General features: G+C 62.1%; 379 protein-coding genes, 5 tRNA genes, 3 pseudogenes and 3 riboswitches (2 of these 390 cut by a window edge). Of the genes and pseudogenes, 173 read left to right on the forward strand and 214 right to left on the reverse strand.

Annotated features, from left to right (window positions below):
- Together ACN9MU_RS16365 and wrbA are read right to left on the reverse strand one after the other, a co-directional pair.
- Nucleotides 1-106, reverse strand: partial view of a DUF2069 domain-containing protein gene (locus ACN9MU_RS16365; RefSeq protein WP_426317902.1) — the 5' end (the start) only. It extends 296 nt beyond the left edge of the window; 106 of the gene's 402 nt are visible here — the first part of the coding sequence; it begins with the start codon at nt 104-106; the stop codon falls past the left edge of the window.
- The gene (gene wrbA / locus ACN9MU_RS16370) at nt 99-713 is read right to left on the reverse strand and encodes an NAD(P)H:quinone oxidoreductase (protein ID WP_426161411.1); all 615 of its coding nucleotides are present in this window, start codon (nt 711-713) and stop codon (nt 99-101) included. The genes ACN9MU_RS16365 and wrbA overlap by 8 nt, the downstream gene beginning before the upstream one ends.
- 53 nt (nt 714-766) lie before the next feature.
- Here wrbA and ACN9MU_RS16375 point away from each other — a divergent pair, with 53 nt between their 5' ends.
- Nucleotides 767-2,119 (forward strand): YihY family inner membrane protein, encoded by a 1,353-nt coding sequence (locus ACN9MU_RS16375; protein ID WP_426317903.1) that lies wholly within the window; start codon nt 767-769, stop codon nt 2,117-2,119.
- 9 nt (nt 2,120-2,128) lie between these two features.
- Here the strand turns inward: ACN9MU_RS16375 and ACN9MU_RS16380 are convergent, their stop codons facing one another.
- Both ACN9MU_RS16380 and ACN9MU_RS16385 read right to left on the reverse strand, forming a co-directional pair.
- A complete protein-coding gene (locus tag ACN9MU_RS16380; RefSeq protein WP_426317904.1) occupies nt 2,129-2,917 on the reverse strand; it encodes an alpha/beta fold hydrolase in 789 nt (262 codons plus the stop codon).
- A gap of 2 nt (nt 2,918-2,919) precedes the next feature.
- Nucleotides 2,920-4,230, reverse strand: a complete 1,311-nt coding sequence (locus ACN9MU_RS16385; protein WP_426343069.1) for an O-acetylhomoserine aminocarboxypropyltransferase — start codon at nt 4,228-4,230, stop codon at nt 2,920-2,922.
- Nucleotides 4,231-4,375: 145 nt separating this feature from the next.
- Between ACN9MU_RS16385 and ACN9MU_RS16390 the strand changes: the two genes are divergently transcribed.
- From ACN9MU_RS16390 to ACN9MU_RS16430, 9 genes are all read left to right on the forward strand, one after another.
- On the forward strand, nt 4,376-4,834 hold the full coding sequence (locus ACN9MU_RS16390; RefSeq protein ID WP_426161414.1) for a CBS domain-containing protein: 459 nt from the start codon (nt 4,376-4,378) through the stop codon (nt 4,832-4,834).
- A gap of 91 nt (nt 4,835-4,925) precedes the next feature.
- Nucleotides 4,926-5,444, forward strand: a complete 519-nt coding sequence (locus ACN9MU_RS16395; RefSeq protein WP_426161415.1) for a GNAT family N-acetyltransferase — start codon at nt 4,926-4,928, stop codon at nt 5,442-5,444.
- 142 nt (nt 5,445-5,586) lie between these two features.
- Nucleotides 5,587-6,228 carry a DUF6000 family protein gene (locus ACN9MU_RS16400; protein WP_426317906.1) on the forward strand — a complete coding sequence of 214 codons (642 nt, stop codon included), beginning with the start codon at nt 5,587-5,589 and terminating at the stop codon, nt 6,226-6,228.
- Between the two features lie 145 nt (nt 6,229-6,373).
- On the forward strand, nt 6,374-7,375 hold the full coding sequence (locus ACN9MU_RS16405) for a hypothetical protein (RefSeq protein ID WP_426317907.1): 1,002 nt from the start codon (nt 6,374-6,376) through the stop codon (nt 7,373-7,375).
- Nucleotides 7,376-7,540: 165 nt separating this feature from the next.
- On the forward strand, nt 7,541-7,843 hold the full coding sequence (locus tag ACN9MU_RS16410) for a cyclic-phosphate processing receiver domain-containing protein (protein WP_426161418.1): 303 nt from the start codon (nt 7,541-7,543) through the stop codon (nt 7,841-7,843).
- Nucleotides 7,844-7,902: 59 nt separating this feature from the next.
- Nucleotides 7,903-8,466, forward strand: coding sequence for a DUF4303 domain-containing protein (locus ACN9MU_RS16415; RefSeq protein ID WP_426161419.1), 564 nt, complete (start codon nt 7,903-7,905; stop codon nt 8,464-8,466).
- Between the two features lie 103 nt (nt 8,467-8,569).
- Nucleotides 8,570-8,878, forward strand: coding sequence for a hypothetical protein (locus ACN9MU_RS16420; RefSeq protein ID WP_426317909.1), 309 nt, complete (start codon nt 8,570-8,572; stop codon nt 8,876-8,878).
- A 753-nt stretch (nt 8,879-9,631) separates the two neighbouring features.
- Nucleotides 9,632-10,881, forward strand: a protein-coding gene (locus ACN9MU_RS16425; RefSeq protein ID WP_426343070.1) for an IS3 family transposase whose coding sequence is annotated in 2 segments (ribosomal slippage) — nt 9,632-9,917 and nt 9,917-10,881 — 1,251 coding nt in all. Because the reading frame shifts where the segments join, the coding sequence is not laid out codon by codon here.
- 101 nt (nt 10,882-10,982) lie between these two features.
- Nucleotides 10,983-11,543: a hypothetical protein gene (locus ACN9MU_RS16430; RefSeq protein ID WP_426343071.1), complete on the forward strand. Its 561-nt coding sequence runs from the start codon at nt 10,983-10,985 to the stop codon at nt 11,541-11,543.
- Between the two features lie 318 nt (nt 11,544-11,861).
- Here the strand turns inward: ACN9MU_RS16430 and ACN9MU_RS16435 are convergent, their stop codons facing one another.
- The gene (locus ACN9MU_RS16435) at nt 11,862-14,123 is read right to left on the reverse strand and encodes a GGDEF/EAL domain-containing response regulator (protein WP_426161423.1); all 2,262 of its coding nucleotides are present in this window, start codon (nt 14,121-14,123) and stop codon (nt 11,862-11,864) included.
- 213 nt (nt 14,124-14,336) lie between these two features.
- Here ACN9MU_RS16435 and aroC point away from each other — a divergent pair, with 213 nt between their 5' ends.
- The gene (aroC, locus tag ACN9MU_RS16440; protein ID WP_426317913.1) at nt 14,337-15,437 is read left to right on the forward strand and encodes a chorismate synthase; all 1,101 of its coding nucleotides are present in this window, start codon (nt 14,337-14,339) and stop codon (nt 15,435-15,437) included.
- Nucleotides 15,434-16,576, forward strand: coding sequence for an MFS transporter (locus ACN9MU_RS16445; RefSeq protein WP_426335745.1), 1,143 nt, complete (start codon nt 15,434-15,436; stop codon nt 16,574-16,576). The genes aroC and ACN9MU_RS16445 overlap by 4 nt, the downstream gene beginning before the upstream one ends.
- A gap of 3 nt (nt 16,577-16,579) precedes the next feature.
- On the opposite strand, the gene ACN9MU_RS16450 is transcribed toward ACN9MU_RS16445, so the two are convergent.
- Both ACN9MU_RS16450 and ACN9MU_RS16455 read right to left on the reverse strand, forming a co-directional pair.
- Complete coding sequence (locus ACN9MU_RS16450; protein ID WP_426161426.1) at nt 16,580-18,058, reverse strand: HDOD domain-containing protein; 1,479 nt, start codon at nt 18,056-18,058, stop codon at nt 16,580-16,582.
- Nucleotides 18,055-19,788 carry a putative bifunctional diguanylate cyclase/phosphodiesterase gene (locus tag ACN9MU_RS16455; protein WP_426343072.1) on the reverse strand — a complete coding sequence of 578 codons (1,734 nt, stop codon included), beginning with the start codon at nt 19,786-19,788 and terminating at the stop codon, nt 18,055-18,057. Before ACN9MU_RS16455 ends, ACN9MU_RS16450 begins: the two co-directional genes overlap by 4 nt.
- 247 nt (nt 19,789-20,035) lie before the next feature.
- Here ACN9MU_RS16455 and ACN9MU_RS16460 point away from each other — a divergent pair, with 247 nt between their 5' ends.
- From ACN9MU_RS16460 to ACN9MU_RS16475, 4 genes are all read left to right on the forward strand, one after another.
- On the forward strand, nt 20,036-21,718 hold the full coding sequence (locus tag ACN9MU_RS16460) for an isovaleryl-CoA dehydrogenase (protein WP_426343073.1): 1,683 nt from the start codon (nt 20,036-20,038) through the stop codon (nt 21,716-21,718).
- 45 nt (nt 21,719-21,763) lie between these two features.
- A complete protein-coding gene (gene upp, locus ACN9MU_RS16465; RefSeq protein ID WP_426161429.1) occupies nt 21,764-22,414 on the forward strand; it encodes a uracil phosphoribosyltransferase in 651 nt (216 codons plus the stop codon).
- Nucleotides 22,415-22,417: 3 nt separating this feature from the next.
- Complete coding sequence (locus ACN9MU_RS16470) at nt 22,418-22,771, forward strand: Hpt domain-containing protein (protein ID WP_426343074.1); 354 nt, start codon at nt 22,418-22,420, stop codon at nt 22,769-22,771.
- A gap of 200 nt (nt 22,772-22,971) precedes the next feature.
- Complete coding sequence (locus ACN9MU_RS16475) at nt 22,972-23,175, forward strand: cold-shock protein (protein ID WP_130314543.1); 204 nt, start codon at nt 22,972-22,974, stop codon at nt 23,173-23,175.
- A gap of 111 nt (nt 23,176-23,286) precedes the next feature.
- Here ACN9MU_RS16475 and ACN9MU_RS16480 read toward each other — a convergent pair whose 3' ends face one another.
- Nucleotides 23,287-24,192 (reverse strand): LysR family transcriptional regulator, encoded by a 906-nt coding sequence (locus tag ACN9MU_RS16480; protein ID WP_426317918.1) that lies wholly within the window; start codon nt 24,190-24,192, stop codon nt 23,287-23,289.
- A 124-nt stretch (nt 24,193-24,316) separates the two neighbouring features.
- On the opposite strand from ACN9MU_RS16480, the gene aceB reads away from it, so the two are divergent.
- A complete protein-coding gene (gene aceB / locus ACN9MU_RS16485; RefSeq protein WP_426343075.1) occupies nt 24,317-25,906 on the forward strand; it encodes a malate synthase A in 1,590 nt (529 codons plus the stop codon).
- Nucleotides 25,907-26,065: 159 nt separating this feature from the next.
- Here aceB and ACN9MU_RS16490 read toward each other — a convergent pair whose 3' ends face one another.
- Nucleotides 26,066-26,716, reverse strand: coding sequence for a 2-hydroxychromene-2-carboxylate isomerase (locus ACN9MU_RS16490; RefSeq protein ID WP_426161433.1), 651 nt, complete (start codon nt 26,714-26,716; stop codon nt 26,066-26,068).
- A gap of 13 nt (nt 26,717-26,729) precedes the next feature.
- A complete protein-coding gene (gene gloB, locus ACN9MU_RS16495) occupies nt 26,730-27,515 on the reverse strand; it encodes a hydroxyacylglutathione hydrolase (RefSeq protein ID WP_426335748.1) in 786 nt (261 codons plus the stop codon).
- Nucleotides 27,516-27,535: 20 nt separating this feature from the next.
- Between gloB and ACN9MU_RS16500 the strand changes: the two genes are divergently transcribed.
- The 4 genes from ACN9MU_RS16500 to ACN9MU_RS16515 all read left to right on the forward strand — a co-directional run bounded on the left by ACN9MU_RS16500 (nt 27,536) and on the right by ACN9MU_RS16515 (nt 29,582).
- A complete protein-coding gene (locus ACN9MU_RS16500) occupies nt 27,536-28,315 on the forward strand; it encodes a class I SAM-dependent methyltransferase (RefSeq protein ID WP_426343076.1) in 780 nt (259 codons plus the stop codon).
- Nucleotides 28,308-28,748, forward strand: coding sequence for a ribonuclease HI (gene rnhA / locus ACN9MU_RS16505; protein WP_426161436.1), 441 nt, complete (start codon nt 28,308-28,310; stop codon nt 28,746-28,748). The genes ACN9MU_RS16500 and rnhA overlap by 8 nt, the downstream gene beginning before the upstream one ends.
- Nucleotides 28,749-28,793: 45 nt before the next feature.
- The gene (gene dnaQ, locus ACN9MU_RS16510) at nt 28,794-29,495 is read left to right on the forward strand and encodes a DNA polymerase III subunit epsilon (protein WP_426343077.1); all 702 of its coding nucleotides are present in this window, start codon (nt 28,794-28,796) and stop codon (nt 29,493-29,495) included.
- 12 nt (nt 29,496-29,507) lie between these two features.
- Nucleotides 29,508-29,582: transfer RNA gene (locus ACN9MU_RS16515), tRNA-Val, on the forward strand.
- 144 nt (nt 29,583-29,726) lie between these two features.
- On the opposite strand, the gene ACN9MU_RS16520 is transcribed toward ACN9MU_RS16515, so the two are convergent.
- The 7 genes from ACN9MU_RS16520 to ACN9MU_RS16550 form a co-directional block, all read right to left on the reverse strand.
- On the reverse strand, nt 29,727-30,389 hold the full coding sequence (locus tag ACN9MU_RS16520; protein WP_426343078.1) for a hypothetical protein: 663 nt from the start codon (nt 30,387-30,389) through the stop codon (nt 29,727-29,729).
- Nucleotides 30,390-30,520: 131 nt separating this feature from the next.
- A complete protein-coding gene (locus ACN9MU_RS16525; protein WP_426343079.1) occupies nt 30,521-30,823 on the reverse strand; it encodes a hypothetical protein in 303 nt (100 codons plus the stop codon).
- A gap of 141 nt (nt 30,824-30,964) precedes the next feature.
- Nucleotides 30,965-31,390, reverse strand: coding sequence for a hypothetical protein (locus tag ACN9MU_RS16530; protein ID WP_426343080.1), 426 nt, complete (start codon nt 31,388-31,390; stop codon nt 30,965-30,967).
- A 21-nt stretch (nt 31,391-31,411) separates the two neighbouring features.
- On the reverse strand, nt 31,412-31,633 hold the full coding sequence (locus ACN9MU_RS16535) for a hypothetical protein (protein ID WP_426343081.1): 222 nt from the start codon (nt 31,631-31,633) through the stop codon (nt 31,412-31,414).
- On the reverse strand, nt 31,630-31,857 hold the full coding sequence (locus ACN9MU_RS16540) for a hypothetical protein (RefSeq protein WP_426343082.1): 228 nt from the start codon (nt 31,855-31,857) through the stop codon (nt 31,630-31,632). The genes ACN9MU_RS16535 and ACN9MU_RS16540 overlap by 4 nt, the downstream gene beginning before the upstream one ends.
- Nucleotides 31,854-32,099 carry a hypothetical protein gene (locus ACN9MU_RS16545; RefSeq protein WP_426343083.1) on the reverse strand — a complete coding sequence of 82 codons (246 nt, stop codon included), beginning with the start codon at nt 32,097-32,099 and terminating at the stop codon, nt 31,854-31,856. The genes ACN9MU_RS16540 and ACN9MU_RS16545 overlap by 4 nt, the downstream gene beginning before the upstream one ends.
- A 723-nt stretch (nt 32,100-32,822) precedes the next feature.
- Nucleotides 32,823-33,050 carry a hypothetical protein gene (locus ACN9MU_RS16550; RefSeq protein ID WP_426343084.1) on the reverse strand — a complete coding sequence of 76 codons (228 nt, stop codon included), beginning with the start codon at nt 33,048-33,050 and terminating at the stop codon, nt 32,823-32,825.
- Between the two features lie 815 nt (nt 33,051-33,865).
- Between ACN9MU_RS16550 and ACN9MU_RS16555 the strand changes: the two genes are divergently transcribed.
- Nucleotides 33,866-34,030 carry a hypothetical protein gene (locus ACN9MU_RS16555; protein ID WP_426343085.1) on the forward strand — a complete coding sequence of 55 codons (165 nt, stop codon included), beginning with the start codon at nt 33,866-33,868 and terminating at the stop codon, nt 34,028-34,030.
- Between the two features lie 449 nt (nt 34,031-34,479).
- Nucleotides 34,480-35,154, forward strand: a complete 675-nt coding sequence (locus ACN9MU_RS16560; RefSeq protein WP_426343086.1) for a hypothetical protein — start codon at nt 34,480-34,482, stop codon at nt 35,152-35,154.
- 335 nt (nt 35,155-35,489) lie between these two features.
- Here the strand turns inward: ACN9MU_RS16560 and ACN9MU_RS16565 are convergent, their stop codons facing one another.
- The 11 genes from ACN9MU_RS16565 to ACN9MU_RS16615 all read right to left on the reverse strand — a co-directional run bounded on the left by ACN9MU_RS16565 (nt 35,490) and on the right by ACN9MU_RS16615 (nt 45,222).
- The gene (locus tag ACN9MU_RS16565) at nt 35,490-35,978 is read right to left on the reverse strand and encodes a hypothetical protein (protein WP_426343087.1); all 489 of its coding nucleotides are present in this window, start codon (nt 35,976-35,978) and stop codon (nt 35,490-35,492) included.
- Between the two features lie 116 nt (nt 35,979-36,094).
- Complete coding sequence (locus tag ACN9MU_RS16570; protein ID WP_426343088.1) at nt 36,095-39,154, reverse strand: phage tail tape measure protein; 3,060 nt, start codon at nt 39,152-39,154, stop codon at nt 36,095-36,097.
- 9 nt (nt 39,155-39,163) lie between these two features.
- On the reverse strand, nt 39,164-39,430 hold the full coding sequence (locus ACN9MU_RS16575; RefSeq protein WP_426343089.1) for a hypothetical protein: 267 nt from the start codon (nt 39,428-39,430) through the stop codon (nt 39,164-39,166).
- Nucleotides 39,431-39,518: 88 nt separating this feature from the next.
- Nucleotides 39,519-39,716: a hypothetical protein gene (locus ACN9MU_RS16580; RefSeq protein ID WP_426343090.1), complete on the reverse strand. Its 198-nt coding sequence runs from the start codon at nt 39,714-39,716 to the stop codon at nt 39,519-39,521.
- A gap of 12 nt (nt 39,717-39,728) precedes the next feature.
- Nucleotides 39,729-40,787, reverse strand: coding sequence for a phage major capsid protein (locus ACN9MU_RS16585; RefSeq protein ID WP_426343091.1), 1,059 nt, complete (start codon nt 40,785-40,787; stop codon nt 39,729-39,731).
- A complete protein-coding gene (locus ACN9MU_RS16590) occupies nt 40,784-41,143 on the reverse strand; it encodes a hypothetical protein (RefSeq protein WP_426343092.1) in 360 nt (119 codons plus the stop codon). Before ACN9MU_RS16590 ends, ACN9MU_RS16585 begins: the two co-directional genes overlap by 4 nt.
- 448 nt (nt 41,144-41,591) lie before the next feature.
- Nucleotides 41,592-42,281 (reverse strand): hypothetical protein, encoded by a 690-nt coding sequence (locus ACN9MU_RS16595; protein ID WP_426343093.1) that lies wholly within the window; start codon nt 42,279-42,281, stop codon nt 41,592-41,594.
- A gap of 197 nt (nt 42,282-42,478) precedes the next feature.
- Nucleotides 42,479-42,946: a hypothetical protein gene (locus ACN9MU_RS16600; protein WP_426343094.1), complete on the reverse strand. Its 468-nt coding sequence runs from the start codon at nt 42,944-42,946 to the stop codon at nt 42,479-42,481.
- A gap of 251 nt (nt 42,947-43,197) precedes the next feature.
- A complete protein-coding gene (locus tag ACN9MU_RS16605) occupies nt 43,198-43,410 on the reverse strand; it encodes a hypothetical protein (RefSeq protein WP_426343095.1) in 213 nt (70 codons plus the stop codon).
- The gene (locus ACN9MU_RS16610; protein ID WP_426343096.1) at nt 43,407-43,619 is read right to left on the reverse strand and encodes a hypothetical protein; all 213 of its coding nucleotides are present in this window, start codon (nt 43,617-43,619) and stop codon (nt 43,407-43,409) included. Before ACN9MU_RS16610 ends, ACN9MU_RS16605 begins: the two co-directional genes overlap by 4 nt.
- 442 nt (nt 43,620-44,061) lie before the next feature.
- Nucleotides 44,062-45,222, reverse strand: a complete 1,161-nt coding sequence (locus ACN9MU_RS16615; RefSeq protein WP_426343097.1) for a tyrosine-type recombinase/integrase — start codon at nt 45,220-45,222, stop codon at nt 44,062-44,064.
- A 1,238-nt stretch (nt 45,223-46,460) separates the two neighbouring features.
- On the opposite strand from ACN9MU_RS16615, the gene ACN9MU_RS16620 reads away from it, so the two are divergent.
- From ACN9MU_RS16620 to ACN9MU_RS16630, 3 genes are read left to right on the forward strand one after another with little or no spacing between them, the layout of a single operon-like run.
- Entirely contained in the window at nt 46,461-47,495 is a 1,035-nt protein-coding gene (locus ACN9MU_RS16620; protein ID WP_426343098.1) for a sensor histidine kinase, read from the forward strand.
- Entirely contained in the window at nt 47,492-48,244 is a 753-nt protein-coding gene (locus tag ACN9MU_RS16625) for a LytR/AlgR family response regulator transcription factor (protein WP_426343099.1), read from the forward strand. Before ACN9MU_RS16620 ends, ACN9MU_RS16625 begins: the two co-directional genes overlap by 4 nt.
- A gap of 18 nt (nt 48,245-48,262) precedes the next feature.
- Nucleotides 48,263-49,357, forward strand: coding sequence for a S41 family peptidase (locus tag ACN9MU_RS16630; protein ID WP_426343100.1), 1,095 nt, complete (start codon nt 48,263-48,265; stop codon nt 49,355-49,357).
- Nucleotides 49,358-49,508: 151 nt separating this feature from the next.
- Here ACN9MU_RS16630 and ACN9MU_RS16635 read toward each other — a convergent pair whose 3' ends face one another.
- Nucleotides 49,509-50,237 (reverse strand): hypothetical protein, encoded by a 729-nt coding sequence (locus ACN9MU_RS16635; RefSeq protein ID WP_426317924.1) that lies wholly within the window; start codon nt 50,235-50,237, stop codon nt 49,509-49,511.
- Nucleotides 50,238-50,585: 348 nt separating this feature from the next.
- On the opposite strand from ACN9MU_RS16635, the gene ACN9MU_RS16640 reads away from it, so the two are divergent.
- The 19 genes from ACN9MU_RS16640 (at nt 50,586) to ACN9MU_RS16730 (ending at nt 71,187) form a co-directional block, all read left to right on the forward strand.
- Nucleotides 50,586-51,737, forward strand: coding sequence for an FHA domain-containing protein (locus ACN9MU_RS16640; protein ID WP_426343101.1), 1,152 nt, complete (start codon nt 50,586-50,588; stop codon nt 51,735-51,737).
- A complete protein-coding gene (locus tag ACN9MU_RS16645; protein WP_426335751.1) occupies nt 51,734-51,988 on the forward strand; it encodes a hypothetical protein in 255 nt (84 codons plus the stop codon). Before ACN9MU_RS16640 ends, ACN9MU_RS16645 begins: the two co-directional genes overlap by 4 nt.
- 122 nt (nt 51,989-52,110) lie before the next feature.
- Nucleotides 52,111-52,341 carry a hypothetical protein gene (locus ACN9MU_RS16650; protein ID WP_426161444.1) on the forward strand — a complete coding sequence of 77 codons (231 nt, stop codon included), beginning with the start codon at nt 52,111-52,113 and terminating at the stop codon, nt 52,339-52,341.
- Between the two features lie 14 nt (nt 52,342-52,355).
- On the forward strand, nt 52,356-52,850 hold the full coding sequence (locus ACN9MU_RS16655; RefSeq protein WP_426343102.1) for a tetratricopeptide repeat protein: 495 nt from the start codon (nt 52,356-52,358) through the stop codon (nt 52,848-52,850).
- Between the two features lie 16 nt (nt 52,851-52,866).
- Nucleotides 52,867-53,247: a hypothetical protein gene (locus ACN9MU_RS16660; RefSeq protein ID WP_426343103.1), complete on the forward strand. Its 381-nt coding sequence runs from the start codon at nt 52,867-52,869 to the stop codon at nt 53,245-53,247.
- A gap of 14 nt (nt 53,248-53,261) precedes the next feature.
- Nucleotides 53,262-54,104, forward strand: a complete 843-nt coding sequence (sctJ, locus tag ACN9MU_RS16665) for a type III secretion system inner membrane ring lipoprotein SctJ (RefSeq protein WP_426317928.1) — start codon at nt 53,262-53,264, stop codon at nt 54,102-54,104.
- Complete coding sequence (locus ACN9MU_RS16670; RefSeq protein WP_426343104.1) at nt 54,101-54,871, forward strand: SctK family type III secretion system sorting platform protein; 771 nt, start codon at nt 54,101-54,103, stop codon at nt 54,869-54,871. The genes sctJ and ACN9MU_RS16670 overlap by 4 nt, the downstream gene beginning before the upstream one ends.
- The gene (gene sctL / locus ACN9MU_RS16675; protein ID WP_426343105.1) at nt 54,868-55,503 is read left to right on the forward strand and encodes a type III secretion system stator protein SctL; all 636 of its coding nucleotides are present in this window, start codon (nt 54,868-54,870) and stop codon (nt 55,501-55,503) included. Before ACN9MU_RS16670 ends, sctL begins: the two co-directional genes overlap by 4 nt.
- A gap of 13 nt (nt 55,504-55,516) precedes the next feature.
- Nucleotides 55,517-56,839 carry a FliI/YscN family ATPase gene (locus ACN9MU_RS16680; protein WP_426343106.1) on the forward strand — a complete coding sequence of 441 codons (1,323 nt, stop codon included), beginning with the start codon at nt 55,517-55,519 and terminating at the stop codon, nt 56,837-56,839.
- A gap of 14 nt (nt 56,840-56,853) precedes the next feature.
- Nucleotides 56,854-57,357 carry a hypothetical protein gene (locus tag ACN9MU_RS16685; RefSeq protein WP_426343107.1) on the forward strand — a complete coding sequence of 168 codons (504 nt, stop codon included), beginning with the start codon at nt 56,854-56,856 and terminating at the stop codon, nt 57,355-57,357.
- On the forward strand, nt 57,350-58,078 hold the full coding sequence (locus tag ACN9MU_RS16690) for a hypothetical protein (RefSeq protein ID WP_426343108.1): 729 nt from the start codon (nt 57,350-57,352) through the stop codon (nt 58,076-58,078). The genes ACN9MU_RS16685 and ACN9MU_RS16690 overlap by 8 nt, the downstream gene beginning before the upstream one ends.
- On the forward strand, nt 58,075-59,130 hold the full coding sequence (locus ACN9MU_RS16695) for a FliM/FliN family flagellar motor switch protein (RefSeq protein WP_426343109.1): 1,056 nt from the start codon (nt 58,075-58,077) through the stop codon (nt 59,128-59,130). Before ACN9MU_RS16690 ends, ACN9MU_RS16695 begins: the two co-directional genes overlap by 4 nt.
- Before the next feature lie 32 nt (nt 59,131-59,162).
- Nucleotides 59,163-59,810 (forward strand): type III secretion system export apparatus subunit SctR, encoded by a 648-nt coding sequence (sctR, locus tag ACN9MU_RS16700; RefSeq protein ID WP_426161454.1) that lies wholly within the window; start codon nt 59,163-59,165, stop codon nt 59,808-59,810.
- A 9-nt stretch (nt 59,811-59,819) separates the two neighbouring features.
- Nucleotides 59,820-60,086 carry a type III secretion system export apparatus subunit SctS gene (gene sctS, locus ACN9MU_RS16705; protein ID WP_426161455.1) on the forward strand — a complete coding sequence of 89 codons (267 nt, stop codon included), beginning with the start codon at nt 59,820-59,822 and terminating at the stop codon, nt 60,084-60,086.
- A 2-nt stretch (nt 60,087-60,088) separates the two neighbouring features.
- A complete protein-coding gene (gene sctT, locus ACN9MU_RS16710) occupies nt 60,089-60,886 on the forward strand; it encodes a type III secretion system export apparatus subunit SctT (RefSeq protein WP_426161456.1) in 798 nt (265 codons plus the stop codon).
- Nucleotides 60,879-61,961 (forward strand): EscU/YscU/HrcU family type III secretion system export apparatus switch protein, encoded by a 1,083-nt coding sequence (locus ACN9MU_RS16715; RefSeq protein WP_426317936.1) that lies wholly within the window; start codon nt 60,879-60,881, stop codon nt 61,959-61,961. Before sctT ends, ACN9MU_RS16715 begins: the two co-directional genes overlap by 8 nt.
- Complete coding sequence (sctV, locus tag ACN9MU_RS16720; protein ID WP_426343110.1) at nt 61,958-64,057, forward strand: type III secretion system export apparatus subunit SctV; 2,100 nt, start codon at nt 61,958-61,960, stop codon at nt 64,055-64,057. Before ACN9MU_RS16715 ends, sctV begins: the two co-directional genes overlap by 4 nt.
- Before the next feature lie 50 nt (nt 64,058-64,107).
- Nucleotides 64,108-68,151, forward strand: a complete 4,044-nt coding sequence (locus ACN9MU_RS16725; protein WP_426343111.1) for a hypothetical protein — start codon at nt 64,108-64,110, stop codon at nt 68,149-68,151.
- 348 nt (nt 68,152-68,499) lie between these two features.
- Complete coding sequence (locus ACN9MU_RS16730) at nt 68,500-71,187, forward strand: LuxR C-terminal-related transcriptional regulator (RefSeq protein WP_426343112.1); 2,688 nt, start codon at nt 68,500-68,502, stop codon at nt 71,185-71,187.
- A gap of 67 nt (nt 71,188-71,254) precedes the next feature.
- Here ACN9MU_RS16730 and ACN9MU_RS16735 read toward each other — a convergent pair whose 3' ends face one another.
- On the reverse strand, nt 71,255-72,016 hold the full coding sequence (locus tag ACN9MU_RS16735; protein ID WP_426343113.1) for a hypothetical protein: 762 nt from the start codon (nt 72,014-72,016) through the stop codon (nt 71,255-71,257).
- 6 nt (nt 72,017-72,022) lie between these two features.
- On the opposite strand from ACN9MU_RS16735, the gene ACN9MU_RS16740 reads away from it, so the two are divergent.
- On the forward strand, nt 72,023-72,442 hold the full coding sequence (locus ACN9MU_RS16740; RefSeq protein WP_426317941.1) for a hypothetical protein: 420 nt from the start codon (nt 72,023-72,025) through the stop codon (nt 72,440-72,442).
- A 39-nt stretch (nt 72,443-72,481) separates the two neighbouring features.
- Here the strand turns inward: ACN9MU_RS16740 and ACN9MU_RS16745 are convergent, their stop codons facing one another.
- The gene (locus tag ACN9MU_RS16745) at nt 72,482-73,723 is read right to left on the reverse strand and encodes a glycosyltransferase family 4 protein (protein ID WP_426161463.1); all 1,242 of its coding nucleotides are present in this window, start codon (nt 73,721-73,723) and stop codon (nt 72,482-72,484) included.
- Between the two features lie 131 nt (nt 73,724-73,854).
- Here ACN9MU_RS16745 and ACN9MU_RS16750 point away from each other — a divergent pair, with 131 nt between their 5' ends.
- Entirely contained in the window at nt 73,855-94,107 is a 20,253-nt protein-coding gene (locus ACN9MU_RS16750; protein WP_426343114.1) for a calcium-binding protein, read from the forward strand.
- 67 nt (nt 94,108-94,174) lie between these two features.
- Entirely contained in the window at nt 94,175-94,597 is a 423-nt protein-coding gene (locus tag ACN9MU_RS16755) for a hypothetical protein (RefSeq protein ID WP_426343115.1), read from the forward strand.
- Nucleotides 94,598-94,609: 12 nt separating this feature from the next.
- Here the strand turns inward: ACN9MU_RS16755 and ACN9MU_RS16760 are convergent.
- A protein-coding gene (locus ACN9MU_RS16760) for an IS3 family transposase (RefSeq protein WP_426336026.1) occupies nt 94,610-96,177 on the reverse strand; the annotation gives its coding sequence in 2 pieces (ribosomal slippage) (nt 94,610-95,739 and nt 95,739-96,177; 1,569 coding nt in all).
- 119 nt (nt 96,178-96,296) lie between these two features.
- Between ACN9MU_RS16760 and ACN9MU_RS16765 the strand changes: the two genes are divergently transcribed.
- Nucleotides 96,297-96,518: a hypothetical protein gene (locus ACN9MU_RS16765; RefSeq protein ID WP_426343116.1), complete on the forward strand. Its 222-nt coding sequence runs from the start codon at nt 96,297-96,299 to the stop codon at nt 96,516-96,518.
- Nucleotides 96,519-96,573: 55 nt separating this feature from the next.
- Here ACN9MU_RS16765 and tnpC read toward each other — a convergent pair whose 3' ends face one another.
- The 3 genes and pseudogenes from tnpC to tnpA form a co-directional block, all read right to left on the reverse strand.
- A complete protein-coding gene (gene tnpC / locus ACN9MU_RS16770) occupies nt 96,574-98,121 on the reverse strand; it encodes an IS66 family transposase (RefSeq protein ID WP_426317945.1) in 1,548 nt (515 codons plus the stop codon).
- Nucleotides 98,122-98,151: 30 nt separating this feature from the next.
- Nucleotides 98,152-98,499: an IS66 family insertion sequence element accessory protein TnpB gene (gene tnpB, locus ACN9MU_RS16775; protein ID WP_426317946.1), complete on the reverse strand. Its 348-nt coding sequence runs from the start codon at nt 98,497-98,499 to the stop codon at nt 98,152-98,154.
- Nucleotides 98,496-98,795 (reverse strand): annotated as a pseudogene (gene tnpA / locus ACN9MU_RS16780) (IS66-like element accessory protein TnpA); the annotation flags it as partial. The pseudogene tnpA and the gene tnpB, both read right to left, overlap by 4 nt.
- A gap of 915 nt (nt 98,796-99,710) precedes the next feature.
- Here tnpA and ACN9MU_RS16785 point away from each other — a divergent pair.
- The 4 genes from ACN9MU_RS16785 to ACN9MU_RS16800 all read left to right on the forward strand — a co-directional run bounded on the left by ACN9MU_RS16785 (nt 99,711) and on the right by ACN9MU_RS16800 (nt 106,714).
- Nucleotides 99,711-103,778 carry a hypothetical protein gene (locus tag ACN9MU_RS16785; protein ID WP_426343117.1) on the forward strand — a complete coding sequence of 1,356 codons (4,068 nt, stop codon included), beginning with the start codon at nt 99,711-99,713 and terminating at the stop codon, nt 103,776-103,778.
- Nucleotides 103,779-104,167: 389 nt separating this feature from the next.
- Nucleotides 104,168-104,839: a hypothetical protein gene (locus tag ACN9MU_RS16790; protein WP_426335765.1), complete on the forward strand. Its 672-nt coding sequence runs from the start codon at nt 104,168-104,170 to the stop codon at nt 104,837-104,839.
- A 39-nt stretch (nt 104,840-104,878) separates the two neighbouring features.
- On the forward strand, nt 104,879-105,214 hold the full coding sequence (locus ACN9MU_RS16795; protein ID WP_426335766.1) for a hypothetical protein: 336 nt from the start codon (nt 104,879-104,881) through the stop codon (nt 105,212-105,214).
- A gap of 381 nt (nt 105,215-105,595) precedes the next feature.
- On the forward strand, nt 105,596-106,714 hold the full coding sequence (locus ACN9MU_RS16800; RefSeq protein WP_426161483.1) for a hypothetical protein: 1,119 nt from the start codon (nt 105,596-105,598) through the stop codon (nt 106,712-106,714).
- Nucleotides 106,715-106,741: 27 nt separating this feature from the next.
- Here the strand turns inward: ACN9MU_RS16800 and ACN9MU_RS16805 are convergent, their stop codons facing one another.
- Nucleotides 106,742-108,007: an ABC transporter substrate-binding protein gene (locus ACN9MU_RS16805; RefSeq protein WP_426161484.1), complete on the reverse strand. Its 1,266-nt coding sequence runs from the start codon at nt 108,005-108,007 to the stop codon at nt 106,742-106,744.
- Between the two features lie 116 nt (nt 108,008-108,123).
- Here ACN9MU_RS16805 and ACN9MU_RS16810 point away from each other — a divergent pair, with 116 nt between their 5' ends.
- Entirely contained in the window at nt 108,124-109,911 is a 1,788-nt protein-coding gene (locus ACN9MU_RS16810; RefSeq protein WP_426343118.1) for an ABC transporter ATP-binding protein/permease, read from the forward strand.
- Here the strand turns inward: ACN9MU_RS16810 and ACN9MU_RS16815 are convergent.
- A complete protein-coding gene (locus ACN9MU_RS16815) occupies nt 109,878-110,201 on the reverse strand; it encodes a hypothetical protein (protein ID WP_426343119.1) in 324 nt (107 codons plus the stop codon). The genes ACN9MU_RS16810 and ACN9MU_RS16815 overlap by 34 nt on opposite strands.
- A gap of 141 nt (nt 110,202-110,342) precedes the next feature.
- On the opposite strand from ACN9MU_RS16815, the gene ACN9MU_RS16820 reads away from it, so the two are divergent.
- Nucleotides 110,343-110,738 (forward strand): PEP-CTERM sorting domain-containing protein, encoded by a 396-nt coding sequence (locus ACN9MU_RS16820; RefSeq protein ID WP_426335770.1) that lies wholly within the window; start codon nt 110,343-110,345, stop codon nt 110,736-110,738.
- On the forward strand, nt 110,731-111,771 hold the full coding sequence (locus ACN9MU_RS16825) for a CAP domain-containing protein (RefSeq protein WP_426343120.1): 1,041 nt from the start codon (nt 110,731-110,733) through the stop codon (nt 111,769-111,771). The genes ACN9MU_RS16820 and ACN9MU_RS16825 overlap by 8 nt, the downstream gene beginning before the upstream one ends.
- Nucleotides 111,772-111,821: 50 nt before the next feature.
- On the opposite strand, the gene ACN9MU_RS16830 is transcribed toward ACN9MU_RS16825, so the two are convergent.
- Complete coding sequence (locus ACN9MU_RS16830) at nt 111,822-112,892, reverse strand: flavodoxin family protein (protein ID WP_426161489.1); 1,071 nt, start codon at nt 112,890-112,892, stop codon at nt 111,822-111,824.
- Between the two features lie 129 nt (nt 112,893-113,021).
- Here ACN9MU_RS16830 and ACN9MU_RS16835 point away from each other — a divergent pair, with 129 nt between their 5' ends.
- Nucleotides 113,022-113,228: a DUF3079 domain-containing protein gene (locus ACN9MU_RS16835; protein WP_426343121.1), complete on the forward strand. Its 207-nt coding sequence runs from the start codon at nt 113,022-113,024 to the stop codon at nt 113,226-113,228.
- A 7-nt stretch (nt 113,229-113,235) separates the two neighbouring features.
- Here the strand turns inward: ACN9MU_RS16835 and ACN9MU_RS16840 are convergent, their stop codons facing one another.
- Nucleotides 113,236-114,591 carry a TonB C-terminal domain-containing protein gene (locus tag ACN9MU_RS16840; protein WP_426343122.1) on the reverse strand — a complete coding sequence of 452 codons (1,356 nt, stop codon included), beginning with the start codon at nt 114,589-114,591 and terminating at the stop codon, nt 113,236-113,238.
- 1 nt (nt 114,592) lies between these two features.
- On the reverse strand, nt 114,593-116,305 hold the full coding sequence (locus tag ACN9MU_RS16845) for a molecular chaperone HscC (RefSeq protein WP_426344892.1): 1,713 nt from the start codon (nt 116,303-116,305) through the stop codon (nt 114,593-114,595).
- Nucleotides 116,306-116,500: 195 nt separating this feature from the next.
- Between ACN9MU_RS16845 and ACN9MU_RS16850 the strand changes: the two genes are divergently transcribed.
- Nucleotides 116,501-116,947 (forward strand): Hsp20/alpha crystallin family protein, encoded by a 447-nt coding sequence (locus ACN9MU_RS16850; protein ID WP_426343123.1) that lies wholly within the window; start codon nt 116,501-116,503, stop codon nt 116,945-116,947.
- Here ACN9MU_RS16850 and ACN9MU_RS16855 read toward each other — a convergent pair.
- Nucleotides 116,944-118,881, reverse strand: a complete 1,938-nt coding sequence (locus ACN9MU_RS16855; RefSeq protein ID WP_426343124.1) for an ATP-binding protein — start codon at nt 118,879-118,881, stop codon at nt 116,944-116,946. The two genes, ACN9MU_RS16850 and ACN9MU_RS16855, sit on opposite strands and share 4 nt — an antisense overlap.
- Before the next feature lie 99 nt (nt 118,882-118,980).
- Between ACN9MU_RS16855 and ACN9MU_RS16860 the strand changes: the two genes are divergently transcribed.
- Nucleotides 118,981-119,649, forward strand: a complete 669-nt coding sequence (locus ACN9MU_RS16860; RefSeq protein WP_426343125.1) for a hypothetical protein — start codon at nt 118,981-118,983, stop codon at nt 119,647-119,649.
- Here ACN9MU_RS16860 and ACN9MU_RS16865 read toward each other — a convergent pair.
- The gene (locus ACN9MU_RS16865; protein ID WP_426161495.1) at nt 119,646-119,906 is read right to left on the reverse strand and encodes a TraR/DksA family transcriptional regulator; all 261 of its coding nucleotides are present in this window, start codon (nt 119,904-119,906) and stop codon (nt 119,646-119,648) included. The genes ACN9MU_RS16860 and ACN9MU_RS16865 overlap by 4 nt on opposite strands.
- A 174-nt stretch (nt 119,907-120,080) precedes the next feature.
- Here ACN9MU_RS16865 and ACN9MU_RS16870 point away from each other — a divergent pair, with 174 nt between their 5' ends.
- The 5 genes from ACN9MU_RS16870 (at nt 120,081) to fnr (ending at nt 124,584) form a co-directional block, all read left to right on the forward strand.
- Nucleotides 120,081-121,571 (forward strand): sensor histidine kinase, encoded by a 1,491-nt coding sequence (locus tag ACN9MU_RS16870; protein WP_426343126.1) that lies wholly within the window; start codon nt 120,081-120,083, stop codon nt 121,569-121,571.
- Nucleotides 121,568-121,981, forward strand: coding sequence for a response regulator (locus ACN9MU_RS16875; protein WP_426161497.1), 414 nt, complete (start codon nt 121,568-121,570; stop codon nt 121,979-121,981). Before ACN9MU_RS16870 ends, ACN9MU_RS16875 begins: the two co-directional genes overlap by 4 nt.
- Entirely contained in the window at nt 121,978-123,081 is a 1,104-nt protein-coding gene (locus ACN9MU_RS16880; protein WP_426335778.1) for a response regulator, read from the forward strand. The genes ACN9MU_RS16875 and ACN9MU_RS16880 overlap by 4 nt, the downstream gene beginning before the upstream one ends.
- The gene (locus ACN9MU_RS16885; protein ID WP_426335779.1) at nt 123,074-123,709 is read left to right on the forward strand and encodes a response regulator; all 636 of its coding nucleotides are present in this window, start codon (nt 123,074-123,076) and stop codon (nt 123,707-123,709) included. Before ACN9MU_RS16880 ends, ACN9MU_RS16885 begins: the two co-directional genes overlap by 8 nt.
- Nucleotides 123,710-123,810: 101 nt before the next feature.
- Complete coding sequence (fnr, locus tag ACN9MU_RS16890) at nt 123,811-124,584, forward strand: fumarate/nitrate reduction transcriptional regulator Fnr (RefSeq protein ID WP_426161500.1); 774 nt, start codon at nt 123,811-123,813, stop codon at nt 124,582-124,584.
- Between the two features lie 60 nt (nt 124,585-124,644).
- Here the strand turns inward: fnr and ACN9MU_RS16895 are convergent, their stop codons facing one another.
- The 4 genes from ACN9MU_RS16895 to ACN9MU_RS16910 all read right to left on the reverse strand — a co-directional run bounded on the left by ACN9MU_RS16895 (nt 124,645) and on the right by ACN9MU_RS16910 (nt 126,816).
- Nucleotides 124,645-125,016: a carboxymuconolactone decarboxylase family protein gene (locus ACN9MU_RS16895; RefSeq protein WP_426161501.1), complete on the reverse strand. Its 372-nt coding sequence runs from the start codon at nt 125,014-125,016 to the stop codon at nt 124,645-124,647.
- Nucleotides 124,970-125,419, reverse strand: coding sequence for a MerR family transcriptional regulator (locus tag ACN9MU_RS16900; RefSeq protein WP_426335780.1), 450 nt, complete (start codon nt 125,417-125,419; stop codon nt 124,970-124,972). Before ACN9MU_RS16900 ends, ACN9MU_RS16895 begins: the two co-directional genes overlap by 47 nt.
- A gap of 45 nt (nt 125,420-125,464) precedes the next feature.
- The gene (locus ACN9MU_RS16905) at nt 125,465-125,851 is read right to left on the reverse strand and encodes a bacteriohemerythrin (protein WP_426343127.1); all 387 of its coding nucleotides are present in this window, start codon (nt 125,849-125,851) and stop codon (nt 125,465-125,467) included.
- A 65-nt stretch (nt 125,852-125,916) separates the two neighbouring features.
- Nucleotides 125,917-126,816, reverse strand: coding sequence for a LysR substrate-binding domain-containing protein (locus ACN9MU_RS16910; protein ID WP_426343128.1), 900 nt, complete (start codon nt 126,814-126,816; stop codon nt 125,917-125,919).
- A gap of 96 nt (nt 126,817-126,912) precedes the next feature.
- Between ACN9MU_RS16910 and ACN9MU_RS16915 the strand changes: the two genes are divergently transcribed.
- On the forward strand, nt 126,913-127,773 hold the full coding sequence (locus ACN9MU_RS16915) for an aldo/keto reductase family oxidoreductase (RefSeq protein ID WP_426335783.1): 861 nt from the start codon (nt 126,913-126,915) through the stop codon (nt 127,771-127,773).
- An 8-nt stretch (nt 127,774-127,781) separates the two neighbouring features.
- Here the strand turns inward: ACN9MU_RS16915 and ACN9MU_RS16920 are convergent, their stop codons facing one another.
- Together ACN9MU_RS16920 and ACN9MU_RS16925 are read right to left on the reverse strand one after the other, a co-directional pair.
- Nucleotides 127,782-128,246 (reverse strand): DUF1854 domain-containing protein, encoded by a 465-nt coding sequence (locus ACN9MU_RS16920; protein ID WP_426161505.1) that lies wholly within the window; start codon nt 128,244-128,246, stop codon nt 127,782-127,784.
- Nucleotides 128,239-130,518: an ABC transporter ATP-binding protein gene (locus ACN9MU_RS16925; protein ID WP_426161506.1), complete on the reverse strand. Its 2,280-nt coding sequence runs from the start codon at nt 130,516-130,518 to the stop codon at nt 128,239-128,241. Before ACN9MU_RS16925 ends, ACN9MU_RS16920 begins: the two co-directional genes overlap by 8 nt.
- 105 nt (nt 130,519-130,623) lie before the next feature.
- On the opposite strand from ACN9MU_RS16925, the gene cphA (ACN9MU_RS16930) reads away from it, so the two are divergent.
- Together cphA (ACN9MU_RS16930) and cphA (ACN9MU_RS16935) are read left to right on the forward strand one after the other, a co-directional pair.
- Entirely contained in the window at nt 130,624-132,801 is a 2,178-nt protein-coding gene (gene cphA / locus ACN9MU_RS16930; protein WP_426317972.1) for a cyanophycin synthetase, read from the forward strand.
- A gap of 12 nt (nt 132,802-132,813) precedes the next feature.
- Complete coding sequence (gene cphA, locus ACN9MU_RS16935; RefSeq protein ID WP_426343129.1) at nt 132,814-135,384, forward strand: cyanophycin synthetase; 2,571 nt, start codon at nt 132,814-132,816, stop codon at nt 135,382-135,384.
- Between the two features lie 172 nt (nt 135,385-135,556).
- Here cphA (ACN9MU_RS16935) and ACN9MU_RS16940 read toward each other — a convergent pair whose 3' ends face one another.
- The gene (locus tag ACN9MU_RS16940; protein ID WP_426161509.1) at nt 135,557-136,648 is read right to left on the reverse strand and encodes a LacI family DNA-binding transcriptional regulator; all 1,092 of its coding nucleotides are present in this window, start codon (nt 136,646-136,648) and stop codon (nt 135,557-135,559) included.
- 169 nt (nt 136,649-136,817) lie between these two features.
- On the opposite strand from ACN9MU_RS16940, the gene ACN9MU_RS16945 reads away from it, so the two are divergent.
- From ACN9MU_RS16945 to ACN9MU_RS16960, 4 genes are all read left to right on the forward strand, one after another.
- Complete coding sequence (locus ACN9MU_RS16945; protein ID WP_426344893.1) at nt 136,818-138,068, forward strand: Hsp70 family protein; 1,251 nt, start codon at nt 136,818-136,820, stop codon at nt 138,066-138,068.
- A gap of 19 nt (nt 138,069-138,087) precedes the next feature.
- On the forward strand, nt 138,088-138,444 hold the full coding sequence (locus tag ACN9MU_RS16950) for a hypothetical protein (protein WP_426335784.1): 357 nt from the start codon (nt 138,088-138,090) through the stop codon (nt 138,442-138,444).
- 81 nt (nt 138,445-138,525) lie between these two features.
- A complete protein-coding gene (locus ACN9MU_RS16955) occupies nt 138,526-140,505 on the forward strand; it encodes a TonB-dependent receptor (RefSeq protein WP_426343130.1) in 1,980 nt (659 codons plus the stop codon).
- Nucleotides 140,506-140,580: 75 nt separating this feature from the next.
- Nucleotides 140,581-141,552: a tetratricopeptide repeat protein gene (locus ACN9MU_RS16960; RefSeq protein WP_426343131.1), complete on the forward strand. Its 972-nt coding sequence runs from the start codon at nt 140,581-140,583 to the stop codon at nt 141,550-141,552.
- A gap of 6 nt (nt 141,553-141,558) precedes the next feature.
- Here the strand turns inward: ACN9MU_RS16960 and ACN9MU_RS16965 are convergent, their stop codons facing one another.
- Nucleotides 141,559-142,125, reverse strand: a complete 567-nt coding sequence (locus ACN9MU_RS16965) for a hypothetical protein (protein ID WP_426343132.1) — start codon at nt 142,123-142,125, stop codon at nt 141,559-141,561.
- Nucleotides 142,126-142,139: 14 nt separating this feature from the next.
- The gene (locus ACN9MU_RS16970; RefSeq protein WP_426172222.1) at nt 142,140-143,906 is read right to left on the reverse strand and encodes a GGDEF domain-containing protein; all 1,767 of its coding nucleotides are present in this window, start codon (nt 143,904-143,906) and stop codon (nt 142,140-142,142) included.
- 180 nt (nt 143,907-144,086) lie between these two features.
- Here ACN9MU_RS16970 and ACN9MU_RS16975 point away from each other — a divergent pair, with 180 nt between their 5' ends.
- From ACN9MU_RS16975 to ACN9MU_RS16990, 4 genes are all read left to right on the forward strand, one after another.
- Nucleotides 144,087-144,719, forward strand: a complete 633-nt coding sequence (locus ACN9MU_RS16975; RefSeq protein ID WP_426343133.1) for a methylamine utilization protein — start codon at nt 144,087-144,089, stop codon at nt 144,717-144,719.
- Between the two features lie 2 nt (nt 144,720-144,721).
- Complete coding sequence (locus ACN9MU_RS16980; protein ID WP_426343134.1) at nt 144,722-147,094, forward strand: putative bifunctional diguanylate cyclase/phosphodiesterase; 2,373 nt, start codon at nt 144,722-144,724, stop codon at nt 147,092-147,094.
- A gap of 90 nt (nt 147,095-147,184) precedes the next feature.
- Nucleotides 147,185-149,356: a prolyl oligopeptidase family serine peptidase gene (locus ACN9MU_RS16985; RefSeq protein ID WP_426343135.1), complete on the forward strand. Its 2,172-nt coding sequence runs from the start codon at nt 147,185-147,187 to the stop codon at nt 149,354-149,356.
- A 2-nt stretch (nt 149,357-149,358) separates the two neighbouring features.
- Nucleotides 149,359-151,764, forward strand: coding sequence for a zinc-dependent metalloprotease (locus ACN9MU_RS16990; RefSeq protein ID WP_426343136.1), 2,406 nt, complete (start codon nt 149,359-149,361; stop codon nt 151,762-151,764).
- Nucleotides 151,765-151,780: 16 nt separating this feature from the next.
- Here the strand turns inward: ACN9MU_RS16990 and ACN9MU_RS16995 are convergent, their stop codons facing one another.
- A complete protein-coding gene (locus ACN9MU_RS16995; protein ID WP_426343137.1) occupies nt 151,781-153,160 on the reverse strand; it encodes a hypothetical protein in 1,380 nt (459 codons plus the stop codon).
- Between the two features lie 82 nt (nt 153,161-153,242).
- A complete protein-coding gene (locus tag ACN9MU_RS17000; RefSeq protein WP_426161519.1) occupies nt 153,243-154,640 on the reverse strand; it encodes a hypothetical protein in 1,398 nt (465 codons plus the stop codon).
- Between the two features lie 237 nt (nt 154,641-154,877).
- Between ACN9MU_RS17000 and ACN9MU_RS17005 the strand changes: the two genes are divergently transcribed.
- The gene (locus ACN9MU_RS17005) at nt 154,878-155,345 is read left to right on the forward strand and encodes a GNAT family N-acetyltransferase (protein ID WP_426161520.1); all 468 of its coding nucleotides are present in this window, start codon (nt 154,878-154,880) and stop codon (nt 155,343-155,345) included.
- Nucleotides 155,342-155,737 (forward strand): GFA family protein, encoded by a 396-nt coding sequence (locus tag ACN9MU_RS17010; RefSeq protein WP_426343138.1) that lies wholly within the window; start codon nt 155,342-155,344, stop codon nt 155,735-155,737. Before ACN9MU_RS17005 ends, ACN9MU_RS17010 begins: the two co-directional genes overlap by 4 nt.
- A 22-nt stretch (nt 155,738-155,759) precedes the next feature.
- Here ACN9MU_RS17010 and ACN9MU_RS17015 read toward each other — a convergent pair whose 3' ends face one another.
- The gene (locus tag ACN9MU_RS17015; protein WP_426161522.1) at nt 155,760-156,335 is read right to left on the reverse strand and encodes a helix-turn-helix domain-containing protein; all 576 of its coding nucleotides are present in this window, start codon (nt 156,333-156,335) and stop codon (nt 155,760-155,762) included.
- A gap of 114 nt (nt 156,336-156,449) precedes the next feature.
- Here ACN9MU_RS17015 and kbl point away from each other — a divergent pair, with 114 nt between their 5' ends.
- The 9 genes from kbl (at nt 156,450) to ACN9MU_RS17060 (ending at nt 166,844) form a co-directional block, all read left to right on the forward strand.
- A complete protein-coding gene (kbl, locus tag ACN9MU_RS17020; protein WP_426343139.1) occupies nt 156,450-157,652 on the forward strand; it encodes a glycine C-acetyltransferase in 1,203 nt (400 codons plus the stop codon).
- A 21-nt stretch (nt 157,653-157,673) separates the two neighbouring features.
- Nucleotides 157,674-158,636 (forward strand): NAD-dependent epimerase/dehydratase family protein, encoded by a 963-nt coding sequence (locus tag ACN9MU_RS17025; protein ID WP_426343140.1) that lies wholly within the window; start codon nt 157,674-157,676, stop codon nt 158,634-158,636.
- A gap of 20 nt (nt 158,637-158,656) precedes the next feature.
- Nucleotides 158,657-160,036, forward strand: a complete 1,380-nt coding sequence (locus tag ACN9MU_RS17030; protein ID WP_426161525.1) for an L-serine ammonia-lyase — start codon at nt 158,657-158,659, stop codon at nt 160,034-160,036.
- A gap of 177 nt (nt 160,037-160,213) precedes the next feature.
- Nucleotides 160,214-161,689 (forward strand): threonine synthase, encoded by a 1,476-nt coding sequence (gene thrC, locus ACN9MU_RS17035; protein ID WP_426343141.1) that lies wholly within the window; start codon nt 160,214-160,216, stop codon nt 161,687-161,689.
- A 9-nt stretch (nt 161,690-161,698) separates the two neighbouring features.
- Nucleotides 161,699-162,895, forward strand: coding sequence for a gephyrin-like molybdotransferase Glp (glp, locus tag ACN9MU_RS17040; RefSeq protein WP_426344894.1), 1,197 nt, complete (start codon nt 161,699-161,701; stop codon nt 162,893-162,895).
- 1 nt (nt 162,896) lies between these two features.
- Entirely contained in the window at nt 162,897-163,151 is a 255-nt protein-coding gene (gene moaD / locus ACN9MU_RS17045) for a molybdopterin converting factor subunit 1 (protein ID WP_426343142.1), read from the forward strand.
- Nucleotides 163,152-163,320: 169 nt separating this feature from the next.
- Nucleotides 163,321-164,139: a substrate-binding domain-containing protein gene (locus ACN9MU_RS17050; RefSeq protein ID WP_426343143.1), complete on the forward strand. Its 819-nt coding sequence runs from the start codon at nt 163,321-163,323 to the stop codon at nt 164,137-164,139.
- A 4-nt stretch (nt 164,140-164,143) separates the two neighbouring features.
- The gene (locus tag ACN9MU_RS17055) at nt 164,144-165,487 is read left to right on the forward strand and encodes a diguanylate cyclase domain-containing protein (protein ID WP_426343144.1); all 1,344 of its coding nucleotides are present in this window, start codon (nt 164,144-164,146) and stop codon (nt 165,485-165,487) included.
- A 136-nt stretch (nt 165,488-165,623) separates the two neighbouring features.
- Complete coding sequence (locus tag ACN9MU_RS17060) at nt 165,624-166,844, forward strand: NAD(P)/FAD-dependent oxidoreductase (RefSeq protein WP_426317985.1); 1,221 nt, start codon at nt 165,624-165,626, stop codon at nt 166,842-166,844.
- On the opposite strand, the gene ACN9MU_RS17065 is transcribed toward ACN9MU_RS17060, so the two are convergent.
- From ACN9MU_RS17065 to hpnC, 5 genes are all read right to left on the reverse strand, one after another.
- Nucleotides 166,818-167,633: a head GIN domain-containing protein gene (locus ACN9MU_RS17065; RefSeq protein WP_426161531.1), complete on the reverse strand. Its 816-nt coding sequence runs from the start codon at nt 167,631-167,633 to the stop codon at nt 166,818-166,820. The genes ACN9MU_RS17060 and ACN9MU_RS17065 overlap by 27 nt on opposite strands.
- An 11-nt stretch (nt 167,634-167,644) precedes the next feature.
- Complete coding sequence (locus ACN9MU_RS17070; protein ID WP_426343145.1) at nt 167,645-168,427, reverse strand: DUF1700 domain-containing protein; 783 nt, start codon at nt 168,425-168,427, stop codon at nt 167,645-167,647.
- A gap of 126 nt (nt 168,428-168,553) precedes the next feature.
- Entirely contained in the window at nt 168,554-169,933 is a 1,380-nt protein-coding gene (gene hpnE / locus ACN9MU_RS17075) for a hydroxysqualene dehydroxylase HpnE (protein ID WP_426343146.1), read from the reverse strand.
- The gene (gene hpnD / locus ACN9MU_RS17080; RefSeq protein WP_426343147.1) at nt 169,926-170,759 is read right to left on the reverse strand and encodes a presqualene diphosphate synthase HpnD; all 834 of its coding nucleotides are present in this window, start codon (nt 170,757-170,759) and stop codon (nt 169,926-169,928) included. Before hpnD ends, hpnE begins: the two co-directional genes overlap by 8 nt.
- Nucleotides 170,760-170,797: 38 nt before the next feature.
- The gene (gene hpnC, locus ACN9MU_RS17085) at nt 170,798-171,622 is read right to left on the reverse strand and encodes a squalene synthase HpnC (protein ID WP_426343148.1); all 825 of its coding nucleotides are present in this window, start codon (nt 171,620-171,622) and stop codon (nt 170,798-170,800) included.
- A 167-nt stretch (nt 171,623-171,789) separates the two neighbouring features.
- Between hpnC and ACN9MU_RS17090 the strand changes: the two genes are divergently transcribed.
- The 13 genes from ACN9MU_RS17090 to ACN9MU_RS17150 all read left to right on the forward strand — a co-directional run bounded on the left by ACN9MU_RS17090 (nt 171,790) and on the right by ACN9MU_RS17150 (nt 186,218).
- On the forward strand, nt 171,790-172,863 hold the full coding sequence (locus ACN9MU_RS17090) for an efflux RND transporter periplasmic adaptor subunit (RefSeq protein ID WP_426343149.1): 1,074 nt from the start codon (nt 171,790-171,792) through the stop codon (nt 172,861-172,863).
- Nucleotides 172,860-175,946, forward strand: coding sequence for an efflux RND transporter permease subunit (locus ACN9MU_RS17095; RefSeq protein ID WP_426317990.1), 3,087 nt, complete (start codon nt 172,860-172,862; stop codon nt 175,944-175,946). The genes ACN9MU_RS17090 and ACN9MU_RS17095 overlap by 4 nt, the downstream gene beginning before the upstream one ends.
- A gap of 231 nt (nt 175,947-176,177) precedes the next feature.
- A tRNA-Leu gene (locus ACN9MU_RS17100) sits at nt 176,178-176,264 on the forward strand.
- Nucleotides 176,265-176,300: 36 nt separating this feature from the next.
- Nucleotides 176,301-177,638 carry a trigger factor gene (tig, locus tag ACN9MU_RS17105; RefSeq protein WP_426161538.1) on the forward strand — a complete coding sequence of 446 codons (1,338 nt, stop codon included), beginning with the start codon at nt 176,301-176,303 and terminating at the stop codon, nt 177,636-177,638.
- 141 nt (nt 177,639-177,779) lie between these two features.
- Nucleotides 177,780-178,397 (forward strand): ATP-dependent Clp endopeptidase proteolytic subunit ClpP, encoded by a 618-nt coding sequence (clpP, locus tag ACN9MU_RS17110; RefSeq protein WP_055927915.1) that lies wholly within the window; start codon nt 177,780-177,782, stop codon nt 178,395-178,397.
- Between the two features lie 134 nt (nt 178,398-178,531).
- Entirely contained in the window at nt 178,532-179,800 is a 1,269-nt protein-coding gene (clpX, locus tag ACN9MU_RS17115; protein ID WP_426161539.1) for an ATP-dependent Clp protease ATP-binding subunit ClpX, read from the forward strand.
- A gap of 247 nt (nt 179,801-180,047) precedes the next feature.
- Nucleotides 180,048-182,456: an endopeptidase La gene (lon, locus tag ACN9MU_RS17120; protein ID WP_426161540.1), complete on the forward strand. Its 2,409-nt coding sequence runs from the start codon at nt 180,048-180,050 to the stop codon at nt 182,454-182,456.
- Between the two features lie 211 nt (nt 182,457-182,667).
- Entirely contained in the window at nt 182,668-182,940 is a 273-nt protein-coding gene (locus ACN9MU_RS17125; RefSeq protein WP_055927923.1) for an HU family DNA-binding protein, read from the forward strand.
- Nucleotides 182,941-182,981: 41 nt separating this feature from the next.
- A tRNA-Val gene (locus ACN9MU_RS17130) sits at nt 182,982-183,057 on the forward strand.
- A gap of 35 nt (nt 183,058-183,092) precedes the next feature.
- Nucleotides 183,093-183,169, forward strand: a tRNA-Asp gene (locus tag ACN9MU_RS17135).
- A gap of 21 nt (nt 183,170-183,190) precedes the next feature.
- Nucleotides 183,191-183,267: transfer RNA gene (locus ACN9MU_RS17140), tRNA-Asp, on the forward strand.
- A 126-nt stretch (nt 183,268-183,393) separates the two neighbouring features.
- Nucleotides 183,394-185,298, forward strand: a complete 1,905-nt coding sequence (locus tag ACN9MU_RS17145) for a SurA N-terminal domain-containing protein (RefSeq protein ID WP_426343150.1) — start codon at nt 183,394-183,396, stop codon at nt 185,296-185,298.
- 119 nt (nt 185,299-185,417) lie between these two features.
- Entirely contained in the window at nt 185,418-186,218 is an 801-nt protein-coding gene (locus ACN9MU_RS17150; RefSeq protein WP_426161542.1) for a hypothetical protein, read from the forward strand.
- Here the strand turns inward: ACN9MU_RS17150 and mnmH are convergent.
- Complete coding sequence (gene mnmH / locus ACN9MU_RS17155) at nt 186,184-187,239, reverse strand: tRNA 2-selenouridine(34) synthase MnmH (protein WP_426335798.1); 1,056 nt, start codon at nt 187,237-187,239, stop codon at nt 186,184-186,186. The two genes, ACN9MU_RS17150 and mnmH, sit on opposite strands and share 35 nt — an antisense overlap.
- A complete protein-coding gene (locus tag ACN9MU_RS17160) occupies nt 187,236-187,871 on the reverse strand; it encodes an arylesterase (RefSeq protein WP_426161544.1) in 636 nt (211 codons plus the stop codon). Before ACN9MU_RS17160 ends, mnmH begins: the two co-directional genes overlap by 4 nt.
- Here ACN9MU_RS17160 and ACN9MU_RS17165 point away from each other — a divergent pair.
- Entirely contained in the window at nt 187,870-188,568 is a 699-nt protein-coding gene (locus ACN9MU_RS17165) for an ABC transporter ATP-binding protein (RefSeq protein ID WP_426161545.1), read from the forward strand. The genes ACN9MU_RS17160 and ACN9MU_RS17165 overlap by 2 nt on opposite strands.
- Nucleotides 188,569-188,572: 4 nt before the next feature.
- Here the strand turns inward: ACN9MU_RS17165 and ACN9MU_RS17170 are convergent, their stop codons facing one another.
- Nucleotides 188,573-190,099 carry an NAD(P)H-hydrate dehydratase gene (locus tag ACN9MU_RS17170; RefSeq protein ID WP_426343151.1) on the reverse strand — a complete coding sequence of 509 codons (1,527 nt, stop codon included), beginning with the start codon at nt 190,097-190,099 and terminating at the stop codon, nt 188,573-188,575.
- Between the two features lie 54 nt (nt 190,100-190,153).
- Between ACN9MU_RS17170 and ACN9MU_RS17175 the strand changes: the two genes are divergently transcribed.
- Entirely contained in the window at nt 190,154-193,771 is a 3,618-nt protein-coding gene (locus ACN9MU_RS17175) for a hydantoinase B/oxoprolinase family protein (protein WP_426343152.1), read from the forward strand.
- On the opposite strand, the gene ACN9MU_RS17180 is transcribed toward ACN9MU_RS17175, so the two are convergent.
- Both ACN9MU_RS17180 and ACN9MU_RS17185 read right to left on the reverse strand, forming a co-directional pair.
- Nucleotides 193,768-195,405, reverse strand: a complete 1,638-nt coding sequence (locus tag ACN9MU_RS17180; protein WP_426317998.1) for a tetratricopeptide repeat protein — start codon at nt 195,403-195,405, stop codon at nt 193,768-193,770. The genes ACN9MU_RS17175 and ACN9MU_RS17180 overlap by 4 nt on opposite strands.
- A 12-nt stretch (nt 195,406-195,417) precedes the next feature.
- The gene (locus ACN9MU_RS17185) at nt 195,418-197,028 is read right to left on the reverse strand and encodes a tetratricopeptide repeat protein (protein ID WP_426335802.1); all 1,611 of its coding nucleotides are present in this window, start codon (nt 197,026-197,028) and stop codon (nt 195,418-195,420) included.
- A 219-nt stretch (nt 197,029-197,247) separates the two neighbouring features.
- On the opposite strand from ACN9MU_RS17185, the gene purL reads away from it, so the two are divergent.
- Nucleotides 197,248-201,291 carry a phosphoribosylformylglycinamidine synthase gene (gene purL, locus ACN9MU_RS17190; protein ID WP_426343153.1) on the forward strand — a complete coding sequence of 1,348 codons (4,044 nt, stop codon included), beginning with the start codon at nt 197,248-197,250 and terminating at the stop codon, nt 201,289-201,291.
- Nucleotides 201,292-201,294: 3 nt separating this feature from the next.
- On the opposite strand, the gene ACN9MU_RS17195 is transcribed toward purL, so the two are convergent.
- The 8 genes from ACN9MU_RS17195 to ACN9MU_RS17230 all read right to left on the reverse strand — a co-directional run bounded on the left by ACN9MU_RS17195 (nt 201,295) and on the right by ACN9MU_RS17230 (nt 207,359).
- Nucleotides 201,295-201,975 carry a hypothetical protein gene (locus ACN9MU_RS17195; protein WP_426343154.1) on the reverse strand — a complete coding sequence of 227 codons (681 nt, stop codon included), beginning with the start codon at nt 201,973-201,975 and terminating at the stop codon, nt 201,295-201,297.
- 143 nt (nt 201,976-202,118) lie between these two features.
- A complete protein-coding gene (locus tag ACN9MU_RS17200) occupies nt 202,119-202,784 on the reverse strand; it encodes a DNA alkylation repair protein (RefSeq protein WP_426343155.1) in 666 nt (221 codons plus the stop codon).
- A gap of 58 nt (nt 202,785-202,842) precedes the next feature.
- On the reverse strand, nt 202,843-203,619 hold the full coding sequence (locus tag ACN9MU_RS17205) for a peptidylprolyl isomerase (protein ID WP_426343156.1): 777 nt from the start codon (nt 203,617-203,619) through the stop codon (nt 202,843-202,845).
- Nucleotides 203,620-203,683: 64 nt separating this feature from the next.
- Nucleotides 203,684-204,463, reverse strand: a complete 780-nt coding sequence (locus ACN9MU_RS17210; RefSeq protein WP_426161554.1) for a peptidylprolyl isomerase — start codon at nt 204,461-204,463, stop codon at nt 203,684-203,686.
- A 120-nt stretch (nt 204,464-204,583) separates the two neighbouring features.
- Nucleotides 204,584-204,856, reverse strand: coding sequence for a BolA family protein (locus ACN9MU_RS17215; RefSeq protein ID WP_426161555.1), 273 nt, complete (start codon nt 204,854-204,856; stop codon nt 204,584-204,586).
- Entirely contained in the window at nt 204,853-205,503 is a 651-nt protein-coding gene (locus ACN9MU_RS17220; RefSeq protein ID WP_426335804.1) for a septation protein A, read from the reverse strand. Before ACN9MU_RS17220 ends, ACN9MU_RS17215 begins: the two co-directional genes overlap by 4 nt.
- A complete protein-coding gene (msrB, locus tag ACN9MU_RS17225) occupies nt 205,487-205,885 on the reverse strand; it encodes a peptide-methionine (R)-S-oxide reductase MsrB (protein WP_426161557.1) in 399 nt (132 codons plus the stop codon). Before msrB ends, ACN9MU_RS17220 begins: the two co-directional genes overlap by 17 nt.
- A 10-nt stretch (nt 205,886-205,895) precedes the next feature.
- Entirely contained in the window at nt 205,896-207,359 is a 1,464-nt protein-coding gene (locus ACN9MU_RS17230) for a protein adenylyltransferase SelO (protein WP_426318003.1), read from the reverse strand.
- 226 nt (nt 207,360-207,585) lie between these two features.
- Between ACN9MU_RS17230 and ACN9MU_RS17235 the strand changes: the two genes are divergently transcribed.
- A complete protein-coding gene (locus ACN9MU_RS17235; protein ID WP_426318004.1) occupies nt 207,586-208,338 on the forward strand; it encodes a PEP-CTERM sorting domain-containing protein in 753 nt (250 codons plus the stop codon).
- A gap of 57 nt (nt 208,339-208,395) precedes the next feature.
- On the opposite strand, the gene ACN9MU_RS17240 is transcribed toward ACN9MU_RS17235, so the two are convergent.
- The 4 genes from ACN9MU_RS17240 to ACN9MU_RS17255 form a co-directional block, all read right to left on the reverse strand.
- The gene (locus ACN9MU_RS17240) at nt 208,396-210,150 is read right to left on the reverse strand and encodes a S8 family serine peptidase (RefSeq protein ID WP_426318005.1); all 1,755 of its coding nucleotides are present in this window, start codon (nt 210,148-210,150) and stop codon (nt 208,396-208,398) included.
- 100 nt (nt 210,151-210,250) lie between these two features.
- Nucleotides 210,251-210,339, reverse strand: a riboswitch (cyclic di-GMP riboswitch).
- A gap of 270 nt (nt 210,340-210,609) precedes the next feature.
- On the reverse strand, nt 210,610-212,364 hold the full coding sequence (locus tag ACN9MU_RS17245; RefSeq protein WP_426318006.1) for a S8 family serine peptidase: 1,755 nt from the start codon (nt 212,362-212,364) through the stop codon (nt 210,610-210,612).
- Nucleotides 212,365-212,479: 115 nt separating this feature from the next.
- A riboswitch (cyclic di-GMP riboswitch) is annotated at nt 212,480-212,566 on the reverse strand.
- A gap of 218 nt (nt 212,567-212,784) precedes the next feature.
- Nucleotides 212,785-214,539: a S8 family serine peptidase gene (locus ACN9MU_RS17250; protein WP_426318007.1), complete on the reverse strand. Its 1,755-nt coding sequence runs from the start codon at nt 214,537-214,539 to the stop codon at nt 212,785-212,787.
- Nucleotides 214,540-214,654: 115 nt separating this feature from the next.
- Nucleotides 214,655-214,741: riboswitch (cyclic di-GMP riboswitch) on the reverse strand.
- A gap of 224 nt (nt 214,742-214,965) precedes the next feature.
- Entirely contained in the window at nt 214,966-216,441 is a 1,476-nt protein-coding gene (locus ACN9MU_RS17255; protein ID WP_426343157.1) for a S8 family serine peptidase, read from the reverse strand.
- Between the two features lie 297 nt (nt 216,442-216,738).
- Here ACN9MU_RS17255 and ACN9MU_RS17260 point away from each other — a divergent pair, with 297 nt between their 5' ends.
- Entirely contained in the window at nt 216,739-218,829 is a 2,091-nt protein-coding gene (locus ACN9MU_RS17260; RefSeq protein ID WP_426318009.1) for a 3-hydroxyacyl-CoA dehydrogenase NAD-binding domain-containing protein, read from the forward strand.
- Here ACN9MU_RS17260 and ACN9MU_RS17265 read toward each other — a convergent pair.
- Nucleotides 218,826-219,368 (reverse strand): GNAT family N-acetyltransferase, encoded by a 543-nt coding sequence (locus ACN9MU_RS17265; protein ID WP_426161565.1) that lies wholly within the window; start codon nt 219,366-219,368, stop codon nt 218,826-218,828. The two genes, ACN9MU_RS17260 and ACN9MU_RS17265, sit on opposite strands and share 4 nt — an antisense overlap.
- A gap of 39 nt (nt 219,369-219,407) precedes the next feature.
- Here ACN9MU_RS17265 and ACN9MU_RS17270 point away from each other — a divergent pair, with 39 nt between their 5' ends.
- Nucleotides 219,408-220,151 (forward strand): substrate-binding periplasmic protein, encoded by a 744-nt coding sequence (locus ACN9MU_RS17270; RefSeq protein ID WP_426318011.1) that lies wholly within the window; start codon nt 219,408-219,410, stop codon nt 220,149-220,151.
- Here ACN9MU_RS17270 and nadB read toward each other — a convergent pair.
- On the reverse strand, nt 220,148-221,755 hold the full coding sequence (gene nadB / locus ACN9MU_RS17275; RefSeq protein WP_426318012.1) for an L-aspartate oxidase: 1,608 nt from the start codon (nt 221,753-221,755) through the stop codon (nt 220,148-220,150). The two genes, ACN9MU_RS17270 and nadB, sit on opposite strands and share 4 nt — an antisense overlap.
- A gap of 101 nt (nt 221,756-221,856) precedes the next feature.
- Here nadB and prsR point away from each other — a divergent pair, with 101 nt between their 5' ends.
- The gene (gene prsR / locus ACN9MU_RS17280; RefSeq protein ID WP_426343158.1) at nt 221,857-223,203 is read left to right on the forward strand and encodes a PEP-CTERM-box response regulator transcription factor; all 1,347 of its coding nucleotides are present in this window, start codon (nt 221,857-221,859) and stop codon (nt 223,201-223,203) included.
- On the opposite strand, the gene ACN9MU_RS17285 is transcribed toward prsR, so the two are convergent.
- Both ACN9MU_RS17285 and ACN9MU_RS17290 read right to left on the reverse strand, forming a co-directional pair.
- Entirely contained in the window at nt 223,177-223,797 is a 621-nt protein-coding gene (locus tag ACN9MU_RS17285; protein ID WP_426318014.1) for an ABC transporter permease, read from the reverse strand. The genes prsR and ACN9MU_RS17285 overlap by 27 nt on opposite strands.
- Complete coding sequence (locus ACN9MU_RS17290; RefSeq protein ID WP_426343159.1) at nt 223,782-224,486, reverse strand: hypothetical protein; 705 nt, start codon at nt 224,484-224,486, stop codon at nt 223,782-223,784. The genes ACN9MU_RS17285 and ACN9MU_RS17290 overlap by 16 nt, the downstream gene beginning before the upstream one ends.
- Nucleotides 224,487-224,584: 98 nt before the next feature.
- On the opposite strand from ACN9MU_RS17290, the gene ACN9MU_RS17295 reads away from it, so the two are divergent.
- Genes ACN9MU_RS17295 through ACN9MU_RS17305 form a run of 3 tightly spaced genes read left to right on the forward strand, consistent with a single transcriptional unit; the run spans nt 224,585 to nt 229,154 of the window.
- Nucleotides 224,585-226,666 (forward strand): glycosyltransferase, encoded by a 2,082-nt coding sequence (locus ACN9MU_RS17295; RefSeq protein ID WP_426343160.1) that lies wholly within the window; start codon nt 224,585-224,587, stop codon nt 226,664-226,666.
- A 1-nt stretch (nt 226,667) separates the two neighbouring features.
- Nucleotides 226,668-228,095: an oligosaccharide flippase family protein gene (locus tag ACN9MU_RS17300; protein WP_426343161.1), complete on the forward strand. Its 1,428-nt coding sequence runs from the start codon at nt 226,668-226,670 to the stop codon at nt 228,093-228,095.
- A 12-nt stretch (nt 228,096-228,107) separates the two neighbouring features.
- A complete protein-coding gene (locus ACN9MU_RS17305) occupies nt 228,108-229,154 on the forward strand; it encodes a glycosyltransferase family 4 protein (protein ID WP_426343162.1) in 1,047 nt (348 codons plus the stop codon).
- 3 nt (nt 229,155-229,157) lie between these two features.
- Here ACN9MU_RS17305 and ACN9MU_RS17310 read toward each other — a convergent pair whose 3' ends face one another.
- The 4 genes from ACN9MU_RS17310 to ACN9MU_RS17325 all read right to left on the reverse strand — a co-directional run bounded on the left by ACN9MU_RS17310 (nt 229,158) and on the right by ACN9MU_RS17325 (nt 233,241).
- Nucleotides 229,158-229,904 carry a class I SAM-dependent methyltransferase gene (locus ACN9MU_RS17310; RefSeq protein ID WP_426161574.1) on the reverse strand — a complete coding sequence of 249 codons (747 nt, stop codon included), beginning with the start codon at nt 229,902-229,904 and terminating at the stop codon, nt 229,158-229,160.
- Nucleotides 229,901-230,665, reverse strand: coding sequence for an XrtA-associated tyrosine autokinase (locus tag ACN9MU_RS17315; protein WP_426161575.1), 765 nt, complete (start codon nt 230,663-230,665; stop codon nt 229,901-229,903). The genes ACN9MU_RS17310 and ACN9MU_RS17315 overlap by 4 nt, the downstream gene beginning before the upstream one ends.
- Nucleotides 230,666-230,676: 11 nt before the next feature.
- Nucleotides 230,677-232,200: an XrtA system polysaccharide chain length determinant gene (locus ACN9MU_RS17320; protein WP_426343163.1), complete on the reverse strand. Its 1,524-nt coding sequence runs from the start codon at nt 232,198-232,200 to the stop codon at nt 230,677-230,679.
- Nucleotides 232,201-232,302: 102 nt separating this feature from the next.
- Nucleotides 232,303-233,241: an EDSAP-1 family PEP-CTERM protein gene (locus ACN9MU_RS17325; RefSeq protein ID WP_426161577.1), complete on the reverse strand. Its 939-nt coding sequence runs from the start codon at nt 233,239-233,241 to the stop codon at nt 232,303-232,305.
- Nucleotides 233,242-233,413: 172 nt separating this feature from the next.
- Here ACN9MU_RS17325 and ACN9MU_RS17330 point away from each other — a divergent pair, with 172 nt between their 5' ends.
- Entirely contained in the window at nt 233,414-234,127 is a 714-nt protein-coding gene (locus tag ACN9MU_RS17330) for an N-acyl amino acid synthase FeeM domain-containing protein (protein ID WP_426318019.1), read from the forward strand.
- 1 nt (nt 234,128) lies between these two features.
- Nucleotides 234,129-235,739 (forward strand): FAD-binding oxidoreductase, encoded by a 1,611-nt coding sequence (locus tag ACN9MU_RS17335; protein WP_426318020.1) that lies wholly within the window; start codon nt 234,129-234,131, stop codon nt 235,737-235,739.
- Here the strand turns inward: ACN9MU_RS17335 and ACN9MU_RS17340 are convergent.
- The 6 genes from ACN9MU_RS17340 to ACN9MU_RS17365 all read right to left on the reverse strand — a co-directional run bounded on the left by ACN9MU_RS17340 (nt 235,724) and on the right by ACN9MU_RS17365 (nt 242,284).
- Nucleotides 235,724-236,611 (reverse strand): hypothetical protein, encoded by an 888-nt coding sequence (locus ACN9MU_RS17340; protein WP_426161580.1) that lies wholly within the window; start codon nt 236,609-236,611, stop codon nt 235,724-235,726. The genes ACN9MU_RS17335 and ACN9MU_RS17340 overlap by 16 nt on opposite strands.
- Nucleotides 236,612-236,708: 97 nt before the next feature.
- Nucleotides 236,709-239,453, reverse strand: coding sequence for an XrtA/PEP-CTERM system TPR-repeat protein PrsT (gene prsT / locus ACN9MU_RS17345; protein WP_426161581.1), 2,745 nt, complete (start codon nt 239,451-239,453; stop codon nt 236,709-236,711).
- A gap of 93 nt (nt 239,454-239,546) precedes the next feature.
- Entirely contained in the window at nt 239,547-239,927 is a 381-nt protein-coding gene (locus ACN9MU_RS17350) for a hypothetical protein (protein WP_426161582.1), read from the reverse strand.
- Nucleotides 239,928-240,159: 232 nt separating this feature from the next.
- The gene (locus tag ACN9MU_RS17355) at nt 240,160-240,555 is read right to left on the reverse strand and encodes an Hpt domain-containing protein (RefSeq protein WP_426161583.1); all 396 of its coding nucleotides are present in this window, start codon (nt 240,553-240,555) and stop codon (nt 240,160-240,162) included.
- A gap of 14 nt (nt 240,556-240,569) precedes the next feature.
- The gene (locus ACN9MU_RS17360; RefSeq protein WP_426161584.1) at nt 240,570-241,850 is read right to left on the reverse strand and encodes an alpha/beta hydrolase; all 1,281 of its coding nucleotides are present in this window, start codon (nt 241,848-241,850) and stop codon (nt 240,570-240,572) included.
- 68 nt (nt 241,851-241,918) lie between these two features.
- Complete coding sequence (locus tag ACN9MU_RS17365; RefSeq protein ID WP_426318023.1) at nt 241,919-242,284, reverse strand: hypothetical protein; 366 nt, start codon at nt 242,282-242,284, stop codon at nt 241,919-241,921.
- Between the two features lie 191 nt (nt 242,285-242,475).
- Between ACN9MU_RS17365 and ACN9MU_RS17370 the strand changes: the two genes are divergently transcribed.
- From ACN9MU_RS17370 to ACN9MU_RS17380, 3 genes are all read left to right on the forward strand, one after another.
- Nucleotides 242,476-244,611: a hypothetical protein gene (locus ACN9MU_RS17370; protein ID WP_426161586.1), complete on the forward strand. Its 2,136-nt coding sequence runs from the start codon at nt 242,476-242,478 to the stop codon at nt 244,609-244,611.
- Nucleotides 244,612-244,720: 109 nt separating this feature from the next.
- Nucleotides 244,721-246,973 carry a PAS domain S-box protein gene (locus ACN9MU_RS17375; protein ID WP_426335818.1) on the forward strand — a complete coding sequence of 751 codons (2,253 nt, stop codon included), beginning with the start codon at nt 244,721-244,723 and terminating at the stop codon, nt 246,971-246,973.
- Nucleotides 246,974-247,003: 30 nt separating this feature from the next.
- Nucleotides 247,004-247,456: a hypothetical protein gene (locus ACN9MU_RS17380; protein ID WP_426161588.1), complete on the forward strand. Its 453-nt coding sequence runs from the start codon at nt 247,004-247,006 to the stop codon at nt 247,454-247,456.
- Nucleotides 247,457-247,474: 18 nt separating this feature from the next.
- Here the strand turns inward: ACN9MU_RS17380 and ACN9MU_RS17385 are convergent, their stop codons facing one another.
- From ACN9MU_RS17385 to ACN9MU_RS17400, 4 genes are all read right to left on the reverse strand, one after another.
- A complete protein-coding gene (locus ACN9MU_RS17385) occupies nt 247,475-248,539 on the reverse strand; it encodes a M35 family metallo-endopeptidase (RefSeq protein ID WP_426343164.1) in 1,065 nt (354 codons plus the stop codon).
- A 160-nt stretch (nt 248,540-248,699) separates the two neighbouring features.
- A complete protein-coding gene (gene rodA / locus ACN9MU_RS17390) occupies nt 248,700-249,794 on the reverse strand; it encodes a rod shape-determining protein RodA (protein ID WP_426335820.1) in 1,095 nt (364 codons plus the stop codon).
- Between the two features lie 132 nt (nt 249,795-249,926).
- Nucleotides 249,927-251,537, reverse strand: coding sequence for a PHA/PHB synthase family protein (locus ACN9MU_RS17395; RefSeq protein ID WP_426343165.1), 1,611 nt, complete (start codon nt 251,535-251,537; stop codon nt 249,927-249,929).
- Nucleotides 251,538-251,564: 27 nt separating this feature from the next.
- Nucleotides 251,565-252,404, reverse strand: a complete 840-nt coding sequence (locus tag ACN9MU_RS17400) for a universal stress protein (RefSeq protein WP_426335822.1) — start codon at nt 252,402-252,404, stop codon at nt 251,565-251,567.
- Between the two features lie 197 nt (nt 252,405-252,601).
- Here ACN9MU_RS17400 and ACN9MU_RS17405 point away from each other — a divergent pair, with 197 nt between their 5' ends.
- On the forward strand, nt 252,602-254,734 hold the full coding sequence (locus ACN9MU_RS17405; RefSeq protein ID WP_426343166.1) for a TonB-dependent siderophore receptor: 2,133 nt from the start codon (nt 252,602-252,604) through the stop codon (nt 254,732-254,734).
- Between the two features lie 12 nt (nt 254,735-254,746).
- Nucleotides 254,747-255,961 carry a PepSY-associated TM helix domain-containing protein gene (locus tag ACN9MU_RS17410; RefSeq protein ID WP_426343167.1) on the forward strand — a complete coding sequence of 405 codons (1,215 nt, stop codon included), beginning with the start codon at nt 254,747-254,749 and terminating at the stop codon, nt 255,959-255,961.
- 3 nt (nt 255,962-255,964) lie between these two features.
- Here ACN9MU_RS17410 and ACN9MU_RS17415 read toward each other — a convergent pair whose 3' ends face one another.
- From ACN9MU_RS17415 to ACN9MU_RS17435, 5 genes are all read right to left on the reverse strand, one after another.
- Entirely contained in the window at nt 255,965-257,035 is a 1,071-nt protein-coding gene (locus ACN9MU_RS17415; RefSeq protein WP_426343168.1) for a trypsin-like serine protease, read from the reverse strand.
- Between the two features lie 185 nt (nt 257,036-257,220).
- Nucleotides 257,221-257,637 carry a response regulator gene (locus tag ACN9MU_RS17420; protein WP_426343169.1) on the reverse strand — a complete coding sequence of 139 codons (417 nt, stop codon included), beginning with the start codon at nt 257,635-257,637 and terminating at the stop codon, nt 257,221-257,223.
- A 76-nt stretch (nt 257,638-257,713) separates the two neighbouring features.
- A complete protein-coding gene (locus tag ACN9MU_RS17425) occupies nt 257,714-259,195 on the reverse strand; it encodes a ShlB/FhaC/HecB family hemolysin secretion/activation protein (protein WP_426343170.1) in 1,482 nt (493 codons plus the stop codon).
- A gap of 204 nt (nt 259,196-259,399) precedes the next feature.
- Nucleotides 259,400-264,523: a YDG domain-containing protein gene (locus ACN9MU_RS17430; protein ID WP_426343171.1), complete on the reverse strand. Its 5,124-nt coding sequence runs from the start codon at nt 264,521-264,523 to the stop codon at nt 259,400-259,402.
- A 267-nt stretch (nt 264,524-264,790) separates the two neighbouring features.
- Complete coding sequence (locus ACN9MU_RS17435; protein ID WP_426343172.1) at nt 264,791-265,840, reverse strand: hypothetical protein; 1,050 nt, start codon at nt 265,838-265,840, stop codon at nt 264,791-264,793.
- Between the two features lie 215 nt (nt 265,841-266,055).
- On the opposite strand from ACN9MU_RS17435, the gene ACN9MU_RS17440 reads away from it, so the two are divergent.
- On the forward strand, nt 266,056-268,200 hold the full coding sequence (locus ACN9MU_RS17440) for a hypothetical protein (protein WP_426335830.1): 2,145 nt from the start codon (nt 266,056-266,058) through the stop codon (nt 268,198-268,200).
- 44 nt (nt 268,201-268,244) lie between these two features.
- Here the strand turns inward: ACN9MU_RS17440 and ACN9MU_RS17445 are convergent, their stop codons facing one another.
- Nucleotides 268,245-269,582: a 3-oxoacyl-ACP reductase gene (locus ACN9MU_RS17445; protein ID WP_426343173.1), complete on the reverse strand. Its 1,338-nt coding sequence runs from the start codon at nt 269,580-269,582 to the stop codon at nt 268,245-268,247.
- 225 nt (nt 269,583-269,807) lie between these two features.
- Between ACN9MU_RS17445 and ACN9MU_RS17450 the strand changes: the two genes are divergently transcribed.
- Nucleotides 269,808-270,890 carry a CAP domain-containing protein gene (locus ACN9MU_RS17450; protein WP_426343174.1) on the forward strand — a complete coding sequence of 361 codons (1,083 nt, stop codon included), beginning with the start codon at nt 269,808-269,810 and terminating at the stop codon, nt 270,888-270,890.
- 180 nt (nt 270,891-271,070) lie between these two features.
- Here the strand turns inward: ACN9MU_RS17450 and ACN9MU_RS17455 are convergent, their stop codons facing one another.
- Nucleotides 271,071-272,747 carry an Ig-like domain-containing protein gene (locus ACN9MU_RS17455; protein WP_426343175.1) on the reverse strand — a complete coding sequence of 559 codons (1,677 nt, stop codon included), beginning with the start codon at nt 272,745-272,747 and terminating at the stop codon, nt 271,071-271,073.
- A 617-nt stretch (nt 272,748-273,364) separates the two neighbouring features.
- Here ACN9MU_RS17455 and ACN9MU_RS17460 point away from each other — a divergent pair.
- The 5 genes from ACN9MU_RS17460 to ACN9MU_RS17480 all read left to right on the forward strand — a co-directional run bounded on the left by ACN9MU_RS17460 (nt 273,365) and on the right by ACN9MU_RS17480 (nt 281,945).
- A complete protein-coding gene (locus ACN9MU_RS17460; RefSeq protein ID WP_426323405.1) occupies nt 273,365-274,621 on the forward strand; it encodes an IS256 family transposase in 1,257 nt (418 codons plus the stop codon).
- A gap of 232 nt (nt 274,622-274,853) precedes the next feature.
- Complete coding sequence (locus tag ACN9MU_RS17465) at nt 274,854-278,390, forward strand: hypothetical protein (RefSeq protein ID WP_426343176.1); 3,537 nt, start codon at nt 274,854-274,856, stop codon at nt 278,388-278,390.
- A complete protein-coding gene (locus ACN9MU_RS17470; protein WP_426343177.1) occupies nt 278,371-278,826 on the forward strand; it encodes a hypothetical protein in 456 nt (151 codons plus the stop codon). The genes ACN9MU_RS17465 and ACN9MU_RS17470 overlap by 20 nt, the downstream gene beginning before the upstream one ends.
- Nucleotides 278,827-278,838: 12 nt before the next feature.
- Nucleotides 278,839-280,059 (forward strand): hypothetical protein, encoded by a 1,221-nt coding sequence (locus tag ACN9MU_RS17475; RefSeq protein ID WP_426343178.1) that lies wholly within the window; start codon nt 278,839-278,841, stop codon nt 280,057-280,059.
- A gap of 461 nt (nt 280,060-280,520) precedes the next feature.
- A complete protein-coding gene (locus ACN9MU_RS17480; protein ID WP_426343179.1) occupies nt 280,521-281,945 on the forward strand; it encodes an ISNCY family transposase in 1,425 nt (474 codons plus the stop codon).
- A gap of 65 nt (nt 281,946-282,010) precedes the next feature.
- Here ACN9MU_RS17480 and ACN9MU_RS17485 read toward each other — a convergent pair whose 3' ends face one another.
- On the reverse strand, nt 282,011-282,895 hold the full coding sequence (locus ACN9MU_RS17485) for a LysR family transcriptional regulator (protein WP_426343180.1): 885 nt from the start codon (nt 282,893-282,895) through the stop codon (nt 282,011-282,013).
- Nucleotides 282,896-282,990: 95 nt separating this feature from the next.
- On the opposite strand from ACN9MU_RS17485, the gene ACN9MU_RS17490 reads away from it, so the two are divergent.
- Nucleotides 282,991-283,968 carry an NAD(P)H-binding protein gene (locus ACN9MU_RS17490; protein ID WP_426343181.1) on the forward strand — a complete coding sequence of 326 codons (978 nt, stop codon included), beginning with the start codon at nt 282,991-282,993 and terminating at the stop codon, nt 283,966-283,968.
- Here ACN9MU_RS17490 and ACN9MU_RS17495 read toward each other — a convergent pair.
- Together ACN9MU_RS17495 and ACN9MU_RS17500 are read right to left on the reverse strand one after the other, a co-directional pair.
- Nucleotides 283,965-286,169 carry an OsmC domain/YcaO domain-containing protein gene (locus ACN9MU_RS17495; RefSeq protein ID WP_426343182.1) on the reverse strand — a complete coding sequence of 735 codons (2,205 nt, stop codon included), beginning with the start codon at nt 286,167-286,169 and terminating at the stop codon, nt 283,965-283,967. The genes ACN9MU_RS17490 and ACN9MU_RS17495 overlap by 4 nt on opposite strands.
- Before the next feature lie 75 nt (nt 286,170-286,244).
- The gene (locus ACN9MU_RS17500; RefSeq protein WP_426343183.1) at nt 286,245-288,017 is read right to left on the reverse strand and encodes an AI-2E family transporter; all 1,773 of its coding nucleotides are present in this window, start codon (nt 288,015-288,017) and stop codon (nt 286,245-286,247) included.
- Between the two features lie 169 nt (nt 288,018-288,186).
- Here ACN9MU_RS17500 and ACN9MU_RS17505 point away from each other — a divergent pair, with 169 nt between their 5' ends.
- Nucleotides 288,187-291,360 (forward strand): di-heme oxidoredictase family protein, encoded by a 3,174-nt coding sequence (locus ACN9MU_RS17505; RefSeq protein WP_426343184.1) that lies wholly within the window; start codon nt 288,187-288,189, stop codon nt 291,358-291,360.
- A 165-nt stretch (nt 291,361-291,525) separates the two neighbouring features.
- On the opposite strand, the pseudogene ACN9MU_RS17510 reads toward ACN9MU_RS17505, so the two are convergent.
- Nucleotides 291,526-291,726: pseudogene (locus ACN9MU_RS17510) on the reverse strand (aldo/keto reductase); the annotation flags it as partial.
- Nucleotides 291,727-291,800: 74 nt separating this feature from the next.
- Between ACN9MU_RS17510 and ACN9MU_RS17515 the strand changes: the two are divergent.
- Nucleotides 291,801-292,709 carry a LysR substrate-binding domain-containing protein gene (locus ACN9MU_RS17515; RefSeq protein ID WP_426343185.1) on the forward strand — a complete coding sequence of 303 codons (909 nt, stop codon included), beginning with the start codon at nt 291,801-291,803 and terminating at the stop codon, nt 292,707-292,709.
- Nucleotides 292,710-292,742: 33 nt separating this feature from the next.
- The gene (locus ACN9MU_RS17520) at nt 292,743-294,710 is read left to right on the forward strand and encodes a peptidase U32 family protein (protein WP_426318041.1); all 1,968 of its coding nucleotides are present in this window, start codon (nt 292,743-292,745) and stop codon (nt 294,708-294,710) included.
- On the opposite strand, the gene ACN9MU_RS17525 is transcribed toward ACN9MU_RS17520, so the two are convergent.
- The gene (locus ACN9MU_RS17525; protein WP_426161658.1) at nt 294,707-295,207 is read right to left on the reverse strand and encodes a hypothetical protein; all 501 of its coding nucleotides are present in this window, start codon (nt 295,205-295,207) and stop codon (nt 294,707-294,709) included. The two genes, ACN9MU_RS17520 and ACN9MU_RS17525, sit on opposite strands and share 4 nt — an antisense overlap.
- Before the next feature lie 94 nt (nt 295,208-295,301).
- Between ACN9MU_RS17525 and ACN9MU_RS17530 the strand changes: the two genes are divergently transcribed.
- From ACN9MU_RS17530 to ACN9MU_RS17540, 3 genes are all read left to right on the forward strand, one after another.
- Complete coding sequence (locus tag ACN9MU_RS17530; protein ID WP_426343186.1) at nt 295,302-299,072, forward strand: CHASE domain-containing protein; 3,771 nt, start codon at nt 295,302-295,304, stop codon at nt 299,070-299,072.
- 61 nt (nt 299,073-299,133) lie between these two features.
- Nucleotides 299,134-299,613 carry a hypothetical protein gene (locus ACN9MU_RS17535; RefSeq protein ID WP_426161660.1) on the forward strand — a complete coding sequence of 160 codons (480 nt, stop codon included), beginning with the start codon at nt 299,134-299,136 and terminating at the stop codon, nt 299,611-299,613.
- A gap of 5 nt (nt 299,614-299,618) precedes the next feature.
- Nucleotides 299,619-301,865, forward strand: coding sequence for a putative bifunctional diguanylate cyclase/phosphodiesterase (locus ACN9MU_RS17540; protein WP_426343187.1), 2,247 nt, complete (start codon nt 299,619-299,621; stop codon nt 301,863-301,865).
- Here the strand turns inward: ACN9MU_RS17540 and fusA are convergent.
- From fusA to ACN9MU_RS17605, 13 genes are all read right to left on the reverse strand, one after another.
- Nucleotides 301,862-303,976, reverse strand: coding sequence for an elongation factor G (fusA, locus tag ACN9MU_RS17545; protein WP_426343188.1), 2,115 nt, complete (start codon nt 303,974-303,976; stop codon nt 301,862-301,864). The two genes, ACN9MU_RS17540 and fusA, sit on opposite strands and share 4 nt — an antisense overlap.
- An 84-nt stretch (nt 303,977-304,060) precedes the next feature.
- A complete protein-coding gene (locus tag ACN9MU_RS17550) occupies nt 304,061-304,651 on the reverse strand; it encodes a flavin reductase family protein (protein ID WP_426161663.1) in 591 nt (196 codons plus the stop codon).
- Nucleotides 304,635-305,513: an SMP-30/gluconolactonase/LRE family protein gene (locus tag ACN9MU_RS17555; RefSeq protein WP_426318044.1), complete on the reverse strand. Its 879-nt coding sequence runs from the start codon at nt 305,511-305,513 to the stop codon at nt 304,635-304,637. The genes ACN9MU_RS17550 and ACN9MU_RS17555 overlap by 17 nt, the downstream gene beginning before the upstream one ends.
- Before the next feature lie 2 nt (nt 305,514-305,515).
- Complete coding sequence (locus ACN9MU_RS17560) at nt 305,516-306,565, reverse strand: aldose epimerase family protein (RefSeq protein ID WP_426161665.1); 1,050 nt, start codon at nt 306,563-306,565, stop codon at nt 305,516-305,518.
- Nucleotides 306,562-307,179, reverse strand: a complete 618-nt coding sequence (locus ACN9MU_RS17565) for a 2-dehydro-3-deoxy-6-phosphogalactonate aldolase (RefSeq protein ID WP_426161666.1) — start codon at nt 307,177-307,179, stop codon at nt 306,562-306,564. The genes ACN9MU_RS17560 and ACN9MU_RS17565 overlap by 4 nt, the downstream gene beginning before the upstream one ends.
- The gene (locus ACN9MU_RS17570) at nt 307,179-308,081 is read right to left on the reverse strand and encodes a 2-dehydro-3-deoxygalactonokinase (RefSeq protein WP_426161667.1); all 903 of its coding nucleotides are present in this window, start codon (nt 308,079-308,081) and stop codon (nt 307,179-307,181) included. The genes ACN9MU_RS17565 and ACN9MU_RS17570 overlap by 1 nt, the downstream gene beginning before the upstream one ends.
- Nucleotides 308,075-309,223 (reverse strand): galactonate dehydratase, encoded by a 1,149-nt coding sequence (dgoD, locus tag ACN9MU_RS17575; RefSeq protein ID WP_426161668.1) that lies wholly within the window; start codon nt 309,221-309,223, stop codon nt 308,075-308,077. The genes ACN9MU_RS17570 and dgoD overlap by 7 nt, the downstream gene beginning before the upstream one ends.
- A 2-nt stretch (nt 309,224-309,225) precedes the next feature.
- Nucleotides 309,226-313,002, reverse strand: coding sequence for an NAD(P)-binding protein (locus ACN9MU_RS17580; protein WP_426318046.1), 3,777 nt, complete (start codon nt 313,000-313,002; stop codon nt 309,226-309,228).
- A gap of 7 nt (nt 313,003-313,009) precedes the next feature.
- The gene (locus ACN9MU_RS17585) at nt 313,010-314,764 is read right to left on the reverse strand and encodes a glycoside hydrolase family 2 protein (RefSeq protein WP_426161670.1); all 1,755 of its coding nucleotides are present in this window, start codon (nt 314,762-314,764) and stop codon (nt 313,010-313,012) included.
- Nucleotides 314,765-314,912: 148 nt separating this feature from the next.
- Entirely contained in the window at nt 314,913-315,110 is a 198-nt protein-coding gene (locus ACN9MU_RS17590) for a hypothetical protein (RefSeq protein ID WP_426318047.1), read from the reverse strand.
- Nucleotides 315,111-315,218: 108 nt separating this feature from the next.
- Nucleotides 315,219-316,130 (reverse strand): methyltransferase domain-containing protein, encoded by a 912-nt coding sequence (locus tag ACN9MU_RS17595; protein WP_426344895.1) that lies wholly within the window; start codon nt 316,128-316,130, stop codon nt 315,219-315,221.
- A gap of 94 nt (nt 316,131-316,224) precedes the next feature.
- Nucleotides 316,225-316,911, reverse strand: coding sequence for an ankyrin repeat domain-containing protein (locus tag ACN9MU_RS17600; RefSeq protein ID WP_426343189.1), 687 nt, complete (start codon nt 316,909-316,911; stop codon nt 316,225-316,227).
- Nucleotides 316,911-317,690, reverse strand: a complete 780-nt coding sequence (locus ACN9MU_RS17605; protein WP_426161673.1) for a TatD family hydrolase — start codon at nt 317,688-317,690, stop codon at nt 316,911-316,913. The genes ACN9MU_RS17600 and ACN9MU_RS17605 overlap by 1 nt, the downstream gene beginning before the upstream one ends.
- Nucleotides 317,691-317,793: 103 nt before the next feature.
- Here ACN9MU_RS17605 and ACN9MU_RS17610 point away from each other — a divergent pair, with 103 nt between their 5' ends.
- The gene (locus ACN9MU_RS17610) at nt 317,794-318,132 is read left to right on the forward strand and encodes a hypothetical protein (RefSeq protein ID WP_426318050.1); all 339 of its coding nucleotides are present in this window, start codon (nt 317,794-317,796) and stop codon (nt 318,130-318,132) included.
- Here ACN9MU_RS17610 and ACN9MU_RS17615 read toward each other — a convergent pair.
- From ACN9MU_RS17615 to mltG, 5 genes are read right to left on the reverse strand one after another with little or no spacing between them, the layout of a single operon-like run.
- A complete protein-coding gene (locus ACN9MU_RS17615) occupies nt 318,129-318,650 on the reverse strand; it encodes a GNAT family N-acetyltransferase (protein WP_426318052.1) in 522 nt (173 codons plus the stop codon). The two genes, ACN9MU_RS17610 and ACN9MU_RS17615, sit on opposite strands and share 4 nt — an antisense overlap.
- Before the next feature lie 3 nt (nt 318,651-318,653).
- Nucleotides 318,654-319,031, reverse strand: a complete 378-nt coding sequence (locus ACN9MU_RS17620; RefSeq protein ID WP_426161675.1) for a PilZ domain-containing protein — start codon at nt 319,029-319,031, stop codon at nt 318,654-318,656.
- A gap of 12 nt (nt 319,032-319,043) precedes the next feature.
- Nucleotides 319,044-320,063: a DNA polymerase III subunit delta' gene (locus tag ACN9MU_RS17625; protein WP_426161676.1), complete on the reverse strand. Its 1,020-nt coding sequence runs from the start codon at nt 320,061-320,063 to the stop codon at nt 319,044-319,046.
- Nucleotides 320,060-320,674 carry a dTMP kinase gene (gene tmk, locus ACN9MU_RS17630; protein WP_426161677.1) on the reverse strand — a complete coding sequence of 205 codons (615 nt, stop codon included), beginning with the start codon at nt 320,672-320,674 and terminating at the stop codon, nt 320,060-320,062. The genes ACN9MU_RS17625 and tmk overlap by 4 nt, the downstream gene beginning before the upstream one ends.
- The gene (gene mltG / locus ACN9MU_RS17635) at nt 320,675-321,664 is read right to left on the reverse strand and encodes an endolytic transglycosylase MltG (protein ID WP_426161678.1); all 990 of its coding nucleotides are present in this window, start codon (nt 321,662-321,664) and stop codon (nt 320,675-320,677) included.
- 144 nt (nt 321,665-321,808) lie between these two features.
- Between mltG and ACN9MU_RS17640 the strand changes: the two genes are divergently transcribed.
- From ACN9MU_RS17640 to ACN9MU_RS17650, 3 genes are read left to right on the forward strand one after another with little or no spacing between them, the layout of a single operon-like run.
- A complete protein-coding gene (locus ACN9MU_RS17640) occupies nt 321,809-322,816 on the forward strand; it encodes a YgfZ/GcvT domain-containing protein (RefSeq protein ID WP_426343190.1) in 1,008 nt (335 codons plus the stop codon).
- 2 nt (nt 322,817-322,818) lie between these two features.
- Complete coding sequence (locus tag ACN9MU_RS17645; RefSeq protein ID WP_426161680.1) at nt 322,819-323,106, forward strand: DUF4936 family protein; 288 nt, start codon at nt 322,819-322,821, stop codon at nt 323,104-323,106.
- Nucleotides 323,097-323,855 carry an NRDE family protein gene (locus ACN9MU_RS17650; RefSeq protein ID WP_426318054.1) on the forward strand — a complete coding sequence of 253 codons (759 nt, stop codon included), beginning with the start codon at nt 323,097-323,099 and terminating at the stop codon, nt 323,853-323,855. The genes ACN9MU_RS17645 and ACN9MU_RS17650 overlap by 10 nt, the downstream gene beginning before the upstream one ends.
- Here ACN9MU_RS17650 and ACN9MU_RS17655 read toward each other — a convergent pair.
- The 8 genes from ACN9MU_RS17655 to ACN9MU_RS17690 are packed head-to-tail and all read right to left on the reverse strand — an operon-like array spanning nt 323,852 to nt 330,566.
- Nucleotides 323,852-324,109 carry a hypothetical protein gene (locus ACN9MU_RS17655; protein ID WP_426161682.1) on the reverse strand — a complete coding sequence of 86 codons (258 nt, stop codon included), beginning with the start codon at nt 324,107-324,109 and terminating at the stop codon, nt 323,852-323,854. The two genes, ACN9MU_RS17650 and ACN9MU_RS17655, sit on opposite strands and share 4 nt — an antisense overlap.
- A 9-nt stretch (nt 324,110-324,118) precedes the next feature.
- A complete protein-coding gene (locus ACN9MU_RS17660) occupies nt 324,119-324,541 on the reverse strand; it encodes a GNAT family N-acetyltransferase (protein ID WP_426161683.1) in 423 nt (140 codons plus the stop codon).
- Between the two features lie 13 nt (nt 324,542-324,554).
- On the reverse strand, nt 324,555-325,451 hold the full coding sequence (locus tag ACN9MU_RS17665) for an SDR family oxidoreductase (protein ID WP_426161684.1): 897 nt from the start codon (nt 325,449-325,451) through the stop codon (nt 324,555-324,557).
- Nucleotides 325,448-326,446, reverse strand: coding sequence for an NADP-dependent oxidoreductase (locus tag ACN9MU_RS17670; protein ID WP_426161685.1), 999 nt, complete (start codon nt 326,444-326,446; stop codon nt 325,448-325,450). The genes ACN9MU_RS17665 and ACN9MU_RS17670 overlap by 4 nt, the downstream gene beginning before the upstream one ends.
- Nucleotides 326,447-326,455: 9 nt before the next feature.
- Nucleotides 326,456-327,241, reverse strand: coding sequence for an SDR family oxidoreductase (locus tag ACN9MU_RS17675; protein ID WP_426343191.1), 786 nt, complete (start codon nt 327,239-327,241; stop codon nt 326,456-326,458).
- A gap of 10 nt (nt 327,242-327,251) precedes the next feature.
- A complete protein-coding gene (locus tag ACN9MU_RS17680) occupies nt 327,252-327,554 on the reverse strand; it encodes a Dabb family protein (protein WP_426161687.1) in 303 nt (100 codons plus the stop codon).
- Nucleotides 327,555-327,564: 10 nt separating this feature from the next.
- Nucleotides 327,565-329,388 carry an acyl-CoA dehydrogenase gene (locus ACN9MU_RS17685; RefSeq protein ID WP_426343192.1) on the reverse strand — a complete coding sequence of 608 codons (1,824 nt, stop codon included), beginning with the start codon at nt 329,386-329,388 and terminating at the stop codon, nt 327,565-327,567.
- Entirely contained in the window at nt 329,388-330,566 is a 1,179-nt protein-coding gene (locus ACN9MU_RS17690; protein ID WP_426343193.1) for an acetyl-CoA C-acyltransferase, read from the reverse strand. The genes ACN9MU_RS17685 and ACN9MU_RS17690 overlap by 1 nt, the downstream gene beginning before the upstream one ends.
- Nucleotides 330,567-330,752: 186 nt before the next feature.
- Between ACN9MU_RS17690 and ACN9MU_RS17695 the strand changes: the two genes are divergently transcribed.
- From ACN9MU_RS17695 to ACN9MU_RS17710, 4 genes are all read left to right on the forward strand, one after another.
- Complete coding sequence (locus ACN9MU_RS17695) at nt 330,753-332,456, forward strand: MFS transporter (RefSeq protein WP_426161690.1); 1,704 nt, start codon at nt 330,753-330,755, stop codon at nt 332,454-332,456.
- A gap of 213 nt (nt 332,457-332,669) precedes the next feature.
- Nucleotides 332,670-333,776 carry a C1 family peptidase gene (locus ACN9MU_RS17700; RefSeq protein ID WP_426318059.1) on the forward strand — a complete coding sequence of 369 codons (1,107 nt, stop codon included), beginning with the start codon at nt 332,670-332,672 and terminating at the stop codon, nt 333,774-333,776.
- Between the two features lie 24 nt (nt 333,777-333,800).
- Nucleotides 333,801-334,253 carry a hypothetical protein gene (locus tag ACN9MU_RS17705; protein ID WP_426161692.1) on the forward strand — a complete coding sequence of 151 codons (453 nt, stop codon included), beginning with the start codon at nt 333,801-333,803 and terminating at the stop codon, nt 334,251-334,253.
- A 13-nt stretch (nt 334,254-334,266) separates the two neighbouring features.
- Nucleotides 334,267-334,587 (forward strand): protease inhibitor I42 family protein, encoded by a 321-nt coding sequence (locus ACN9MU_RS17710; protein ID WP_426161693.1) that lies wholly within the window; start codon nt 334,267-334,269, stop codon nt 334,585-334,587.
- On the opposite strand, the gene nadC is transcribed toward ACN9MU_RS17710, so the two are convergent.
- The 10 genes from nadC to queE form a co-directional block, all read right to left on the reverse strand.
- Entirely contained in the window at nt 334,563-335,429 is an 867-nt protein-coding gene (gene nadC, locus ACN9MU_RS17715) for a carboxylating nicotinate-nucleotide diphosphorylase (RefSeq protein WP_426318060.1), read from the reverse strand. The two genes, ACN9MU_RS17710 and nadC, sit on opposite strands and share 25 nt — an antisense overlap.
- Nucleotides 335,426-336,559, reverse strand: coding sequence for a quinolinate synthase NadA (gene nadA, locus ACN9MU_RS17720; protein ID WP_426318062.1), 1,134 nt, complete (start codon nt 336,557-336,559; stop codon nt 335,426-335,428). The genes nadC and nadA overlap by 4 nt, the downstream gene beginning before the upstream one ends.
- Nucleotides 336,559-338,160, reverse strand: coding sequence for an ABC-F family ATPase (locus ACN9MU_RS17725; protein WP_426161696.1), 1,602 nt, complete (start codon nt 338,158-338,160; stop codon nt 336,559-336,561). The genes nadA and ACN9MU_RS17725 overlap by 1 nt, the downstream gene beginning before the upstream one ends.
- Before the next feature lie 197 nt (nt 338,161-338,357).
- Complete coding sequence (locus ACN9MU_RS17730) at nt 338,358-338,825, reverse strand: hypothetical protein (protein WP_426343194.1); 468 nt, start codon at nt 338,823-338,825, stop codon at nt 338,358-338,360.
- 128 nt (nt 338,826-338,953) lie between these two features.
- Nucleotides 338,954-340,225 carry an NAD(P)/FAD-dependent oxidoreductase gene (locus ACN9MU_RS17735; protein WP_426335852.1) on the reverse strand — a complete coding sequence of 424 codons (1,272 nt, stop codon included), beginning with the start codon at nt 340,223-340,225 and terminating at the stop codon, nt 338,954-338,956.
- Nucleotides 340,222-341,127: a muramoyltetrapeptide carboxypeptidase gene (gene ldcA, locus ACN9MU_RS17740; protein WP_426161699.1), complete on the reverse strand. Its 906-nt coding sequence runs from the start codon at nt 341,125-341,127 to the stop codon at nt 340,222-340,224. The genes ACN9MU_RS17735 and ldcA overlap by 4 nt, the downstream gene beginning before the upstream one ends.
- Nucleotides 341,124-342,020 carry an alpha/beta fold hydrolase gene (locus tag ACN9MU_RS17745; RefSeq protein WP_426343195.1) on the reverse strand — a complete coding sequence of 299 codons (897 nt, stop codon included), beginning with the start codon at nt 342,018-342,020 and terminating at the stop codon, nt 341,124-341,126. Before ACN9MU_RS17745 ends, ldcA begins: the two co-directional genes overlap by 4 nt.
- Nucleotides 342,021-342,060: 40 nt before the next feature.
- Nucleotides 342,061-342,558, reverse strand: a complete 498-nt coding sequence (gene tadA, locus ACN9MU_RS17750; RefSeq protein ID WP_426335855.1) for a tRNA adenosine(34) deaminase TadA — start codon at nt 342,556-342,558, stop codon at nt 342,061-342,063.
- Nucleotides 342,521-342,964, reverse strand: a complete 444-nt coding sequence (gene queD / locus ACN9MU_RS17755) for a 6-carboxytetrahydropterin synthase QueD (RefSeq protein ID WP_130312395.1) — start codon at nt 342,962-342,964, stop codon at nt 342,521-342,523. The genes tadA and queD overlap by 38 nt, the downstream gene beginning before the upstream one ends.
- 3 nt (nt 342,965-342,967) lie before the next feature.
- Entirely contained in the window at nt 342,968-343,600 is a 633-nt protein-coding gene (gene queE, locus ACN9MU_RS17760) for a 7-carboxy-7-deazaguanine synthase (RefSeq protein ID WP_426318068.1), read from the reverse strand.
- 143 nt (nt 343,601-343,743) lie between these two features.
- On the opposite strand from queE, the gene ACN9MU_RS17765 reads away from it, so the two are divergent.
- On the forward strand, nt 343,744-344,733 hold the full coding sequence (locus ACN9MU_RS17765) for a diguanylate cyclase (protein ID WP_426318069.1): 990 nt from the start codon (nt 343,744-343,746) through the stop codon (nt 344,731-344,733).
- Here ACN9MU_RS17765 and ACN9MU_RS17770 read toward each other — a convergent pair.
- The 3 genes from ACN9MU_RS17770 to ACN9MU_RS17780 all read right to left on the reverse strand — a co-directional run bounded on the left by ACN9MU_RS17770 (nt 344,714) and on the right by ACN9MU_RS17780 (nt 350,001).
- A complete protein-coding gene (locus ACN9MU_RS17770) occupies nt 344,714-345,637 on the reverse strand; it encodes a diguanylate cyclase domain-containing protein (protein ID WP_426161704.1) in 924 nt (307 codons plus the stop codon). The genes ACN9MU_RS17765 and ACN9MU_RS17770 overlap by 20 nt on opposite strands.
- Nucleotides 345,619-349,734 carry an ATP-binding protein gene (locus ACN9MU_RS17775; RefSeq protein WP_426343196.1) on the reverse strand — a complete coding sequence of 1,372 codons (4,116 nt, stop codon included), beginning with the start codon at nt 349,732-349,734 and terminating at the stop codon, nt 345,619-345,621. The genes ACN9MU_RS17770 and ACN9MU_RS17775 overlap by 19 nt, the downstream gene beginning before the upstream one ends.
- 84 nt (nt 349,735-349,818) lie before the next feature.
- Entirely contained in the window at nt 349,819-350,001 is a 183-nt protein-coding gene (locus ACN9MU_RS17780; RefSeq protein WP_426161706.1) for a hypothetical protein, read from the reverse strand.
- A gap of 124 nt (nt 350,002-350,125) precedes the next feature.
- Between ACN9MU_RS17780 and ACN9MU_RS17785 the strand changes: the two genes are divergently transcribed.
- Genes ACN9MU_RS17785 through ACN9MU_RS17795 form a run of 3 tightly spaced genes read left to right on the forward strand, consistent with a single transcriptional unit; the run spans nt 350,126 to nt 351,467 of the window.
- The gene (locus ACN9MU_RS17785) at nt 350,126-350,521 is read left to right on the forward strand and encodes a hypothetical protein (protein ID WP_426335857.1); all 396 of its coding nucleotides are present in this window, start codon (nt 350,126-350,128) and stop codon (nt 350,519-350,521) included.
- On the forward strand, nt 350,464-350,982 hold the full coding sequence (locus tag ACN9MU_RS17790) for a hypothetical protein (protein WP_426343197.1): 519 nt from the start codon (nt 350,464-350,466) through the stop codon (nt 350,980-350,982). The genes ACN9MU_RS17785 and ACN9MU_RS17790 overlap by 58 nt, the downstream gene beginning before the upstream one ends.
- Nucleotides 350,868-351,467 carry a methyl-accepting chemotaxis protein gene (locus ACN9MU_RS17795; protein WP_426343198.1) on the forward strand — a complete coding sequence of 200 codons (600 nt, stop codon included), beginning with the start codon at nt 350,868-350,870 and terminating at the stop codon, nt 351,465-351,467. Before ACN9MU_RS17790 ends, ACN9MU_RS17795 begins: the two co-directional genes overlap by 115 nt.
- Here ACN9MU_RS17795 and ACN9MU_RS17800 read toward each other — a convergent pair whose 3' ends face one another.
- Genes ACN9MU_RS17800 through ACN9MU_RS17815 form a run of 4 tightly spaced genes read right to left on the reverse strand, consistent with a single transcriptional unit; the run spans nt 351,468 to nt 356,327 of the window.
- On the reverse strand, nt 351,468-352,460 hold the full coding sequence (locus ACN9MU_RS17800) for a response regulator (RefSeq protein ID WP_426161708.1): 993 nt from the start codon (nt 352,458-352,460) through the stop codon (nt 351,468-351,470). It lies immediately after the preceding gene.
- Nucleotides 352,457-353,584 carry a hybrid sensor histidine kinase/response regulator gene (locus ACN9MU_RS17805; RefSeq protein WP_426318072.1) on the reverse strand — a complete coding sequence of 376 codons (1,128 nt, stop codon included), beginning with the start codon at nt 353,582-353,584 and terminating at the stop codon, nt 352,457-352,459. Before ACN9MU_RS17805 ends, ACN9MU_RS17800 begins: the two co-directional genes overlap by 4 nt.
- A complete protein-coding gene (locus ACN9MU_RS17810; RefSeq protein ID WP_426161710.1) occupies nt 353,581-354,942 on the reverse strand; it encodes a sensor histidine kinase in 1,362 nt (453 codons plus the stop codon). The genes ACN9MU_RS17805 and ACN9MU_RS17810 overlap by 4 nt, the downstream gene beginning before the upstream one ends.
- Nucleotides 354,939-356,327: a class I SAM-dependent methyltransferase gene (locus ACN9MU_RS17815; RefSeq protein WP_426318073.1), complete on the reverse strand. Its 1,389-nt coding sequence runs from the start codon at nt 356,325-356,327 to the stop codon at nt 354,939-354,941. Before ACN9MU_RS17815 ends, ACN9MU_RS17810 begins: the two co-directional genes overlap by 4 nt.
- Before the next feature lie 191 nt (nt 356,328-356,518).
- Here ACN9MU_RS17815 and ACN9MU_RS17820 point away from each other — a divergent pair, with 191 nt between their 5' ends.
- Nucleotides 356,519-356,707, forward strand: a complete 189-nt coding sequence (locus ACN9MU_RS17820; RefSeq protein ID WP_426161713.1) for a hypothetical protein — start codon at nt 356,519-356,521, stop codon at nt 356,705-356,707.
- Here ACN9MU_RS17820 and ACN9MU_RS17825 read toward each other — a convergent pair.
- Nucleotides 356,704-357,897 carry a hypothetical protein gene (locus ACN9MU_RS17825; RefSeq protein WP_426161714.1) on the reverse strand — a complete coding sequence of 398 codons (1,194 nt, stop codon included), beginning with the start codon at nt 357,895-357,897 and terminating at the stop codon, nt 356,704-356,706. The genes ACN9MU_RS17820 and ACN9MU_RS17825 overlap by 4 nt on opposite strands.
- A gap of 107 nt (nt 357,898-358,004) precedes the next feature.
- On the opposite strand from ACN9MU_RS17825, the gene ACN9MU_RS17830 reads away from it, so the two are divergent.
- Nucleotides 358,005-360,380 carry a diguanylate cyclase domain-containing protein gene (locus ACN9MU_RS17830; RefSeq protein ID WP_426318074.1) on the forward strand — a complete coding sequence of 792 codons (2,376 nt, stop codon included), beginning with the start codon at nt 358,005-358,007 and terminating at the stop codon, nt 360,378-360,380.
- Here the strand turns inward: ACN9MU_RS17830 and ACN9MU_RS17835 are convergent.
- Entirely contained in the window at nt 360,377-361,267 is an 891-nt protein-coding gene (locus ACN9MU_RS17835) for a LysR family transcriptional regulator (protein ID WP_426318076.1), read from the reverse strand. The genes ACN9MU_RS17830 and ACN9MU_RS17835 overlap by 4 nt on opposite strands.
- A 120-nt stretch (nt 361,268-361,387) precedes the next feature.
- Between ACN9MU_RS17835 and ACN9MU_RS17840 the strand changes: the two genes are divergently transcribed.
- Nucleotides 361,388-362,521, forward strand: a complete 1,134-nt coding sequence (locus ACN9MU_RS17840) for a hypothetical protein (RefSeq protein WP_426335863.1) — start codon at nt 361,388-361,390, stop codon at nt 362,519-362,521.
- On the opposite strand, the gene ACN9MU_RS17845 is transcribed toward ACN9MU_RS17840, so the two are convergent.
- Both ACN9MU_RS17845 and ACN9MU_RS17850 read right to left on the reverse strand, forming a co-directional pair.
- Entirely contained in the window at nt 362,518-363,531 is a 1,014-nt protein-coding gene (locus ACN9MU_RS17845) for an AraC family transcriptional regulator ligand-binding domain-containing protein (RefSeq protein ID WP_426318079.1), read from the reverse strand. The two genes, ACN9MU_RS17840 and ACN9MU_RS17845, sit on opposite strands and share 4 nt — an antisense overlap.
- Nucleotides 363,531-364,427 (reverse strand): GGDEF domain-containing protein, encoded by an 897-nt coding sequence (locus ACN9MU_RS17850; RefSeq protein WP_426161720.1) that lies wholly within the window; start codon nt 364,425-364,427, stop codon nt 363,531-363,533. Before ACN9MU_RS17850 ends, ACN9MU_RS17845 begins: the two co-directional genes overlap by 1 nt.
- Nucleotides 364,428-364,560: 133 nt before the next feature.
- On the opposite strand from ACN9MU_RS17850, the gene ACN9MU_RS17855 reads away from it, so the two are divergent.
- The 3 genes from ACN9MU_RS17855 to ACN9MU_RS17865 are packed head-to-tail and all read left to right on the forward strand — an operon-like array spanning nt 364,561 to nt 370,055.
- Nucleotides 364,561-367,053, forward strand: coding sequence for a TonB-dependent receptor (locus tag ACN9MU_RS17855; RefSeq protein WP_426343199.1), 2,493 nt, complete (start codon nt 364,561-364,563; stop codon nt 367,051-367,053).
- Entirely contained in the window at nt 367,053-368,717 is a 1,665-nt protein-coding gene (locus ACN9MU_RS17860) for a phytase (protein ID WP_426318083.1), read from the forward strand. Before ACN9MU_RS17855 ends, ACN9MU_RS17860 begins: the two co-directional genes overlap by 1 nt.
- Before the next feature lie 39 nt (nt 368,718-368,756).
- The gene (locus ACN9MU_RS17865; RefSeq protein WP_426318084.1) at nt 368,757-370,055 is read left to right on the forward strand and encodes an NCS2 family permease; all 1,299 of its coding nucleotides are present in this window, start codon (nt 368,757-368,759) and stop codon (nt 370,053-370,055) included.
- Here the strand turns inward: ACN9MU_RS17865 and ACN9MU_RS17870 are convergent.
- Nucleotides 370,040-370,303, reverse strand: a complete 264-nt coding sequence (locus ACN9MU_RS17870) for a hypothetical protein (RefSeq protein ID WP_426343200.1) — start codon at nt 370,301-370,303, stop codon at nt 370,040-370,042. The two genes, ACN9MU_RS17865 and ACN9MU_RS17870, sit on opposite strands and share 16 nt — an antisense overlap.
- A gap of 96 nt (nt 370,304-370,399) precedes the next feature.
- Here ACN9MU_RS17870 and ACN9MU_RS17875 point away from each other — a divergent pair, with 96 nt between their 5' ends.
- Complete coding sequence (locus ACN9MU_RS17875; RefSeq protein ID WP_426161724.1) at nt 370,400-370,861, forward strand: Lrp/AsnC family transcriptional regulator; 462 nt, start codon at nt 370,400-370,402, stop codon at nt 370,859-370,861.
- A gap of 12 nt (nt 370,862-370,873) precedes the next feature.
- On the forward strand, nt 370,874-371,623 hold the full coding sequence (locus ACN9MU_RS17880; protein ID WP_426318086.1) for a DUF481 domain-containing protein: 750 nt from the start codon (nt 370,874-370,876) through the stop codon (nt 371,621-371,623).
- On the opposite strand, the gene ACN9MU_RS17885 is transcribed toward ACN9MU_RS17880, so the two are convergent.
- From ACN9MU_RS17885 to ACN9MU_RS17895, 3 genes are read right to left on the reverse strand one after another with little or no spacing between them, the layout of a single operon-like run.
- Nucleotides 371,620-374,091: a cbb3-type cytochrome c oxidase subunit I gene (locus ACN9MU_RS17885; protein ID WP_426343201.1), complete on the reverse strand. Its 2,472-nt coding sequence runs from the start codon at nt 374,089-374,091 to the stop codon at nt 371,620-371,622. The two genes, ACN9MU_RS17880 and ACN9MU_RS17885, sit on opposite strands and share 4 nt — an antisense overlap.
- On the reverse strand, nt 374,088-375,041 hold the full coding sequence (locus tag ACN9MU_RS17890; protein ID WP_426343202.1) for a cytochrome c oxidase subunit II: 954 nt from the start codon (nt 375,039-375,041) through the stop codon (nt 374,088-374,090). The genes ACN9MU_RS17885 and ACN9MU_RS17890 overlap by 4 nt, the downstream gene beginning before the upstream one ends.
- Entirely contained in the window at nt 375,038-375,391 is a 354-nt protein-coding gene (locus ACN9MU_RS17895; protein WP_426161728.1) for a c-type cytochrome, read from the reverse strand. Before ACN9MU_RS17895 ends, ACN9MU_RS17890 begins: the two co-directional genes overlap by 4 nt.
- A gap of 150 nt (nt 375,392-375,541) precedes the next feature.
- Here ACN9MU_RS17895 and ACN9MU_RS17900 point away from each other — a divergent pair, with 150 nt between their 5' ends.
- Nucleotides 375,542-376,357: a c-type cytochrome gene (locus ACN9MU_RS17900; RefSeq protein ID WP_426343203.1), complete on the forward strand. Its 816-nt coding sequence runs from the start codon at nt 375,542-375,544 to the stop codon at nt 376,355-376,357.
- On the opposite strand, the gene msbA is transcribed toward ACN9MU_RS17900, so the two are convergent.
- Nucleotides 376,358-378,178: a lipid A export permease/ATP-binding protein MsbA gene (gene msbA, locus ACN9MU_RS17905; protein WP_426318093.1), complete on the reverse strand. Its 1,821-nt coding sequence runs from the start codon at nt 378,176-378,178 to the stop codon at nt 376,358-376,360.
- A 99-nt stretch (nt 378,179-378,277) separates the two neighbouring features.
- On the opposite strand from msbA, the gene ACN9MU_RS17910 reads away from it, so the two are divergent.
- Nucleotides 378,278-379,075 carry an isocitrate lyase/PEP mutase family protein gene (locus ACN9MU_RS17910; protein ID WP_426318095.1) on the forward strand — a complete coding sequence of 266 codons (798 nt, stop codon included), beginning with the start codon at nt 378,278-378,280 and terminating at the stop codon, nt 379,073-379,075.
- Here the strand turns inward: ACN9MU_RS17910 and ACN9MU_RS17915 are convergent.
- On the reverse strand, nt 379,062-379,469 hold the full coding sequence (locus tag ACN9MU_RS17915; RefSeq protein WP_426343204.1) for a carboxypeptidase regulatory-like domain-containing protein: 408 nt from the start codon (nt 379,467-379,469) through the stop codon (nt 379,062-379,064). The two genes, ACN9MU_RS17910 and ACN9MU_RS17915, sit on opposite strands and share 14 nt — an antisense overlap.
- Nucleotides 379,470-379,680: 211 nt before the next feature.
- Between ACN9MU_RS17915 and ACN9MU_RS17920 the strand changes: the two genes are divergently transcribed.
- The 6 genes from ACN9MU_RS17920 to ACN9MU_RS17945 are packed head-to-tail and all read left to right on the forward strand — an operon-like array spanning nt 379,681 to nt 388,720.
- Complete coding sequence (locus ACN9MU_RS17920; protein ID WP_426343205.1) at nt 379,681-381,918, forward strand: TonB-dependent receptor; 2,238 nt, start codon at nt 379,681-379,683, stop codon at nt 381,916-381,918.
- 11 nt (nt 381,919-381,929) lie between these two features.
- Entirely contained in the window at nt 381,930-382,730 is an 801-nt protein-coding gene (locus tag ACN9MU_RS17925) for a carotenoid biosynthesis protein (RefSeq protein WP_426318099.1), read from the forward strand.
- Complete coding sequence (locus ACN9MU_RS17930) at nt 382,727-384,091, forward strand: oxygenase MpaB family protein (protein WP_426343206.1); 1,365 nt, start codon at nt 382,727-382,729, stop codon at nt 384,089-384,091. The genes ACN9MU_RS17925 and ACN9MU_RS17930 overlap by 4 nt, the downstream gene beginning before the upstream one ends.
- Nucleotides 384,085-387,549: a response regulator gene (locus ACN9MU_RS17935; RefSeq protein WP_426343207.1), complete on the forward strand. Its 3,465-nt coding sequence runs from the start codon at nt 384,085-384,087 to the stop codon at nt 387,547-387,549. Before ACN9MU_RS17930 ends, ACN9MU_RS17935 begins: the two co-directional genes overlap by 7 nt.
- Nucleotides 387,546-388,442, forward strand: a complete 897-nt coding sequence (locus tag ACN9MU_RS17940) for a diguanylate cyclase (protein WP_426318104.1) — start codon at nt 387,546-387,548, stop codon at nt 388,440-388,442. The genes ACN9MU_RS17935 and ACN9MU_RS17940 overlap by 4 nt, the downstream gene beginning before the upstream one ends.
- Nucleotides 388,442-388,720: an acylphosphatase gene (locus ACN9MU_RS17945; protein WP_426161738.1), complete on the forward strand. Its 279-nt coding sequence runs from the start codon at nt 388,442-388,444 to the stop codon at nt 388,718-388,720. Before ACN9MU_RS17940 ends, ACN9MU_RS17945 begins: the two co-directional genes overlap by 1 nt.
- A gap of 6 nt (nt 388,721-388,726) precedes the next feature.
- On the opposite strand, the gene lnt is transcribed toward ACN9MU_RS17945, so the two are convergent.
- From lnt to ACN9MU_RS17960, 3 genes are read right to left on the reverse strand one after another with little or no spacing between them, the layout of a single operon-like run.
- A complete protein-coding gene (lnt, locus tag ACN9MU_RS17950) occupies nt 388,727-391,138 on the reverse strand; it encodes an apolipoprotein N-acyltransferase (protein WP_426343208.1) in 2,412 nt (803 codons plus the stop codon).
- Complete coding sequence (locus tag ACN9MU_RS17955) at nt 391,135-391,764, reverse strand: hypothetical protein (protein ID WP_426343209.1); 630 nt, start codon at nt 391,762-391,764, stop codon at nt 391,135-391,137. Before ACN9MU_RS17955 ends, lnt begins: the two co-directional genes overlap by 4 nt.
- A complete protein-coding gene (locus ACN9MU_RS17960; RefSeq protein ID WP_426343210.1) occupies nt 391,761-392,840 on the reverse strand; it encodes an SGNH/GDSL hydrolase family protein in 1,080 nt (359 codons plus the stop codon). The genes ACN9MU_RS17955 and ACN9MU_RS17960 overlap by 4 nt, the downstream gene beginning before the upstream one ends.
- Before the next feature lie 174 nt (nt 392,841-393,014).
- On the opposite strand from ACN9MU_RS17960, the gene ACN9MU_RS17965 reads away from it, so the two are divergent.
- The 3 genes from ACN9MU_RS17965 to ACN9MU_RS17975 are packed head-to-tail and all read left to right on the forward strand — an operon-like array spanning nt 393,015 to nt 395,010.
- Nucleotides 393,015-393,986 carry a ribonuclease Z gene (locus ACN9MU_RS17965; protein WP_426343211.1) on the forward strand — a complete coding sequence of 324 codons (972 nt, stop codon included), beginning with the start codon at nt 393,015-393,017 and terminating at the stop codon, nt 393,984-393,986.
- 4 nt (nt 393,987-393,990) lie between these two features.
- The gene (locus ACN9MU_RS17970) at nt 393,991-394,365 is read left to right on the forward strand and encodes a cupin domain-containing protein (protein ID WP_426343212.1); all 375 of its coding nucleotides are present in this window, start codon (nt 393,991-393,993) and stop codon (nt 394,363-394,365) included.
- 45 nt (nt 394,366-394,410) lie between these two features.
- Complete coding sequence (locus tag ACN9MU_RS17975) at nt 394,411-395,010, forward strand: DUF3617 family protein (RefSeq protein WP_426161744.1); 600 nt, start codon at nt 394,411-394,413, stop codon at nt 395,008-395,010.
- Here the strand turns inward: ACN9MU_RS17975 and ACN9MU_RS17980 are convergent.
- Nucleotides 395,007-395,729: a class I SAM-dependent methyltransferase gene (locus ACN9MU_RS17980; RefSeq protein WP_426161745.1), complete on the reverse strand. Its 723-nt coding sequence runs from the start codon at nt 395,727-395,729 to the stop codon at nt 395,007-395,009. The genes ACN9MU_RS17975 and ACN9MU_RS17980 overlap by 4 nt on opposite strands.
- Nucleotides 395,730-395,825: 96 nt before the next feature.
- Here ACN9MU_RS17980 and ACN9MU_RS17985 point away from each other — a divergent pair, with 96 nt between their 5' ends.
- Nucleotides 395,826-396,680: a polysaccharide deacetylase family protein gene (locus ACN9MU_RS17985; protein WP_426343213.1), complete on the forward strand. Its 855-nt coding sequence runs from the start codon at nt 395,826-395,828 to the stop codon at nt 396,678-396,680.
- Here the strand turns inward: ACN9MU_RS17985 and ACN9MU_RS17990 are convergent, their stop codons facing one another.
- Genes ACN9MU_RS17990 through ACN9MU_RS18080 form a run of 19 tightly spaced genes read right to left on the reverse strand, consistent with a single transcriptional unit; the run spans nt 396,681 to nt 412,852 of the window.
- Complete coding sequence (locus ACN9MU_RS17990) at nt 396,681-397,301, reverse strand: 4'-phosphopantetheinyl transferase family protein (protein WP_426318119.1); 621 nt, start codon at nt 397,299-397,301, stop codon at nt 396,681-396,683.
- A 13-nt stretch (nt 397,302-397,314) separates the two neighbouring features.
- Nucleotides 397,315-397,758 (reverse strand): excinuclease ATPase subunit, encoded by a 444-nt coding sequence (locus ACN9MU_RS17995; RefSeq protein ID WP_426161748.1) that lies wholly within the window; start codon nt 397,756-397,758, stop codon nt 397,315-397,317.
- 12 nt (nt 397,759-397,770) lie between these two features.
- Nucleotides 397,771-399,003, reverse strand: coding sequence for a beta-ketoacyl-ACP synthase (locus ACN9MU_RS18000; RefSeq protein WP_426161749.1), 1,233 nt, complete (start codon nt 399,001-399,003; stop codon nt 397,771-397,773).
- The gene (gene fabG, locus ACN9MU_RS18005) at nt 399,000-399,737 is read right to left on the reverse strand and encodes a 3-oxoacyl-ACP reductase FabG (protein ID WP_426161751.1); all 738 of its coding nucleotides are present in this window, start codon (nt 399,735-399,737) and stop codon (nt 399,000-399,002) included. Before fabG ends, ACN9MU_RS18000 begins: the two co-directional genes overlap by 4 nt.
- The gene (locus tag ACN9MU_RS18010; protein WP_426343214.1) at nt 399,734-400,195 is read right to left on the reverse strand and encodes a 3-hydroxylacyl-ACP dehydratase; all 462 of its coding nucleotides are present in this window, start codon (nt 400,193-400,195) and stop codon (nt 399,734-399,736) included. The genes fabG and ACN9MU_RS18010 overlap by 4 nt, the downstream gene beginning before the upstream one ends.
- Complete coding sequence (locus ACN9MU_RS18015) at nt 400,192-401,385, reverse strand: beta-ketoacyl-ACP synthase (RefSeq protein WP_426343215.1); 1,194 nt, start codon at nt 401,383-401,385, stop codon at nt 400,192-400,194. Before ACN9MU_RS18015 ends, ACN9MU_RS18010 begins: the two co-directional genes overlap by 4 nt.
- A gap of 15 nt (nt 401,386-401,400) precedes the next feature.
- Complete coding sequence (locus tag ACN9MU_RS18020) at nt 401,401-401,961, reverse strand: DUF3261 domain-containing protein (RefSeq protein WP_426343216.1); 561 nt, start codon at nt 401,959-401,961, stop codon at nt 401,401-401,403.
- Complete coding sequence (locus tag ACN9MU_RS18025; protein ID WP_426343217.1) at nt 401,954-404,305, reverse strand: MMPL family transporter; 2,352 nt, start codon at nt 404,303-404,305, stop codon at nt 401,954-401,956. Before ACN9MU_RS18025 ends, ACN9MU_RS18020 begins: the two co-directional genes overlap by 8 nt.
- Nucleotides 404,302-404,904: an outer membrane lipoprotein carrier protein LolA gene (locus tag ACN9MU_RS18030; RefSeq protein WP_426161757.1), complete on the reverse strand. Its 603-nt coding sequence runs from the start codon at nt 404,902-404,904 to the stop codon at nt 404,302-404,304. Before ACN9MU_RS18030 ends, ACN9MU_RS18025 begins: the two co-directional genes overlap by 4 nt.
- Nucleotides 404,901-405,332: an acyl-CoA thioesterase gene (locus ACN9MU_RS18035; protein WP_426318128.1), complete on the reverse strand. Its 432-nt coding sequence runs from the start codon at nt 405,330-405,332 to the stop codon at nt 404,901-404,903. Before ACN9MU_RS18035 ends, ACN9MU_RS18030 begins: the two co-directional genes overlap by 4 nt.
- Entirely contained in the window at nt 405,325-406,890 is a 1,566-nt protein-coding gene (locus tag ACN9MU_RS18040; protein ID WP_426343218.1) for an HAL/PAL/TAL family ammonia-lyase, read from the reverse strand. Before ACN9MU_RS18040 ends, ACN9MU_RS18035 begins: the two co-directional genes overlap by 8 nt.
- Nucleotides 406,877-407,830 carry an acyltransferase gene (locus ACN9MU_RS18045; RefSeq protein ID WP_426343219.1) on the reverse strand — a complete coding sequence of 318 codons (954 nt, stop codon included), beginning with the start codon at nt 407,828-407,830 and terminating at the stop codon, nt 406,877-406,879. Before ACN9MU_RS18045 ends, ACN9MU_RS18040 begins: the two co-directional genes overlap by 14 nt.
- Entirely contained in the window at nt 407,815-408,564 is a 750-nt protein-coding gene (locus ACN9MU_RS18050; RefSeq protein WP_426318130.1) for a glycosyltransferase family 2 protein, read from the reverse strand. Before ACN9MU_RS18050 ends, ACN9MU_RS18045 begins: the two co-directional genes overlap by 16 nt.
- On the reverse strand, nt 408,557-410,287 hold the full coding sequence (locus tag ACN9MU_RS18055) for an AMP-binding protein (RefSeq protein ID WP_426343220.1): 1,731 nt from the start codon (nt 410,285-410,287) through the stop codon (nt 408,557-408,559). Before ACN9MU_RS18055 ends, ACN9MU_RS18050 begins: the two co-directional genes overlap by 8 nt.
- Entirely contained in the window at nt 410,280-410,825 is a 546-nt protein-coding gene (locus ACN9MU_RS18060; protein WP_426161763.1) for a hypothetical protein, read from the reverse strand. Before ACN9MU_RS18060 ends, ACN9MU_RS18055 begins: the two co-directional genes overlap by 8 nt.
- Before the next feature lie 5 nt (nt 410,826-410,830).
- Entirely contained in the window at nt 410,831-411,082 is a 252-nt protein-coding gene (locus ACN9MU_RS18065) for an acyl carrier protein (protein WP_426161764.1), read from the reverse strand.
- A gap of 37 nt (nt 411,083-411,119) precedes the next feature.
- Nucleotides 411,120-411,374 carry a phosphopantetheine-binding protein gene (locus ACN9MU_RS18070; protein ID WP_057263891.1) on the reverse strand — a complete coding sequence of 85 codons (255 nt, stop codon included), beginning with the start codon at nt 411,372-411,374 and terminating at the stop codon, nt 411,120-411,122.
- The gene (locus tag ACN9MU_RS18075) at nt 411,367-412,128 is read right to left on the reverse strand and encodes a lysophospholipid acyltransferase family protein (protein WP_426343221.1); all 762 of its coding nucleotides are present in this window, start codon (nt 412,126-412,128) and stop codon (nt 411,367-411,369) included. Before ACN9MU_RS18075 ends, ACN9MU_RS18070 begins: the two co-directional genes overlap by 8 nt.
- The gene (locus ACN9MU_RS18080; RefSeq protein ID WP_426343222.1) at nt 412,121-412,852 is read right to left on the reverse strand and encodes a beta-ketoacyl synthase chain length factor; all 732 of its coding nucleotides are present in this window, start codon (nt 412,850-412,852) and stop codon (nt 412,121-412,123) included. The genes ACN9MU_RS18075 and ACN9MU_RS18080 overlap by 8 nt, the downstream gene beginning before the upstream one ends.
- A 1,226-nt stretch (nt 412,853-414,078) precedes the next feature.
- Here ACN9MU_RS18080 and ACN9MU_RS18085 point away from each other — a divergent pair.
- Both ACN9MU_RS18085 and ACN9MU_RS18090 read left to right on the forward strand, forming a co-directional pair.
- Nucleotides 414,079-415,551 (forward strand): annotated as a pseudogene (locus ACN9MU_RS18085) (DNA translocase FtsK); the annotation flags it as partial.
- 82 nt (nt 415,552-415,633) lie between these two features.
- Nucleotides 415,634-415,939 (forward strand): hypothetical protein, encoded by a 306-nt coding sequence (locus ACN9MU_RS18090; RefSeq protein WP_426161767.1) that lies wholly within the window; start codon nt 415,634-415,636, stop codon nt 415,937-415,939.
- 15 nt (nt 415,940-415,954) lie between these two features.
- On the opposite strand, the gene tssA is transcribed toward ACN9MU_RS18090, so the two are convergent.
- The 21 genes from tssA to tssB form a co-directional block, all read right to left on the reverse strand.
- Nucleotides 415,955-417,052: a type VI secretion system protein TssA gene (gene tssA / locus ACN9MU_RS18095; protein WP_426161768.1), complete on the reverse strand. Its 1,098-nt coding sequence runs from the start codon at nt 417,050-417,052 to the stop codon at nt 415,955-415,957.
- Nucleotides 417,053-417,054: 2 nt separating this feature from the next.
- Entirely contained in the window at nt 417,055-417,705 is a 651-nt protein-coding gene (locus ACN9MU_RS18100; RefSeq protein WP_426161769.1) for a formyltransferase family protein, read from the reverse strand.
- 7 nt (nt 417,706-417,712) lie between these two features.
- Nucleotides 417,713-421,825 carry a type VI secretion protein IcmF/TssM N-terminal domain-containing protein gene (locus ACN9MU_RS18105; RefSeq protein ID WP_426343223.1) on the reverse strand — a complete coding sequence of 1,371 codons (4,113 nt, stop codon included), beginning with the start codon at nt 421,823-421,825 and terminating at the stop codon, nt 417,713-417,715.
- Nucleotides 421,747-422,523 (reverse strand): DotU family type IV/VI secretion system protein, encoded by a 777-nt coding sequence (locus tag ACN9MU_RS18110; protein ID WP_426343224.1) that lies wholly within the window; start codon nt 422,521-422,523, stop codon nt 421,747-421,749. The genes ACN9MU_RS18105 and ACN9MU_RS18110 overlap by 79 nt, the downstream gene beginning before the upstream one ends.
- Nucleotides 422,524-422,525: 2 nt before the next feature.
- A complete protein-coding gene (gene tssK / locus ACN9MU_RS18115) occupies nt 422,526-423,851 on the reverse strand; it encodes a type VI secretion system baseplate subunit TssK (RefSeq protein ID WP_426318136.1) in 1,326 nt (441 codons plus the stop codon).
- Between the two features lie 14 nt (nt 423,852-423,865).
- The gene (locus ACN9MU_RS18120; protein WP_426161773.1) at nt 423,866-424,369 is read right to left on the reverse strand and encodes a hypothetical protein; all 504 of its coding nucleotides are present in this window, start codon (nt 424,367-424,369) and stop codon (nt 423,866-423,868) included.
- An 8-nt stretch (nt 424,370-424,377) separates the two neighbouring features.
- Nucleotides 424,378-425,784 carry a cation:dicarboxylate symporter family transporter gene (locus ACN9MU_RS18125; protein WP_426343225.1) on the reverse strand — a complete coding sequence of 469 codons (1,407 nt, stop codon included), beginning with the start codon at nt 425,782-425,784 and terminating at the stop codon, nt 424,378-424,380.
- 10 nt (nt 425,785-425,794) lie between these two features.
- The gene (locus ACN9MU_RS18130) at nt 425,795-427,108 is read right to left on the reverse strand and encodes a dicarboxylate/amino acid:cation symporter (protein WP_426161775.1); all 1,314 of its coding nucleotides are present in this window, start codon (nt 427,106-427,108) and stop codon (nt 425,795-425,797) included.
- Nucleotides 427,105-427,974, reverse strand: a complete 870-nt coding sequence (locus tag ACN9MU_RS18135; RefSeq protein WP_426343226.1) for a substrate-binding periplasmic protein — start codon at nt 427,972-427,974, stop codon at nt 427,105-427,107. The genes ACN9MU_RS18130 and ACN9MU_RS18135 overlap by 4 nt, the downstream gene beginning before the upstream one ends.
- Complete coding sequence (locus ACN9MU_RS18140; RefSeq protein WP_426161777.1) at nt 427,971-428,174, reverse strand: hypothetical protein; 204 nt, start codon at nt 428,172-428,174, stop codon at nt 427,971-427,973. Before ACN9MU_RS18140 ends, ACN9MU_RS18135 begins: the two co-directional genes overlap by 4 nt.
- Nucleotides 428,175-428,214: 40 nt before the next feature.
- Complete coding sequence (locus ACN9MU_RS18145; RefSeq protein WP_426161778.1) at nt 428,215-428,601, reverse strand: DUF4280 domain-containing protein; 387 nt, start codon at nt 428,599-428,601, stop codon at nt 428,215-428,217.
- Complete coding sequence (locus ACN9MU_RS18150) at nt 428,601-429,314, reverse strand: toxin-antitoxin system YwqK family antitoxin (RefSeq protein ID WP_426161779.1); 714 nt, start codon at nt 429,312-429,314, stop codon at nt 428,601-428,603. The genes ACN9MU_RS18145 and ACN9MU_RS18150 overlap by 1 nt, the downstream gene beginning before the upstream one ends.
- The gene (locus ACN9MU_RS18155) at nt 429,315-431,300 is read right to left on the reverse strand and encodes a type VI secretion system Vgr family protein (RefSeq protein WP_426343227.1); all 1,986 of its coding nucleotides are present in this window, start codon (nt 431,298-431,300) and stop codon (nt 429,315-429,317) included.
- Nucleotides 431,297-433,930 (reverse strand): type VI secretion system ATPase TssH, encoded by a 2,634-nt coding sequence (gene tssH / locus ACN9MU_RS18160; protein ID WP_426343228.1) that lies wholly within the window; start codon nt 433,928-433,930, stop codon nt 431,297-431,299. Before tssH ends, ACN9MU_RS18155 begins: the two co-directional genes overlap by 4 nt.
- Before the next feature lie 3 nt (nt 433,931-433,933).
- The gene (gene tssG, locus ACN9MU_RS18165) at nt 433,934-434,959 is read right to left on the reverse strand and encodes a type VI secretion system baseplate subunit TssG (RefSeq protein ID WP_426343229.1); all 1,026 of its coding nucleotides are present in this window, start codon (nt 434,957-434,959) and stop codon (nt 433,934-433,936) included.
- Nucleotides 434,947-436,725: a type VI secretion system baseplate subunit TssF gene (tssF, locus tag ACN9MU_RS18170; protein ID WP_426343230.1), complete on the reverse strand. Its 1,779-nt coding sequence runs from the start codon at nt 436,723-436,725 to the stop codon at nt 434,947-434,949. Before tssF ends, tssG begins: the two co-directional genes overlap by 13 nt.
- Nucleotides 436,722-437,180, reverse strand: coding sequence for a type VI secretion system baseplate subunit TssE (gene tssE, locus ACN9MU_RS18175; protein WP_426343231.1), 459 nt, complete (start codon nt 437,178-437,180; stop codon nt 436,722-436,724). The genes tssF and tssE overlap by 4 nt, the downstream gene beginning before the upstream one ends.
- A 169-nt stretch (nt 437,181-437,349) precedes the next feature.
- Nucleotides 437,350-438,252 (reverse strand): hypothetical protein, encoded by a 903-nt coding sequence (locus ACN9MU_RS18180; protein ID WP_426343232.1) that lies wholly within the window; start codon nt 438,250-438,252, stop codon nt 437,350-437,352.
- Nucleotides 438,249-438,734: an Hcp family type VI secretion system effector gene (locus tag ACN9MU_RS18185; protein WP_426343233.1), complete on the reverse strand. Its 486-nt coding sequence runs from the start codon at nt 438,732-438,734 to the stop codon at nt 438,249-438,251. Before ACN9MU_RS18185 ends, ACN9MU_RS18180 begins: the two co-directional genes overlap by 4 nt.
- A gap of 67 nt (nt 438,735-438,801) precedes the next feature.
- On the reverse strand, nt 438,802-440,292 hold the full coding sequence (tssC, locus tag ACN9MU_RS18190) for a type VI secretion system contractile sheath large subunit (protein ID WP_426343234.1): 1,491 nt from the start codon (nt 440,290-440,292) through the stop codon (nt 438,802-438,804).
- A 45-nt stretch (nt 440,293-440,337) separates the two neighbouring features.
- Nucleotides 440,338-440,877, reverse strand: a complete 540-nt coding sequence (tssB, locus tag ACN9MU_RS18195; protein ID WP_426318146.1) for a type VI secretion system contractile sheath small subunit — start codon at nt 440,875-440,877, stop codon at nt 440,338-440,340.
- Nucleotides 440,878-441,089: 212 nt separating this feature from the next.
- On the opposite strand from tssB, the gene ACN9MU_RS18200 reads away from it, so the two are divergent.
- Together ACN9MU_RS18200 and ACN9MU_RS18205 are read left to right on the forward strand one after the other, a co-directional pair.
- Nucleotides 441,090-444,365, forward strand: coding sequence for a winged helix-turn-helix domain-containing protein (locus ACN9MU_RS18200; RefSeq protein ID WP_426343235.1), 3,276 nt, complete (start codon nt 441,090-441,092; stop codon nt 444,363-444,365).
- An 11-nt stretch (nt 444,366-444,376) separates the two neighbouring features.
- Nucleotides 444,377-444,784, forward strand: a complete 408-nt coding sequence (locus ACN9MU_RS18205) for a hypothetical protein (protein WP_426161790.1) — start codon at nt 444,377-444,379, stop codon at nt 444,782-444,784.
- Here the strand turns inward: ACN9MU_RS18205 and ACN9MU_RS18210 are convergent.
- Nucleotides 444,754-445,521 carry a hypothetical protein gene (locus ACN9MU_RS18210; RefSeq protein WP_426343236.1) on the reverse strand — a complete coding sequence of 256 codons (768 nt, stop codon included), beginning with the start codon at nt 445,519-445,521 and terminating at the stop codon, nt 444,754-444,756. The two genes, ACN9MU_RS18205 and ACN9MU_RS18210, sit on opposite strands and share 31 nt — an antisense overlap.
- A 272-nt stretch (nt 445,522-445,793) precedes the next feature.
- On the opposite strand from ACN9MU_RS18210, the gene ACN9MU_RS18215 reads away from it, so the two are divergent.
- Nucleotides 445,794-446,891 (forward strand): hypothetical protein, encoded by a 1,098-nt coding sequence (locus ACN9MU_RS18215; RefSeq protein ID WP_426343237.1) that lies wholly within the window; start codon nt 445,794-445,796, stop codon nt 446,889-446,891.
- A gap of 1 nt (nt 446,892) precedes the next feature.
- On the opposite strand, the gene ACN9MU_RS18220 is transcribed toward ACN9MU_RS18215, so the two are convergent.
- Nucleotides 446,893-449,232, reverse strand: coding sequence for a family 43 glycosylhydrolase (locus tag ACN9MU_RS18220; RefSeq protein ID WP_426343238.1), 2,340 nt, complete (start codon nt 449,230-449,232; stop codon nt 446,893-446,895).
- Nucleotides 449,233-449,337: 105 nt separating this feature from the next.
- On the reverse strand, nt 449,338-450,222 hold the full coding sequence (locus tag ACN9MU_RS18225) for an alpha/beta hydrolase (protein WP_426161795.1): 885 nt from the start codon (nt 450,220-450,222) through the stop codon (nt 449,338-449,340).
- Between the two features lie 143 nt (nt 450,223-450,365).
- Here ACN9MU_RS18225 and ACN9MU_RS18230 point away from each other — a divergent pair, with 143 nt between their 5' ends.
- Together ACN9MU_RS18230 and ACN9MU_RS18235 are read left to right on the forward strand one after the other, a co-directional pair.
- Complete coding sequence (locus tag ACN9MU_RS18230) at nt 450,366-450,845, forward strand: arsenate reductase ArsC (RefSeq protein WP_426161797.1); 480 nt, start codon at nt 450,366-450,368, stop codon at nt 450,843-450,845.
- Nucleotides 450,846-450,956: 111 nt separating this feature from the next.
- Entirely contained in the window at nt 450,957-451,169 is a 213-nt protein-coding gene (locus ACN9MU_RS18235; RefSeq protein ID WP_426161798.1) for a hypothetical protein, read from the forward strand.
- A 3-nt stretch (nt 451,170-451,172) separates the two neighbouring features.
- On the opposite strand, the gene ACN9MU_RS18240 is transcribed toward ACN9MU_RS18235, so the two are convergent.
- The 4 genes from ACN9MU_RS18240 to ACN9MU_RS18255 form a co-directional block, all read right to left on the reverse strand.
- Nucleotides 451,173-452,483 carry a family 1 glycosylhydrolase gene (locus ACN9MU_RS18240; RefSeq protein WP_426343239.1) on the reverse strand — a complete coding sequence of 437 codons (1,311 nt, stop codon included), beginning with the start codon at nt 452,481-452,483 and terminating at the stop codon, nt 451,173-451,175.
- Between the two features lie 65 nt (nt 452,484-452,548).
- A complete protein-coding gene (locus ACN9MU_RS18245; protein ID WP_426343240.1) occupies nt 452,549-453,121 on the reverse strand; it encodes a hypothetical protein in 573 nt (190 codons plus the stop codon).
- Nucleotides 453,122-453,212: 91 nt separating this feature from the next.
- Nucleotides 453,213-453,380 carry a hypothetical protein gene (locus ACN9MU_RS18250; RefSeq protein WP_426343241.1) on the reverse strand — a complete coding sequence of 56 codons (168 nt, stop codon included), beginning with the start codon at nt 453,378-453,380 and terminating at the stop codon, nt 453,213-453,215.
- A gap of 90 nt (nt 453,381-453,470) precedes the next feature.
- Nucleotides 453,471-454,109, reverse strand: coding sequence for an NAD(P)-dependent oxidoreductase (locus ACN9MU_RS18255; protein ID WP_426161803.1), 639 nt, complete (start codon nt 454,107-454,109; stop codon nt 453,471-453,473).
- 118 nt (nt 454,110-454,227) lie between these two features.
- Here ACN9MU_RS18255 and ACN9MU_RS18260 point away from each other — a divergent pair, with 118 nt between their 5' ends.
- Nucleotides 454,228-455,103: a LysR family transcriptional regulator gene (locus tag ACN9MU_RS18260; RefSeq protein WP_426318155.1), complete on the forward strand. Its 876-nt coding sequence runs from the start codon at nt 454,228-454,230 to the stop codon at nt 455,101-455,103.
- A gap of 35 nt (nt 455,104-455,138) precedes the next feature.
- Nucleotides 455,139-455,489, forward strand: a complete 351-nt coding sequence (locus ACN9MU_RS18265) for a hypothetical protein (RefSeq protein WP_426343242.1) — start codon at nt 455,139-455,141, stop codon at nt 455,487-455,489.
- 9 nt (nt 455,490-455,498) lie between these two features.
- On the opposite strand, the gene ACN9MU_RS18270 is transcribed toward ACN9MU_RS18265, so the two are convergent.
- Nucleotides 455,499-456,329 (reverse strand): MipA/OmpV family protein, encoded by an 831-nt coding sequence (locus ACN9MU_RS18270; RefSeq protein WP_426161806.1) that lies wholly within the window; start codon nt 456,327-456,329, stop codon nt 455,499-455,501.
- 89 nt (nt 456,330-456,418) lie between these two features.
- On the opposite strand from ACN9MU_RS18270, the gene ACN9MU_RS18275 reads away from it, so the two are divergent.
- On the forward strand, nt 456,419-457,111 hold the full coding sequence (locus ACN9MU_RS18275) for a hypothetical protein (protein WP_426161808.1): 693 nt from the start codon (nt 456,419-456,421) through the stop codon (nt 457,109-457,111).
- Between the two features lie 146 nt (nt 457,112-457,257).
- On the forward strand, nt 457,258-457,794 hold the full coding sequence (locus ACN9MU_RS18280; protein WP_426161809.1) for a glycine zipper 2TM domain-containing protein: 537 nt from the start codon (nt 457,258-457,260) through the stop codon (nt 457,792-457,794).
- A 51-nt stretch (nt 457,795-457,845) separates the two neighbouring features.
- Here ACN9MU_RS18280 and lpdA read toward each other — a convergent pair whose 3' ends face one another.
- The 3 genes in view from lpdA to ACN9MU_RS18295 are tightly spaced (at most 3 nt apart) and all read right to left on the reverse strand, a layout consistent with a single transcriptional unit that may run on beyond the window.
- On the reverse strand, nt 457,846-459,243 hold the full coding sequence (gene lpdA / locus ACN9MU_RS18285) for a dihydrolipoyl dehydrogenase (protein WP_426318156.1): 1,398 nt from the start codon (nt 459,241-459,243) through the stop codon (nt 457,846-457,848).
- A 3-nt stretch (nt 459,244-459,246) separates the two neighbouring features.
- Complete coding sequence (locus tag ACN9MU_RS18290) at nt 459,247-460,563, reverse strand: dihydrolipoamide acetyltransferase family protein (protein ID WP_426318157.1); 1,317 nt, start codon at nt 460,561-460,563, stop codon at nt 459,247-459,249.
- A 2-nt stretch (nt 460,564-460,565) separates the two neighbouring features.
- Nucleotides 460,566-461,373, reverse strand: partial view of an alpha-ketoacid dehydrogenase subunit beta gene (locus ACN9MU_RS18295; RefSeq protein WP_426172230.1) — the 3' portion only. Its footprint extends 197 nt past the window's final position; the window shows 808 of its 1,005 coding nt (coding positions 198-1,005); its start codon lies beyond the right edge, outside the window; it ends in the stop codon at nt 460,566-460,568.

Raw genomic sequence — 461,373 nt, forward strand, 5'->3', positions numbered from 1 at the left:
GTTTCAACGGAGACAACCACATCTCCCAGGCCACGCTCCACATGATGAGCAAAGCCAGGCTGGCGATGGCGCCCCAATGGAAAAGTTTATGCTTCGTGCTATTCATTTCGTCCCCGCAGCTTGATGGCCGCTTCGGCCAGCCGGCGACCCATCGCGATCGCCAGGCGTTTCTCATCTTCCGTGAACGGCTTCTTGCCGTCCAGTCCCGACCAGTGGCTGGCGCCGTATGGCGAGCCGCCGCTAGTCGTCGTCATCAGTTCGGGATGGGTGTAGGGCAGGCCCATGACCATCATCCCATGGTGCAGCAACGGCACCATCATCGTCAGCAAGGTCGACTCCTGGCCGCCGTGCTGGCTGCCGGTCGAGGTGAAGACGCAGGCCGGCTTGCCGGACAGGGTGCCGGACAGCCACTGCGCCGACGTCCCGTCCCAAAAATACTTCATGGCCGCTGCCATGTTGCCGAAGCGGGTGGGGGAGCCCAGCGCCAAGCCGTCGCACTGCTCCAAGTCCTGCAATTCCACATACGGCGCGCCATCCAGCGGCACTTCCGGCTCGGTCGCTTCCGTCACGGTGGAAACGGCCGGCACGGTACGCAGGCGGGCATCGCAGCCCGGTACGGATTCAACGCCCTGGGCAATCATTTCCGCCAGTTTGCGCACGGATCCGTGCCTTGAATAATACAAAATGAGAATTGTGAGGTTAGTTCTGTTCATCGTTGCTATTATATGGCCCTTTACACAAGTTGCATGACTAATAAGCTTCACTGATGGTTTTTAAGTCTCTCTATACCAACGTAGCACGCGCCTGCACAAAAGGCGTGGCTGAACTGCGTGCGCTCTCGTGGAACGAACTGCATGACCTGATCCAGTTCGGGCGCCGCCGCCTGCGCGAGGAAAGCCTGCCGCAGGTGGCTGGCGGCCTGACATTTACCACCGTTTTTGCGCTGGTGCCGGTCCTGACGATCGCGTTGGCCATCTTCACCACATTCCCGATGTTCAATACCTTCCGCACTGCGCTGGAAGCGTATTTCATCAAGAGCGTGATGCCCAAAGCGATTTCCAGCACCATCCTGGGCTACCTGACGACGTTTGCAGCCAAGGCGACGCGGCTGTCGGCGGTGGGCGCGGTAACCCTGGTGCTGACATCCGTCGCGATGATGAGCATGATCGAGCGCGCCTTCAACCGCATCTGGCGCGTCAAGACCGAACGCCGCCTGGTGCGGCGCGTGCTGGTGTACTGGGCGCTGATCACCCTTGGCCCCTTGCTGATCGGCGTGTCGATCAGCCTCTCGACCCACCTGTTCGATGCCACCAGCGGCCTGGTTGGCACGGTGACCGGGCCGGTTTTCTATACGCTGCTGTCGGTCCTGCTGACCACCCTGGCCTTTACCTTCCTCTACATCACGGTGCCGAACCGGATGGTGGACTGGCGCGACGCGATTTGCGGCGGCGCGCTGGCGGCGGTGTCCTTTGAGTTGGCCAAGCGCGGCTTTGCGATCTTCATTACGCAGGCGCCAACCTATTCGAAGATCTATGGCGCCCTGGCGGCGCTGCCCTTGTTCCTGCTGTGGATCTACGTTTCCTGGCTGATCACGCTGCTGGGCGCCTTGCTGACCGCGGCGCTGCCGGTGGTGAAGTACGAGCGCTGGTGGCACGAGGCGGTGCCGGGCGGTGAATTCGTGGATGCCATGGCGGTGCTGAAAGTGCTGCACGAGGCGCGCGAGCGGGGTGATAACGCCGCCGTCAGCTCGGCCGAGATGCGCGGACGCACCCGTCTTGGCTTCGACGAAATGGACTCTTTGCTGCAAAAGATGCTGGTGCCAGGCTGGGTGGCGAAGGTGAAGATGGCGCCGCCGCCGCGCGTGCAGTTCGGCAAGCGTGTCAGTGAAGGCGCGGACAATTGGGTGCTGCTGGCCAACGTCCACAAGATCACGGTGGCGGACGTCTACCGCCTGTTCGTATTTGGCGGCATGTCGCTCAACGCCGGCGTGCTGGCCGATTCGGACGATGAAGCGGACCGCCAGGCCAGCCGCGATGCCGCCGCCCTGGCGCGCCAGGTCGAATCCGCGGTGGAGTCGGGCCTCGGCAGCACGCTGGCGGCGCACTTCGGCGCCGCCTGAGGACGGGGTTTAGCGCAGGAAGGCCAGCAGCGCGTCGAGCACGGCATCCGGCTGCTCGGCCATCATCTGGTGGCCCGCATCGACCGTCACGGTTTTCGCACCCGGCAGTGCCGCCAGCAAGGCCTTGGTGCTGCGTGGGGGCGTCATCATGTCCTTGCTGCCAAAGATGAACTGCACCGGGCAGCTGACACTGGCTGCCGCCGAGTCGCCGTTCGCATAGTTGTTGCAAGCGGTGAAATCAGTGTGGAACAGCAGGTCTTCGCCTTGGGCAGAAATGCGCTCCATCAGCCGCTTCGACATTCCACTGACATAAAAGCCCGGTCCAGGGCAGGACGGTTTCTGCGCGTACGAACTGTGCGACCAGATGTTGACCATGTCGATGGCGTCGCCTTCGGCTTCGCGCGCGGCCCCCAGCAGCGCATCGGAAACCTTCATGGGATAGGTGGCCCCCAGCAGCGCCAGTCGCGTAAAGCGCTGTGGCGCGCGATAGGCGGCCTCCAGCGCGATCAGGGAACCCATGCTGTGCCCGACCAGCGCGGCCTTTTCGACGCCGGCAGCGTCCAGCAGGGAAAGCAGCCAGGCGGCCATTTCCTCAACGCTGCGCAGCGCGGCGCCACGGCTGCGGCCATGGCCTGGCAAGTCGACCGCCAACACGCCAAAGCCGTGATGCGCCAGGTAGCGCGATTGCAGCGCCCAGACCGAATGATCGTTCTGCGCACCATGGATCATGACCACCGTCGGCAGTCCCGGATCAAAGGCCTTGCCGCCCGTATAGCAATACGAATCGCCGAACATCATGCTCAAGCCCCTTTCTGCGAGGCTTTGAGCCCGCGCGCCAGGTCCTCGAGCAGGTCGTCGGCGTCTTCCAGTCCAACCGACAACCGCATGGTGCCTTCAGCAATCCCCGATGCCGCCAGCTGGTCGGCCGGCACGCGGAAATGCGTGGTCGAAGCAGGGTGGATCACCAGCGAACGCGCATCGCCGACGTTGGCCAGGTGCGAAAACACCTTCAGGCTGTCGACAAAGCGCTTGCCGGCCGCGCGGTCACCCTTCAAGGTGAAGGAAAGGACGGCGCCGGCGCCCTTGGGCAGCAGCCGGACCGCCAGCGCGCGGTCGGGATGGCTGTCCAGTTCCGGGTAGATTACCGACTCGATAGCCTGGTTGGAAAGCAGGAATTCCGCCACGCGCCGCGTGTTGGCCACGTGCCGGTCCATGCGCACCGCCAGCGTTTCCACGCCCTGAAGGATGGCAAAGGCATTGTGCGGGCTCATGGCTGCTCCAAAGTCGCGCAAGCCTTCGCGCCGCGCCCGCAGGGCAAACGCAGCCACGGTCGATTCTTCGGCAAACACCATGCCGTGGAAACCGTCATACGGTTCGCACAGCTCGGCGAAACGCCCGGTTGCCTCGTAGGCCGCCTGCCAGTCGAAGGTGCCGCCATCGACCAGAACGCCGCCGATCGCTGTGCCATGCCCGCACAGGAATTTGGTGGCGGAATGGAAAACCAGGTCGGCGCCGTGCTCGAAGGTCCGCAGGAGGTAGGGCGTGGTGAAGGTGGAGTCGACCATCAGCGGCAGGTGCGCTTCGTGGGCGATTGCCGCCACGTTGGGAATATCCAGTACATCCAGGCCCGGATTGCCCAGGGTTTCGCCGAACAGCACCTTGGTGTTGGGCCGGATCGCAGAGCGCCATGCGTCAAGGTCGCGCGGATCGACAAAAGTGGTCTCGATCCCGAAGCGTTTCAACGTATAACCGAGCAGGTTGTGCGATCCGCCGTACAGCGCCCGCGACGAAACAATGTGCGACCCCGCGCCGGCAATCGTGGCCAGGCCAAGGTGCATGGCCGCCTGGCCGCTGGCGGTGGCAATGCCTGCCACGCCCCCCTCCAGCGCCGCCATGCGCTCCTCCAGCACCGCATTGGTAGGGTTGGAGATGCGCGAATATACGTGGCCGGCCCGTTCCATATTGAACAGGGCAGCCGCATGGTCAGAGTCGCGGAAAGCGAAGGATGACGTGAAATGGATGGGAGTCGCGCGGCTGCCGGTGGCCGGATCTGGCGTGGCGCCCGCATGCAGGGCAAGGGTATCGAACCCGGGATAATTTGGCGTTGTCATGGTTGCCATGCTATCGTGTTATTTAGCTCGTGAATACTGTTGCGTTTTGATTAATCCAACTCTGGATTTTTCACTTGGCATACGCTAAATTCGATGGTAAGGCTTACAATAAAACCATAATCACCACCGGACAGGACGGCCCAAAATGAAAGTATCTGAAATCCTCCAAGTCAAAGGGAACATCCTCTATACAATCACTCCGGACCAGCCGCTGGTCGAAGCGGCGAACACCATGGCCGAAAAAGACATCGGTTCGCTGGTGGTGATGGAATATGGTGACCTGGTCGGCATGCTCACGTTCCGCGAAGTGCTGAAGGCGCTGCACGCGAACCAGGGCTCGGTCGGCGGCGGCACCGTGCGCAAGCACATGGACGACCACCCGATCACCGTGACCCCGGACACCGAAGTCAATGAAGTGCGCCGCATCATGCTGGAAAAGCATGCGCGCTACCTGCCGGTGATGAACGCCAAGACCCTGCTGGGCGTGATTTCGTTCTACGACGTGGCCCGTGCCGTGCTGGAAGCGCAAAGCTTCGAGAACCGCATGCTGAAGGCGTATATCCGCGACTGGCCGGCCGAAGAAGAAGAAAAGTCGGAAAGCTGACACTGGCATCAGCAAGCGAAGCCGCCTGCGGGCGGCTTTTGTTTTATGAGTTTGCCGCCATGATCATGTGACCCATTAAAGGATGCCCCAGATGAATCACGCGTTCACCACTTCCGTACCGCACCTTCAGACAGAAAGGCTTACTCTTCGCGAATATCGGCGCGCCGATTTCGACTTATTTGCAGACCATTTGATGAATCCGGAGAGCTCCGTTCACTTGGGCTCGGCTGACCGTCAGACGGCTTGGAGAATCTTCACTTCACATGCTGGATTATGGCTCGTCCACGGAGCTGGATGGTGGGCTATAGAGGATAAGCAAACTGGCCAGCTTGTAGGCAGTGTTGGAGCTTTCTTTCGCGAACAATCAACTGTGATGGAAATGGGATGGAATACCTATCGAGCATTCTGGGGGAAAGGAATTGCGAACGAGGCGGCTGCGGCGGTCTTGAAATATGTTTTCGAGGTGCGGCGCGAACCGAAAGTGCGGGCTCTTATCAGTTCTGGCAATGAATCGTCGCGTCGCGTTGCCGAGCGCTTAGGAATGACCTTCGAAATGGAAACTGAGCTGAACGGAAAGGTAATCGGTAGTTACATGCGCGAGTGCATGTGACTCGGCCCCAGTCGGCCAGGAGCGGCCAGGCCGCTTCTAGCATAAAATTATGACCGGCCTCAAAGGCAGCCTGGGTGCGAGGTTCCTAACGTCGGTCTCGACCAGGAGCCGACTCACAATTTTTGAAGGAATAACTGCTCCTATGAATCCGGTGCAACTTCACACCGCTGGTGCTACGGTCGTGCATTCAAGTCCATTCAGCACACTTGAGGTACCAGTGGATAGCGAGATTCTGGCAGCTGAGCTCAGGGAAATTTGGGTACGGCCACTATATTTTGGTATTCAAAAGGTAGATGCTCAGGACTTTTTGGTCAAGAATTTTCCCCTCGTTTCAGTCGAACTGATATCGAAATTGCTAGCTAATTTCGACTGGCGCCCGCGATCGGTTGCAGCGTACCTCGTTGCGGTTTCAGGGAAAGCGGAATTTACGGCCTTGATAGGCCGCCTCTTGCTAAGAAGCGACGTGTGTTATGCCGGCGTAGCGTATTGCGTTGCACTTGCAGCCCTCAATTCTGACGAATCGGTTGGGTATCTTGAGGAATACTTGTCCTACTACCTGACTCAACCTAACCTTTGGTTCGATCAGGCGCAGGCGATGGCTGCGCTTTCCTACCTTGATAGACTCAATGAAACGGAACGCGCTTCTCGCTTTCAAGCGGAATGGGAAAAATTTATTGCAAACAAGATAGACTGGAATCTCGATGAGAGCATAGTTCGCTTTTCGCAGACCATGAAGAACGTCGAAAATCTTAAAGGGCGCATAGCCTTAGTTGCCGCCACATAGTTGGTTCCCGGCCAGAAGCCGAGCTTTCCTCCACCACGGATTGTTAATGAAGCGAGACGAACCAGCTTGCCAGCAGCTTGAAGCCGACCTTCTGGACCGTGGTGGCTAGGTCCGAAGCGTTGAGCAATCGCACTAGGAATTTTAAATGCAATTGAAGTTGATTCGAGTATGCCTGGCGACGCTGTTGTTGCCGTTGGCAGTTCAAGCTGAAGCACCAAAGCGCGCAAAGTCGCTCGACCAGGTTTCTGCACTAATTCAGAACAAAGGCGGTTCCGAGCAATACGCTGAGCAGATGAACGGTACGCCGAAGCCCGATGGTTTTGGAACGACTCTTCCTTCGGGGTTCTCTGCAAAAGACATTGCCGGCCTGTTGGCGCCGCGAGAAAAGGCGTCGCTCGCGACCTTGATCGGCGTAAAGGCCTGGCCGCATCGCGCCAACACTTACATCGCGTTGGCGTGCTTCGCGCAGACCCAGAAAGAGTACGACAGTGACAAACGCTACGAAAAGGGACCGAGCTGCACGAAGTATTACAACCCGGCTCCTGGAAATAGCCGTGTGTACATCGACAAGCCTGTGTATCTGGGCGTCCTGGAATACAAGCCTGGTGATCCAAAGCCAATCCTGATCGCTAGCTATGGCAAACCATTGGACGTAAAAACCAGCTGGAAGGAAAGTCAGCTGGTCGGCCCCCAAGGAAAATTCGATACACCTGGCAGCGACGAAAGCGACCTGATGCCGGAAGAATATTTGAAGTTCGACTTTGCGCCCTACAAGATCACTGAAGGGGAGACCGCATTCGGCCTTCGGGTTGGCTGGAACGATAGCTACGCCGGTGGCGGGGGTTTTTTCGAAGCGCTTTCGCTTTTCAAAATCGAAGGGAGCAAGCTCGTTAATGTCCTATCAGAGCCAATCTATTTCTATCAGAATATCGCAGGGGACTGGAACAAGGACGGCACCCGAAATCATGAATTGGAAGAGGGCCAGAACGTGCTTTCCGTTTTGCCGGGCAAATCCCAGGGCTATTTTGATTTACAAATGCGAACGCTTAAGAGCAAGTGGAAGAAGGTCTTCAAGTGGGATGCCTCAAAATCGAGGTATATAGCGGTGCCAGCGAAGCCCAAAACCATGTCGGCGGGCAGGTCATAAGGAAATTCCAGCTTCTGATTTTCGCAGTTGCCCTGATCGCGATATCCGAATGTTCCGAGTTCCCCATTTCTGGCGAGCCATTCTCTTCGTTTTGACGACATGAAAAGTTGACTAAATTTTGCCGAATTTGGCCAATAGCAGACGGACTCACTCGATTAACTGACCATGCGAGTATTTTTAGATGACGAGCGCGCCACTCCTGACGGATGGGTGCGTGTTTATTGGCCAAATGAAGCCATAACGCTCTTGGAAACGGGAGCGGTAGATGAATTGAGCTTGGACCACGATCTTGGTGATGATGGGCGTGGTACCGGATATGACGTTGTACTATGGATTGAAGAAGCAGTTGCATTGCGTGGGTTCCGGCCGCCCAAGATAACTGTTCATTCAGCAAACTCATCGGCGCGAGAAAAGATGGTCGCAGGAATTCGAGCCATCGAACGAATTGTCGCCGAGCGTCAGGGGTAATCTGACGCTACCTGCCAAAAGCCGAAGCCAATCTACGAACGAGGAATTAGGAGCTATATTTGAAGATCAGCATGGTGAACTCGTTATTGGCGGAAATCCAGCCTGCATTGATTGCAGCAGTAGTTGAAGACGTAAAAACTCATCTGACAAGATTGGCTGCAACTGGAAGGGAAATTTACGGGTATGCGCTTCTTCCCGGAGAGTTTTATGACATCCATAGCGTTGTAGTTGCGACCAACAGCGAAGGTGAAATCGAGATACCTTGTTCAGATGATCTTTACCGCTATTACAGATACTCTGTCGATGAGTGGAGGAATTACGACCAGAAGGAATTTGCAAAAACCAATGCTATTTTGCTTGTAGCGAACGAACGCTTCAAGGCCTTGTACACACGTGAGGATGGAAGCTACCAGATGGACGAATGCGAAGTTGCGTTCGCGAATGGGGTCTTAGACGCACTTGTCGATGGCTTGGATGCTGCAAAGAAGGCCGGCGAGTTTGGCAGCAGGGAAAAATTTCTTGTCGTTTGGATTGCTGATTCTGATGTGCCGATCATGTCCGAGTCATCGCGACGCTTGAACTCTGCCGCAGTCGCCGCCGATTTCTCCGCCGAATTTGGCTGACACGGTGATAATGGCCGGCCAATGAAAGTCGTTTGTCGGCCAGAAGCCGTCACTCAATATTTCTGATTCGACACTTATAAGATGCCCTATTGCCCCGTTAAAAATGATGCTGCCAACTGATCTACCTCACGACTTTGTTCCGATCTTCGATTTTGTAAATAGGCAGTCGAAGCCGATCACTCTTGCACTTGAACTAGCTCCGCAAGAAATTGAATTGGTACCAGGTGATGAGGTAAACGTATTCGTTTACAAGGACGACATTACTCTGCCGATTCATATGGAACTTGGGGACGACTATCTTCAAATTCATCCAAATCAGAGCTGGGGGAATTGGTACGTGTACAAGAACGGTGAGGATGTCTCGGGAGAACCGTATCGAACACCCTACACCAAACCATTTATTGGTGGCTGAAGTATTCACCGTAGGAACGTTATGAGCTTCGCCCTTATCGCTGATTTGAGCGCCAATAAGCTGCTGCGAAGACGCTGTGAGAGGGTACAATCGGCCAGAAGCGGACCTCGGTCGAATATTTGAAAGAAGCTTAGTGGCCTATCATGTGTTGATTTTCACAGCGTCGACGACAGTTGAACCTACGGTCGACCTCTACTTAGGGTCTGCACAAACCGTCGATCTCTATTGGGAGTCGGCTGGCCGCGAAATCGGTCTGCCAACCATAAGTACAATCACGGAACGCGCTGATTATGAGCCGGGTTTTTGTTTATCTGGCAAACCGCTCAGGGACTTCAGGGATGAGCTGGGATTGCTTTTGAAATACTGGGAACAATCGCATTGGGGCTACGCATTGTCATCTCATCATCTTAAAGCCATGACCACAATAATTGCCACGCTTGACCACGAGTCTGCCGTAAACGCCACACTCATTATTTGCTAGCGCGCGGCAACAATGCCGCTTCGGGGCGGCAGTTTGCCAAGGCGCCAAACCGCAACCGTCGAGTACAATCGACAGAGATCGGCCACAAACGGACACTCGGGACAAACAAGTTTAGGATGAAAATGGAAGAACTCTGGGGGCTACTGCATGATGCTGGAATTGATTCGATCACAGGAAGTGTCCCTGGTACTGTTTCATTAGAGGTCTCAATATAGTGGTCCCCGAGTTTGAGACGGTGGTTTAAGCTGTCGTCCGTGAAAGGATGATAGCAAATGAGTGAAGGTAAAAAACGAAGGGTGCACACCGCAGAATTCAAGGCTAAGGTTGGCCTGGAAGCTGTGCGCGGCGTGAAGACGGTGACGGAGATCGCGCAGGAGTATGGCGTACACCCTGTGCTGGTAGGTCAGTGGAAAAAGGAAATTCTGGAAAACGCTGGCGCCTTGTTTGACGTTAAACGCGGCCCCAAGCCGGTCGACGAGAGCAGCCCGGAAGATAAGCTCTACAGCGAGATCGGCAAGTTGAAGATGCAGGTGGATTGGCTTAAAAAAAAGCTAGGGGAATGAGCCCGTCGGAGCGGTCGCAGTGGATCGAGCAAGGCGATGACATGCCGTTGGCAATGCAATGCGAACTGGCAAGCGTGCCACGCTCCTCGGTCTACCGGCGACTGGAAGCAGCGGCCCGACAACAGTGCTTGGACGAAGAAGAGCTGGAACTACGAGCCTTGATCGACCGGGAATATACCAACCGGCCGTTTTATGGCAGCCGACGCATGGTGGTGTTTTTACGAGCCCAAGGTCACTGCGTGAACCGCAAGCGCGTGCAACGACTGATGCGCGACATGGGACTGGCGGGAATGGCGCCGGGCCCGGCGACGAGCAAACCGAATCCAGGGCAGAAAGTCTATCCGTATCTGCTGCGGGGCGTTCCGGTGATACGGCCAAATCAAGTGTGGTCGACAGACATCACGTACATTCGGCTGGCGCGAGGCTTTGCATATCTGGTGGCGATCATCGACTGGTATAGCCGCAAGGTGCTGTCCTGGCGCATCAGCAACAGCATGGACGCCTCGTTCTGCGTGGACTGCCTGGAGGACGCATTGCGGCACCACGGAAGGCCTGAAGTGTTTAACAGCGACCAGGGCTCGCAGTTCACCAGCAGCGCCTTCACAGACGTGCTCAAACGCGAAGGTGTGGCGATCAGCATGGATGGGCGCGGACGGGCATTGGACAACATCTTCGTGGAACGCTTGTGGCGCAACGTGAAATATGAGGATGTGTACTTGAAGGGCTACGCCAATATGGCCGAGCTTACGGTGGGACTGGCGCAATACTTCGCTTTCTACAACACCGAGCGACCGCATCAGGCATTGGAATACGAGACGCCAAACCGCGTCTACAGCGCGGGAAATGGCGGCGGTGCGCTAATCCTCGACAAGTTCGGCGACACGGATCTAGAGCAGGAAAAAGTGCGTAGGACGGGGCAGCGCCGACCAGCTGCAGAAGTTGAAATGGGCACAGCTTAAATTAACCGGCTGAGTGTCTTGACTGACGGGGCCACTGTAGTGCAACAGTATCCGCAGCGACGCTGAACGCCTTAGCACTTGAGTCCGCTGGGTCGCCGCAATTGATGCAGCTTATTTGCTTAAACGTCGCTGAATTTCTGCAGCTGGATCTAAAGTTAAAGTCGCCGGAATCATTCCAGTTGGACATCAGCCAAATTCGTCATGTCCTTGTAACGGCTCACGCCGCAATTGACAGGGATAAGATCTTTCGGATCTTAGATACAGGTCCAGACGAGCGTGGAAGCCCGCGAAATCGATATCCAATGGTGGCATTGGACGAAGGGGATAACTATGAAATTACGCTCGCGGCGATTTCACTATCGCCTCCTACGGCACATTTGACCTGGGGCTCAGGTATGGACAACCTGTACGATCGAATCGATCGAGTGTGTAAGGATCCAAATAAAAAACCAGCGAAAGGGCAAATAACGAGGGCGTTGGAGCAAATGCAGAGCCTTGCCGAAAAGCATATGCCTCGACAGCCGATCATCGAATGGTCCGACTCTACAGGTCTGCACATACTTGACCCATATTTCTTGTTCTATCTGAGGTGGAGTGAAAAATACGAATCAGTTAGGGCACAATTGCCATCACCGGCAGACCTTTTTTCCGCCCGCAAGTGAGGCATCTAGCAGTCGCAATTCATGCGACGTGGCTAGAATTATTTGGTGGCGGAGGCAGATTAGATATTGGCCGAGCTCCCGCCCATTCCTGTATCTCACCTAGCAAACACGCAACTCGGGCCGTCTCGATGTCTTCAACTTCGGAGTGACCTATGGCAGTGATGACCAGCCGATCTGCCCGCCATCGCGTCTTTAATAGCCGTCCGTGAATCGGCATTCCTATCGGATTAATCGCCCTGGCGAGAATAAGGAATGCCCGGTTTGGGGTGGTAGCTGCCGTTCAGCTCAAGCTCAAGCTCAAGCTCGGACTACTGAGTATCAAGCAACACCGGCGAGGGCGTCGTCACTTAGCCAGCCGACCAGCGCTTCGCCAGTCATTGGCCGGGCGAACAGGAAGCCTTGGCCAAGCGGGCACCCCAGGGCGTGCAGGATTTGGGCCTGGCGTTCGTCTTCCACGCCTTCCGCAATCACTGCCAGGCCAAGGTTGCGGCCCAGTTGCACCACCATTTCGGCAATGCTGCTGCCGCGCGCTGAGTTGGTGATCTCAGTGACGAAGGCGCGGTCGATCTTCAGGCGGTCGACCTGCAGGCGCTGCAGGTAGGACAACGAAGAAAAGCCTGTGCCGAAATCGTCGATCGCAATCGTCACGCCGGTCTGCTTGATCTGCGCCAGCATCTTGATCAGCATGTCCGGTTCTTCCATCGCCATCGATTCTGTGATCTCAAGCTCCACATACTCCGGCGGTGCGCCGGTATCGTGCAGGGCATTGCGCAGCGTTTCCATGAAGTGCGGGTGGCGGAACTGCACCTGCGACACATTGATCGACATGGTGAATTCGGTATGGCCGGCGGCGCGCAGGGCAACCAGTTCCTGCATCGAGGTGCGCATCACCCATTCGCCCAGGTCGATGATCAGGCCCGAATACTCTGCGATCGGGATGAAGCGGTCCGGCGAGACGAATTTGCCATCCGGCGTTTGCCAGCGCAGCAAGGCTTCCGCGCCCATCGGGCGGCGCGTTTCCAGGTCGACTTGCGGTTGATAGACAACAAAGAGTTGGTTCTGGCTGAAACCGGTGCGCAAGGCGTGCATCATGCGCACGCGCTCGCGGATTTCTACGCCCATGCTGCGCGAGAAGTAGAAGTGGCCGGCGCGCTGTTGGGTCTTGGCGCGCTTCAGGGCGATATCGGCGTCCTTCAGCGCATCCGCGCCGCTGCCGTCATGTTCCAGCAAGCGCACCAGGCCGAGGGTGGCGGATAGCTGCACGTCCTGGCCGTCGATGCTGAATGGCGTCGTGAACAAGGCGATGATATTGGCCGGGTTGACCTGGCCGGCATCGCCCAGCACGCAGAAAATATCGCCGCCGATACGGGCGACGGTCAATTGCTTGCCGAGGCTATTTTGCAGGCGGGCCGCAACCGCGGACAGCAGCAAGTCGCCGAATTCATGGCCCAGCGCATCGTTGGTCTCGGCAAAGTGATCGAGGTCGACCAGGCAAAGCGTGGCGTCCTGCTTGGCAGGGCCGGCCAGCGTGGCATCGAGGATCTCGACCAGGCGGGTGCGGTTCGGCAGCTTGGACAGGTTGTCGTAGAAGGCAGCCGTGTGCAGGTGCGAGACCAGCTCCACGTTGTCGAGCCCCACGGCCACATTGCTGCAAAAGACTTCGAGCAGGCTTTCTTCCAGCGGGCTCGGTGCGCGCGAGACATCCATGAATGCCACAAAGGTGCGGCTCGCCTTGCCGGCAAAGTAAAGCGCGATGCTGTCGCCACAATAGATGTTGCGGCGCGCAGCCAGGCATTCCTCCATCGCCTTGTGTACGCGCGGGTCTTCGCTTGCCGTCAGCTGGGAATTGGACAGGTTATGGTGGCTGCCGGTGGCCGCCATGACAACCAGCTCGTGGCAGCCGGCATCCGGGCATTCCTGCACGCACAGCACGCCATGCGCTTCCTGGCCGAGCAGTTCTGCGATCTGCGACAAGACGCCGGAGGCGAAATTCTGCACGCCGTGCAGCGCCATCAGCTCCGTGCTGGAATGGACGATGCGCGCCAGGCCGCGCCGGCTTTCGTTGATATTGCGGATCTGTTCATAGGAGCGGATCGCGGCCGTCACGGTGGTGAACAGCTTGATGCGCGTCAGCTCGGACTTGGTCTTGTAATCGTTGATGTCGAAATCGCGGATCGCATCGATCTCGGGCGCGTAACCGGGCTGGCCGGTGCGCAGGATGATGCGCACGTCGGCAAGCTTCAGTGTTTCGCGAATATAGCGCACCAGGTGCAAACCGGCGTCATCCTGCTCCATGACTACGTCAAGCAGGATCACGGCGATTTCCTGTTCGTGCTTGAGCATCTCGCGCGCCTGCGCGGCGGAATAAGCGTGCACGAATTCCAGGGGGCGGTGCTGCATGTCCAGGTTGCCGAGGGCGAACGTGGTCGTCGAATGGACGTCCTCGTCGTCATCGATAATCATCACGCGCCAGACATTGCGCTGTGTGGGGAGAGCTGGCTGAGCCGTATGCTCTTCTAAGAAAACCAGATCGTCCTGATCGTCGTGGCCGCCATCCGGCGCCGTGATCGAAGGGGGCATTTGTCGCTTCTCCAAGGGGTCTCGGTGTTCTTACAACCTAGTATATAGCGAATTATTCCTGAGAACGACCATTAAAACACTTTCATGGATACTAACGAAATAGCGACGTGCTAGTTTCGCAAAAGTTGTAGCTTAAAAAGCTACTTCCTGCGAGTTTTGCCATATCGGGTTAGAATGGGGAGTTTCTCCCAGCTACTACTCATCGTCCTCATCATGTCCGGCAATTCCTTTGGCAAGCTGTTCACCGTCACCACTTTTGGCGAATCCCATGGTCCTGCAATTGGCTGCGTCATCGACGGCTGCCCGCCGGGAATGGCGTTGAGCGAGGCAGACATCCAACCGGAACTGGATCGCCGCAAACCTGGCACTTCGCGCCACGTGACGCAGCGCCAGGAGCCAGACACGGTCCAGATCCTGTCCGGCGTGTACCAGGGCGTCACGACCGGTACCCCGATCGCGCTGCTGATCAAGAACGAAGACCAGCGCAGCAAGGACTACGGCAATATCGCGGAGAGCTTCCGTCCGGGCCACGCCGATTACACCTACTGGCACAAGTACGGCGTGCGCGACCCGCGCGGCGGCGGCCGTTCTTCGGCGCGCCTGACCGCGCCGGTGGTGGGCGCGGCCGCCATTGCCAAGAAGTGGCTGAAGGAGAAGTACGGTACCGAATTCGCCGGCTGCATGAGCCAGTTGGGCGAGATCGAAGTGCCGTTCGAGAGCTTTGAGCACGTGCCTTCCAACCCGTTCTTCGCTGCCACTTCCGACGCGGCCCTGATTGAACGCATGGAAGACTATATGGACGGCCTGCGCAAGGACGGCGATTCCATCGGCGCACGCATCGACGTGGTGGCGCGCAACGTGCCGGTTGGCCTGGGCCAGCCAATCTACGACAAGCTGGATGCCGATATCGCCTACGCGATGATGGGCATCAATGCAGTGAAAGGCGTAGAAATCGGCGCGGGCTTCGACAGCGTGGCGCAGCGCGGCTCCGAGCATGGCGATGAACTGACCCTGGAAGGCTTTGTCGGCAATAACTCCGGCGGCGTGTTGGGCGGCATTTCGACTGGCCAGGACATTACGGTTTCGATCGCCATCAAGCCGACTTCTTCGATCCGCACGCCGCGCCGTTCGATCGACAAGGAAGGCAACCCTGTGATGGTGGAAACCTTTGGGCGCCACGATCCGTGCGTTGGCATCCGGGCGACGCCGATTGCTGAAGCAATGCTGGCCCTGGTGCTGATGGATCACGCGCTGATGCACCGCGCCCAGTGCGGCGACGTCAAAGTCTCCACGCCCGATATCAGCAAAGCGTGATCCCCGCGCAAGCCTTCGGATTCGCGCTTTTCCTTTTCTGTTATTACGCATACGCCGGGACATTTTCGACTTACGCCAGCCTGTATTTCCAGGGCAGGGGGATGTCGGTAGCGCAGATCGGCGTCCTGATGTCGCTGATCCAGGTGTTGCGGATCTTCGGCCCCAATCTGTGGGGCTATGTCGCCGACCATTCCGAACGGCGCGTCTTCGTGCTGCGCCTGACCGGCGTTGCGGCGCTGGTGACGTTCTCCGGTTTCATCTTCGGTTCCACCTTCGCGCATTTCTTCGCCGCGATGGTCCTGCTCAATCTTTTCACCAGCGCGCAAGGGCCGATGTGCGAAGCGCTCATGCTGTCAGAGATGCGCGGCGACCTGACCTACTACGGGCGCATCCGCCTGTGGGGCTCGATCGGCTTCATTGTCACCGTGATGCTGGCCTCGTTCCTGATGGATTGGCAAGGGACGGGCGCCCTGGTCTGGTTCTGCGGGGTACTGCTGGTATGCGTGCTGGGGGCAGCCTTCCGCCTTAAGGACGTGCCGCGCCTGACTCATGCAGGCAAGCCGCCGGCCTTGCTGGCAGTGCTGCGCAAGAAGGAAGTGCTGGCATTCTTCGCCTCCACCGCGCTGATGGTTTCGGCCCACGCTTCGCTGTACACCTTCTACTCGCTGTATCTTGAGAAGCAGGGGTACAGCAAGACCGTCACCGGCTTGATGTGGTCGCTGGGCGTGGTGGCCGAGGTGCTGTGCTTCTATTTCCAGGCGCCGCTGTTCAAGCGTTTTGGCGCCAGGCGCCTGATGTATGCCTGCTTCGCTTTCGGTGTGCTGCGCTTCGCCATGATCGGGGTCGGCGCGCAGTCTCTGGCCTTGCTGGTTGCGGCGCAGCTGATGCACGCGGCGACCTTCGCGCTGCACCATTCGGCCTCGGTGCAGACCATGCAACGCTGGTTCGGCGGCGCCTTGCAGGCGCGCGGGCAGGCGCTGTACATCAGCATTTCCTATGGCGTCGGGGCCAGCGCCGGCAGCCTGGCGCTGACCCAGGTCTGGCAGGGCGCGGGGCCGCAAACCATCTACTACGTTGCGTCGGGGCTGGTGGCGACGGGCGCCATCGCTGCTGCGCTGAGCTACCGCTGGCAGCGGTAGGACTCAGGCGGCGCGATTGACGGTGCCGACCTGGTGGCGGCGCTCGGCCGCCTTCACAATCATCGAACGGATGTCGTTCAGCAGTGAGAACTCGGTCGGGCTGAGGTGGATGGCCGGGAAGGAGTCGTCCCAATCGCCGTACAGGAAGCCGGTCGGCTGGCCGTTGGAGCATAGCGGCAGGATCACGAAGCTGCGCGCATCGTTCAGCGTATCGCGCCACCAGGCCGGCAGCTTCGCGGCGAACTTCGGATCGGCCGCATTTTCAATGAAGATCACACGGTCGCTGCTCAAAGCGGCGTGGAACACGTTCGGCTCGTAGGCATCGGCAAAGTGCATGGCGTCCAGGTGCTCGCGCACGCCTTCGCCGAGGCACATGCGCGCCGCGTACTTGCTTTCGCGGCGGTTGCGCACGAATGCCACCGCTCGACTGAACTGCAAGCCCTTGAATACGGTTTCCAGCGCGATCGAGACCATCTGGCCCGGGCTCGCGGTGTCGAGCGAATCGCGCATATCGGACAAGCCGCTAAGCAGGATATTGTTGCCGGCGACGCGCTGGCGGGTTTGCGCCAGGGCTTTCGCGCGGCGTTCGGCCGGCTTGGACAAAGGCGCGATCGACAGGTCGCTTGCCGCAACGACCTTGGCCTGCTCGATGGCCCGCGCCAGCTTGTCGGGGCTGACGCCGATCATGGTTGAATAGCGGGCGGTGATGCGCTTCACTTCCGCGGCGCCTTCTTCGCTGTCATGCCACAGTGCACCGGCACAGATGCAAGACATGGTGGAAACGCCTGCCACCCAGTCTTCAGGGCCGAGCGGTTCGGCCGGCATATCGTCGGCAGGCGGCACCAGGGTGCGCATGCCGGACAGCAGGTTTTCAGGCAAGCCCCAATGCACGGCGGCGGCGCGGCCGATATCCTGCAGGCTCAGGCCCAGCATCCCGACTGCCGCACTGTCTTCCTTGCCTTCGCCCGTGGCGCCCTGCAGGGCCGACCAGCGCTCCGGCATGTAGAAAGTGACCAGCATGCGGCCCAGGGTCTGCAGCATGGAGCAGACCACAGCTTCCTCGCCGTGGCGGTTTTCCGCGGTGGCCGATACTTCGCGTGCGACGATGCCGGCCAGTACGGCCTTTTCCATTTCAATGTGGGCCATGCCGGAATCGGGAGACACCACGGACAATTCTTCGATCAGCTTCAGCCCCAGGGCCAGGTGCCCGATCGCTTCGGTGCCCAGCACCAGCATGGCTTTGCTGACGGTATTGATTTGCTGGCCGAAGGCGGAATACATGCCGCTGTTCGCCAGGCGCAGGACCTTCTGGGTCAGCACAGGATCCGACAGCACGGTGCGCGCCATGTCGAACTCCTTGTCGTCCTCGCCGCGCATTGCGCCAAGGATGGCGGTGATGGCTTTAGCAAAGCCAGGCATGTCGCCTTGCTGGCGCGTGCGCTCCCAGAGCGTTCCCAGGGTCTGTTCGGCCAGGGCGTTCATTGGGCCACCTGCCGCGGTTCTTCAGTCATCAGCGACGCGTAGGTGCGCTCCCTGAGCGCAGCCACGGCCGTGTGCGCGGCCATCGGACGGCCGGTGAGGAAGCCCTGGACGTACTGGCAGCCGCGCTGCTCGACGTAGTGCATTTGTTCTTCGGTCTCGACCCCTTCGGCCACCACGGACAAGTCCAGGTGCTTGGCCAGGTCCAGCACCGCATTACAGATGGCGCCATCCTTTTCCGAGCCGGGCAGGTCGCGGATGAAGGTGCGATCGATCTTCAGTACGGAAATCGGGAAGCGCTTCAGGTAGGAGAGCGAAGAATAGCCGGTGCCAAAGTCGTCGATTGCGATGCGGGCGTTGCGCTCGGCCATCCTGGCAAGGATTGTCTCGGCGTGGGCCGGATCGATCATCAGCGTGCCTTCGGTAATCTCCAGCACCAATTGTTCACCAGGCAGGCCAGAGAAGGCCAGGGCATCGTCGAGCACATCGAGAAATTTGTCGTTGCGGAATTGACGGGGGCTGATATTGACGGATATGTATAGCGGCCGTTTGGCCACTTCCTGGAACTGCTTCAGCTGCACGCAGGCCGATTTCAGCGCCCATGCGCCGAGCAGGTTGATCAGGCCATTGGTTTCCGCGATTGGGATGAAGCGGGCCGGCGGCACCATGCCCAGGGTAGGGTGCTTCCAGCGCATCAGGGTCTCGAAACCTTCGATTTCGCGCGTGATGGAATTGACGATAGGCTGGTAGTACAACAGGAATTCGCCCTCGCGCACGGCCTGGAACATGGCCGCTTCCAGCGAAATATCGTGTTCAGGCGAGCCACTCTGGCGCTGGCTGTAGATCACGCAGCGGGCCTTGCCGGTTTCCTTGGCGCGCGACATGGCGGCATCGGCCAGGGCGACCAGGCGCACTTCGTCTTCCGCGTGCTCGGGATAGACCGACACGCCGAGCGAGGCGCTGACGTAAATCGTGTGCCGGTCCACTTCGAACGGCGACTGCAGCGTGGCAAGCAGGCGGCCGGTGACCAGCCTGATTTGCGCCTCGTTGTAGGTGCCGGGCAGCACCGCGACGAATTCATCTCCGCCGACGCGGGCCAGGGTATCGCTATCGCGCAGGGTTTTGCGCAAGCGCGCCGCGGCCATTTGCAGGACGGCGTCGCCAACCGGGTGGCCAAGGCCGTCATTCACTTTCTTGAAGCTGTCCAGTCCAATGGTGGCTACGGCAAATCCCTGTCCTGAGCGGCGCGCCTGGGCGATGGTCATGCGCAGGCGATCCGACAGCAGCAGGCGGTTAGGCAGCTCGGTCAGGCCATCGTGGGTCGCCATGTGGCGCAAGCGTTCTTCTGTCGCGCGCTGGGCCGTCATGTCGCGGCCGACCACCAGTAATTCGTAGGCCTTGTTTCCCGTCGCGTAGCTGCTGACGCGTAGCTCAAACCAGATTTCCTGCTCGGGAGTCTTGAGGCGAATCTCGGCGCGGTGTGCACCGCGGGCCTGGACCGATTCGGAAAGCGCGGACTTCAGCGCAGCATGGTCCAGGTCACAGATAAAGGCGAGCAAAGGCTGGCCTTCAAGTTCCTGCCCGTTGCGTAACAGGTTGGTGGCACGCTGGCTCGCAAACAGAATTTGACCCATCAGATTCAGCCTGAACACCACATCGCCCGCTTCCTCTAGCAGGAGGTCTGCCTCATGGTGTGATGTCGTTAGGGGCACTGTTGGGGAGCTGGAAAGCATTGTTGCGCTCGATTCTTTCTCTTCGGGTCGAAACCAGTGAGAAATGTATCACTTAAACCTCATGTTTCACATGAAAAAGAGCAACATTAGGCTATGTTTTTAGGAAATTTGTTGCCCAAGATCAGTTTTGGATGAAATCAGAAGAAGTTTGATGCTTTACTAAGCAATTTTTCATTTTTACGCTAACCTTGCTACTGCTGAAAGTTTGCGCTAGCCTCGCGTTACACAGGAGGCCGAGGAGGGCGAAATGAACCGTTTCGACACGCACGAGGTTTTCAACCAGGTAAGCCCGTTTGTGAACGTCAACCTGTTCACATGCGACACCGCCTTGCGCGAAGCGCTGGAGCGCGAAGGCGGCGCTTTCGCCACTGCTTCGCTGATGGAACTGGGCGCCGAACTGGGCTCCGGGGAAATGCAGGAGCTGGCGCGGCAGGCCAACGAACATCCCCCCGTATTGAAAAACTTCGACCGTGCCGGGCACAGGGTTGATGAAGTCGAATTCCATCCCGCCTGGCATAAGTTGATGGAGCTGATGATCGCAGCCGGCGCCCACGCTTCGCCATGGGAAGGCAAGCATCCGCACCACGGCGCGCAAGTGGCGCGTGCGGCGCGCTACATCCTGTTTGGGCAAGTCGAAAACGGCGCGCAATGCCCGATCACGATGACCTACGCCAGCGTGCCGGCTTTGCGCCAGAGCCCGGGCCTTGCCGCGCGCTGGCTGCCGAAGATCCTGTCGCGCGTATACGATCCCAGCCCGTTGCCGATTGACGAAAAACGCGGCGCGCTGATTGGCATGGGCATGACGGAAAAGCAGGGCGGTTCCGACCTGCGCGCCAACACGACGCAAGCCGAAGGCGTGGCTGCCGAAGAAGTGCGTGCGCTGTTCGGCGACGACAGTGAAGCGGTCTATCGACTGACCGGCCACAAATGGTTCTTCTCCGCGCCGCAATGCGACGCCCACCTGGTGCTGGCCCAGGCCGGCGATGCGGGCCTGAGCTGCTTCCTCGTTCCGCGTTTCCTGCCAAATGGAGTTCGCAACCAGGTGCGCGTGCAGCGCTTGAAGGACAAGCTTGGCAACAAATCCAATGCCTCGTCCGAAGTCGAATTTACCGGCGCCTACGGCTGGCTGCTTGGCCCGCTGGGCCGCGGCGTGCCGACCATCCTGGAAATGGGCAATCACACGCGGCTTGACTGCGTGCTCGGCACGGCCGGCATCATGCGCGCGGCGTTGACCCAGGTGCTGCACCATGCGCGGCGCCGCAGTGCATTCGGCAAGCCGCTGGCGGAACAGCCACTGATGCAGAACGTGCTGGCCGACCTGGCGCTGGAATCGGAAGCCGCCACTGTTTTCGCGATGCGTCTGGCGCGCTGTTTCGACCGCATGGACAATCCTGCGGAAGCGCTGCTTGCGCGGCTGCTGACGCCAGCCGGCAAATACTGGATCTGCAAGCGCGGGCCCGGTTTTGGTGCCGAAGCGATGGAAGTACTTGGGGGCAGCGGCTATGTGGAGGAGAGCTCGCTCGCCCGCCTGTACCGCGAACTGCCGGTGAATTCGATCTGGGAAGGCTCCGGCAACGTGATGTGCCTGGACCTGCTGCGGGCACTGTCCAGGTCCGGCCAGGCCCTGGAGGTGCTGGCCGCCGAACTGGGCGAGGGCAGCCACGCCGATCCCGAGTACGTGCGCTACACCAGCCAGTTGCTGGCCGACCTGCCCAAAGCCCGAGAGGACGAGTTCGGCGCGCGCCAGCTGGCCGAGCGCATCGTTCTCGCCGTGCAGGCCGGGCTGCTGCTGCGCCACGCACCGGCCTTTGTCAGTTCCGCCTTCGTTGCCAGCCGCTTGGCACGCGAGCCGGGCGGCGCTTACGGCCGGTTGCCGGTGGGAACTAACTGTGAAGCCATTCTACAGCGGGCGCTGGTGGAAAACGCCTGAGGCTGGGATAATGCGCGCAATTGAACGAATTTATTCCTATTTGACATGAAACAAGATCCGCGCTTTCCCAACCTGTTCATTACCGACCATCCGCTGATCCAGCACAAGCTGAGCCATATGCGCGACAAGGCAACGTCGACGCGCACCTTCCGCGAGCTGCTGAAAGAAATCACGCTGCTGATGGGCTACGAGATCACCCGTGACCTGCCGCTGACCACGCGCGAAATCGAAACCCCGCTGCAAACCATCCAAGCGCCTGTGATCGCCGGACGAAAGCTGGCCGTGGTGCCGATCCTGCGCGCCGGCGTGGGCATGAGCGACGGCCTGCTGAATCTGGTGCCATCGGCACGCGTCGGCCATATCGGCGTGTTCCGCGACCCTGAAACCCACCAGCCGGTGGAATACCTGGTGCGCCTGCCGGACCTGGTCGACCGCACCTTCATCCTGTGCGACCCGATGGTGGCGACCGGCAATTCGGCCGTGCACGCGGTGGACGTGCTGAAAAAGCGCGGCGTTCCCGACGACCAGATCATCTTCCTCGCCCTGGTGGCGGCACCGGAAGGCATCGAGGTGTTCCAGAAGTCGCACCCGAACGTGAAGATCTTCTGCGCTTCGCTCGATTCCCACCTCAACGACCACGCCTACATCATTCCAGGCCTGGGCGACGCGGGCGACCGCATTTTCGGCACCAAATAAGCCATGGCTGAGCCGGTCGATCCCGCCTTCCAGGACCGGCTGCAAGCCTTGCGCGACAAATACGCCGCCAGCGTTCCCGAACGCATGGCGGCAATCCGCGACGCCCTGGTGCTATGCCAGGGCGACCTGATCCCCTCCCACATCGAGCAATTGCATCACGCGCTGCACAGCGTGGCCGGATCGGCCGGATCGTTTGGCCTGGCCGCGCTCGGCAACGAAGCGCGCCGCATCGAACAGATGGTCCGAGGCGTCATGGAAGCCGGCGCACCGTGGCACGGCATCGATGCTGCCGTTCACGCATTGTTGCAACGGGCCGACAACGATTTTGGCGCGGGGAAAATTGCCGCGCACGATTGATATTTATCAAACAAGATTGATAAATCTTGTCTATAGTTAGCCATACATGTTCGGGACCTGTTGGCACGACGTGAATTAATTTTCATCGCGGCGTGTTTTTAACAGGTATTTCGGTATAATGGCGGATCGTTTAGATTCAGGTGACTGGGTTCAAACGGTATCACGGGCGTAAAGCTCATTTAACTGTAATAGGAATTGTAATGGCAACTGGTATCGTAAAATGGTTCAACGACGCAAAGGGTTTTGGCTTCATTACCCCTGATGAAGGCGGCGAAGATCTGTTTGCTCACTTCTCGGCTATCCAAAGTACCGGCTTCAAGTCGCTGCAGGAAAACCAACGCGTGTCCTTCGACGTGACCTCCGGCCCAAAAGGCAAGCAGGCGTCGAACATCCAGCCTCTGTAATCGAGACGGATCAAAACGATAAAAAATCCTCCAAATCGGAGGATTTTTTTTCGCCCCTACACATCAGCCCGTGTCACACCATGGGGTCAGACCCCATGGTGTGACACGAGTTCAGCCTTTGCGCCAGTAGCCGGGCTGGGCGTAGGCGTGGCGCAGGAAATCGACGAAGGCGCGGATGCGAAATGGCAGGTGGCGCCGTTGTGCAAATACGGCGTAAATATCATTCCCTGGCGCCGAAAATTCGTTGAGCACAGGCTTTAAACGTCCTGCTTCAATATCTGCGCCCACTTCCCACATTGAGCGCCAGGCCAGGCCTTTGCCGGCCAACACCCAATCGTGCAAGACCGCGCCGTCGTTGCAGCTCATATTCCCCGCAATTTTCAGCGTCACGTTTTTATCGCCTTCGCGGAAAGTCCAGCCGCGCTGGCTGCCTTCGCTGCTGATCGTCATGCAGTTGTGCCTGGCGAGGTCGTCCAGTGTTTTCGGCACGCCGTGGCGCTTGAGGTAGGCGGGCGTGCCAACCACCACGCGATGATTATCGGCCAGCTTCACGCTCACCAGGTTGGAGTCGGACATCGAGGCAATGCGGATCGCCACGTCCACCCCTTCGCCAATCAAATCCACGACGCGGTCGTTCAGGTTCAATGTCACCGCCACGTCACGGTGCTCCGCTAAAAAGGAGGGGACCAGGGGGGCCACATGCAGCCGTCCAAAGCCGGCTGGCGCGGAGATAAGGAGGTGTCCCGTGGCGCGCGCGCTACGTTCTGCCACCGCGGCTTCCGCGCTTTCCAGATCCACCAGGATGCGTTGGCAATCCTCAAGGAAGGCTGCACCTTCGTCCGTCAGCGCCAGCTTGCGCGTGGTACGCTGGAGCAGTTTGACGCCGAGCCGTTGCTCCAGCGCGTCGAGGCGGCGTCCGATAACGGCGGGCGCAATGCCTTCCGCGCGGGCCGCCGCCGACAGGCTGCCGCGGTTGACCACTTCTACAAAGGTGGAGATTTGCCTGAACTGACCCATAAGACCTCATTTATGACTAAAACGCACAGATGAAGTGCTTTTTAGTCTTGTTTCTCTATGTTTTTAGTCAATATACTGGAAAACATCGAATCACAACACTAATCATCATTAACGGAGAAAGACCATGAGCATCACTCTGCCAGCAGGTATGCAAATCACAGGAGAAATCAAGCCAGGTTTCGAGCGCGTGCTGACCCCGGAAGCGCTGGCCCTGGTGGCCAAGCTGAGCCGCGAATTTGAGCCGCGCCGCCAGGAACTGCTGGCCAAGCGCGTCGAGCGCGCCAAGCGCCTGGATGCAGGCGAGCGCCCGGACTTCCTGGCCGAAACCGCCCATATCCGCAACGGCGACTGGAAGATCGCACCGATTCCTAAAGCCCTGGAATGCCGCCGCGTGGAGATCACCGGCCCGGTCGACCGCAAAATGGTCATCAACGCGCTGAATTCCGGTGCGGACTCCTACATGACCGATTTCGAAGATTCCAATACCCCGAACTGGGACAACCAGATCTCCGGCCAGATCAATATGCAGGATGCGGTCCGCAAGACCATCTCGCTGGAACAGAACGGCAAGTCCTACAAGCTGAATGAAAAGACTGCCACCCTGGTGGTGCGTCCACGCGGCTGGCACCTGGACGAAAAGCACGTGACCGTCGATGGCAAGCGTGTCTCGGGCGGCATCTTCGACTTCGCACTGTTCATGATCCACAACGCGAAAGAGCAACTGGCACGCGGCGCCGGCCCATACTTCTACCTGCCGAAGATGGAGTCGCACCTGGAAGCCCGCCTGTGGAATGACATCTTCGTCATGACCCAGAATGAACTGGGCCTGCCACAAGGCACCATCAAGGCCACCGTGCTGATCGAAACCATCCTGGCCGCGTTCGAGATGGACGAAATCCTGTACGAACTGCGCGAGCACAGCTCGGGCCTGAACGCCGGCCGTTGGGACTACATCTTCAGCTGCATTAAGAAGTTCAAGCTGGATAAGGACTTCTGCCTGGCCGACCGCGCCAAGGTCACCATGACTTCGCCGTTCATGCGCGCCTATGCGCTGCTGCTGCTGAAGACCTGCCACAAGCGCAATGCACCTGCAATTGGCGGCATGGCAGCGCTGATCCCGATCAAGAACGATCCGGAGAAAAATGAAGTGGCCATGGGCGGCGTGCGTAACGACAAGGCGCGAGATGCGACCGACGGTTACGACGGCGGCTGGGTCGCTCACCCTGGCCTGGTGGAGCTGGCCATGGGCGAGTTCAAGAAGGTGCTGGGCGATGCGCCGAACCAGATTTCCAAACAGCGTCCGGACGTGGAAGTGACGGCAGCGGAGCTGCTCGACTTCAAGCCTGAAGCGCCTATTACTGAAGCTGGCCTGCGCTATAACATCAACGTCGGCATCCACTACCTGGGTAGCTGGCTGAATGGCAACGGCTGCGTGCCGATCCATAATCTGATGGAGGATGCGGCGACCGCTGAAATCTCGCGTTCGCAGGTGTGGCAGTGGATTCGTTCGTCGAAGGGCGTGCTGGAAGACGGCCGCAAAGTGACTGCCGATATGGTTCGTGCGATGATTCCGGAAGAACTGCCGAAGGTGAAAGCCGCCGCTCCGGACGGTTCCACTCCAGCCTACGATCGCGCTGCCCAGATTTTCGAGAAGATGTCGACTTCGGAAGCGTTTGAGGAATTCCTGACGCTGCCGCTGTACGAGGAAATCTAAACCGGTAAACCAGGGTCAGACCCAAGGGTCTGACCCTCTCAGCGCAGCCTCGACGGGTTTGGTTCCAGGCCTTTGACCTTCTCCAAACATCAAGATCCTTGAACCAATTCGTTGGCCGGGAAGTCATTCAGGGTCTGACCCTGTGGGTCAGACCCAGGTTTACCGGTTTTGCCGCGAAGCCAACGACGGCCTGTCGAGAAACTCCTGCAAGCGCCCCTCATCGATACGATGGCCCGCGATCCTGCGCAACAGGCTGTCGATCCGATCCGCCCCCCAGAACAACTCTCCCTCATAGACAAAACTCGGCACGCCAAAGATGCCATCGTTAATGGCCTGCTCGGTCGCCCGCGCCAGTTCCGCCTTCACCTCTGGCGTCCCCGCCGCGGCAACCAGCGCCTCGCCATCGAGCCCGCAATCGCGCGCCACCCGTGCGAGGACGCCGAAATCCTGCGCATCCTGCCCCTGTTCCCAGGTTGCCGCCATCACTGCGGTGACGAATGCGATCCGCTCCGCACGTCCCTCGATAGCGGTCGCCATTCGCAGCATCGGCAAGGGATTGAACGGATGGCCTGGCGGCCCCACGAACTCCAGGCCCTGCGCCGACGCCTGCCGCATCACATCGCGGAACGTCAGTACACGTTTCGCCGGGACCTCGGCCGGGCCCACCAAGCCATGCTTGTTCAGCATCGCGGCGAACAAGACAGGCACGATTTCAACCTGCACCCCCGCCGCCTCAATGCGGGCAATCTGCTTGGTGGCCAGCCAGACGAAAGGGCTGATGGGATCAACGTACATGCGGACGGTTTGCATAAATCTCCTCAGGTCAGAAGTTGTTCTTCCACTCCCGCAGCGCCGCAAAGACGGCAACCGGTGGCTCGCCGCCACGCAATTTGCCGGCCTCGTGCAACTGGGCAGCGATTTCGGGCTCACGATAACGCAGGAAAGGGTTGGTGGCACGTTCCAGTGCGATAGTGCTCGGCACGGTCGGCAGCCCACGCTCGCGCGTCGCGGAATCGGCCGCTACCCGGGCGCGTAGCGCCGTATTCCCCGGCTCCACCGCGCTGGCGAAACGCAGGTTGGAGAGCGTGTATTCATGGGCGCAGAACACCTTGGTGGCCTCCGGCAGTGCCGCCAGCTTGCCAAGCGATTCGGCCATCTGGTCCGGCGTGCCTTCAAACAAGCGCCCGCAACCGCCGGCGAACAAGGTATCGCCACAGAACACCCATGGCTCGGCACCATCGCGGACATAGGCGATATGGCCGAGGGTATGGCCTGGCACATCCAGTACCCGCAACGACAGGTCCAGCCCCGGAACCTGCACCCGGTCGCCTTCGCCCAACGGCACGGTCACGGCTGCGATACCATCATGGCGGGGACCGAAAACCGGCACCTGGAAGCGGGCCAGAAGCCCCGGAACGCCCCCAATATGGTCAGCATGGTGATGGGTGAGTAGAATGGCGGTAAGTGTCAGCCCGTGCTCTTGCAGGGAGGCCAGGATGGGCGCGGCGTCGCCGGGATCGACTGCTGCAGCGTTGCGGCCATCGTGGACCAGCCACAGGTAGTTATCCCTGAAAGCAGGGACGGTCAGGACAGAAACAGGTTTGCTCATGGGCTCAGTAAAGGGAATGCATGGATAGCGCAACATCCGACGAATCCATTATAGCGTTCGACAAATGGCTGGAAACACCGCCGGGTGCATACGTGCGCGCCTGGGAGCAGGCATGCCTGGACAAGATGGTGGCGGATATCTTCGGTTTCAACGCGGTGCAGATCGGCATGCCGCAACTTGACGCCTTGGCGGCCAACCGCATGCCGCACCAGTGGCTGGCCGACATCCGGCTGCATCCGCGCCAATCCGGCAGCGGCCGCGCGGTAGCGGTGACCCTGGACAGTGTTGAACTGCCATTCGCCACCAACAGCATGGACCTGGTGGTGCTGCCGCACGTGCTGGAATTCTCCGCCGAGCCGCACCAGGTGCTGCGCGAAGTCGAGCGTGTGCTGATCCCGGAAGGCCAGGTCATCGTCTGCGGCTTCAACCCGGCCAGCCTGTGGGGGCTGCGCCAGCTAAGCGGCCGCCTGACTGGATCGCACTATCTGCCCAAGGCCGGTGAGTTCATCTCCATGCCGCGCATCAAAGACTGGCTAAAATTGCTGAATATGGGCGTCAGCCACACGCACCTGGGCTGCTATGCGCCAGCCTGCCGCACCGAACGCTGGCTGCAACGCTACAACTTCATGGACCGCGCCGGTCCCAATTACTGGCCGTATTTTGGCGCGGTCTATATGGTGCAGGCGATCAAGCGCGTGAAAGGCATGCGCCTGATCGGCCCGGCCTGGAAACAGAAAACGGCCAAGGCGGGTGTACCTGTCCCGGCCACCAACAAACACAAAGAAAGACTCGATGGATAAAGTAGAGATTTATACCGACGGTGCATGCAAGGGCAATCCCGGCACCGGTGGCTGGGGCGCGCTGATGATCGCAGGCGACGCCAAAAAGGAACTGTTCGGCGGCGAGCTGAATACCACCAACAATCGCATGGAACTGACCGCGGTCATCGAATCGCTGAAGGCCCTGAAGCGCCCGTGCGAAGTGGTCCTGCACACCGACAGCCAGTACGTCCAGAAAGGCATTAGCGAATGGATCCACGGCTGGAAGGCGCGCGGCTGGAAAACGTCGACCAAGGAGCCGGTCAAGAACGCCGACCTGTGGCAGGCGCTCGACGCCGCGCAAGCCGTGCACACGGTCGATTGGCGCTGGGTGCGCGGCCACAACGGCCACCCGGGCAACGAACGCGCCGACCAGTTGGCCAACCTGGGCGTGGAATCGGTCCGCCGCAAATAAGGCCTGTTATACTTCGCCGCTTGCTACGAACACATTCGTGAATTTATGCGTCAAATCGTCCTCGATACCGAAACCACCGGCATTAACCCGAAACAGGGTAACCGAATCATTGAAATTGGCTGCGTTGAGCTGTTCGAGCGCAAACTGACCGGGAATAACTTCCACCGCTACATCAATCCAGAGCGTGATTCGGAAGAGGGCGCATTGGCGGTGCACGGCCTGACCACCGAATTCCTGCGCGATAAACCACGTTTCCATGAAGTGGTGGAGGAACTGCGAGAGTATATCCAGGGCGCGGAAGTGATCATCCATAACGCGCCGTTCGACCTTGGCTTCCTGAACCACGAGTTCAACCTGCTCAAGCTGCCAACTTTTGACTCCCACATCAGCGGAGTGATCGACACCCTGGTGCAGGCAAAGGAAATGCGTCCAGGTAAACGCAACTCGCTGGATGCGCTGTGCGAACACTTCGGCATATCCAACGCCCACCGCAAACTGCACGGCGCGCTGCTGGACGCGGAATTGCTGGCCGATGTCTATCTGGCGATGACCCGTGGCCAGAACAGCCTGGGCATGGATATCGTAATCGAGGAAACCGGCAGCGGCATCGCCATGGCTGAAATCGCACTGGCCGATGTGATCGTGTTGCGCGCAAGTGAAACGGAAGAAGCCGAGCACATTGCGTTGCTGGATGGCTTGGACAAAGCGGTCAAGGGAACTTGTGTTTGGCGCAACCCTAGTCTATAATAGCGGCACTTCGGGAGGTTAGCTCAGGGGTAGAGCACTGCATTCACACTGCAGGGGTCACAAGTTCGAAACTTGTACTTCCCACCAGAATTTAATAGTAAAAACAAGGGCTTACGAACTTCGTAGGCCCTTAGTTTTTTCTAGTCCGGAAAAAGTCCGGAAAGTAGGTTTAATGCTACATTTGCAGCCCTTTCCGAGTGTGTTCCAGGACGGTCTAGATTTTCTTCATTGCTAAACAGCATCCTCCTTCACGACTGTCTGCTTGCGAAGTTCATTAGCAGCATTCTGGCAAAGGATCTTTAGGTCGGCATAAGGGCGAAGAACATATTCGTTCCAGTCCCCGAGTTCTTTGATCTTCGGCAATTCAAGGGTTGTCGGGGCGAAATCTGTGAATATTCTTTCGAATCGTCGCTTCGCTAAATTAAGGCGTCCTTGAGCATCAGCAAGTTTCACCGCAAAACCATCTTGAAGCGGTACCAAAACGGCAAGATCCTTCGTATCGATTTGCCTTATTGCCAAAAATCGTTTCAAGACTTCTGTGCCTCGGAAGACAAGTTCATCTCCGTTCGAGAGCCGAGCAAAATGATCTTCGTTCGAGAAGAGGAGATCAATTGCGTGATTCATATCAGCATCAAGTCCAGCGGCAAACACTTGAGCGACAGTGCGAGCTTCATGGCGCCGTTGCCGTTCTTGGGAATTTGCAAGAATGATCGCGTAAATGAAAGTCCCGATAGTCCCAACAGCACTGAGCCAGCCAGCCGCATCCGCACCTCCGGTCCAGAGTGGTGACGCGGCAAGTGCCTGGACCGCTGCAAGGGTGCCGAGCAGGATCACCAACATAACAATTACTCCGCCAAATATTCTGGCGAACTCTCCTGCCTTCAGCGGCTTCATTACTTCCCCAATAGTGAAATCGCAGGGAGCATAGCACGTGCCGATATACCGCCGACTGCAGGCGGCTTCGGCTCGCTAAGAAATATGTTTCTGAGAAGGCTATTAGGAGTTGTTAGGCTGGCGGGACGGACTCATGTGTCTTCGGCGCGACCCGGGATATCGGGCAGCTTCGCCGGATTCGTCAAGAGAATCTTTGCAAGCATCTTCTGGGTGTCGGACCACTCAGTTAGACCATTAACGGTTTGCACCAACGCGGCATAAGGATCATCTGGGTTCTGCGTCATGCTTTTCGCCAGGTCGAAGCAAAGATTCTGCACTAAGCTGCACATCAGCATATTCACCGCCGCTTCATGCTTCGACTCCGGCAACCGCTCCAATAGATCAACAAGACCACCAAGCGTCGCGGCCACGTCGATTAGCTTTTCGGGTGTCATATCATCCTCCAGGTAAGTTTCACAGACGTTCGAAACGGCAGATTTCAAGCATGCAGTCTTTCGCTCCACCTGGGCCACCGAAAAGCCCCAATGACAGTGGCCTTTTTCATTTCTGTACTCACGTTCCTACCCACACGGCAATCAGTTCTTGTCTCGGAAGCGCTCGGTCCATTCCATGACCTCCTTAGCCTTGTAAAGCGGCTGGGCGCGGCCGTTCTTGGTTGGCAGCCTGATCGCCTTCGGGAAGGACGGCGTGCAAGCCATCCGCTCGCGCACAACCTGCGGATCGCGCTTCAGGAAGGCTGCAATGGTAGCGATGTCCCAAAGATCCACAGAAAGCGGGATCGGCTGCGGCTTCAAGTGCGTGCTGATCGCCAGCGCCAGCTTGTCAATGAGATCGGCCTCGATCACCTCAGTCGGCGAGATCACGACGGGTTTAGCTCGCAGATTGGCCTTGGCCTGGTCCATTTGCGCCTGAAGTTCGACGGCGCGTAGCGTTGCAGCCTTTCGATCCGCGTCAAGTGATCTAAAGGCTGCAAGGAGCCGAGTTTCCTCGATATCGCTCATTTGGTGCCTCGCTGCTGTTCTTCACACTGTAATTTCGCGACCCTTGTTGCGCACCTCTCGGCAGTTGTTGTGACTGCCGCCCTGGATCAGGCGTAGCTTTGGCGGTTTAGCGGGTTGGTATGGGTATTCCCGCAGCAGTAAGAGTGTATACCTCAACAGCTCAGCCCTTGCCCATTCGGTCATTCCGCGTGAAGCGGCAAGAATACGGGCTTCGCGTGGCGTCAATTCCGTATGCTCTTTCATGGTGCCCTCCGTTCCTGGCTTGTGCGCCAGATAGCATGACCTTCGGCGATGCCGGCGTAGTAGGCATCATCTTCGGCTGTACCAGGCTGGTAAGGGTGCGGTAAGCCTGTGCCGTCAATACGGAAGGCCAATGCGGCATGAACGCCGGCCTTGTAAGGTGTACTGCGTGGGTCGCGTGGCGTATCGAACGCGGCGCGGAAAAGGGTTTCGACTTGGGTGCTCATGATGGCACCCGTTCGAGGAGTTCATTCGCGATGATTTTGACATCTTCCAGGCTCTGTTGAAGCAGCCGAAGTGTGGAATACACGTCTATTTGCGCCTCAGGAAGCATTCGGCAAGCAATCCCAAGGGTGCTACTGATTTGACAGACCTTGAGCGTAAGATCGTTAAAAATATCAACGCTGTCACGTGCGGTGGTCGAGTCTTTGGTTTCACCCTCAGATGTGAGTAGATCTCTGGAACTCATGGCAACCTCCCTTAGTTTTGGCAGGCCGCTCCAGTAAAGGCGGGGGAGCGGCGAATGGTGAGGTGTGAGAAACCGGAGACAAAGATATCCGGCAGGCCGAAGCCTCCCCACCACCGCGCGCTCATTGGAGGTGGTGTATGGACGAAAAAAAGGGCCAATAGGGCCCGCGTCCCCTCTGTCTATTCGGGTTCTCACGCCCGGTCACGTCTTTGTCCGTGACAAGTTCAGCATAGGCCGCGATTGCGGGTTTACAAGGAGATTTTTCGTCTAAGGCAATGGTAACAGGAGTGCCGGTACGATTCCGTAAACAGGAATCGAACCCGGCACTCGAACTCACCCACCGTAATAACTATAGCTTGGTCTTATGTGTGATCCGTATCATCCTGCCGTTGCGGTCGAACAGGACTGCAAGGTGCGCGCCGCTCCCGCCGGCTAGCGTCCCTCGCGAGTACTGCCACTGCAGCAGCTTTGATTCATTCCCCAGCGAACTCTCCGCAGTCTCTGGCCCCAATAGCCGCCTGGCATCGTCTATCGTCGATACTCCAGGCTCCAGGCGGCCCGCCTGCTCGATGTCGAACTTCGTCCCGATTGTCATGCATCCGACCAACAATAAAGTGGCGATGCTTATCCGCGATAATTTGAACACAGGCGCCTCCAAAGTCCGGAGCCACCAAAATGGTCCCGGGCCGGAGCTAATCGGCACCGGGATGGCCACTGCGGTTTTTAGGCCCCCATTTCGCGGCAGTATTCGATGATGTCAGTTGCTGTCAACTCAAAGCAATAACCTTCGAAAATGCTGCCGGAATACCGATCGACAAGCATGTACTCGCCGTGGTCCCAAATGGAGGTATTGATGGTTCGTGATTTGATTGCGCGAAGGCCGATGCGAGCCGCCGCCCGTCGCGCTGCTGCATCGAGGCGCTTCGCCTCTTTCATAGTGGGCTGTGACATTTCAATCTCCTGATCTAGTTGATTAGGAGCGGCGGTCAATACATTCCGGGCACTTGACAGCCTACTCACGACCCTTGCCTCGCCGCGATCAAAACCCACTACTGCGGGTTCAGCCGGAATGCGAGTCGATTATAGGCCGAGTTGAAAAAGTGTGCAGTAATCCGAGGGTTCGGCCCGCCGATGGTATTTGAAGGAACCTTGATTCTTCTCAAAGGGCTGTGCGCTTGCTGGCATACCCTAACCGCATGATCTACTTCAATGCAGCGGTCTATTCGCCCAAGGCGTATGCTCGATTTCGATCCAGCCTGGCAATGGAGCGCTTTGTGTCGGCACCACACAATGCTGGTCGCGCTGCTTCGTTGCGGTGGGCGCGCGCATGGATGCTGGCCGCGAAACGTGAAGAGTCAGCGGGCACCCCATATGTCGCGCCGGCTCCTAAGCTGGTGGCATTTCGCTCTTCGAATGAGCGGATTGTCGCTGCTGTTGACGCCGATCAGTCTTAGATCTGATTCCTTGTGCGTCCTTCCGTGTCACTCCTGTCGCCCGCGAGAAGATCGCCATCACGAGGAAGCGCGGTAGCCCGAAAAACATTGCGGTACGCATGCCGACGTCCAGGCCGAAAGCGTCTCGTGAAAGGAGCGCAAGGGCTACTTTATCCGCTGTGATCTGGTCGATGCGCCTGGTCATGCAAACAGGCTACTCCGACCGGCGAAATTTGCTCACACTTTTGGTTACAGAATTTGTGCGCACTGGTCCGCGTCGGCGCATACTCGGTGCAGGAGATGATCGTGGACTGCGAGCGACCGAATCACAATATGACGGACCTGGCCTGCGCCGCAATTGCCATCGCCGCGAACCAGTCACGTTTGGCCGCTGTTGAATTCCTGTTTGATCGTGGCTGCGCGCCTGAAATGATTGCTCATGTATTGGCAGCGTTCACGCCAGCCCAATGCTCGGAAGGTGCGCAGACGCCTCGTTGAATAATCGATCGAGGCGTGGCGACATATCTTCGGAAGGTAGGAAAACGAGACCGGATTTATGATCTCGCACTCGGATGCTGCCGGCCCGGAATCGAACCTTAGACACCACTAACCCCAATGACACTTAGTCTCTTTGGCTGTTGACTCTTTGGCTAAACCTGACGTATACACTTGTCATTGTGCATGCGAAATTGTGTGAACCTTTGGGAAAATGGTCTGCCCAGAGTGAGCTATGCAGTGCAGAGTTGTGGAAATTCGTGTGTTTTTTGGCCCGCGTAAGATGATATGCTCGTCAGGCACATCTTGGTGATAAGTCGGCTTCCCAGACTTAAGGGATCAGTCAATCGGCTTAACTCACAAACATTAAGTGGGCCATGCTAGTTTGTTTGTGCCATCATTTCATCATGGCGTTCGCTCTTGTTTATTTCTAATAAACTAAGGAGGGTCGCATGTCTCTAGCGTTTGCAGGTCCTGCCGCTTCGTTCGCAAATACAGTCTTTAGTTATTTCAGTCCATCAAAGTCACCGTTCTATGGAGTGATTGCTTTTGGCACTGCTGGATTAATGTTGTCATGCGAAGAGATTGACAAGGCGCTTTGGTGGCCAATCTCAATTCCGATACTGGGAGTACTAGCAGTAGCATATCTATTGTCGCTTCGCGATAGGCCAATTTTTGAGGAGAGTCAGCACGAAGACCAACTGCGTTTTGCGAGAAGCTTTAGCATCTCAAGTGCCTTGCTAGCCATGGTGCTTACTGCGAGATCGGTTGATAAGGAATTAACCGCATTTTGGGGAAATTATGTTGCTTGTTTCACTCAAATCTTAGTGTTTTTGTTATATGCCTGGGCCAGAAGTGCCACTGAAGAGTCGCGGACATTCATTAATTTTGTGCAGTTTGCATTGATTACTACGACTTTTCTCGTTGGTGCCTCATTTGGTTTAACAGAATATGTTGTCCATCTCCCAAAGCCTGATCAAGAGAACAAAAGTAGCGTTGTAGCGTTCCAGTATCTTTATTCAGCAATTGGCCTTTACTGCCTTTGGGGCGCTTGCATTGTCCGATGGTTGAAACATCTTGTGTCCTTGATACATGTTGAAATCCCTCAGCCAACAAAAATAAATTGACGAAATTCATTCGCGCCAGAAATATGTGTGTAACCTTGACGCTTGAGCGATTGCCGCAATGATCAAGTTTAGCTGGTAGCCATCGGGTTCGCTTGAGGGTACGCGGAGCCGTTCTACAAGTTGCTGGCCCTGCCGGCACCGTGACCTGATGGCCTCATGCAGACTTAAATACGGCGAGAACATGCGGCCACTATTCCTGATCTGGGGGCGATTTCACCTTATGGCAGTACGGGAGAAGCAGGAAGGCGATTCAAGCCGATCCTCCATCTTTACAGCCGGATCATTCATAACCTGAAGCAGGTATTCAATCGGGTTGAGTAGTTCGTGCTTGGACATCATTTCTCCTTCTTCGAATAGACTAGTTTGGGTGGTGGGCGTGACGATGCGAATCTGCCTTTCGCTGCGGCCTTCGCCGCTTCTTCAGCGGCCTGTTTCTTACTTTCAGGGTTCTTCTTGGCGTGTGTATACTGGACTGCCGCGATAGCTGCTCGCACCTGCATGTGGGTTGCTTCCGTCCGCCCAAGTGCGATGTCTTTAAGTAGCGTCAGCATGTCGCATTCCCGGATCGGACTCGGCTCAGACTTCGACCGTTTTGGTGCACTGCCGTTTGACTGAGGCTCAGGGTAGGTCTTTACCGCCACCCCTTTTGAAATCTGAGTTTCCGTCGCTTTGGGCTTCCTACCGGCCCCGACACGCACACCACCACGCTTGCTTGGTGTAGCCAGCGTTTGAATCTTGTCGCGTTTGATTTCGTCGGGCCTGGCGTTTGGCTTTCGACCAGCTCCAGGACGGGCGCCCCCGCGCCCATTGGGTTTGTTGGCCATTTTGATTTCCGTGTAGTTTGAATTCCAAGTTGGAAAATAGGGTTTTTTCTCTGAATGGGAGGGAGCGCGGTGTCCACTATGTTTCGATCCGCATTTTTCGACCACCCCCCCTGGGGTCAGTTGTTCCGCCTGTTACTGCGGGCCACGGCAACTGCGGTGCGGGCGGCAATCTGGTCTGCACTCTCACGGTTCGTACCTGCTGGCACGTTGACGGTGATGTTCGTGTGGTTGTGAGTCTCAGCGACCGTCGCGGCATCGGCCTGGAACGTCGGTACAGTGAAGCGCCCAGCGTTTCCCAGAGCGCCGAATGCGTTGCTTCTCATTGTGGGCATCAGCGAGCCCGAGGCGAACGCGCCACCGCTGGCGAACTTCTGCATCACACCCTCAGGCGCGCGCACAGATAGCTTGCCGGCCATATCGCGGGTGATTGGCAGCATGAGCGCCTCGCCACAGTTGCCGATCATCTTGACGGCCAGTTCCCCAGCCTTGTCGCGGTGAAGTGGCATGATGGCCTCGGGACCGGCTTCACCCATAAGGCCGGTCCTACCACCGCGCATCGGGAATACGGTCGGGCTGTTGACGATACCGGGGATGCCGCCATTTGCGAATGGAACGAGATGACCGAGATCAAAGACATTCCCCTTGGCTGATGCGAGCCAATCGAATTCCGCGTAGTCTGCACTTGACCCAACCTTACTGCCGCCAAACAGGCCAAACAATCCGGATGCGTTAGACCCTGTGCCACTTGCGGCGATGCGGGCTAGTGCCGCTGCCGCTCCGTCTGCTGCAACACTCAGTGCAGGAAGTGTGGTTGCCGTCAGCGTACCGATTACCGCGCTGGCCGCCGAGGCAGACGTTGCCATCGCTGAAATCTGCGTTGCGGCAGCCGCTGCTGCGGTCGATGTACCGAACGAATCAGCACCGACACCAGCGGCCTTTGCAACCGCATCAGCCACGCCTTGGCTTTGCGTTGGCGTCCCGCTCTTGCCTCCGAACAGTTGGGCGGTCAAATCGACCACGCCGCTGAGCGGGCCTTTTTCTCCAAATAGCTGCTGCGCGATATTGTGTGAAGCGATCTTCGCAATGTCGGCGGAGATACTGGAGACCATCGCCTTAAAGGCATCCTGGACGCTGGCCGTTCCGCTGGTCAGCTTGTCGAAGAAGGTTTCGAAACCGGACTCGAATACTCCTTCAAACTTTTCGCGCACAAGGTCAGCGGAAGAGGCTAGTTTCTCCACCTCGACTTGCAATTCTTTAGCGCGCTGCACAATTGCGGGATTGCCGGTCTGGGCCGCGACTTGGGCGTAGGCGTCAGCAACAACCTGGAGATCAACCACCGTTTGGGCGCGAGCATCACTTACCGCGCGAAGGCTTTCAAGTTCGGTAATAGATCCATTCTTAGCCGCGATTTGCGCACGGTCTGTGGCGATGGCCAAGTCTGACTGGATACGCGCGCCATCATCCTGCAGCTCATTAAGCTTGCCTTGGGCGATAGCGATCTCGCGCAGCGCGTTAAGGTTGTTCAGTGCGCGCGATCCACGAACTGTCGTAACACCATCAGGATCTGGCTTCCTGTTTGCCTCCGCCAGTTCAGCCTCAAGCTTCTGTCGAAGAGATCGATTCTGCTCATCGAAGCGGCGGGCTGCTGCTTCGCCGGATTTACCTTGCTGCTCAAGAAGCGCGGTGCTGACATCTTCTATGGAACGCTTCAGCTGCTCGTAGGCATAGGCCTGATCTTGGATGTCCTTGATGGCCTGGATGCCGGCCTTCTCTTGCAGGTTTACCTTCTTCTCGATCAACTCCTTGATCTTGGCCTCGTTCTGCGCTTGTTCATTCGCGTCCTTGGCCTTGCGCCCGCGCAGCAGTTCGATTTCCTTGGTGATGTTGGCCTGTTCTGCTGCGAGTGCTTCATCGGCTGCGCCTTTGCGGGCGGCGTAGTAATGCGCGATGGAGATCAGGTCTTTCTGGTAGGCGTCTTGCAGGAATTCGTTTCGCTCGTTCAGGAGTTCGCGTTCGCGGTCGTTCATGCGTTCGAACTCGCGCAGTTGTGCGGCCAGCTTGGCTACTTCGGGATCTTGGCCGGAACCTGCCAGGCGAGGTGCTGCAGTCTTCTGCCTGGCGAGTGAATCCGTAATCTCGGATGGGATGAAACCATCACGCTGCTGCCCTTTGTTAGGGTCAAGGATATCGGCGGTAAGTTTATCGACTTCTGCCCGCGCAGCCTCTGCATCGGCGCGCATGGATTCTCCTATGTTGAAGACTGCCTTGAAGTCGAGTTGGCCAAGCGCGGCTAGCTGCGCGGCGATGCCGCCGATCTCATTGCCTACCTGTTTGAATACATAGCTCGTGTTGACGCCCAGCACACTGATGGCCTCGACAACGGTGTTGATTGCCTTCCCGACGCCACTGAATCCGGCACTACTCTCCTTCACCTCCAGAATTTTTTCGGCCAACAGTTGGAGCGTTGGCAGGAGTTCGGCGGATATCTGATTTCCAGCAGCACCGGAGAGGAGTTTGATCTTTTCCAGGGTGTCGTTAAACTCGTCAGCCTTTTGCGCGAGGTCTTGAGTCACGCCGGAATACTTCTGGAAGTATTCGATGTTTTTGCGCAGCGCGTCACCGCCATCATTCAGCAGTGGGATCATGTCAGCGCCAGCTTTGCCGAACAGGCGTAGCGCAATCGCGGCCTTCTCGGGACCATCTGCGTAGTCCTGGAACTTGTCGGCTACTTCGGCAATAACCTTGTCAGCGGTTTTCAGCCTTCCGCCAACGTCCTGTACGGAAATGCCTAGCGCCTTGAATGCGTCAGCACTTTCCTTGTTGCCGGATGCCGCCTCGGCAATGGACTTATTTAGCTTGCCAGCCGCCGCCGAAGCAGTTTCAAGATCACCACCGGCCTGTGCAGCAGCGAAGCCAATACCGCCCAGAACATCGACAGCAACGCCAGTTTTCTTGGACAGGTCATTCAGGTGGTCGGCGGCATCAATCGAATTTTTTACAATCGCCACTAGGCCGGCAGCAGAAATACCAACGCCGAGGGACGCAAGTGTCCCACTCACGCCCTTGAATGCGGCACCAATCCCGCCCGCCGACTTCTGTGCAGACGCCTGAATCTTATTCATGGCGTCCACAAACTTGGCGTAGTGTGCCTCGATGTCAATGCTCAGTAATGGCATGGCTATTCCTTAATGCTTCGTATGCGTTGCATACTCGCTGAGGGCTTGCGTGTATGGGGTGCAGTCTTCCGCAAAGTAGGTCTGCAGCCTTACGCTTTGTGGGCACATCTCTTGAATGAATTCCACGACGCGTTCAAGCGTTTGATACCAGACCAAAACAGGCTTCGCGTCTTCCAGATAAAGGATCGCCATCGCCACCGCGTTGGCAGGTGGGGAATAGCCCTCGATCCTCGCTAGACGGCTGCTCTTGACTACCATGTCTTCAAGTTCAAGCATCGCTTCTCCTGTTGAATAATTACCCGTCGCTGTGACGCCCCACCCACGGGTACTACCGATCTCTCGGCAGGTGCTACCTCGCAGTGTGCTAGAGGTCTCGGGTCAGGTACATGCCCGGTCGATACTTGCCGATGTGCGATTTATGCCCATCTAACGCACGAAGGCGCTCTTCCAATTCGACTACCCGTTGTTCGAGTGCGTCAGTGCGGCTGATCGCATTGCGCTGGATGTACGCCTTGATGTTTGTGATGACCTGTTCGGTCAACGTGTCGAGATTTTTGTTCATGATGTTCTCCGATTAATAGCTCACGTTGGTCATGACGACGACAAATGGTCTGCGCATCTGCCAGTTCGTCCAAAGCGTTCCACGGAACGCTGCGCAGTTCACTTGGAATAGCGAGATCATGTTGGTCGCAGTGCCGGCTGCAGAATTGTTGGTCGGGTTGTCCAGCATCTCAAGCGAGCCCTGGTCGAAGACTTCCACCTTTGCTGCACCTTCATCGATGAAGGTGACTTGGCTTGCATCCAACAGCACGATGTGTGCGAGCGCCGGGCTCCCTGGCTCTGGCAGGTTGCCAGTAACGAGAACCGGAACGCCTTTCAGTGTCCCTCCAAGGACCGAGATTTGCGGGTAAGCCAGGGCGCCAGAGGTATCACGCAACGAGCTGAGCGAGATCGCGGTTTCCGGCCTCACGATCCATGTCGCGTTCAACGCATCGCTACCGGCGCTCACCAGCATTTGCAACATGTTCGTGAGATCGGCATCGACTTGGGCGAACGCTGCGCCAGTGGATGCTAACGATGGGGCACCGTAGGTTACGGCTGCCGGCCTTTCCTCGGCGATGCCTGCATTGCTCGGGTCCAGGAATGCGCGGTCCATCGCTTGGACGCATGCTGCGGCCAGGTCTTCCGCCATCACGGCATCTGCTTGGGGCGAGCTGGAGCGAAGGATTTCTTTGTCGAATACGCCCATGCCGCAAACCTTCAGTTCGTTCATGACTCCGCCATCGAGGTCCAGCTTGCTAAGGCGGATTGGCTTACCCTGCCCAACAAATTCAGCAGCCGATTCGCCACGGTTGGTCAGAATTCGGCAGAGTGGAGGAACTCGGCGAGCCGCAGTCAGGCGACCAAGTATAGTTCGCGGCCTTACTGCTGCGGAGAAGTCCACTGCGACCGCTGTTGAAGCGTAGTCAGTCGTCGTCAGGGCGGTAGCAATGGCCTTGCAGTCGGTTGCAACGGCTTCGGCATCAGCCCAGTTCTGAGCCATCGCATAGCACGCTGCTGTTTCTGGTGCGCCTTTGCCTACATACGCCGCCCGGACGTAATGCGCGACAACATGTCGTTGAACCTTGCTCATTTCTGTTCGCCCTCCTGATTGATTGGTAGTTCCATTGTGGGCGAAGGTTCAGAATCTTGCTGTCCTCGCGAGGAGAGAGTGTTTAAGCGCTGCCAAACTTTTTGTTCGCATTGCGTACTCCCTGCGACCGCCGATATCTTCAGATGGTCGCGGCATAGGCTGGTCTTTTCCTTGGACGACAGCCAAGTCAAGATAGAAAATGCCAGAAACTTCTCGAACGCATAATCGCGTGGGAGATCGTGAATCACGGCGTGCGCCCAGGAGCCCAGCGCCAGCACTCGATCCTCACGAAGCAGCAGGTCAAACGCCTTTTTTGCTGGTGCGGTACAGAGGCCGAAAATGTCATGCAAATTCATCGTCGCTTCTCCATTGCTTCACAGTTGCTTCCCTCGTTCGAATGAGTTCGGTTGCGTTCGCGTTTCATCGGCGTTACGTCCACGGTCACGCCAGCTATCGCCACGTCACACCAGCGCCAGCCATCGGAATTCCGGCGGAACTGTTGCGGGTTTCCGGCGGAATTCCGTCTTCGTTCCGTTCTGGTTCCGAGTTGTTCGGTAACGCTCTGGAAACGCTTGGTGCGTTAGCTTTCCCTTGGTTGTCATGCTGGTGTCCATAGGGACAGGTGAGGGACATGCCGGCTGCTTCGTCGCGTGGCTCACGCGTGGTGACGCGTCAGGGACGCGTGACTGCTCCGTTAGTACTCCGGTAGCGTTCATGGAGTGATCCGGTAGTGCCGCAAACTGTTCGGGGCTCGGTTCGAAAGGGCCAGCAAAGCCCCTTCGATGGGCCTTCGATGCCCCCGGTTCAAGCTGGCGCTTCTTCATTTCGCATCGCCCGCATCGCGATGGCCGCTTGAAGCTTCAACAGAAATTCGTCCTCCTGCTGTGACAATACGTCTTGCTGTTGCAACGCTGCGATCATCATCTTGGCGCAACTGCAGATCACCGACTTGTCTCGTTCCATGGCAACCTGAAGTTGTGCGCGGATCGAGTCGGCCTTCGGGCCTTTCATTGGCCTGCTGCGTGGCTTGATGCTATTCGCGGCGCGCAGCATGAATGCAGTGGTGACCTGACCGGCAGTGTCCTTGGCGGTAGCGACGGCAGTCTCGAAGTGTTCGTCGGGCATGGCTGCGAGTTGCTGCCAGCGGGAGGATTGGTCGCGGGTTATGCCGATGTCGGAAAGTGTTGGTGTGGGTGTCGTATCATGCGACACCCTAGTGTGCTGATTTACATTTCCGACATTTGTGGCGCGCTCGCCGCGATCAGCGGCGTCGCGCAGCATCTCACCAGCCTTACGCTCGGCGCGCACTTTGATTTCCGTGGCCCACTGGATCATTTCGGTGTCTTTGGCTTGGCGGGCGTATGCAGCCATGGCTTCTGCTTTGTCGCGAATGTCCTTCACCTCGTCAATGCGCCGGCATTCGGCTAGCGCATTGCGGGCGGTTTCGTAGCGTGTAAGGTGATTCATGTCGATCCAGACCACGTTGCTGTTCATGATCGTGTCCCGGTTTGGAACTGGTCCTAATTCGGGACAGGTGTCCTGATCCAGGATTGGCACAGGCTGTTGACCTGCTGGATGCTTACCCACCCTTGGAGATGGCGTATCTAGAACAGACTACGTTTGCCGTAGTGCTATCCCTCCTGATTAGCGCCGGATAGCTACGTCTCACGTAGTTAGGGCCATTCCATACACTACGCCTCACGTAGCAATGCCGGTTTTTGAACTACGGCTGACGTATTAAGGTCGTCAATTTGGCCGACCCCTGATTTCATGAACGCGCTCCGCTTGAATCCACTTGCCGCCCCCCAGTCATAGCCGTGATGCTCGTTAAGTGTTCGCCACGTCACCGCGTACCAGGCCGCCTTATTTGGCCTGCCGCCTCGTCTAGTCAGATAGATGAACCCCAGCGCCAGCAACTGCTTTTTCGCGCGGTTGATTACGTCCGGGGACTTCCAGCCACGACGCTCCATGTGCTTCGCGCACAACACCAGACGTCCGTTGTTATTCTTTACGAACTGGCGGGCCAATTCGTAAAGCAAGGATCGCGACGTGTGCGAGAGTTGAAGGTATGCAGGGCAGTCCATCACTATCCATGGGATCGCAACAAACCCGCCGGGATCACGATCTTTATCGACGCGCCCCGCTGCCTTATCGGCCATGTGCGAGCCTCACTCTTTCAACCAGGCGCGAACTTTCTTCCGGTCCGCGTCCGTGAGGCTGAACTTGCCAGCCCGGCATGTGCCGCCATCGCGGTTTAGCAGCGTGGTCATTTCGCATGGAATCGATAAGCCCTTGCTGCGCATCGCGTAGATCAACGCAGTGACGTTTGACACGCCGGCCCCGATTGATATCGCCATTGAGGTAACAGGACCCTGCAGGAGCATCCTATAGGCACGGCGCCAACGCGGGCTCATAGCACACCTCGCTCGATGCGCTTTTGTAGAACGCGGCAGAATCCTCGAACACTGGCGTGCGTCTCGTCTGTACAGGCTTCGGGTAACAGCGGCAGTAGGGCCTGATAGACGCAATCCTGGCCTGCGATCTTGGCGAGCACCTGCACCATTGCTGCGTCGGCGCGGTGTTCTCCTTCAATGGTGGCTTGGGCGATGAGTGAGTAGCTCATTTGGCGCCTCGCTTGTTGGTTTGCTTCTCTTCCAGGCCCTTGCGCCAATCGGCAGCGGCCTCTGTGCTAATCAAGGTGCGGCGACCAATCTTCATAATTCGCGGACCGGTTCCGTTTCGCCACATCTTATGCAGCAGAGCGCGTGATATCCCATGTGCTTCGCAAAAGTCAGGGATGTCCAATACTGGTTTTTCGTTCAAATCCTTCATGCCTTTCGTTCTCCGAAAAATGCGCGAGCGCGCAGCGTCACGCACGCCGGGGTGGGTGCGATGACTGAAGTGCCATGCCGATTAGATGGCTGCGTGCGGAGCGAGAGACATGGATCTTTTAACCGTGATCCAAGATTTGATTTATTAGAGAAGCGCCCCGTTTGCGATTTATTATTCTTGGCTACCCGTGTGTTTACCGGGAGTGATTAAATTATATGTACGATTTTGGAAACGTGCAGTGATCGTGCCGACTCTCCAGCACAGTTTGGGCGGTTGTGGACGTTCCTTAAGCTGCCTGTGATGCGTGGCACACTTTGCGCGTCACTGTGGGGCGAGAACTTTTTATTGCGGAAGTTGTTGATCTTTTTCGTGGCTCAGAAGTGCTAAGCCAATGTGCGAATCGGTATGTCGTAGATCTTGAGGTTGGCGAATTCTTCGGCCTTTAGATCACGAGTTTAGCCAGCGCTGATGCCGCTACGTCGCTGCGGAGGTGGCCGTAGTGCTTCTCGATCATGGCAACGCTGGTTCCGCTGATCTGTGCGACTGTGAGCAGGTCAAGCCCGCTTGTCACCAAGTCGGTGATCACGGAGTGCCGCAGTGTGTATGCGGTCGTCGCATCCGGTAATCCCGCCGACTTGGCCGCGTCTTTGATTGGGTCTTTCCACGCGTCTTTGTTCCATGCCTTGCCATCAGAGCGCGAGAGCAGGGGCGCGGCAGGCAGTTTGTCCTTCGCGGCTTCAACCAGGACATCAGCCACCTGTCTGGGGAGGACAATCCGCCGCTGACCGCCATGCTTGTCCTGGCCGACCTTGAGTTCCCCAATGCGCGTATCGAAGTCACCGACAACGAGCGCGGCTAACGCGCCAGGGCGCAAGGGCAGGGCGCATAAACACCGCAGGAACGCTGCCAGATCGCGAGGGGCGGCCTTAACGAAGGCCCGGCGCTGCTCCATATCCAGGTAAAGCGAGCGGCGCTGTGCGACGTTTTTGAATGATTTAAGCGCCTCGCGCCAAGCAAAATCAGTGATCACGGCTCCGTCTTTGTAGGCCAGGTTTAAGGCGGCGCGGACGGCAGCCATGTCTCGGTTTACCGAATTTTTTGACCTGGCTACCTGAGTGCCATCGCGTGATTTCTTCGGCGCTTTCACGAGCCGCTGCCGGTATGCCTTGACGTCTGCCCGATCAAGTTTCGCCAGCTCGATTTCGCCGATCGGGTCTTTCTCAACCCAGCGCCGATACCGTCCGGCTAGGTCTTCGGCTGCGGCATCGCCGCTTTCTTGGCGCGCATGTTCGACATAGGCATCACACGCATCCAGTACGGTGCGCCGGGTCGTCGTTCCGCCCTTGCCAAGGTGTTGAAACCATTCATCAGCCAGAGCGACAGCGCGGGAGTAGCGTTCGTGTGCTGGGTACTCATCAAGAGCGCCAAGGCCGCGCGTCAGTTGATCGCCTGATTTCAAACGATACCGGGCATGCCAGTTGCCCGACGAATCCGGGGTGCGGCGATACCCGACGAATTGTCCGTCGGAACGCTTTGACCAGTAAGGTTCCTTGCGCGGGCTAAGTGCTTCGCGAGATGAAACTGTATCGATCTTCGTAGCCATGCTGGACTCCAGTCCGGAAAAAGTCCGGAAAAGTGGCGTAAATCCCGATGCACTTCCATCAACTTTCGTGCGCACTTCCCCTATGAGACTTAGTTTACCTGAGTATCCGGAAGTGTTGGAATCTGGCATTCACACTGCAGGGGTCACAAGTTCGAAACTTGTACTTCCCACCAGAAATACTCAAACAGATCAAGGGCCTGCGAAATCACTTCGCAGGCCTTTTTTGTTTGGTGTGGAAAAAGTGTGGAAAAATGATTCCCGCCGCTTTTTGCGGCTCGTAAAAAGGGTGTCGGCGGACACCCTCCCGCTGTCTCAAGAAGTAGAGACATTCGAGCCCCGAATGTTGCCGCCAGTGCGAATACCAGTCGGAGTGTCGCGACTTACCTCGGCACACGGCAGGCCAAGCGAATTGAGTGCCCAATTCGGCCGCCCGCTTTTGCATCAGTGGCCCAAACATCACAAGCGACGGCGCGCCCGCAGCGCGAAACATGAAGTACTGCTTCCACGATTTCAGGTGGCGCACCCGGCCTCGGAACCGACGTCAGCTAACAGGAATGCATGCCGGTGAAGATTGGGCGCGCTCCGGACCCTCTATATCAACCAGGAACTCGAAGATTTCGTGACAGTCATAACCTTGATGAACAAGGAACGTCCAAGCTCGAAGGGAGCCCGCGAAACGGTTGACGATAGCAGCTTGGGCCGCGGCGTCAGCGGCAATACTGGAGACCTGCATGGTGATTTCTTTCGTGGGCCGGCGGGGCAAGGCCGACGATCAGAGAAGCGCTGCAGACAATTAGGCAGCGTCGACAAATTCTCACACATTTTCACAGGCGCGGCGATACGCGCCTTGATTGATGATGCAAATTTACAACTACAGTGGCATCTTTGGTAACAACCGAAATCATCGGACGAGATTTAATTTCGATAGCCCGCAGACTTAGAAGAGTGGCAATCTAAGAGACTTTTTCAGATGAGCTACAACACAGATCATGCCGCAAACGGCCAGCGGCAGACGCAAGTGGTCTCAAAGCCTGCATTGGCTCTAGTGTCCACTCGCTCCATCTCCGACCGACTCACCGCAATATAGGCACGGGTCGCCGCAATTGACTCGACCGCCGCCAAGGCATCACTTAAGGTCAAGGCTTCCCTACTTCTGGACCTTCCATGGGTGTATTGCTTTCTATTCGTTGGGTGAATGAAACGCTACAATTCCAGAATTGCATTTATAGAAACTCCGCGTGAAAATCGAAACCCCTTTGCTCGTTCCCGTGCTGGCCGCACTGCCGGTATCGGCCTGCATGGTCATTCTGGGACTGCCCGCCGTCAATGATCACTATATCGTAGCTTTTCGTACGCTGTTCCTGGTCGCCTGCCTGCTATGGCTTATTCCGCTGACGCTGCTTCAGCGGGCCATGTGGCGTCGCGATTGGTCCTGGCTGCGCATGGGATCGATACTGCTGGCGGCCACCTATGCCATGGCGATTACGAACGCCTTTCTAGGACAAAGCTTTGGTATCGCGATAGGACGAGAGACGGGCTACCAATGGGAATATCTGGCACGGGGCCTGGATAGCTGCTGGCTGGCACTGGTCGCGTTCTGTGCGGTCCATGCGGTGGCGGCCTATTACCTGTCGCTGCAACAGGTTCGCCTGCATCTGGCCGAGGCGCAAAGCGCCGCCCGCGATGCCGAACTGCGCGCGCTGCGCCTACAGGTCAATCCGCACTTCCTGTTCAACTCCCTTAACGCGATCTCAGCGCTGGTGTCGGCCCAGTCCAATCGAGAAGCCAACCGCATGCTTGCGTGCGTGGCCGACTTCCTGCGTGCCACCCTGGCCCATGATGGCCGTCATGAGCATGCGCTGGCCGATGAGCTGGCCCTGCTCGACGCCTACCTGGCCATTGAAAAAGCACGCCTCGGCGAGCGCCTACGCCTGACGATGAAAACTGGCCCAGACCTGCTGGGCAGCGTCGTGCCTTACCTCATGCTGCAGCCGCTGGTTGAGAATGCGATCCGCCACGGCATCGCGCCGCTCGCCACGCCCGGCCAACTCGATATTTTGGTCGAGCGCATCGGCACGCGCTTGCTGATCGGCGTGCTGAACGACGGCCAGCCCGCGGCGCACAAGGGGAGCGGCATCGGCCTGGCCAACGTCCGGGAACGCCTGCGCCACCTATACGGCGCCGAGCAAGAGGTCGATGCAGGTTGGCGTGCGGACGGACGCTTCCACGTGCACATTTCGATTCCGCTGCGCGCGAACGAGGTGGCGGCATGAACATCAGAGTGGTGATCGTCGACGACGAGCCGCTGGCCAGGCTGGCGGTCAAGGTCAGGCTGGCGCAGCGCGGGGCGTTCGAGCTGGTGGGTGAATTCGGTGACGGCGACAGCGCTTACCAAGGGATTGTGACACTGAATCCCGACTTGGCGTTCGTCGACGTCGAGATGCCGGGCAAGAGCGGACTCGACGTGCTTGCCGCACTGCCGCCGGCGCAGCGGCCGATGTCGATCCTGCTCACCGCCTATGAAGGCTTCGCGCTGCAAGCGTTTGAACTGGCCGCCATCGATTACCTGCTCAAGCCGGTCGATGACGAGCGCTTCGACGAAGCCCTGGAGCGCGCGCAGCAGGCGTTTCCCTATCGCTGCCAAAGTCGTGCCGCAGCACCGGTGGCCATGGCGATGCGCAGCTTCAGCGTGCGTGTGGGATCGCGCACGGTGCTGGTGCCGGTGGCTGATGTTGAGCGCATCGAGGCCGACGGCGACTACGCCTCCTTGCATGCGAAGGGCAAGAGCTGGCTAGTGCGGGAGCGCCTGCAGAATCTGGCCATGCAGCTCGATCCGCGTCAGTTCCACCGCGTGCACCGCTCGTCCATCGTACGGCTGGACACGATCGCCGAACTGCGTTCGCTAACCAACCGGGACGCCATGCTGCGCCTGCGCGACGGCACGGTGCTGCGAGCCAGCCGCTCCTATATGCCGGCGCTGACGGAAGCGTTGCAACAGCTCAAAACAAACACCGATTCGTAGTCCAAACTGGAGGAATGCATGTTAAGTAGCAAGAAGCTTGGTTCAATGGCCCTGTTGGGCGCGTTATGCTCGTCGCCCGCCTTGGCGGCGAAGGACACCCCGTTGAGCGCGTCCGATCGCGCCGCTATCGTGCAGACGCTGGCGGCGAAAATCAACGCGAATTACATTGATCCAACGCGGTCCGCACAGGTTGGCAGTGCGATCATCAGGAAAAATGCCGAAGGCGGATATGCTGCCGCCACCAGCGCAACGGCGCTCAGTGCGGCGCTAAAGCAGGACTTGCGCGAACTCAGCGGCGACATGCATTTCAGCGCCGGGCGTTACGAGGGCTTCACGGAATCCAGCGGTCCCGAGGAGCCGCCGAGCCACGCCCAGATTGACGAATGGCGTAACGCGGCCGCGCGGCGCGGCTATGACATCGAGAAGATTGAACGCCTCCCCGGCAACGTCGGCTACCTCGAGCTGCGCCGCTTTGCCGGTGTGGAATTCGTCGGCCCGGCCCACACGGCGGCGATGTCGCTCTTGGCGGGCACGGATGCGCTGATCCTCGACCTGCGCCGCAACGGGGGCGGCTCACCGGCCGGCGTGGCTTACCTGATGAGTCATTTCCTACCGGCGGGCGACGTGCACCACCTGACCGATATCTATGATCGCCAGACCGACACGACGCGGCAGATCTGGACCATGCCGTCGATCGTACAGCGTTACGACAAGCCCGTATATGTGCTGATCTCCGCTCGGACAGGTTCCGCAGCGGAGGACTGCGCCTATAACTTCCAAGCGCTGAAGCGTGGCACCCTGGTCGGCGAAACCACCATCGGCGCTTCCAATCCCGTTAGCTGGTTCAGTTTGGGACACGACATCGCGGTCTCGATCCCGACGGCGCGCGTGATCAATTTCGTCACTAAAACCAACTGGGAGCATGTCGGCGTGAAACCGGACGTAGCCGTGCCCGCAGCGCAGGCGCTGCAGGCGGCGCATGTCGCCATCCTGCGCAACTTGGTGTCATCCGCCAAGGAGGGCGACGAGCGCACGGAACTGCAACGCCTTCTCACCATGGTGGAGAAGGGAGAAACTGAGAAGCCAGTCTACACCCTCAAGGGGGAGCGTTAATCTTCGCATTATTGGTTCACACTGCAGGGGTCGCAAGTTCGAAACTTGTACTTCCCACTAGAATTCTGCGATCAAAACAAGGGCTTACGAAGTTCGTAGGCCCTTAGTCTTTCCCAGTCCGGAAAAAGTCCTCAACGGCCCATCGGCGCGATCATCGTGGCAACCGCTGGTACTGCTCGACCAGGTCCACAAACCGTTTGTGGCCATGTACGCCGATCCAAGCCCACATTGCCTCCACCTCCGAGCGATTATCCTCGTAGTAGCGCCTGTTGAATGCGAGCCAGAAATGGTGAACGCGGAGCGGCGTCCCTAAACGCACCAACTGTTTGCCAAATGTCGCTCCGATGAAGGCATCCATCTGCGTAGGAGAGACCATCGTGGCTGCATAGCCGTCAATTCTTCCGCGTACCAGCTTTTCCAGATTGCGCGCGCCGTCCTGTGCGCCATCATCGACCTTCGCTCCCTGTTTTCTCAACTGCTCCGCGAGCGTTGCGCCATTATTCATGCCCAGCCGGTGGTTAATAAAGTATGAGTTCGGATCAGTGTCCGAAGGAATCCCGTCGCCGGCACGTACAAAGACGACGGTGTACATCGGGATAGCGCGCTTGGCGTCGAGCTCGCCTTCGTGGGATTGGGGCAGCGCGTAGCGAATGAGATCGCTGTCGCTGGCATCCATCAGCATGGCGTCGATAACAGCGTTGCTCAACGCTTGACGCAGGCGTAACGGAGGCAACCGGACCGAAACCACCGTGCAACCGGCCGATGCAGCGATGTCGCGAACCAGCTGCACCGTTGCCCCAGGGTTGGGTGCTTCGACACTGCCGGCACCCAGGAAATAGGGCGGGCGGTGCAGGTTCACATAGCCCAGCTTTATAGGCATGCAGGCGCACCTGGCATGACCGAATGCCAGCAATATTGCCAGGAAGGTCAAAACGCGGGCTGTGCGCATATCCGAGCTCAGCTGATTCTGGAATCCATTGTATTCCAATATGAAATCAACTCTATGCTTTTGGAGATGTCTTATGACAACTTAGTCAATTATGTTGTCCAAAAAATCACCAAAAAATCACCAAAGAATCACATGCTTTGGTGATGTGCGGCCCCAATCGTCCCCGGTATATTTTGCTTCGCGCTTGCCAACATTGACAAATCTGAACAGTCGGTTGGCCTGCCGTTCCCTCGTTGCGTTTTGTTCGTGGCAGCACATTCCGATTAGGTGGTGCACATCATGGCGGAAACACTCAAAAGCAGAACAGTCCGCGTAGTGCAGGGCTTGCAGGAAGGGGCGGAGTTCTCCCTCGACCCGGGTTTTCCCTGCGTGATCGGTTCGGACCCATCTTGCACGGCCGTCTTGCTGGATGAGAATGTAGCTCCAAGGCATTGCCTGCTGTCGATCGATGACCGCATCGTGCGCTGCACCGCGCTGGAAGATTCCGTGCGTATCGGTACCAGCACGCTGGAGGCGGGCGCGACAGCCAGGGTTTTTGATTACCAGACCATTGAAATCGGCAACGCATCGTTCGCGGTGCGGCCGGCAGATGAAGAGTGGGAAAAGGGCCTGGCCAAAGCGGGCTCGCTGTGGGCGAGTTTTGCGCCGGGTGGAAGCATGCGCAGTCCAGGTCGTTTGCTGAGCAGCGCGATCCTGGTCGTCATCGGATTCGCCGCCAGCCTGAGCCTGGCCTACGCCATGATGTCACCGGACCGGACGGAAATGACGGAGGCCCGTACGCGCGAGGCGCAGCAATGGCTCAAGTCGGTAGCGCCGGTGGGCAGTCAATTGCAGCTGGAAGTCGACAGTGATCACCAGCTGTCGGTGTCGGGCTACGTCAATACCATTTACCAGCGCGACCTGCTTGCCATGTCGCTGCACGATTCCGAATACCAGGCGCGCAGCGACATCCACGCCACCGAAGAGATCGTGGCCGCGGTAGCGCGCCTGGCCCGGCTGGAAGGCATCAGCTGCCTCGCCAAGGATGCCGGCGCCGGCATCGTCAGCTGTGCCAACGAAGTGGATACCTCCGAGGCTGCGTCCAAACTGACATCGCTGGCGCAGCAGGTGCCGGGCTTGAAGGCCTTGAACGTGCAGGTGAAAAAAGGTGAGCCTATTGCGCCGCCCGACCGGGAGGTCGCGGAAGCTGCCCCGCCTGCCGCGTCGGCCGTGGTGGCGATGGAGGCGACGGTTGCTCCGCTGCGGATGTCGAAACGCTTTTCATCGATTCTGATTTTGAAAAAGAACAAGTGGCTGATTGGCGCATATGGGGAGAAATTCGCGGAAGGCGATGAGTTCAACGGTATCCGGATCGTCAAGATTGAATTGGACCAGGTCGAGTTTCAAAAAGGCGACCGGCACTACATTTTCCCGCTGGCGGCACTGCAATGAATACTCTTCCCCAAGACGATGTGCTGCCACCAAGCGAGTTTGCCACGCGCCTGCTGGCCGATAGAAGCGGCGTCGTGTGCGCCGAATACCGGCGCGTGATGGAGCAGGCCGCCGCAACCGGGGCCGAGCGTTTGCGGCACCCCCTTGAGCAGCGCGAATATGCGGCAACCAGGGCACTGGTCGAGAGTGCCGCTGTTTCGGTCGAGGTCTTGCAGAACATCTGGGACAGCATGCATTTGAATGCCCGATAGCGAAACGGGAACCATGCAGGATTGCACCGCCTCAGCCCAGCTGGAGGCGGAGGTAGCAGGAAGCGGGGTGATGCTGGGAGAGCAGCTGATGCGATGTTTCTTAACCTTTCACGGAGATAAAAATGTCAAACGGATTTGATGGTGCAATTTCAGGTGCAGGCGGTCTGTTGCAAGCTGCGTTCGACGGTCTGGCGAATCTGCCGGATGCGAAGAAGGATCCTGCCGGATTCGCAACTGGCATGCAAAAGGTCGCGCTCTCGATGCAGGTCGCCAGCACGGCGCAGAGCGCAGTCTCCGAAACGATCAAGGCGTTCGGCGAAGGCACCAAAGGCGCTGCTCACAATATTTCGTAAGCGCTGGCGCGCTGATGCGATATGAGTACATGGAGATTGGAATGTCTGATTTGGAAAAATTGAATATCTTTTCTCCATGTGTTCTACAGCGCATTGCCGAGATCGGGTTCCTGGCAAGCGAGTATGGGTTTCACGAGAAGGCCGAGCAGATTTTCCTGGGCATGGCCCTGGCAAAACCCGATAGTTCGGCGCCTGCGGTCTCCCTGGCGGTGGTGCATGCGCGGAGCGGCCGCCTGCAGGACGCCATCAACGGATTGAAGCATGCTGCCGGGGTTTTTCCCGCCAGTGAAATGGTGAAAGCGATGCTTGGCGCATTCCTCGTGGAAGCCAGGCAGGATGGCGCACTGGAACTGTTCGAAGCCGTGCTTGCCAGCAGACAGGAGCCGGGCGCCGTGAATATTGTCGAATGCTGGCTGGACCAGGCGCGCAAGCTGAAAGAAGAGGGCGCGGCGCGCAGGACCGATACGGGGTCCCTGGCATTTTTCCGTCATCACAACATACGGCCCTAGTGACCAAGGAGAAAACATGGATCTTACCTCCCTCTCATCGCTGCAGGCCTTGCAGTCGTCGACGCAGGCCGGTGCCAACGGAGCGCCAGCGCCGGACCAGGCCTCCGTCAGCCGCTTTCAGCAACTGCTCAGAGAGCCGCAGTCGTCCACCCTGGCGGCCGACGGGCCGGGGGATGCTTCGCAACTGATCCGCAGCCAGAGCGAAAACATGTCGTCGATGTGGAGCACCGCGCAAGATGCGGTGGAAAACCTGTTGAAGAAAGATGGCGATCTTTCGATGAAGGACGTATTGCAGCTCCAATATGACATGGTCAAGACGTCGGCGGCCTTTGAAGTAGTGTCTAAGGCGGCGGGGATGACGGAGAAAGGTGCGGAGTCCCTGTTCCAGCGCAATTGACCTTGAAACCGTCCATGGAAAACAACCATATGTCGACCCGATATGATCGGCGCCTTGCTTATGCACTGCTCCTGGCGGGCCTGCTGTTCCTCTCCGGCTGCGAGCAGGCCGTGTACAGCAACCTGTCCGAGCAGCAGGCCAACGATGTTCTGCTGACCTTGCTGAAAGGCGGTATCAGCGCCGAGAAGCGTGCTGGCGAAAAGGGTTACAGCATCTGGGTCGACAGCGCCAAGATGGCGCCAGCCATCAGCCTGCTGAATTCGAACGGACAACCGCCGCAGCATTACGCGGACATGGGTGAAATCTTCGCGCGTAACAATCTGATTTCGTCCCCCACGGAAGAACGCATCCGTTTTACCTATGGGACTGAGCAGGCGATCGCCAAGACCCTGTCGCAGATCGACGGCGTGCTGAGCGCCCGTGTGCACATCGTGCTGCCGTCCAACGATCCGCTGGCGTCGCCGGTCAAGCCGTCTTCTGCCTCCGTGTTCCTGAAATATCGGTCCGATATCAATATGAAGGCCGTGATCCCTGAGGTGAAGGAACTGGTGATCCGCAGCGTGGAAGGGCTGACGGTGGACAAGGTGTCGGTCAGCCTGTTCCCGGCGCGTGCCACCGGCACCACTTCCGACCAGGTGCCGACGGCACGGTTCTTCGGCGCGATCGTCGCCAACTCCAGCGTGGCAACACTCTGGACCATGATGCTCTTGCCCTGGATCGTGGTGGCGATCCTGCTGATACTCCTGCTGAATGCGGCGCACTTGCGCAGCTGGCTCAAGGAAAAATTGGCAGCACGGGGGGCGCCGGCACGCGGCGACGGTCGGGAACGTCCAGCGCGCCAGAGGGAACGGGCATGAGCGCCGTCACGCTGGAGGCATCACCACCTGGCTTCACAGACGCTGCCAAGGCCGATAGCCCCGCTGGCGATACGCCTGGCCTCACCTGGCAGCCGCTGGTGCGGGACCGCGCTTTCGATCTTCGGCTTCGTTTCAATCTGTTTCCAGCAACCTATGCGCATGCCAGCTGGATCGCCCGCCTGGGCCGGCATCTTCCGCTTGCCGATGGACTCGATGCTTCTCCGTTCTGGCTGCGCCGCCTGTCCCTGGCGTTGCTGCAGGCGTGCCAGCTGGACCAGGACTTTGATTTCGACTTTTCCGAGCCCATGAAAAGCATCGCCTTGCTGGATGCAGCGGTGCTCGAACGCTGCGCAAGATTGATGGCCGGCTTGCTGGTGCGGGACCAGATCAGGCATGCGGTGCTCGGCGCCGACATGATGGCGATCGAACGCACGCTGGGTCGGGAGGCGCATCGGTTCGCGCTGGGATGGACTGCGCCGCTTCCGGGGCTTGGATACGTCTTCCATCCGCGCGGCGCCGCATTTCCGGACAACGAAGCCTGGACCCGGCGCGCGGTGGGCTTGGCCGGCGCCCTGCTGGGTGATGCGTCAAGGGCAACGCTGGCTCGCATGCAGTTCAGGTTTCCTTGCGACTGGACTAGCCTCCAGCGGCCGGTCTTGGAGGAGCATGACCGCACCAGGTTGGCCGCGCTCTTTGTCGCCGTTCTGAACAAGGCGGCGCCGGAACATGCGTGGCTGTTCGCGGCGCCTGGGAGGACTGCGCAATGATGATATTGATGGATCGCGGCAAGCTCGCCAGCGCCGATGGAAAAGTCATCAAGGCGAACGATTTCGCGCAGCTGGCCACCGCGCAGGAGACGCTGGCCGAGGCCAGCCGGCGGGCCGCCGAGATCGTTGCGCTGGCGGAAACGCAACGCGAGGCCGCGATTCGGCAGGGACGCGAGCTTGGCATCGAACAGGGGCGCGCGGAGTATGCGGCATCGATGGTCGAAGCCACCGCAAGAATGGATTCGTCGTTCATCTGCCTGGAGGCGCGGCTGGTCAAAACGGTGATGGACGCGTTGCAGGCCATCCTGCACGAGATTGGCGACCGCACCGTGATGGAACGTCTGGTGCGCCGCACGATAGCCAATTCAAGCCGGAAGAATTCCTTTCGCCTGATCGTGGCGTCGCAACAGTTCGACACCGTCAATGCGCTGCTGTCGTCCGTGCTGGCCGAGTTCCCCGAGATTGAATTTGTCGACGTGGTGCAGGATCCCGCCGGCGTGCCGGGGATGTGCGTGCTGGAGAGCGAATTCGGCATCGTTGACGCCAGCCTCGATACGCAGCTCGCGGCGATACGCGCGGGCCTGACCCGGGCATTCGTCGGCAAGCGGCGCGCCGGCCCGGTCGGTCAATGAGGGGCGGAGCGACATGGTAAACACGGACTATCTTTCCGATGCACTGGCAGATGCGCTCAGTGGCTTTTCCGCGATCGAGACGCGCGGCCGAGTGCTGGAGGCGGTGGGAACGTTGATCAAGGCCAGCGGCGTCAGCGCCCGGGTCGGCGATATCTGCGAGCTGCGCAATCCGGGTACGCCGTGGCGGATGCAGGCCGAGGTAGTCGGCATTGTCCGCGACCTGGTGCTGCTGATGCCTTTCGGCGAGCTGGCCGGTTTGTCGACCCAGACAGAGGTGGTGCACCTGGGCCGCACTCAGGGGGTGAAGGTGGGGCCGGGTGTGCTGGGCCGGGTGCTGGATGGATTCGGCGAGCCGATCGACGGCCTGGGGCCGATTGACGCGGTGCAGGAATACCCGGTTTACGCGCCGGCGCCCGATCCGCTGCGGCGCAAGCCGATCCTGAGCGCCCTGCACACGGGCGTGCGTGCGATCGATGCATTCCTTACCTGCGGCGAAGGGCAGCGCATGGGGATCTTTGCGCCGGCCGGCACCGGCAAGAGCAGCCTGCTGTCGATGATCTCGCACGGCGCTGCAGCCGATGTCACCGTTGTAGCGCTGGTGGGCGAACGCGGGCGCGAGGTGGGGGAGTTCTTCCGTACCGCAGTGCCAGCTGCCCGCCGGGACCGCACCGTCTTCGTGGTGGCGACCTCGGACCGGGCGGCCGGGGAGCGGGCCAAGGCGCCCTGCGTGGCGACGGCGATTGCCGAGTATTTCCGGGACCAGGGCCGTTCGGTTTTGCTGCTGGTCGATTCGGTCACGCGCTATGCGCGCGCATTGCGCGAGATTGGCCTGGCGGCCGGTGAGCCGCCAACACGGCGCGGTTTTCCTCCCTCGGTGTTTACGGTGCTGCCAAAGCTGTTTGAACGGGCCGGACAAAACGAGAAGGGCGCGATTTCCGCCTTCTACACGGTGCTGGTCGACGATGACGAGGCAGGCGATCCGATCGGCGAAGAAGTGCGGTCGACACTCGATGGCCACATCATCCTGTCTGCCAAGCTGGCCGCCGCCAACCACTATCCGGCGATTGATACGGCGCAGAGCCGCAGCCGGGTGATGAACATCGTGGCATCGGCTGAGCACCAGGCGTTGGCGGGAACACTGCGCGAGCTCGGCGCCAAGTACCTGTCGATCGAGATGTTGTTGCAGATCGGCGAATACGAGGCGGGGTCGGATGCCGTCGCGGATCGGGCGATTCGTAGCCGTGAAGCGTGTTCGGCGCTGCTTCGGCAGGCGCCGGGAGAATCGTCCGGCCTGCGGGAAACGCTGGCAGCCATGCGCAATATAGCGGCGAGCTAGAGGACATGGAAACCATGGAACAGCACGAAAAACTGGTCGAGGTTCGGGACGCGCAACTCCAGAGCGCACACGCCGAACTCGCGCGCAGGGCGACGGTGCGCAACCGTATCCGGCAGGAGGTCGAACGCGTGGAGGCAGCGCTGCAAGCCCTGGCCGCCCAGAGGGCTGCCTGGGACCAGCAGTGGCAGGCGTGGATACAGCAGGGCGGGGCGCTGCAGCGAGGCAAGGACTATGCCGATCAGCACTTGAAAATCGCCGCGCTCGAGAACGACCTGGAAGAAGAGCGGGCCAGCATCGTTGAATGCCTGCTGGAAGCGCAGCAGGAAGTCGATGCGGCCCGGGCCAGGACCAGGAAGCAGTATGAGGCCCTGACTCAAATCATGGATGTGGTCGGCCAGATGAAGCAAAAGCGGCGCCAGGAGCAGGAAGCGCGTAACGTGCAGCGGTCGGAAGACGCGGTGGCCGCGAGCTGGTACCTGGCCAGGAAGGCGACCGCGCCGGAGGCAAGGCATGAATGAACTTTCCACGATCGATGGCGGCGAGCGGAACTTCCCGGAATTTGCGCAAGCCGGTGTGTCGCCATACCAGCCCACGTCCGATGCGGCTGTCGCAGCCTTTCGCGATCTGATGCTCAAGCGGGGGCCGGACGCGGCGTCGGCTCCGCCGGCCAAGCCGAATACGCAGGCAAGCGACGCGTCCGCGCATGCACTCCGCGCGGACTGGTCCGACCCGGTATCCGAAGGGGCGGAGGTCATTTCCCGGCTTGCGCCCGCACACCCGCGGGCGACGGCTGGAGGGGAGGGCGGCGAGTCTTCCCTGCCTTTCGCGATACCCGCCGAGTTGATGGCGGCCGGCGTGCAGCGGCTAGGCCAGCACGCTCCCGCCGCGCTTCAGCAGGAGGTTGCGTCGGCCGCTGCGGCTCATGCCGAGGTTGTCCAGAACGAGGAAGTGGCGGCGCTGCTGCAGCATTTCAGCGCCAACTTGTACGTTGCCGACCGCCCCAAGGCGGGGACGGGGCACATCATGGTCGACCTCGGCGCATCGCTGCCTGGCTCATCGGTGGAGATGTCGCGCGAGGGTGTCTTCCTCAACGTGCGGCTGCACGCGGCGGACGAAGCGATGCTGCGCCAGATGCGCGGTGGTAGCGCGCGCTTGCTGGACGCGCTGAACAAATCGACGGGCCTGGTGGTTCGGCTCGACCTGGTCCAGCGTAATGACACGGCCGGAGACGAGGCATGATGCCTGATTCCACCTGCCTGGTGCTCGATCAGCTCGAGCCTGATGCGAGCCGCCTGATGAATGCCTGGCTCGCCGTGCGGCAGTATACCGAATGGCCGGTGGCCGGCCGGCGCCTGCGCATCCAGTGGGGCTATGTGCCGCCGCATTCCTCGTTTGCTGTCGCCGTCGAATGCACGTTGGCGGGCCAAGCCGTGCTGGTCAAGCTGGACGGGCTGGCCGGAATCGACCCGCGCCTGGTCGGCGAGCCATTTTCCCGTCTGCCAGCGCCGATGCGCAATCTGGCCATCGAACGGGTCGCCGCGGATTTCTTCGCGGCGCTGCCGCCGGCCTTCATGCATGACGCGGACATCCGCGCGGTGCATTGGTCAATGCCGGACAGCGAGGCCTGGCCCTGCGCGATCGGCTTTGTCGCGACGCGCGAGGAAGGTACTCAGTCGCGCGGCACGCTGGCGGCGAGTGCGCTGCAGACGCTGGAATGGCTGCACCAGGCCATGCCGCAAGGCGCCCCGCCGCCGAGGTTGGCCAGGGACGACTTGCCGGTCGCGGTCCGGCTGCGCGTGGGCCGCACCGTGCTGGCCATGTCCACGGTGCGCGGCCTGGGCGTCGGCGACGTGGCGTGGATCGATGAAGGCGGGGCGATTTCGCGTCATGGCGTGACGCTGGTCCTCATTCCCGGCAACAGCAGCCAGCGTGCGTGGTCGGCTCGTCTCAAGCACCGTACCGTGGCGCTACAGGCGCCATATTCTGGAATCCTGGCGCCCGAGCAAGGGCTGGTCGTCAACCGAGGAGAGCATAGCACCATGCACAAGGACCATACCGATATCGAAGTCCCGGTCGTGTTTGAAATGGGCCAGATGGTATTGCCGCTGGCGGAGATCGAACGCCTGCATGCCGACCAGATGTTCGAGCTGGAGCAGGATGCCGGCCTGGCGACAGTGACGCTGAGCGTGTTTGGCTCGGTGATCGCCGAAGGCAAGTTGATCACCATCGGCCGCAAGCTGGGCGTGCGCATCGTGCGCGTTGCCGGCGGCGGCAACGAACAATCCGCTTAGCTGTTGCAGGGGGAAACGTGCTACCACAGGGAATGCCGGATCCGATCATCGTCATCACCACACTGGGCTTGCTGGGGCTGGCGCCCTTCCTTGCCGTGATGGTGACGTCCTATTCCAAGATCGTGGTGGTGACCAGCCTGGTGAGGAATGCGCTGGGCTTGCAGCAAGTGCCGCCCAACCTTGTCCTGAACGGGCTGGCGATCATCCTGTCGCTCTACATCATGGCGCCGGTCACCAGCAAGATCAGCGACACCGTGCAGGCGCAGGTGAAGCCGGGCCAGCAGATGAACGCGGGCAGCTTCTTCGACATCCTGGGCCTGGCGCGCGAACCGCTGCGGGCGTTCCTGTCTAAGCACACCAATCCGCGCGAGCGCGAATTTTTCGTCCGCTCGGCCGGCAAGATATGGCCGGTGGAGCGGGCCGAGGCGCTGACGGGCGATGACTTGCTGGTGCTGGTGCCGGCATTCACGGTGACCGAGCTGACGGCCGCGTTCAAGATCGGATTCCTGATCTACCTTGCCTTCGTCATCATCGACCTGGTGGTGGCCAACATACTGGTCTCGATGGGCATGATGATGTTCTCGCCCACGGTGGTGTCGGTGCCGCTCAAGCTGCTGCTGTTCGTCGTGCTGGACGGCTGGTCAAAGCTGGTGCACGGCTTGATCCTTACTTATCAATAGGCCGGCGCCATGGAATTTTCCGTCCTCATCACCTATGTCAACCAGGCGCTGCTCCTGATCCTGATCCTGTCGCTGCCGGTGATCGCGGTGGCCAGCATTACCGGCCTGGCGCTGGCGTTCCTGCAGGCGGTCACCCAGGTGCAAGACCAGACGATATCGTTCGGCGTCAAGCTGATCGCAATCATTGTCACGATCGCCATGACTTCATCGTGGCTGGGCAGCGAGTTGTACATGTTTGGCGACCAGATGTTTGGCGCCATTGCGGGAGTACGCTAGCAATGGGCGCCATGATGCACCAGGGAGAAGCCATCCTGATCGTGACCAGCCTGCTGATGACGCGCATGCTGGTGGCTTTTTCAGTCTGGCCGATCTTCATGGGGCAGACTGTCCCCGTCATGGTGCGCATGGCGCTTGCCGTGGCCTTGAGCAGCCTGATGCTGCCGGCCGCATTGCAAGATCCGGCCATGCTGTCGATTTCCACTCCCCAGATTGTCTTCGTACTCCTGAAGGAGGCGGGCATCGGGCTGGTGCTGGGCTTTCTGTCGGGCATAGGATTCTGGGCCCTGTACACCGCCGGCACGATTATTGAATTCCAGGCGGGCATGAGCATGGCGACCGTGGTCGACCCGACCACGGGACAGGACGATTCGATGGTGGGCGGCCTGATGATGCAGATGTTCACCATGCTGTTCCTTGTGACCGGCGGCCTGCTGTCGATGATCGGCACGCTGTATGAGAGCTACCAGGTGTGGCCGATCCCGAGCATGGCGCTGTCGATGGGCAACGCGAGCCTGGTGGAAGTCGGGCTGCGCGCGCTGGGCGAGATGCTGGGCCTGGCACTGAAGGTTGCGGCGCCGTTCCTGCTGTTGATGCTGATGCTGGAGATCGGGCTGGGCCTGTTGTCGCGGTTTGCGCCGCAGCTGAACGCCTTTTTCCTGGCGATGCCGCTCAAGGCGCTGATCCTGTCACTGCTCATGTTGCTGTACGGGGCCGGCATGTCGGAGAGCTTGCGCGCTCTGCCCATCGCCGATTTTCCCGGGATGCTGAACGCACTGCGCGGGGTCTGGCATGAGTAGCGAATCGTCCAGCCAGAGCAAGACCGAGCAGCCGACCAACAAGAAGCTGCGCGACGCCAGAAAGAAGGGTGATGTCTGGCACAGCAAGGACCTGGCCGCGACGGCCGCGATCGTGCTGGCCCTGGTCCTGTTCACGCTTGGCGGCGTGAGCCTGGTCGAGCGAATGGGCGCCATGCTCACGCGCACAGCCGGCGCCAGCTTCAGCACCTTGGACGATCCGGCGGTGTTGCTGGCATGGACCCGCGACCTGCTGACGGAAGCGGCGTGGATTTGCGGCGCCGTCGTGCTGCTGATGGCCGCGCCGGCGGCGCTGCTGGGTTCGATCCAGGTCGGCGCGGTGTTTTCTCTGGATCCGGTGATGCCACGCCTGTCGCGCCTCAATCCGATCGAAGGGACCAAGCGCCTGTTCTCGCTGCGCAACCTGGTCGAGCTGGTCAAGCTGATCGTCATCTTGATCGCGCTGGCCGCCGTGCTGTGGTGGGTGGCGCGCGCAACCCTGCCTGCGCTGGTGCGCGCGCAGTGGCTCCCGGTTGGCGGCCTGCTGCCGCTGGCCGGCAACGTTATCGGCCAGATGGCATGGATGGTCACGGTGGCGTTCGTAGCCATGAGCGTGTTCGACACCTGGTTCCAGCGCATGGACTACCTGAAGCGCCACAAGATGACGAAGGATGAAGTGCGGCGCGAATCGCGGGAAATGGAAGGCAGTCCGGAAATGCGCGGCATGCGCCGCCGCCTGCATCAGGAAGTGGGCATGGGAAACATGCTGGAGAACGTGCGCAAGGCGAATGTGGTCGTCGTCAACCCGACCCATATCGCCGTCGCGCTGTACTACGAAGCCGGCGTGACCGACCTGCCGCTGGTGGTCGCAAAAGGAGAGGGGCATATTGCGCAGGCGATCCGCGACATCGCGCAGGAAGAGGGTATCCCCATCATGCGCAACGTCAAGCTGGCGCGCGGCCTGAATGAGGCGGTGCAGTTGAATGCTTATATACCGGACGAATTTCTGGAGCCCGTTGCCGAGGTGCTGCGTTGGGTACGGGATTTTCATGGACGACTTGGCGAGGGATCAGAGTGAAAAATAACCCGATGCATGGATTGGGAGCCCCCGGATCGTGGTCGCTGCTTGCGCGCCATGCGGATCTGCTGCTGGTGGCCCTGGTGGTGGCCGTCATCATGCTGATGGTCTTGCCGCTGCCGCCCTTCATTCTCGACAGCCTGATCGCGCTCAACCTGACGATCTCCGTCGTGCTGCTGATGGTCGCGCTGTATATTTCCTCGCCGCTCGGCCTCTCGACATTTCCATCGCTGCTGTTGTTCACCACCTTGTTCCGCCTGGCGCTCAACATCGCTTCGACGCGGCAGATCCTGCTGAACGCGAATGCGGGCGAGATCATCGCCACTTTTGGCCAGATGGTGGTGGGCGGCGACGTGATCGTCGGCGCGGTGGTGTTCCTGATCGTGGCAATCGTGCAGTTCATCGTGGTGGCCAAGGGTTCCGAGCGGGTGGCCGAAGTGGCGGCTCGCTTCAGCCTGGATGCGATGCCGGGAAAACAGATGAGTATCGATGCCGACCTGCGGGCCGGCATCATCGACAAGGACGAGGCGCGCCAGCGCCGCGCCAAGCTGGAGAGCGAGAGCCAATTGTATGGGGCGATGGATGGCGGTATGAAGTTCGTCAAGGGCGACGCCATCGCGGGCTTGATCATCGCGGCGGTCAACATCCTCGCCGGGCTGGCGATCGGCGTCTTCCGCAAAGGGATGGATGCCGGCACGGCGCTACAGACCTACGCGGTGCTGACCGTTGGTGATGCCCTGGTGTCGCAGATACCGTCCCTGTTCGTGTCGATTGCTGCCGGTATCGTCATTACGCGCGTCTCCGATCCTGGCCGGGTCGGCAGTCCGAACCTCGGCAGCGAAATCGCTGCGCAGATCAGCAGGCAGCCCAAGGCCCTGCTAGTGGGCGGCGCGATGGTTTTCCTGCTGACTTTGGTGCCGGGTTTTCCCAAGTTCCAGTTCATCCTGCTCGGCATTGCGGTTGCCTCGCTTGGCTTTTTCCTGGCGCCGGCGCGGCGCCGCTATGCCAACGCGGCACAGACGCCGGTCCCGTCGATGCAGAAGGAAGGCCATGACGTGGCGCGCACCCTGCTCGACGCCGAGGAGCATCGCTTGACGATTCCGCTGGTGGTGCAGGCTTTCCCCGGCGTTGGCAGCGTGCTGTCACCGGTGCATTTCGAGACCGAACTGGCCGAGGCGCGGCGCTACTTCAGTGTCGAACTGGGCATCCCGTTTCCAGGCGTGGTCATGCGCGAGAATGCGCGCCTTGCGGACGGCGAATACCGGATCTATGTGGATGAAATTCCCGTGCTGGCCGGGCAGTTGGCGGAGCAAGAGGTGCTGGCACTGGCCTCCCGGCAAATGCTGGACCTGGCGCGCATCCCCTACAGGGAGGGCGGTACGCTGGTCCTCGGACACACCGCGCTGTGGGTTCCGGTGGAGGAGATCGACGCGCTGGAAGCGGCAAACCTGAAGTATCTGGAGAATGAGCAGATCCTGGCCCGCAGCCTGCTGAGCGTGATGCGGCGCCACGCCGGCGAATTCATCGGCATCCAGGAAACCCAGTACCTGCTGAAGCGCCTGGGCGAACAGTATCCCGACCTGGACAAGGAACTGCAGCGCAACGTGCCCTTGCCGCGCCTGGCTGAAGTGCTCAAGCGCCTGGTGCGTGATGAAATTCCCATCCGCAATCTGCGGGTGATTGCCCAGGCCCTGATTGAATGGGCGCCGCGGGAGAAGGACACGGTCCTGCTGACCGAATATGTGCGGATCGCGCTGACGCACTACATTTCGCACCGCTTCGCGCTGGAGGACGGTTCGCTGCCGGCGATCGTGCTGCATCCCCGCGTGGAAGAGCAGTTGCGGCAAGCCCTGCGCCAAACCTCGGCGGGCTCGGTGCTGATGCTTGATCCGGACATCGGCAACCAGCTGGTTGCCAATATCAAGCAGGCGGTGGAAACCCATGTGGAGAAAACAGCAGTTCTGCTGACCTCGCTTGAGATCAGGCCCTATCTCAGGAAGTTGACCGAGGTGGAACTGGCCGATCTCGCCGTGGTGTCGTACCAGGAACTCAGGCAAACGGTAAGGGTAGTGCCGGTCAGTTCAGTGGAGATCTAGGCACAGACCTGCATCGCATGAACGGTAGCCAACCAACAAAGGAGAACAATATGTTAGGGATCGACTTCGGTGGCATCATCCACCGCGCAGTACAGTTGCTGGACCTTGACCCGCCGCCGCCCAAGCACGTGGACCCGCCGCCGCCCGCGACGCCCAACGTGGTCAATGCCGACTACGTGACCAAGGGGCCGCGCGCATCGCCGCTGCTGGTGACCAAGCCGCAGATCGATTTCGTCAAGGTGCCGGCGCCGGCCGTGAAGGCTGCAGAGGAGTACACCGATAAAACGGTCGCCACTGCGAAAGAGACCAAGCAGGCGGCGGACAAGCTGCAAGCCGATTTCGGCGACACAGCGCCGGAAGACAACCAGGCCGACTGGGAAATGTACGTAGCCCGGCGCACCGTCGCCAATGGCGACCAGGCCAAGGCCGAACAGGCGATCGCCGCGGAATTGCGCCTGACCTACCAGGGCGACCCGAACAACAAGGAGGCGGTGCAGAACGCCGCGCATGATATCGCGAACCGCTACCATGACGATCCGGCCGCCCAGGCGGCCGTCAACAAAAGCCTGGACACGGTCCTGACTGAAACTCCCACCGAACGGGCGACCAATACCAAGCTCAACGAAGTCAACCAGGCCGGCACCAGGCTCGATGACCTGACCGCACAGCAGCAGGGGGGCGACAAGTCTGTGACGAGCCAGCAGATCATCAGCGCGCGCGAAGACTATGCCGCAAAGCAGAAAGAACTGCTGGCTGCGACCCGCAAGGAATTGAGCGCGACCTATGCCGACTTGCCTGCCGGTGTAAAGATCCGTGAACTGGACCCGCTGGCTTACGCGGCCACGCAGATGAACGGACGCTACGCCAATGATCCCGAGTTCAAGACCGTGATCGGGGCGGCCACAATCCTGCAACGGGTGGAAGACAGTGCCGTGCTGGGCAACGAGGCGCAAGTCGATTTGCTGGGCAAGGCCCTGCCGAAAGGTGTGGACCCGACGATCAAGGGGCTGGTGATGGCCGACCCCGGCGTGCAAAAAATCATCGACAGCTACGTCAAGGACGGCGTCAAGGACGTCGAAGATGCATATGCTCAGAAAGGCACCGTCGCGGGAGCCGAGGCCTTGCGCGACGTGACTGATCCGTCCAAACATGCGGCCATATCGCCCGAGATCGCCGCCCGGATCATCAACCAGTCGAAACCGACGCTGGAAAAGATCGTCGACGATATCGCCACCCGGCAGGCAAAGGGCAAGGACGGCCAGCGGACCATCACAGATATCGGGTCGGGTATCAAAGTAGCCAAGGCGCTGTCGGCGGCGGTGGACGTCGCAGCTGCCGGCGGCGACTGGGAGAAGAAAGAATACAGCAACCCTGAAATCAAGGCTGCGGTGGAGGGCATCGCGCACCTCATCGCCACCAAACCCGCGTCGGATATTACCCAGCTGGGCTTCAAGGATGCGGTGGCCGACGGCCACGCGACACTTGCCCTGGAAACCGTGCGCCAGGTATCGACCCTGAAAATGGATGAAGTTGATATGGGCGCGGCCGGGAAGTTCCACGATGCGGGCCGCTTTGAAAAGCAGCAGGGGGTGTGGCGCGATGCGACGCTGCGCGCGATCAATGACGGCCTTAACGGCTTGAAGAAAAATAACGAGGGCATGCTCGACAAGGCGACCAAAGGCATGGCGCCCTTGCTGGTCCAGGGCAAATACTCGCAACTTCTGACGGAGGACGATTTCGTCAAGGGTCAACGGGCGATGATTGAAAAATTCCCGGGACTCAAAAAAGACATCATCGACGGCCGCAAGGACATCGACGATATGGGATACAGGCTGCTGCGCACCAGCGAGGCCGTTGATTTCTACAACAAGGACCTGGGCGGGATGGACGGCTACAAGAAGGCCGATGGCACTCGCAAGTCCCTGATGGCCGATGAGAAAGTGACCTCGACCATCCTGCTGAGCGATAGCGCTTCGATGCGCGCGAGTACCCAGATTGCCCGCAAGATGCTCTCGGACGATCTGAAAAACGGCGGCGGCGAGGCGCAGAAATTCGGTATTGGCGCGCAGCTGACCGGCGACCTGGCGGAATTCCTGGCCGAGACTTATGTCATCGGAAAGGTGAACGGCGGCGTGAATTTGCCAGGCGCCGCGATCAACGCCTCGCGCGCGGCCCACCTGCCTTACTTTGGCGGCACGGTGATATGGGGTGTCGGCGGCGCCTTCCAGGCAGCCTTGACCGGGTATCTCTTCGACAACGTGCAGGTCGGCGACGTCGGCGGGCCCTTGCGCAAAGCCTTGTTGCTCGGCCTGGTGGGCGGTTTCGCCGGTTTCCACCTGATGCAGGCCGGCATGGGCGCGGCGCGCATCCAGCCGCATTCGCTTGGCGACGGCCTGCTGGGGAAAGGTGGCGATAAGCTCGACACCAAAATCAAGAATTTCGGGACGAAATTCTTCGATGCCGCCGAATCCGGCGAGAGCAGCTGGGGTCTTTATGTCAAGGAAGGCTCAGTGCGCGACCGCTGGACACGACTCGCGACCGAGGCGACACAGCCGCTGGTCAAGCAACTGGTTGGCCTGATGACGATAGCCACGGCATGGGATGGCAGCGGCGTATTCATGAATCTCAACGGAACACTGCCCTTCAAGAACCCGGATGGCACGGCGGCCACCGATACGCAACAGTTTAAGCTGGGCACGCAATCCGTCAATCTCGCCAGCGACGCCATGCTGCTGCGCCTGCAGGTGCGCGAGATGACCTTGCGTTCCCTCGGCGCCAAGGTCATGGCCGATCCGGCGCTCAAGGCTGCCGCCGAAACCCGCTGGAAGATCGAACGGTTTGCCTTCGCTGCGTCGGAAGGAAAGAAGGTCGCCGAATTGAAACCGCATGAGTTCAGCTTCAATACGCGGCTGGCAGGCAAGTATGCGCTCGGCGAATCGGGAGTCGACGGTGCCACCGCCCGAACTGCGCTCGGTGAAGCAAGTGCGACCAGGAAGTTCCTTGGCACGAGCAAAATGCTGGATGTGTTCGAGCATCTGTTCGGCACCGGATCAAAGGGCAATGCGGCGAAGTGGGCAGAGACGCTCAGCCCGTCGGTCAGGGGCCTGCTGTTCAGAAACATCGTCAAAGAGGGCGCCACGAAAACTGTGGGGCGTTTCGCCGTATTCGGCAGTAACCCGATCGGCTGGGTTGTCAACATCGCCTACCTGGGCACGACGGTCGCCAATTGGGCCTGGGACCACAACAAGAACATACAGAACTTCCAGAACTATGATCGGACCTTCATGGAAGGCGTCGGCCTCGACAAGGCGCATGCCGACGTGATGGCGGAGCACGATTGGTGGAGCAGCGACGCCAAGGTCGACGGCTTCCTGAAAGCCTACGCAACCACCGGCGGCGACCCGGAAAAGTTCATCGACTACATCAACAAGACCGACACCAAGGTGCTGGGCAAGATGCTGGAGGCCACCGAATCGCTCACCGATCATCTTGACGGCAAGGGCAATGTGTCCGATGCCAATCCGTTCTATGACAGCTACCTGGCCCTGCCGCCCGAGCCGGCCGATGTGGACCTGTCCAAGCATCCGACGATCCGTTTCAATGCCGAGAAAAACCGCTATGAAGATTCGGCGACTGGCATGTTCCACGAAAAGGGCAAACTCGACTGGCGCCTGGATCGCAATGGCAACATCACGTCCTACTTCCCTGAGGAGCGCAAGCTGACGTTCTATTCGCTGGCGGGTCCGCACACAACGACGATCCATATCAGCAGTGCCGCCGGATGGAAGAACTGGCTGGCAGCGCGCGACCTGCCGCTGCCGCCGCAGGCGCCGCCGCCGTCGACCGTGCCACCGGATTTGCCGCCCGCGCCGCCGGTATCGACCCAAAATGTGTATACCGTCAAACCCGATGACAACGTCTGGGATGTCGCGGGTAACGATCCAGGTATCGTCGCCAAGATCTATGATCTGAATCCCTGGCTGAACGAACGCCTGGAGGCTAGCGCCAAGGACAGCGGGCATGGCCGGAATCCAAACATCCTCAATGCTGGGGAAATTCTGATCTTGCCAGAAGGCTTCAAGGCGCACGGGTGATCTAGCGCCGCCAGCCATCGCTTTCCCTGACCCTGTCGCCGGTGACCTCGTCCGTCACCGGCACAGCGGCCCCGTCTCATCCGGACCTGACCCCTGCCTAGTCATTTGCAATAAATTGTATCGGGACAACCTCCCGTACCGCTTTCCGGTATTCTGGTCAACCGTCACCGCGCGGTCGTGCGTCGGGACCCCCGGTAAAACCTCTAAATCACCAAGCTCTCACCATTTGAGGTGATTTTCAAACCGGTTTGAATTCGTTAAGCTGTATTTATTGTTGTTTCCAATGCAAGAGCAGGCGGGGACATCCATCGTTGCTGTCCCGGCCGCCTAGAATGGATCAGTAATCAGATGAGCGATTTGTCCCACCATCCCTGCCAGGTCTTGCTGGCCGACCAGATTCTGTCGACCAAATTCGTGATCCCGGCCGCCACTGCGCACTTGCTGGTGCGGCCGCGCTTGCAGCAGCCGGAACAAGCGCCGCGTGTGGTGCTGGTCTGCGCACCCGCCGGCTACGGCAAGACGACACTGGCCGCGAGTTGGGCCGCCGCCAGTGCCACGCCGGTCGCCTGGCTGTCGCTGGATGCCGGCGACAACGACCCACTGCGCTTCCTGGTGCATTTCATCCGCGCGATTCAAGGCCAATGTGCGGAGTTCGGCAAAGTCCTGGCCGATATGTGTGCCTTGGTTCCACCGCCCCCGATCGATGTCCTGATGCGGCCACTGATCAATCAGCTGTGTGCGCTGCCGGAACGGCTGTGCTTCATCCTGGATGACTTGCAGTTGGTGACTGAGCCGGCCGTGCACGAAGCCATTGCGTTCTTGGTCGACCATCAACCGGCGCGATTGCAGCTGATCTTCGCGAGCCGCAGCGAGCCGCCATTCTCGCTGGCGCGGCTGCGCGGCCAGGGGCAGATTGCGGAATACCGCAGCGAAGACTTGCGCTTCAGCCTGGAGGAAGCGGAAGCGTTCTGCAACGATGTCATGCAGCTCTCTTTACCGCATGAGCAGGTCAGCATACTGGCTGAGCGCACTGAAGGCTGGATCGTCGGCCTGCAGCTGGCGGCAGTGTCGCTGAGCCATCATCCCGACAAGGCCGGTTTCGTCCGGAACTTCGCCGGCGACAACCGGCACGTGACCGATTTCCTGCTGGACGAAGTGTTGCAGGGCCATGCCGCTGATATCCAGAACTTCCTGCAGCAAACCTCTGTGCTGGAACGCTTCAATGCGGCGCTGTGCGATGCGGTGACCGGGCGCGACGATAGCCGCGCCCTGATCAGCGAGATAGAGCGGGCCAATATGTTCATCTTCGGGCTCGATGAGCAACGCCTTTGGTATCGGTATCACCATCTGTTTGGCGCCTTGCTGCAAAGCCGGCTGCGCGTGGCCGCGCCGGACTCGGTCAGGCTGTTGCACCGGCGTGCCAGTCAATGGTTCAGCGAAAATGGTCTCATTACGGAAGCCGTCCACCATGCACTGGCAGCGCGCGATCACGAGTGGGCTGCCGATTTGATGGAGAAGCACCACAGCGAACTCTTTTCCCACGGCCGGATGGGCAGTGCGCTGGCCTGGTCGAGACAGCTGCCGGAGACTGTGCTCGCGCAGCGCCCCTTGCTGTCGATGGTCTGCGCCTGGGGCTATCTGTACCGGGATGACTTGGCCGAGCTGGAACGCCACCTTTGCCTCCTGGACAAGTGCCTGGCCGGACTTCACGACGCGCCTTTCGGCGGCAAGGAGCGCGCGATGCTGGGCCAGCTTGCGCTGTTGCGCGGCTGCCAGTCGGCGTACGAGGGCAATATCGAAGAGGGCCTTGCCCATCTGGACGAAGCGCAGGCGTCGCTCGCGCCAGCCCGGACCCTGTATCGCGCCGCAGCCGTGGCACGCGGCGTGTTTTACTTTGTCAGCGGGCGCCTGGATGAGGCGCAACGGCTACTGGAGAACAACATCCTGGTCCGGGAAGCGACCCACAACGTCCAGGTGCCAATCACCGCCGCCCTCGCGCTGGCGCGCAGTCATTTGCTGCGAGGCCGACCGTTGGCAGCGAAGCAGATCTACGACAAGACCATCCAAGCCCTGATGGTGTGCGGTTGGCAGGACCTGCCGGCGTGCGGCATGCTGCATATCGGCCTTGGCGAGGTCGCCTACGAAATGAACGAGCTCGTGTTGGCGGAACAGCATCTGGCGCGCGGCGTCGAGATGACTGCGGCCGGGATGCAGTACGCCAATGCCTGGGGCCGGGTGCTGCTGGCGAAGACGCGCAAGGAACTGGGGGCGGCCGTGGAAGCTTGCGACCCCCAGTTCGAGGTCCTGTTGCTGCGCTACGCCGGCCGCCTGGTAGTGGAGGTCGCGCCGCTGTCAGCCGTGATTGCGGGCTATTGGCTGAGTCTCGGCCAGATGGATGCGGTCCAGCTCTGGAGCGAAGCCGCGCGCTTGCCTCTCGAGGAAGCGCTGGCACCCGGCCGCGAGGCGGAATACCTCGTGCTGGCGCGCTTTTTCATCCTCGCCGAACGGCGCAGCCAGGCGCTCGACCTGTTGGATCGCTTGTGGTATCCGGCTCTGGAAGACCAGCGTCTGGCGGTGATGACCGAGATCCTGGTGCTCAAGGCGATCTGCCTGCAGAAAGTCGGCCGCAGCGACGAAGCGATGACGGTGCTGCAAGAGGGGGTCAGCCTGGCCGAAAACACGCATCTGCTGCGCGTATTCATCAATGAAGGTGACGCACTGACCGGAATGCTTAAAAAGCTGGCGCGCGGCGCTGATTACAAATCCTATGTTCATACCTTGCTTGGTCATATGGGCGCAGATGCCGCCCAGGACTCGACGCAGGCTTTCGAGCGCCTGCCGCAGTTGTTCAGCAAAAAAGAAAAGCTTGTCGTCAGTCATATTGCGCGAGGTGCGACGAACCATGAAATCGCCGAGAGCCTGTTTATCTCATTGAATACGCTGAATTCGCACGTGAAAAAAATCTACGTGAAATTGGGCGTGAACAGCCGGCTGCAGGCAGCCGAACGCCTGCGCCAGCTTGGCCTTTCCGATTAGCTTGTCCGCGCCGCCGGACGCACGCGTGGCGCTTGTCAGCATCGACCGGCCTGCAAAGGCTATAGCGCTAGTTCGCTGGCACGGCGTCGAATTCTATCAGCGTGCCGTCGGACCAGCCGTGCCGGTCCGACGGCAGGGACAGCGACAGTTGAGGGGTTGGCCAAGTACGGCGCTCCGTGCGGTCGCCGTCGTGGAGCGTCACAGCCTGGAAGGCAAAGGGAATCCGCACGGATTGTCCCCCATGGCGGCCGACAAAGCACCAGTCGCGCCGGCCCGCCAAGACCGATAGGGCCGCACTTTCCCAGAAGCCCAAGTTCTTCTTGAGGATGGCCATGTTAACCTGGCAGGCTAACCTCAAGTCTCCCATTCGCAAGACGTCGGATGACAAGCCCGGCGTACGCACTGCGGCCGTCGGCCAGTGCTGGTCGAACAGATTCTGGTGCTTGTTCACCGAAAGAACGGCGTCGCCCGGGTCATACCGGGTAAGACGAGGTAAAACGAAACCGGCCTTTTCCGCGTCCAGCACCAGGCGCTGATCGCCATGTTCGATGACGATTTGAACGTTGTCGAGAGCTAGACCTGGATCGTTTGGCACCAGATGAAAATGCAGCTCGCTCTTTGGCGCCAGATGCCTATGCTCCTCAAAAGCATCCAGGCCCGCGCGGAATGGATCGTAGGGCCAACTCGCGGGATAGCGCAGCGCCGTGACGTGGACAACCGCGTCCTGTGCCAGGACCGGGCCACAAGGGCCGCAACTGGCAGCGATTAGAGCAGCAATCAGCAGGGAGGTCAGGCGCATGAAGCAATAGTACTGGCCGATGGAATGCAATTTAATTTGGATGCGATCGAATGCCGATTGGAGCGGACGAACGGTAAAATCAGCCAGTGGAGCAGTTCTATGGGATGCGGAGTTATGGAAGCCATTGCGACAAAAGTCGAAGCAATTACGGACGATGATGATGACCTCTCGTCTTTGTGCATTTGGTTTGACAGAGGGGGGTATATCGCCCTTGCAAGAGAAATGGGTGATCGCGATATCGAGTGTGAATTTCTGGATCAGATGAATGGCTTCAAGCCGAAGCGGCTCGAGTACGAGTTAGAGAAACGGGTACTGCAGTTGACGGTATTCGATGACGAGTACTTTGATAGAGAACGGACGCTGCAACAGTTGAAGGTCAATCTTCCTGAAGGGCTCTTTAAACTTGATCACGTCATCGAATGCCTTGAATCAATCTTTGCCGGGTGTGCGCTTTGATCGTTGATCCTGCAAGTTGCCGAATAATGAAAGGCAAGCTCAAGCCGCTATCACGCTGTAGTCTCCCTGCCGGACCCGATCCAGCATCGTCAGCTGGGCAGGCAGGCAGATGGAGTGCAGGTCATACCGTTCAATAATGGTCTGGCGCGCGCGCAGGCGAATCTTTGTGAACGCTTCGGGATCGGCCAGGACCTGTATTGCGCGCTCTGCGATTTGTTCAGGGGAAAAGAAGTCGACCAAGAACCCGTTGTCGCCATCCCGAATAACTTCTTCCACCGGCGGCGTGCGCGAGCCGATGACTACGCAGCCGCTGGACATCGCCTCCAGCATCGACCATGACAGTACAAAGGGATAGGTCAGGTAGACATGGGCGCGCGACAGCGCCAGGATGCTGGTGAAGTGGGAATACGGCACCTTGCCAAGGAAGTGCACTCGGCTCCAATCGACTGAATCGCCCAGCTCCTTCAACATGACGTCTTTCCAGGAGCCGCCTCCAGCAGGCGCCGCGCCATAACTGACGCCATCGCCGCCGACAATCAACACGCGCGCATGCGGCCGGCGGCGCAGGATCTCGGGCAGGCTGCGCATAAAGCTTGGGAAGCCGCGATGCGGTTCCAGGTTGCGGCCGACATACGTCAGGACTTCGTCGCCGGCCTTGACGGTAATGCCGGCACCCGGAATCTGGTAGGTCGCGTTGGGATTCGGGCGTATGCGTGCCGTATTGACGCCTTCGTGCAGCACGTGCAAGCGTTCGCGATAGGGCTCCGGGTAGAGCGATTGCTGCCAGCGCGTCGGTGTCATGCCGGCATCGGCCGCGTCGAGTGACAGCAGGTTCACCGTGTTGCGGGCACGCAGGCGAGGTGCGGTGTCCGGCGTGACAGGTTCGTCGGGTGCAAAGCCGACGTCGCCCTTGCTGATGTGGTAGAAGTACTCGAAGTAGCCGACCAACGGCACGTGCGGAAATACGTCCTTGAGGAACAGGATCTCGCCCCAGCCGCTATGGCCGACAATCAGGTCGGGCTTGAAGCGGTTGTGGCGAAGCCGCATGGCGACGCGCGCCACCCCTTGGCCATAAAGCACTGCCGATTCTGCGCTGCGCAGGTAGTGGTGGGTCTGGCGCGAAACCGCCCGGTCCGGCTGGTACACCATCGTGCGCACTCCGGGCACATTCATTCCCTTGCGTTGCGTTATAAAAATGACATGATGGCCGTTGGCTGCCAGGTGCTGCATCAGGTGCAGGAATTGGCCCGGCATATTCTGGTGGACAAAGATGATATTCATGGCGGCAGCACTTTACACCGAAAAAAAAGTTCATACACCCCTAAATTGTTGCGGAAATCGATGGATATATTGATATGAGGTTGGCGCGGTGCAGACCGTGGGCAACGAAAAATATCAATTGGGAGTGGTGGATGGTTTCGGTTGTTAGCGGTAGCGGTACGGGTTTGTTGAATTCTTCGCTGGGTTTGATGGGGCAGGGCGGCGTGGCGGGGAACTGGCCGCAAGGGGCGGCACGAGAGTCTGGCTTCCTGAATATCGCTAACGGTAACCTGGTATTACAGCGGCGCGATGACTTTGTGGCGGCCGCCGGCGTCGACCTGAAAATGGTACGCACCTATAACTCCCAAGGGGCTTTCGACGAAGGCGCCGGGCGCCAGTGGAAAATCGGCCTGCACAAGCAGGTCGGATCGCTGATCGGCACATTGAACGCTTCCGGCAGCAACATCACCCGCCTCGAGGGCGATGGCAGTTCCTCTGTTTTCGTTTTCGACTCCACCAGCGGTCGTTACCTGAACGAGAACGGCAGCCAAAGCCTTGTCTTCGGCTCTTACCAGAAATGGACGTGGCGCGACGAAACCGGCACAGGTCTGTACGAGGTTTATGACGAGGCTCACAATGGCCGCCTGCTGCTGGCCGGGGACCGCGAAGGTGTGCGCCTGAACTACGAGTATGGAGAAAGCGGCCTTGTCGCTGCCATCCGCACGTCTTCCGGCGACACTACCCATTTCGACTACGACTCCAACGGCAACCTGACCCAATACCGGACGGTGACCGGCGATAGCGCACGGGAGTTGATCCGGGTGCGCTACGGTTACGACGGCCTTGAACGCCTGGCCAGTGTGACGACCGATTTGAGCCCGGAAGACAACAGTGTCGCCGATGGCAATACGTACGTGGTGCAGTACACCTACGATGGCGACAGCAACCGCGTAGCAAGCATTGCGCAAACAGATGGCACGTTGGTCAGGATGAGCTACGTGTACGCGGACGATGCGTGGAAGGTTGCGAGTATTACAGATGCGCAGGGCACCCTGGCCATCGAATACAAGCAAGGGCAGACGGTGCTGACGGATGCGGCTGGCAAGGCCGTCGCCTATAGCTTTGACGGCGAAGGCCGCCTGCTGGCAGTCGGTACTCCTGGCAGCCTGCCGCAGGCAAGCTTTGAATACGATGCGAATGGCAACGTGGTTCGCGCAGCTTCTGCCGATGCCGCGACCATGTCTTACGAGTATGATGCACGCGGCCAGCGCGTCGCCATCCGCGGCGCGGACGGCATGCTGGTCATGCAGCGTGGCTTCGCGCCCGATGGCCGGTTGCTGGCGGAAATTTCATACGATGCCACTTACCAGGCTTCTTTGACTAACTATGTGTACGACGGCGCCAGCAGGCTGGCGTTCGTGGTCGCACCTGACGGTCAGGTACAGCAATATCAATATGACACTACGGGCCAACGCATCGCAACGGTCCGCTATCCGGACTCGCGCTATGGCAGCGGCCCGCGCACGGAAACGGCCCTGCGCGCCTGGGCTGCCAATGAAGTGCAGCAAAAGCATGCGGTACAGCGGACGAACTATACGTATGACGTGCGCGGCCTGGTTGCGACCCGAGCCGACGAGCACGGCACAACGTCATTCGTCTACGACCAGGCAGGCCAGCTGCTGCAGGTGATTTCCCCTGACGGCAGCACCACCCAATACACCTACGATGGACTGGGCCGCTTGCTGACGACCACCACCGCCGCTGGCCAGGCAGAAGTGACGGACCTCGATGCCACTGCCAACGTAATGGCCACCTCCTACGACAAGGGCTTGGCGAGCAGCAGCGTGATGAGCGGAGCCGACATGATGTTCATGGGCGCCGTAGCGATGAGTGCGCCGGTATATGCTTCGATCGTCACCGGCACTACCAGCGACGAATCGTTGAAAGGCAACTCCGGCGACGACTATATCAACGGCGGTGAAGGCCGCGATTCGCTGTCTGGCGGCTACGGTAATGACGTGCTGGAAGACGCCTTCGACGCCAACATATTGCATGGAGAAGCCGGCAACGACACGCTTGCGGGCATCAGCGCCTCTGACGACACCCTGTACGGCGAGGCAGGTGCTGACACCTACCTTTACAGCCTCGGATATGGCAACGACATCATCTACGGGCAGCGCAACGAGGATACGTTGCGCCTGGGCGAGGGAATCAGTCCTGCTGACGTGACGTTCGAGCGTTACAGTTACGATAGCCTGCAGCTTGTCATCCGCCAGGGTGGCCTGGAAAGGGGCCGCGTTGCCCTGATGGGCATGGCGGCCGAAGTCACTTCCGGCTCCGGCGGGGTCATGCAGCTCATTTTTGCGGACGGAACAGTATGGGATGCGGCGACGATTCGCGCGCGCGCCCTGATCGGAAGCGATGGGATCGACGACAACCTGACCGGCTACAGCAGCAGCGATTTCATCGCCGGCAATGCCGGCACGGATACTTTGGCCGGCGGCGCCGGAGCCGATACCCTTGATGGGGGGGCGGGTGCCGATTCGATCGATGGCGGCTCCGGTAACGACAGCGTGTTCGGCAACTCTGGCAACGATACCCTGGCCGGAGGGGACGGCAACGACATCCTGGATGGCGGTGAGGGCGTTGACGAGCTTTCGGGAGGCATTGGTGATGACACGCTCAGTGGCGGCCTGGGCATCAGCGCGGGCGACGACACATTGAGGGGCGATGCCGGCGCAGACACGTACATCTATGAGCTGGGTAGTGGCAAGGACTGGATCTACGGTCAACGAAATGAAGACACGCTGCGGCTGGGCGCTGGCATTAATCCGGCGGACGCCTCGGTGGAAAGAAATGGCAACGACCTGGAATTGGTGATTCGACAGCAGGGAGTCGAAGTCGGACGCGTTGTGCTGGCTAACCAGGGCTATGACTCTGCCAGTGCCTACGACGGCGTCAAGCAGGTCGTCTTTGCCGATGGATCGGTATGGGATGCCGCCTCTCTTCGCGTGCGCACCCTCTCCGGGTCCGCGGCCAGTGAAGCAAGCCTGAGCGGGTATGGCAGCAACGATGCGATCCAGGGCAATGGCGGCAGCGATACCATCTCTGGCGGTGCGGGAGATGACACCATTGACGGCGGCGCAGACAGTGACAGGATCGATGGTGACGCAGGCAACGATTCCTTGCTTGGGAATAGCGGCAACGATTCGCTGAATGGCGGGAACGGCAACGACGTCCTGAACGGCGGCCAAGGCAATGACGAACTGAGCGGCGGAGCGGGCGCCGACACCTATGTCTATGAGCTCGGTGACGGCAACGACTGGATCTATGGGCAGCGCAATGAGGATACCCTGCAATTCGGGGCTGGTATCAATCCTTCCGATGTCAGCTTCGAACGCGTCTATCATGGTGTCTCCGGCCCGTGTCTTGATGTCGTCATTCGACAGAACGGCGTGGAAGTCGGCCGTATCGTGCTGTCGAACCAGGCTAACGATTCCGACACCACCAGCGGTGTCCAGAAAATGGTCTTCGCCGACGGCACAGTGTGGGATGCAGCAACGATCCGTGTACGTTCATTGGTCGATGATGCCAACCGCAACAACGGCGAACTGCGGGGATATAACGGCGACGACATAATCCTGGGCAATGGTGGTGCCGATACACTGTACGGCGGTAACGGCAACGACTTACTGAATGGCGGCGCTGGCGACGACTTCCTTGACGGAGAAGCCGGAACCGACACCTATGTCTACGAGCTGGGTGACGGCAATGACACCATCTATACCAGGCGCTATGAAGACACGTTGAAGCTGGGTGCTGGCATCAGTACAGGCGACGTCAGCCTTATTCGGCTCGGCACCAACATAGAGGTGGTAGTGCGCCCAAATGGGGCTGAGACTGGCCGTATCCTTTTGGTAGGCCAGGCCTACGACTCCAGCTACGGCATCGGCATCAAGCAGATCACCTTTGCCGACAATACGGTATGGGATGCGGCGAAGATTTTGTCGATTGCCGTGATTCCAGCGGCAGGCGAAACGCGAAGCGGAACAGAGTACGGAGGTGTAATACTTGGCACACAAGGCGACGACAGGTTAATTGGCGGTGCCAGCACCGATTCCATTGACGGTGGCGCTGGCAATGACAATATATCTGGATATGCGGGCAGCGATTCCTTGCTCGGAAAGCAGGGCAATGATTACTTGTATGGCGGTGATGGCAACGACCTGATCGACGGCGGCGAAGGCACTGACCGTTTGTACGGCGATGCCGGCAACGACACGCTCAAGGGCGGCACTGGCTACAGCGATGACACTTTGCAGGGCGGTAGCGGTGCCGATACTTACATCTACGAGCTTGGTGGCGGAAAGGATGAAATTAATGGGCAGCGGGATGAAGATACGCTCCGTCTGGGGATTGGAATCGATCCGGCCGACGTGTCGATCGTGCGAAATGCTGCGAACCTTGAGCTGGTGATCCGCAAAGACGGATACGAAGCCGGCCGTGTCGTCTTGATCAATCAAGCGTCGGACGCAACAACCGACGTAAGCGGTGTCATGCAGGTTCAATTTGCGGACGGCACGTACTGGGATGCTGCGGAGATCCGAACGCGTGCGCTGACCGGTTCAGTATATGACGACAGCAACCTGGACGGGTACAGCAGCAGCGATTCCATTTCGGGCAGTGCCGGTGACGATCACCTGTCCGGCGAAGCTGGTGACGATATCCTTGATGGCGGGGCCGATACCGACACCCTGTACGGCCACGCAGGGAACGATGTTCTGCTTGGTGATTCCGGCAACGACTTCCTATACGGCGGTGATGGCGACGATACACTTGACGGCGGGACGGCCACCGACAGGATGTATGGCGACTCCGGTAACGACGCCTTGTTCGGCAAAGGCGGCAATGACGACCTTTCTGGTGGCGACGGCAATGACCTCCTGGATGGAGGGGAAGGGGGCGACACCCAGCACGGCGGCGCCGGCAACGACACCCTCGCTGGCGGGACTGGCAATGATTATTTGTACGGGGAGGCCGGCGCCGATACTTATATCTACCAGCTGGGTGATGGAAAAGACACGATCTACGGCCAGCGCAACGAGGACATCCTGAAGCTTGGCGCAGGGATCGCTCCAGATGATGTGACTGTCGTGCGAAACGACATTGACTTGGAACTTGTGATCCGCCAGCGCGGGATGGAGGTTGGCCGCGTTGTACTGTACTACCAGGGCACTGATTCCCAATATAGCGCGGACGGTGTCAAAGAGGTGGTTTTTGCTGATGGAACGGTGTGGAATGCCGCGAAGTTAAGAACCCTGTCCCTGGCTGGCACAGACGCCAACGATCGCTACTACGGCTATGCCAGCGGCGATTCCATACTGGGTGGTGCCGGCAACGACTTGCTGTCGGGCGGTGCAGGCGACGACCTGCTTGACGGCGGTGGTGACGCCGACAATATCTCGGGCGAAACCGGCAACGACACGTTGCTTGGGGGCGATGGCAAAGACATATTATACGGTGGAGACGGCGACGATTCCCTTGATGGAGGAGAAGGCGGCGATTTCCTGTACGGCGGCAATGGCAATGACACGCTCAGGGGCGGCACCGGTTTTGGCGGCGGCGACGACGAGTTGACAGGCGGCGCCGGCGCGGATACCTACATCTACGAACTTGGCGGTGGCAGGGACAAGATCACTGGCGAGCGTAATGAAGATGTCCTGCAATTGGGGATCGGCATCAATCCAGCCGACGTATCGATCGAGCGATACAGCGATAACCTGGACCTGGTCATTCGCCAAGCGGGTTCCGAGGTCGGGCGCATTGTGTTGGTTAATCAAGCGTCCGACTACTATGAATCTGGCGTCAGGCAGGTCATTTTTGCCGACGGCACGGTGTGGAGCGCAGACATGCTGCGTGCCCGGGCATTGATCGGCACGGAATTTAGCGAAAGCAACCTGCGAGGCTACAACAGCAACGACTCCATCGTTGGCAACGCGGGCAACGATTCCCTCTTCGGAGGAAGTGGGGCCGATACAGTTGAAGGCGGACGCGGCAACGACTCCCTGGACGGCGGCGATGGTGACGATTACCTGGACGGCGGTGAAGGCAACGACACGTACACCGGCGGGAACGGGGCAGATACCTTCAACTATGAACTGGGCGATGGCAACGACACGATCTTCGGCCTGCGCAACGAAGATACGCTGAGGCTGGGGGCGGGCATCAATCCAGGTGACGTCAGCTTTGTGCGTCCGATCGACAGCTACAACCTTGAATTGATGATTCGCCAGGGTGGGGTTGAAGTCGGGCGCATTGTGTTATCCAACATGGCGTCCGATACCACAGCCAGCAGTACCGGTGTGAAGCAGATTGTCTTCGCCGATGGTACGAGCTGGAGTGCGGAAACGATCCGGGCGCGGGCCCTGATCGGCACGGAAGCCAATGACCCTAACCTGCGCGGCTACAACAGCAATGACAGTATTGTTGGCAACGGCGGCAATGACTTTATCAATGATCCGGGCGGCAGCGACACGACTGATGGCGGCGCGGGCAACGACACGATCAGCGACGCGGGTTCCGGCAGCAATCTGATATTGGGTGGCTCGGGCAACGATTCCATCACCTACAGCAATTCGTCGAACAATACTATTTTCGGCGGCGCTGGAAGCGACACGGTGACCTTTTATAGTCCCGGCAATTTTGCCTACGCAAACCAGCTTGCCGGAGGCCGCGGGAACGATCGCCTGGTTGGCTCGAACGCGGCGGACTCGTACATGTTCTACCGTGGCGACGGACAGGACACGATCTCCGACTACGATGTCAATGCGTATGGAAAAATCGACCGCCTGGTGCTGGGCGAGGGCATTTTGCAAAGCGACATGGGCTTCAGCCGCGTCAATGCCTATGACCTGCTGATTTCAATTGGCGACGCGGGCAGCCCAACCCTGGATACCATCCTGGTCGAAAACTGGTTCAATTCAACTGGCACCTACCAGTTGGAGCGGATCGAATTTGCCGATGGCGCCAGCCTGTCGAAGGACCAGGTCAACGCGCTGGCAAACGTGCGCAACGGCACGGAGTTAAATGACGGGTCGCTTGGGCCGATCGCTGGCGAGAACAGTGCGACTTATGGACTGGGCGGCAACGACACAATCACTGGCACCTCCAGCGGGAACGACACGATCGACGGCGGCAGCGGGAATGATTCGATCAGCGACTCCGGCGGCACGCGCAATGTGCTCCTGGGGGGAGACGGCGCCGACACGATCCAGTTCGCGTCCACCAGCGACAACACGGTCAAAGGCGGCACCGGAAACGATTGGGTGAAGATTTCGACGGCTGGAGCCGGACAGGGCAAGACCAATGAAGTGGAAGGTGGCAAAGGCAACGATCGCCTGGAAAGCGGTTCCAGTACCGACACCTACCTGTTCAACCGGGGTGACGGCCAGGATACGATCTACGATTACGACAGCGCGAATGGCGGCGCCACGGACCGCGTGCGCTTTGGCATGGGCATCGCCCCGTCCAACCTGAGTTTCATGCGGATGGGGAACGACCTGGTGATACTCGTCGGTGGCGACGGCAAGCCGGGGCGTTCCGACCAGGTCACCATTGAGAATTGGTTCACGAACGCACAATACCAGATCGAACGCTTCGAGTTTGCAGATGGCAGCTCCATCGCAAGCAACGCTCTGCCGGCGCTGGTGAACTTCATTGCCGGCACCAGCGTTTCCGATACGCTGACCGGCGACTCCGCCAACAACACCATCCTTGGCGGCGCCGGCAACGACAAGATCACCGATACGTCGGGCGACAACAACCTGCAGGGCAATGGAGGCACCGACACCATTAACTTCAGTGGCGGCAGCAATTACGTCGATGGCGGCGCGAACGATGACCAGATCAGCGGTAGCGGTGTGGCCGGCAGCAACAATGTCATTGTCGGCGGCACCGGCAACGACCGCATGGTCAGTGGCGCCAGCAACGATACCTATCTCTTCGCGCGCGGCGACGGCATGGATACCATTGCCGATAGCAGCAATGCCGACCTTGACGTGCTTGAATTTGGCCCAACGATCACGTTGGCACATTTGAATGTTACCCGTAACGCTAACAATCTTGTCGTGCGCGTAGTCGACCCAGCGAACTCCTCCCAGGTCGACCAGGTCACGTTCGAAAACTGGTTTGTCGGTACCAGCAACATCATCGAGAGATTCCGCTTTGCCGATGGCACGGAAATCGCCACCGCGCAGATTGTTGCCATGATGAGCAACGGCTCCAGCTTTGGCGGAATGGGTATCGAGAACCTCGATGCGGGCGCACTGCAGGCAGCAGGCAGCGTCGGTACTGACGCAATGCTGACGCTGGTAAATACCGGCAACGGCAATTTTGTGCTGCGGGAGCAGGATGCAGCGCTGGCGTCGCTCGGCCTGGATGTGAGTCTCGGCCGAACCTATAACTCGCAGTCCCAGATTGGCCTCACTGGCTGGACCAACTGGCAACTGAGCACCGGCAGGACGGTGCGCCTGGATTCCGCCACCAATACCGCCTATCGCAGCAACGGCGATGGGTCCAGCGGTAAATACACTTGGGATGCCTCGATCGCTGCCTATCGCTCGCTGGACGGGCAGGGCGCCTACGACAAGCTGGTATTCAATGCGAGCTTGCAGCAGTGGATCTGGACGGACGGCGCTAGCGGTGTAATTGAAACATATGACGCGGCCAACAATGGCCGTCTTATGAACTCGCGCGACACGAGCGGCAACGTCACTACGTATGCCTACCGGACCGACGGCCAGTTGGACTACATCGCCGGCGCTTCCGGCGAAAAAGTGGTGATGGTATATAACAACGCGGCCCAGCTGATTTCGGTGCGCGTGGACTACACCTCGAACGGCCTGGCGAAGAACAGCACCCGTGTTTATTACGACTACGACGGTCAGCGTCGCCTGACGATGGTGCGTACCGACCTGACACCGGACGACAACAGCATCGCCGATGGCGACGTCTACTGGACGATGTACAGCTACGACGGCGACAGCGGACGTATCGCCCGCATCTCGCAAAAGGATGGCAGTTCCTTGCGCTTGACGTACAAGCAGGACCCCGTGAGTGGCGCATCGTGGGTTGATACGATGACTGATGGCACAGGACGTATGACGCGCCTGGTTCGCGGTGCGGACGGTACTGTTATCGAAGACCCCGCAGGCCACCAGGTCAAGTACACGTATGACAGCGCAGGCAAGCTCGATAAGGTGACCGACCTGACGACCCTTCAATCGTCGGACTACGCCTACGACGCTAACGGCAACATCCTCAGCGTGACCGACGCCAATGGTGTCGTCAATCAATTCGCCTACGACAGCGACGGCAACCAGGTTCTCGACCGAATTGCCGGCGTGCGTGAGATCAGCCGCACTTTCGCAAAACCCGGCCTCGTGCAAACCCAGACGGTTAACGGCGAGACCACCCGCAACGTCTATGATGCCCAGGGCCGCCTGCGCTTCCAGGTATCCCCGGAGGGACGCGTCACCGAATCGCTCTACAACGCCAAGGGCGAGGTGGTAACGACATTCGAATACGCCGGTGAAAAATTCAATGTGTCCACCCTGGGGGCGACGGAAGCGCCGTCGGAGGCCGCGCTGGCGGCCTGGGCTGAAGGGATTGATCGCCGCAACAGCGTGCGCACCGATTTCATCTACGACAGCCGCAGCCAGGTACGATCCTCGACCACCTATGCCGCGCTGGCGGCCGACGGAAGCGGTGTGGTGGATGGCACGGAGTCCGTCCGTCGCTATACCTATGACCAGAACGGCTTGCTCCTGCAAACCATCGACACCAATAACAAGCAGGTCAGCTACAGCTACGACGGCCTTGGCCGCGTCATCGCGACGCTGGATTCTCGTCCGGAGATCGCACAAGCCACGGCAACGGTGTACGACGATGCAATTCGCACGGTAGTCACGACCGACGTGAACGGCAACACGGTCAGCGAAGTCCTCAACCGCGCTGGCCAACTGCTCAGCAGGACCGCCAGCTCGGCCGTGGCAACCGGCACCTCGCGCATTCTCCATGATGCTGCTGGCCGCCCGGTCATGACCGTGGATGCTGCCGGTATGCGCAGTTTCGTCATGTACGATGCCGCAAGCCGCAAGATCGCCGACATCGATGGCGACGGCAGACTGGTCGAATACCGCTATGGATCGAACGGCCAGCTGACGCATAGCATTGCCTACGCCACGCCGGTCGATACGTCGGCACTGGTCGATGCCGGCGGCAAGCCGGTTGCCAGGACGCTGGCGAGCGTAAGGCCCGACGCGAAAGCCGCTGACCGTCATGCCTGGAACATTTATGACTCCGTGGGGCGCCTGGTTCAGGCTGTTGACGCTCAGGGGGAAGTCACGGAAACCCTGTACGATGCGGCCGGCCATATCGCATCGGTAGTGCGGCACGCAGAAACCGTAGACGCGTCTGCACTGAAACTCACCGATGCGCCGGCTGCATTTGCGCTGGCAACCGACCCGGCCGACAGCGTTACGCGCTACTTCTACGACAAAGACGGAAACCGGCTGGGCGCGCTCGATGGTTCGGGCAATCTTACGGAATTCGTCTACGGCGCCACTGGTGAACTGGTATCGAGCATCGTCTACCGCCAGGCAACCAACACGGCTTTGCGCACGACTGGCAGCCTTGCCGATCTGCGTGCAGCAGTCGCAGCCAGCGCCGTAGCGACGAACTACTTGTATAACGGCAAAGGCCAACAGGTAGGCACGGTGGATGCTGGCGGCACGCTGACCGAGACCGTCTACGACAAGGAAGGCAATGTCTCGCGCAAAGTACGCTATGCCACGACTGTGAACTGGCAGGCTGGCGCAACCATCGCTACCTTGCGCCCTGGAGCGTCCATCGCCGACCGCACCTGGGACTACACCTACACTGCGCTGAACCAGCTTGCGACCGAGACCGCACCTGACAAGACGGTGACCCAGTACAAGTACGACAAGCTGGGCAAAGTCACTTCGGTGATGCGCTTTGCGGGTACCCCTGTAGCCGAATCGGCATTGGCGCGCTATGACGTAGAAGGCCGCCTGACCGCAGAACTGCCGGCCAGCGCAGCATGGCGCATCATTGAAGCGGGCGCAGCTCCCGCCGCGATCGATGCGGTCTGGAATACCTACGGCGTAAGCTACCAGTACGATAATGCTGGCCGCCGCATCAGCATGACTGCGCCGGGCGGAGCGCGTACGCTGTACTTCTATGATACAGATGGCCACCTCGCGCATACGGTCAACACCCTGGGCCAGGTTGTCAGTACGGAGTACAACGCCTTCAACCAGGTTGCGCGAAATGTGACCTATGACGGCGTGATCGATGCGTCGACGCTGGCAACGCTCAACGGCGGCAATGTATCTGCCCTTGCCGGGGTCCTGCAAGCCCTGGCGCCGGTTGCCATCGCCACTCGTACCTTGTACAACGAGGACGGCCAGGTTGCCGCCACCGTGGATCCGATGGGCGCGCTTAAGGCCTATCGCTACGATGTGCTGGGGAATGTGAGCGAGACCTTTGCTTTCGCCACCCCGATCAACCCTGCCATGACGGAAGCCGACATCCTGTCAGGCATTGACGCCGGCAGGTTTACCAACGCCGCACACGACCAGCACCAACGCTTCGTTTATGACAGGGCAGGCCGCCTGGCTGCCACCTTCACGGCGCTGGAGGCCGGGCAGAACGGTCAGCAATGGTCGGTCTCCACTCGCAGCTACGACGGCGCCGGCAACCTGGTCGGCACCACGTCCTTCGCAACGCCGCTCACCCACGGTGCTCCCACGGCAGATCAACTGGCTGGCATGAGCCCTGCCGCAGGCGACGAGCGCGTACGCATTGTCTACGATGCAGTAGGCCGCGTTGCAGCCACGGCGACCGCCCAGGCCTGGGATGGCGACAAATACACCTGGACACTGCAAACCCGGGAATATGATGCCAACGGCCTGCTGGCCGTGCAGCGCACATTAGCAACGCAGATTACGTCGGCCGAACCGAGTGCCGCTGAATTGTCGGCGGCCTCATTGAAGTACAGCATCAACGATGCCATGCAGCGTTTCGCCTACGACGAGATGGGCCGGGTGACGCATACCGCCACGGCGCAAGGCGTGGTGGACGGCGCGTTGCGCTGGGCCGTGTCGAGCGCAGCCTACGACAAGGCAGGCAACGTTACCGAACGCACGGCTTACGCGGCGGGCTTGACCTCCGCCACGCTGCCTGCCAACCCAACGCTCGCCGACTACACGGCCTGGCTGAAGAGTGGCCAGGCCAATGCCACCCGCGACTGCACCACACGCTATGTCTACGATGCCGGCAACCGTCTGCAATACACCATCGGCGCCCAGGGCAATGTCGTCGGGCAGGAATACGATGCACGCGGCAACGTCGTGGCGGTGACGGAATACGTCACGCAAGTCTTGGGTGCTGTACCTGTCAACTTCACGCCCGGTGCGGCGTATAGCGTTAGCCGCACGATCTATGACGCCGCAGGCCGCGCGCAATACACGATCAACGCGGAAGGTGGCGTGAGTGAACTGCGCTACGACGCGCTGGGACGTGTCGCCACGACGATCGCCTACGCAACCCCGATCTCGGCGGACTTGTTGTCGGGAATGAATAGCGCCAAACTGGTCGGCGACTTCATCAAACTGCACCTTGATGCCGACAACGACCGGACCAGCCGCAACGTCTACGACAAAGACGGGCGTGTGAGCTTCAGCATCGATGGCAAGGGCTATGTTAAGGAAATGCGGTACGACGCCCTGGGGCAGGTGACCGATACCTACGCCTACCAGGACCAGATGACCCTGTCCGAGGCCGACCAGACGCTGGATAAACTGGCAGAGTTTGGCACCGCGCAGATCGCGGCTGGAAAGAGCCGTCACGAATCGTTTGATTACGATTCGCAGGGCCATCTTGTGCGCTCGACCGACGGTGAGAAGCATTCGGAGGTCTTCCATTACGATGGCGCAGGCAACAAGATCTCCTTCACCAACAAGCTTGGCAAGGAATGGATCTATCGCTACAATGCAGCCGGCCAACTGATGGAAGAAGTGGCACCGCCGGTGCAGGTAATGGGCAACGATCATGTCACGGCCAACGTCTCGCTGACGACGCGCCTGGATTACGACGCGTTGGGCAATCTGGTATCGCGCACAGAAGCCGCCGGCGTGGCTGGCTACGAGCGCACTACCAGCTATCGGTACGACCTGGCCGGGCGGCAGGTGAAGACCATCCTGCCGCGCTTCAGCATTTACAATTCTGCTGAAACGCCTTCCACCGAACAGGATGCCGGCATGGCGGAGATGGACTCGGGTGAAGTCGCTGTTACGGTAACGTACGACCTGATGGGCAATGCCATTATGAGTCGGGACGTCGGCGGCGGGATCAGCCGCAAGGTCTATGACCGCATGGGCCGCGTGAAGTACGACATCGATGCGAAAGGCCAGGTCACTGGATTCGAGTACGACGCTTTTGGCCAGCAGACGGCGTTGACGCGCTATGCAGTGGTGCCGAACTTGACGGGTAGTGACTTCAGCGAAGCGGACGTCAAGCAACGCCTGGAAGCGCTGGATCACAGCCAGGATCGCACGATCAAGACCAGTTACGACCGCCTTGGCCGCGTGGCTACCGTTGCCGAGCCGGGCAGCTACGTCTTCGATAACGTGAATGGCGCGCCAGGCTACCGCATGCTGGTGCGTGTCACCGCCAATGAGTACAACGCTTTTGGCGAACTGCGCCACAAATTCGTCTACGGTGCAGATCCCGCAAACATCAACGCAAAACTTACCACGCCAAGCGAAGAACGCTACTACTACAACCAGCGCGGTGAGCGCATTGCGCAGTTCGTAGCGGAAGACGCAGCACGTGGCTTCCTGACCACGACGGAATACAGCGCATTCGGCGAAATTGACAAGGTCACCGAGTTCTCCAACCGGGTCAATGCAAGCTCCATGACCGATTCCGCCTTTGGTGCCGCGGACGTGAGCGAACAGGACCGCGTGACCAGTTATGACTACGACAACGTCGGCCAGAAGACCGCCCAGACACGCCACAATGTTGACGTTGGGGCGTGGGCGAACAACGCCATGGCGACTGACCATGTCCTGGTGACCACCCGCTATGAATACGATGCCGTCGGCAATTTGCTCTCAACCAAGGATGCCAGCGGCGCCGAGACCCGTAGCTACTACGATGCCACGGGACACGTGGCCGCGATTACGGTCAAAGGAAGCAAAGACGGCAAGTTGGCACTGACCACGTTCGACCGCGACGTCTACGGCAATGTGGTCAAGCAGACTGCGTACGCCACGGCAGCTTTTCTGGACGCGGCCGGGAACTACATTGTCCCCGCCTCGGATAGCGCAGATCGTACTACCTGGACGACTTACAACATCAACGGTCATGCCATCGCGCAGACGGATGCTGAAGGGAAGACTTCCTATACCTCGTACGATATTTATGGCCGCGTAGCCAAGCAATGGCAGAACGTGACCAGCATGTTGTCGGCCAGTGAGTCCTTTGTGCGGACAACCTTCACGATCACACAGTACGACCAGCTGGGCCAGGTGCTGAAGGTCATCACCCCGGGTGTTGCAGTAAAAGCAGAGAACAACCAGGTACTAAGCTCAATTGAGTTGAGTGCGCCGAATACTGGTTATCCCACCCTTGCGAGGGAACTATCTTCCTCGTATACCGGAACCAATAGGGTACGGTTGAATTATCCGGACCTGGGTAATGGGCCAGTCAAAGTCGAGCTGAATTACAAGACGAAGATGGGCTATTTCCAGGAGGCGAGAGAGCAGGGCGGTGTGGCCCCGCCCAACTATGTCGAAGAAGGTATCGACCGCGTCAAGGTGCTGGAGGAGACGGAAAATGGACCAGGCCTCTGGACGCCCTTGTCTGGAACTACAGGTGTCACCGTTTCCTGGAGCGACTCTTCCGAAGCCTTTGGCGGTATTGAATCTATCAACAGCGTTAAGGTCTATATCCGTGACGGGCAAGGCCAGTGGGTGCTGAAATATGACAGCACAGGTACGGACCCATCTCGCGCAGCTTCGGTTACCGATCATATGCGCGGCGATGTCGGCACGACTGTCAACGAGAACGAATTCAATGCCTTCGGCGAACTCGTAGGCAAGAGCCTCAACGGAACCCTCTACGAGACTGCCTCGTATGACAACGCCGGCAATATGTGGCGCACCAATGCCGGCGACCGGGTCGAAAAGGTTATGTTCTATAACGTGGCGGGCCAGATGACGGTCCAGATCCGCAGCGCAAAGGACATCGACCTTAAATCGTACGATTCCGCCAAGGCTGTAGCGGAAAAACTTGATCGCAACCTGGATACAGCCAACGGTATCATCCGTAACGAAACCAGCTATGACCTGATGGGCCGGGCTGTCAGCCAGACCGGCACCGCGCACGGCACAGGCGCTCCCGCCAACATACCCGCAAACGGCTCGGTCGTTAATGCCAGCGTTTCTGCGGAGGAGAAGGAAACCTCTCGGGTTGCTTGGAGATATCATTCTCCTGACGGTTCGGACATCGTCGAGGTAGACGGGCCGAACTGGAGCTACTACTGGTCAGGCAGCAACGTCGTTAACGTCGGATTCACCCTGCCGGATGGCCTGGGCAGCGGCGATATCAAGATCGAGGTCTCTTACTACAACGGTGGCGTTTCACCGCTGGATCGCGGCACCAGCTTTGCAGAGCCAAGCTCGCCGACATTCGAGCAGATTCTGCGAGTTGACCAATTGCCTGAGCCCGATAAAGATAGCGGCGTTCGCCACACTACCCTGAGTATGTATGGCTGGCCGTCAATCGATGGATGGAACGCGGTCCGCATCTATAAGAAAGACGTGACCGAGGGCTGGGTGCTCCTGAGTGAAAACAAACAGGTAGACAACCCTCAGGCCGCACGCGGCGGGCCATACGTGACAATGCCGATGCCTGCCGATGGCCTGGCGACGCCACGCATGGAATACACGCTGCCAAACGGACAGCTTGTCTCGTCGAGTGGCGACCAGGTCCACAACTTCGGCGACCAGGCCCTGTTCGATATGTCAGCGGCGCCTGCAGGTCAGTACGATGTCCGCCTTTACTACACCCCACAGACAGGGACATCGGAGATACTGAAGGAAACCGTCCGGGTGCTGGTCACCATCGATGATGCGGGCAAACGCACTGTCAAATACCTTGGCAGCACGGCTGGACCGGTCGAGCAGAATGTGCGCGCAACCAGCATGCAGCGTCTGGACCGCTGGGGCAACGTGCTGGAAGTGACCGATCCCCGCAATCCGGACTGGTTCATCCGTTATAGCTATAACGACAATAACCAGATGGTCAAGCAGGAGGCAGTGGACAGTGCCCTTGGCGAAGTGCGCTATCTGGGCGAAACCTATTTCGATGAAGCCGGCCGCGAAGTCGGCCAACGGGATGGCCGCTTTAACCTTCAGCGCAAGGTCTATGACGCCGATGGCCGGCTGGGTGAAGAACATCACGCCGACGGTGGCCTGATCGAGTACAAATACAGCATGTTTGGTGACCGCACCGACATGTTTACCTTTACCAGTGCAGACCGAAGCGTCCACACCCAATACGCCTATGATCACCTGGCCCATTTAAGCAAAGTCTCCAACTTTGCCGAAACCTGGCATACCTACGAAGACAGCAATGGCAGCTTGTGGGCTGGACAACTGAACGCAGAAGGCGAAGTGGCCGAGTCGTATGCATACGATGAGCTTGGCCGCCGCACGGTGACCACGGACGGCATGAACGGCAAGCGTGTGGTGCGTTACGACCACGCCGGCAATATCCTGGCCGAAGTTGACCAGGTAGGCGTGACCACCTCCTACGCCTATGACGCCTTTGGCCACAAGACCGCCATGGTGATGATGGACGACGGCGGCCCGCGCATTCAGTACTGGGAGTACGACCCGCTCACCGGGCGGCTTGCCTCGCACACCAACGGCGGTAACGTCAGGACGACCTACACGTACACCGGCCTCGGCCAGTTGGCGACACAGACTTCGCCCGAGCGCGGCACGCTGCCGGGCCAGAACCTGAAATACACCTATGATGGCGACCGCCTGATGCGGATCGACGACCTCACCAACAACAAGGTGACCAGTTACGCCTACGACCTGGCCGGCAACCACCTGCGCGAAAGGACGGAAGCAGGTGGCCGGGTGGTGCAGAACAATTCCATCGAATACGACCAGCTGGGCCGTATGGTCCACGTCGGTGATGGCCGTTTCGACCTGCAAATCACTTATGATGCGGCTGGCAACAGGGAGACAGTCCGCACGACGTACACGAACGACAGCGGGCAGGAAAACGAGCGCTGGGTAATGAACAAGTTCGATGCGATGAATCGCCAGACCCTGGTCGATGGCATAGTCACGTTCGAACTCCTTCCAGGGAACACGCGCCAGATTGCCCAATTTGGCCAGGGCAGCCACGAAATCACTTACGACTGGGCCGGCAATCGTACCAGCGACAAGTACTACGCCTCGAACGTGGTGGCCACCGAACGCTTTGAATATGACGGCGCGGGCCGCTTGCAGAAGACCTTCCGCGATGAAAACCTGATCGACCTGCGTTATTACGATGGCGCAGGCCGCGTGGTGCGCTCCGGCGTCGACGCAGGCGCGACCTGGGGCTGGCTGATGGACGAATGGAAGCTGGCCAAGGAATACCGGATCACCGAATACGACGCCGCAGGCCGCATGACGCGCCAGAAGATGCGCGACCTGGGCAACAACGCCCTGGACGACATCTTCTTCAAGATGGTTACCGGCTACGTGATCGACGGGACGCATATCGGTTACAGCAAGGCGGGCAACCTGCGCGGCTACATTGTCGTGCCGCCCAACGGCGGCCCGGTCACGCAGTTCACAACGGACTACCTTTGGTTTGATACGGCGAAAGAATCGCTCGCGTCGGCGCGCAACGCAGATGGGATCTCATACACTACGACCCAATACGACAGCAATGGCTTCGCCGTTAAAGTCATTGAAAAGCCGGACGACGCAGAAGAGAAGTCCCGCACCTTCATCAACGATGTCAACGGCCAGATGTTGATCAGGAATGACGGCGGGCTCGATACGTACTCCTTGATCGTCAACGGCCAACTGCTGGGCCGCAGCAAGGTGAACGATTACGACGCCAGCTTCGTCAACACCTACCAGCCAGCGACCGCCAGTGGCCTGTCGGCGCCGCCAAGCGCCTACGTGGTGCGCGGCAACGGCGAGACGCCATCGAGCATCGCGCAAGCGCTTTGGGGCGACAGCAAGCTGTGGTATCTGATCGCCGATGCCAACGGCATGGCAGGCGATGACCAGCTCGCTGTCGGCAAGACGCTGCGTATTCCAGCGCGCGTGAATACGGTCCGCAACGACTACCAGACCTTCAAGCCGTATGATGCGGCCGATGCGGTTGGCAACACCACGCCTGCAATGCCGATCCCAGCTGCCCCGGCGGGCAGCAAGGGATGCGGTGTGGTTGGGCAAATTGTCGCCGTTGTTGTGATCGTTGTCGCGACCATATACGGCCAGGAGTGGGCAGCGAAACTTGCAGCCGAGGCGGCGTGGACGGGGGCCGCTGCCACTGCGGCAAGTATGGCGGGGGCGGCGGCCGGCGCGATGGTCGGCAGTGCCATCACTCAAGGCGCCTCGGTCGCCATGGGGTACCAGTCCAAGTTCAGTTGGAAACAGGTCGCGGTTTCCGGTATCGGTGCTGCGATCACTGCTGGGATGAGCGGAGTGGGCGAGGGTATTGCCGGCGCAGCGATGAGAGGTGCGTTGAGCAATGCAATGACACAAGGCGTCAGCATCGTGCTGGGCCTTCAGAACGGATTCAAGTGGCGCGGGGTCGTAGCAGCCGCAGTCGGTAGCGCAGTGGGCAAGGCCATGGGGGATGGGCTGAACCTTAATGATAAAGTTGCCGTCGCCCAGATGGATTGGGGCGAGCGATTGTTCAAAGCCTCTCTTGTCGGATTTGCAGCGGGGACCGCAACCGCTGCTATGCGTGGAGGGAAGATAAGCGTAGCTCAGGTGGCGACAGATGCATTCGGCAATGCAATCGGGTCAAGCCTGGCGGAGCAATTCGATTCGGATCGGGAGCTGAACGCAGCCCGTGAACGAAGCACCGCCCGAGCAATGGCTCGTGGCGAGTCGATGCCTACAATCGAAGCGTTACCGATCAAGCCAATCATCACGCCGGAACTGGAAGCTTCTCTTGGTACGTTGCCAAATGTTGCATCGGAGTTGGATGAATTTAGGTTGTCGTTTAAAGAAGCATCGAGGCTTCAGATCGAGAACGATGCACTGGCTGCCGCTGGTATTGCCGCAGAGTTTGCGGCCGGCGATAGAACACGGGCTGCTCGTACATCTGCGTTAATTCGTCAGGCAATTGGGAATATTCCACCCGCGCCCGACTTTATGATTGCAGGCGGTTCAAGGCAGTATTCAGAAGCCGAAATCGCAGCGTTGTGCCGTCTGCCGTCGCGCGGGACAACGGAGTGGGTGCAAACGGCCAGCGAACAGGAACGGAAAGCGTATCTGAATGAGTTGGCGTTGCCAAAGGCAGTTGCAGTGGACGGTGCTGCGGAGGCTCGTCTCGAATATCAACGCCTGACCACCCGAAACTCAATTGGCATGAGTCTGTTGATAGGATTCCCTGGTGCCGCCTTGCCAGGGCAATTGAGTCGCTTGGCCGGAATGAATGAGTTTCAAGTTGCGTCTGCTAACGAATTTGGAGGGCTCCTTGCTGGTTTAGGGGCGATGGTTGCTGGCGCACCAGGTCGAGGATCGGTATCATTGTCACCTGTTGGAGATGTTGGGGCAAATACATTGGTCGGCCCACAACTCGAATCACCAGTGCAACGATTGCTATATGGTGGACGGGCAGGTGAAGGACTACCTGGCGCATCGGGAACCCCAATTGCAGGTCGACCTACGATTGCTGAAATCGAGAATCTGACGGCAAAACACGACGTTGAATTTGCTGTCACATACAAAATGGGGCCAGGGAAAAATGGCGGTGGTGGCCAATACTATTTGCATTCGGGTGAGGGAGGAAGTGTACGTTTCCCGTTGGAAGCAGATCGTATGCTTATCAATCATAGTCATCCTGGAATAAATGGGGCAGGTGGCGCTCGTTATGCTAGCGATGCCGATATGGCCGTTATGGAATACTTGCAAAGTATAGGATCTCCGCAAAGAAGTTCATTAATTATTCCAGTTGATAGGAACGTGACGGTAAGGTTTGGTTTGGGACGTGATCTGAGTAACGGAAATGGATTACTGTACTCTGATCCAACAAAGAGTATCTGGATTCCCAAAAAGCCGGGGCAATGATGGCTCTTGACTTTATTGTGAGAAATTGTGAAAAATCGCTACAAATTGTGCTTTGCAGGAGAATTTCATGAGTAAAGCAGAAATTGATAATTATTCGTATCTCTGGGATGGGTCTGCGCCAGAGTGGCATTTGAGACCGTTGCCGAAACAGATTGAAGCGGTGATATTTTTTGAAAATGGTGTCACTGGAAAAGATGTTTTGAAGTTGAAAAACATTTCGTCAGAGTACGCGAAAGTGCCAACAGCCGAACTGCTATTAAAATTGAAAGGTATGACGTCCGTCAGTTTGAATGTGATAAGTATGGATGTTGCCGTTAGTCTTGAGAAAAAATGCAAGGAGTCTGGAGTGGAACTACGCCTCATAGAAAAAGAGGCAAGGTATGTAATCGTTAATGGCGTGAAGAATTGTATTCTTGCAATTGAAGATAATGATATTTATCGTGAGGTAAAAGAGCGGATGCTGATGGCGGGTCGGCGCGTGTCAAGGTAGTTGTCGCCCGATTCAAGCAGCAATTTGCTGAGTATGGCTCTCCTTTGCACTGGTGGAAACGACGTGATCGCGCTCTGGGTTCAAGGTAACGGCGCCACAAGGTGCCCAGTTGCGCGTATTGCCCGACCAGCGGGCCGGATGGCGCGCCTGGGCAGCCAAATAGAGCTGATGCCGCGCTGCCAGAATAGCCTTGTCTTGCCCAGCATGGCGCTGTGCGGGGCTGACATAGCGAATGCCGCTGTGTCGATGTTCGACGTTGTACCACTGCACAAAGCGGGCGGCCCAGTCGCGCGTGGCGGCCAGATCGGCGAAGCCACCCGATGGGAATTCCGGGCGATACTTTGCGGTGCGGAACAGTGCCTCGGCGAACGCGTTGTCGTCGCTCACACGCGGGCGCGAGTAAGAAGGCTTGATGCCCAGCCAATGCAGCATGGCTAACACCGTGGTCGCCTTCAGTGTGGCACCGTTATCGCCATGCAGCACTGGCTTGTTGCGGTTCATAGCGACGCCTTCGGCCAATGCGGTGCGGCGCACCAAGTGACTGGCATGGTCGGCATCATCCTCGGCATGCACCTCCCAGCCAATGATCTTGCGGCTGTAGAGATCCAGGATCAAGTAGAGGTAAAACCAGCGGCCCGCCACCCGAGCCGGCAAATAGGTCATATCCCAGCACCAGACCTGGCCGGGCGCAGTGGCGATATGTGTGGTCGGTGGCCGCTGCCGACGCGGCGCTTTGGCCCGACCGCGATGGCGAATCTGACCATGGGCGCGCAGGATACGACTGAATGTCGATTCGCTGGCCAAGTAGACGCCCTCGTCGGCCAGCATGGGGACGATGCGAGCCGGCGGCATGTCAGCAAAACGCGGTTCGTTCGCGGCGGCCAAAACGGCAGCGCGTTCGTTCTCCGTCAGCGCATGCGAAGGCAGAGGGCGTATTACCGTCGGCCGGCGGTCGCCGTTTTCCAAGCCGCCGTGCGCTTGCCAGCGTTGCAGGGTGCGCGCATTCAAGCCGACTGTGGCACATGCCTCACTCAGGCGTGCACCGGCCTGGCAAGCGTCGGCGATATCTCGGGCCATGACTTGGCGATCTTCGAGTCCGATCATTCGTCCTCGGCCTTGTACTTGCTGAAGATCGCCTCGGCTTTTTTTGATAGCACGAGCAAAGCTGCCGTCTCCGCTAACGCCTTGTCCTTGCGGCGGATCTCGCGTTCCAGTTCCTTGATGCGGCGCCTGTCTTGCTTGGCCTCTGCCGCAGTCACGCGCTTCTCTCCAGGTTCGGCTAAAGCATTGATTGCATGCTCGCGCCACACTGCCAGCTCGTGCGGATAGACGCCATTACTGCGGCACCAAGCGCCTTTGTTTGCCTCGTCCATCATGGACGTCGCCAGCACCGCTTCAAACCGCGCGGCGGGCGTCCATTCGCGGCGTTGCGTCGGATTGGCCAGCGCTTCACTGCGCCAGCGTTCCAATGTCGATTCGCTCACGCCAATCGACAAGGCGACATCCTTGATCGACGCGCTCTCTGGCGGCAACAAACGCGCTACCGCCTTATCCTTAAATTCCTGTCCGTACCGTGCCACTTCACACTCCTGTTATCGCCCCCATTTTCTCAGATCTATCGGAGCGACAACTATTTTGACACTGGGGGGGGTGTCCCAGTTATATCGACAGAATAAATGGGGCAAATAGCTCAGCACCAATGATCGCATCCAATCCCGCTACTGGTAACCCAGCTGCTATTGCACGCGGCATGGGAGACCTGAATGCGCGCCAACGTGCTGTGCTGGATCAGCTTCCAGAGTTCGGCTCGAACACAATCGTCCATAAGTCCTTTGGTCAGAAGGCTTTGGCAGCGTTGACGGCTCAGACCGGAGATGAATTCGCGATGTTCTCCGTAAGCGTCCGTTCAATACCGTATTGAATGAAGCGCCTACTTCCCTGATGATGTGAACACACCGCTGGGAAGCGGCGTGTAGTTAATTGGAAGGTGCGAGCTGCGCCGCGCAGTTCCAAGGCAGGAACTCGTTAACGCGGTTGACGGGGTGGTCGGCGATGTGGGCCAGCACATAGCGCAGCCAAGCTTCGGGGTCGACACCGTTTAGCTTGGCCGTGCCGATCAGCGCATAGATGGCGGCTGCGCGTTCGCCGCCGCTGTCTGCACCGGCAAACAGGTAGTTGCGGCGACCCAGGGCAACGCCGCGCAGGGCGCGCTCTGCGGCCGAGTTGTCGATCTCGATCTGGCCATCATCGCAATAGCGGGTCAGCGCTGGCCACAGCTTGAGCGAGTACGTGATGGCAGCGGCCGTGTCGGACTTGTTCGACAAGGTGGTGAGCGTGGCGCGCAGCCAGCGTTCAAGATCGTCCAGCAAGGGGCGTGCGCGCAGCAATCGAGCGTCGCGCCGCAGATCCGGTGGCTGGCCCTGGATCTCGGCTTCAATGGCATAGAGCGCGCCGATACGCCGCAACGCCTCGGTGGTCACGGTCGATGGCCGTGCCACATGCAGGTCATGGAATTTGCGTCGCGCGTGCGCCCAGCACGCGGCTTCGCGTACCTGGCCGCTGTCGAAGATGGCATCGAAGCCGGCATACGCATCGGCCTGAAGGATGCCTTTAAATTGGGCCAGGTGGGTTTGCGGGTGGATGCCTTTGCGATCTGGGCTATAGGCAAACCAGACAGCCGGCGGCACCGCCGATGCGCTGGCACGATCATCGCGCACATAGGTCCACAGGCGTGCCGTGCGCGTTGTACCGTTTCCAGGTGCAAGCACCGGAATTGGGGTGTCATCAGCATGCAGCTTGGTGGCGGCAAATACGTGGCACCGAACCGCATCAACCAAGGGGCGCAGCAAGCTGCTAGCGGCGCCAACCCAATTGGCCAGCAGCGAACGATCCAACTCGATGCCTTCGCGCGCATAGATCACGCTCTGGCGATACAGCGGCAGGTGGTCAGCGTACTTTGCCACCAGCACGTGAGCCAGCAGGCCAGGGCCAGCAATCCCTCGTTGCACCGGCCGACTTGGCGCAGGTGCCTGCACGATGACGTCGCAGCAGCTGCAGGCCAGCTTCGGACGCACGTGGCGGACCACGCGGAAGCTGGCTGGCACATATTCCAACTGCTCCGATACATCCTCGCCAAGGTGGCGCAAGCCGCCGCCGCATGCCGGGCAGGCATCTACCTCCGGGGTATGCACGCATTCATCGCGTGGCAGATGATCTGGCAACGGCTTGCGCGCCGCCTTGCGGCGCGCTGGCGGGTTGGACTCTGGTTCGGCCTCTTCGGCGGCGCCCGTTTCAGCCTCCAGGTCTTCCAACTTCAACTCCAGCTGCTCGATCTGGCGTTCCAACTTTTCGGAACGGCGGCCAAACTGCATGCGCTGCAGTTTGGCGATCAACAGCTTTAGGTGTTCAATCTCTGCCGCGCGGGTGTCGAGCTGCGCCGTCAGGCGCTGCACTTGCTCGTCGCGCGCCAACAGCATTGCCTTCAGGGCGGCAATGTCGTCAGGGAGATCGGTGGCGGTCAGCATGCGTCTCAGTTTACGAGAATGCTGTCATGTTTACAAGGCCGACTGTGGGCGCCAAGTTCGCTCGGGCCGGCGCCAGTCAATGCCTTCCAGTAGCATCGACAACTGCGCCTGCGTCAGTGCCACACTGCCGCTGCTGGCCTGTGGCCAGATGAAGCGGCCATGCTCAAGCCGTTTGGCCAACAGGCACAAGCCGTCGCCGGTCCACCACAACAATTTGATCAAATCACCGCGCCGGCCACGGAACACAAACACGTGGCCGCTAAATGGATCTTCCGCCAGCGCGGTCTCTACCTTCGCAGCCAGGCCGTTGAATCCGCTGCGCATGTCGGTGGTGCCGGCCGCCAGCCAGACTTTGGTTCCCGCCGGTAGGCCGATCATCGCAGCACCCGATCCAGTATTTGCGCCAACGTAGAGGGATCTGCTTGACCGTCAATGCGCAATCTCACACGCCCAATCTCCAGCGTGATGGCACCGGTGTTGGGCTGTTCCGGCACTGGCGCTGTTGTTGGCGCCGCCAACATCACCGGCAGCAACGCAGCCTCCTGCGTTGACCCATCGGGCACCGGCAGTTCCGCCTCGAACAACTTGCGCCAACTGAATACCTGGTTTGCGTTCACGCCGTGTTCGCGCGCTATGCGAGCGACCGAGGCGCCAGGCTCCAAGGTCAACGCGACGAGCCTGCGCTTAAACTCCAGGGAGTGGCGCCGGTAATTACCTCTCGGCGCGCGCTGAATGACTGGTTGAAAATTCGTGTCCATAATCAAATTTGTGGGCACAACTGCTGTGCCAAAATTCAATCATGGCTGGGACCTGCTAGACGGTCCAGACGGTGGTGACTGTACGCTTACTGTTCTCCTTGGGGGCCGTAGTTTGATCTATCGTGGTGATGCGGAATCAGTTCCGATTACGCCGCAAATTGGAGCAGACCTGGCTGCACTGGGTTGGCGGTGGTCGTCACATGTTCACCCTGGTTTTGATGTAAGTGTTTTACGCTCATCGCCTGGCGATCGCGCTGTACTTGGTGCCATGGGCAGTCAGCGAAGTGCGATTTTCAACTCGACTGGACAACAGGGAGTATTTACACCAGCAGGTGATTGTTTGGATGGGTGGAAACCATGGTAATTGAAAGAAGGCGCAAGTTGAATCTTTCCGAGATGGAGGCGATAGCCAAGGAAGCCACCAAGGCGGCTTTGGTCGGATATGTACCTCCGACCCCGGAGGAAGAAAGGAATCTCACTCTAGGGTCGGGGATAACAGATACAGAGGGTGTTTTTGAACTATATATTGCAACGGATAGGCCTCAGGATGCAAAGGTGATAAGCTGCGCCAAAGTCGATCGATTAACTGGCGAAGTCGTAGTGGAAGTATTTTTGCCCCCAATGTAATTGGACAATAGCGGGGGCGCGAGAGGGGCTGCTGCCAAAAGCAAGCATGCTATTCGTGAGGGGGCGGCAAAGACAGTCCCGTATCCAGTTCGTGTCTTGCTCGTATCCTCTCGTAGTCTGTGAGCCAGTGGGCCAATGCCAGGTCTGTCTTTTGGACATCTGATCAAAAGGCGGGTCTGGCTGTTCTGAGCGGAAACTGCCCAGGTGCTGGTCACCATCGATGATGCGGGCAAACGCACTGTCAAATACCTTGGCAGCACGGCCGGGCCGGTCGAGCAGAATGTGCGCGCCACCAGCATGCAGCGCCTGGACCGCTGGGGCAACGTGCTGGAAGTGACCGATCCCCGCAATCCAGACTGGTTCATCCGTTATAGCTATAACGACAATAACCAGATGGTCAAGCAGGAGGCAGTGGACAGTGCCCTTGGCGAAGTGCGCTATCTGGGCGAAACCTATTTCGATGAAGCCGGCCGCGAAGTCGGCCAACGGGATGGCCGCCTTAACCTGCAGCGCAAGGTCTATGACGCCGATGGCCAGCTGGGTGAAGAACATCACGCCGACGGTGGCCTGATCGAGTACAAGTACAGCATGTTTGGTGACCGCACCGACATGTTTACCTTTACCAGTGCAGACCGAAGCGTCCACACCCAATACGCCTATGATCACCTGGCCCATTTGAGCAAAGTCTCCAACTTTGCCGAAACCTGGCATACCTACGAAGACAGCAATGGCAGCTTGTGGGCTGGACAACTGAACGCAGAAGGCGAAGTGGCCGAGTCGTATGCATACGATGAGCTTGGCCGCCGCACGGTGACCACGGACGGCATGAACGGCAAGCGTGTGGTGCGTTACGACCACGCCGGCAATATCCTGGCCGAAGTTGACCAGGTAGGCGTGACCACCTCCTACGCCTATGACGCCTTTGGCCACAAGACCGCCATGGTGATGATGGACGACGGCGGCCCGCGCATTCAGTACTGGGAGTACGACCCGCTCACCGGGCGGCTTGCCTCGCACACCAACGGCGGTAACGTCAGGACGACCTACACGTACACCGGCCTCGGCCAGTTGGCGACACAGACTTCGCCCGAGCGCGGCACGCTGCCGGGCCAGAACCTGAAATACACCTATGATGGCGACCGCCTGATGCGGATCGACGACCTCACCAACAACAAGGTGACCAGTTACGCCTACGACCTGGCCGGCAACCACCTGCGCGAAAGGACGGAAGCAGGTGGCCGGGTGGTGCAGAACAATTCCATCGAATACGACCAGCTGGGCCGTATGGTCCACGTCGGTGATGGCCGTTTCGACCTGCAGATCACTTATGATGCGGCTGGCAACAGGGAGACAGTCCGCACGACGTACACGAACGACAGCGGGCAGGAAAACGAGCGCTGGGTAATGAACAAGTTCGATGCGATGAATCGCCAGACCCTGGTCGATGGCATAGTCACGTTCGAACTCCTTCCAGGGAACACGCGCCAGATTGCCCAATTTGGCCAGGGCAGCCACGAAATCACTTACGACTGGGCCGGCAATCGTACCAGCGACAAGTACCACGCCTCGAACGCGGTGGTCACCGAACGATTCGAATATGACGGCGCGGGCCGCCTGCAGCAGACCTTCCGCGATGAAAACCTGATCGACCTGCGTTATTACGATGGCGCAGGCCGCGTGGTGCGCTCCGGCGTCGACGCAGACGCGACCTGGGGCTGGCTGATGGACGAATGGAAGCTGGCCAAGGAATACCGGATTACCGAATACGACGCCGCAGGCCGCATGACGCGCCAGAAGATGCGCGACCTGGGCAACAACGCCCTGGACGACATCTTCTTCAAGATGGTTACCGGCTACGTGATCGACGGGACGCATATCGGTTACAGCAAGGCGGGCAACCTGCGCGGCTACATTGTCGTGCCGCCTAACGGCGGACCGGTCACGCAGTTCACCACGGACTACCTTTGGTTTGATACGGCGAAAGAATCGCTCGCATCGGCGCGCAACGCAGATGGGATCTCATACACCACGACCCAATACGACAGCAATGGCTTCGCCGTCAAAGTCATTGAAAAGCCGGACGACGCGGTAGAGAAGTCCCGCACCTTCATCAACGATGTCAACGGCCAGATGTTGATCAGGAATGACGGCGGGCTCGATACGTACTCCTTGATCGTCAACGGCCAACTGCTGGGCCGCAGCAAGGTGAACGATTACGACGCCAGCTTCGTCAACACCTACCAGCCAGCGACCGCCAGTGGCCTGTCGGCGCCGCCAAGCGCCTACGTGGTGCGCGGCAGCGGCGAGACGCCATCGAGCATCGCGCAAGCGCTTTGGGGTGACAGCAAGCTGTGGTACCTGATCGCCGACGCCAACGGCATGGCAGGTGACGAGCAGCTCGCTGTCGGCAAGACGCTGCGTATTCCAGCGCGCGTGAATACGGTCCGCAACGACTACCAGACCTTCAAGCCGTACGACGCGGCCGATGCGGTTGGTAATACCACGCCTGCAATGCCGATCCCAGCTGCCCCGGCGGGCAGCAAGGGATGCGGTGTGGTTGGGCAAATTGTCGCCGTTGTTGTGATCGTTGTCGCGACCATATACGGCCAGGAGTGGGCAGCGAAACTTGCAGCCGAGGCGGCGTGGACGGGGGCCGCTGCCACTGCGGCAAGTATGGCGGGGGCGGCGGCCGGCGCGATGGTCGGCAGTGCCATCACTCAAGGCGCCTCGGTCGCCATGGGGTACCAGTCCAAGTTCAGTTGGAAACAGGTCGCGGTTTCCGGTATCGGTGCTGCGATCACTGCTGGGATGAGCGGAGTGGGCGAGGGTATTGCCGGCGCAGCGATGAGAGGTGCGTTGAGCAATGCAATGACACAAGGCGTCAGCATCGTGCTGGGCCTTCAGAACGGATTCAAGTGGCGCGGGGTCGTAGCAGCCGCAGTCGGTAGCGCAGTGGGCAAGGCCATGGGGGATGGGCTGAACCTTAATGATAAAGTTGCCGTCGCCCAGATGGATTGGGGCGAGCGATTGTTCAAAGCCTCTCTTGTCGGATTTGCAGCGGGGACCGCAACCGCTGCTATGCGTGGAGGGAAGATAAGCGTAGCTCAGGTGGCGACAGATGCATTCGGCAATGCAGTCGGGTCAAGTCTGGTTGAAACAATGAACGGCAGCGCGCGACGTGCTCAGATAGCCGAGGATCAGATGCGTTCGGGACGCGAAGACGCTGAAGCGGATTTATATCGGTGGACTAAGCAACAAGAACAGGCGCCGGCGCCGTTAACGCCAATTAAACTGGGTCAGTATTTAGATGCGCTTCGCTCAGGCGGCGATCTGAGAGCGTCATTGGATTCTGACGTAGAAGATGACGAGAAGTTCATTCCCGGTGGTGGGGGGCGTTCAGCGCCACGACCAATGAATCGAGGCCCATTGTCGGCTCAATTTGAGTTGGCGATAAATGGGCGGGCACACAGTCTCGCAGAGGCGCTTTCGGACATTGATCAACTTGGTGACTATGCTCAGGCCAAGAATGACATTGCCTTAGTTGGTGAATGGACACGACATTTACAGCGTGGTGAGTTTATTGAGAAAGTCCGACAAGAATTATCCAGCGATGGTTACAATGCCCCTGACCTTGGAAAACGTTATTTGCCTGCGCTCGACGGTTCGAGCAGGCGAATAGAGGTGCCAGATTTTAGTGCCTCGGTACTTGAAAATCATATCGAGTACAGCCGGCTCGTAGCACTAGAAAAGATGGGGGCGATTGCACTCAATAGCGATCTTTCGATCAAGTTCATCGGGAATAGCGGGCATACGCCTGAAGCCTTCAGGGCAATGCTGCAGAAAGAGTACCAGTCGGCAGTTGACATGGGACACACAATTGCATCGCAACAGTTGGAACGGGGCGAGTTGTTCGTGCCGTATAGCTATTTCAAGGATCGCTATACCGCTGAACAAATCGCGAAAGGCGGAGCAACAGATCGATTCGCAAAGACTGCAATGGAGAAGGTGCTTGCTTTTTATGGTGTCCCAGATGGTCCATTTAGTGTCGTTTCGCTCGACAGGCACTTTTATCGGTACTCTGATCCATCGACGTATAAGCGTCCTGATCTCCTAATGCGCTTTGGAGTTCAAGATATTCATGTTTTGGACGCCACACTTGGAGTTAAATCTGCGTCAACGCCCCAGGTTAGTGTTACGTTGAAAAACGGTGCAAGTTCCTGGACCAATATTTCGCCGAACCAGCCCGCAAGTACCATTTATAGGAAGAAATAAATATGTCGGAAACAAAGCTCAAAAAGGCCCTTACGGACTACGCCGGGGAATTGACATATATGAGTTTTACCGCTGACCAACCGGAAGGAACGTCTATGTTCAGTCACGAACAGAACCGCGCAAGCTGTGCGGCAAAGTTTGAGACTCTAAAGTCATGTTGGAATCGCGACACGCAGACAATTGAACGGCTAGAGGTGCTAACAAAGAATGCGATTAATTACTTTGCTGCGGCCGAATTCCACGAAGGTCGACTAACAGTAAAGTCAATCGAAGAGATACTCTGGGGCATTCGCACTGGGAATCGCGAGACTTGATCCTATGCCAGGCAGTCATGACTATCGCCGCGTCGGGCTAGGCCAAATGCATTCGGCAATGCGTTAGGGAGCACCTTGGTAGAAGCAGGGAAGGATGCTGCGCGACGCGCACAAATTGAAGCCGATCAGATGCGCGCCGGTCAGGAAGAAGCCCAAATTGAGAAAGAAGTGTGGGAGGCAAGTTCTTCGCAAAATTATCTAGTGCCGAAGCCTCGGTCGTTGGCAGAGGCATATGCAGCGACATATGGATTGCAGCTCACTGATGGCGTATATCATCCAGGAACAGATGACGCCGACTACCTGGATGCAGGGTTCATCGGCGATTACAAAAAGAAATCGCTTTGGGAGCAAGTTAACAAAAGCAGAGTACGGTCAGATGAACTTATCCCTTATCCGAAGGACTATAATGTCAAGGAACCAAAAAACTGGGTCGCCAAAGGCGAAGAGGTTGATCCTGTGTTTCGGATAGGCGCAAGCGATCCACCACGCCGTCCTGATATCGGAAGTGGCACTTGGAAAAGTGAGGATGCGACGCTAGTATCGAGAATGGAAAAGCAGAGCATTCTTTCTTCGCTTAATGGCGTAGAGGTTATTTGGCCGGATGCCGTGGCGCACTTGCGCCACTACTTCGAAAATACCGGTGAGCCTTTAACAGTAAACCTGCAGCGTATTGTCGAAACAACGCCGGCTGGACGTGATTTTTATATAAATCAACGTAACGCAGCACTTATCTTTTGCTCAAGATAATCTGCGCGATGGCGAAACTATTACTTTTACATCAACGCAATGGAGCAGCGACGATTTTCCGGAGATGAAAATTGGATTCGTGCAATAGGAACATTTTCAGGCTGGTCTACTGCTACCGCTACTAGATCCGGAAATGACTACAGCATGAGTTTTGATCTTAAAATTTACGATAAATACAACTGGAATTCCGGCCAGTCGTTCGATTCATTTGGAAAAGATATATCCGATGATTTTATGGGGAAATTCCATAAGCAGGGCATAGCTCGCGAGTATGAGGTGTTTGGGAACTTGCCACTTAAATTCACGTGGAAAGGCAATCCTTATGGCGACAACGTAACAACTGCAGTAAGAATTCAAAAGAATGGACTAAAATGAAGAATGGGTTTAGATTGCTATTGATATCTGAATTGAGCTATCTTGTATTCATATCTTCAATTTATGTTGTTGACTATCTCAAGTTGGGCACTGAGGTATCTTCAACTGCAGAGATTTCTATATTTTTGTTTGGTGCGGCGACCTTTTTAATTATGCAATTCTGCTTAGTGTTTTCGCTGATGCGATTATTGGGAAATAAAGACCTTTGCGATTTGAAGCATCTATCATCAATTGGCACAGGAATTCTATTAACGGCAGTCACTTGGTTGCACCTGATGGGAGTATTCTCGGCAGCCCTCAAGCCTCAAGGATAGTTGCGGCTATCTAAGTATTGCGATAGTTGCATTCGGCAATGCTATCGGGTCCAGCCTAGCGGAACAGATGCAACAAGGAGGACAGGATGAGGCCACACGCAAGAAGTTATACAGTGTCGGTGGAATGAAGTCGGGAATGAGATTAAAGAGCACGGGAGGCTTCAGTCTAGGCAATGTGAGGGTTGACTTTGACCCGGAATATTCTGCTGGCTCGGAAATCTCAGACGATCAGAAATTGGCATTGAGCGAGGGGGCGGGACCACTTGCCGCCGATGTGGCTAGAAACTGGCTCGCACTTGGAGACGACATTGGTCCGGCAGCTAATGGCCGTCAACTGCCTTCGTCCGATAAGCAAAAAGCTGAAAGTGCCGCCGTGCGCAGGCGCCTTGCCCAACTGGCCACTGATTTCGGTACGGGCACAGGAGAATTTGCTCCCACAACCAAAGATAACAAGAGTCTATGGAGCGCAGTGAAGGACTCTGCGAAAGTTCCATGGAACCTTGCAATGGATGCAGCAGAGTTGGGTGAATACACGCCACTGGGCATGATGCAACGCGGAGCGTACCGTGCTGCTGGCTGGGACTTGCCTCGTCCTGCCGAATTGCGTGCAGGGTATGAAACTCCGGCGTTTGGCTTGTCGCTAGAGTTCCTTGCTCCGTTAGTGCCTGTGTCTAGAATTGCTCGCATTCCTCGGACGCTCGGCGGTGCGGCGTTTGTTGAAGGAAAATTTGTTCATGACCTCAAACCGCTCACCAATTTGGAACTGTACGGGCGGGAGATTTCTCGGACGCCAGACGAAGCAGTGGCACTCTTACGCCGAGTTGGTCACGATGCCGATGAGTTGGCAGGTTATCGCTTTGTTAAACTGAGTGATGGACAAATCGACGAAGCTGAAGATGTTGAAGCGATGGGCCTGCTCATGCGTGGGAGCCGGGAAGACATTGAATTCGCGCGTGCTGCCTTCAAGGATCAAAAGGACATCACCGACGAATATCAATCGATGCAGATCGGCACCTACTTCCACGGCGAGGCGAATGCATGGCGGCGCGGAGACACCTTCATCATCATTGGAACCCACGAGCTAGGATACGATCCCGTGGAAATGGCCTTGCATCTGGAAATGGGCACCAAACGGGGCCTGGCCGACATGGGCAAAGACCTGAACTCCTGCGGCAAACCCAAATAGGTGCCGTACCGGGCACGCGCTATGCCGCTATTTCTGGCGTAGCGTTTCAATGGTGAGGACGGCCTTTTCCGTGTCATGCGGGAATTTCAAGAATTGTCGCAAGCCCTCGAAGACGGGGCCGACCAACTCCGAGTTCGCTTCCCGGTCGAAGAATGGACTCAAGCCGGCTGCGCTGGCCAGCACCTGGCGGGCTTCATCTCCCAGCCGGATATTCCCAAACGAAGCGTCGGCTTGCGCGGGCAAGGTCTGGTCCGCTTCGGCGATGTGGCGGATGGCGCCGGTTTCGGCGAGGAAGGTCAGGAAGCGCTTTCGACCGTGGGGATTTGCTGCTCGCGATGGCAAGACCAGCACGTCCAGCGGCGCGTCTTCATATTGCGGCATGTCGCGAACAATGCCTGGAAATGCAAAGAAGCCCATATCGTCCGCAATCGCCTCGGGAAATTTTGCGGCAACAAAGCTCCCCATCAACGTCATGCCCACCTGCTTGCGATAGATGTAAGGCAATACGCGTTCGTGATCGAGCTCGATGGTCGGTTCGAAGAAGTAGCCTTTACGCAGCAGTTCACCCCAGGCATCGAATACTTTTCGAACGCGGGGATCGGTAAAGGGCACATCGCCGCGCAGTACTTTGCGATGGAATTCCAGGCCATTGAGGCGCAAATCGAAATAGTCGAACCAGCCGGTGGCAGGCCAGTTGTGCGCGGCTCCCAAGCCGAGCGGGGTTACGCCAGCACCTTTCAGGCGTTCGCAGACTTTCAAGAAATCATTCCACGATGCCGGTGGTTCGATCCCGAGGCTTTGGAACAGCGATTTCCGATAGACGAAGCCCCAAGGGTAGTAATACATCGGGAATCCGAATACCTCGCCGTCGATCCGGGTTCCCTCCAGCGTGACCGGGTAGAACTTCTTCTTTTTCAGCAGCGCCACCGTATCGGCATCAAGCGGCACCAGCAGCTTGCTTTGGACTGCGTCGCGCAGCCGCTCTCCCGCGTACCAGAATGCCAGGTCGACCTGGCCGCTGCGCAGCCGCGCGGAGAAACTGCGCTTGTATTGCTCCTGCGGATAACCGTGATGTACCACCTCTAGATCGGGGTTTGCCTTCGAGAATTCATTGATGATGCGTATCCACGCAGTCCTTTGGGCGCTGTGCGACACGATATAGTCGACGACCAATTGTTCGGCCCCTACAGCGATCGATGGCAGGCTGGATGACAGGCATAGCGCCACTCCCATCAGCCAAATTCGGCGACGGTCAACCATGTGGATCGATCGCTTCGTCTGCGTAGCCAGCATGAAACAAGTTTGTCCGCAACAACGAATCGTGTCAACGGAGGCCAGCGCGACGCACCGATTCGGGCTATGTCCGTTTCCGCACGGAGTGGCTTTATGCTGAGTCGTATGCTCAGGCTATGAAGATGACAGCAAATCCCTCTGCAATTCCGGATGAACCAGCGCCATCGAGACGGCGCCGTGTTCCCCCATTGTCGCTGGCCGCATGGAGGCAATTCATCAGCGTGGCAAAGCCGTACTGGCTTGGAGATGAAAAGAGGTCTGCCTGGGGCTTGCTGCTGCTGTTGATTGTGCTGATGCTTGCCGAAACCGAGCTTGCCGTGATGCTGAACAACCAGTCCGGCGAGATGACTTCGGCGCTGGCCGGTCGGGATGGCGACCGTTTCTGGCAGTCGGTGCGGGCTTGCCTGCTGATCCTGGTGTTTGCAGTGCCAATCTACGCCTTCTACTACTACATGCGGGACATGTTCGCCAACCAGTGGCGGCGCTGGCTCACTGGACGCTTCCTCGATGGCTATCTGCAGGGGCGCAAATACTACGAACTGACCTCGGAAGGCGAGATCGATAACCCGGACCAGCGTATCAGCGAAGATGTCAACACATTCACCGGCCGCTCGATCCATTTCCTGCTGATCTTTCTGGGCTCGATCATGCAGCTGGTGGCGTTCAGCGCGGTGCTCTGGTCGATTTCGCATCTGCTGGTTGGCGTGCTGGCCGTGTACGCCCTGACGGGTACCGTGGTCGCGCTCTACGTCTTTGGCACGCCACTGATCCGTCTCAATTTCTCGCAATTGCGGCGCGAAGCGGATTTTCGCTTCGGCCTGATGCGTTTGCGTGAGAATGCCGAATCGATCGCCTTTTACCGGGGCGAGGCGCAAGAGCGTGCTTACCTCGACGGCAAATTCGACAAGCTGTTCCACAATTTCAGCAGGCTCATCAAGAAGCAGCGCACCCTGAATTTGTTCCAGCGCACGTTCAGCCAACTCACATTGGTGCTGCCCGGGGTGATTCTCGCCGAAGGCGTGCTTTCCGGCCAACTGGAAGTAGGGCGGGCAATCCAGGCGGCAGGCGCCTTTACTGCAGTGCTTGGCGCTGTGGGTGTGATCGTCGATAACTTTGAGAGCCTGAGCCGCTTCGTGGCGGGTACGGAGCGCCTGCAAACCCTGTCCAAGCTCGTGCTGCCGGTGCCGGAGGGCGAGGCAGTTAGCGGGAAAACACGTCCGCGGATCAGGATGCGGCCTGGCAAGCAGATCGCCGTCGATGCCCTGACGGTGTGTCCACCGCAGTCCGAGCGCGTACTCGTGAAAGACTTGTCTTTCGTCCTGGCGCCGGGCGATGCGCTGCTTATTACAGGCGATAGCGGTTGCGGAAAAAGCTCGCTGTTGCGAGCAATCGCCGGCCTTTGGGATACCGGCAGCGGCCTGATTCATCATCCGCCGCTGGAAGACTTTTTCTTCCTGCCACAGCAGCCTTACCTGCAGCAGGGCACGCTGCGCAGCCAGCTCATCTACCCAAGCGTGCAGACGCGGCTGAGCGACGAGCAGTTGCTGGAGATCCTGGTGCAAGTACACCTGCCGCAGCTCGCCGAGCGTGTCGGCGGGCTCGATGCGGTACAGGATTGGGAAAAACTGCTATCGGTGGGCGAGCAGCAGCGGCTCGCCTTTGGCCGTGTGCTGGTGCATGAACCGAGCATCGTGATCCTGGACGAAGCGACCAGCGCGCTCGACAGCGGCAATGAGGCTTCGCTCTACAAAAGCCTGCGTGAAAGCGGCGCTACCCTGATCAGCATTGCCCACCGGGCAGCCGTCAGGCGCCACCATACGCATGTGCTGCACTTGAAAGGCGACGGCGGATGGGAATTGCGTGAGGTGGCTCACGCGCTTTCAACGTCCCCGGGAACCCGATGAATGCGGATGATCTGGAAGTTGTACTGCTCGGCAGCTAACGGGGTGTCAGTGCTGCTTGCCTGTTGCTGCCGTAGGTAGTCGCTCACCAGCATGGCTGCACCTTGCTCCGTCAGCACGCCAGCCGCCTTTGCCTGTATCTGATGCTCAGACCGGTCGGCATTCCGGTAGGCAATTACCCAAGTTGACACCTGCTTTTCTTCCTGCTGTTCTTGTAAGGGAATCGCGTATGTTATCAAAGTCGAACGTGTACTAGCGCTCGCCTGGCGGCTGGCGTTCGTATTGTTTCCCAAGTGCAAAGTTTGATGTCGTAAAATTTAACACATCCCTCGTAACAGATTTTGCTAACTCTGCATAATCAAGTACTTATTTCGTAGGCATGATTGATGCTTCGGTCAGCTTGTAGTTTTCTCAACCTAAATATGGAGCGCGATATGAAAGCTAATACGCTGTTCAAGTCTTGCCTGCTGGCCTGCTCCGTTCTGGCGGGTGCTCAAGCGATTGCCGGTCCTGGCACCGTAAACAGTATCGAATTTAGCTTCATGAACTACAGTAATACCGCTTCACAGTCTTTCAGCAGTTTGCCGTTGACGAGTTTCGACAATACGCCGTCGGTCTCGCCGATCTCCATCCCGACGCCACAGGAAATCCTTCCGGTCGTTGAGGTATTCATCCCCTCGATGCCGGTCCAGACCACTGCACCTGAAGTTATTGCGGTGGTGGATTTGCCGCAAGCGCCAGCGGCCATCCCTGAGCCAGGCACCGCCGCCTTGCTGGGCTTGGGCTGTGCCTTGCTCTTCCTGCGTCGCCGTGGGGGATTCCATGCGTAACTCGCGGAGTTTTCCGGCGCTTGCCCTGGCCTTGCTGCTGGCGGCTTGCGGTGGCGGCGGTGGCTCGGGGGGCGCGCCGGTAGTGTCTCCTGCTCCAACCACGCAGACGCCATCGCCTACCGAAGGCAACATCGTCACGTCGGTTCCGGCGCCGACTTACGCGGCAGGCAGTGGCAACCTGAGCATCTTCAACGCCATCAATGCCTTGCGCAGCAAGATCGGTTCCGGGTTGCTTGCCCAGAGCCTGTTGCTGGACAAGTCGGCGGGGGCGCACTGGAGCTACATCAACCAGAACGGCATCAGCGAACTGCATGGCGAAACGGCGGGCAAGCCTGGGTACACAGGCGTTCGCGCGGGGGACCGGATTGCCGCGGCGGGCTATACCGCCTCGGTTTCGGGGGAGGCGATCTTCAGCACAGTCGGTACGGACAAATACATGACCTGTGTTGCGGAGTGGGCCAATTCGGTTTATCACGCGGCCCTGCTGTTTGCCAGCACCATCGACATCGGTGTAGCGGCAAACAACTTCAACCCGGCGGAGGGCGCGTCGACCCTGTGCGTGGTGGACGTTGCGACGAGTACTACGCAAGCGGCGCAGTTGCCGGGCGCGGGCAGTATTCGCGCATATCCCTACGCAAACCAGGCGGACGTGCCTTTTGTCTTCTTCAATCGCACCGAAACGCCAACGCCTGTGCCGGACCTGGTCGAAGCGGGCACGCCCGTAACGGTCAGTTTCGAAACCAGGGGCATGGCAGTGACGGCGCCGATTGCGATCAGCCAGTTCACGCTAACGCCTGCGGGCGGCACGGCAGTCGAAGCGCGCATCCTGGTGAACAAGGGAGGCAAGCTGGGCCCGGTCATCGCGAGCAATGGTCCTGCGCTGACGGATGACGGGAACATGCAAGGTTTCACCGCAACGCTGGTGCCGGTGCTGCGGCTGAAGGCCGCTACCGCCTACAACGTGGCGCTGATCGCTGTCGTGGATGGAAAGACCATCAACAAGTCCTGGACGTTCACAACCGCCGCACAGTAATGCTTGTACCGAGGGCCGGCAATCCTGTGCGGATTGCCGGCCCATTTCATTTACTTCGGGCGCGGGGAACGCACGCCTTTATCGGGCCGCGCAAGGGTGCCTGAGCGCAGCATGCGCACGGCATGCCCGACGGCGCGCGCGACGTTGCGGACTTCTTGCTTGAGGGCTTCGTCCTTGTCCATCGCATCGTGGCTAGTGGCGTAAGGCTCGTAATAGCCAAGGTAGCGGTCAAGCCGGGCCTGCGCGCCGGCATCGATCAACTCCATCCAATCGAGCCAGTCGGAGAGATTGCGCCGCAGGCTTTCCACGCCGGCGACGTCGCCATGCACCACAAGGCCATAGGCGCGCCCGGCCAGGTGTTTGGGGTAGGGCCAGCCGGCCAGCTCCAGGGCCTTGGCTTCCTCGGGCTTCTTGCCATGGGTGCTGGTCGGGTCGGGATTGCCGCCGTCTGCGCATACCAGGCGATCGATCATCAGCTTCAGCACGGAAGGCGCCTGGTACCAGTACACCGGCGTAAAGATGATGACACCGTGCGCGGACACCCACTTTTCATATATATCGTTCATCCAGTCATTGACCTGGCCAAGGCCGTGATTGGGGTAGCAGCTGCAGGGCCAGTGGCAAAGCGGCATGGCGGTGGAAACGCAGCCCTTGCACGGATGGATGCGCAATTCAAACTCGGAGGTCAGGCGGCTCAGATCCAGGACGTCGGTATCGATTCCTTCGCTGGCCAGCGTGGCCTCCGCCAGCTTGAGCATGCGCCAGGTTTTCGACATTTCGCCGGGGCAGGTGCCGTCATTCCGCGCGGCGCCGCAGATCAACAGGACGCGTGAAGGCGTGGCCGGATCTTTCTGTCGCTGTTCGGCTGCTTGCAGGCGGGCAGCAGCGGCCTTCCATTCAACTGACAGCTCGTAGCCAGGATCGGCATATCCCGACCCGGCCGGTTCCGTCACCGGCGCCTTGCGGCTGTCGCTGAAATCTTGCCACGCCACTTCCTCCAGCTTCGCCACCTCGTCGCGCAGTCTGTCGAAGCGCGGGTCGGCAAAATTGCGCGTAAAGCGCAGGTGGAACTCGGCGCGTTCCAGCTTGGCGGGGGCCTGGCCCTTGCGGACTTCAGTCATGTTTGTCTCCCATACACGGGCAATGTGCCATGGCAGGATCAGCGGGTCAGTTCGACAGCGAACGCAAGGTCAGCGGAAACTTGATCTGGATTAAGGTTGAGGCGGGGGCGGGAGGGCTAGGATTGAAGCATGGCAAAGAAGTTTCCAATCATTCCCTTGCACCCGGAGCGGGTCTGCTGGGGTTGCGACAAGTACTGTCCCGCTGACAGCCTGGCGTGCGGCAACGGTTCCGAGCGAACCCAGCATCCATCGGAGCTGTTTGGACCCGACTGGATGGAGTGGGAATCGCCCCTCCTGGAACCCCAGCCGGAAGCCAAGGCGAAGAAGAGCACCTGACGCGGGCCTATTCAGGCAGCCTGTAAGAATACGAGACCGGGAACTTGCGCTGCGTCCCCGGCGGGAACACCTTCGTGTGTTGCAAGGTCCGGGCAACCGCTTCGTCATACGCCGGGTCGCTGGATGACTGGGTTCTCTGCACGTTGATGACTTTGCCCATCCCGTCCAACTCGACGTCGAAACTCACTTTCAGCACTCCTGACCCTTTGCCCCGTTCCGGTACATAGAAGATCTGTCGCCGAACTGCCTCCAGCTGCTCCTCTGTGGGCGGCGTCTCTTCCGGGGCGATCTGCAGCGTCCTGGCGGCTTGCAGTTCTTCGTGCATGGCCTGGTTGACCGCATTCTGGTAGGCGACCGGGTCGGCTTGGCGCGTCGTGGAGGTATAGCTTGGTCCGTGGCTGCCGCTGGTAAGAAGCGCGGCGCATCCTTTTACCAGCAGGATGATCATGAAAGTGATCTGCCAGCCCGACCAGCTCCAGCCCGACTTGCCGCTGCTTTCCACAGGAGCTTCGCCACGCGGAACGGCGCCCGTTGTGCCGTTGCGCGCGATCTCGGCCTGCGCTGCCTGGTGCCATTTCTGCAGGATCTCGCGATCGATGATGATTGAGAACCAGTGATAGAAGCGGTCCGTCAGCTGATGGAACAGAATCAGGTCGTCCCTCGCCGCGACGCGTTCGGGATTTGGCGTATTGCGGACCGTCTGGATCAACTGTTTGACGGTTCCCATGGCGTGTGCCGACATCGATTCATACAGTTTCCACTGGTTTATGGCACGGTCCACCATGGCGCCGGCCTCGCCAAACTGCTGGATGCGGCGGCTGTCGCGTGCCCAATCCAGTACTTCGCTGGCGGCGACGAACAAGGTTTCATGCCCGGGCTTCCAGCCGGTGGCCAGGAGATGGGCAATGCGTGCCTCGAAGATAGTGCGCGCAGTCAGATTGAGCAGGCTGTCGTGTGATAGCGATGCCTGCAGCGCTTCCCGCCAGCGGGACTGGTGCCTGCTCTCGTTTTTCGACGCCAGTTCCTGTGCGCTGGACTGGAATTGTGTGAAAGCCTGGTCGGCGAGTTGGTATGGATCGTCGGGAGCCGGCTGCGCGACAATGACTGGCTCGGTTTCGGGGGCGGCGGCCAGCGGGGTGCCCGCGTCGTCGACGCCGGCGGGAGCCGCTGCCTGGCGCTCGACTTCCTGGTGCGCTTGCCATTGAAGTGCTACTTCATAGGCCTGGCGCAGTTCCTGGAAACCGTCCGGGTCAGCCTCCTGGTCGATCTTTTTCAGCTCGCGCGCATAAGCACGGCGAATATCCTTGGCGTCCGCGCCGGCATCTACGCCGAGCCGGAGCAGGAAGGGGAAAGTGTCGCGCATGCTAGGAATCCAGGTTCAGGAAACTCTGGTGCTCGAAGTATTCCAGCGCTTCGTTGAAGGTGCGGGCGGCCTGGCGCGAAACCCGCATGTCCTGCGCCTCCAGCGCGCGCTCGAACTGCATGATCTGGCGGCCCAGGTGTTCGCGGGCTTCGCCGCGCAATTGCTGGTACAGGCGTTCGCCGCGGGCCAGCATGGTGCGGAATTCGATGCGCTCGCGCGGGTGGATCTTCAGCTCGGACAAGGCTGCGAAACGTTCCTTGATTTCTTCCTGGGTCAGCATGCCTGGATTACCTTCGATCACCAGGGCGTGGGTCTGCTTGGTCAGGAGCACCGTCGCTTCCACTTGCAGCAAGCCGTTGGCGTCGTAGGTGAAGCGCACGTCCACGCCGTTGTTCTGGCCGGGCACCTGCGAAATCGGTACTTCGATGGTTCCGAGCTCGATATTGTCGCGGGCCATGCGCGCTTCACCCTGGAAGACGTTGATGCGCAAGGCGGTTTGCCGATCGCTGGTCGGATGGTAGTTCTTTACCTTGCTGACCGGGACCACGGTGTTGCGTTCGATGACCGGATCGAAGTGGCCGTGCGAATACTGGTCGCCACCCAGGTGCATCGATACCTCGACGCCCAGCGAGTACGGAGCCACGTCGGTCATGACCACTTCATCCAGGGCGGCATCGTTCATTTTCAGGCCGGCTTGCACGGCCGCGCCCAGCGCTACCACTTCATCCGGATTGATGTCGCAGGATGGGAAGCGGCCAAACATGCGCGCCACCATGCGGCGCACGATCGGCATGCGCGTGGCGCCGCCGGCCAGCACGATGTTATCCAGGCTGGCAGTCTGCAGGTTGGCGTCACGCAGTGCGCGCTCGACCGGCGAACGCAGGCGAGCCAGCAAGGGCGCGGTAATGCGTTCGAGGCCTGCTTCGTCCAGCGGCATGGAATAGGTGATGCCGGCGTGGTTGGTCTGCAGCAGCGCTTCCGGCGCTTCGCTGAGCTTGCGCTTGGCCTGCTCGGCTTGCGCCACCAGGCTTTGCATGAACCGGCCGTCCTGTTTCAGCTCGACGGGAATGGCAGCCTGCTTGAAGAACTCCTCGATCAGCAGGTTGACGAAGTCTTCGCCGCCCAGGAAGTTGTCGCCGGCGGAGGCCCGCACTTCCATCACGCCCTCAAACAGGTCGAGTACGGAAACGTCAAAGGTCCCGCCGCCCAGGTCGAACACCAGGAACTGGGTCTCCTTGCCGCGCTGGTGAATGCCGTAGGCGAGGGCGGCGGCCGTCGGTTCGTTCAGGAGGCGTTCGACCTTGAGGCCTGCCAACTGGCCTGCGGCGCGGGTTGCCTTGCGCTGCGCGTCGGAAAAATAGGCCGGAACGGTGATGATCGCTTCGGTGATTGGCTGGCCGAGGGCCGCTTCCGCATCCTCTTTCAAGGCGCGCAGGATCAGCGCCGACAGTTCCTCGGCGCGGAAGTTGCGCCCGCCGAGCGTGAACTGCTTGTTGCTGCCCATATGGCGCTTGAAGACGGCAGCGCTGTTGGTGGGGTGGGTCTGCAGGCGCTCGCGTGCCGCCTTGCCGATCAGGATTGTGCCGTCTTCGTCAACGCTGACGCAGGACGGGGTGAGGAACTCCCCCAGGCTGTTGGGGATCAACCGTGGCTCGCCGTTGTGCCAGGCGGCGATGAGGCTATTGGTGGTGCCGAGGTCGATGCCGACGATCATTTGCTGCTCCGATGTTAATTTCACAAAAGAGTAGCCTAGCATTTATTTCTGGCTGAGAAAAGTCGTTGCCTTTCATGAAGGCTTCGACGCCATAGATTAGTCATGAAAGCGACAGTCCGCCCGATTGCCAGAATCTGTGGCAAGCCGCCTGATCGAGGCCTAAAATATTGTCGCATTACGAGAAAGGAGGAAATCATGGCTAATCTGAGGCGTTACGATCCATTGACTGACCTGGCCCGTTTCGATCCCTTCCGCAACTTTGAAGACCTGTTCCGCGACTTCAGGATGGCAAACATCACGCGCGAAGGAGAGGGGCAACAGCCGATCCGCATCGACGTGCACGAAAATGAATCCTCGTACACCGTTCGAGCCGACGTGCCGGGTGTGAACAAGGACGACATCAAGGTCGACATTTCCGGCAACCGCGTGACGATCGCCGCCGAGACCAAGCGGGTCGAGGAGGAAAAGCAGGGCGGTACCGTTGTGCGGAGCGAACGCTATTTCGGCGAGCAGTATCGCAGCTTTACCCTGGAACACGATATCGATGACAGCCAGGCCACCGCGAAGTGCGAAGGCGGCGTGCTGGAGCTGACTTTGCCGAAAAAGGCCAAGCAGGGCAGCCGCAAGCTGGAAATCCATTAAACCCTGACCGGCAAGGTCAGGATGAAACTGGTGCCCTCTCCGAGGGCACTTTTTACGTCAATGCGCCCGCCGAGCAAGCCATACACGATGTTGTAGACGATGTTGAGCCCAAGGCCGGAGCCGCCGCGTCCCAGCTTGGTGGTGAAGAACGGATCGTAGATCTTGCCCATGTTTTCGGGTGCGATGCCGATGCCGTTGTCGCGTACCGAGATCGCTACCGAGTCCGTGCCGATGGCGTCGGCCGTGATGACGATTTCGCCATGCTCCTTGCCTTCAAAGGCGTGGATCAATCCATTGTTGACGAGGTTGATGAGCACCTGGCCGAATGGCCCCGGGTAGCTGGCCATGACGATCCCGTGCGGTATGGCGTGGCTGACCCGGATGCCGGACTTCTTAAACGTCGGCATCAGCACCAGCAGGATTTCAGACACCAGTTCGTCGAGCTGGAACTCACGGCTTTGCGAAGTCGCCCGGTCGACGGCAACCTGCTTGAAGCTCGACACCAGGTCCACCGCACGATGCAGATTGCGCAGCACGATCTGGCTGCCGTTGTTAACGTCGCCAAGATAGGCGATGAGTGCGGAGCGCTTGACGCCCGATTCCACCGCGGTGGCAAAGGCCGTGGTCTGGTCCAGCAGCGTGCTGACGGCCAGCAGGCTGTTGCCGATAGGCGTATTCAATTCGTGCGCCACGCCGGCAACCAGCGAACCCAGCGCCGCCAACTTCTCGCTGCGCACCAGCTCCTCTTGCGCGCGCTGGAGACTGCCGAGGGAATCGGCCAGTTCGCGGTTGGTGTCGGCGATCTGGCGGGTGCGCACATTGACCAGGTCTTCGAGTTCCAGTTCGCTGCGCTTGCGGTCCGTGATGTCGGTGGAAACGCCGCCCAGCGCCCAGATATGGCCGAATTCGTCGATCAGCGGGAATTTCTCGGAAATATAGGTGCGTGGGCCGCCCACCGTGCCGCCGGAGGTTTCTTCATGGCTGGAGGCCCGCCCGCTCGCCAACACTGCGCGGTCGGCCTGGCGGATCGAATGCGCCATGTCGCGGCTGAACAGCACTTCGTCGGTATTCCCGAGCGGCTCAGGCGACCCGGGAGGCAGCAACATGCGGAAGCTGTGGTTGACCATCAGGTAGCGGCCATCGAGGTCTTTGACGTAGATCACCGCTGACGACTTCTCGACGATATTGGTGAGCAGGGCCTGGCTGCGGCGCAGGGCCGCGTCGCGCGCTGCGATGGTGGCGAGCATGGCGTTGAAGGCCGTGGCCAGCCGGCCGACTTCGTCTCGGCTGCTGACCGGCGAGCGCAGGTCGAAGCGTTGCTCGCGCGTGACGCGGTCGGCGACGGCTGACAGCGCGAGCAGCGGTTGCGTGACCAGCCGGCGCGAACTGACGGCATACAGGATGCCGCCAAACGACAGGGTGAGCAGCACCACGCCGAGCACCAGGCCGTACTGGCGCAGGCGCTCCAACATCGACGGCAGGTGGTAATTGGTCGCCAGGTAGCCGACCAGCTCACGCTCGAACCGGATGGGGGATAGCGTCGCCAATGCGTAACCGTCGAAGCGATGGCCTTCGCGTTCCAGTTCCTGCGACCATTCGCACCTTTCGGAGGGATCGCGGTTGAAGTGGCTAAACACGCGTTTGTCGGCAGTGAACAGGCAGGCCTGGGTAATCTCGGGACTGCTGCGCAAGGCTTCCAGCTTGCGCGCCGCGGCGCTGCTGTCGCCGAAGTTGAGGTCCGAATCGAGGCTCAATGCGAACAGTTCGCTGCGCACGGCGAGGTCTTGTAGCACGCGCGGGCGGGCGACCAGCAAGTCGTAGCTGGCCAGTGCAAGCAGTGCAACGAGCATGGCCGCAATCGTCGTGAGGACCGACACAAGCAAGAGTTTGCGCTGGAGTCCTAGATCACGGAAGAAGCCCTGGAAGCTTTTCATGGGTGTGGCCCATTTGCACCGGAGTAATTATCTTAGCTCAAGCGTCACGTGAGCCACAAGCATGCGACATTCCCATGTAATTGTTGCTATGTTTGGCGTATGACAGAACAACAAGACGACAGCGAAAAGCCGCAGCCGCCGGCGCAGGATGCGGGCGCGGAACCGCCTGTGCGCCCCGGCCGCCCGTCGCGGGCGCGGCTGCTGGAGTGGCAAGGGCCGGTGTTCTGGATGTCATGCGGGGCGCTGCTGGCCGGCCTGGCGGGTGGCGCGGTCGTCCTCGCGCAGCGCGTAGGCATTGAACGGGACCTGATGGCAGTCGCCACCACGCTTGCACCGGATGGCGGCAGGGCGCAGACGGCGCCAGGGCCACAGGCCGTGGCGCGGGCGCCGGCGCTTGCGGAACCGGGAATGCAGGCCGCCAGCAGGCAAGGAGGGTCGGCGTTGGAGGGTTCATCGGTGACGGAGCCCGCAGCAAGCAAGCCCGTCGCGGCTCCGCGCCACCGCGCGCGCCCTGGGAATGGCGCTACTGCGCGCCCTGGGAATGGCGCTACTGCGCGCTCGAAGCATCAGGCCAGCGCCAAACAGCCGCCACGCAAGAAAAGTGCACTGCGCCGCAAGCCTGTAGCCGAACCGGAGAGGTACGCGGAAGTTTTCAAGCGCTGCCCATGGCCTGGCGAGCCCGGCGCCGTGGAGTGCCGGCGGCATATCTGCAATGGGGCGGAAAGCGAAGGCCCGGCATGCAGGCCATACAGGTCGAAGCTGCGTTAAGCGGCAGGAAGCGAGATGAAGGAGCGCTGGCGTTCGGCGAGTTCCTGGCATGCCAGGCAAGTCGCGGCCCCAGGCTGGGCTTGCATGCGCCCCGCGGAGATCGCGCCCCCGCAGTGCAGGCACTGGCCAAAGGTCCCGGCCTGCAAACGCTCCAGCGCAGCATCGATCGCAGCCACTTCGGCGGAGTCGCGGCCAGCCAGCACCTCGCGCCGCTGGCGCAGGACGGCAGTCCAACGGTCAATTTCTTCAGGTAGCATGGCTAGTCTCCACTTTTGGGGCACTTTAACGGGCATCTTGCGCCGCGTCACCAGTGCCGCTTGACCTAAGTCAAGTTTGACCGACTTATTCTTGAGGACCCGCATTTGGCCTCTTGCCCCAAGGGACGTTACAATCTTAGGATGACAGGATTTGACCACCGACAGGGCCAGGCTTTGACACATTCAACGATTGCGGAACGCAGCCTGCAATGGCTGCTGGCGTCGGCGACGGACGCGATGCTGATCATCGACAAGGAAGGCCAGCTGATCCTGGTCAACCCCGCGCTGGAAAACCTGTTTGGCTATGAGCCGGGCGAACTGCAAGGCAAGTCGCTGGAATCGCTGATTCCGGAACGCTTCCGCCACGGCCACGTTGGCCTGCGCGGCAGCTATTTCGAACGCCCGCATCCGCGCGCCATGGGGGCCGGATTCGAACTGTTCGCCACCCGCAAGGACGGCACCGAGTTCCCGGTCGAGGTGAGCCTGTCGCCCCTGCAGGACAATGGCACCCAGCCGATGGTGATGGCGACCATCCACGATATCAGCGCCCGCAAGAAGGCCGAACACGCGCTGCAGGAAAGCGAAGCGCGCATGCGCGCGATCTTCGAAACGGCGGTCGATGCGATCATCACGATCGACGAGCACGGCATCATCGAACGGGTCAACCCGGCCGCAGAGCGCATGTTCGGCTATCCGGAATCGGAAGTCCTGGGCCGCAACGTCAAGATCCTGATGCCGGCGCCGCACCGCGAAGCGCACGACGGCTACCTGCAGCATTACATGACCACCGGCGAAAAGCGCATCATCGGCAAGGGCCGTGAGGTGCAGGGCCTGCGCCGCGACGGCAGTATTTTCCCGATGGACCTGGCCGTCACGGAAATGTGGCTGGGCGGGCGCCGCATGTTCACTGGACTGGTGCGCGACATCACCGAGCGCAAGCACGCCGAAGAAAAGGCGCAGCAACTGCTGCAGGAGCTCACCAGCGCCAACGAAGAACTGACCAACTTTGCCTACGTCGTATCGCACGACCTGAAAGCGCCGCTGCGCGGCATCGGCTCGCTGGCCGACTGGCTGGCGCATGATTACGCCGACAAGTTCAATGAAGAAGGCAAGGAGCACATGCGGCTCCTGATCAACCGGGTCCACCGCATGGGGGCCCTGATCGACGGCATCCTGCAGTATTCGCGCGTGGGACGCATCAAGGAAGCCGTGGTGCCGGTGCAGCTCGACCAGCTGGTGGCCGAGGTGGTCGACCTGCTGGCAGTTCCGGCGCATATCAAGGTTACCGTGATGCCCGGCATGCCGACAGTTGCCGGCGAACCGACCCGCATCCAGCAGTTGTTCCACAACCTGGTGTCGAACGCGGTCAAGTACATGGACAAGCCGGACGGCGAAATCGAAGTGGGCTGGGCCGACGAAGGCAGCCAGTGGCGCTTTTACGTTCGCGACAACGGCCCCGGCATCGCCGAGCGTCATTTTGAACGGATTTTCCAGCTGTTCCAGACGCTGGCGCCGCGCGACCGGGTTGAAAGCACGGGTGTCGGCCTGGCGCTGGTGAAAAAAATTGTGGAAATGTACCAGGGCAGGGTGTGGCTGGAGTCCGAGCTGGGCAAGGGCACGACCTTCTATTTCACCCTGCCAAAGAAAAGAAAGAATAAAGCATGAATAATACGAGCAAGCCGATCCTGCTGGTGGAAGACGACCAGGTCGACGTGATGACCATCCTGCGCGCGCTGAAGGAGGTCCATGTCAGCAACCGTGTCGTGGCGACGGAAAACGGCGAGGCCGCACTGGAATACCTGCGCGAGCCGGGCAACGAACAGCCATGCATCATCCTGCTGGACCTGAACATGCCGATCATGAACGGCATCGAGTTCCTGCAGAACGTCAAGCAGGACCCGCTGCTGCGCCGCATCCCGGTCATCGTCCTGACCACGTCGGAAGAACAGCAGGACAAGATGCGCAGCTTCGACCTGGGCGTCGCCGGCTACATGACCAAGCCGGTGGACTACCGCCAGTTCGTGGAGGTGGTCCGCTCCATCAACCTGTACTGGACCATCAGCGAGCTGCCATGAACAGGGTAAGGGTCCTTATCGTCGAAGACGATATCGTTGACCGTATCGCCTGCCGCCGCGCCTTTGCGCAGGCGCCGGGCTTCAACTGCGAATTGCTGGAAGCGGAAAGTGGCCAGGAAGGCCTGGATATCGCCTTGCGCGAAGAGCCCGACTGCATCCTGCTCGATTATCACTTGCCCGACCTGACCGGGCTTGAATTCCTGGCACGTCTCGCGGCAGACCGCGGCGAACCCCAGCCAAATATCCCGGTGATGATGCTGACCGGCGCCGACAGTGCCACCGTTGCGGCGGAAGCGATGCGCCGCGGCGCGCGCGACTACCTGGTGAAGGACAACGACGGCCGCTACCTCGACTTCCTGGCGGGCGCCATCGACCGCCTGCTGCGCGAGCAGCGCCTGATCGACGAGAAACAACTGGCTGAACAGGTGCTGCGGCAGTCGCAGAAAGAGCTGCGTGAACTGGCCGCGTACCAGGAAAAACTGAAGGAACACGAACGCACCCGCATCGCCCAGGAAATCCATGATGAACTGGGCGGCCTGCTGACCGGCATCAAGGCCTATATCTCGGTCGCCATCGAGCGCGGCGGCGAGCAATCGGACCCACTGTTGAAGGATGCGGCCAAGCTGGCGCAAGATGCGATAGAGACCGTGCGCCGCGTGATTACCGACCTGCGTCCAAGCGTGTTGGACCAGCTGGGCATCTGGCCTGCGCTGGAATGGTATGCGGAACAGGTGGCGCAGCGCAGCGGCTTGCAATGCACCTGCAATATCACGCCGGAGGCGCAGGCGCTGGAGCTCGATGCGGAGCGCAGCACCATGTTGTTCCGCGTCGCGCAGGAAGCGCTGACCAACGTGGTGCGCCATGCCGAAGCGAGCGAGGCGCGCGTCATCGTGGATATTGACGGCGAAAACGTGGTGCTGCGGGTGGAAGACAATGGCAAGGGTATCGAAAGTGCCGGCTTGTCCGACCGGGAATCGTGGGGCTTGTTCGGCATGCACGAGCGCACGCGCCGCTTTGCCGGCGAACTGAATATCAGCGGCAAGGCCGGGCAGGGCACTACCCTGCAGCTGCGGCTGCCTTTGGAGGACAAGAATGGGTGACAAGATCACCGTTTTGCTGGTCGACGACCATGCGATTGCACGCAATGGCGTGCGCCTCATGCTGGGCACGGCGCCCGACATCAGCGTGGAGGGCGAGGCCGGCAACGCCGTCGAAGCGATGCAGCGCGTGGCCGAGCGCAGTTTCGACGTGGCGCTGGTGGACATCAAGATGCCGGGCAAGAATGGCCTGGACCTGTTGAAGACCCTGCGCAGCGAATGCCCGCGCATGGCGGTGCTGGTGCTGAGCACCTATTCCGAGGAAATTTACGCGGTGCGCGCGCTGAAATCGGGCGCCTCCGGCTACCTGACCAAGGATGCGCCGACGGCGACCCTGATCGAGGCCGTGCGCAAGGCTGCCTCGGGCGGCAAGCACGTGAGCCCGGCGTTGCTTGAAAAACTGGCAACCCTGGTCGGCGGCGGCCCGAGCGGCGACCACGAAGAGCTCTCCAACCGCGAACTGGAAGTTTTCAAACTGATTGCCCAGGGCGAGTCCCTGGTGCGCATAGGGGAAAAACTACATCTCAGTCCTAACACTGTGACAACCTATCGCAGCCGCATCCTCGAGAAAATGGGCATGTCCACGAATGCTGAGCTGACCCGCTATGCCCTCGAGCACGGGCTGATCTGAGCGGCTGTAGGGGAACCACTACAGCAACTACACAGGATGCTTGATACCGGGAAATGACGCCGGGCGCGATACTGCTTCCATCGAAAACAAGGAGCAGCAAAATGAGCCCGGTCATCCCAATCACCCCTGCAAACGCCACCAAATCCTGCGCACCAGTCGCAGCCAAATGCTCGCTGTGCAGCTTCAACCGCCTTTGCTTGCCACAGGGCCTGGCCGACGAAGATGTTGCTCGCCTTGACCAGATCATTTCCCGCCGCCGCCGCGTGAACCGCGACGAGCCGCTGTACAAGACCGGCGACAGCTTCCACAGCCTGTATGCCGTGCGCTTCGGCCACTTCAAGACCGTGCAGGTGAACCAGCGCGGCGAACAGACGATTGGCGGTTTCCACATGGCCGGCGACCTGCTGGGCATGGAAGCCATCGGCAATGGCCAGCATTCCTGCAATGCCGTGGCGCTGGAGGACAGTGAAGTCTGCGAGATCCCCTTCAACCGCCTGCAAGAGCTGGTGATGCAGATTCCCGGCTTGCTGCAGCAGTTCCACCGCACCATGAGCCGCGAAATCCAGCGCGAGCAGTCGGTGATGCTGTTCCTGAGCCATATGCGCGCCGAACAGCGGCTGGCCATGTTCCTGCTGAACCTCGCTGGCCGTTACGCCCAGCGCGGCTACTCTTCGACCAGCTTCCAGTTGCGCATGTCGCGTGAAGATATCGGCGGCTACCTGGGCCTGACCGTGGAAAGCGTCAGCCGCCAGCTGGCCCGCCTGCGCCAGGATGGCTCGATCGTCCTGAGCAACCGCGATCTGCGCATTACCGACCGCGCCAGGCTCGAGGCCATGTCGTCCGGCGGCATGGCGCAGGAACTCGCTGTCGCCTGACCGGCTTACCAGTTTTCTCACCTGTAGGGGGTGTATGGGGCAGCTCTTGCTGCCCCTTTTTTATTGCGCGAACACTTCTTTGGCGGCCATCAGGCCGTTGAGCGCAGCCGGAAAGCCGGCGTAGACGGCCATCTGCATGATGGTCTCCACGATCTCTTCGCGGCTGACGCCGACGTTGAGGGCGGCGTGGATGTGCACCTTGAGCTGGGGCGCAGCGTTGCCCATGGCGGTCAGCGCGGCCACCACAGCGATCTCGCGTGATTTCAGGTCAAGCCCCGGGCGCGAATAGATGTCGCCAAAGGGGAATTCGATCAGGTAGCGGGCGAAATCGGGCGCAATATCTTCCAGGCTTTGCACGACGCGGTCGCCGGCCTGGCCGTCGACTTCACGCAGTTTTGCGAGCCCGCGCTCGTAGCGGCTTTCGGTGTTCATTGGCATGTGCTCCATCGGTGGTTGGATTCGACGCCAGGGACTGCTCCAGGGAGCGGTAATACTCGATCTTGGCCTGCAATGATGCTGCAGATTGTTGCATCGCCTCGATTTCGGCGAGCACGTTCTGCATATGCTCTTCCAGCATCCGGCGCCGTTCCGGCACCGTCGAGTCCCCAGCGCCGCGAAGTTTTGCGAATGACTGCATTTTGCCGATTGGCATATGGGTCGTTCGCAGACGCAGCAGGAATTCGATCCAGGCAAGGTCCGAGGCCGCATAGCGCCGCCGGCCGCCCGCTGCACGATTGACCGGGGCAATCAGCCCGATGCGCTCGTAATAGCGGAGGGTGTAGGCTGTGAGGCCGGTACGTTTGGCGACTTCGTCAATGCTCAGGTGCGATTCCATGGGGTGATCGTAAAAGTTAGAGTGCACTCTAAGTCAAGCACTTTATTACTCTAACCGGGAAGCCGCAACTGCGAGCGCAAGGTCCATCGTGTTGATGTGGGCCTCGAGCCAGTCCGGCAGGGTGCGGATGATGTCGCGTGCCGTGGCTTCCTCGTCGTCCTTCAGCAGGCGCAGGGTGCGGGCGACCTTTTCCAGCAAGTAGCCATGGGCTGCGCGGTGGGCCTGGGCAGCCGGGTAGGCGATGCGCTCCATCAGGCTGTTTTCTTCGCGCAGGTGTTCCATGAATTCAGCTGCCAGGTCGCGGCAGGCTGCGTCAAAGGCGGGACGGGGCAGGGTTACCATGGCGTCGAGCATGTCGAAGACGATGCGGTGCGACTGGTCGAGAACGGGAATGCCCAGTGCGAGGTCCGGCCCGAAGACGATGGAATCCATGGGGTTCTCCAGTAGTGTCGAACCGCAATTGTGCCGCTGGGAAAAAATCGTGCACATGATCCATGTCAATTTTCACTTTTGACAAAGTCTATGAAGGCGCGCAAGGGCGGCGGAACCAGCCGGCGCTCTGGGTAGTAGAGGAAAGGGCCCGTAAAGGATTGCCACCAGGGTTCCAGCACCGCTTCCAGGGCGCCATTGTCCAGGTGCGGGCGCAGCCAGTCTTCGAACAGATAGATGACCCCGCTTCCTGCCTTGGCCGCGTCGACGATCAGTTCAACGGCACCGGATGGCTCCACCAGCAAGGGGCCGTTGACATCGACTTTCACGGTTTCCCCATCGCGCCTGAATTCCCATGGCGGTACGGCGCGCCCGGCAAAGCGCATGCGCAAGCAATCGTGCTGGAGCAGTTGTTGCGGATGGTCGGGCCGCCCGCGTTTGTCGAGGTAGACCGGCGCGGCAGCGGCGGCAAAGCGCTGGACCCGTGGGCCGATGGGTACCGCGATCATGTCCTGCTCAAGGCGCTCGTCATAGCGAACGCCTGCGTCGCAGCCCGCGGCAAGCACGTCGACGAGGCCCTCTTCTGCGGCAATTTCCAGTTGTATGTCGGGATAGGCGGCCAGGAACGCCGGTACGATGGCCGGCAATACCAGTCGTGCTGCACTGATGGGGACGTTCAGCCTCAATCTGCCGGCTGGCCGGTCGCGCAAGCCGTTCACTTCGGCGAGGGCGGCATCGACTTCTGACAGGGCGGGCTGGAGGCGCGCCAGCAGGCGCTTGCCCGCTTCAGTGGAGGTGACGCTGCGCGTGGTGCGGTTCAGCAGCCGCACTCCCAACTGGGCTTCCAGGCGGCGCACCGCTTCGCTGAGACCGGATGCGCTGACGCCCATCGCACGCGCGCCATCGCGAAAGCCTTGGGCGCGTGCAACGGCAATGAAAGCATTCAGGTCGGCAAGATCGACGCGCATTGTGCAAATTTTCGTACGGGCTGTTTTGATTATACCGGCTTATCGAACGGTCGATTCGCTTCTAGACTGGGAACCTCATTGAAAAGGAGCTCTACCATGTCCCAGCAACCATCCACTTACTGCCTCGGAGACCTGATCGTCAATCGCATGGGTTACGGCGCCATGCGCCTTTCAGGGCCGCATGTTTTCGGGCCGCCGGCCGATACAGCAGGCGCATTGAAGGTCTTGCGCACGGCGGTTGAATCCGGTGTCGATCACATCGACACCAGCGATTTCTACGGCCCGCACGTAACCAACCAATTGATCCGCGAAGCCTTGCGCCCCTACCGCGATGGCCTGGTGATTGCCACGAAAATTGGCGCCCGGCGCGGCGCCGATTCTTCCTGGCTGCCGGCTTGTTCGCCTGCTGAACTGGAACAGGCCGTGCATGACAACTTGCGCAACCTGGGGCTCGACAAACTGGATGTCGTCAATTTGCGCCTGATGATCGATCCGATGCAGCCGGCTGAGGGCTCGATCGAAGAGCCGCTTGCCGCGCTGGCCGAGCTGCAGCGCAAAGGCCTGGTACGCCACATCGGCTTGAGCAACGTGACCCATGCCCAGGTAGCCGAGGGCCGGCGGATGTGCGAGATCGTGTGCGTGCAAAACCAGTACAACCTGGCCCACCGCAATGACGACGCCTTGATTGATGAACTGGCACGCGATGGTATCGCCTACGTGCCGTTCTTCCCCTTGGGCGGGTTCTCGCCGCTGCAGTCGTCTACCTTGTCGCGTGTCGCCGCCCGCTTGGGCGCGTCCCCGAACCAGGTGGCCCTGGCTTGGCTGCTGTACCGGTCGCCGAATGTGCTGTTGATTCCGGGGACCACCTCGATTGCCCACCTCAAGGAGAACCTTGCCGCGCAGGCGCTCGATTTGCCCGGCGAGGTCCTGGCGGAACTGGATGGCATGGCGCGCTAGCGGCGCGCTTAGAGGAATCGATCGAGGATCTTCTTGCTGTGCTTATCCAGCGCGAACTGGTCGCGGATCAGGAAGTGGATGCCGTGGCTGTCCGACACCAGCAAGGAAACGCTGCCGATGCGGCGAATATCTTCTTCGCCGCGCAGCACGAAGGTGGTATCGCCGCGGTCGGTTTCGACGCTCCAGGTGGAAGGGCAGGCATAGCTGCCCACGTCCACGATACGCTGGATGACCGGCATGAATTCACGGCCGGCCAGTTCTTCGCGCACAATGTCCGCCAGTTGCGGCGACAGGTCGGAAATACGATCCAGCCAGGCCACTTCCTTGCCGTCGGTGTTTACCAGCGACAGGCCTTCATCCGGCGCCTGGATGGGAAACGCGCGTACCGGCGACACGCCTTCATGCAGCACGCCGTTGGCGTCGATCAGGTTCAGCTTACCGAAGCTGTCCCGGCTCAAAGTAAAATTAATCATCTTCACGGCTCTTTGCCTTGTCATCCATGTCTGTATCGACGTTACGTGCCTGCGCCTGGTAGAGGCGGTAGTAGGCGCCTTCCCTGGCCATCAGTTCTTCATGAGGGCCTTCTTCGACGACCTTGCCGCGGTCCATCACCACCAGGCGGTTCGCGCGTTGCAGCGTTGAGAGACGGTGCGCAATGGCAATCGTGGTGCGGCCGGCGACGAGGTTGTCCAGCGCCTTCTGGATTTCTTTTTCCGTTTCCGAGTCCACCGATGCAGTCGCTTCGTCGAGGATCAGGATGCGTGGATCGATCAGCAGCGCGCGCGCAATCGAAATACGCTGGCGTTCACCGCCCGACAGGCCCTGGCCGCGCTCGCCCACCATCGAATCGTAACCCTGCGGCAGGCGCAGGATGAAGTCGTGGGCGTGCGCTGCGCGGGCGGCCTTCATGATTTCTTCGCGGGTGGCTTCCGGCTTGCCGTAGGCGATGTTTTCCGCAATGGTGCCGAAGAACAGGAATGGCTCCTGCAGCACCAGGCCGATATTGCGGCGGTAGTCCGACACCGCGTAGTTGCGGATATCGACGCCGTCCAGCAGGATCGCGCCTTCCGCCACGTCGTAGAAGCGGCAGATCAGGTTGACCAGGGTCGACTTGCCGGAGCCGGAATGGCCCACCAGGCCAATCATTTCGCCGGCCTTGATCTCGAGGTTCACCCCGCGGTTGACGGCGCGGTTACCGTAGCGGAAGCCCACTTCGCGCAGCGTGATGTCGCCGCGGACCTTCTCGACCTTCACCGGCTGCACCGGATCGGGCACGCTCGACACGTGGTCCAGGATGTCGAAGATGCGCTTGGCGGCCGAAGCGGACTTCTGCGTCACCGACACGATGCGGCTCATGGAATCCAGCTTGCCATAGAAGCGGTTGGCGTACAGGACGAAGGAGCTCAGGACGCCGACGGTGATGTTGTGCTTGGAGATCATCCAGATGCCGAACACGTAGATCACCAGGATGCCCAGTTCGGTCAGGAAGGACACGGTCGGCGAGAACAGCGACCATACCTTGTTCAACTTGTCGTTGACGGCCAGGTTGTGCTTGTTGGCGGTACGGAAGCGGGTTGCTTCGCGGGTTTCCTGCGCAAACGCTTTCACCACGCGGATGCCGGGAATCGTATCGGCCAGCACGTTGGTCACTTCGCCCCAGACGCGGTCGATCTTTTCAAAGCCGGTACGCAGCTTGTCGCGCACCAGATGGATCATCCATGCGATGAAAGGCAGCGGCAGCAGGGTGGCAATGGCCAGCCAGGGATCGATGGTGAACAGGATCACGCCGGTCATGATGATCATCAGGACATCGGAGGCGAAATCGAGCAGGTGCAGGGACAGGAAGACGCAGATCCGGTCCGATTCGGAGCCGATGCGCGACATCAGGTCGCCGGTGCGCTTGCCGCCGAAATACTCCAGCGACATGCGCAGCAAATGTTCATACGTCGTGGTGCGCAGGTCCGCGCCGATGCGTTCCGATACCAGCGCCAGCACATAGGTCTTGGCCCAGCCGAAGATCCACGCCAGCACGGCGGCGCCGGTCAACGCTGCCATGTACTGCACCACCAGCATGTGCTCCACCGGCTTGCCGTTCTGGTAAGGGATCAGCACATTGTCCGTCAGCGGCATGATGATGTACGGCGGGATCAGGTGCGCGCCGGTCGACAGCAGCATCATTGCAAATCCAAGCGCCAGTTGCCATTGGTAGGGGCGCGCAAAGCGCCACAGGCGGAACAGGGTCCAGGTGGACGGCGGCGTGTGGACGACTTTGGTGCAGACCGGGCATTCTTCCTGGTCGGCTTCCAGCGGCGCCTTGCAGGTAGGGCAGGAATTCTGTTCGACCTGCTGCAGCGGCTTGCCGTGCACGTGCGCTTCCAGCAGACGCGGGAAGTTCTCGGACAGGCGAATGGCGAGCAGGTTCTGGCCAAGCGTAAAGCGCCATGCGGCCAGGCGCTGCTTGTCATCCACCAGTTCCAGGTGGCCGACACCGGCGTGATCGTGCAGTTTTAGCGACATGCCAGGACGATAAGTCCAATCTCGCCATACCGTTTCACCGGGTGCGCGTGCCATAATGCGGCGCTCCGTAAGGAGTACCAGGCCTTTGTTGAAGTGAAGCTTGGAGTCCAGGTCAACCTCCAGCGCGCCAAGTACGTTTTCTTCGGGGGCAAGCGCTGGCAACTCTGTGCGCCACCTGTCGGGAAGTTCTGTCAGGCTGAGCTCAGAGGAAAGTTGGTTTGTTATCATTGTGGATCAGACTCCGGCACTCTTTGCCAAGTGGCAAGAATTGCGAAACAGTGGGAAAATAGAAGGACGGGCGGAGTATACCGCAAGAGGTACAAGAGCTAAAACATGACAAAAAAGAAAGACATTGAGTTTCTCCGTGTAACACACCTGCGCGGACCGAACATCTGGACCTATCGCCCGGTGATCGAGGCTTGGCTGGATATCGGCGAGCTTGAAAACTACCCCTCGAACAAACTCCCCGGTTTTTATGAACGCTTGACGGCCTTCCTGCCTGGCCTGATCGAGCATCGCTGCGGCGTCGGCGAACGCGGCGGCTTCTGTGAGCGCCTGCGCGACGGCACCTATGCCGGCCATATCCTCGAACACGTGGTGCTGGAATTGCAAAACCTGGCCGGCATGCGTACCGGCTTCGGCAAGACCCGCCAGACCGCCGAAGGCAGCGGCATTTACAAAATGGCATTCCGCACCCGCCAGGAGCAGGTTGGCCGCGCCGCACTGGCCGCCGGCAAGGACCTGCTGATGGCGGCCATCGAGGACAAGCCATACGACCTGGCCGCCACCGTTGAAAAACTGACTTCGATGGTCGAATCGCTGTGCCTCGGCCCATCGACCGCCTCCATCGTGGACGCGGCGACCGACCGCAAGATTCCGCACATCCGCCTGACCGACGGCAACCTGGTGCAACTGGGTCACGGTGCGCGCCAGCGCCGCATCTGGACTGCGGAAACCGACAACACCTCCGCCATCGCCGAAGGCATTGCCTCAGACAAGGACATGACCAAGGACCTGCTGAAGTCCGTTGGCGTGCCGGTGCCGGAAGGCACCCTGGTCAAGAGCGCCGACGAGGCCTGGGAAGAAGCGCAGGACATCGGCCTGCCGGTGGCCGTCAAGCCGTACGACGGCAACCATGGCCGCGGCGTGTCGCTGAACCTGATGACCGAAGCCGACGTGCGCGCTGCCTACGATATCGCCGTTGTGCGCGGCGGCAGCAAGAGCGTGATCGTCGAGAAATTCATCGTCGGTAATGAACACCGGCTCCTGGTGGTTGGCCGCCGCATGGTGGCAGCGTCCATGGGCGAATCGCTGTGGGTGACCGGCGACGGCAAGTCCTCTGTGCAGGAGCTGGTGGACAGCCAGATCAACACCGACCCGCGCCGCGGCACCACTGAAGAATTCCCGCTGAATATCGTTGAACCGAAGAAGTCGGAAGAAGTGCAGCTGGACCTGAAGCGCCAGGGACTGACGCCGGACTCGGTGGTGGAAGCTGGCCGCAAGGTCCTGATCCAGGTCAACGGCAACGTGGCCAATGACGTGACCGACCTGGTGCACCCGGCGGTTGCCGAAATGGCAGCGCTGGCGGCCCGCACGATTGGCCTCGACATCGCCGGCATCGACCTGGTTGCCGCCGACATTTCCAAACCGCTGGAAGAGCAGGGCGGCGCGATCATCGAAGTGAACGCGAGCCCCGGCTTGCTGGCCCACCTGAAGCCTGCCGCCGGCGGCGTGGCGCGCCCGGTTGGTCACGCGATTGCCGACCAGCTGTTCGCGGAAGACGACGATGGCCGCATCCCGATCGTGGGCGTGGCCGGCAGCCGCCAGAACGCGCTGATCGCACGCCTGATCGGCTGGCTGCTGCAAATGAGCGGCCGCTACGTCGGCACTGCGACCGAGCAGGGTGTGTTCCTGAATGGCCGCAATGTGGCGCGCGGCCCGCTGACCGAATGGGAGTCAGGCGAGCGACTGCTCCTGAACAAGAATGTGGAAGCGGCGGTATTCGCCAATTCCGGCCGCATGATCCTGAGCGAAGGCTTCTCTTACGACAAGTGCATGGTGGGCGTGGTGACCGACGCCGCCGGCCACGAGGAACTGGGCGAGTTCTACATCAACACTGCTGAACAGATGTACGGAGTGCTACGCACCCAGGTCGACGTCGTGCTGCCGGAAGGCGCTGCCGTGCTGAATGCCTCCGATGCGCAAGTGGTCGAAATGGCCGAACTGTGCGACGGCGACGTGATCTTCTACGGCACCGACGAACACGTGCCTGCGATCGACTCGCACCGCCAGGATGGCGGCCGCGCTGTGTTCCTGCGCGATGGCGGTTTCGTCATGGCTGCCGGCCGCGACGAACTGGCTGTCTTGCCGCCGTCCTGCCTGCCGGCCAGCGGTGAAGACCGCAAGGAAGCAGTGCTGGCTGCAATCGGCGCCGGTTGGGCCATGGGCCTGTCGCCGGACCTGATTGGTGCCGCGCTGCGCACCTTCGAGTGGAATACCAAGAAAAACTAAGGATTACCAGGAATGGAAGTTATTCGCCTCCGCGCACTGCGCGGCCCTAATCTGTGGAGCCACCATACGGCTGTTGAAGCCATCGTGTCCTGCACGCCGGAAGAACGCTCCGTCGACAAGATCCCTGGTTTCGAAGTGCGCCTGCGCACCCGCTTCCCGCGCCTGGCGCAGCTGCAGCCGGACGGACATGCCGACACCATCCCGATGGCGCACGTGCTGGAACTCGCGGCCCTGGGTCTGCAAGCCGAAGCTGGCTGCCCCGTCACCTTCAGCCGCACCACGCAGACCCTGGAAGATGGCATCTACCAGACCGTCGTGGAATACACCGAGGAAGCGGTAGGCCGCCTGGCGATGGAATGGGCTGAGAAGCTGTGCAAGGCCGCCATGGACGACGCTCCATTCGATCTGGCAGCTGCCTTGCACGAACTGCGCGAGCTGGACGAAGATGTGCGCCTGGGCCCATCCACCGGTTCGATCGTGTACGCCGCTGTGGCGCGCAAGATCCCGTTCCGCCGCATGACCGAAGGTTCGATGGTGAGCTTCGGTTGGGGCTCCAAACAGCGCCGCATCCAGGCTGCTGAAATGGACAGCACCAGCGCGATCGCCGAAACCATCGCGCAGGACAAGGAACTGACCAAGAAGCTGCTGGACGCCGCCGGCGTGCCGGTGCCCGTTGGCCGGACCGCGGTCGACGCAGAGGACGCATGGAAAGCCGCGCTGGAAATCGGCCTGCCTGTCGTGGTCAAGCCGAAAGACGGCAACCAGGGCAAGGGCGTAACGGTCAACATTACCACCCGTGAGCAGACCATCGCAGCGTACAACGCGGCCAAGGAATTCCGCGACGACATCATGGTCGAACGCTTCCTGGCCGGCCACGACTTCCGCCTGCTGGTGATCGGCAACAAGCTCGTTGCTGCCGCTCGCCGCGATCCTCCGCATGTTGTGGGCGACGGCGTGCACTCGGTGCGTGAGCTGGTGGACATCGTCAATTCCGACCCGCGCCGCGGCACCGGCCACGGTACCGCGCTGACCAAGATCCGTTTCGACGACATCGCCCTGGCGCGCCTGGCGCTGCAAGGACTGGCGGCCGATTCCGTGCCGCCGATCGGCCAGCGCGTCGTCCTGCGCAATAACGCCAACCTGTCGACCGGCGGCTCAGCCACCGACGTCACCGACGACGTGCATCCTGAAGTGGCGGCGCGTGCGGTGGAAGCGGCGCAGATGATCGGCCTGGATATCTGCGGCGTGGACGTGGTGTGCGATTCCGTGCTGCGTCCTATCGAAGAACAGAATGGCGGCGTGGTGGAAGTCAACGCCGCGCCTGGCCTGCGCATGCACCTGTCGCCGTCCTACGGCAAGGGCCGTCCGATTGGCGAAGCAATCATCAACACCATGTTCCCCGAGGGCGACGATGGCCGCATTCCGGTGATTGCGGTGACCGGCACAAACGGCAAGACCACCACCGTGCGCCTGACCGCGCACCTGATCGCGTCCTCCGGCCTGCGCGTGGGCATGACCAATACCGATGGCGTGTACGTCAACGGCCGCCAGATCGATTCAGGCGACTGTTCCGGCCCGCGTTCGGCGCGCAATGTGCTGCAGCATCCCGACGTGGATGCGGCCGTCTTCGAAACCGCCCGTGGCGGCATCCTGCGCGAAGGCCTGGCTTATGACCGCTGCAAGGTGGCCGTGGTGACCAATATCGGCGCCGGCGACCACCTGGGCCTGAACTACATCACCACCGTGGAAGACCTGGCGGTGCTGAAGCGCGTGATCGTGATGAATGTCGACGAGCATGGTTACGCCGTGCTGAATGCGACCGATCCGATCGTGGCTGCGATGGCGGCCAAGTGCAAGGGCAAGGTGATCTTCTTCGGCGCCGATCGTTACCACCCGGTTGTAGCGACGCACCTGGCGCAGGGCAAGCGCACCGTCTACATCGAAAATGGCCAGCTGGTGGCGGTGGAAGGCAAGAACGAGCAGCGCATTCCGCTGGCCGATGTGCCGATCACCTTCAATGGCACCATCGGCTTCCAGGTGGAGAACACCATGGCGGCGGTGGCAGCGGCCTGGGCTGCCGGCATTGACTGGGATTCGATCCGCCGCGGCTTGCTGACCTTTACCACCGATAGCCATAACGCGCCGGGCCGCTTCAATATCTTCAAGTATCGCGGCGCGACCGTGATCGCGGACTATGGCCACAATCCGGATGCGATGCTGGCACTGGTGCAGGCAGTCGATGCGATGCCGGCCAAGCGGCGCTCGGTGGTGATTTCCGGTGCGGGCGACCGCCGCGACCAGGATATTCGCGAGCAGACCGAGATTCTCGGCAAGGCGTTCGACGATGTGATCCTGTACCAGGATGCTTGCCAGCGCGGGCGCGCTGACGGTGAGGTGGTGGGCTTGCTGCGCCAGGGACTGGTGGGGGCAAGCCGTACCAGGAATATCGTCCAGATTACCGGAGAGTTCATTGCGATCGATACGGCGATGGACCGGCTGCAGGATGGGGATCTTTGCCTGATCCTGGTGGATCAGGTGGAAGAATCGCTGCGGCATATTGCCGACCGGATTGCTGCCGGCTAAAACCGGTAAACCAGGGTCTGACCCGCAGGGTCAGACCCTGTCAGATCGACTGCTGGCGGTGTTAGGCCTGGTCTTTTGATCTCCGACGAAAGTCCAAGGCGCACAACCCGAACCAGCGGCCTTCGAACAGACTGGGTCTGACCCTGCGGGTCAGACCCGGGTTTACCGGTTTTCAGGCAGCCAGAACAGCCTTCGGCAGCACCAGCCGCGCCGTCTCGCCTTCCACGAACTGCGCAGCAAACACCCGCTTCTCCGCCTCATGCTCCCCATCAGCTTCGATCAGGTTGCAGATCAGATCCGCAGTCGCCACCGCCATTTTGTGCAATGGCTGTTTCAGTGTGGTGAGCTCATAGCTCAACCAGGTTGAGCCCTCAACCGCATCGCACCCCACCACCGACATCTGCGACGGCACGTCGATGTGCAAATGCTGGCGCGCCGCGTCCACGCAACCCATGGCCATCGCATCATTCCCGCAGATCACGGTATCGGGCACCGCGCCGATGCGCGCAATCAGCTCGTGCAGCCCGGCGACGCCGCTGGAATAGTCAAAGCAGCCATGGAACACCGGCGCGTCAGGCAGCCCCAACTCCGCGATCCGGTCCAGCGCGCCGCGCAAGCGTTCGCGCGCCACAGAGTTCTGGGCCGGCCCGCCAATCAGGGCAAACTGACGGTGCCCGGCCGCGGCCAGGCGAGTCACCAGCGCACGGCTGGCCTCATACTGGTCGCACAGCACCGTATTGACATCCAGGTCGCGCAAATGGCGGTTGAACACCACCAGCGGCACCTTCCTGCGCTTGAATTCCGCGACATGCGCCTCGGTCAGGCGGGATGCGGCCACCACGCCGTCGACCTGGAATTGCCAGATCTCGGTCAGGATGCTCTCGATCTCGCCCTCGTGCTGCATGGTGAAGAGCAGGGCGCGCTTGCCGCGGCGGTTAAGCTGCTGGCTAAGCTCCGACAAGGCCGCCGGGTTGTACAGCATGCTGGTGTGCGACACCACGATCGCAACGATATTGGTGCGGCGCGTGATCAGGCTGCGCGCCGCCGCGTTCGGGATGTATTCCAGCCCTTCGGCCGCCTTCATCACCCGCGCATAGGTCGCTTTCGATACGCTGGCGCCAGGCTTGAAGCAGCGCGAAACCGCCGATTGCGATACGCCGGCCACGAGCGCGACATCATAAGACGTGACGCGGCGCCCTTCCCGGAGGATGATGGCCTTTTGCTCGGCAAGGCTGATCGCAGGTTGTGGCTGGGTTTGGCGCATGAAAGCGATTTTGCGGCAAGGTTGCTTGCGATTTTGAAAATAAACCTCAATCTTACCACATGGCAATAGTTTCCCTCGGTTTATACGAGCCAGCCTGGCTTTGGTGTGGCGCCCAAGCCGCGCCGCGCTCTGGTAAAATATCGCCCCTTTTGGTTTTCGGATGATTAAGATGGCACAGGCTTGCGGCATCGACTTTGGCACTTCCAACTCCACCGCAGGATGGGTGCGCCCCGGCCAGCCCATCATGCTGGAACTCGAAGATGGCAAGATGACCCTGCCGTCCGTGGTTTTCTTCAATGCTGAAGACGAGGAAACCAGCTATGGCCGCGCCGCGCTGGCCGAATACCTGGCCGGTTGCGAAGGGCGCCTGATGCGTTCCCTGAAAAGCCTGCTGGGCACCAGCCTGATTGATGGCCAGACCGAGGTTGGCGGCCGTGCGCTGCCATTCCGCCTGCTGCTGTCCCAGTTCATCGGGGAAGTGAAGCGCCGCGCCGAAAGCGCCGCCGGCCGCCATTTCGACCATGTGGTGATGGGCCGCCCGGTGCATTTCATCGATGACGACAAGGTCGCCGACCAGCTGGCGCAAGATACGCTGGCCGACATCGCGCGCAGCGTCGGTTTCCGCGAGGTCGCTTTTCAGTACGAGCCGATTGCGGCCGCTTTCGAATATGAAGCGCAGGTCGACCGCGAAGAGCTGGTCCTGATTGCCGACATCGGCGGCGGCACATCGGACTTCACCCTGGTGCGGCTTGGGCCTGACCGGGTGGCGCGTGCCGAGCGGGTGGACGACATCCTCGCCACCGGCGGTGTGCATATCGGCGGCACCGATTTCGACAAGTACCTCAGCCTGTCGAGCGTCATGCCGCTACTGGGCTATGGCAGCCAGTTCCTGAGCGGCGCCGAGGTGCCGTCCAGTTACTACTTCAACCTGGCGACCTGGCACACCATCAACCAGGCTTACACGCGCAAGATGCAGGCGCAGTTGACGGAAATGATCCGCGATGCGCGCGAGCCGGCGAAGCTGGAACGCTTGCAGCACCTGATCGTGGAGCGTGCCGGCCACTGGCTGGCATTGAAAGTGGAAGAGGCCAAGATCGGCCTGTCCACCGAGGACCAGGTGCAGCTCGGCCTGGAGCGGTTTGCGCCGCCGGTGCTGCTGGAGGTGACGCGCAGCGGTTTCGATAGCGCGGTGGAGCACCTGGTTTCGAGCGTCGGCGCCACGGTGACCCAGTTGCTGGCCGATGCCGGCGTCCAGCCGGGACAGGTCGACACCATCTTCTTCACGGGCGGTTCCAGCGGCGTGCGGCTGCTGCGCGAGCGCATTGCCGCGTTGGTGCCGGGCGCCCGCCGCGTCGAGGGCGACCTGTTCGGCAGCATCGGCGCCGGCCTGGCACGTGATGCATTGCGCAAGTTTGCATAATCTGCTTACAATAGCCGCCGTGAAGAAAGCCAATCGCCATTTCCTGCACGTTTTGCTCGCGGTGCTGCTGGTCCTGTCCCAGCAGCTCGGGATGGCGCACGCGGTATCGCACTGGTCGGACTTCCGCCATGGCAGCGAACAGCAGCAGGCAAGCGATGTCGACGTCGATGGCAATGGCCTGAGCGCCGGCCTCGCGCTGGATCACAACTGCAGCCAGTGCGCGGCCTTCGCCTCGCTGGCGACGGCGATCCACACGCCAAGCTTCACCTTCCCGTCTGTCGACTACAACGCGCCGCAAGCCGGCGCCGCCTTGCCGCAGCTGCACAGCGCGCGCACCGCACGCGCCTACGATTCGCGCGCGCCACCCCTGGCCTGACACAAACAACGTCGTGCTTTTGCTGCCGCCGCGGCCTAGCGCCGCGCGCTGCCTATTGTTTGTCGTATCCAGAGGTTAAATATGAATTTCAAGTACTCCTTGCTGGCAGGCGCCGTCCTGTCGGCCGTATCCGCCATTGCCTGCGCCGATGACGGCGAAGTGACCAAGGTCGTCGTGACCGCCAACCCTTTCCATAAAGGCGAAACCGAGCAAATCCTGCTGCCGGCCAAAGTGCTTTCCGGCGACGAATTGCGCGACAAGATGGCCAACTCGCTGGGCGAAACACTGTCATCCGAGCTGGGCGTGTCGTCCTCGGCCTTCGGCGCCGGCGCTTCGCGCCCCATCATCCGCGGGCTGGAAGGCGCCCGCGTGAAGATGCTGGAGAACGGCATGGCGGTTTCCGACGTTTCAGGCTTGTCCAACGACCACGCCGTATCTGCGGAAGGTTCGGTGGCGCACCAGATCGAAATCCTGCGCGGCCCGGCTTCGCTGATGTACGGTTCGGGCGCGATTGGCGGCCTGGTCAACGTGGTGAACGAGCGCATTCCGCCCGCGCTGGAGCCGAAGCTGACCGGCCAGGCGGAAGCGCGCTACAGCACCGTTGATGAGGGCAAGGCGAGCTCCGGCACCATCGACGGCGCTATCGGCAAGTTGGCGCTGCACCTGGATGCGAACACCCGCCAGACCGGCGACTACAAGATTCCGGGCAACCGTATCGAAGGCGATCCTGACTCGGCTTCCGGCCGCCTGCCGCATTCCGGCACCAGGGAAAAGGGTGCCGGCTTTGGCGGTTCCTACATCGATAGCTGGGGCTACGTCGGCGCCTCCGTCTCGGGCCTGGACAACAAGTACGGCATCCCGAGTGCGGAGGGTTCGACGATCGACCAGCACCAGACCCGTTACGATATCGACAGCCTGTTCAAGAACCCGCTGCCAGGCATCGAATCGGCCAAGTTCAAGGCTGGCTACACGGACTACCACCATGCTGAACTGGGCGACGATGGGCAGCCGGAAGTGCTGTTCAAGAACCGCGCCGTCGAAACCCGTGCCGAGGCCGTGCACAAGGCGATCAGCGGCTGGCATGGCACTTTCGGCATGCAGACCGAATTGACGCACTTCTCGGCGCTGAGCGCGGAAGGCGGTCCGGATACCGTGCCGGTGACCCGCTCGAATTCCACCGCCGGCTTCCTGGTCGAGGAAAAGGAATGGGGACCGGTGCGCGTCAATGCCGGCCTGCGCCTGGAACGCATCAAGCGCGAACCGGTAAGCGGGCTGGATCGCTCGTTCTCGCTGCAAAGCGGCGCCCTGGGCGCCTTGTGGTCGTTCACGCCGGGATATGCGACCGGCCTGACGCTGTCGCGCGCGCAGCGCGCTCCATCGACCGAGGAACTGTACTCGGGCGGCCCGCACGATGCGACCATCACCTTCGACCAGGGCGACCCGAACCTGCGCAAGGAGACTTCGCGCAATATCGAGTTCTCGCTGCAGAAGACCGCGGGCCTGATTCGCTGGAAAGCCAACCTGTTCCACAACAGCATCTCCGACTTCATTTACGGCCACGTTACCGGGCGCACCCTCGATGAAGAAGGAAATGATGGCGGCGAATTCCGCGAACGCCTGTTCAGCCAGGGCGACGCCACCGTGCGCGGCGCCGAGGCGGAGATCGAATACAACCCCTTGGCCATGGGCCTGAACGGCCGCCTGTTTGCCGACACCTCGCATGGCGACCTGAAAGACAGCGGCAGCCTGCCGTTGCAGCCGGCATCGCGCGTGGGCGCCACCATCGGCTACCGCACGGCCAACTGGCGCGCTGGCGCCACGTGGATTCACGCCCAGGCGCAAGATCGCCTGGCAGCTTTCGAGTCCACGCCAACCGGTTCCTACAACCAGTTGAACGCAAACCTGTCGTACACGCAGAAGCTGAAGGACATGGACCTGACCTGGTTCGTGCTCGCGAAGAATCTGTTGAATGACGAAATCCGCGTATCGACCTCGCTGCTGAAGGACGTTTCGCCCTTGCCCGGCCGCAGCTTTGTCTTTGGTGTGCGTGCCAAGTTCTGAGTTTGCGCAAAATCAAACGTAGCACGGAGTCGCTTCTTATACTTTGGATAACAATCCAGGGTACGGGAGGCGACGATGGGCAAACGTGTGGCAGACCGGGAGCGCATCTTCCGGTGGTTTCTTGGCCCCGCCCAGCGGGGCAATCCCTACGCCCAGTTCAACCTGGCGCTTCTTTACAAAAACGGGCACGGCGTCGAGGCCGACGCGCGCCAGGCATTCAGCTGGATGCGCATGTCGGCGCTCCAGGGCCTGGCCTTCGCCCAGAACCAGCTTGGAGCCATGTACTACAAGGGCCTCGGCATCGGAAGCAGCGATGCCGAAGCCCTGTACTGGTTCCGGCGCGCTGCGCGCCAGGGCGATCCCGCCGCGCAGCAAAACCTGGGGCAGATGTACCGGCGCGGCCGCGGCGTGCCGGTGAATGAGGAGATGGCGGCGCGCTGGTTCAGCCGCGCAGCCGAGCAGGGCGTCTCCAGTGCGCAGGCCTTGCTGGGCGAGGCCTACCTGAACGGACGCGGCGTGGCGCCGGACTGCCAGCTGGCGCAAGCCTGGCTGCGCAAGGCGGCGGTGCGCGGCGAAGTTCACGCGCAATGCCTGCTGGGCAGCATGTTCGCCCACGGTACCGGCGTTGAGCGTGACACGATGCAGGCGCTGATGTGGTACACCCTGGCCGCGGAAGGCGGTTCGGCCCAGGCCCAGTTCAGCGTCGCCGTGCTGTATGCCTGCGGCGACGGCGTGCAGCGCGACCTGGTGCAGGCCGTGCACTGGTATCGCAGCGCAGCTGAAAAAGGCGATGCTGCGGCCCAGAACAATCTTGGCGTGCTGTATGCAACAGGGCAGGGTGTGACGCAGGACCAAACCGAAGCACTGCGCTGGTACAGGCGCGCGGCCGCCCAGGGCCACTCCCTGGCGCGGCACAATCTGGCGGGCTTGCGTGGCGGCGCGGTGAATGCGGCGCTGCCTGACGAGCAGGCCCACGGCAATATTGATTTCGATGAAACCTTGCGCTCACGCCCCCATGTGCCGGAGGCGCGCAACAGCCCGCGCTGATGCGGCTTAGCGCTGCGCGGACAGGAGATGGTCGGTGCCCGGCGCCAGTACCACCGTGGTGGTCAGGCGTTCCAGCCCGGCTTGGGCCTCCACGTTCTCGATGCGCACGCTGTAGGCGCCCCGGGACAGGGGGAAGTTGCCAAGGCTGCGCGAACGCTGATTGGCCCATTTGCTGGCCACGCACAAGGTATTCACGGTGCGCGAATGAACCAGCAGATTGTCCGGTTTGTGGCGCACCTCCACCTTGAATGTCATTCGGCGGCCGAAGCTGGCGCGGTCCTGCCTGGCAACCTTGGCTAGGTCGACGTTCTCGTCGCATTCTTCCACGCGGCGGTCGCCGATGATCGACACTTCCTGCTTGCTCAGGGATTCGCCGACAGGATTGCTCATTTCAAGCACCAGCGAGTAGTTCAGATCCACCGGCACTTCGACGTCGGCTGCGGCCACGCTGCCCGCTTCGCCAAGCTTCATCTGGACGTCCTTCATGAGCGGAGGGAACTCACACAGTGCGACAGTTGCCATCGCCAAGCCGACAATGGGTTTCTGGCACAGGTTGTAGATGAATGGGCTCATGAATCCAATATAGACTACGCCCCCTGCGTTTGCAGCCTTCGGTCAAGGAAAAGACTGTTGCCATGTATCTTTTTGGCCTGTTTCTTGGCGTCGGCTGCGCTGGCTGCGATCTGGTGGTGCGAATAGTACTGGTGCGGCTCGACCCGGATCACGCCCACCGACAGGCTCATGAGCGAATAGAAGACTTTCTTGCCCTGGCGGTCCTCGCTGATATAGCCGCCGCGCTCGCGGTCTTCGTTGCTGTAGAAGCCGGCGATGGCGGTGGCAAAATCTTCCAGCACGGCATGGCAGCGCTGCTCCCAGTCTTCGCTCTGGAACAGGATCACGAAGTCGTCGCCGCCGATATGGCCGACGAAATCGCGATTGCGGTCGCCGTGCTTGGCCAGGATATGGCCTGTCAGCTGGATCACGTCGTCGCCGCGGCGATAGCCATAGACATCGTTGAAGGGCTTGAAGTGGTCAAGGTCCACATAGCAGACCCAGAACCGCGTGCCGCTCTCCAGCAAACGGTCGATATGTTCGTTGATCGGCACATTGCCCGGCAGCTGCGTCAGCGGATTGGCGTAGCGCGCAGCGTTGATCTGCATTTGCGTGATCTCGCGCATCAGGTCATGGCCCGTGCCCATGCCCACATAGCTGCCGCCTTCGGTGATGATGAAACCATTGAACAGGTGGTGCGCATCCGATTCGGCCATGCGGCAGGACAGGTCCTGCAGGCTGGTGTCGACGTCGGCAATGATCGGTTTGGCATCCATGAAAAGCGTGCATGGTTTCTTGCCGTACAACTCGCGCTGGTAGGGGCGCGCGAAGTGGTCGATCATGTCGAAGCGCGATACCAGGCCAAGCGGGCGGCCGGCGTCCACCACGGGAATGATCATCAGCTTGGGATCGGCCATGAAGATTTCATAGACGTCGTTGTTGTTCATGGACGGCGGCACGGCGGCCACGTCGTGCAACAGCTTGCGGATGGACACGGCATTTCTCTCGGCAGCGCGTTGCGGATAAACCGCCACGCCATTGCGGCCCAGTACCTTGACGACTTCCGCCGGCAGGGCCCGTGCCGGCTGGATGTGGGGGCGTCCCAGGTGGTAACCCTGGCCGTACGCGATGCCCAGGTCGCGCAGCACCAGCAGCTCCGCTGCCTTCTCGATGCCTTCCGCGATGACCAGGGTGTTCGATTTGTCGGCAATCTCCTGGATCGAGCGCACGAACTGCAGCTTGACCGGGTCGTGATCGATGCCCTGGATGAAGTGCATGTCGATCTTGACGTACTCGGGGCGCAGCTCGGACCACAGGCGCAAGCTGGAAAAGCCCTCGCCCAGGTCGTCGATTGCGATCTGGAAGCCCATTTTGCGGTAATGCAGCACCGCTTCGCGCATCCGCTCGTAGTCGTAAGTGGGCTGGTTTTCGGTCAGCTCGATGATGACGTTGGCGGGATTGAGGCCGAATTGGTGGATGTAGCCGAGTGTTTCACCCTGGCTGCCGGCGTGCTGGCGCACCAGCGACTCGGGGCTGACGTTCAGGAACAGCTTGCCGGGCAGCTGCAGTTCGGCGAAGCGCTCCAGGACGATGCGGCGGCACAGGTATTCCACCTCGCGCGAGAGGTTGTTGGCGCGCGCCAAGCGGAACAGGTTGAGGGGCGAATGCAGGGGGCTGTCGGAAGGGCCGCGAACCAGGCCTTCGTATGCGATGATCTCGCCGCTTTGCATGTGGACGATAGGCTGGAACAGTGCGTGCAGCTGGCGGCGCTGGATGATGTCCAGCAGGTGCTGGCCGAGCATGTCGGCTGGCGGAGGACGCAGGTAGCTCACGTTGTGCGGGAGGGGGGCGGTAGAAGTGCTCACGATGGTGGTCGCAAAAATGGCAACCCCATCATTGTGTGTCGCAATTGTGACGGCATGATGAACGCTGGAAACACTTTTTGGCGTTACAATAAGCTTCCACGTCCTTGACTGAGACCGATGCCGAGCCAGTTCTTGATCCGTTCCGCTGCATTGGCGGCCTGCTGTTTTTCCGGTGCCGCCGTCGCGGCCAGCGTTGCCGTGCACGTCGCCGATGGAAACGGCAAGCCGCTAGCCGATGCCGTGGTCTATCTCGAAGCCGATGGCGGCCAGCCGCTGCCCAAGCTGCAAAATGCCGGTGAAATCAGCCAGAAGGGCTTGAAGTTCATCCCCCTGGTAACGGTGATCCAGACTGGCAGCAAGATCTATTTCCCGAATAACGACAAGGTGCGGCACCATATCTATTCTTTTTCTGCGCCGCACAAATTCGACCAGAAGCTGTATTCCGGCACCACCGCCGACCCACAGACGTTCGACAAGCCGGGCACCGTGGTCCTGGGCTGCAATATCCACGACAAGATGATCGCCTACGTGCGTGTCGTCGACACGCCGTATTTCGGCAAGACCGATGCCACTGGAGACGTGGTGCTGGACGCTCCCGCCGGCAAATACATGCTGAAGGCCTGGCATCCCGATATAGCGGGCGGCAATCCTCAGGAGCAGGCCGTACGCCTGGCCGACGGCCCAGCTAGTGCCGCCTTCCGGCTCTCGCTCAAGCGTCCTGCAAGCGATCCGGACGCGCAAGGCTATTGACCATGCGATTCCGCAGCCTCGAAAGCCGTATCGTCACGCTGTTCCTCGTGCTGCTGATCGTGGTGCAGCTGGTCGGGCTGGTCGTGATCCAGCGCGGCATCGACAGCAACGCACGGGCCGCGATCGCTTCGGAACTGGTCAACGGCAGCAAGGTCTTTGCACGGCTGATGGACCAGAACGCGCAAAACCTGCGCAACGGCGCACGCCTGCTATCGCGCGACGCCGGCTTCCTGTCGGCGATCGGGAATACGGACGACGATGATCGCGCCACCATCGAATCGGCGCTGGCCAACCATGGCCGCCGCATCAAGGCTGCCATGACCATGCTGGTGAGCCCGGAGCGCAAGGTTGTCGCTTCGACCAGCGATGCGCAGGCCGCGGGACTGGAGCACATGGTGATGGCCATGCTGGACAAGGCCGAGCAGGGCGAAGGCGCGAATGGCATTGCCATCGTCGAGCGGCTGCCGTACCAGGTCGTCGTGGTGCCGGTAAAGGCGCCGGTGACGATCGGCTTCGTGGTGATGACCTTCCCGCTGGATGAACGCCTGGCGCGCGACATGCAGGAAACCACGGCGCTGCAAACCCTGCTGCTGACACGCGATGCGAACGGGCGCTGGCTCCCCGTGGCGTCCAGCCTTGCGCCGGCCGCCGTGGAGCGCTTCATGCAGCAGCTGCAAGGCATGGGCGGCATGCCAGCCGAAGCGTTCGACGTCGACGTCGGCGACAAGCTCAGCGTGCACATGACCAAGATTGGCGTGGACGATGGCAATGTCGCGGTGGCGATGCTGGGCCGCTCGATCGACGAAGCAACTGCGGAATATGCGCGCCTGGAGCGCTGGCTGCTCGGCTTGACTGTCGCTGGCATGGTGGTGTGCGTGGTGGCCAGCGTGCTGACAGCCAAGCGCATCGCGCAGCCGCTTCGCCAGCTGGCCGATACCGCCAAGAAGCTGGAGCAGGGCGATTACAAGGTCGATATCGGCTCTTCCCGCGCCGACGAGATCGGCGAACTGGCGCACGCCTTTGGCAGCATGCGCGACGGTATCGCCAAGCGCGAGCAGGAAATCCGCCGGCTGGCGTACTGGGATCCCCTGACCAACCTGCCGAATCGCGCCCAGTTCCTGCTGCTGCTGAACGAAGCCATTGGCGAAGCGCGCAAGCGCGGCGGTTCGGTGTATGTGCTGATGATGGACCTGGACCGCTTCAAGCATGTGAACGACGTGATGGGCCACAGTTTCGGCGACGCCTTGCTGAAGCAGGTGGCGGGCCGGCTGATGCAAAAGCTGGCCAATCGCCGCCAGCCGGCCCAGGTGGCGCGCCTGGGCGGCGACGAATTCGCCGTGCTGCTGGCCGGCTCCAACCTGGACCAGGCCGTGGTCGTCGCAGCGGAGGTCCTGCAGGCGCTGGAATCGCCGCTGTCGCTGGACGAGCAGATGGTCGACATCGGGGCTGGCATCGGCATCGCCGGCTTCCCCGAGAACGGCGTCGACGGCGAAGAGTTGCTGAGCAAGTCGGAAATCGCCATGTACACCGCCAAGCAGCGCAACGAAGGCGCCGTGGTCTATGAGGACGCGATCGATAAAGGCAGCCAGCAAAGCCTGTCGCTGCTGACGGAACTGCGCCAGGCGGTGGAGGGCAATCAGTTGCGCCTGTTCGTGCAGCCGAAGGTGACCCTGGCCACCGGCCACGTCGTGGGCATGGAAGCGCTGGTGCGCTGGCAGCATCCGGTGCGCGGCAACGTTTTCCCCGACCAGTTCATCCCGTTTGCCGAGCAGACCGGTTTTATCCGCGTGATCACGCACTGGGTGCTGGAGCGCTCGGCGGAGTTGTGCCATGAACTGGCGCAACGCGGCATTCACCTCAAGGTCTCGGTCAACCTTTCCACGCGCGACCTGCTGGACCAGGAATTGCCATTCAAGTTCGGCGAGATCTTCATGCGCCACCACGTTTCGCCTGGCGCGTTCTGCCTGGAGATCACGGAAAGCGCGATCATGGACGACCCGGTGCGCGCCCAGCAAACGCTGGAACGGCTGCATGGCATGGGCTGCGATCTCTCGATTGACGATTTCGGCACAGGGTATTCTTCGCTGGCCTACCTGAAACGATTGCCCGTCGACGAACTGAAAATCGACAAATCGTTTGTACTGAACATGGCGAATGACGTGGGCGACGCAAAGATCGTGCGCTCGACCATCGACCTTGGCCACAATATGGGCCTGCGCGTGGTGGCCGAAGGCATCGAGAGCGAGGCCGCGTGGAACATCCTGGCGGAGATGGGCTGCGACCAGGGGCAGGGCTATTACATGAGCCGCCCGATGCCGGCCGGCGAACTGGCGGGCTGGGTCGAGAACTGGAAAGCGTCAGCATTGGCCGAATAATAGCTGGCGCCGCCGGCTTCGGAGAGTTACTTATTCGTCAAAGTTCACGTTATGATCGCTGCCGCATCATAACTACTCTACGGACGACAAATGCCATTCAAGCGCGCCACCCTAGCACTCTCGCTGTTCGCCGCCTTCTCCGCACCTGCCTTTGCCCAGACCTGCCCGTCGACTGCGCCGGCCGTGGCCTATCCGGATTCCAGGAAGGCCGACCAGCAGGACAACTACCACGGCACCGTGGTCGCCGATCCATACCGCTGGCTGGAAGACGCCAACAGCGACGAGACCAAGGCCTGGGTGGTTGCGCAGAACAAGGTAACGCAAGCGTGGCTGGGACAGGTCCCTGAACGGGAGGCGATCAAGGCGCGCCTGACGAAGCTGTGGAACTACGAGCGTTATGGCGTGCCATCGAAGAAGGGCGGCCGCTACTTCTACAGCCGCAACGACGGCCTGCAGAACCAGGCGGTCCTGTACACGGCGAGGAGCTTGTCCGAAACCCCGCGCGTGCTGCTCGACCCCAACACGCTGGCCACTGACGGCACTGTAGCGCTGGCCGCCACCGCCGTGAGCCCGAATGGGAAATTCCTGGCATACAGCACCGCCGCATCGGGCTCCGACTGGAACGAAATCAAGGTGCGCGATATCGCGACCGGCAAAGACCTGGCCGACCATATCAAGTGGGTCAAGTTCTCCAACACCGCATGGGCCGCGGATGGTTCCGGCTTCTACTACAGCCGCTACGACGAGCCGACCGAAGAGAGCAAGCTGGCCGGCGTGAACTACTTCCAGAAGGTCTACTTCCACAAGCTGGGCACCCGGCAAGACAGCGATGCGCTGGTTTATCACCGTCCGGACCAGAAAGAATGGGGCTTTGGCGCTGAAGTAAGCGACGATGGCCGCTACCTGGTGATCAACGGGTCGCATGGTACCGAAGCCAGGAACCGTGTCTTCGTCAAAGACCTGAAGGCCAGGGACGCGCAAGTGGTTGGCCTGCTGGAAGCATTCGACGCCTCCTACAACTTCATCGACAATGAAGGCCCGGTGTTCTACTTTCTGACCGATAAGAATGCGCCGCGCTCGCGCATCATCGCTATCGATATCCGCAAGCCCGCCATGGAAAACTGGAAGGAAATCGTTCCGGAAGCGCAGCAAACCCTGACCGGCGCCAGCATCGTCAACAAGCAGCTGGTGCTGAATTACCTGAGCGACGCGCATAGCGCAGTCAAGGTGTTCGACCTGAAAGGCAAGCCGGTACGCGAGATTGCGTTGCCGGGCCTGGGCACCGCGTCCGGCTTCGGCGGCAAGGCAAGCGACACGGAGACGTTCTACGCCTACACCAGCTTTACCACGCCGACCACGATCTACCGCCTGGACATGAAGAGCGGCAAGTCGAGCGTCTATCGTCAGCCGAAGGTCGACTTCGATCAGAGCGCCTTCGACACGCGCCAGGAGTTCTTCACCAGCAAAGACGGCACCAGGGTGCCGATGTTCATCGTGTCGAGGAAGGGGATGAAGCTGGATGGCAGCAATCCCACCTACCTGTATGGCTACGGCGGCTTCAATATCTCACTGACCCCGAGCTTCTCGGTCTCGAACCTGGCATGGGTTGAAATGGGCGGCGTGTACGTCGTTGCCAACCTGCGCGGCGGCGGCGAATACGGCGAGGCCTGGCACAAGGCCGGCACCAGGCTGCAAAAGCAGAACGTGTTCGATGACTTCATCGGCGCGGCGGAATGGTTGGTGGCGAACAAGGTGACCTCGCCGGCCAAGCTGTCGATCGGCGGCGGCTCGAATGGCGGCCTGCTGGTTGGCGCCGCGATGACCCAGCGCCCGGACTTGTTCGGTGCGGCGGTGCCGGCGGTAGGCGTGATGGACATGCTGCGCTTCCAGAAGTTCACCATCGGCTGGGCATGGGCCTCGGATTACGGCTCCTCCGACAACGCGGACGAGTTCAAGGCCCTGCTCAAGTACTCCCCGCTGCATAACCTGAAGCAGGGGGGCTGCTACCCGGCCACCATGGTGATGACTGCCGACCACGATGACCGTGTGGTGCCGGCGCACAGCTTCAAGTTCGCCGCCGCAGCGCAAGCCGCGCAGGCAGGCGCCGCTCCAATCCTGATCCGCATCGATTCCAAGGCAGGCCATGGCGCAGGCAAGCCGACCACCAAGCAGATCGAGGAAGTGGCAGACCGTTGGGGCTTCCTGACCCGTGCACTGGACATGCATCCCGCGGCAGCGGCAACGACCACCGGCGGCCAGTAAGCATGCGCGCGCTCCTGCTGCTGTGGACAGCCTTGCTTGCGCCGGCCGCGGCGGCGCAAGCGTCTGGATCATTCGCCGAGCAGACCCGGTCGCTCGCGGTGCAGCCGGGCTTCATCGAAGTCTGGCGCGACACGGCGAAAGGCAGGGTGCTGCTCTCCGTGCGAGAACTGAACCAGTCCTTCCTGCTGGTCTCGTCCTTGCCTTATGCCCTGGGCTCCAATGACGTCGGCCTGGACCGCGGCCAGCCGGGCAGCCCGAAACTGGTAAGTTTCCAGAAGTTCGGCAACCGCCTGTTCCTGGTGCAGGAGAACACGCGCTTTGTAGCGCGTTCCCCGGATGCAGATGAGCGCAATGCCGTGGCGGAGTCCTTTGCGGGTGCGGTGTTGTGGTCGGGCGAGATCATCGCCAGCGAGGGGGCACGCCACCTGGTCGACTTCTCCAGCTTCCTGCTGGCCGACCAGCACGGCGTAGTGCAGCGGCTCGACGAGACCAGGCAGGGCGCCTATCGCGTGGATGAAAAACGCAGCGCCGTGCTGGCGGCGGAAGCCAAGGCATTCCCCGACAATATTGAGCTGGAGTCCTTGCTGACCTTTGCCGGGCCAGGTACCGGTGAATACGTCAAGCAGGTGGCGGCCGATCCGGCCAGCCTGTCCATGCGCCAGCATATTTCGATGGTGCGACTGCCGGACAATGGCTACAAGCCGCGCCGCTACCACCCGTTTTCCGGCGGCTTTGACACGGGCTATTATGATTTCGCCACACCACTTGCCAGCAGCCTTGACGTGCGCTGGCAAGTGCGCCATCGGCTGGAAAAAGGCGGCAAGCCTATCGTCTACTACCTGGACCGCGGCGCGCCGGAGCCCGTTCGCTCCGCGCTGCTCGAAGGTGCGCGCTGGTGGACAAGCGCCTTTGAAAAAGCGGGTTTCAAGGACGGCTTTCGTGTCGAGCTGATGCCGGAAGGGGCTGACCCGGCCGACGTGCGCTATAACGTGATCACCTGGGTGCACCGCGCCACGCGTGGCTGGTCGTATGGCAATGCGATTGCCGATCCGCGCACGGGCCAGGTGATTCGCGGCGCGGTGACGCTCGGCTCGCAGCGCGTGCGACAAGATATCCTGATTGCGGAGGCCTTGCTGGCGCCTTACGGCAAATCCGCCCCCGCCGAGCGCCGCAAGCTTGCAGAGGAAATGGCGCTGGCACGCCTGCGCCAGCTTGCAGCCCATGAGGTAGGACATACCCTTGGCTTTGCACACAACTTTGCGGCGAGCCGGCAGGGCAACGGTTCGGTAATGGATTACCCGCATCCAGTGCTGAAACTCGGCTCCGATGGCGCGATCGACTTGCAGGACGCCTACGGCGCAGGCGTTGGCGCCTGGGACGATTACGTGGTCAAGCACATTTATGGCGATTTCGGCAGCGGCGAAGCAGAAGCTTCCGGCCTGGCCAGGTTGCGCAGCGGCGCTCGCGCCGCTGGCCTGCAATATGTCTCTGACGAGGGCTCGCGCGCGGCCGGCGCATCGCATCCGAATGGGCTGTTGTGGGACTTTGGCCCGGACACCCTGAAAACCTGGGACCAGCTCGGCGCCATCCGTCGCCAAGCGCTGGACAACTTCTCGCTTGACGTCCTGCCCGACGAGCGCCAGGCCGGCGAACTGGAGGCGCGCCTGGTACCGGTGTACCTGTTGCAGCGTTATCAGGGCGAAGCCGTGGCCCGCTTGCTGGCTGGCGGCGAATACGAATCCGCCACCAGTTCCGACATCCGCGCCGGGCGCGCTGCCGCGGGCATCAAGGTTATGCCTGCCCCAACCCAGCGCGCTGCGCTGTCAAGGTTGGCCGATACGCTGCGTGCCGAATACCTTGCTTTGCCGGCGGGTGTACTCGACCAGCTGTCGCCGCCATCGACAGGCTTTGAACGCAACAAGGAGTACTTCGGCACCCGCATGACCGCTGTCTTCGATGCGCTGTCCGCTGCCGAAACGGGCGCAGCGCAGACAGCGAACTTCCTGTTCGAAGCCGGCCGCTTGAACCGCCTGTACTGGCAGCACGCGCGCGACGCTGCAATGCCAGGCGCCGACGAAGTCGTCGAAGCCGCGCTGTCGCGTGGCTGGAAGCGCGGCCCAATACCCGTCAAGGTGTTCGGTGGCGAGGCCGTCCAACTGGCCGCAAACTGGGTTGTGCTCGATGCGCTCCTCCAGGCGCTGGACGGTGGCAAGCTCCATGCCAACGTCGACGCCGGGCTGCGCCAGCAGCTGCGGGCGTTCGCCGGCTGGTTGAAAGCAAATCCGGGCAAGGGCACCACCGCCGCCAGCCGCGCCCAGGCAGCCGACCATGTACTGCGCTACCTGGCCGATCCGCGCAGCGTCAAGCTTCGCGCTTTGCCGGCCATTCCGCCTGGCGCGCCAATCTGATTGAGGGCGGCCGGGGTCAGGGCGGGGCCATCGGCGGCAGTTGCGGCATGACGGTGGAAAGCCAGCAGAGGATCTGCAGGCCTTTTACCTCCAGGGTGTCCTTGTTCAGGGTCGAATCGCGAATGTCGAAATAGCCCAGGGCAGTCGCCTGACCGAGGTTTTGCCGGTCCTCCTTCGACCAGTTGGCGGTAATCTTCAGGTCACGGATGACGATGAACGATGTGGGCAGCAACGGGAACATGCCTGGATTGTCGGTGCCGGAGCCATTGGAATATTCGCCGGCCTTGGTGCCGTACATGTACCAGTTTTTGGTTTTCAGCAGGGCGAGCTTGAACCAGCTGCGGTCGATGTTCACGCGGCAGTACCTGAAGGAGATGCTGAAGTTGTCGCTGGCGCCGGCGGGTTTGGTCTGCAATTCTTCGTTGACCAGGTTCACCAGGTGGTAGCGGTTGGCGACGTCAATGCGTCCGACGTTCAGATCCTTCTGCGTCAGGTCAACTGCCTGGAGCTGCTTGGCCAGGTTATACCTGTTGTAGGAGCTTGCGGGCGCGCTTTTCTGCTTGAACAAGGTCTGGGCGTTCGCCTTGGCCAGGTTGGCGACGAATACGGGTGACTTCGTCACATCCATGACAGCCGGCTTGGCTCCGGCGAGGGGAGCGATGGCAGGCATTGCCTTGATTGCTGTTGCCGCATGCAAGTTCAAGGGCTTTGTCACCACGGGGATCGGCCCGATGGGCTTGGCGAGCGCCACCTGTGCTCTTTTTACGATCAGCTGGTTTGCATTGGCCTTGATCAAGTTGGCCTTCGTGACGTCTGCCGGCCGCAGTTTCCATACGCCTTTGTTGACCAGTGTCGGCCCGCCTGCCTTGACAAACTGGGAAGTTTGCGCCGCCGGCTTGATTGCTCCGGATTGCATGTTAAGCGTAGGCCAGAACTGCGCTGCAGCCTCGTCGTACCAGTTGGACGGTGTTGCAAGGCAGGGATAGTAGAAGGAATTGGGATCGCTTGCGCTGCCGGTCCTGGCTTGAAGGAACTCGTATTGCGAGTCACTGAACATCTTGTACATCGGATTGGTGCCGATGTTGTCCGGTGTTGCGCCGCCCGGGATTGCGCCGGTCAGCAGGATTTCGTACAGGTCATCCACTTCGAGCCCGGAGTTCTGGAAGTAGGCGTTGGCCAGCGATGGCGCGATGTTCGCTATATGCGAGAACGTTTCCTTTGCGACCTGGGGATCGTAGGGACCGTTCGGGTTGTTGGCCGGCTTGAAGTCCTGCGCGGAGAGCGAGAATCCCGGCCAGGCCATTTGCATGACGGTGGAGGGATTCGCGTCCGATATGTTCAGCAGCCTTGCCAGTTCGTCATACACCGCGCCGATAAAGTCGACGGTATTGGACATGGAACCCCCTTGCTGAAAGCAGCGTGCTCAAATGGCGGCTCCGTACGGAGCCGCCTCTCATGGCTTCAACCAGGGCGAAACACTAGGCCGGCGGGCTGTATGGCACGACCTGGCTGATGAAGCCGATGATCTGCACGCCCGGTACCGTGATCGTCCCCGCCGCCAGCGCCGACGAGAATTTCTGGTTGGTGCTGGAGTGGGCATAGTTGCCGGAGATGCTGAAAGGCCCGATCCCGAAACCGCCTCCGCCGCTGGTTTTCGAAGTGATCAGGTCCCAGTCCGCCTTGGCCCAGTTGGCGGAGATCTTCAGCTTGCGCACAACCACGAAGGAGGTTGGCAACAGCGGCATCAGCTCACCGTCCTGGTGTGCCTTGCTGCCGTTGGAAAGCGTTCCTTTCTTGTACAGGTTGCCGAGGTCCCAGCCCTTGGTTGAGAGCAGACTGGCCTGCATCCACGGGCGGCGGATGGTGACCAGCGTGTATTCAAAGCTGACGCGCAGGCCGTTGGTCTCCGAGCTGGCGTGCTGCTGCGAGCTGCTATGCCCGGCCGAACCGCCAATGCTGAACAGGCCGAGGCTGAAGCCCGCCGAACCGCCATAGGACGTGAAGTCGGACGAGGAACTGTTTGCCACGCTGCTCGATGCCGAGTCGAAGGTGGTCCAGCCGCTGGATTTGCTGGTGCTGCTATACCAGTCCGACGGCAGCAGCTGCACGCGGTACACCTTGGGCGAGAGACCGGTGCCGGTGTCGTTCAACACCACGCCGTAGCCTTCAAACAGGTCCTGCGCCTGCTTCCAGGCCAATTGCAGTGCATTCTGGACGGAGGTCGTTTTGATCGCCAGGTTTTGTTCGACCTTGTTGGCATCTTCAGCGCGCCAGCGGTCGTAGGCGGTCTTCACAGGGATTTGCAAGGTCGATGCGACCATCGGCCAGGTATTCTTGCCGGTCGTGGTTTTCTGGGCTTCCAGGAAGGCGCCAATGTAGGCGATACGTGCATTGTTGTACGCGGCCTGGTTGTCCAGGTAGTCGCGGTAAACCTGCGATTCGATCTTCTTCTTCGACTCTTCGCCGGTGTCCGGATCGGTCACGGTAATCGTGCGGAAGAGGTAGTTCTCAGCATCGGTGAGCTGCTTCTCGACTGCCGGATTAGGCGGTTGTGCAGGAATGTGCACGCCGTCCAGCATCTGTTTGTACATTTCGCTGATCTTGCGCGTGCTGTCGGTATAGATGGCCGACATCTTTGGCGCTACGTCCACCAATTCTGCGGTGTTGATGGCGGCGTCCTGGCTGCCATTGCTGTTACCCGGAGTCCAGGGATTGCGGAAGTCGGCTGAATTGATAGCGAGGCCGGGCTTCATCAATGAGAGTACGGTGGACGAAGCCTGGAGGACGGGTTTGCCGCCAGGTTCAGCCTGCGTGACGGAATTGAAGATGTTGTCGAAGATGTTTTGGATCAGCTTTGCTACTTCAGCTTGTGTCATGGTAGCGCTCCTCACCAGATGATTGAGTTTTTATGGCGCGCCTGTACGCGCAGGATCCGTGCTGCTTGCAACCGGTTGACGATGAATGAATTGAATGGATTGCCAGTTAAATATAGACGGCCGAGCCGCCTAGACATACACGCTTTGTCACAGCCTCGAAATTTGTTGCGGAGCGCTTGGGCAGAAACGCAGCCGTGCTAACATTTGCGGAATTTTCAATCAACTGTGTCCTTCAGCATGAGTGAATTCCGCATCACCACAAAAGCAGGCGAGCTGGATACTGGGCTCGTGCACCGATTCCTTTCGGAGCAGAGCAGTTGGGCGAAGGGCATTTCCCGCGACCTGGTCGAACGCTCGATTGCGAACTCGCTTTGTTTTGGCGGCTTCCTGGGGCGGGAGCAAATCGCATTTGCGCGCGTGATCTCCGATTACACGACCTTTGCAAACCTGGTGGACGTCTTCGTCCTGCCCGGACATCGGGGAAAAGGGTACAGCAAGGAGCTGATGGCTGCAGTCTTCGCACATCCCGAACTTCAGGGTTTGCGCCGTTTTACGCTTGCCACTGGCGATGCGCATGGACTGTATGCGCAGTATGGCTTCACTGCGCCTTTGTATCCGCAATCGCTCATGGAGCGCTATTTCCCGGGAATGTACGAAGCGAAGCCAGACCTTCAGGTCAAACATCCAACAGGAGCAATGCGATGACAAAACGCCTCGCGTCTTGCAGTTGTGGTCAGCTCACCGCCGAAGTGATTGGCGAACCAGTCAGGATCTCGATCTGCCATTGCCTGGCGTGCCAGCGCAGGACTGGCAGTGTGTTCGGCGAGCAGGCCAGGTTCCCGCGTGAGAACGTCACCGTGTCTGGAACTTCGACCGAGTACGTGCGGATTGGCGATGAAGGCGGCAAGGCCACATTTCATTTCTGCCCGACTTGCGGTTCGACGGTCTATTACGGCCTTAATAGCATCGATGGCTTCGTCGGAATTCCGGTCGGGGCTTTTGCAGATCCTGGCTTTCCCGCGCCGCGGGTGTCGGTCTACGAAGAACGAATGCACGCCTGGGTGGTTCCGCCGCCCGATGCGGAGCGGATCCCCTGATTGCCGCCGCACGGTTCCACCGCTAGCGGTGGATCACCACCAGCAGTGCCTTGGCTTCAGTCTTGCCTGGGTTGCGGATGGCGTGGTGCACGTCTGCGGCGTAGCGTGCCGTGCCGCCCAGCTTGATTTTCTTCTTGTTGGCGCCGACTTCCAGCTCCATCGAGCCGTGCAGGATGGTGAGGTGCTCGGTGGTGCCGGGATCGTGCGGTTGCGACACCAGTTCGCCGCCTGCCGACAGGGTCAGCTCGTACCATTCGTATTTGCCGGCCAGCTCCATCGGTCCCAGGATGCGCAGCACATAGCCGGCGTGGGCGCCGGGCAGGGTAGGGGTTTCGTGTGCATCGATCAACTTTATCGCTTCGACATCCTTCTCGACATCGGAGAGCAGTTCGCCGATCTGCACGCCCAGCGCATTGGCCAGGCGCCAGGTGATGGCAATGGTCGGATTGGCCTTCTCGCGCTCAATCTGGGACAGCATGGATTTGGAAACCCCGGCAATGCGGGACAGGTCTTCCAGCGTCAGGCCGCGGGCCAGGCGCAGTCGTTGCAGGGCGGCGCCGACTTCCGGCGGGGCGTTGGTTGAAATGTTCGGCTTCACGCTTGCAGAGTTCAATATAGTAAAGTAGGATTCCGTATATCGAATTTACGTTCAATATAGTGAATTCCGGCCTTATTAGTGAAATAAGAGTAAACTTTACATCAGAGGACGACCATGAGCCAAGCGACGAATGCGTTTTACACCGGCCTGCAACAAAACCTGGAAAAGCTGCGCAGCGATGGCCTCTACAAGCCAGAGCGCGTGATCGCTTCCCGCCAGGGCAGCGAGGTGCAATCGGAAGACGGTCGTACCCTGATCAATATGTGCGCCAACAATTACCTGGGCCTGTCGGGCCAGGAATGGGTGGCGCAGGCCTCCATCGCGGCAACCGAGAAATACGGTTACGGCTTGTCCTCGGTGCGCTTCATTTGCGGCACCCAGACCGTGCACAAGCAACTGGAGAAGGCAATCTCCGAATTCCTGGGCACCGAAGACACCATCCTGTACGCGGCAGCATTTGACGCCAACGGCGGCGTATTCGAGCCTTTGTTCGATGAAAACGACGCCATCATCTCCGACGCGCTGAACCACGCATCGATCATCGACGGCATCCGCCTGTGCAAGGCAGCGCGCTTCCGCTACGCCCACAACGACATGGCCGACCTGGAAAAGCAATTGCAGGCGGCCGCCGACAAGCGCCATAAAGTCATCGTGACCGACGGCGTGTTCTCGATGGACGGCACGATCGCCCAGCTGGACAAGATCGTCGAGCTGGCGGAGAAATACGGCGCCCTGGTCATGATCGACGAATGCCACGCTTCCGGCTTCATGGGCAAGACCGGCCGCGGCACCCACGAGCACCATAATGTGCTGGGCAAGATCGACATCATCACCGGCACCCTGGGCAAGGCCCTGGGCGGCGCGATGGGCGGTTTCACTTCCGGCCGCAAGGAAGTCATCGACACCCTGCGCCAGAAATCGCGTCCTTACCTGTTCTCGAACACCCTTGCGCCGGCCATCGCCGGCGCTTCGCTGGAAGTGTTGAAGCGCCTGTCCGCTTCGACCGAACTGCGCGACCGCCTGCATGAAAACACCGCCTACTTCCGCAAGGAGATCGAGCGCATCGGCTTCACCATCAAGCCGGGCACCCATCCGGTCGTGCCGGTGATGCTGTTCGATGCGCCGGTAGCACAGAAGTTCGCGGCCCGCATGTATGAACTGGGCGTGCTGCTGTCCGGCTTCTTCTATCCGGTGGTGCCGATGGGCCAGGCGCGCGTGCGCGTGCAGCTTTCCGCCGCCCACACCCGCCAGCAGCTGGACAAGGTCCTCGCAGCATTCGAACAAGCCGGCAAAGAGCTGGGCATCATCAAGAACTAATCTGGAATATAGGTAGGAATCATGGAACGCATTCTCGTCATCGGCGCCAACGGCCAAATCGGTAGTGAACTGGTGGAAGCCCTGGCAAAACAGCACGGCGAACAGAACGTCATCGCAACCGATATCAGCCCGGTCAACAAGTACAACGCAGCCCGCTACCAGGTGCTGAACGTGATGGACAAGGCCGCACTGCAAGCATTGGTTGCTGCCGAAGGCATCACGCAGGTGTACCAGCTCGCTGCGATGCTGTCCGCCACGGGCGAGGCGGCTCCGCTGAAGGCGTGGGACCTGAACATGGACGGCCTGCTGAACATCCTGGAAGTGGCGCGTGAACGCGGCGAACAGGGCAAGCCGCTGCGCATCTTCTGGCCGTCGTCGATCGCCGCCTTCGGCCCGAACACTCCGGCCGAGAACACCCCGCAGTACACGGTGATGGACCCGACCACGATTTACGGCATTTCCAAGCTGGCCGGCGAACGACTGTGCGAATACTACTTCCTGAAGTATGGCGTGGACGTGCGTTCGATCCGCTACCCAGGCATCATCAGCTTCAAATCGCCTCCAGGCGGCGGCACCACCGACTACGCAATCGCGATTTTCCACGCCGCGCTGCGCGGTGAACGCTACGATTGTTTCCTCGGCCCGAAGACCACTTTGCCGATGATCTACATGCCTGACGCGATTCGCGCAACCATTGAATTGATGGACGCACCGGCTTCACAAATCAAGATTCGTTCGTCGTACAATGTCGCCGGCGTTTCCTTCAACCCGGAAGAACTGGCCGCGGCGATTACCCGCGCACTGCCTGAGTTCAAGATCGCCTACACGCCGGACAGCCGGCAGGCCATCGCCGACAGCTGGCCGCGCAGCCTGGATGACTCCCAGGCGACCGCGGACTGGAACTGGAAAGCGAAGATCGGCGTGGAAGAGATGGTGAAGGATATGCTGGCAAATATCGACGTGAGCCTCAGCGAGGCCGCATAACTAGAGAGAGACAAGCAACAATGGACATGAGTGTTTTCGACTTATTCAAGATTGGCATTGGCCCATCGAGTTCGCATACGGTGGGACCAATGGTGGCGGCACGCCGCTTCCTGGTCGAAAACTGTCCATTGGACGATGTCGCTTCGGTGACGGCCGAGCTTTACGGTTCGCTGGCCTTGACTGGCGTCGGCCACGGCACTGACAAGGCCGTGCTGCTTGGCCTGATGGGCGAGACGCCGCAAGGCGTCGATCCGGATGCGGTGGAAGACATGCTGGCGGCAGCCGACGTGGATGGCGAGTTGCGCCTGCTGGGCGAAAAGGCCATTCCATTCACGCGCAAGCAGCACCTGGTGTTCCATATGGCCGAGAACCTGCCGGAGCATCCGAACGGCATGCGCTTTACGCTGACGCGCGCAGACGGCAGTTCGGTTTCCAGGATTTACTACTCTGTGGGCGGTGGCTTCATTCGCGCAGAAGGCGAAGAGGCAAGCACGGATGGCAAGCCTGCCGTTCGCCTGCCATACCCGTTCAACACAATGGCCGAGCTGCTGGGCCATGGCGTCAGCAGCGGCAAGACCATTCCGCAAATGCTGCGCGCAAACGAGCTGACGCGTATCAGCGAAACTGAACTCAACGAAGGCATGGACCGCATCTGGCACGTCATGCGCGACTGTATCCAGCATGGCCTGGAGACCCGCGGCCAGTTGCCGGGCGGCTTGAACGTGAAGCGCCGCGCGGCCGATCTGTGGCGCCAGGCCCAGGGCGGCGACCGTGCCAATCAGCTGCCGCACGATGCGCTGAACGGCGTGAGCCTGTATGCGATGGCGGTCAATGAAGAGAATGCAGCGGGCGGACGTGTTGTAACGGCACCTACAAATGGGGCTGCCGGCATCATTCCCGCTGTGCTGAAATACTATGCGGAAGACTGCAAACCGGTCGACCCGGTTTCCGGCGTGCGTGCGTTTTTGCTGACGGCTGCGGCGATTGGCATGCTGTGCAAGCGCAATGCTTCGATCTCCGGTGCGGAAGTAGGGTGCCAGGGCGAAGTTGGCGTTGCATGCGCGATGGCGGCTGCCGGCCTGGTGGCGGCGCTTGGCGGTTCCAATGCGCAGATCGAAAATGCGGCGGAGATCGGGATCGAGCATCACCTGGGCATGACTTGCGACCCGATCGGCGGCCTGGTGCAGATTCCTTGCATCGAACGCAATGGCATGGGGGCGGTGAAGGCGATCACCGCTGCATCGCTGGCCATGAAGGGCGATGGAACCCACTTCGTCACGCTGGATAATGTGATTGAGACCATGCGCCAGACTGGCGCTGACATGCAGGCCAAGTATAAAGAGACTTCGCTGGGCGGCCTGGCGATTCATGTGGTGTCGGTGAATCACGCCGCCTGCTAAAACCGGCAAACCAGTGTCAGGCCCGCGGGGCCTGACACTATGACGCGGCGGCTGCGGGGCAGGCACCGGTTCACCGGTTTTCGATAGAAAATTTCAAAAACTGGCTTAATTCACATAGAAACTCCGGCCAGACTATAATAGGTGTCCGTTTTCACCCGCCACCGGACTTTCTACTTTATGCAATACGTGTCTACCCGGGCCGACGCGTCGGCTGCATCGCACTCCCTCCAGCAATTTTCCGACATCCTCCTGGGTGGTCTGGCGCCAGACGGCGGCCTGTACCTGCCAGTCGAGTACCCTCAGGTTAACGGCGAAGAGCTGAACAAGTGGCGCCACCTTTCCTACGCTGACCTGGCGGTAGAAATCCTGAAGAAATTTGCCGGCGACATTCCGGAAGCCGACCTGCGCTCCCTGGCTAAAAAGACTTATACCGCCGACGTGTACCGCAACGTGCGTGAAGGTGAAAACGCAGCCGACATCACCCCGCTGCGCGTGCTGGAAGAGACCGACGGCAAGAAACTGGTGCTGCAATCGCTGTCCAACGGCCCGACGCTGGCCTTCAAGGACATGGCAATGCAGTTGCTCGGCAACCTGTTCGAATATGCCCTGGCCAAGCAGGACGCGCAGCTGAACATTTTCGGCGCCACCTCGGGCGACACTGGCAGCGCCGCCGAATACGCGATGCGTGGCAAAAAAGGCATCAAAGTCTTCATGCTGTCGCCGCACAAGAAGATGAGTGCCTTCCAGACCGCCCAGATGTTCAGCCTGCAGGATCCGAACATCTTCAACATCGCGGTAGAAGGTGTATTCGACGACTGCCAGGACATGGTGAAGGCGGTGTCGAACGACCTGGAATTCAAGGCCCGCCACAAGATCGGCACCGTGAATTCCATTAACTGGGCGCGTGTCGTGGCGCAGGTCGTGTACTACTTCCGTGGCTATCTCGCGGCGACCAGGAGCAATGAACAAAAGGTGTCGTTCACCGTCCCATCGGGCAATTTCGGCAATATCTGCGCCGGCCATATCGCCCGCCAAATGGGCCTGCCGATCGACAAGCTGGTGGTCGCCACCAACGAAAACGACGTGCTGGACGAGTTTTTCCGCACCGGAATTTACCGCGTGCGCAAATCGGCCGAGACCTACCACACCTCCAGTCCATCGATGGACATCTCCAAAGCTTCCAATTTCGAGCGCTTCGTGTTCGACCTGGTAAAAGGCGACGGCAAACGCGTGCGCGAACTGTTCAGGAAAGTGGAAATCGACGGCGGCTTCGACCTGTCGGGCGCGCCCGGCAGCGACGGCGACGAATTCAAGCTGGTGGCCAATTACGGCTTCAAGTCGGGCAAATCCACGCACGATGACCGTGTGCAGACCATTCGCGACGTGGCTGACGATTACGGCATCGTGATCGACACCCACACCGCCGACGGCATCAAGGTTGCCAAGGAATACATGGAGCCGGGCGTGCCGATGATCGTGCTGGAAACCGCTCTGGCCGCCAAATTCAATGAAACCATCCTGGAAGCACTGGGCGAAGATGCCGAGCGTCCGGCAGGTTTCGAGAACATCGAAGCGCTGCCGCAGCGCTTCGAAGTCATGCCGGCCGACGTGAGCAGGATGAAGGCTTACATCGCCGCCAATACAGGACTGTAAAACATGGCAATGCTCGCCGTACGCGAAGCCCTCGATTTCCTCCTCGCCGCCGCCCGCCCGGTGGCTGGGACCGAGCAGATTCCAACCCTGGAAGCCAACGGCCGCGTGCTCGCGAGCGCCGTGGTGTCCGCCATGAACGTGCCGGGCCACGACAACACGCAGATGGACGGCTATGCGGTGCGCTCCGCCGATTGCGCCAGCGGTGATGCGACGCTGACGGTAACACAGCGTATCCCGGCAGGGCACGTCGGCCAGCCGCTGCTGCCCGGCTGCGCCGCGCGCATTTTTACCGGCGCGCTGATTCCCGAGGGCGCCGATGCTGTGGTCATGCAGGAGCAATGCGAGGCGAAGGACGGCCTGGTGACGATCCGCCACACGCCCAAAGCCGGCGAATGGATCCGCCGTACCGGCGAGGACATCAGCGTTGGCAGCGTGATCCTGGCGGCCGGCACGCGCCTGCGCAGCCAGGAACTCGGCCTTGCCGCCTCGATCGGCATGGCGGAGCTGAACGTGCACCGCAAGCTGCTCGTGGCCGTGTTCTTCACCGGCGACGAGCTGGCGATGCCGGGCGAACCGCTGGCGCCGGGGGCGATCTACAATTCCAACCGCTTCACCCTGCGCGCCCTGCTGGAAAACCTGGGCTGCGAAGTGCGCGATTTCGGCATCGTGCCCGACTCGCTGGAAGCGACGCGCAAGGTCTTGCGCCAGGCAGCCGACGGCAATGACCTGATCATCACCTCCGGTGGCGTGTCGGTCGGCGAAGAGGACCATATCAAGCCGGCTGTCGAAGCCGAGGGCAAGCTGAATATGTGGCAAATCGCCGTCAAGCCCGGTAAGCCGCTGGCATTTGGCGAAGTGGGACAGGCCTTCTTCCTTGGCCTGCCGGGCAATCCGGTATCGAGCTTTGTCACTTTCCTGCTGTTCGTGCGGCCATTCCTGCTGCGCCTGCAGGGCGCAGACGTGCCGGCGCAACCACGCGGCATGCTGGTGCGCGCCGATTTCAGCTGGCCGAAAGCCGACCGGCGCAATGAATTCCTGCGCGCCAAGCTGAACGGGCAAGGCGGCCTGGACCTGTTCCCCAACCAGGGCTCCGCTGTGTTGACCTCGACCGTTTGGGGCGATGGCCTGGTGGACAATCCGCCCGGCAACCCGATCGCGCCAGGCGATGTCGTGCGCTTCATCCCATTCAGTGAACTGATGTATTGATATGCTGATCAACCTTAAATATTTTGCCAGCGTGCGCGAAGCGCTGGGCGGCGGCGAGCAGGTGGTGCTGCCGCCGGGTGCCGAGACGGTCGGCGATGTGCGTGCATGGCTGCTGGCGCGCGGCGAACCGTGGGCAAGCACCCTGGCCGAGGGCCGCGCCTTGCGCATGGCCTGCAACCAGCGCATGTGCGACGCCGGCACGCGCGTTGCGCCGGGCGACGAAGTTGCATTTTTCCCACCTGTGACAGGCGGTTAAGGCTTATTGCTGTGCCCGCGCAACAGTCGAGTACTGACTGTTGACCACAAGCATTGTCACGTTATACTTGACCACAGGCGGCCCAAAACCTGCGCCGCGCCTATCACCCCACACATTTCCTGTCGCCTCTTCCCTGCGGCTTTTTCCTTTCACTGCAAGGAGAGTCGCAATGGGTTTCGTCTTTGCCGCCCTCGGCCTGAATGGCATCACACGGGGCCACGTTCCAGTCCCGCCCCGCAAGCGTGCGCAAGAGCTCCACATCGCCGGTTCGACCACGATGGGGTCGTTGTTGCAGGAGATCGCCGCCAAGTACCATCTGGCGCACCCTGAGATCGCCGTTGATGTCGAACTGGGCGGGTCGTCGCGTGGCCTGGAAGACGTGCGCTCCGGCCATGCGCATATCGCCATGCTGTCCCGCGCTCTCGCACCGGCGGAACGCGACCTGTACGGCATCCCGATTGCGCGCGACGGCGTTGGCGTCGTGGTGCATGCCAATAACCCGCTGCAGGAGTTGAGCGTGGAAGCACTGCAAGGCATCTTCACCGGCCGCCTGCGGGACTGGCGCGCAGCCGAAGGCAGCCCAGGATCGGTGTACGCGCTGGGCGGGCTGCACGATGGCGCCTCAAGTGCGCTGTTTGCCCGCTTTCTCCGTCAGCCGCTGGAGGCATTCAGCCTGAACGCGGCTGTGGAATCGAATATTGAACGTCTGGCCGTAGTGGCCTCGTGCGAGAACGCAATCGCCTACGTCTCGGTCGGTACGGCGGAGCGCGCGATTTCGCAGGGCGTCCCGGTGCGCTTGCTGCCTATTGCCGGCGTGCCAGCCAGTACCGCAACTATCCGCAACGGCAGCTATCCGATCTGCCGCATCCTGACCCTGGCGAGCAGGGATGCGCCAACCGGGGTCGCGAGAAGCTTCTTCTCTTTTTGCCTTTCCGCTCAAGTGAACGGCATCCTGTCGGCATTCGACTTTGTCCCCTACCTGGACTGACGCCATGGAAAACTACATTTTGCTTGGATTGCTCGCTGCATGCGCAGCGGCGGCAACGGTCTGGGGCGTCCTCGCGCGTGAAGACGAGCACCAGCGCGCCAGTGCACAGGCAGACGAACTGCTGCGTGCCAACCAGGCCTTGCGCATGGCCTCGAGCTGCCGTGCGGCGTTGCTGCATGCCAGCAGTGCGGAAGAGATGATGGCGGCCATGTGTCGCGTCATTTCAGCCGAAGGCGCTTACTCGCTGGTCTGGACCGGCCTGTCGATGGCCGGCAGCAGCAAGGATCTGCTGGCCAGTGAGATCCAGGGCACGCCAGCGGGACGCTTTGCGGCGGCTGCTGGTGGATTGCAGCGCGGTTGCGCCTGTGAAGGCATCGCGCTTGATGTGATGGGGGACGGCCAACTCCGGCTGCGCCACGGAACGCCGGCGGAGTACGGTTATCCCAGCGTGCTTGCTTTGCCCTTGGACGGCACCGGTGAAGATGCGTCGCCGACGGGTGTATTGTGCGTGTACTCGATCGATCCCTGCGCCTTCGACGCAGATGAAGTACAGGTTTTGCAGGAACTGGCGGCCGACCTGGCGCTCGGACTCAGGAATATGCACGAAGCACGCAGGCGCCGGGCGGCAGAGCAGGCCTCGGCCAGCCATGCCCACCATGACCCGGCAACAGGCCTGGCCAATCGCGCCATGTTCAATGACCGCCTGCGCCAGGCCCTGGCGGCTGCCGAACGCACCGGCCGCAAAGTGGCGGTACTGGCCCTGACCATGGACCGCTACCGCGGCGTCAAAGCCAGCCTGGGCCCGGAAGCCTGCAGCGCCTTGCTGATGCATGCGGCTTCCGCCATGAAGTCCTGCCTGCGCGAAGGCGATACCGTCGCCCATTTGCTCGGCAACGAATTCGCGGTGATCCTGTCCGACATGGCCAATGATGACGATGTGCTGCCGGTTGCTGGCAAGCTGCTCGAGGCGATCAAGGCTCCTATGCGCTGGAAGGACAACATCGTCAATACCACCGCCAGCATCGGCGTTGCATTGATGGGCGAGGGTGGCGCTGAGCCCTCAGTCATGCTGCGCTCCGCCAACTCGGCCATGGCGCACGCGGTCGGTCACGGCGGCAATCGTTTCCGTTTCGTCGCACAGGAGATGAACGAGCGCGCCTCGCGCATGTTTGCGCTGGAGGCTGAGCTGCGCAGCGCCCTGGTGCACAATGAAATGGTGGTCCATTACCAGCCGCGGGCGGCCTTGAGCGACGGCAGCCTGGCCGCTGCCGAAGCCCTGGTGCGTTGGCAGCACCCGGTCCGCGGCCTGGTGCCGCCAGCGGAGTTCCTGCCGCTGGCGCGCCGGTGACCCTGAGGCGCGAATGGCTGTGTGACCATTACTGCGACGAGATGCAGGGCTGCTTCGTTGCCCTGCCCATGGCGCCGGAGGACTTTGCTCAACTGCTGGCAGCCGATCGTCCGAGATCGACTACAATGCTGCCCCTATGGAAAGCAATCAATTACAAGGTGTAGCGGTGATCGGCGGCGGGCCGGCGGGCTTGATGGCGGCTGAAGTGTTGGCAGCGGCAGGTGTGCGTGTGGATGTATATGACGCCATGCCATCGGTCGGCCGCAAGTTCCTGCTGGCCGGCCGCGGCGGCATGAACCTGACCCATTCCGAGCCTTACGAAGCATTCGTGGCCCGCTATGGCAGCCGTGCCGCTGCCTTGCGCCCGATGCTCGATGCTTTCAAGCCCGACGATCTGCGCGCCTGGGTGCACGGTCTGGGCATCGACACTTTTGTCGGCACCTCAGGCCGGGTCTTTCCTACCGAGATGAAGGCAGCGCCCATGTTGCGCGCCTGGTTGCATCGCCTGCGCCAAAGCGGAGTGCATTTCCACCAGCGCCATCGCTGGCTGGGCTGGACGGAGGAAGGTGGCTTGCGTTTTGAGACGCCGGAAGGCGAGCGCAATGTGCAACATCGTGTGGTATTGCTCGCACTGGGTGGGGCAAGCTGGGCGCGCCTCGGTTCGGATGGCGCCTGGCAGCCCCTGTTGGCCGGGCGCGGCGTCGAAGTTGCGCCGCTGGTGCCGGCCAATTGTGGCTTCGATGCCCGCTGGAGCGCGCATTTCTCGCAGAAGTATGCGGGGCAGCCCCTGACCACCGTGGCCATTGGCGGCCGGAAGGGCCAGATGGTTGTCACCGCGACCGGCGTGGAAGGCAGCCTGGTGTATGCGCTGTCCTCTGGGATCCGCGACCGTATCGCAGCGCATGGCAGTGCGACCATCGAGCTGGACTTGTTGCCGGACTGGCCGCTGGAGCGCTTGCAACAGGAACTGTCGCACCCGCGCGGTTCGCGCTCGATGTCGAGCTTCCTGCAAAGCCGCCTCCACATCAAAGGCGTCAAGACCGGCCTGTTGCACGAAGTTCTGGACAAGGACGCCTTCCATGACCCGATGCGCGTGGCAGCAAGCTTGAAGGCCTTGACAATCACGCTGTATGCGCCGCGCCCGATTGACGAGGCGATCAGCAGTGCTGGTGGCGTGCGATTCGAAGCGCTGGAAGGAACGATGTTGAAGGCAATGCCGGGCGTGTTCGTAGCCGGAGAAATGCTGGACTGGGAAGCGCCGACCGGCGGCTACCTGCTCACGGCCTGTTTCGCCAGCGGCCTGGCCGCCGGCAAGGACATGTTGCGCTACTTAATGCACCCAGCTCACGCCGCCTGAGCCGCTGCGGCTGACGTTGCGTTCGGAAGGGTTGCCAAACACGCGGATATTGCCGGTCCCCTTGACGGTGAGATCGGCCGACTGGCGGGCGAAGACATTGGTGGTGCCGGAGCCCAGCAGGGCCACCACCACCTTGTCCGTCGCCAGGTGCTGGGCGTCCAGGTCGCCGGAACCGGTCACTTCGGCCGTCAACTCCTTGCAGCTGCCGCTGGAAGTAATGGCGCCGGAACCGACCATTTCCAGGGCGACTTTCTCGCCGTGGCCGGTGTTCAGGTTCAGGTCGCCGCTGCCGTGCACGCCGGCTTCCACATTCTTGTAGCGGCCATTGAAGGTCAGGTTGCCCGAGCCTTGCAACTGGATGCTCAGGTGCTCGCCGCTGAAGCCATTGACGTTGCTGTCGCCGCTGCCATTGACCACCAGCTCGTTCAGGGACGGCAGTACCAGCTCGACCTCAATCGGGCGGCGTGGATGCAGCAGCAAGCCCTTGGAACCGATGCGGAGCGTTGCGCCATCCTGTTCGGTGCCGATATTGCCCAGCAGGCGCTGTTCGCCGCGCACCTTCAGGGATGGCACATCGCCCTGTTTCAGGCGCAGGTCGATGGGTCCGACCAGTTCGACATTGGAAATCGTTGCGCTGATTTCGCGCACTTCGGTGCGGGCGGCGCGGCCGGCCACGCTGGTGGGATTGGCGGCGCCCTGGGCGCGCAGCATGCTGTAAGTGACGGCCGTCAGCAGCACCGCCAGCAATGCCATGCCAAAGCCAATCTTGAGCAGGGAACGGATGTTCATTGCGTTTCCTTTCATTGGCCGCGCAGCAGCGCAACGTTCATCTGGATGTAGCGTTTCAAGCCGATCAGCGAGTAGCGCGTGATCACGATGCTTGCCAGGCTCAATGCGATACCGAGCAGTACCAGGCCGATGCCGACCGCGGTTTGTGTGGCGCGCGATTCGTTATCAAGGTCGGAGGTGATGCGCACGCCCCCTTCAGCCATGGCTTCTGCGCCTTCCAGCCATTTTTCGGACTTGCTGTCCGCTTCATCCCATTCCTTGCGCAGCCCCGCCGAAGGTTCCTGGAACACGTCGACACCCTGGTCGCTGATCGAAATCCTGGTCTGCATGCGGGCATCAACCTGGTCGCGATCATCGAAGACGACGAGGTGGCGCAATGGGCCGGTGAGGACCAGTTCATTGGCTCCCGCCAGGCCGGTGGCGGTGATGGCGATCCCGCTGATGTAAAAGGCAAAGGCGCTGGCGTAAATCGACACCAGCAAGGCAGAAAAGACCGCGGCCGGGACCACCATGAAGAGGTTGAAGATGCCGAGGCCAATGAGGGAAAACACCATGCGGGCGAGGTTGGCCGGGTTGCGCTTTTGCTCGAATGCGCTGCGGTGGGCGTTGGCGCGCAGGGTCATCGCGATCTTGCGCGGTTCGTCCAGCTCGGCGGCGATTTCCTCTTCAGTCTTGCCTGCGGCCAGGCTGTCGATAAAACGCTGTTCGTAGTAAGCCATCGTCTTGGCTGCCACGTCGGGCGGCAAGCCTGCGAGGGCTTTCTTCAGTGCGTCGAGGTACTTATTCTTGCTCATTGGAAACTAAAGCCTCCTGTTGTTCCATGATTGCACTGTATCGCTGGCACTGGAGGGGCTCGAGCTGTTTACGACAGGATGCAGAAATGGGGGAGCAGGCGAGCAAAACGCGGGACAGGCGGGACATCAAGGTTTCGCCTTCGCGAGCAGGTGCGCCGCCTGGACGCCGCTGCGGACGGCCATCTCGAGAGTGGCGGGGTATTCGCCGGCCGTGTAATCGCCGGCCAGGACCAGCCCTTTTGCCGGCGTTTCGTTGGCTGGGCGCTTGAGGGCAGGCGTGCAGGCGTAGGTGGCGCGCTTTTCCGTGATGACCTTGGACCAGGCCGGATTGCCAAGCTCGGGCCGCGCCAGGTCGGCAGCCAGTTGTGCGGCGATCGCCGCTGCCAGCTCCTCCTGCGGCAGGCTTGCGGCGTCACTTGAGGCGCTGATCACGACGGCGAACAGGCCGGCATGCTTGGCATCGAGCTGGCCGCGATCGAAGACGAACTGGCCCCAGCGCTGGGTTGCCGGATCGTCGATCAGGGCGTAAAACGGGATTGCCAGCCGCGTGTCCGGGGCATATTGCAGGTAGCAGGTCGTGATCGGTTCGGGCTCGAATGCCGCAAGCTGGCTTGCCAGTTCGGCCAATTCCGAAGGATTTGCGGCTTCGCTGGCCCCGGCGCGGTGTGTGCCGGAGAGCAGTGCGGCGGTCGCTGTGGGCGAGGCGGCGAGTACGACGCCATCAAACTTGCCGGTCCAGTCGCCGCCAACAGCCGCGCCGCTTGCTTCGACGGTCCAGCCATCGGCTTTGGGGCCGATGGACGTGACCTTTGCGCCGAGATGGACGGTGTTGCCCTTGCCTTGCAGCCAGGCGGCGGCGGCATCGGGGAAGAGGGCGGACAGGTCGGCCCGGGGAACCAGCATGTCCGATGCTGCCCGTCGCGCGCCGAGGCTGTCGCGCAGCACGGCAAGGAACACCTGCGCGGAAGCACGTTCCGGCGGCGTATTCAGGGCGGCGAGGCACAAGGGCCGCCACATCAAGGCCACCAGCCTTGGCGTCTGGTCGAAGCGCTCCAGCAACTCGGCCACGTTGCAATCATTGTTCAAGCGCCAATCCATCCAGCGCGCAGTCGTTGTAAAGCGGGCCAGGGCCATCTTGTCCTCGCGCGCCAGGCCTTTCGCCCGCAACAGGGCAATGCCGACATGCAGGGGTGCAGGCAATCGCGGCGCCAGGAAATCCATGCCGTCGCCGCCGGGCGGATAGCGCATCTGCAAGGGCAGCGTGAGTACGGCGGAACGCAAATCAACGCCAACCGCACGCATGATGCGAAGCGATTCCGAATAAGCTCCCAGCATGATGTGCTGGCCATTATCCAGTTCACGCCCGTCGAAAGAGACGCGCCGCGCCCGGCCGCCCAGCGAGCGGGCAGCCTCGAAAACGGTCACCTGGTGGCCGGCCCGGGCGAGTTCTACGGCGGCGGCGAATCCCGCCCAGCCGCCGCCGGCAACGGCGAAGTGCTTAGCCACGAACCCAGGTCTTCCACGCCAGCCACAGCTTGCGGATAGGCGTAAGGGAAATGCGCTGCTTGAGGACGTGGTAGCCATCCTCCTCGATTTCATTCAACAGGGTGCGGTAAATGGCCGCCATGATCAGGCCCGGGCGCTGGGCGCGGCGGTCTTCCTTCGGCAGCAGCGCAAACGCCTCGTCATAGGCCTTCTGCGCACGCGCCACCTGGAATTGCATCAGCTTCGAGAAGTTCTCGGTCTCGCGGGCATTCAACAGGTCCGCGGCAGTTACGTTGAACTTCTGCAGTTCGTTGACAGGCAGGTAAATGCGGCCTTTGCGCGCATCTTCGCCCACGTCACGGATGATATTGGTGAGCTGGAAGGCGTGGCCCAGCTTTTCGGCATATTGCAGCGTCTCCGGCCTCGTCACGCCGAAAATCGACGCCGACAGGATGCCGACCACGCTCGCCACATGCCAGCAGTACTTCGTCAGGCCGGCGTAATCGAGATAGCGGGTCTGGTTCAGGTCCATCTCCATGCCGTCGATGATGGCCTGCATATGTTCCTGCTTCAGGTCATACGTCGCAATATGCGGCTGCAAAGCCTGCGTCACCGGGTGGGTCTGCTTGCCCTGATACATCTGGGCGATCTCATTGCGCCACCAGGCCAGCTTGATGCGCGCCAGCGATTCATCGCTGCACTCGTCGACGGTGTCGTCGACTTCGCGGCAAAAGGCGTACAGCGCGGTGATAGCGCGGCGGCGCTCCGGCGGCAGGAACAGGAAGCTGTAGTAGAAACTGGAACCGCTGGCGGCGGCCTTCTGCTGGCAGTATTCGTCGGGGGACATGTTCTTATGGCTTTGGTAATGCTGACAAAGGCGCTATTTTATAGTGAAGACGGCTTCATCCGAAGCGCGCGCCAGAAAACCTTGAACCAGTCGCGCTTTTCAAGCTTGGGCCGACGAAGAAAAACGTCGTAATCGACTTCCTCGATTGCCTCCAGAATACGCAGGCCGCCCTGGACCACCATGCGCAACTCCAGTCCAATGCGGCCTTTCAGGCGGCAAGCCAGCGGCGCGCCCGAAAGCATCAGGGCGCGGGCGCGGTCGACTTCGAATTTCATCATGGCGCGCCACTTCGCCCTGTTGTCGGGGCGTGCCAGGTGGGCTGGCGACAGCGCGTAACGCGCCAGGTCTTCCATCGGAATGTAAATACGCTCCTTATGTTCATCGATGGCGACATCTTGCAGGAAGTTGATGATCTGGAGCGCCGAGCAGATGGCGTCCGACTGGCGGATATTCTCCTCATCGGCCGCGCCGTACAGGTGCAGCATCAGCAGGCCGACCGGATTGGCCGAGCGGGCGCAGTAATCGAGCAGGGAGGCGTAGTCCTGGTAGCGGTGCACCACAATGTCCTGCTTGAAGGCGGAAAGCAGGTCGTAGAAAGGGCGCATGGGCAGCTTGTGCTGCGCGATCACGGCTGCCAGCCGTTCGAACATCGGTTCATGGCCGCCTTCGGCGCGCTCGATGCGGCCCAGGGCTTCCTCGTAAGCGGCCAGCCCCGCCAGGCGCTGTTCCGGCGTGGCGTCGCCCTCGTCGGCGATATCGTCGGCGCTGCGGGCAAAGGCGTAAATCGCCTCCACCGCCGGGCGCAAACGGCGCGGCATGAGGATGGAAGCGACAGGGAAATTCTCGTAATGGTCAACGGACATAGAGGTGCTGTTCTAAATTAATGACGCGAAAGTCATTTGCAAGTTCGGTTGACCCGGCTATAATTTTTTTCTTACTAAACAGAAAGTCATTTAGTTCCAAACGGGAAATAATAATGGCAAACATATACACCCGGCAATTGCCAGAGACACCAAAAAGGAATTCCATCGTGTTCGCAGCGAAAAAACTACCCCTGGTTGCAGCCTGCGCCTTGCTGCTTGCAGCCTGCTCGAAAGAAGCCCCCAAGACCGAAGACATCCGGCCCGTGCGCGCCATGGTGCTGCAAAGCTCGGATATCGATGTGAATGCCGAATTCTCCGGTGAAGTTCGTTCGCGCGTCGAATCGCGTCTCGGTTTCCGGGTTGGAGGCAAGATTATCTCCCGCAAAGTGGATGTGGGCAGCGTCGTCAAGCGCGGCCAGGTGCTGATGGATCTCGACCCGCAGGACCTGAAGCTGTCGCAGGCCCAGTCGATGGCGGCTCTGCGCGCTGCTGAAACCACGCGCGACCTGGCCAGTGCCGAATTGAAGCGCTACCAGGAGCTGCGCGAAAAGAATTTCGTCAGCCAGGCCATCCTCGATGCCAAGCTGTCCGCCTACAAGTCGGCGCAGGCCCAGGTGGACTCGGCGCAAGCGGCATATCGCGGCATGTCCAACCAGGCTGGCTACGCGAGCCTTGAATCGGACATCGACGGCGTTGTCACCGCCGTGGATGCGGAAGTAGGGCAAGTCGTATCGCCGGGGACGCCGGTAGTTCGCGTTGCCAAGACCGACGAAAAGGAAATCGTGTTCGGCGTGCCTGAAGACAAGGTCGATACGCTGCGCAATTTCTCGGACGTGCATGTGCGCCTGTGGGCCAGCCCGGATAAATCGGTGCCGGGCAAAATCCGCGAGATTTCGCCGGTGGCAGACCCGTTCACCCGTACCTACGCCTTCCGCGTCTCGATCCCTGCCAGCCTGGCCGAGGCCAAGCTGGGCATGACCGCCTTGGTGGCTTTCGCCTCGCGCACGCCGCAACCGCAGATCAAGGTGCCGCTGACGGCGCTGTTCCATGAAAAGGCGGCGACCTCCGTGTGGGTGGTCGAGAACGGCGTGGTGCGCCTGGTGCCGGTCACAGTGAGCGGGGTATCGGGCAATGACCTGGTGCTGGGCAGCGGCGTCAAGCCCGGCCAGACCGTGGTCACCGCCGGCGTCAACCTGCTGAAGCCTGGCCAGAAAGTGACCATCCTCGGAGCCGCCAAATGAAGGGCTTCAACCTTTCGCGCTGGGCGCTGGAGCACATCCCGCTCACGCGCTACCTGATTGCGGTGCTGCTCCTGGGCGGCATGCTCGCCTACAAGAACCTGGGGCAGGATGAAGATCCGCCGTTTACCTTCCGTTCCATGGTGGTGCAGGCCTTCTGGCCGGGCGCTACCTCGCTGCAGATGGCCGAGCAGGTTACCGACAAGCTGGAAAAGAAGCTGCAGGAAACGCCGTTTGTCCACGAGATCACAAGCTATTCAAAGCCGGGCCAGACACTGATCATTCTTAGCTTGCGCGAGTCGACGCCACCGAAAGAGGTGGCGCAGGCCTGGTATCAGGTACGCAAGAAGATCGGCGACATCCGGTCGACGCTGCCGTCGGGCGTGCAAGGACCCGTATTCAACGATGAATTCGGTGATACCTATGGCTCGATATTCGCGCTGTCCGGCGATGGCTTTACCTATGCGGAGCTGAAAGACTACGCGGACCTGGTGCGCCAGCAGCTTCTCGGCGTGAAAAAGGTATCGAAGGTTGAGCTGTTTGGCGTGCAGGATGAGAAGATCAACATCGAATTCTCGCACAAGAAATTTGCCCAGTTGGGACTGACCATCGAACAGATTGCCAACCAGATTACGACCCAGAACGTAGTGGAGGCGACCGGCGTCGTGGTGACGCCAACCGACAACCTGCAAGTGCGCGTTTCGGGTGCGCTGCGCACGGTCAAGGACCTGGAAGAACTCGAGCTGCGCGCCAACAACACGACCTTCCGTCTTGGCGACTTCGCGACCATCAAGCGCGAATACCTTGATCCGCCGCGCGACAAGATGCGCTTCAACGGCAAAGAAGTCATCGGCCTGGGCGTGTCGATGGAGAAGGGCGGCAACATCATCCAGATGGGCAAAGACCTGGAAAAGACCGTCAATGCCATGAAGACCAAGCTGCCGGTCGGCATTGAGCTGGAGCGCGTGTCAGACCAGCCGGCCGCTGTCACGGCGTCGGTAGGCGAGTTCCTGCACACGCTGGTCGAGGCGGTGCTGATCGTGCTGGCGGTAAGCTTCGTCTCGCTCGGCCTGCACACCAAGCCCAAGCTGCGCCTCGACGCGCGGCCTGGCCTCGTGGTGGCGCTGACAATCCCGCTGGTGCTGGCGGTGACCTTCCTGTTCATGCGCATCCTGGACATTGACCTGCACAAGATCTCTCTGGGCGCGCTCATCATCGCGCTTGGCCTGCTGGTCGACGATGCCATCATTGCGGTTGAAATGATGGTGCGGAAGATGGAAGAGGGCCATTCGAGGCTGGAAGCGGCGACCTTCGCCTACACCTCCACGGCCATGCCGATGCTGACGGGCACCCTGATCACCGTCGCCGGCTTCCTGCCGATCGGGCTCGCCGCATCGGCGGCGGGCGAATACACCTTCTCGCTGTTCTCCGTCAACGCGATTGCGCTGGTGACTTCGTGGATCGTGGCCGTCGTGTTCACGCCTTATATCGGCTACATCCTGCTGAAAGTGAAGCCGCACTCGGAAGGCGGCGGCCACCACGAACTGTTTGATACGCCCGGCTACCGCAAGTTCCGCGCCGTCGTGAACTGGTGCGTGGAGTACCGAAAGACCACGATTGTGGCGACGCTGGTCGTGTTCTTCCTTGGTGTGTACGGCTTCAAGTTCATCGAGAAGCAGTTCTTCCCCGACTCCAGCCGCCCAGAACTGATGGTGGAAATGTGGTCGCCGGAAGGCACTGCATTCGCGCAGACTGAGCGCCAGGCGAAGAAATTCGAGGAATTCATCCGCAAGGAGCCAGGCGTGGCAAGCGTGACGACCTACGTCGGCACTGGCAGCCCGCGCTTCTACCTGCCGCTGAACCAGATCTTCCCGCAGACGAACGTCTCGCAGACCGTGGTGCTGGCGAAGGACCTGCATTCGCGCGAAGAGCTGCGCAAGAAGATCAGCCATGTCTTCAAGACCGACTTCCCGGAAGTTCGCGGCCGCGTGCAGTTGCTGCCGAATGGTCCGCCGGTGCCGTACCCGGTGCAGTTCCGCATTACTGGCACCGAGGTTGATGGCGTGCGTTCCATTGCCGACCAGGTGAAGGACATCATGCGTGCCAATCCCAATGCGGTGGGCGTCAACGACAACTGGAATGAGTCGATCAAGGTGCTGCGCCTCGACCTGGACCAGGACAAGATGCGCGCGCTGGGTGTGACTTCGCAAACAGTGATGCGTGCCGCGAACACGATCCTTTCCGGCACGCCCATTGGCCAGTTCCGCGAAGGTATTCGCCTGATCGACATCCAGGTGCGCCAGCCGCTGGACGAACGCAGTACCATTGCGGTCCTGAATGACACCTACATCCCGACCAATAGCGGGCGTTCGGTGCCGATCTCGCAGCTGGCACGCGTGCATTTCGTGTGGGAGCCGGGCGTGGTGTGGCGCGAGGGCAGGGAATGGGCGATCACCGTTCAGTCGGACGTGGTGGAGGGTGTGCAGGGGCCAACCGTGTCGGGCCAGATCAATCCGAAGCTGGACGCACTGCGCGCCAAGCTGCCGCCGGGTTATGAGATCAAGGTCAAAGGCGCCGCCTCGGACAGCAGCGCGGCGGAGGAGTCGATTGCCGCCAACCTGCCGCTGGCCGTGTTCATCATCTTTACCTTGCTGATGCTGCAGTTGCACAGCTTCTCGCGTGCGCTGCTGGTGTTCCTGACCGGGCCGCTCGGCGTGGCGGGTGCGGCGATGGCGCTGCTGGTGATGGGAAGGCCGCTGGGCTTCGTGGCGAACCTGGGCATTATCGCGCTGTTCGGCATGATTATCCGTAACTCGGTGATCCTGGTGGACCAGATCGAGCAGGACATCAAGGCTGGTGTGCCGGCCTGGGATGCGATTGTGGAATCGGCTGTGCGGCGTTGCCGTCCGATTATCCTGACGGCGGCAGCGGCGGCGCTGGCCATGATTCCCTTGTCGCGGTCCGTGTTCTGGGGGCCAATGGCGGTGGCGATCATGGGTGGGTTGATTCTGGCGACTGCGTTGACGTTGCTGTTCTTGCCAGCTTTGTATGCTGCGTGGTTCCGCGTGCCCAGGCCAAACCGGTAAACCGGTGTCAGACCCATGGGGTCTGACACCCGACCTGCGGCTGCCGCGAATCGGTGTCTGACCCTGTGGGTCAGACACCTGGGTTGCCGGTTTTGCCCAAATGTTGCGCAATACGCAAAAAAGCACTACCGCACTCCAGAAACACCGTATAGAATGCCGGGTTGAAGTTGAAAGCCCCGGGCGACCCCGTTTTCACTGTAAGGTCGCCCTTTGCTTTTGTGCAAATATGCCGCGAGGATGGCGAAATTGGTAGACGCACCAGGTTTAGGTCCTGACGCCAGCAATGGTGTGGGGGTTCGAGTCCCCCTCCTCGCACCATAAGTACACTTAAATTTTTATTGGACGATTTTTACAATGGCCACTGCAGTTGAAACCCTGGGCAAACTCGAACGCCGCATGACGATTTCCTTCCCACTGTCGGACGTGCGTTCCGAAGTGGAAAAGCGCCTGAAAGTGCAGGCTCGCTCCGCACGTGCTCCTGGCTTCCGTCCAGGTAAAGTGCCAATGAAGATGGTTGCCGCACAATACGGCTACCAGATCGAAACCGAAGTGCTGAACGACAAAGTCGGCCGCGCTTTCAACGACGCAGCCAACGAAAACCAGCTGCGCGTTGCCGGTTTCCCACGCATCGAGCCAAAACAAGACGCACCAGAGGGCCAACTGTCCTTCGACGCAACCTTCGAAGTGTATCCGGAAGTTGAAGTCGGCGACCTGACCAAGGTTGAGATCGAAACCGTCAAGTCCAACGTGACCGACGTAGAAATCGACAAGACCATCGACATCCTGCGCAAACAGCGCGTGCACTTCCACGTGAAGGGCGAGAAGGGCGAACACGGCGACGGCGGCGAAGCGATCGCTGCTAACGGCGACCGCGTGACGGTCGACTTCGTCGGCTCCATCGACGGCGTTGAGTTCCCAGGTGGTAAAGCTGAAGGCTACCCGTTCGTCCTGGGCGAAGGCCGCATGCTGCCGGAATTCGAAGCCGCTACCGTCGGCCTGAAGGTTGGTGAATCCAAGACCTTCCCGCTGTCGTTCCCAGAGGACTACCATGGCAAGGACGTGGCTGGCAAGACCGCCGAGTTCACCATCACCCTGAAGAACCTGGAATGGGCGCACCTGCCGGAAGTCGATGCCGAGTTCGCCAAGTCCCTGGGCGTGGCTGACGGCGACCTGGCCAAAATGCGCGAAGACATCAAGGTGAACCTGGAGCGCGAAGTTGCAGGCCGCGTCAAGGCTCGCAACAAAGAAGCCGTGATGGACACCCTGGTGAAGACCGCGACCCTGGAAGTGCCGCAGTCGCTGATCGCGCAAGACACCGAGCGCCTGGCTGAAATGACCCGCCAGGACATGGCCCAGCGCGGCATGAACGTAAAAGATGTACCATTCCCTCCAGAGCTGTTCAAGGACAAGGCTGAGCGTCGCGTGCGCCTGGGCCTGATCCTGTCCAAGCTGGTGGGCGACCAGAACCTGCAGGCTACCCCTGACCAGGTGAAGGCACAGATCGAAGACTTCGCACAAAGCTATGAAGATCCACGCGAAGTGCTGAAGTACTACTACTCCGATCGCCGCCGCCTGGCTGAAGTCGAAGCTCTTGTATTGGAAGAAAACGTCGTTACTTACGTCCTGGGCCTGTGCAAGAACGTCTCGAAAGAAATTCCTTTCGACGAACTCATGGGAAGCGTACAAGCTTAATAGCTTGGTTAACCGCCAAACCGGTAACCCGGGGTCAGACCCACAGGGTCAGACCCCAGCAACGCGGCAGTCGCCGACCGGGGTCTGACCCTTGGGTCTGACCCCGTTTTTATTGGTTTGGCAGCAAAACAAGGAATTGGAATGAATCGTAATCCCGCACTCGATACGGAAATGCTCGGCCTGGTGCCGATGGTGATCGAACAAAGCGGCCGCGGTGAGCGCTCGTACGATATCTACTCGCGCCTGCTGAAGGAACGCGTGATCTTCATGGTCGGTCCGGTCAACGACCAGATGGCCAACCTGATTGTTGCCCAGCTGCTGTTCCTGGAAAGCGAAAATCCGGACAAGGACATCTCGCTGTACATCAATTCCCCAGGTGGTTCCGTTTCCGCGGGCCTGGCGATCTTCGACACCATGCAGTTCATCAAGCCTGACGTGTCGACCCTGTGCACCGGCATGGCCGCCTCGATGGGCGCCTTCCTGCTGGCCGCAGGCGCCAAGGGCAAGCGTTTCTCGCTGCCGAACAGCCGCATCATGATCCACCAGCCGTCCGGTGGCTCGCAAGGCATGGCGTCGGACATCGAGATCCAGGCCAAAGAGATCCTCTACCTGCGCCATCGCCTGAACAGCATCATGGCTGAGCGCACCGGTCAGTCGATCGAGCAAATCGCCAAGGATACCGACCGCGACCGCTTCATGTCCTCGGACGAAGCAGCGGAATATGGCCTGATCGACAAAGTCTTGACCAGTCGCGCATAAGCGTCCTTGCAAGTCGACGCCCGGACGCTACAACGTTCGGGCGTTTTGCTTTTATTTCGGGTAGCATGTGGTTGTGCGCAGGATTTCTTGCTTGTGCGCACGGTAAACTTGCACCAAAACTAAAGATTAGTCCCATGTCAGAGAAAAAATCCTCCAGCGGTGAAAAACTCCTTTACTGCTCGTTCTGCGGCAAAAGCCAGCACGAGGTGAAGAAGCTGATTGCCGGCCCGTCCGTCTTCATCTGCGATGAATGCATTGACCTGTGCAATGACATCATCCGCGACGAGACGTCCAGCATCGAATCTGTCACGGGCGCGAAATCGGACCTGCCAACCCCGCAGGAAATCACCGATCTGCTGAACCAGTACGTGATCGGCCAGTCGACTGCCAAGCGCATCCTGTCCGTGGCCGTGTACAACCATTACAAGCGCCTGAAGCACCTGGGCAAGAAGGACGACGTCGAGCTGGCCAAGTCCAACATCCTGCTGGTGGGCCCGACCGGCTCCGGCAAGACCCTGCTGGCCCAGACCCTGGCGCGCATGCTCAATGTGCCGTTCGTGATCGCCGACGCCACCACCCTGACCGAAGCCGGTTATGTGGGCGAAGACGTGGAAAACATCATCCAGAAGCTGCTGCAGAGCTGCAACTACGATGTGGAAAAAGCACAGCGCGGCATCGTCTACATTGACGAAATCGACAAGATTTCCCGCAAGTCCGACAACCCATCGATCACCCGCGACGTATCGGGCGAGGGTGTGCAGCAGGCGCTGCTGAAGTTGATCGAAGGCACCATGGCTTCCGTGCCTCCGCAGGGCGGCCGCAAGCATCCCAACCAGGACTTCGTGCAGATCGACACCACCAACATCATGTTCATCTGCGGCGGCGCCTTTGATGGCCTGGCCAAGATCATTTCCAACCGTTCCGAAAAGTCCGGTATCGGCTTTGCCGCGGAAGTGAAGAGCAAGGAACAGCGCTCGAACAGCGACCTGATGATGGACGCGGAGCCGGAAGACCTGATCAAGTTCGGCCTGATCCCTGAGCTGGTGGGCCGCCTGCCGGTCGTGGCAACCCTGGCCGAGCTGACTGAAGAGGCCCTGATCGAGATCCTGGTCGAGCCGAAGAACGCGCTGGTCAAGCAGTACTCCAAGCTGTTGGAAATGGAAGGCGCGGAACTGGAAATCCGTCCTGCCGCCTTGCACGCCATCGCCCGCAAGGCGCTGGCCCGCAAGACCGGCGCCCGCGGCCTGCGTTCGATCCTGGAACACGCCCTGCTGGACATTATGTTCGACCTGCCAAACCAAACGAACGTCACCAAAGTCGTAATTGATGAAAATACGATCACCAGTGGCGCAAAACCCCTCCTGATTTATCAGGAAACCCCAAAAGCAGCAGGGGAAAACTAAATAGGGTTTTGAATCCCTGAGGCAAGGCGTTACAATCGGTCTCAATAACCATAACGCCGGCTTCAGTCGAAAAGCCACTCGCGATCACCTGTCGCGCGTGGCTTTTTTTGTTCCAAAAATGGCTTTATTGCGGCGTTTAGTTAGAGTAAAACTGCATTTTCTCAAAGCAAATATAATTGCAGCATAGGGCTTGTGAATTGGCCGCTGGGGCCTATATCAGAACCAAGCTTTTAAAATAAGGTACGCCATGACAACTACCAAATTAACTGAGCAAACTCAACTGCCTCTGTTGCCACTGCGTGATGTCGTTGTCTTCCCGCACATGGTAATTCCGTTGTTCGTTGGCCGACCAAAGTCCATCAAGGCGCTCGAAGCTGCCATGGAGCAGGGCAAGAGCATCATGCTGGCAGCACAGAAAGCCGCTGCCAAGGACGAACCTTCGCCATCGGATATCTATGAAATCGGCTGCGTGGCCAACATCCTGCAGATGTTGAAGCTGCCTGACGGCACCGTGAAGGTGCTGGTCGAGGGCGCCCAGCGTGCACGCATCAAGAAGATCACCGATAGCCCAACCCATTTCATTGCCGACCTGATGCCGCTCGAATCCGAGCAGGGCGATGAGTCGGAGATCGAGGCCATGCGCCGTGCGATCGTCCAGCAGTTCGACCAGTACGTCAAACTGAACAAGAAAATCCCGCCTGAGATCCTGGCTTCGCTGTCGGGCATCGACGACGCCGGCCGCCTGGCCGACACCGTGGCTGCGCACCTGCCGCTCAAGCTTGAGCAGAAGCAGGTGATCCTGGAAATCATCGAAGTCTCGAAGCGCCTGGAGCACCTGCTCGGCCAGCTGGAAGGCGAGCTCGATATCCTGCAGGTGGAAAAGCGCATCCGTGGCCGCGTCAAGCGCCAGATGGAGAAGTCGCAGCGCGAGTACTACCTGAACGAACAGGTCAAAGCCATCCAGAAGGAGCTGGGCGAGGGCGAAGAGGGCGCCGATATCGACGAACTCGAGAAGAAAGTCGCCGCCGCCAAGATGCCGAAGGAAGCGCTGGAAAAGGCGCAGGCCGAGCTGAAGAAGCTGAAGCTGATGTCGCCGATGTCGGCTGAAGCGACCGTGGTGCGCAACTATATCGACACCCTGGTGTCGCTGCCATGGAAGAAGAAGTCCAAGGTCAACAACGACCTGGCCAACGCTGAGAAAGTGCTCGATCACGACCACTACGGCCTGGAAAAAATCAAGGAACGCATCGTCGAGTACCTGGCAGTCCAGCAGCGCGTGGACAAGCTGAAGGCGCCGATCCTGTGCTTCGTCGGTCCTCCAGGCGTGGGCAAAACCTCGCTGGGCCAGTCGATCGCCAAGGCCACCAACCGCAAATACGTGCGCATGGCGCTGGGCGGCGTGCGCGACGAAGCCGAGATCCGCGGCCACCGCCGTACCTACATCGGTTCCATGCCGGGCAAGGTGCTGCAGTCGCTGGCGAAAGTCGGCGTGCGCAATCCGCTGTTCCTGCTGGACGAGATCGACAAGATGGGTGCGGATTTCCGCGGCGATCCATCGTCGGCCCTGTTGGAGGTGCTGGATCCTGAACAGAACCACACCTTCTCGGACCACTACATCGAAGTTGACTTCGACCTGTCCGACGTGATGTTCGTGGCGACTTCGAACTCGTACAACATTCCGCCTGCACTGCTGGACCGCATGGAAGTGATCCGCCTGTCCGGCTACACGGAAGACGAGAAGACCAACATCTCCTTGCGCTACCTGTTGCCGAAGCAGGTGAAGAACAACGGCCTGAAGGACGAAGAAATCTCCGTCAGCGAAGCAGCGGTGCGCGACATCATCCGCTACTACACCCGCGAAGCGGGCGTGCGTTCGCTGGAGCGTGAAATCTCCAAGATCTGCCGCAAGGTCGTGAAAATGCTGCTGCTGAAGAAGTCGGACAAGAAGGTCAGCGTCACGCCGAAAAACCTGGACAAGTTCCTGGGCGTGCGCCGTTACGACTTCGGCGTGGCCGAAAAAACCAACCAGGTGGGTCAGGTGGTCGGCCTGGCCTGGACCGAGGTGGGCGGCGACCTGCTGACCATTGAATCGGTTGGCATGCCTGGCAAGGGCAACGTCATTCGCACCGGTACTTTGGGCGACGTGATGAAAGAGTCGATCGAAGCAGCCCGCACCGTGGTGCGCAGCCGCGCTTCGCGCCTCGGCATCAAGAACGAAGTGTTCGAGAAGCAGGACATCCACATCCACGTGCCGGAAGGCGCAACGCCGAAGGATGGTCCATCCGCAGGTATTGCGATGACCACCGCGATGGTGTCGACCTTCACTGGCATCCCGGTCCGCGCGGACGTGGCGATGACCGGCGAGATCACGCTGCGCGGCGAAGTGCTGCCGATCGGCGGCCTGAAAGAAAAACTGCTGGCAGCGCATCGCGGCGGCATCAAGACCGTGCTGATTCCCGAGCAGAACGTGAAGGACCTGGCCGAGATTCCGGACAATGTGAAGAACAAGCTGGAAATCGTCCCTGTGCGCTGGATCGACAAGGTGCTGGAAGTCGCGCTGGAACGCCAGCCGGAGCCGATCGTGGAAGCGGCCGCGCCGGTTGAAGTACCGGCAGTCGCAGCGACCGCCGACGGAAGTGAAGTAGTTAAACATTAAACCGGAGGGCCAGTGTCTGACCCAATGGGTCAGACACTGGTTTGCCGGTTTTGCCGGTAAAAAAGGGCGCCAGAAATGGCGCCCTTTTCATTTCTACCCTTGACACAGTGCAACCCCGACCTGTCTAATACGGCCCTGAGATTTTTATACGCTTCAAAACGCGGCATAAAAAACGGTATAAACGATATAAACCTTTGTGACGGGGACTGTAATGAACAAGACCGAACTGATCGACCACATCGCGACTTCCGCTGACATCTCCAAGGCCGCTGCTGCACGCGCCCTGGATGCTGTGATCGATGGCGTAACCACCACCCTGGCCAAGAACGACAGCGTCACCCTGGTTGGCTTTGGCACCTTCTCCGTGAGCGAGCGCGCAGCCCGTACCGGCCGCAACCCACGCACCAAGGAAGAGATCAAGATCGACGCAGCAAAAGTTCCTAAATTTAAAGCTGGTAAAGCGTTGAAAGACGCTGTACAATAATGGCCTTCGGTAAGCAGTGATGCTTACCGGGCAGTTTAAGCGGGCGTTTAGCTCAGTTGGTAGAGCGGATCCCTTACAAGGATTAGGTCGGGAGTTCGACCCTCTCAACGCCCACCACTTAAACAAAACGTAGTACCTGTGTTGTGAATGCTGGAGCGGTAGTTCAGTTGGTTAGAATACCGGCCTGTCACGCCGGGGGTCGCGGGTTCGAGCCCCGTCCGCTCCGCCAGCAAACGCACACACACTACCTGGAGCGGTAGTTCAGTTGGTTAGAATACCGGCCTGTCACGCCGGGGGTCGCGGGTTCGAGCCCCGTCCGCTCCGCCAGAATCCCGAGAAAGCCCCACCAGTCCAAAAGACGGTGGGGCTTTTTTACATATTGCACCATCAGCAACTGCCCTGTAAAATCGCGCGAGCAGTTTTAAAGCCTCCACTCTAGGAAACCACGCTGACATGTTTGATTTCGTACGTACGCATCAAAAGCTGATGCAGATTATCCTGGCGCTCCTGATCGTGCCGTCGTTTGTGCTGGTCGGCGTGAGCGGCGTCAAGCTGTTCGGCGAAGACGCGAACACCATCGCTAAAGTCGCGGGCTATCCGCTGACCCAGCAGGAATGGGAAAATGCCCAGCGCCGCCAACTGGACCAGATGCGCCAGCAAATGGGCAAGAATTTTGACCAGAAGGCCTTTGACACTCCTGAGTTCAAGCAGAACGTCCTGGACCAGCTGATCGCCCAGCGTGCCGTGAACGCGGAAATCCGCAGCGCCCATCTGACCACCAGCGAGCAGAAAGTCCAGGAAGCGATCAGTACGCAGCTGCCAATGCTGTTCAAGGCCGATGGCACTTTCGACAAGGAGCAATACCTGCAGATCCTGGCTGCGCAAGGCATGAACGCCGGCATGCACCAGGAGCAGGTTCGTCACGACCTGGCGCTGCAACAGGTGGCCAATGGCGTGGAATTGAGCGGCTTTGTTCCACGCACTGTCTCCAAGGCGATTTCCGATTTCGGCTCGCAAGAGCGTGAAGTGCAGGAGATGGCCCTGCCAGTCTCGCAATTCCTGCCGAACGTGAAGGTTACCGACGACATGGTGAAGGCCTTCTACGATAAGAACGCCAAGCTGTTCGAGATTCCTGAGTCGGCCAAGATCGAGTACGTCGTGCTGAACACCGATGCCGTGGCTGCACAAGCTGCCGTAAGCGACCAGGAAGTGGCCAGCTACTACGAATCGAACAAGAAGCGCTTCACGAGCGAAGAAGCGCGCCGCGCGTCGCACATCCTGATCAAGGGCGAAGGCGACAAGGCAGCCGCGAAAGCCAAGGCCGAAGCAGTGCTGGCCGAAGTGCGCAAGAATCCAGGCGATTTCGCCAAGATCGCCAAGGCCAAGTCGGATGACCCGGGCTCCGCAGCCCAGGGCGGCGACCTGGACGTGCTGGTGAAGGGTTCTTTCGTCAAGCCGGTCGAAGATGCAATCCTGAAGCTGAAGCAAGGCGAAATCAGCGACCTGGTCGAATCCGATTTTGGCTATCACATCATCACCGTTACCGAGCTGAAGCCGGCGCACCTGAAGCCGCTGGATGAAGTGAAGGGCGACATCGCTGCGGAAATCAAGAAGCAGAAAGCCGCCAAGCTGTACTCGGAGATGTCCGAGCAGTTCACCGATACCGTGTTTTCGGATTTCGAAAGCCTGAAGCCGGTTGCCGACAAGCTGAAGCTGAAGATCGAAACCATGGAAGGCGTTCGCCGCCAGCCTAACCCGATCCTGGGCGCGGCTCCTTTCAACAACGCCAAATTCCTGGCCGCACTGTTCTCCGACGATTCGCTGAAGAACAAGCGCAATACCGAAGCGGTTGAAGTCGCACCGCAAACCCTGGTTTCCGGCCGCATCGTCGAATTCAAGCCTGCTGCCAAGAAGCCGCTGGCTGAAGTCGAAGCTGCAATCAAACAGCAGGTCGCGCTGGAAGAGGCTGTGAAAGCTGCGAAGAAGGCTGGCGAAGAAAAGCTGGCAGCAGCCAGGAAGTCCGGTGACGCTGCTGGTTTCGGCGAGGCGAAGACGATCTCCCGCGCCAAGGCAGACGGCATCAACCCGGCTGCCGTAGCAGCGGTGATGAAGGCCGATGCCGCCAAGCTGCCAGCCTACGTTGGCGTGGAAATCCCTGGCCAGGGCTACGGCGTGTACCGCATCAACAAGGTCGGCCAGCCGGCTGAGCAGGATGCTGCCCGCCGCGAACAAGAAGGCCAGCGCATCAACCAGATCGTCGCGCAACAAGAGATGACAGGCTACATCGACGCGCTGAAGCAGAAGGCCAAGGTCAAGATCCTGCACCCGGTCCCAACGATCAAGAAGCAAGCCGAATAAGCAGCTGAACGCTCTATGAGGGCCGGTGTCCGTGCAAACGGACCCCGGCCTTTTTCTTATGTGCGGATAATGTCCTGCGGGGCGGCGCCCCGCTGCCCATGCCTTGGGAGGAGCACATCATGCACATGATCCGTTTAGGTCTCGCTGCGCTGTTCTGCGCTTGCGTCGGCGCCGCCGGCGCCCAGGAACCGCCTGCCGCGCCCGGCACCAGCGAAATCGTCCTGCAGCTGTCGGACCTCGAATTCGACGCGTATTCCCTCGATCCGCTGGGAGGAACCGCTGCGGCGGGCTTGTTGGGACAGGAGTATCGTGCGGCTGCGGAAGTGCTTGGAACGCGGGAGCAGTTTTCCATGGTGCATGCCGGTGCCGGTCCGGTCAGCGCCTACGCACTTGGCGATTCGACCCGCATGGAGTACGCCAGCAGCATCTTTATCGATTGGAATCGCTATTCCGACGCCACGGACTACGCTTTCGATGCGCATGCCAGGCTGCGCGATCCGCTGAGTCAATGGTATCTCGCGGAAGGAACGGCAAGCTGGAGCGCCACCATACACCTGACGCCCAACTCCGTGCTGGTGGTGAGCGGCCATCTGTTCGGCACGCAGGAAGTCGGCGCCGGGGCCCCCTTCGGTGCAACGGCGGGAGGGTTTTTTGATATCGGGCTTGAAGGCGCCGGCGCTGCAACGGCTTATACAAGAAGCTTCGGATCGGACAGCGCACAGCCGGGCATCGACGAGTCCTTTTCGCTGTCGATCTTCAACCGCAGCGACACGGCCAAGGACTTCAGCTGGAGCGTCGTAGCCGGCGCGAGCGCCGCCAAGGCCATTCCGCCGGTGCCGGAACCGTCCGCCCTGGCGATGACCCTGTGTGGATTGCTATTGCTCGCTATGCGCCATGCAGCCTGCGCGCAGCGGCGATGAAGGATTCGGGCGAGATGTCGGCAAGCGCCACTTCAGTGGCCTGGTCGTATTGAACGAAGTTGCGGTGGATCGATTTGAGATAGGCCGGGTCGTAATGGTCGACCAGGAGTTCGTCGACCAGGGCGGGCATCTCGCCCGCAGTGGCCATGGCCTGCCAGCGTTCGATGCGTTCGCGGCCGTGCAACTGCACCAGGAATTCCAGCTGCGCGTTGAGCGCCGGGGCGTTGCAGGCGAAATGCTGGTAGTCCTCGATCAGCAGCTTAACGCGGTCTTCCCGCGCCACCTGCATGGCGATGCAGGGCGAAGCCCGCATACGTTCCATCAGCGCGCCCGGCACGCGCAGGCTGCCCACCTTGCGGCTTTCCGATTCGACGAAGACCGGAAACTGCGGGTCGAAACGGCGCAGGCGGTCCCAGATCGAGGTTTCGAAGGCCTTTTGCGAAGGCTGCGGCTGGCATGGAATGTTGCCCAGCACCGAACCGCGGTGCGCCGCCAGCTGCTCCAGGTCCAGCACCTGCGCCCCGATCGCCTCCAGCGTGTCGAGCAGGCGGGTCTTGCCGCTCCCGGTGGTGCCGCAGATCACGCGGAAGTCGAGTTCCGGCGTCCGTTCAAGCTGCGCATTGATGGCGGCGCGGAAGGCCTTGTAGCCGCCATCGAGTTGCACCACGGGCCAGCCGATCTTGGCCAGCACCGTTGCCATGGAGCCGCTGCGGTTGCCGCCGCGCCAGCAATAAACGAGGGGCTTCCAGTCGCGCGGCTTGTCCAGCCACAGCGTCTCGATATGGTGGCCGATATTCTTTGAGACCATGGCCGCGCCGACCTTCTTCGCTTCAAAGGAGCCGACCTGCTTGTACATGGTGCCGACGGTGATGCGCTGCTCGTCGTCGAGCACCGGACAGTTGATCGCGTTCGGCAGGTGGTCGAGCCCGTACTCGGATGGGCTGCGCGCGTCGATGATGGTGTCGAAATCGTCAAGGCGGGCCAGGACGTCTTCGATCGGCAGGATTTCTGGATACTTCATTTTGTTTTCAGTATTGGCTGGAGGTGGGGCCAGATATTGCCCAGGATGATAGGGTGGGCCGTTGCCAGCGGGTGCAGGCGGTCTGGCTGGAACAGCTCGGGCTTTTGCGCGACGCCATCAAGCATGAAGGGCGCCAGGGGTACTTTGACATCCTTGCTCACGGCGCCGTACATGGCGAAGAATTTGTCGGCGTAGTCGCGGCCATAGTTGGGAGGAATGCGAATGCCGACCAGCAGCACCTGTGCACCTGCCTTGCGCGATTCATCCACCATGGCGCGCAGGTTGGTTTCGGCGGCGGCCACCGGCAGGCCGCGCAAGCCATCGTTGGCGCCCAGTTCGATGATGACGATATTCGGCTTGTGCTTGCTCAGCAAGGCAGGCAAGCGGGTGCGGCCGCCGCTGGTCGTCTCGCCGCTGACGCTGGCGTTGACCACAGTTGCCGGCAGTTTCTGGTCCTTCAGCCGCTGGTCGAGCAGGGCGACCCAGCCGGCGCCGCGCGAGATGCCGTATTCGGCCGACAGGCTGTCGCCCACCACCAGGACGGTTTTTGATGCAGAATAGGCGTTCGTGGCGGCGCTGAACATCAGGATCAGCATCGCGAAGCAGCGTACACTATTTTTGAACATGACCATGCGTGATATTCCTCAAACCTCCAGTCAGTTGGCCAAGGCGGCTATTTCCGTTTCCGGCCTGGGCAAGCGGGTGGCCGACGCCAGCGGCGAACTGACCATCCTGCATGGAGTGGATTTTACAGTGCAAAAGGCGGAAACGCTTGCCATTGTAGGGGCTTCCGGCTCCGGTAAATCGACCTTGCTTGGCCTGCTGGCGGGCCTGGATACGCCCACCGAGGGCAAGGTGGTGCTGGATGGCGTGGACATTTTCGCGCTCGATGAAGATGGCCGGGCTGCTTTGCGCAAGGAAAAACTGGGCTTTGTGTTCCAGTCTTTCCAGTTGCTGCCTCATTTGACGGCGGTCGAAAACGTGATGCTGCCGCTTGAACTGGCCGGCGACGGCGCGGCGCGCGAAAAGGCGGAAGCCATGCTGGGCCGCGTCGGTCTTTCAAGCCGCTTGAAGCACTATCCGAAATTCCTGTCCGGCGGCGAGCAGCAGCGCGTCGCCTTGGCGCGCGCCTTCGTGACGCAGCCGCCCTTGCTGCTGGCCGATGAGCCGACAGGAAGCCTGGATGCGGCCACTGGCGAATCCGTCATCCAGCTGATGTTCGAATTGAACCGCGAACACGGTTCGACCCTGGTGCTGGTCACGCATGACACCCATATCGCAGCGCGCTGCGGGCGCGTCATCACGATCGCGGCGGGGCGCATCGCCTGATTGTTCAGGAGCCGTGCTGCGCCGCCAGCCGGTTGACGGCGGTGCGGATGGCTGGAATCAGTTCGCTGGCCGTCAGGCCGATGGGTCCTGCACCCTCCGTGACGAGATCGTCGGCCGCCATGCCATGCAGCCAGACCGCGGCCAGGGCTGCCTCCCATTCCGGCCAACCCTGGGCAAGCAGGCTGCCGCACAAGCCGGACAGCACGTCGCCGGTACCGGCAGTGGCGAGGGCCGGATTGCCGGTTGTATTGATCACAATTTCCCCGTTGCGGGCGGCAAGCACTGTTCCCGATCCTTTCAGTACGACCGTCGCCGCCAGCCGCGAGGCCAGCATGCGTGCAGCGGACGGGCGGTCTGCCTGGATTTCGGTGGCCGTCACTCCCAGCAAGCGGGCGGCCTCCAGCGGATGCGGCGTCAGGATGCACGGCGCCTTGCGCTGCGCCAGTTGCGTGCGCAGTGCTTCGGAACCAGCCAGCAGGTTGAGCGCGTCGGCGTCAAGTACGGCCGGGCTTTGGCTATGCAGCGCGCTGGCCAGCATTTCGGCGCTTGAGGCGGACCCGCCCATGCCGGGGCCGATCACCAGCACCGCGCTGTTGAAATCATATTCCTGGGCGCTGCGGCACATCAGTTCTGGCTGTGCGGCATCGAAGGCCAGCGGCTCGCCGACGAAGCAGGCGTAGACGCGGCCGGCGCCGCTGGTGAGCGCAGTTCGGGCGGCCAGGATCGGCGCGCCTGCCATGCCGCGTGCGCCTCCCACCACGGCCACGCTGCCATGGCTTCCTTTGTGCGAACTGTGGCGGCGCCGGCGCACGCAGTGGGCGAACAGCGCCACGTCGTTCAGTCGCGCGCGCGGCGCCGGAAAGAGCTCGGGCTCGATGTCGAGATTGCTGACCGTGACAGCGCCCGAATGATCGCGGCCCTCGGCCGTGTGCAAGCCGGGCTTGTCGCCGATGAAGGTGAGCGTGCGCGTGGCGCGCACCGCGATGCCTGTCTTGCCGCCCCCAACGACAGCGCCGGTGTCCGAGTCAAGGCCGCTGGGGACGTCGAGCGCGAGGATGGGGCAGGCCAGCTCGTTGACGGTCGCCACCAGCGCCGCGAAGTCGCCCGTGATTGGCCGGGCCAGCCCGATGCCGAACAAGCCATCAATCATCAGTGTCCAGGCGGTGCCAGTCACCACGGCACGGGCGTCGGCGGCCTCGGTGATTGCGGCGAAGCGGGCAGGGGAACTGCGTGCACGGCGCAAGGCCTCGATGCGCTCCGCTGCGGCTGCGTCTGCAGGCGGAAAATGCAGCACGGTGACCTGGGCGCCGGCATGGCCGAGGTGCGCTGCGGTTTCCAGTGCGTCGCCGCCGTTGTTACCCGGGCCAGCGAGCACCAGTACCTGGGCGCGGTGAATGGTAAAGGGAAGCAGGTCCAGTGCCTGGTTGGCGCCGGCCTGGCCCGCGCGCTGCATCAGTGCACCTTCGGGCAAGCGCTGCGCCGCAGCGTGCTCGATCGCGCGAAGTTCTGCAATCGTAAAGAGGGGCGTCATGCGGGGCATTCTAGCACTACAATAACTGCTTCACGATTAGAGCGAGGCAGCGCAATGGATTGGCAATTCTGGATCGACCGTGGCGGTACTTTCACTGACATCGTGGCGCGCCGCCCCGATGGCGGCCTGATGACCCAAAAGCTCCTGTCGGAAAGTCCTGAACACTACCGTGATGCAGCCATCGCTGGCATTCGCCATCTGCTGGGCGTTGCAGGCGGCGCTGCCATCCCGGTCGGGCAGGTCGAGGCCGTGAAGATGGGCACAACGGTCGCCACCAACGCGCTGCTCGAGCGCAAGGGCGAGCCGACCGTGCTTGCGATAACGCGCGGCTTCCGCGATGCGCTGCGCATTGCGTACCAGAACCGTCCGCGCCTGTTCGACCGCCACATCGTCCTTCCCGAACTGCTCTACCGGCATGTGGTGGAGATTGATGAGCGCATGGGCGCGCACGGGGAAGTGGTCAGGGCACTGGATACAGCGGCGGCGCGGGCCGGCCTGCAGGCGCACTTTGACCAAGGGCTGCGTTCGATCGCGATTGTCCTGATGCATGGCTACCGCTACAGCGCGCATGAAGCGGCGCTGGCGCAAATTGCCCGCGAAATCGGCTATACCCAGGTCTCAGTGTCCCACCTGGTCAGCCCGATGATGAAGCTGGTGGCGCGCGGCGATACGACCGTGGTCGATGCCTACCTGTCTCCAATCCTGCGGCGCTATGTGGGCCAGGTTGCATCCGAGCTGCCGGGCGTGAACCTGCAATTCATGCAGTCCAACGGCGGCCTGACCGACGCGCGCACCTTCCAGGGCAAGGATTCGATCCTGAGCGGCCCGGCCGGCGGGATTGTCGGCATGGTGCGCGCCAGCCGGGCGGCAGGATTCGAAAAGATCATCGGCTTCGACATGGGCGGTACTTCGACCGATGTCTCGCATTTTTCGGGCGAATTCGAGCGTGTGTTTGAGACCCAGGTGGCCGGCGTGCGCATGCGCGCGCCGATGATGAGCATTCACACGGTTGCTGCCGGCGGCGGCTCGATCCTGCATTTCGACGGCAGCCGTTTCCGCGTCGGACCGGACAGCGCGGGCGCCGCTCCGGGGCCGGCCAGCTATCGCCGCGGCGGCCCGCTGGCTGTAACGGACTGCAACGTCATGCTGGGCAAGATCCAGCCAGCGTTCTTCCCGAAACTGTTCGGCAGCGATGGCGCGCAAGCGCTCGATGCGGCAACCGTGCGCGAAAAATTCGCCGCCATGGCCGCGGAAATCCAGGCGGCGACAGGCGCGCCGTCCTCGCCGGAGCAGGTGGCCGAGGGCTTCATCGAAATTGCCGTCGGCAATATGGCCAACGCCATCAAGCAGATTTCCGTGCAACGCGGTCATGACGTGACCGAGTACGCCCTGACCAGTTTTGGCGGCGCCGGCGGCCAGCACGCCTGCCTCGTTGCAGACGCGCTGGGCATGAAGACAGTCTTCATTCATTCCCTGGCCGGGGTGCTGTCGGCCTACGGCATGGGCCTGGCCGACCAGGCAGCGATGCGTGAAAGCGCCGTCGAACTTCGGCTCGCGGCTGAAGCGCTGCCGGCGCTGGAAGCGCGCCTGCAGGCGCTTGCCGCGGAGGCTGTGGCAGAGCTGCACGCTCAGGCGGTGGCTGGCGAGCGTATCAGCGTGGTGCACCGTGTCCACCTGCGTTACGAGGGCACGGATTCGGCCCTGATCGTGCTGTTCGGCACCATCGACAGCATGAAGGCCCAGTTCGAAGCCGCCTATCGCAAGCGCTTCTCCTTCCTGATGCCGGCCAAGGCCCTGATTGTGGAGGCGGTCTCAGTGGAGGCCATCGGCAAGTCCAACGCCCCGCCGGAAGCGGCGCCGCAGCAGGCGCCGCGCCACGCACCGCTGCAGCCTTGGCAAACAGTGCGCATGTACAGCGCCGGGCAGTGGCACGACACCGGCCTGTTCAAACGCGATGCGACCCGCATCGGCGATATCATCAAGGGCCCGGCCATCATTGCCGAGGCCAACGCCACGACGATCGTGGAGCCGGGCTGGCAAGCCGAAGTCACGCCACAGGACCATCTGGTGCTGACCCGCGTCGAGGCACTGCCGGTGCGCCGCGCCATTGGCACCACGGCCGATCCGGTCATGCTGGAGATCTTCAACAACCTGTTCATGTCGATCGCAGAGCAAATGGGCCTGCGCCTGCAGAACACTGCCTACTCGGTCAACATCAAGGAGCGCCTCGACTTCAGTTGCGCCATCTTCGACGCTGAAGGCAACCTGATCGCCAATGCCCCGCACATGCCGGTGCACCTTGGATCAATGGGCGAGAGCATCAAGACCGTCATGCGCGAAAACGCAGGCCGGATGCATCCGGGCGACGTCTACATGCTGAACGATCCCTACAACGGCGGCACGCACCTGCCGGACGTTACCGTCATCACGCCCGTGTTCGATGAGGCAGGCAGCGCGATCCTGTTCTACGTCGGCTCGCGCGGCCATCACGCCGATATTGGCGGCAGTACGCCGGGCTCGATGCCGCCGGACTCGCGGAATATCGAAGAAGAAGGCGTCCTGATCAACAATTTCAAGCTGGTCGACGGCGCCAGCGGCAGCCAGTTGCGCGATGCCGAGGCGCGCGCCTTGCTGGCCAGTGCACGCTACCCGGCCCGCAATCCCGACCAGAACATGGCCGATTTCCGCGCCCAGGTCGCCGCCAACCAGAAGGGCGTTGAAGAACTGCGCAAGATGGTCGCGCACTTCGGCCTTGACGTGGTGCGTGCCTACATGGGCCACGTGCAGGACAATGCCGAAGAGGCAGTGCGGCGCGTGATCAGCGCCCTGCGCAACGGCAGCTATGAGCTGAAACTCGATAACGGGGCGGTCATCAACGTCGCGGTGCGCGTGAACGCGGCCGAACGCAGCGCCGAGATCGACTTCAGCGGCACTTCCAGCCAGCTGGATAACAATTTCAACGCGCCATCCGCCGTATGCATGGCGGCAGTCCTGTATGTCTTCCGCACCCTGGTCGACGATGACATCCCGCTTAACGCCGGCTGCCTGAAACCGCTGCACGTGATCATTCCACCGGGCTCGATGCTGAACCCGCATTTCCCGGCATCGGTGGTATCGGGCAATGTCGAAACCTCGACCTGCATCACCAATGCGCTGTACGGCGCGCTTGGCGTGCAGGGCGCTTCGCAGGGAACGATGAACAACTTCACCTTCGGTAACGCGAAGTACCAGTATTACGAAACGATCAGCGGCGGTTCCGGCGCCGGCGATGGATTCAACGGTACCGACGTGGTGCAGACCAATATGACCAACTCGCGCCTGACGGACCCGGAAATCCTGGAGTTCCGTTTCCCGGTGCGGCTGGAAAGCTATGAAATTCGCCACGGCTCCGGCGGCGCCGGCCGCTGGCACGGCGGCAACGGGGGCGTGCGCAAAGTACGCTTCCTGGAGCCGATGACGGCTGCCATCCTGTCGAATAACCGCGTGCACGCGCCGTTCGGCATGGCCGGCGGCGCTCCGGGGGCCTTGGGCCGCAATACGGTGCTGCGCGCCGATGGCAGCACCGAACAACTGGGCCACATCGGCAAGACCGACATGCAGCCCGGCGATATTTTCGTTGTCGAGACGCCGGGCGGGGGCGGTTACGGTCCCGCAGCGGGCGAGGGCGCTTAGGCGGTCGTCGAAATACCGTATTTGCGCTGGGTGCCTGAATACTGCATCAGCAGGGCTTCCAGCGCAGGGCTGCCGGCGTCGAGGCGGCGGATGCGGTCGATCAGGGCGCCCGCCTGGTCGCCCAGCGGTGCTTCCCAGCCCAGTTCGTCCAACTGGCGCAGGATGGCCTGCACGGCCGCGTACAGCACCTTCAGGTTGCCCGGCGTGCGGCGCAGGGCCTGGTGCAGGGTCGCCACTGCCGCGCGATGGTCGCCCTGGCGGGCCATCGACTCCGCTTCAGTGACCAGTTCCTGCATGACGTTGTCGATCTTCTCGCCAACGCCGCGCGCCAGGTCGTGCCGGCCTGCTTTTTCGAAGACGCTGACAGCTTCTTCCATGGTGATCGGCTTTTCGTTGTCGTTCATCATATGCATGACGACGTCGGCAGCGTCCTTGTCCAGCCGGTGCTTGAGGCAGGAATCCACCAGTCCGATGCGCAGGCGGTTCGACAGGCCGCGCGCCATGCCGACCGCCGTGACGGCATTGGACAGTTCGGAGGCGGCCTCGGTTGCGTGCCCGGTCACGTCCAGCAGCAGGGCCGAAGAAATATGCTTGCACACTTCCGTGTTGGCACTGGCGCGCAGCGTGCGCTCCATATCGCGGATCACGCCCGAAGCCTGGTTGACGTCGCCCTTGCGTACCAGGGCGCGAACCAGGTTCACGTGGTCTTCAGGATCGCGGAATTCGGAGTAGCGGGCCTTGGTCACCACCTGGCGGAAGGCCTTCTCCGCCGCCGAGATATCACCGGTGCCGTAGGCGACCTCGCCAAGGTGGCGCAGGCGCCGCACCATGTTCGGCGACATGGCAACTGCATCTTCCAGGATCTTTTTCGCCTGCTGCGACTGGCCCATGGCCTCGTACGAGCGGGCCAGCAGGTCGTAGGCCGCCATCATGTTGGGATTGGCCTCGAGCAGGCGCTCCAGCGTCCCCATTGCGTCGGAATAGTGCTCGAGGCCGAACTGGCATCGCGCCAGGCCAAGCTGGGCCCAGCCCGTCGGGCGGCCGATCAGGATCGACTGGTAAATCAGCTCGGCCTGCGCAAGCTCACCGATTTCATAGTGAAGTTCGGCGCGCAGGCGGGAAAATTCGGTGGCGTAGCGCGGATTCGCAGTCTCGGCCTCCTGGCAGGCATCGATGGCTTCGCGCTGCTTGCTCTGGGCGATCAGCTGATAGACCGGCATGAATACTGCGCGGCGTTCCACTGCGCGGCCGATGCGCTGCATCAGGCCATCGACAGTGAAGGGCTTCAGCACGTAATCGGTCGGCGTCAGTTCTGCGGCGCCAATCACCTTGGATTGCACCGCCTCCGAGGTCAGCATGATGAAGATGGCCGAGCGGTCGATCAGCTTGTGGTGGCGCAGGTCTTCCAGTAGTTGCTGGCCATCCTGGCCGTTGTCTTCATTGCCGCTGCCCAGGTCGTACTCGCACAGGATGACGTCAAAGCGCTTGTTGGTCAGTTGGCGGATCGCCGTGCCCGAGCTGACGGCATACTCGATCCGCGTGATCGAGGCCTGGTTCAGCATATTGTGCAGGTTGCCCCGCATTGCCGGGTTGGGGTCGATGATCAGCACCGACAGGTCGCTATACGATTGCATTGACTTCGTCTCTTATTGTTTGCCCCGCAGGGTGACATATTGTGATGATAACGCAGCCAGCATGGGATGATGGGGATCTGCCTTGCGCATGCGTATCAGCAGCGCAGCACATTGCTCGCCCAGCGCGGCTTCCCAGCCGCTGTCGCCCATCAGGCGCAGCATGGCGGAGGCGAGGGCGGAGATCAGTCCGGCATTTTCGGGCCGCCGCCGGACCGCCACCTGGAGCACGTCGATGGCGCCACGCTGGTCGCCCTGGCCGCTGCGCGCGGCCGCCTGCCGCACCAGGCCGTCAAGGTAGCGTTCCACGCTGTCGCCGCGGTTTTGCGCCAGTTCGGCGCGGCCGCTGCGCTCGTAGACGGCCGCCGTATCGGATTCGCTGATGCCGCTGGCGGGGTCGCTGGCCAGCGCATCGAGCAACTGCATGCCTTGCTCGTCCATGCCTTGCTTCAGGCAGCTTTCCGCGATGCCGAGTTTCAGCGCGCTGGAAAGGGTACCTGCCTCGCCGGCAGCGCGCACGGCATTGGCCAGCTCCGACTGCAGCGCCGCGCCATTGCCGTTCAATTCCTGCAGCAGGACGGCGGAAAAAGCCTTGCAGGCATCTGTCGCCGGGCCGCTGCGCGCCGAGCGATCGAGCTCGCGCAGGGCGTTGGCTGCGCCGGCGGCATCGCCTTTCCGGACCAGGGCCCGCACCAGGTTGACGTGGTCTTCGGGGTCGCGAAACTCGGAATACCTGGACTTGGCGACGACTTGTTTGAAGGACTTTTCGGCTGCATCGAGATCGCCGGCTTCAAGCGCCACCTGGCCCATGTGGCGCAGCCGGCGCACCACATGGGGAGAGATCGACACCGCAGTTTCCAGCGCGGCGCGGGCATCGGCCGCGCGGCCGAGGGCCTGCTGGGTGCGGGCCATGAGGTCGTAGGCCGCCATGTACCTGGGATTGTCGTCGATCAGGCGCTGCAGGGTCTCCAGCGTTTCAGCGAACTGGCCCTGGTCGAACTGGCAACGGGCCAGGCCAAGCTGGGCCCAGCCCAATGGGCGGATTTCGAGGATTTCCCGGTAAATCGCTTCCGCCTGCGCCTCCTCGCCCAGCGCGGCATGCGCCTCCGCGCGCAGGCGGGCGCATTCCGTCGCATAGCGCGGATTGGCCGCGGCCGACACTTCACTGGCCAGGATGGCTTCGTGCAGCCGGTCGCGTTCGATCATCCGGTGCACCGGGAGGAGGGCGGCGCGCCGGTCGACGGCCCGGGCAATGCGCTGCGCCAGCACATCGACTGTAAAAGGCTTGAGGATGTAATCGGTCGGCGTCAATTCCGCTGCGCTCACCACCTTGCCGTACACGCCCTCGGTGGTGAGCATGATGAAGATGGTGGAAGGGAGGATCAGCTTGTGGTGGCGCAGGTCTTCCAGCAACTGCTGCCCGTCCTGCCCCTGTTCGTTGCCCAGGTCGTATTCGCAAAACACCAGGTCGAACGCCTTCTTCTCGAGGTGGCGGATGGCAGTGCCTGCGCTCACGCCGTGCTCGATGCGGGTAATCCCCAACTGGCCGAGCATATTGTGCATTCCGCTGCGCATATGCTGGTTGGGGTCGATTAGCAGGACTGACAGGTCGCTATATTCTTGCATTTTGAAGGCAGAAGGCTGTCATAGAGGGAGAATACCCCAAGGCCGCTCAAAAAACAGGCGTAAACGCAGCAAATGTTGCTTTCGGACCAATGAAGGAAGGGTGGGAAGTGATGCCTGAAACAAGTATAATGTCGGCAAATCGAAATACAGCAAGACCAGTCAGCTCGTGCACAGTATTCCTTTAAACCGCAGCAACGCTGCATTCTTCACGCCCCCACTATGTTGATTCTGCCGGGCTCCAACGCCCTGTCCTCTTTCCGTAGCCAACGCCTCCTCAACCAGCTTCAAGCAGTTCTGCCGTCCATTACGTCGGTCCAAGCCCGCTTTATCCACTTTGTCGACTCCGCTTCGCCCCTGTCCGAAGACGATCTGAACCGCATGAATGGCTTGCTGACCTACGGCGAGCCAGCCTTGCCGGAGCATGCCGAGGGCGTGGTGGAAGAGTTTGTCGTCATTCCCCGTTTCGGCACCATTTCGCCATGGGCTTCCAAGGCCACCGACATCGTGCACAACTGCGGCATGGCGCATATCCACCGCGTGGAGCGTGGCGTTGCGTACCGTATCAACCTGAAGGGCGGCATCCTGGGAACCGGCCTGGGCGCGGCCAGGAGGCTGGATAGCGAGCAGGCGCAAGCTGTTGCCGCGCTGCTGCACGACCGCATGACCGAATCCGTGCTGCGTCACCCGGACCAGGCTGCCGGCCTGTTCTCGAGCCTGGAAGCCAAGCCGCTGGAATCGATCGACGTGATGGGCGCCGGCCGCAATGCGCTGGAAAAGGCCAATACCGACCTGGGCCTGGCGATGTCGGACGACGAGATCGACTACCTGCTGGAAGCCTTCACCAACGCCAAGCGCAACCCGACCGACGTCGAACTGATGATGTTCGCGCAGGCCAACTCGGAGCACTGCCGCCACAAGATCTTCAACGCCGACTGGACCATCGACGGCGTGGCACAGGACAAATCGCTGTTCAAGATGATCAAGAACACGCACGAGAAGAACCCGCGCGGCACCGTCGTGGCTTATTCGGACAACTCCTCGATCATCGAAGGCGCCGAAGTGACCCGCTTCTACCCGCGCGAAGGCCAGGAATACGCGCCGTCCACCGAGCTGGTGCACACCCTGATGAAGGTGGAAACCCACAACCACCCGACCGCGATTTCCCCGTTCCCTGGTGCTTCGACTGGCGCCGGCGGCGAGATCCGCGACGAAGGTGCAACCGGCCGCGGCTCTAAGCCCAAGGCAGGCTTGACCGGCTTTACCGTGTCCAACCTGATGATCCCTGGCGCCGTGCAGGCGTGGGAAAACGCCGCCAACGTGACCGCTCCGGTCGGCAAGCGCGACGAAAGCCAGGTGTACGGCAAGCCGGAGCGCATCGCTTCGCCGCTGCAGATCATGATCGAAGGCCCGCTGGGCGGCGCGGCATTCTCGAATGAATTCGGGCGTCCCGTGCTGGGTGGCTACTTCCGCACCTACGAACAGAATATCGGCCAGCAGTTCGCCGGCGGCAAGGACACCGTGATGGGCTACCACAAGCCCATCATGATCGCCGGCGGTATCGGCAACATCTCCGCTTCGCATACCCACAAGAACGACATTCCGGTCGGCAGCCTGCTGATCCAGCTGGGCGGCCCGGGCATGCGCATCGGCATGGGCGGTTCGGCTGCCTCGTCGATGGCGACCGGCACCAATACCGCTGACCTGGACTTCGATTCGGTCCAGCGCGGCAATCCTGAAATGGAGCGCCGGGCCCAGGAAGTCATCAACGGCTGCTGGCAATTGGCCGACAAGAATCCGATCATTTCGATCCACGACGTGGGGGCGGGCGGCCTGTCGAATGCCTTCCCTGAGATTACGAACGACGCCAAGCGCGGCGCGATTTTCGACCTGCGCAAGGTGCCGCTGGAAGAGTCCGGCATGGCGCCCAAAGAAATCTGGTCCAACGAATCGCAGGAACGCTATGTGCTGGCGATCGCCCCGAGCGACCTGGCCGTGTTCCAGGCCCTGTGCGAGCGTGAGCGCTGCCCGTTCGCCGTGGTCGGCGTGGCAACGGAAGAGCGCCAGCTGAAGGTGATCGACCAGGAAATGGGCAATAACCCAGTCGACATGCCGATGGAAGTCCTGCTGGGCAAGCCACCCAAGATGCACCGCGATGTGAAGCATGTCCAGCACGACCTGCCGGCCATCGACCTGACCGGCATCCAGCTGGAAGAGGCTGCCAAGCGCGTGTTGTTGCTGCCAACCGTGGCCGACAAGAGCTTCCTGATCACCATCGGCGACCGTACCGTGGGCGGCATGTCGGTGCGCGACCAGATGGTCGGCCCGTGGCAGGTGCCTGTGGCCGACTGCGCGGTGACCACCCTCAGCTACGACGGCTATGTGGGCGAGGCGATGGCAATGGGTGAGCGTACCCCGCTGGCAGTGATCGACGCGCCAGCTTCGGGCCGTATGGCGGTGGGCGAGACCGTCACCAACCTGGCAGCGGCGCCTATCAACGATATCTCCGACATCAAATTGTCGGCCAACTGGATGGCTGCCTGCGGCCAGCCAGGCCAGGATGCAGCCCTGTTCGACACCGTGAAAGCGGTCGGCATGGAGCTGTGCCCGGCGTTGGGCCTGTCGATCCCGGTCGGCAAGGATTCCCTGTCGATGCGCACTACCTGGAAGGACGAGGGCGCCGACAAGGCCGTGATTTCGCCGGTGTCCCTGATCGTTTCCGGCTTCTCGCCGGTGTACGACGTGCGCAAGTCGCTGACCCCGCAGATCCGCACCGACCTGGGCGAAACTTCCCTGATCGTGATCGACCTGGGCCGCGGCAAGAACCGCATGGGTGCTTCGGCCCTGGCGCAAGTGATGGGCCAGCTGGGCAATGCCGCGCCGGACGTGGATTCGCCGGAAGACCTGAAGGGCTTCTTCAACGCCATCCAGCAGCTGAACAAGGAAGGCATGATCCTGGCTTACCACGACCGTTCCGATGGCGGCCTGTATGCAACCCTGGTCGAAATGGCCTTCGCCGGCCGCGCCGGCCTGTCCGTCAACCTGGACATGCTGACCCTGGGCGAAGAGGGCACCATGGATCACGGCGACGCCAAGAACTGGGCCGGCCAGGTGGCTGAACGCCGCAATGAACTGACCCTGTCCGCGCTGTTCAACGAAGAACTGGGCGCGGTGATCCAGGTACGCGCCGACGAGAAATCGGCGGTGATGGACGTGCTGCGCAGCTTCAACCTGGGCGCTTGCAGCCACATCATCGGCAAGCCGAACGACCGTGGCGTGATTGAGTTCACGCGCGACGCCAAGATCATCTACTCGCAGCCGCGCGCCGACCTGCACCGCCTGTGGAGCGAAACCAGCTGGCGCATTTCCCGCTTACGCGAAAACCCGGCCACGGCGGATGCCGAATACGATCGCCTGCTGGATGAAACCGACCCGGGCATGCAGCCGAAAATCACCTTCGATATGGCGGAAAACGTCGCGGCGCCTTTCCTGGCGACCGGCGTTCGTCCACGGGTTGCCATCCTGCGCGAGCAGGGCGTTAACTCGCATATCGAGACGGCCTGGGCAATGCACCGCGCCGGCTTCGCCGCTGTCGACGTGCACATGAGCGACCTGATTTCGCGCCGTGTATCGCTGGCTGATTTCCAGGGGATCATCGCTGTCGGCGGCTTCTCCTACGGCGACGTGCTGGGTGCGGGCGAGGGCTGGGCCAAGTCCATCCTGTTCAATCCTGAAATGGCTGAGCAATTTGCCGCCTTCTTCCAGCGCAAGGACACCTTCGGCCTGGGCATTTGCAACGGTTGCCAGATGATGTCGAACCTGAAATCGCTGATTCCGGGCGCGCATGCGTGGCCGAAGTTCACCACCAACAAGTCGGAGAAGTTCGAAGCACGCTTCTCGATGGTGGAGGTGCTGGATTCGCCATCGATCTTCCTGCAAGGCATGGCCAGCACCCAGACGCCGATCGCGATCGCGCACGGCGAAGGTTTCGCCGACTTCAGCCAGACCGGCAATATCGATGAGGCAATCGGTGCGTTGCGCTTCGTGGACAATCAAGGCGGCGCCACCGAGGGCTACCCATATAACCCGAACGGTTCGCCGCGCGGCTTGACCTCGGTGACCACGCCTGACGGCCGCTTCACCGTGATGATGCCGCACCCGGAACGCGTTTCCCGCACGGTGCAGAATTCCTGGCATCCGGACGGCTGGGGCGAGGATTCGCCTTGGGCGCGCATGTGGGGTAACGCGCGCAAATTCATCGGTTAAAGGCTAAGCGCGCCTCCGGCGGGCCGCCAGCAAGGCGGCCATGCCACCGAGCATCAAGACGGCCCCGCCCGGGGCCGGTACCTGGGTCGCATCGACGAACTGGAAGTCGTCGGCGACCCAGTTTCCATTCTGTTGTCCGAGTTCGCGCCGGTCGATCCGGTAGCCTGTGATCGGGCCCAGCGCAGCGAAAATGCTGGTGTTGACGAACGACAGCGGCTCCGGCAAACCCGGATGACTTTCTGGCAAGTCGAACACGACTGAGCCCAATTCACTTGCACCATTCAGCGCCACGATCGTGACCTGGTCAGCGCCACCCTCGCCGAAACCGTAGTACTGGTTGCGGCCGAACCATGCGCCGGTCAGGATTTTATCGGTCGTGATCGTCATGCCGCTCGATCCGCTCGAATTGGAGACAAAGTAGTGCCCGGAGTGGGGAATGCCGAATAATGGGCCACTCGGCCCGCCAACGCGATATTGGTCGCCCACCACGCCGAACCTGGCATCCCAAATAACACCCTGGTATTCCAGGCTGCTGCTGGCATTTGTCCATTGGATGCCGGTCGCACTATCAAGCGCAGGAGGGAATGGCAGATCGTCGAAAGTAGCGATAACGCTTGCCATGGCAGGAGCCGCGGTAATAAAAGCGCCGCACAGGATTAACTGCCGTAATGCGAGTTTATTCATCGTCAGCCTCCATTTAGTTGTCACGAGTTTAACGCGACATTTTCAGGAGCGGCAATTGTGCGAATTATTTCTGTTGTTTTGATGCCGAATGGCGGCTAGCAGGATAAACGCTAACTTCTGGCACGTATGCGCCAGCTCCTGGCTTAAGCAAAGGGCGCGAGGTGCTTGCCGGCCTCGCGAACGCTCAGCTTCGACAAAGACGCCTTATTTTCATTAATAAAATGAGCGACATTATGTGGAGCGTGCCGCGCATAATCCCGCAAGGCCCAGCCAATTGCTTTTTGAATGAAAAATTCATTTTCATGGCCGAGCGCAAGTGAATAGCGGAACAGGCGCATTTCATCGGTTTTGCCCCGCCACCCTAATTGGTGGAGCAGGGCAATTCGCCGCATCCAGAAGCTGTCATGTTTTATCGCTTGGTCCATGCCATCGTGCCCGAAACGCAGGACATCACCGATAATCGCAGCCATGCCGTCCACCGAATCCCACCAGGATTTGCGCATGACAAAAGCCAGCAATTCCGGTAAATCGCCGGCGCTGAACTGTTTCCAGTGTGCGGCCATCAAATCCAGTGCCGCGTACTGGTATTCACGTTCCGGCAGGCGCCATAGCTCATCTGCAATGCCGAGGAGTTCAGCCGGCGGCGCGCCCTTGAACGCGCGGATGGCTGGCTTGAGTGCTTCGCGTCGCGCCGGCGTGGGAATGCCGAGGAAAGGGAACTGCTCGCGCATATAGGCGCGCATGGCTGGCACCCGCGAGGCGTCGGCCAGCGGTGCGAGGGCGGAAATGATGTCTTTGCTTGTTGGCATAATAAAAAAGCGCCCCGTGGGGCGCTTCGTGAAGATCGCCTGTAAAGGCGCATCTGGATTATTGCACTTTGGCCTTGGCCACCAGCTGGTCGCGGTACGCTGCGACTTTACGCTGGGTCAGGGATTCGGCGATCTGCGGCTTGATTTCTTCCAGCGACGGCACCTTGGCGGCGCGCGAGCCTTCCAGCTTGATCACGTGGTAGCCGAACTGGGACTGCACTGGCTTGTCGGTGATCTGGCCGTCTTTCAGGGCGACCATGGCGTCGGCAAATGGCTTCACGTAGTTGCCTGGCGCTGCCCAATCCAGGTCGCCGCCATTGGCAGCCGAGCCTGGGTCTTGCGAGGCCTTGGCCAGTTCTTCAAACTTGGCGCCGCCTTTCAGCTTGGCGATGATGTCGGTCGCTTCCTTCTCGGTCTTCACCAGGATGTGGCGAGCGTGGTATTCCTTGTCGCCCTTGGAAGCCTTGAACTGGTCGTAAGCGGATTTGATTTCTGCGTCGCTCACTGGATTCTTCTTGACATAGTCAACCAGCAGGGCGCGGATGATGATGTCCTGGCGAGCTTGTTCCAGGGCTTCTTTCACTTCCTTGTTGGCAGCAACGCCTTGCTTGGTGGCTTCCTGCACCAGCACTTCACGGCCGATCAGGGATTTCTTGATCATGTCGCGCAGTTGTGGCGAGTCAGGCTGGCCTTGGGCAGCAGCTTGCTTGACAGCGGCTTCCATCTGGGCCGATGGGATAGCTTTACCGTTCACGGTAGCGACGTTCTGGGCAAATGCAGGGGGCGCTGCAACTGCGATCAGGGCCAACAGCAGGGTGGCTGGTTTGAATTTCATTGAGTATTTCCTTAGTTAAAATAAATCCGGCGCCGCTTGGGCGCCGGATCAGGTCCGTGACGGATTATTGTACTTTGGCTTTCTTCACCAGGGATTCCTGATAGGCCTGCAGTTTCGCGCGCATCAGGGAATCGGCGATACGTGGCTTCACTTCTTCCAGGGTAGGCAGCTTGACTGGACGGGTGTCTTCCACCTTGATCACGTGGAAACCGCTTGGGGTTTGCACTGGCTTCTCGGTAACCTGGCCTTTTTGCAGGGAAGTGAACGCGTCAGCGAAGACTTTAGGGAAGTTGGCTGGAGTGCCCCAGTCCAGGTCGCCGCCGTTGGCAGCGGAACCGGTGTCCTTGGAGTTCTTGGCCAGGTCTTCAAACTTGGCGCCGCCTTTCAGCTTGGCGATGATGTCGCTTGCTTCTTTTTCGGTTTCCACCAGGATGTGGCGCACGTGGTATTCCTTGTCGCCTTCGGCGGCAACGGCGCGGTCGTATTCAGCCTTGATTTCGGCGTCGCCAACCGGGTTCTTTTTCACGTAATCAGCAGCCAGGGCGTTCAGCATGATGTCCTGGCGAGCCTGTTCCAGAGCAGTGGTAACGTCCTTGCTCTTGGCCAGGCCTTGCTTTTCCGCTTCCTGGATCATTACTTCGCGGCCGATCAGGGACTTCTTGATCATTTCGCGCAGTTGAGGGGTGTCTTGCTGCTGGCCTTGGGCAACGACTTGCTTGACCAGGGCGTCAACTTTGGCGGTCGGGATGGCTTTGCCATTGACGACAGCGGCGTTCTGGGCGAAAGCTGGTGCAGCGGCAACGGCGATAAGTGCGAGCAGCAAGCGGGCTGGCTTGAAAGTCATTTAGTTTAATTCCTAGGGAAAGTTTACTGAATTGCGGGGATTTTGGGCTGGTTCGCCGAGATGTCTCTACTATTCAACGATCGAGGTTCTTTTTGATGTTTCCCAAAAACTCCGCGCATATCATACTTCGGACGGTGCCAATGCGGTAATGGCCAATGCATGAATTTCTTTATGCATCATATCGTGCACGGAATCATACACCAGACGATGGCGCATGACGAGTTTCACACCTTCGAATTTAGTAGAGACAATTTTCAGCCTGTAATGTCCGCCGCCGGAGGCTGCGCCGGCATGGCCGGCATGCAGCGCGGATTCATCTTCCAGCACGATTTCCGATGGCGCCAGCGAGGCTTCCAGGCGCTCGCGAATCCTGGCAAGGCGCGGGTCGCTCATGCTTCATCCTTAATATGTTTAGAGAGGTAGAAAGCCTGTGCGATAAAGAACACCAGCATCAAACCGGTAACTCCGAAAGCCTTGAAATTGACCCAGGCGTCGTTATCGGACTTGAACAGGATGAAGGCGACAAAGAGGTTCACAAAACCCAGCACCAGCCAGAAGGTAATCCACATGAAATGCAGGCGCACCCAGACATGTTCCGGCAGTTGGACCTGCTTTTCCATCGCCAGGCGGATCATGTTTTTATCGAAGAAGCGGTACGCCACCAGCATGGCCGTCGCAAGCGACCAGTAAATAATGGTTGGCTTCCACTTGATAAAGTCATCGTCGTGGAAATAGATGGTCATGCCGCCGAATACGATAAACACTACCAGGGAAACCCATAGAGCCCCGTCGACTTTCTTGCGCCGGGCCAGCAGATATAACACCTGGGCAGCGGTGCCGATAATGCCGACAATAGTCGCGACCACGATCGGCGCCTGCGATGCCGGAATCGCTCCGCCGGAAACCAGGCCGCCAAGATGGGCATTCAGCATGGCATGCGCGGCTTCCTGGTGACTGCCGGCAAATTTGTAGCTGACAAAAAACAGGATCAGCGGAAACAGGTCAAAAATAATCTTCATCTTTTCAAGGCTTCGGTTCAAAGCGCAGCGAGGCCGAATTAATGCAATAGCGCAATCCGGTCGGCGGCGGGCCATCAGGGAAGACGTGGCCCAGGTGGGCATCACATACTGCACAGATGATTTCGGTGCGCAGCATACCATGCGAGCGATCCGTTTTCTCTATGATATTCGCAGGATCGAGCGCCTTGAAGTAACTCGGCCAGCCGCAGCCGGAATCGAATTTGGCATCCGACTCGAAAAGCGGGGTGTTGCAGCATACGCAGGTGTAAATGCCATGCTCGTGGTGGTCCCAGAACTTGCCCGTAAATGCGCGCTCGGTGGCGGCATGGCGGGTAACCTGGTATTCCATCGGGTCGAGCTGGGCGCGCCATTCGGCATCGGTCTTGACAACTTTGTCGCTCATTGTTGATCTCTCACGAAGAGCAGCTTACCGAGAGCTGGCTGGACCAGTCTGGCGGAAAGCCTGCATATTGTTCATTCTCTGCTTGTTCGTCGAAGGGGCGTTCGAGCAGGGTCAAGAGGCGCTCGACTTCGGAAAAGTCCTTATTTTGCGCCTTTTCGATGGCGAGCTGTGCCATATAGTTTCGCAGCACATACTTGGGATTGACCTGATCCATCGCAAGTTTGCGCGCAGCATCGTCGCTGTTTTCGGCGCGCAGGCGCGCACGATAAGCTTCGGCCCATTGATCGAAAGCGGGGCGATCGATGAACAAGTCGCGCAAGGGTTCGTCGCCTTCCGAGCTGCCGGCGCGCAAGGCGCTCAGGCGGCGGAAGAAAATCGTGAAGTCAGTGTGGTTGGCTTGCAGGATGGCAAACAGGCCGTCAAGCAGTTCGCGGTCGCCTTCTTGCGTGGTAGCCAAACCGAGCTTGGCATGCAGCAGCTGATCGATGTGACGCGCGAACTCCGGCTGGTAGACGTCGAGCGCTTCCTGGGTCAGTTCGACTTCGCCAATCAGCGGCAACAAGGCTTGCGCGAGGGCGTAGCAGTTCCAGTGACCGATCTGCGGCTGGTTGGAATACGAGTAACGGCCACGCTCGTCGCTATGGTTGCAGATCTGGTTGGCGTCGAATCCGTCCATGAAACCGAAGGGGCCGTAATCGAGAGTCAGCCCCAGGATCGACATATTGTCGGAATTCATTACACCATGCATGAAGCCTACTGCTTGCCAGTGCGCAATCATGCGCGCGGTGCGGCGGGTCACTTCTTCCAGCAAGGCAGCGTACGGGTTTTCCTCGTCGCGCAGGGAAGGGTAGAAGCGGTCGATGACGTAATCGGCTAATTGCTTGAGTTCATCCGGCTTGCGATTGTAGTACCAGTGTTCAAAAGAACCAAACCGGATGAAGGTTGGGGCCATGCGGACGACGACGGCCGCGGTTTCGATCGATTCGCGCACGATTCCCTGGTCAGAACCGACTACCGACAAGGCGCGGGTGGTCGGGATGCCGAGGCCATGCATCGCTTCCGAGCACAGGAACTCACGGATGGACGAGCGCAGCACGGCGCGTCCATCGCCCATCCTCGAGTATGGCGTCATGCCGGCGCCTTTCAGCTGCAACTCGATCGGGCCCTCGGGAGTGGCTAGATCGCCGAGCAGGATGGCACGCCCGTCGCCGAGCTGGCCGGCCCAGACGCCAAACTGGTGGCCGGAATAGACAGCCGCAAGCGGCTTCGAACGCTCCGCGAGGCGGTTGCCGGTCAGGATATCAACCGCTTCTTGCGTCGCCAGCGTTGCTGGTTCAAGACCAATGAGGCGTGCAGCCGCAGGACTCAGCCCAACAAGGTAAGGCGCCGGCAATGGAGTCGGCATCAGGTGAGTGTAGAACGCTGGCGGCAAACCTGCGAAGGAATTTTCAAACTGGAAGTTAGTAGCGCTCATGTCCAGCGCATTTTAACGCAGGCACCCGATGCCGTCTTGCGCCCTAAGGGAAACCTAAGTTTCCGTACGAAATCAGTGGTGACTTTCATGTCAATGTCGAGAATTCTTACAATTTTTGGGGTCAAGATTTAACTGCTGAGGTTAACCGATTGATTTCGTTGGTGAGTAACTTTTAGGCACGCTATATGCGTATAGGAGTTCGTACCATAATAAAAGGGGGTGTAACATGAAAAGTATCAAAACTGCGCTGGGTGTCTTGGGAGCAGCACTGCTGATGGGGGTTGCTCCTTTGTCTCATGCGGGCGAATGGACGCTCAATTTTAATAACGCCAACGTCTACACCGGAGACGCGCCACCCCTGCAGTCTGGGGCGACTGCAACCGACTCGTGGGCGCAACTGAAGTTTACCGACTATGGCACGAATTATGTGGACATCAGCCTGAGCGTCGCAACCGGCGTGCTGGAGTCTGGCATCTATGTGAACGACTGGTGGTTCAACGGTGATGCACTGGCCCAGACCGGAACGTTCTCCTTGTTAAGCGGGGTGAACGCCAACACCAGCATCTGCTCGGATTGCCAGAACGGAACCGGGTCCGGCAGCTACGATGGTGTGTTCCATTTTGTGAATGCGAACCCGGGTGAGCTGGCGCAGGGGAACGAATCGGTCTGGCGTCTCTCTGTCGACCTAAGCGAGACGCTAAGCGTCAATGATTTCATGTTCCTGTCGTGCATGCCAGGCCGTACCTGCGGAACGGACGGCTTGTTTGCAGCAGTGCATGTCCAGGGCTATGCATCTTCCGCTAAATCCGGTGCCTGCGTGGACGGAGAAGAAAACTGCAATCCGCCTGAATGCCCTCCAGGCGACACACGTCCGGAATGCGGAGGCGGTGAACAGGAAATTCCAGAGCCTGCTACGTTGGCTATATTCGGTGTCGGCCTGCTGGGTTTGGCGCTCAGCCGCCGACGCAGTATCCGCTGATCGCGACCTGATGAAAAAAACGGCAGCCAAGGCTGCCGTTTTTCATTGGAGAGCCGCTTACTTGCGTACGCTCACGCTGCTGGCAGCAGTGTTACCGGCGCGATCACGTGCGACTGCTTTCAGGGTATGGCTGCCGTTGCTGGGTTTCCAGCTGTAGGCCATGCTCGATCCGCTGCCCGAAGCAACCAGCGCGCCGTCCACGTAAAGCGACATCGAAATCCCAGCCGCGCCGCTATTGTCCGATGCATTCACGGTAACGTTGACGTTGCCGTGAACGGTGCCGCCATTGCTTGGGTTGGTGATAGCCACAACGGGCGCAACCGTGTCGGTCGTCGGAGAAATGGTGGTGGTACTGTTCGAGACGTTCACGCTGACTGGCGTGGAAGAGGTCACATTGCCGGCAGCATCACGCGCGACGGCCGTCAGGGTTGCCATACCGTTGGCAACGCCTTTGGAATCCCACGCAAAGCTAAATGGGCTGCTCGCATCGCTCGCTACCACCGTGCTATTGACTTTCAAGTCCACGCGCGCCACGCCGACGTTATCAGCAGCGTTGACGTTGACCGAGACGATGCCCGACACCGTGCTGCTGCCCAGCGGGGCAGCGATCGAGACCGTTGGCGCAGTGGTGTCGGCCGTGGTTGTGGTACCCGCAGCTTTTGCTACGGCAGCCGAAGCATTCACACGGCCATAGCCGAAGTAGATGTCGCGGCCGGCAGTGCCCAGGTCGACAGCGGTGGTGAACAGGATGCTCTTCACCTGGTCTGCGCTCAGGGAAGGATTGGCCGACATCACCAGGGCTGCCACCGCTGCGGCGACCGGGCTGGCGAAGGAGGTGCCATTGACCGCGCCGTAGCCGCCACCCTGGACAGTGGTGTAGATGCCCACGCCCGGCGCCGACAGCGCGACAAAGGCGCCATAGCTGGAGAAGCTGGCACGGTTGTCGGCCGAATCGGTGGCCGAGACCGGGATCATGGTGTCGGTCGGGGTGAAGCCTTCATCGCGGTTGTAGTTGCCGGCCGAGACGAACAGCAGGCCGCCCTTGCCTTTGAGGTAGTTGGCAGCGCTTTGCACGGCCGAGCTGGTTGGCACGTTGGCGTAGCTGATGTTGACCACGCGGGCGCCGTGGTCGGCAGCCCAGGTCACGCCGCTGGCCATGGTCGAGAAGTAGGCGTAGCAGGTGCCGGAATTGTTGTAGGCAATGCGCACTGGCATGATCCTGGCTTGGCCCGCCACGCCGGCGACGCCGATGGCGTTATTGGACGCAGCTGCCGCGGAGCCGGCAGCCTTGGTGCCGTGGCCGCAGACGTCGGCGGTGTTGGTGTTATTGTCGTAGGTGTTATAGCCTGCTACCAGGCGGCCCGAGAAGTCGGGGTGGCTTGCGTCAACGCCCGAATCCAGGATGGCAATGGTGATGTTGCCGCCCTGTGTCTTGTCCCACGCGGCGCTGGCGCCGATCTTTCCGATGTGCCATTCGCTGCCCAGGTAAGGGTCGTTGGTGGTCGCGCTGACTTCCACACGCTGGTCAAGTTCGGCGAACTTGAAATGGGGATTGTGTTTCAGCTTGTTGGCAATCGCCCTCTCGGAGCCATGCGGCACGTCAATAATATGGATATTGCTCTGACCAAGCTTCTGGGCCTTGCCGGCGCCATGGCCTTTCAAGTCTTTGGCGAACTCATCGGCAGTCAAGCCTGCCTGAGGTTCGACCAGGATACGGCCGGGAGCAAAATCAGTATCGTTGCCTGGGGCTGCAAATACGATAGGGGCGGCGCCAGCGAGGATGAGGGTGGCGATGCAGGTGCGGTTCTTCATTAAAGCAGATCCTTTTTCAAGGTTTCAGAAAAAAGGACTGCCGGCCACTCCCAAGGGAGTAGTTGGAGAGCACACCGGGGACATCAGGGTCACCTGTGTATCTGGCAGTCCAGCCGTCATGGACGCTTGCGCGTCGTTAGACCGTTGACTTTGCGTCCCGTGCTTTCGCGCGGTTTGCCTTTGTCAGACTTCAGGTTCGATAGTAATTCACGATTTACCGCGAGGCAAATGAAATTTCCCTCAAATTACATCCTGATACAAATCCGTCTGAGCATTTGTGCAAAGTTGGCTTGCAGGATTGTAGCGATTAATAATATTCAGTCAAATCAAAGGGTTAACTAATGTCGCGAAGAAATTGATATTAACTTCATTTCATTTGATATGGAGTTAATTGATATTTCCAGCGGCTAATAAAAAAAGGCCCGGCAGAGCCGGGCCCAAACAGGGTATTTATATTAATTAGCGGGTTACCTGGACGCTGGTGGTCGAGGTATTGCCGGCAGCATCCCTGGCCACGGCTTGCACGGTGTGGGTGCCGCTGGCGAGCTTGCGGGTGTTCCAGCTGTAGGACAGCGAAGAGCCGGCGCCGGAAGCCTTCAGTTGGCCGTCGATGTACACGCTCATGTTGATGCCGGCAGCGCCGCTGTTGTCCGAAGCGTTGACGGTGACGTTGACGGTACCGGAAACAGCGCCCGAAGTCGGGTTGGTGATGGCGACCACCGGGGCAGTGGTATCGGCTACCACGGCTGGAGCGGCGTTGGAGACGTTGACCGACACGGTGCTGGAGGTGGCGACGTTGCCGGCTGCATCGTAAGCGATGGCGATCAGGTTGTTCATGCCGTTGGCCACGCTGCCGGAATCCCAGCTGAAGGCATAGGGGCCGGCGCTGTCCGAAGCGACCACGGTGCCGTTGACTTTCAGGTCGACGCGGGCCACGCCCACGTTGTCGGCGGCGTTCACGCCGATCGAGACCAGGCCGGAGACGGTGCTGCCGCCTACTGGATTGGCAATGGCCACGGTCGGTGCGGTGGTGTCGGGAGCCGGTGCGGCCTTGGCGGCGGCCACGGCGGCGGCGGCATTGACGCGGCCGTAACCGAAATAGATGTCGCGGCCGGCAGTGCCCAGGTCGACAGCGGTGGTGAACAGGATGCTCTTCACCTGGTCTGCGCTCAGCGATGGATTGGCTGCCATCACCAGGGCCGCGACGCCGGCGGCAACCGGGCTGGCGAAGGAGGTGCCGTTGACCGCGCCGTAGCCGCCACCCTGGACGGTGGTATAGATGCCCGCGCCCGGCGCCGACAGCGCGACAAAGGCGCCGTAGCTGGAGAAGCTGGCACGGTTGTCGGCCGAATCGGTGGCCGAGACCGGGATCATGGTGTCGGTCGGGGTGAAGCCTTCATCGCGGTTGTAGTTGCCGGCCGAGACGAACAGCAGGCCGCCCTTGCCTTTGAGGTAATTGGCAGCGCTTTGCACGGCCGAGCTGGTTGGCACGTTGGCGTAGCTGATGTTGACCACGCGGGCGCCGTGGTCGGCAGCCCAGGTCACGCCGCTGGCCATGGTCGAGAAGTAAGCGTAGCAGGTGCCGGAATTGTTGTAGGCAATGCGCACTGGCATGATCCTGGCCTGGCCCGCCACGCCGGCCACGCCGGTGGTGTTGTTGATGGTGGCCGCCGCGGAGCCGGCAGCCTTGGTGCCGTGGCCGCAGACGTCGGCGGTATTGGTGTTGTTGTCGTAGGCGTTGTAACCGGCGACGGCGTTGCCGGCCAGGTCAGGGTGGGCCGAATCCATGCCCGAGTCCAGGATGGCGATGGTCACGCCGCTGCCTTGGGTGTTGTCCCAGGCGGTGCTGGCGCCGATCTTGTTGATGTGCCATTCGCTGCCCAGGTAAGGATCGTTGGCGGTGGCGGACACTGGCACGCGCTGGTCCAGCTCGGCAAACTTGAAGTGCGGGTTGTTCTTCAGCTTGGCAGCGATGGCTTTTTCCGTACCGTGCGCCACATCGATCACGTGGATATTGCTCTGGCCCAGCTTGCGAGCCTTGCCGGCGCCGCTGGACTTGAGGATCTTGTCCATTTCCATCACGGTCAAGCCGGCACGAGGCTCCACGATGATGCGGCCCTGGGCGTAGTCTTCCGCTTGCGCGGCGAAGGCTGGGGCAGCCAGGGTAGCGATGGCGGTGGCGATGGCTGCGGAGATGGTGGTGATGGTTTTCATGGTGCGAGTCCCTGTTTTCAAAAATAAAAAACGAGGACTGCCCGCCGGTCTTTGCCGGTAGAAGACTGCATCACAGAGCGCACTGGGCTACTACCCGGTGGCAGGGATACTTTTGTCTGGCAGTCCTGCCGTCATGGGGCCGAAGCCCGTTAGACCGATGACTTTGCGTCCCACAGTTTCCCGTGGTTTGCCCTTATCAGATCTTGCTGTACGGAATCTTAGTCAAGCAATTGCCGTGTGGCAAGCGGATTTTAAAAACTTTTTTTGAATGTCGCAATTAAGTCTGGACTATTAGAAACATCTGTTAATTCAAAGACTTGGATTATTTCTTATGGTCACTTTTACTTTCGAAGTCTCAATATTGAAGATTAATAAAAAAAGCCCGGCCGAAGCCGGGCTGAAACAGGGTATTGATATTAATTAGCGGGTTACCTGGACGCTGGTGGTCGAGGTATTGCCGGCAGCATCCCTGGCCACGGCTTGCACGGTGTGGGTGCCGCTGGCGAGCTTGCGGGTGTTCCAGCTGTAGGACAGCGAAGAGCCGGCGCCGGAAGCCTTCAGTTGGCCGTCGATGTACACGCTCATGTTGATGCCGGCAGCGCCGCTGTTGTCCGAAGCGTTGACGGTGACGTTGACAGTGCCGGAAACAGCGCCCGAAGTCGGGTTGGTGATGGCGACCACCGGGGCAGTGGTATCGGCTAACACGGCTGGAGCAGCGTTGGACACGTTGACCGACACGGTGCTGGAGGTGGCGACGTTGCCGGCCGCATCGTAAGCGATGGCGATCAGGTTGTTCATGCCGTTGGCCACGCTGCCGGAATCCCAGCTGAAGGCATAGGGGCCGGCGCTGTCCGAAGCGACCACGGTGCCGTTGACTTTCAGGTCGACGCGGGCCACGCCCACGTTGTCGGCGGCGTTCACGCCGATCGAGACCAGGCCGGAGACGGTGCTGCCGCCTACTGGATTGGCAATGGCCACGGTCGGTGCGGTGGTGTCGGGAGCCGGTGCGGCCTTGGCGGCGGCCACGGCGGCGGCGGCATTGACGCGGCCGTAACCGAAATAGATGTCGCGGCCGGCAGTGCCCAGGTCGACAGCGGTGGTGAACAGGATGCTCTTCACCTGGTCTGCGCTCAGTGATGGATTGGCTGCCATCACCAGGGCCGCCACGCCGGCGGCAACCGGGCTGGCGAAGGAGGTGCCGTTGACTGCGCCGTAGCCGCCACCCTGGACGGTGGTATAGATGCCCGCGCCCGGCGCCGACAGCGCGACAAAGGCGCCGTAGCTGGAGAAGCTGGCACGGTTGTCGGCCGAATCGGTGGCCGAGACCGGGATCATGGTGTCGGTCGGGGTGAAGCCTTCATCGCGGTTGTAGTTGCCGGCCGAGACGAACAGCAGGCCGCCCTTGCCTTTGAGGTAATTGGCAGCGCTTTGCACGGCCGAGCTGGTTGGCACGTTGGCGTAGCTGATGTTGACCACGCGGGCGCCGTGGTCGGCAGCCCAGGTCACGCCGCTGGCCATGGTCGAGAAGTAAGCGTAGCAGGTGCCGGAATTGTTGTAGGCAATGCGCACTGGCATGATCCTGGCCTGGCCCGCCACGCCGGCCACGCCGGTGGTGTTGTTAATGGTGGCCGCCGCGGAGCCGGCAGCCTTGGTGCCGTGGCCGCAGACGTCGGCGGTATTGGTGTTGTTGTCGTAGGCGTTGTAACCGGCGACGGCGTTGCCGGCCAGGTCAGGGTGGGCCGAATCCATGCCCGAGTCCAGGATGGCGATGGTCACGCCGCTGCCTTGGGTGTTGTCCCAGGCGGTGCTGGCGCCGATCTTGTTGATGTGCCATTCGCTGCCCAGGTAAGGGTCGTTGGCGGTGGCGGACACTGCCACGCGCTGGTCCAGCTCGGCAAACTTGAAGTGCGGGTTGTTCTTCAGCTTGGCAGCGATGGCTTTTTCCGAACCGTGCGCCACATCGATCACATGGATATTGCTCTGGCCCAGCTTGCGGGCCTTGCCGGCGCCGCTGGACTTGAGGATCTTGTCCATTTCCGTCACGGTCAGGCCGGCACGCGGTTCGGCGATGATGCGGCCCTGGGCGTAGTCTTCCGCTTGCGCGGCGAAGGCTGGGGCAGCCAGGGTAGCGATGGCGGTGGCGATGGCTGCGGAGATGGTGGTGATGGTTTTCATGGTGCGAGTCCCTGTTTTCAAAAATAAAAAACGAGGACTGCCCGCCGGTCTTTGCCGGTAGAAGACTGCATCACAAAGCGCACTGGGCTACTACCCGGTGGCAGGGATACTTTTGTCTGGCAGTCCTGCCGTCATGGGGCCGAAGCCCGTTAGACCGATGACTTTGCGTCCCACAGTTTCCCGTGGTTTGCCCTTATCAGATCTTGCTGTACGGAATCTTAGTCAAGCAATTGCCGTGTGGCAAGCGGATTTTAAAAACTTTTTTTGAATGTCGCAATTAAGTCTGGACTATTAGAAACACCTATTAATTCAAAGACTAGGAATATTTCCCACTGTTACTTCAACTTTCGTAGTTAAAATAATGTTTTTAAATAAAAAGCCCGGCTTTGGCCGGGCGTATTCAGAGGAGAAATGAATGGGAGCGGCTTATCTGGAAGCCGCTCCATTGGCCACATTCACCTGGGAAACGGTGGAAGTGTCGGCATTGCCGGCTGCATCGTAGGCGATCACGGCCAGGCTGTTCATTCCGTTGGCAACGCCATTGGAATTCCAGCTGAAGCCGTACGGGGCGGACGTGTCGGAGGCAACGACGGTACCGTTCACTTTCAGGTCGACACGAACGACACCCTTGTCATCGGATGCGGCCAGGTCAATTGCAACCAGGCCGGAAACAGTGATGCTCCCCTCGGGGCTGAGGATGGACACGGTCGGCGCGACAGTATCAGGTGCCGGCGCCGCCAGGGCGGCAGCAACGGCGCCCGCTGCATTCACCCGTCCAAAGCCGAAGTAGATGTCAAGCCCGGCAGTTCCAAGATCGATCGCAGTATTGAACAGGATGTCCTGGACCTGGTCGGGCGTCAGTACAGGATTAGCGGACATGACCAGCGCCGCAACAGCAGCGGCAATCGGGCTTGAAAAAGAGGTGCCGTTGACGCCGCCGTAGCCGCCTCCGCTCACCGTCGTGTAAATGCCCAAGCCTGGTGCAGACAACGCGACGAAAGCGCCGTAGCTCGAGAAACTGGCCCGGGCATCGTTGGGATCAGTGGCTGAAACCGGGACCATGGTATTCGTCGGCGTAAAGCCTTCGTTGCGGTTGTAATTGCCGGCTGAAACGAAAAGCAGGCCGCCTTTGCTGCGCAGGTAATTCGCTGCGCTTTGCACTGCCGAGCTGGTCGGAACGCTGGCGTAGCTGATATTGGCCACGCGGGCCCCGTGATCGGCTGCCCAGGTCAGCCCGCTCGCCATGGTCGAGAAATAAGCGTAGCACGAGCCTGCACTGACGAAGGCGATGCGGATCGGCATGATTTTGGCCCGGCCGGCCACGCCGGCGACGCCGAGCGCATTATTGCTTATTGCAGCTGCAGTGCCCGCGACCTTGGTGCCGTGGCCGCAGACGTCGGCGGTATTGGTATTGTCGTCGTAGGCGTTATAGCCAGCAACGAGGTTGCCCGCCAAGTCCGCATGGCCTGAATCGACACCCGAATCCAGGATGGCGATGGTGACGCCCGCTCCCTGGCTCGAATCCCAGGCGGTATTGGCCGCAATCTTGTTGATGTGCCACTCGCTGCCGAGATAGGGGTCGTTGGCTGCTGTGGCGACCGGTACTGCCCGGTCAAGTTCAGCAAATTTGAAGTGTGGATTGTGCTTCAGCTTATTGACCATGGCCCGTTCGGCGCCCACAGGTACCACAAGTACGTGAATATTGCTCTGTCCGAGCTTGTGCGCCCGGTTGCCGCCGTTCTCTTTGAAAATTTGCGACACCACTTCCATTGTCAAGCCTGCGCGCGGCTCAACAAGAACGCGGCCGGAGGCAAAAAATTCAGGCTGCGCGGCACTGGCGGATGTATTAAAGGCGGTGGAAAGCGTTGCGATTGCAAGACAATGGGCAATGATCTGTTTCATGATGCAAGTCCCTGTTTTCAAATGGTTTTAAAAAACGAGAACTGCTGTGCCTGGTGTTTGAACGATATTATGCGGACCATTAATGTTGGGCAAGCGTATTTTTAAAAGATGAAGTCACTGGCGGAGAAATCTGATTTATACCTGATTGATATTTATTCGATGAAAGCCTGATTAATTTCAAGGAAGTTTTATATAATTTGCGACAAGCGCCCCCAGTGAAGCGCACGATCGTTCGATTTGTGGGTTATAGTAGCTGCTCGGCATCGGACAACCACACCAACAAAGAAGAGACAATCCATGAGCGCAGATTACGCAGTCCACGGTTCCATCGCTGTCATTTCGCTGAACAATCCCCCGGTCAACGGCCTTGGCCTGGCGACGCGCACTGCGGCAATCGAAGGCATTCGGCGGGCGCAGGAGGACGGCGCGGTCAAAGCTGTCGTGCTGACTGGAGCCGGCAAGGCATTTTCCGGTGGGGCTGATATCAAGGAATTCAATTCACCGAAAGCACTGACCGAGCCGACTTTGCACAGCCTGATCCGTGCGGTGGAAGGCTGCAGCAAGCCAGTGGTGGCAGCAATTCATTCGGTCGCCATGGGCGGCGGCCTGGAACTGGCACTTGGCTGCCATTACCGAGTAGCGCTTCCGGGCGCCCAGATTGCACTGCCAGAAGTGAAACTGGGCTTGCTGCCAGGCGCAGGAGGTACGCAGCGCCTGCCGCGCGTGCTGGGCCTGGAGATGGCGTTGAACATGATTGTGTCCGGCACGCCGGTGTTGTCGGAAAAACTCGCTGGCACGGCACTGTTCGACAAGTTGCTGCCGGCCGGCGCCGACCTGCTGGCCGAAGCCAGTGCCTTCGCAGAAGGCATCGCCGACGTGCGACCCCTGCCGAAAGTACGCGACCGCAAAGTGGACTACCCGAATCATGAAGCCTTCCTGCAATTCAGCCGCAATACCGTGAAGGCGGTCGCCGGACCGTTCCCAGCGCCGCTGGAATGCCTCGAAACCGTGGCTGCGTCGGTCACCATGGACTTCGAAGCCGGCCTGAAATTCGAGCGCGAGCGCTTCCTGCACCTGATGCAGACCACCGAATGCAAATCGTTGCGCCATGCGTTCATTTCGGAGCGGGCCGCGAGCAAGATTCCAGATGTGCCGCCCGATACTCCGGTTCGCGAGATCCGCAAGGCTGCTGTGATTGGCGCCGGCACCATGGGCGGCGGTATCGCAATGAATTTTGCCAACGCCGGCATTCCGGTCGTCCTGCTGGAAACCAGGCAGGAAGCGCTGGAAAAGGGCCTTGCCACCATTCGCAAGAACTATGAGAACACCCTGAAGAAGGGCAAGCTTACCCAGGAAAAGTTCGAGCAGCGGGTAGCGCTGATTGGCGGCACTCTTGATTACAGCGCCATTGCCGACGCCGACATGGTTATCGAAGCTGTTTTCGAAGACCTGGGCGTGAAGGAAACCGTATTCCGGAAACTGGACGAGGTGATGAAGCCTGGCGCGATCCTGGCTTCCAACACCTCCACGCTCGACCTGGACAAGATTGCAGCCTTTACCAGCCGTCCGCAAGACGTGATCGGGACGCACTTCTTCAGCCCTGCCAACGTGATGAAGCTGCTGGAAGTCGTGCGTGGCAAGGCAACCGGCAAGGACGTCCTGGCGACCACCATGGCGCTGTCGAAAAAGTTGAAGAAGACCGGCGTGGTGTCCGGTGTGTGCGACGGTTTCATCGGCAATCGCATGATCGAACAATACTTCCGCCAGGCCGGGTTCCTGCTGGAGGAGGGCGCCTTGCCTGAGCAGGTGGACAAGGCTATCGAGAAGTTTGGCTTCCCAATGGGACCGTTCCGCATGAGCGACCTGGCAGGCAACGATATCGGCTGGTACATCCGCAAGCGCCGCTATATCGAAAAACCGGAAGTGGTGTATTCCAGGACAGCCGACCTTCTGTGCGAAATGGGCCGCTTCGGCCAGAAGACCGGCGGCGGCTGGTACGACTACAAGGAAGGCGACCGCAAGGCTTCCCCAAGCGCGCTGGTGAACGAAATGATCATCAAGCATTCGGCGGATATCGGCGTCGAACGACGCCAGGTCGGCGAGCAGGAAATCGTCGAGCGCCTGGTCTATGCGCTGGTAAACGAGGGCGCCCTGATCCTTGAAGAAGGCATCGCCTTGCGCGCCTCCGACATCGACATGGTCTACCTGACCGGCTATGGCTTCCCGTTGTATCGCGGCGGCCCGATGTTTTACGCCGATACGGTTGGCCTGGCCAATGTATTGGGCACCATCGAGAAATTCGCCCGCGGCCGCCACGGCGAAGCCTGGAAACCGGCGCCGCTACTGGCCAGGCTGGCTGCGGAAGGCAAGGGCTTCAATAGTCATTAAGCAATGCGCTTGCGCATGCGCGATAACGGTACGGCGACGTCGCCTGGAAGCGCCAGCGCAAAATCTTCCACTGTCTCGAAGCCGCACGCAACGTAGAGCGGCACGCCGGGCATGGTGGCTGCCAGTTCCATGAGCAGGAAGCCCGCGGCAGCCGCCTGGCGCTCGCAATGCTCCATGAGCATGCGGCCCAGGCCTTGGCGTGGAACCGAAGGGTCGACGAAGAAGGCCCGGATGCGTGCCGGCTGGGTGGCTGGGTCCAGCAAGGGATCCGGTCCGGCTTTGTGGCGGTCGCCCCCGAACAGCGTGGCGCGCTTGCTCCAGCCGCCGCAGGCCCGCAGTTCGCCGTCGCGCTCGATGACGAAATAGGTGCCGTCTTCCACCAGTTGCGTATCGACGCCGAACACGTGACGCGTTACGGCTGTCGCCTGTTCATCCGTATAAAACCCCTTGCTGAGCTCGATGCCGGAGCGCCGGATCAAGGCTTCCATGGCCGGGATATCAGCCTTTGTAGCGGCGCGCAATGTGACTGGATTTGTCATTCGGAAATGCTATCATAGGGTGGCACCGAGGGAGAAATCATGCGCAAATTCGCTGCTGCTATCTTCGCCTTGCTTTGCTGCCTGCCGGCGGCGGCCCGCGACCTGCTGGTGATCGGTACCCATTTCGAACGCGTCTATGAACGCGGCCAGGAGGGTGAGATTGTTGGCCTGGGCCCCGAAATTGTGCGCCTTATCGCCGAGCGCCTGGGACATCGGGCCATCTTCGAACTCTATCCGTGGGCACGCGCCCAGGCCCTGGTCGCGCAAGGCAAGGCCGATATCCTGGTTGGCCCTTACAAGACTTTCGAGCGCCAACAGCTGATGTCGTTCTCAAAACTGCCGTTCTACCAGGACCAGATGGTGTTCTACGTCCGTAAAGGGGCGCTGCAGGATTGGAGCGGCGACTACGCGTCCCTGTCAGAACAGCGCATCGCCATCGTCAACGGCTGGTCCTATGGGCCTGCCTTCGACAAGGCAAGGCCGCAGCTGCGGCTGGATGTTGTGAACAGTGTCGACAGCGGGCTGAAAATGCTGGCGGCGCAGCATGCGCAAATGTTTGCCAGTAACCGCCGCAACACCGAACCGGTGCTGGGCCGGCTGGGGCTGTCAGGCCAGTTGGCCATGCTGCCACGGGTGATCGAGGTGCAGGATGGGTACTTCGCATTTCCCAAGCGCCCCGCAGCCGACGCGCTGCGCAAGGAATTCGATGCCGAATTCCAGCGCCTGGTCGAAAGCGGGGAGTTGAAGCGCCTGGGCTTGCGGCACGAGGTGAACGTGCCTTAGCGGCGCTCCGGCGTGAGCACGGTCGGCAAGGCTTTGGGCAGCGTAGCCGGGTAATCGCGGCTGAAATGCAGGCCGCGGCTCTCGCGCCGCTGCAGCGCACTGTTGACGATCAGCGAGGCAACTTCCACCAGGTTGCGCAGCTCCAGCAGGTCGCTCGTGATGCGGAAATGGCGGTAGTACTCGTCGATTTCTTCCTTCAGCAGGGCGATGCGGTGCTGGGCGCGCTCAAGGCGCTTGGTGGTGCGAACGATGCCCACATAGTTCCACATGAAGCGGCGCAATTCGTCCCAGTTGTGGGCGATGACCACTTCCTCGTCCGCGTCGGTGACGCGGCTTTCATCCCAATCCGGCAGGTAGGGCGTGCTTTCCTTGTCCTGGGCCAGGATGTCCTGGGCGCAGGCGCGCCCGATCACAACGCACTCGAGCAGGGAATTGCTGGCCAGGCGGTTGGCGCCATGCAGGCCGGTGCAGGCGGTTTCGCCCACGGCGTACAGGCCAGGCAAGTCAGTGCGGCCAAACAGGTCGGTCACCACGCCGCCGCAGGTGTAGTGCGCCGCCGGCACGATAGGGATCGGCTCCTTGGTGATGTCGATGCCCAGTTCCAGGCAGCGTGCATGGATGGTCGGGAAGTGCTCGATCAGGAAGTCGGCAGGCTTGTGGCTGATGTCGAGGTGGACGTAGTCCAGGCCGCGCTTCTTGATCTCGAAGTCGATCGCCCGCGCAACCACGTCGCGCGGCGCCAGTTCGGCCCGTTCATCGTGCGCCAGCATGAAACGCTGCCCGGCGGCGGCGCCGGCTTCCGGCGGCAGCTTGAGCAGGCCGCCTTCGCCGCGGATCGCTTCCGTGATCAGGAAAGACTTGGCGTAGGGATGGTACAGGCAGGTCGGGTGGAACTGGATGAACTCCATGTTCGACACGCGGCAACCCGCGCGCCAGGCCATGGCAATGCCGTCGCCGCTGGCGGTATCGGGATTGGTGGTGTACAGGTAGACCTTGCCGGCGCCGCCGGTCGCCATCACCGTGTGTTCGGCCGTGACGGTGTGCACCTGGCCGGTTGTCACATCCTGGACATACAGGCCGTGGCAGCGGGGCTGCGAATTGGCGGGGCGCGGGCCCAGCTTGTCCGTGGTGATCAGGTCGATCGCGCAGTGCTGCTCGAACAGGCTGATGTTCGGATGCGCCCGGACTTTCTCTTCCAGCGTCACCTGCACCGCGTGGCCGGTTGCGTCGGCCGCATGGATGATGCGGCGCTGGCTATGGCCGCCTTCTCGGGTCAGGTGGAAGCCCAGTTCCGCGCTTTCGTCGCGGGTGAAGGGAACGCCGAGGCCAATCAACCACTCGATGGCTTCGCGTCCGTGTTCAACGATGAAACGCGTGGCCCCTTCGTCGCATAAGCCGCCGCCGGCAACCAGGGTATCGGCAATATGCTGCTCGTGGCTGTCGCCGGAATCGAGCACCGCGGCGATACCGCCCTGGGCCCAGTTGCTGGCGCCGTCGAGCAGGGCGCGTTTGGAGATGATGGCTACTTTGCGGCTTTCCGCCAGGTGGAGTGCAACAGAGAGGCCGGCCAGGCCGCTGCCGACGATCACGACATCGAATTTCATGGTGTTTCGGGCTGTTTTTTCGCGTAATAAGCAACAATATAAACTATTTGCCGTTGCGCTGCCTCAAAAGCCCCACCGCCGGCATGCTGCATCATGGGCTCATGACCAAGAAAAAGCTGCTCGTGGTGGAGGACGACCTGGGCCTGCAAAAGCAGTTGCGCTGGGCCCTGGACGCATACGAGGTGGTGTTTGCGGGGAACCGCGACGCCGCGCTCGGCCAGTTGCGCCGGCACCAGCCGGCGGTGGTGACCATGGACCTCGGCCTGCCGCCGGAGCCCGATTGCGCAAGCGAAGGCTTGCTCTTGCTGCAGCAGATGCTGGCAATTGCTGCCGATACCAAGGTGATCGTCCTGTCCGGCAACCAGGACCGCGAAAACGTGCTGAAAGCGATGGCGCTTGGTGCCTACGATTTCCACCAGAAGCCATTGGATGGCGAGATGCTGCGCCTGATGGCGGAACGCGCCTTCTTCCTGCACAGCGTGCAGCAGGAGAACCGGCGCATGCTGCAGACCGAGGCTGATTCGCCGCTGGCCGGGCTGGTCACGCGCGACCCCGGCATGTTGCGCGTATGCCGGAGCATAGAAAAAGTCGCGCCAAGCTCCGCCACCGTGATGCTGATGGGGGCGTCTGGCTGCGGCAAGGAGGTGCTGGCGCGCGGCCTGCACCAGCTGAGCGCGCGGCACGACCGGCGCATGGTGGCAATCAATTGCGCGGCAATTCCGGAGCATCTGCTGGAGAGCGAATTGTTTGGCTATGAGAAGGGTGCCTTCACCGGTGCCGAGCGGCAGACGCTAGGCAAGATCGAACTGGCCGCCGGCGGCACCTTCTTCCTCGACGAGATCGGCGACATGGCGTTGCCGCTGCAGGCGAAGATGCTGCGCTTCCTGCAAGAGCGCGTGATCGAACGCCTGGGCGGCCGCAGCGAGATCGCGGTCGACGTGCGCATCGTCTGTGCCACGCATCGCAACCTGAAGGCGATGGTGGATGAGGGACGTTTCAGGGAAGACTTGTTCTACCGGCTGAGTGAAATCGTGCTGGTGGTGCCGCCGCTGCGCGAACGGATTGGCGATGCAGTCCTGCTGGCGCAACACTTCCGCCATCGTTTCCTGCAGGCTGAAGGACGCCCGCCGCTGCCATTCCATCCGGATGCGCTGGCCGCGATTGAAGCCTATGGCTGGCCGGGCAACGTGCGCGAGATGGAGAACTGCATCAAGCGTGCCGCCATCATGAGCGAAGGCCCGCATATCACGCTGGAGGACCTGGGCCTGCCGCCCGGCGCCCCGCAGGCCGAGAACATCGACCTGCGCGATGCGCGCGATGCTGCGGAATACCGGGTGATGGTCAAGGCCCTGGCCAGGACCGGCGGCAATATTGCGCGCGCCTCCGAACTGCTGGGCGTGAGCCGGCCCACGCTGTATGACTTAATGAGCCACCACGGGATCAAGTAAATCCGCTTCGCGCCATTCGCGCGCAGCCTTCAATTGCTGCCGCAGGCCGGGGAGCGGGAATCCAAGGCCATATGCCTTGTGTGCCGCATCCAGTGCCGCCGGCCAGTCCTTCTGCCTTACCCGGGCCAGGCCCAGGTTGTACCAGGCGGCGGCATTGCCTGGCTGTGCCTGCAGCGCCGCCTGCAAATGCTCTATCGCATCGGCATCGCGCCGCAAGGACAGCAGATAGGCGCCGAACAGGGCGCGTGTTGCGCCATCTTTGGGCGCGAACGCGATGGCGCGCTGGAAGTAGCACTCCACTGTGTGGTGTGCCCCCGGCGCTTGCGCCTGCTTTGTGCGCAATGCAAGGCGCGCCATTGCCGACAGGGCGCGGGGATGGTTGGGAAAGTGTTCCAGCGTGTAGCCGATATCGCCGCCCAAGGTGCCCGACATCCCGCGCTGCAGCGCTTCCACCTGCGGGCCGAAATGGAAGGTCTCGACCACGGCCAGGCCTTTGGCATCCTCGGCGTCGTAGTAATCGCCGCCGGTTGCGCCCTTGCTGTAGGGCGGACAGTCGGCCGTGAGGGCGGCGAGCAGGATCAGGTAGGCTGGCATTGCGATTCTCCGTGTTCGAGCGGGCGCGTGTCGAAGACGAGTTGCGGCCGCGACCTGGGGCTGGCGGACAAGTGGACGTAAGGAGGGCGGTTGGCGAACATCAGCTGCCAGCGCCCCAGCGCAATGAACGTCGCGCTGCCAAGGTGGACTGCGCCGATGCGATGATGGGCTCGCAGCGACCCCGGATTGAAAGCCGAAATCCGGCTGCATGTCCACTGGATCCCGCGTGCATGCATGCAGCGGTGTGCCTCATCCCAGATCCGGCAGAATGCCGTACCAAGGCGCATATGCGGCTGCACGAACACATCATAGTCCCAGCAAGAATGCGGCGATGGCAGGCAGTAGCGGGCGCGGACTTCGTCTTCTTCGTAAGCGCCGAACTGGTACCACAGGATTGCGGCGAGTTCGCATCCTTTCCAGGCCGCGATGCTGCAGCCGCCCTGGCGGAAGCGCGCCGCCACGACTTCACGCGGCCTTGGATACTCCGGCGGCAAGTCGGCCAGGCTGGCGATGGGAGACATCAGCAGCCTGCCGGGTGCACTGCGCATGGCGCTCGATGGCACGCGCTGCGCGACAAAATGGTAGCGCCACATATGCAGGCCGAACAATTGCAAGGCCCGCGCGGCGGCATACCAGGCCGCATTGCCGGCGCCGAGTTCCGAAACTGTGTGCAGTAAGCGCGTGAACATAAAGTCATTACAGCAAAGCTTCGCGCGGGCTCTTTGAGCTAACGCAAGCGGCTTCGCCGGCGCCTTGCATAGACTGGGACCTCCAGGGAGGAATCATCATGCTTACTGTGCTGATGGCTACGTTCAACGGCGTGCGCACCTTGCCGCAGGTGCTCGACGCCTACACGCAGTTGCATAGCCCTGAGGAAGGGTGGCGGCTGCTGGTGGTGGACAACGGCAGCGACGACGGCACGCGCGAGCTGTTGATGTCCTACACCAGCCGGCTTCCGCTGCACTACGCCTACGAACCGCGGCGCGGCAAGAACGCTGCCCTGAACCACGGCCTCGCGTTGGCGATGAAGGGGCCAGAGACACGGTTGTTCGTTTTCACCGACGACGACGCCACTCCCGACCGCGACTGGCTCGTACGCTACGCCGACGCAGCAACGGAGCGCCAGGGCTTCGCCATCTTCGGCGGCAGCATCGTTCCCGACTGGAGCGTGGCGCCGCCGGAATGGCTGCTGCGGCTGGTCCCTTGCGGCCTGACGTACGGCCTGACGGACCCGATGCTGCCGGAGGGACCTGTCTACCCCGGACTGGTCTGGGGCGCCAACATGGCGGTGCGCGGCGAAGTATTCCGTCACGGCTACCGCTTTGACGAATCGATCGGGCCGGCCGCGGGCGAGTACGCGATGGGCGGCGAAGTCAGTTTCACCCGGCTGCTGGAAGGCGCCGGCTTCCAGTCCTGGTTCTGTCCGGCGGCCCGCGTTGCCCACCACATACGCCCGGTGCAGCTGACACCGGACTGGGTGATGGCGCGCGCCCGCCGTTATGGCCGCGGCGCTTGCCGTTTGACCCGGCCCGGCCAGTTCCCGGAACTGTTCGGCGCACCGCGCTGGATGCTGCGCAAATACGTGGAAGAACTGTGCGGGCTCGGCGCAGCCATGCTGTTGCGCCAGCCGGAGCGCATATTCCAGCGGCGCTGGGAACTGGCCTACCTTGGCGGCTATATCGCCGAAGCGGCGGCTGCCACCAGGCGTCCGGCAAGCCGGCGCATAGTGCTCACCAGCTTTTCCGGCGAACTGGGCGGCATGGAGCTGCGCATGCTCGACGAGGCCCGCTTCCTGAAGGGCGTTGGCTACGACTGCGTATTGGCGCCACCGCGCTTTGCCGGCGATGAACGCTGGCGCCAGTCTGCGCAGGATGAATGCGTCGAAATCGCCGACTTGAACGTGCCGCCCATGCTGGAGGAGTGGCCGTGGCGGCGCCTGAACCGCTTGCGGGCGATGGCCTTCAGCGCGCCGGCATTGCGCAAGCTGCGTCCCGACCTGGTGCACGTGGCGTTCTGCTGGACGACATACGGGGCCAGCGCCTTGTGGCTGGCACAGCATTGCGGGGTGCCGGCCGTGATCAGCGTGCACAATGCGTTTCCTCACACCGAATTCAATGAGTGGCAGCGCAGCCTGCTGCAGCGGGCAATGGCAGGCGTGAAGGGTGTGTACGCAGTTTCAGGCTCCGCGATGAAACACTTCCTGTCCCTGTACCGGGAATGGTTGCCTGCCGACGTGCGGCTGGCCGTCATTCCGAACTGCGTGGACCTGCGCCGCTTCCAGGCTTCGCCCCGGCGGCGGTCTGCTGCGCGTCGCCAATGGGGAATCGCTGACAATGACGAAGTGATAGGCAGCGTAGGCCGCCTGTCGGCGCAAAAGCGCCCGGAGGAGTTGCTTGCGATCTTCGCTCATTTGGCCAGGGTGCGGCCCCGTCTGAAACTCCTGTTGGTGGGGACCGGCCCGCTGGAATCGTCATTGCGGGACATGGTGCGCCGCCAGCGCCTGACGCGGCGCGTCATCTTCACCGGCTTCCAGGCCCAGGTCGAGTCGATCATTCCAGCCATGGACCTGCACCTGCTGGTCAGCCGGCGAGAAGGTTTCGGCATTGCGACGATCGAGGCGATGGCATGCGGGGTGCCAGCGCTGGCCACGCGGGTCCCCGGCAGCGAAGATATCCTCGAAGGCAGCGCAGGCGGGCTGCTGCTTACCCCAGGCGATATTGACAATGCGGTCGCGACGATCGGCGCCCTGCTCGACGACCCCGTGCGCCGCACCGAGATGGGCCGCCAGGGCAGGGCCGAGGTGGAAGCGCGCTATGCAGTGCCGGTGATCAGCGCACAGGTGGAGGCTTTCTACGACGGGCTGGCGTGAGATGCGTGGAGTCGCCCGCAACTTTGCCTTTGGCTTTGCCGAGAAGTACCTGCAGGCCGCGCTGGCCCTGGCATCTTCCATCATCCTCGCCCGGCTCCTGTCGCCGTCCGATATCGGAGTCTATTCGATCGCTGCGGTGCTGACCGGGCTGGCGCAGGTGTTCCGCGACCTGGGGACCGGGCAGTTGCTGGTCGCGCGGCGCGAACTGTCGACCGTGGAACAGCGCGCTCTGCTGTCCATTTCCGTGGCGATGGGATGGGGCCTGGCCGTGCTGCTGGCTGGCCTGGCAGAGCCGCTGGGAGCGTTCTATCGGCAGCCGGATCTGGCACAGGTGCTGCGTATCCTGGCGCTGAATTTCGTGCTGGTCCCATTCTCGTCGCAGATAACCGCGATGCTGCGCCGTGAAATGCACGCAAGCGCGCTTTTGATGGTATCGGCCAGTTACTGCTCGACCCAGTTCGCGGCCACCATTGCGTTGGCGGCAGGCGGATTGGGGCCGTGTGCGCTGGCCTGGGGAAGCTTTGCCGCGACCTTCGCAGCCTTCCTCGTTGCGCTCACCCGGCAACCTGCAGGCATGGCATGGCGCCCGGGCCTGCAGGGGATTCGTGCGCTCGTGCGGCCCGGCGGGCTGGCCGTTGCCGGAAATGCGATCGACGAGATCGGCGTGGTAGCGCCGGACCTGATCGCCGGCAAGCTGCTTGGCGCGGAGCAGGTCGCCCTCCTGGGCAAAGCGCAGTCTGTGCTATCCCTCTTCAACCAGGCCGTTACCAGCGCTGTCTCGCCAGTGATCTTTCCGCTATTCGCGCGGCATGCCCGCGAGGGAGGCGATGCCCTGCAGGCCTATGTGACGGCCGCCGCCTGCATTACGGCCTTGTCCTGGCCCTTCTTCCTGTTCGCCGGCCTATACGCTGAACCAATTGTGGCGCTGCTGTACGGACATCAGTGGCAAGCCTGCGTACCTTTGATCCGGATCATGTGCGGTGCTGCCGCGCTGTATAGCATGTTCAATATGGGGCGCTACCTGTTGCTCGCCACCGGCCATATCGGCGAGCAGGCGAGGCTAGACGCGCTTGCTGTACTCGGGCGCTTGTCGATGCTGCTTCCGGCGGGCCTGGCGGGCCTGGAATGGCTGGCGGCAGCAATCGCCTTCAGCCTGGCTTTGCGCAGCTGGCTGGTGTTGCGGTGCTTGCAGAAGTTGTACGGCCTGCAGCCTGCAAACCTGCTCCGGGCGCTGCGCAAGAGCGCCATGGCTACCGTTGCGGCCCTCGCCCCGGCCATGCTGGTGCTGGCGATGGCCCGCAATGAAGCGCCAGGTGTACTGCATTTGCTGGCGGGCGCCGGCAGCGGAGCGCTTGGCTGGGGGCTCGCAATCTGGCTCCAGCAGCACCCATTGGCGGGCTTGCTGCGCCGCGCTGGTTGGCAACAATGAGGGGAGGGCGCTATGCGAATCGGAATCCTGTCGTATCCCATGTTGTTCCAGCGCGAAGGGGGCCTGCAGGTGCAGGTGCGTGAGACCATAGCGGCGCTGAATCACCTTGATGCGTCGATGTCGGCCGAACTGGTCGACCCTGCGCGCCAGAAGCTGGCCGACTTTGACCTGATCCACGTTTTCTCTGCCTTTAACGGCAACTTTCGCGTGGTGGAATCGGCGGTCGAACTGGGCCTTCCCGTCGTGCTGTCACCGCTGGTGTCTCCCACCTGGAACCACAATGCGGGTTTGCGCGCGCGGGTGGCGGACCGGCTGGCCGGGCGCATCTGTTCCTACAATCTCCAGACAAGCTATGCCCAGACAAAGCGCGCCCTGCAGCTAGCCGACCTGGTGATTGCGCTTGGCGAGGCGGAGCGGGAAGCAATCATCAGCGGCTTCCTGACGGAGCGCTCCAAGATCCGCGTCTTTCCCAATGGGATCAGCCGCCAGTTCTTCACGGCGAAAGGCGAGCTGTTCCGTCACCGTACCGGGATAGTCGGTCCCTTCGTGCTCACGGTGGGCACCGTTTCGTCATACAAGAATCAGCTTGGCCTGGCGCAGGCGCTGGAGGGCAGCGAGCTGCCTTTGGTAATGATTGGTCCCGTCGCGCGCGAAGAGCATGACTACCTGCAGAAGGTCCTGAAATCCCCCTGGGCGCGTTGGCTTGGGGCGCTCGATCATGAAGACCCACTCCTTGCCAGTGCCTATGCAGCCGCCTCGGTGGTGGCGCTGCCCAGCCAGGGCGAGATCTTTCCCTTGTCGGTGCTTGAAGCCTTGGCAGCCGGAACGCCGGTGGTCATGACGCAAGACAGCGCACTGCAACTGGATGGTTCAGATGCAATGCTGCGCAAGGTCGCCTGGAATGACCAAGCCGGGCAGCGCGAAGCAATCATCGCACTGGCTTCCCGGCCGCCGGAGCGCACCGGCGTCCAGTCGATGGTGGAGCAGTTTACGTGGCAGCGAGTCGCCACGCAAGTCGCTGCCTGCTATCGGGAATTGGTACCGGCCAAGGCCGCCTGACCTTCAAGCTTTAGGCTTGTAGCGCAGCATGGCGGCGCCCTTTTCACAAGGCAGCGAGCTGATTTCAAGCTCCGGGAATTCGGCTGCCCAGCGTTGCAGGGCCGTACGCTCGCCGGGACGCATTGCGTCGTCAAGGAAGATCGCGGCACCCGGAGCCATGCGCGGGAACAGGATGGGACCGGCGGGATAGCGCGCGGCGTCGCTTGTCGCCTGCGGCGGGCCATCGATCACGACCATCTCGATCGCTTGCCCGGTCGACAAGCCGCTACAGTCGTACCAAGGTTGCTGGCGGCCGCCGAACGTTTGCGTCAGCAGTGGCGCGTCGATGACCGTTGCCCAGTCCGCCAGGCCGTGCAGTTCCAACTGTCGCCGCGTGCGCCGGGCATAGGCGGGATCGTGTTCGAGGCTGTACACCTTGCCGGCGCCGTTGATTTGCATGCATCGGGCCAACACGAGGGTCGAAGTCCCGCTGCTGCATTCGACGACGCATCGCGGCTTCTCATCGAGGGCATGGGCTGCCAGTTCCTGGAGAAAATCCGGCGATGCGGCCCAACCCCGCGTCAGGGGCAAGGCACGCTGCAGCCCCAGGCTGATGTAGAGCCCCTGCAAGGCTTCGAGCTGCCTGAATAGCGACGCATGTTCCTGCCGCGAATCATCCTTCATCGCGTGCACCAGCAAGTGCATATTCCGCACCTTGTGCAGGATGTAGGCGCACATGAGCAGTAGCCCGATGGCAGCGGCATCTATCATTCGTAGTACCCGTAGTATTGAGCGCCGGGGAAGGCGCGCGACTTGTTGTAGACCAGGTTCACGTGCCGGCAATGCTCGATGCGCTGCAGGGCTGCCTGCACGGCGGACTGGGTCGTGGTCTCGGCTTCCACCACCATGACAACCTGTCCCATTTGGGAGACGAGCACACTGGCCTCGGTAGTCAGCAGCAAGGGCGGCGAATCGAAAACGATGATGCGATCCGGGTAGCGACTGGCGAGCTCTTCCAGCAGGCGGCTCATATTATGGCTGGCAAGGAGTTCTGTCGCGTGGCGGCTGGCGGGACCGGAAGGCAGCAAGGTCAGCGACGGAACATTGGTGCGCATGATCACGTCGGACAATTCCACGCTGCCATCGAGCAGCACATTCATCAGGCCCCGTTCAGCCTGCAAACCCAGCACTTTCAGTACCGACGGGCGCGCCACGTCGGCGTCCACCAGCAGCGCGCGTGCATCCTTTTCCATGGAAATGCTCATTGCCAGGTTGACCGCGCAATAGGTCTTTCCTTCTCCCGGCAGGGCGCTGGTGACGACGATCAGGTTGCCGTGCGGGATGGCGTTGGCGCCGCCGGAGCGCGCGTCATTGAGCAAGTGGCGCTTGACGATCCGAAAGTCCTCGGCGACGGAAGTGCGGCCGCTCTCATGCGTCACCATTCCGCGCTGCCGCATCCGGACCAGGTTGATGTCGGCGTAACCGAGTTCGGTCGGCGGTGCAAGTTCCAGCAGGTTGGGCGGTAATTGCATGGGGCCTCCATCTATTGGTAGAACAGGGTGAACACCATCACGCCGCTATAGCCGAGCAACAGGCAGGCGCTGCCGGCGCTGAAACCCAGGCGGTCGCGCGCATGCCGGCGCTTCTCTTCATCGGTCCAGTTCATGCCAATGGTACCGAGCACCCGCAAGCCGGTCGCAGCGCGCAAATCGGCCGGGCTCAGGAACGTGGGGCGCAGTTCGGACAGCCCGAGCGCTGCCGCTGCGCCACCGATGAGGCCGGCGACCAGCACTGCGCTGTAATACAGGGCGCGGTTGGGGCCGATGGGGCGCTGGGGCATGGTTGGCGGATCGATGATCTTGAAACTCATCATTTCTGTGGTGGTTGTCAATTCCCCCGACAGCTTGGCTGCCTCGCGGCGCGCAACGAGCTTCTCGTAATTTTCCTTGTTCACCTGGTAGTCGCGTGTCAGTTGGCCGAGCTGGGACTCGAGTTCGGGCACGGCATTGCGCTGCTCCTGGAGCTGCGCCTGGCGCTGTTGCATGGCCTCGACACGCGCCCGTAATGCGGCCACCCGCGCTTCCGATTCCGCCAAAGCCACCTTCATTTGCTGGAACAAGGGGTTGTACTGGCGCGCTGTGTCGCCGGGGTCAGCCTGCTTCTGGCGCTCTTCGCGCCGTTTCTCTTCAAGCTGGGCGATCAGGCGCAGGGCTGCCACGACATCGGGATGCAGGTCGGTGTATTGCATGCGCAGGGCATCGAGGCTCTTGTTCAAGGCGCTGATGCGCGAGTCGAGCTCGGATACCTCGCCCGGCGTGCCGACGCCCGCAAGCAGCGGCTCGTCGCCGCCGAATTGGGCTTCAATGGCCTTGCGCGCCTGTTCGGCCTCGGCCAGCTCCAGCTGGGCGCTGGCCAATGCGTCGTTCGCGGTCAGCAGCTTGCCGCCATAATCCTGGCCTTCGCGCGGCAGCAGGTAGTTGTGTTTGAGACGGAATTCCTTGACGGCGTTCTCCGCCGTGAGCAGGCGGTCTTCGTAATTCTTGATCTGTTCGTCGATGAACTGGACCGCCTTCTCGGAATCGCCTTTCTTTCCCTTGAAACTGCCTTCCACGAAGATCGACAGCAAGGCCTGCACCACGTCGCGCACCTGGCGCGGGTCGGAGTGGGTGTAGCCGATGGTGTAGATATCGTAGGTGCCGGTGCCGTTGATGTGAATCCGCTTCAGCATATCGTCGACCATCGCATCGTGGTCGCGTGCGGACACCGAGCGCACGTCCAGGTCCACCATGCGCAATACCCGATCGATATTCGGCCGGCTTAGCAAAGTCCGGCTCATGATGGCGACTTGCTGCTCGACGTTGGGCATGCTGGTCATGCCCACCATCAGCGGCTTCAGGATGCTTTGGGTATCGACGAACACGCGGGCCGTGCTCTGGTACTCGTTGGGCAGGGAGTAGACCTTGGCCCAGCCTATCAGCACAATCACCCAGGCGATGCTGAATCCCGCCCAGCGGTGCTTCCAGATGCCTTTCAGGCCGGACAGCAATTGGCTGAAGAGATGCTCCATGCTGCGCTCCCTGGTGATACGCCTCGGTCCTCTGGATTATATGGGCGGGATTCCAGCCTGGCTGGCGAACCCGCCCGAACGTTGAGGCCTGTCAAGAAGTGCTCAGGATTTGCGGCGGCGCAGCGCAACCGACATCGCCAGCATGCCTGCAGCGAGCACGGCCAGCGAATCCGGCTCCGGCAACTCCTGTTGCAGGGCGTTGGCCAGAGTGTTGTGCTGGATCGTGATCTGGTAACTGGTGCCGGCTGTCAGCAAAGGCGACACCTTGGTGAGCGGCACCCCGGGCAGGGTCGCAAAGGTGTACGTAAGGATGCCAGGGCTGCCATCCGTGCGGCTGCGTACACTGAATGCGTTCAGGTCGTCTGGCGCGAAGTCGAAGATCCGGCCCTGGGTGGTCAGGTCGATGATGTTGATGGACCACGACAGCCGTGCATTGGCATTGGCGTCCGGTCCCGATCCGGGCGACACATAAGCCTGGGTGAAGGCGGTTGCGTCGAACGACACAGTCATGGTGTCGGCTGCTCCCAGCGTGAACTGGAAGGTGGTCGAGGTACCGACGTCGGAATTGCCCGATGCGATGGCGTTCAGGGCGGTCGAGGCATCGGCCCGCGTGCGGGCGTGTGCCCCGGCCGGCGCTGCGCCGATGGTAATGGAGGCGCCGGTCAGGTCCTGGTCGGCATAGCCGAAAGTGCCTGGCACTGGCGGCGGGCTGGGCAGCGGGGTGAAGTTGTTTTCGCCCAGGCCCCCGCAGGGGGCGCCCATGCATTGATGCGGCACGTTCGGGACACCGAGCAGGATCGGGATCGACGAGGTTCCGTTCGCGAAGACGCCGTTCAGCGAAGCAGTTGCATGGGCATCGTTGGTACCCTGCAAGATCGTGAAGTCGGTCGTGCTGTAGGCGGTGCCGTTGGAGTGGAGCAGCCTGAAGTTGTTGATGTCGAGGATGGCCGAGGCAAAGGTGGAGGCCTGGACCGGTACGCTGGCAAGGCTGGCCGCCAGCAAGGCGGCAGTTGCCAGTAAAGACTTGCGCAAGGTAGTCATAGCGTGGATCTCCCGATTGGATTGCGGCAGGTTTGCCGGCATGGTCGTATGAGCAGCATCCGTGCCATGCCGTGGCGCCCCGTTGGCCGCGGCCCGTGAAAAGAAATCCGACGCGTGCGGAACCTTGGGCCAGCCCGAGCATCCAAGCCCTATACCGATAGGAGGACGCACCGTGGACGACGACACCATTGTTTCCCTGTTGATTGACGAGAACGCTGGCGGCGAGCAGCCGTTGCACGCGATCGACCAGCAGCTTTTCCATATCCGGCTGGCCAATTCGGCCGGCAAACGCGAAGCGGCCAGTGTGCTGCTGCAAAAGATGTATGGCTGGCGCGGCTATGAAGTGGATCCCAACGCCCCCCACCAACCCAACCGTATCACCCTGGCGGCCGATAGCCGGGGTGATACGGTTGGCACCATGTCGCTGTGCCTTGACGACCCCGACATTGGCCTGCCGGCCGATGAAAACTTTGGCGACATCCTGTCCGCACTGCGGGAGCAGGGACGACGCCTGTGCGAACCGGCGCGGCTGGCCATCGACCGCAATGTCAATATGCGCGTGTTTGCAGCGCTGATCCACATCTCCTATGTGTACGCGCACAACCTGCACGGTTGCACGGATTATGTGATCGAAGTCAACCCGCGCCATGTCAGGTTCTACAAGCGCATGCTGGGTTTCCGCGATGCGGCGCCGGAGCGGCACTGCAGCCGGGTCGGCGCGCCGGCGGTGCTGCTGCGGCTGGACCTGGCGCACATGGCGGAGCAGATACGGCTCTATGGCGGGCGCATGGAATCGGTGCCTAACGAACGTTCCTTCTACCCCTTCTTTTTCTCGCCGCAAGATGAGGCCGGTATTACGGTCCGCTTGCGCGAGGGGAGGGACTGAGATGGCGAACCTCCAACCCGCACTGCAGGCCTGGCGCCTGCTGCTTGGTCCAGCCCGGGTGCTTGCCTCGCCCAGCGAACTTGCGCCGTACACTGCCAGCACCTCGGGCCAGCCCGTCGCGCCCCTTGCAGTGTTGCGTCCGCTATCGCACGGTGAGGTGGTGGCCGTGGTGCGCAGTGCCGGCGAATTTGGCGTCCCGCTGTATCCGCTGAGTACCGGCCGCAACTGGGGATACGGCGACGCCAACCCAAGCAGCGAAGGCCAGGTCATCGTGGACCTGGGCGGGATGAACCGCATTCTTGAGATCGATCCGGACCTTGCCTATGCCGTGATCGAGCCCGGCGTCACGCAGGCCCAGCTCGCCGGTCAACTGGCGGAGCTGCAACTTCCCCTGTGGATGGATTGTACCGGCGCCGGGCCGGATACCAGCCTCGTCGGCAACATCCTGGAGCGCGGCTTCGGCCATACGCCCTATGGCAACCGCATGCTGCATGTAGCCGGCATGCGCATCGTGCTGGCCAGCGGCGACACGCTCGAGACTGGTTTCGCCCATTTTGCCCACGCCAGTGCCGCCCACCTTTACCCGTATGGTGTCGGGCCATGGCTGGACGGTTTGTTCACGCAATCGAACTTCGGCATTATTACCAGCCTCGGCTTCTGGCTGATGCCGCAAACGGAAGTGGTAAGCCACCTGGTTGCGAGCGTCCCCGGCTTCGAGGGCATCGCCGCAGTTGTGGATGCGCTGCGCCCACTGCGCCTGGACGGCACATTGCCCAGCGTGGTCCATATCGGGAACGATTTGCGCGTGCTGTCGGGAGGAATGGTGTTCCCAGCGTCGCTGGCGCCGCAAGGGCCGCCGCTGCCGCTTCCATTGCGCGCCGGCCTGTGCCGGCAGGCCGGGATCGGCGCCTGGACTGTGTCAGCTGCGCTTTACGGCCGGCCGGCCCAGGTGGCCGATGCGCGCCGTGCCCTGCAGGCGGCCATTGGCAGGCTGGCCACCTTGCGCTTTATCGATGACCGCACGCTGGCACTCGGAAGCATCGCGGCCCGCCTGATGGGAAAAGGCAGGCTCGGATCGCGGTTGTCGGCGCAGGTCGACCTTGGCCGCTCCCTCTTGAACATGAACCGCGGCATTCCGGATGGCCGCTTCCTGGCAGGCGCCTACTGGCGTCGCCGAGGTGGCCTGCCTCAGGGATTCCCACTGGGCGCCAATCCGGCGCGCGACGGTTGCGGAATGATGTGGCTGGCACCCGTGCTGCCGATGCGCGGCACCGACTTGTTGCACGTGCACTCGCTGGTCGAGCCGCTGTTTGCTAGCCATGGCTTCGATCTGTTTGAAACCTTCAGCATGATCAACGAGCGTGCACTGGGCGGCGTGCTGACCATCTGCTTTGACCAGGAAGATGCGGCGGAGGCGGCGCGCGCCCGGCAATGCTACGATGCCTCGTTTGCACGGCTGATGGGCGCTGGATACATTCCCTATCGCGTGGGTCCGCAATCGGTGGGGGCCCTGGACAGCGGCCACGATACGTATTGGGACACCGTGGCCCGCATCAAGTCGGCGCTTGATCCGCAGCACATCATCGCCCCGGGCCGTTACCAGCCGCGCTGACGGCGCATGCGTAGCAGGAACAGCATGGCAGCGCCAATCGGCAGCAAGGCAAGGGTGGAGGGTTGGCCCAGCGCCACCTGGGCGATCACCGGATCGGACAGGCGGGCTGACCAGCCATTCTGGCCAATGGCCGTCAGGGCCAGGATGCTGGTCATGGTATTGGTGCCATAGAAGTCAGCTCCCCCTTGCTGCATACCGCTGGTGAAATAGCCGCATGCCGGACCGCCCGTGCAACGCGCCAGGAAGCTGCCAAAGCCGGACGAAGGCGAGGTGAGGCCGCTTAGCTGTTGCACCAGGGTGACCGGCGTTCCGCCTGGCGTAGTGGGCGATAGTCCCGGTACGAACTCCCAGCGCATCAACAGCTCGCCATCGGTAATGCCGCCAAGTTGCCTGAAACCCTGGCGTTGCGAGGCCTTGATGCCGCCAATGCCAAAGCCTGGGTTGGTTCCGCCGCTCAGTTTATCGAGGTAGAAGTCGAGGTGGATCTTGCCGTCGCAACCGAAGGCAAGATGGGTGCAACCGGTGCCGAAGACCTGGTGTGCCGACGACCCAGCCACCGGGAGCACTGCGGCATCGCCGGCACCATACATCAAGAAGGAAATACTCTGGTTGTCCTGTCCGCTGCGCCAAAGCTGATTGGCGGGGTTGCCGAGTTCATGGATGCTGGTCATATAGCCTGCACCGAAGCTGGCTTCGTGGATGCCGGGCGAAGCGCCGGTGTCGCCGCTGCGGGCCAGGTAGCCGCTGAACTTGATTTCGACCGCGCCCGGCGTGTGCAGCACAAACGGGGCGAGCGGGGTTGCGGCGGCGGTTCCGGCGATCGCCATGGCCGAAAGCCAGGCTGTGCCCTTGCAAAGTACGCTCTTGAACATGGTGTGCTCCCAGTGATGGATAAGCCCCACGTTGCAAGGAACGCGCCAGCGCCGGCGCCAAGGGGCGGCGCGCTCAGGCGTAAATTAGGCCGACACCTTACATCTTCGCCAGCAAGCCCTCGACCTCTGCCCTGTGCGCAAAACCCTGGACTGCCAATAATTGTTCGCATTGGCTGCGCGCGGCCCGCTTGTCGCCACTGCGGAACAGCGCGTGGGCGTAATGCAGCCGGATATCGCTGGCTGTCGGCGCAGTTTCCAGTGCTTTCTTCAGCAAAGGCAAGGCGCGCGCCGGCTTGCCGCTTTCGGCCAGGCTCCAGGCCAGGGTATCGGCTACTGCCGGATTTTGCGGGGCAAGCTGGTAGGCCCGTTCGGCGGTCCGCACCGCGTCCCCGCCTTTGGTATGAAGCAGCGTCCAGGCCAGGTCGTTCAAGGCAAGTACATTGTCCGGGTCGCGTTGCAGGATGATTTCGTACTCGCGCTGGGCGGCGCCAAACTGGGCCTGCTGCAGCAAATGACTCGCATAGTAGAGCCTGGTTGCCTGGTCGGAGGGATGTTGCCCAAGCCAGTCGCGCATGCTTTGGCTCGCCGCCTCAGCCTTTCCGGCTGCCAGCAAGGCGCGGTGCAGGGCGATCAATAGCGGCCCGCTGCTCTGCAGTCGGAAAGCACGCTCATACGAGGCCACGGCGTCAGCTGCCTTGCCTTCTTCAAGCCAGGCATCGCCTTCGAGCTTGAAGCCCATGCCGGAATCAGGCTGACGTTGCTGCACCGAGCGGGCCAGTTTGCGGGCCTCGTCGAATGCGCGGTTATCGAGCAGCAGCGCGCTCACCAGCAGCAGGGCATCTTCCCGGCTCGCGTCGAGCGCGACGGCCTTGCGTGCAGCCAGCAAAGCGGGTCCTTTCTGGCCGAGGGCGAGCGCGCTGCGTGCAATACGCAGTTGCACTTCGGGCTCGACGGGGCGGAGAAGCGCCAGCTTCTGCAGGCTTTCGAGCGCCAGCTTGTGCTGGCCGTTGGCCGCCGCTGCCTGCGCCAGCAAATCAAGGCTGGCCGGTTCGTTTGGGCGAACTGCTTGCAAGCGCTGGGCTTGCTGGAGTGCCTTGGCTGCCTGGCCGTTGCGCAAGTAAAGTGCTGTCAGCGCCTGCACGGGGGCAGCCGCATCGGGGGAGGACGCAATGGCCCGCTCCAGCCAGCTGATCGCTGCTGCGGCGTTGCCTTGCCTTGACTCGAGTTTGGCGAGCGCCATCATCAAGGGCAGGCTATTGCGCTGGCGCTCCAGCGCGGCGGTGTAGCGCTGTCGCGCCAGCGGTACCTTCTTTTCCAGCAAATCGAGCTCCGCCAGGTTGTCCAGCGCAGGCATATGGGCAGGGTCGAGTTCCAGTGAACGCGAAAAGGCCTTGCGCGCGCCAACCAGGTCGCCGCTGGCAAGCAGCACGCCGCCCTTGAGGTTTTGCACCGACGGATTGTCGCCCAGCGCTTCCATTTGCCGGACTTGCTGCATGGCTTTGCTGAAGTTGCGGTTGCGCAGGTAGCTCATGACCAACAGGGAAGCGGCGCGCGAAGCCGACGCTCCTTCCTTGCGTGTTGCCTGTTCAAGGGCGTCGACGGCCCGTGCGTCCTGGCCTTGGCTGAGCAGGCTCAGGCCACTGGCGGCCAAGAGGCTGCTCGACTCCGGCGCCAGGCTGCTGGCACGGCCAAACCAGCGTGCGGCCAGCTCGTGTTGTCCGGCACGCATGGCGGCCTCGCCACCAAGCGCCAGCAAGTCGATCTCTTGCGGATGCTCGGCGATTGCCGGCTCAAGTAGCGCCAGCGCGTCCCGGGGCTTGCCTTCTTGCAGATCACATTGGGCCAGCAGCCGCAGCGCGAACATTTCCCTGGGCTGTGACTGGCGATAGCGCAAGATATGAGACCGCGCCTGGGAAAATGCGCCGTTTTCCAGTTCAACAGTGGCAGCCAACAGCATGCTCGGCAAATGGTCCGGCGCCGCACGCAAGACCATCTGCGCGCGCTCCAGGGCGGCCTTGTGCTTGCCCTCGGCCAGGTCAAGCAAGCCCTGGGCGTAGAGGATCACCAGGCTGGCCGGCTGGATCTTCCTTGCCGCTTCGAGCCCTTCCCGGGCCAGCGCCGGGTTTCCCTGCACAAGATGGACCGATGCAATATCAGCAAATGCTTGTACATTGCTTTTATCGCGTTCAAGGATGGCGCGGTATGCCGCGAGGGCGCCGTCCAGGTCGCCTCGCATGCGCAGCAGGTCCCCCTGGAAGCGCAAGGTTTCGCTATTGTGCGGGTCGGCCGCAAGGGCGTGCTGCACCGACTCGCCTGCCGCATCGGTGTCGTTGCGCAGCAAGGCAAGCCGGGCCTGGCCCAGGTGGGCCTCGACCAGCTTGTCGTCTTTATGGAGTGCCTGGGTGTAAAGCTGGCCGGCATCTTCCGCCTTGCCTAGTCCAAGCAAGGCGTGGCCGCGCCAGGCCAGGACGGCCGGGGTCAGCGGATCAGCCTGCAATTCGTCGAGGACGCCCTGCCAGGACGCCTGGGCCAGCATGGCACGGACCAGCAGCGGCAACAGTTCCTGCCGGGGCTGGCCAAGGGCCAGGGCGCGTCGCAGTTCCTTTTCGGCCGAAACGGCATCGCCCATTGCCAGGTGCAACTCCCCCAGCATGCGTCTTGCCGCGCCATGGCCGGGCTCCTGCTGCAGCAGGTTCTTCAGATGGATGACGGCAGCCCGGTCTTCGCCGCTGTCGTGCGCCTTGCGCGCATCGGCAAGTACATCGGCGACCGGCTTCATTCTCTGGCAAGCGAGCAGGGCGGTCAGAGTCAATCCTGCGGCAATGGTAATCACGCGTGACATGGAAAACTCCCAGGCTGGTGGAGTTACCAGCGTAGGGAGCTCTCAGATCTGCTTGTTGATCGCGCTCAAGAAAGCACGCGATCCGTCGGGGGCTTACTTGGTACGGTGCTGGTTGGACAGCTGTACATACAGCGGCCAGCTGCGCGAACCGTCGGCATTTGCGACAGTGGCGCTCGAACGGAAACGGGTGGACAGGTAGTCGACGGAAACGGAGTCGCCGGCGAGGGCGGCCTTCTCCAGCAGGCGCATCGCTTCTTTGTGCTTTGCAACATCCTGGCTGTACAGGAGGCCCAGCTCGCGAGCTGCAACAGGGGAGCCTTGCTCGGCCCATTCGCGCAGGCGGCGTTCTGCCGCTGCCCCGCCATGCACGGCCAGTTTCTTTGCTACGGCTTCGACGACAGGTGCTGGCGGCTCGACGTCTTCCTTGGCTTGGCAAGCAATCAACATGCCGACCATCACAAGGGTGGATGTCACAATCACTCCCGCCTTGTTAAACATTTCCATATTTCTTATTATCCCAGAATGGATGGCATTATATCAATTAATTGCCGTACGTCAAGTTGCGGGCAACTTTCACGATTTTATGAAATGCGAGGCGATACTGGCGCACGGCTCGCAATACTGCCAAACCTATAAGTATTTCGAATCATAACATGCGGGTATTGCGCCGCACAAAAATGGCTGGGGTAACAGATGTAACGAATTGCTAGCGGGCGGCCGCGCGTCCGGCGTGCTGGTCGAGCCAGGCGCCGGCATGGTCGTGCACCAGCTTCAATTCACCTTCCAGGGCAGTGAAAAGCAGTGGTATTTCAACAATACGGCCTTCTTGCAGGGCCAGTTCCAGTGCGAGCGAGGCAGCAACAAAGCGTTTCGCCCCCAGGTTGCCAATCGATCCGCGCAAATTGTGCAGGATGCGGCGCGCTTCCATGAATTTGTTGTCCCGAATTGCGTCGCCAGCCAGATTCAGCGGTTCGACGCCTGGACCAATGCCATCGCGGACGATCTTGACCACGGTATCCAGGGCTTTTTCGTCCTGCCCCATGTATTGCAGTAGTTTGTCGACACAAAAGACTGCTTCATCCGGCGCACTTGCGTAACTCATAAACAAAGTCTCCGTTATACGCGGAACGTCCAATGGCGTCCCATCGCACTTTCGACTGCCTGCAGGCCAAAGCGCTCGGCAGCCCTGGTATGTTGCTTCATCAGGTAATACATATCGCTCAAAGCCGAGCGCTGCTCGGCAAAATACGTGTGACCGATGAAACTTGTCGCCACCTTGCTGGCGTCAATTGTTTCGACACCTTGCGCCACCACCAGGCCGGGGCCGCTTTCACCGGCACGGGCATAGCCATGGACGGATTTGGAAACCCGCAAGGCGCTGTCTTCCGACGACGCATACAGAGTCAATGGGTTCGGGACGGCAGCCAGCGCTGGCAAAACTTGCTGACGGAAAACATCAGCATCGATATCCGGTGCCGCCAAAATTACTTCCCTGATACGGCTCGCAAGTTCCGGTCGCGCGGCGACGACGCTGGCTGTCGCCTGGGCCAGGGCCCGGCTGCCCATGCTGTGCGCGAGCAGGTAGACATGCTCGGCATCGGATTGCTGCAGCACGTCGGCCAGAAAGGCAGCAAGGTCGGCCTGGGTCCACTCCACATTGGCTTCATCCAATATATATCCTGAAAGCTTGCCTTGCGAGGGCCAGCTGTAAAAAATCGGCGCCCCTTGGAAGCCCAGGTCGTATGCCAGCTGGCCAGTGCGACGGGCGGCATCCTCGAACGTGGTACGGTAACCGTGAATGAAAAGCAGGGCGCTGCGCGTGCCACTGGCGGCGATCGACCTGCGCAAATCTTCGAAGTAGCTGTCGCGCTCACTCAAGTCGGCAGAAAGCAACACCACATGCTGCTCAGGGTCCTGGCGAAACTCCAGCCGTAATAGCGAAGGCGATTCCATCTCGCCCATGCGATGGTCGCGAGGAATGCTGACTTCGCAGCTTCCATAACGCAACTGGCCACGCGTGCTGCCGAACAAGCGGGCAGGGTGCCGGTCACCGCTCAGCTCGCGATCGGTGGAAAAGAACACTTTCATCACCGCATGGTCGGGCGCTCCGTCCAGGCTGGCTTTAGGCGAGGTTCGGCCGCTGCGCCGGCGCTCGACTTCATCGATGAGGTTGCGCGCTGCGGCACGCAGGTAGCGGTCACCAGCCAGGCCGGCCGCGGCCAGCGCATCGCTCAGTGCAAACTGGCGCGATCGCGAACCGGGGTCTTCCTCAACGTCGGCAATGGCATCGGCGACCGAAGGAGACTGGGCCGCCAGGCGGGACTTCAGCATCTGATAGGCAGCACTGATGCCGCCCTCGCCGGCACCTGCCGTCACTGCTGTCGTAATGACGTCCATGCTCTTCTCCTGGCTGATTCATGCATATCTGACCACACACGCAACGCCAAGTCCAGTGCCGCGTGAAACTAGTGCTCAGGAGCCAGTTCAAGCCGGTTGATGCGGGCCGCCTTGTTGAAGTCGATGGCGATGCGCAGGGCTTGCGGCTGGCATTTCGCACGGTACACGTAAAGCCGGTCCTCCCCGTTTACGTTTCGCGAAAGCAGCTCCAGCACGAGGGGCCGGCTACACCCTTTCATCAGGCCAGGCAGGCCGGGCGCGGCGAGATAGCTGCTCCCCCGTTCGGTGAAGCGTTCCGCAGCGGCCTTGCCGTCGGCAACGGCTTCCAGCACCTCGGCTACCTGGGCCGTAACGTCGGGCTCCATATCGGGGATCGCCGCTGCCGTGTCCATCAGGCAAAGGCCTGTAAAAATTAACAGAATGTTCAATTTCACTGATGACTCCTTCTAACGTTGCGCGCGCGGTCTTGACTGAATTCTTTTGCGTTCTTGAGCAAAATTTCAACTAAATCGGCGAACTTTTCGTAGTTATACTCGGCCCTCACGCTGTTGAGTGCCAAGCCCGGCGGGGCTCGTTGTTCCATCCAAAAACTAGATCTATAACTGCTTCAGGAGAGAATTACAACATGCGCTACACAACCCGTACCACGATCGCTTCCATGGTCATGCTGGCATGCGCCGGCCTGGCCCAAGCCGGTGAAAAAACCATCGACAACCTGACCGTCTTCACCAATACCAAGGCTGCCTCCGCAGAGGGCGTGCTGAGGGTTCACGCGGCACGCTTCGGCCTGCCGGCGAACCTGAACAACCTGGTGCTGGTTTCAGTCAAGGAATCGCTGACCGGCAAGCATTACTACTACCAGCAAATGCTGCGCGGCCTGCCAGTCGACCGCGCCCAGATCGTCGTGTCGATCGGCAAGAACGGCGACCTGCAAAAGATCTTCAACGAAACCCGCCACATTTCTGCCAAGGTTGAGGCCGACGCCGTCAATCAACTGTACAACAAAGCCCAGATCAGCGACGACGAAGCGTTGGACAAAGGCTGGAAAAACATGAAGGTACAGCACAACCTGGTGAACGTGCCATCGTCCACCCTGGTGTGGGTGCCTACCAAGGATGGCGTGCAACTGGCGCGCAAGGTCGACATTGAAGCGGAGATGCCTACCGGCGGTTTCGTCCAGTACCTGAATGCACATGACGGCAGCCTGATCGATTCCTACTCCACCTCGTTGCCACGCACCAACAAAGGCGGTGAGCGCAGCCTGGCCGCGCGCGCCGCAGCGCCGGGCCAGATGCTGGACCGCCATGCCGCTACCGAGGCAGCCAAGGCCAGCACCAGCGTGAACACGCTCAAGGCCGGCAGCACCGCCACGGTGATGGCGGCGTCCGGCATCAACGGCAGCGGCTACGCTTTCGATCCTGACCCACGCACCACCCTGAACACCGATGCGCTGACCGATACCTCGGCCGCGTCTGCCTTCGACGCAGCGTATTCGACCAAAACCTTGCGCGACCTGACTGTGACCGGCGGGGTATATTCGCTGACCGGACCGTACGTCAACATCAAGAACATCGAGTCGCCAAACACGGCACCAAGCACCACTACCAACGGTGTCTGGACTGCCAAGCGCGGCAACAATGCTTTCGATGACACCAACGTCTACTTCCACATCGACCAGAGCCAGCGCTACATGCAGTCGCTGGGCTTCACCGGCACCAAGTCCATCCTCAACCGTTCGATGGACATCGATACCGACGGCGTCAACGGCGACGACAACTCGCACTTCAGCGGCAGCGGTGCAACCGGCTACCTGGCCTTTGGCCATGGCTGCGTCAACGACAGTGAAGATGCCGACGTCATCCTGCACGAGTACGGCCACGGCATCCAGGCCAGCATCAACTCGAGCTGGTCGGGCGGCGACACTGGCGCCATGGGCGAAGGCTTCGGCGACTACTGGGCTGCGTCGTATTCCTACAGCACGCCGAACGGCCAGGTCTACCACCCTGAGTGGGCCTTCAGCTGGGATGGCCACGGCTCCTGCTGGGCCGGCCGCATGCTGAACCGCACCGACGCTAAGTACAACAGCAGCAAGACCTATAGCGCACACAGCTCGGTGACCGAGAACGGGGTGACCTTCCAGTCCGACGAACTGTGGTCGGCGCCGCTGTACTCGTCGATGGTGTCGCTGATCGCCGCCGGCAAGCCGCGCGCGAACATCGACAAGATCATCCTCGAAGCCCACTTCGGCCTCGGTTCGAACATCAAGATGCCAGCGATGGCAACGGCCATCGTGAACGCTGCCAAGACCCTGTTCCCGTCGGACCTGAGCTACGCCAACACCTTCCAGGCCAAGTTCGAGGCGCAGAACATCCTGAGCGGCGCCTCCTGCACACCGGTGAACATGTCGGAAACGGAGAGCAATAACACCATCGCCACTGCGAATGGCATCAGCCAGTCCTGCACCACCGCCAGCGCCAATATCGGCACCAGCAGCGATGTGGACTACTTCGCCATTACGGTTCCAGCAGGCAAGACGCTGACCGCCACCATGACGCCGAACGCCTCGTCGGACTACGACCTGAAGCTGTACAACAGCGCTGGTACCGAGCTGGCATCGAGCGTGAAAGGCACGGGCCAGGCGGATGTTGTAACGCGCGCCAATACGGGCTCGACTGCTGTAACGTGGTATGCCAAGGTGTACTACTACTCGGGTGGCACTGGTTCGACCAGCGGCACCTACACCTTGAAAGCCTCCTGGTAATACACAGCGCACCCCCGCGCTATCGACCGCCTGGCCGCAAGGGCAGGCGGTTTTTTTTCGCCCGAATTCGCTTACAATTGGCATCGCCGAGTCCGCGAAAAGACCAATCATGCAAACTGACCTGGGCAAGTTCATCCTCGAAGAAGCTCCCGGCGGAATCATTGCCACGGACGGCCACGACACCGTGATCTTCTGGACCCGGGGCGCAACGGAAATCTATGGTTATAGCGGCGAAGAAGCGCACGGCCACAGGCTGGAGGAACTGATCGGCATGCCGGGCCATCCGGTGCGGCGCGAGTTCGGGGCCGATTTCGAATACCTGCGGCGCCGCAAGGATGGCCAGGCAGTGTATATCGGAGCCGCCTGCAAGCCGGTCTACTCGGCCCAGGGCGAAATCGAGTACATCATTCACAGCCAGAACGACATCACCGACGCCAAGGCATTGCGCGATGCGCGCCAGGTCGAATCGCGCTACCGCGGCCTGCTCGAGTCGATGCCCGATGCCATCGTGATGGCCAATTCCACCGGCCGCATCGTGCTGGTCAACAGCCAGGCCGAGCGGCTGTTCGGCTTCGAACCGCGCGAATTGCTGGGGAAACCGGTTGAAGTATTGCTGCCCAATCGCTTCCGCGGCGGCCATGTCTCGCATCGCGCCCAGTATTTCGTGCAGCCGCGCACGCGCACCATGGGGGCGGGGCTGGAACTGTATGGCTTGCGCAAGGACGGGCTGGAATTCCCGGTCGAGATCAGCCTCAGCATGATCCAGATGGAAGAGGGCGCGATCGTCATGAGCGCGATCCGCGATATCGGCGACCGCAAGAAAGCCGAGCAGAAGTTCCGCGGCCTGCTGGAATCGGCGCCGGATCCGATGGTCATCGTCAACGCGCGCGGCGAGATCGTGCTGGTGAACTCCCAGACCGAGCAGCTGTTTGGCTACCAGCGCCAAGAGCTGCTGGGCAAGCCGATTGAAATCCTGATCCCGGCCCGCTTTGCTGGACGGCATCCGGCGGCGCGCAGCAGCTTCTTCGCCAAAGCCCAGCCGCGCGCCATGGGGGCGGGCACCGAACTGTATGCAATGCGCCGCGACGGTTCGGAATTCCCGGTGGAGATCAGCCTCAGTCCCTTGAAGACCGAGGACGAACTGCTGGTATCGAGCGCCATCCGCGACATCAGCGGACGCCGCCAGATCGAGCGCAAGCTGATCGAACAAAAGCTCGAACTGGAGCAAGCCAGCAAAGCCAAGGATCGCTTCCTGGCCAGCATGTCGCATGAGCTGCGCACGCCGCTGAATGCCATTCTCGGCTTCGGCCAGTTGCTGCATAACGAAAAGCTCCCGCTGTCGCAACAACAGCGTTACGCCTTCGCCGGCAATATCGTACAGGCCGGGCAGCACCTGCTGCACCTGATCAATGAAACGCTGGACCTGGCGAAGATCGAGGTCGGCGCCGTCACGCTTTCTCTCGAACCGGTGGCGCTGGACGACCTGCTGCATGAAGCGAGCAAGATGGTCGAGGCCATGGCCGATGCGCGGCAGGTCGCGGTTTACCTGTCCGAACCACGCGGCATGCATGTCAAGGCCGACCGCATCCGGCTGCGCCAGATTGTGCTGAACCTGTTGAGCAATGCAATCAAGTACAACAGCAAGGGCGGCCATGTCTGGGTAGCCTGCGGGGCGGCCGATCCCGGGCGGGCCTGGCTGGCAGTGCGCGACGACGGGCCAGGGCTCAGCGGCGAACAGATGGCGGGCCTGTTCCAGCCCTTTAACCGGCTGGGCCAGGAAGGCGGCTCCGAAGAAGGCAGCGGCATCGGCCTGGTGCTGAGCAAACGGCTGGCCGAGTTGATGAACGCGACCATTGGCGTGACGAGCTCGGTGGGCCAGGGCAGCACCTTCACGGTCGAGATGGAAGCCACGGCGCCCCAGCAGTTGCCCCGCGGCGAGGACCAGGAAGGCATGCCGGCGCCGGCAGCGGTGCGCGGCCACCACAGCAAGCCCCGGCTGCTCTATGTCGAAGATAACCCTGCCAACCTGAAGCTTGTGGAAGAGATCGTCAAGCTGCATCTCGACGTTGAGTTGTTGTCGGCCACCGACGGCAATTCCGGTGTGGCCATGGCGCGCGAATACCTGCCGGATGCGATCTTGATGGACATGAACCTGCCCGGCATCAGCGGCCGCGAGGCACAGCGCCGTTTGCGCCAGGATGCCGCAACGCGCGAGATCCCGATCATTGCGCTCTCCGCCAATGCGATGCCGCTTGATGTACAGGCTGCTCTGGAGGCCGGCTTTTTCCGGTACCTGACCAAGCCCTTGAACATCAATGACTTCCTGGAGGTGGTTGGGGAAGCATTGGAACAGTCGCGCTAAAAAGAAGTTTCACGTGTAACGAGGTCTGGAGTGAAAATCAATATTGCAGCCTTGCTAGCAGCCGCCGCGCTGTCAGGGGAAGCGAAAATGCTGGAAGTCACATTCACCGTCAAAGAGGCAGGCGGCCACCCCGTCTTGCACATCGACCTGGCCAACCAATCGGCGCGGCAGCTGAAGGTCCTGCACGCGCTGGCAACCGAAGAAGAGATGTTCGGCAAGCTGTTCGAGGTGCGCGACGCCGAGACCGGGCAACTGCTCGACTACCAGGGCATCATGGTCAAGCGCGGCCCGTTGACGGAAGCCGACTACCGGGCCATGAAACCCGGGGCGCACCTCAGCAACGCCATCGACCTGGCCCCCGCGTACGGCTTCAGGCAAGGACGTCATGCGTACACCATCAGCTACGCCGGGCACTACCTCATGGACGGAAAGGAAATACCGCTCACCGTTGGACCGGTACGCTTCGAGCATACCGGCAGGTGAGCGGCGGCAGGGCAGGACTTATTGCAGGGCCGGGGTGTTCTCGCCGAAATATTCGTGCGAGTCGGCGTTGTCGATGGCCTTGTTTGGATCGCTGATCGCCAGGCTGGCGGCGCCGGACTGGCCGTAGACCCAGTCATCGGTACCAGCCACCACATTGAAGTGGCTCATCTCATGCACCAGGGTACCGCCCTTGGAGTCGGTGCCGGACATTGGCGCGCTCCAGAATGCCTTGCAGACATAAATCTTGTAAGGCTGGGTTGGATACACATAGGCGTAGTACGTCTTCTTGCAGCCGCAGTCGACGGTGATCGGCTTGGTGGCGAAGGCATCCTTCAGCGCGGCGAAGTGCGATTTCACGGTGGAGTAGCGGCCGGAATTGTAGCTGCCGAACCATTTCGTGTAGCGGGTGCCTGTCTTGTTGGCGCCCAGGTAGGCGTCGCCGTCGTTGGCCATGCCTTGCGCGGTCGACACGGCAGTTGTAATGTCGGCCTGCTGCGAAGTGGTGCACTTGCTGAAGGACAAGCCGGCTGCGCTTGGCAGGGGCTGTTCCGGCGCCTTGGCGATGCTGCCGCGCGGCAGGGTGCCTTCGATCGACACGCTGAGCTCGGCCGATTGCAGGGTGTCCGGCTGCTTCTTGTCAACTGCCTTGCCGGCCGGGTCGACGTTGCTGAACAGCTTGGGCGACTTGGTGCTGTAACGGATGGTGTAGTCGCCCGAGATGCTCATGTTATACATCTGCGACAGTTCCACCGTGACCTTGTGCGATTTGCCCGGCTGGATGACGTAGTAATCGGCTGCCGTGGGCGCCGGGCGCTTGACGTGCATGCCTTCGTACGGCACCCTGGCGCCGTCACGGGTCACGTCGAACAGGGATTCTTCAATGTCGCCGAACGGGGTATGCCATTTCAGGACGTATTGCGGCACCGATGAAGTATTGGTCAGCGTGACCTGCACGACCACGTCGTCGCGCGGGCCCAGCGCGCGCTTGTCCATGCTGATGCTGGCTGTGAGGCCGTCGGCCGCATAGGCGCCCAGGCTGAAGGAAGCTGCGAGTGCGAAAGCGCCAAGGTGTTTCAAGTTCATTCGTCTCTCCGTCCGGTTGTGGTTGGGGTGAGCCAATCTTGACGGGGAGACTGCGGCAATTCAATCGAAATCGGTGCGCTGTCGCTATTTCAACAACGGTTCCGTTATGCCCTGAACAGGAGCCGGGAAATATGTCCAATCCCGGACATTTGTAACAGGCTCAGACCTGGCTTTGACGACGGATGGCCATCAGGATGCCGCAGCCGATTCCCAGTGTCACCAGGGCAGTGCCGCCATAGCTGAAAAAAGGCAGCGGCACGCCAACCACCGGTACCACGCCGCTCACCATGCCGATATTGATGAAGGCATAGGTGAAGAAGATCATGGTGATGGCGCCGCCCAGCAAACGCGAAAATGGCGTCACCGCGCTGGAGGAAATCTGCAGGCCGCGCCAGATCAGCAAGGCGTACATCACCAGCAGCGCAATCCCGCCGAACAGCCCGAATTCTTCGGCGAAGACCGAGAAGATGAAGTCGGTGGAGCGTTCCGGAATGAAGCCGAGGTGGCCCTGGGTGCCATCCATCCAGCCGCGGCCAGCCATCCCGCCGGAACCGATCGCGATTTTCGCCTGGGTGATCTGGAAACCCTTGCCAGCCGGATCCGAGTCCGGGTTGAGGAAAGTCAGCACCCTTTGACGCTGGAAGTCGTGCAGCAGTTGCCACACCACTGGCACCGCAGCCAGGCCGCAGACAGCCAGGGCGGCAAGCGCCTTCCACGATAGCCCGGCCAGCACGATCACATAGAAACCCGCCGCCAGCACCAGCATCGCCGTGCCGAAATCGGGCTGCTTGGCGATCAGTCCCACCGGAATGGCCAGCAGCACCGCGGCCGCGACGAATATTTGCCAGCCCTTGGCGCCATCGAAGCGGTGGAAGTACCAGGCCAGCATCATTGGCATCGCGATCTTCATCATCTCGGACGGCTGGAAATCGTGACCGAGATTGAGCCATCGCGTCGAGCCTTTTTTCGTAACGCCGAACAGGAACACCGCTAACAGCAAGGCGACGCCAAGCGAATACAGCGTGACTGCATGGCGCATCAGCATGGGCGGCGGGATGTTCGCGACCGCCCACATCAGGCCCAGCGCCATCGCCACGTTACGCAACTGCAGTTCGAAGCGCCCCGGGAAGTCGGCCGAGGCGGAATACAGTGTCAACAGGCCAGCCGCCAGCAGCAAGCCAAGGATGGCAGCCAACGGCGCGTCAACAGCCAGCACCGGCCGCAGGCGGCGCCACAAAGAAGAATGACCGGTCATTGGAAGGCCTGCAGCCAGATTACGCGGCCAGCCAGGACGGCAAAGCCGGAAAATGCGATCGCGCCAATCACGGCAAGCCGGCGGCGGAATTGTTTTTGCTCATTATTCATGGCCGAAATTATAAGGCCAGGGCTAGCGCTCGCGCACGTAGTTTCCGGGGGCATCGCCTAGCCAGGGATAATCGGCATGGGCCGCCGGCGCCGGCGTGCGCCACTCGCCGCAGCGCCCGTGCAGCCAGGCGGTCCAGTCCTGCCACCAGGAGCCTGGAGTTGGCGTTTGCACCGCTAGCCAGTCCTTGGCGTCGCGGCCCGCAATCAGGGGAGCCGACCAGTATTGCTGTTTGGCGCTGCCGCCCGGCGGATTGATGATGCCCAGGATATGGCCGGAGGCGGTCAGCACAAAATGTACCGGAGCGCCCACCAGCGCCGCGCTGCGGTAGGTGCTGCGCCAGGGGGTGATGTGGTCCGCCACCGCACCCACGGCATACAGGGTTTGGCGGATGCGGCCAAGGTCAAGCTTCTGGCCGCGGATTTCAAGCGCATCCGCGTGGGCCAGCTTGTTGGCCTGGTATAGCTCGCGCAGGCAGAAACTGTGCGTGGCGCGCGGCTGGCGCGTGCCGTCCGAGTTCCAGGCCAGGGGCGCCAGCGCTGGTGCAGGCTCGCCGAGCAGGTACTTGTGCACCACATAGCGCCAGATCTGCGTATTCGGGCGCAGCATGCGGAAGCTCCAGCCGATCTGCTGCGAGTCGAGAAAACCCTGGCGCGCCATCAGGCCGTCCAGCAAGGCCACGCTTTCGTCGTTGATGAAGCTGGCGATGTCGCCAGGCTTGGAAAAATCGGTGAGCGTGGCCAGCAGCGTCCAATGCGCAACCGGGACATTGCGCGCCGCCCGATGGTGGCGGTTCAGCCACGCCATCAGCGCCGACAGGGCGGTGCCGCCGATGCAATAGCCGACCGCATGCACTTGCGGGACGCCGGCGATGTTGCGCGCCGCGTCGATGGCAGCGAGGATGCCATCGAACAGGTGGTCTTCGAAGCTGGCATCCTGCATATTGGCGCGCGGATTCTTCCAGCTCATGACGAACACGTCGAAACCCTGTTGCACCAGGTGCCGCACCATGCTTTGCTGGGCGGTCAGGTCCAGGATGTAGTACTTGTTGATCCAGGGCGGCACCAGGACCAGCGGCATCGCCCGAACTTGCGGGCAAACAGGCGCGTACTGGATCAGCTCCATCATCTGGTTGCGCATCACAACGCGCCCTGGCGTCGCGGCCAGGTCGCGTCCGAGCTGGAACTGGGCCGGATCCACCATGCGCAGGTCGCCTGCCAGCACATCGCGCAGCCATTCTTCAAAGCCGTGCTTCAGGCTAGCCCCGCCGCTGTCGAAGGCGCGTCGCAGTACGACCGGATTGGTCCAGGGAAAGTTGCTGGGGGCTAGGGCGTTGCACCAATGGCGCAGCCAGAAGGCAGCACTGTGGGCTTCGCTTTCTTCCACGCCTGGCGTGTCGTAGACCTGCCGTTCCAGGGTGCGCGTGAAGCCGAGGTATTGCTGCATCAGGCCATGAAAGAATGGATTGTCGCGCCAGGCGTCGTCGCTGAATCGGTCATCGCCCTCCGCAGCTTCCGCCAGGGGCGCAGGCATGCCGGTCGCCCAGGCGACTGTGGCAAGCTCCTGCCACGCCCGGGCCATCTCCAGTGGATGCACCAGCCATGCGGCGGCGACATTGGCGAACGGATTTGGCATGCAGGCCAGTATAGACCTAATGCGGACCTAATGCGCCATCAGCACAGGAAGCGTCATGCTTTGCAATACCGTACGGGAAGCACCGCCCAGCATGATTTCGCGCAAGCGGCTATGGCCGTAGCAACCCATGACCAGCAAATCGGCATCGAGATCCGAGGCGAAGGAGAGCAGGGCAGAGCCGACGTCGATCGCCGTCGCTTGCGAGGAGACTTCGACCTTGATGCCATGGCGCGCCAGGTAGAGGGCCATGTCTGCGCCCGGTTCGCTGCCGTGGGCCTCGGGTTCGCGGCCGGCATTGAACACAGCCAGCGTGACTTTGCCGGCCTGCTCCATCAGCGGAATGGCAGCGGTGATGGCGCGGGTGGCCTCCATGCTGCCGTCCCAGGCCACCAGCACACGCTGGAACGGCGCTTCGAAATGGCCGGCATAGGGCACCACCAATACCGGCCTTGCGCTGTTCATGGCCACATATTCGGGTGTTTCTTCTTCCATTGGCGAAATCGGATCGTCCGGGTTGACCTGGCCCAGTATCAGGAGGTCGCCGTAGCGCGACTGCAGCACCAGGCCATCCGCGGCCTGGTCGTCAAGCAGGCGGGATTCGAAGGACGGCAGGTCCAGCATCGCGCATTGCAACTCGAAACGCCGTAAGCTGTCGCGGGCGGCTTCCCGCGCTTCGTCGATGCATTGGGCTGCCAGGCTGACACCCATGGCGGTGGCATGGTCGGCGTACAGGAAGCGCGAAATGCCGCTCATCGCCGCACCGACCAGGCGGCCTTTTGACATGCGCACGATCTGGGATGCCAGCCGTACCCGGCGCTCGGTATCGGCGGAACTATTCACGTGCACAACGACAGTCTTGAACCCCATGGCAGCCTCCGGGATGGATAGATGTGAAAAAGTCTAGGGTTATGCGCAATCCAGCGGCATGATCTGGGTCAATTTCAATCTAATCCGGTAACTTGCATAAGCAAGTGTTGACTTTTAGATGCGAATGGTTATCATTTGCGTCTTCTAATAAAGCCAGCTCCTCGCCAGCTAATCATTAATAATTAGCTGAGGTAACGATGGACAAGAAGAAGTTGGCGGTATTGCTTGGGTTGGCATTTCCGGGTGCTGTCCTGGCGGAAGACGCTGCAGTGATGCCGCAGATCCAGGTCACCGCGCAAAGGCCGGACACCTACACCGCGGAACGCAGCCGGACGGCCACGCCGCTGAGCATTTCGCCGCGCGACACGCCGCAATCGATATCCGTGATGACCCAGCAGCGTATCGAGGACCAGGCGTTACAGACCGTGACCGATGTGGTCAACAATGTGACCGGCGTTTCGGTCAACCAGTATGAGACGCATCGCGCCGGTTTTACCGCGCGCGGCTTCGACATTGACAACCTGCAGATCGACAGCGTGCCGACGGCCTGGGAGCAGGCATGGAGTTCCGGCGAAGTATTGGGGAGCCTGGCCCTCTACGACCGTTTAGAAGTGGTGCGCGGCGCCACAGGCTTGATGACGGGCGCCGGCAATCCTTCGGCGGCCATCAACCTGGTGCGCAAGCGTGCGGCCAGCAAGGAGCTCACCGGCAGCGCGCAGCTTGGCACCGGCCGCTGGAACGAGCGCCGCACCATGGCAGACGTTTCGACCCCGGTCAATGCCAGCGGTAGCGTACGCGCCCGGGTGGTCGGTGAATACCAGCGTTCCGACAGCTGGGTCGATCTGATGAAGAGCAAAAGCCACACTTTCTATGGCACTGTAGAAGCCGACCTGGCGCCCGGCACCGTGCTTTCCGCCGGCTACAGCCGCCAGGAAAACGACCCGCAAGGCCCGATGTGGGGCGGCCTGCCGTACTGGTACACCGACGGCAGCAAGACCAACTGGGATGTATCGAAAACGTCGGCGGCCGGATGGACGCGCTGGGAAACAGCGTACGAGAACGCCTTCGCCAACCTTGAACACAGCTTCGACAACGGCTGGAGGCTGCGCGCCGGCTTCAGTCATGGCGACCGCAAGGCCGATTCCGCGCTGCTTTACCTCTCAGGGGTACCTGAGCGCGCGACGGGACTGGGCATGGGCGCGTTTGCAGGCTCCTACATTACGCACACCCGGCAGGACGACTTCAGCCTTCATGCCAGCGGACCCTTTGCGCTCGCCGGGCGCAAGCATGAAGCGGCGTTCGGTTACATGCACTCGAAGCAGGAATTCAATGCCGACAGCCGTGCCGCCGATTACGGCAGTGACTACCCTCCGGTAGGCGATTTCAATCACTGGAATGGTGCAGCGTATCCTGAGCCGAATTGGGGCGCGCCGACATTTTACGAAAAGAGCGTGACCCGGCAGGAAGCGTTGTACGGTGTTGCGCGCTTCTCGATCACCGATCCGCTGAAGGCGATTATCGGTGCGCGCCTCACCAACTACGACAAGACCGGCGCCGGAGCCTGGAGCCCGGCCTATCAGCTGAAGCACGACCACGAATTGACGCCCTATGCCGGCGTGGTATATGACCTCAGCGACAACCTGTCTGCCTACGCCAGTTACACCGACATTTTCCAGCCGCAGAACCGCAAGGACCTGGCGGGAAATATCCTGGACCCGGTAGTCGGCAAGAGCTACGAGGGCGGCATCAAAGGCGAATTCCTGGACGGCCGCGTGAATGCGTCGTTTGCGGTATTCAGGATCAAGCAGGACAAGCTCGCCCAGGAGGCCGGCCTGGTCGACCGCGATGGCACAGGCCCGCTTGCGCCGGAAGCGTACTACCGCGCCGCAAGCGGCGCCAAGAGCGATGGCTTTGAGTTCGAGGTCTCGGGAGAACTGGCGCCCGGCTGGAACGCCACCGCGGGATTTTCCCAGTTCAGGGCCAAGGATGCCGCGGGCGCCGATTTCAACGGCGTCTATCCACGCAAACTGTTCCGCGTCTTCACTACCTACCGCCTGGATGCGCTGACTGTGGGCGGCGGCCTGAATTGGGAAAGCCGTACCTACACGCTGGATCCGGCTGCTCCCGCCGGGACCAATGGCGTGATTGAACAGGGTTCCTTCGCGCTGGCCAGCCTGATGGCACGCTACGACATCACCAGGCAGCTTTCGGCGCAGGTCAACGTGAGCAACCTGTTCGACAAACAGCATTTCGGCATGTTCGCCGCCTATGGCGCCATCACCTACGCCGCACCGCGCAGTGTATCGGCGAGTCTGAAGTATCGCTTCTGATGCGAGGCTGACATGCGCGCAAGCTGGACGCTGGTGCACCGCTATCTTGGCCTGCTCACGGCGGGCTTCCTCTTCATCAGCGGCCTGACAGGCGCTGTCATCTCGTGGGACCACGAGCTGGACGATCTGCTGAACCCGCACTTGATGGAGGCTCATACGCCGGGCCGGCCGCAGTCTTCGCTCGCGCTTGCGCGCCAGATCGAGCAGCGCCATCCGGAAGCCAGGGTTTCATACATCCCGCTGCATGCGGAGCAGGGAAAGTCGCTGGGCTTCGGGTTGGATGCCACCGGCTTCAACCAGGTCTTCGTCGATCCGGTCAGCGGCGCGGAGTTGGGCAAGCGCGAGTGGGGCGCGGTCTGGCCGATCAGCAAGGAGACGCTGGTCTCATTCCTCTACCGCCTGCATTACTCGCTGCACGTCCCGGAGATGTGGGGCATAGACCGCTGGGGCATCTGGCTGATGGGCGTGATAGCAATGGTGTGGATGGTGGACAGTTTTGTCGGCTTCTACCTCACGCTGCCAGTACGCACACGCACGCCCGGGGCACGCGGCTGGTGGCAGCGCTGGAAGCCCGCATGGAAGGTCCGCTGGCGCGGCGGCAGCGCCAAGCTCAATTTTGACCTGCACCGCGCTTTCAGCCTGTGGACATGGGGGCTGTTGTTCATCCTGGCGTTCACCGCCTTCTCGCTGAACCTGTACCGTGAGGTCTTCTACCCGGTGATGCAGACGGTCTCGGAGTTGACACCAACTCCCTTCGATACCCGCACGCCAAGGGATTTGCGCAATCCGATCCTGGCGCATATCGGCTATGAAGAAGTATTGCAACGGGCAGCGCAAGAAGCGGCGCGCCGTACATGGAAGGAACCGGCCGGCAGCGTGTTCTATTCCCAGGCCTACGGCATCTACGGCGTCAGCTTCTTCAAGCCGGGCGACGATCACGGCGCAGGCGGCGTCGGGCCAGCCGTGCTGTATTACGACGGGGGCGATGGACGCCTGCTCGGTGATCGCCAGCCCTGGAAGGGGACTGCGGCAGACATCTTCGTGCAGGCCCAGTTCCCATTGCATTCCGGCCGCATCCTGGGCCTGCCCGGCCGGATCCTGGTTTCCGTAATGGGTGTCGTGGTGGCGATGCTGAGCGTCACCGGCGTGGCGATCTGGTGGCGCAAGCGGACTTCGAGGAACAGGGTGGCTGCGGCGCAACGGCGTTGGATGCAGCCCGCCGGTTGAACGTCATGGGCGCCGCTCCCGGCGGCGCACGCACGCCAAGGCGAACAGGCCGAGCGCAAATACCGCCATGCTGGCCGGCTCCGGAACCACCTGTATCGCGCCGCCGGTCGCGGCCACCAAGTAGTCCAGGTAGCTGTGCAGGACGATGCCGCCGAAGTAGGAGCCGAACGCGCCGGCGACAATTCCGTCCGGCGTGCCGCCGAACGTGTTGGTGGCAATCAGCATCAGCTCGCCATATTGCTCGATGAAAGACGGCCCGCCGGAGTCGCCGCCGCCAATGCCCGACTCGCGGTCGTTGGGCAGTTGGGCCGAGCAGGCGAGGCCCCATTCGCAAAACGAATCGTGGCCATTGCCGTCGAAGTCCGCATACCAGACTTCGTTCGGGCCATTGAAGCCCTGTTCATCGTCGGCATCGAACAGGTCGACGACGTTCTGTCCGGTACGTTTGATGCGGAAATCGGGACTGATGGTGTAGCCATTGATGCCATCGCCGGAGGTGCCGTAGCCAGCCATGATGATGCGGGTATTTGCCTGCAGCTGCTGGCCGGCCAGCTTGTAGACCTTGGCGGAGGCCGGGGCGTCCTGGCCAAGCGTGATCACGGCGAGGTCATCGTTCACGCAAAAGCCCGGCACGCCAGCAGGGCAATTGCCGAAGCCTCCGTAATTCGGGTTCATCTGGACCTTGGTAGCGGTGACGACGGCGCGGCCAGGATCGCCCGGCGTGGAGGAAGCGTTAAAGACAACGCGTACGTCATTGCCGGGCTTGTTAAGGTCGATCAGGCTGCCTTTGCCATTGGTATCCACGCAGTGACCGGCCGAGACTACCTGGCGTTTGCCGACCAGGGCGCCGGAGCAGATATAGCTCAAGCCGTCATAGCGGATATTGATGCTGACGACGCCCGAAAAGGGAGATGCGGCGTTGTTCGGGTCGACGTGGGCTGCCGGCGTATCAGGCAGGGCGCCCGAGGTGATCAAGGGGGTGATGGTCCCGTTGGGAACCGCTTGGGCCGTGCCGCTGATGGCCGCCATCGCTACCGCCATGCCGAGCAGCCTGCTTGCAATGAGTTGTCGCACGTCATTTCCTCCCGAGAATATTGCCCAGTGAATCAACATGTCGGGAAAACGTTTAGCAATTTTCGCGCCTGGAAGGGAAGCTTCTTTACTTTCAGTCACTTGCCGCGAAGCCATGACAGCGTGCTTGAAAAAGCGTAAAGCTTTCCGACATTGCATTGCAAATTGATACAGATTGACCGGGGAGTCTATTGCCGGGCCGCCAGCCGTCGCCGGGCAGCGATGAGGGTGTCGGTAATGGAGCCGATGCTGAAGGGTTTGACGATGAAGCCCAGTGCCCCGCGAGAGACTGCTGCCCGCACGACGTCCTGGTCGTTATGCCCGGATACGACAATGACGAAGACGTCCGGCGAGCGCGCCTTGAGTTCGGACAGCAGTTCCAGACCGTCGCCATCGGGCAGCCCGAGGTCCAGCAGGACGATGTCTGGCATCAGTTGCATGCAGCGTGCAAGGCCAGCCTGGGCGGTACCCGCTTCGCCGAGAACCGCCAGTTCGGCTTCGTTTGCCCCGAGGCGCATCATCGACCGCATCATTGCGTTGTCGTCAATGATGAAGACGGTCTTGGATTGTTGCTTATGAAAGGGAGCGATAGTATCAGAATGCATGGCGCAACCTGTATGCCAGCTGTCAGCAGCGGCAGGTTAACACCATGCTGCGCCGGGCGGCGCGCGTATCGGACGCTCAGAAGCGGTAGCCCACGTTCAGCCACGCCATTGGCTGGCTATGGTGCGGCTCGGATCGCGGCTCGCCGCCGCGCGTGCGCCACGCCGCGATCAGGGAAGCATTGAAGGCGCGGTTGTCATAACGCAGGCCGGCACCTGCACCAGCCAGGGTGCGGTGATTGCTGTCGCTGGTCCAGGGGTCGCGGTTGGAGGTGATGCGGCCGGCATCGTAAAACAGGTAAGGCATGAATGCTCCGGCGGCATAGCGCACTTCGAGTTGCAGCAGGGCGCCCGCATCGCCGTAACCTTCGCCACCGGGATAGGCGCGCACGCCATTGCGGCCACCGAGGCCGAATTTTTGCGACGAGTCCAGGTTCTTGCTGGCCCATTGCGCTGACAAGCGTCCATACACGTCCACGTGCTCGGCGACCGATTGGATGCGAGCGAGGTCGAGGTTCAGTTTCGAAAAGCGGCCGGCGCTGCGGGCCGTGGCTGCGTCGGTCTCGAGCAAGGCGCCATCGAGACTGAGGCGGCCCGGCGTCCAGGAAACGGCACCGTAGGTCACCCCGCCCCGCAACAGGTTGTCGCGCACGTCGAAATTGACGGCGATCGGCACGCTGTTGCTGCTCTTGTCGCTGTTGCTGTCCGTGGCGCCTTGCTGGTCGCGCAGGCGCTTGTGTTCGAGCGTCGCCGACAAGGTGATGTTGCGGCGCTGCGAGCGCACCAACGGGTAGCTAAGGCCCGCACTGCTGACGTTGGCCGTACCGGTCGCATTCAGCGCGGCGAAGCTGTCGGCCAGCGCATAGTACGAACGGCTGTAGCCGATACGGCCGCGCAGGCCCGTTGCGCCGAGAGGCAAGGCGTATGCGGCGGAGCCGAACCACATTTGCTCGTTGGTGTACATGCCCTGCAGCGAAATCTGGTCACCTAGCGTGAATGGGCTATCGATGTCCAGGCTGGCGTGTGCGCGCGTGCGACCGGTGTAGCGGGTGCCGTTGTTGTCGAGGCCGATCTCGCCCGCATAGCGATGATCGCGCTGCACTTCGATAGCGAGGTCGCCGGTGCCGACCTCCTTGCCTGGACGGACTACAGGCACGCTGCGCACGCCCGGCTGGTCGTCGAGGATCAGGGTGACGCGTTCGAGCTCGTGGCTTTCGATGACGCTGCCCGGCTTCAGGGGCGACAGGAAGTGCTGGGCCGCGGGGCTCAGGGACTTGTCGCCATTTGCGGTGATGGAACCGTAGCGGCCTTCCAGCACCTCGATGCGCAGGACGCCCTGCTGCAAATCCTGTTGTGGCAGGTATGCCCGCGCGAAAGGATAGCCTGCGCCACGGTAGTAGGCGGACAACTTGTCGGCCAATGCGCTGAGGCCGGCGAAATCGAACGTCTTGCCAACCACAGGGCCCAGTTCACGCAAGAGTTCGTCTTGCGTGAACTGGGTGTTGCCGGTGACCGTTACCTGTTTCAGGGTGACTGTCAATCCGCCAGGTGGAACCGTCACGGGGGGAGGCGGGGGAGGTAGCGGGAGGGGCGGCGCGGGAGTGGGTTCCCGCAGCGCCCGCTGCCCGTTCTCCTGTAAGGATTGCGCACCTTGCTGTGCAAGGGCTGCCTCGGCAAAGGCGTAAAAGATGGCGGTGGTCAGAATGGTGTTAGCTGGTCTCATGTCGACTTTCAACGCTGTCTGATTGGCAACACCATTCTATCGTTACTTTTGGTCGTTTGTCGCGGTTCCTTGGTTGCTTGCGTCGGCCGATGGCATCTGGATGCCGCCGGAAACCACAAACACGCTCAGGAACTTGACGTCGCGGCCTGCGGTGAGGCTTTGCGTTGCTGGCATGTTGTCACGGTTGCTGGATCCGGATTGCACGTTGCTCGAGTCACTGACATCGGTGTAGTTTAAGCCACCCACGCTCAGCGAAGGCAAGGTTGGGGTCGCGCCGCCGATGGTTACAGGGCTCGCGGCCTGGGCTGCAATGGCGGTCCTTGCGTCAGGGGCGGCTGCTGGCGATGCGGCCGGTGCTGGAGTTGTGATTGGGGTTGGCACTGGCGTGGCTACAGGCGCAGGTTCAGGCGCAGCGACGGGAGCAGGCGCCGGAGCCGGTACGACTTCCGGAACCGGGGCCGCTGCCGGAGTCGAAACAGGCGCGGGTTCAGGCAGCGCGACTGGCGCAGGGGCTACCGGTACGACTGGTGCCGGCGTTGGAATGGCCACTGGCGAAGGCGCGGGCGTCACTACTGGCGTCGGCGCTGTGACCGGCGTCGGTATTGGGGTTGGAGTTGGAGCCGGCACTGGTACAGGAAGCGGAACCGGCACGATGACCGGTTCAGGAACCGGCGCCGGGGCAGGCACGGAGACCGGCTCAGGGACAGGCGCTGGGACGGGCGCGCTGACCGGTTCAGGAACTGGCTCCTGTGCAGGCGCCGGCACAGGCGCAGTCTCGGGAACAGGAACGGGAACAGGTGTCGGCACCGGCGTTGGCGCTGGAACAGCCGTGATGCCGGCCGTGCTTACGCCGCTACCGGAGAAGCTGTAGTTGCCGGCATCGCTTCCTGCCAGCGCAAGTCCAGCCACGCTGACGCTCAACCCGGTGCCGGGAGTAGCCTGCGCAAACTGCGCGCTCGCCGCACTACTGTCGACGCTCACGTCATCGCCGCTGATGACGCCGGACAGGGAACCGCTGGAGGTGAGCGCCGCTATGGTATTGCCGTCCTCCACTTTGTCTGCGGTGGCCAGGTCGCCCACGCTCAACGCTTTCGGGAAGATGGAGGCCGTCATCCCGGCCGGCATCGTCAACTGATAGTTCGACGCCAGGCCGGTACCATCAGCGAGCACAATGCCGCTCACGGAAACCGCCTTGTTATTGCCCGCGTTGCGATCTGCAAACGCCCCGGTCTGGCCGGAGAAACTCAGAGTTTCCGAACCGACCAAGCCACTCAAGGAACCGCCTACCAGGCTGGCGCCCGTGGTCCCGTCATAAGTCTTGTCGGCCGCCGACATGCCGACGATTGTCAGCGCTTTGCGCGCGATGGACGCACTGGTGTCGGACTGGCCCGTGATGATGTAGTTGCCGACGTAATCGCCGCCGTAGCTGCTGGCGATGTTGACCACCTTGGCAGCGCCGGCATTCTTGTCTGCGAACGCGCCGGTTGCCGAAAGGCTGATCGTCTCGCCGGAGACGAGGTTGGAGAAGACGGCATTGCTGGTGTCAAGCTGTGCCGCAGTGGTGCCATCATAGGTCTTACCGGCTGCAGTAATGCCGGACACAGTCGTCGCGCGCGGTGTGATCGCCGCAGTAACGCCGGTTGGCATCGTCAGCTCGTAGTTCGATGCCAGGCCGGTACCGTCAGCGAGCACGATCCCACTGACGGAAACAGATTTGTTGACGCCGGCATTGCGATTCGCAAATGCACCGGTCTGTCCGGCGAAACTCAAGGTCTCCGAACCTACCAGGCCGCTTAACGCGCCGCCGGCCAGGGTGGCGTCAGTCGTGCCGTCATAAGTCTTGTCGGCAGCCGACATGCCGACAACGGTGAGGGCTTTGCGAGCAATAGTCGCGGCCGTACTGGCTTGGCTGGTGATGGTGTAGTTGCTGCCGCCGCTATAGTTGCTGTTAATGGCCACGACCTTGTCGCTTCCGGCATTCGCATCGGAGAACGCGCCGGTCGCCGAGAGGCTGATGGCTTCGCCGGCAACCAGGTTGGAGAATACTGCGTTGCTGGTATCGATCTGCGCCGCCGTGCTGCCGTCGTAAGTCTTACCGGACGCGGTGATGCCCGACACCGTGGTAGCGCGCGGCGTGATCGTGCCAGTCACCCCGGAAGGATTGCTGATGGTGTAGTTCGAAGCAAGGCCGGTTCCGTCCGACAGCTGCAGGCCGCTCACAGTCACTGCTTTGGCCGCGCCGACATTCCTGTCTGCGAAGGCGCCGGTCAAGCCCGAGAAGTTCAAGGTCTCAGCGCCAACCAGGCCGTTCAAGCTTCCGCCGTTCAGCGTTGCCGAGGTATTGCCGTCGTAGACCTTCTCGGCCGCCACAAGCCCGGTCAGGGTCAAGGCCTTGGCCGCGACGGATGCGGAATTCGCCGCGCCGGCTGAGCCCAGGCCGGGCAGGCTGTAGTTGGACGCCAGGCCATTGCTGCCGTTGGCCAGCGTAATGGCATTCAGATAGCTTGCACCGTTCACATTGGCGCTGTTCGCAGTGGCGCCCGCGTAGTTCAAGCTCTCGCCGGAGACCAGGTTGCCCAGCGTGACATAGCCGCTCATGTCGGTGCTGCCGTCATACATCTTCGCCGCCGTCAGCGTGATGGGACGAGCAGTGATGCTGGCGGACGCGCTGGCCGAAGTGTTGGCCAGCGTGTAGTTGCCGGCGTCGGCGCCACTGAGGGTGATGTTGCTGATATCGACAGTGTAATTGCCAACGTTCTTGCTGCCAAAGGCGCCGCTGCCACTCAGGCTGACCGCATCACCGGCCACGATGCCGGTTGCGGAAACAGCTGCTGCAGTCGTCCCGTCATACACCTTGCTGGAAGCAGTCGGGGTCAGGTTCTTCGGCGTGATGGTATAGCTGCCCGTGTTGAAATAGCCCACGGCATAAGTAGTCCCCGCGCTGGTGTAGCTGGATGGATTGGCCGCATCGGCGTTCAGGCTGGCATAGGAACCTGCATTCTTGCTGCTGGTCGTGTATGACACCGCTGGCGTCAGCGCCGAAACGGAGAAGCCATTCGGGCCGCCCATCGTGGTGAAGGAGAGGCCGGTGGCGGTATTGTTACCGTCGTAGGTCTTGGTGCCGGCAGCATTCTGGATCACGTAGATCGGCTGCGTCGACATGCTGACGGCCTGGTAGGTCGCGTACAGGTAGCTGTTGTTCGAGCCCGGGATGACCAGCGTGCCGCAGTTCGGGTAAGGCGAAGCGCAGCTCGACAACTGCGGCGACTGGGTGTAGGCCGACAGTTGTGGAACGCCGTTCACGAGCACCAGCCAGCTGGCAACCGAGTTGCCCTGGAATGCCACGCGTGCCCGATTGCCGTAAGAGACCAGGCCGATCGCGCCCTGGTCCAGCACCGCCTGGGTATTGCCCGCAGTAGTATTGACGGCGTTCAGCAGCATGCCGCCGCCAGCCGAGTTGCCGACCGTGGTGAGGGTGTTCGAATTGCCCTCGAAGGCGACGCCAAACGTTTTGTTGCCGGCGGTGCTGACGCCGGTGATGAACAGGTTGCCGGTGCCGGAGTTGATATTCGCATTCGACATGATGTACACGCCGCCGGTGACGCCCGTATAGCTGCCGTTGTTGGAGCCAACCAGCGACTTGCCGTTGATGACGATGTTGCCGCCGCCGGACAGGACATTCATGCCGCGCTCCACGACCACGGCAGCGGTGCCGGAGCTGGAATTGAGTGCATAGCCAAAACCATTCGCCTGTGCGCCCGCATTGCTGCCGACCATGATATTGCCGCCATTGCTCTTGATATTGGCATTGATGTCGACACCACCGAGCGTGGCGTTCGCCGCGTTGGCCGCGCTCAAGGTCACGCCAAGCTTGCCGACGGTGGAACTGATCTCGCTGTTCACGGCGATATTGCGGTCGGCGCGCAGCGTCAGCGTCGCATCGCCGCCGGCGGTCTTGCTGATTGCGCTGGCGACGGTGATGTCGCCGCTGCCAGAACCGGTACTGCCGTAATTCGCGAGGCTGGACTGGGTGGTGATGGTCACGCTGGTGCCCACGTTCAGGGCGCTGACGATATTGCTTGCCGCGCTGGCGTCGATCGTATAGTTGTACGGATCGATCAGCCAATGGCCTCCCTGTCCATGTGCTGCGCTGGCGTCGATATGCACGGCACGTGCCGTCGCGACATGCGCCGCGGAAGTCTCGATAAAGCCGCCGTTGCCGCCGTCCGGCGCGCTGGCATCGAGCTTGCCTGCGATGTCGATGCGGCCGTTTTCCATATCGCCCAACAGCAGGATCTGGCCCTGTTCGCCGGTGGCCAGGGTGCGCGCTTGTACCACGCCATCGTTGTTGATGACGGTGCTAATCAGGTCGCCGGCCGCTTTTGCAGTCATCAGCACATTGCCGCCGTCGGCACGAATGGCGCCGCCGTTCTCGATCAACGCATCAATGGCGCCTTTCCGGACCTGCAGCTTGACTGGGCCGCCGAGGTCCAGCATCACCTCGCTGCCGGCGCCCAGCAGCACATTCCCGCGTTCGGCCGAAATCTCGCCGACGTTGCTGACATGCGCCGCCACCAGGGCTACCGAGCCGCCGTTGAAAGCCTTGATGTTGCCCTGGTTGATGACCGCGTTGGCGCTCGCGCCTTGCAGCGTGTAGTTACCGGACATGAAGTCCTGGTTGCTCATGTTCAGGGTCGAGGCGAGCAGGCCGCCCACATTCACCTGCGCCGTCGGCGAGAACAGCACGCCGTTCGGGTTCAGCAGGAAGACCTGGCCATTTGCCTTCAGTGCGCCCTGGATCTGCGAAACGTCGCTGCCGGTGACGCGGTTCAGGGCGACTGCGGAAGAGGAGGGCTGCACGAAGTTGACAGTATTCCCTTTGCCGATCGAGAACGAATTCCAGTCGATCGCCATCTTGGCGCCGCCCTGGTTGATCGTCATCGAGCTCCCTTGCTGGCTGATCTGGCCCTGGCCGGCGACGACCACGCCGCCGGTAGGCAGGTCGGCCGCCAACGCTGCTCCACCAAGCAAGGACAGGCTCGCTGCCGCCATCGCGCGACGCGTGGCGCGCGCGCTGCGTGCTTTGCCATGGGCGCCGCCCAGTTCGGAACGTACTTGCCACATGCCCATGCTGGCATTCCACACAACTCGGAAAATCCTGTTCATAACGCTACCTCGGACGTTGAAATGAGACGGATCGGGCAGTCGCGTTTGGATAAACGGAGCCAGACTCGGAACAGCAGGATTCAGGGCTGTGGGAACTCGGTCGCCTTGGACGGCGGAGCGGTGCGCGGAGGTAGGGCGTCACCAGGAAGATGCAATTTCTGTACGGCAATGACGATATTACACAGGTTTACCAGTTTTCACACGGCAACTTCGAAGAATAGTTCCCGGCGTTGGTACGACGCATCACCTTTCGAAACGTAAGCCGCCTCAGGGCAGCCAGTTGATGCGGCCGCACGCGGCCAGGGGTTTGCTGTCGCGCGGAAGGTGAATGGAATAGCGATCTTCGGCGCCGCCGATGATATGGGTGGCCCCGTCGAAGGGAATGACCTGCACCGGTTGGCAAGCCTGGTAGTAGCCTGGCGTGCCCGGGTTGATGCCGCGCATGACAAAGGCGATCCAGCGCCCGTCGGGTGACCAGGCTGCGCCTTGTACCGATAGTCGAACCGAGCCATTGGCGATGCCCGCGGAAGGCTGCGTAAGCAGTTGCAATTTGCTGTCGCCGATGCGGGCCGCGTAAAGCAGACCGAGCGGCACCCTGGCCTGTGTCTCAAGAGTCAGGATGACATGTTTGCCGTCCGGACTGGCTTTCAGGCTGGCGCCTTCCACATCGGCGCCGCCCGGTATCTCGAGCCTTGTTTGCGAAATGATCCCTTCGCCGGGCCTGGCGACGACCAGGGCGTTGCCGGCCAGGTAAACGTAGCGGCCGTCAGGCAGCCAGTCGAGCGCGTGCGTCGCGCCTTGTGTCGGGTAGCGTAGCGGCGAGTCGTTCTCGATCAGCTTCAGTTCCCGGCCGATGACGAAAAGGCGCGGCTTGCCCTCCTGGTTGGGTTGCCAGTATCCCAGCAGGTATTTGCCATCGGGGGAGGGGATGGCGGAACGGAATTGTGGGTCCAGGCCTCGTTCGCGCAACGGCACCAGGTTGATGGCAGCAAGCACGTCCATCGTGCGGCCATCCATGAAGGCGAGGTTGCCGAGCGGATCGGTTCGCAAGAGCGTTCCGCTGCCTGCGGGGTGCCCGGCGGCCCAGGTGTCCGCGCTGGTTTGGCCTTTCGCAATTTCGCTGCGGGGCATGCGTTGCGTCTTCCCGCTGGAAAGTTCAACCAGGCTCGTCTCAAAAGCCTGCTGGCGGCCGTCTTCAATCAATAGCCTGCCCGGCAGGACCGGCGGGGAGCGGCGCATATCGGCTGCTTGCGACGCAAAGCTGGATAAGAGAAGCGCCAACAGGAGCGTGCGACGAGTCAGTTCAGGCCTGGACATGGGCTTTGCAGGGCGAGTGTCGAGGCCGGCCATCGTAGCACGGTATCCGGCGCCTTTGAAAAATAGGGGGCAACCGAACTCAAAACTAGGTGCCAGCACCAATTCGCGCTTCGTCCCAACTCCCTAAAGTGCTGGACATGCAGCCGCGCCACATCGCGTAGCCAGCATGTTCGCAGCACTTTCACAGACCCGAAGTCCAAACAAGGAGTTATGCAATGGATGCCCAAAACAATGCTTCCGCCATGCAATCGAACCAGATGTTTCCCCCGATGCCCGACGCACTCGATATGCCGTCGCCACAATCCGCTGCCGACATTCGCCCAGGCCTGACTGGCCCCGGCGAACTGGTGAACCCGGAACTCCTGCGTATCAAGAGCGTGCGGCCAGGCTGCTACTTGCTGAACTACACACCGAGCGGGATCCACCTGGCGACCTACGACGGCACGATGCGCGTGGAAAAGCATGCCGATGGACGCACTGCGAGCGGCGACCTGTATCAGCGCCCGGTCCTGTTCTTGCCCCTGAAGAGTGCCCTGCCGGCTGACCTTGCGCGCCCGCTGCTCCTGGCGGGGCCGAATCCGGCCAACGGCATCCCGATCCTGTCGCGCAGCCGTTATCGCTACTACCTGCGGGTTACCAAGATCCTGGAGAACTTCACCTTCGGGAACAGCTTCACCCTGGGCTTCGAGATGTGGCGATTTACCAAGAACCCCGGCGCATGGAATACCGGCGGCACCTGGAGCAAGGAAGAGATGACCGCACAGATGAGCTGGCAGCCCGCCCCCGCAGGGTTCCCGGCGCCTAACCACTACCTGGCCGGCGACGTGAAGAATGCCGCCAATGTCATTGTCGGCCGCCTGACGATGGGCTGGGTCTCCGAATTCCTGCGCAAGGCAACCATCGAGGTAGACCGCGTCAGCCAGTCCGAGGCCGTGATCAACAATGGCGCCGGCGTGGACTGGGCTGCCGTCGGCAAGAGCGTCGACTGGGACATCAACGCGATCCAGAGCAATAACAATGTTGCCGAACCAAGCGGTATTTCGTGGTCCAACGGCGAAGCCCATGCCGCCATGCTGGCGAAACGCGACGCGTCCAACCTGGATGTGGAATGGCGCTACCACGTGCTGGCCATGCGCAGGCTCGACGAGACCGAGCGCGGCATCATGTACGACAACGGCGGCACGGATTCCAATAACGTCCCGCGCGAAGGCTGCGCCATTTCCTCCCACTGGACCATGCCGAACACGGCGGAGTGGGGCACGGTAGCCGGCCAGCGCTTCGGCACCGCGGCCGCGCCATATTTCCGCACCGCGGTGCACGAAATTGGCCATGCCATGGGCCTGTACCACAACACCGCCGACAACGGCTACCTGTGCACCACCGACGTGATTGCCTCGCGCTCGCTGAATCCGGGCAGCCTGCAATTCCCAGCCAATATCCAGTGGTCCTACAACCCGGATGATGCCAAGCGCCTGCGCCACATGCCGGATATCTACGTGCGTCCAGGCGGCCTGCCATTCGGCACCAGCTACGGGTCCACGCCAATCAGCCCGACCGACATGGAACTGGAGATCGACGGCCTGAGCATGTTCGTCACCCCGGTCGCCAGCGCGGTGCCAATCGGTGCACCGGTGCGCGTGAACATCACGATGCAGAACCAGTCCAGCACCCCGATCGCCGCCCCTAACACATTGAGCATGAAGAGCGGCATTGTGCGAGGCAAAGTCATCGACCCTTGCGGCACGATCCGCAGCTTTGCGCCGATCGTCATCTGCGTTGAAGACGACCAGGTTGAACCGCTGGAAGCGCAGGGCACCGTGGAGCACTCGCTGACCCTGCTGCGCGGCGGCCAGGGGGCACTGTTCCCGATGCCAGGCGCTTACCGGATCATCGTCGAAGCTCGCTGGGACAATGGCGGCCTGGAATGCACCTGCACCGGCGAGAACACGGTGATGGTGACATCCGCAGTCGACCAGGCGCATGCGGAAGCAGCCTTGAAAGTGCTGTCAACGCCCGACACGCTGTTGTCACTGGCCATCGGCGGCGACCACCTGTACGAAGGCATGGCCGCTATTGACGCTGCAATCGCCAATCCGGTGCTGCGCCCGCACTTCGCCTATATCGAAGCCAAGCGCATGGCAACGCGCTTCCGTGATCGCAAGGCCGACTTCGGCGCAGCCGCCAAACTGATCGACAGCAGCACGGTCATGAGCCCGGCCGAATTGAAGCGCGCAGCGGCCTGGGTCAAGGATGCAGGCCCCAGCACGGCGCCGGGCAAGCAGCTGGCCAAGGAGTTGACCAACAAAGCCAAGGGAATGAAGATCAAGGACGGATTGAAAGATCTTGCTGAACAGGCTTGATGAACGGAAGGGGAGTTCACTCCCCTTGCATATCCGCTGAAGGATCAAGCACCCATCAATCCCTGGCCACACACCCGGATCGTCTGCCCGCTGATTCCGCAGGCGCCGGGTGTGCACAGGAAGGTCACCAGCTCGGCGACATCGCGTGGTTTGCCGCCTTGCGCCAGCGAGTTGAGGCGCCTTCCGATCTCACGCGTCATGAAAGGCATTTTCCGGGTCATTGGCGTTTCAATGAAGCCCGGCGCGACGGCATTGAAAGTGATCCCGCGTGGAGCATGCAAGCGCGCCTGTGCTGCAACGTAGCCGATCAAGGCTGCTTTCGAGGTGGCGTAGTTTGTCTGGCCAAAATTGCCGGCGATGCCGCTGATCGAAGACAAGCAGACAACGCGCCCACTTTCGCGCATCAAAGCCTCCTCCTGTATTCGCTTGTCGATCGCCGCGATGGCCGCAAGATTGATGTCAAGCACCTGCTCCCATTGGCGCGCTTCCATCTTGGCCAGCGTCCGGTCACGTGTTACGCCGGCGTTATGAACGACAATGTCAACGCCGCCGAAGTTCTCCTTCAGGAATCGTGCAAGCTGCGCCGGGGTATCAGAGGCGGCGATATCGAGCGCTAATGGTGATCCGCCGATTCGCCTGGCGACGGCACTCAACTCATCGGTGGAAGCCGGCATATCGAGCGCCACCACTTTGGCCCCTTCCTGCGCCAGCCGTTCGGCCGTTGCAAGACCAATGCCGCGCGCGGCGCCAGTGACCAGCGCGACTTTTCCTGCCAGGGCCGCAGTCAAAGGCAGGGCGGCTGGAGCATTCGTTTCGGCCGAAACGTGCACCATCTGGCCGGTGACGTACGCGCATTGCGGCCCGCAGAAGAAGCGCACCAGGCCGTCAAGCCGATCCAACGCCTCTGTCTGCACGCTGGCCAGGTTCGCAGTAACACCGCGCCGGCCAAGTTCCTTCGCCAGCGAACGGACAAAGCCCTCCAATCCACGCGCCACGGCCGCCGCCACAGGATCCAGTGCGGAATCGACCGGCGGAGCAACCAGCAGCACGCGTCCATTGCGAGCGATGCGCCTGATCTCCTGGTGAAAAGCCGAATACACGGCCCGCAGGTCGACGACGCTGCGGCAGCCGGTTGCATCCATCACGAAGATATCGACGGACTCGGTGGCGTCCCTGCCGCCTGCGCGCAGGAGTACATCCGCAAGTCTGGAAGACGCATAGGCCCCCTCGGTCTTCGCAAGCAGGAACGACTTTGACAGGAAAGGCTGCGCAACATACGGATCGGCAGAGCGAAGCAACTCAGTCGGGTTAGGCAGGCCAATGGCGCGCACTACGGGACCGATGACGGGCCAGCGGTTAATTTTGATCAGGGTATCGGACATGTACAGTTCAGGGCAAGTTGGCAATCCGGGACGAAACTATACTACCGAACCCCGGCAAGGCTAATAGAGCAATCCCACGAATTCTCAGGCATCCTTCGGATGCCTCAATGGGACGTCCCCAATAGCAGATTCATGAGAAAACGGCCAATCAGACGCTGACTTTCCTACAACTAGGTAATAATGCCGCCTCAGTTAATTGTGCCGTATGGCAATAAAATGAGGCTAATGATGAAAACGACAACAGCATCCCCCGCAGCGCGAATCCTGGTGGTGACTTTGACGGCGTTGATGGCGGGTTGCGGCGGCGGCGGTTCCGAGCCATCCAGTTCGTCCGGGCAATCGCTTACTTCCCCGGGCACCACGCCGACTACCCCGACCACTCCCACGTCGCCGACTGCGCCCACCACGCCGACCACCCCAACCACCCCAACCACGCCATCCGGCGGCATGGCGGCAATCAACACCAGCAGCAGGGCGGAAGTCGCGGCCTTTTACAACACAACCATGCTGCCTGCCTTCTCGGTTCCGATGCAGTGGACCGGGTCGACCCAGGGCTGTGTCGCCGGTACCACCTCTGCCGAATATAAGGCGGCTGTGCTCAATACCGTGAACAGCTTCCGCGTATTGGCCGGTTTGCCAGGAAATGTTTCCCTCAATCTCACGCATTCGGCGATGGCACAGCAAGCGGCCTTGATGATGGATGCGAACTCCCAGCTAAGCCACTCGCCGCCCACTTCGTGGAGTTGCTATACGGCTGATGGCGCGACGGCAGCGGGCAGGTCCAATCTGGCGCTGGGCAACGCAGGACCAAATGCTGTGCGGGCGTATATTGCCGATAGCGGCACTTCGAGCCTGGGGCACCGCCGCTGGGTGCTTTATTCGCGCCTGGGCGAGGTTGGGACTGGCGATACGACGCGAGCCAACTCGTTGTGGGTATTTGACGGAACCGTCACCGCACCGGCGACCGTGGCGGAAACAGGCGTCGCCTGGCCGGCGCGTGGCTACGTGCCTTGGACCACGAAAGTCGCCGACCCTAGCCACCCTTGGAGTTTCTCTTTGCCCGGCGCAGACTTCAGCGGCGCGAGCGTGACGATGAGCAATGACCAGGGCAAAGTCCTCTCCGTCAGCAATGTCGGTCAACTGCCAAGCGGTTACGGCGACAACACCATGAGCTGGAAACTGGACGCTCCCGCAAGCGAATGGTCACGCTCTCCGGCCGACACCAAGTTCAATGTCCAGATCAGCAATGTGAAAGTTGGCGGGCAAGCCAAGTCTTTCCAATACAGCGTAACCTTCTTCGTGCCATAAGTTGAAGACTTTCCCGGCACAGTAGAAGAGGGTAGCTGACCAGCTACGTCCGCAGTGTGATCACTGATCACTGGACGTAGCATCAAGTCTGAATTGCTGAAACCAGTCGGCGCGCGTGACCTTTGCACCCGGCATAGATCAGATCCATGAACTTCCTGTCCGGTTCAATGGTCCCGCGCATCACTGGAAACGGTTTGCACGCATCTCCGCGTTTAGCCCGGAGTTGAAACTCCATACGGCGGTCGCTGTGCCCGAAGCGGCTACCACTAGCGCCGGCGAATTCGCAAACAGATAGGGACTGGCCGCGTACTCGTTGATGGCCGCGGTGTTCCACTGCTTGGTCCTTGAATAGAAATGGGCCGCAATCGGAAGATTGTCTTGTACTGCTGTGACGACGACATTGCCAGCTGAATCGGCACCGATTCTTGGTTCAGCCAGAATACCTGCGCGGGGAAGCACGGTTTGTGGCTCTGACCATTGAGATGAGGCGGCATCAAAGCGAGCGCCATTGATCGCATCTCCTTCGAGCCAAACTGCCGTGACATTGCCCGTGCTGTCGATCGCGATCACTGGAGGATTCACCCCGACGAATGAGGCACTCTTGTCCAGGCGACGTATCGGACTCCAGGCAGCCTTTCGCACGTCGTAAATCGCTGCGTGCGCGGTTGGACTTGCCATCATCCCATATTCGCGCTTCCAGCTGAGTGCAACATTGCCGTTTGCCGATGCAGCGAGTCGCAGCCCATACACAGCAGATTTGTCGAGTTCCAGAGCTGCACTCCAAGAGCCATCGCTCTTGTTGTATCGCGAGACCTTCAATCCATTCTCAACCCAGGCCGCGACAGCATTGCCGCTACCGTCGACTGCCAGGGCATAACCGTAGAAGTACTTGCTAGATCCGGTGTCCAGGCGCACTGGAGTGCTCCATGCGGATGTCTTCAGATCGTAGCTTGACGCAAATAAACCCGGCGCAGTGGCAAATCCGTAGGCCTGGCTGAAAAAATACAACTTTCCAGATGGATCTGCAGCCATAACTGCCCCGTCGAACTTCGCGGTGGCGGGAACCACGCTTACTTCGGTCGCCGCTTCCCACGTCGCGAGATCGGCACGATAGCGCTTCAGTAGAAAAGCGGAGTCGCCATTCCGGTACTCGCTCCAACCCAGGTAGACGTCCCCTGTTGGTGCGCTCACCATTTGCACGCCACCAATGGGATTGGATTCGGCAGCAACATACAGAGGCGCCGGGGCGCTCCAGGTGTTCTTTTGTGCATCGAGGAGGCTGAAATATATTGTGTTGGGGGCGGTCACTGCGTACCAGACAGCGACGGTATTTCCCTTGCCATCATTAGCTATCACCGGCGCCGTCCCGGCTGTGAAATAGCTCAGGCCACTAACTTTGCTCGACGCAGCAGCCCAATGTTGTGCCGCTGTCGTAAAGCTCCGGCTCGTCGCTGCTCCGAGTGTTCGTCCATTGGTACTGGCGATGGTCGCGCCAAGGTCCAGTTGATATGTCGTGTTGCCTGGAAGAGGAAGCGTGTTGGGGAGTACCCGAAGTTCTTTGCCGGTCGCCGATATGGTGACTGGTACGACAATCCCATCCGGGCCAGAAAGCTTGAGCGCGCTCGCGTTGGCTGTGCCTGCATCGATTGGCTCGCTGAAGGTCAACGTTAGCGCAGCTTCGCGCCCCCCATCGGCCGCCTTGTCACCAGGTTGGCTGCTTAGCAAGGAGAATGGCTGCGGCGTCGTACTAGTTTCGGTACTAGGGGAAGAACTGCTACCCCCACCGCTCCCGCAGCCAGTAATGGCAGCGAACAGCAGGGAGGAGGAGACTTTGAGGAAGAAGGCTTGAATTTTCATAGGGTGCCGATTTTGCCAGTAAGCACCCTGGTTGTCCATCTGGTAATAAACGATTGCTTATTGTCATATCCCAAGCCTATGTATTAGGCAAGTGGAATCTTGCGTTGGCGAGCAGCCGCTCGGTGCCAGGCTTCGTAAATGCACGACATTGTCTCGATTTTCAAGGGTAGTCGGGTTGGAGCTAGCCCTGATTGAATCACTGCAAACACCAAACGCATCAGTTTGCGCATGACGGTCCTAATCGCTGCTTTCTTTGTTAGGCTGTTTGAATGAAGATGCTCCGCAAACTCCCGAGTTTAGCCCCACTTGAGATTCAGCAATACTCGGAACATGCCGCTGGGCAGAGAAAGGCGAGGCTGACATAGCAGATCAGCTACAGGAATGTTGTTCAGGCTGCTATGATTGCAACATGGAAATTAGGCTTACACGCTGTCGATGGCAAGGTCTTAGCTCGCATCCTGGGCGGACATCTAGACCCTTAACTTGCAGGCGCTATGCATTTGGAGTCAGCGTGTGCAAGGACGTCTTCGTTGCGTAAGCAGTATGGAACTTTAGAGAGCCTGTCAGAATTTTAGTGTGAATCCGGGGTCATGAAATAATACCGAAAGGGATTGTCCATGACCGACGTAATGACCACTAAGAAGCCAAAGACAAAGAAGCAGTATCCACTCCCCGTTGAACTGATCGACCAGTTGCTGGCCCAGGTCGAGAACAAGGACGCCGAGTCCATTCTGGGTGAATCGGGCCTTGCCGGCCAGCTGAAGAAAATGCTGGCCGAGCGCATGCTGACGGCTGAATTGACCCACCATCTCGCCACCGAAGGCGACGCCAAGAACCACCGAAATGGAAAGAGCCGCAAGACCGTGCTGGCACCAGGCGGCGAGCTGGAACTAGAGATCCCGCGTGACCGTCTTTCCAGTTTCGAGCCCAAGTTGGTCGCCAAGCACCAACGCCGTATGCCGGGTTTTGACGACCATGTAATCGGCATGTATGCCCGTGGCATGACGGTTCGCGAAATCCAGGCGCACCTGCTGGAGCTGTATGGTACCGAGGTGTCGCCTGACCTGATCTCCACTATCACCGACGAGGTCATGGACGAAGTGGCGCAGTGGCAGCAACGCCCACTGGAAGCGATGTACCCAATCGTCTACTTTGACGCACTGCGCCTGAAGATCCGCGATGAGGGCACCGTCAAGAACAAGGCCGTGTACCTGGCGCTGGGCATTCGGGCCGATGGCCGCAAGGAAGTGCTGGGCCTTTGGATCGAACAAACAGAAGGCGCCAAGTTCTGGCTGAAAGTCTTTAACGAGCTGCGTAATCGTGGTCTGGAAGACATTCTGATTGCCGTCGTTGACGGCCTGCGCGGCTTCCCCGAAGCGATTGAGGCAGTGTTCCCGCAGGCGCATATCCAGACCTGCATCGTGCACCTGATTCGCAACTCGATGACGCTGGCGTCGTGGAAGGACCGTAAAGAGCTTGCAGCGGCGCTTAAGCCAATCTACCAGGCTGCCAACGCTGACGCGGCTGCGGCGGCGCTAGACGCCTTTGCAGCAGGCCCTTGGGGCCAGCGTTTCCCGACAGTGGTGGCCATGTGGCGCCGCCAGTGGGAGCAGGTGATCCCGTTCTTTGCCTACCCGCCCGAAGTACGCTCAATCATTTACACAACGAACGCCATTGAGAGCCTGCACATGCGCTTGCGGAAGATCGTCAAGAATCGCGGGCACTTCCCGAACGACGAGGCAGCGACGAAATTGCTGTACCTGGCCTTGCGCAATATCGAAAAAGATTGGAAGATGCCGCAGCGGACCTGGAAGATGGCCGCCAATCAATTTGCCATCCTGTTTGGGGAACGCTTTACCAACGCGATCAATTAATTAACCGCGACCCCGGCACACAAAATTCCTGACAGGTCCACTTTAGAAAACGAGCTAACCTGCCGGAGCCGCGTGCTTGCATGTGCCAGCAATGCGGTGGCTGTTCGCTAAGTCAACTTCCAGACGTATTTTGTATTGGTGTTTCATCTTTCCAATGCTTCGTTTCTAGTGCTCACCTGGTGTTTAGGTACAATCGCAGAATTTTTCGAAACATAGATATTGAAGTCAATGTATGGTTCGCTCCAATAAAAAACGTGTCAATAAAGCAGTCGATCCACGTAAGATCAAGGCAGATAGAATTGCTACCGAATTAAGGGTTGGTGGCATGCGGCGAGCCAACGCTTTGTTCTCACTAAAGATGAAGAACGATATTCCTGAGCTGATGTATTACCTAAAATCAGCTCTCCGAAATCGAGACATTTATGAGTCTTTTCACGGCAGCCCTTTCCCACAACGTATTGACAAATTATTTTCGGTACCTGCTTACGGTAGGCCAGCGAGCCCCCAGGTAGAGCTTATGTGGGGTTTGTATCGTGCATCTCTGTTTAAAGATGAACTATCCGAATTCACAAGGCTGCGCAACAAGTTTGAGCGTTGCGTGATACTGGATCTTCGCGAAGATGCACAGCTAATATTGACGGAAATTGAAGATAAGTTTGGTGTTTCATTGTGGCTTATCCAAAATCGACTATCGTTAGCACAGGTCTGGAGTGGTCTCGAAGAGAAGCGGCAATTAGCTGGCGAATATTTGTCGGCCGCACCAAGCAGCAGCCTCCCCAGGCTATTTATAAGTTTCATTTCTAAGCGTAGTGAGGCAACTGGTTTAAAAAACTATTTGCAAGACGAAATTGCTCGTTTTTTTGGTGAATCAACGAACTCCTACTTTGAGGCTTACGTTCGAACTAAATTGTTTGAACTTGGCCAGTATTCAACTTCTAATATAGCGCCTACACTGCTTTTTGAGGCCCAGTCATCTCTGATTGATCACTACGAGACGCTTATTCTTACCTTGCAGTCCGTGGCCATTGATGAAGATCTTCCCAATGAGCTTGGTGGAGAAATTCTAAAGTTCATTAAGTATAGCCTTGGAATCGAGGATTGTCGTATTAGAGCGATCGAACGCACTCTGAATCCCCGTTATGTGATCACAGTAGAAGAATTGCAGGGCCCGCGCGCAAGAATCATTGACGCGTATAGCGCCGGCGTCTACCACGATGTCATAAACAGCGGAGCGGCGTATCTGCTTGAAAGCCCTGACGATATCTCTGTTTGCGCACTGATGGCGAAGGCTATTGTTGCGACAGAGAGTGAGGTCGTGTCTTTGCCGGGATACCTCGGCGAGCTGGTGCGGCTATTTACCAGGCTCTTTGAGTTTAGGAAAGATACTTATGGAGCTGCATTCGCAATCTACACTATCCACGACCGATTCTACGGGCACTCATGGGCAGTCATCGCTAGAGCGATAATGAGTGATGCCTTGGCACGTGAAACGACAGAATTCCCTAGTGCAGCGAGCAAGTATGTTCTGTCGATTGATCGTTTCATTTCGCCTTTCACAGCGTTATCGCTTTCCACCGCAGCGAAGGTGGCGTTCTGCAAAAATAGCGATGTGAGTTCAGCGTTCCCTATTACAAATGAGATCTTGAACGCATTGGTAGTGGGCGTCAGTTCGAGTAAGGTTGACGGTCCACGACTTGAAAGGTATCTAGCACGCCACAATTTGGCCGCTGGCAACTATCAACTCGCTGCGATTCAGTTTTCTTCGCTAATGAATATTGGGACCGCTTCTGAAAGATTCCGTGCTGCGGCGTGCGCGGCTTTAGCGTATCTCGCCATGGGGCAGGTCGCCAAGGCCGTGGATGCGGTGGTTTTTGGTGCTTTGATTAATAAGGAAGTACCTATTGTTCTTCCTATCCCCGAGGTCGTTGCACAGTTAGAATCGGTCGAAAACTGGCCAGATTCTATTTCACTCCCAATCTTATTCGAACTTTACAGTGCTTACTTTGGAGAAGATAAGTTAACTCATCTCAAGTTTTCATTTGAACGATATCAGCTGGCCAACAATATTGAGCGCGCCGAAGATTTTTCTAATCTAATTGATAAGATCGGCAAGGACAGGGTAATTGCCTATCTGGATCGAGTTTGGCGCCCTGAAATTATGCGTCAAACATTGTTATACGAAACTCCTAAGGAGACTGAAGACGCGAGAATAGCGGTTTGTCGTGTACTGGCGTCGCTTGACCCTGAAAATTCATATCGCTATCAAGAGGAAATTCGAGATCGAGTGAAGCGCCAAGAAATTGCTAAAGGAACAACTCTGGTCGAGCAATCCAAGGTGTATGTTGATATTATCGCTATCAAGAAAACACTCAATGCAAAGCTAGGTGATACGTATACGCGCTATAAGGGCGCCACTCAGTCCAATCCAAATCAACAGGATCAAGTCATGGAAAAATTGGCTGATTTGGTCTCGGATAATCTCTCAAAGAACGACACATCATTAACCAATATACTTTCTTCGCTTCATGTGCTTGACTACAAGGAATCCGAGTTAGATCTCCAGTTTAGTGCACTATTCTCGGAAGTTACAAATGAATTCCTCAGGGGCGACCATGGATTAAATGCGTATCTCAGCACGCGTGTGCGCCATGGGACGCTTGCCAATACATTACGCAAACCACTTGCTGACGAACATTTGGTGACGGCACTTAAGGAAGATGAGTCAGGCTATTTGCCGAATACGAATTGGGATACTGACTTAGAAGTGCTTGATTTAGATGAGCGACAGCACGTCACCGAAGCGCTTGATGATTTTACAAGAACGTTTGACGACATCATCCAGCACGTACGCGATAGATTAATCCAGATTCGGATCCATCATGACATTCCCTCCAAATCGGATAAGGATGAGGCTCTATTTGTTTATAAATCATCAAATTTGGAGCGTAAGTATGTTCAAGAGTTCGATAAAAAGGTTTCGAACATTGAACAATTTATCGACCGTTGCATTGAATCACTTTGGGAGAAAACTGATGTAAATCTAACGACTGTTCGCGAAACCCTGCGTGACAAGGTGAGAACAGATTTCCTAGAAAGCTTTGATCGACTTGCCGATAAAATAAATCACATTAGTGATCAACAGGCCGTAAGTGGTTTGATCAATGCGATGGCAAGAGCGAGAACGAATTTCCTGACGAAATTCAATATAGTTCAGACTTGGTTTAATCGCAACGAGGTATACGATAGGCAGGATTATAGTCCGGAATATGCTGCGCAGATTGCTTTGAATATGGTTCAAAAGACCATTCCAAATGGCAATCATGATCTGCAGGTGGAAATTTCCATGGGCACATCGGGTGCTTTGATGCCAGGAAGGACATTGGATGCTATGGTGGACGTTTTCGCATGCTTACTTGATAATGCGTCAATCAGATCTGGGTTACCGACTGATTTATTACGCATAAAAGTGGAACTGTTGTTGCAGGATGGCAAATTCTCAGCACTGGTGGCTAATAATATTGCTGCGGAGAAGCCGACGCCTGCCGACCTTGAAAAGGTAACGCAAGTTCGTGAGTCCTTAACAAAAAGTGATTCGCGAGCACGTGCTCAACGCGAAGGCGGGAGCGGCTTCCATAAGATATGGCGCGCGATTACTTCGCCGATTTATAAAGATCCATACTTCTGGTTTGGCTTCTCAGATAACGGACAGTTTGAAGCCATTATTCGATACAACATTGAACAGGACGATAATGAAGATACTTCTGATTGAAGATGATGAAGAGAAGACGGAGAAAGTTCTAAGCTTCATTAAAATTCAGTACCCGGATGCCATGGTCGAGATTGCGCGATCTTTCAATGCTGGACTTCGCGCGATAATAAAATCAAGTTCGCTTGATGTGATTTTGCTTGACATGAGCATGCCGAATTATAATGCAACCGAAGAAGATCCTAGTGGCGGCGCACCTGAACATTTTGCAGGGCGTGACATTTTATCGCAAATGAAGTTGCGCGGCATTAATATACCGACGATCGTCATCACCATGTTTGACTTATTTGGCGAAAATCCAGATAAGATGTCGTTTGCTCAGTTAGAGCAGCAGCTTAAGACTATGTATGCGCCGACTTTCCTTGGTATGGTCTATTATAACTCTGGCCAGGAAGGTTGGAAAAATGCGTTAGGCGCGCTAATTAATCAGATTGGATAAAAGAATAGAATAATGAAAATATTATTGGTAGATGATGAGTTTGAGAAGGCTCAGAGTATTATTGCCGCATTATCCGAAACAGGACTCGGGGAAGATAATTTAGTTCATCGGTCTACTTCACGTGAAGCCAGGTTGGCGCTTCAGGATGCAGAGTTCGATTTGGTGCTAATTGACCTAAATTTGCCGGAAATGCTTGGCGCTCCACCAAAAATGGATGGAGGCCTAGCATTTTTTGACATGCTAATGCTGGATCAGAAGATTAAGCTTCCTAAAACTGTTCTTTTCATTACAGCAAAGGAAGAGTTGATCGAAAAGGCTGAGTTGGAGTCATTCAAGAGAGGCGCGCAGCTCTGCCTTTATAGTCCAGCCGATGAGCGTTGGAAGGCAATTTTGCTCTCAAAAGTTCGCTATCTTAAGGCTCAGCAGGAAAGGGGAGGCGAGACTTATCCAAAGGTCGATATCGCTATTATTACAGCCCTTCGTTCAGAGCTGGGTGCTGTGTTAAATCTTCCTTACGGCTGGAAAACTATTCGATATCCGAATAATCCAGTCAGTTATAACTATGGCAGTCTGGAGCGACCTGATGGTGTGAAATTGTCTTTAGTAGCTGCTGCAGCTTACACCAAAGGCATGCCATCGTCGGCGGCGTTGGCGGCGCAAATGTGCCTGCTGTTTAGGCCAAAGTACATTGTCATGCTTGGCATTTGTGCTGGAATCAAGAAGGAAACTGAACTAGGACATGTGATTGTTGCTGATCCGACTTGGGACTGGGGCAGTGGTAAAATTGCAGAGGGCGAAGATGGGGAGCGAGTATTCTTGATGTCTCCACAGCAACGTCCATTGAACACTCAAGTAAGTCAGCTTTGTGTCGACCTTTCTATGAATCCCGAGGTTCTCCAGGCTATTCGGATGGGCTGGAACTCCAAAGTCCCAGAGGGGCAGCTTAAAGTTCAGGTTGGGCCAATGGCCTCTGGTGCCAGTGTCGTAGCGAATGACAAAGCAGTCGATGGAATCACACTCCAAAATCGAGACATCATCGCCGTTGAAATGGAGGCGTATGCAGTAATGGCTGCTGCAGAGTACGCGTTGAAACCTTCGCCTATTGCTGTAGCCATAAAGTCCGTATGTGACTTCGCAGATGCCAACAAGGCCAAGGACTGGCAGGGTTACGCAGCCTATACCAGTTCCGCTTTCTTTGATCAGCTTATCCGGTCTCCGGAATTTCAAGTCTGAGAGAAGTTCCGTCAATGCGCGGCACTAAAGTAGTCATCTGACATCTAATGCTGCGCAATATTTCCGTTCAGTCTAGCCGTTTTGCAGTCTGCTTAATGAAGCCGTCCCAGCGCCGTCTGGACACTAGATCGAACACTTGTATATTTCGGCCTAAAACTTACACCTTTGCACTCTAGAAGCTCCCAAAAGCCACCTAAAGCTTATGGCCCAGCGACTTTTCGGGCAAAAGGGAAAGTTTTAGGTGGGTAATTTGGAAGAATTAGGTGGATGCACTGGACTGCTGAGCGCTATGATGGACCGGCGTAAGCGGCGATAAGGGTCACGCATGATTTGACATAATATAGATTATGCGAAGTTATGGTGTCGCAGCAAAGTAGTAATGTCCGCTTCTAGCAATATAGAAATGTCGCATTTCAGATGGCCTCGGCGCAAGCTGGATGCTCCACTTCAAGGAGCCCGCCATGGCCAAGTCCGGGACAATTACGATGAGTATGCGCGAAGCGGATCGGCTGAAGACGATTCAAGCCGTGGTGGATGGCAATCTCCGGCCGGGCCTGGCTGCGCAGCGTCTGGAGCTCACCGCACGGCAAGTTCAGCGGCTGGTCCAACGATACTGTGCCGAAGGCCCTGCTGGCCTAGTTTCCCGCCATCGTGGACGTTCGAGCAACCACCAACTCCCCAAAGAACTGGTAAATCGCGCTGTGCGCCTGCTGCGTGACCACTATCCCGATTTTGGACCGACATTCGCCTGCGAGAAGCTGCGCGAGCAACATGGTGTTCTGCTATCCAAGGAAACGGTACGGCAGCTGATGATTGACGCTGGTCTATGGGTTCCTCGTCGTCAGTTGCCCTTGCGGGTCTACCAGCCACGCAATCGACGCGCCTGCTACGGTGAATTGATCCAGATCGACGGGAGCAATCATGCCTGGTTCGAAGAACGAGCCCCTGCATGCACGCTCCTGGTCTTTGTCGATGACGCCACCAGCCGTCTTTTGTACCTGCATTTCACCTATACGGAATCGACTTTCAGCTACTTTGAAGCCACACGTGCCTATGTGGAGCAGCATGGCAAACCCGTCGCCTTTTACAGCGACAAGGCAACCGTCTTCCGCAACAACAGTGGCCGCGCTGCAGAAAATGGCGGCCATACGCAGTTTGCACGGGCGCTTTATGAGCTCAATATCGACTTAATCTGTGCCAACTCTTCACAGGCCAAAGGACGCGTGGAGCGCATGAATCTGAGCCTACAGGACCGGCTCGTCAAGGAACTGCGTCTACAGGGCATTTCAATGCTGGCGACGGCCAATCGCTGGGCGCCGACCTTCATCGCCGACTACAACCGCCGCTTTGCTAAACCGCCGCGCAATGACCTGGATGCACACCGGCCGGTACGTGACGATGAAGATCTCGATCTCATCTTCACGGCACGCGAACGGCGCCGGGTCTCACGCAGCTTGAGCCTACAATACGACAAGATGCTTTATCTGCTCGCGGATACGCCGGAAGCGCGCAAGCAGATTGGCCATTACGTCGAGGTTTACGAATATCCGGATGGTCGGATAGAAGTCCGGGCGAACGGAAGCGCCCTTGCCTACACCACTTACGACAAACTACCGGTGGCAAACCAGGCATCGATTGTCGAGAACAAGCGTCTTGGGCACGTGCTTGAAATTGCACAGGAAATGCAAAAGATTAGGGACAGCAGGCGCCGGCTGAACAAGCCCGCCAGAACCAACCTTGGATTGCCGCCAGCACAAATGCAGCGGACACCGGGAACCAAGTCCGTTCGCCAGCTGGACATGGATGATCTGTGCGCTGCCATTGCCAAAACACCGTTACGCCGCCCCGCATCGACGCCAAAACGTTCTAACCAAAGCAAATCCTAAGGAGCTGGTTCAGACATTTCTATTTTGCTGGCAACCGGACATTTCTACTTAGCCTTGACATATGGCTATTCCCATAGATCCTTCAATCCAACCGCCAAGGCATCAAAAACCGTCTTGCAACGTGCACTGTGCCGCAAATCCGAATGCATGGTGATCCATGTCGTCATTGCCATGTGCATTTCCTTTTCCAGGACACGAACCAGGGTCTTATCGCGCTCCGCCAGTCCAACCTGGTATGCGCCAATGCCCGCGCCTGCACGGACCAAGGCCATTTGCGCCAGATTGCTGTCTGTCCGATATGCGAACCCTTCACGCTTCCAGGCGCCCAGTTTTGCGCTGGCCGCCCGCAGGAATGGCGTCTCCATGTCGAATCCGATCAAGCTGTGACGCGCGAGGTCCGCAACATTTTTCGGTTCGCCTTGCGTCGCCAAGTAATCCCTGTGCGCGTAGAAACCGACGGCGACCTCACCGACGCGCTGCGCCAATAAAAGATCCTGCTGCGGCTGCGTCATCCGCACGGCGATGTCGACCTCTCGACCAAGCAAGTCCTGGACTGCGTCGCTCAGCACGAGTTCGATCGCCAGTTCAGGATGTTTGGCGCGAAGCGGCGCCAGGATCGATGGCAGGATTTCTATGCCTACGACTTCACTTGCCGAGATCCTTACGGCGCCGCGAACGGCACTGTGTCCGTGGGCGCTGCGTTCTATCGACGCGGCGGCGTGCTGCATTTCTTCGAGTTGGGTCCGCAACTGCAGTGCGGCCTCCGTTGGCTGCAGCCCTGACTGGGAGCGCGTAAACAAGGCCAAACCCAGGCCGGACTCGAGTTCGGAAACGTGGCGCCCGACCGTTGGCTGCGTCAATCCCAGCGATCGCGCGGCGCCGGATAAGGACTGGGCGTCCAAAACGTGCAAAAAGGTCCTGTACAGATCCCAGGGAATCGACTTTGTCATACAAATTTGTATAGCCACTACAAGGATTTAGGGAATTTTCGTTGGGCCGGAGTTTGGCCATAATTTGCTTCATCGTCAACTCAAGGGAGCATGTCATGGATCGAAAATCGGTATTGATACTCGGCGCGAGCGGTGGAATCGGCGGCGAAATGGTTCGCCAACTCGTGGCGCGAGGCTGGACAGTTCGTGCGCTGAAACGTGGCCTGGGCGTAGCAAACCGCATGGCTGATGGCGTCGAATGGATTGAGGGCGACGCAATGAACGCGCTGGATGTCGGCAGGGCGTCTGAAGGGTGTTCTGTCATCGTCCATGCCGTCAATCCGCCAGGCTATCGAGGCTGGAGCCAGCTGGTCTTGCCGATGATTGACAATACGATTGCCGCTGCGGCCTCGCAAGGCGCGACCATCGTTTTGCCGGGAACCGTCTACAACTTCGGCCCCGACGCCTTCCCGGTCCTGCGTGAAGACTCGTTGCAGCGCCCTCTTACACGCAAAGGCAAAATTCGCGTCGAACTGGAGACGCGGCTACGGAAAGCCAGCGAGCGTGGAAACGTGCGAACAATCGTCGTCCGTGCGGGGGACTTCTTTGGACCCAATGCCCGGAATAACTGGCTTTCGCAAGGGATGATACGGCCCGGCGAGGTGCCGGCAGAAGTCAAATTGCCAGGTTCACCCGGTATTGGGCATCAGTACGCATACCTGCCGGACGTTGCGGCCACCATGATTGCTTTGCTCGAAATGCGCGACAAGTTGCCGCGTTTCGCCAGCTATCACATGGCCGGTTATTGGGATCATGACGGCACCGAATTCGGACGCGCGATCCAGAGCGTAATCGAGTCGCACGGCGCAAAGCCTCCGAGGCTGAAGGCCTTTCCCTGGTGGCTGGTCCGCCTCGCGGCGCCGTTCAACGAAACCCTGCGTGAAATGCTGGAAATGCGCTACCTGTGGCAGCGCACCGTTCGAATGGAAAACCAGCGGCTGCGGAATGTACTCGGCGCCGAACCGCATACACCGCTGGAAACCGCCCTCGCCTGCACACTTGGCAGCCTTGGCTGCCTTCCTGCCAGGTCTTAACGGGCTTTGGCTGCAGCCTTGGCGCGCGCCGCGTGCAATTTCCTGTAGCTGTCGATCTTGCGCTGATGCCTGTCGAGGCCTTCCAGCTTCATGCTGGTCGGGGTCAGGCCGTGGAAACGCACGCTGCCGTCGACCGAGCCGATGACCGCGTCCATCTTTTCGTCGCCAAACATGCGGCGGAAATTGACGACGTAATCGTCCAGCTCCATCTCTTCATCAAGCAGCACTTCCAGCACCGCGCTCAGGGCCTGGTAGAACAGTCCGCGATCCAGCGTGTTGTCGTTATACTGCAGGAAGGCGTCGACCAGATCGCGCGCGGCTTCGTATTCGTTGAGGGCCAGGTTAATCAGCAGCCTCAATTCGAGCACAGTCAGCTGGCCCCAGACCGTGTTCTCGTCGAATTCAATGCCGATGAGGGTCGCGATATCGCCGTATTCATCAAGTTCGCTGTTTTCCAGGCGTTCGAGCAGTGCTTCCAGGCTCTCGTCGTCCAGGCGGTGCAGGTTCAGGATATCGTTGCGGAACTGGAGCGCCTTGTTGGTGTTATCCCAGATCAGGTCTTCCACCGGATAGATTTCCGAATAGCCTGGCACCAGGATTCGGCAGGCAGTCGCGCCCAGCTCGTCGTACACGGCCATGTAGGACTCCTTGCCCAAGTCCTGGAGGATGCCGAACAAGGCCGCGGCTTCCTCGGCATTCGAGTCTTCGCCCTGGCCGGAGAAGTCCCATTCAACAAAGTCAAAATCCGATCTGGCGCTGAAGAAGCGCCAGGACACGATACCGCTCGAATCGATGAAATGCTCGACGAAGTTGTTTGGTTCGGTCACGGCGTTGCTGACGAAAGTCGGACGCGGCAGGTCGTTCAGGCCTTCAAAGCTGCGGCCCTGGAGCAATTCGGTCAGGCTGCGTTCCAGCGCGACTTCAAAACTCGGATGTGCGCCGAACGAGGCAAACACGCCGCCCGTGCGCGGATTCATCAACGTCACGCACATCACTGGATAGGTTCCGCCCAGCGATGCGTCTTTCACGAGTACCGGGAAGCCCTGTTCTTCCAGGCCTTTGATGCCGGCCAGGATGCCCGGATATTTCGCCAGGACTTCCTGCGGAACGTCCGGCAAGGCCAGTTCGCCTTCCAGGATTTCCCGTTTGACCGCCCTTTCGAAAATCTCGGACAGGCATTGCACCTGCGCTTCCGCCAGCGTATTGCCAGCGCTCATGCCGTTGCTGACAAAGAGATTCTCGACCAGGTTGGTCGGGAAGTACACCACCTCGCCGTCCGATTGCCTCACGAACGGCAAGGAGCAGATGCCGCGATCGACGTTGCCGGAATTGGTGTCGTACAGATGCGAGCCACGCAGTTCGCCATCCGGGTCGTAGATTCCACGGCTGTATTCATCCAGGATCTCCGCCGGCAGCGCGTCTTTGCGGCCGGGCTTGAACCATCGCTCATTCGGATAATGCACGAAGTCAGCGTTGGCAATGTCTTCTCCCCAGAATTCGCCGGCATAGAAGTGGTTGCAGCTGATTCGCTCGATGTACTCGCCCAATGCAGAGGCCAGTGCACTCTCCTTGGTCGAGCCTTTGCCATTGGTGAAGCACATTGGCGAGTGCGCGTCGCGGATGTGCAGCGACCAGACATTGGGAACGATATTGCGCCAGGATGCGATTTCAATCTTGATGCCGAGATTGGCCAGCAGGCCCGACATATTGGCGATGGTCTGCTCCAGTGGCAGGTCCTTGCCCGGAATGTAGGTGCTCGAGCCGGATGTCGCGTCGATGGTCAGCAGGGCCTGTGCATCGGCGTCCAGATTTTCCACTTCCTCGATGATGAATTCCGGGCCGGCCTGCACCACCTTTTTGACCGTGCAGCGGTCGATGGAGCGCAAGATGCCTTCGCGGTCCTTGGCCGAGATATCCGGCGGCAGCTCCACCTGGATCTTGAAGATCTGTTGGTAGCGATTTTCAGGATCGACAATATTGTTCTGCGAGAGGCGGATATTCTCGGTCGGGATATTGCGGGTTGAGCAATACAATTTCACAAAATACGCGGCGCACAAGGCCGACGACGCCAGGAAATAGTCAAACGGTCCAGGCGCCGAGCCGTCTCCCTTGTAGCGGATTGGCTGGTCGGCGATGACCGTGAAATCGTCGAATTTGGCTTCCAGGCGAAGCTTATCGAGAAAGTTGACCTTAATTTCCATGGGAATGTTCCAAAATAGTGCTCAAAATAGCGTGGCCGCTATTATCGGCTCTTTTCAGGCGCACCGCAAAGACTGTCAGCCGATCTTGCTGGGCGTGACGAACGCCAGCGCCTCTTCGAACGATTGCAGCACCAGGTCGACGTGCGAAGCGATGGTTGCGTGCTCGTTGCCCGCATCGTCGCGCGGGCGGATCGTTACCAGTTGCACGTCGGGCAAGGCCGCCCGCAACTCGGTCACGGCCGATATCCACGCTGCCGGCGCACTCTCGATCGGGTAGGCAATGAAGACCGTGGACACCAGGTTGTCGGCTCCCGGGTCGTCCTCTGGTCCTGCAGGATCAAGGACAAAGCTGCGCGCGTCCAGCTTCGCATCGCGGAACACCAGGACCAGCAACTCGCTCAGGAACTCTTCGCGCACGCCTGGCATGGAGGTGCAGACAATGACCGAACGCGCAGGCACGTCCAGCGAACCTTGCCAGCGCCCCAACCTTTCCTCGCGCTGATGGCGCAAATGGGCGCCAACGTTCTCGTCGAGCATGGAGATGTTGCGGCGGCGGGCGCGGCTTGGCGCGTGGCCGGCGTCCAGCGTATCGGCCACCATTGCGACTGTCGCGCGCAGACGGCTTTCCTGGCCGCTTTGCAGCCCTGCCCCCGCCATGGCGAGGCCGGGCAGCAGCACCCTGTCGCAATAGCGAGCCAGGGTCGACTTGCGCAGGAAGGTGCGTGCGTCTTCGATAATCGCGTTGGCATCGCCGCTCAGCACCCGGTGGTAGAAGCGCTGCGCTTCATTGGTATTGGGCGATTCCGCGAACATGATGCTGATCGGCTCCAGGCTCTTGATATAGCGGCCGCCGACCACGATGCACAGCGTGAGCGGCGTGGAGAGCAGCAATCCCAACGGACCCCAGATAGCCCCCCAGAACAGCGCCGACACGATCACCGCCAGCGGCGACATGCCAACGCTATGGCCATACACGCGCGGCTCGATCACGTTGGCGACGAATACTTCGAGCACGATGAACAGCACGATGGCGTAAACAGCGAGCGTCCAGCCAGGTTCGGCGGCGGCGGCAAACAGGGCGATTGCGGCGCCTGCGATCAGTGCGCCGATATAGGGCACGAAACGAAGCGCTGCACAAAGTGCGCCCCACAGTGCGGCGTGCGGAATGCTGATCAGCCAGAGCGCGATCGAGATCACCACGCCAAACGTCAGGTTCAGGAGCAACTGGGTGAAGAAGAAGCGTGATACGCCCTCGGCCGCGTCTTCCAGGCCTTTGATGGTGCGACTGACTTCGCGCTGGCCCACCAGCCGCAGGACGCGATCCCGCAGGTTTTCCCGGTCCAGCAGGATGAAAATCATCAGCACCAGCACGAGGAAAGCCTCGCCCAGGGGTCCCGAAACCACGCCGATGGCCTTGGCGATGGAATCGCTGGTGCTGGCGTGTTCACGAATCTCCACCGGCACCGGCCGCGGGCCCGTTTCAAGTGCGCTTGCCGATGGCTGCTCTTCCAGCAGTTGCGGCGCCAGGCGTGCCAATGGATGCTGGGCCAGTTCTTCCAGCGACTTTGACTTGGAACGGATTTCGGCGGTGTATTGGGGCAGGTCCGAGGTCAGCGCCATGACATTGGCGCCCAGGATCGCGAAAGCGCCGGCAAACAGCACGATCACCAGCGCCAGCGCGCCGAAGGTCGCATTGACGCGGGAAAGTCCGAGGCTGCCCATGGTGCGGATCAAGGGAGCCAGCGCGAGGCTCAGCACCAGCGCCGTGACCACAGGCTGCAGCACCTCCCTGCCAAAATAGAGAAGGCCAAGCACACACGCCGCCGTGACGGCAAAATTCACTTTCATTCGGTTCCACCCATGCCAATCCAGCCGCGATCATACTTGATCTTTATCGGCCTGATGGCAATGAGCCCAGGCTTCATAACTATCAAGTGCAACGCACGCTTGACTTTGGTGTCCAGATGGACAATATTGCCTACCAGCAATTGGAAAGGATTCCACTTACGGAGGCGTCATGTTCACCAAACACAGGATCACCCGCGGCTTGCCCCTTGCCCTCGCCACGCTGCTGGCAGCTTGCGGCGGCGGTAATGGAAGCGACAGTACGGCACCGGGAACGGTGCTCAAGGCCGAGAGCGCGGTGCAAACAACGGAAATTGCCTTGACGCCGGCAGGCGCCACCGCTTCTGCGGTTGAACGCGGCGACCTGTCTGCCGCTGCGGCCATCGACCATAGCGACGGCACGCGCTGGAGCAGCGGCTTTACCGACGACCAGTACCTGACGCTGGATTATGGCAAGCCGGTCGCCATCAACCGCGTCAGGATTGCCTGGGAAAATGCCCACGCAAGCGAATATCAGCTTCAGGTATCCGATGACAACGCTACCTGGACCACGATCAAGTCCGTGCAAAACAGCCAGGGCGGCACCGAGGACTGGTCCGGCCTCGCTGGCCAGGGCCGGTATTTGCGCATGAAGGGTATCAAGCGCTCCTCCCAATACGGCTACTCGATCGTCGAGATCCAGGCGTTCTCCGGCACGCCGGCCTCCCCCAGCCCGACACCGCAACCGGAACCGCTGCCTGCCGATCCTGCTGCGCCTGGCGTTGCGGTGAAGCCGCTCACCGCAACTTCGTCTGCGGTGGAGAACGCAGGCATGTCGGCCTCCGCCGCGATCGACGGGCTGGCCAGCACGCGCTGGGCCAGCGCAAGGGAGGATGGCGCCTGGATCCAGTTCGATTTCGGCGCCCGGACTGCCATCGGCTATATGAAGCTGGCCTGGGAAAATGCCTATGCGAAGCAATATTCCCTGCTTGTCTCAGACGATGGCAGCAACTGGTCGCAACTGCGCCTGGTCAGCAACGGCCGGGGCGGAACGGAAGAATTCTTCAACCTCGGCATCAATGCCCGCTATGTCCGCATGCAGGGCATTGCCCGCGCAACGCAGTACGGCTATTCGCTGTTCGAGGTGGAATTCAAGTCGCCGGGCAGCGACAACACCCTGCAGCCCGGCGCGACGTCGGCGTTGCGTTTCCCGGCCAGCGGGCAAGATATGGTGCCGTTGCCAGCGGCGCCATCTCCACTGGAGACGCTGCAATTCACGCTGGCGGACGGCACCCTCGTCACCCGCTTCGGCGCACGCGGCTTCGCACGCCACGGCCGCGAGCGCGGCGAGGAGTGGAATGAAATCGGCTACGGCCCGAACGAGACCGTCGATCCGGCAACCGGGCAGGCTGTCGATAAAGGCCCCGGCAACTACCTCACCTTCGTGCCGCAATACTTCAAGAACCGCACCTGGGGCGTTGAAATCGTCGACAACAGCCGCGTTCCCGGCGTCACCAAGCCTACCCTGGTCGTCAACCAGTACACGACGGTCGATTTCCTGTCCGGCGGAATTGCCTTCTTCCGCGCCATCGACCGCCCGGGCGTCACCGGTTATGGCTGGATGGCGCCGGGGGAGCTGGTCGATCACAATGTCAAGGTATGCAAACCGACGCCCTACCCTGCGGCCGGCCAGCTCTCGGCCCCGGGAGGCATCAATGGCGCCTGCACGCTGCTGGTCAAGCAGTATCCCGGCATGAACGGGCTCGATGCAGACGGCTTCCCGAATGGCAGCAATATCCCGGCGCGGCCGCTGGTGCTGGGCGATGCGATCGAAGTTTCTCCCTCCATGTTTTCCACTACCGAGTCCATGCTCGGCAAGGGCGATAGCGGCGGCATCCGCTACTATTCTGCGGAATGGATCTATGTGGTCGGCACCGGCCTGCGCCCATGGTACGGCGTGCAGCCGCGCCTCAATTCGGTGCCGCTGCCGCCGGAGACCCTGTCGGGCGGCCTTGGTTCGGTGTCCTACAACTATTCGGACAACGGCCTGTTCATGTTCCAGCAGCCGCAGAACAATGCAGGCATGCAGAATATGCAGCGCTTTGTCGAAGGCCGCCGCCTGATCCACACCAGTTTCGCCACGGGCGACCATAATGAAGCCGGCAACGACCGCTACACACCTGCCGTGGGCCTGCAAGGCCCGCGCTTCAACCAGTCGGCCTGCATCGGATGCCACGTCAACAATGGCCGCAGCCCGGCGCCATTTGCCGTCAACCAGAAGCTGGACACCATGTCGGTGCGGGTCGCCGTGACGGGAGCGGACGGCCAGCAGTTGCCGCACCCTCTGTACGGAACCGCGGTGCAGATGAACGCCTTCTCCAGCACCGGCGCTCCACAGAACTGGGGCACCGGCGTGCGAGTTTCCGGCTTCGAGGCACGCTCGGTAACGCTGGCCGACGGCACGGCAGTGGAATTGCGCAAGCCCCTGCTCGCCTATGAAGGACCGGCGCCGGAGATTGCGTCACTGCGCGCCGCGCAGCCGATGATCGGCACCGGCTTGCTGGAAGCGGTTCCCGAAGCCGATATCCTGGCCCGCGTCCGCAGCGCCCCGGATGCGGATGGCGTCAAAGGCATCGCCAACTTCGTCTTCGATCCCGAAACCGGCGCGGTGCGCCTGGGCCGCTTTGGCTGGAAAGCCGCCAAGGCAACGCTGCGCCACCAGGCCGCAGCGGCACTGTTGCAGGACATGGCAGTGACATCGCCGGTCTACCCGAATCGCAGTTGCGGCAGCGACCCTGCCGGTTGTAAAACTGCCACCGCGCAGCACGGCGTGAGCGAGGCCGAACTACAGCTGATCTCGCAGTACCTGGCCCTGGTCGCCGTTCCTGCACAGCGCAGCCTGCCAAGCGGCTTCCCGAAAGGCGTGGCGCCGCTCGAAGAATTGCGCGTCGACGCGCAGCAAGTAGGCGCCGGATCGCGCCTGTTCCAGGCCATGCGTTGTTCGGCATGCCATACGGTGGAAATGCGCACCGGCCCGGGACATCTGCTGGCGGAGCTGCGCAACCAGGTGATCCGCCCCTATACGGATCTGCTGCTGCACGACATGGGCGCCGGACTGGCCGACAATTTTGTCGAAGGCCAGGCCAGGGGCGGCATGTGGCGTACCGCGCCGCTGTGGGGTATCGGCTATACCGACAAGGTGATGGGCAATGGCGGCAAGGCCGGCTACCTGCACGATGGCCGTGCGCGTAACCTGACCGAGGCCATCATGTGGCACGGCGGCGAGGGTGAGGCCTCCCGCCAGCGCTTCGCCGCCCTGTCCCCGGCGGACCGTGAAGCCTTGCTGGCCTTCCTGAAATCGCTGTAAGTACGACAGCCGTGCCGGCCCGGGGCGTTAGTCCCAGGCCGGCGCCAGGCCTTCCGGGTTGACCATGCGGCCGTTGCGTTCCAGCGCTGCGATGTCGGCCATGTCCTGCGCGCTCAGTTGAAGGCGGTGTCCTGGAGGTTGCTGGCCAGGTTTTCGCGCTTGGTTGATGTATTGTTCGACCGGCACCTTGCTCAGCGGCCAGTGGATCAGCGCCAGGTCGACGTAATCTGTGCGCAGCTTGGCCAGGCTTTCTTCCAGGCTGGCGACCAGCCGGTCGGCGGCAAAGTTGTCGTTCCAGACCTTGGTGGTCAGGAACAGCTCCTTGCGGGCGACGCCGGATTCGGCGACAGCCTGGCCGACTTCGGCTGCCACTCTAGCTTCAAGACTTTTGCGGAAAAGGCGGGTTTTCCGCGAAAGACATTTGAGTAATAATCAAAGATATGAAGACTACCCTTGACGAAATGCAGGCCTTTATTGCCATTGTGGCCACAGGATCGATCAGCGCCGCCGCTGAACGCCTGGGACTGACGGTTTCCGCAGCCAGCCGCACCCTGACCCGCCTCGAAGAGAAACTCGAAACCACGCTGGTCCGCCGCACCACGCGCCGCCTCGAGCTGACCGAGGAAGGCAAGGCTTTCCTCGAATGCGCCCGCACCATTGTTGCCAAGGTGGAGGAAACCGAAGAGAAGATGTCGCTGCGCCGCCAGGGCCCAGCCGGGAGGCTGCGCATCGATGCGTCGACGCCCTTCATGTTGCACGTCATCGTGCCGCTGGTGAACGGCTACCGCGAACGTTTCCCGCGCGTGGAGCTTGAGCTGAACAGCAATGAAGGGATCACCGACCTGATGGAAAAGCGTACCGACGTCGCCTTTCGCATTGGCCGCCTGCGCGATTCGACCCTGCACGCGACGCCGATCGGCACCGGCCGCCTGCGCATCCTCGCCAGTCCCGCCTACCTGGAAAAGCACGGCCGGCCGGCCAACGTGGCAGACCTGGCCAACCACACGATCCTGGGCTTCAACCAGCCGGAGACCCTCAACGACTGGCCATTGGAGGACGCCGACGGCCAGCCCGTGCACATCACGCCGGATATCTACACCTCAAGCGGCGAAACCCTGCTGCACCTGGCGCTGCACGGCGCCGGCCTTGTCTGCCTGTCGGACTTCCTGAGCAATGCCGACCGCAAGGCCGGCCGCCTGGTCCAAGTCCTGGTCGAAGAAACGTTGGAGGTTCGGCAACCGATCAATGCCGTCTACTACCGCAATACGGCGCTGTCGGCGCGGATCGCGTCGTTTGTCGACTACATGAAGGAAAAACTGGGCGATCGCGCCTTCAGCGAGCCGGTATAATATCCACCCTTGCAACTGTAGGGTTATCTTAGAATGTCATTGCTTGATCACGAGCTCGAACTGCTGGCGCCAGCCAAGACCGCGGAAATTGGCCGCGAAGCCATCCTGCACGGCGCCGATGCCGTCTATATCGGCGGTCCCGCCTTTGGCGCTCGCCACAACGCCAGCAATCCGATCGAGGATATTTCCTCGCTGGTGGAATTCGCCCACCGCTACCGCTCGCGCATCTTCGTGACCATGAACACCATCATGCACGATTCGGAGCTTGACCTGGCACGCAAACAGATCTGGCAACTGTACGAGGCCGGCGTCGATGCGCTGATCATCCAGGATATGGGCCTGCTCGAACTGGACCTGCCGCCGATCCAGCTCCACGCTTCCACCCAGTGCGACATCCGCACGGTGGAAAAAGCCAAATTCCTGGGTGACGTAGGCTTCTCGCAGCTGGTGCTGGCGCGCGAACTGACGCTCGAGAAGATCAAGCAGATTCGCGCCCAGGTCGATACTCCGCTTGAATACTTCGTACACGGCGCGCTGTGCGTGGCCTTCTCCGGCCAGTGCTATATCTCGCATGCAGACACCGGCCGCAGCGCCAATCGCGGCGATTGCTCGCAGGCTTGCCGCCTGCCATACACGCTGTCCGACAACCAGGGCCGCGTCGTCGCCTTTGAAAAGCACCTGCTGTCGATGAAGGACAACGACCAGAGCGCCAACCTGGAAGCGCTGGTCGATGCCGGCATCCGCTCCTTCAAGATCGAAGGCCGCTACAAGGACATGGGCTATGTGAAGAACATCACCGCCCACTACCGCCTGTTGCTCGATGAACTGCTGGAGCGCCGTCCCGAGTTCGCCCGAGCCGCCAGTGGCCGCACCCGCGTGCTGTTCACGCCCGACGTCGACAAGACTTTCCACCGCGGCCACACCGACTACTTCGCCAATGGCCGCCAGGACGATATCGGCGCCTTCGATTCGCCGAAATACGTCGGCGTGGAACTGGGCACCGTGGTGCGCATGGGCGGCGACCATATCGACGTCATCACCAATGCGCCGATGGCCAACGGCGACGGCTTGAATTACATGAACAAGCGCACCACGGTCGGCATCCAGGCCAACAAGGCCGAAAAGCTGGGCGATAGCGAAGACGGCCAGCGCTGGCGCGTGTTCCCGAATGAGCAAATGGCGGCCCTGCCGGGCTTGAAAGTCGGCACCGTGATCCACCGCAACCGCGACCACCAGTGGGAAGCGGCGCTGCACAAGAAGTCTTCCGACCGCCACGTGGGCCTGCAACTGACCCTGGCCGAGACTGAGGGCGGGCTGCGCCTCTCGATCATCGATGAAGACGGCATCGTCAGCGTCACAGATGCGCCGATGGCGCTGCAGCCGGCACAGAATGCCGAGCAGGCAGAAAGCGGCTTGCGCGCCAGCTTGGCGAAGCTGGGCAACACCATGTTCGTGGCCGACCACGTGGAGCTGAAACTGTCGCAGCCCTGGTTCGTGCCTTCATCGGCAATCAACGCCCTGCGCCGCGATGCGGTGGCCGCGCATGAAGCGGCCCGGCTGGCGGCCTGGCAGCGTCCACAGCGCAAGGCGCCCGCCGAACCGCGCGCTGTCTATCCGGATACGCAACTGAGCTACCTCGCCAACGTCTATAACGAAAAGGCGCGCGAGTTCTATCACAAGCATGGCGTTGCGCTGATCGATGCGGCCTACGAGGCGCACGAGGAAGCGGGCGAAGTGCCGCTCATGATCACCAAGCATTGCCTGCGCTTTTCGTTCAACCTGTGCCCGAAACAGGCCAAGGGCGTGCAAGGGGTGCAGGGCCAGGTCAAGGCGGAACCGATGACGCTCGTCAGCGGCGACCACACCTATACGCTGCGCTTCGATTGCAAGCCGTGCGAGATGCACGTGGTAGGCGCCATGAAGCCGGGCATCCTGAACTCCCCTCCTCCATCGGCGGTGCCATACAGCCCGCTGGTGTTCCACCGCAAGCGGCCGAACTAAGCCAGCAAGGCGCGCGCTTCTGCCAGCAAGCCCTCGGCGCAGGGCTTGCCAGTCTTCGATTCCCTCAATGAGACATGCCACAGGCCGATGACGCCGGCCAGCTGGCTTTCGTCTTTTGCATGTTCGATGCGGCGCACCAGGTCGGCCGCCATCAGGCCGAGGTGCTTGCGCGCTGCGGCCACCATGAATTCGCGTGCCGCCGCCAGCGCTGCCGTACCGATGGCGGCAGGATGGCTTGCCGCCGGCACCGGCGCTGGCGCCGAACTGATCCCCACCAGTCCCTTGCGCAGCAAGGCTTCCACCGCCTCCAGCATTTCGTCTTCACCCAGCCAGGTCTCGATTTCACCGAAGGCCTTTTGGCCGTCGATCAGGATCAGCACGGAGCGCTGGCGTGCCGAGAGCCCGGCGCTACGCTGGACAAATTCCACCCGGCCCGCCTCGGTCTTGCCAAATACCGTGCCGCGCAAGCGGATTCGATTTTCTGGAGTCAATTGCATGTTGACATGCTACGGGGCAAATGTGACAACTTCATTTCAGCCTTGTACATCTTCCATGATATAAAGGCATCACCACTGACCCGCTCTCCGCACCATGCCACTTCGCCTGCGTACGCTGACAGTCCTGCTGCTCGCTACTGGAGCGTATTACCTGCTGGCGCGGCTTGGCCTGATGCTCGCACTGGCGCAAAGCAATGCCAGCCCGATCTGGCCGCCATCGGGCTTCGCACTGGTGCTGCTGTTGCGCTTTGGACGGCAGTTGTGGCCTGCGATCCTCGCCGGTGCCTTCTTCGCCAACCTGGCTGTCTTCCATAACAACAACGTCGCCTCCTTGCCGGTGCTGCTGACAGTCTCGCTGACGATTGCCATCGGCAATACCTCAGAGGCACTGGTGGCCAACTGGCTGTCACAGAGGCTTGGCATCGCCGGCATGGCTCTGAATAACCAGCGTGAGGTATACAAGTTCGGCGCAGTGGCTGCTGTCGCCGCCCTTGCATCGGCGGCAGTTGGCGTGGTCTCGCTCGAACTGTCCGGCATCATCCCGCCGGCACTGACCTGGCAAGTCGCTGCCACCTGGTGGACCGGCGACTTCCTCGGAATGTTGCTGCTGGCGCCGCTGGCGATGGCCATTCCCACCCATCCAGCCTGGCCGCAATGGTCGCCAGGCCAATGGGCCTTCCTCGCTGCGCTGGCGATTGCCACGCTGGCTGTCTTCCTGAGCGATTCGCATCTCGCTGCAGCCCAGTTCCTGCCTTACTGCCTGCTGTTCTTCCTGGCCCTGGCGGCAGTGAAGCGCTGGCGTTCCATGGTGCGCATCGCGCTCGCCATCATTTCCGGCATCGCGATACCGGCCACGGTCATGGACCACGGGCCCTTTGTTTCCGGCGTCCTGCACCATTCGCTGCTCTCGCTCTCGACCTACCTCGCGATCAGCAGCATACTGGCCTGGGTCCTGGCCACGGAGGAGGAACCCGGGCTCGCGGAAAGCTACGTCTGGACCCCGATCCTGATCCTGTTGGCCTGCATGACGCTGACCGTAAGCGCCTGGGGCTGGATCACCTACGACACCGAATCCCGCACCAGCGAGCGGTTCCAGCGTGCCGCGGACAATGTGCGCGAAACCATACGCCTGCGCATGGAGGGCTACGAATCCCTGCTGCGTGCCGGCACGGCGCTGTTCGATGCCTCCTATAGCGTCGAGCGCGAAGAATGGCAGCAGTTCGTGACCGGACTGGAGCTGCCAAAGCAGTATCCGGGCGTGCTCGGCATGGGGTATGCGCGTTTTGCGCCAGCTGGCGCCGTCGCCGCGCTGAACAAGGAAATCAAGGTCTGGCCGGAAGGCGACCGCGACCTGCATGCAGCAATCGTCTACCTGGAGCCGCAATCGGAACGCAACAAGTTCGCGATCGGCTACGACATGATGTCCGAACCGACGCGCAGGGACGCCATGGTTGCGGCCATGCAAACGGGCAAAATGACTGCCAGCGGCCCCATCACGCTGGTGCAGGAGATCAAAGGCCCCAAGCAGGTCGGCTTCCTGATGTTCAATCCGGTTTATAGAAAAGACAGCGCGGGACATCGCGAATTGCAGGGCTTTGTCTACAGTCCCTTCCGCATGGGCGACCTCATGCAAGGCATCTTTGGCAGCGACCTGCGTGAGGTGCGCCTCGACGTCTACTTCCAGGACACCAAGGGGCAACTGATGTACACGAGCACTGGCAGCAGCGGGGGACAGAGCTTCACCCGCCTTTCCAGCCTGCAGTCCGTGCCGGTCGGCGACAACGGCCAGACCTGGGCATTGAATGTGCGCCCGACCGCCCTGTTCGACGCCGCGGTCGACCAGGGCAAATCCTTCATGGTGCTGGTGATGGGCACGTTGATCAGCCTGCTCTTCTTCGGCGCCAGCCGCAACCTGGTGCATGAACGTATTGCTGCCCTGCGCGCCAAGGACCAGTCGGCAAAGCAGCTCGAGCAACAGACTGCCAGCCTGGAAGAATCGGAAGCGCGCTTCAAGCTGCTCACTTCCCACATCCGCAACCACGCCATCGTGCTGCTCGACCCGACCGGCACCATCACCACCTGGAATGATGGCGCCGAAAAGCTGTTCGGCTACAAGGCGGCAGAGATCGTCGGCCAGCCCCTGAAGGTCCTGTCGACCGAAAGCCATGCGATCACCAGCATGACCCTGGCCCTGGAACACGGCCAGTATGAAGCGACCTCGCTGCGCCGCCGGCGCGACGGCAGCACCTTCCTCGGCCTGAAACAGCTGTTCCCCGTGCGCGACGACCATGGGCTCTGCATCGGCTACGCCATGATCATGCGCGACGTCACGGCCGAAAAGGCCGCCGAGAAGGAACTGAACGACGCCAAGACCCAGGCCGAATCGGCCAGCGCCGCCAAGAGCGCCTTTGTCGCCAACGTCAGCCACGAATTGCGCACGCCGATGAATGCAGTGCTGGGCGTCAGCCAGATCCTGGCCCGGACGCCGCTCAATGCCGAGCAGCGCCAATATCTCGACATGGTCTCCGGTGCCGGCCGCTCCCTGCTTGCCTTGCTCAACGATGTGCTCGATTTCTCCAAGATCGAGGCCAACAAGCTGGAACTGGTCGACGACGATTTCCTGGTCGAGGACGTGCTGTGCGCACTGGCCGCCGTGATGGCCATGACCAGCGCCGACAAGGGCCTGGCATTGTCCCTGTGCGTGGATGCGGACGTGCCTGTCTCGCTGCACGGCGATGTGCAGCGCATCCAGCAAGTGCTGCTCAACCTGGTCAGCAATGCCCTCAAGTTCACCGACAGCGGCAGCGTCACCGTGCATGCCAGCCGCGATTCGGCCGACCCCGGCATGCTGCGCTGGGAAGTCAGCGATACCGGCATCGGCATCAGCCCCGAGCAATTGCAACGCCTGTTCACACCGTTCAGCCAGGCCGACGCTTCAATGGCGCGGCGCTATGGGGGGACCGGACTGGGGCTCGCGATTTCCCAGCGCCTGGTGCAGATGATGGGCGGCACGATCGAAGTAGCGAGCACGCCGGGCCGCGGCACCACTTTCACCTTCCTGATGCCGCTGCGCGAGGGCGACCTGCCCGACCCGTACGCTTTGACCGGGGCGAAGCGCAACTGGCGCGTGCTGTACGCCGACCCCGGGCCGCACTTGCACGACGACGTGGTGCAGTTGGCTGCGCGCTGGGGCTGGCGCTGCGACACGGTTGATTCCGCGGCCGGGATCGGCGCCGCCCTGGCGCGCGCCAATTACGATTTGCTGATCTATGACAGCAGCTTCGCCGGTACCGCGCGTGCAAGCGATGTGCCGCAACGTATCTGCGTGCGCAGCGGCGCGCAGGATACAACGGGCGGCCCGCGGCCCGACTCCGAGCTGTTGCGCCCCCTGACGCGTTCCGCCCTGTTCTACGCCCTGAGCACCCAGGCCGACAAGGGAGGCGCCCAACAGGGCGCCTTCAGCAGCGGCAGCAAGGTGCTCACAGGACAATCCATCCTGCTGGCCGAGGACAATGCGCTGAACCAGCTGGTCGCGCGCAGCATGCTGGAAGCGGTCGGCGCCAACGTCCATATCGCCGAGAACGGGGCGCAGGCTGTCGATTTCCTGCGCCATGGCGAGCCGCCGGTGGACCTGGTCCTGATGGACGTGCAAATGCCGGTGATGGACGGCTTCAGCGCCACCCAGGCAATCCGCAAGGAACTGGGCCTGGACGTGCCCGTACTTGCCATGAGCGCCGGCGTCACCCTCGGCGAACGCGCCGAATGCGATGCCGCCGGCATGAACGGCTTCGTTGCCAAGCCAGTCGATGGGGATGACTTAATTACAACGATTTTGCAATTTGTTCATGCCAAGGCCCGCAATTGAAATCTAAGGAAATGACACAAACGCTATAATTGGCCGGCAGTCATTAAATTTTTGGAAATAAATGAAAAAGCTTTTCATTGGGGCTACCTTTGCTGCCCTGTCGATGCCGGCGCTTGCCGACACCTTTAGCGTGATTGAAAACCAGCCGTTATCCGAACTTTGGGTAAATCCGGGCTTCTACTCCTATCACTTCCAGCGCGATAAAGGCTTCGACGATACCAATCCCGGCTTCGGGGCGGAATACCGCTTTTCCACTGTTGCCTCAGTGACTGCAGGGCGCTTTCACAACAGCGACCGCCAGATGTCGAATTACGCCGGCGTGTATTACCAGCCCTGGGCAATCGGCCCGGTGCGACTCGGCGCCGTGATCGGCGGCTTCGATGGCTATCCAAAAATGCGCGATGGCGGATGGTTCCTCGCGGCAATTCCAGTGATCAGCGTGGAATACCAACGCGTTGGCGTTAACTTTGCTATCGTACCTACATACAAGGAACGTTTGCATGGCGCTCTCTCCGTGCAGCTCAAGTTCAAACTGATGTGATTCAAATGAACAAGCGCACATCCATTGAACACTTGCAGTCCAGCTCGCTGGAGGAATTACAGCGGCTGGCTGGATTTGTGTGTGGAAAACCGGTGCCGGCCGAGGCACTGGAGGATGAGCAGCTCTTGTTCAGCCATTTGCCGGATAAGCATTCTCCCGAACAGCATGCCGCGCTGGCCGATATCGCCCATTGCCTGCGCACCCAGCAAAGCCTGCGCCAGGGGCTGGCCCGGGCCAGGGGTTTCCTGGCCGGGTTCGCCGAGCACGCACCGGCCCCGCTCTGGATCAGGGATGCGGCCGGCAATTACGTGATGGGAAGCGGCCTCGAGCAGCAGGACGGCGCGCCTGAGAATCCGGACGTCACCAAGACCATGGAGACAACCGACGAAGGCAAGCGCCATTGGCTGGTGCATAAATTCCCCATTCACGTGAATGGCGAATCCTTTACCGGCGGCTCCGCGATCGACGTCACCACCGAGGTGGAAAAAGAACGCGCCCTGATCCGCCATGACAATTTTTATGTGCTGCTGTCGCGCATGAGCGCCCTGATCCCCCGCTCGCGCACGCTGGAGCAGCTGTGCCTTGATGCCTGCCGCCTGGCAGCGCACCAGCCCAGCCTTGATTGCGCCGCCATCAGCCGCCGCGCCGACGATGGCACGCTCTACCTGTTTGCCTCGGCCAGCCGCGAAGGCCAGGAGCGCCACTGGAGCGCTGGCGAAACGCCGCCGGACTGGCTGGCGGCGGAACTGGCGGCCCATGTGCTGGCCACCGGCCGCGTCCAGTCGGGTTCGCGCAAGGGCCACGAAATCGCGTCCTGCATGGCGGTGCCGCTGTTCGTCAACAACCAGCCCTGGGGCGCGGCGACTTTCTATTCGCGCCGCGAACAGCATTTCGACGCCTTCTATCGCGAGCGTGCCGGTGAGTTGAGCAACGAGCTGAGCTACGGGATCGAGCGCCTGGTCAATGCCCAGGAAATGCACCGGCTGGCGCGCACCAATGTGCTGTCCGGGCTGCCAAGCCGGCTGCAGTTCGAGGAAGAGATTGCCGCCTTGGCCGCTTCCGACGCGCGCGGCACGGTCCTGCTGGTCAACATCAACCGTTTCGATGAAATCAGTTCCGCCTACGGCAATGCCGCCGCCGTCGGCCTGATGCGCCATATCGCCCAGCGCCTGCGCTCGGTGGTCGCGGAAAGCATGCTGCTGGCCCACGTCGGCGTCGGCCGCTTTGCAGTCTTCCTGCCCGCGCACGGTACCCAGACTGCCGCGGAATTCATCCACGAGACGGCGGTGCCGATGCTGCAAGGCGCCTACCAGGTCAAGGAGCACAAGATCTGGTGCACCATCAACGCCGGGGCCGCCGCCCTGCCCGACGATGGCACCACGGCCGACGAGTTGCTGGTCAAGGCCTGGGACGCGCTGGCCGCGGCACGCGACCTCGACCTGCGTTTCGGACAGTATGACCGCGCCGCCGACCGCGTGGTGGCGCGCCAGATCAGCCTTGAAGTGGAATTGCGCGACGCGTTGGAACGCCAGGAGTTCGTCAATTTCTACCAGCCGAAAATCGACCTGCGCACCGGCAAGCTGACCGGCGCCGAAGCGCTGGTGCGCTGGCGCCATCCCCTGCGCGGCCTGGTGCCGCCGTCGGAATTCGTGCCGGAGCTGGAGCGCACCGGCCTGGTGATCGCCGTTGGCCGCCAGGTCATGCAGCGCGCCATGCAGGACTGGCGGGCCTGGCACGATGCCGGGCTGCAGCCGCCGCAAATTGCCGTCAACGTGGCGCCGGCCCAGTTCCGCTGCGATTCCCTGTTCAGCGACATCGAACATGCCCTGCACACGGCCGGCGCCGACAAGCAGCCGTTGTCGATCGAGATTACCGAAAGCTCCCTGGTCTCGGACCATGACCGCGTGGTCGAAATCCTCAATAAGGTGCGCGCGCTGGATGTGCCGGTGGCCATCGACGATTTCGGCACCGGCTATTCCTCGCTGTCCTATCTGGTCAGCCTGCCGGTGGACGTGATGAAGATCGACCGTTCCTTCGTCACCCGCATGTCGCTCGATGCGGGCTATATGGGCCTGGTCAGCACGGTGGTGTCGCTGGCGCACAACCTTGACCTCAAGGTCGTGGCCGAGGGGATCGAGACCGAAGAAGAAGCCAAGCTGCTCAAACTGCTGCGTTGCGAACAGGGACAGGGATACCTGTACGGCCACCCTGTCCCGGCCGACGAATTCGCGGCCTTGCTCGAACCGGCCTAGTGCTTCGATGCGGCGCGCGCCGTCGCCACCTGGTCGAGGATGTGCTTGGGCACCGCCGCGTAGTGCTGGAACTCCATGGTATAGGTCGCCCGTCCCTGCGTCAGCGAACGCAGCGAAGTGGAATAGCCGAACATCTCCGCCAGCGGCACCAGCGCGCGAATCTGCTTGCCGCCGCCACCGGGGATTTCGTCCATGCCCTGCACCATGCCGCGCCGCGTGGTCAGGTCGCCCATCACATTGCCCATGAATTCCTCGGGCGTCTCCACCTCGACGTGCATCATGGGCTCCAGCAGCTGCGCGTCAGCCTTGCGCATGCCTTCCTTGAAGGCCATCGAACCGGCCATGCGGAAGGCGTTCTCGTTCGAGTCCACGTCGTGGTAGGAGCCGAAAGTCAGCGTGGCGCGCACGTCGACCACCGGATAGCCAGCCAGCACGCCGGTATTGAGCGTCTCGCGGATGCCCTTCTCCACCGCCGGAATGAACTCGCGCGGCACCACGCCACCCTTGATGGCGTCCACGAACTCGAACCCCTTGCCCGCTTCCATCGGTTCCAGCTTCAGCACCACGTGGCCATACTGGCCCTTGCCGCCTGATTGCTTGATGAACTTGCCCTCGATATCGCTGACCGCCTTGGTCACGGTTTCGCGATAGGCCACCTGCGGCTTGCCTACCGTGGTTTCGACGCTGAATTCGCGGCGCATGCGGTCCACCAGGATTTCCAGGTGCAGCTCGCCCATGCCGGACATGATGGTCTGGCCCGATTCCTCGTCGGTATGCACGCGGAACGACGGGTCTTCCTGCGCCAGGCGGTTCAGGGCGATCGCCATCTTTTCCTGGTCGGCCTTGGTCTTCGGCTCCACCGCCTGTGAAATCACGGGCTCGGGGAAGACCATTTTTTCCAGGATGATCACCTTGTCCGGATTGCTCAGCGTGTCCCCGGTGGTCACGTTCTTCAAGCCCACGGCAGCGGCGATGTCGCCCGCGAACACTTCCTTGATCTCCTTGCGTTCGTTGGCGTGCATCTGCAGGATGCGCCCCAGGCGCTCTTTCTGCCCCTTGGTCGGGTTGTACACGGTATCGCCCGAATTCACGATCCCCGAATAGACGCGGAAGAAGGTCAGCTGGCCGACGAACGGGTCGGTCATGATCTTGAAGGCGAGCGCGGAGAACGGCTCGTCGTCCGATGGATGGCGTTCGATCTCGTTGTCGTCTTCGTCGTGACCCGCGATGGCCGGCACGTCGACCGGCGACGGCAGGTACTCGATCACCGCATCCAGCATCGCCTGCACGCCGCGGTTCTTGAATGCGCTGCCGGCCAGCATCGGCACGATCTCGTTGCGGATCGTTCGTTCGCGCAGCGCCGCCTTGATCTCGTCTTCGCTCAGGGTCTCGCCATTCAGGTATTTCTCCGTCAGCTCGGGCGTCGCCTCGGCGGCGGCTTCGATCATATGGTCGTGCCACTGCTGCGCCAGCTCTTTCAGGTTCGCGGGAATGTCCTCGTAGGTGAACTTGACGCCCAGCGTCTCGTCGTCCCACATGATGGCGCGCATCTTGACCAGGTCGACCACGCCGTGGAAATTCTCCTCGGCGCCGATCGGGATCTGGATCGGCACGGCAGTGCCTTTCAGGCGGTCCTTGATCTGCCGCTGCACGCGGAAGAAGTCCGCGCCGACGCGGTCCATCTTGTTGACGAAGGCAAGGCGCGGCACCTTGTACTTGTTGGCCTGGCGCCAGACGGTTTCCGATTGCGGCTGCACGCCGCCGACCGAGTCATATACCATGACCGCGCCATCGAGCACGCGCATCGAGCGTTCGACTTCGATCGTGAAGTCGACGTGGCCCGGCGTGTCGATGATATTGATGCGGTGCTCGGGGAAGTTCCCGCCCATGCCTTTCCAGAAGGCGGTGGTCGCTGCCGAGGTGATGGTGATGCCGCGTTCCTGCTCCTGCTCCATCCAGTCCATGGTCGCGGCGCCGTTGTGCACCTCACCCAGCTTGTGGTTGACCCCGGTGTAAAACAGGATGCGCTCCGTCGTCGTGGTCTTGCCAGCGTCGATATGGGCACTGATGCCGATGTTGCGGTAACGCTCGATAGGTGTCTTGCGGCTCATCACAATCTCCTTGAACGATGCCTTGCGGGCATCTTCGATTCTATCAGTAACAGGAGTGCGAAGATTGGGCGGCTCAACAAGAAATCAAGGGAGCGGTTTCGCTTTTATCATCGCACTCGCACGCGCAAAATGTCCGGCACCAAGATGGTGCAGGGTGTGCAGATCGGCATTGTCGTCACGGAACGACCAGTGCCCGTCGGAAAAGACTCTTTCATCGGCAGCGGCCGCCACCACTTGTGCGAAGCAGGTGTCGTACGCGTCTTCGGCATGGCGCTCGGGGATCAGGCGGCACTCCAGCCAGGCCACGCAGCCGGTGGCGAGCAGCGGCGCGCCGGTGGCCGTGCCAGGCCGGGAGTCGAGCCTGAAGCGGGCGAACTTGTCGCCTTCGCGGCCGCTCGACGTGCCAACGGCGTATGCCAGGTCGGCTGCCGCGGCGCCGGGGATGCAGACCGCGAACACGCCGCTGGCGGCGATCAGCTCGCGGCTGAAGGTAAGCTTGTCGATCACGACGGCAATGCGGGGCGGCGTAAATTCGACCGGCATCGACCAGGCAGCGGCCATGATGTTGCGCCGGCCCTCATGGGCGCTGGTGACGAGTACGGTCGGGCCGTGGTTGAGCAGGCGGCTGGCTTGGTTCAGGGCAACCGGCTTGAAGTGTTCAAATTGCTGAGTCATCCCCCATTCTAGCGCCGAAGCGCATTTCCGGCAGGCCGACCGCGTCGGTCACCGGCATGCCAAACACGCCGCCGGCATAGCGTTCGCTTTCCAGCAAATCCACCAGGGCACTGGTCACGAACAGCTGGTCCAGCCCGGGGCCGCCAAAGCAGGGGCAGGTCGGCTGGCTGACCGGCACCGCCACCGCGCGCTCGATGCTGCCATCGGGACGGTAGCGCACGATCCGGCCGGCGCCCCATTCGGCATTCCAGAGGAAGCCGTCGGCATCGATCGCAGAGCCATCGGGCTCGCCGCAGCCGGGCGGCAAATGGGCGAAGATGCGTTCGCCCGCCACTTGATCGCCATAATCGCAGCAGCGGATTATGCCGCTCAGGGAGTCGCAGAAATACATGGTGGCGCCATCCGGGCTGAAGCAGATGCTGTTGGCAATCGCAACCGGCGCCAGCGGCAGCGTTTCCAGCTGCAGATTGTGGCCGAGGCGGTAGAAGCGCCCGATCGGCGCCCTGCCGATCGCTTCGTTCATGGTGCCGAACACGAAACGGCCCTGGCGATCGCAACGGCCGTCGTTGAGCCGCGTGCCGGGGACGTCGCTCTCCACTTCCACGATCGTCATCACCTCGCCAGCGGCAAAGTCGAACCAGGCCAGCCGGCTTTCCAGGCCGAGCAACAAACGGCCTTCCGACGCCGCCAGCGCAAACGACGCCAGGCGCTCCGGCATCTCCCACTGCTGCGTCACCCCGGTCGCGGGCCGGTGCCGCCACAGGCGGCGCCCCAGGATATCGGTCCACAGCAGGGATTGCGTACGCTCGCACCAGACAATGCATTCGCCCAAGGCATTCTGGGCATCCACGATCAGCTCCACATTCACCTCCACCTGTCGATGACATAGCGCGTGCTTGCGCTGTAGGGGGCGCCGGGGCCGCAGAACGCATTCGGGAAGCCGGGCTGGTTCGGCGCGTCGGGGAAATGCTGCGGCTCCAGGCACAGGCCTGCATGGCGTGTGAAGTCGCGCCCCTTGCCGCCGAGCGCGCCATCGAGGTAATTCCCGCTGTAGAACTGCAAGCCAGGGCAATCGGTATAGATCTCCATCTGGCGCCCGGACGCGGGGTCAGCCAGGCAGGCCTGCGGGCCGCGCCCTCCCGCCAGCACGAAATTGTGGTCATAGCCGCGCGCCAGGGCCAGTTGCGCATCCGCCTCTGCCAGCGCGCTGCCGATCCGGCGCTTCAGGCGAAAGTCGAACGGCGTGCCGGCCACTTCCCTCACCTGCCCGCTCGGCAGCAATCCCGTGCGCACCGGCAGGTAGTGGGCAGCGTCCAGGCGCAGCTCGTGCCCGAGAATGTCGCCCTCGCCAGCGAGGTTGAAGTAGCTGTGCTGGCTGATGCTCACTGGCGTCGGCCGGTCGCACACGGCCTGGTAGTTGCAGCGCAGCTCCCCGCTTGTCGTCAGCTCGTAGGTGACCATGACCAGCAGGTTACCCGGATAGCCTTCTTCGCCGTCGCGGCTGAGGCGGCACAGGCTGATGCGCGCCGCGTCGTTGTCGCTGCTCGCGTGGCCCTGCCAGCTTTGCTTGTGGAATCCGCGCCGGCCGCCATGCAGGTGATTCTCGCCTTCATTTTGCGTCAGCTGCACCACGCGGCCATCGTGCACGTAGCGGCCGCCCGCTATGCGATTGGCGAAGCGCCCGACCACGGCCCCGAAATAGGCCGTGTCGCGTTCGTAGTCAAGCATGGTATCGAAACCCAGCACAAAATCGAGCGGTGGACGATGCCGTGCCAGCACGCGCCAGCTACGGATGATGCAACCGTAGTCAAGCACCGATAACAGCATGCCCTGCCCGTTATCGAGCGTGAATTCCATGACCGGCTCGCCGTTGGCAAGCTCCCCGAACAAGCGGCTTTCGACACAGGGCTTCATCGGGCGCGCCAGGCGGCAATCAGCTCGCGCGCCCGCGACTCGAGCTCGGGCAAGGCAATGCCCGGCTCATACAAGCGGCCGCCAATCCCGAAACCGTCGGCGCCGGCGCGCACCCATTCATGCAGGTTGCCGGCACTGACGCCGCCGACCGGCCACACCCTTGCCGATGGCGGCAGGATGGTCTTGACACTACGCAGCCCGCTCGGGCCCAGCGTCTCGGCGGGAAACCACTTGACCGCATCCGCGCCCGCCGCCAGCGCCGCCAGCGCTTCGGTCGGCGTGGCAACGCCCGGCAGGGTCAGCATGCCCAGGTCGCGCGCGCGCCGCATCACCGCCGGGTCGAAATTCGGCGCGACCATGATGCGGCCGCCGGCCGCGTGGACCGCGTCCACGTCGGCGACGCTGGTCATCGTGCCGCCGCCGACCAACCCATCGTTGGGCTTCATGCCGTCCAGCAGACGGATGCATTCCAGGGCGCCCGGGCGGTTCAGCGGCACTTCCAGGATCCGGAAACCGCTGTAGAACAGTGCTGCCGCGACTGCCGGCGCTTCCGCAGCGGTCAGTCCGCGAAGAATCGCAACCAGCGGCGGCTGGTACTCGTCGATTGCGCTCATCAGATTGCCTCCATGAAGCGAGCCAGGGCCGCGCAATAGGCTTGGTCCGGGTCAATCAACTCTGTCGCGTAGCCGAGCATTTGCGCGACCTCGCGGTACGGCGCAGTCAGCTCGGCCGAGGCGATCAGGTGCAGCACAGGCATGCTGCCGGCTGCAGCGGGCGCCTCTTCACGCCGCGCCGCGAACTCCGTGCCGATCAGCAGGCCGCTGACATAGGAACGCGTTTCGCCTGCGTTCGAATCGCCCGCCACGACGCGGGCGCGCGCTTCAAACAGAGTATGGCTCAGGGCTTCGGCGCTTTGCGCACGGTTGGCGCCGGCGCGCAAGGCATCTGCGTCGGCATGGCCCTCGGCCATCAGTGCTGCCAGGGTTCCCGATGAGCGCAGGGATGCATACAATTCGCCGGTGATGAAGGTGGTCAGGCGCGCTATCTTGCCGTCGGCAACTTCCACCCATTTGCTGTGCGTGCCCGGCAGCACGTAGCAGCCGTCGCCATGCCTGAGGAAATGCGCGCCGAAGAGCTGGGTCTCTTCGCCGCGCATGACGTCAATGCTGCCGTGCTCGCGATAACAGTAGCCCGGCACGATGAAGCAGCCTGGCGCGCCGCTGACCGGCACCAGGGTCTCGGGCAGGCGCGCCAGCGGCACGCTGCTATCGAGGTAAGCCACTTCCTGCCAGCCCTGCGCACTGCCTACCATGCCCGACATGACGACCGGCACCAGCGCGTCGAGCTCGAGCAGCTGGCGCAGCGCCTGCAATGACTCGGCAAAATGGCCCTGGGCCGCCAGGGCGCCCTGCGCGTCCTCGTGCTTGCGCAGGCAACTCCCTTCCGCGCCGATGACATAGGCGCGCCGGTTGCTCGTGCCCCAGTCAATGCCCAGCAGGCAGGCTGGCGCTACCATTCGGCCACGCTGCCATCGGCGTGCCGCCACAGCGGATTGCGCCAGTCAGGCGCTGCGCGGCTGGCCTCGATGACCCGTTCTTCATTGATGTCGACACCCAGGCCCGGCAGAGGCAAGGGGTCAATATAGCCGCCTTCCATGCGGAAGTCGCCCGCGTTGTGCACGTAGTCGAGCAGCTCTGCCCCCTTGTTGTAATGGATGCCCATGCTCTGCTCTTGCAGCACGGCGTTATACGAGACAAAGTCCACTTGCAAGCAGGCTGCCAGCGCCACCGGGCCGAGCGGGCAGTGCGGCGCCAGCGTGACGTCGTAGGCTTCCGCCATGGCGGCGATGCGCAGGCATTCGCTAATCCCGCCCGCGTGCGACAGGTCCGGCTGCAAGATCGCCAGTCCGCCCTGCTCCAGCACGCGCTTGAATTCGAAACGCGAGAACATGCGCTCGCCGGCCGCCAGCGGAATGCTGGTCATGTCGGACAGGCGGCGGTAATACTCCGACTGCTCGGCCAGCACTGGCTCTTCGACGAACAAGGGGCGGTAGGGCTCGAGCGCGCGCAGCAGCGGCTTGGCCATCGGCCAGGCCACCCGGCCGTGAAAGTCGATGCCGAACTCGATGTCGTAACCGAAGGCGGAGCGGATGCCGGCAATGCGCTCGACGGCCGCGTCCACCGCCGTGGCGCAGTCGAGCATGGCCATTTCCTCGGTACCGTTCATCTTGAAGGTATTCAGGCCGATATCGCGCAAGGTCTGGATGCCCGCCACCACATCGGCCGGCCGGTCGCCGCCCACCCAGCTGTAGATCTTCATGCGCTCGCGCACCTTGCCGCCAAGCAGCTGGTACACCGGCACCCCCAGCGCCTTGCCCTTGATGTCCCACAAAGCCTGGTCGATGCCGGCAATGGCGCTCATGAAGACCGCACCGCCGCGATAGAAGCCGCCGCGGTACATGGCTTGCCACAGGTCGCTGATCTGCGCCGGATCGCGCCCGACCAGCAGCTCGCCCAGCTCGTGCACCGCCGCTTCCACGGTGCGCGCACGGCCTTCGATCACCGGTTCGCCCCAGCCGCTGATGCCCTCGTCGGTCTCGATCTTGAGGAACATCCAGCGTGGCGGCACACGATAAGTGCTGAGTTGCGTGATCTTCATGGTCAGGACGCCTTCGGTGCAGCCCGGCTGCGAAGGCGCGCCACCTGCTCGGCCGCGCGCTTGCCGGCCAGGAAAGCATGGTCGGAGTTGTAGTACTCCCATTCGCTGTAGCGGCCGGCCAGCAGGATGTCATGCTGCGCCAGCCATTCCCGCACGATGGCGACGTTGCGCGCACGCTGGTGGTCGTAGACGACATAAGCCACCGGCATGTCGACCTGGTTCGCCACCACCACCTTGTCGTCCGCACGCAGGAAGCCGACCTTGACCGCATCGGCAATGCAGCGCTCGATCAAGGCGTCGCCATCAAGCGGCAGCGGTTTCCATGGCGAATAAGAGATTTCGCAGGTAAAGCCGAAGCCGCCCGGCGCATTGCATTCAGGACTGGCGTTGCCTTGAACGAAGATGCGATGGAAGATGCTGTCTTCGGGGTAGTAGATCCAGTGCTTGTCCGTCACATCGCTGCGCGCGATGCCGATATTGACGCAGCGGATCGAGATATGGCGCAAGCCGTGCGCCGCTTCGCGCACTTCCGCCGGCGCCGCTGCGCCGATCAGCTTGACCAGTTCCGGCAGCGGCATGGTGCTGATCAGGTTGCCGTACTTGAATCGCCGGCCATCAGCCAGCGTCACGACGTGCTCCTCGGGCAGCACCTGCGCCACTTCCGCATTCACTTCGATTTTGCCGCGGATCAGGGGCAGGAAGCCATTCATCAGGGCCTGGAAGCCGCCGCGGCGCGGATAGCCGAAGCGGGCATTCGGCCCCATCGGGCGCGGCACCGGGCGCAAGGCGCCTTCGATAATCTCGGACAGGTCCGGCAGGGGCACGCGGCCGCCAAGCCAGGAGGTTTCCATTTCGCTTAATGGCACCGTCCACAATTTGCGGTTATAGGGAATTGCAAAGTGCTTCGCAATGCCTTTGCCCCATGCCTTGTAGATAAAGTCTTCAAAACTCTCGGTCTGGGCTGCGCGCGCTTCCTGGCTGGCTTTGGCCGCCTCGGCGCCGCCGTCGGCGCAGCAGTCCTCCACTTCCACGCTGGAGCAAGCCTGGCCGCTGCCGGCATCGCCATAACGCGCATCGATGGCGCCCACGATGCACTCCTTGATCACTTCCGGCGGCAGGCCATACAGCGCGCCCTGGAAGGGATAGCGGGTATACACGCCCTTGCTGTGGACCCAGGCTTCGCGCATCTGCCAATGCTGGTTGTCGCCCAGCAGCTTGTCGTACAGTTCGAGCACGTAGGGATCGTTGGAAAACATGATATGGCCGGCATGGTCGAAGGTGAAGCCGCCCTCCTCGATCGAGCGGCACCAGCCGCCCACCGTCTCGTTTCGCTCCAGCAGCAGGTTGTCCGCGCCCACGTGGTAGGCGGCGGACAGGCCGGTCGGTCCGCCCCCGATCACAATGCTGCCGAACGACTGGCCGCTGGCCGAGCCGCGCAGCGGGTTGACGTTGGGCGCCGCGCTGGCGCCGGCCAGCTTGCGCGGGGCGCCTTTGCCGGCCAGGCGCGCCGCCTTGCCGCCTGGCGGTGTCTGGTCGATCAGTTCGTGCATGCGGTCAGCCGTTGCATCCCACGAGGTGCGCGCCACCACCTCGCGCATGGCCGCCGCCATCGCCGCCGCTTGCTCAGGTGCCTGGGCCAGCGCCGCCTCGCAATGGCAGATGAACTCGTTGTGGTCATGAGCGATTGCCACGATGTCCCCATACGGCTGTTCCACGTCGCGGATGGCAGTGCTGACAATGGGAAGTTCCGCGGCCATGTACTCCAGTACCTTGGTCGGGCTGATGAAGCGCGTCGCTTCGTTTAGCGCAAACGGCAGCAGGCAGACGTCCCAGCCCGCCAGGAACTGCGGCAGGGCCTTGTACGATTGCTGTCCCAGGTAGTGCACGTTCTGGCGCTGCGGCAAGGTGGCCGGGTCGATCTTGACCACCGGGCCCACCAGCACGACCTGCCAGTCCGAATGCGCATCGGCGATGTCGGCAATCAGTTCGGCATCGAAGCGTTCGTCAATCACGCCGAAAAAGCCCAGGCGCGGACGCGGGATGGCCGTGTGCAGCGGGTGGCCGTTGCTGCGGTCCAGCGCCTGCTCGAAATGCACCGCATCGACGCTGCTTGGGAAGCAATGCGCATTGTCGTGGCGCGAGCGCTTGGCTTCGTACAGGCTGGGCCCGCCGGTAAATACCAGGTCGGCAATGTTCAGCAAGGCCGTCTCGCGCTGCAGCAATTGCTTGGGCGGGTTCCGGAAGGCGCTCAGTTCGTCCATGCAGTCATAGATGACCAGGGAAGGATGCAGGGCTTGCAGCAAAGGCAGCGCCATCGGGGTGTAGAACCAGACCAGCACTTCCTCGCCGTCCGGCGCCAGGGCCGCCACCAGCGGCTGCAGCAGCGGGATCTGGTCGTCGTGGAAACCGCGCGCGTCGACCGGTGTGTGGGGCTGGCAGACCGTCAGGTTCGGTGCGGGATGGGACATGACCATGCGTGCCTCCCCTTCCTCATACACCGGCTCCTCGACGAACACCACCTTGTAGTACTTGGCCAGGCGGGTGAGCAGGTGCTGAGGACGCTGGTATACGAAATCCCAGCGCAGGTGGCAGAAAACAATCAACGTTTGCATGGCATTCTCCTTGGTTTCACACAGGCTGTCGGTCAGCCGGATCGATTGGCGCAATGCAGTGGCGTACGGTGCGACGAGGACGCGGGCCAGCGGATCGGGCCCGTCGCGGTCCAGGTCCCACAGCCCGCTGTGGTGCCAGTGCTCGGCGTTTTCCCAGTCGGGCCGGTCGATGGCGGGGTACAGGCAGATGCCGCATACCTCGGCGCCGCGTTCGCGCGCCATCATGCTTTGCTCCGCCATTTCCCTGATCCAGGTGCCGCGGCCGCTGCCGACATGGCTGGTCTCCGCCAGCAGCACCGGCCGGCCGTAGCGCTGGTGCAGTTCGACCAGGATGTCGGACAGGGGCCGGCGGCGCGGGTCGTCCAGGTGCCACCACAGCCGCATATTGGTGCCGCTTTCCCACTGGTTGCTGTGATAATAGTTGCCGCCCACCAGGTCCAGGTAGCGCGGGTGCCCGCCAAGCTCCGGTTCGACGCGGCCGCACAGCATGTCCAGCGCCTCGTATTGCGAAGCGGTCCAGCCGGCGGCCTGCGCCGCCCAGTCGGGACGGTCCTTGGGCGCGATGACGTGGATCAGCGGGTCGCACTGGAAAAAGCGCGCCCCCGGCGTGATCTCGCGAATGGCGTCGATGGCGGCGATGGAAGCGCGCACCAGCTGGCGCTTGCCCAGTTCACCGGCCCGCTCGTGGTACATGTTCAGGCAGCGGAACATATGCACCGACAGGCCCCAGGCCGTGAAGGACAGCTCGTTCATCGGCGAGTACACCGGCTCTTCGCCCAGCCAGGGCGCCAGGAAGCGCGCGCTGGCCTGGCAAAAACGCACGAAACGCGGCACGAAGTCGTCGCTGTAGATGTCGACGTCTTCCGGCCAGCCGTAGTGGCAGAAGGTCCAGCAGCTTTGCAGCCCCAGCGCGCGTGCGGCTTCCAGGCGCGGCAGCAGCGGCGAGAAATCGAACTGGCCGTCGCGCTCGACCAGCCGCCAGCCGATCGATTCGCGCACCGTACGGATGCCGAACCGGGCCAGCAGCTCATAGTCGGCGCGGGCGCGCTGCAAATGGCCGGTGACCAGGTTCATGTCCTGCGGCTGGCCGGCATGGTTGACGTGGTCGGCGCCCTCATAGCCGGCTTGCCAGAAGGTGGCGAAGGGATGGCAGGCGGGGGTCGTCACGGCGCACCTATTGCACGTTGCGCGTCGCGGCGCTGATCAGCTCGAGGGGAATCTTGGGCGTGCGGTCGGCGTTCAGCAGGCCGTTCGTTTCCTGGAAGGTGTCGGCGAACTGGGTATAGCAGAAGCCACTGAACATCATGGTTTCGTTGACGACCTTCAGCAAGGAACGGTAGTGCTCGAGGAAGCCCTCGGCCGTGTTCTGGCGCGAATAGCCCCAGGTATGGTGGGCCGGTGCGTTCGGGTCGAAGGCGATGCCGCCGAACTCGGTCAGCACGATCGGCTGGCCGCGGTGCGGGAAGCCGTCCAGCGTGAGGATGCGCCCGCCCGGGCGGCGCTGGTCGAACAGGGTGCGCACCGGATCGGTCACTTCATAGCGCTGGCGCACGCGCTCCGGGTCGGGATCGTAATCGTGGATGCCGAGGATGTCGGTGGCCGAAGCCTCCCAGCCGTCATTGCCGATCACGGGCCGGGTCTGGTCCAGCATGCGCGTCAGGTGGTAGAGCGCTTCGACTGCGTTGCGGTGCGATTGCACGGCGGTCAGGTTGGGCACGCCCCAGGATTCGTTGAACGGCACCCAGACGATCAGGCTGGGGTGGCTGTAGTCGCGCTCGATCGCTTCGCTCCATTCATGCAGCAGGCGCGTCATGGCGCGCGCCGAAAAGGCGTAGGCCGACGGCATCTCTTCCCAGACCAGCAGGCCAAGGCGGTCGGCCCAGTACAGGTAGCGCGGGTCCTCGATCTTCTGGTGCTTGCGCACGCCGTTGAAGCCCATCGCCTTCGCCAGCTCGACATCGCGCCGCAAAGCCTCGTCGGAAGGTGCGGTCATCAGGCTTTGCAGCCAGTAGCCCTGGTCAAGCACCAGGCGCAGGTGGTAGGGCCGGCCGTTCAGCATGAAGCGGTCGCGGTTGATCGACACCGAACGCATGGCGGTATAGGAGCGCACGCGGTCCAGTATCTGGCCATCGCGGTACAGGGTCAGCTCGGCGTCCAGCAAGGTGGGCCGCTCGGGGCTCCACAGGATCTCGTTGCGCGAATCGTCGATGCCTGGGTCCGACAAGGCGATCTTGCGGTTGGCCTCCTGGCCCACCATCAAATACCGGTCCGCGGCCAGCAGCTTCGCGCCGAGCCAGACCTTGACTTCTACCGTCAGGCCGGGCGCGGCGTCGCCGCCGGCCAGCACTTCGCAGCCGAGTTCATAGCCGTCGAAGATCGGTGTCCAGCGCAGCCTGCGGATATAGGTGGCCCCGACGTTTTCCAGCCATACGGTTTGCCAGATGCCGGTGGTGCGCGGGTACCAGATCGAATGCGGCTCGAGCTGCCAGTCCTGCTTGCCGCGCGGCTTGTTCAAGTCGGCAGGATCGTCTTCCACGAACAGCACCAGGGTCTGCTCGCCCTCGACCAGTTCGTCGGTGATGTCAGCCGTGAAGGAAGTGTGCCCGCCTTCGTGCTCGGCCACCATGTGGTTGTTGATCCACACGCGCGCCTGGTAGTCGACGGCACCAAAATGCAGCAGCGTGCGGGCGCCGCGCTGTTCGACCTTGAAACGGCAGCGGTACCAGCAAGCGTTATGGAAACCGGTGTCGCCGATCCCGCTCAGTTCCGACTCCGGCGCAAACGGCACATTGATGCGGCGCGACCAGGGAATATCGTCCGAAGGCAGGCAATACCTGTGTTCGTCGTCGAACTCGAACTCCCACTCGCCATTGAGCGACTGCCATTGATCGCGCACCAGTTGCGGCCGCGGATATTCGAATTGCCCCATTGTCTGCCCCGCCCATCGTTGTTATTCGATGGGCCATCGTAGCAGCGCGATTGCCACAGTGCGCTTACGATACGGGCCGGAAAAATTTCCGCCGGCTTCGCATAAAACCTTTAGATACTGGCGGTATGCAAAATGCCACGCCAGGCGGTTAGCGCGGCGAACCACCCAGCACGCGCGCCGGCAGCATGACGATGGCGCGCAGCAGTTCGAACACCGCTTCGACACCGATGCCAAGCAAGCGGAACGGCAGCAACAGCAGCCAGACGATGGGATACAGGACCAGGGCAAGCAAGGCCAGTGGCCAGCACAGGAACAGCAACAACAGCCATAAGATGAAGCCGAACATTCCAGCACCTCCGATTGAAGTTGAGGCAACTGTAAAGCGGACGTCCGGCCCGGACAACGGACATGCGACCAAATGCAGATTAGGCCGACAGAGAGCGAAAAAGCGGGGTCAAGCTGCAAAGGCCGGCAAGGCGGCCGTGGTGCGCAGGGCGACCGCGCGCATGGTCGCTTGCAGGGACTGGATCTGGCCGCCGGCACGGTAGGCAAAGCTGACTTGCACGGCCTCGCCGGCCCGCAGCTGGACCGGCTCGGCAAGCGGCAAGGTCATGTAGTGGTTCAGCCAGTCGATGGTGTTGTTACGTTCGGACACGACAGCCAGGATGTTCTTGGTGATGAAACGCAGCGCGTTGAGCTGGCCGTCCCTTTCGGCGATGAACTGGCCTTCCCAGCGATACAGCATTTCGTTGGGCTGGGTGAAATCGATCAGTGCATAGACCTGGGGCTGGGACAGTTCCACCGTGGCATTCTGGATCTGGCCCGGCTGCTGGAACTGCACGATCGGGGCGATGAAACCGTCGAAATCGTATTCCTGCTGGACCGGCTGGACCGCCATCAGCACCGCCTCCGGCATGAACACAGGCAGAGGGCCGCCAAAGCGCTCCAGGTAGCGCTGCTTGAAATGCTCGATGACCTCGACCTGCTTTTCGCGCAACATGGCGACGTGGATCATTTCGCAGATGACGACATCGACCGGCTCCGGCGGCAGGTATTCGAAGGCATCGGCATGCACCATTTCGACGCGCTCGCCATTGTTGTTCATTGCCAGGAACTTGCGCGCTTCCTGCACCATGTCCGGGTTAAATTCAACACAATACACCTTGTCGGCCTTCTGCGCCGCGAAAAAGGACAGCACGCCGGTGCCGCCGCCCAGTTCCAGCACCTTCATGCCCGGCTTGACCACGTAATCGATGGCGGCCTTGAAGTTGTGCATGCGGTTGGCATCCATCAGCATATTGTGATGGTAGTGCAGCGGGATGAACTGGCCGAGGTAGCAGCTTTCGATTTCGCGTTCGTTCAGCATGGCAGTGGCGCGGGCGCGCGGTGGGTTGTCGACAACAGGATTGTCGCCCCAAGCACGCCTGGCCATTTGCACGATATGAAAGGGAAATACCGCCTTATTTGCCGCCGAGGTGCTGGCGGATTTGCTCGGCGATCCACGGTTTTTGCGCGCGAATGGCAAATTCGGCGGCATTTTCGCGCCAGGCACGGTCTTTCAGGCGGGCGTCAGCGCCCTCATCGAGCAGGAGCTTGACCGCATCTTCCTGTCCTTCGCGGGCGGCCAGCATCAGGGGCGTGGTGCCAGTCGGCGACGCGGCGTCGATGTAGGCGTGGCGCTCGAGCAGCAGCTTCATGATGTCGAGGTCGCCGGACGCGGCGGCGTAATGCAGGGCCGTCCAGCCGGGGCGGTTGACCTGCGCACCGCGCTCCAGGATGGCGAGCACGGCGGGCTTGTTCTTTTGCAAAGCTGCCATCATCAAGGCCGTATTGCCGTTCGGCGACTGTTCATCGATTCTCAAGCCCGGCTGCGCGAGCAGCAGCCTGGCAACGCGCATTGCGTCGTTGCGCATCGCAATGATGAGACCGGTCTCTCCGCGCTGCGGGTCGTGCAGGTTGGGATCGAGGCCGCGCGCCAGTACGGCCTTGACGGTGCGGTCGTCGTCGATCTGGACAGCGCGGAAGAACGCGACCTGGTCGGCTTCGGCGTCGAACGCCTCTCCGGCCGCGTTCGCGCTTGCCAGCCCGGCAAGCAGCGCCGCGGCAGCTCCGGCCAGGAAGGCGAGCGCGGCGCGGCGGCTCATCATCAGGCTGCCGCCTTGAACAAGTCGAAGAAGTTGGCGGAAGTCTGCTCGGCGACCTTTTCCAGCGGGATGCCTTTGAGCTTGGCAATGAATTCGGCAACGTGGGCCACATAGCCCGGCTCATTCATCTTGCCGCGGTACGGTACAGGCGCCAGGTAGGGCGAATCGGTTTCGATCAGCATCCGTTCCAGCGGCACTTCCAGCGCCACTGCCTGCAGCTCCTTGGCGCTTTTGAAGGTCACGATGCCCGAGAAGGAAATATAGAAGCCTTGCTCCATCGACGCGCGCGCTACCTCCAGCGATTCGGTAAAGCAATGCATGACACCTGCCACGCCGCCCTGACCGGTGCCGGCGCCCTCTTCGCGCATGATCCGAATAGTGTCTTCCGAGGCGGAACGGGTGTGAATGATCAATGGTTTGCGCGACTCGCGCGAGGCGCGGATATGGGTCCGGAAACGCTCGCGCTGCCATTCCAGGTCGCCTTCGAGACGGTAGTAGTCAAGGCCGGTTTCGCCGATGGCGACGATCTTCGGATGCCGAGCCAGGTCGACCAGCTGTGCGACCGTCGGTTCAGGCGTGTCTTCGTAATCGGGATGCACCCCGACCGAGGCGTAAATATGCGGATACTGCTCGGCCAGCGCCAGCACGCGCGGGAAGTCCGGCAGGTCGACCGACACGCAGAGCGCGTGGCTGACCTTGTTTTCCGCCATCTTGGCGAGGATTTCAGGCATCCGGGCAGCCAGCTCCGGGAAGTCGATATGGCAGTGGGAATCGATAAACATCCCGGCATTTTATCCGAAACTTTTCAGGACCCAGCCTGTCCAAAGTCAAAACCATTCGGAATACAGCTACGCCAAAGTAGCGGAAACATGCTATGGAGGCGCTATGGATATCGAGGAACGCATGGCGAAAGCAGAAACGGAAATTGCCATCCTAAAAGAAATGCAAAACGAACTGCGCGCGGCAATGGCGCTCGGTTTTGCTGAGCAACGTCAGGTGATGGAGGCCGGTTTTGCCGAGCAACGTCGTGTCATGGAAGCCGGCTTCGCTGAGCAGCGCCAGGCATTGGACGCTGGCCTGCGGGAGGTCCGCGAGGCGCGGGAACGTGCAATTGCTGAGCTGCGCCAGGAGATGCAGCGCGGTTTTCGCTGGACCTTCAGTGCGCTGTTATCCATCCTGGCCCTGGTCCTGGGCATTATTGCCCGGCTGGCGGGCGCGATTTAAGCGACGCGCTTGCCCAGGATGACCAGGTCGCGCTCGACGCCGTCCAGGTTGGCGACGCGCGGCAGCGTGGCCCAGGTCTCGAACCCGAATTTCTCGAACAGCGCCAGCGATGGCTTGTTGTGGCCGAAGATGAAGCCGAGCACGGTATGCACGTTTACCTGCGGCGCGAAATCAATCGCTTCCTGCAGCGCATAGCGCCCGACGCCCTTTCCGCGCCACGCCTGGTCGATATAGATCGATACTTCCGCCGTGCCCGCATAGGCGGGACGGCCATAGAAGTTCGAATAGGAAATCCAGCCAATGATGCCCTCGCGCCCCGCCTCCTCGATCACCCACAGCGGCCGGCGGCCGGGCTCGTGTTCGTGGAACCACGGCAGACGCGATTCAAGCGACACGGGCTCGGTATCGGCTGTCACTTCGCGGGAGGCGACGGTGCTGTTGTAGATCGCGACAATCGTCGGCAGGTCGTCGAGTGTGGCGAGGCGGTGGCGGAAATGTGGGTGGCGCAACTTCGTCATGCGTTAAAGCGTGTGGGTGGCACGGGACGAGCGCAGCGCAGCGCCCAGGATTTCTTCGATGCGCAGGCGGGTACGGGTGCCGGTCTCGTCGTCCGGAAAATGCACGCCGATGCCCTGCGTCTTGTTATTGGCCGCGCCGGGCGGCGTGATCCAGACGACCTTGCCGGCGATCGCGTACTTGGCAGGATCGTCCATCAAGGTCAGCAACAAATAGATCTCGTCGCCAATCTTGTATGGCTTTTGGGTTGGCACGAACATGCCCCCATGCTTCAGGAAAGGCATATAGGCCGCATACAGGGCCGCTTTTTCCTTGATTGCGAGGGACAACACCGTTGGCCGGTTGACGGCCGCGGCACCTGGTTCGGTTGGGCTTGCGCTCATTTTTTCCTTTCTTCAGCTACAGCAAGCAGTGTAGTCAAGAAGCATATCTTCAATAAACAGTTTCGGCGACAGCGGATGGTCGGACGTCGCGCGCCTTTCGTTGGCGCCCTTGACCGCTGCCATCAGGCGGCTGATGTTCACCTTGTCCGCCAGTCCGGCCAGCTCGCGCTGGTAACGGGGATAATAACGGATGTTACCTGCAAGTTTGTACGAAAACAGATCGTAAAGCCAGCGCTGTTGCCACGATACCAAGGCGCTGAGTGGTACTTTCTGCAATTTGTCGGCAGTTTTCAGGGCTCCCTCCACGCTCGGACGGGCCAGGTACTGCAGTAAAGCGTCCAATTCTTCGCGGTTGCCCGTTTCAGAGGCAGCTACGGCGGCCAGCGGCGAACCGCCCTGCTCGCGCAGCCAGCTGTCGGCATCGGGCACGCCCTGCTCCTTGAGCCAGGCCAGCGCTTCGGCATGGGAAGGCATCGGCATGGCAAACTTGCGGCAGCGCGACAGGATGGTCGGCAGCACGCGGTCCAGGCCGTTGGATGACAGCAGGAACACCGTGCCTGGCGGCGGCTCTTCCAGCGTTTTCAGCAAGGCATTCGAGGCCGGCATGTTCAGCGCTTCGGCCGGATAGAGCACCACCACGCGCAAACCCTGGCGGTGGGTCGAGATGTTCATGAAATCGGCCAGGGCGCGGATCTGCTCGATCTTGATCTCTTTGGAAGGCGCCTTCTTGGCGGCCTTCTTGTCTTCGCCCTCTTCGCCCTCGCCCGGCTCGTCTTCGAAGATTTCCGGCCGCACGCGGCGATAGTCCGGGTGGCTGTGCTGCTGGAACCAGCCGCAGCTTGGACACTCGCCGCAAGCGTGGCCGTCCGGGCGCGCGTTTTCGCACAGCAGCGCCTGGGCGAACTGCTCGATGAAGTCGGCCTTGCCGATGCCGTTGGCGCCGTGGAACAGGATCGCATGCGGCATGCGCTGGCGCAGCTGCTGCAGCTGTTGCCAGGCGCCCTGCTGCCATGGATAGACCTGGCCGCTCAAGCAAGCGCTCCCACGATGCGGGCGAGCTCGGCCTGGATATCGGCAATGCTGCGGGTGGAATCGATGACGCGGAAGCGCTGCGGCGCCTCGGCGGCGCGGCGCAGGTACTCGGCGCGGGTAGCCATGAAGAAATCGGCTTGCTCGCGCTCGAAACGGTCCAGTTCGCGCGTCGCATCGAGGCGGGCGCGCGCCACATCCAGCGGCACGTCGAACAGGATGGTCAGGTCCGGTTCCAGGTTGGGGTGCACCCAGTGGGCCAGGATGTCCAGTTTTTCCCGGCTCAGGCCACGGCCGCCGCCCTGGTAGGCAAAGCTGGCGTCGGTAAAGCGGTCGGAAATGACCCAGGCGCCGCGCGCCAGGCCCGGTTCGATCACTTGTGCCACGTGTTCGCGGCGGCTGGCAAATACCAGCAGGGTTTCAGTCTCGACGTGCATGGTTTCGTGCAGCCACAATTCGCGCAGCTTCTCGCCCAGCGGCGTGCCGCCCGGTTCGCGCGAACTGACCAGCTCGAGGCCGCGTGCCTTGACCAGCTCGCCAACGAACTGGATATGGGTCGACTTGCCGGCGCCGTCAATGCCTTCGAAAGTGATGAATTTACCGCGTGTTGTCATTTATTGTTTTTGGTACTGGTTGACCGCCCGGTTATGATCGGTCAGGTTATCGGAGAACTGGCTGGTGCCATTGCCGCGCGCCACGAAGTACAGTGCGCCGGATTTGGCCGGTGCCAGCGCAGCCGTCAGCGAAGCCACGCCCGGCAGCGAAATCGGGGTCGGCGGCAAGCCGACCCGCATATAGGTATTGTAGGGGGTGTCGGTTTCCAGGTCCTTCTTGCGGATATTGCCGTCAAACCTGGGGCCGATGCCGTAAATGACGGTCGGGTCGGTTTGCAGCAGCATGCCCAGCTTGAGGCGGTTCACGAACACGGCGGCAATCATATTGCGTTCGGACTTCTGGCCGGTTTCCTTTTCCACGATGGACGCCATGGTCAGCGCCTCGTAGGGCGTTTTGTAGGGCAGGCCGGGATCGCGTTTCTCCCAGGCTTCGCCCAGGCGCTTCATCAGCATGCTGTGCGACTGGCGGAAAATGGCCAGTTCGCTGGAATTCTTGGCGAACAGATAAGTATCAGGGAAGAACAGGCCTTCCGGATCCTTGAATTCGGGGTTGACGCGCGCCATCAGCTCGCGGTCGCTAAGCTCGGCGGTATCGTGCTTTAAGCCGGTATGCGCGGCAATGGCCTGGCGCATCTGGCGGAAGGTCCAGCCTTCAATGATGGTCAGGGACTCTTGGGCAAACTCGCCGCGCACCAGCTGGCCGATCAGGCGCATCGGCGTCGTGCCAGGTTTGAGCTCGTACGTGCCAGCCTTTAGTTGCCCGCTCTTGCCGGTCACGCGCGCCAGCAGGTTGAACATCAGCGGCTGGATCGGCACGCCGGCAGCGGCCATCTGCTGGCCGGCGGCGCTGGCCCCGCTGCCTTTGCTGATGGTGAACTCAATGGCAGGCTCCTGGCCAATGACAGGCTGGCCCGCCCACCAGGCAAACCCGCCCACGGCCCCGGCCGCGGCCAGGATACCCAGTGTGATCGACTTCTTGATAAACGCCATTTCCAAATGCCCGTTCGATAATCCAATCTTGAACCAGTTTCAGCCTGGACGACAGCGTTTTCCAAGCCCCCGGCGGAATTTGCGCGGGATCACTATAATGAAGGCCGTAATGATAATGCTTTCATCGCCAGAATATGGGAATTTATGAATAACTGGAATCAACTTTTGACACAGGAACAAGAAACACTGAGCACGAGCCAGCTCGCGACCGGTTTTGTTGCCCCGCTCACCGACCAGGGCCTGATCGCCTTCACCGGCGAAGAATCGGCCAGTTTCCTGCATAAGCAGTTGACCAACGACGTCGAACACCTGGGCCTGGGCGAGGTGCGCCTGGCCGGTTATTGCTCGCCGAAGGGACGCATGCTGGCGTCCTTCCTGATGTGGAAGACCGAAGAATCGATCTTCCTGCAACTGCCGCGCGCAATCCAGCCGGCGGTGCAGAAGCGTTTGCAAATGTTTATCCTGCGCAGCAAGACCAAGCCGGCCGATGTCACCGACCAGTACGTGACGCTGGCCATTGGCGGCGACGATGCGGAGGCTGTGCTGCAGACCTGGTTCGACGTGCTGCCGGCCAAGCCGTTCAGCAAGATCGACCACCCGCTGGGCACGGTACTGCGCGTGGCCGATGCCTTCGGCGCGCCGCGCTACCTGTGGCTGGCGTCGCCGGAAGCGGCGTCGACCGCCGCTTCCGTGCTGAAGGACCGTTTGGTGGTGGGCGGCAACGAGGCTTGGCGCCTGTCTGAAATCCATGCGGGCGTGCCACAGGTTGGCCCGGGCACCCAGGAGCAGTTCGTGCCGCAGATGGTCAATTTCGAGTTGCTGGGCGGTGTGAACTTCAAGAAAGGTTGCTATCCGGGCCAGGAAATCGTGGCGCGCAGCCAGTACCTGGGCAAGCTGAAGCGCCGCACCGCGCTCGCTTCCATCGCCGATGCATCGGTGGCCCCGGGCGCCGAGGTATTCTCGCCGGCCGATCCGGAGCAGCCCTGCGGCATGGTGGTCAACACGGCGCGCAACGGCGCAGGCGGCGTCGATGCCCTGGTGGAGATGAAGCTGGAAGCGCTGGAAGCGGGCGACGTGCGCTTCGGCTCGGCCAGCGGGCCGGCTTTGCAGTTCAAGCCCCTGCCCTACCTGCTGGACAAGCTCGACGTCTGAACATGGACCTCTACGTGTATTACAAGGTGCAGGCCGCACAGGCGGCTGGCCTGCAGGCGGCGGTTATCGCCATGCAGTCGTCGCTGTCGGCGGCGCATGGGGTGGGCGCGCAGCTCAAGCGGCGCCCGGAAGCACCCGGCGGCGTGCAGACCTGGATGGAGGTTTATCCGGGCGCCGGCAACGCATTCCTTGTCGTGCTCGACGCAGCGGCGGCGCAAGCCGGGCTGGCGCGCTGGATCGCAGGGCCGCGCCACGTCGAAGTATTCGAGGATATGCCGCCATGTGCCTGATCGTATTTGCCTGGCAGGTGGTGCCTGGCGTGCCCCTCATCGCGGCGGCAAACCGCGACGAATTCTACGACCGCGATACGACGCCGGCGGCACCGTGGCCGGATGCGCCGCACATCTATGCCGGCCGCGACCTCAAGGCCGGCGGCAGCTGGATGGGGATCACGCGGCCAAGCGACCCGGCTGGCGCAGCCGCTGCCGGCCCCTCGCGCTTTGCGGCGATCACCAATGTGCGCAATCCGCAGGAACACAACCCGCTGGCGCCATCGCGCGGCCAACTGGTGGCCGATTTCCTGGCCGGCGGGATGACAGCGCAGGAATACGTGGCGCAGGTGGCGCCGGGCGCGGGCGAATACAACGGTTTCAACCTTGTCCTGTGCGATGGCAAGGAACTGGTCTGGTATTCGAACAAGGGAAATGACGACCCACGGAACGGCAGGCCGCTGGAGCCGGGCATCTATGGCCTGTCGAACGCCCTGCTCGACTCGGCATGGCCGAAAGTACTGAAGACCAAGGCGCAATTCGCCAGCCTGCTGTGCCTTGGCGCGCCGGAAGACGCCTATTTCGAGATGCTCTCCGACACCACCCGGGCGCCGGACATGCGCTTGCCGGAAACCGGGGTGCCGCTGGAGCTGGAACGGCTGCTGTCAGCCGTGAAGATCGAGTCGCCGAACTACGGCACGCGCAGTTCCACCGTGGTCAAGCTGTACGCGGACGCCCCGGCACAACTGCACGAAGTCCAGATCCGTTAAGGAAGCTGCTCCCGCACACAGGATGGCTTTTCCTTGCCCTGGCGGGAGCAGGAAATCAAGGTACGGGTCCCGGTGTCGATGGCATAGAAATGGGTCGGTCCGTTGGCCGTGGCGGGAGCTGCAGCGGCGGCCGGCCATTGCACGCCTGCGCCGCCAACCTGGGCTTGCGCCACCTGGATCGGGCTGATGGAACCGGCGAGGAAGCCCGCGCCAAACACTGCGCAGACACCGAGCGCGATGATCGAACGTTTCATTTTCAACTCCTAGAATTCGTAGTGCATTTCGATGTGGGGAATGCCCGCTTCGTGGAAGACATCACCTGCCATGGCGAAGCCGTGGGCCAGGTAAAACTCCGCCGCGTGGGTCTGGGCGCTGAGGACAACCCTGGTGTCGCCGCGCTCGCGGGCCTTTTCCATCAAGCCCTTGAGGATGGCGCCGCCCACTCCCGCACCGCGCGCGCTGCGCAGCACAGCCATGCGGCCGATATGGCCATCAGGCAGCAGGCGCCCAGTCCCGAGCGCCTTGCCGGCCGCATCATAGGCCACGGCGTGCAGGCACACGGCATCCCTGTCGTCCATTTCCAGGTCGGCAGGCACGTTCTGTTCCCGCACGAAGACTTCGATGCGGATCGGTGTCGCGTCGGCCTGCATGGCGGCCCAATCGCCAAAGCGGAGTGTTGTCGTCATGCCGCGCATTCTCTCACAACATTGCGCGCAGGGCCTCACGAACCTGCGGCGTGGCTTCATAGGGATCGGCCGGATTGTTCCGGGCCACCATGTCGCGGGCCCTCTGCGCCACACCGTCCAACGCTTGCGGGTGGGTGAAGATGTAGAATTTGTCGCCCGCGATGGCGGCGAACGTCAGTTCGGCCACGTCGTGCGCCGACACCTTGCCGGAAGTAACCGCCTTGGTCACCATGGCTTGCGCCGCCATCTGGCTGGCGGTCGGCTTGCCTTCCATCGGCGTGTCGCCAGGACGATTGCGGTGCGACTGGTGGATGCCGGTCGGCACGAAGAACGGGCACAGCACCGAGGCGCCGATCGGGGCCTGCACCAGCGCCAGGTCGTGATACAGACTTTCGGTCAGCGCCACCACGGCGTGCTTGGACACGTTGTAGACGCCCATCACCGGCGGGCAGAGCACGCCCGCCATCGAGGATGTGTTGACGATGTGGCCTTCGTAGTCCGGGTCGCGCCGGGCGCACTCGAGCATCAGGGGCGTGAAGATGCGCACGCCGTGGATCACGCCCGAGACGTTCACCCCCATCACCCAGTCCCAGTCCGCTTCCGTCGCTTCCCACAGCAGGCCGCCGAAGCCGACGCCGGCGTTGTTGAAGACAAGGTGCACCGCGCCGAACTCGCGCATCGCCGCATCGGCCAATGCCTGCACTTCGGCCGATTTGCGCACGTCGCAGCGCACGGCCACGGCCTGGGCGCCCTGCGCGCGCAGTTCTGCGGCTGTGGCGTCGAGCGCGTCCTGCTGCACATCCGCCAGCACCAGCTTCATGCCGAGCGAGTGGGCCTTGAGCGCGAATTCACGGCCAAAGCCGCTCGCGCCCCCGGTGATGACTGCAACCTTGCCTTGGAAGTTTTTCATGAGGTAAGTCTCACAAGTTGTTTACCGAAGTTGTGGCCCTGCAGCAGGCCGATAAGGGCTTCCGGCGCCGAGGCCAGGCCCTGGGAAATCGTTTCACGGTATTTGACCTGGCCCGATGCGACCAGCCTGCCCATCTCGGCCAGGCCTTGCGGCCACATATCCATATGCTCGGTGACGATGAAACCGCGCAAGGTGATGCGGCTTAGCAGCAGCTTCTTGGCGTTGCGGATCGGGATCTCGGCGCCGGTGTAGCCGGCCAGCAGGCCGCAAAGCGCGACGCGCGCAAAGGCATTGCTGCGGCCCAGCGCAGTATCGAACACTTCGCCGCCCACGTTCTCGAAAATGGCGTCGATGCCGTCCGGAGTGGCGGCTGCCAGGTCGGCCTTCAGGTTGCCGGCCTTGTAGTCGACGCAGGCGTCGAAACCCAGTTCATTGACCACGTAATCGCACTTGGCCTTGCCGCCGGCAATGCCGACCGCGCGGCAACCGGCAAGCCTGGCCAACTGGCCGACCGCGCTGCCCACCGCGCCGCTGGCTGCGGACACCACCACAGTCTCGCCCAGCTTCGGGCGCAGGATTTCATGCATGCCGTACCAGGCGGTCATGCCGGGCATGCCCACTACGCCGAGGTGGGCGGAGGCCGGGACGACGCTGGTATCAACCTTGCGCAAGCCGGCGCCGTCCGACACGCCCATCTCGGCCCAGCCGAACATGCCGGCCACGAATTCGCCGACGACGAAGCTGGCGTTGCGCGATTCGACCACCTCGCCGACCGTGCCGCCGATCATGGTCTGGTCCAGCGGCTGGGGCGCAGCATAGCTTTTCGCCTCGCTCATGCGGCCGCGCATGTATGGGTCCAGCGACAGGTAATGGTTGCGCACCAGGAGCTGGCCTTCGGCCAGCGCCGGTACTTCCACTTCTTCAAGCCGGAAATTTTCCGGCACGACGACACCGCGCGGACGCGAGGCCAGCACGATGCGATGATACTTGGACATGCAAACTCCTTAGACCGCCGAGACCCCGCCATCCACTGCCAGGACCTGGCCGGTAATGTGCCGGCCGGCGTCGGAGGCAAACAGCGCAACCGCGCCCTTCAAGTCCTCGTCGCCGCCCAGGCGCTGCAGCGGCGCTGCCGCCGCCAGCTTGTTTTCACCCATGGCCTTGATCACGCCTGCGCTCAATTTCGACGGGAAGAAGCCCGGCGCCAGCGCGTTGACGTTGATACCGTACTCGCCCCACTCGCCCGCGAGGGCGCGGGTGAGGTTGATCAAGGCCGCCTTGGACGTATTGTAAGCGACGGTCTTCATGGTGCCGGGGCCATTGCCGGCCAGGCCGGCAATCGATGCGATATTGATAATGCGGCCGGAGCGGCGCGGAATCATGGAGCGCTTGCCGACGGCTTGCGACAGCAGGAAGATGCTGCGCACGTTCAGGTTCATCACCTTGTCCCAGGCTTCCAGTGGATAGTCTTCCGCCGGAGCGCCCCAGGTGGCGCCGGCGTTATTGACCAGGATGTCGACATGGCCGCCCAGCGCGGCCAGCGCCGCGTCCACCAGCGGATCGATCGATGCTTCCTTGCCCAGGTCGGCGGCGATGGCGAACGCTTCGACGCCGTTTTCCTTCAGCACTGCAACCGCTTCGTCCAGGTCGGCCTGCTTGCGCGAAGTGACCACCACCTTCGCGCCCAGTTCGCCCAGTGCCAGGGCCATTTGCAGGCCCAGGCCGCGCGAGCCGCCGGTGACGAGTGCAGTCTTGCCTTTGAGGTCGAAGAGTTCCTGGGTAGTTCGCATGGTCGAGTCCTTAAATTGTGTAATCCATGCACTGGCGCGCATCGCGCACAGCGCTGAAGAATGGTTTGAGTGCCTGGTGCTGCGGGTGCGACTGGTAGGCGTCGAGCGCCTGCTTGCTTTCGAATTCGGAATACAGCACGACGTCGCAGGTCGCTTCCAGGCCCGGTTCGGCGATGGCCACTTCGAGCTTCAGGATGCCGGGGACGATGCCGGCACAGGCCAGCAACTGCTCCTTCATTTTGGCCGCGTTGGCGGCGCGGCCGGCGCCTTCGGCATAGTCTTTCAGCTTCCACATGACGATGTGCTTGATCATTCGTTACTCCTCAGAACCACGCGTCCTGCATGTCGAGCGTGGTCGTATCGAGGGCGGCCAGCAGGTCCAGCTGCGGCTGGACCCTGGGCAGCTCCCATTGGTAGAAATAGCGGCAGGCTTGCAGTTTGCCGCGCCGGAAGTTGTCCTCTTCCGGCAGCCCGGCCACAGCCGCCATGGCTTGCTGCAGCCAGATCCAGGCCACCACCACATGCCCCACCGCCTCCAGGTAGACCGTGGCGTTGGCCAGGGTCCGGTTAAGGTCGGGGGCAGCATACAGGGCCTGCGTCACTTCTTCAACCCGGCGCCAGGCGGCATCGAGGGCATTGGCGTAGGCGACAAGCTGGCGCGCGTCCGCGCCGCGGCCGGCGCCGCGCGCGCTGTGCACCGTGGCGCGGATTTCCTCGGCCATGGTCTTGAGCAGCGCACCGTCATGGATGCTGGCCTTGCGGCCCAGCAGGTCCAGGCCGTGGATGCCGTGCGTGCCTTCGTGGATCTGGTTCAGGCGGTTGTCGCGGTAGAACTGCTCGACGTTGTACTCGCGGGTGTAGCCGTAGCCGCCATGCACCTGGATCGCCAGGTTATTCGCCTCCAGCCCCCATTGCGAGGGCCAGGACTTGGTGATCGGTGTCAGGAATTCCAGCAGGCGGCCGGCGCGCTGGCGGATCTCCGGCGTTTCGCCGGTATGTTCGTCGTCCACCAGGCGCGCACTGTACAGGCACAGCCCCAACGCCCCTTCGGCGTAGGCTTTTTGCGCCAGCAGCATGCGGCGCACGTCGGTGTGGGCAATGATGGGCAGTTGCGGCGAGGCCGGATCCTTGGCTGCCGGATGCCGGCCCTGCGGGCGTTCACGGGCGTAATCCAAAGCGTGCAGGTAGCCGGTGTATCCCAGTACCGCGGCCGCCAGGCCCACACCGATGCGCGCCTCGTTCATCATGTGGAACATGTTGAGCAGGCCCTGGCCTTCGCGGCCGACCAGGTAGCCGACAGCGCCGCTGCGGCCGCCGGGCAGATGACGCCCTTCGCCGAAGTTCAGCAGGCAGTTGGTGGTGCCGCGGTTGCCCATCTTGTGGTTCAGGCCTGCCAGGGCGATGTCGTTGCGCTCGCCGTTGTCGAGGAACTTGGGGACAATGAAGAGCGAAATGCCCTTCACGCCGGGCACCAGCTTGCCGTCCGGGCCGGGAATCTTGGCCAGCACCAGGTGCACGATGTTCTCGGCCAGTTCGTGCTCGCCGCCGGAAATCCACATCTTGTTGCCGGTCAGCCGGTACTGGCCTTCGGTGTCGGGATCCGGTTCGGCGCGGGTGGCGATGTCGGACAGGCTGGAGCCGGCCTGCGGCTCGCTCAGGCACATGGTACCGAACCAGCGTCCTTCCAGCATTGGCCGCACGAAGTGCTCGACCTGCGCCGCGGATGCGCACTTGAGCAGCGTATTGGCGTTGCCGATAGTGAGGAAGGCGTAGCTCGCAGTGGCCATGTTGGCCGCGGTGAAGTAGGCGGTGACCGCCTTTTCCACCGTCAGCGGCAATTGCATGCCGCCCAGCGCGTAGTCCTGGCCGGCGGCCATCAGGCCCGCTGCCGAGAAGGCGTCCAGTGCGCGCTTCACTTCCGGGATCACGCTCACGCGTTCACCGTCGAACTGCGGCTCCTGCTGGTCGCTCAGCTTGTTATGCGGGGCGAACAGGTCGGTGGCGATCTGCTCGGCGGTGTCGAGGGCCGCAGTGAAGGTCTCGCGGCTGTGGTCGGCAAAGCGCGGACGCGCGGCCAGCCCTTCGGCGTCGAGCCAGTCGTACAGCATGAATTCGACATCGCGGCGGTTCAGCAGCCGGGACGACATCACACCACCTCGAACAGGCCTGCCGCACCCTGGCCGCCACCGATGCACATGGTGACCACCACATATTTCACGCCGCGGCGCTTGCCTTCGATCAGCGCGTGGCCGACCATGCGGGCGCCGGAGACGCCATAAGGATGGCCCACAGCGATGGCGCCACCGTTCACGTTCAGGCGCTCCATCGGAATGCCAAGCTTGTCGGCGCAATACAGCACCTGCACGGCGAAGGCTTCATTCAGCTCCCACAGGCCGATGTCTTCGACCTTCAGGCCTGCGCGCCCGAGCAGTTTCGGCACGGCGAAGACCGGGCCGATCCCCATTTCGTCCGGCTCGCATCCGGCAACGGCGAAGCCGCGGAAGACGCCCAGCGGCTGCAAGCCTTTGGCAGCTGCAATGCGGTCGCTCATGACGATGGCGCAGGAGGCGCCGTCGGAGAACTGGCTGGCATTGCCCGCCGTGATCACGCCGCCCGGCACGGCAGTGCGGATGCCGCGCACCGCTTCCATGGTGGTGCCGGCGCGGATGCCCTCGTCGGCCGCAATCGTCACTTCGCGCGTGCCCAGCATGCCGGTCGCCTTGTCGGCCACGCCCATGGTGACCGTCATCGGCACGATCTCGGCATCGAAGCGGCCGGCGGCCTGCGCGGCTGCGGCGCGCTGCTGGCTCTGCACGCCGTACTCATCCTGGCGTTCCCTGGCAATGCCATAGCGCCTGGCCACGATTTCGGCGGTCTGCAGCATCGGCAGGTAGATCGCGGGCTTGTGTTCGTTCAGCCAGACGTCCTTGTACATGTGCATATTCATTTCCTGCTGCACGCAGGAGATCGACTCCACGCCGCCGGCCGCGAAGATCTCGCCCTCGCCCGCCAGCACGCGCTGAGCAGCGCTGGCGATGGCCTGCAGGCCGGAAGAGCAGAAACGATTGATGGTCATGCCGGGCACGGTGACCGGCGCGCCGCCGCGCAAGGCGATCTGGCGCGCGATATTGCCGCCGGTGGCGCCTTCCGGATTGGCGCAACCCATGACGACGTCCTCCAGCTCGCCCGCTTCAATGCCGGCGCGTGCGATGGCCGCCTGCAGCACGTGGCCGCCGAGGCCGGCGCCGTGGGTCATGTTGAAGGCGCCTTTCCAGGATTTGGCGAGGCCGGTGCGCGCGGTTGAAACGATGACTGCTTCGGTCATGGGTGTCTCCTCTGGATGAATGTTTCGAACCAGCATAGCACAGGTTTAGCACGGTCGTTCGCTAAATTAGCGCTGTTGTAAGTTTTGTGTAAGTTTCAAGAAAGAATGCTGTAAGAATACTGGTCCAGACTCCATCCTGCCGTTGAAGCATTTGGAACACTAACTATTAATCTGGAGACAAGCATCATGGCAATTAGTTCTGGCACCGCCGACGGGCGGAGCATGGGCGGCGGCAAGGCCGCGCCGATGACCAAGGAAGAGAAGAAGGTCATCTTCGCCTCTTCGCTCGGTACCGTGTTCGAATGGTACGACTTTTACCTTTACGGTTCGCTGGCATCGATCATCGCCAAGCAGTTCTTCGTCGGCGACCCGACCACCTCCTTCATTTTCGCGCTGCTGGCCTTCGCTGCCGGCTTCATCGTGCGCCCCTTCGGCGCCATCGTGTTCGGCCGCCTGGGCGACATGATCGGCCGTAAATACACCTTCCTGGTGACCATCCTGATCATGGGCCTGTCCACCTTCATCGTGGGCCTGCTGCCGAACTACGCCAGCATCGGCATCGCGGCGCCCATCATCCTGGTCGCACTGCGCCTGCTGCAAGGCCTGGCGCTGGGCGGCGAGTACGGCGGCGCAGCGACCTATGTGGCGGAACATGCGCCGCACGGCAAGCGCGGCCTGTTCACGGCCTGGATCCAGACCACCGCAACGCTGGGCTTCTTCCTGTCGCTGCTGGTGATCCTGGCCTGCCGCAATTCGATGCCGCTGGAAGAGTTTGAATCCTGGGGCTGGCGCATTCCGTTCCTGGTGTCCGTGGCACTGCTGGGCATCTCGGTCTGGATCCGCCTGTCGATGAACGAGTCCCCTGCTTTCGCCAAGATGAAGGCTGAAGGCAAGACCTCGAAGGCGCCGCTGAGCGAGGCCTTCGGCCAGTGGAAGAACCTGAAGATCGTGATCCTGGCGCTGCTCGGCCTGACCATGGGCCAGGCGGTGGTGTGGTACACCGGCCAATTCTACGCGCTGTTCTTCATGATCCAGACGCTCAAGATGGATATCGCGACTGCCAACATCCTGATCGCCATTGCGCTGATCCTGGCAACGCCGTTCTTCATCTTCTTCGGCAGCCTGTCCGACAGGATCGGCCGCAAGTGGATCATCCTGGGCGGCTGCCTGATTGCAGCAGCAACCTACTTCCCGCTGTTCGGCGCGCTGACCCACTACGGCAACCCGCAGCTGGAATCGGCGATCAAGAATTCGCCGGTGGTCGTGGTGGCTGATCCTGCATCGTGCCACTTCCAGTTCAACGCGACCGGCGAGAAGAAATTCCCGTCGTCCTGCGACATCGCAACCTCGATGCTGTCGAAAGCTTCCGTCGCCTACACCCGCCAGGATGCGCCTGCCGGCAGCGTGGCCGTGATCAAGGTCGGCGACAAGGAGGTCCAGTCCTTCAATGCGACCATGACCGCCGACGGCCTCAACTTCGATGCCGATTCGAAGAAGAAGGAAGGCGAGCTGAAAAAGTCCGTCGCTGAAACCGTGAAGGCGGCAGGCTATCCGGCCAAGGCCGACCCGGCGCAGATCAACAAGCCGATGATGGTGCTGATCCTGTGGGTGCTGGTGATTTACGTGACCATGGTGTACGGCCCGATTGCAGCGATGCTGGTGGAACTGTTCCCAACCCGCATCCGCTATACCTCGATGTCGCTGCCATACCATATCGGCAACGGCTGGTTCGGCGGCCTGCTGCCCACCACTGCTTTCGCACTGGTGGCGTTCAAGGGCGACATCTACTACGGCCTGTGGTATCCGATCGTGATCGCACTGGCCACCCTGGTGATTGGCGCCCTGTTCATCCGTGAGACCAAGGACAACAACATCTACGCACAAGACTGAGCCGCCAGCGCGTTCAGCCCAGGCCGCCTTCGGGCGGCCTTTTTCATTGCGGCGTCGACCGCACAAGGCGCGGGAGCTTTGAGATACCTCAATCCCCGCGCATTCAAGGGACTTGAAATATCGACCGCCTCCTATACTCAAGCTGCTCCCATGGCCCCGTATTCACAGGGTAGAGCAAGCAGGAAATCCCATCAGCTTCATCAGGAGAAGGCCATGACTATTGAAACCATTTCCCTCCAGCAGATCAAGGATGCACTCGCAAAAGAAGGCGATCCTTGGGAGGCTGGAGTGACCACCATGTCCGTACTGCTGCCCGACGAGCAGCAACTGCGCCTGGGGGTCAAGCCGCCGCCCGGCGAGGCGTCGATCGACCAGGTTGCGGCGCGCAGCCGGCAGAACCGGGAAGCATTGCGCGCCCGCGCATCCGAGAACATTGCCGCGCCCAGCGCCTACGATCTGCGCAATGTGGGCGGGAAGAACTTCGTCACCGATGTCACCGACCAGGGCAATTGCGGCTCCTGCGTGGCATTCGGCACCATCGCAACCGTGGAAGGACGCCTGCGCGTCCAGCGCAACAACCCTGCGCTGAGCATCAACCTGAGCGAAGCACACCTGTTCTTCGTGTATGCCAAGGCGGCGGGCTACAACTGCGATACCGGCTGGTGGCCGGAGTACGCGTTTGACGCCTTCAAGCAAGGCGTGGTCGACGAAGCCTGCTATCCCTATGACCTGAATCACCGTGAAGGCAACCTGTGCAGCAATGCGGCCGAGCGGCTGACGCGCATTACCGGCTATACGGCGTTGACCAACAACCCGGCACAGATGAAGGAGTGGATCGCCACCAAGGGCCCGGTCAGCGCCTGCTTCGTGGTCTACAACGACTTCTTCAGCTACAAGAGCGGCATCTACCGTCACGTGACGGGGGGGCAGGCCGGCGGGCACTGCGTGTCCATCGTCGGTTATAACGACAACCCAGGCTATTGGATCTGCAAGAACAGCTGGGGCAATGCCTGGGGCGATGCCGGCTTCTTCAATATTGCCTACGGCGAGTGCGCCATTGACAGCTGGCGCAACCACGGCGTGGACGCCATCCAGAACACCGGCTGGCAGAACAATGCGCGCGTCACCGGCCTGTGGGCCATCGACCAGCAGCGCAATGCCTGGGCCTATTTCCAGGGACTCGGATGGCGCAAGATTTCCAACGAAACCGATGCCATTTTCTACGACATGCTGACCGACCTGATTGCAGCCAAAGCATCCGGCCGCGCTGTCAACTTCTACGAAGTGGACAACGTGATCAAGCAAGCCTATGTATTCTGAACCGCAGTAATTTCGGAGAACATCATGACTGAATCACAACCGACAATGACACCTGGCGGCGCCCAGGCATCCGGCGTCGTGGAGTACGACGCACCAAGTATGAGCCCGGCAACCGTGCTACCCGACGGCGATGGCGCGACGGCGCTTCTCCTGCAAAGCCCGCCCGTGCCCACTATCGGCCTCGAACTGTTGGCACGGCAGAGCTCCCCTGCCCTGCCCGCCCAGGCTGCCGGCACCGCAGTGGGCGCGGTGACGGCGTGGCAAAATGACAAACGCTTCACTGCACTGTGGACTATCGCCGAAGACCGCAACGCCTGGGTTGGCGTGTCCGGCATCGGCTGGAAGAAGCTGTCCAACGCAAGCGAAACGGCGACCACCGGCCTGGCCATGTTGTCTGCCCATGCGCGCGACCGCGAGCGCCAGGTCAACTACCGCGACGAAGCCGATGGCATGATTCACGAAATGTACGTCTGGTAAACGGGAGGCCGGGATGCAGGTGGATGAGTCGCAAGCTGGCAGCAGCGTCGACCTCGCCGAGGGTGAGCTGCTGATCGTGCGCCTGAAGGAAAACCCAAGCACGGGATACCGCTGGGCCGTCGAACAGGCCGGCGGACTGGCGTGGGAGGATGGCGGCAGCGGTCCGGCCGGCGTGCCCGGCGCTGCCGGCATCCACGAGTTCCGCGCACGCGCCGACCGCGTGGGCCGGCACGACATCTGCCTGAAACACTGGCGCGACTGGGAAGGCGAGCGCGGCATCATCGCCCGCTATCCCTTGACCCTGCAGGTTCAGCCGATGATACGCAGCGAGTAATCGGTGGCCTTGATGTCTTTCGTCAAGGCGCCGATGGAAATGCGGTGCACGCCGGTTTCGGCGATGGCGCGCACCGTGTCGAAATTAACACCGCCGGAAGCTTCCAGCAGCGCCCGCCCGCCGTTCAGTTGCACGGCTGCGCGCATCATGTCGAGGTTGAAGTTGTCGAGCAAGATGGAGGCCGCGCCGGCAGACAGGGCTTCTTCCAGTTGCTCCAGCGTTTCCACTTCAACCTGGATGCTGACTTTCGCGTCCAGGCGCTTGGCCGCCGCCAGTGCAGCCGTGATGCCGCCTGCCGCCGCGATATGGTTCTCCTTGATCAGGATGCCGTCGTACAACGCCAGGCGCTGGTTCTGGCCGCCGCCCACGCGCACCGCGTATTTCTGCGCCAGGCGCATGCCCGGAATCGTCTTGCGGGTATCGAGGATGGCCGCGGTGGTGCCTGCGATCACGTCGACATAGCGACGGGTCGCAGTGGCAACGCCGGACATCAGCTGCATGAAATTCAGCGCCGAGCGCTCGGCAGTCAGGATGGCGCGGGCCGGGCCGACGATGGTGCAGACAGGCGTGTCAGCGGCCATCAGGTCGCCTTCAGCGTAATGCCAGTCGATGCCGATGGACGGATCCAGCGCTTCCATCACGCCTTCGAACCAGGGTGCGCCGCACAGGACCGCCTCTTCGCGCACGATCACGCGCGCGGTAGCACGGCCATCTTCCGGCACCAGCTTGCCGGTCAGGTCGCCAGTGCCGATATCTTCCATCAGGGCCGCCAGCAGGTTGCGCTCGTACGCGCCCGCCAAGGCATCGTCAAACGGTGCGAATGTATTTTTCAGGGTACTCATGCCGGACCGATACCTTGGAACAGTTGCGCTTCTTTCGCCAGGTCGGCGCCTGGCGCGACCTTGGCTTTCCTGGCCGCCGCGAAATCGAGCATGCGGTTGATCGAACGCTGGGCCAGCTTGCCGACTTCGGGATCGACGTGGATCTCGTTATTCATGTTCTCCAGCACGTCGGCCAGGTTGCGCAAGCCGTTCATCGCCATCCATGGGCAGTGCGCACAGCTCTTGCAGGTCGCGCTGTTGCCGGCGGTAGGCGCTTCGATGAAGGTCTTGCCCGGGGCCGCCATGCGCATCTTGTGCAGGATACCGTTGTCGGTCGCGACGATGAATTCGGTGTTCGGCAGGCTGACAGCAGCGGCGATCAGCTGCGAAGTCGAGCCCACCACGTCGGCTTGCTCAACCACGCCGGCCGGCGACTCCGGGTGCACCAGCACTTTGGCGTTCGGGTGCTCGGCCTTCAGCAGGTCCAGCTCCGCGCCTTTGAATTCGTCGTGCACCAGGCAGGAGCCCTGCCACAGCAACATGTCGGCGCCAGTCTGCTTCTGGATGTAGGAACCAAGGTGCTTGTCCGGTGCCCACAGGATCTTCTTGCCCTGCTCGTGCAGGTGCTTGACGATGTCCAGGCCGATCGAGGACGTGACCATCCAGTCTGCGCGCGCCTTCACCGCGGCACTGGTGTTGGCGTACACCACCACGGTGCGGTCCGGATGCTGGTCGCAGAAGGCGATGAAGTCTTCCGGCGGGCAGCCCAGGTCCAGCGAACAGGTGGCGTCCAGGTCCGGCATCAGCACGGTTTTCTCCGGACTCAGGATCTTGGAGGTCTCGCCCATGAACTTGACGCCGGCCACCACCAGGGTCTTGGCCGGATGGTCGCGCCCGAAGCGCGCCATTTCCAGCGAATCGGAGACGCAGCCGCCGGTTTCCTCGGCCAGGTCCTGCAGGTCGGCGTCCACGTAGTAGTGGGCCACCAGCACGGCGTTGCGCTCGCGCAGCAGGGTCTTGATGCGTTCCTTCAGCAGGATCTTTTCATTGGCCGGCACGGGTGCCGGGGTGCGGGCCCACGCGTGGGCCACGCAGCTGCCGCCTTCGACCGGCTTCTCGAATTCGACAGTCTTGATCGGAGTTTCAATCATTACTCGATGCCTTGGCTCTTCAGATATTCCTCATAGCCGCCGCGGAAGTCCACGACTTCGTTTTCCTTGATCTCGATGATGCGGGTGGCCAGCGAGGAAACGAACTCGCGGTCATGCGACACGAAGATCAGGGTGCCGGCGTACTTTTCCAGGGCGATGTTGAGCGACTCAATCGATTCCATGTCCATGTGGTTGGTCGGCTCGTCCAGCAGCAGGACATTGTGACGGCCCAGCATCAGCTTGCCATACATCATACGACCTTTTTCGCCACCCGACAGGACCTTGACCGATTTCTTGACTTCGTCGCCGCCAAACAGCAGGCGGCCCAGCGAGGAGCGCACCGCCTGGTCGTCGTCGCCTTCCTTGGTCCACTGGCCCATCCAGTCGGTCAGGTTGATGTCCGCAGCGAATTCCTCGGTCGGATCCTGCGGCATGTAGCCGACGTTGGCGTTTTCCGCCCACTTCACAAGGCCGGTATCGCTGTCCAGGCCCGTGATGTCCTTGCCGCCGATGCAGCGCAGCATGGTGGTCTTGCCGGCGCCGTTGGCGCCAATGATGGCAATGCGCTCGCCCGCTTCGATCATCAGGTCGACGTTCTTGAACAGGGTGCGGTCGTAGGTCTTCGAGATGCCCTGGGTTTCCACGGCCAGGCGGTGCAGCTTTTTCTCGCCGTCGAAGCGCACGAACGGATAGGCACGCGACGATGGCTTGATGTCCTCGATCTTGATCTTGTCGATCATCTTGGCGCGCGAAGTAGCCTGGCGGGCCTTGGACTTGTTGGCCGAGAAGCGGCGAACGAAGTCCTGCAGTTCGGCGACCTTCTCTTTCGCCTTGGCGTTGTTGGCCAGCTGCTGGTTGCGGGCCTGGGTCGAGGCCAGCATGTATTCGTCGTAGTTGCCCGGATAGATCTTCAGGGTGCCGTAGTCCATGTCGGCGACGTGGGTGCAGACCTGGTTCAGGAAGTGACGATCGTGGGAAATGATGATCATCGTCGAATCGCGCTGGTTCAGGGTGTCTTCCAGCCAGCGGATGGTGTTGATGTCCAGGTTGTTGGTCGGTTCGTCCAGCAGCAGGATGTGCGGATTGGAGAACAGGGCCTGCGCGAGCAGCACGCGCAGCTTCCAGCCCGGCGCCACGGCGCTCATCGGGCCCTGGTGCAGGCTGATGTCGATGCCGGCGCCCATCAGCAGCTCGCCGGCGCGCGCTTCGGCGGTGTAGCCGTCATATTCGGCGACCTTGCCTTCCAGTTCGGCCGCTTCCATGTAGTCGTCGTCGGTGGCTTCCGGGTTGGCGTAGATGGCGTCGCGCTTGGTCATCGCTTCCCACATCTCGGTGTGGCCCATCATGACCACGTCCAGCACGCGCATTTCTTCGTAGGCAAACTGGTCCTGGCGCAGCTTACCGAGGCGCTCGTTGGCGTCCAGGCTGACGTTGCCGGCAGACGGTTCCAGGTCGCCGCCCAGGATTTTCATGAAGGTCGACTTGCCGCAGCCGTTCGCTCCGATCAGGCCGTAGCGGTTACCGTCGCCAAACTTGACGGAGATGTTCTCGAACAGCGGCTTGGCGCCGAACTGCATGGTGATGTTTGCGGTAGAAAGCATGCTGGGAAAATGGTGAGAAAAAGCGAATCGGGCATTATACCCCGTCGACCACAGGGGCGCATAGGAGCGGCCATGATTGAATGCATCAGAAAGTTGCCTTATTGATCACAGATCATGACGCTTTTACGGCAGAGCGCCGTCAACCAACAGCAGCAATACGAGGCCGTTGTCGATTTCGGGAAAAGTCCTGTGCGGTCCTAAACGGTCTTTTTTGGTCTGGCGCGGTCTGGTTTGGTCTGGAATTCCATCATTTTATTGCGTAGCGCCATTGCGGGTTGCCATTCGTCTTCATTGGGAAAGCGTAACCACAGGGTACGCCAGGCATTGCGCTCGCACTTGGCGACCTGATTCACAAACTGACCAGGTGAGACGCCTTGGCCTTCGTACAGCACCTCGCTGCCCTCCACATGAGCCAGGTAGTTTGTGCGCTTATAGACGGTACGCAACGTCGTGCCACTTGGCAAAAACAAGCATTTCCACTGGTACCCATCAAGGGTTGATGCTGCACGCCGGTTTTGCTGGTCCTGGAATTTCGCCATCCATTCATTGATCGCGATATCGACCAACTCAAACATTTCCTGTTTGATTCCGTGGTTGTACATAAAATTCCCCAGGCCCTGGTACGTTTCCAAAGACGCGGGCAGGCTGAACAAGATCGGATGCATGGCAATCTCCAGTTCTTTGAAAAGGACATGCCGATTTCGACCCAAACCAGACCAAAAAAGTTCAATCCAGACCAAAAAAGTTCGATCCAGACCATTCCAGACTTTTCCTGAAAATCGCGACCACCCCTCTATTGCCGCATCCAGTCCCGCAGTTCGTAGTACCAATACGTCAACTGTGCAGCGAGCAGGCCGGCCGGACCGCCAGTAGTCGGCAGCCCCCATGTCGCAAACTGTTCGACCTTACTGAGTTCGCCCATCAAGGCGGCCGACAGCACGTCGCCGGCCAGCGAAGTCGGGCCGACGCCATGGCCACCGAACCCCATGCCATACCAGACCCCATTGGGCAGTTTGCCAAGCTGCGGCATTTTGTGGCGGCCATAGCTCATCAATCCGCTCCAGGCGTATTCGACCCTGGCACCTTCCAGTTGCGGATAGACCTTCAGCATGTCGGCGTACAGCAAGCGCGCCACATCCTCCGGGCTGCGCGAGCGCACCGAAATCCGCCCGCCCCACAGCATGCGGCTGTCGCGCAATGGACGGTAGTAATCGAAGGCGAAACGCGTATCGTAGATGGCAGCGTCGGTGGCAAGCGCTTGCGGCATGCGCGCGCCCAACGGCTCTGTCACCATGACATATGTCGCAATTGGCAGGATCGCGCCGGCCAGCGCCGGATAAAGGCGTTCGATATAACCACCGCAACAGACAACCACCTCATCGGCCAGCACTTCGCCGGCATCGGTGGCGACGCGCCAGCCACCGTTGCTGCGTGCTTCAATTGTGGTCGCGCGGCTGCCTTCATGCAGGCGAACACCGCCAGCATGCAGCGCCCTTGCCAGGCCCTGCGCATACTTCAAAGGATGGAAATGGAAGGCATTTTCTTCGTACAGGGCGCCGAAATAGCGTTCGCTGCGGGCACGCTCGGCAAAATCGGCGCGCGCGATGCGCTGCCATTCCACACCAAGATGTTCCTGCATGAAGCGCTGGCGTTCGTCCAGCACGCGCGGGTCGTCGAACCAGTTCGCAAGATAGATGCCGCCGTGCGTCGCATCGCATTCAATCCCGTATCGCGTGATTCGGCGCCGGATCTGGTCGACGGCGCCAAGCGTTAGCTGGTAAAGCCGCCTGCCCTGCTCCGCGCCGACCGTCGCGAGCAAGGCTTGCTCGTCGAGCGAATAGCCGCCAAATACAAAACCGCCGTTGCGGCCGGACGCACCGTGACCGACGGATTCGGCCTCCAGCAGCGCGACATCGCGCTCGCCATGCTCCATCAGCGACATTGCAGTGGCCAGGCCCGCGAAGCCCGCGCCGATAATGCAGACGCGCGCCCGATGGCTGCCGGACAAGGGGGCGTAGCATTCTCCGGGCGCTGTGGCTCGGTAGTAGCTTTCCGCACCGTTCATGGCAGGGTGGGATATCCGCTTACAGTCAGGTCGAAGCCTTCGATATCGCTTACAAGGCGAGCTTGCGCACCAAACGGCAAGGTGCAGCGCTCCTTCACATGACCAAACGGCAGCCCGGTCAGCACCGGTATCGGCAGCAGGCCACGAATGAAGGCCAGCATCGCTTCGAAATCATAGCCATTATCGTGTGCGCCCAACTTGTACCCGGAAAAGTCGCCCAGCACGATCGCCTTCTGGCGCTCCAGCACGCCCGCGTAATGCAACTGCAGCAGCATGCGCTCTACGCGATACGGATGTTCGGCGATATCTTCCAGGAACAGGATGCCGCCCTCGATCTGCGGCCAGAATGGCGTGCCGACCAGATGGTTGACCATGGCCAGGTTGCCGCCCCACAGCGTGCCCTGCACGTCGACCTGTGGATTGCCGGCTGCCGTGCCGCGCACCTGGTGGGTCGGCCCCCGCAGGCAGTCCCAGAACTGCCGCAGCGTGTATTCGACAGGCTCTTCGCGGATGAAGTCATCGCACATCATCGGCCCGGCAAAACTGATCCGGCCGGTGGCCTGGTACAAACCCATATGGAAGGCCGTGAGATCGCTGTAGCCGCTAAACAGCTTGCCACAGTCGGCCATCTTGCGGAAATCGATGCGCGGCAAGATGCGGCTGATGCCGTATTGGCCGCGCAGCATGATCACGACCTGGCAATCCGGATCCGCCGCAGCGGCATTGAGCTGCGCCAGGCGGCCGTCGTCGGTGCCGGCAAAACGCTGGAACTTGCGCTCGGCGTCGTAATAGTTGTGGACGATGCAGCCCTGCGCTTCAAGGCGGGCGATGCCGCGTGCCAGCGCGGCGTCATCGAGGGCGTAGCCGCCGGGTGCGGCGATGGCAATTCCGATATTTTTCACCCGGCCATATTACTCCGCAGGTGTTGATCGAGCAAGGTTAGCAGCCTGCCAACCAGGGCGGGCGGCATGTCGTGCCCCATGCCTTCGATCAGTTCCAGCCGCGCGCCCGGAATCTGGCGCGCCGTGTCGATGCCGCAGGCGCATGGCACCAGCGGGTCGGCGTCGCCGTGGATCACCAGCGCCGGGCAGCGGATCTTGCGCAGCAGCGCGCTGCGGTCGCCGGAGGCGGCAATCGCCACCAATTGCCGCGCCACCCCGCCGCCGCTCACATTGCGCGCCACCGCCTCGCCGGCCATCTGGCGCAGCAGGCCTTCCGGCATGGGAAACGCCGGACTGCCGATGGTGCGGAAGGTATCGACCATCTGCTCCACCACGCGCGCCCGGTGGTGGGCGCTTGGCGTGCGCCGCAGCAGGATGCGCCGGGCCGCCGGCGTCGGGCCCGGCAAGCCGGGGCGGCCGCTGCTCGACATGATGGAGGTCAGGCTCAGCGTGCGCGCCGGATAGCGCGCCGCCATGATCTGCGACACCATGCCGCCCATCGACACCCCGACAACATGCGCGGCCGCGACGCCCAGTGCATCGAGCAGCCCCACCGCATCGCCGGCCATGTCGTTCAGGGTATAGGGTGCGCGCTGGCGCCAGCCGAAGAGGTGGCGCAGGTAGGCCAGCCAGAGGTTGGGCGCCCCCAGATGGTCAAAGTGGGAAGACAGGCCGGCATCGCGGTTGTCGTAGCGGATCACGTGGAAGCCGCGCTGCACCAGCCCTTCGACGAATTCACCGGGCCAGGAAATCAGTTGCAGCGCGAGCCCCATGTTCAACAGCACAGCCGGCCCGGCCGGGTCGCCGCTCGACTCGTAGGTAATCGTAATACCGTTTATATCAACGCTGGCCATGGCTCAGCATAGCACCGCAGCAGCGGCGTGTGGCGCGCGCTCAGGCGACGTTGTTTTTGCGCACGGCGCGCCGTTCGGCGAAGAAATCTTTCAGCACCTGGCCACAATCCTCCGCCAGCATGCCGCCCTCCACCTCGGCATGGTGATTCAGCTGTTCGCTCTCGAAAACGTTGACAACCGAGCCACAGGCGCCGGTCTTGGGATCGGTGGCGCCATAGACGATGCGCGACAGGCGCGCATGCATCATGGCGCCGGAGCACATCACGCAAGGCTCCAGCGTCACATACAGTTCACAGCCGGGCAGCCGATAGTTGCCCAGCGCTTCGGCAGCCGCGCGCATCGCCATGATTTCTGCATGGGCGGTCGGATCGTGGCGGCCGATCGGCTGGTTATAGCCGCGCCCGATCACCACTCCATCCTTGACCACGACAGCGCCTACCGGCACCTCGCCTTCCGCCCAGGCGCGACGCGCTTCCAGCAGCGCCTCGCGCATGTACAGCTCATTCGACAATTTCAGCCCAGCAGTTAGGGGTTTCATGCAGCACCAGCTTGTGCAGGTGCAGGCCGGTGCCGTAGCGGTCCTTGAAGGCGGCCTTCAGGATGTCCCAGGCCACCGCAGCCAGGTTTTCTACCGTCGGGATACGGTCGATCACCACGGTCTTGTGGTTGGGCAGCGAGGACAGGAAATCCTTCACCGCGGCATCCTTCTCGTACACCAGGAAGGCGTGGTCCCACACATCGACCAGGTGTTCCTTGGCGATGGTCTTGACGTCGGAGAAGTCCATGATCATGCCGTTGTCGGAATTGCCTTCGGCGTCGATCACCTTGCCGGTCAGGGTGATTTCCAGGGTATAGCGGTGGCCGTGCAGGTTGCGGCACTGGCTCTTGTGGTCCGGGATGCGATGGCCAGCATCAAATTCCAGCTTGCGGGTGATAGTCAGCATTGCTTAAGGGATGTTCAACAGTTTATGGGTTTGCAGGCTCAGCTTCCACTTCGGGTTGCGCTTGCAGGTCTCGATCGCCAGCGTGGTATTGAAGGCCGCCAGCGGGCCGTCCATCGGCTGCACGAAGAAATTCTCGAAATCCAGGCCTTCATAGGCGGCCAGGTCCTGGTCCTTCTGCGGGATCACGACCTTGATTTCATTGCCTTTGCTAACCACCAGCTTCGAGCCCATTTTCGGGCTGACGCAGATCCAGTCCACGCCGGCCGGCACTTCGACGGTGCCGTTGGTCTCGATGGCGATGGTAAAGCCCGCCGCGTGCATCGCATCGATCAGCGGCGCATCAAGCTGCAGCAAAGGTTCGCCGCCAGTAAACACCACGTACTTGTGCCCATGGCCGGGCGGCCACAGGCTGTCGATTTCCTGCGCCAGCGCCTGCGGCGTGGCAAATTTGCCACCGCGCTCGCCATCAGTGCCCACGAAGTCGGTATCGCAGAACTGGCAAACGGCGCTGGCGCGGTCCTGCTCGCGGCCCGTCCACAGGTTGCAGCCGGAAAAACGGCAGAATACGGCGGGCCGCCCGGCATGGGCGCCTTCGCCCTGCAGGGTGTAGAAAATTTCCTTGATGCTATATGTCACGGGTGAATCCAGTGGTCGGCAACCCTACATTATAGCGCGTTTCACGAAACGAAACGGCTTTGCGCTTCGTCAACGTTTACCCCTTGCGGCAGCGGCACAATCAAATTCCCGACGCAGTGAACAACAAACAGGGCCGCCGCCAAATGAATAGTCTCCTCAAGATCTCCCATCTGATGGAAGCACCCTCCCCCGACCAGCCGCAGGGCTTTGCGCTGAAGCTGATGGAACTGCTGGTCATTCCCACTTTCGTGCTCGACGCCCAGGGCCGGGTCGTCATCTGGAACCGGGCCTGCGAACGCCTGACCGGCGTGCCGGCGCACGAGCTGCTCGGCACCAGCGGGCACTGGTGCGCCTTTTACGCCCATCAGCGCCCGACACTGGCCGACCTGGTGATCGCCGGCCGCACCGGCGAGATCCTGGACCTGTACGACGGCCAGTCGCGCGGGCCGGCCGGCGCCAAGGACAACCTGTGCGCCGAAAACTGGTGTGAAATGCCGCGCACCGCCGGCCGCCGCTACCTGGCCGCCGACGCCAGTCCGATCTACGACAGCGACGGCCAACTGGTGGCCGTGGTGGAAACCCTGCGCGACCTGACCGAGGAAAAACAGGCCCAGATCGCGCTGGAGCAGCTGGCAACGCGCGACGGCCTGACCGGGCTAGCCAACCGGCGCTGCTTCGACCACACCCTGCTGGCCGAATGGCAGCGCGCCTTGCGCCAGGCGCAACCGCTGTCGTTGCTGATGGTCGACGTCGACAACTTCAAGCAGTACAACGACGCCTACGGCCACGTCGGCGGCGACGACTGCCTGAAGCGCATCGCCGCCGCCGTGGCGAGCGAAATGCGCGCCAACGACCTGGTGGCGCGCTACGGCGGCGAGGAATTTTCCGTGATCCTGCCCAACCAGTCGCTCAAAGGCGCTGCCATCGTGGCGGAACGGATACGCTGCCGCGTCGAAGCGCTGCGCCTGCCGAATATCGGCGCTGCCCAGCACTATGTCACGGTCAGCATCGGCGCGGCCACCGCGATTGCCTCCCACGAGCACCAGCCGGCGCAGCTGGTGGCGACGGCCGATGCGGCGCTGTACCGCGCCAAGCACATGGGGCGCAACCGTATCAGCTTGCCCGGCACTTAGCGCTTGCCGCGCCGTCCAGCACGGCGCGGTTGCGGCCGGCCCGCTTGGCTTCATACAAGGCCTTGTCGGCCGCTTCCAGCACGCTGGCCGGCGTGTCGTCGACATCGGGCGACAGCGAGCACAGGCCGGCGCTGATGGTGACATGCGGCGCCACCGGCGAGGCGGCATGCGGCATGCGCAGCCCGGCCACATGCTCGCAGATCCATGCACCGTAGCGCTGCACCTCGTCTTCGCAGCTGTTTGGCAGCAGCACCACGAACTCCTCGCCGCCGTAGCGGGCCACCAGTTCGCCAGGCCGGCGCGTGCACTGCGCCAGCGCTTGCGCCACGGCGCGCAGGCATTCGTCGCCCGTCTGGTGGCCGTAGTGGTCGTTATACAGCTTGAAGTGATCGACATCGACCAGCGCCACCCCCAGGGCCGCGTCCTGGCGCCGGTGCCGCGCCAGTTCCACCGCGAACTGCTCGTCGAAATAGCGCCGGTTGTGCAGCCCGGTCAGGCCATCCTTGTGGGCCAGTGTGTCGAGGCTGGCCAGCGCCGCCTGCAGGCGCAGGTGGGTGCGCACCCGCGCCTGCACGACCGGTCCGCTCAGCGGCTTGGTGATGAAATCGACGGCGCCGGCATCGAGGCAGGCAATCTCGCTCTCCACGCCGCTGCTGGCCGTGACGAATATCACCGGGCAATGGCGCAGGTCGGGGTCGGCCATGATGCGCTCGCAAACGGCAAAGCCGTCCATGCTCTTCATCTGCAGGTCAAGCAGGATCAGTTGCGGGCGCTGGGCGCGCGCAATCTCCAGGCCCGCCAAGCCATTGGTGGCAAACAGCACCCTTGCCTGCTCGCGCAACATGGCGCTCATGAGGCGGATGGTGTCGGGGTTGTCATCGATGATCAGGATGGTGCTTTCCATGCTTCCTCACTCAGGACGTCGAGCGCGGTACCGAAGTCCAACGCTTCTATTGCTGTTTCCAGTTGGGCCGCCGCATCGTCGCCGCGCTGGCTGGCCAGTTGCGGCCGCAGCTGGCGAAACTGTTCGAGCGCATCCAGGTCCTGGCGGCGCAGCATGTCGACCAGTGTCTGCATCGCGCCCTGCAAATCCTGCTGCACCCTGGCGGCGGGCGCCGGCTGCTCCAACTGCAGCCAGCGCGCGCCGGCCTGCAGCGTTGCCGACAGTGCCTCCTGCACCAGCGCGAACTGGCGGCCGATGGCTGCCGCGTCGCCTTCGCGCAAGGCCTGCTCGGCCGCCACCGTGGCTTCCGAAAAATTGCGCGCCCCCAGGCTGCCGACGCCGCCACGCAAGGCGTGCAGCGCGGCGGCCGCGCCGGATGCGTCGCCCGCTTGCCAGCGCGCCTGCGCGGCGTCGAATTCGGCTTGCGACTGGCGAACCACGCGCTCTACCAGCGCAACGATATTCTGCCGCTGCGGCCCATGGCCGATCACGGACAGCAGCTTGCGGATGGCGAATACGCCGGGCTGCTGGTCGGCGTCGGCGCCGGCCGCCGGCTCCGCGGTCGCCGTGGCCGCCGTTGGCGCCGGCGCCGGCCGCTGCGCCGCGCCGCCCAGGTGGGCCGCGATGGTGGCCAGCATCTGGGTGTAATCGACAGGCTTGGGAATGAAGCCGTCCATGCCGCACTCGAGGCACTTGGCTTGCTCGGTATCGAGCACGCCCGCGCTCATCGCCAGGATCGGCAGCCGCAAGCCCATTTGGCCGCGCAGGATGCGGGTCGCTTCGAAACCATCCATCACCGGCATCTGCACGTCCATCAGCACCAGGTCGAAGGCCGCCGCGTCGTCGCGCAGCAAGTCCACGGCCTGCTGCCCATGCTCGGCCACCGTCAGCTGCGCGCCGGCCGGCTCGAGCACGCCGCGCGCCACCACCTGGTTGGTCGGGTTGTCCTCCACCAGCAGAATGCGCGCGCCGCGCAGCACGCTGGCATAGGCAGCCTGCGCGGCTTCCTGCGCCGCTTGCGGCGCGCCGCCCTGCTGGCGCAACCCCTGCAACAGCAGGCGCAGGGCGGCAGGCAGCACCGGCTTGGCCAGCGCCGCCGCCTCGCCCGGCAAGGAATTGCGGTCCAGGCTGCGGTTCAGCGCCACCAGGCACATGTCCTCGAACGCTGCCGTGCCATGCGCGTCAAGCAGCACCGAGTCGACCAGGGCCACGTCCCAGCTTCCTGTGCCGGCAGCCGGCGCCGCCGCATGCGCTTCCACCACGCAGCCCCATTGCCGCAGCTGGCCTTCCAGGTAATGCAGGGTCGGCACATGGTCGTCCACCAGCAGCACGCGCAGGCCGGCCAGCGAGCTGCCGGCCGGATCGCCGGCGCGCTGGCGCCGCGCCACCTGCAGCGGCAGGGACACCACGAACTCGCTGCCGCGTCCCGCTTCGCTGCTGACCGTGATGGTGCCGCCCATGAGCTGGACCAGCTGCTGCGAAATCGACAGGCCCAGCCCGGTGCCGCCGAAACGGCGCGCGGTCGATGTGTCGGCCTGCTCGAAGGGATTGAACAGCCGCCCCAATTGTTCGCCGCTCATGCCGATCCCGCTATCGCTGACCACCAGTTGCAGGATCTCCATCGAGCTGCCGGGCGCACTGCTGCCGATGTGTACCCGCACCTCGCCTTCGGCCGTGAACTTGATCGCGTTGCCGACCAGGTTGAGCGCCACCTGGCGCAGGCGCTGCAAGTCGCCCACCAGGCTTTGCGGCATGTCCTGGTCGAGCGTGAGCAGCAGGTCGAGCCGCTTGCCGACGCTGGCCGACTGCATCGCCGCCGCCACCGCCTCGGCCAGCTCGTCGACCTGGAATGGCGCCGCCGCCACGGCCAGCTTGCCGGCCTCGATCTTCGACAGGTCGAGAATGTCGTTGACCAGGGCCAGCAGCGCGCTGCCGGAGGCGCGGATCAGGCGCACATATTCCTTCTGCTCGGCGCTCAGGGGCGTGCGCTCCAGCAACTGGCCGATGCCGAGCACGGCGTTCATCGGCGTGCGGATTTCATGGCTCATATTGGCCAGGAACGCGCTCTTGGCGCGGCTCGCCTCCAGTTGCTGCAATTCGGCTTTCTTGCGCGCCGTGATGTCCAGCGCCACGATGTGGAAGCCGCACACTTCGCCCTGCACGTCGGTGTCGGGAATGTAGTCGGTCATGAAATGGCGCTGCCAGCCGGCGCGCTCGGTGTCGGTCTCGAAGTGCACCCGCTCGCCGCGCAGCGCCGCCGCCGCGTGCGGCTCGATTTGCCGGTACAGGGCCTCGCCCAGCACTTCCTTCATGCTGCGCCCGATCATCGAGGCCGGGTCGATGCCGAGCAAGGTCTGGTAGCTGCGGTTGGCAAAGCGGAACACCTCGTCCTGGTCGACATAGCCGATGGCGGCCGGGTTGTGGTCGGCCACCGTGCGCAGGAAGCGCTCCTTGTCCGCCAGTTCCAGCTGGGCGCTGGCCAGGGCCGATAGCTGCTCGGCCGCCGCCTCTTCGCTGCGCCGGCCCTGCGTGGCGTCGGTGACGAATACCGCATAGGCCTGCGCCCCATCGGCCGCGTGGCGCCGCAGCGTCAGCTCGGCGTCGAAGCGCGCGCCGTCGCGGCGCCAGCCGGTCAGCGCCACCGGCTGCCCGACGCTGCCGTCGCCCAGGCGCGCCAGCAGGCCGGCGCCGGCCTGCAGGAACTGGTCGACCGGCTTGCCCAGCACCTCGCCGCGCTGCCAGCCGAAGATTTCGCTGGCGCGCCCGTTCCAGTCCGTGACGTTGCCGTTTTCGCTCAGGCCGATAAAGGCTTCCTGGGTCGCATCGAGCATGGCGCACATGCGCGCTGCCAGGGCTCGGCCCTCGCCTTGCGCGCGCGCCAGGTCCGCCACGGCTTGTTCGAGTTGCTGTTGCAGTCCCGCCTTGTCGTGCGCCAGTTGCCGCGCCTCGCCGCCCTGGCGCTGCAGCACGGCGTTGCAGGCCGTGCGCAAGGCCTCGAGTTCGCTGAAGCTGCCCGCCAAGGGCGGCACCTCGCTGGCGCCGCCCTGCTCCACCCGGCGCAGCGCCGCCTGCGCCTGCTGCATCGGCTGCAGCACTGCGCGTCCGGTGCGCCAGCCGATCAAGGCGAACAATACCGCCAGCGCCATCCCGCCCAGTACCACGCCTGCCTGCAGCCGGCGTACCGGCGCCAGGGCGCTGTCGACGTCCTGCCGCACCAGCACGGTCCAGCCCAGGCCGGGATAGCCGTCGTAGCCGCGCGTGCGTCCGTAGCCGACCAGGTAGTTGCGCCCATCGGCCCAGCGCCCTTCCACGTAACCGGCGTGCTGCAGCCGCGCCTGCGCCAGGGCGCCGCCTTGCAAAGGCTGTTCGAGCAAGGCGTCCGGGCCTGCCAGCACCTTGCCGGCGCGCGAGACCACCATCACGCTTTCGCCCAGCAGTTCGCGGGCCCAGTTCCAGTGCAGGTGCACGCCCAGCACGCCGGCAGGGCGGCTGGCGCCGTCGTAGTACGGGAAAGCCAGGTCCAGCACGCGCAGCGCGCGCCCGGCGCTGGACGGCAGCAACTGCCCAAGCTGCGGGTCGGCGTGCACGTCGTGCACGTACACCCCGCTTGGCGCATCGGCCCACCACGGCTGTTGCGACACGTCGGCGCCCTCCAGCACGGCGCCGGTGGCCACCGTGACCTTGCCGGCCGCGTTGGCCAGTCCGATCCAGGCATACAGGGGATAAGTGCGCTGCAGGTCTTCCAGCAGGTGGCGCCGCTGCGCCACACCCAGCTCGCCCGCCGCGGCGCCGGCGCGCCGCGCCAGCAGTTGCACTTCGCGATAGCGTTCGAACATGGCGGCATCGAGCTGGTCGGCGCTATCGCCGGCGCGCTGCGCCAGGCCATGGCCGATGCTGCGTTTGAGTTCGTCGGCAGTGCGCCAGCCCAGCAATGCTGCGCACAGCAAGGTCAGCAACAGCACCGCGATCGCCAGCAATCCGGCCAGCACCGTCCCCAGGCCCGCCGGGCCAATCCTGTGTCGCAGGGAAGGACGTTCGGGCAAGGCTTCGTCTGGCATGGCGGACTCCGGTGATCCGAAGTCCCGAGTATAACCGACTCTCCAGCGAAAAGTTGCCAGAAAGTCTTGCCCCAAGCGCCTTCCCTAATGCACTTTACGTCCCGAGCGCGCTTTCTGCGCCTTGGTCTCGCCGTGTTCGCGGCGCTGCTTATTGACGATGCGCGCCGCCACTTCCTCTTCGCGCCCGGGGTAGCGGTGTTCCTGCTTGAACTCCTGTTTGAGCTCCTTGTATTCGCGCTCCCGTTTCTGGCTGGCTCCTCTTGGCATGATAGGCCTCCGTGTTTCAGATGCTGCCCCCATGCTAGCCAAGCTTTGGCAGGCACAGCGCACGTAATGGCTGGTCACTTTCACCACTTTATCGACACGCAACTGTTTGACTGGGGAGACACCGATGCAAGACCATTACGCCAAGGCCCACAAGCTGTTCATCCCGACCCTGTGGCTGCTGCTGGCGCTGTCGCTTGGCCAGGCGCCGTGGTACGGCACCTGGCAGCCGGCGTTGCTGGCGGGCCTGCCGGCGGCCTTGCTGCCAAGCCTGCTCGCCTGGAAGGCGCCGCAGGCGCTGGCCAGCCGCATGGCTGTCGGCATCGCGTGCATGGGGTTCTGCGCCCTGCACATCCACCAGGCCATGGGCATGATCGAACTGCACTTCGGCATCTTCGTCTTGCTGACCCTGCTGGTCGTCTACCAGGACTGGCGCGTGATCGTGGCCGCGGCAGCCTTGTCGCCGTGCACCACCTGCTGTTCAATTTCCTGCAGCAAGCCGGCTTCGGCACCATGTGCCTGAGCCGCCCTTCGCTGCCCGTCATCATCGTGCACGCGCTGTACGTGGTGGTGGAAACCGCGGCGCTTTGCCATTTCGCGCTCAGCTTCGCGCGCCAGCGCCGGCAGACCGAGGCCGACCGCCGCAGCCTGCAGGCCGGCTTCGACCGCATGCACCGCACCGTGACCGAGGCCCATGTCGGCCTCGATGCCATCAGCAACGCTGCGCATGCGATTGCCAGCGGCAACCAGGATTTGTCGGCGCGCACCGAGCAACAAGCCGCCGAACTGCTGCGCACCGTTGGCACAGTACAACAGCTGGCCCAGGCAGTGCCCGGAATGCCGCCGATGCGCACGCTGCCACCGAACTGGTGTCCAGCGCTTCGCAGGTGGCGGTGCAGGGCGGCGCCATGGTGGCCCAGGTGGTCGGCACCATGGGCGCAATCCATGACAGCGCGCGCCGCATCCACGACATCATCGGCGTGATCGACGGCATCGCCTTCCAGACCAATATCCTGGCACTCAATGCGGCAGTGGAAGCGGCGCGCGCCGGCGAGCAGGGGCGCGGCTTTGCCGTGGTGGCGGGCGAGGTGCGCAGCCTGGCCCAGCGCAGCGCCGCGGCCTCGCAGGAAATCCGCCAGCTGATCGGCGACTCGGTCGGCAAGGCCGAACAGGGCAACCAGTTGGCCGGTGCAACCGGGCAGGTGATGGAAAAACTGGTGGGATCGGTCCAGCAGGTGGCAGCACTGATGCAGGGCATTACCGCCGGCAGCCGCGCCCAGTCGGACGGCATCGAACAGCTCAGCGGCGCCGTCAGCGGCATGGAGCGGGTCACGCAGCAAAACGCCGCGCTGGTGCAGCAGGCAGCCAGCGCCTCGGCCAGCATGCTGGAACATGCGCGCCGCCTGGTTCAGCTCATGGGCAGCCAGGACGACGGCGCGCCGCAGCAGCGCGCACCGGCGCTGCGCTGATCAGAACTGCTCGACCCAGGCCGCCAGCTGCGACGGGGTCAGGGCGGCGTCGGCCTGCACCAGCCGGCATTCCACGCCTTGCGCGCCGCTGGCCATTTGCAGCGAAGCGCCGCGCTTGCCCATCCACAGCAGGCAGGCCAGCCAGAACGCGTGCTGCGACGAGACCGGCGCGCTGGTCGGCGTTTCCAGGAATTCGGTGAGCTGGGACGCCTGCAGGAACAGGGCGTGGCCGGCATCCACCGCGCGGAACGTCGGGCCGAACGCTTCCGCCAGCAGCGCAAAAGCGTGCGCCGGGTCGGCATCGGCATAGCGCTGCTCCAGGTCCTGCAGGTGGTCGCGCACGGCGCAGCCGAAAGCGGCGCTGCGGAAGGCTTCCGAACTGATCAGATCGGAGTGGTCCAGCATCAGCCAGTCCGGTTCCGGCGGCGTCATGCCGGCGCTGAGGGCGCCCGCCAGGTAGCTCTCCACCGGCACGAAGGACGGGCCGGCCGACAGGCTGGCTGCCAGGGTGTACAGGGTGCCGATGCGGGTGGCCACGGCCTGCTTCTGGCGCACCAGCAGCTTTTCGCGCAGCAGTTGCGAATGTTCCTTTTGCAGCTTGGCCAGGGCCAGGGCCTGCTTCAGTTCCATGCGCAGCGCCGCGATGTCCCACGGCTTCTGGATGTAGCGGTGGATCTGGCCCTGGTTGACCGCGTCGACCGTGTGCTCCAGTTCCGAATAGGCGGTGGTCAGGATGCGCACGATGTGCGGGTAGCGGTCCCACGCATAGAACAGCAACTCGTTGCCGTAGGCGCCGGGCATGCGCTGGTCGGACACCAGCACTGCGATTTCGTCGGCGTGCTCGTCGAGCATGCGCTTGCCCTCCTCCACCGACTCGGCCACGTACACTGGCGCCAGCGAACCCAGGGCGCGCTGGAAATATTTGAGGGCGGTCGCCTCGTCGTCGACGTAGAGGATCGCCGGCGCTTGTCTGGTCGGTTGTTGTTCGTTCATGCTCGTTCCTTCTCTAACTCCGGGAAATTCATGGTGACGGTGGTGGAGCAACCCTGTTCCGACTGCACCCGCAGGTGGCCGCCGAACGATTGCATCACGCGGTTGCAGAAGATCAGTCCCCAGCCGCTGCCGCCTTCGTCGCCGTGCATGGACACCGGGTCCAGCAGCAGGCGGTTCAGCAGCGCCGGCGCGATGCCCGGGCCGTTGTCTTCCACGACGATATAGGGGCGCTCTGCCACGCCCACGGTGATCCTGATCCGGGGACCAGGCAGTCCTTGCAGCGCGCGCAGCGCATTGCTCAGCAACGAGGACAGCACCAGCGCCACGCAGTTGGGCGAGGCCCGCACAGTGAAGTCGGCTTGCACGTCCACTTCGATGATGTCGCGCTGGCCTGGCGCCAGCGGGTACATGCCCAGCAAGGCCGCGACCATCTGCTGCGCGCTGCCGCTGGCCAAGCGCGCCGCCGGCACGACGCTGGCGCGCTTGGCCGATTCGACAAACGTGGCCAGCACCGACAGGCAGTAGCGCGCATTGTCGTGCATGTGCGCCGCAGCGTTGCCGATGTCGGCCCGCGGCGGCAAGCCGCTCTCTTCCTGCTGGGCGTTGTGGGCGTTGACGCGGCGCTGGATATTGCGCGCGAAATTGGCGATCGTGGCCAGCGGCGTGTTCAATTCGTGCGCCAGGAAAGCGACGGTTTCTTCGATTGCGAGCAGGCTCTGGCGGCGCAGCGCGCGTTCGCGCGCGTTCTCGCTGGCCAGGCGCAGCGCATCGCGCACGGTATGGGCATCGAGCGGCTTTTCCAGGATGCGGAAGATATCGCCGCCGTTGATGGTCTCGAGCAGCACTTCCTTGTCGGCGTAGGCCGTGACCAGGATGCGCACCAGGTGCGGGTAATCGCGCTCGACCTGGCGCAGCAGCTCGCCGCCGACGCGGCCCGGCATGCGGTAGTCGGTCACCAGCACGTCGACATCGCTGTCGGGCTTGGCGAGGATCTCCAGCGCTTCGTCCACGCCGGGCGCGGTCAGGACCGTGAAGTCGTTTTCCACCGCGCGGGCGAAGTACTTGCGCGCCAGTTCCTCATCGTCCACGTACAGCACGGTCGCCGGCTGGCTGCGATCGCTCATTTCTCGCCTCCGGTCACGCGCGGCAAGTCAAAGGTGAACCTGGTCCATTCGCCCGGCATGCTCTCGGCGGCCAGCAGGCCGCCGTGGCGCTGGATCACGCTGTAGCAGATCGACAGCCCAAGGCCCAGGCCCTGCCCGACTTCGCGCGTGGTGAAGAAAGGTTCGAACACGCGGCCGATATTCTCCGGCGCGATGCCCGGGCCGTTGTCGCGCACCGTGATCTTCAGCCGTTCGCCGCGCGCTTCGGCATACACGTCGATGGCCGGCGCCTGGGTGGCGCCCTTGCGCATGGCCAGCGCCGCATTGCTCAACAGGTTGATCAATACGCCGATGATGGCCGCTTCATCGCCGCGCACCAGGGTGTCCGGCTGCAGGTGGCGATTGACCTTGATGCCCTTGATCTCGTGGCCCACCAGGCGCACCGACGATTCCAGCGCGCGCTCGAACAGGAATTGCGCACTTTCGTGGTCGGTGCCGGACTTGCGGTACGCGAAGGTCTTCAGGTCGGACACGATGTACTGCACGCGCTGCATGCCCGACTTGGCATCGGTCAGGCATTCCAGCAGCACTTCGCTGCCCTTGGCAGCCGGCTCCTCCATCGCGATGTCGATCGCCATCATGCAGAAATTGACCGGATTGTTCACCTCGTGCAGCAGGCCTGCCGCCAGGGTGCCCAGGGCCGCCATTTTCTCCTGCTGCAGCATCTGGCCCTTGATCTCGGCCAGGCTGCGGTTGTTCGCCTCGAGCTGGGCGTTCTTGTCGGCCAGCTCCGCCTTGAGCTGGAACAGGTTGAAGCGCGCCTGCTCGTTGTAATAGGTGCAGACCGCACTGGCCACGGCGCTGAACGCCAGCAGCAGCGAATTGACGGCAAACGCGCCGCCCACCGGCGGCTGGCCGTCATGCACCCAGCAGGCGGCCGCGTACAGCAGGTAGGTCAACAGGCCAAGCGTCAGGTTCTGCCACATGCGGAAGGCAAACGCGATGGCCGAGGCAAACACGCCCAGGTTCAAGCCTGCGTAATAAATCGACGAGGCGCCTTCGGTGACGGCAATCATCCAGGCGATCATGATCTGCGGCAGCATCAGCCAGGTGAAGCTCATCGCCTCCACATTGCGCGCTCCCCATGGCTGGCGCATCACGCCGATGATGGCGAGGATGGCCAGCGACACCAGCACGCGCGCCAGGGTAAATGCGCCGAGGTGGTCCGGATAGAGGCTGAAATCGAGCCCGATCCCCAGCAGCACCAGGCCGATCGCGGTCCACGCGCCGCCGCGGCTGAAGCGCAGGCGGTAGGCGCGCAGGTCCGACTCATAGGCCGAATGCAGGTGCGGGCTCACGTAGGGTGCCGGTCCAGTCATGGCAGCGACGCTTCGGCAAACACATTGACGCCGGTCGCATCGACATAGGTGAGGCGCTCGCGCGCCTGCGGCGGCAGGAGCTGCTCCATCTTGGCCTCGTCACGATAGATCAGGTACCACTCCAGCAGGTGCTCCATGCCAGGGCGCTCCGGATTGCTGCTGTGGACGTTGGTCACCAGCAGGCGCCCGCCGCGCTTCATGCAGGAGGCGAAGTAGCTCAGCAGGCGGCTGCACACCTTGTCCGACAGGTAGTCGAACAGGCCGGCGCAGTACACCACGTCGAAATCAGCGCCCACTTGCGGCCCGTCCACGCGGCGTTTCAGCAGGTTGTGCACGGAATCCTGCACGAAGCGGATGTCCGGCTGGCGCGCCAGGCCGGCGCTGATGCCGCCCAGCTGGCCGCGCGTCCAGGCCAGCGTCTCTTCGCTGAAGTCGACCAGTTCAAACGAGAGCCAGTGCGGCTCATCGTACTCGCGCAGGAAGCGCTGGATCTCCTGCGCTGGCCCGCAGCCCACGTTCAGCACGCGGTACGGGCGCCCCACGCGCCGCGCCGCGTCGGCCTGGCGCTTCAGGAACTCGACCAGGATATCGATGCGGTTGCGGTGCGCCACGGCGACCGCGGTCTGCAGGAAGGCCGCATTGACGATCTGGAAGTAAGTGCTCGGTCCCTGGCGCGGGTCGCCCAGGATCTGGTTCACCATTTCATAGTCGCCGGCATAGCCGAGCGGCTTGCTGAAGGTGCGGAAGACGAACGGCGCGCGCAGGATCAGCGGGTGCAGCGCCGCCTGCGCAAAAGCGCGGTGGGCGGCGGCAGCATCGGCCTCGACCATTCCCGCTTCCTTGTTCAAGTCGTCGAAGTAGCGGCGCACGCGCATGATCAGCGGCTCGGCCAGTTCGGCAAACACGTCGGCGCGCAGGCGCCCGCCTTCCTTGGGCAGCGAATCGGACAGGTCGACCTGCTCGACCCAGCGCGCCACCTCGGCCAGGTAGGCCCGCGATTCGTTGACGGCAATCTGGTAGTCGCGCCGGATGCGGAAGCGCTCATCCCAGTCCAGCACGAACTTGCTCGCTTCGCGGCCCACCGCACCCGGCAGCATCACCACCTCGCTCAGTTCGCGCCATTCGTCGATCAGGGTCACCGACACCACGGCGGTCAGGCCGGTGTTGACCATGCTGATCACCACGGCCTTGCCGATGTAGGCGCTGGCCGTGCCCATGCGCACCGTCAGCTCGCTGAGCACCTCGCTGACCTGCACGATGGAATACGGGTTATACACTTCCATGACCAGCGACTTGCGCTGGAGTGTCACGATGGTGCCGCGCACTGCCTCACCCTGCGTGTTCAGGAAACTGACGACCGGATCGATTTGGGCCTGTGAATACACTTTTTGTCGGAACTAAATGGTTGCCGTGAATTAAATCGAGTGTACTGACTTGTGGCGCAAATCGCAACGTTTCCCCAAGAAGAATTGCCAGGAAGATAGTAGGGCTTATTCAAATAACAAGCGCGGCCGGATGTCAAAGTTCGCTGCCGCACAGACGCGACCATTGCCTGATGCCAAACTGGACGCAAGTCATGGAGATCACGATGGAGCAGTTACGCAAACAGAGCGCCGCTGAACTGGAGCGGGCAGAATTCCACGAACGGTTTGCCCGCAGTTTTACCGATGCCCGCTTCGACGGCCTGCGCGACGCCGTTGCAGCCCTGGAAGAACTGGCCTGGCGCCAGTATTGCGAACAGCGCCGGCCGCCTACAAGCCATTAGCCGTTCGTTGCCAGCAACTCCAGGCGGGCAGCGAGGCGGTCGGCCATCTGCGCCGGCGTAAAGCCGGCGTAGCGGTTGGCCACGCCGCGCGCCGCCATCAGGGTACGCCCATCCATCAGCAAGCTGCGCACCACGCCGCGCCAGTCTACCGTGCCCGGCAAGCGCCCACCATTGACCGCCACCCCGGCCTGCTCCAGGCGCGCCGCCAGCAGGTAGCGTTCGAGCTGGGTCGGCAGCAGCAGCATGGGCACCGCCGCCAGCACGGAATGGGCAATGGTGCCCTCGCCTGCCTGGCTGACGCAGATGCGCGCCTCGGCCAGCGCTGCCGCCAGGTCGACCGGCCCGCGCGCATACGCCAAGCTGGTGGCATGCACTGGCGGCACCGCGCCGGCAGCGACTTCCGGCTGGTAGCACAGCACCCGGCAACCTTCCATGACCAGCGCGTGCAGCACGGCGGCGTGGGCCGGATGTTCCTGGCGCAGGTAGACGAACACCTTGTGCCCGTGGCCGGGCGGCCACTGCGGCGCTTCGCCGCTGGGCGCCACGAAGGCCGGACCGTACCATTGCTCGCGCTCCGCCGGGCGGCCGTAGTGGTCCAGCTCGGGCCAGGCGCACAGGAAATGCTGGCGCCCCAGCAGCGCGTCGGCCGCCTGCACATAAGGCACGCCGCCGTGGTGCACCAGCACGGTGTTCATGATCTTGAGGGTATGCAGTTCGGCCGCGGCCAGGCGCTGCAAGTCCATCGCTTCCCATGGGCGAAAGTTGGGCAAGGGCTGGCCGGGCGGCGGCAGGGTAAAGCCGGCGCCGATCGCGGCCGACGGAATATCCAGCGTGCGCGCCGCCAGCAAGGCGGTGGGGGCGAATTCCGCCACCACCACGTCCGGCTTCAGCAACTGCAGTGCGGAGCGCCAGCCGCGCACCAGTGCGTCGAGCGACTGCGCCTCGCGATAGCCGGAAGCGAGCATGATTTCAGCCAGGCTGGCCGCATGCTGCCCGGCGCCGTGCAGCCACAGGGGCGCCTGCAGCATCGTCACGTTGAGCGCACCCAGCAGGCGGCGCGCCTGGCCCAGGTCGCGTACCGACAGGCTGACGGCATGGCCGCGTGCCAGCAGGGCTTGCGCAATGACCCGCAAGCGTCCCGCATGGGCGGGATCCCCGCCTAATTCCCAAGCCAGGTGGAAGTGAGCCATTCTCAGTTCACCCAGCCAAGTGTCATTGTATTTTTCACATTATTTCCAATCAAGGCCGTGCCTTGGATTTTAGAACACACTCGCAAACAGGTGTGCAATACTAAGCCATGGCCCTCCACCGACTGCTACCACAGAGCTTGCGCGCGCGCATGACCTGCGTGGTCATCTTGTTCGTGCTTGCGGCGACGACCATCGTGACCTGGCTGGCCCTGTCGCTGTCGGAACGGGACATGAAAAGCGTGATCGGCCAGCAACAGTTCAGCCTCCTGTCGGTGGCCGCCGCGCACATCGACGAACAACTGACCACCAAGCGCTTGCTGCTGGCCTCGATTGCCGACGCCATCCCGGCCGCCCAGCGCACGCCGGCCGCCATCCAAGCCGCGATCGAACGCCACGCAGCGGCCTCGGCCGAATTTGCCAACGTGGCTGCCTTCGACAGCAGCGGCCGGTTCCTGACCAGCCTGCGGGCGCCGCAGCAAGACAATCCCAATGTTGCCGACCGCTCCTACTTCACCCAGACCCTGGCGCAAAAGCGGGCCATCATATCACCGCCCCTGCGCGGACGCGTGTCCAGCTTGCCAGTGGTCGTGCTGACCCATCCCATCGTCGATAGCGGCGGCGACGTGCAGGTGGTCCTGGTGGGCAGCATCGACTTGCTGAACTCCGACTTCTTCCATCATTTCAATGCCATGAAGCCGGGCAAGACCGGCTTCATGTTCATCATGACCACCGAAGGGCTGCTGGTCAACCATCCCAACAAGGCGCGCCTGCTCGAGCATATCAATGCACGGCCCGGCCTCAACCTTGGCACCCAGCGCGCCCTCGACGGCTTCGAAGGCTGGATGGAAGCGACCAACAAGGACGGCGTCGACGGCATCTATTCGTACAAGCGCCTGAACTCTACCAACTGGATCGTGGCGGCGCGCTATCCGACTGCCGAAGCGTTCGCCCCCATGATCAGCATGCGGCAACAGGCCGCGCTGGCGGCAAGCGCCTTTGCCGCCGTGGCCGGGGTCCTGAGCTGGCTGATGATCAAGGGACTGCTGTCGCCGCTGCAAAGGCTGCGCGCCAACCTGCATGCCATCCGCCACCGCGGCGGCGATATCAGCCTGCTGCGCAGCGGCGGCAAGGATGAGATCGGGGAGCTCAGCGAAGCGCTGTATGAATTGACGGCCGAACGCCAGGCGGCGCAGGAGCGGCTGGCTGAAAGCGAAAAGCGCGCGCGCGTGATCGCCGACAATATCCCGGCCCTGGTGGCCTACATCGATCGCGAGCTGCGCTTCCGCTTCACCAACGAACATTATCAGTTCCTGCTCGGTATCGATCCGCGCGCCATGGTCGGCAAGCGTTTCGACGAAGTATTCGGGGCCGAACCCTTCGAGCGCTGGAAGGACTGCTTCGAGATCGTGCTGGCCGGCCGCCGCATCCACGTCGAGCGCCCCGGCGAGGAACTGGAACGCCACCTGCACCTGATGACCGAGCTGGTGCCGGACCTGGCGCCCGATGGCAGCGTGCCCGGCTTCTATATGATGTGCACCGACATTACGGAACGCAAGACTGCCGAACTGGCGCAGGCCGCCAGCGAAAAGCGCCTGCGCCTGATCGCCGACCACTTGCCGGTGATGATCAGCGCCATCGACCGCGAGCATGTCCTGCAATTCGGCAACGCCACTTATCGGCGCTGGCTGGACACCGATCCCGATACCCTGCCCGGCCGCCCCATGTCCAGCGTGAGCGGCGAAGCGGCTTATCAGCAAGCCCGTCCCTGGCTGGACCGCGCCTTCGGCGGCGAAGTGACGGAATACGAATCGACTGCCCGCCTGCACGGCGAACCGCGCGTGCTGGAAACCACTTTCGTGCCCGATGTGCGCAAGGATGGCAGCGTGCCCTTCGTCTACGCCCTGACCACCGACGTCACCCGCAGCCGCGAGGTCGAAGCGGAACTGCTGCGCCAGGCGCGGCGCGACCCGCTGACCGGCATTCCCAACCGGCGCCAGTTCGAAGACGTGCTGGACCAGGCCATCGAACGCGTGCGCCGCCAGGACAGCCAGATGGCGCTGGCCTATCTCGACATCGACAATTTCAAGCACATCAACGACAGCCTGGGGCATGCCGGCGGCGACGAAGTGTTGAAGGAGTTCGCGCTGCGCCTGTCGGGCAGCGTGCGCACCACCGATACCGCCGCCCGCCTGGCGGGCGACGAATTCGTGATCGTATTCGAAAATATCCGCCATGCGGACGAAGTGCGGCTGCTGGCCGAGAAAGTCATGGCGGCAGTGGCGCCCGACTTCACCGTGCTGGGCGCCCCGTTGCGCGTAACCACCAGCATCGGCATCGCGCTGTATGCCGGCGGCACCGAAACCGCGGGTGGCCTGATCGGGCGAGCCGACATGGCCCTGTACGACACCAAGCGGCGCGGCCGCAACGGCTTCACCATCGACAACGGCCGCGGGCTGCCCGAAGCCGCAGTTTCCCCGCCTTAGGCTTCGCGCAGCAGCGCGATGAAGCGGCGCCCCGCCGGACCTGGCGGCGCATCCTTGCGCCAGCACGCATACATCGAAAAGGCATGGCCCAGCACCGGGCTCGCTTCCAGCGACAATTCGACCAGCGCGCCGCTGGCCAGCTCGTCTTCCACCATATGGCGCGGCATGCCGCCCCAGCCCAGGCCCGCGCGCAGGAAGGCATGCTTGGCGCCGAGGTCGGCCAGGCGCCAACCCTGCGGGTTGACAACGCCGAACTGGCGCCCCGCGGTCAGCGCCGAGCGGTCGCTCAGGATCAATTGCACATGGCGCGCCGCCTCGCTGCGCGCAACCGGCGCCGGCAAGGCGGCCAGCGGATGGCCGGCCGCGGCCACTACCACCACCGGCACCTCGAACAGGAAATCCGTGTCGCACTCCGGCGGCACGTCGGGATAGGAACCGACGACTGCCAGCCGGCAGCGCCGCTCGAGCAGGGGCTGCACCACGGCACCCAGCGCTTCGACGTCCAGCCGCAGCGGCGTGCCCGGGAATTCCCGGTGAAAGCGCCCTACCGCCGCGGTCAGGCGCGCGATCGGAAACATCACGTCGACCGCGACCGACAGCTCCGCCTCCAGTCCCTCGGCCAGCGTGCGCGCCTTGGCCTTGAAGCCATCCATGCTGCTGGCGGCGGCGCGCGCCGCATCCAGCAAGGCACGGCCCTGCTCCGTCAAGCGCGGATAGCGGCCGCTGCGGTCGAACAGGGCAAAGCCCACTTGCAATTCGAGATTGGCGAGGGTCTGGCTGACCACCGATTGCGCCCGTCGCAGCTTGCGTCCTGCCGCGGAAAAACTCCCCTCTTCGGCCGCGGCGATGAATGTGCGCAGCTGGTCCATCGACATTGCGTCAAGCATGTGCGATCCTGTGTTTTGCCAATGGCGGCCGATTGTACACGACGGTGTAAGACTGGTCCGACATGGCGGCGCGCTTCTCTCTGCTAGGAAACACTGCCTTGCACTTGGATACTGGTTGACATGATGACCACACTTCCACTCAGCCGTAGCCCCCAGGCCGCAACGAGCGGTCCCTCGCAGCAGCTGTACCTGCTGCTGCGCGAAGCGCCCGACCGTGCCGCTGCGACGGCCTACCTGCAGCGCCGCCTGGCGGAGGCAGCGGCCCTGCCGCCCGCCTGGAGCGGCGGCCTGCAAGAGCTGGAAGAGTGGCTGGAGCTGCGCAGCCGCAACCGCGCGGAAGAATTCCGGCAGTACCAGCAAGGACGGCAGCAAGGCGGCCCGCGCCGCCATTTCGCCACGCTGGCCCAGGCGCGCCGGTTCCTGTGCGTGCAGGCGCCCGGCTTGCTGGTCGAAGGCGCCTGGCTGCATGGTGTGCTCGACCATTGGCGCCAGCCGGCCTATATGCCGCTGGTCAAGCTCTACCTCGATTACCTTGGCAAAGGCGTGCCGGCCGCCAACCATGTTGCGCAGGTGCGACAAGTGCTCGCAGTGCAGGCCTGCAGCACCTGGCAGGACCTGGAGGACAGTGGCTTTGTGCAAGGCGCCATCCGCCTGGCCCTCGCCAGTGCCGGCGAGCGCTGTCTTCCCGAGCTGCTGGGCTACCAGCTGGCGGTCGCCGACCAGCCCGCCGCCCAGCCGTCGATCCTGCAGGAGCTGGCAGAACTGGGCATCGCCCTGCCGTCGCCGCCGCCTTCCGACACGCTCGTCCTGAACGTGTTGCGCGCCATGCTGGGCCAGGCGCCGGAGACCGCGCCGCAATTCCTCCAGCAGGTGGAGCTGGGCTACGCCCTGGGGCGCATCGGCCTGCAAACCCTGCCTGCCACGCCCGAAGACGGCGCGCCGCAAGACCCGCCTGTGGCCAACAGCAGCGCCGCCATCTTTGCCGCGCCGGCCGCTAACGCTGGGCAAGCGGCCGAAGCGGCGCCAGCGCCAGATGAAGCACGCCCCATCCTGCGCCACCGTTTCGATGGCGATGAACACGCATGGGAAACCATCACCAGCGACCTGGGCCTGCTGGAAGCACAGATCGCAGCCTGCAGCGGGAAAGGCGAGGCAATGAACCTGCTGGCCCGCCATATGGGGCCCGCCGTCCACCACCAGCCATTGGGCCTGATGGCGGCCCGCATCTATTCCCAGCTGTTCGCACTGGCCTAGGACGCCAGCGAAGCCCGCAGCAAGGCCGGCGTCAGTCCGGTCCAGCGCTTGAACGAGCGCCGGAAATTCGCCGCATCGTGGAAGCCGAGGTAGTCCGCCACCGCTTCATTGCCGGCGTGCCGCGACTGGAACAGGTACAGCGCCACATGGGTGCGCACCTGGTCCAGCTCCGCAACGAAATGGGTTCCGTAGCGCGCAAGGTGGCGCTTCAGGGTGGCCGGGCTGACGCCGAAGGCCGCGCTGGCCCCCTCCAGCGTCGGGTTGCGGCGAATCTCTGCCAGCAGGTAATCGTACAGGGCATCGGTCAGGCTGGGTGTGGCGTCCAGCGCGCTAGCAGCGGCCAGCGAGGCGGCACAGGCACCGGGGTCCGCCTCCGGCCAAGCCTGCGCCAGCGAGGCAGCATCCAGCAGCATCGCATCCAGCTGGCAATCGAAACGCAGTTCGCCGCCAAGGTGCACCTCATGCTGCTCGACGTGGCGTGGACGGGCGCGGTTGAAACAAAACCGCCACGGCAGGCGGCGTCCGCCCAGCCAGCGCGCCAGCGAGACCACGGCCGTCATGTGCATTTCCACCAGGGCCGCGCGCAGGCCCGGTGCGCCCTGGCTGTCAACCCAGTACAGCACCATCTGGCCGCCGGCGACGTGCAGGCGTGGACGCAACAAGGGCAACAGGCGCGACGGCCACTGGCACAGGATGTCCAGCGCCTGCTGCAGCGACGCCGCGCGCCGCAAAGCGCCCGATAGCGCGGGCTCTGTACCCGGCAGCAAATGCTGGCCGAGCATGAAGCTGGTATCCGCGCTATCCAGCGCGCGCAGTACATTCGCGAGCAGTTGCAGGCATTGCTGCGGGCTGACCAGCGCTCCCGGCAAGGGCGGGCCGCCGTCTCCAGGCATTCCCGTACCGCGTGCAATCGCAGCCGGCTGTACCTCCTGTTGCAGGGCGTAGTCGAGAAAATGCCAGGGCAAGCCGCGCGCGGGAATGGTCGCCTCCCCTGGCAGCGAGTAGCGCATCACAGCGCAGGCATCGCTTGCGGCAAGGTCCGGCCAGGGCCGTCGATCGCAGCCGACAGGCGCGCCAGCAAAGCATCCGCCTCGCCCTGCGCCGGTTCGCTGGCAAAACGCAGGCTGACCTGCAGCGGGCCTTGCGGCCCATGATGGCGCATCATCGCCACCATGCCGCACAAGTGCCGCGCCACGTCTCGCGCCTCGGCATCGCCGGTGCCCGGCAACAGCAGCGCAAAGCGATCGCCTGCATAGCGGCACAACAGGTCTTCATTGCGCAGGTTAAGCAGCAGCATATGCCCGACCGCTTGCAGCACACGGTCGCCTTCGCGCGGCCCGTGTTCGCGGTTGATGCGGTGGAAGCCGTCGATATCCAGCAGGACCAGTGCGCACTGGCCGGACGGATCGCGCTCTTGTTCGAGCCGGATCTGCTGCCTCAAATAGGCCGCATCCGCCAGTTGCGTCACCCGGTCGAAGGCGCGGTGCTGGCGGAACAGGCGCTCGCGCTTGGCCAGGTGGTCGTTCAGCATGAACTGCTCGTGGCGCCAGTAGTAGATGCCAGCCGTCAGCACCAGCATGCCGAATGGCACCAGGGCTTCGAGCGAGTTATCCCAGGCCGCAGCCTTGTTGATGCGAAAGAATTCGTCAAGGCAGTCGGCCCAGGAGCCCAGCATGATCGCCGCGAGCCCGCCGGCCAGCAGGCGCGTGACCAGGCCGCCCGGCCTGCTGCTCAAGGTCATCACGAACCAGAGTCCTGCCATGGCCGCCATGCCGCCTTCGGCAATGATGTCCATCCAGCGCCAGGCGCTGAAAGGCTTGGTCTGGCCCGCGCTGGCATACAGCAGCAGGCATGCGATCACGGCCATTGCCGCGGCCAGCAGGGAATGTCGATGGAGTTTCAGCATAACCGCGCAGCTTAGCCACGCCTTGTGACAGGCGCATGACAAGCGCAGGGTCATTTCAGCTCACTGCCGCGTAACCAGCTTGTCATCCGCCCTTCACATAATCCGCTGCATTCTCCACTCCGACTGAATGCACATGAAAACCCGATTGACCGCCCTCGCCGCCGGCGTGCTTGCCCTGTCCAATGCCACCGCCTCCGATGGCGCGGACGCTTCCCTGGCCGGCGCCAGCGTTGTCATTACCGGCCAGCGCGACGTATTGGCTAAATCCATCGCCGAGCAAGACAAGGCCGACAATATCATCAACGTTTTGAGCAGCGACGACATCGGCAACCTTCCCGACAAGAACGCCGCCGAGGCACTGGCACGCCTGCCCGGCGTTTCGGTGCAGCGCGACCAGGGCGAAGGCCGCTACATCACCGTGCGCGGCCTGGGGCCGGACCTGAATGCCGTCGCCATCAACGGCGCCCTGGTGCCTTCCCCGGAAGCCGGCCGCCGTGCCGTAGCGCTCGACGTGCTGCCGTCGGGGCTTATCCGCTCACTGGAAGTCAGCAAGACCCTGACGCCCGAGCAGGACGCTAGCTCGCTTGGCGGCGCCGTCGAAGTGAGGACGCTGTCCGCCTTCGACCTGCCTGGCTCGCTCCTGACGGTGAACGCGGCATCCTCCCACGACCAGAACACCGGCAAGAACAGCCCGAGTGCCGGCATGCTGTGGGCCAGCCGCTTTGGCGATGGCAGGTTCGGCGTGGCGGTGGGCTTGAGCGGCGAAAAGCGCAAGTTCGGTTCCGACAACCTGGAAACGGGCGGCGCATGGGATGGCGAGCGCCTGTCGGGCTTCGAACTGCGCGATTACCTGCCGGTGCGCGAGCGCCGTGCCGCCGCGCTGAACCTGGACTTCCGCCCGGCGGCGGGCAACAGCTGGTTCCTGCGCAGCTTCCTGAGCCGCTTCAGCGACGACGAAGTACGCGACCGTCTCACGATCAGCAACGTCAGCGGCGGCGCCCTGACTGAAGGCGTACCTGCCAGTGCCCGGCTTGAGCGCCGCATCCGCCAGCGCAAATATACCCAGGAAATCCAGTCGGCCGTCTTCGGCACCCAGCAAAAATTCGGCGCCTGGCAGCTTGACGTGCAGGCCGGCCGCAGCACAGCCGACGAAGACACGCCGGAAGCGCTGAACGATGGCCGCTTCCGCGGCACCGCCAATTTCAAGGACATCAGCTTTACCAACAGCGAGCGCCCAACGCTGAAGGCCCCGGCAACGGCTTTCGATCCCGCCAGCTATAGCCTGAACGCGATCACCTTGCAACAACGCTACTCGAAAGACGCGGAGCATCATGTCAAGTTCGACCTCGGCCACGAATTTGCGCTGGGCGAGATGCGCTCCGCCATGAAGTTCGGCGCCAAGGCCAGCCGCCGCGAAAAAACCAACGACACGAACCAGTGGAGCTACGGCAGCAAGGCGGTACCCGGCACCCTTTCCATGGCGTCGTTCGTCCAGGACCACCAGCTTGATTATCAGTTTGGCCAGGTTGGCGCGGCGCTAAACCCGGCCGCCATCCGCGCCCGCGTCGCGGGGCTGGACCGCAACGCAGCGCGCCTCGCCACCGAGTCAGCCATCAACGACTTCACCCTGAATGAAGACATTGATTCCGCCTACTTCCAGGACACCCTGTCGCAAGGCGACTGGCGCCTGCTGGCCGGCGTGCGCGCAGAACGCACGGCCTTCGACGCCGCTGGCGTACGCACCAGCGGAAGCAGCATCACGCCACTGCAACGCAGCCGCTCCTACACCAACTGGCTGCCATCGCTGCAACTGCGCCATGACCTCGACCGCGAAACCAGCTTGCGCGCCGCCTGGACCAATTCCGTGGTCCGGGCCAACTTCAGCCAATTGGCCCCAGGGATTGCGCTGGCCAGCGCCACCGAAGCCACCATCGGCAATCCCGACCTGAATCCGCTCAAATCGCACAATCTCGACCTTGGAGTTGAACGCGTGATCGGCAACGACGGTGCGGTGTCCGCCTACCTGTTCCACAAGGACATCAAGGACTTCACTTACACGACCAATCTTGCCGGGAGCGGGCCGTGGACGGGCTACACCAGCGCCACCACCTATGCCAACGGCGACACGGCCAAGGTAAAGGGCATCGAATTGTCCTGGCAGCAGCCGCTGCGCATGCTGCCGGCGCCCTTCAACGGCTTGCTGGTCGGCGTCAACGGCGCCTTGACCGATTCACGCGCCCATATCGCACGTTTTGACCCCAAGGCCAGCGGCATGGCCGGCCGCCGCATCCCCATGCCGGGCCAGTCCGATCGCGTCATGAACCTGATGCTCGCCTACGAGGCCGGACCAGTCAGTACCCGCATCGCCTTGAACTACAAGTCGCCCTACCTGCTGGAACTGGGCTCGGATATCCTTAACAGCAGCCAGGACCGCATTGTCGATACGCAGAAGCAGGTCGACTTTTCCCTGTCCTGGCAGTTGTCCAAAGGCGTCCAGCTGAGCTTTGACATCGCCAACCTGAACAACGAGAAGTACTACGTCTACCAGGGGGTGAAGGCACATAACGCGCAATTCGAGCAATATGGCCGTACCTATAAACTGGGCCTGAAAGCGAGCGTGTTCTGATGCGCCGCCTGTCCTTGATCCCTTTCCTGCTGGCCTGCGCCTTGCCGGCAACGGCAGCCGAAACGGTCGCACTGCCCGGCGGAGCTGCACTCGCGCTCGACAAACAAGGCCTGCACCTGCGCGCCGCGGACGGCGCCGAACGTGCCACGATCGCGCTGCGCGGCCGCCATCTGGACTATCGCAACGGCACCGCCCTGGTCGTCGACGCCAACACCGAACGCGCCATGGCGGTATCAGTCGATACGGCCGCGGGGACCCTGACCACTGCCGCCATCCTCGACGGCGCCGCGATCGCGCCGGAAGCAGCCTGCCTCTACCGCGATGCCCAAGGCCTGCTCTACGCCTTCCTCGCCGGCAAGGACGGCCAGGCGGAGCAATGGCTGCTGCACGGCCGTCCACAGCTGGTGCGCAAGCTCGCGCTGCCGCCGCACAGCGAGCAATGCCTGGTTCACGACGCCAGCGCCAGCCTGGTAGTCGCCGAGAAAGGCCTCGGCGCCTGGTCCTACAACGCCGACGCCGAAGCCCCGCCAGGCCGCCGCGCGCTCGCCATCGACATACCGCCAGGCGACAGCACGCGCAACGCTGCCAAGGCCACCGAGCCTGCGACATATCGTCTGGCCGCATCCCCTGGAGGCATCACCCTCCTCGACCGAAACGGCAAGCCCCGCCGCACAATCGCGCTGCAGGGCGGCATGCCACCAGCCCTTATCGTGCAACCGCAGGTGGAGACAGAAAGCATGCCGCGCCTTGGCGACGCCGCCGACGACCCGGCAATCTGGATCAACCACCAGCATCCGGGCATCGTCCGCGTGCTGGGCACGAACAAGAAGCAGGGCCTGCACGTCTACGACCTTCACGGCCGCCAGTTGCAGCTGCTCGAATCGGGCCGCCTGAACAACGTCGACCTGCGCCAGGACGTCACGCTCGACGGTCAACGCTACGATCTCGCCGCCGCCACGCAGCGCGATGAAAACGCGCTGGTCCTGTACACCATCGACAGCGCCGGCACGGTGGCGGAAGCGGCCCGCTTCCCGACGCCGCTGGAGCGCATTTACGGCATCTGCCTGTATCAGCCGGCAAGCGGCGGCCTGGAAGCGTTCGTCAACGACAAAGACGGCAGCTACCTGCAATACCGTATCGGGCGGCGAGGCGGCGCGTTTTCAGCCACTGAGATGCGCCGATTCAAACTGCTTACCCAGCCGGAAGGCTGCGTGGCCGACGACCGCAATGGCCGCCTGTTTGCAGGCGAAGAGAAACGGGGCGTGTGGTCCATCGACGCCCGCGCCGATGCCAGGGCCGAACCCAGGCTGATCCTGCCTGTTGGCGGTCCGCTGCGCGCCGACGTCGAAGGCATGGCCATCTATCACGGGGCCAACGCCAGCTACCTGGTGGTTTCCAGCCAGGGCAGCAACAGCTATGTGGTGGCCGATGCCGCCGCTCCGCACCGCATCCGCGGCAGCTTCCGCATCGGCATCAACCCCGAAGCCGGCATTGACGGGGCTTCCGAGACGGACGGCCTGGACGTCACCTCCGCCAACCTGGGCGGCCGCTTTACGCGCGGCATGCTGGTGGTACAGGACGGTTACAAGCGCCTGCCGGACGGTGCCCAGAACTTCAAGTATGTTGCATGGGACGATATCGCCCGCGCGCTGGACTTGCCGTAGTGGTATGCTCCCCGATAGTCAAAACCGGGGAGCAGCGTTGTGTCGATCGTAGAAAAACTATTCAAACTCAAGGAAGCCGGCAGCGATGTGCGAACGGAAGTGGTGGCAGGGATCACCACCTTCCTGACCATGGCGTACATCATCTTCGTCAACCCCGCCATCCTCGGCGACGCCGGCCTGCCGAAAGAAGCAGTCTTCGTCGCCACCTGCCTCGCCGCAGCCCTGGGCACGGCGATCATGGCCTTGTACGCCAACTACCCGATCGGCATGGCGCCCGGCATGGGCCTGAACGCCTACTTCGCCTACGCCGTGGTGCTGGGCATGGGCATCAAATGGCCGGTCGCATTGGGCGCAGTCTTCATTTCCGGCTGCCTGTTCCTGATTGTCAGCCTGCTTGGGCTGCGGGAAGCCATTGTCAACGGCATTCCCCGCTCGCTGCGCATTGCGATCACCGTGGGCCTGGGCCTGTTCCTCGGCCTGATCGCGCTGAAGAGCGCCGGCATCGTCATGGCCAACCCTAACACGATGGTTACGGTGGGTGACCTGCACAAACCGCCAGCACTGCTGGCCGTCGTCGGCTTCCTGCTGATCGTCACGCTGGACCGGCTGAAAGTCAAAGGGGCAATCCTGATCGGCATCATGACCGTCACCGTGTTGAGCTTCTTCTTTGCCGGGAACCAGTTCCATGGCGTTTTCTCGGCGCCGCCATCGCTGGACGCGACTTTCCTCAAGCTGGACGTTCCCGGCGCGCTGGGCGTGGGCGTGTTGAACGTGGTCCTGGTGTTCTTCCTGGTCGAACTGTTCGATGCCACCGGCACCCTGATGGGTGTCGCCAGCCGCGCCGGCCTGCTGGTCAGCGGCAAGATGGAGCGCCTGAACAAGGCCCTGCTGGCCGACAGCACCGCCATTGTGGCGGGCTCCATGCTCGGCACTTCCAGCACCACCGCCTACCTGGAAAGCGCCTCTGGCGTGCAGGCGGGCGGCCGCACGGGGCTGACTGCGCTGGTGGTCGCGCTGCTGTTCCTGGCAGCGTTGTTCATTGCCCCGCTGGCTGGCGTGGTGCCGCCTTATGCAACCGCGCCCGCGCTGCTGTTCGTTGCCTGCCTGATGCTGCGCGACCTCGGCGACTTCGACTGGAACGAAACCACCGAGTGCATACCGGCAGCGATTACCGCCTTGCTGATCCCCTTCACTTATTCGATCGCGCACGGCATCGCCTTCGGCTTCATCACCTATGCAGCCCTCAAGCTGCTGACCGGCCGCTTCCGCGAAGTGAAGCCGATCGTGTGGGTGATCGCCATCGTCTTCAGTTTCAAGTACGCCTATATCGGGGCGTAAGTGCGCGACTGCACGCGAATCTTCAACACGCCGATCAGGTTACACAGGCGCATCCGGGCCAGCACGAGGGCATCTTCGCCCTCGGCTGCCACATCCAGGTCAAGGTTCATGCCGTGCACGCCCGGCGCCATGCGCATTGCATGGAGCTGGACGCCGCCGCGGCGCAGGGTCGCCAGCACCGCCTCCGCAGCATCCATGGCGGAGCAACGGTCGAGGCGCAAGCGGAAAGTTCTCTGTTCAGTATTCATGTGGAAGATTATCCGGCTGGCTCGCCGGAATAGGCATCTGAAGTTTGCCTCGTTTTCCATGTAAAATAGAAGAATCTTCTTCATTTCAACAAATTCATGGAACACCTTGACGAGATGGACCGAAAAATCCTGCGAGAACTTCGGCGGGATGGACGTCTAAGCAATACCAGGCTGGCCGAAACCGTGGGCCTGTCCACCACGCCTTGCTGGAACCGGGTCAAGGCGATGGAAGAGCGCGGCGTCATTGAAGGGTATACTGCGCTGCTCAACCAGCAGGCACTCGGCCTGCCGGACACCGTCATCATCGAGGTCACCCTGGACCGCCATGACGACGACATGCTGCACAAATTCGGCCTGGCGCTGGCCGACCTACCGGAAGTGATGGAAGCCTACCTGCTGACGGGCGAATACGACTACCTGATCAAGGTCGCGGTGGCCGGCACGGCGGGCTACGAAGAATTCCTGCGCCGGAAATTGTATAAACTGCCCGGCATCCGCCACAGCCGCTCGACTTTCGTGTTGCGCTGCCTGAAGCGGGCACATTCCGTAGAGCCCTGATAGAATTCAGTCATGAAATACCTGATACCCCTGATTTTCGCCTCCGGCATGGCCGCAGGCAACGCACTGGCAGAAGATAACGAAGTTGACCACACTGGCAATATCATGCTGTCCGCCGAAATCGGCGCCATCAGCACCAGTGGCAATACCGCCGGTACTTCCGTCACCGGCAGGTTCGAAATCCTGCAAGACACCCTCCGCTGGAGCAACGAGTACACCGGGAACGGCTACTTCAAGGAGGACCGCGCCCGCGTCAACGGCGAAGAAACCAAGCAACGCTCGGCTGAACGCTACCAGTTCGGCGCCAAGGCCGGCTACAAGCTGCTGGAAGAAAATTCCACCCTGTTTGTGCTGGCAGGCTTCTCGGAAGACCGGTTCGGCGCCTATACCCGCAGCGCCAGCGTCGGCGTCGGTCACGGATTCCGTGTTTACCAGAGCGATGACAAGACCCTCGACATGGAAGCCGGTCCGGGCTTCTTCAGGGCTACGCGCGCGAATGGCGAAGAGGATCGCGGCCTCGTTCTGCGCGGCCGCGCCGCCTTCCGCTGGAAACTCAGCGACAATGCCACGTTCGCGCAAATGCTGACGGTGGAACGCGCTTCGTGGAACACTCACTCCACTTCCGAGACTTCGCTCAGCGCCCGCATCAACGGGTCGATGCACATGAAAGCCGCCTTCAGTGCCATCAACGACTCCACCGTGCCGATCGACAAGCAGAACACCGACACCCAGACTTCGGTCACGCTGGTCTACTCGTTCTAAACCAGCCGAAGCAGAACCAGGCCCGCCAGCGCCTGCAACACGGCGCAGTGCCACAGCAGGACAGTGTTGTCCAGCGTGGCACGGCTGGCTGCCCGCAGTTTTCCCCTCGCCGCAACGTAGAGCGCCGCCGGCGCCAGCACGGCAACGTGCAGGCCCTGGTAAGCCAGAAGCGCGGCAACCGCTGCACTCCACGCATCGCGCGACGGGGCAAGTCCCGCATGCCGGTGCGCATCCAGATCGTATGCAAACGCCGCGACCAGGCATGCGCCTGCCGCCAACATCGGCCAACCTTGGGCCGGGCGGCGTGAACTCCACCAGGCCAGGAGGGAACTGGCCGCCAGGAAGGCAGCCTGCAGCCACGGCCAGGGCGCAGCCGGCAAGTGCGCGCCAGGCGGCGGGCAAACCTCCAGGCGCATCGACAAGTGCAAGAAAGTAAAGGCCAGCGAGGCGAAAATTGCCGCATCCACGACCACCAACACCCAGGTAGCCCACCAGGAATGCGATGCCCGCCCTTGTGCGCCGATCGGCAACTCGACCCCTTCCGCGACAGTGGCCTGCGGTGGCAGCGGCCGGTCTGCCTGCCACAACCAGGCCACCAGCGCGACAATGGCCAGTGCGCCGAACAGCCACGCAGCGATGGCTTGCTGCACCGTCATCAAGAGGAAGAAGCCCGCCGTCCCAAGCGCACAAAGGAATGGCAGCCAGCTGTCGCCCGGCAGCACCAGCAAATACCTGGGCCGCGCGTCGCGCCAGCCGGTCACCAGCGTCTCGCGCATGCCGGTCACGCTGCCGGGTAGCCAATGCATGCCCGTTTCCACTTCCTGCACGAGCAGCGGCTGCCGCCACAACGGCTCCGCCGAGCGAACGTCCGGCTGGCTGCGGGTCGCATATTCGTCCTGTGGCAGCCACTCCAGCGAGCTCGCTCGCCAGGGATCTCCGTGCGCCCGTTGAGGTCGGCGCAGCGTCCGGATCAGATCGATGGTGAACAGCGCGACGCCGCAGGCCAGCAGCAAGGCGCCGACCGTGCTGGCCATGTTCAAGTCTGCCCAGCCCATTTCCGAACCATAGGTGTAAACCCGGCGCGGCATGCCAAGCAAACCCGATACGTGCATCGGGAAGAACGCCACATTGGTTCCCGCGAACACCAAGCCAAACACCCAGCGTGCCCAGGCCTCTGACATGCGGTGCCCGTTGAACAAGGGAACCCAGAAATACGCGCCTGCCAACATCGGGAATACCAGTCCGCCTACCAGCACGTAATGAAGGTGGGCGACAATGAAGTAACTGTCATGCGCCTGCCAGTCGAATGGCACGGCGGCCACCATCACGCCTGTCAGGCCGCCCAGTACAAAGACCAGCAGGAAACCAAGGACGAATAGCGTCGGCGCGTTCAACTGCACCCTGCCCCGCCAGAGGGTTGCGATCCAGGCGAACACCTGCACCGCCGTAGGGACTGCGATGGCCATGCTCGCGGCCGACACCAGCGTGGTCTCCAGCTGCCCAAGGCCGGCGGTGAACATATGGTGCATCCACAAGGCGAAACTCAGCGCTCCCACGGCCGCCAGCGAGAAAATCACCGCCCGGCGCCCCACCAGCGGGGTTTGCACCAGCGCCGGCAACATGGACGACACCATACCCGCAGCAGGAAGGAAAATGATGTACACCTCCGGATGCCCGAAGAACCAGAACAGGTGCTGCCACAAGACCGGGTCGCCGCCGCGCGCAGGGATGAAGAATGGCCAGTCGTAGGCCCGTTCCAGTTCCAGCAGGGCCGTTCCCGCAATCAACGGAGGAAAGGCGAAGACCACCATCGCAGCCACCACCAGCATCGACCAGGCAAACACGGGGATGCGCGCCAGCGTCATGCCGGGCGTGCGGGTGAACAGGATGCCGATAATGAGCTCGATGGCGCCGGCGATCGCCGAAATTTCGATGAATCCGATGCCGAGCAGCCAGAAGTCAGCGTTCAGTCCGGGCGAATATTCCTTGCCGGTCAGGGGCGGATACATGAACCAGCCGCCATCGGGAGCGAGCCCGAAGGCCAGCGTCACGATAAAGCCTGCGCCGCCGAAAGCATACGCCCAATAGGCGTAGGCGGACAGGCGCGGGAACGGCAGGTCCCGGGCCCCCAGCATGCCTGGCAGCAGGAAGACGGCAATGGCTTCCACCATGGGAATGGCGAACAGGAACATCATTACCGTGCCGTGCATAGTGAAGAACTGGTTATAGGTCCCCGGCTGCAGCAAGTCATTGCCTGGGACTGCCAGTTGCAGCCGCATTGCCAGCGCAAGGACGCCTGCGAACAGGAACAAGGCAAACGCGGTCGCCAGGTACAGGCGGCCAATGCGTGTGTTGTTGACGGCGGTCAGGGCGCGCCAGCCACCCGGTTTGCGCCATGCGCGCTCCAGCGCTTCGTACTCGCCCGGCGGGCGCGGCAGGCTGTTGGGGGGACGTCGAGGAGCGCTCATTCCAGCGTCTCCAGCCAGCTTGCCAGGGCTTGCAGGTCGTCGGGCGACAGGCTGCTGGGCGGCATGCGGGCACCGGGTTTGGCAGACTGGGAGTTGACGATCCATCCAAGCAGCCCGGCACGGTTCATTGGCAGCGCCCCGGCTGCAAGATGGCGGCGGCTAGCGAGGTGCGTCAAGTCCGGGCCCGACTTTCCACCTTCCGCGATGCCTCGGACCGTATGGCACGCGTTGCAGCGCGCGGCCAGGAACACCTCGCGTCCGCGGTGTGCGATTTCGCCCTCGCCCGCCTGCATCGTTGCCGCACGCGGCGAGCTGGCCGCTGGCGCGGCCTGGTGCGTCAGCCAGGCTTCGAATTGCTGCGGCGTGACTGCCACGACATCTAGCGCCATGGCTGCGTGCTGGGTGCCGCAATACTCAGCGCACTGGCCCCGGTAGCGGCCAACTGTCCCGGCACGCAGTGTGAGGCCATGGACGCGGCCCGGCACCATATCCACCTTGCCCGCCAGCGCCGGCACCCAGAACGCATGCAGTACATCCGCCGACGCCAGCGCGAGGTAAACCCGCTCGCCCACCGGAAGCCGCAGCTCGTTCGCCAGCACCGCCTCCCTGCCGCTCACCGTGTCGCGATAGCGCACTTCCCACCACCACATATGCGCCGTGAGGGTGACCTGGATACGGGTCCCCGAAAATGGCCACGCCAGAAGCGAAGCTTGCCACCCCGACCACCCCATGAGCGCAACCAGCAAGGGTACCGGCAAGAGCAATCCCCCGCCCACCACCAGCCTGCGCGACCAGGACTTTTCGCGCTTGCGTGTAACACTGGCGAGAACGAGGGCCGCGACCAACAGGAATATCACGGCCCCCGAGCCGAACAACAGCCAGCCGAAACGGCTAAGCAGCGCCGCATCCGGCCCCGCAGGCGACAGGACCGATTGCAGCGCCGGCGTCATTGGAGCGAATAAAGATAAGCCGCCATGTGGCGCGCATCTTCGGGGGAAACGCCCATGTCCGGCATCATGGTCGCGGGATCCATGCTGCGCGGGGCCGAAATCCAGCGCACCAGGTCGGCCTGCCGGTTCGGCCAGCGCCCCGCAATATAGCTGCGCAGCCCGAACTCCGCGAGCGACGGCGCCGCCTTGCCGCGTGCAGATTCCACGCCTGGAATGTGATGGCAGCTGCCGCACTGGAATTGCGCCAGCAGCGCCTTGCCGCGCCGGGCGTCGCCGCCCTCGCCGGCCGGTGGAGTGGGCTTGCGCGGCTGGCAAGCGCACAAAGCGAGCGGAAAGAGCAAGGCTGCCACGCATGCGCGATGCGTGCTCCCATTTTTCCGCAAACGCACAGTGATTGCTTGCACGAATCGTCCCTGCCTTCCCGCTGCCGATCCCTATAATTTGCTCAAGACATCATCGCCCTTTTCCCGATTGTGCGTCGCCTTATTGCTACCGCCGCTATGAGCTTGTGCCTGGCCGGACTGGCCGGAATACTGGCGGCTACCGTGGTGCTGCAGGCGGGCTGGTATGACGCTTCCGCGCTGCGCCCGCATTTCCAGTTAGTGCACACGCTGATCGAGCGCGGCATGCAGCAATCGGTACGCTTTCACGCGCGCGAAATCGCGCCCCCTTCGGCGACGGCGGGCGCCTCGACGCGCGGCGGCGTCCTGTTTCGCCAGCACTGCGAACAATGCCATGGCGGACCGGGCGTGCCGATGGGCGTGATCGGCTTGAGCATGCAACCGGTCCCCGGCCCGCTGGCCGACGCGGCACGGCGCTGGAAAGCGCGTGAAATGTACTGGATAACCGCAAACGGGATCAAGATGAGCGGGATGCCCGCATGGCGCTTCCACCTGAGCGAGCGCGAAATCTGGGATCTCGTTGCCTTCCTCGGCGCGCTGCCTGCAATGACGCCCGCGGACTATACCGCTATTGAAAGGCCGCCTGCGCTGCCCCCGCTGGACGCCCAGGTCGAGCGCGCGGTGGGCCACGTACCCGACCGCGAGCGCGGCAGGCTGGCGCTGACCCAGTTTGCCTGCCAATCCTGCCACCATGTCCCGGGCGTGACCGGCCCGCTGACCTTCGTTGGACCCAATCTGGACGGACTGGCACAACGCGGCTTCATCGCCGGCAAGCTGCCGACAAGCGAAGAAAACCTGGTGAAATGGATTCGCGCACCGCAGCAGGTCAAACCCGGTACCGCCATGCCGCAGCTCGGCGTGCCGGAGCGCGATGCGCGCGACATGGCAGCCTACTTGCTGCAGGCCACCCGCTGATTATTGGTCCAGCTGCTTCTGCGTCTGGTACAGGCGGGCGTAAATGCCGCCCTTCGCCAACAGCGCTTCGTGGCTGCCCTGCTCCGCAATCGATCCCGCCGACATGACCACAATGCGGTCGGCGTTTTCGATGGTGGACAGGCGGTGTGCGATGACGACCGTGGTGCGGCCTTCCATCAGCTTTTCCAACGCCGCCTGCACCTGGCGTTCGGACTCTGTGTCCAGGGCACTGGTTGCCTCGTCCAGGATCAGGATAGGCGCATCCTTGTACAAGGCGCGCGCGATGGCCAGCCGCTGGCGTTGGCCGCCCGACAGTCGCATGCCGTTTTCGCCGACCTCGGTCTGGTAGCCCTGAGGCTGGCGCATGATGAAGTCATGCGCATAGGCCGCACGCGATGCCGCTTCGACCCGTGCCATATCCGGCGCCGGATCGCCGTACGCGATATTGGCAGCCAGCGTATCGTTGAACAGGACCACGTCCTGGCTCACCAGGGCGATCTTGCTGCGCAGTTCAGGCAGGCGGTATTCGCGCAAGTCCACGCCATCCAGCAGGATCCGGCCGCTGCTGACGTCATAGAAGCGCGGCAGCAGGCTGGCCAGCGTGGTCTTGCCGCTGCCCGAGCCGCCCACCAGCGCCACCGTCTCGCCGGCCGCGATGTCGAGCGACAGCGAGCGCAAGGCCGGCGCCGCTTCCGGGTCGTCCGCGTTGTAGCGGAAGCCGACATCCACCAATTCGATGCGGCCTTTCACATTATCCGCCGGGCGCGTACCGGTATCGGCTTCCATCGGCGCATCGATCAGGCCGAACACCGATTCCGCGGCAGCCAGGCCGCGCTGCAGGGGTTCATTCAGCTTGGTCAGGTTCTTGATCGGGCCTTGCAGCGACATCAGGCAGGTGATGAAGGCGACGAAAGCACCGGGCGTCAATGCGCCCGCCTGCGCGCGCAGCAAGGCGTAATAGATCACGGCCGACAAGGTGGCGCCGACCATCAACATGATCAGGCCGGAATTCATCGCAGCAGTCGAAGCGTGCTTGACGGCCAGTTGGCGATTCAGCTTCACCACTTCGTCGAAGCGCTTTTGCTCATAGGCCTGGCCGCCGAAAATCTTCACTACCCGCTGGCCGCCGATGCTCTCGTCCAGCACGCGGGTCAGCTCGCCCATAGCATGCTGGGCGCTGGAACTGAGGCGGCGCATGCGGCGGGCCGCGATGGTCACGACCAGCGCCACCAGCGGCAGCAGCACGAGGCAGAACAGGGCCAGCTTCCAGTCGATATCGAACAGCGAACCAAGGAAACCGATCACCGCCACCGTGTCGCGCACGGCGATGGTGAGCACGCTGAGGCCGGCCTGGGTCACCTGCGTGGCATCGAAGGCAATGCGCGACAACGTGGTGCCGGTCGAAGACTGGTCGAAATAGCGGTTCGGAAGACGCAGCACGCGGGCAAACATCTGCTCCCGCACATTGGCCTGGACGCGCTGGGTCAGCCATGCGGAGCCGTAGTCGCCGGTAAATGTGCTGACCATGCGCAGCAGCGCCAGGGCCATGATCAGGGCCGGGATCGCCCACAGTGCAGCGGCGCCGGGATCGGTAGGCAGGATGCTGTCGAGCCAGGCGTGCACCGTCGCCAGGGCCCCGCTCTGCGGCGCCGCGCCGGCGACCGCGTTCGGCTGCACCGCATCGACCACATTCTGCAGCTGGCGTATCAGCAGCACGTCGGTCATCGACGCCACGCCCACGCCGGCCAGGGTCACCAGGGCGGCCCACTTATAGGGGAGGAATTCCTTGATCAGGCGGACGTAGAGTTGGCGGCTTTGCACTATGGTTGGGGATTGATTGGCAACCCCGAATTGTACCAAAGCAGGAATGTGGGAACCGTGGCAGAATGGCCAGCTCCTCAATGTTAAGGAAAAAACCACATGCGCAATGACACCCAATTCCATGCCCTGCACCAGGATGGCATCCTGCTGCTGGCCAATTGCTGGGACGGTGGTACCGCCCGCATCGCCGCCCTGGCTGGCGCCAAGGCACTCGCCACCAGCAGCGCGGCAGTCGCCTGGGGCCACGGCTACGCCGACGGTTCGCAGCTGCCGACCGCCCTGTTACTGGAAACAGTGCGCGACATCGTGCGCGCCAGCGCCTTGCCGCTGACGGTCGATATCGAGGACGGCTATTCTTCCGATCCGGAAGTCGTTGGCCAGTTTGTCGGGCAACTGGTCCAGGCCGGCGTGGTCGGCATCAATATTGAAGATGGCGGTGCGCCGCCGGAGCTGCTGGCGCGCAAGATCGGCGCAGCGCGCGCTGCGGCCGCTGCGGCCGGCATCGACCTGTATATCAACGCCCGTTGCGACGTCTACCTGCGCGGCCTGGCCGAGCCGGGCGCCCGCGTGGCGGAAACCCTGCGCCGTGCGGCGCTGTACCAGGAGGCTGGAGCCAGCGGCCTGTTTGCACCGGGCGTCACGGACGAGGGCGAAATTGCCGAGCTTGCAAAAGGCACAACAATGCCGCTCAATGTGTTGGCCCGTCCCAACCTGGCCGCGCCATCACGCCTGGCCCAGCTGGGCGTGCGCCGCCTGAGCGCAGGATCGTCGCCGGCAGAGGTAATGATGGGCCGGCTGAGGGTGTATATGGAACGCTTCCACCAGACCGGCGCCATCGACGATGAGCAGACCTTCCACTACGGTCCGCTCAACCAACTGATGTCTACTGCACGATAGTGGCAGGTTCGCTCCAGTAGAAGTACAGGTCCTTTGTCCGTCCAGGCTGCACTTGCACCTCGCGGCGTTGGACCTGGCCATCGGCCGCCGTAGCGGTCACGCGGTAGCGGCCAGGCTCCAGGTTAACGAACATCAATGGCCCGGCATCGCGCGCGTTGACGTTGGTATGGCCTTTCGCATCAGAGATCTCGACCTGGACGTCCGAGCGGTACTCGCCGGTGCCGCGGGTCGCGAAGGTCATGCGCACGTTGTAATCCGGCTTGCTGGCGAGCATTTGGCCACGCTCTTCAAGGCCGACGCCGCCGGTCACGAATTGCGGCTCATCGGCCGCCACTGCTGCGCCGATGGCGCTGCAAGCCAGGGTGAAGGCGAAAGTAATGTTTCGTATAAACATGATGCACTCCTTTCCTTTTTCAGGCTTGCCGCCAGTATTCTCCCCTCGCGCCCGGCACGCTATCAGCCATCGTGTCGTTTCTCTGTCGGGGAAAGCCTACATACCCCCTATTTCCTACGTTGCCAAACTGTTAGACTCTTGAACTTTGCTAGCAACACTTTTAAGTAACGTTGCAAAAATAATCATATAAAGCAAGGCACTAGGGGTAATCATGTCGAATTGCGGGGCGCATCTGCGCCCGACCATGTTGGCGGCCGCGGTCTCCAGCATTCTTTGCGCGCCTGTCATCGCGCAAAGTCAAACTGAAGAGCAAATTCCGGAAGTCCTCGTGACGGCCCAGCGCATCGCTGCGCCCGAATCGCGGACACCGGTCGCCATGTCGGTCCTCACTGCCGAGCAACTGGACAAACTCGGCATCGACAACGCGGCCGCCATCGGCAAGCGCCTGCCCAATGTGCACCTGGACGGCGCCCCGGACGGGCTGCGCATCACGATCCGCGGCGTGTCCAATTCGGACGTGACGGAAAAAGGAGATCCTTCCGCCGCGTTCATGATGGACGGGATCTATATCGCCCGCCCCCAAGCCCAGACCCTGGGCTTCCTGGACGTGGATCGCATCGAAGTGCTGCGCGGCCCGCAAGGCACCTTGTATGGCCGCAATACCACGGCCGGCGTGGTGAACGTCATCAGCAACACGCCAATCCAGCGCTGGGAAGGCGCCGCCAGCCTTGCGCTGGGCAATTTCCATTCGCGCGTAGCGAACGGCATGCTCAACCTGCCGGTCAATGACATGCTCGCCCTGCGCGCTGCAGTAGCGGTCAGCAAGCATGACAGCTACCTGCGCAATGGCCAGGGCACCGGCTATGAACTGGGCCAGGACCGCGACGACCGCGCTGCGCGCCTTTCCGCCAAACTGGCCCTGGGGAAATCGGCCACGCTGCTGCTGCGCTACGAACACGCTACGCAGAACGGCAATATCGACAACATCGTCCCGGACACCAATTTCTACAAGGGCGTCGAGACAGGCAGGCCCACCTGGTATGACGCCGGCACCGATGAGCGCCTGACCAACAATTTCAAGCCATTCAATACAAAGCTCGAGCAAGGCTACAACCACAAATCGACCGACAGCCTGGGCGCCGAACTCTCGTGGAACCTCGGCCCCGTCACCCTGGACTACCTTGGCTCGCACCGCAAGAACGAACACGACTTCCTGGCCAACTTCTACTACCGTGTGCAACCAACGCTGGCAATTGGCGTGCACGAGAATTTCTGGGGCGACCAGCGCCAGGATTCCCATGAACTGCGCCTGTCCACCTCCGGCAGCGGCCCGCTGAAGGCGCAGGGCGGCTTGTATTACTTCCGAGAAGAATCGCACCAGCTCTATGTGTTCCGCGACCTGCAGCTGGTCAAGCTGCCGCCTTACTACGTATTCCCGCATGGACCGACGATCTCGCGCAGCAAGGCAGCCTTCGGCCAGCTGACGTACAGCGTAACGCCGGTCCTGCGCGCCACTGCGGGCCTGCGCTATACGGAGGATGACAAGTCGCGCGTGGGCTCGACCAACTTCCAGCAGGCGCGCGAATTCAACGCCGCGACCGATCTCAAGATGCTGAACGACGCCACCCTGGCCACCCACAAGACGACGTGGAAGCTGGGTGCCGAGTACGACCTGGCGCCGGCAGCCATGGCTTATGCCAGCATCGCCACGGGCTACAAGTCGGGCGGCTTCAATGACGGCTGCCTTGCCGGTTCCAGCGCGCTGGGCATCGCCTGCCCGGCCGTGATTGCCGTGCCGGCTGAAACCCTGTTCTACCGGCCCGAGACGCTGAAATCCTGGGAAGCCGGGCTGAAAACGCGGTTCTGGAACAAGCGGGCCAGCATGAACCTGGCCATCTTCCACTACGACTACACCAACCTGCAGCTCTCCGGCGTTGCGATCGTGGCCGGCGCGCCGCGCTTCGTCACCCAGAATGCCGGCGCCGCCAGCGTCAAGGGCCTCGAGCTCGATGGGCAGGTACGCGCCACCCCTGCCGACAGCTTCACCTACGGCCTGACGCTGCTGGATGCCCATTACGTCAGCTACCGGCCGAACGGCCTGGTTTCCTGGGCCGGCGAGCCGCTGGACCGGGCGCCGCGTTCGGTGCTGAGCCTGGGCTGGGACCATCGCTTCCGCCTGCCTGGCGCAGCACTCACCGCCGGCATCAGCGCGCGCCGCAGCGCGGCCTACAACATCAGCGCTTCCAGCCAGTTGCTGCAATACCGCATCCCGCCGCGCACTTCCAGCGACCTCTCGCTGGCGTATCGCCCCGACGGCGCCAATTGGAGCCTGATGGCCCATGTGAAGAACCTGGAAAACAAGGTGCAGCCTGTCACCATCGACAGCTTCGGCATGGCTGCGCCGAGCGATCCACGGACCTTTGACATCCGTTTCGACTACCACTTCTAACCCGGAGACGTATGAAGTCGCTGCTGAACCAACTGCCCCGCATCACCCTCGTCCTGCTCGCCGGATTCCTGATCGCGCTCGCATCCCGCAGCTGGAGCGAAACGACGACCCTGTTGATCGTCAGTTCGATCCTGATGTTTGCCTGCTGCTGGGCCAGTGCCAGCCACTTCCTCGGGCACGCACCGGCGCTGCGCTTCGTCGTCATCGGCGTCGTCGTCGGCTGGTTCGCCGAGGAGATGGGCGCGCGTTATGGCTGGTTCTTCGGCTCGTACACCTATACCGACGTGCTGGGCCCGCGCATCGGCTCCGTGCCCTTCATCATCCCGCTGATGTGGTTTGCGCTGTGCTATGTAGCCTATGTGATCGCCAACCTGATCGTCTGGCAAACCCCGACCGACGGCGTGCCGTCGACGCTGATGACCTTCATCATGGCCTTCCTTGGCGCGATGATCGTGACCGCCTACGACCTGGGCGCCGACCCTTACATGGTCTTCACGCTCAAGGCCTGGATCATGACCAAGACCGATGGCGGCTGGTTCGGCGAAACGCTGCAAGGTTTTGTTGGCTGGATGACGATTTCCTTCGCCATCATTTACGGCTTCCGCCTCACGCTGCGCAAAAAGCCGCCGGTTCCAAGCAGCAGGGTCACGCCCCTCTACGCTTTGGTACCCTTGTTGATCTACGGCGGCAGCATGGTGTTCCAGGCCCTGAAAGGCAATCCGATCGAGACCCGTACCATCGCCCTGTTCGCCATGGGAATTCCCGTCCTGGCGGGCCTTTGCGGCTGGATGCGCTGGAAGGAAGCGCAATGAACGCGCCCATCGCAGTGGCGCCGACCCTGCGTGCCGACCCGCTCGCCGACGACGCCATCGCAGCCATCCTCCACGGCCACGAGGGCAGCCAGTGGGAAGCCATCGCCATTGTGAACCGCCTGCTTGGCGAGTGGCAAAGCAACGCCATCATCGCCGGCTGGCGCGCCCCCGAAGGCACCCCCGCGCCAATCGCGGCCGCGCTGGAAGCCTACCTTGCCGCAGGCTCGCGGCTGCCCGAATGGGCCGATGCCGCCCGCATTGCGCGCTCGGAGGAGCTGTTCTTTGACATGAGCATGCTGTCCTGCAGCCTGCTGTTCTGCGCCAGCCTGCCCGAATGCTATATCGTGCCCGACCTGGCGGGCGTGCTGCACGTCGCCGGCCAGCTCGAAGCCCATACCGACTACCGCGTGCGCTCCACGGCCGCCATGATCTTCCCGGTCATGATGCACGGCGGCCTGACCAGCCCGGAAGGCGGCGGTGTCGCACAGATCCTCAAGGTTCGGCTGATCCACGCCACCATCCGCCACCTGATCTTGCGCGGCAACCCTTCCGACGCGGTCCTTGAAGGCGGCAGCGCCGTGGCGCCGATGGATGCTCCCTGCCGCAATGTGCACGATACCCTGTACAACCATGGGTGGGACGTCGCCGCGAACGGCCTGCCCTGCAACCAGGAAGAGCTGGCCTACACCCTGCTCACCTTCCACTATATTTTCCTGCGCGGCCTGCGCAAGCTTGGCCTCGGCCTGCCGCAGCAGGACGAACAGGCCTACCTGCATACCTGGAACGTGGTCGGGCACATCCTCGGCATCGAATCAGGCCTGATGCCGCAAACCATGGAACAGGCCGAGGCCAGCTTCAACGACATCCAGGCGCGCGCCCGGCTGTCGCCCTACCTGCCCGACCCGCGCCCGGAGCTTGGCGCGGCACTGATGAAAGCAATGCAGGACCAGATCCCGCTGCGCATCCTGAAGCCGTTCCCGGTCCTGCTTACGCGCTACCTGTGCGGCAAGTCCGCCCGCCTCGACCTGGCGCTCAATCAGCGCGTCAACCTGCTCTCGCGCGCACTGTTCATCAGCGGCATGGTCGTCGTGCGCGGCGTCGACGCCCTGGTGCGCCTGGCTTTCCCCAATTTTTCGATCTGCCGCATGATCACCCGCATTTTCGGCTACCAGTTCACCGTGAAGTTCCTGATGGACCAGACCCGCCCGCTGAAGCTTCCGCCTGCGGTGCTGAACCAGGTTGACAGCGCCGTGCGCGGCTGGGGCAAGGATCCCAAGGCGCCGGCCTGGATGAACGCACTGGAAGCGCGCCTCGCCGGCCGTGCCCCGGCCAAGCCGGCAGGAGACCAGCAGCCATGCTGAAGCGCGTCACCTTCGTTTTCTTCGCCCTCATGCTGGCGCTGGCGTCGAGCCTGTGCCTGGCCAGCGCCGCGGGAAGCGCAGCGCCGACCCCGCTGGTGCTGGACGAACGTGCCGGTTCGCACGACGCCTGGCCCGCCGTCACGATCCTGAAGGACCCGGGCGGCACCCTCAGCGCAGCCGAGGTCCTGGCCGCTGCCGCCGGGTTCCAGAAGCCGCAATCGGCTTATGCCACGCTGGGAGTGAACAAAGGCACCGTGGTCTGGGTCCGCATCCCGGTCTTCGTGCCGGCCGACGCCACCGGCGAATGGACCCTGAACATCGATTATTCGCAGATCAACCGGGTCGACGTGTTCGCCGCCACCGATGGTGCGCTCCACAGCCACACCGTGACCGGCAACCTGCAGCCGGTGGTGGCTCCGGGCGGCGGCGGCCGCACGCCGGCGGCAGCCTTGCGCCTGACGCCCGGCGCAGACCATGTGGTCCTGCTGCGGGTCGAGAATGTCGGCTCGATGATCCTGCCGATTCACTTCTCCAAGGCCGCGGTCTACCACGCCTCCGCGCTGGCCGAGCAAATGCTGCAGGGGATGCTGATGGGCCTCAGCCTGTGCCTGCTGCTGTATAGCCTGGCGCAATGGGCCAATTTGCGCGAGCCGCTGTTCGCCAAGTATGCGCTGCTGATCGCCGGCACCACCCTGTTCTCCTTCGAATTCTTCGGCCTGGGCAGCCAGTACATCTGGCGCGACAATGTGTGGATGACGCTGCACGCCGGCGGCCTGTTCGCCCTGATGGCGTCCTGCGGCGGCTACCTGTTCGTCGAGCAGTCCTTGGCGCGCCCCGGCGTCGACCGTACTTTCTCGGTCCTGATGAAGGCCGGGGCAGCGCTGGCCGCCCTGTTTGCCGTGGCCTATTGCCTCGATGTGATCAGCGTCGAAGGCCTGGTGGTCATCGTCAGCACCCTCGGCTTGCTGCCCATGCTGCTTGGCTTGCCGGGCGCCTACAAGCGCGCGCGCCGCGGCGATTCGGTCGGCATCTACTTCATGCTGGGCTGGGCGGTCAGCTTCTTGTCGTCGGTGGTGCTGAGCCAGGTCATCAGCGGCAAGATGGCGGCCAACTTCTGGACCATGCACGCCCTGCAGTTCGGCAATGCCTTCGACATGCTGGTGTTCATGCGCATCCTCGGCCTGCGCACCAAGGCCATGCAGAACGCCATGCTGCGCGCCGAAGCGGCCACCCGCCTGAAATCCGATTTCCTGGCCAATATGAGCCACGAGATCCGCACCCCGATGAATGCCATCATCGGCATGAGCCGCCTGGCGCTGATGACCGATCCCAGTCCGAAGCAGCGCAACTACCTGGCCAAGATCCTCGGCGCAGGCGAACACCTGCTCGGCATCATCAACGACATCCTCGATTTCTCCAAGATCGAAGCCGGCAAGCTGGCCCTGGAAGCCGTGCCGTTCAGCCTGGACGAGATGCTGGACCACCTGTCCACCCTGACCGCCGTCAAGACCGATGCGCGCAAGGTGGAGCTGGTGTTCCGCGTCGAACGCGGCGTACCGCAAAAGCTGGTCGGCGACCCCTTGCGCCTCGGCCAGGTGCTGATCAACCTGACCAACAATGCCGTCAAGTTCACCGAACGCGGCGAGATCGTGGTGGCAGTCAAGGCCATCGAGCGCTCTGCCGACGGCGTGGTGCTGCAATTCAGCGTCAGCGATACCGGCATCGGCATGAGCGAAGAGCAGCTCGCCCGGCTGTTCCAGTCCTTCAGCCAGGCCGACAGCTCGATCACGCGCAAATACGGCGGCACCGGCCTGGGCCTGAGCATTTCGCGCCAGCTGGTGGAACTGATGGGCGGCAGCATCAAGGTGACCAGTACGCCTGGCGTCGGCAGCCGTTTCAGCTTCACCGTCAGGCTCGGCCTCGGCGATGCCAGCGCGGAGCCTCTGTCCTCGCCGACCGGCGGGCTGCAGCAGGCCCGCGTGCTGGTGGTGGACGATAGCGCCACGGCGCGAGAAGCGCTGGTGGAAATGCTCGGCACCTTCGGCGTGGCTGCCCACAGCGCGAGCTCCGGCGAACAGTCGCTCAACATGCTGCTGCGCGGCGTGGAAACCGGCATGCCCTACCAGGTGGTGCTGATGGATTACATGATGCCGGGCTGGGATGGCGTGGAAACCATCCACCGCATCCACGCCGACCCGCGCTTCGCTGCCCCGCCATCGATCCTCATGGTCAGCGCCTGCACCCGCGAAACGGTGCTGCAGGAGGAAGGCGAACTGCCGCTGCAAGGCTTCCTGACCAAGCCGGTCGGCCCTGCGCTGCTCTATCACAGCCTGCTGCAAGTGCTGCGCCCCGAGATCGCCCAGCCGGCATCGCTGCAGGCGGAACAGCGCGGCGTGCCGGCCGAGGAGCTGGCGCGGCTGCACGGCGCCCGCGTGCTGCTGGTGGAAGACAATGCCAACAACCGGGAGGTGGCAGTCGACTTCCTGGAAACGGTGCGGGTGCACGTCGATGTCGCTGTTCACGGCGGCGAGGCGGTGCGGATGGTGCAGCAAGGCGATTACGACCTGGTGCTGATGGACGTGCAGATGCAGGTGGTCGATGGCCTGAGCGCCGCGCGCCAGATCCGCGCCATTGAAGCGCTGCGCGGCCTGCCTATCCTGGCCATGACCGCACACGCCATGCCGGAAGACCAGGCCAGGAGCCTGGAAGCGGGCATGAACGACCATATCACCAAGCCGATCGATCCGGACGTGCTGTTCCGCGCCATGCTGAAGTGGATCGATCCTGCACGCCTGGTCGGGCGCGCCATTCCCGGCGCGCCTGCCGCAGAAATCCCCGCCGCGCCGGTCGCCGCAGCCTACCCGCCGCTGGCAGGCGTCGACTGGCAATATGCGTTGGCGCGCGCCGAACGCGATCCGGCCATCCTCGCCAAGCGCATGCGCAGCTTCTGCACCGAATACGGCGGCGGCCCGGCCTTGCTCACTGCCGCACTGGCCGACGGCGACTGGGCCCAGGTCGAGCGCCTGGCCCACAACCTGAAATCCAGCGCCACCTACCTCGGCGCCATCGGGCTTGCCCAACTGTCCGACATCGTCGAAGCCGGCATCCGCGATGGACGCCCCGAGCGCTGCGCACGGGAGGCTGCGGACATGGCCAAGTCTCTCGGGATCATCCTTGCCGGCTTTGCGAATGCCTTGCAGGCGCCGGCCGGCGCCAGCGAAAGCCAGGTGGCCGATTTTGGCCGCCTGCTGCGTGAACTGGACCGCTACCTGCGGGCCGACGACGCCCGTTCCGAAGATTTGCTGACCGAACTGAGCGCCCTTCTGGCCGCTTCAGGCCACGCTGCGCTGCTGGCGCGCATCCAGCGTGCTGTGGACGAAATCGAATATCATGATGCCTTGAAACCGCTGGCCGAACTTGCGCAAGCACTCGGCGTCGATATGGAATTGAGTGCATGAGTCAAAAGGTCTTAGTCGCGGACGATGACGGCATCAACCGTCAGGTTCTCGCGACCTTGCTGAAACCAGAGTATGTGGTACTGCTGGCCAAGACCGGCGAGCAGGCCATCGAGCGCGCCCAGCGCCACTTGCCCGACTTGCTGATGCTGGACGTGATGTTGCCCGACATGGACGGCTATGAAGTGCTGCGCCGCCTGCGCGCCGACGCCGCCACTGCCCACATTGAAGTCATCTTCATCACCGGCATGGGCCGGCCCGAGGACGAGGCGCGCGGCCTCAAGCTGGGCGCAGCCGATTACATCACCAAGCCCTTCAACACCACGGTCGTGATGGCGCGCGTGGCCACCCACCTGGAAGTGGTACGCCAGCGCCGCATGCTCGAGCACCTGGCGCATATGGACGGCCTGACCGAACTGGCCAACCGCCGCCGCTTCGATGAAGTCTACGCAAGCGAATGGCAGCGCGCCGCCCGCCACGCGCACGCGATTTCAGTGGCGCTGCTGGACATCGACTGCTTCAAACAGTACAACGACCATTACGGGCATCCGGCCGGCGACCGTGCCCTGCGCGCCGTGGCCCGCGTGGCGCGCAATGCCATGCGCCGGCCCTGCGACGTCGCCGCCCGCTATGGCGGCGAGGAACTGGTGATCCTGATGCCCGAAACCGACGCGGCGCAAGCCTTGTATGTAGCGGAGGGAATTCGCGAGGCGGTGGCCCAGCTGCTGATTCCGCATGAGCAGTCCATTGCCAGCCCGATGCTGACGGTCAGCATCGGCGGTGCAACCCTGGCGCCGGGCAGCCAGGAAAGCGCCCCCGCGCTGTTCGATGCCGCCGACGCGGCCCTGTACCGCGCCAAGGAAGCAGGCCGCAACCGCGTCAACTGGAGGATGTGATGGCCAAGCGATTGATGATCGAAGGTCTGGTGCAAGGCGTTGGCTATCGCTACGCGCTCGCAGAACGCGCAACAGCGCTCGGCCTGGCGGGCTGGGTGCGCAACCGCGCCAACGGAGCGGTCGAAGCCAGCGTGCACGGCCCAGCCGACGCGGTGAAAGCCATCATCGAATGGGCGCACAAGGGTCCCAGCGCCGCGCGGGTCAGCAGCGTCCACGTTGCGGACGATCCGGAACCCGCACCGCTGGCCGCCACCTTCGACATCCGCCCGACGCTCTAGGCGTAGTCACGCGCCAAATACGCGCAGGAGCAGCCAGCCGGGCAAGGCGAGGTAAAGCGCAACATGTCCGGCACGCTCCAGGCCCAGGCGGATGCCGGCCGCATGGCCCGGGCGCAGCGCTGCCGCCATCATGCTTGCCGATTCAATCAAGGCGCGCACCAGTGCCGCCCCCAGCACCACGCCGATTGTCCACGCCGCCCACCACAGTCCGAAAGCACTCAGGTAGGCCGCCAGCCCGAAGCTGTAGTATTCGCCCAATGCGCTGCCATAGGCGATGTGCTGATGCAGGTGGAAGGCGGGAAGCGCCAGTACCAGCGGCAACAGGACAAACTTCGCAAGCGGATGGTCAAGCCGCGTCGCCGGCGCCACCAGCATGCGCCACCCCGGCATGTCCACCATAGGGGGGCCGCCGGCAGCGGCCAGGCCCGCGGCGAAGGCTGCCGGGTCCGGCAAGGCGAGTCCAACATCCCAGTAATTCCCGGAACGCAGGCGCAACGCCGCGCCGCGGCCCGGCACCGGCAGGCGCCAGGGTTCGACGGCAGCCACCTGGTCCAGGGCCAGCGCCAGTTCCTGCGCACCACGCGCCAGCAGCAGCCGGCCCTCGCTCAACGTCGCCCGGGCCGAAAACGCCATCAGCAAGCACCAGGCGATGGCCTCTGGCAGCAGGAATACCAGGGAGAAGATGCGCAACTGCCCAAGAGTATTGCTGCGCAGCGCTTCGTTCAGCAGCAAGGCCGCTCCCATGCCCAGCAAACCCGCACGAGAAATGACGCGCAGCAGTCCGGCAACGACGCGTGCCGCCGGCGGCAGCACCGCCACGCGCATCGGGAATGCCGGCCTGGACGTGCGCGCCCTGGCGCCATCGTAGTGCGGCCGCCACGCCTGGCTAAGCGGCCTTACCGTCAGCACCAGCAATACCGCGCAGCATGCCAGGCCAAGCCAGTCGCCCCACAGCACCATCAGGGTGGGTGCGGGCGAGCGCACCGGGAGGTCCGCGATGACCAGCGCAGGTTCGCCGACGCTGGTTCCGGCGAGGATGTCGCCGCTCGCATCGATCGCTGCGCTGTAGCCGTTTGTCGTCACGCGAAATTGCGGCAGGCGCGTTTCGATGCTGCGGAAGGCCGCCGCCGCCTGGTGCAGCCGCGCACCCGGCCCCTCCCCGCTGAACCAGGAATCGTTGGACATCGTCAGGATCACCTGCCCTCCAAGCCGCGCGCCGGCGATGGCCAGGGCCGGGTCGACGTCATCGCGGCAGATCAAGGGCAGCACCGCAATCTCGCGCCCGTCCGCCAGGCGCAAAGGAAACACCCGCGCGCCGCCGCCGGCCTGCCAGTTGCCAGCCCAGGGCAGAAGCCTCCGCAAGGCCGGCACGTCAAGCCAGGCCGGCAGGTATTCGGTGAACAGGAACAAATGCGACTTGCGATAGAACCCCAGCAAGCCCCGGCCCGGCTGCACAAAGGCGGCGGCGTTATATTCACCCTGTTCATCCCGGTCATAGGTCCCGAACACCAGGGGGACCGCGGCCGCGTTCACGTATTCAATGATCTCCCGGTCGAGTTCCGCGCCGGCCTCGCTCTTTGGCTTGCCGAACGTGGTCGGATACGCTGTCTCGGACCAGAGCAAGGCTTCCGCACGCTGGCGCGTCACCGCGTCATAACCCATCGAGAAATGCCGGTCCAGCACCTCGCGCACGACCGCAAAAGCGCCCTTCTCCAGGCGCTGCCTTTCATAATCAACCATGTTTGCCTGGATTAGCCCCATGCGCAGCGGCTTCCCTGCCGGTGCAGCGCTGCCCGAAAGCGCCAGCGCACCGTACGCCGCCAGCACGGCAGGGACCAAGGCCGCCAGTGCCAAGGGCTTCGCGATTGCCCGCCAGCCCTGGCCATGCCGGGCGACGGCCGCCGCCACGCCCTCGTTGGCCAGCAGGAGCAAGAGAGTCAGTCCCGCGCTCCCGCCCACATCGGCCGCCTGCCGCAGCAGGCGCGAAGGGTACAGGCCGTAACCGAGCGTATCGCCAAGCATGCGCGGCACCAGCCATTCCACCGCCACCCATGCCGCAGCCGCCGCCAGCGCGCATACGCCCCGCCCGTACCAGCGCCCGGCGGCGAGGCGGACCAGCCCATAAGCAAGGAACTGCGGCTGGAACAAGGGCGCGGCAAGCAGCAGCAAGGCAATTCCACTGGCCTCCCCGGCCTGCGTATAGCGCCCAAGCGCAGCGCCAAACCACGCAAAGCCGGCCGCCGTGTAAGCGAGCGACATGGACCAGGCAAGCAGCAGCGTTCCGGCAAGGGAGCGGCGGCCGTCAAGCGCCAGGAGCCAGGGCACAAGTAGCAGGAATCCGAGCACCCAGGCCGCGCCGCCCTGTGCATACAAGGCAGTCATCGCAGCGCTGGCGAAAATGCAGGCAAGCGGCTTCATTGTCCGGAGGCGTCAAGTGGAGGCGGGATCACGATACGCCGCAACGGCAGCCCCGGCGGCGCCATTTCAGGTGGAACGACGCGGTCCTTCGGCATCTCGATGGGCCGGTTCGACGCATCGTAGAGCTGGAAGTCCGGCGCAAACATCAGGACAGGTTCGATGGACTGGCCATCGTCGGTGACCTGGTGATGCCGCACATACCCCGCAGGCAGCGGGAAATCCTTGGGCACGGCCAGGCCGACCAGGGGCGGACTGGTGCCGGGCGGATTGAACGCGCCCAGGCCGGTGTGCACACCTTGCTCGTGCAAGCGCTTGATCACTTCATTCATGGTCGGCTTCTCGCCCCGCATGACGTAACTGCGCAAGTCGCGCGTCGGATCGGCGTCGCCTTCCGGCGCTGGCGGCGTCTGGCGCTGGGGCCCTTCGCGCGCAACTGCCGGCCCGGCAATGGCGGCCGAGGCTGGTCGTCCGGCAGCCGCCACGCTTGCCGGGGGCGGCGTCTGGCCAGCCCCGGCTGCGGCGTCGCCGCGCGCAAAATACCAAAGAAAGAAAGCCAGGCTGGCCGCGCCAACGGCCAGCAGCAGCGCCGCCGGCAGGTAACCCGGGCTGGGGCGCCAGGAACTCACGGCGTTGGCGAGTTGAAGACCGAAACCGCCCACCCCATGCGTTCATGCCCGAACTGGTTCCAGATCGGGTTCTTGCCCGAGCTGAAGGAGGTGTAGCGTGGCGCCCCGGTGCCGGTGGTGCCGCCGAACAGCCCTGCCGTAACCGTGCTGCCGGTATAAGTCGGGTGCGTATCGTCCGACTGGATGTAGTCGTAGCTGCTGCCGGCAGACACGAAGTGCGTGTTGGCGTCGCGGATGGTGGAGCGCAGCGTCGAGGTGATGCGGGTCACATAGCTGGCCTGGCTCTCGCCGGCCACGTAGCGCAGCGCATCGGAATCGGCAATGCCGTCGCCGTTGCTGTCGTAATCGGCCCCCATGTACTGCGCGAAGTTGTCGGCGCATTGGAAGCCTTTCTGGCGCGCGGTATCGCACATCATGAAGTTCATGCGCGCCAGGGCCGGCAGGAACTTCTGCTGCATGTTAACGGTGGCGCCGGTATTCGGATCCTTGCAGGAGCTCTGCACATTGTCGGCCGCATAGCCGGGATAGTGCAGGTTCGAGATGACCTTCACCTTCACGCCCGAATAGGCGTTGGCGTTGATGTAGTCCATGGCCGCCGCGACGTAGGTCTTGCAGCTGTTCTCGGCTGCGGTCAGCACCGAGTCGTCGCAAGTGCCGGTCTGGCCCTTGAAGGCGGAGCGGGCCTGCAGCCCGTCGTTGCCGCACATTTCGAAGGTGACCACGCGCGTGTTGCTGGCCTGCATGTAGGATCGCTCGGCGACAATTTTGTTGTTGTAGACATCAGAGGCCACGGCGCCGGACTTGGCGCGGCGCACGCTTTCAATGTCGGCATTCCAGGTCGCGGACAGGTATTCCGCGTCCACCGTCGGCGCCGAATACTTGGCCGCGCTGGTAATCGAACCGTTATAGCCCGCATAGATCGAATCGCCATAGGCCACGACGCGGTACTTGGTGCTGGTGCCGGCGCGGTCGATGGTCCAGGATACGTTTTGGGTCAGGGTGTTTGCTGCTGCCTGTCCCCCGAGGGTGAAGAAGACTACTGAGGCCAGAAGCGTGCTGCGAATGCGAGTTTGCATAGAGTGTCTCCGATCATTGAAGTAATTGTTCGAATCGACCAGCCAACAACTCATCTTAACGCCGCCCTGCGCTGCCTTCACGGCCTGGCTCGCCAGGCCACGCAAATGGCCGCCAAGGCACTGGCGCCTGTCGCGCGCGGGCCACGAACCGGCCCTGATGCGGCATAATATGGCATGCTGAAACTGACCTTCCTTGGCACCTCATCCGGCGTGCCGACCATCCGGCGCAACGTCACCGCGCTGGCCTTGCACTCAACAATGAACCGCGACTGGTGGCTGGTCGATTGCGGCGAAGCCACCCAGCACCAGCTGCAGCGCATTCCGCTCACCGTGCATGACCTGGCCGGCATCTGCATCACCCACGTCCATGGCGACCATAGTTATGGCCTGCCTGGGCTGCTCGCAAGCGCCTCCATGACCGGCCGCAAGAAGCCGCTGATCCTGATTGCGCCGGCCGCCGTCAAGGCCTGGCTCGATGCCACCATGCTGCACACGGAGCTCTTCCTCACGTTCGAGATCATCCATGTCGACGTCGCGAACCAGCGCCTGGTGCACCACCAGGATGGGCTGAAGATCGAACGCTTCCCGCTGTCGCACCGCGCGCCAAGCTTCGGCTTTAAGTTTAGCTTCGAAAAGACTACATGGAAGGTTGATAGCGACGCCTTGCGCGCACGCGGCGTGCCGCCCGGCCCGGCCTGGGGCCAGCTCCAGCACGGCAAGGACGTCCGGCTGGACGATGGCACGCTGCTGGCCGCTGCCGGGTTCCGCTCGGAGCACGTCGAACGCGTGAATGCGGTCATCGGCGGCGACAACGACACCCCTTCGCTGCTGGCCGAAGCCTGCCAGGGCGCCGACCTGCTGGTCCATGAAGCGACCTACACGGAAGCCGTGCTGCAGAAAGTCGGCCCGGGGCCGCAGCACAGCTCAGTGCGGCGCACTGCCCATTTCGCTGCCCAAGCCGACGTGCCGAACCTGGTCTTGACGCACTTCAGCCCCCGCTATGACAGTAAGGAAGGCATGGCAGAGGTGGAGGCGGAAGCGCGCCAGCATTACAGCGGCCGGCTTTTCCTGGCCAGCGACTTCGATACCTATGAACTCGACGATGGCGTACTGGCCAAGATGGCGCCGGCGCCGCGCGTAAAATGACGCCATGACTGCAATCACAGAATTCCGCGCTCAGGCGCCAGCCCCCGAATACGACCATCCGCGCGAAGACCGCCGGCTCGACGGGAACCCGCTGAGCACCACATGGAACCATTTCAGCAACGCCAGCGGCGAAGTCCATGCCGGCATCTGGGCCTGCGAGAAAGGCAGCTGGCGTATCGCCTTCGCGCCCAACAAGGATGAGTATTTCTGCGTCCTCGAAGGCCGCTGCCGCGTGATCGATGAACAGGGACACGCAGCCGAAGCCGGGCCGGGCGACGCCCTGGTCATCCCGGCCGGGTTCAAGGGCGTGTTTGAAGTCCTGGAACCGGTCCGCAAGCACTATGTCATCGTTGAGCGCAAAACGAACGGCCCATCCTGATGTTTTTTTGCTACCATTCGCTCCTTTTCCCCACAGGAGCCTCGAATGAAGTTCACCATCCACGCACTTGCCGCCAGCCTTGCCACCGTTTGCCTGGCCAGCCACGCTGAAGTCATCCCCCTCAAACTGGCACCGGGCCTGTGGGAAGAAAACCGTGTCACCATGATCAACGGCCAGAATGTAGAGGAAACGATGCGCAAAGGGCGCGAACGCATGATGGCGCGCCTGACGCCTGAACAGCGCAAGCAGATGCAGGACCAGATGGGACAAGGCGGCAACGCCGGCGGGACCCGGACCTGCCTAACGGCGGCCCAGGTGGCCAAAGGCGTCGACACCGAAGACATCAAGCGCAAGATGGAGCAGTCGGCGCAAGGCTGCAAGCTGGACATCATCTCGGCCAGCAGTTCGGGCGCCAAGTTCAAGGCGGCCTGCATTGGCCCGCAAGGGACCACCTACAATGGCAGCGGCGAGTACATCGTCGCCAACAGCAAGGAATGGCGCTTCAAGATGGTCGGCGACGGCAAGGTCACCGGCCCTGATGGCGCCCCGGTCCCGCAAGCGGGCGACTTCCACGCCACCCAGGAAGTGACCGCCCGCTGGAAAGGCAGCGACTGCGGCAGCGTAGCGCCGCAGCAGGAAGGCTAAGGCTTGACCGCCACCAGGTTGATCAGGGTTTCCTCGCGTTCGGCCGGCGGATTGATGCGCAGCACGCGCTCCATCAATCCCAGGTCCTCGCGGCTCCACCACAGGAAGGGGTAGGAAACCGCACTGTCAGGCACGCTGAAGCCGGCGTTACGCACCATCGCCAGGTATTCAGGCGCGGTTTTCTGCACGTCCATCGGATGGCGGAACAGCAGGCGGATGATCCAGGAATGGATGTAACGCCTGGTCGATTCGGCGAACAGCAGGACGCCGCCCGGCTTGAGCACGCGGAAGAACTCGCGGATCGCGTTTTCCTGGTCCACCAGGTGGTGGAAGGTCTGGTGGCAGAACAGCAGGTCCACCGAATTGTCTTCCAGCTTGATATTAGAGCTCGAACAGCAGATGAATTCGGCCTTGATGTCATGCGCGGCCACTTCCTTCGCCGCGTGCTGCAGCATCTCCGGGTCGATGTCCATGCCGATCAGGCGCTGCGGCGCGAAGCGCTGGTGCAGTTTCGGCAGGGAGCGGCCAAAGCCGCAGCCGACATCGGCCACCACGCCGAAACTGGCCGGCGCATCCGGCATCAGGCGCTGCAGATCCTTCAGCGCACGCTCCAGCACGTGCACGGTCCACGTCTCGGTACGCAAAAACCATTTGCCAAATGCCGTCTCTTCAACGTGAACCTCACCGGACGACTGGATGCCTTCTAAACTAGCGCTCATATTCTTTTCTGTTTAAGTTGATACAAACGGCCTGCGAGAGACGCTTGGTCAAATCACGTACAATATCGGGCCGACCTGTCCTGACGACCTTTTGCCGTGCTTTTCCTGCGCCTGCTGCTTGCTGCCTTAACAATACTGCTACTTCCCCCGGGAGCGGCAGCGCAGGCCGACCAGGCCCCTGTGCGCTTCCTGCTCACGTTCGATGACGGCCCGGCCTGGGCCCCCTACTTCAATCCCACGGTGCGCATCCTTGAGACCCTGGAGAGGAATCCTTACCAGGACAACATCAAGGCCGTGTTCTTCACGCAGACGCGTGCCTGGAGCGGCGGCGGCACCGACAGGGGCCGCGCGCTGATCCGGCGCGAGCATGCCGAAGGCCACGTGGTCGCGCTGCACTCTGCCACGACCTTCCATTCCAACCACCGCCTCATGAGCCGTGAAAAGCTCGATGCGACCCTGCAGCTTGGCGTCGCCGACCTGCTGGCAGAAACCGGCGCCGTGCCCAAGCTGGTGCGCCCGCCGTTCTGGGCCTATGACGCCGATACGCTGGCGTCCTACCATGCCTATGGCCTGCACATGCTGCTGACCGACCTGAGCGCCAAGGACGGCGTGGTCTACGTCTTCAACATGAGCTTCCACAAGCGCTCCAACATGCTCGACATGCTGGCCGAAACCCGCAAGCGCTGGGCCGCCGGCGCCATGCCGGCCGTCGACGGCGCCACGCCCGTCGTCGTCACCTTCCACGACGTCAACAGCCATACCGCCCGCCATTTCGAGGAATACCTCGGAATCCTGCTCGACGTTGCGCGCGAGCTGGAGATCCCGCTGGCCGACAAGCCTTTCTACGACAACCGCGACGAGCTTGAGCGCGCAGCCCTGGCCTCATCCGTCGACACCCCGGAAAACGCCCCGCCCCTGCCCGGCCTCTGGCACTGGCTGTGGGAGCATTGATCAGGGCAAGGCGACCAGCACCGGCTGCGGCACGCTCGCCAGCTGCACGGCACTGCATAACACCACCGACAGCTCCCGGTGCGGCACGACGACGCAATGGCCGCCCACCGCCAAGCCGAGCTTGATGCGCGCTTCCTTTTCGCTCCAGAGCCGATAAAAGCCTTCAATTCTTGCTGCGTCATCCCAGCGCTGCATCTGCTGCCAGCGCGCCATTTCATCGGCGTCGAAGGCCTGCTTTGCCAAGGCAGCGAGGTCGCGGGAGGCATCGCGCATTTCAATGTCCAGACCCACCGCATGGTCGCCGACGGCACAGGCCACCCAGCGGCCGCTGTGGGAAATGCTGAAGCCTGGCGTCGCGCCGCCCGGCGCCGGCGTCAGCAGCCGCGGCGCCTGCCCGTTGCGTTCCTCCAGCAGCACCTGCTGCGGCTGAACACCCAGCAGCGGCGCCAGCGCCATCCGCAGCAACACCCGCCCGGCGACAAACTGGCGCTTGCGCAGTTCGCGTACAAAGCGCCCATGGCGCGCCAGTTCGCCCGGCGTCAGCCATGCGAGGTAGCGCTGCAGGCTTGCCTCGGGCAGTGCACCCGCATCGGCCAGCCAAAGCAGCATCCCGCGCGCCATGCGCCGCTTCTCCTTACCTGGCCAGCTTGACGAAATCGCCCTTCAGCGCCACGCCGGCCATCAGTGCGCCGTCGGCGCATTGGAACTCGGTAGCGCTGGCGAACTCAACGTTATTGAAATTGCTGACGATATTGACCACGGCATCAGCGCCAACGTCCTGCGCGCGCTTCTGCAACTGCAGCATGGCGGACAGGAAGACGTAATTGCATGCCTTTTCAGCCGACTTGCCAAAACCGTTGGTGCGCTGGCTGGTCTTGTCGCTAATGATCTTGGAAGCGATGGCCGGCGTTGGCTGGCCGGCGAAGTAGAACTTGACCGAATCGCCCAGGCGTGCCTGCGCGTCGTTAGCGGCCATGGCGCCCTCGATCGGAAACTTCAGCATGTCGTTGCCAGCCGAAGCTGCCGACGATGCCATGGCGGCGGCGGCCATCACTACTACAGAAATCATCTTTTTCATCTGGTCTTCCTTCTATTTGTTGTAGCGTTTAAAAATCAGCGAGGTATTGATGCCGCCGAAAGCAAAATTATTCGACATCACGTATTCGCAATCGAGTTCTCGGCCGGTGCCGGCGATGTAATCCAGCGCCGCGCACTCGGGATCGGTTTCCTCCAGGTTGATGGTCGGCGCGAACCAGCCCTCGCGCATCATCTCGATGCTGATCCATGCTTCCAGCGCACCGCAGGCACCCAGCGTATGGCCCATATAGCTCTTCAACGAACTGATCGGAATGGCGCCGCCGAACACCGCCAGCGTGGCATGCGATTCGGCGATGTCGCCCTGGGCGGTGGCGGTGCCGTGGGCATTGATGTAGCCGATGTCCGATGCCTCCAGGCCTGCGTCCTGCAGGGCCAGCTCCATGGCGCGCTGCATGGTGGCCGCATTGGGCTGCGTGACGTGGCAGCCGTCGCTATTGGTGCCAAAGCCGACCACTTCCGCATAGATCGTGGCGCCGCGCGCCTCCGCATGCTCCAGGTCTTCCAGGATCAGGCAGCCGGCGCCTTCGCCGATCACCAGGCCATCGCGGGCGCGGTCGAACGGACGCGGCGTCGCTTGCGCCTGGTCGTTGCGCACGCTGGTGGCGAACAGGGTGTCGAACACCGCGGCTTCCGTGGCGCACAGTTCCTCGGCGCCGCCGGCGACCATGGCGACCTGCTTGCCGCTCCTGATCGCCTCGTAGGCGTAGCCAATGCCCTGGCTGCCCGAGGTACAGGCGCTGGAGGTGGTGATCACTCGCCCGGTCAGGCCGAAGAACACGCCGATATTCACCGGCGCCGTGTGCGACATCATCTTGATGTAGGTGGTGGCGTTGATGCCCTTGGTGGTGCGCTCTTCCATCATGCGGCCGAAATCGCCGATGGCGCTTGGGGTGCCGGCGGACGAACCGAACGACACGCCCATGTCGCCGCTCCTGGTCAAAGGGTGTTCGAGCAGGCCGGCGTCTTCCAGCGCCAGTTCGGTCGCGCGGGTTGCCATCAGGGCTACGCGGCCCATGCTGCGGGTGGTCTTGCGGTTATAGCGTGCGGACAGTTCGAACGGCGCAGCCGGTGCGCCCAGGCGGGTATTCAGACCCTCGTAGTCTTCCCACTCCTCCATGCGTACCACGGCATTGCGGAACTGGCCAAGCCGCTCTCGCACCGCTGCCCAGTCGTTGCCCAGCGGGCTGATGCCGGCCATGCCGGTGATGGCGACACGGCGGCTCATGCCAGGCCTCCGTTGACGGAAATGACCTGGCGGGTGATATAGCCCGCATCTTCGCCGACCAGGAAGCTGACCGCGGCCGCCACCTCTTCCGGCTTGCCGACGCGGCGCGCCGGGATCATCTTCAGCGCTTCTTCCATCGGCACTTCCTCGATCATGTCGGTTTCGATCAGGCCGGGCGCCACGCAATTGACGGTGATCGAACGCTTGGCCAGTTCCAGCGCCAGGGCCTTGGTGGCGCCGATGATGCCCGCCTTGGCGGCGCTGTAGTTGACCTGGCCCCGGTTGCCGATCAGGCCCGAGACGGACGCCAGGGTGACAATGCGGCCCGGCTTGCGGCGCTGTACCAGCGGCATGATCAGCGGGTTCAGGACGTTGTAGAAGCCATCCAGGTTGGTTTGCAGGACAATGTCCCAGTCCTCGCCCGACATGGCCGGGAAGGCGTTGTCGCGCGCCACGCCGGCGTTGCAGACCACGCCGTAGTAGCAGCCGTGTTGCGCGATGTCCGCTTCCAGCGCAGCGGCCGTGGCGGCGCGGTCGCTGATGTCGAACTGCAGCACGCGCGCGGCGCGGCCCAGCTGCACGATCTCCTGCGCGACCGCTTCGGCTTCGGCGCGCTGGCTGCGGCAGTGCAGCACCACGTCGTAACCGTCGCGCGCCAGGCGCAGGGCAATCGCCTTGCCGATACCGCGCGACGACCCGGTCACCAGCACGCTCATGGACTTGTTCTGATTCATCCTACGTTTCCATCTTTGAGAAATTGATTGACATTATCTGGCTGGAATACCGTGACGGTCGCGGCGGCGGCATTGGCCGGCCCGCCCACGATGTCGATGCGGCATTCGAAGGCGCCCAGCCCGTTTTCGGACTGCAGCACGCGGCGCACGTGCACCTGCAGCACGCTACCCAGCGCAAAGCTGGCGACATTGGCTTCGTACTTGCGCGAGCCGAGCAGGAAGCCAACCTTGACTTCCTCGCCCCGCTGCAACGCGAGCCAGCCGGCGTGCGCGGCAATCGCCTGCGCCATGTATTCGATGCCCACCCAAGAGCCGACACCGTCGGCACCCGCCAGGATGCTGGCTTCATGGATGCGCACTTCGGCGCACAGGCGCTCGGCGTCGGCTTCCAGCACCCGATCGAGCAATACCATCTGGCGGGAATGCGGCACAAGCTGGCGGATGTCCGGCATGTTCATCCTGGCCTCCCCAGCAGCAGTACGGCATTCGAACCGCCGAACGCGAAAGAGCTGCTCAGCACCCGGCGCAGCGGCCGGCCCAGCGCAGCGCCCGGCGGCACCAGGTTCAGTGCAGGCAACGCAGGATCGGCGGCGCCGTCCCACAGATGCGGCGGCAGCCGTCCTTGCGCATTATCGTCCTGCATGGCCAGCCAGCACAGCGCCGCTTCAACGGCGGCGGCCGCGCCCAGGGTATGGCCGGTAAACGGCTTGGTCGAGCTGACCGGCACTTCTTCGCCGAACAGGGTCGCGATCACGCGCGACTCCATGGCATCGTTCTGCGGCGTGGCGGTGCCGTGCATATTGATATAGTCCACCTCGGCCGCTTCCACGCCCGCGCGGCGCAATGCCTGTTCGAACGCCAGCCGGGCGCCGGCGCCATCCGGATCGGGCGCGGAGATGTGGTGGCCGTCGGACGATTCGCCCCAGCCCATCAGCTCAACGGCTTGCGGGCCGCCAGGTGTGGCTTCCATCAGGAACAGGGCCGCGCCTTCGCCGATATTGATCCCCTTCCGGTTCGCGCTCATCGGGTTGCACTGGCCGGGGCTGACCGATTCCAGCGCCGAGAAGCCCGCCACGGTAAAGGCGCACAGCGAGTCGGCGCCGCCGGTCACCACCGCATCGCACAGGCCCATGCGGATCATGCGCGCGGCGCTTGCCATCGCCTTGGCGGCCGACGAGCAGGCAGTCGAATGCACGTAGGCCGGACCTTCCAGGCCCAGCTCCATGGCCAGCAGTTCGGCCGGCGAGCCCATTTCCTGCGCACGGTAGCTGAATTCTGGAGGCAGTGCGCCGTGCGCCACGTGGCGGGCCAGCGCCTGTTCGGTCTCGCCGATGCCGGAAGTGCTGGTGCCGAGCACCACGCCGACGCGTCCCGCACCATAACGGTTGACGGCCGCCTGCAGCGCCTCGCGGATTTGCGCCAGGGCCGCCAGGGCCAGTGCGTTATTGCGGCTGCGAAGGTGGGCAGGCAAATGTGCCACCGATGGCAGCTCGCCCGGCACTTCGCCCAGGGCCAGCTCGCGGCCTTTCGACCAGCGGCCGGTTGCGGACACGCCGGCCTGTCCCGCAAACAGGCGCGCCTTCACCTGCGCCTGGCCTTCGCCCAGCGCACAGATGATGCCGCAATCGTTCAGGTAAATCTTCGACATTGCTCGCCCTCGCAATCAGTCCGCATTCGCCGCGAACTGAATCGTCAGCTTATAGCGATAGCGCAGGTTTTCCAATACTACGGTGCCACTCCAGCGCTGTGCGTCGCTGTAAGAGACCTGCATCACAGGCGCATCGTCCAGGTACAGGGTGCGCATGCGCCCCTGCTCCGCCACCCGCCAGCCGGCAGGCAAGGCTGCCGCCACGGCATCGGCCGGCCACAAGGTGAGCTGGATATCTTCCAGCACATCCTCGGCCCGCACCTGCGCCGGCAGCATCACATGGCGCCAGGAAGTGAGTTCCCTGCCGTCGTAATGCAGCGACAGCACGCGCTGGCCGAATGCCAGGCCGACCACGTCCACCGCTTCCGGCTCCACCTGCAAGGCCACGTCCAGGTCATCGGTGCGGCCGTTGCGCTCGACCTTCAGATGCTGCTGCACGCTCAGCGAAGTGCCCAGCGCAGCCGGCGCCAGCTTCAGGCCGAGGCGAGCCTGCGGTTGCGATGGCGTGGCGGCACAAGCGGCCAGCAGCATGGTGCTGGCGACGACGGCAAGGCGGCGCGGAATTGCCTTAAACATTCCTGATTTCCTTCACAATAGCAAAACACGGGACCAGCAGCCACACCAACGTGGTCCCCAGCAACATCGTCAGGCCGAAGGCTTGAAGGGCCGGCGTCGCGCTCAGTCCCAGCAAGCCAAACGACAGGATGGTGTTGGCGGCCGACATGCCGACTGCCAGCCACGGCGTGCGGTCGCTGCGCTCCGGGTGTTCCTGCATGAAGATGCCGTAGTCCACGCCCACGCCAAGCAGCAGCATCAGGGCCAGGACGTGGAATAGCTGCAGGTTCTGCGATGCAAATCCCAGCATGGCCAGCGTGGCGATGCTGGCCAGTGCAGTCGGCGCCAGCACGCGCCAGGTCCGGCTGCGATAGCGGTGCAACAGCAGCATGAACACCACGGCGTAGGCGCCCAGCACCACCCAGCCCATATCGGCGCGGTAGCGGCCCAGGACCAAAGAAATCTCGGCCACCTTGTCGACCCATTGCACGCCCTGCAGGCCATCGGCAGCCAGCATGACCTGCTGCGCGGCCTTGTTGTCCATGCCGCGCAAGGCAACGATGCTGGCGTAAGCGCCTTGCCGCTCGCCCAGCCACAGGTGGCGCCAGGGCTCGCTGGCAGGGGAAGCAAGGAATTCGTCGAGCAGCAGCGGCTGGCCGGCTGCCAGCAACGCCTTCCGGGTCGCGGCGATCCATTGCCTGTCCTCGCCGGCCTGCCCGGCGATGCCTTGCAGCGGGCCGTCGTCGGCCAGCAGCTTCTGTTCGACCAGTGTGCGGCGCGCCGCCTGCGTGCGCGCCGACGGCACCCAGTTCGACATGGCCTGGTAGCCCGTCAGGCGCCGGGCCGCCACATGCCCGTCCAGGCGCGCTTTCAATGCTTCTTCGCGCTGCAGCACCTGTTCGGCCGATTCGCCGCGCACCAGGAAATACTGCACCGGCGTCGGCGCATCCAGCAGCTTGCCCAGCTTGAGCTGGTCGGCTACCAGGTGCTTGGGCGGATTCTGCAGCAGGCGGATGTCGTCGTTTGCGCCCAGGCGGCTGATGCCCCAGGCGGCCAGTACGGCGAAGAGCACGGCAACTGCCAACGTGCCGCGGCTGGCACGCCACACCGGCCAGCGCGCGAGCGCCGCGCCATAATGCTTTACCAGCCAGCCACTGCGCAGGGTACGGCCGTTGATCAGTGCCGGGAACCAGCACACCACCGTCAACCACGCAAACACCAGGCCCAGCGCCGAAAACACCGCCATCTGGCGCAGGCCAGGGAAAGGCGTCAACGCCAGGCCGGTGTAGCCGATCACCGCCGCCAGCAAGGTCAGGCCAAGGCCCGGCAGCAGCCGCTTGAGCAGCGTCACGGAATCGAGCTTTTCATCGGCTGCCAGGCGGTTGCACAGGAAGTAGATCCCGTAGTCCTGCGCCACGCCAATCAGGCTGGCGCCAAATACCAGGGTCAGGAGGTGGATGCGGCCGAACAGCAGCCAGCATACCGACAATGCGCCCAGGCAGCCGATACCGATCGACAGCAGGATCAGCGCGATCGGCTTGAGGGAGCGGAAGGTGAACCAGGTCAGCACGATAATGCCGACCAGGGAGCCGATGCCGATGGTCGACATCTCGCCGCTGGCCTGGGCGCTGGCGCTAGCGGCGTGCAGGATGACGCCGGCCTGGATCAGCTCCACTTGCGGGGCTGCCTTGCGCGCCGCCGCTTCGGCCTGCCGCAGCACGGGCAGCACGGTTTCCTGCGCGGTCATCGACAGCGCGGGAACCTTCAGGGTCAGCGGCAACAGCACGTACTGGCGCTGCGCGTCGGCGACGAACAGGTGGCCGTCGCGCGGACGCACCGGCGTTTCCTGGGCGCGCTCCTGTACCCAGCCGGCAAACAGGCCGTAGGGATCATCCTGCCACGAGCCGAGCTTCGGGCCGCCGAAAGGCGCATACAGCCTGGCCAGCGCCGATTCCAGCCAGAATTGGGACGGCTGCTCGCGCAGCTGCTGCTCCTGCTGCGCCGTCAGCAGCGCCAGGCGATGGCGCTGGAACAGGCCAAGCCAGTCGTTCTGCGTCTGCTCGTTGATCGGGGTGGCTTCGAACAGATCCTTGCGCGCCGCCAGCACGCCCTGGTAGGCGTCGGCGGCACGGCGCGCATCATCCCATTCGGCGGCGCCGGCCAGGACCAGCACGCGCTGCTGCGCCGCGTCGACCATATGGCCGAACGAAGCCTGCAGCACCGGGTCGCGCTCCTGCACCGGCAGCAGCGCCATGATGTCCGTGTCCGGCACGATGCGCTGGACCAGCCACAGGGTGGCGTTATGGCCCAGCAGCAGGCAGGCCACCAGGGCCCACAGCCACGCGATTTTTCGGGTTTGCCTCAAAACAGCGCCGCCTCTTCCTTGTTCATCGCGCCGTCCCCGGTCTGGATGCCGGAGAACACGATGGTGGTGCGGTCGCCGCTGGCCTCGTTCATCACGATCTGCCTGACGTAGGCGCCGCCTTCGAGCTTGATGGTGCCGATGGCCTTTTCCAGTGCAGCCTGGCGCGGCTTGAGCGCCACGTTCCAGCTGTTGGCGTCCACGCTGCCCTCGCCGTCGAACAGCGTGTCGAGCTGGCCCAGGTCGCCCGACAGCAACGAGAACAGCACATTGTTAATCATGCGCACGGTCGGCTCGGTCTTGGCGTCCAGCCGCATGGCCACGCGTTCGCCCTGGTAGTTCACGATCTCTTCGCGCGTCAGGCGCAGCGTGTTGGGGAAAGGCTTCAGGGTGCGCCATAGCACGCCCTTGCCGGCGACGACGCAGAAGCGCCCTTCCGACGCCAGCGGCTTTTTCATGCCCGCCAGTTGCTTGGTCTGGTCGAAGCGGCCGCACATGACGGCCGGCTTGGCCAGCATTGCCTGAATTTTAGCGCTTGGCACGGCGGCCTGCGCGCTGCCCGCGGCGGCCAGCGCCAGGACGGTTGCAAGGTATTTTTTCATGCTGGTTCAATCCCCAGTTTCTCAAATAGTACCGGCGGCGAGGCAAAGCACATCTCCTTCGTCGCGATATCGACGGCAACCATGGTGGTGCTGGCGCGGTTCAGGCGCTGGCCGCTGGCCGCATCGGTGATCAGGTAATCGATCTTCATGCGGTTTTCCCACTCGACCAGGTCGGCGCGCAGCTTCAGCTTCTGGCCGAACACCGCCGGACTGACGTAGCGCAGTTGCATGTCGATGACCGGCCAGGCGTAGCCCGATGCCTTCATTTGCGGATAGTTGTAGCCGATCTTGTCGAGCAAGGCGCAGCGCACGATTTCCAGGTACTTCACGTAGTTGCCGTGCCAGACGATCTCCATCGGGTCCAGGTCGAAGAACTGGACATCGATCTCGACTTCCGCGAACCAGCGGCTTTGCTTGTGCTTACGCATACAGCGCCCATGCCTTGCTGCGGATGCGCTTCAGCATCAGGCGCAGGTCCGGTTCCAGGCGGCGGTCTTCTTCCACCGGGGCGATGTCGGCGGCCAAGGCCTGCTGCATTGCAGCCAGCGGGCTTTCCGGAAGCACGCCCTGGTGGTCGCGGCAGCGCAGCCACACGGCCTGGCGCACGGTCACCAGCAAGGCCGCCACCACCTGCTCGGTGAGTTCCAGCACGCGCAGGCAGTCGCGCGCCGCGATGGTGCCCATGCTGACCTTGTCCTGGTTGTGGCATTCGGTGGAACGCGAGAACACCGAGGCGGGCATGGTCGCTTTCAACGCTTCCGCCGTCCATGCCGAGGCACTGATCTGCAGCGCCTTCAGGCCGTGGTTGATCGGCGCCCGGGCACCCACCGCACCGGACAGGTTGGCCGGCAAGCCATGGTTGTAGCGTGCATCGACCAGCAGCGCCATCTGGCGGTCCAGCAGGTCGGCCAGGTTGGCCACCGCATTTTTCATGCCGTCCATGGCGAAGGCGATGTGGCCGCCATAGAAGTGGCCGCCGTGCAGGATGCGTTCGTTTTCGACGTCCACCAGCGGGTTGTCGTTGGCGCTGTTCAGTTCATTCTCGATCAGTTGGCGGAACATCGGCATGGTGTCGGCCAGCACCCCGATCACGTGCGGCGCGCAGCGGATCGAGTAGCGGTCCTGCAGGCGCTTGCCGTTGCGTTCCCATTGGTCGGTCGGCAAGTCGCTGCGCAGCCAGGCGGCTACCCGCTGCATGCCCGGATGCGGCTTGGCCGAGAACAGCACTTCGTCGAAATGGTGGGCATTGCCGTCCATCGCGAACGACGCCATGGCGGTGATGCGCGTGCACAGCCTGGCCAGGTAATCGGCCCGGTCGTAGGCCAGGCAGGCCAGCGCCGTCATGACAGCGGTGCCGTTCATGATGGCCAGGCCCTCCTTTGGACGCAGGCGCAGCGGGGTGATGCCCGCCTCCTGCAGCGCCTGGGCGGCAGGCACCTGCTCGCCGTTGCGCCAGACTTCACGCTCGCCGCACAGCACGGCAGCGAGGTAGGACAGCGGGGTCAGGTCGCCGGAGGCGCCGACCGAGCCTTCGGAAGGGATCAGCGGCAGCAGGCCGGCGTCCAGCAGGCGGGTAATCTGCAGCAGCAGTTCGACGCTGACGCCGGAAAAGCCCTTGCTCAGCGAGGCCAGGCGCGAGGCCAGGATGGCGCGGCTCTGGGCCGGCGTGAAGTACTCGCCCAGCCCCACGCCGTGATAGGTGTACAGGTGGTGCGGCAGGTCCGGCACCAGGTCCGCCGGCACCGTCACGGTGCAGGAGTCGCCGTAGCCGGTGGTCACGCCATAGATGGTGCCGTCTTCGCGCAGCAGGCGGTCGAGGAAGCCGGCGCCGCGTTCAATGGCGGCGCGGAACTCCGGATCGTCCGACAGCACGGCGGCGGCGCGCCCTTGCGCGATGTCCACGATGTCTTCGATCGTCAGGTTGTTGCGGTCGAAGCGCACGCTGCGCTGCGGGTTATTCAGTTGGGCGATGTCAGCGAGATGCATCGTTGTGTTCCAGTCCAGGTAAATGCCAGAAATCGTAGAAATTGAACCACTGCAGCGGCGCGCGCAGGGTATGGTGTTCGAGCCGGCGGGCATAGTCGGCGGCCAGCACTTGTAGTGCGGCTTCGCGCCCCTGGCGCGGGATGCGCACCTGGTCGCGGAAGTGCTCGAAATGCACTTCCGAACGGCTGCCCCGGCGCACCGAGAACAACAGGTACACCGGGCATTGAAGAATGCTGGCCAGCATATGCGGGCCGATAGGGAACGCCGCGGGGGCGCCGATGAAGTCGGCTACTGCCACGCGCGGATTGAGCGAGACGGGAACGCGGTCGCCGGCAATCACCACGAACTCGCCGCGCGCAACGCGCTCCGACAGCAGCATCGCCGTGGCGGGCGACATCTCGGTCACCTGCAGCAGGTTAAGCTGGCTCTCCGGGTTCAGGCGGCCCAGCATGGCGTTGAAGGCTTGCGCGTGCTTTGTATGCACCAGTACCGTCAGCTTGATGTCCTGGCGCTGGCGCGACAGCACGCGGCACAGTTCCAGGTTGCCCAGGTGGGCGCAGACCAGCAGGCCGCCGCGTCCCGCCACCACCGCATCGGTCATCAACTCGCCGCCGTGCAGGTCGACCGAGCTGAAGTCGAACAGGCCGCCCCACAGCAGCATCTTGTCGAGGATGCTCTCGCCGAAAGCGCCGAAATGGCGCATCACGCCCGCCGGCTCGGTGGACGTGTGGCCGGCGACACGGCGCAGGTATTCCCGGGAGGCGCGGCGCGGCAGCGGCTTGGCCATGACGTACCAGGCCAGCACCGGATACAGCACCAGGCGGAACGGCCAGCGGCCGAACACGCGGAAAATCCAGAACATCAGGCGCATGCCTGCAACGAAGCTCACTTCGTTGATGGATGCCCAGTGCAAGCCGCGCGCGTTCAATTTGCCCGCCATTTCCGCGCCAGCAGCTTGGGAATGCGCGGCAGCATGCCGAAGAACAGCACGGTGTGCATGCGCGTGATCAGCACGTTGTCGCGCCAGACGCGGAAGTGCGACACGCCGTCGACCGGATAGGACACGCGCGTGCCGACGTTCACTACGCGCAGCCCGTCCCAGAACAGGCGCACGATGATGTCGGTGTCGAAATTCATGCGCGAACCGATTGCCTGGCGCGCTGCCAGGGCATTGACTGCCGCCACCGGATAGACGCGGAAGCCGCACATGGAGTCCCTGATTTCCAGCGAGATGGTGTTAATCCAGACCCAGACATGCGTGGCGTAACGACCGTACAGGCGCGCTTTCGGCACCGACTCGTCGTAGATCGGGTAGCCCGACACCACGGCTTGCGGGTGGGCAGCCGCCTGCGCCAGGAACTTCGGCACATCGGCAGTCTGGTGCTGGCCGTCGGCGTCGATCTGCACCGCATGGCTGTAGCCGAGTTGCCCGGCACGGCGGAAACCGGCCAGCACTGCCGCGCCCTTGCCCTGGTTGCGCGGCAGGCGTTCCAGCACCACGCGTTCGCCATGGCGGGCCGCCAGCGCATCGAGCACCGCCGCACAGGCGGCTGAACTGCCGTCGTCGACCAGGATCACGGGCACGCCGTGCACCAGCAGGCCTTCCAGCACGGTGCCAATGGCGTGTTCGTGGTTATATACCGGCACCACGACGCAAGGCTTGAAATCAGCCATCGCAACCTCCCAGCGCCACGCGCCCGCCCGAATGCTGGCCGGCTGCGGAGCTGTAGCTGAAACGCAGGCTATGCTTGGCAGCGTCATACGCCAGTTCCAGCTGCACCGGTTTTTCTGGCCCGATCACCTGCTGGAACTTGAGCTGGCTCATGCTCTTGAACTGCGCCGGCAGATCGAAATACTGGCGGCCATAGTGGATCGCCCAATCGACCTGCACCACACCCGGAAGGATAGGCGCCACGTCGAAGTGACCGTCGAAATACCGCAGGCGCGCCGGGGCCGTAATTTCCAGCAGCACGCGCCCGTCTTCGTTCGCCAGCTCGCGCACCAGGGGGAAGCGCGGGCGCTCGTCGCCCAGCAATGCCAGCAAGGCGGCCACGGTGACCTTGCCCTGCGCATTGACCGGCATCTGTTCCAGGTAGCGCCAGCGGCGCGGCAACGCCACCGCGTCCACCACGCCGGCCAGCACTGCGCGCAGGCGGGCGTTCAGGGCCTGCTTGCCCTGCTGTTCCAGCAAGGCGCGGCCACTGTCAGCAGGCACCACGAAAGCGGCCAGGCGCTGGCGCTCGCCCGGCACCGGTTCGCACAGCGCCACGCGGGCTTCGGCAGCCAGGCCGGACGCCAGCAGTGCAGCTTCCATCGCGCCGAGCGAAACACGCTTTTCCTCGATCTTGACGATGCGGTCGCTGCGGCCCAGCAGGCGGAAGCCGCCGCCGGTCGCCGCCACGCGGTCGGCCAGCGCGAACCAGTCGTCGTCGGGAAGGTGTGGCGAACGTACCGCCAGCGTGCCGTCTTCTTCGTTGATGCGCCATGCCACCGTCGGGAACGGCTGCCATGCGTCATCGCCGGCGTCGCGGCGGCGGCGCCAGGCGATGCCGCCGGTCTCGGAACTGCCGTAGACTTCCGTCGGCACCTGGCCAAGCAATGCGCCGGTGGCCAGCGCCGCATCGGCCGCCAACGGGCCGCCGGAGGAGAACACGCCGCGCAGCATGGCTGCGGCAGGGCTCCAGTCCAGGTGCGCCGGCAGGCGTTTCAGGTGCGCCGGGCTGGCCACCAGCATGCACGGTCCGGCTGCCATGGCGTGCAGCAGTTCTTCCGGATAGACGATGCTGGTGGCATGGATGGCGCGCCCGCTGGCCAGGGGCCACAGCACCTTGAACAGCAGGCCGTAAATATGCTGGTGCGAGACTGTCGCCAGCACGTCGGCGGCGCCGATGCGTGCGCCGAACAGCTCTTCCAGGGTCGCCACTTCGCTGGCGACCTGCGACAGCTTCTTTGGAATGGCCTGTGCCGCGCCGGTGCTGCCGGAGGTGAACACCACGAGCGCCGGCATGTCCGGGTCGAGCGCGGCAAGCGCCGCTGCAGCCGCTGCAGTTGCCGCGCCAGGCGCGGCTTGCAGCGGGGCCAGGTCCGCCGGAAACTCGCCGAGGAAGCCATCCACTGCGCCGCGCAATGCCGCGCAGCTGGCGGGCAGCGTATCCGCGCTCAGCCAGATGGTCTTGCCCGCGTGCCAGGCGCCCAGCAGTGCGGCGCCGAATTCAATGCTGTCCTCCAGGAACAGGGCGAAATTCCTGCCGGCCTGCGCGCTCAGTAGCGCGTGCCAGCTGCGAACACTGGCCAGGAAAAGCGCGTTGTCGACGCCCTCGCCCGCGCGCCAGCCGGCCAGTGCATTGCCGGAGCGCGCCGCAATGGCGGCGTAAAGATTTTCAATACGGTCAGACATTATGCAAGCGCTTGAAACGCAGGCGCACCAGGTATTCTGCGCCGAACAACAGCGCCATCAGCGCATAGGAAATCACACCGGTGTACAGCGACCAGACGGCTTCGGGCGCCCACAGTGCGGTGCCAAGGGCAAGCGCGCCATTGACCACAAAAAAGCCGCACCAGACCTGCGTCACCTTGCGCATATAGGCTTGTGCCACCGGAGGAAAGTCCTCGCCGCGCAGGCGGGCCATGCGCTCGACGGCGGACATCGGCGTGCCCAGGCTATAGGCGAAACCGGCCAGCAGCGCGGCGTTCACCAGCACCGGGTACAGCTTCAATGGCAGCAGCAGGTTGCTCCAGATCGCCGCAGCTACCAGCAGCAGCGCACCGGCAACCGACCAGCGCGCAACACCGCTCAGCTTCAGCGCGGGCAGCCGCGACATGGCGGCAAGCAGCAGCAGGCCGGCCAGCCAGCGCGGCTCGATGCGGCCGTGGCCAAACCAGATCGCCAATGGATACAGCAGGGTAATCGCTGCCGCCAGGACACTCATCCTCATCTTGCTTACGCAACCTGCTCCGTCTTGCCGGCCAGTGCTTCCACCACGTCGCCGATGGTGCGGATGGTCTTGAACACTTCCGGCTGCAGGCGCTGGCCGGTAAGCTGCTTCAGTTTCACCGCCAGGTCGACCGCATCGATGCTGTCGATATCCAGGTCGGCATACAGGTTGGAATCGGCGGACAGTTCCGACTTATCCAGTTCAAACATTTCAGCGAGCAGGTCGACCACCCAGGCTTGCAATTGGTCTTTGCTCATTTCTTTCAGATTAACCATCTTCTACCCCTACGTTGTTTTATTTCTGTCGGTGGCTCTCGATCATCGCAGCCAGCGCCTGCACCGAGGCGAAATGACGGCGCGTCTCTTCCGAATCCGCGGAGAGCGAGATCCCGTACTTCTTTTGCAAAGCGACGCCCAGTTCGAGCGCGTCGATCGAGTCCAGGCCCAGGCCTTCGATGAACAGCGGCGCTGCGCTGTCGATATCATCCGGTGTGATGTCTTCCAGCTGGAGGGCATCGATGATCAGTTGTTTCACTTCGAGTTCAAGCATTGCTTTGGCACTTTCCGGCAAAATAATTTTGTAAGAAGTCGGTCAATTGGCGCGCGGCCATCACGTCGCTGGCGCCCTCCGTGAATCGTGCGACCGCCAGGTCGTCCTGCACGTCGATCTGGATCAGGAAGCGGCGCGACGGCACGCGCCACCATTTTTCGCCCTTGTGCAGTGTGGGCGGATCGCATTGCAGCAGCACAGGCGTGATGTCGCGCCCGCCGCGCACCGCAATATTGGCGGCCCCGCGCTTCATGCTGATCACGCCGTTCTTCGGCGTGCGCGTCCCTTCCGGGAAGATGATCAGGTTGTTGCCGCACTCCAAGGAAGCGATGCATTCGTCCACCAGTTCCGCGCCGCCCTCGTTATTGATATAGCCCGCGCCGCGCACCGGGCCGCGCGTGAACGGGTTGTACCACAGCGCGCCCTTGACGATGCAGTCGGCGTTCTTCACGAAGGCCATCAGGAACACGGTATCGAGCAGCGTCGGGTGGTTGGCCAGGATCAGCATGCCGCCCCGCTCCAGCTTTTCCAGCCCGCGCACCTCGTAGCGCAGCACGCCGATCACCCGCATCATGTCGATATAGACGCGGAAGGCGCAGCGGATCACGGTGCGGGCGGCACTGATGCGGCGCTGCCTGTCGCGAATCAGCAGGTTCATCACCGGGAACACCAGGAGGCCCAGTACGATTCCGCCGACGCCGAAGACCACGAAGCTCAGGCCCGTCACGAAAATGCGCCAGTAACGGTCAAGCATCGCGGCTCCATGTCCAGCGCAGGCGGCCGTCGCAGCGTTCGAGCTTGCGGGCGCCGCTGGCGTAAAAGGCTGCCACTTCCAGGCTGCCCGGCATCTTGGCAGGCGCCGACTCGGCGCAAGCCTGCCATTCGAGCCGCACTGCATTGGCGCCGGCCGGCGCGATCAGCCATGCCCACGCGTGCGGCTGTTCTTCATATTCCTCGAATGGCGTAAATAATTCCGGCAGCGGGCAATCGCAGGCAAGCAGCAGTACGCTGGTCGCACCGTCGGCCAGCAGTCCGCATGCTTCGATGAGCGCATGTTCGACCGACGCCGCGCCGGAAGCCAGCGCAGTGTAATTGGCGCGATCGCTGCGGGCGATGCTGAACAGGCCGGGGATGGCATTGTGCACGGCCATGCCGAACGCCATCGGCGACAACGGTTCGCTGCGCGCCAGGTCCGATAGCAATTCAACCGCGCGCGCCACGTCGCCATGGCGCGAACAGAACACGGTGGGCACGCCGCTGCGGCCTTCGAGGCAGTCATAGGCCACTTCCAGCGCCATCTTGCCGAGGAAGCCCGCGCGGCGGCGCAGCATGGCCGGCATCGCTTTCACGCCCGGCTCTTCGCCGGCATGGATCGCAAACGGCGCTTGCGCCCAGGCTTGCCAGGCCTCAGGCGTGCTGATGCCTGGCGCCCATGCGGAATGCCTGAGAATTGAAAAACTAATGCCCTGGGTGCGCACTTTGCTGAACTATCGGAAATCTGGAGGAAGCCGGCGATTATAAACGATCAGCCCGCCCGAACGATAGAAACATTATCCCAGCAGCAACACTTTTTTGCATATTAGCACCTAAAAACCGCAAAACTTCGCGCAAATTCTCACCAACACTCACATTTCACTTCTCTTATTGGCATCATTGCTCGTGATAAACTCCGGGCGAGCGATTTTCAGGAAAGATTTGAATGGCAGTAATGTCGTGGTTTGGCTGGTCTGTGCTGTGGACACTCCCCCTGCTCTGGCGCCTTGTGAAGGTGTTCCTGCTGAAGAGGACCACCTTGCTCGGGCAGGGCTTCATTAGGTTAGTGCTGGGCACCGTGCTGATGTTGCTGGCCAACTCGATTGGCGCTGCAACCGGCGGTCTTGCCGGCATCTTGCTCATCCTTGCCATCGGTACCGTCGCCGTCCCGTGGATGTTTGGCCATCGCGCCCTGGCATTCATGGCCTGGTGCGGCCGTGCCGCGCGCCTGCTCAAACGCCCGAACCAGGGGGAGCGGCGCGCGCCGCCGCGAACCGCTTCCCACGCCGCGGCGCCGGCCAGCCCGGCCCGCGGCGGCGAGCGCTTCTCCGAAAAGCGGCCGGCGTGGGACCACGCTGCGGCAGCATCGCCTGCCCGCTTCTTCGGCGCGGAGGCACTTGAAAAGGCGCGCGCCCCGGCGGCGCGTCCGGCAACCGAATGGGCCGAAGTCGAAAGCCTGCGCCCTACTCCGGCCATGCTGGCCCGGGCCAGGGCCAGGGAAGAAGCCGATGCCCTGGCCCGCCAGGCGCGGCCCGCCAGGATCGTGAAATTGCCGCAGCCGGCCGCGCCGGTACCGGCTGCGCACACGCCTGCTCCGCTGCCGGTGCAGGTCCAGGTGCCGCTGCCGGCAATCGTGGAAGTGCAGGTGATCCACGCAGCGGTCGAAGTGCGCACCATCACGAGCCCTGTGCCGGAAGCAAGGTGGGTCGACGAGACGCCCGGCCTGCCGCAACAGCCGCCTGCGCTGGAAACGACGCCGGTTGAGGTGGAATACACGCCATTCCGGGCTGCTCCGGAACCGGCGCCGGCGCTGCCTTGGCAGGAACCAGTTCCTGTTGTTTACGCCGAGCCGCCGCCGGCTCCTGCGAGCGCGCCGCCGGCAATGCCGCCAGCCCCGCCAGTTCCGGCAGCCGTGCCGATCACGCTCATGTCCCAACCGGAAGCCGACGTCGAACTTCCCGGCCTGGACTTGCTGGACGCCTATACGGAGGCGAAGTTCGAAGTCTCCGGCGCCGAGCTGGAAGAAACCGCTCGCCTGATCGAGCAGCGCCTCAAGGAATTCAAGGTCCCGGTCACCGTGCTTGGCGCTTCCGCCGGTCCGGTGATCACCCGTTTCGAGATCGAGCCGGCCATCGGCGTGCGCGGCGCCCAGATCGTGGCGCTGGTGAAGGACTTGTCGCGCGCACTGGCCGTGACTTCGGTGCGGGTGGTCGAAACCATTCCGGGCAAGACCTGCATGGGCCTCGAGTTGCCCAATACGCGGCGGCACATGATCCAGCTGTCGGAGATACTGGCAGCGGACGCCTACCGCGCCTCGCGCTCGCAATTGACGCTGGCAATGGGCAAAGACATTACCGGCGCCCCGGTCGTGACGGACCTGGCGCGTGCGCCGCACATGCTGGTTGCGGGCACCACCGGTTCCGGCAAGTCGGTGGCGATCAATGCCATGATCGTCTCCCTGCTGTACAAGGCCACGCCGACCGACGTGCGCCTGATCATGATCGACCCGAAAATGCTGGAACTGTCCGTCTATGACGGCATCCCGCACCTGCTGGCGCCCGTGGTCACCGACATGAAGCTGGCCGCCAACGCGCTGACCTGGTGCGTCGGCGAAATGGAAAAGCGCTACCGGCTGATGTCCGCGCTGGGCGTGCGCAACCTGGCCGGCTTCAACCAGAAAATCCGCGACGGCAAGGCCGCCGAAAAATACATTACGAACCCGTTCTCGCTCACGCCGGATGCGCCGGAACCGTTGTCGACGCTGCCCACCATTGTCGTCATCATCGACGAACTGGCCGACCTGATGATGGTGGCCGGGAAAAAGATCGAAGAACTGATCGCGCGCCTGGCGCAGAAAGCCCGCGCCGCAGGCATCCACCTGATCCTCGCCACGCAGCGTCCTTCCGTCGACGTCATCACGGGCCTGATCAAGGCCAACATCCCGACCCGCGTCGCCTTCCAGGTGTCGTCCAAGATCGATTCGCGCACCGTGCTTGACCAGATGGGCGCCGAAACCCTGCTCGGACACGGCGACATGCTGTTCCTGCCGCCCGGCAGCGGCTACCCGCAGCGCGTGCACGGCGCCTTCGTGTCCGACGAAGAAGTGCACCGCGTGGTCGACTACCTGAAACAGTTTGGCGAACCCGAATACGAAGAAGCGATCCTGGCCGGCACGCCGAGCGAAGAACCGGCGCCGGATCTCCTGGGCGACGTCAGCGCCGGCGAAACCGACCCGCTGTACGACGAAGCAGTGGCTTTTGTCATCCGCACGCGGCGCGCGTCGATCTCGTCCATCCAGCGCCAACTCCGGATCGGGTACAACCGCGCCGCGCGCATGGTGGAAGACATGGAGGCGGCCGGCATCCTGTCTTCGATGTCGACCAATGGCAGCCGCGAGATCCTGGTCCCTGTCTCATCCGATTGAGCGCCCCGTCAACGGTGCGGCCCTCAAGCAAGGCAATTGCTAAGATTTGGCATCGAAGCTTTGTTTGGATCAAGGAGGCACTATGGAGCGATTCCTGCTCGTCTATCGCGGCGCGCCGGACGGATCGGCCGAGGCCTGGCAGCATGCGCCGCAACGCTGGGCAAGCTGGTTCGATTCGCTGGGCGCCCGCTTGCTCGACCGCGGCAGCCTGACCCACGCCAGCGTCGACATCGACACCCGTCTCGCCGGCCCCAAATCGTCCAGCAGTTCACTGGCCGGTTACTCGGTGCTGGCGGCCGCCGATTTCAACGAGGCCGTTGCCCTGGCCGAACAGTGTCCGATCTTCGACGAACACGGCTCGCTCGAGATTGCGCACCTGGCAAATTGAGCGCCTGGGCCAAGGCTAGAACTTGATGCCGATCACGTTCATCAGCCGGTTCAGGTCTCCTTCTTCCTGCATGACTTCAGCCAGCACTTCCGGCAACGGCATCCGGCCCCAGCGTGCGGCACGACGCAACAGGAATGGCGTCGGGCTATGCGGCTCCACCGCCACCAGGTAGTCGGCCAGTGCATCGAGCGTGACATAGGCTTCGTTGCGATCGCGCCATTGGCCGACGACGATCGGGTCCAGCTTTGGCGGCGGCGCCGGCGCTGCTTCCGCTTGCACTGCTAGCGCCGATTCCTCTGCAGCCGGTGCCGCGCCCTCTTCCTCCTCTTTGCCGGGCTGGATCTGTTGCAGCACGCGCTGGACCGCTTCCAGCACGCTTTGCAGCTTGCCCAGCTTGGGCGCCTGGTCTTGCAGATGCGCGTGCAGCATGGCCGACAGCGAATGCAGGTAATCAAGGCTATGCGTTACAGCGGCAAGCGTGACGGCCAGCTCCGCCGCCCGCGCTGCGCCGGCAGCCAGGATATCGCCGCGCGTGGCCGCAGGCAGGCCGTCGCGTCCTGCGCTGGGCGTTTCTCGCGGCGCCGCAAGGCACTCCCACTCCGCCAGGGTGACCCGCGGCGGCTTGAAGCCATCGAGCGACAGCAATGGGGCCTGGACGCGGATGCTCACGCTCAGCGACTCGTTCAGCCATTCCAGGGGCGCCAGCCGTGCATCGCAATCTCCGTCGTCCTCGACCAGCGGATGCAATGCCGGCCAATATACGCGCAACAGCGCGTCGAGCAGGCGCAAGCCGTGCAACAGGCCGACGAAACCTCGCTGGCGCATCCAGGCCTCGGCCAGCCATGCGGCGAGCTGCAAGTCTTTCGAGCGCGTGGCCAACATGGCGCTGCAGCGCTGGGCAACCTGCTGCCACTGCGCGACCTTCAACGGACGCTCCCATTGGCCCATCGGCAGGCTCGGGTCGTCTTCTTCGCGCAGCAGGCGGATCTCGGTGAAGGCGGCATCGTCGCGCGCCGGCGGCCCGCACGGCGCGTCCTGCGACACAGGCGCCAGCAATTCGTCCAGCAATTGCTGTTCGGCGGCGCTGACCAGGAAATCGGGAATCGCTTTCATTGCTATGCCTTTTCTGAAGTGCCGGCAAGGAGCTTGCCAAGCTGTTGTACCAGGAACTTGGCCGCCAGCGGCGAGGTGCTCTTGTGCAGGTCGACCACGGAGGCGCCAGGAGGAAAATAGATGCGCTCCGACAGCGCGACGAGGCGACCGGTGTCGAAGCCTTCGTCCACCTCATGCAAGGCGATGACGACGTGGTCGGAACCGTCATCCAGCAGTGCCTGGAAGGGGTTCGGCCCCGCATAGCCGGACGGCCAGCCATCGTCGATGCAGGGATGCAGGTTATAGAAGCCATGGCGGGGATAGCTGCGCAGCCGCGCATCGATGCGCTGGCCGAACGTGGCGGCAATGCACAGGTCCGGCCGCCATTCGTCTTCATACAGGCGGTAGAAGGCCTCGCATTTCACCCGCCCCTTGTAGACCGGCAGCCCGTGTGCGCCGGCCAGTTGCTCCACCATCGCTTCCTCGCAAGCGCCATGCGGGTAAGCCCACACCCGCCGCGCTGGATTGACGAAGCTGGCCGCGGCGTCATCGGTCGCGACGCCTGCAACCAGCACCTGGCGGCCCAGCGGGCCTTTGAGCAGTTCGCTCAGCACATGGAAGCCGCGGTAGAAACTGCCGAATACCGCGATCCGGACCGGGGTGGTCATGTCCATGGCACGCTCACTCGCCCAGCGCCGCCTGCGCCGTGCGGCGCGCCGGCTCGGTGGTCCGCGCTGGGTCTTCCCACGCCGGCGCATGCGTCGGCCACGCCAGCGGCCAGGCCAGGGGCGCGCGCTTGCCGGGGGCGCTGACCAGCAGGCGCACGAACACGCGGGCGCGCGTGTCAGGTGCGGCCGGCTCGCTGTGCGCCAGCGGAAATTCGAAGCGCAGCAAGGGCACGCGCCCGTCGCCGGCACTGGTGTCGGCGTCGCGGTAGGCGCCGATAAAGCTGAACAGTGCCCACGGATCGTCGAAGCGATAGCTGACGGTGCACGCCTCGACCGTCATGTTCGGATGGCCGCCTTCCGCCTTCGGCTGCACCATGCCGTCGCGCGCGAAGCGCAAGGACAGCAGCACCGGCATGCCCGGCTCCCAGCGCAAGGCGCGCGGCGTTTCGCCCTGGCGCACCGTGCTGGCGCCAATGGCCAGGCTCCATTCGATGATCTTGTTGGCCTCCGCTTCCGCCGCGACGTTGACGCGGAACTGCGCCGTTACGTCAAGGCCGCCGGCCTGGCCTTCCTCGGCCGGGAACAGCGGCGCCAGCACGTCGCGCACGCGGCGCCATTGCAGGTCGGCCTGCCGCACGGCGGCGCTGGCGACCGGCCGCCCGGGCTCGCGCTCGGCCCGCGCAGCGGCGGCACGCACCCGTTCATACTGCCGCAGCGCAGCCCCCACCTCGTCGACGGCGGCAGCCGCCGTATCGCCGCCGCTGCCGGGCCAGGCCACGAACGGCAGTCGCCTGCCGAGGTCGCGGTTGTAGCCCTCGGCAAAACGCTCCCATTCCGCCCTGTACTGATTGGCCGACAGCTCGCGGCAGCGGGCCAGCAGGCTGTCCTGCAGGCTGGCCAGGCGCTCGGCAAACAGGTCGGCGCCGCGCCGCGGCGTGCCGCGCCCTGCCAGCTTGTCCTGGCAATTGCCGGCGTCGATCTCGCTCGCGCCCAGCAGGATGAACTGTTCCAGCGCGATCAGGGAACTGGTCGGGCTCTTCAGGCGGTAGCGCCGCAGGTCGGCCGCGATGCCCTGCCAGCGCGCAACCGCCGGCGCACCGGCCGCCGTGGCTCCTGCCAGAGGCAGCACGCCCTCCACCTGCTTGCCCGCCACCTCGATGAATTCAAGCTGTTGCGCCACGTAGTCCGGCAGCGCGCCGGCGTCGCCGCCGGCAAAGGCATCGGCCAGCGCACCCCTGCCGCCCTTCCACGACTGGAAATTGCGCTCGCGCGGCTGGAACACCTCGGCTGCCGTGAAATAGTCGTCCATCCGCTGCAGGCGGGTCAGGGCGTCGCGCGCCAGCGCCGCATCCAGTTCGGCCAGCGCAGGGCGCGCGCCCAGTTCTTCGAGGAAGGCCCGCACGCGCAGTGCCGCGGCGCGTTCGGCGTCGCTGGCGGCGCTGGGCAAGGCGGCCGGCGCAATGCTGGCCGCCTGCGCCAGGGCATGGTGGGTACTGTCGGCCAGCGCGAGGTCGACCAGCGCCGCGGCGGGCGGCTGCAAGGGGGCCGGCAAGTGCAGGTAGCTGCCGGCCTGGAAGGCCTTGCGTGCCTCAGCCATGCTGGCTGCGCGTTCGAGCTGGCCCTTGTCCCAGGCCAGGGTGGCGCCGGGCGGGACGTCGGGCAAGCGGGCCGGCGCGCCCTCTTTCATGTAAGGCTGCGCCAGCAGCGCCGTCACCGTCTCGTGCAGCAGTTTGCGCTCGGGCGTGAAGGCCCAGTGTCCCTCGGTCCAGGCCAGGCCGGTGCTACCGCCGTCGATCGCCAGCGGCGTTGCCAGCAGCCCGTCCCAGGCGGCCTTGAAGCGGGTGAAGCCCTGCGCCGCGCGCTCCTTGCTGTCGCGCGCGAGCGCAGGGCCCAGCAGTCCGTTGGCGGCAATGCGCGCCAGCAGCGCCTCGTGCGTGGCGCCCAGGTTGACCGTGCCTTCACGCATCCAGCCGCCCTTGGCTGTGGCCAGCATCGCCTTCTCGTCATCGAGCGCGCCGCGCAGGGCTGTCCATAGCTGCAGCTGACCCGCCAGTTCGGGCGAGCGCGGCGCGGTGTCGAGCAGGCCAGCCGTGCTGGCAGCAACTGCCTGTTCGGCGCGCAGCAAGCCGTTGCCATCGAACAGGCGGCGATACAGCGCATGGCTCGCCAGTTGCAGCGTGCAGCGTGCGGCCTGCTGCATCGGCGCCAGGTCCAGGGCCGGCAACTGCTGCGCCGTGGCGCGGAACATGGCCGCCGTGCGTGGCGGCAGGCCTTGCAGTTGCACGCCCAGCAGCACGCGCACCGCCAGCGCCAGGTCGTCTCCCGTGGCCGGCGCCGCCCCGGGATCCTGCAGGCGCCGCAAGGCTTGCAGCGCCCCGTCGAGCCGGTCGAGCTGGTCCAGGTATTGCAGCATGCCGAGGTATTGCGGCAAGTCTTCCAGGTTCAGTGCGCGCGCCGATCCCGCAGCCTCGCTCCAGCGCGCCGGCAGGCTGCATTGCGCACCGGGGATCAACTGCCCCGCCGGGTCGCGCGGCACCCCGGTCAGGGCCGAGGCCTGCGCCAGCGCGGCGCGGCGCAGGGGCTCGAAAGCGTGCTGCGCAAAGTCCTGCGCCAGGCGCTGTTGCAGGCGACCATGCAGCTTGTCGAACAGCGCCCAGGAACCTGGCATGAAGACCGAGGAGAAACGGCGCGCTCCCAGTTGTTCCAGGCTGCGCAAGGCGTCTACCGTGCGCTGCTGGCCTGCCTGGGGACTGGCGGCGTCGGCCGCGCTGTCCGCCAGCGACTGCCGCAGCAGGTAGTCGTGCGCAGCGCCGCCTTGCTGCGCCAGCTGCACGGTGGCGACGACCAGCCCGACGCCCCACATGGCCGGCACCGCCCACAGCGCAAGCCGGCCGGCATGGCTCAATGCCGGGCGCCGCGGCCGGGAAGCGCCGCGCAGCAAGCCCATTTCCGCGAAGATCTTGCGCTCGAAAATATCGCGCAGGAAGGCCGGCATGCCGTGGCCTGCCGGCGCTGCGCCTTGCTGCACCGCCGGCTCGGCCTGGCCCGCCGGCAAGGCGGCGCTGCAATCGCCGCTCAGGTAGATGCCGCGCAGCAGGAACGGCTCGTGGTAGGCGCTGGGGCGCATCAGCTCCCCGCAAAACAGCTTCAGGCCACTGCGCAGGCGTTCCAGCTGCGCCGGCAGCAGGAAATAGGCGGAACTGCCGCCATCGCTGCCTTCCAGCGCGCACAGTTCGGCGCAGGCATCGGCCACGCTGCCCGTCACCTGGTCCATCGCCGCGTCGACCCAGGCTTCGCGGAACGGGGCCACCACTTCATACGGCGCCGCCCATCCCACCATGGAACGTCGCAGCGCCTCGGGCAAGGCGGCGGCGAAGCTGGCGAAACCGGGTACCTGCTCGCATTCGGTGATCACGATGTGCAACGGAAAACGCAGAGCCAGGCGGTTCTGCGCCAGCCACAGGCGGCGATGGATGGCCTTGGCGCGCGCCGCCAGTTCCTGCTGGCCTTGCGCGTCCGAGGCCAGCAGGGCCGCACAAGGCAGGGCCAGCACGATGGCGTCGAACGGCCGTTGCGGGCGGTATTTGCGGCACAGGGCGATGAAGTCGTCCCAGATGCCGGTATTGGCCGCGCTGTCCGGGTCGGGCGAGCCAAGCTGGCTGGCCTGCAGCTGCACCACCACGCCCTGGTCGAAGAAGTGCCAGCCCACGCCGAGCGCCGCGGCGCTCTGGCTGCTGTCGACGCTCAGGGCGCTGGGCAGGCCCGATTGCGCCAGCGGCAAGCCGGCGCCGCTGCCTTCGTCCAGCACCAGGGTCCAGCACAGCTTGTACCGTTCGGCGCGCGTGGCGAGATTGGCCTCGATCAGCTCCAGCGCGGTGCGGAACGACTGGCGCAACGAATCGCTGGCCAGTTTCGGCGCCGGGGCAGCGGCGCCTGCGTCCTGGCCGGGTGCACGCAAGGCCGCGCTGACGACCACGGCCAGCAAGGCCAGCACCAGCAGCGTCACCAGCAGCAGGCTGACGATGGCCAGGTTATCGGACAGGAAGTTCAGCATGGCAGCCCCTTTGCCGGCGGAGCGCCCGACCACGCCATGGCCGGCGCCGCCAGCGCCTCGCGCACCGGCCACGATTGCCACAGCCAGAGCACTTCGGATAGACCCAGCAGGATCAACAGGACCAGCCCGAGCGCCAGGTAGCGCCGGCTCAGGCTTGCCAGGCGCCGCGTGCCGAGGTGGGCCAGCGTGCTGGCATATGGCTGGTCGCTCAGTACCGCGTCGCGCCCGCCCAGTCCCGGCGCGCGCTGGTAGGCAAACTGGAACAGCTCGCGGCGGTAGGCGGCCAGCGGCGCCAGGCTCGGTCCATCGCGATAGCTGCCCTGGAAGCCCAGCGCCAGGACATGCAGGAACATGCGCGCCTGGCTGCGCTGGGCCGGCTCCCGTTCGCGCAGCAACTGGTCGATGTCGGCAAACACCCGTTGGCCGGCCTGGCTGGTCTGGAACAGCACCGCCTCCAGCAGCACATGTTGCCAATGCTGGCGTCCGGCCCAGTCGGTATGCAGCAGGATCTCGTCGGCCAGTGCCGCCTTCAGGTAGCGCGCCTGCGCCGCGGCGTCGGCCCCGCTGCGGCCGGCCACGCGCCCCGCTTCGCGCGCCTGCTCCTCGACCAGCGCGCACAGGCGCTGGCTCAGGGCGTCGGCCCCGCTGCGGCCCTCGCCTTCACCCAGGCGCACGGCGGCCGCCACCTCCTGCTGCAGCACGCCGAAGAAGGCGCGCATCTGGGCCGAGGCAAAGTCGTCGCCGCCGGCACTGGTGTCGTAGCTGGTCATGATCAGTCTTTCACAAAGAGCACCACTTCGCGCGGGCGGCCGGCTTGCGAGTGCTCCAGCTGGTTGCTAAGCAGCAGGTCCTGTCCCGCCACGATGAACTGCGGCGCCGCTTCGATGGCAAACAGGCTCCAGCCGGCGCCGCCGCGCAGGCCCAGTTCGGGCGCGCCGTCGATCAGCCAGCGCGCCGCGCCGGGCACCCTGCGTTCGGCCAGCGACGTCGATACCGTGCGCGAACCGATCACTGCGCGTTCCATCCAGTCCTGCAAGCCGCGCTCGTCCTGGCCGCGCAAGCCCACCACCAGGCGCGCACCCAGCCATGCTTCCTCGATCGGCAAGGCAAATACCCGCCCCTCGTCGCGGAAGGTGTGGCTGCGCCATTCCTGGCTCACTTCCCCGGCCAGGTCTTCCAGGTTGTCCAGCACCTGTTCGAAAGCGCCATGGCTGTCCGCATGCAGGTACACCGGCGGCGCCAGCGGCACCGCCCCGGGACGCAGCGCAGCCAGCGGCCCCAGTTGCGCGCACAGCGCCAGGTAGAGCGGCAGGGGCTGCACCTGCGGTGCGAAGACAGCTGCTTCCAACAGCGGCAGGTGCAGCGTCAGGCTGGCCAGGCGCGAGCGCAGTTCCAGCAAGGCCAGCCTCTCTTCCGGCAACGAAGAACCGGCTGCGCTCTGGCGTGCCAGGAACAGCGCCTTGCTGCGCATCTGCGCCGCAAGCGCCTTGGCACGCTCCAGCAGCGGCGCCTGCGGCGCCACCGTCAGTTGCGCCGGCCAGAACGGCGCGCGCCGCACCGCCTCGTTCTCGCGCATCAATTGCATCAGCTGCAGCGAGACGTAGGCGGCGCCCGGCGTCGTGCCGGCCATCAGCGCCAGGTTGGCCGCCATGCGCGGCACTTCTTCGGCCAGCGCCTCCGACACTTCGTCCTCGACCAGGCTGCCCGCGATGCGGCGGAACCGGGCCGGCTGGCCCACCAGCCGCAGCGAGCGCGCGCTGCCGACCGCCAGGTAGACCGGCAATGGCTGCTGTTCCATGCTGTTGCGGTATTGAGCCAGGTCCAGCTGCAGCGCATGGCCCTGGGCCAGCGCCGCGTCGTAGTGCACCGCCATGCCGTCCGGCAGGATGGCCTCGATGGCGGTAATGCGCAGCAGGCCGTTGCCTAGCAGCGCTTCGTCGACTTCCAGCCGCCGCACGCCCCAGGCGGCCGGCTGGCCGGCCAGGGTTTGCCAGCCCACCAGCGCGTCGACGCGCGCACTCTCCTGCTGGAAATGCTGGGGCGCCAGGAGCATTCCTTCATGCCACTGGATATGTTCGGACAAGCGTGCTTCGGCCATGGCGGCTCCTTCTTTCAGTGGGCGGCGCCGGGCCGGATGTCGCTCGCGACAAAGCCCTGGGCGTTCAGTTGCAGGACATAGCCGCCGCGTTCGAGCAGCAGCCGTGCGCGGTGTTCGCCCGGCGCCGCATAGTTGGCGAAGGCCAGCGCGGCCCAGGCCCGTTCCGCGCCGAAGCGCTTCGGCTCGAGCTGGATGACCTGGCCCGGCGTGATTTCCACCGCCAGCACGGTCAGCGCTTCGGGAAAGGTGCGCTGCAGGTCGGCGCGCGTTGCGAAGTAGCGCGCGGCCGGCATGGCGGCCAGTGTATCGAGCACGCCCTTGTCCTTGACCAGCACCACGTCGACCGCCAGCGCGCTATTGCCATTGGCATTGTCGGCGGCGGCCAGGGCCAGCGTCTGCCAGCGCGGCGCTTGCGGACGCGGGCCGCCGGCCAGGCTGGCCAGCGTGCCGCAGGCGGCCAGCACGCCGGCCGCCAATAACGCCGCCAGCAGGTGGGCGGCAGGCTTCGCGTATCTCATGGCATCTCCTAAAAAGTGGCCAGCAGATGCTTGCGCAGGCCGGCCCCGAGCCCGGCGCAAAAGACCAGCAGCAAGGTGCCGCCCAACAGCAGCAGGCTCAGTACCGCCTGCCGCCGCCCCAGCACCAGCACCACGGACGCCCCTTGCACGCTGTCGCGCGCCGTTGCCGCCGGCAAGCGTCCCGGCTCGGCAGCCAGGGCCACCAGGGCTGCCGCGGCAAGGTAGGACACCAGGCTGCGGGTGCCTTCGCACAGCACTTCAACTGCCACCAGGACGGGCAACAGGGCATCCAGCGGCAGCCCGAAGCGCGCCTGCAGCACGCCGGACCACAGCGCGGCCTTGGCGCCCGGCAGGCCGCTGGTGGCCAGCGTGAACCAACAGGACAACAGGGCCAATAGCACAAGGTCCTGCAAGGCCAGGGCATGGCCGTAGATATTGGCCGCGTAGACAGCCAGCACCGCATGGAACAGCGCTTCGCCGCTGCGCGCGAACACCGGAAATGTGGAAGCCAGCAATTCCACCGTGCCGCGCGCGAAGCCGAGCCGTACGCTGAGCGCTTCGATGAATTCCGGCAGCGCGGCCGTGCCTACCGGCGAGAACAGGCACACTGTCAGCGGCATGCGCAATGCCGTCAGCACCGGCGCCGGCGCCGACTTGAGCCGCCAGCACAGGGCCGCCAGCGCCAGGCCCGATGCCAGCAGCGCCGCCACAGCCCAGCTTCCAAGGAAGCCGCCCAGCAGGCTGATTTCCGTGCCGGCGGCGCCAACTGCGGCCGCCGCCAGCACGAAGGCGATCAGCGGCAGGCCGGTATTGACTAGTCCGATCACCCCTTCCAGGCCGCGGTAGACTGCCTCAAGGATGCTGCCAAGTTGCGCCGCCCTCTCCATTTTCTGTGCGGCGACCGCGGCGCCGAACAGGATCACGCCCACCAGCACCGAAGGCACGGCGCCGGCCGCCAGGGCGGCATACAGGTTGGCCGGCACCAGGTCGGGCGCCGCCGGCATGGCCGCCGGCGGCCCATCGCCGCGCAGGCTGATCGGCGCCCCGATCTCAGCGCGCGCTGTCAGGCGGCCCAGCGCCGCCGCCTGGTCCGGGGCCATGCCGGCGCCACCGGCCGCGGCGCTGGTCAGCAGGGCTCCCGCCAGCGCACAGGCGAGCATGCCGGCCAGCCCCGCCGCCAGCAGCCAGGCAAGGCGCCCCCAAGGCGCCCCGCCGGCAACGCTGCGCTGCAGGCCGAAGTACACCGCCAAGGCCAGGAACGGCAGCGTGGCAGCCTGCACCAGCGACAGGTAGAGTGCCGCCAGCGCCGCAAACAGCGGGCTGGCGGCGGGCCAGGCCAGCCCGCACCACGCTCCCAGCAGCATGGCTGCCAGCAAGGCCGCTGGCTGGTGCAGGATGGCGTGCAGCGCTTTCATGGCATGTCCCTCACAAGCCGAGCGGCCGAGCGCAGATCAGCGACACCGCAGCGCAGCCCACCAGCACGCTGACTGCGGTACGCGCCATCGCGCACAGCGGATCGACCGCAACAAAAAGCACGAAAGCTGCTTCGAACGGCAGCGAGAAGTACGCGCAGACCGTGCCCATCAGCGCTACCGTCGCCACCCCGCCCATGCCGGACGAAGCGAAGCCGGTCAGCGCCGCCACCGCTGCCAGCAGCACCAGTTCTCCCGGCCCGAGCGTACGCCCGTACAGGGCCGCGATGAACATGGTGCCGCTGACGAAATAGACGACCGGGCCGGCGCGCAGCAGGGCCGTGCACAGCGGCACCAGCAATTCCACGCGGGCCCGCGCAAAGCCCAGGCGGCCCGCCAGCGCCTCCACCATGGCCGGCATGCAGGCGGCGCTGTTGTTGGTTGCCACGCCAAGCGCAAACGGTTCGCGCATGGCCTTCAACACCGGTTTCAGCTCGCCGCCTGTGCGCTGGCGCAGCAACAGCACGGCCAGGCAGATCACCAGGGCGCTGACGAACAGGAATCCCAGCACATAGCCGGCCATTGCCGCCATCGCAACGACGCCGGTATGCGCCACCTGGCCGGCTGTCATGCATACCACGACCAGCGGCAGCGGCAGGTTGATCCAGCGCGTCAAGGTCTGGCAGGCTTCGTACACGGATTGCAGCGCCTGTTGCAGGCCGCCGGCGATGCGCTCGGGGACCTGTCCGACCGATACCCCGAACAACAACGCAAAAACCAGCACTTTCAGGGTTTCGCCTTCGGCCAGGGCCGCGAAGATATTCGAGGGCACCAGCCGCCGTACGATGTCCTGCGCCGTCGCCGCCGGCGGCGCGACATCCGCCTGGTGCAAGGCCATTGCGGTATTGGTCTGGTCAGCATCGCCGCCAACCAGCTGGCCCAGCTCCTGCCTTGTGGCGTCCGACAGGTTCTCGCCCGGGTGCAGCACCAGCGTGCCGGCAGTAGCCAGCACGGCGGCCGCCAGTGCCAGCAGCACGAACACCAGCACCACGCGCCGCGCAATCCTGCCGGTGCCGCCTTCGCGGTACAGGGTCTGCAGGCTCAGCACCACGGCCGACATCATGAACGGCAGCACCACCATGGTCAGCAGGTTGACGTAGACGCTGCCGACTACCGCCAGGCGCAGGCCGGCCGCCGGAGCGGCCCAGCCGATCGCCCCTCCCAGCAGCACGCAGGCCAGGACCACCAAAGGATTGATGGCCAGGGACCGCACGCGCCGCCAGGCAGCTGCGGGCAGCGGGCCGGCAAGCTGGGCCAGTGCGCTCATGGCTTGATCCTCCTGTCGCCGGGAGGGCGCCTGCCGGCGCGCGATGCAATCACCTCATTGACGAACGCCAGCAAGGTGCCGTCGCGCACGCCCACCATCACGCTCAGCGCCGTTTGCGCATCGGTGAATGTCACCGTGCGCAGGCTGAGCGCCAGGCGCGGGTCCTGCTCCAGCACCTCGCGCACTGCCAGCTCGTCGCGATAGGCGGCCAGCACTTCGCCGCGGCGCACCGCATCGACCAGCGCCTGCCAGGTGGGATACGGTTGCAAGCGGGCCGCCGGGAAGTCGCGCCGGGCGAACTCCACCCACGATGTGTTGGCCATCACGCCCAACGGTCCTTCGAAGTTGCGCATGGCTTCCTTCAACGGCTGCTTGCCGTATCTTTCGGAGAAGCGTACACGGTGGATCAGCATGGCGTGGCCCAGCACCAGGTAGGGCGTCGAAAACAGCACCATCTGGCTGCGCCGCAAGGTGCGCCCGAGGCGGCTGATGCCCAGGTCGGCCTGGCCGTTGCCGACCATTTCCACCACTGCATCGACGCTGCTGGAACTGCGGTCGAAGCGTAGCTTCACGCCCAGTTCCCCGGCAATCGCCTGCGCCAGCTCGATGTCGATCCCGCTCATCACGCCGTCCTTCTGCGCGTAGAACGGCGGGCTGTCGACCTGGTACATGGCGATCACCAGCTCGCCACGCTCGACAATGCGGGCGATATCGGGCGCCAGCAGGCGGCCATCGGCGGTGCGTACCAGCGGCGAGGCCGGCGGCAGCGCAGCACTGGCTGTTGCCGCCGCCGACGTTGCGGGCGCGGACATCAGGCCCATGGCCAGCAGCACCGGGGATGCCAGGCGGGCCAGGCGGGCGTTCATGGCGCCTCCTGCGCGACCGGGGCCGGCGGCGCGGCCACGGCCGGGGCGGCCGATTGCGGCGCCGCTGCCAGGACTTGCGGCGCATGTACGGCCGCCTCCGACATGCGCACGCCGAACTGGAAGCCCAGCGCAAACATCAGCACCAGCAAGGCCACCACGCCGCATGATCCCACTGCCAGCAGGCGGGGTGTCAGGCTCAATCGGTATTCCATCATCGCACCTGTCTGTCCGGATCCGGGTTCAGGGCACGGACACCGTGGCCTGACCCGGCACGCATACTTCGATCACCCCGCCGGCCATGCACATCAGCTTGGAGGCATTGTTCAGCGCCGGCAGCTTGCCCAGCAGGACTGTCGGCGAGCCGGGCATCCAGGGAGCACTGGTCATCGGCACGCAAGGCATCGGCGTCAACACGCCCAGTGCCGCAGCAGTCGCCGCCGCCACTTGCGGATTGCCCAGCGAAGTGCACATGCCGAACGGCAGGATGTTCACCATCGGCTTGCAATCCATGACATTCGCATCGGGCATCGTCGATACGACCTGGCTGGCCGGCGGCACCATCAGAGTGCCGGGCGCCAGCCCGAACGAGCATTTGAGCATCGCTCCAGCGCATACTTGTTGTCCCATCAGTCGCCCCTCAGTAGTCGTTTGATGCGTTCCATCAGGGCCGGCGCCGCTTCGGCATTGCCCAGCCGTCCCCCCTGCGCATTGAAGCGCACCGGCGGCCCCACCGGAACGCCGTCGCGATACAGCACTTCCTCCATCAGCGCCCCGTTGGGCCAGTAGCGGCGCAGCGAACCATGCAGCAGGTTGGCGCGGTAGCTGCAGCGCTGCACCACTTGCCCTTCCGCGTCCAGGTCGACCGACTCGCCCTCCAGCAAGCCGCTGCGGTACACCGAGTTGCGCACCTGCCGGCCTTCGTGGAAGAAGGCAGCCGGCCCTTCGATCTGGCCCGACTCCAGCGACAGGCGCGCCGTAACCTGGCCTGCCTCGTCATAGGACAGCGCAGGCCCGCTGGCGACGCCTTCGGCCATGGTCTGCGCCATCACCCGCCGGCCGTGCACATAGGTCTCCACCAGGCCATGCGCCAGCCCGCGCTGGAAGGCACTGCGTTGCACCAGGGCGCCGTCGGCGTCGTACAGCGTCATCGGCCCATGCAGCTTGCCGTGCTCGAAATGGGCCTGCATCGCCAGCTGGCCGCCTGGCCAGAACTGCTCCAGCGGGCCATGCAGGACGCCGCTGGCCATGGCGCTGCGCAGCAGTATGTTGCCGTCGGCGTCGCGCTCTTCGACCACCGTCGGCACTGCGCTATTGCTGGCGGTTTGCAGTGGGGATTCCATTCAATTCACCTTCGCCATGGCGCCCTTGAGCGTCAACACCGCCCCCGCCTCCACCGTCTGGGTGGCATCGGCCTTGCTGTTGATGATGGGGGCCTTGTGGTCGATCTGCAGGCCGGCCTGCAACTGCAGCGCCTTGCCTGCCTTGCACCCCAGGTCGGTGCCTGCCTCGCATTGCAGCGCGGTACCGGCCTTGTTGCTCAACTCCGTGCCAGCCTTGGCCGACAGCGCTTTTGCCGCCTCGAGCGCCAGGCTGTCGTCCGACACCAGCTTGATGCCGCCTTTGACGGAAATGGTCAGGCTGCCGTCGATCGTCAGCTGGTAGTCGCCCTTGACCGTATGTGTGAACGCGGCCTCGTTGGCGTGGGTCTCGGCTCCCTTCACGGCCAGTTCGCGGCTGCCGGCCACCTGGTGCACTTCCTTGCCCTTTTTCAGGACGATGGTGCGGTCGCCCTCTTCCAGCGTATGCAGTTCCGCGCCCTTCTTTACCGTCGTGGCCAGGGCGTTCTCGATCTCCACCGCCATATCCTTCTGCGCATGCATGTAGAGCTGCTCGGCGTCCTTCTTGTCTTCGAAGCGCAGTTCGTTGCCGGCCTTGCCCTGCTTCGACGACAAGGTGCGCAAGATGGACTGGGTCTGGTTTGCCGGCAGTGTTGCTGGCGGCACGTTGTTGCCGTTGTAGACGCTGCCCGTCACCAGCGGCCGGTCCGGGTCGCCGTTCACGTAGCTGATCACCACTTCATGCCCGATGCGGGGCAGGAAGAATGCGCCAACGCCCTTGCCCGCCGCGGCTTGCGCCACGCGGATCCATGGCGCCCGCTTGTCGTCGGCGGCCGCGTGGTCCCACGGGAAGCGCACTTTCACGCGCCCGTGCTTGTCGGTCCAGATCTCTTCCCCCGAAGGCCCCACCACCATGGCCGTTTCGCAACCGGCCATGCGGGGAAGCGGCGCCTGGCGCGGAGGACGGAACGGCACGGCGCCGGGAAACGCTTCGAAAGCGTTGCTGTATACGTCGTCACGCACCGTATGCCGGACCCGGCGCAGCACGAAGTCGGCATTCAGCGCGGAGACGAAATGCCCGGCCAGCGTGAAGCGCGTTCCAGCACAGAAGGGATAGCAGAAGCTGTCTCCGTGCAGCACTTCCGACGCGCACTGGCTCTCCTCCACCTGCAACTGGGCCAGCGCCCGGCCGGCATCCACCGTGCCATGGCCGGTGGCGAATTCATAACTCGCGCCCATGCCCGCCGTTGCCTGGAAGCTGCCCTCGAGCGAGGTGTCCGGGGTGACGAAGTCATAATCGCTGACGGTCGCCTGCTGCAGCACGATCCGGTGCTCATGTGCGAAACGCGAGACGGCATCGACCGGTCGCAGCATGCCCGTTTCGGGCCAGAAGCGAACCTTCGCAGCGCCGGCGCAGTCGGCAAACTGGCTCGATGCATCGGCCAGCACCATGGTGTGCCCGCTGGCGGCAAAGGTAAAGAAGTAGCAGATGCCTGCCTGCTCCATCAGCCGTGAAATGAAGTCGAAGGCGGTTTCGTCGTATTGCACGCAGTATTCGCGGCTGGCATAGCTCTTGCCGAGCCGGGACTCGAAGGCCACGCCGAATCCACCCAGTACATCCTTGATGATCGCGTCCACGCCCAGGTTGGAAAAGATCTTGCGGTCCCGCGAGAGGGTCAGCTTCCACAGCGCCGGCACCAGCTCCGCTTCGTAGAGCGCGAAATCCTTATCCTCGCCGCTTTGCACGAATCGCATCACCATCCCGCTGATGTAGCGTGTGCCCCCAGGGCCGCCGATACTGACCGTCATTTCCTTGCCGACGGCGGCGGCCGCGCGCAGGCTGGTGCTGGCGGAACGCATATGCAGCGTAAACCCGAACAGCTCGGACAAGCCTTCGCTACCAGCCAGGCTATCGAGCAGCAGGTCGTCGGCGCCGAAGGGCGAAGTCAGTTGCATCAGGCCGCAGGCCTGTTTGAAGCCGGTTTTCATGCCGCCCTCCCGATCGGACTGTCACGGAAACTATAGGAAAACTGCGTGCCCGCCACCGACATGTGCACGGCCGAGAATGCCGAAGCGGTGGCGATCCGTTCCAGCACCTGGCTGGCCAATTGCGGCAGCACGGTCTGGGTCAGGATGAAGTCGACATTGCGCGCGCCGCTGTCGACTTCCGTGCAGCGCGCCGCAATCGCGGTCGTCACCGCATCGTCCCAGCTGAAACGGGCGCGATGGTGGGCGGTAAAGCGTTCGGCCAGCCTGGCCAGCTTCATGTCGACGATCATGCCGATACCGGCGTCGTCCAGCGGATAGTACGGCACCAGCACGACGCGGCCAAGGAAGGCAGGGCTGAACTGGCGCAGCAGGGCTGGCCGCAGCAACTCCACCAGGGCGGCTGGATCCGGCACTGCACCGTTGTGGCAGGCACGGGTAATCACATCCTGCGCGGCATTCGAGGTGAGCAGGATCATGCAGTGCCTGAAATCGATCGCGACGCCCTCGCCGTCCTCCATGGTGCCCTTGTCGAAAACCTGGAAGAACAGCTCCAGCACATCCGGATGGGCCTTTTCCATCTCGTCCAGCAGGACCACGCTGTAGGGCCGGCGCCGTACGGCCTCGGTCAGCACGCCTCCCTTGCCGTAGCCCACATAGCCGGGCGGCGCGCCCTTCAGGCTGGAGATGGCGTGGGCCTCCTGGAATTCAGACATGTTGATCGTGATCATATTGCGCTCGCCGCCATACAGGATGTCGGCCAGTGCGCAGGCGGTTTCAGTCTTGCCCACCCCGCTCGGGCCTACCAGCATGAACACGCCGGCCGGCTTGCCCGGATCGTCAAGTTCGGCGCGCAGGGTACGCACCCGGCGGGCGATGGTGTCCAGCGCCTGGTCCTGCCCGACGATGCGCTCGCACAGGCGCTCGTTCAGCTCCAGTACCGTATGCACCTCGTCGGCCAGCATTTTCCCGACCGGGATGCCGGTCCATCCGGCGACCACTCCCGCCACCATGGCCGAATCGACGCACACCGGTACCAGCGGTTCATCGTCGCGTATCGCTTCCAGGCCTTTTTGCAGGCGCTGCAACTGGGCGGCCTGGGCCTGCTGTTCTTCGTCACCGGCGTTGCCGGCATCGGCCCGGGCCGCGATCTCGCGCCGCAACGCCAGGATTTCCTCCACGGCGCGGCGCTCCTCCGCCACCTTGGCCACCAGGCTTGCGTGACGGGCAGCCAGGCGTTCCAGGGCGCCCGCGAGTTGCGCCGCTTCGGCGGCATCGCCCTCGCCGCGCCCAAGCTGCTGGCGCGCCAGGCGCAGCCCCTCCTGCGCCAGCACCATCTCGTGCTCAAGTGCTTCCAGCGCGGGCGGCGTCCCGGCCTGCGCGATGGCGACCCGGGCGCAGGCCGTGTCCAGCACGCTGATCGCCTTGTCCGGCAGTTGGCGCCCTGCGATGTAGCGCTGCGACAGGCGCACCGAATCGCGCACAGCCTCGTCCATGATCTCCACCTGGTGGTGCCGCTGCAACGTTCCTACCATGCCGCGCAACATGCCGATTGCCGCCTCCGGCGCCGGTTCATCCACCTTCACTACCTGGAAGCGGCGCGCCAGCGCAGGGTCGCGCTCGACGTGCTTCTTGTATTCGGCCCAGGTAGTTGCCGCAATCGTGCGCAACTCCCCTCGCGCCAGGGCCGGCTTGAGCAGGTTGGCGGCATCGCCCTGCCCTTCGCTGCCACCGGCGCCGATCAGCTGGTGCGCCTCGTCGATGAACAGGATCACCGGAACGGCAGCGGCACGCACCTCGGCAATCACCGATTTCAAGCGCTGCTCGAATTCGCCGCGCACCCCGGCGCCGGCCTGCAACAGCGCCAGGTCCAGCGCGCACACGCGCACGTCCGCCAGCGCGGCCGGCACGTTGCCGTCGGCAACGCGCTGGGCAAAACCTTCCACCACGGCCGTCTTGCCGACGCCGGCCTCGCCGGTGAGGATGGGATTATTCTGGCGCCGGCGCAGCAGTACATCGATAATCTGGCGGATTTCCTCGTTACGGCCGCGAACCGGGTCGATGCGCCCGGCGCGCGCCAACGCCGTCATGTCGACCGTGTACTGCTCCAGGGCCGGCGTCGAGCCGCCCGCCTGCGCTCCTCCGCGCCGCACTTCGGCGCCGGCGCTGCCGCCCAGCAGCGAAGCCAGCTCGTTTTTCAGCCGCTCACGCGGGATCTCGAGCAGGGCCGGAGCGGTCTCGATCAGCATGCCGCGCATGCTGTCCAGATCCAGCATGGCAAGGAGCACAGCACCGGAGCGGATTTGCTGCGCCCCCAGCAGCATTGAACCGGTCAGCCAGGCTTCGCGGAACAGGGCAGCGAAATGGGGCGACAATGCTGGCGTGCGACCGTTGCCGCGCTTGAAGCCATCCAGGCAATCCTGCACCTGTCGCCGCACCGCATCGGCGTTCACGCCATAGTGATTCAGCAGCAGCATCAGGTCGGAGGCGGCGCCATCGATCAGCGCTATCAGGAAGTGCTCCACCTCGACGTTGAAATGGGTTTGCTGGACACACAGTTCAGCGCCCGCGTCCATGGCCCGCCGGCATTCGGGGTCAAGGCGCGACAACAGGCTGCGGATATCGACTTCCATGCCTTAGCTCCCTTGTCCCGGCAGCACGAATCGCACCGCCCGGTATTCGCATCCCGGCCCAGACGGCGCCGCGCGGCCGCACAGCCATGCGCTGCGTCCCAGGCGTGGCGCAAGCCCGCCCCCGTGCTGCGCGCCCAGGCGAGACTCCGGCCTGCCCGCCAGCTTCAGTTCCAGCGTCACCTTGACATCGCGCTGCAGGTGACGCGCTACCAGCCAGCCCAGCAAACCGCATTGCCGTCCGTCCGGCAGCAGCGCCGCGAAACGGTCGGGCGTCAGGGATGGCGCGCGAAGCGCAATGCCCGCAGCCTGGTCCCAGGCACGCGCGCCCAGGCTGGCGCCGCCGCCAAGCCGTTGCGCCGCCTGGCCGCCGCCAAGTCCCCTCAGACGCGCCCGGTCGCAGTCAGCCAGCGGATGCCAGTGGCCGACGAACTGCCTTCCCTCGAATGCGACGCCAAGGCGATCGCGCAAAAGCGTCAGCAAAGTCGCCAGCGAGCGAGGCGCTGATCCTTGCAATCCCGCGTGGCGCAACCAGGCCAGTTCACCGCCTGGCCCAAGGGCGCCCTCCGCCAGGCCAAGTCCCGACAGGGCGTCCAGGCTGCGCGGAAGCGGCGCCCGCGCAGCGATCCCTTGCAATGCCAGGTGGTGCTTGCAACGGGCGCGATACCAGAACCCGATCAGGCGCTGGTTGAAGATGTCGAGGAAATCCAGCCCTGCGCCATCGCGCGCCCTGCGGCGTGCCAGCAGCAACTCGGTGAACGGCGCCGCCAGCGGGCCTTGCGCGCCGGCCAGCGTCAGCGCCGCAGTGCGCAAGGTCAGCGGTGGTCCAGGGCGCGCGCTCTCGCCCAGGCTGGCGATATCGCTCGGTGCAAACGCCATGTCCACCTGTGCAGCCAGCCGCAGCGCCTCGTTGGCGCCGACGCCACATCCGACCGGGCTGCGCGCCGGCTCGCTGCGCTCCACCAGGCTGATGGCCTGGAACAGGTTGAAATCCTGCGGTGCAGCCCGCAATTGTGCGATCAGGTCAGGCATTGCCGCCCCGCCATTGCAGGCCACTGCTTCCAGGTTTCCCCGGCACGCCGTACCGACAGGCGCACGAAGGAATTGGCCGTAGTGTACAGCGCAAAGAATCTCGCCAGGACGCCCGCCAGCACCAGCGGCGAGGTGCCGTCAAAGGCGGCCGCATCGAATTCCAGCGTGACGTCGGTGCCGCGGCAATGGCCACGCCACGAATCGCCGCCCAGGCGAGCCGTTCCTGGCTGCGCATGCAGCCGCTTGATGCCCCGCACCTGGAGCTGGTCGCGGGCACTGCTGCCGGCAAACAGCGACAGCATGTCGCGCAGTGTCGCCGCACCGTTCGTGCCATCGGCCAATGAACGGTGGTTCAGCCGCAGCAGCGCAACCAGGGCCCAAAGCGCATCGTTGCCCAGGGCCGGCTGGCGCGGTGCACTCGGCTGGTAGACCGCGCGCACCGTAGTCGACTTGGCCACGCCATCGCCCCAGAAGCGCGTGCCTGGCAAGACCTGCTCGGCCAACAACCGGTTGGTGCACAGCAGGCTGGCGTAGACCACATGCTCGGCCAGCGCCGCCCGCACATCGCTGCGGTCGACGAATCCGAGGTAGACGTCGCTGCCGCTGATCCCTTTGCGCAGGCTAGCCTCTCGCCGCATCGTCCAGCGCACTTTCGCCCCGCTGGAACCACCTTCCGTCACTGCGAACGCGCTCGGAATCTCCACCCCACGTTCGCCACGCGGGTCCGCCGCACTGACCGAGACGATCGAATGCACTTCCAGCACCGCATCGCGGCGGCGGTCCGGAATCAGCAGGTATTCATAATGGCGCCGGTCCAGCACGATCGGCTCGCTGGTGACCGGGAAAAGGTTCAAGGCCGGAACACAGCCCAGCAGCACATTTTCCGGGCGTAGCTGCGACAAGACCGCCGAACTGTGGGTGAACACCAGGCGTATAGAAAAGCCGGCGCCGCGCCCCAAGCGGCCGCGCAGTCCGGACAAGTCAAAGAACTGGAATTTGCGCGGAAACGCGAAGTACTCCTGTAGAAGGCAGTATGCGGGGTGGACGTGCGCCGGCCGCGCCAGCATTGCCTGATCTTCGGCGAAGCCCACATCCACCATGTGGTGCGCGGACATGCGATAGACGCCGGCACTGCCTACTACCTCTATATATTCCAGTGCGCTGATCAACAGCTCGTGCAAGGGCATCGTGGTCAACAAATCGCCCGACAAATGGAGACGCAGCGTATCGAGCTCGAGTTCCGCCACATCGATACCACCATCGCACCGCAGGTCGAGGCGCAAGATCCTTGGATCTTCCTGCACGACGGCGCCGACCCTCAGTGGCCACAAAGTCGTGTCCCATCCCACCTGGAAACGGCATTGTTCGCCCGTCGCGGCTGTGGTGGACAGCATGGTGCCGCGCTTCACCGGCATCCCGGCCGTGACCTTGCCCTCACTTGGGTCGAGCGTCATCTGCATGACAGACATGGCGGGCACGGGCTGCGTCAGGCTTGGGCACAGGTTGTCGAGCATCGCAGCGGCCACGGTCGGAAAGTCACGTTCCAGTTCGCGATGCACGCGTGCATTCAGGAAGGCAACCGACTGGATCAGGTGCTCGGTATGCGGATCGGCCGCCTCGTCGCTCGTCAATACCAGCCGATGCGCGACCTTCGGGTAGCGCGCCGCGAAGTCGGCCGACTGCGCGCGCAAATACGCCAGCTCGCGCCGGTAGTATTCGAGCAGATCGTCCTGGGTGCGCATGGCAGGTTTCTCCCCGGGGTTCATGCCGCCGGCTCCAGGGCTGCCGAGTGGCCGTCCAGGACGCAGTCGAAATGCACCTGGCGCTGCTCGCGGCCAAGCGTCACCGCACCGCTGATCCTGATACGTGCCGAAATGGGCTTGCCAGGGTCTGGCGTCACCTTCACGGCCACCTGCGTCAGGCGCGGTTCGTACAGCGCGAGCGCGCGCGCCACCACTTCTTCCCATCGGGAGAGGTCGGCAGAAGACTGCGGCGAGAGCCGCAAGGTATCCGGCAAGCCGTAATGCAGGGAGCCCGCGCTGTCGCCCAGGAACTCCTCGATGGTGAGGCCATTGCGGGAATTGAGCAGCCTGGAAAGGTCGGTCAGCATCGACTGCCGCAAGCCGTCGGCATCAAGCAGGCGGCCCGCGCCGGCCGCGCCGGCCCCCCCCGTCAGGCGATCGAACAACGGTGAAACGGAATTCGCTGGCATGGGCTTCATGGCATCACCAATCCAAGGCTGCTTCAAACAAAAGGGCTTGAAATGATGTTAGGGCAGGCCAACTCCGTTACACAAGTATCACGCGCGTAACAGCGAAGGACGTGGCCCGATCAGGCATCAGGTACGTCTTGCACCGCCCATGCGTCATGGCGGTAGCATATAGGGTGTCTCAGTGATTCGCAGAGTCGCCCAACGAGGCGGTTCGCACTCCGCCCCTCGGAGCCAAGTAGAACATTTCAAACTCGTACGTACCTAGATCGCAGTCCCGCGGATCCGTGATGATGCGCCCGCTTGCATCGAGATTCGTCGCCTGCGTATGGCCTGGCTTATGGCTCCAAAGACCAGTGTTGTCCTGCCTGTACCAGTGATAGTCCGGACGAGGTCCGCGCTCGCGAATCACCAGGGCTATCAGATAGTATCCTGGCACATTGACTACTGGCCCCATGCCACCGCGCGCGGTGCCGAGGCAAGGCAGCAGATGGGCCTTTTGCCGCAATTGGCGACTCTGGTCATCTTGCAGTACTGCCAGGCGAACGGTCTCCGTACTGAGTTCGCCATAGAATTGCATGGCCCCTTGATGCCTTCCGCCTGTCGTGTTGGTGAAGTACCTGCCAGGTTGTGGCTTGGTTCCGGCAACGTGGTTGTTCGGGTCGTCGCAGGCGTACGCATAGCAGTTTGTCGATTGCTGGACCCGGGGCGTGTTCCATTTGTCCGGTTCATAGGTCGGATGCGAGGACCTGTCAGCCATTGGAATCTTTCCGCTTCCACGCTCCAAAGTGGCGGCAGTCGAAAGAGCTGTATAGAATTCGGCTTCTATCGGGCCCAGGCGATTCCGGTATTCCTTTGGATCCTCGCGCTGCCACTGCATGAGCGCATCCTCTGCGACGCCGAGGGTTACTGCGGACTTCGCCCGCAAGTAGACTTTGATCGCGCTGACAAGCGAATCAAGTCGCTTTGAGCGATAGTTGAACGGCCCGCTGCGGTTGATTTTAGACTCGAATTCACTCAGCTCCATAAAATCCTCCATCCATTGCCACACCCAGGCCGTTCGCTGCACGCCGACAAGATTCAATCTGCTTTCATGGTCTCCAGGTTCCAGTTCCAGGTTCCAGTGCCCTTGGCCGTCGAATCGGTCTTCTGCTGCGTGAAATCGGCCTTGATCTTGGTGAAATTGATGGAGAACGAGTCGTTCGGGATACCGCCGCCGCCGCTGCAGCTCATCTGCGACACCATGGCGTTATCCATCACGTAGGTCATGAAGTTCATGTAGGCGCCATTCTCGACGCGGCCGATATTCAGCTTCGCCGCCCCGATCTTGGTGCCCTTGACGCAGGCCTTGAACAACTCGGTGGTGGAAAGGTCCGATGATTTGGAAAAGGACATCTCGGACAGCACGGCGCGGCCCAGCGTGCGCTCGGTATTGCCGGCATCGCTGCCCATCGGGAGGTAAGCGTTGTGCGAGAAAGAGTGGACGATGATTTTGTCGGCAAAGCCGGTGATCGTGCAGTTACCCTTGATGTCGGCACCCAGGTCCAGAATCAGTACGTCTGACATAGCAAGCTCCGTTATGTAAAAGCGGCGGCAGCGACTGGCGCTTGCCGCACGCAAGATGGATGATCAATCAGGCTGCCGCCGCCGGCAGTTGCGCCACCAGGCGAATCGAGGTCGTCAGTTCTTCCATCTGGAAGTGCGGCCGCAGGAACACCGTTGCCGAATATGCTCCCGGCTTGCCCGGCACCTCAGTGACGTCGACGCGTCCCTCCGACAACGGGAAGCGCGCCTTCTCGCCCTGCGAAGCATTGGGACTTAGCAGCACATAATCGCTCAGCCAGTTGTTGAGGAAGTTCTCCACACTGTCGCGGGTCTGGAAGCTGCCGATCTTGTCGCGCATGATCACCTTGATATAGTGCGCGAAGCGCGAGGCCGCCAGCACGTAAGGCAGGCGCGAGGACAACGCCGCATTGGCATTCGCCTCGTCCTTGTTGTACAGCTTCGGCTTGTTGACCGATTGTCCGCCGAAGAAGGCGGCCATGTCCGAGCCTTTCGAGTTGACCACGGCGATGAAGCCAAGGTCGTTCAGCTCCTTTTCGCGGCGGTCGGTGATCGACACCTCGGTCGGGCACTTCAGGGCGATATCGCCTTCGTCGGTCTTGAAAGTGTGCGCTGTCAGGCCGGTGATCTTGCCGCCGCCTTCCACGCCGCGGATCGCGGTGGTCCAGCTATGCTTGGCGAAGGCATCGGTGATGCGCAGGCCGAGCTGGTAGGCCGAATTCGCCCACAGGTATTTGTTGTGGTCCTTGCCGTTCACGTCTTCCTCAAACGCGAACTGCTCCACAGGATTGGTCTTGGCGCCATACGGCAGGCGGGCGGCGTAGCGCGGCAACACCAGGCCGACATATCGCGAGTCTTCCGAATCGCGGAAGCCGCGCCAGGACACCAGTTCATCGCTTTCGAAGATCTTCGCCATGTCGCGCGGCACGCCCAGCTCGGTGAACGATCCCATGTCGAACAGCGATGGCGCAGCGGCCGCGATGAACGGCGCATGCGCAGCCGCGGCGACCTTGGACAGGCGCTCGAGCAGCGCGATGTCCTGCGGATGACGGCCGAAGTAGTAATCGCCGATGAACAGCGAGTACGGGTTGCCGCCGAAGGTGCCGTATTCCTCTTCGTAGACTTTTTTGAACAGCACGCTCATGTCGTGGTCGACCGCGCCTTCCAGGTCCTTCAACAATTCCTTTTTCGAGACATTCAGCAGGCGCAGCTTGAGCATCGTACCAGTCTCGGTGCCGAACACCATGTCATGCAGCCCGCGCCACGATGCCTCCAGGGCCTGGAAACGCTCGTCGTGCAGGATCGCGTTGACCTGGTCGCTCAGGATCTTGTCGATCTGCGCCACGCGCTCGTTGATCATGGCAACCACGCCCACGTCGGGCGCCTTCTTCATGCCTTCGTCCAGCACCTGGGTGGCGAACTGTCCCAGGAGCTGGCGCGCATATTGGCTTTGCGATGGCTCGACTGCCATTTTTCCTTCTTGGACGATGCGATCCAACAGGCTCAATTCCTGGTTGGTCGTGCTGGCACCGGCCTGGACTTCCTCTTGATTACTGGCCATTTTGGACTCTCTCTGATGAGTGGAGAAGACAGCGCGTTGGCGCTATCAGGACTGGACTTCCTCGGCTTTCTCTTCCGCGGCCTCGCCGCCGGCATCGGCCCCGCTTTCAGCCTTCAGCGTTTTCAGCTCTTCGGTGTTTTCGACGATCTTCTCGAGCAGCGTGTCGAGTTCATCGTTGCCATCGAGTTTGCCGAGCAAGTCGCGCAATTGCTGGCGGACGAGCAGCAGCTTGGCCAGGCGCGGCACCTGCTGCGCGATGGATTCGGGATGGAAGTCGTCGATCTCATTGAACTTCAACTCGATCTTCAGGTTGCCGTCTTTCTTGTAGGTGTCCGGCACCGACAGGTCAAGGCGCGGCGCAATCTTCGCCATCACTTCCTTGAAGTTGTCGCGGTCGATTTCCACAAGGCGGCGCTGCTTCAGCTTGGGCAGTGGCACCAGCGGCTGGCCCGACAGGTCGGCCAGCAGGCCCACCACCAAAGGTAGTTCCTTCTTCTCGACGGCGCCGCCGACTTCTACATCGTAGGTAATTTGTACGCGTGGGGGACGGTTCCGTCCCACCCATTTTTGCAAGCTGTCTGACATCACGCCCTCACTGGAAATGTTATATGGGACAGACCGGGTGTTTCGGATTTGAGATTAGGACTGCGCTTCCGCGTAACACAAGTATCAGCGCCGTATCAAGCTATATCGGGCCAATTCTGCGTCGCAACTTTTCGCAGCAATCGTGTTAGCATGCGCCATCGTCTCTCCAGCGCACGTCCGACATGCCCGACTCGAATGCCGCAGCAGCAGGATTGAAAGGAACAAGGAGCCCCTTCCGCTTTGGTGCATGGCTGATCGACCCATCCACCAACTCGATCGAGGGCGAGCACGGCAGGCGCCAGATGGAGCCGCGCACGATGGATGTGTTGCTTGCCTTGTGCAATGCGCATGGTGCCGTGGTCAGCGCAGACGAATTGCTGCAGCAGTGCTGGGGCAACATCGTCAACAGCGACAGCTCGCTGCACAAGAACGTTGCGCAACTGCGCCGCCTGCTCGGGGACGACGCGAAATCACCGGAATACATCGAGACCATCCGCATGCGCGGCTACCGCGCCGTGGCTCCGATTGATTTCGAATCGCACGGCACGCGCAACTGGCAGGCTGGTTCTCCGTTCCGCGGCTTGATGGCCTTTGACGAGGCGCACGCGGATGTTTTCTTTGGTCGCGACGAAGCAACCCGCAACCTGGTCGAAACGGTGACAGAGCAAGCCAGGCATGGCTTCGCCCTGACGATGGTGCTCGGCCCTAGCGGCGTCGGCAAGACATCGCTGGTCCAGGCCGGCCTGTTTCCCGCGTTGTCGGCGCGGGGCCCGGATTGCGAAGTCGCGGTGCTGGATTCCACAGCCTTCGACCTGGTGGAACTTGGCGAGCAAACCCTGTTCACCGGCCTCGCCGGGTCCCTGATCGACCTGCAATGCGGCGAGCAATGCGCCTTCCCGGGGGAGAGCGCAATCTCCCTTGGCATACGCCTGCAGCAATCCTGCGCCTCCGTGATTGCGGTGATGGAGGCGGCGCTCGATAGCTATGCGCCGTCGCGCAGCGGCCTTCGCTTCGCGGTTTTCATTGACCGCTTCGAGGCCTTCTTCAACGATGGCCGCATCGCCGAAACCGAACGCCAAGCCTTCCTGAGAACGTTGGAGCAATTGGCGCGCAGCCGCGCCGCGCTCCTGGTAATTGCCTGCCGCAACGACTTCTACCCCAGCATAGCGAAGTACCCCCTGCTCACTGAGGGCAAGCGGCATGGCGGCCACTTCGACCTTGGCGCTCCCGGCTTCAGCGACATCGCTCAGATCATACGCCGGCCGGCGGCTGCGGCCGGACTCAGTTTCGACACCGATCCCGCGACCGATGCCAGGCTGGACGACGTACTGTGCGAAAGCGCGACAGACAGCCCGGATGCGCTGCCGCTTCTACAGTACTGCTTGCAGGAGTTGTACCGCCTGCGCACGGAACAGGGAGTCCTCAGCTTCGAGGCCTTCCACCAACTGGGCGACCTGGAAGGCGCGATCGGCCAGCGCGCGGAGCAAGTGGTGCTGGAGCTGAGCGACGCCCAACGCGCCACCATTCCCCACATCATGTCCCTGCTGATCGTGCTGTCCCTCGACGGAGACACCGCCACCAGCCAACGCGCGCCATGGTCGGCGCTGCGCGGCGTTGCCGCGCACGAGGCAGTGCAGGCGCTGGTCGAAGCGCGCCTGTTCGTCAGCGACCTGGCCGACGGCAATCCGGTTTTCGGCATCGCGCACGACGCCATCCTGCGCCGCTGGCCGCGCATGACCGACTGGATCGCGGCGCATCGGGTGGCGCTGCGCACGCGCGGCCGCCTGGCGCAGCAGGCAACGCGATGGCGCGACGAGGGACGTCCGGCCGACTTGCTCCTCCCCCGCGGCAAACTGCTGGACGAAGCGCGCGAGCTGCAGCATGCGGGCGTGCTCTCGCTTTCGGACAATGAATCCGAGCTGATCCGCGCCTCGCACCAGCGCGCCCGCCAGCGCGACCGCCTGCAAATCCTGGCTCTCTCCGCAATCATCACCCTGGCCCTGCTGGCCACCGGCCTGGGATTGAGCGCTGTCGCTGCCAAACGTTCCGCCGAACAGCGGCGCAACGAAGCGGAAAGCATGATGGACTTCATGCTCGGCGACTTCGCCGACAAGCTGCGCCCGCTGGGCCGCCTCGACCTGCTCGAAAGCGTCAGCGGCAAGGCAATGCAATTCCTGCGCGGCTCCGATGACGACGACTTGAGCGCAACCGCCCTCACCTTGCGCGCCAAAGGCTTGCAGGTGATCGGCGAGGTCGCACGTGCACGGGGAGATTCCAAGGTAGCGATTGATGCACTGAACCAGGCCAACGCGATCCTGACTCGCCGGCACCAGGCTGCGCCTACAGACATCCAGGTGCTCAAGAGTCTCGGCGCCAATGCATACTGGGTCGGCCAGATGCACAAGGACCGCAACGACTGGGAGGCCGCCGGCGCCGCATGGCGCGACTACCTCGCCTATTCGGACCGGCTGCACAGCCTCGAACCGGAAAATGACGAATGGCTGATCGAACAATCGTACGCCCACAATAATCTCGGTAGCCTGGCCTTCCAGCGCGGAATGCCGGAACTGGCGGTTCCGGAGTTCCAGCACTCAATAGGATTGAAACAGCGCGTCCTGGCCAACAAGCCCGATGCCCGTTCAGTCAAGAGCGACCTTGCAAGCAGCTATTCGTGGCTGGCCTCGGCCAAGGAGGCTTTGGGTGAGTTGCAGGAAGCGCAGCAGTTGTATGCGCAGGAGATGCAATTGATCCTGGAACTCCGTAAGCAATTCCCGGACGAGTCAACGCTGGCACGCCGCCATGCACTCGCCCTGCAGCATCGGGCAACGCTTGGCGTAGCGCTCGGCCTGGATGCCATCGCACTACGCGATTACGACGAAGCAAAACTGCTGTATACCCAGTTGACCTCGCACGATCCGGAAAACCGTGCCTGGCAAGTTGAAATGGCCGGCCTCGATGTGGATCGACTGAGGATCATTGCCCGCCATTCACCGCCTGCCGACCTGCTGCCAAGAACGCGGGATGTGCACCGGCGCCTGCAAACCATCCTCTCCTTCGACCCAATGAACTCGGACTGGAAGTTGCGCGAGGCGGGTGCGCGCACGCAAGTAGCGGCAGCCATGCGGGCGAACGGTGAAGTGCGGGCGGCGGAGCAGGAAGTTAATGGCGCAGTCGCCAGCCTTGAACCATTCTACAAGAGCAACCTGTCCAACTTGAACGGAAGACTGGTGTTGATCGAAGCACTGCAGCTCCAGGCCGTGCTGCAGCTACAAGCGAAAAACGCGAGCGCGGCGGCCCAGGTCTGCAGGAAGATCCACGCCTTGATCGAGAGCGATGCCGGCCGGTCCATGAATTATCAGATCCTGGACCCGTGGGTTCGGGTAAACGCTTGCCTGCAAAATCAAGAAGTCTTTACGAAAGGAGCCAAACTACTCAGCCAGATCGGTTATCGTGACAGTTCGTACTTCCAATTTATTTCTAGCCATTAGAAGGGAAATACATGCACCCACTCGACAGACCTACTGTTCAACGCCGCATCGTTGTCAGTATCTTCGGCATCGAAAGCGATGCCAATGCCACCTACACCTACATCGAGCCGGTCACCGGCGAATCGTTCGTGCAGTCCGACACTTGCAATATGAAGATCAACCGTCCATCGGTCTGCCTTTTTGTGCTGGACGACGACGCCTCGATCAGTGGCTGGACCATCAAGGAAATCACGGCCAAGCCGGCAGGGGCGCCGCTGCTGCCCAGCGCAAAGGGTCCCTTCGGCCTGTCGCTCGCCACCTATAACGACCACAGTGACGATACGGCAGTGTTCAACTACTACATCCACTTCTACAACACGGTCACCGAGGCCACGTTCAAGGAAGATCCTCAGGAAGAGAACATTCCGCGGCCACGATGATCTACCAGGTAGAACTGTAAAGCGTCGCAAATCGCCCCGGCCAGCTCTTCCTGCAATGACATGCAGAGTTCGCCGCGGCGATCGAATTGCGAGAGCCAGGCGATGCTTCCTGCTCCCGGGTCGACCAAACGAATGGAAGCGCGCACATGGTCATCCTCCACCCGTACGCTGCCTTCCAGCCGCGGCGATTGATTGGCATCCGATACAGCGCTGACTTGCAAGCCCTTGCCCAAAGTCTGGAATAGCCTTGAGCCCAGCTCTTCGTCCAGCCCGCAGACAAAGGTATTGCTGGCGCCAGCGCCGGTCAGGTTACGCAAGGGGGTCAGGAGAATTCGCTTGTAGCGCAGGAGCTTTGGCGACGTACCAGGGCAGGCAATGACGGGTACATAGCTTCCCATCGGGATCGAGACATGAATCGCAGGCGTGATTTCCAGCGCAGCATAGTAAGCCGAAAGCCGCTGGCGCAAACGCCCAATCTGTACCCGGACCTGTGGGTCGAGACTGGTGTCGTACGTACTCGCATCGCGACCAAAAAGATCCAAACCGATCGCATATTCGTTGATCTCTTGCTCATTGCCGCTCAATTTTTTTTCGAGCAGGAAGGTCAGCAAGCGACACATCCGGGGCGCCTTCGCGAAGGTTGGGCTGGCCAGCAAATGGTCCACTTCGCGCCAGAGCTCTTCGTTTGACAGGGAAATGCCATTCTCTTCCAAGGGCTGCATCAATCGTGCGTTCATTTCCGTTTCCAGTTAGAAGTGATCGAATTGCACTTGCGACGTGCTGCAGCTACTCTAATTTCCCTCCCGGCTTCTTGCCTTACGACGATCTTACGGCTGAAAATTGTTGCGTTATCCGCCTTTCACGCATGGTTTGAGAAAGATCAAAACGACCCAGACAGGCCGGAGAGGTTGCGCATTTGTTGTATTTGCAGGCGACGTGAGTATCGGAGAGGATTGAGCGCAGCCGTTGCCCGCAAAATTTGAGACTCGCCAACAAGGGAGCAACAAAGATGAAGAGCGCCGTCGCGACACTGTTGATGCTTGCCGCTTACGCGCTGATCGCCGGCGAAGCTGCGGCCCAGCATCCCGCCTTCACCGATGGTGTCCGAAGCGGGCCCGATGCCAACTCATCGCTTGTCGAGATCGTCAAGGCCCTAGCGTGGCCAGTAGTGGCGCTCGCGATGGGTATCGTCTTTTATCGGCCGATTACACTCTTCGTCGCAGCCCTTGGAAGCCGCATCACCAGGCTTTCGCTCTTCAAGGTCGAACTCGAACTGGTGCCTGCCGCTCCCGCCACCACCATGCCTCTTCTCGACAACATCCGTTCGGCGACCCTGGCTGCGGAAATTGCCGACTCTTCGTCAGCCATGCTGGATCAGGTTCAAATTCAGACACCCGCGGATTATGTGCTGGTCATGCTTGGCGATGGCACTGAATGGCTGACCTCCCGCCTCTTCATCGCGATTGTCATGGTGGAGCGGATGCGAGGGGTCAAGGCATGTGTCTTCGTAGAGCGGTCAGCAAACTCCGAGCGCAGCTTCCTCGCCGTTGCGACAATCAGGGAGTTGCGCCAAGCGCTAACTCGCCGCTATCCCTGGCTCGAAGTCGCCTGGTTACAGAGCCTGCTTTCAATTTACCCTGGACTTCCGCCCATCGCTCCCAATACTGAGTGGCATCCCGACCCCAAAAGAATCAGTGCAGGCGGTCCGCCACAATTAAACGAATCTGGAAGCTTTACCCCATATGACGCGCGATCGATAGTTGCCAGATTCATCGAATCGCTGCAGCGAAATGAGATGAATCCCGATCCAGGCCAGGTGTATATAGAGACCGAATGGGTATCCCTGCGGTCAAGCAAGGAACGCGCCCAATGGGTCTCCAGGGAGCTGCTCGCGACCTTATTGCCCAATGCCGCATTCGAAGCCTGGGCGCCAAACCTGCGAGATGCGCCCAGGGCTCAATTGACCCGTGCGGTGCTGCGCCGGCCCGGCCCCTTCGTCGCACTGGTAGACGGCAACCGGGAATTCTCGCGGCTGACAAACCGCGGCGCCTTATTGGAGGAAACCGCAGCGAAGCTAGGTGAAGAGCCGGACGACAAGCCACACTGATTCAGCGCGCAATGCTCGCGACTTCCCCATCGCTCAAGGCCGAACCATAGATGCGCAAGTCATCCATCGAACCCTTGTAAGGCGCATCCCACCAATTGACCCCCAGCGCGAACACGCCGTTGGTCGTTGTGAAGACATTCGGGAAGTTCACGCCGCTGAAACGCTTCGCGCCGTTGACGTACACATTGACCGCGCCGTTCTTGACCGTGAACGCCACGTGCGACCATTGCCCGGCCGGGATGTTCATGCCCAAGCCGGCGTCATACCATGCCGTTCCCGACCACAGCATGCTGGCGCCGCCAACAAAGTCGTGTCCCTTGGGCAGGAAGCTGATCCACGAATCGCCGTTGCGCGCGCCAAAGAAGGTGGTCGAGAACGCGGTCAGCTGGGCAGGCTTGAGCCACATGGCAACCGTGTAGCTATTGCCCGTGATGAGCCCATCCGGCAAACGCACGCCAGATGCGCCATTGAAGACGGCGGCACTGCCTTTCATCCCCGGCTCGTACGCCATGCTGCCGCCGGCGGCATCTATCTTGCTGCCGACGACGGCGCCGGCGCCGAAGGCGCCCGTCGCGTCGCCCAGGTTCCCGTCAAACGCGTAATGGGCAACCATGCTACCCAGCTTGCGCACCGTGACCACGAAGGTCTTGACGGCACGCGCATGTCCCTTGGTGATAGTCGCTGTCAGCGTGACGTTCACGTCATTGGCAGGGCTGGTGACCTGCCCGGTATTGCTCAATACCGAAGGATTCGATGATATCCAGCTGATGGCCGAGTCACGCGCAGCGCTGGTCGGCAGCACGATATCGCCAGTGACCGCATTGGTGTTACCGAGACTGAGTTCGCCATAGACAGCCTGCACCACCTGCATGTCGCTACGGGGCGCCAGGCGGCTGCCCATGATGGACACGCCCTCGCGCGACGTCGCAGTAAATGTCATCACATAGCTGCCGGAGGTCTCATCCCACTGATTCAGGAACACGCCCTTGAAAGGCGGCGACCCAGCCAGGTTGATTTCAGCCTGGTTGCTCCCAACCAGCGCCCAGCTGCCGGTTGCCGCCCCGCTGATTGTGCCGTTGGGATTCAGCGTGACCAGCCGGGACTTCTTGATCGTGGCCGAAATGTCCTTTCCGTGATTGACGAACATATAGTCGCCAAAGACAAAACCGCGCGGAACAGCAGCCAGCGTTTCATTGGTATTGCGGTATGGCGCCACCACCGGCCACCCGTCAGCGTTCATGAACATCTGGTGCACGCGGATTTCGTGCTGCTCGCCACGTTCAGGGAAGCGGCTATGGAAGATCAGGAAGTGCTTTCGGCTTGCGGCGTCGTAGTAAGCCGAGTTGTGGCCCGCGGACACATATCCGGTACCGATACCGGTGCCCGTTTCGCCGATCTTGCGCTCGAACAGGAAATTGCCCATGATTTTCACGCCATATGGGGCAATCGACGCATCGTCGAACAAGGGCTTTGCAGGATCTGCCTTGACGTTCGCCATGTTCACGCCCTGCGCGTCGAAATAGGGACCGTCCGGCGCAACGGATCGCGCCACGCGCATGTTGTAGCCCCCTGCCGCATCCAGCCCGCCGAATGAGGTGAACAGATAGTAGTACTGCGTGACAGGGCTGTACATCACGTAAGCCCCTTCTATCCGGCTGTGATTCCCGCCCATCAGGCGCTTGCCATAGCCCTGCCCCGGCAGCGGCATGCCAGTCGCCGGGTTCATTTGCATGATGAAAATGCCGCCGGAGTAAGAGCCGTAGACCATCCACAGCCGTCCGCCGTTATCGAAGAAGACGTTCGGATCGACGGTATTCGGATGCTTGAGGGCGTCGTAGATGGTACCGTCGTAGCTGGCCTGCCCCCACATGCCCGACTTCAGGATGATGCCCTTGTTCACATAAGGGCCCTCGATCTTGTCGGCGACCGCAACGCCCAGGGCTGAGCGCGGCGAATCGCCCTTGCAGGCGTTGTAGTACATGTAGTAGCGGCCGTCGGCCAGGCGGACGACGTCCGGCGCCCACAGGGTGTTCGTTTGCGCCCAGCTGAAAGTCTCCGCAAGTTCGGTAAAGACGTTGCTGGCACCGTTCAGGAACAACTTGTTGGTGGCGCTGACGGAACTGGTGATCTGCGTCCAGTTCATCAGGTCCGTGGACTTGGCCGAAGCAAGATGGGAGCCGAATACATAGTAGCTGCCCCCCGCCCTGATCACGGAAGGGTCGTGCACTGAGGCGTTCTGGAAAGTCACCGGCGCATAGGGCGCTCCGGCCAAGGCGCTGAGGGACAGCATGGAGGAAGCCAATACAGCAGCGCCCCCCCATAGCGAGAAGGGTTTGGTCACGTTCGTCTCCAATAATGTTTTTACGCAAGTTAGCGCGCGGGACTTGGAGTGTCCAATGACCTTTTCCGTTAATGCGATAGCGAAACCGGCATCGAAAGCAGCAAATCAGCCGATGTGAGCCCGGAGGAAGGCGCATCCCTCGTCGAGCGCTGCGGCGCCTTCCGGGAAGTGTTCAGCATCCTTGAAAAACTGGATGAACCCGTGCTGTTGGTCCCTGTAAACCCTGGCCCTGGCATCGACGCCCGCATCCTTCAGGGCCTGCGCATAAGCAACGCCCTCGTCCCGGAGCGGGTCATGCTCCCCGACCTGGACCAACGTAGCGGGAAGGCCCTCATGCCGCGCCCACATCGGCGCAAGCAGGGGCGCGTTCGCATCCATCCCGCACGGGACATAGGCAGCAAGCACTTTCATGTTCATGGCGCGGGTAGGGAAATTCTTTTCGCCGTATGCATGCCAGGACGCGGTGTCCATCCTGTTGTCCAGTGCAGGATACATCAGCCATTGTGCGCCGATCCCGGGGCCGCGCCGATCCCGCGCCAGGATAGCCGCTCCGGCCACCAGGTTCGCACCAGCGCTGTCCCCGCAGACCGCCATCCGTTGAGGATCGCCGCCAATGCTGCCGCCCTCCTTCGCCAGCCATTCCAGCGCGGCATAAACGTCGTCCAGTCCAGCCGGGAAAGGATGTTCCGGCGCCAGGCGGTAATCGACTGCAATGACAAGCGCGCCCGATCTGTTCGCGATGGCGCGTGCCAGCACGTCATGGGTATCGAGGTCACCCGCGACAAAACCGCCGCCGTGGGCAAAGAGAACCATCGGAAGGGCATTGCCGGCCGCCCCCAGCGGAGCATAAAGCCGCGCCGGGATCGGCAGCCCTCGAACCGCTGCAACGGGATCTGGCGCCCCGGCGGCAGGGATCTTCGACCGATAATTCGCGCGCATTTCTCCGGCAAATTTTGCAAGCTCCGCTTCAGGTAATACCGGCCTTTGCATGGTTCGCTCCCTGTTCCTCGCGCCAGCAACTATGCAGCGCACACTTTTGCATGTCAAGCCGAGGCCAGGCGGGAAAATGTCATAAAACTGTAATCTTGCTCCGTTATGATCCGGCATTTTGCATGAGCACCCGAACTTATCATGTGCTGTTCCTCAGCACCCAGAACACTGCACGCAGCATCATGGCCGAGGCAATGTTGAATGCTGTCGGCGGACGCCGGTTTCGCGCGTTCAGCGCAGGCAGCCACCCTGCCGGCAAGCTCAATCTCTTCGCCGTCGAGCAAATCCGGGCGCTTGACAATACCCTGGCAGGATTGCGCAGCAAATCCCTCGATGAATTCTCGGCGCCGGACGCGCCGGAAATGGATTTCGTCATCACCATGTGCGACCTGGTTGCGGGCGAACCATGCCCGAACTGGCCCGGCCAACCCGCAACAGCGAACTGGAACTTCCGCAACCCCGCCGCCGTGCAAGGACCGGTTGAGCAGATTCGCCAGGAGTTCTTTACGGTCTGCCGCGAAATCAAGACGCGCCTCGAGATCTTCCGCAACCTCCCAGATGAAGCACTTGACAAAATGGCACTGCAACGCAAAATAGCGAGGATCGCTGGCGTCCAGCTCTAACCCCTCGCTCCCATCGAGCATCTGCGCGGCCTTGCACGCGACGCGAAGAAAGTTGATCTCGCAAGCCAGGTCCAATCTGAATTAGGGCGCGAGAATAGCAGCAAGGTCGCCTTGGCCGAGGCTGAAATCACGCGCCAGCTCGGTTACGACATGGGCTGGGTCACGGCAAATGCCATCGAGCGCAAGGACGGCAAGCAAGCCATTTACCGTCTGCTGCAGGGGGAACCCAAGCAATTCGTCCTGCGCTGCCAGCAAATCGCGGAGAGCGACCCTGCCTTGTTCCGCTTTAACGAAGACTTCCTCAGCGCGGTGCGCAAGCTGTAGCACTCATTCCGTATTGGTCGGCGCGGCAGTCGCCTGGCTGCTTGGCTGGCCGATATCGGGCCTTGGCGCTGCCACGCCGGCGGCAGCGCACTCATCATCAAGCGGCAGCACGATAGGCACCCGCAGGCAAATACTCTGGGTCGGCAGCACTTCGCACCAATCCCGGATCAGGTCGCGATAAGCCGTGCCAACGGCGCGGATTTTGCGCTGCAGGTCGAACAGGCCAAGCGGATTGACGGTGCCGCGGTTTTCACGCAGGGCGACATCCCAGTCGACCTGGTCGATCAGCGAATACCAGGTAAAGCCCACAATGGGCACACCATTGTTGCGCACCCTGAGCACGTTCGCCCACTCCATGCGCAGCCAGCGAACGGCTTCGTCGCCCCCGGGCCCTTCCATCAGGTTGGTCTCCGTGTGCATGACCGGCAGCCGGTAACGGTTGTAGTATTGGTGGGTAATGACCGCGTAGCCGAAGATTTCACCGGACGCATACGTGGCGCCGTCGGCACGGACATGGTGTTCATTGGTCATGTAGTAATCGTTGCCCATGATGCACTGGTGCTTGAGGCAATTGTCGAGGAAAAAATGATATTCCTCGCGCGTCATGCCATTATCCAGCAAGTACTCATAGACCTCGGAGTCGACCCTGCGGCCGTAATTCAGGTCCAGCGACAGGAAACGGCGCGCATTGCGGAACTCCGATTGCGCAATGGCGGCGGGATTCTCGGGATGGAAATATTCGCTCGATTCGCTCTGCACGAACAACGCGTCGGGGCGTACCTTGAGGATCTCGCGCATGGCCAGGATGTTTGCCTTGACGATATTCTTGATCGCTGTCACAAACGCAAAATCGGAGGCCAACTGCTCGTTCCACCAGCCGTACATGGCGGAAAACAGGGCGCAGATCTGCATCTCGTTGACCGGCGTATAGACCTGGACCCAGTGGTAGCGCTCGGCAAAGGCTCGGGCATACTTCGCGAACTCGGCCGGAAAATCCGGATTCTGGAAATTGCCGATCCAGTCCGGCACGCCGAAGTGGCACAAGTCGGCCATTGCAACGATATTCCTGCGCCGCAGGTCGCGGAATGTTTCGTCGGCAAACGACCAGTCGTACTTGCCAGGACCGGGCCACGCCAGATGGAGGGGCGCGCCATAGCGCAGTGCGCGTATGCCCAGCTGTTCGACGAGGTCGAAATCCGTGCGCCAGTATCGGTAGTGGCCGCACTTTTCCATCTCGTCCATCCGTACGCGGCCATTCTCGATGGTCGGAATGCTGTTCTCGATCCCTGTTGCAAAGATGAATCCGTTATACATGGCGGCACCTGACATCGTGATCGCCCACGATACCGCTTTCCCAGGAGCCGCCTCGCCCGCTTGGCTTATCGTCGCGCCAGCCTCGGGCGCCTTGCAGTCCAGCCCAGCAGCCCCAGCAGGCCGGCACCGTACAGCGTGACCGGCACTGGCTCAGGCACCGCCGACGCAACCAGCGTCTGCTCGAACACCAGGAAATAGCCCGGTCCCGGATACACCGTGGGCAAGTTGATCGAAAAAGTCTGCAAGCCGGAATCATATGCAGCGTCGCCGAGATGCATCACAAAATTCAATGCGTCCGGCATGAGATTGAATTCGAGGCTTTCGCCGCTAAAAGCCTGGATGCTGAATGGTTCGCCAAGGGCATCGAGCGCATGGCTCACAAGCAGCAGGGCTTCGCGTTCGACGTCGATAACGCGGCGCTGGCCGCTGATCCAGCCGTCGGTCGATCCACTGACATCAACCAGGACGAGAACGGCGAGGTCGCGCCGCTCCTGCCGCTGGGTTTCAAACACACGTCCTGGGCATGCGCCGCCGGCGCGCCGCGCGCATTCCGCATCCAGTGATGGGGTGGTCGTGCGCGAGATAAAGGCCTTCAACGAAACCTTCGGCCAGCCGGTTTCCCTGCGCATCGCCGGCATCGAGCCCGATCGTTACACCCGGACCGGCAGCGCCCTTCGCCATGCGACAGCCTGCCTTGCCGCCGAACCGGCCAGGCACCGGCTCCTGCTCCTACTGACGGACGGCAAACCCAACGACGTCGACCATTATGAAGGCGAGTATGGCCTGCACGATACGCGGCAAGCCATCATCGAAGCCCGGCAAACCGGCATTTCGCCGATGTGCCTGGCGATCGACCACCAGGCGCCGCACCATCTCGGCCAAGTCTTTGGCAAACACCAGTTTGCGATCTTGCCGCGTACGAACTGCTGCCCGGCGTGCTGCTGGCGTGGCTGCGCAAAATGCTTGCCTGACCGACCTGGCAGGCGCTTAGTAGGCGACGCTGAAACGCTTGCCCGAATGGGCAGGATGTTCCAGTTCATCCAGCATCGCAACGGCGTAATCCTGTACCGAAATGCGGCTCTGGCCCTGTGCATCGACCAGCAACTGATCGCCGCCGATGCGGAACTTGCCGGTGCGCTCGCCACGTTCAATCAAGGCGGCTGGGCTCAGGTAGGTCCATTCCAGCTCCTGCTCCTTGCACAGCTTCTCCAGCGTGTCGCGGGCGCCCAGCGCGGAGGCCTTCCACTGGTCGGGGAATTGCGGAGTATCGACGGCCTGCACGCCCGGCGCCACTTCCAGGCTGCCAGCGCCACCTACCACCAGCAGGCGCGGCACGCCGGCACGCTTGGCGGCGCCAACGATCGAGTCAATTCCGCGGCCATAGTACTCGCGCACGTCTTGCTGGGCATGGCCGCTGAATGCACTGATGACCGCGTCATGGCCGGCCAGCTGCCCGGTCAGTTTCTGCTGGTCGTGCACGTCGGCGCCAAGCGCCGTCAGGCCAGCTTGCGGCGCCAGCCGTTCCGGACGGCTGACCAGGGCTGTCACCTGGTGGCCGCGCGAGAGCGCCTCAGCCAGCAGGCCATTGCCAATGAAGCCGGTTGCGCCGATTAATGCGATCTTCATGGGGAACTCCTGGGTGATTGAAGATGGATTCAGTATGACGCCTTTACGATCCCCCGATAAGAGGGCAAAATCCACAATCACTATGAAGCAACTCTTAACAATCGACCGACTGAGGCGCATGGCCGTCTTTGCCCGCGTGGTGGAAGCTGGCTCCATGAGTGCCGCTGCGCGCGAGCTGGGCATGACCACCTCGGCAGTCAGCCAGCAGATACGGCAACTGGAAACGGAAACCGGCCTCGCCCTGCTGCACCGCTCGACCCGGCGCCTGAGCACCACGGTGGCCGGCCAGGCCTACTATGAGGACTGCGCCGCCATGCTGCACGCGGCACAGGCAGCCGAGCAGCGATTGTCCGACCTGCGCGACGAGCCGCGCGGCGAACTGCGGGTGGCCTTTCCCGTCGGCTTCAGCGCGCACCTGGCGGCAGCGCTGGCGCCTTTGCTGCGCGCCCACCCGCTATTGTCGCTGCGCCTGTTCGCCGAGGACCGCCGCGTCGACTTGATTGCCGAACGCATCGACCTGGCGATCCGCGCCGGAACGCTGAGCGATTCCGCGCTGGTCGCACGCCGCCTGACCGAATGGCGCCATGTACTAGTGGCCGCCAGATCATTCGCGCAGGAGCATGGCTTGCCGCGCACGCCGGAGGAACTGGCCAGGTTCCCGGTGCTTAACCTCAGCGTGATCAACCAGACCGAGTTCATCGAACTGCACCGGCCGGGCGAGCCGGCGCACCGCGTGCGCGTCAACGGCCCCGTTGCCGGCAACAGCTTCATCGCGCTTCAGCACATCATGCTGCAGGGCGCCGGCATCATGCGCATGCCCGGCCCGGATGCCGCGCCGCTGATCGAAGCCGGACTCGCCGTGCCGGTATTGCCGGAGTGGTCGATGGCGCCGATGGGCGTCTATGCAGTGACGGTACAGCGTGATTCGCAGCCGGCCAAGGTGCGGCTGGCAATTGCCGCGCTGCGCGACTACCTGGAAAAGATGCCACCCTAGCCCGGCGACGGCCCTGGATGGTGTATGCTGCGGGCATGACTCAAGACACCGATATCCAGCTCAGCGGCCCCTTCAAGGCCATCGACGGCAACGGCCGCGCCATTGACATCAAGTCCCTCCGCATATTCGACGAGGGCTACGGCGTGGTCGACCTATATGTCGACCTGGCCGCCCCAGCCACCGACGGCTTGCACAAGGATCATCAATTGATCGCCGAAATTGGCGCGCGCCTGCGCGCCATCGGCTACAACGGCCCCGACCTGAAGCCAGGCGATCCGGTGATCCAGGAAAAGCGCCTGATCGTGCTCGACACGCCGGACGAATTCCTGCCCTTCGCCGTGCACAAGGGTTTCAAGGACCTCAGCTCGGAATTCGACGAGCAGTAATCCGGCCGCCTAGTCCCAGGCCCGCGCTTGCGAACGATAGGCCGTCCAAGTAAAACCGAAACCAAGCGACAGCCCGCTATTCTTGCGGAACAGCGGGCTGTCGCGGTTGGCAGCGTGCGTGTAGTTGTCGTAGCGGGTAAAGCCGAACACGCGCCAATCGGGCCCCAGCGAATGCGACAGGCTCGCGCCAAGGCGCGTCATCATCAGTCCACTCCCGGCTTGATAGGCTGGACGGGTGGCGTTCGCATATTGTGGCGCGACCTCGTAAAAATACTGGTTCAGGCGAGTATTGCCAAACACCGCGCCGAGATTGGCGTCGGCCTGCCATTGCTGGTTGCTGCCGCTGGTTTCGAACACGACGCGCGGCTCAAAGACCAGGCCCTGGCGGCGAAAACCGTTCCCCACTTCAAGCGGCACCCGCAAAGGCAGCTCCAGCCTTACCCGATTGGGGGCCGAAGGCTCCGACAGCAACACTTTCAGGCGCGGGCCGAATTCCAGCAAGGAGTTCAGGTCCGGCATGCCGGCGCGGGCCGGCACGTCGTCCGAACGCGCCGGCAGCGACATCTGGAAACCAAGGTCCAGGTCCACGCGCTCGGTATCGAACAGGCGCGCGCTCACGCCGGAACGATCCGCACGCACGATCTTGCCGCGATAAATCACCATTGGCAGCACCAGCCCGCGCATGGAGCGTTCGGATGAACCCGGGTAAGCCGGCGTGGACGCCGCACCGCCGAACAGGCCGGCTTCCCATAGCGGCAAATCCGGACCCGGCGCTGGCGCCGCGCCGGCCGGCAACGCCAGTACCGACATCGCGATGCCAGCCCACATTCCCTTCTTCATATTCATGCTCCGCAAAAAGTCGTTGATGATACAGCCAAAGACGCGGGGCAACCATGCCATAATTTCATTTTTTACAATGTGCGACTGCCATGAAGCCCATTCACGTCTTGCCTGTCTTGCTCGTGCTCGCAGCATGCGGCCAGCAAGCCCCGTCAGCAGCTCCGTCCAAAGGCAACACCATGACTTGCGTAGCTGGCGGCCTCAAACTGGCCGGCGCCGGCGAACCAGAGGTTGGGGTTGGCAGTTTCGGCATCCAGGGCGATACCATCGGCGGTTTCGGGCTCGGACTGACCGTTGAGCATGGGGGCAAGGTGCATGAGATTTCCAGCTCGCTGATGTCCTTGCCGATGCAGAGCGGCACTTATCACTTTCCCTCAGTGTCGGAACCGGGCATGACCCTGGCTTCCTACAAGGTCAGGACCATGGACCGTGATCTGATCAGGGACTACAACGGCGGCATCTATAGCCAGCAGTTCTCGCCCATCGAGAACGACCCGGAAGCGAAGCTTAAGCTTCAAGTGGACAAAATGCTTGTCTCGGACGCGCCGCTGCCCGGATTCAAGCGTATCCACGCCGTCGGCAGGTTCCAGTTCAACGCAGCGGCGCTGCCCGGGCCGGAGCCCAGCGACGCCTGCGTGCGCGATAGCATCATCCGTTCGATCAAGGGCGCAAACGCCGGCAAGCGCCAGCTGCCGCTGTTCGACGCCGCACTTTGCGGCGCGGAAAAGATGCACGTCCAGTGTGATTTCGATGTCGTAGTGGACCTGGCTAAGGTGCAGTAGCCAGCGGCGATGACGCGTCTCCTATGCTGGTGGTGCGGCATCCGTAACAATTGCTTACCGGCGATACACTTTTTGCGTCACCGTGTTTTCATCCTGAGGCGTTTTCCAGGCAAGCGCCAACGATGGCGAGTTCAGGAGAAAACAACATGGAAAACAGCCCACGCACCAAAATTCATCCGATGATTGTCGCCGCAGCCGCTTCGGTGGCACTGGTAAGCCTGGTGGGAGCTGCATCAATTGCAGGCCTCCTGCCAAACTCGCAAGCGACCACGATGCCAGGCGCCGCAGCCGCACCGATCGCCGCTGTAAGCCCTGCAACGCCAGCAACAGTCGCGGCGCCAGCGCCGGAACCGGAAGTACGCAAAGTCGTGGAGCACAAAACCGTGGTGCATCATACGTACACGCCGTCGACGCGTGTCGCGGCAGCAGCGCCGCAAGCGGCCTCGCCTGCGCCGGCACCTGCTCAAGCACCTGCACCGGCGCCGGCACCAGCCCCCCAGAATAGTGCGCTGGGCATCGGCATCGGAGCTGTGGTGGGCGGCTTGATCGGCAACCAGGTAGGCGGCGGCAACGGCCGCAAGCTGGCTACTATCGCCGGCGCGGTTGGTGGCGGCTATATTGGCAATGAAATCGCCAAGCGCAACCAGCAGCAAGCACCGACGCAATCGCCATCGCAACAATAACGCCAATCGCAGCGGTGCAGGCCATCGACGGCCTGCACGCTCGCAGCAGGGTCAAATGTGCAGCGCATGCCCCAGGGCGCGCAAGGCAGCTTCCTGGATCGCCTCGCCCAGGGTCGGATGCGCATGGATCGTGCCCGCCACATCTTCAAGCGTCGCGCCCATCTCGATGGACTGGGCAAATGCGGCGGACAACTCGGATACCGCCTTGCCCACCGCTTGCCAGCCCACGACCAGGTGATTATCCCTGCGCGCCACCACCCGCACGAAGCCGTCCTTTGATTCCAGCGACATGGCGCGTCCATTTGCGGCGAACGGGAACAAAGCTTCGATGCAATCGATGCCCTGCGCCCGTGCCTGCTGGGGAGTGGCGCCGACCACCACGACTTCGGGATCGGTAAAGCACACCGCCGCAATCGCCGCTGGGCTGAAATGGCGGCGCTTGCCGCTGATGATCTCGGCGACCATCTCTCCCTGCGCCATGGCACGGTGCGCCAGCATCGGTTCACCGGTCACGTCGCCGATAGCCCAGACATCGCGCATCGAAGTGCGGCACTGGTCATCGATCTTGATGAAGTGCCCATCCATGTCGATGCGCAGCTTTTCCAGGCCGAAGCCGCGGGTGCTCGGGCGCCGGCCAACGGCAACCAGCACCTGGTCTGCGGCAAGTACCGATTCCTCCCCAGCGGCATTCCGGATGCGTACCGCATTACCCTCCCCGCCCAGGCCGAGCACTGAGCTGCCCAGGTGGGTTTCAATGCCCAGGCCCTTGAGCGCGATCGCTACCGGACGGCTCAACTCAGCGTCGTAGGCAGGAAGGATGCGCTCCTGCGCCTCCACCACCTGCACCTGCGCCCCCAGCTTGGCATAGGCGATGCCCAGTTCAAGGCCGATGTAGCCCGCTCCCACCACTACCAGCCTACCCGGCACGGTCTTGGGCGACAGCGCTTCCGTCGCACTGATCACCGGCCCGCCGAACGGCATGAAGGGCAATTCGGTAGCGTGCGACCCGGTGGCCAGCAGTAAATGCTCGCAGCCGATGCGCTGCGGACTTTCGCCGTCGCGAATCACTTCGACGGTCTTGCCATCGACAATATTGGCCCAGCCCTTGACGACACGCACGCCGCTTTTTTTCAGCAGCGCCGCCACGCCGCCGGTCAGGCGCCCGACGATGCCGTCTTTCCAAAGCACGGTCTGGCCGATGTCGATGCGCGGCGCCTGCACCGAAATGCCAAGCGCCGAGCCGCTCGCGTAATGACTGGCCTTTTCAAACTCTTCAGCCGCATGGATCAGCGCCTTGGAGGGGATGCAGCCGACGTTCAGGCAGGTGCCACCCAGTTCTCCGGCTTCGACCAGGGTGGTGGGAATGCCAAGCTGGCCGGCGCGAATGGCCGCGATATAGCCGCCAGGACCGCCGCCGATCACCAGCAGCGTAGTGGTGTGTTGATTCATCGATTACTCCACAAAGAGCATCGCTGGACATTCCAGCAAGGCGCGGATGGCTTGTACAAACTGGGCTGCGTGCATGCCGTCGACCACGCGGTGGTCGAACGAGGACGACAGGTTCATCATCTTGCGCACTACCAGCCCGCCCTGGCGCACCATGGGCCGCTCCACGATCTTGTTGACGCCGATGATCGCCACTTCCGGATGATTGATCACCGGCGTGGTGACGATGCCGCCCAAGGCGCCCAGGCTGGAAATGGTGATCGTCGAACCGGACAACTCGTCGCGCGTGGCCTTGCCGGTGCGCGCGGCATCGGCAAGGCGTGCGATCTCCGCGGCGCACGACCACATATCGCGTGCTTCCGCATGGCGCATGACCGACACCATCAGGCCGGCATCGGTCTGTGTGGCGACGCCAAGATGGACAGGACCGTACTGGGTAACCACGCCGGCATCGTCATCGAAACGGGCATTCATCTGCGGGAACTGGCGCAAGGCGACCACCAGCGCGCGTGCCAGCAAGGGCAGCACGGTCAGCTTGCCGCGCTCCTTGCCCCATTGCTCGTTCAGGCGCACGCGCAGGGCCTCAAGCTCGGTGACGTCGATTTCCTCCACGTAGGAAAAGTGTGGGATACGGCGCTTCGATTCCTGCATTTTCTGAGCGATCTTGCGGCGCAGGCCGATCAACGGAATTGCCTGCTCCCCGTGAACCTCGCGGTAGCCGCCCGGGCTTGCGGACGGCGCCCCATGCACACCGCGCGCGACGTAGGAATCAAGGTCGGCATGCAGGATGCGGCCGGCCGGACCGCTGCCGTGCACGAACTGCAGCTCGACACCCATGTCCCAGGCGCGCTTGCGCACAGCCGGAGAAGCCAGCGGACGTTCGCCAGGCTCGCGGGCCACGCGGGCCGGAGCCTGCACCTGCTGGCCCATCGCCGTCGCCGCAGGCTTTGCGGGCGAGGCGACGGGAGGCGCTGCCGGAGCAAGCGATGCAGCTTGCGCCACGGCGGGCACGGCCGCAGGCGCCGGCATCGCAGCAGAAGCAGCAGCAGCCGCGCCGGCCTGCGGCTTCAGGTTGCCAGCCCCCTCCACTTCAATATGGATCAGGTCCGCCCCCACAGCCATCACCTGCCCCGCCGCGCACCCAAGCATGGCGACCGTGCCGTGCACAGGCGATGGAATCTCGATGGTGGCCTTGTCGGTCATGACGTCGGCCAGGATCATGTCTTCCGTAACAGCGTCGCCCACCTTGACATGCCACATGACCAGCTCAACTTCTGCAATGCCCTCGCCAATATCAGGCATCTTGATGACGTGAATACCCATCGTTATGCCTCCACCGTACGTTTGAACGCCGCGCCGACGCGCCCCGGCCCAGGGAAATACGCCCATTCCTGCGCGTGCGGGTAAGGCGTATCCCACCCCGTCACACGTTCAATCGGCGCTTCCAGATGGTAGAAGCAGTGTTCCTGCACCAGCGAGACCAATTCGGCGCCAAAGCCGCAGGTGCGCGTGGCCTCGTGCACAACCACGCAGCGCCTGGTTTTCCGGACCGACTCGACAATCGTCTCGAGGTCCAGCGGCCACAAGCTGCGCAGGTCGATGATCTCGGCGTCGATGCCGGTCTCGCGCGCCGCCGCCTCGCATACCCACACCATGGTGCCGTAGGCGAGCACCGTCAGTTGCTTGCCCGGCCGGAAAATTGCCGCCTTGTCCAGCGGGACGGTGTAATAGCCTTCCGGTACTTCCCCCAGCGGGTTCTGCGACCATGGCACTACAGGTTTGTCGTGGTGGCCGTCGAACGGCCCGTTATACAAGCGCTTCGGCTCGAGGAAGATTACCGGATCGTCGTTCTCGATCGAGGAAATCAGCAGGCCTTTGGCGTCGTAGGGATTCGACGGCATCACCGTGCGCAGGCCGCATACGTGGGCAAACACGGCCTCCGGACTTTGGCTGTGGGTCTGGCCGCCGTAGATGCCGCCTCCGCAAGGGGTACGGATTGTGATGGGCGCCGTAAAGTCGCCGGCCGAACGGAAGCGCAAGCGCGCCGCTTCCGACACGATCTGGTCGTAGGCCGGATAAATGTAGTCGGCAAACTGGATCTCGATGCATGGCCGCAGCCCGTAAGCTCCCATG

This window comes from Pseudoduganella sp. R-32 (genome assembly GCF_049913245.1).
Classification (GTDB): Bacteria; Pseudomonadota; Gammaproteobacteria; order Burkholderiales; family Burkholderiaceae_D; genus Rugamonas.

Bases quoted from the DNA above. Each gene is read 5' to 3' on its own strand.
- ACN9MU_RS17595 (WP_426344895.1), bottom strand. From the start codon at position 316,130: ATGCTGAACGAACGCGAAATCGAAAGCTGCTACCTCGGCCAGTTCATC.
- ACN9MU_RS18065 (WP_426161764.1), bottom strand. From the start codon at position 411,082: ATGAGCAAAGACCAATTGCAAGCCTGGGTGGTCGACCTGCTCGCTGAA.
- ACN9MU_RS16655 (WP_426343102.1), top strand. From the start codon at position 52,356: ATGCGATATGAGTACATGGAGATTGGAATGTCTGATTTGGAAAAATTG.
- ACN9MU_RS17915 (WP_426343204.1), bottom strand. From the start codon at position 379,469: ATGTTTATACGAAACATTACTTTCGCCTTCACCCTGGCTTGCAGCGCC.
- ACN9MU_RS16500 (WP_426343076.1), top strand. From the start codon at position 27,536: ATGGATAGCGCAACATCCGACGAATCCATTATAGCGTTCGACAAATGG.
- fabG (WP_426161751.1), bottom strand. From the start codon at position 399,737: ATGAATCAGAACAAGTCCATGAGCGTGCTGGTGACCGGGTCGTCGCGC.
- ACN9MU_RS17880 (WP_426318086.1), top strand. From the start codon at position 370,874: ATGAAATACCTGATACCCCTGATTTTCGCCTCCGGCATGGCCGCAGGC.
- ACN9MU_RS18245 (WP_426343240.1), bottom strand. From the start codon at position 453,121: ATGCCGGCGATGCGCAGGGAAACCGGCTGGCCGAAGGTTTCGTTGAAG.
- ACN9MU_RS17780 (WP_426161706.1), bottom strand. From the start codon at position 350,001: ATGCCAAGAGGAGCCAGCCAGAAACGGGAGCGCGAATACAAGGAGCTC.
- purL (WP_426343153.1), top strand. From the start codon at position 197,248: ATGTTGATTCTGCCGGGCTCCAACGCCCTGTCCTCTTTCCGTAGCCAA.
- ACN9MU_RS16800 (WP_426161483.1), top strand. From the start codon at position 105,596: ATGCAACAAGGAGGACAGGATGAGGCCACACGCAAGAAGTTATACAGT.
- ACN9MU_RS17440 (WP_426335830.1), top strand. From the start codon at position 266,056: ATGGATGCCCAAAACAATGCTTCCGCCATGCAATCGAACCAGATGTTT.
- tssG (WP_426343229.1), bottom strand. From the start codon at position 434,959: ATGCCTGACCTGATCGCACAATTGCGGGCTGCACCGCAGGATTTCAAC.
- hpnD (WP_426343147.1), bottom strand. From the start codon at position 170,759: ATGTCCCCCGACGAATACTGCCAGCAGAAGGCCGCCGCCAGCGGTTCC.
- ACN9MU_RS17010 (WP_426343138.1), top strand. From the start codon at position 155,342: ATGACAAAACGCCTCGCGTCTTGCAGTTGTGGTCAGCTCACCGCCGAA.
- ACN9MU_RS18265 (WP_426343242.1), top strand. From the start codon at position 455,139: ATGACTCAAGACACCGATATCCAGCTCAGCGGCCCCTTCAAGGCCATC.
- ACN9MU_RS17395 (WP_426343165.1), bottom strand. From the start codon at position 251,537: ATGCCAAATCCGTTCGCCAATGTCGCCGCCGCATGGCTGGTGCATCCA.
- ACN9MU_RS18185 (WP_426343233.1), bottom strand. From the start codon at position 438,734: ATGTCAGACGTACTGATTCTGGACCTGGGTGCCGACATCAAGGGTAAC.
- ACN9MU_RS16985 (WP_426343135.1), top strand. From the start codon at position 147,185: ATGCCATTCAAGCGCGCCACCCTAGCACTCTCGCTGTTCGCCGCCTTC.
- ACN9MU_RS16670 (WP_426343104.1), top strand. From the start codon at position 54,101: ATGAGCGCCGTCACGCTGGAGGCATCACCACCTGGCTTCACAGACGCT.
- ACN9MU_RS17195 (WP_426343154.1), bottom strand. From the start codon at position 201,975: ATGAATAAACTCGCATTACGGCAGTTAATCCTGTGCGGCGCTTTTATT.
- ACN9MU_RS17470 (WP_426343177.1), top strand. From the start codon at position 278,371: ATGAAGATACTTCTGATTGAAGATGATGAAGAGAAGACGGAGAAAGTT.
- ACN9MU_RS16865 (WP_426161495.1), bottom strand. From the start codon at position 119,906: ATGCTACCTGAAGAAATTGACCGTTGGACTGCCGTCCTGCGCCAGCGG.
- ACN9MU_RS16765 (WP_426343116.1), top strand. From the start codon at position 96,297: ATGATCGCATCCAATCCCGCTACTGGTAACCCAGCTGCTATTGCACGC.
- ACN9MU_RS16960 (WP_426343131.1), top strand. From the start codon at position 140,581: ATGGGCAAACGTGTGGCAGACCGGGAGCGCATCTTCCGGTGGTTTCTT.
- ACN9MU_RS17005 (WP_426161520.1), top strand. From the start codon at position 154,878: ATGAGTGAATTCCGCATCACCACAAAAGCAGGCGAGCTGGATACTGGG.
- ACN9MU_RS17805 (WP_426318072.1), bottom strand. From the start codon at position 353,584: ATGAGCGATCGCAGCCAGCCGGCGACCGTGCTGTACGTGGACGATGAG.
- ACN9MU_RS16615 (WP_426343097.1), bottom strand. From the start codon at position 45,222: ATGGCTACGAAGATCGATACAGTTTCATCTCGCGAAGCACTTAGCCCG.
- ACN9MU_RS18030 (WP_426161757.1), bottom strand. From the start codon at position 404,904: ATGAAAAAATACCTTGCAACCGTCCTGGCGCTGGCCGCCGCGGGCAGC.
- ACN9MU_RS16855 (WP_426343124.1), bottom strand. From the start codon at position 118,881: ATGAAAAGCTTCCAGGGCTTCTTCCGTGATCTAGGACTCCAGCGCAAA.
- ACN9MU_RS17210 (WP_426161554.1), bottom strand. From the start codon at position 204,463: ATGACTTTCAAGCCAGCCCGCTTGCTGCTCGCACTTATCGCCGTTGCC.
- ACN9MU_RS16420 (WP_426317909.1), top strand. From the start codon at position 8,570: ATGATGCTGCCAACTGATCTACCTCACGACTTTGTTCCGATCTTCGAT.
- ACN9MU_RS16385 (WP_426343069.1), bottom strand. From the start codon at position 4,230: ATGACAACGCCAAATTATCCCGGGTTCGATACCCTTGCCCTGCATGCG.
- ACN9MU_RS16590 (WP_426343092.1), bottom strand. From the start codon at position 41,143: ATGAATTTGCATGACATTTTCGGCCTCTGTACCGCACCAGCAAAAAAG.
- ACN9MU_RS18210 (WP_426343236.1), bottom strand. From the start codon at position 445,521: ATGAACGCACGATTGATGCAGCCCTTGGAAGAGAATGGCATTTCCCTG.
- ACN9MU_RS18125 (WP_426343225.1), bottom strand. From the start codon at position 425,784: ATGAAAGCGCTGCACGCCATCCTGCACCAGCCAGCGGCCTTGCTGGCA.
- ACN9MU_RS17230 (WP_426318003.1), bottom strand. From the start codon at position 207,359: ATGAGCGCTACTAACTTCCAGTTTGAAAATTCCTTCGCAGGTTTGCCG.
- ACN9MU_RS16725 (WP_426343111.1), top strand. From the start codon at position 64,108: ATGTTAGGGATCGACTTCGGTGGCATCATCCACCGCGCAGTACAGTTG.
- ACN9MU_RS17310 (WP_426161574.1), bottom strand. From the start codon at position 229,904: ATGATAGATGCCGCTGCCATCGGGCTACTGCTCATGTGCGCCTACATC.
- ACN9MU_RS16450 (WP_426161426.1), bottom strand. From the start codon at position 18,058: ATGAACGCCCTGGCCGAACAGACCCTGGGAACGCTCTGGGAGCGCACG.
- ACN9MU_RS17030 (WP_426161525.1), top strand. From the start codon at position 158,657: ATGGACATGAGTGTTTTCGACTTATTCAAGATTGGCATTGGCCCATCG.
- ACN9MU_RS16475 (WP_130314543.1), top strand. From the start codon at position 22,972: ATGGCAACTGGTATCGTAAAATGGTTCAACGACGCAAAGGGTTTTGGC.
- msrB (WP_426161557.1), bottom strand. From the start codon at position 205,885: ATGAGCGACAAAGTTGTCAAGACCGATGCCGAATGGCGCGCCCAGCTC.
- ACN9MU_RS17775 (WP_426343196.1), bottom strand. From the start codon at position 349,734: ATGCCAGACGAAGCCTTGCCCGAACGTCCTTCCCTGCGACACAGGATT.
- sctL (WP_426343105.1), top strand. From the start codon at position 54,868: ATGATGATATTGATGGATCGCGGCAAGCTCGCCAGCGCCGATGGAAAA.
- ACN9MU_RS18075 (WP_426343221.1), bottom strand. From the start codon at position 412,128: ATGCTTGACCGTTACTGGCGCATTTTCGTGACGGGCCTGAGCTTCGTG.
- ACN9MU_RS18280 (WP_426161809.1), top strand. From the start codon at position 457,258: ATGGAAAACAGCCCACGCACCAAAATTCATCCGATGATTGTCGCCGCA.
- lon (WP_426161540.1), top strand. From the start codon at position 180,048: ATGACAACTACCAAATTAACTGAGCAAACTCAACTGCCTCTGTTGCCA.
- ACN9MU_RS16555 (WP_426343085.1), top strand. From the start codon at position 33,866: ATGACGGACCTGGCCTGCGCCGCAATTGCCATCGCCGCGAACCAGTCA.
- ACN9MU_RS18055 (WP_426343220.1), bottom strand. From the start codon at position 410,287: ATGTCTGACCGTATTGAAAATCTTTACGCCGCCATTGCGGCGCGCTCC.
- ACN9MU_RS18270 (WP_426161806.1), bottom strand. From the start codon at position 456,329: ATGAAGAAGGGAATGTGGGCTGGCATCGCGATGTCGGTACTGGCGTTG.
- prsR (WP_426343158.1), top strand. From the start codon at position 221,857: ATGACCAAGAAAAAGCTGCTCGTGGTGGAGGACGACCTGGGCCTGCAA.
- ACN9MU_RS18290 (WP_426318157.1), bottom strand. From the start codon at position 460,563: ATGGGTATTCACGTCATCAAGATGCCTGATATTGGCGAGGGCATTGCA.
- ACN9MU_RS17705 (WP_426161692.1), top strand. From the start codon at position 333,801: ATGACTGAATCACAACCGACAATGACACCTGGCGGCGCCCAGGCATCC.
- tssC (WP_426343234.1), bottom strand. From the start codon at position 440,292: ATGGCCAGTAATCAAGAGGAAGTCCAGGCCGGTGCCAGCACGACCAAC.
- queD (WP_130312395.1), bottom strand. From the start codon at position 342,964: ATGCTGACTATCACCCGCAAGCTGGAATTTGATGCTGGCCATCGCATC.
- sctT (WP_426161456.1), top strand. From the start codon at position 60,089: ATGGGCGCCATGATGCACCAGGGAGAAGCCATCCTGATCGTGACCAGC.
- ACN9MU_RS17025 (WP_426343140.1), top strand. From the start codon at position 157,674: ATGGAACGCATTCTCGTCATCGGCGCCAACGGCCAAATCGGTAGTGAA.
- ACN9MU_RS17690 (WP_426343193.1), bottom strand. From the start codon at position 330,566: ATGACCGAAGCAGTCATCGTTTCAACCGCGCGCACCGGCCTCGCCAAA.
- ACN9MU_RS17480 (WP_426343179.1), top strand. From the start codon at position 280,521: ATGGCCAAGTCCGGGACAATTACGATGAGTATGCGCGAAGCGGATCGG.
- ACN9MU_RS17055 (WP_426343144.1), top strand. From the start codon at position 164,144: ATGGAAAACTACATTTTGCTTGGATTGCTCGCTGCATGCGCAGCGGCG.
- ACN9MU_RS18110 (WP_426343224.1), bottom strand. From the start codon at position 422,523: ATGACCAGCTACGACACCAGTGCCGGCGGCGACGACTTTGCCTCGGCC.
- ACN9MU_RS17260 (WP_426318009.1), top strand. From the start codon at position 216,739: ATGAGCGCAGATTACGCAGTCCACGGTTCCATCGCTGTCATTTCGCTG.
- ACN9MU_RS16970 (WP_426172222.1), bottom strand. From the start codon at position 143,906: ATGCTCGGCCAGCACCTGCTGGACATCATCCAGCGCCGCCAGCTGCAC.
- ACN9MU_RS16965 (WP_426343132.1), bottom strand. From the start codon at position 142,125: ATGAGCCCATTCATCTACAACCTGTGCCAGAAACCCATTGTCGGCTTG.
- ACN9MU_RS17450 (WP_426343174.1), top strand. From the start codon at position 269,808: ATGATGAAAACGACAACAGCATCCCCCGCAGCGCGAATCCTGGTGGTG.
- ACN9MU_RS17240 (WP_426318005.1), bottom strand. From the start codon at position 210,150: ATGAAGAACCGCACCTGCATCGCCACCCTCATCCTCGCTGGCGCCGCC.
- nadA (WP_426318062.1), bottom strand. From the start codon at position 336,559: ATGATTGAAACTCCGATCAAGACTGTCGAATTCGAGAAGCCGGTCGAA.
- ACN9MU_RS17855 (WP_426343199.1), top strand. From the start codon at position 364,561: ATGAAAACCCGATTGACCGCCCTCGCCGCCGGCGTGCTTGCCCTGTCC.
- ACN9MU_RS17300 (WP_426343161.1), top strand. From the start codon at position 226,668: ATGCGTGGAGTCGCCCGCAACTTTGCCTTTGGCTTTGCCGAGAAGTAC.
- ACN9MU_RS17465 (WP_426343176.1), top strand. From the start codon at position 274,854: ATGGTTCGCTCCAATAAAAAACGTGTCAATAAAGCAGTCGATCCACGT.
- ACN9MU_RS16745 (WP_426161463.1), bottom strand. From the start codon at position 73,723: ATGAATATCATCTTTGTCCACCAGAATATGCCGGGCCAATTCCTGCAC.
- ACN9MU_RS17925 (WP_426318099.1), top strand. From the start codon at position 381,930: ATGAAGTCGCTGCTGAACCAACTGCCCCGCATCACCCTCGTCCTGCTC.
- ACN9MU_RS16635 (WP_426317924.1), bottom strand. From the start codon at position 50,237: ATGCCTATAAAGCTGGGCTATGTGAACCTGCACCGCCCGCCCTATTTC.
- ACN9MU_RS16595 (WP_426343093.1), bottom strand. From the start codon at position 42,281: ATGAACAGCAACGTGGTCTGGATCGACATGAATCACCTTACACGCTAC.
- ACN9MU_RS16600 (WP_426343094.1), bottom strand. From the start codon at position 42,946: ATGGCCGATAAGGCAGCGGGGCGCGTCGATAAAGATCGTGATCCCGGC.
- ACN9MU_RS16830 (WP_426161489.1), bottom strand. From the start codon at position 112,892: ATGACTGAAGTCCGCAAGGGCCAGGCCCCCGCCAAGCTGGAACGCGCC.
- ACN9MU_RS17320 (WP_426343163.1), bottom strand. From the start codon at position 232,200: ATGGAGCATCTCTTCAGCCAATTGCTGTCCGGCCTGAAAGGCATCTGG.
- ACN9MU_RS16915 (WP_426335783.1), top strand. From the start codon at position 126,913: ATGTCCCAGCAACCATCCACTTACTGCCTCGGAGACCTGATCGTCAAT.
- tssK (WP_426318136.1), bottom strand. From the start codon at position 423,851: ATGGCCGAAGCACGCTTGTCCGAACATATCCAGTGGCATGAAGGAATG.
- ACN9MU_RS18015 (WP_426343215.1), bottom strand. From the start codon at position 401,385: ATGTCGAAGATTTACCTGAACGATTGCGGCATCATCTGTGCGCTGGGC.
- ACN9MU_RS16605 (WP_426343095.1), bottom strand. From the start codon at position 43,410: ATGAGCTACTCACTCATCGCCCAAGCCACCATTGAAGGAGAACACCGC.
- ACN9MU_RS17435 (WP_426343172.1), bottom strand. From the start codon at position 265,840: ATGTCCAGGCCTGAACTGACTCGTCGCACGCTCCTGTTGGCGCTTCTC.
- ACN9MU_RS17315 (WP_426161575.1), bottom strand. From the start codon at position 230,665: ATGCAATTACCGCCCAACCTGCTGGAACTTGCACCGCCGACCGAACTC.
- ACN9MU_RS16750 (WP_426343114.1), top strand. From the start codon at position 73,855: ATGGTTTCGGTTGTTAGCGGTAGCGGTACGGGTTTGTTGAATTCTTCG.
- ACN9MU_RS17550 (WP_426161663.1), bottom strand. From the start codon at position 304,651: ATGACTCAGCAATTTGAACACTTCAAGCCGGTTGCCCTGAACCAAGCC.
- ACN9MU_RS18060 (WP_426161763.1), bottom strand. From the start codon at position 410,825: ATGAGGATGAGTGTCCTGGCGGCAGCGATTACCCTGCTGTATCCATTG.
- ACN9MU_RS16560 (WP_426343086.1), top strand. From the start codon at position 34,480: ATGTCTCTAGCGTTTGCAGGTCCTGCCGCTTCGTTCGCAAATACAGTC.
- ACN9MU_RS17430 (WP_426343171.1), bottom strand. From the start codon at position 264,523: ATGAACAGGATTTTCCGAGTTGTGTGGAATGCCAGCATGGGCATGTGG.
- ACN9MU_RS17405 (WP_426343166.1), top strand. From the start codon at position 252,602: ATGGACAAGAAGAAGTTGGCGGTATTGCTTGGGTTGGCATTTCCGGGT.
- ACN9MU_RS16490 (WP_426161433.1), bottom strand. From the start codon at position 26,716: ATGCAAACCGTCCGCATGTACGTTGATCCCATCAGCCCTTTCGTCTGG.
- ACN9MU_RS17145 (WP_426343150.1), top strand. From the start codon at position 183,394: ATGTTTGATTTCGTACGTACGCATCAAAAGCTGATGCAGATTATCCTG.
- tssB (WP_426318146.1), bottom strand. From the start codon at position 440,877: ATGTCAGACAGCTTGCAAAAATGGGTGGGACGGAACCGTCCCCCACGC.
- ACN9MU_RS16405 (WP_426317907.1), top strand. From the start codon at position 6,374: ATGCAATTGAAGTTGATTCGAGTATGCCTGGCGACGCTGTTGTTGCCG.
- tig (WP_426161538.1), top strand. From the start codon at position 176,301: ATGGCCACTGCAGTTGAAACCCTGGGCAAACTCGAACGCCGCATGACG.
- ACN9MU_RS18010 (WP_426343214.1), bottom strand. From the start codon at position 400,195: ATGAACATGCCGGACATCCGCCAGCTTGTGCCGCATTCCCGCCAGATG.
- ACN9MU_RS17900 (WP_426343203.1), top strand. From the start codon at position 375,542: ATGAGCTTGTGCCTGGCCGGACTGGCCGGAATACTGGCGGCTACCGTG.
- ACN9MU_RS18040 (WP_426343218.1), bottom strand. From the start codon at position 406,890: ATGCATCTCGCTGACATCGCCCAACTGAATAACCCGCAGCGCAGCGTG.
- ACN9MU_RS17520 (WP_426318041.1), top strand. From the start codon at position 292,743: ATGTCATTGCTTGATCACGAGCTCGAACTGCTGGCGCCAGCCAAGACC.
- ACN9MU_RS16545 (WP_426343083.1), bottom strand. From the start codon at position 32,099: ATGAGTTCCAGAGATCTACTCACATCTGAGGGTGAAACCAAAGACTCG.
- ACN9MU_RS18215 (WP_426343237.1), top strand. From the start codon at position 445,794: ATGAAGAGCGCCGTCGCGACACTGTTGATGCTTGCCGCTTACGCGCTG.
- ACN9MU_RS17235 (WP_426318004.1), top strand. From the start codon at position 207,586: ATGAAAAGTATCAAAACTGCGCTGGGTGTCTTGGGAGCAGCACTGCTG.
- ACN9MU_RS16610 (WP_426343096.1), bottom strand. From the start codon at position 43,619: ATGAAGGATTTGAACGAAAAACCAGTATTGGACATCCCTGACTTTTGC.
- nadC (WP_426318060.1), bottom strand. From the start codon at position 335,429: ATGAGTACCCTGAAAAATACATTCGCACCGTTTGACGATGCCTTGGCG.
- ACN9MU_RS17290 (WP_426343159.1), bottom strand. From the start codon at position 224,486: ATGTTCACGCGCTTACTGCACACAGTTTCGGAACTCGGCGCCGGCAAT.
- ACN9MU_RS17725 (WP_426161696.1), bottom strand. From the start codon at position 338,160: ATGCTTTCTACCGCAAACATCACCATGCAGTTCGGCGCCAAGCCGCTG.
- nadB (WP_426318012.1), bottom strand. From the start codon at position 221,755: ATGAAATTCGATGTCGTGATCGTCGGCAGCGGCCTGGCCGGCCTCTCT.
- ACN9MU_RS16905 (WP_426343127.1), bottom strand. From the start codon at position 125,851: ATGGATTCCATCGTCTTCGGGCCGGACCTCGCACTGGGCATTCCCGTT.
- ACN9MU_RS16860 (WP_426343125.1), top strand. From the start codon at position 118,981: ATGACAGAACAACAAGACGACAGCGAAAAGCCGCAGCCGCCGGCGCAG.
- ACN9MU_RS17845 (WP_426318079.1), bottom strand. From the start codon at position 363,531: ATGCGCTACTCGCTGCCAGGGGAGGCGACCATTCCCGCGCGCGGCTTG.
- ACN9MU_RS16810 (WP_426343118.1), top strand. From the start codon at position 108,124: ATGAAGATGACAGCAAATCCCTCTGCAATTCCGGATGAACCAGCGCCA.
- ACN9MU_RS17770 (WP_426161704.1), bottom strand. From the start codon at position 345,637: ATGGAAAGCACCATCCTGATCATCGATGACAACCCCGACACCATCCGC.
- ACN9MU_RS17560 (WP_426161665.1), bottom strand. From the start codon at position 306,565: ATGAAGCCCTGTGTCGAAAGCCGCTTGTTCGGGGAGCTTGCCAACGGC.
- ACN9MU_RS17850 (WP_426161720.1), bottom strand. From the start codon at position 364,427: ATGCTGAAACTCCATCGACATTCCCTGCTGGCCGCGGCAATGGCCGTG.
- ACN9MU_RS18035 (WP_426318128.1), bottom strand. From the start codon at position 405,332: ATGCGTAAGCACAAGCAAAGCCGCTGGTTCGCGGAAGTCGAGATCGAT.
- ACN9MU_RS17600 (WP_426343189.1), bottom strand. From the start codon at position 316,911: ATGATGAGCCGCCGCGCCGCGCTCGCCTTCCTGGCCGGAGCTGCCGCG.
- ACN9MU_RS17860 (WP_426318083.1), top strand. From the start codon at position 367,053: ATGCGCCGCCTGTCCTTGATCCCTTTCCTGCTGGCCTGCGCCTTGCCG.
- ACN9MU_RS16470 (WP_426343074.1), top strand. From the start codon at position 22,418: ATGGCTGAGCCGGTCGATCCCGCCTTCCAGGACCGGCTGCAAGCCTTG.
- wrbA (WP_426161411.1), bottom strand. From the start codon at position 713: ATGAACAGAACTAACCTCACAATTCTCATTTTGTATTATTCAAGGCAC.
- ACN9MU_RS16840 (WP_426343122.1), bottom strand. From the start codon at position 114,591: ATGCGCGACACTTTCCCCTTCCTGCTCCGGCTCGGCGTAGATGCCGGC.
- ACN9MU_RS17820 (WP_426161713.1), top strand. From the start codon at position 356,519: ATGGAGATCACGATGGAGCAGTTACGCAAACAGAGCGCCGCTGAACTG.
- clpP (WP_055927915.1), top strand. From the start codon at position 177,780: ATGAATCGTAATCCCGCACTCGATACGGAAATGCTCGGCCTGGTGCCG.
- ACN9MU_RS17650 (WP_426318054.1), top strand. From the start codon at position 323,097: ATGTGCCTGATCGTATTTGCCTGGCAGGTGGTGCCTGGCGTGCCCCTC.
- ACN9MU_RS16380 (WP_426317904.1), bottom strand. From the start codon at position 2,917: ATGATGTTCGGCGATTCGTATTGCTATACGGGCGGCAAGGCCTTTGAT.
- ACN9MU_RS17285 (WP_426318014.1), bottom strand. From the start codon at position 223,797: ATGCCAGCCTACCTGATCCTGCTCGCCGCCCTCACGGCCGACTGTCCG.
- ACN9MU_RS17835 (WP_426318076.1), bottom strand. From the start codon at position 361,267: ATGCTTGACGCAATGTCGATGGACCAGCTGCGCACATTCATCGCCGCG.
- dnaQ (WP_426343077.1), top strand. From the start codon at position 28,794: ATGCGTCAAATCGTCCTCGATACCGAAACCACCGGCATTAACCCGAAA.
- ACN9MU_RS16550 (WP_426343084.1), bottom strand. From the start codon at position 33,050: ATGTCACAGCCCACTATGAAAGAGGCGAAGCGCCTCGATGCAGCAGCG.
- prsT (WP_426161581.1), bottom strand. From the start codon at position 239,453: ATGTCACGCGTGATTACCATTGCCGCAGGATTGACTCTGACCGCCCTG.
- ACN9MU_RS17890 (WP_426343202.1), bottom strand. From the start codon at position 375,041: ATGACGCCGGCGCTGCAATCGGTCCTGTCGCCTGCGGGGCCGGATGCG.
- ACN9MU_RS17585 (WP_426161670.1), bottom strand. From the start codon at position 314,764: ATGGGGCAATTCGAATATCCGCGGCCGCAACTGGTGCGCGATCAATGG.
- ACN9MU_RS17050 (WP_426343143.1), top strand. From the start codon at position 163,321: ATGGGTTTCGTCTTTGCCGCCCTCGGCCTGAATGGCATCACACGGGGC.
- ACN9MU_RS16920 (WP_426161505.1), bottom strand. From the start codon at position 128,246: ATGATTAATTTTACTTTGAGCCGGGACAGCTTCGGTAAGCTGAACCTG.
- ACN9MU_RS18255 (WP_426161803.1), bottom strand. From the start codon at position 454,109: ATGAAGATCGCATTAATCGGCGCAACCGGCTTCATTGGCAATGGCCTG.
- glp (WP_426344894.1), top strand. From the start codon at position 161,699: ATGCTCGCCGTACGCGAAGCCCTCGATTTCCTCCTCGCCGCCGCCCGC.
- fnr (WP_426161500.1), top strand. From the start codon at position 123,811: ATGAGCCCGGTCATCCCAATCACCCCTGCAAACGCCACCAAATCCTGC.
- ACN9MU_RS16585 (WP_426343091.1), bottom strand. From the start codon at position 40,787: ATGAGCAAGGTTCAACGACATGTTGTCGCGCATTACGTCCGGGCGGCG.
- mnmH (WP_426335798.1), bottom strand. From the start codon at position 187,239: ATGAAGTATCCAGAAATCCTGCCGATCGAAGACGTCCTGGCCCGCCTT.
- upp (WP_426161429.1), top strand. From the start codon at position 21,764: ATGAAACAAGATCCGCGCTTTCCCAACCTGTTCATTACCGACCATCCG.
- lpdA (WP_426318156.1), bottom strand. From the start codon at position 459,243: ATGAATCAACACACCACTACGCTGCTGGTGATCGGCGGCGGTCCTGGC.
- ACN9MU_RS16575 (WP_426343089.1), bottom strand. From the start codon at position 39,430: ATGCTTGAACTTGAAGACATGGTAGTCAAGAGCAGCCGTCTAGCGAGG.
- ACN9MU_RS18070 (WP_057263891.1), bottom strand. From the start codon at position 411,374: ATGCTTGAACTCGAAGTGAAACAACTGATCATCGATGCCCTCCAGCTG.
- ACN9MU_RS16375 (WP_426317903.1), top strand. From the start codon at position 767: ATGGTTTTTAAGTCTCTCTATACCAACGTAGCACGCGCCTGCACAAAA.
- ACN9MU_RS16525 (WP_426343079.1), bottom strand. From the start codon at position 30,823: ATGACACCCGAAAAGCTAATCGACGTGGCCGCGACGCTTGGTGGTCTT.
- ACN9MU_RS17095 (WP_426317990.1), top strand. From the start codon at position 172,860: ATGAAGGGCTTCAACCTTTCGCGCTGGGCGCTGGAGCACATCCCGCTC.
- ACN9MU_RS16645 (WP_426335751.1), top strand. From the start codon at position 51,734: ATGAATACTCTTCCCCAAGACGATGTGCTGCCACCAAGCGAGTTTGCC.
- ACN9MU_RS18130 (WP_426161775.1), bottom strand. From the start codon at position 427,108: ATGAGCGCACTGGCCCAGCTTGCCGGCCCGCTGCCCGCAGCTGCCTGG.
- sctJ (WP_426317928.1), top strand. From the start codon at position 53,262: ATGGAAAACAACCATATGTCGACCCGATATGATCGGCGCCTTGCTTAT.
- moaD (WP_426343142.1), top strand. From the start codon at position 162,897: ATGCTGATCAACCTTAAATATTTTGCCAGCGTGCGCGAAGCGCTGGGC.
- ACN9MU_RS17530 (WP_426343186.1), top strand. From the start codon at position 295,302: ATGCCACTTCGCCTGCGTACGCTGACAGTCCTGCTGCTCGCTACTGGA.
- ACN9MU_RS16795 (WP_426335766.1), top strand. From the start codon at position 104,879: ATGGAGCAGCGACGATTTTCCGGAGATGAAAATTGGATTCGTGCAATA.
- ACN9MU_RS16570 (WP_426343088.1), bottom strand. From the start codon at position 39,154: ATGCCATTACTGAGCATTGACATCGAGGCACACTACGCCAAGTTTGTG.
- ACN9MU_RS18225 (WP_426161795.1), bottom strand. From the start codon at position 450,222: ATGCAAAGGCCGGTATTACCTGAAGCGGAGCTTGCAAAATTTGCCGGA.
- ACN9MU_RS17065 (WP_426161531.1), bottom strand. From the start codon at position 167,633: ATGAACATCCGTTCCCTGCTCAAGATTGGCTTTGGCATGGCATTGCTG.
- ACN9MU_RS16690 (WP_426343108.1), top strand. From the start codon at position 57,350: ATGAATGAACTTTCCACGATCGATGGCGGCGAGCGGAACTTCCCGGAA.
- ACN9MU_RS18145 (WP_426161778.1), bottom strand. From the start codon at position 428,601: ATGGGACAACAAGTATGCGCTGGAGCGATGCTCAAATGCTCGTTCGGG.
- rodA (WP_426335820.1), bottom strand. From the start codon at position 249,794: ATGACCGGTCATTCTTCTTTGTGGCGCCGCCTGCGGCCGGTGCTGGCT.
- ACN9MU_RS17685 (WP_426343192.1), bottom strand. From the start codon at position 329,388: ATGTCGTCCCGGCTGCTGAACCGCCGCGATGTCGAATTCATGCTGTAC.
- ACN9MU_RS18135 (WP_426343226.1), bottom strand. From the start codon at position 427,974: ATGAACGCCCGCCTGGCCCGCCTGGCATCCCCGGTGCTGCTGGCCATG.
- ACN9MU_RS17000 (WP_426161519.1), bottom strand. From the start codon at position 154,640: ATGACACAAGCTGAAGTAGCAAAGCTGATCCAAAACATCTTCGACAAC.
- ACN9MU_RS17970 (WP_426343212.1), top strand. From the start codon at position 393,991: ATGACTGCAATCACAGAATTCCGCGCTCAGGCGCCAGCCCCCGAATAC.
- tssA (WP_426161768.1), bottom strand. From the start codon at position 417,052: ATGAAAGCGATTCCCGATTTCCTGGTCAGCGCCGCCGAACAGCAATTG.
- ACN9MU_RS17810 (WP_426161710.1), bottom strand. From the start codon at position 354,942: ATGACTGGACCGGCACCCTACGTGAGCCCGCACCTGCATTCGGCCTAT.
- ACN9MU_RS17645 (WP_426161680.1), top strand. From the start codon at position 322,819: ATGGACCTCTACGTGTATTACAAGGTGCAGGCCGCACAGGCGGCTGGC.
- ACN9MU_RS17485 (WP_426343180.1), bottom strand. From the start codon at position 282,895: ATGACAAAGTCGATTCCCTGGGATCTGTACAGGACCTTTTTGCACGTT.
- ACN9MU_RS17745 (WP_426343195.1), bottom strand. From the start codon at position 342,020: ATGGCCAGCGTTGATATAAACGGTATTACGATTACCTACGAGTCGAGC.
- ACN9MU_RS17640 (WP_426343190.1), top strand. From the start codon at position 321,809: ATGAATAACTGGAATCAACTTTTGACACAGGAACAAGAAACACTGAGC.
- ACN9MU_RS17265 (WP_426161565.1), bottom strand. From the start codon at position 219,368: ATGACAAATCCAGTCACATTGCGCGCCGCTACAAAGGCTGATATCCCG.
- ACN9MU_RS17125 (WP_055927923.1), top strand. From the start codon at position 182,668: ATGAACAAGACCGAACTGATCGACCACATCGCGACTTCCGCTGACATC.
- ACN9MU_RS17620 (WP_426161675.1), bottom strand. From the start codon at position 319,031: ATGAGCGCAAGCCCAACCGAACCAGGTGCCGCGGCCGTCAACCGGCCA.
- ACN9MU_RS17160 (WP_426161544.1), bottom strand. From the start codon at position 187,871: ATGGTCATGTTCAAAAATAGTGTACGCTGCTTCGCGATGCTGATCCTG.
- ACN9MU_RS17660 (WP_426161683.1), bottom strand. From the start codon at position 324,541: ATGACGACAACACTCCGCTTTGGCGATTGGGCCGCCATGCAGGCCGAC.
- ACN9MU_RS17960 (WP_426343210.1), bottom strand. From the start codon at position 392,840: ATGCAAACTCGCATTCGCAGCACGCTTCTGGCCTCAGTAGTCTTCTTC.
- ACN9MU_RS17420 (WP_426343169.1), bottom strand. From the start codon at position 257,637: ATGCATTCTGATACTATCGCTCCCTTTCATAAGCAACAATCCAAGACC.
- ACN9MU_RS16410 (WP_426161418.1), top strand. From the start codon at position 7,541: ATGCGAGTATTTTTAGATGACGAGCGCGCCACTCCTGACGGATGGGTG.
- aroC (WP_426317913.1), top strand. From the start codon at position 14,337: ATGTCCGGCAATTCCTTTGGCAAGCTGTTCACCGTCACCACTTTTGGC.
- cphA (WP_426343129.1), top strand. From the start codon at position 132,814: ATGGAAGTTATTCGCCTCCGCGCACTGCGCGGCCCTAATCTGTGGAGC.
- fusA (WP_426343188.1), bottom strand. From the start codon at position 303,976: ATGAGCCGCAAGACACCTATCGAGCGTTACCGCAACATCGGCATCAGT.
- ACN9MU_RS17870 (WP_426343200.1), bottom strand. From the start codon at position 370,303: ATGAATACTGAACAGAGAACTTTCCGCTTGCGCCTCGACCGTTGCTCC.
- ACN9MU_RS18260 (WP_426318155.1), top strand. From the start codon at position 454,228: ATGGCCGTCTTTGCCCGCGTGGTGGAAGCTGGCTCCATGAGTGCCGCT.
- ACN9MU_RS16685 (WP_426343107.1), top strand. From the start codon at position 56,854: ATGGAACAGCACGAAAAACTGGTCGAGGTTCGGGACGCGCAACTCCAG.
- sctS (WP_426161455.1), top strand. From the start codon at position 59,820: ATGGAATTTTCCGTCCTCATCACCTATGTCAACCAGGCGCTGCTCCTG.
- ACN9MU_RS16730 (WP_426343112.1), top strand. From the start codon at position 68,500: ATGAGCGATTTGTCCCACCATCCCTGCCAGGTCTTGCTGGCCGACCAG.
- ACN9MU_RS17455 (WP_426343175.1), bottom strand. From the start codon at position 272,747: ATGAAAATTCAAGCCTTCTTCCTCAAAGTCTCCTCCTCCCTGCTGTTC.
- ACN9MU_RS16480 (WP_426317918.1), bottom strand. From the start codon at position 24,192: ATGGGTCAGTTCAGGCAAATCTCCACCTTTGTAGAAGTGGTCAACCGC.
- ACN9MU_RS17355 (WP_426161583.1), bottom strand. From the start codon at position 240,555: ATGAGTTACGCAAGTGCGCCGGATGAAGCAGTCTTTTGTGTCGACAAA.
- ACN9MU_RS16880 (WP_426335778.1), top strand. From the start codon at position 121,978: ATGAACAGGGTAAGGGTCCTTATCGTCGAAGACGATATCGTTGACCGT.
- ACN9MU_RS16530 (WP_426343080.1), bottom strand. From the start codon at position 31,390: ATGAGCGATATCGAGGAAACTCGGCTCCTTGCAGCCTTTAGATCACTT.
- ACN9MU_RS17410 (WP_426343167.1), top strand. From the start codon at position 254,747: ATGCGCGCAAGCTGGACGCTGGTGCACCGCTATCTTGGCCTGCTCACG.
- ACN9MU_RS17150 (WP_426161542.1), top strand. From the start codon at position 185,418: ATGCACATGATCCGTTTAGGTCTCGCTGCGCTGTTCTGCGCTTGCGTC.
- ACN9MU_RS17990 (WP_426318119.1), bottom strand. From the start codon at position 397,301: ATGGCGCGCGGGATGCTGCTTTGGCTGGCCGATGCGGGTGCACTGCCC.
- ACN9MU_RS16900 (WP_426335780.1), bottom strand. From the start codon at position 125,419: ATGGAATCGCACCTGAGCATTGACGAAGTCGCCAAACGTACCGGCCTC.
- ACN9MU_RS17910 (WP_426318095.1), top strand. From the start codon at position 378,278: ATGCGCAATGACACCCAATTCCATGCCCTGCACCAGGATGGCATCCTG.
- ACN9MU_RS16755 (WP_426343115.1), top strand. From the start codon at position 94,175: ATGAGTAAAGCAGAAATTGATAATTATTCGTATCTCTGGGATGGGTCT.
- ACN9MU_RS18045 (WP_426343219.1), bottom strand. From the start codon at position 407,830: ATGGCGGGCAAATTGAACGCGCGCGGCTTGCACTGGGCATCCATCAAC.
- ACN9MU_RS17460 (WP_426323405.1), top strand. From the start codon at position 273,365: ATGACCGACGTAATGACCACTAAGAAGCCAAAGACAAAGAAGCAGTAT.
- ACN9MU_RS16650 (WP_426161444.1), top strand. From the start codon at position 52,111: ATGTCAAACGGATTTGATGGTGCAATTTCAGGTGCAGGCGGTCTGTTG.
- ACN9MU_RS17185 (WP_426335802.1), bottom strand. From the start codon at position 197,028: ATGCAAGAATATAGCGACCTGTCAGTCCTGCTAATCGACCCCAACCAG.
- tmk (WP_426161677.1), bottom strand. From the start codon at position 320,674: ATGACAACACGCGGTAAATTCATCACTTTCGAAGGCATTGACGGCGCC.
- ACN9MU_RS17245 (WP_426318006.1), bottom strand. From the start codon at position 212,364: ATGAAAACCATCACCACCATCTCCGCAGCCATCGCCACCGCCATCGCT.
- ACN9MU_RS17665 (WP_426161684.1), bottom strand. From the start codon at position 325,451: ATGAAAAACTTCCAAGGCAAGGTTGCAGTCATCACCGGGGGCGCGAGC.
- ACN9MU_RS16640 (WP_426343101.1), top strand. From the start codon at position 50,586: ATGGCGGAAACACTCAAAAGCAGAACAGTCCGCGTAGTGCAGGGCTTG.
- ACN9MU_RS17675 (WP_426343191.1), bottom strand. From the start codon at position 327,241: ATGCGAACTACCCAGGAACTCTTCGACCTCAAAGGCAAGACTGCACTC.
- ACN9MU_RS18050 (WP_426318130.1), bottom strand. From the start codon at position 408,564: ATGGCTGATTTCAAGCCTTGCGTCGTGGTGCCGGTATATAACCACGAA.
- ACN9MU_RS17250 (WP_426318007.1), bottom strand. From the start codon at position 214,539: ATGAAAACCATCACCACCATCTCCGCAGCCATCGCCACCGCCATCGCT.
- ACN9MU_RS17060 (WP_426317985.1), top strand. From the start codon at position 165,624: ATGGAAAGCAATCAATTACAAGGTGTAGCGGTGATCGGCGGCGGGCCG.
- kbl (WP_426343139.1), top strand. From the start codon at position 156,450: ATGAGCCAAGCGACGAATGCGTTTTACACCGGCCTGCAACAAAACCTG.
- ACN9MU_RS17500 (WP_426343183.1), bottom strand. From the start codon at position 288,017: ATGAAAGTGAATTTTGCCGTCACGGCGGCGTGTGTGCTTGGCCTTCTC.
- ACN9MU_RS17400 (WP_426335822.1), bottom strand. From the start codon at position 252,404: ATGGGGTTCAAGACTGTCGTTGTGCACGTGAATAGTTCCGCCGATACC.
- clpX (WP_426161539.1), top strand. From the start codon at position 178,532: ATGTCAGAGAAAAAATCCTCCAGCGGTGAAAAACTCCTTTACTGCTCG.
- tssF (WP_426343230.1), bottom strand. From the start codon at position 436,725: ATGAACCCCGGGGAGAAACCTGCCATGCGCACCCAGGACGATCTGCTC.
- ACN9MU_RS17170 (WP_426343151.1), bottom strand. From the start codon at position 190,099: ATGACGCCCCTCTTTACGATTGCAGAACTTCGCGCGATCGAGCACGCT.
- ACN9MU_RS18100 (WP_426161769.1), bottom strand. From the start codon at position 417,705: ATGGACATGACCACCCCGGTCCGGATCGCGGTATTCGGCAGTTTCTAC.
- ACN9MU_RS16945 (WP_426344893.1), top strand. From the start codon at position 136,818: ATGGCACAGGCTTGCGGCATCGACTTTGGCACTTCCAACTCCACCGCA.
- ACN9MU_RS18120 (WP_426161773.1), bottom strand. From the start codon at position 424,369: ATGAGATACGCGAAGCCTGCCGCCCACCTGCTGGCGGCGTTATTGGCG.
- ACN9MU_RS17840 (WP_426335863.1), top strand. From the start codon at position 361,388: ATGATGACCACACTTCCACTCAGCCGTAGCCCCCAGGCCGCAACGAGC.
- ACN9MU_RS18090 (WP_426161767.1), top strand. From the start codon at position 415,634: ATGGAGCGATTCCTGCTCGTCTATCGCGGCGCGCCGGACGGATCGGCC.
- ACN9MU_RS18150 (WP_426161779.1), bottom strand. From the start codon at position 429,314: ATGGAATCCCCACTGCAAACCGCCAGCAATAGCGCAGTGCCGACGGTG.
- ACN9MU_RS18000 (WP_426161749.1), bottom strand. From the start codon at position 399,003: ATGAGCCGCCGTGTCGCCATCACCGGCATGGCCGGCATCAGCCCGCTG.
- ACN9MU_RS17765 (WP_426318069.1), top strand. From the start codon at position 343,744: ATGAATAGTCTCCTCAAGATCTCCCATCTGATGGAAGCACCCTCCCCC.
- ACN9MU_RS17965 (WP_426343211.1), top strand. From the start codon at position 393,015: ATGCTGAAACTGACCTTCCTTGGCACCTCATCCGGCGTGCCGACCATC.
- ACN9MU_RS17800 (WP_426161708.1), bottom strand. From the start codon at position 352,460: ATGAACGAACAACAACCGACCAGACAAGCGCCGGCGATCCTCTACGTC.
- tssE (WP_426343231.1), bottom strand. From the start codon at position 437,180: ATGAAGCCCATGCCAGCGAATTCCGTTTCACCGTTGTTCGATCGCCTG.
- ACN9MU_RS17700 (WP_426318059.1), top strand. From the start codon at position 332,670: ATGACTATTGAAACCATTTCCCTCCAGCAGATCAAGGATGCACTCGCA.
- ACN9MU_RS17570 (WP_426161667.1), bottom strand. From the start codon at position 308,081: ATGGTAGCGCCAGCCTGCCTGCTGGGCATTGACTGGGGCACGAGCAAC.
- ACN9MU_RS16975 (WP_426343133.1), top strand. From the start codon at position 144,087: ATGCCGAGCCAGTTCTTGATCCGTTCCGCTGCATTGGCGGCCTGCTGT.
- ACN9MU_RS16910 (WP_426343128.1), bottom strand. From the start codon at position 126,816: ATGCGCGTCGATCTTGCCGACCTGAATGCTTTCATTGCCGTTGCACGC.
- ACN9MU_RS17505 (WP_426343184.1), top strand. From the start codon at position 288,187: ATGTTCACCAAACACAGGATCACCCGCGGCTTGCCCCTTGCCCTCGCC.
- ACN9MU_RS18240 (WP_426343239.1), bottom strand. From the start codon at position 452,483: ATGTATAACGGATTCATCTTTGCAACAGGGATCGAGAACAGCATTCCG.
- ACN9MU_RS17475 (WP_426343178.1), top strand. From the start codon at position 278,839: ATGAAAATATTATTGGTAGATGATGAGTTTGAGAAGGCTCAGAGTATT.
- tnpC (WP_426317945.1), bottom strand. From the start codon at position 98,121: ATGCTGACCGCCACCGATCTCCCTGACGACATTGCCGCCCTGAAGGCA.
- ACN9MU_RS16925 (WP_426161506.1), bottom strand. From the start codon at position 130,518: ATGATAACAAACCAACTTTCCTCTGAGCTCAGCCTGACAGAACTTCCC.
- ACN9MU_RS16990 (WP_426343136.1), top strand. From the start codon at position 149,359: ATGCGCGCGCTCCTGCTGCTGTGGACAGCCTTGCTTGCGCCGGCCGCG.
- ACN9MU_RS17070 (WP_426343145.1), bottom strand. From the start codon at position 168,427: ATGAGCAAGAATAAGTACCTCGACGCACTGAAGAAAGCCCTCGCAGGC.
- ACN9MU_RS16535 (WP_426343081.1), bottom strand. From the start codon at position 31,633: ATGAAAGAGCATACGGAATTGACGCCACGCGAAGCCCGTATTCTTGCC.
- ACN9MU_RS17335 (WP_426318020.1), top strand. From the start codon at position 234,129: ATGGCGAACCTCCAACCCGCACTGCAGGCCTGGCGCCTGCTGCTTGGT.
- ACN9MU_RS17540 (WP_426343187.1), top strand. From the start codon at position 299,619: ATGAACAAGCGCACATCCATTGAACACTTGCAGTCCAGCTCGCTGGAG.
- ACN9MU_RS16400 (WP_426317906.1), top strand. From the start codon at position 5,587: ATGAATCCGGTGCAACTTCACACCGCTGGTGCTACGGTCGTGCATTCA.
- ACN9MU_RS17830 (WP_426318074.1), top strand. From the start codon at position 358,005: ATGGCCCTCCACCGACTGCTACCACAGAGCTTGCGCGCGCGCATGACC.
- ACN9MU_RS16695 (WP_426343109.1), top strand. From the start codon at position 58,075: ATGATGCCTGATTCCACCTGCCTGGTGCTCGATCAGCTCGAGCCTGAT.
- ACN9MU_RS16995 (WP_426343137.1), bottom strand. From the start codon at position 153,160: ATGTCCAATACCGTCGACTTTATCGGCGCGGTGTATGACGAACTGGCA.
- ACN9MU_RS18205 (WP_426161790.1), top strand. From the start codon at position 444,377: ATGCACCCACTCGACAGACCTACTGTTCAACGCCGCATCGTTGTCAGT.
- ACN9MU_RS16395 (WP_426161415.1), top strand. From the start codon at position 4,926: ATGAATCACGCGTTCACCACTTCCGTACCGCACCTTCAGACAGAAAGG.
- ACN9MU_RS17175 (WP_426343152.1), top strand. From the start codon at position 190,154: ATGGATTGGCAATTCTGGATCGACCGTGGCGGTACTTTCACTGACATC.
- ACN9MU_RS17930 (WP_426343206.1), top strand. From the start codon at position 382,727: ATGAACGCGCCCATCGCAGTGGCGCCGACCCTGCGTGCCGACCCGCTC.
- ACN9MU_RS17655 (WP_426161682.1), bottom strand. From the start codon at position 324,109: ATGAAACGTTCGATCATCGCGCTCGGTGTCTGCGCAGTGTTTGGCGCG.
- ACN9MU_RS17945 (WP_426161738.1), top strand. From the start codon at position 388,442: ATGGCCAAGCGATTGATGATCGAAGGTCTGGTGCAAGGCGTTGGCTAT.
- ACN9MU_RS17370 (WP_426161586.1), top strand. From the start codon at position 242,476: ATGCGCTACACAACCCGTACCACGATCGCTTCCATGGTCATGCTGGCA.
- ACN9MU_RS16625 (WP_426343099.1), top strand. From the start codon at position 47,492: ATGAACATCAGAGTGGTGATCGTCGACGACGAGCCGCTGGCCAGGCTG.
- ACN9MU_RS17295 (WP_426343160.1), top strand. From the start codon at position 224,585: ATGCTTACTGTGCTGATGGCTACGTTCAACGGCGTGCGCACCTTGCCG.
- ACN9MU_RS16850 (WP_426343123.1), top strand. From the start codon at position 116,501: ATGGCTAATCTGAGGCGTTACGATCCATTGACTGACCTGGCCCGTTTC.
- ACN9MU_RS17255 (WP_426343157.1), bottom strand. From the start codon at position 216,441: ATGAAACAGATCATTGCCCATTGTCTTGCAATCGCAACGCTTTCCACC.
- ACN9MU_RS16390 (WP_426161414.1), top strand. From the start codon at position 4,376: ATGAAAGTATCTGAAATCCTCCAAGTCAAAGGGAACATCCTCTATACA.
- dgoD (WP_426161668.1), bottom strand. From the start codon at position 309,223: ATGAAGATCACGCAACTCAGCACTTATCGTGTGCCGCCACGCTGGATG.
- ACN9MU_RS16680 (WP_426343106.1), top strand. From the start codon at position 55,517: ATGGTAAACACGGACTATCTTTCCGATGCACTGGCAGATGCGCTCAGT.
- mltG (WP_426161678.1), bottom strand. From the start codon at position 321,664: ATGGCGTTTATCAAGAAGTCGATCACACTGGGTATCCTGGCCGCGGCC.
- ACN9MU_RS17565 (WP_426161666.1), bottom strand. From the start codon at position 307,179: ATGAGCGCAATCGACGAGTACCAGCCGCCGCTGGTTGCGATTCTTCGC.
- ACN9MU_RS16565 (WP_426343087.1), bottom strand. From the start codon at position 35,978: ATGGCCAACAAACCCAATGGGCGCGGGGGCGCCCGTCCTGGAGCTGGT.
- ACN9MU_RS16835 (WP_426343121.1), top strand. From the start codon at position 113,022: ATGGCAAAGAAGTTTCCAATCATTCCCTTGCACCCGGAGCGGGTCTGC.
- hpnC (WP_426343148.1), bottom strand. From the start codon at position 171,622: ATGTCCGTTGACCATTACGAGAATTTCCCTGTCGCTTCCATCCTCATG.
- ACN9MU_RS17165 (WP_426161545.1), top strand. From the start codon at position 187,870: ATGCGTGATATTCCTCAAACCTCCAGTCAGTTGGCCAAGGCGGCTATT.
- ACN9MU_RS16435 (WP_426161423.1), bottom strand. From the start codon at position 14,123: ATGCCCCCTTCGATCACGGCGCCGGATGGCGGCCACGACGATCAGGAC.
- ACN9MU_RS17875 (WP_426161724.1), top strand. From the start codon at position 370,400: ATGGAACACCTTGACGAGATGGACCGAAAAATCCTGCGAGAACTTCGG.
- ACN9MU_RS17375 (WP_426335818.1), top strand. From the start codon at position 244,721: ATGCAAACTGACCTGGGCAAGTTCATCCTCGAAGAAGCTCCCGGCGGA.
- ACN9MU_RS17610 (WP_426318050.1), top strand. From the start codon at position 317,794: ATGGATATCGAGGAACGCATGGCGAAAGCAGAAACGGAAATTGCCATC.
- ACN9MU_RS17605 (WP_426161673.1), bottom strand. From the start codon at position 317,690: ATGTTTATCGATTCCCACTGCCATATCGACTTCCCGGAGCTGGCTGCC.
- ACN9MU_RS17825 (WP_426161714.1), bottom strand. From the start codon at position 357,897: ATGGCTCACTTCCACCTGGCTTGGGAATTAGGCGGGGATCCCGCCCAT.
- ACN9MU_RS17615 (WP_426318052.1), bottom strand. From the start codon at position 318,650: ATGACGAAGTTGCGCCACCCACATTTCCGCCACCGCCTCGCCACACTC.
- rnhA (WP_426161436.1), top strand. From the start codon at position 28,308: ATGGATAAAGTAGAGATTTATACCGACGGTGCATGCAAGGGCAATCCC.
- ACN9MU_RS16660 (WP_426343103.1), top strand. From the start codon at position 52,867: ATGGATCTTACCTCCCTCTCATCGCTGCAGGCCTTGCAGTCGTCGACG.
- ACN9MU_RS17980 (WP_426161745.1), bottom strand. From the start codon at position 395,729: ATGAGCGCTAGTTTAGAAGGCATCCAGTCGTCCGGTGAGGTTCACGTT.
- ACN9MU_RS16715 (WP_426317936.1), top strand. From the start codon at position 60,879: ATGAGTAGCGAATCGTCCAGCCAGAGCAAGACCGAGCAGCCGACCAAC.
- ACN9MU_RS17205 (WP_426343156.1), bottom strand. From the start codon at position 203,619: ATGAAATTCAAACCAGCCACCCTGCTGTTGGCCCTGATCGCAGTTGCA.
- ACN9MU_RS17735 (WP_426335852.1), bottom strand. From the start codon at position 340,225: ATGAACGGTGCGGAAAGCTACTACCGAGCCACAGCGCCCGGAGAATGC.
- ACN9MU_RS17525 (WP_426161658.1), bottom strand. From the start codon at position 295,207: ATGCAATTGACTCCAGAAAATCGAATCCGCTTGCGCGGCACGGTATTT.
- gloB (WP_426335748.1), bottom strand. From the start codon at position 27,515: ATGAGCAAACCTGTTTCTGTCCTGACCGTCCCTGCTTTCAGGGATAAC.
- ACN9MU_RS16955 (WP_426343130.1), top strand. From the start codon at position 138,526: ATGAATTTCAAGTACTCCTTGCTGGCAGGCGCCGTCCTGTCGGCCGTA.
- ACN9MU_RS16875 (WP_426161497.1), top strand. From the start codon at position 121,568: ATGAATAATACGAGCAAGCCGATCCTGCTGGTGGAAGACGACCAGGTC.
- ACN9MU_RS17975 (WP_426161744.1), top strand. From the start codon at position 394,411: ATGAAGTTCACCATCCACGCACTTGCCGCCAGCCTTGCCACCGTTTGC.
- ACN9MU_RS17710 (WP_426161693.1), top strand. From the start codon at position 334,267: ATGCAGGTGGATGAGTCGCAAGCTGGCAGCAGCGTCGACCTCGCCGAG.
- ACN9MU_RS16825 (WP_426343120.1), top strand. From the start codon at position 110,731: ATGCGTAACTCGCGGAGTTTTCCGGCGCTTGCCCTGGCCTTGCTGCTG.
- cphA (WP_426317972.1), top strand. From the start codon at position 130,624: ATGACAAAAAAGAAAGACATTGAGTTTCTCCGTGTAACACACCTGCGC.
- ACN9MU_RS16845 (WP_426344892.1), bottom strand. From the start codon at position 116,305: ATGATCGTCGGCATCGACCTCGGCACCACCAATAGCCTCATCGCCGCC.
- ACN9MU_RS16805 (WP_426161484.1), bottom strand. From the start codon at position 108,007: ATGCTGGCTACGCAGACGAAGCGATCGATCCACATGGTTGACCGTCGC.
- ACN9MU_RS16520 (WP_426343078.1), bottom strand. From the start codon at position 30,389: ATGAAGCCGCTGAAGGCAGGAGAGTTCGCCAGAATATTTGGCGGAGTA.
- ACN9MU_RS18275 (WP_426161808.1), top strand. From the start codon at position 456,419: ATGAAGCCCATTCACGTCTTGCCTGTCTTGCTCGTGCTCGCAGCATGC.
- ACN9MU_RS17305 (WP_426343162.1), top strand. From the start codon at position 228,108: ATGCGAATCGGAATCCTGTCGTATCCCATGTTGTTCCAGCGCGAAGGG.
- ACN9MU_RS17215 (WP_426161555.1), bottom strand. From the start codon at position 204,856: ATGAGCGACCCGCGCCTTGCCAGGATTCGCGAGCGCCTGGAAGCCTCG.
- ACN9MU_RS17940 (WP_426318104.1), top strand. From the start codon at position 387,546: ATGAGTCAAAAGGTCTTAGTCGCGGACGATGACGGCATCAACCGTCAG.
- tadA (WP_426335855.1), bottom strand. From the start codon at position 342,558: ATGAAACCCCTAACTGCTGGGCTGAAATTGTCGAATGAGCTGTACATG.
- lnt (WP_426343208.1), bottom strand. From the start codon at position 391,138: ATGAAGCCGCTTGCCTGCATTTTCGCCAGCGCTGCGATGACTGCCTTG.
- ACN9MU_RS16580 (WP_426343090.1), bottom strand. From the start codon at position 39,716: ATGAACAAAAATCTCGACACGTTGACCGAACAGGTCATCACAAACATC.
- ACN9MU_RS17180 (WP_426317998.1), bottom strand. From the start codon at position 195,405: ATGCAATCGTATAGCGACCTGTCGGTGCTGATCATCGACCCCAACCCG.
- ACN9MU_RS16940 (WP_426161509.1), bottom strand. From the start codon at position 136,648: ATGCGCCAAACCCAGCCACAACCTGCGATCAGCCTTGCCGAGCAAAAG.
- ACN9MU_RS18020 (WP_426343216.1), bottom strand. From the start codon at position 401,961: ATGTTTAAGGCAATTCCGCGCCGCCTTGCCGTCGTCGCCAGCACCATG.
- ACN9MU_RS17885 (WP_426343201.1), bottom strand. From the start codon at position 374,091: ATGAGCGCTCCTCGACGTCCCCCCAACAGCCTGCCGCGCCCGCCGGGC.
- ACN9MU_RS17935 (WP_426343207.1), top strand. From the start codon at position 384,085: ATGCTGAAGCGCGTCACCTTCGTTTTCTTCGCCCTCATGCTGGCGCTG.
- ACN9MU_RS17730 (WP_426343194.1), bottom strand. From the start codon at position 338,825: ATGCATCCGATCTTGTTCAGCCTGCCCGCGTCTTTGGAAACGTACCAG.
- ACN9MU_RS17680 (WP_426161687.1), bottom strand. From the start codon at position 327,554: ATGATCAAGCACATCGTCATGTGGAAGCTGAAAGACTATGCCGAAGGC.
- ACN9MU_RS16885 (WP_426335779.1), top strand. From the start codon at position 123,074: ATGGGTGACAAGATCACCGTTTTGCTGGTCGACGACCATGCGATTGCA.
- tssH (WP_426343228.1), bottom strand. From the start codon at position 433,930: ATGGAAGTCGATATCCGCAGCCTGTTGTCGCGCCTTGACCCCGAATGC.
- ACN9MU_RS16460 (WP_426343073.1), top strand. From the start codon at position 20,036: ATGAACCGTTTCGACACGCACGAGGTTTTCAACCAGGTAAGCCCGTTT.
- ACN9MU_RS17995 (WP_426161748.1), bottom strand. From the start codon at position 397,758: ATGAAAAAGATGATTTCTGTAGTAGTGATGGCCGCCGCCGCCATGGCA.
- ACN9MU_RS17495 (WP_426343182.1), bottom strand. From the start codon at position 286,169: ATGGAAATTAAGGTCAACTTTCTCGATAAGCTTCGCCTGGAAGCCAAA.
- ACN9MU_RS17270 (WP_426318011.1), top strand. From the start codon at position 219,408: ATGCGCAAATTCGCTGCTGCTATCTTCGCCTTGCTTTGCTGCCTGCCG.
- ACN9MU_RS17200 (WP_426343155.1), bottom strand. From the start codon at position 202,784: ATGCCAACAAGCAAAGACATCATTTCCGCCCTCGCACCGCTGGCCGAC.
- ACN9MU_RS16540 (WP_426343082.1), bottom strand. From the start codon at position 31,857: ATGAGCACCCAAGTCGAAACCCTTTTCCGCGCCGCGTTCGATACGCCA.
- ACN9MU_RS17785 (WP_426335857.1), top strand. From the start codon at position 350,126: ATGCAAGACCATTACGCCAAGGCCCACAAGCTGTTCATCCCGACCCTG.
- ACN9MU_RS17590 (WP_426318047.1), bottom strand. From the start codon at position 315,110: ATGTTCGGCTTCATCTTATGGCTGTTGTTGCTGTTCCTGTGCTGGCCA.
- ACN9MU_RS17535 (WP_426161660.1), top strand. From the start codon at position 299,134: ATGAAAAAGCTTTTCATTGGGGCTACCTTTGCTGCCCTGTCGATGCCG.
- ACN9MU_RS17360 (WP_426161584.1), bottom strand. From the start codon at position 241,850: ATGGACGTCATTACGACAGCAGTGACGGCAGGTGCCGGCGAGGGCGGC.
- sctR (WP_426161454.1), top strand. From the start codon at position 59,163: ATGCCGGATCCGATCATCGTCATCACCACACTGGGCTTGCTGGGGCTG.
- thrC (WP_426343141.1), top strand. From the start codon at position 160,214: ATGCAATACGTGTCTACCCGGGCCGACGCGTCGGCTGCATCGCACTCC.
- ACN9MU_RS16895 (WP_426161501.1), bottom strand. From the start codon at position 125,016: ATGAACACCGAAAGCCGCTACGAGCGCGGGCTCGCAAAACTGCGTGAA.
- ACN9MU_RS17920 (WP_426343205.1), top strand. From the start codon at position 379,681: ATGTCGAATTGCGGGGCGCATCTGCGCCCGACCATGTTGGCGGCCGCG.
- ACN9MU_RS17385 (WP_426343164.1), bottom strand. From the start codon at position 248,539: ATGAACTTGAAACACCTTGGCGCTTTCGCACTCGCAGCTTCCTTCAGC.
- ACN9MU_RS16630 (WP_426343100.1), top strand. From the start codon at position 48,263: ATGTTAAGTAGCAAGAAGCTTGGTTCAATGGCCCTGTTGGGCGCGTTA.
- ACN9MU_RS16820 (WP_426335770.1), top strand. From the start codon at position 110,343: ATGAAAGCTAATACGCTGTTCAAGTCTTGCCTGCTGGCCTGCTCCGTT.
- ACN9MU_RS17445 (WP_426343173.1), bottom strand. From the start codon at position 269,582: ATGTCCGATACCCTGATCAAAATTAACCGCTGGCCCGTCATCGGTCCC.
- ACN9MU_RS17670 (WP_426161685.1), bottom strand. From the start codon at position 326,446: ATGTCCAAGTATCATCGCATCGTGCTGGCCTCGCGTCCGCGCGGTGTC.
- ACN9MU_RS16980 (WP_426343134.1), top strand. From the start codon at position 144,722: ATGCGATTCCGCAGCCTCGAAAGCCGTATCGTCACGCTGTTCCTCGTG.
- ACN9MU_RS16455 (WP_426343072.1), bottom strand. From the start codon at position 19,788: ATGCTTTCCAGCTCCCCAACAGTGCCCCTAACGACATCACACCATGAG.
- tnpB (WP_426317946.1), bottom strand. From the start codon at position 98,499: ATGATCGGCCTACCGGCGGGAACCAAAGTCTGGCTGGCGGCCGGCACC.
- ACN9MU_RS17515 (WP_426343185.1), top strand. From the start codon at position 291,801: ATGAAGACTACCCTTGACGAAATGCAGGCCTTTATTGCCATTGTGGCC.
- ACN9MU_RS17340 (WP_426161580.1), bottom strand. From the start codon at position 236,611: ATGTTCAAGAGCGTACTTTGCAAGGGCACAGCCTGGCTTTCGGCCATG.
- ACN9MU_RS17490 (WP_426343181.1), top strand. From the start codon at position 282,991: ATGGATCGAAAATCGGTATTGATACTCGGCGCGAGCGGTGGAATCGGC.
- ACN9MU_RS17325 (WP_426161577.1), bottom strand. From the start codon at position 233,241: ATGACTACCTTGCGCAAGTCTTTACTGGCAACTGCCGCCTTGCTGGCG.
- ACN9MU_RS17695 (WP_426161690.1), top strand. From the start codon at position 330,753: ATGGCAATTAGTTCTGGCACCGCCGACGGGCGGAGCATGGGCGGCGGC.
- aceB (WP_426343075.1), top strand. From the start codon at position 24,317: ATGAGCATCACTCTGCCAGCAGGTATGCAAATCACAGGAGAAATCAAG.
- ACN9MU_RS18155 (WP_426343227.1), bottom strand. From the start codon at position 431,300: ATGAAAACCGGCTTCAAACAGGCCTGCGGCCTGATGCAACTGACTTCG.